Genomic DNA, 461,373 nt, shown 5'->3' with positions numbered 1-461,373 from the left:
AACTACTCCTTTGGCATAACTCGCTAGCGCTGAGAGCCGCCTACTTACATTCATGTATATTGGATTGGGCTTTACCACCACGTAATACACTCCAGGCTAATCAAACAACACTGAAAGGCGATCAAGAAAACACTTCTAGCCTTTCGTTCATTCTTAACACCACCTTCCAACCTAATCCTTCAACTCTCATTTAATGACATAACATGCCTGAACTACCCACCAGCAAGTAAACCTAATAGTCCAGTATTGAGAACTTTAAAGACCTATAGGCACTCACTGATCCGCACAGTCACTTTTCAAAACATAACACTCGACTTCCCTGACCAAAAATCACGGATTCGGAATCCGAATAATTAATAGAACGTCTATTCAAACCAAAAATATTGAAGAATTTGGGTCCAAGAATTTGTGATGGTGGGGCTCTGGTCGCATCACAAGCATAAACTCCCGCAACCCCGACCCTCATGCACTCTAGGTGACACTTTCAGTTCACCTAGAGTGCACGGATTTAAAGGGCTAACGAGAGATTTTATTGACCAAGTAATGTTGACACTTTTTTGGAAGAAATCTCAATCCAGATTCTAGTGCTAATTCTTAAAAATCAACGGCATTTTGAAGGGGAAAAAACGAGTAACTCTACGATTTTCAATACAACTCGTATAATAAAACTCGTATAGATGAGGTTACAGAGGCAGAATTGTAGCGGATATCCGAATTCGCGAATAAAAAGGAATAATATTGAGATAGTTGCAGCAATGAAAAAGAAGCGGCCTGATTAGCTAACTTTCCTTAGGCTCTTCTTTCTAGAATACTCGTAATGTCTTTCTTGAGTTCCTCTGAAAGGCGTTCGAATTGTTCTGGTGCAACCAAGCCTTCCGCACACATCTGCATGAGCTGGATAAATGCACGGTTTCGAGAGTGGCCATCAAAAATAAGCTTCATTTGCTTTTGAGATTCTTTGGAGTGCTGGCACATAAAGTTATACCTTTCCCCTACAGGTTCTGCTTCATCAGTAATCGTTTTGATGGCTTCATCTAGCTGCCGAGTACAAAACACTTTCGCTGCTTCACTCTTTATTTCGCAAAAGATTTTCCAATCAGGCTCTTTGATATCCATACTTACCTCCATAAAGTGACACTTTTTAGGGTAGGACATGACACCATAAAGAGTTGCTATATTTGGTCTGTATCTGGTGTAGTTATTTTAGACACCTGTTGCTCAGCCTCATAAGCATGTAGTTCCCGAACATATGCAATCAAACCTGCGACAAACATACCACCGGCCATTGCTGGAAAAGCCTCGATGAAGAGTTCAAAAACGTAAACATCCTTAAACTCTGAATTCTTTATCAATGGTATTGGCAAAAACAACATTAATCCCATTAAAAATAAGTGTTGCTCAAATCTAGCTAGTCTACTCCAAACCGCTTTCACTTTAGGAAATGACTTATATAACTCCCAAAGATTAAAGCCTACATAAACAACTGGAATCAAAGCAAAAATAACAACTACTACGAAAGTAACATAGTCCATAATTATCTCTATTATCCGTAAAAACATAAAGCACGGTTGGGGTGTAAACAACGCAATTCCAAAGCTGCTGTGTACCACTTTAAACACAACAACACAGCGCATAGTAAAAAATATCTAGTGTTGCGAATCACTCTTAAACAGAGTGTTAATCCTAGAGTTTACCTGATGCCCATTTCTTTCTACCTTCGGACAATGGGTAATATTCTTTACTTAAATAATCTTTTTCCATCTCGAAGATCGTCACTTTTTTAGTGTCTCCACCTTTATATGAAATTCTCGTGAACTGACTATTTTCACCTCTATCTATCCATAATTCATCAAATTGCTGAATCGCTGACTCAAAGAAAAAACAAAATTTAAGTCTTCTGTTCTTATCTTTACTTTTACTAGGAAGAAAATTAATCAAAGTTGCATAAATGTAGGGTAATAAGTTTGGCTCTAGATTCGCATACGCGTACACTCTAAGTTTTTTAGCTTGATCGAGTATTAGAATAAACTCTTTAAAATCAAGGAAAGGAACTATTTCATTTAACCGCCCCCAGATTTTGTCTATGTTTTCACTGGCGAACTTTTTATTTCTAGCTTCAGCAACAGGGTCTGCTTGAGTTGGTGTTTTTGATATGTATCGTATTGCATAAGGATCTTTGGTTGGGCAAAAATCACTATCAATGTGATAAAAGTGGCCATCATCTTTTTTATGCCCACTTCTAACATTCATTCTTCTTTTACAAACTGGACATCGGCCGCCTAGCCAATTGTTGGGTAATTGATACCCTTCCTCTGCTACCAATGTAACATAATCAGAAAAACTAATAAGTCGATTGTTATTAGGTGTAAAACTTCGTTCATTCTATAATCCTATCCTAAAAAGCATCACGCCAGATTTATAGGTGAGTATATGTGTGCCAAATTGTAGCGAAGCGAAAATGGCACACGTATTGAAGCGGTTTATTATGCCTTTGCTCTATTGAGCCACTTCTTTGGAGCTTGTGATATCTAAAACTAGAGATTTTGCATCTAATATTTGCTTACGAACCGAAAAAGGATCTTCTAAATAAAGCATTGCTACCGTTGTTGTTCCAGTACCTGAAGAAGCTATACTCCCATAGCCAAAAATCCTTCCAAATAGTGATTGTCTTACAAGCAAGCCTTCGCCTTGCTCTAGCGGTATTTCAAAGGTGTTTCTCGATATTAGTCCTGTTTTACCGATAACCCTTTGGCTTGTGACCACAAACTCTGAAGAAATAGAATAGACAACATATATGACACATTGAAACAACATCGCCAGCACTATAAATGCCATAAGTATGTAGCCAAAGTTGCCTATTAAACTAACCAAATAGCAAAGCGCTACTGTTAGTATAAAATATGCTAACAAAGGTTTTTTAGATATAGAGGCAATGAAGCTGACACTTTCATCGGCCCTTAATTGTTGGTTCAAGAATTTACTTATATTTGCCATGCTGACTCCGTTCATTTTAGCACTAAAGCATTAGGCTATAAGTAAGCATGCACACATACAATCAGTAAGCTAATTCTTACAAACAATTTGGGATTCACAACAAACTATGTGCGCAGAGTCATAACATCATGTTATGACATAATCAATCAAATACCAAAGCCGTCGAGTCAAAACAGTTGCGACTCTTCACTCCTGGTTTAACAAACGATTTTCCAATTAGAATACATAAAAAGCGTGAGCGACACTAATAACCAAAATATATCAGAATGCTGTAAAAACGAAGTCCAGTCTTAGATGTATAGATCCCAGAATCAACCTTAAATGCTCTTGTTATGTGCGTGGCAAGGAACCACGAATAGATAAGATGGTGGAGCATGGGGGAGTTGAACCCCCGCGACGCACTTCTAGGGACCTACAGTTTGCACTTTCTGCCAGCTACTCGCTCGGATTAGAATCTGCTACCCGCTGCTCCAGTAACGCCACGATTCCACCTTTCACGTTTTTCATAAAGTTGCCCTTATTATTGCCTGTTTCGTTCTTCTCTACTTGCACCGTTGTTACCTCGGGAGCTGTCAACGAGAGTTCTAATCCAAGCGAAGCCTCAACATCAATGTTAGCTGTAAGTACTGTTCCTAAACCGTTAAATTAATGGGATTTTACCACATCTAGAGTAAGACAAAAGCAGATTAAATCGACCATATGAAGCGTTGTGACTTAACGCACGACTAACTCATCATAGATGAAAGCACATAACGCCATGTTAAGTAGTGAGCAACGCTACCACTGAACCTTAACCATACCACCATAAACACAAAACCCAATAATTAACACTGAAAGTGCCAAGCGTTGGGAATCTGTCTCAAACGTTTTGTATGGATAATAAGCACTCCAATCGGGTAATGTGAGACCCAGGCTTTAGCTGCAACTAAAGCTTTCTATGTAGCAGTTCGTTTAAACGCTGGCTCCTCTATCGAGAGACCGATAACAAACATGAACGCTACATAGGACTTCAAGCATAAACCTCGAATAGTCGACTGGGTCTCGAACCCGCATTACGCAAGCATGAGTTAGCTTATTATGAATACCAAAATCAATCAAAGCATCAACGTTGGAGTTGATACCGGAAAAACACAATTAGACATCCACATCAGGCCACTAGATCTATTTTTCTCAGTAGAGAACAATGATAAAGGCATCAAGAAAGCACTCAAAACGATTAAAAGTCATAATCCTGAACGTATAGTTATTGAAGCAACAGGCCGATTAGAAATGCCTTTTGTTCTTGCATGTGCAGAGGCTAAATTACCTATTGTCAGAGCAAACCCTGTCCACATAAAACGATTCGCTGGAGCTATTGGCCGCAGAGCCAAAAATGATCGTTTAGATGCAGAGTTGATCGCTCACTATGGAGAAGCAATCAAACCAGTTCTTACTGTCATAAAGCCAAAAAACATTCGCCTAATGAGTGACTTAGTCACTCGCCGAAACCAGTTGTTATCCATGCAAACAATGGAAAAGAACCGAATCCAGATACTTCCCGCTTCTCTCCATCCGACTATCAAACCGGTGCTAACCACGATAAAAAATCAAATCACCAAGTTAGAAGAAAAGCTCGTTAAACTCATTGAAGATAGCCCTGAATACCAGGCTAAAAACACAATATTGCAGAGCGTTCCAGGAATAGGAAACATTGCCGCAGCATCAATCATTAGCAACGTACCTGAACTTGGCTACATCACAAATAAACAAGCGGCATCACTGATTGGTGTCGCTCCAATAACACGCGAAAGTGGGCGCTACAAAGGTAAGCGCGTGATCCAAGGCGGTCGAGCGCAAGTACGCACAGTGTTATATATGGCAATGATGTCAGCCATGCAATGTAACCCCGTATTCAAAGCAACTTATGCTCGACTTGTAGCTGCAGGAAAGCCTAAGAAAGTCGCAATAATCGCGTGTGTTCGAAAGATGGTTGTGACCCTTAACTCTATGCTGAGAGATGGCGCCATGTGGGATGAAAACACAGCCAAAAATTAATCATTGACGCCATAGTCGTTTGTTAGAGCTATTTTATAAACTCACAAAAGAATATTTCGTCTTTAAATTTTAATTGCTCATAAGATTGAACATCATTGAGTTTCCAAGTGTTTTTTTGATCTGCTACACTTAGCTTATTGTAAGCTCTTTCCAGCTCTTTTTCCTTACCTACTGGGTTATAAAAAATCGACGGTTTACAAGAACCATAGCCTAGTTGATCATAGAATTTTTCCATATGTGCATCTATTTTATTTCTTTCATTTAGCACATTATTTGTTGAAACAAATGAATATGCAGTTACCCCAAGTGATATTGCCATTAATAAATATACCCAAAGCATTGATGGTCGTCTTTTTGCACTTGCTAACCTTTGCATTGTAGTGGTGATCATTTTGTCACCAATTAAAATATTATTTAATTCAAAGTCTTCACTAGGGTTGTGAATAGAAACAACTATACTGTCTTCAGGTAGAATTTCTTCTATTGTAATTTCTTTTGTATTTTTATTAATGTTACAATTTACAGTTATATCTCGATTCTGGGATTCTACCTCTGGTTTTAATTCAAGATCCCCTGAATATAAAATACGAATATTTTTTTGTGCGTTAGTTGAGAAATTATCCACAGTGATATACGATGTTTTTATATTAGTCAGAAGTTTTCTATCTTCGTTATTTAACTTTTCCAAAAGCTCTTTTGGTGGGTTGTAAACTATCGGTCCAAAAAGATGGTAGCCAACCGCATCAGGTGTTTCTTTATTGATATTAATTATATTTAATATAGTTCCTAACAAAGGTATTTCCTTATAATTTTATAAATAAAATTTGATATATAAATTCGAAATTATAACAGATTGTTTGCGTTTATATAGTCTTAATAGCTCTAACAGCTATATTAGACAGAAAAATTCTGCACTTAAATACAGAATTATTCTGTCTAGTATCTTAATGACGTAAACGATACCCCGTTTTTATGAAAACTAACAGTAACTTAAGCACTACAGCTCTCTGCCTACATCCCAAAATACAGAATTTTTCTATATAGCATGAATTGATGTGCCAAACTGAAACTTATGTATGCATAACCAGTTAAAGTTTAATGAAAAAATCACCATTTCTATCGTATATACAAGAATATATGCTTGGACGGCACTATGCCCTTCGTACAACGGAGGCGTACATTTATTGGATTCACCAATACATTCTTTATCATGATAAAAAGCACCCAAAGAGCTTAACTTCCAGGCATGTAGAAGATTTCCTAACGCACCTGGTTGTTAACAAAAAGTCAGCGAGGAAAACGCAAAGTCTAGCTCTCAATGCATTAGTCTTTTTATACAAAGAAATTATTCAAGAACCCATAGAGCTTGATATGCAGTTTCGGCGCTCAGATAAATCAAGAAAATTGCCAACAGTCATGACTCCAGAAGAGATTGGAAGGCTATTCAATCACTGTTAACCTAACTACAAATTACCTTATCAATTAATGTATGGGTCAGGGTTGCGTTTGATGGAGTGTCTACGCCTACGTATACAAGATATCGATTATGCATATAAATCTGTACGTGTATGGCAAGGGAAAGGAGGTAAAAACCGTATAGTGACAATAGCACCAGAGCTTTTCCCCGCTATCAAACAACAGCAACAGAGATCCGCGAGTTACTATCATCAAGACATGAATGACACAGTTTTCTCTGGTGTATACATACCTGAAGCACTCGCTAGAAAATACCCGAGCGCAGAAAGGAGCCTAAATTGGCAATTCCTCTTTCCCTCTAGTCGTTTGTCGCCAGATTTACAAACAGGCGAGCTACGTAGACACCATATTCACCCAACAGCGCTTCAAAAACACATTAAGGTAGCAGGCCAAAAAGCCAACATTGAGAAAAACATCTCGTGTCATACTTTAAGGCACTCATTCGCTACGCACCTTCTTCAAAGCGGAGCGGATATCAGAACCGTTCAAGAACAACTTGGGCACACCGATTTGAAGGCAACGCAAATCTATACTCACATCATTGATAGAGGCGCCAATGGCGTTGTTAGCCCACTATCAAGAATATTCGTGAATTAACGATAAATGAAATTCGGATTCCGAATTCTGAACTGACTTCATATTCACGAAACAAGGCACTATCACCTGCTCTTAGGGCTGAGGCCTCTAGTCACTCCAAAAGCTCACTAACAATTTATGTGTGTGTTTTTCTCTGCAGCAATGCCTTCGTATCACCTCTTATTGTTACGCCACCATTGCCTATTTACAACTTTCATGGCGCTCACAACGCCCTAACACGCACAATAACGGGATGCCTAACAAACACATTATTAAACAGCGGCTTGCAGGTTTCCTACTCTCTACTTCGAGCTTTCGAAAAGAGATATTTCACAATTTTCATCAATAACAGTGTTCGAAAAAGAACATATGTCTCAAAAACATACACACCATCAATATGAACAAGACTGCATGGTAAACTGCTTTTATAAAAAAGCAGGAATAAAGAATGATTACTAAGGATAGAGATTCAAAAATCAACAACAGTATTCAACAGAAAGCTGGCGCAAAAGTAGAGCAAGATGTCGCGTTTTACTTACGCAGAGAGTTTGGAGATGCAAGTGACGTCTTCATTATCAATGACTTACGCATACAGTTTAAAAATGAAACTGCTCAGATCGATCACTTAGTCCTTTATAACAAAGGATTTATCATTATTGAGTCAAAATCGATTCGTGGTGAGGTTAAGGTCAACAATCAACTCGAATGGAGCCGAACAGTAAGAGGGAAGTGGACAGGAATGCCCTCGCCTATCGAGCAAGCTAAGTTACAAACCAAACTATTGAAAGCACTTTTAAATGACAACGCTAAGTCGTTACTAGACCGGATTGCATTTTTACAAGGGTACTTTGGTGGTCGCTGTTGGGATCAACTCTGTGCCGCGTCCAATGACGCTCTAATCGATCGAACGTCTATCCCTAAAGATATATCGAAGAAGCTCATTAAAGCTGAATCTATTGGTAGCTGCGCTAAGAGTCTCATCAAAAAGCACCGCGTAGGTTCAATACTAAATCCGAATCCTACGTTTAATCGTGATGAACTGTACCGCCTAGTTCACTTTCTAAACGAACAACATGTGCCTACGTCTTCTCCGGCTCCCAAAGTACATATCGAAGAATTGAGCAAAACTGAAAAGGTAGACTTGGTTCCAGCTCAAGAAACAGTTGAAGAAGCTAAAGTTCCACAAATAAGGCATGGTTTTAATTGTAAGAAGTGTCAAAGCCCGCAGACCGAGCCGAGGTATGGAAAGTATGGGTATTACGTCTACTGCCCACAATGTAAGGTGAATACTGCAATGCGTATTAGTTGCCATTCTTGCCAATCTAATTCAGCTAAAGTCAGCAAGAAAAAGAACACGTACTCAATTGCATGCTCTTGTGGTGAAGGAACTCAAGTCGTATTTCCATAACCCAATTATTCGGAATCCGAATTACAACGCAATTTAGAACGATGCGGACTCAAATTCGGATTCCGAATTCTTCCAAAACTAAACACCTGACAAAAATCATTTCTGGCCACTTTTCGGCATAACCTCAACAGGTGGTACTTGGTGCCAAACAATGTCACTTGTGCCTGTATAGATTTTTGTCGTTTTAGCGTTCGCATGCGCCATTCGCTCGGTAGCGCTCTGCCCTTGCTGTTCAATCATTCGAGCAGCCAGCCCTCTAATTTCATGATAGGTCGGCCTTAACGATTTCTTTAGGTGACTATAAAGCCCTAAAGAATCTCGAACCTTACTAAACTCTTTACTTATATTGTGATGATGTACTTGGTACAGATGGTCCGTCTCTTTTGAAATACCACGTTGCTGCTGTTTGGGTTTACGGTGAACGATATAAGGACAAATCAATCTCGATGTTTTAGAAAGGTCTACAATGTCTTTGATCGTCTGAGTAACGGGAATAGCGACAGTGGAAGCATCGGACTTTTTCACCTTCTCTCGGTGAACATAAAGCATTCCATACACTGCATGCCCATCCACATACTCCACCTCTTTGTCAGGGTTCCAAAGAATCCCACAAACACCTTCCCGTGGTTTGTATATACGATAACGAAGCCTATAGATCTCCCTCACAGCATGAGTCGTCTCAAGAGTTAGGCTCATTGCAACCTTAAGAAACAGTGGTGCTGCATCGTAGACCTTTTGGTAGTTTTCGATATCTAGGTCGTGGCGAGCTTTTGTGTAATCTTCTCTGGTCAATCGACGCTGTTTTTTATTGAGAACAAAATTACTCTCAATAGCGCTTTCATCGGCAAGGTAGGAAAATACCTTTTTAAGGTTACTGATCTTATTGTTGAGCTGACGATTACTTAACTCTGAATAGTATTTCGAAAGGAACTCATTGATGTGCTGTAACTTGATCGATTTGGTTGGCAACCGCCCCATGAACTCATCAAGGCGGTAACAGTCCCTCTCCAAATTTCGATAAACGTCTTTGGAAAGCCGTTCTTCTTTCTTCACTCGAGACAACACTAATGGAAGCCACTCTTTTAAAGGCCGATTAAATTTGTCCTTTCGGCCTTTAGAGACAGCTTTGCGAAATGGGGTCATCTCAGAAAGGGAAAACGCGCTTCCTAGCTCAGGACGATATTGCAAGTTGTAAACATGCGCAGCTTGTATCGCTTCTTGCTCTACAGTCCCGATAGGAAATAGCTTCTTCACACCATCTACGGTCGTAAACCGAAATCGAGATTGACCCCTATGGCTCATTTTCACCAAGAATGGAGGGTAATGAGCCGTTTCTTTGCTTCTAGCTCTACCAACCATTTATGACTCCAAGAATCTTAGAAGTTCACTCACCCTGTCTGCAGGGTTCACTATCTCGTCGTCAACACAGACTAAATATCGGCCCGTTGGCGTTCTAGTACCCTCAAGCTTGCCGTGTTTAATCCAGTTTATGATGGTGGTATTGCATATCCCTGAATCAGGGTAAAACTCATCAATAAATTGTCTAGGTCTGATTTTACGCGTCGCCATGTCGTTCTCCTTACCTTTCTCACTACATGAAAATTTAGATTTTTCATCTACTGGTAGAAAAACTATGCACGATTTTTTCAGTGACATTCTATTTGCGCAGCAATTAACGAAAAGGATTCCCGAAGCGTAAAACAATTCAACGAATCGATTTCAAGCCCACTTTAGGGTGGACTAATACAGTAGTACCAAGTTGCTAATCCATTGATTTTATTTGACTATTTCATTGGCCTTTTTAACCGTTTTTTAGGCCAATTAGAGCTTAACCACCAGCTCTAAATACATGAAATTCATATAAATCAATATCATACAGCTAAGATCACTACCAACATCGGGGTTTCACCGTTTTTGAGCCCTCAAAAACGTCGTAAACATGTTATCGAATCCAAACTAAAGATACCTACCCACGCGCTCTACTTCTTTCAAAGCAATACCATCGGCTGCTATACCAACAGGAGCTGAACCTAGTGAATACCACTTAACATCATCAGCCTCTTGAGCGGTGATATCTCCTTCCCAGTCACTCACGATAAAATAATGAATCAACTGAAGTTCCTTCGTAGGATGGTAAAGCGAACACAAGTATTGGTAATCAATCGGAACAACATTAAGCTCTTCATCGAGCTCACGAAATAGTGTCTGAACTTGGTTTTCACCGTGTTCAATATGACCGCCAGGTAGAGTGATTAAGCCGGGATCGGTCTCCTTAGACTCACTACGCTTTTCTAGCAATACTTGTGATTCGTTCAGCAAGATAAAAGAGACACACTCATATACATCCATCGGGGGTTCCTTAGGCCATAGTTTATATATTTAGACTTTCTTTACGACAACAGAGCCCGCAATGAAGTCGTGAATCGCTCTGCGTTTGTGATTAAACAACATAGAGATGAACTCTAAAAGAACCCAGCCAATCATTGCGTAACCAACAAAAATAAAGGCTCGGCCTTGCTCTAAGCTTTCCCAGGTTTGGCCGTAGAACGACAGTTGTGTATAAGCATGATTGGGACAATATCTCTCATACAAGACTGTTTGAGGGTTAGGTTTCGACTTTCAGATACATCGACCACTTTTACTCTCGTGACCATCTTACCAATCGTTTGTCCATATTTGGCATGCATACCAACGTAGTAAGTGATCCCTATTAGTGAATTCACAATTCCCCAAGCAAAAACACCACCTGAACTAATCACGCCAGAAAGCACGTAATCGTCTATCCATTCCAATGGCAAAAATACGATTGAATCTATCCAGATAGCAAAGAAGCGTCTCCAAAAATTTGAATACTTATTGGCGTACATTCTTGTTCCTCACGCACTTATCGATAACGAAAGAGAGAAACTACAACACATCAGTTTTTTAAACATTAAACTCGTAACGATTTATAAAACAAATGTGATTCGGTATGCATATCCCCTTCATTCATCCATTGACTCGCCGATTCACTTACTCTCGAATCAGCTCTTTGCTCAGCCTTTCATACAATTCAAAAGCTTCTGTTTTAGATATCAAATTTCCTAGAGCGTATTGATAAGCTAGCTCAATATCGTCGCTTTGATTGGGGTAATAGCGCTTGGCGACTGCAGCGCACTGGCTCAGATTGGTGTACCAACTGCCGTCTTTCTCAGCCACAAAGTAATACGCCGCTCGAACTAGCTTCTTGCCAATCACCTTGGCGACATCCGTATCAGCCATTGTTTTAAAACTCGGGATCATTTGCTTAAGAAAAGTTGATAGATCGCCATTAAGAGCTTGGGCTATTTCATTATTGGGCTTATATCGAGAAAATTTTATAGATAAATCATTTCCCCAAATACAACAGCAACAATGCTTGAGCCAAAACTGCCAATGGAATTCTTCGTTGGGCTGCAGAACCTCTGAGAGAGACCCTGGATCAATATCAAGCTTAATCACTTGAGGATAGGTTTGGAGTATGGTGTCGGAAAGTAGATTAAATACTTCCTTTTCTCTCTGACCAACAGGCGTAGCGAGTACTATAGAAACATCCAAATCAGAGCGACCAACAATGGCTGTTCCTCTAGGCACGCTTCCATACAAGTAGATACCATCAACTTGACCTGGAAGTTCTCTTAGCAGCGAATCAACGACTGCTGACACCACTTCTTGAAATTCAGGCGCAATGTTCTTTGGCGAATAAAGATTTTGAATGAACCCGTCTTTATCGAGCCCTCTATCTAGCTTCTGTATGCCACTTTCCATCACTAAGCCTTTTTCCAATCAGAACGTAGAACCGCCAACACAACTGTATCCCACCATTGACCTTTGAAGAATCGATGATCTTTAAAACACACTTCTTGCCTCATTCCGAGCACCTGACACAATTTAATCGCAGCCAAGTTTCTGCTGATGGTTTCCGCGTAAATACGGTGTATGCCTAACTCTGAGAAACCAAAATCAGCGAGGGCTTCAGAAGCTTCTATAGAAAGCCCTTTTCCCTGAATTTCCCTTGAGAAAGCACAGCCCATCGAAGCTTGTCGTTCGCCCTCAAGGCGCAAACAAACGGTTCCAATAAACTTCCCCGAGTCTTTGCTTTCAACCACTAATTGAAAAAATCGGCGCGGAACTTCCAAAGCCTGTGCAACAAACAACTGGGTTAACTCTCGATATTTGTTAGGTTCACAATCACTTTCATCATAGAAACGCTGATACTTTACGTCTTGAGACATCGCAACAAACGCACACTCGTCTTCGAGACTCATATCTCGAAGAATCAATCTGTCAGTTTCCAGCTTAAACATCAAAGTTCCTTTTTATCTTATAGCCTTGAAGGGAAAAGTCGCGGAGGTGTTTACTCGTATACTTTCCCGTTATGCTTTAACCAACCATGAATGTGATGATTACGAGGGTCTTTGTGTGTCCAGTGCATGACGCCACCTTTCTTGTTCCATTCATATTCACCATAAAATTCAACTCGATCGCCTTTTGCCAGCCCCTGAACACGAGGCGCTAAGTCAATATTATGAGCGACTAACAAGGTTTGTCCGCTATCTAGTCGCAAAATGAATTTCTGATGTCGAGATCCTTTATTATCATCAGGAAGTACTCGATACACCGTACCCAAGCCTCGTACCTGAACGTCGCTTTGGTGATTTTCGTAAGCTTGCTTAAGTCGCGTATCATTCGCTTGAACATGACTGATACCGAAGCTAAGCAGCACCAAAAGTAGAGCGCAAAATTGTTTCATTCCTTTCATTTCCCATATCTGTATGTTGATTTGGGATACTGACTGGGCATCCCATCTTTTAACGATGCTTATATTGAGCTGGACAATAACCTCTCGAAACGTCCGAACTGCGCAGTTTTACATGCTTGGTCGAGCGCCCAGAAACACGTGAGCGCCACAGCTTAAAACTGCCAAGCTTGAGATGGCTACGCATAAAACGAATCACTTGCGATTCATTCAAACCAAATTGGTGCTCTATTGCCTCAAATGGCGTTCGGTCTTCCCACGCCATTTCAATAATTCTTGATTCATTCTCTTTAGATAACATCATGCATACTCTTCCTTTATAAACTGGGAGAAATACGCTCGTCTTAGATTTAAAGATCACAGGGTGACCACTTTGAACTCCACGACTTATAAAGTTCGATAAAACAACAGGCTAGCAGCGAGGCAATCATGGGGTTAAATAAGCTTGTGCGAATTCTCTAAGCACTCTCGCATTGTTGTGGTATTTGCTATCCCCGCACTTTATGCCATCCACTCTGATGTCCGGGCTGGAATAAGCAGGTATAACATCTCTCTCATAAGACATCACACTCCCTCTGTCAGCACAAATTGCGCCGAAGGAATATTGAGGCGCTCTTGGATACGTTCCAGAAATGTAACTTTCGATACTATCAAAATCTTTCAATAACGTTTTATAGTCATGATTAGCACCACTTAAATGGCCAATTTCATGCTCCATTAAGTAATCAGGGCAGTTTACCGCTAAAGAAAAAAAGTAGGATACTGAAGATGACATACCACAATAATCAGACTCAAAGCTAAAATTATAATTAGAAAATACTATCCCAGTAAAAATGGGGACGCCGTCTTCTGTTGTTTCTGGAATCGGCTCATCCATCGAGAGTTTTAATAACCTCTCTGCTGCGCCCAAATCTTGAAACCAAAGGCTGTCGATTTCTGGCGTATAAGTCACCTTGGTAACTTTTCTCGTCATAGGGATGCAGGAGTTCTTCAATACCAGATTCGAATAGCTTTCCCATGTCGCTATCTTAGAGGCTATAAATGCTTTGGAATATTCGGCTAACACCGATTCATCAACATAAAGGTGTATTTCTGTATTCAAAACCTCGCTCTGTGCACAAGTAGGAAACTCGATGCTTTGAGCATTGGAGAGTCGACTATTGCTCAACACTATAATCAAAACACAACCAACTAACTGGATAAGCCTTCTAAAAGAACCCTCACTGACTCGTGTATTCATTTCCACCCTCTCCCTATATTCAAAACCACAAAAAGCATCATAAATGCCGTAACTTAAGATTCATATAGATAACTATTACACATATAAGCGCTGGTCTCTCAAAGTAACCGGCTCTATCGATGTTTTTCAGAAAACAAAAAGCTCGCCATACAATGACGAGCCTTATTGATTATGGGGGCTTAACGGTTATAAGACCCTGGCATTAACAGGGCCCAAATACAAAGAAACCTAAAGTATTAAGACACCTGATCGCGCAAAGCCAATTCAACGTTTTTCAACACTTTGAACTCTTCTCGAGTACAACCGCGCGCCACGGAAACCCAATGGTCGCCAGTTTCATCGGCTCCTTTAAACTCTGCACGCAACTCATATCTTCGCCATGTAACAAACGCCAAGATAAAGGTCAGCGCGAGCATCGGTAAACCGAACTGAGGAACAAATGCCCAAGTCGCAGCCGAGAGGACTAAAGCCAACGAAACGATATTGATTGCGTTTTCTTTAAGACCCAATTGACGAATTTCTAACTGTTTGATTTTACGTAAGCTATACACATCTTTCTTAACTCGGAGTTCGTTAGAGCTCACCAGAAAATCTGATGCTTTGTATGACCTACGAAGTCGCACTAAATTCGCTAACCTGTTGCGTGTTTGATTCTTTGTCATCGCCTTTCTCCATGTTATTAAAGGTTAGTAAAAACTAATATAATCATGAAGTTAATGAACGAGCACTTATTTTATAAATCAAACTAATATTAAAATCAAGCTTATGCAATTAATAACACTTATAACAACATCGTCTTACATGTTAAATTTCAATAAAAAGAAGGTTTATTAAGGAATCTACTCATCATAAATCGGTGTACTTTAGTTAAGTTAGATATAGGCCGATAGTGATTCCGATAATCGACCGAACATACTAAACGGCAGGCATGGTTCACCCTGCTTTGTAACTACTTATTTCAAAGAGATTTTTGCAATGAATCTCGCGCTCTAGGAATGCTGAACCACGGTCACATAACGCTCCATCTTCCATAATCAGAACAACCACCCTCCCTCTTGATCATTGATTTTTTGAATACCAAAATCATTCAATTGAACATATCAACATAGCTTGTTGATTAAGCAATTGATCTCATAATAAAGAGACTGTACGCTTACATTATGCACACGGTTACCTAATGGAGATCACGATGAATGAACTACTGACATGCGCTATGGAACAGAAACAACGAACAACAGTGACGAGTTTATTCGCAAGAAATGGATTCAAGATCGCGGCTACTGACTTTGATGATGTGACTTTCGAACGAGAGAGTGTATTGGTCAATGTTCGTTTTGATGCGTCTTCAAACGTTGAATCGATCTCGGTAGTGAAGAACTAAATATTAGATTCAATTACTTAGATGGTGGGCTTAGATAATATAGCTCACCGTTTATTGATTGGAGCTAAAAGAATGACTCTGCACTTCACCTGCTTCCGCCTTCTCGTGATAAGCGCTACTTATTATTCATATTCAAACCACTAGTTAGCCAATTGTAAACATCGCAAATACTATACCTCTATCAACGGAAAGTTATCGATAAGCCATCATTGAAAGATAATGCTTGTCACATAGTTAGGATACTTTTTTCTAAAGTAGAGAGTAGTTTCAAAATGAAAAGAACAGCTTTATTTGCCACTTTAATTGCGGCGTTACTGACCGGATGCAACAGCTCAAATGATTCTAATTCGATTGATGGTTCAACACCTCATAACCCTGAGAAACCCATATTACCACCTGAAGGCGGCGATGGCTCTGCGGGCGATCAAACCAATCCTGATGAAGATACCGACTTAAATCCATCTAGAGACGCGTTAATAGTTGAAGCTGCCCAACGCTGGGGAACAAGTTACGACGAGATGTACAATGCGTGTCAACTTTGGACCTGCAACCTTGCGGACATACAAGAAAGAATCACATTTACTATAGAGCGTGAAACACAATTATTGGAAGGTTCAGCTAAAGTGACCTTCACTCTTTCTCATAACAACGCTGACTTATGGCCTACTTACGTATTTTACAGTGATTTAATTGGAAATACCGAAATCGAAATTGAACACTCTTCATCAAGTTTTCATTATATAGATGACGATAAAATCGTAAGTGAAGGCTCTACACTATTAGGTTGGAAGACTGGATTTGGCAGTTGGGCTACTCAAAACCCACGAAATTGTATCGACGCTTATTGTGCTGAATTCAAGATCTCTTGGTTAGAAACAGGCACCTACTCAAGCGCAATGGCTGTATACCGAGAAAATGGAGAAGTCATCAAGACTCAACGTGGCTACCTTAGCCAAGATGAGCTAAGAGCGCTCCACCCTGTTTTTAGTCCGACATTCCCTGACCACTATTAACGTTAGTCTATCCATCGCAATAAATCCCCCTTCGCAATAAGTGTATCTATTACAATAAATACAGTCTAAATATCGTGAAAAGTGAACAAGGAGTATTGTTATAATGCTCCTTGCTCATAAAATTCCGCAGTAACATGCCAATTAGATTTTCATAATTACTGACTAGTCAATCATTAGAACGCTCTGTTTTGTCGTCGGATTCGCAATTCCATCAACTTGGCTTATATTTGTAGGTAACCTTTAAACAAAAATTGAAGTGGTGTTTATGTTCCTAACTCGGTTGATTTATGTCAGCACGCTTTGTGAAAGTTGCGATTCTAAAGCTTTGGACGATATTTTGGATATTTCCCGTGACCACAATAAGCAAAGCCATCTAACGGGGCTCCTGAGCCATAATCAAAAGTACTTTCTTCAGTGTATTGAAGGTTCAAGAGATGCGGTCAATAATACCTATAATCACATTCTCAATGACCCACGCCACAGCAACGTGACGATTCTTTATTACAAAGAAATTGATAGCCGACAGTTTGGTGATTGGTCTATGGGTGACATTCCACAATCTAGTTTGACCGCATTATTGAATTTACAGTTTTCAACCTCTGATCAATTTAATCCATATGAAATGTCTGGGGAAAGTGCGTATCAAATGTTGTTAGAACTGAAACAGAATCTGCCTTCTGAGTGATCCCTCTTAATATGGGCTTACTAATAATCAAGCCCATATTTTACGGGACCCGCTATAAATCAATGCGGAGTAGCTGGTAAGGTTCATGTTCTTCTTACGCACCTCAAACAAACATGGTCCATTAAGGAAGCTTAGACTGAATCTCAGACAAAACCTCATCTAACCCCTCACCTAGGGCTTCAACAAGTGCTTCATAACCTGCTTCTTTCAAGGGTACTTTGGATTCGAAGTCGGCACGCGCAAGTACTGTATCTTGGTCGCTCAATACCCACGTTCCTTTCACTTCTGCGTTTCCGGTATAAGAACCATTAAACTGTTCAAAAGTGAGTGTTAATTCTTTATCTTCCGCGCCAGCAGCATTAGAACTGTTTACCCGCTCTTCAAGCAACCCTTCAAGGTTCTCAGCCCAAACGTGTTTACGCGCAGATACCAATTCATTTTCAGACTTGCGATAAGCTATTCCTATCGTGTCGAGGTAATCCGGCAAATCAACACTAGTTTTGACCTTAAAGATGGGCTTATCCAATGCACTTTCAGGCAAGAGGTACGCGTTAGTACCATCAGTAGGCGCAGCGCACCCCAAAAGCCCGAATGACACAACCAGTGATATAAATAGCTTTCTCATTATTCCACTCCCTTAACTGGAATCGGGTCTTCTTCTACTTCGCTACCGAACACTAACGCATTCGGTTTGTCATTCAGCACTTTAATCAGTGGGCGAAGCTCTTTTAACACATGTTCTAACTCTTCAGATGCACTGATCAATTGCTTGTAAGCGTCGGAGTCATCATCGTAACTTTCTAATGTCGCCTCAAGTTGCTTCATGGTTTCGCTCAGATCTTGAGGCAACGCTTTTGCGCCTTCGCTGTCCAGTAATTCATCCATACTCTTTAAGGTAGTGTCTAAAGAGGCAAGTGAGCCATTTAAGTTAGCAATAGTCGCATCCAACGGAAGCTCATTAATCTTGGTTAGGAAATCAGTTATCTGCTTCTGAGTCTCGGTGAAGCCACCTGGCACAACGGGGAATACAGGATAACCATCAAACTCTCTCGGCTCGTAAGGGTCTTCGTCTTCATAGAAGTTAATATCGACAAACAATGCGCCCGTGAGCAAGTTACCCGTCTTCAAAGTCGCTCTGAGCCCATCTCCCATTTGAAGATCGACTCGTTTGGCAAAGCTATCCTCGTTCAATCCTTTAAACACTTCGGAAACACGCTCTATTTCTAGTTTAATTAGGATTGGAATACGATTCGATACTTTGCCATCTTTATCCATACGAATCTGAAGCGGCACCGTATCCACCGTACCTATCCGGACACCACGATATTCGACAGGTGCACCTTTCTTTAGACCTCGAACCGATTCTTCGAACAGCAACACGTAGTCAATTGAAGTGGTGTATTTGCCTTGTACTACCGCATCGTAGTTGTCGTAAAGCGTGTACTCGTGCAAGTTTTCTTTGATTTGTAGCCCCGGTTTAATGCTCTCCGCGACATCAAAACTCACACCGCCAGTCAATATGCTCTCTATCGATGCGAAGTTAACGTCTAAGCCATTCGCACCAAACCTCACATCAATTCCAGAAGATAACCAGAACTGAGTCTTTTCGAAAATCAGCCCATCATAAGGCGCAAATATAAACAGTTGGTATTTGCCCTCTTTCTTTTGATAATCGAAACTCGTTTTTTCAACACGACCTACAACAAAACCATGGTGCAACACAGGCTCGCCAACATTGAGTTGATTCGCCTTGTTGTGTGAAACAACCACCCGTATTCCTTTGGTATCTGGCCCTGCGACCGGAGGCGTTTCTAGCACATCGAACTTCAATTTAGACTCACTCGATTTACCCGGCTTTAATTCGATATACGAACCCGACAAAATGGTTTCTAACCCGCTAATACCATCGGTACCAATATGGGGCTCAACCACCCAGAATTGAGTTTCCGTATTGATCATGCGAGAGGCTTTTTTATCTATCTGAGCTTTCGCTATGATGTATTCATAGTTTTCACTTAGCGCCACATCGGTGATGGTTCCGACATGGACATTTTTAGACTTAATCGCTGTTTTTCCCGCTTCAATGCCCGAGGCATCAGGTAAGATCAGGGTTATCTCCGGGCCACGGTTATTGAAGTACTGAAACAACATCCAACACCCAACCAACACTGCGATAATCGGCACTATCCAAACAGGTGAAATCTCATTCTTTATCGATACTTCCGCATCTGAAACGTTTTGTTTATCCATATGTCCCACACCTCTTAGGGGAGATTACTTCCATATAATTCGAGAATCGAAAATCATCGCTGACAACATAGTGAAGATGACGACCGACGCGAAAGACAACGCAGCTGGGCCAGGGTAAATGGCCATGATCCCGTCGAGTTGAACCAAGGCAACCAAAATAGCGACAACGAAAATATCTATCATCGACCAACGGCCAATGAACTCAGTGATACGATATATTTTGAGGAAACGATTTGCCTCATGCGGTGGAAGCCCTTCAACCCTTTTAGCGTTCCAATACAAATAAGCCAGGGCGACCATTTTGGCCATTGGGATACACACACTTGCAAGAAGAATAACCATAGCTACAGGGTATGAGCCCATATCCCACAATATGATCACCCCCTCTATGATGGTTGAGCCTTCACTCGCCCCGAACGCAGACGTATACATCATTGGGTATAGGTTTGCCGGGATATAGAAAATGATAGATGTGAATAATAGAGCCCACACTATCTGAAGGTTTTTGGTTGGATTAAATCGATGCAGATGAACATGACAACGAGAACATTGAGTCAGATTTTCATCATAGAGATGGACTTGCCCACAGACATGGCAGACCAAATGATCATGTTTTTGAAAAAGGCTACCAGTGACGGTTCCATTCAACGGTTTTAGTGGTATTAACTGATCCCAAATCCAATCAAAATCGACTAATGACATCGTCTTAACCACTAACATGGCGTAGATGCCAAATGCCCAAAAAGAGATGCCCATCGAGACATCGGCAAGAGCAGAAATTTTAATCAAACTGACAAGCACACCAATCAAAAATACATCGACCATCAACCATGGTTTAACCCAGCTCAATGTTTTTAATACAAAGATAGCTAAACGGCTTGGCGCGTTTGAGCGCTTTGATTTCCTTTCTGTTAATGCATAAAACCAGAACACACTAATAAGAAAATAAGCAGGAAGGAAAATAACAGCGAGAAACAATAGCGCGGCAATCGAAGTGTTATCGAGTCGATTCATCATTTCGACGGCTTGATACAGGGTTATTTGTTGACTGATACCTTGCACGCTAAAAGACATATAGGGGAAGATCAAGCTCATCACCAGCGTTATCAAACTGGCCGATGCGTAAGCCATCACACCCTGCCCTTTGCTAGCTCCAATACTGCATAAAGTATGTTTACAGCGAGGGCACGATGCCTCACTTCCCGAAGCTAATTCACGGAACTGGCTGACTAACCCACACTCGATGCATGATTTGGTACAAAGATCAGACAATAACTAAACCCCTTAGCGTTTGATAAGCAACTAGACACTAAGACTAACTATAAGTAAGGGTTTGATTTTTCGCCAATATCCACACAATTAAACGAACACAATAAGGTAGAAATGAGAGGTGGGGAGATAGAAGATGAAATTGCCGATTGACCATCTCACCTTAGTTGCCTTAGTTGACGGGTTCTTTTGCTAAAAGCCTCACATCAACTAAAAGAAGCTCTGCTTAAGCTTATCTTCCAACGCTTGAATACACAGCTTGATAGCGATAGGCGTATTTGAAGCGAATGGGTTTAGCGCATAAACCGTGTTGGTCGGTAGTTGGAATGCTGGCATCATGTCGACCACCTCACCGGATAGCTGATGAAGGTAAAAGTCTGGAATAGCCCCGATACCAACGCCAGATTTGATCAAGGCGAGACAACTGTGAAAGGAGTTCGTAATGCAGCTGGCTGGCTGTTGGTAAATAAAGTCTTGTTCATTTTGCGAACTAAAGTGATGAGTCACCTGTTTTCCCTGCCAGGAATTTGCAATGTAGGGAATAGCGTCTAGTTCACGAGATCGCATGCTTTCAACTCCACATAACACGTCTTTAAATTCACCCAAGCGTTTCTGTTTGAGGTTACTGTCACGAGAACTGCCCACTCGTACTGCGAGATCAATATCGTGTTCCATGAAGTCTAAATGCTGATCATCGCTTATCAGTTCTGGTTTTAGCTTCGGATATTGCTTCATCAGATCTGCAATGACGGGTACGACGAGCAAGTCCATCAGAGCATTTGACGCCGTAATACGAATCCGACCTTGTGGCTCTTCTAGCTCAGCTTTTGCCATATCCCAAGCCGATTCAGCGATCACGTTAATGTCTTTGCAACTCAAATAAAAACGCTCACCCATACTGGTTAGGGTTTGTCTTCGTGTTGTGCGCTTAAGAAGAGAAGCGCCTAGCTCTTGTTCTAAGATTTTGAGGTGCTGACTGACGACAGATTTAGACAGCTCAAGCTTTTCAGCCGCAGCCGAGACTGAACCCTGCTCTACGATATGAGCGAAAATCGACATCTGCTTTAGCTTACTCATCTTATTGTTCTCTTTTTACAAACAGTATTTTCTATTATCTCTGTTTTTCAAATCAATTTCCAAGACTAAACTCAATTCAACTTATCGAGATAGCAAATCAAAAAGACAGTGTTCGAAACAAGACTGTTATGGAGAAAGACAATGTTAGACAACCAAATTTTAGAAGCATGTAAACAAGGCATTAACGCGTGGCAAAAAGCTTTCAACAGCCAAGATGCGAAAGGCTGTGCAGATCAATATACTGAAAGCTGTGTAATGGAAGCGCGTCCATTTGGTACTTTTGAAGGACGTGAAGCAATACAAGCGTTTTGGCAAAACATCATCGACCAAGGCTTCAAAGACGTTGATTACACCGATGTTAAGTGGGAAGATCACCCAGAAGGCGGCTACATTCTTACCGCTAGCTGGACAATGAACAAAGCGTTTGGTGTTGTACATCGTGAGCACTGGGCACTAGAAGCGGATGGTTGCGCTCGTTTAGTCAGCGATGATTTTGAAGTTCAAGGCGAACGCTAGAGCTGTAATTAAAAGCTAGAAGCTCAAAAATAGAAACAGAAAACAAAAAGCCAGCAATCCAAATGGACTGCTGGCTTTTTAATGTTCACTCTGTCGCCATTTTCACTTAATTTGAAGGTGATTCAGTGACTCTACACAATCACTCAACACGCTCATCATTTCAAATCAAAATGTCTGGTAAGACAGAGCAAATACAAGTCAAAGTTACAGTGCTGCTTTCTTTGCTTCTGTAATCCAACCATCGAACGTGCTTTGGTTCGCTTTAATCCAACCGTTTACGTGCGCTTCGATATCTGCAGAGCTGTTTTTTCCTTTACTCATCATCATGTTCTGAGCACTTACATCATTGATGTTAAGTTTGATGATCTCGAAAAGCTTCGCTGCTGATGGGTTGTTCTTAGCAAACTCTTTGTTCGCAATAATGCGCATTGAGTTCATTTCGAAGCCGTAGTTTTTACCGTTAGATAACGTCGTGTCAACATTCGAACGCTCGCCAGGAAGTGCTGAGAAAGGTACTTCTAACCAAACTACATCTTCGTTAGGCACCAATACGCCACTTACCCAGTAAGGTGTCCACGTGTAGTAAAGAATTGATTCACCCTTTTGGTAACGAGAAATCGTATCTGCAATGATTGCAGCGTAGTTACCTTGGTTGTGAGTTACCGTATCGTCCAGTTTGAACGCTGAAAGTTGATGTTCAATCACCATCTCACAACCCCAACCTGGGTTACAGCCTGTAAGGTCTGCTTTGCCATCACCGTCAGCATCAAACAGCTTCGCGATTTTCGGATCCGTCAGTTGACCAATGTTAGTGATGTTGTATTTTTCAGCCGTTTTCTTATCGATTAGGTAACCTTGAGCGGCACCACTTACATATTGGCCTTCACGGTAGAATTTTTCATCGCCACCCGCCATTTTGTATTTATCAGCGTGTAGTGGGAACCAGCCTACTGTTAGAAACGTCGCGTCACCTTTTGCGATAGAGGTGTAAGCTACGTTGTAGTCCACTTCTTGTGTTGATTTCACATCGTAACCAAGCTCTTCAAGAGCGCGGTTAACAATCAACGTTTGGAATGTTTCTTCCGCTACAGACGATTGAACTGGCTGAACTGATACACCTTCACCCGGTAAGCTTGCTGCCCACACGTTCGTTGATACTGCTAACGTAGAAACAATGCTAACTGCAAGTTTGCTCTTCCATGAATTATTCATTGGTGTTTTTCCTTAATTGTAGTTCTGATTTGTTACCGCGATTTATCGCATTGAGCACAAGAGAAACAGGGCCCATGTGGTACCAGCGTAATTTTGTATTACCTGCATTTACCCCGAGAACTTGGGTAATGCGGTCAAGCAGGATTGCTAGAATAACGATGCCGAGACCACCAACAGCGGCCAGTCCCATATCTAGACGGCCGATACCTCTCAGTACCATTTGACCTAAACCACCTACCGCGATCATTGATGCGATAACCACCATAGATAGCGACAACATCAGTGTTTGGTTCACGCCCGCCATAATGGTTGGTAATGCAAGTGGCAGTTGAATTCGGTAAAGCATCTGCTTTTTGCTTGCACCGAATGAATGACCCGCTTCGATCAAATCTTCCGGTACTTGCTGAATACCTAGGATCGTTAAACGTACCACCGGTGGCAGTGCGAATATAATGGTCACCACCACACCCGGAACGTTACCGATACCAAACAACATTACGATGGGTACTAAGTAAACGAAGGCTGGCGTTGTTTGCATAGCGTCCAGAATTGGGCGAACGAATTTAGCCGCCGTGTTACTTCGGGCGAGCCATATCCCCATGGGTAAACCGATCAACAGGCAGAAGAATACAGATGTCATCACCAGTGAAAGCGTGGTCATCGCTTCAGACCAAGCGCCGATCAAACCAATCATAGTAAGAGATACTGCCGTAGCAACACCCAGTTTCAGGTTTGAAAACTGCCATGCCACCAAGAACAAAATGATGAGCATAAATGGGGCTGGCGTAGACACCAATGCCGTTTCAAATGAACTTAGAATGAAATCGATAGGTACACGAATTGCTTGAAACAATGGTCGTCCGTGTTCAACTAGCCAATTCAATCCAGACTCAACCCAAGTATCAACAGGTAGCACGGCTTCTGCAAAAGGATTAAGAGGATCAAAAGGAATGGTTTCTACGGTTTCACTGCTTAGCCAATCTGCCGATGGTGAAGAGTCAGCGGCTTGACCCCAAGGATCACTTGATGGCTGAGCGGCAGGAGCAGACTGTGACCATGGGTCATTATTTGTTTGTTCAGACGACATGATCTACCCCTTATCCAATGTTTGTAGCAAACGTGACTTAGTTACCACGCCAAAGTAATTGCCTTGCTCATCCACAACAGGAACTGAGTAAGGCACACCACCAACAAGGCCAAGCACGTCATTGATTGGTAAATCAGGGTTCAGCGTTAATCCATCATCGAGCTGCGCGCTCACTAATGATTTGTTCTCTTTGTGAGCTTTGCGAAGGGAGTCAATGGAAACAATGCCGGAGTAAAGACTGCTCTTCTCAACAACGATGCCGTATTCACGGTCGTTATCCATTAGGATTTGCAGAGCAGAAGCTGGGCCGTCGTGTTCTGACTTTTTAAATACCGCAGCCGGTTTCTTACGCGCAATATCTTTCACAGTAAGTACGCTTGCGACATTTACACCACGGAAAAAGGCTTCGACATAGTCGTTCGCTGGGTTGTTAAGAATTTCGTCTGGTGTGCCCACTTGAACCACTTCACCGTTTTGCATAATGGCAATACGGTCACCGATTCTCATCGCTTCATCCAAATCATGGGAGATGAATACAATCGTTCGTTTATCGTCATTTTGAAGACGAATCAGTTCATCTTGCATTTCAGTACGAATCAAAGGATCGAGTGCCGAGAACGCTTCGTCCATTAACAGGATATCTGGGTCACATGCCAAGGCACGCGCTAGACCAACACGTTGTTTCATACCGCCAGACAATTCATCTGGGTACGATTCTGAGTATGCGCCAAGGCCTACGCGCTCTAACGCTTCAAATGCTGACTGTTTTCGTTTATCTACTTCAACACCTGCCAACTCAAGGCCAAATGCAGCATTTTCGATAACTGTCATATGCGGCATCAGTGCGAAATTTTGGAAAACCATGGAGATGTTGTTGCGGCGGACTTCGCGCAGTTCATCTTCTGAGATGTGGGCAATGTCTTTGCCTCGAAGAAGCACATTACCTTTGGTAGGTTCGATTAAGCGGTTAAGAAGGCGTACTAGGGTTGATTTGCCAGATCCTGACAATCCCATAATCACGAAAATCTCGCCTTCTTGAATACTAAGAGAAACATCGTTAACACCGATCGTTAACCCTGTTTCTTCGAAAATTTTGTCTTTATCCGCGCCTTCATTAATCATCGAAAAAGCACGGTCGGTATCTTCACCAAACACCTTGTACAGTCCCTTAACTTCCAGTATGGGATCCATATAATCTAATCCTTTCTTAGCTATTTTAACTTAAAAATGGTTATTTAAGCTCGAAAAACGATTAGCACTCTAAGCAATGTAGAACTGTAAATCAAGGGGTTGCGTTCGGTAACCCTTATCAAAAACAATCATTTCGCCAACCAAAATTAAGTTTCAACACCCAGACGAAAACCACCAAAATACTGATAATAAAGGATATTAAAACGATACAAATGCGTTCGAGATTATCTATCACTTACTGATAGATTATTGAATATTTATTTCACATTAAAACAATTAATGGGTGAAACAGACTAGGATTCAACACAAATACTTCGTGCACAAATAATTCGAATACAAACTATTTATTGTAGTTTTAACGATATCTAAAAACTGGAAATTTGCGCTTTACGGAGAGCAAAACCTCCCCCCTTCTTCTTTATCGATGTAACAAGAAGATCGGTATAGCTTCGGCAAGAACGCAGAGGTATTTACAACCGCTCATTTAAACCAATAGAGGGCCAGAAAGTCACTATATGAAAATAGAAATAGCCGATGGAATAAACCAAGTTTGGCACTGGTCAAATTGATAGAATTATCTTCAGTATCCAAAACATAACGCCAAGTGTGATGCTTACTGCAAACTAATGAGTGTCGATTATCTAAGCCGAAAGACAACTTGTAGAGTCCTCATTGCTGAGCCATTATTTATAGAAGAAATCGACATACTTTCCGCGATTATTAAAGAAAAGGACAAGGCGCTCGAATGATAAAAATGCTGGTGTGTGACTTTGACGGTACACTTGATGGGGGTTCATCTCATGGGGTTAATCAGTTATTTGACTACTTAGCGGAGCAACCTGATATCCGCTTTATCATCGCGACGGGTAGAACTCTGCCCTCAATCCGAGTGGGTTTGGCATCAAATAACTACCCGAAACCACACAGTATTATCAGCGATGTGGGTACCAGAATTCATCACGTTCACTCCCAAAAGCCTGATCATATTTGGCACAACCAATTAGAAGCTTCTTGGAACAAATCAAAGGTAGAGTCAGCACTGGCGCCACTCGATTTCATGGGCGAACGCTTAGAGAGCCATCAGGGTGATTACAAAATCACTTTTGAAGGAAAGCTCTCAGAGCCTCAGCATGAACTGATTGAATCGAGCTTAGAATTACACGGGATAGATGTACACCTCACTTACTCTCACGATTGGTACCTAGATATCACGCCTAAAGGTGTCAATAAGGCCACAGCGATTCATCATCTACTTAAACAACATGAGTTGAGCGTTGAAGAAGTGTGCGTTGCTGGTGACTCTGCCAACGACACCTCTATGCTGACGATAAAGGGCGTAAACTCAATATTAGTGGCTAACCATTATCCTGAGGTCGCTCACTTGTCTGATCGAGACAATGTGTACACTAGCAGAGCAACACACGCTGAAGGTGTTTTAGAAGGACTCAAATACTGGCAATCGCAAACGGTAGCGGGAAGTTAAAACGGGCGTAGTTGAGATACTCTTCGTTACTTCACGTCCTTACTTCCAACCTGGAAGCCAATGCTCCTTGTCGGTTAGATCTCGCCAATTAATGGCTTCCTCTCGTTTGGTCATCACTGCTTCTATCAAGCAACGAATCACCTCCCCTTCTTCAAACTCAACCTCAGTGACCATAAAATGCTTTTCTTTCTTTACTGGGCTAACAGCAGTCCATTTACTGCGGAGCAGTTTCTTTGGGTTAATTCGATTCATGATCCTTTCCTGCACAGTTGATTGATGTTTTATCTATAAGCTTCAAAGAGTTAAAAAGATCATTTTAAGTTGAAAAAGCCCACGACTAAAATCCAGATAAGTCATAACTAAAGTCAATAAAACAAGTCGTAGACTCGGTACAATAGCTACCACCAGTTCAGAGACTAATCCCCATGAACCAAACAGAATTCCAACAAAAAATAGCGAGTTTCACCGCCATCGAACAAGCGCTTGATTACTTTGAAATTGGCTTTGATAGCAAGTTTATCGACCAAAATAGAATAGAGCTTGTGAAGCGCTTTAATGGTTATCTGATCCTGTCCAAACCCGATGATTGGTTTTCTGGAAGAAGAGCACTGAAAAACGCGTACTGTAAGGTTCAACGCAGTAAGCTGGATCGTTACACACGTTCTGCTTGTCGTGGTTGTACGACTTGCCAACGCCGCTAGTTCAAAATCAGAAAGCTTAAACGTAGATAACAAAAAATTGAGAATTGAAATAACATCTCATTACGATTTAGTTAGTGGTTTGCTCGAAAAAAAGTGTGCTAGTCTTACGGCAACTCAACTACGAGATAAAAACTACAATGAAAATTTTCAGCAATTTCGAAAGCGGCAACATTCACGTCGTTTCAGCAGATTCACCACAAAATATTCAACTGACTATCCCAGCAGACAACCAGACTGAAATCTCTCAGTGGTTTCACTTCCGTTTAGAAAGCGAAGCTCAACAAGCTCACCACTTTGAAATCGGCCAATTGGCAACATCTGCTTACCCTGATGGGTGGAAAGATTATGATGTTGTAGCATCTTATGACCGTGAAGAGTGGTTCCGAATTCCATCTCAGTTCGATGGCGATACATTAAGCTTTGATATCATCCCTGAACACGATTCAACGTACTTCGCGTACTTCGCGCCGTACTCACACGATCGTCACCAAGATCTTCTGCACAGTGCTCAAACGCACCCGGCTTGTAAGCTTGAAACTCTGGGTCACACGCTAGACAACAACGACATCACCTTGCTAACCATTGGTGAGCCAAGTGAAGATAAGAAAAACATCTGGGTTATTGGTCGCCAACACCCAGGCGAGACTATGGCTGAATGGTTGATCGAAGGTTTGCTGCAACGCCTGCTTGATGAAACAGATACGGTCGGTCGCTCTCTTCTAGACAGCGTTGTGTTCCGTGTTGTACCGAACATGAACCCAGATGGCAGCATCCGTGGTCACCTGCGCACTAATGCGATTGGTGTAAACCTTAACCGCGAATGGCAATCACCTTCTCTAGAACGCAGCCCTGAAGTTTTCCTTGTGCGCGAGCGCATGCTACAAACTGGCGTTGATCTATGCCTAGACATTCATGGCGACGAAGCGATTCCATATAACTTTGTTGCAGGTAGCGAAGGCACACCTTCATACAACGAGCGCATTGCAAAACTGGAGAATCACTTCAAGCAAGCGCTTCTGACTATCACGCCAGAATTCCAAGATGAATTTGGTTACGATAAAGACGAACCGGGCAAAGCAAATATGACCGTCGGCACAAACTGGATCGGTGAGCAGTTCAAATGTCTGGCTTACACTGTCGAGATGCCATTTAAAGATCATATCAGCCACGCTGACGAACTTTACGGCTGGTCTCCAGAGCGTAGTGTTGCATTTGGTTACGACATGCTAGCAGCAGTTTGGGCAACAGTAGACGAGCTATAAAACGAACCATGGACAGGCTAAGCGCCTTAGTTTGTCCGTATAGTTAGTTTGCTTACATATATAGCAAAGCCCAGCACTTGTGAAAGTGCTGGGCTTTTTAATATCGGATCTAAATGAGTGACTTGGGCTTTAAGTCATCTAACTTTAAAAGCTTTCTATGCCACTCTGAGGCTAGCAAAAAATACTGGGTATCTTTGTCTAATATGTCTTTGTTCTGACACCATATCTTTGAAGCTTGGTCCTTCTAACAACTGAACGATCACTTCATCGCCTTCTTGTCGCAGCACTGCACCACTAATATCAATGGTGTTGTTATCGTGCAGTCTTAAACTGCCCGCCATTGAGAAGCCTCGATAAACAGGAATGATGTTACGCATCATCAAGCGCACACCCTTTTCAGACACTTCACTCACATGAAAAAGCTCATCCTTAATTCGCATCACTGGACGTGCCTTTTTTGGGTACTTCAAGCGGTAATATTTGCGTTTCTGGGTGAATGACTCTTCACTCATCTGTGACTCCCTGTCTCTGTTTATTCGGTCAAGCAATAGCCTTTAGCTTCAATTGGATTTCGAACGAACACATTCACTGAATTGATATCTGACCATTATATCGACTTTACGAGCTAATGCTTTAGAGATTTATGCACAGAAACAAGGATTGTTGAGCATTCAGTAAAAAGTGAGATATGAGTCGTAGATGCTAGGGGGTCGATTATTAACTATGAACCCTAAAGCTGAAACAGCGCCAACTGAATACTGAAGCCAACAAACAACAACCCGCACACAATGTTCATCCATTGAGACGTGCGCTTTTTCGTCAATAATTTCTTAAACGTATCAGCCATCAAAATGACAACCAAAAACCATGTAGCAACCACTGTTGCCTGTATCGCGCCCAGCATTAAACTGTCGGACACAATGTGATCCTTAGAAACAAACTGAGGGAATATCGAAAGGTAGAATAGAACGATTTTAGGGTTAAGTAGGTTAGTGAGGAGTCCTTTGAAAAACTGGTTATAAAGCTTACTGCCCGATGCACTCACTATAGCAAGCACGCCCTCTTGAGCTCGCAATGCCGCCCGAAAATGGTTGTACCCAAGCCAGACTAAGTACAAGACACCCACCCACTTCAATCCCTCAAAGGCCATTGGAGTCTGAGATAACAGTAAGCTCATGCCATTCGCAGAAACAAGAACCCGCATGACACACCCAACACGTTAATAAACGCAAACAACTTTCTTTGAGTTAAAGCCGTGCTCAATACCAACAGAGCATTTGGGCCTGGAATGATCGCAATAAAAAACACGATGACAATAAACAGCCAGATACTTTCCCAACTCATTTCGCTCTCATTTCCTTAAAGCTTCCTATTCATTTCTTGATCGTTTTAGGGCGGGTATTGTACGTCCATTCAATACCATTACAATATGCCCAACGTTTAATTAGCTTGGCTTAGTTCGCTTGCCTTAATTTAGTTGTATGGATAACGCTTAAATTTAACGTGTATAATTCACCCGTTTATCCTGTAACGTAGCAAAACTCATTCTCTAACATTTATAGCCCTGTTAGACTCCACCTCCATTTTGATACTTGGTTCATTTATGTCATTTGATAACCTCACCCTTAACGCAAAAACCGTCACAGCGATCCCTTCTCAATTCGACAAACCGACTGAGATACAACAAGCGGTAATTCCATCAATTATTGCGGGTAAAGACGTACTTGCGTTGGCTCAAACGGGTAGCGGAAAAACATTGGCGTTCGGCTTACCCTTGCTGAACAACATCATCCATGATGTGAATGGACTTCAAGCGCTTATCATCGTCCCGACACGTGAACTCGCGTCTCAAGTGACTGAATCTTTAGAGCCGGTCGCGACAGCGCTCGATATCAAATTCGTAACCTTAACCGGTGGCGTGAATACTGATGATCAGCAGCAACAATTACTAACCCAACCGCAATTAGCAATCGCCACACCAGGCCGCTTACTTGCTTTAATCAAAAGTGGTGAACTGGATGTCGCTCAGTGTTCATCATTGGTTCTTGATGAAGCCGACCGACTGATCGACATGGGCTTTTGGCCAGATATTCAAGCGATTACCGCAGCACTACCAAGCAAACGTCAGTCACTGTTGTTCTCGGCGACACTTCCGCCCGAATTAGTGGGGCAAGCTGAAGAGCTTCTTTCAAATCCAGTTAAAGTCACGACACACCAAGAAAACAGTGTGGTCGCGACTATTGAAGAAACTCTGTATTTAGTGAACAAAGGCAGTAAGGCTCAAGCGCTCATCGCCCTACTTCATCAGACCCCATGGCCGCAAGTATTGGTGTTCATTGGTGCGAAAGACAATGCCGACGCATTAACCAAGCGATTGAATAAATCTAGAATCAATGTGAGTGCGTTACATGGAAATAAGAGCCAAGAAGAACGAGAGCAAGCATTAGAGAATTTCAAAAATGGCGAGACCCGTGTGCTTATCGCGACTGATGTGATGGCTCGCGGCATCCATATTGATCAGCTGCCTGTCGTGATTAACTTTGATTTACCGACACACTCCGCAACTTACGTACACCGAGTTGGTCGCACAGCAAGAGCAGGGAGCACTGGTTGCGCCATCTCTCTGGTTAGCCATAGCGAAACTGACTACTTGAATGCGATTCGTACTCTGACCAATAAGCCTCTTGTGCTACAAGCATTAGAAGGTTTTCCTGTTACAGACAAACCTGCATCGGAAGCGACAGCTCGCAAACGTCCACCTAAAGACAAAATGGCTAACCGAAGAACCGCAAAGAAGAAAAGTGCTAAGCAATTTAAGAGCAAGCCAAGTTCTTCGAAATAGCCAGTTCTTCAAAATAACCATAGAAAGTCGATTAGCCCAGTTTGCACTGGGCTTTTTATATGCAATCAGATGTAAGATCACAACCTATCGACTCAGACAAAATGCCAATTTAAATGACATTTTTGTGAATTATGATGCCAAGGTATTGATTCTTGGTTGCTCAAAAAAAATACTTTCTGATCACGTTGACGCCCCTATATCTGGCAACTAGATTTTTCTATTAGTGTCTAAAAACCGGGAGGTCATTGAAATGAAACGTGCAAGCTCTACATATCGATTACAACTGATTAAGGAAGTGGCTACTCGCCGAGATCGTCAGAGTTCCAATGACCCAATGGCAAACTACATACAAAACCTAATCGACAACAAAGACGACTGTGCTACCTCGGTGGAACGCAACCAGAGGTTCAGTGGTAGTCATTTTGATGAGCATATTGGTGGTTGGGTTAGCGACCACTGGGGTAGCAAGTAGTCCGATATCTCCAGTCACTCGTGTCATAAATAAAGCAGCGTAACCGTTGTAGAATTTATCTCAGCATTAACCTATCATCTGCAACAAATCCCTATCATTGAGTAAGCAGAAAGTGTCTGAGTTAAAAAGAGAAAAAGAAGTGATGGTTGCCTTCCAAGTGATCCCTCGCGTTAAAGAAGGCAACAACTTCGAAGTAGTTGATAAAGCCATTGAAGTTGTGAAAGCAGCCGATGTCCCTTTCCAAGTTGGTGCGATGGAAACCACAATGAAAGGTGAGCTCAATCAATTACTCGATATCGTTAAAAAGGCAGAGCAAGCTTGTTACAATGCAGGGGCTGTAGAAGTGATAACCAACATAAAGATTCATAGTAAAACCACCGAGGCCGATGATACATTTTGTACATACCATCGTGGTGTAACGAAAGCGAATCACATGTTTGTTTAGTAACATGTTTATTTCAGAAAGCTGTTTATTTAAGAAAACAGGGTTTTAAGAAAGACTCTGAAGAACCAGTGATGTTATTGAAAAGGCATGTCTGAAAGGTGAGAAAGGATTTCCATTCGTTCTTCTTCTGACATCGAATGCCAATCACGCGGGCTCTCTTCAGGGTCATTTTTGGCCCCAATGTTTTTTCGATCCAGTGCTTTAACCGGTTCTTTTTTGAGTTTTACGTTCTTTTTATTCATACCGACATCACTCCTTCTGGTACAAAGGTACCTACCTTAATATTACACCCCAACCATTATGTAAAGTAATAGTTACTTCGGAGTTAAATAAAATCTTGATACTTCCTCTTTAACCGAAAAGATCTCTTTGGGGACTTGTATTTCCCTCTTCGTCGACCGACTTACCAACCAAGTTTTTTTGCTTCATTATCTTCCTCCGATAGCGCTGACGACACAGCTTAATCACGTGCAATTGTTCTGACGGAGTCATCGACATCCAATTAAAGCGCTCTTCTCTTTTGCGCATACAACCATTGCAATAGCCTTTATCATCGCTTGAGCAAACCCCAACGCAAGGGCTTGGAACCTGGAAAAACTCTAACTGCTCCACCATGCCTCCTTACACATCAAAATCGAGCTTACTAATTAAAAAATAAGCGATTAACTTGTCGCACAGCTCGTGAAATTCATACTAAACTATGACCTTATACTGACACATATAGTGTTTTGTAAACTATACTTTGAACCCATCAAGTTACACTTATTCGGTAACTTCGTTCTTTCCTTTGGAGCCTTATAATATGAAGTTTAGTTCAAAAAAATTACTAGCAGTAGCCGCTTTACCTATGATGCTAGCAGCATGCACAACAACAGGTGACAACGCGATGCAAGTAACACCAACCGATCTACAGCACCATAATTGGGAACTTGCGCAAATTGATGGCAAGGACATTGCGAAAAGCGAAGACCAAGCAGCTCCTCGTCTAGAGATCGGCGAAAAGATGACTGCAAACGGCATGGCTGGTTGTAACAACTTCTTCGGTCAAGGCGAGCTGAAAGACGGTCAATTCCGTATCAAGCAAATGGGCATGACAATGAAAATGTGTCACGGTTCAGCAATGGAAATCGAACAATCGGTTTCTGCTACTCTAAGCGAGTGGAGCGACGTAACCCTAACAAACGATACGCTAGTACTGAAAAACGATGTACACACGCTAACGTACACAATTCGTGATTGGGTAAACTAATCCGTTCTCGAAATAGATATTGATTAAAGGAGCCTTCATGGCTCCTTTTTTATTGCCTGCTTACCCTCACTACACCTTCAAAATTAACACTCATCGCCTACTTTTCGTACCAACCTCCAATAAACCTCAAATATCTCTCATTTAGATGCAATAAATTCACTGGTTTATCGGTCTATTGCTAGGATGGTAAGAGCCTAGAGTCTGTCGAGCTTTCGAAACGATTGCATATCGAACAAAGTTTAACCAAAAAAATCAACACGCCCTAGTAATTGATTGAATTTACTGTTGAATTAGAAATTATTTCAGAAACAGATAGAATAACTGTTAGGGAGTTCTAAATAACAATGCTCTTACCCGTTCACTACCAAATGGAAAAGTTTATGAACAAGATAGTAAGTACGTTAGCAATCATGGCAACCGTTGCATACAGCGCAACCATTTATGCTGGTGAAGCAACATCAACCAATAACTGGAACCAAATCGAACAGCAGGCAGAGGGACAAACTGTCTACTTTCACGCTTGGGGCGGTAGCCAAGAAATCAATCGTTACCTACAGTGGGCGGGCAAGAAATTACAAAGTGAGTACGGTGTTACCTTAAAACATGTGAAAGTAACCGATATTGCAGAAACTACCACTCGCTTACTCGCAGAAAAGGCGGCAGGAAAGAACACTGAAGGCAGTGTCGATATCGTCTGGATTAACGGCGAGAATTTCCGTTCAATGAAAGAAAATGCCTTGTTGTTTGGACCATTCACTCAAACACTTCCAAACTGGCAGTACGTGGATAAGTCTTTGCCGATCGATGTCGATTTCTCGGAGCCAACAGAAGGCTTGGAGGCACCTTGGGGCGTTGGGCAACTTGTCTTCATCCACGACCAAGAAACACTGCACAATCCGCCACAATCGTTTTCAGAGATGTTGAGCTACGCTCAGGCTTTCCCGAATCGCTTAAGCTACCCGCGCCCACCAGAGTTTCACGGTACGAGCTTCATTAAGTCTCTACTGATTGAGCTGACAAACAACAGTCCTGCGCTTGCTAAACCCGTTTCAGAAGATACCTTCCAAGACGTTACGGAACCACTGTGGGCTTACTTAGATAAATTCCATAAAGTGGCGTGGCGCGGTGGCAAACAATTCCCAGCAGGCACATCGGAAAGCATCCAGCTTCTGGATGACGGACAGATCGACCTCGCGATTACGTTCAATCCAAACTCTGTATATTCAGCACAATCAAGTGGCCGCCTAGCGGAAACTACCAAGGCTTATGCGTTAGAAAGCGGCGCACTATCTAACATTCACTTCCTTGCGATTCCTTGGAATGCCAATGCAACCGCAGGTGCTCAAGTGACCATCAACTTCTTGTTGAGCCCAGAAGCACAATCTCGCAAAGGTGACCTCAATGTCTGGGGTGACCCTTCTGTATTGAGCAGTAAGTACTTAACCGGCAGCGCTAAAAATACTCAGCAATTTAAATCGATTGATGAACCGCATCCTAGTTGGCAAAACGCGCTCGAGAAAGAGTGGCTTAAGCGATACGGTAACTAACCTCCATGCTTCGCGCTCTATATTTTGTTGTTATAGCTGTGTGCATTATCCCAACCATTCCTGGGGTAGCGGGAGTCGTGGCTTCGTCACTGAGTTTCATCCCGCCCCTAGGTTTAGAGGAGCCAACACTCAACGGGTTTAGCCAAGTCTTTCAATGGGAAGGGGCTTGGCACTCTATTGGCTTAAGCCTAGGTTCAGCGGTCGCCAGCAGCTACATTGCCTGCTTTCTGACCTTTTGCATTCTTCAGGCTTCTTGGGGAAACAAGTTTTGGAGAAAGATTGAGCTAACGCTATCTCCAATGCTTGCCATTCCGCATGTGGCTTTCGCTATCGGCTTTGCTTTTTTGTTTAGCCCAACAGGCCTTGGCGCAAGAGCCGTACACCACTTACTTGGTGAATCGGCTACAAGCTCTGAATTGGCTTTGCTGATCAAAGATCCTTACGCGTTTGGCCTAATCATTATGCTCGCACTCAAAGAAGTTCCTTTCTTGTTGCTGATGAGCATATCGATACTTCAACAAATCGATGTAGAACGTATCACTAAGGTGAGTGCATCACTCGGTTACAGCCGCGCTCAGATCTGGTGGAAGTGTATTTTCCCGCAATGGTTTACTAAGCTTCGCTTCCCAATGCTGGCTGTGCTCGCCTATAGCGTCTCGGTTGTCGATATTGCTCTGATCATTGGCCCAACCAACCCGCCGACTTTTGCCGTTTTAGTGTGGCAATGGTTCAACGACCCAGATCTTAATCTACTACCACGAGCTGCTGCTGGTGCGATCGTTTTGTTTGGCTTGGCTTCGTTGATCATCGCCTTGGCGCGTTTAGTTGAATGGGCAATTCTTAAGTACTTTCGAACTTGGCAATATTCGGGCAGAACAGGGGTTAACTTGCCGGGGAAAACCGTATTCACAGCTCTTGCAGCTTTGTCACTGATGATCATTCCATTGATGATTATCTGGAGTTTTGCGCAGCGCTGGCGCTTCCCTGATTTACTGCCTAGTCGCTACAGCATGCGCTTCTGGGAGTTCGAGTGGGATGGCATCATGAGCACCGTTGGTCAAAGCTTATGGATTGGTCTTATTGCTGCTTCAATCGCTTTGTTGCTTGCGCTGGTTGCTCACGAATACAGAATCAAATACAAGTGGCAAGTCCCAGGCTTTATTATCGCTATTCCAATGTTGATACCTCAACTGTCGGTGTTATTCGGTATGCAAATCACCACCCTATACATTGGCAGTAGTGCCTATGAGCTTTGGGTTATTTGGGCGCATGTTTTCTTCGCCTTTCCATTTGTGTACTTGTCTTTGGACGGCCCATGGAAAAGCTTCAACGATGGGCTGATAAAAGCTTCACTGAGCTTGGGTAAATCGCCATTTCAAAGCTGGTATTCGATCAAGCTGCCTATATTACTGCCCGCCATCGCCTTCGCTTGGGCGGTTGGGATCAGTGTGAGTTTGGCTCAGTACTTGCCGACATTGATGCTCGGTGCTGGTCGTATTAGCACCATCACCACAGAAGCCGTTGCCCTAACCAGTGGTTTCGACCGCAGGGTAACCGCAATTTATGCCATTTGGCAGGCCTTGTTGCCTCTGTTCTTTTTCTCTTTAGCGATATTAGTCAGCCGACTTCAACTTAGATATCGCCGTCTTACTTTTAAAGGTTTTCTTACTAATGAGTCTGCACCTCAACGACCTCGCCATCCATAAAAACGGTGGCGAATCGCTGTTTTCAGCGCTAAACGTAACATTAGAATCAGGCCAAATATTGGCGTTGATGGGGCCAAGCGGCTGCGGAAAATCGACTTTGTTAGATGCCATCGCGGGTCACCTAAATGACGAGTTCTCATACTCTGGCACCGTTATTTTGAACGATATTCAACTAGACGACCTCCCATCACATCAGCGTGAAGTTGGTATTCTGTTTCAAGACGACTTGTTGTTTCCACACCTAAAAGTATGGGAGAACTTGGCCTTTTCGTTACCAAACTCGGTTAAGAGTTCAGATCGCCAGCAACAAGCAATGGAAGCATTAAAAGACATTGAACTGACCCGCTTGGCTGAGTCGTTTCCCGACCAAATATCTGGCGGCCAGCGAGCGAGAATTAGCTTAACTCGTATGCTATTGGCGAAACCGAAATTGGCGTTGCTTGATGAGCCGTTTAGTAAGCTCGACCAAGAACTCAGAGCCCAGTTTCGCGACTGGGTATTTGAGCAACTCACTAAAGCGAATATTCCGACATTAATGGTGACGCACGACCAAACCGATGTGCCTCAAGGGGCAAAAGTTCTGTCTTGGCCATGGAGAAGTAACCATGCTGGATAAGTACTCTATTAAGGTCATTAAGTGGCCATTAAATCAATCAGCCAAACTACTTAATAGATTCGGCATCACAGCCAACCAAACCACCCTGTTTGGGTTTCTGGTTGGATGTTTAGCGTTTCCAGCATTGGCATTTCAACAATACGAATGGGCGTTGGGGTTTATTGTATTTAACAGGGTTTGTGACGGGCTTGATGGAGCCTTAGCTCGAATCCAAGGCATTAGTGATGCGGGCGGTTTCCTCGACATCAGCCTCGATTTTCTTTTCTACTCGTTAATCCCTTTTGGCTTTGTTATCGCCAACCCAGAACACAACGCCATTGCCGGTGCATTTTTGATTTTCTCTTTTATCGGCACAGGCAGCAGCTTTTTAGCGTTTGCGGTTATGGCTGGTAAGCGAGGGATTGAAAACCCAGTCTATAAACATAAGTCTCTCTATTACATGTCTGGACTGACCGAAGGCACAGAAACCATCACTTGTTTCATTGCTTTCTGTATTTGGCCTCAACACTTTGCGGTTATCGCCTACACCTTTGGTGCTGCGTGTTGGCTAACTACGTTCATGCGTATTTATTTTGGGTTTCAGACACTCAAGAATCAAAACAACTAGTGTGAATTTCTGCATTCCTCATAAACAAAAACGCCGCTCATATGAGCGGCGTTTTTTAGCTGATTCTGAAATTCAATTAAGCATCGGCAGAGGCTTTAATTTGAAATCTCAATACCTTTAGACTTGAATCAAGATCGACATCGACAAACTCAGGTGGGTTGTCTAAACGTTCGATAAACTCAACACTAGGCGCTTCTTCTGCCATCGTCTCAATTAGGAAGTTTGGCGATACTGCTGGTGAGTTAACACAAGCAATCACTTCTCCGCCTTCTGTTAGAAGATCAGGCAAGCGACGCAAGATCTTTTTGTAATCTTTAGTTAAAGCAAAGCTGCCTTTTTGGAACGAAGGCGGGTCGATGATAACCAACTCGTAAGGGCCACCCTTTTTGATTTTTCCCCACGACTTAAAGATATCGTAGCCAAGGAAGTTAACCGAGCGCATGTCGTGATCATTCAAACGGTGGTTATCACGGCCTTTGTTTAGCGAGCCACGTGACATATCCACGTTCATGCATTGGCGAGCACCACCAGCGATAGCCGCGACTGAGAAACCACAAGTGTATGCGAACAGGTTAAGGACATTCTTATCCTTAGCATTGTCTTGTACCCACTGGCGACCATTACGCATGTCGAGGAACAAACCAAAGTTCTGGTTACGGCCAATGTCTAGTTGGTACTTAAGACCGTGCTCAACCACGATGGGTGAGTCATTAAGTTCACCCCATAAAACCTCTGACGGCGCACCATCGGCATAGCGATGTTGCAGAACAATACTTGTGCCCTGCTTTGCTTGCCAGATGTCTTTATTAGTCAAATCAACCAATCCAGCTTTAAGAGATGATAAGAACTCATCATCCACTTCTTTGAATACGTTAACCAATAACTGCCCATCAACCCAATCACATGTCAGTTGATCTAGGCCTGGCCAAAACTTACCACGACCATGAAAAATACGGCGTAGTTCATTCGGCACTTCATTAAGTTGCTGTTCAATATGACTAAAAAACAGAGGTAAAGCTGATGCTTCCATTATTTCACTCACTTAGTGTTTAGCTTTGGCCAAGTTAATGACCAAGGTTCAAGCCAGTTGTCTAAACCATTAGACACGATCTCTTGATGCCACTTCTCACCCAAGGAGTTTAGGCTTCTTGGATCGCAGACATATTCGTAGGCTTGTGATTGATAGGTAAATCGAATCGCGAAGGCATGCAGATAACCTCTGTCAGCCTCACTCGATGGATTATAAATAGGGTCACCAACAATGGCTGAGCCGATCGACTTCATCGCGACACGGATCTGGTGAGTTCGTCCCGTATAGGGTTTACATAAAAATAGACGCTCACCGGGTTCAGCCGTTGCAGATAAAAACTGGGTAATCGCTGGATTTTCTTTGCTTGTCAGTAACTTCCAGCTTGAGCGTCGTGAACGCTCCATATCTCCTGAAATCAGCCCCTGCTTTTTCTTTGGTTTCTTCGAACCAATCGCAAGGTAGTACTTCTCGACTTCACGCTTTGCGAACAGCTGTGAAAGCTCACTCGCTGCCGAGGCATTCTTTGCTAACAGCAGAATACCTGAGGTCATTTTATCGAGGCGGTGAACGAGATATAACTTCGGCTCGTTGATTGCCTTAGCAACTTCTTGCAACAACATGGTATCGCCATCGTCTTTATGGACGCTGACGCCAGGATGTTTGTTTATGAGTAAAAAATCAGAGTGGTTCAGAAGAATGTCGAACATTTAAAGGCTAGCTCCATTGTAGAACGTGGAGTATACCGTGTCTGAACCCAGATTCCAGCTACGAAAAAGCCCAACTCACTCAATAAATATTGAATCATTGGGCTTCTTTTTAGCAAGTAGCGATCAGTGCTTGGTCTTTACTCGATTAACATTCGGAAAATAGAACAAAGCCACCCGCCCTACGCTAGTTTGAACTTACCGACTAATGCTTCTAGCTCAGCAACTTTAGCGTTCAAGCCTGAGGTATTTTCAGAGCTGCGAGTCGCCAATTGCAAAGACTGCTCAGAAATATCACTGATCGCCGTAATATCCGCTGCAATTTCTTTGGTCACAGCTGTCTGTTCTTCTGCCGCAGTAGCGATAGAGTTGACCATGCTTTGTACATTGCCAGCACCACTTACAATCGCTTCTAGCGCCGAAACTGCGCCAGAGCTTTGCTCTACACCAATCTCAACTAAACGACAGTTATCTTGAGTGTAAGTCACCGCTTCTTGCGTACCAGATTGAATCGACTGAATGATACCAGACACTTCTTGAGTCGCTTTGGTCGTTCTCTCTGCCAGTGCTCGTACTTCATCTGCAACCACCGCAAAGCCACGTCCAAACTCACCAGCACGTGCCGCTTCAATCGCAGCATTCAGCGCCAGTAGGTTGGTTTGTCCAGCGATGTCTTCGATTACCTTAATAACACTGCCAATCTGTTCGCCATGTGAACCTAGCGTATTCATTTGTACCGACATGTCGCTCATTTGAGTCGACACTTGTTGGATACTTGCCACCATTTCAACAATCACGTTACGGCCATCTTCTGCTGACGTTTCTGAGCGACGCGCTTCTTCATAAGTAGAAGTACCTTGTTGCGCGACTTCAGAAATGGTCAAGCTTAGCTCTTCTGCGGCAGTCGCAATCAGGTTAGCTTTATCAGCTTGTGCAGAGGCACCAGAAACGATGTCTTGACTGATTGATGATAACTCACCTGTCACCGATTGAACTTGGTTCGTCACAGAAGAAATTGAACCTAATAGGTTGACCAAAGATTTCTGCATCTGGTTAATCGACGTAGCAAGATCGGCCAGTTCATCGCCAGAATTATCAACAATATCTCCAGCGGTAAGGTCGCCATTTGCCACGCGTCGCGCAACTTGTTCAACACGAGTTAGACGGTTAGTAATAGAGCTAGACAATACATACGCAATCACACAACCAAACACAATCGCAATGGCAGACAACACCATGATAGTGCGTTCGATGGTGGTAAACGAATCGGTTAATACAAGCAGCGATTGTTCTGTATCGGCACGCTCACTTGCAGACGCTTGATCCAGTAAGTTTTCAACCGGGATTAGATTGCTCTCATATAAGGAGCGAAGCTGCTGGATATTCGATAACAGCGCAGACTCATCGTTGATCATAGGTACAAGCTTAGATTCAAACTCTTGAGTAAAGCGCCCCATCAGGTCTTCAATTCGCTCAATACGGCGATGGTCTTCTGAACCTCTACTCTCTAAACGTTTTGCTTCTTTAATAGCCTGAGCAAATTCATTCTTGTTGGTTCGATAATCATTAAGCGCATTGTCGGCCTGAGTAATCGCACCAAGTGCATCGCGATAAACATCCCCAGCCTCATCTATCAATACAAGGTAGGTCACCGTTCCCGGGACATCATCCATCCTAATTTCATCAGCGCTCTTGTGAGCTCCAATGACTTCTATCCATACAATACCGACTAACGTGACAAGCACCGCCAATATAGAGCCAAACCCAGCGTACAACTTCTTCCTAACTGACAATTTCACACAACACCTACTTAAATAAAATACAGCTCAATCAGCTATTACTTTTCATTATATCGGCTACCAGACCAATAACTTTAAGTATTTATTTTTCTTTGATAATTAAGTTAGTAGCATAAAAAAACGGGAGCCAATGGCTCCCGTTTCTTAACTTACTTTAACTCGCGATTGTGCTACTAAGAGCTATGGTTTCTAAGAGCTATAGCTTCTTAAAACTATAGCTTCTCAGAACTATAACTTCTTAGAGATAAGCGCTGAGCCAGCAATGATACCAATACCTAGTAGCATGATTGCACCTTTACCGCTGTCGAAGCCAGAAGAGATACCCATGAACGCTACGATAGCGATAGCTACTGGGATGATGTACTTAACAAGTGTGTACCATAGGCCGAATAGTGGGAAAGATACTTCACCGTCGTTAGTGATTTCTTTCTCTAGGTCAGCACGGTTTAGTCTCCAACCAGCGAAGATACATACCAACATACCGCCAACTGCTAGGAAGATTTTATCCGTTAGTAAGTCGAAGATATCGAATGCACCAGTACCAAACAATGTTGGACCGAAGCCGCCAAGTGATAGAGAAGCGAAGATACATAGAATCGCCATAACTACACTTGCAGACAGTACTGCAGTCACACGCTTCATGCCTTTCTCATCGATTAGGTAAGAAACTACAACTTCAAGTAGAGATACTGAAGAAGTCAGTGCCGCAACACTTAGACCAACGAAGAACATTAGAGCAAATAGCAGACCAACTACGCCGCCCATTTCAGCGAATAGCTGAGGAACAACAACGAATACTAGACCAGGACCCGCTGCAGGTTCCATACCGAATGCGAACATTGCAGGGAACATAGCTACACCAGCTAGGATAGCAACGCCTGTATCCATCGCCGTAACCATAGCTGTAGTTTGAACTAGGTTCTCTTTCTTCTTAAGGTAAGAACCGTAAGTCAACATACAACCCATACCAAGAGATAGTGAGAAGAATGCTTGACCTAGTGCAGCTAGAATTACACCGCTGTCTACTTTAGAGAAATCAGGGCTGAATAGGAATTCAAGACCAGCCATCGCGCCCGGAAGCATTAGGCCTTTGATTGATACCACGATAAGGATGATGAAAAGAAGTGGCATCAGAATCTTACCCGCTTTCTCAATACCGCCAGAAATACCCTTCATAACGATAACAACGTTAAGTAGTAGGTATAGGCCCATCCACATAAGTGGTTGAACTGGGTTTGAGATAAAGCCACCGAAGCTGTCACCAATTGCCTCAGGTGCGTCTAGTAGACCACCAGCAATTTTACCGATGTAAGCGATAGACCAGCCACCTACTACAGGGTAGAAACCCATGATAAGTAGACCACTGACTACGCCGATAACACCAGCGAACGTCCAACGACGGTCAGTTGATTTAAATGCACCTACTGCTGATTTTTGCGTATGACGGCCAATCGCAAATTCAGTCAGCATGACACTGAAACCGATGAAGATTACAAAAAACAGGTAAATTGCAACGAATGCACCGCCGCCACTTTCGCCTGCTGTGTAAGGGAATTTCCAGATGTTACCTAGACCAACAGCAGAACCTGCTGCAGCCATTACGAATCCTAACTTCGAACCCCAGGTATCGCGGGGTGTTGTGGTTGTATTACTAGTAGCCACGTGTACTCCAAACTTTTGTGTTGTGTGATGTTGTGTTTTGCTTTGGGTGGCGTCTTTAAAAGATAAGGTGTATAAAAAAATTTACACACTTAAAAGATTTGATTGACGCTCGTTGTATGGCAAGTAAACCAGTTTAAGAATAAAATTGGAAGTCCGAACCGTACATATTTCGTTACCAATGTAAATTTTTATGGTTAAATGCCGTCTTTTTATACAAAACAATCGTTTTCGTCTTAAGTTAACCAAAACTTAACAACTATAACCTGTTTACAGCTTTTGCTCTATTTTGTAAATAGTTGATTCCTTAAATTCCCATATCCTCAAAATAGCATTACTATCTAAGTGTCTCTTTTTTCGAGTATTCAATGTGGAAAAGCTCTACCATTTTTTAACTTTAGCTTCCGTTGCTTTGTACTGGGTTCTCGTCGCCGGTGTGACCTTTCGTGTCGTACTAAAACGACGCTCTGTGAGCGTTTCTCTCGCGTGGTTGATGGTTATCTACATTATCCCGATTGTTGGCGTGGCCTGTTACTTCCTTTTCGGCGAGCTAAACCTAGGTAGAAAGCGGGCTGAGCGCGCACATCGCATGTTTACTCCGTTCGGTGATTGGTTCCGCCAATTAAATGATTGTCAGGTTCACCTTCCAGGTAAAGTTGGCTCCCCAATCCACAAGATTGATGAGCTTTGTAACAATCGAATGGGTATCCCTGCACTTAGTGGAAACACACTTTCACTGCAAGCTTCACCCAATGAGATCCTTCACGCAATTATCGAAGATATAGAAAACGCACAAACCAGTATCAAAATGGTTTTCTATATTTGGCATCCTGGTGGTCTAACCGACTCCGTAGCCTCTGCACTGATTCGAGCGGCCAAACGTGGCGTAGATGTTAAGGTTTTACTCGATTCAGCAGGTAGTCCACGCTTTTTCAAAAGCCATTGGCGTTCAATGATGAAAGACGCTGGTGTGCAAGTTGTGCAAGCATTAGAAGTAAGCCCATGGCGTATTTTCTTACGTCGCCTTGATTTAAGACAGCACCGTAAGATCATCGTCATTGATGAATCCATCGCCTATACCGGTTCAATGAACATGGTGGATCCGGCGCATTTCAAACAGAGTTCAGGCGTTGGTCAATGGATCGACGTAATGGTCCGAGTCACTGGGCCAACCGTTAACGTACTTTCGGCTATTCATGGTTGGGATTGGGAAGTAGAAACAGGCGAACGCATTCTTCCTGATTTACCTGAATGCCCGATTGAAGAAATAATGACGCACCATCCGGTTCAGGTCGTTCCGTCTGGTCCTGGTATGCCGGAATATTTGATCCTACAAGTTCTGACTATTGCCATTAATCAAGCCAATCGTTCTGTGCGCATCACTACACCTTATTTTGTACCGAGTGCCGACTTGTTAGAAACGCTAAAAATGACAGCACAAAGGGGCGTAAACGTCGAACTGATCATTCCACACAACAACGATTCATTGATGGTTAAATGGGCTTCTCGTGCTTTCTATACAGAGTTACTTGAAGCTGGCGTTAAGATTTACGAATTTTACGGTGGCCTTCTTCACACCAAATCGGTAGTGATTGATGAAGAGTTCTGCTTAATCGGAACGGTCAATATCGACATGCGCAGCCTTTGGCTAAACTTCGAAGTGACACTAGCCGTTGATGACGTGCACTTCACCAAGCAACTGTTTGATTTGCAGCAATCCTATATTGAATCATCTCATCCAGTGGAATTGGAGCAATGGGAGCAGAGAAATTTACGTAACCGCTTCTTCGAACGATTGTTCTATTTGTTCAATCCACTGCTGTAATCCAATCAATGGACCTACTGCGACTCATATCTCTCTGCTTATCAGATTTTTGACCTTTCACGATAAACGACGTGAAAGGTTAAAAAGCGAAAGAAAAGCATAAAAACTCCCCCTCTGCTCTTGCTTTGAATGCTATTGGCATGTTTTAAATAGGACATAACCGATTGATAAGGAATTCACAGCATGTCCGAGAACAAAACCACTAAACTGATCACTGCAGGTCGTGATAAGAAGTGGACCAATGGTGTCGTTAACCCACCAGTACAGCGCGCTTCTACTGTCGTGTTCAACTCAGTAGAAGAAAAGCGTAAAGCTACGATTAATCGCGCTAATAAAACGCTTTTTTACGGACGCCGTGGAACCAACACTCACTTCGCTTTCCAAGATGCCATGGTTGAAGTCGAGGGCGGCGCAGGCTGTGCACTTTACCCTTGCGGTACTGCGGCCATTTCAAATGCCATTCTTTCTTTTGTAGAAACAGGCGATCATATTCTGATGGTCGACACCTGCTACGAACCGACGCGTGATTTCTGTGACACCATCATGAAGAAGATGGGTGTAGAGACGACCTACTACGAGCCAACGATCGGTGAAGGCATCCAAGACCTTATTAAGCCAAACACTAAGGTGCTGTTTACCGAATCTCCTGGGTCAGTCACCATGGAAGTGCAAGACATTCCAACGCTAGCGCGTATTGCTCATGAACACGACATCATCGTGATGCTCGATAACACATGGGCTGCTGGTGTGAACTTCTCACCGTTTGATTTTGGCGTTGATATCTCGATTCAAGCTGCGACCAAATACATTGTTGGTCACTCTGATGTGATGTTAGGTACGGCTGTTGCCAACGAGAAGTGTTGGGATCAACTAAGAGAACAGAGCTATTTGATGGGGCAATGTGTATCACCAGATGACGCTTACCTTGCCCTTCGTGGCATCCGTACTCTTGACGTTCGACTACGCCAACATGCAGAGAGCAGCTTGAAAGTCGCAAAATGGTTGGAGACTCGACCTGAGGTTGATCATGTTCGCCACCCTGCCCTTGAGTCTTGCCCAGGCCATGAATTCTTCAAACGAGATTTCACTGGCGGTAATGGTTTGTTCTCTTTCGTGCTGAAGAACTCAAATACAAAAGCGACCACAGCGCTGCTTGATGGTATGACGCACTTTAGTATGGGTTACTCATGGGGTGGTTTTGAAAGCTTGATTTTAGCGAACGAACCGAACAGCTTTGATAGCCTAAGAACAGTAGCGAACCCTAACTTCGCTGGAACCTTGGTACGTGTTCATATCGGCTTAGAAGACGTTGACGATCTGATTGCGGACCTAGAGGCTGGATTGGAGCGTTACAACGCGCTCGTTTAATTTAAAGCGTTAGTAGACTCAGACCAAAAAGGCAGGATATTCCTGCCTTTTTAAATTAGCGTATTAGACACATCGCTTTAAAAAGCTACTGAACGTCAAAGCACGCCCAATTGAAAATTTCAGAGCGGTGTTCATTAAACAAGTACAAAGACTGATCCTTAACTGCAATAGCGTAATCAATCGTCACCCCTTTATACTCACTATATTCATTGTTAATAATTGGATCATGGAAAGGGGTCGCCGTTCTCACATCTATAATGCTCATCGACAAATTATTCCCATCAAGCTCATAGTGCCCGAAATACAGATTTTCCATAGTACTCTCCTTACCGTCTTGCTCTGTAATCGTCACAAACTCTCTCATGCTAAAGGTATGGTCAGATTGAAAAGTAAGGCTTATACGCTCATAAAGCGATTGATATGGTTGGAATGCCTGAGATAAAAAATCAGTTTTAATCGTTTTGCAATGCCATCGAGTGCCCGCTAATACGTTCTGTTCTGGCAAAAAACTTGCAGCAGCAATTACCACCAAAATGAGTAAACCAATTAGTCGCAAAAGTAACTCCTCTTCTTCATATACTGAGCAAAGGAATCAAAAGACGACTCTATATTGAAAACCGAAGCACTATAATTCAGAGCCTCACCATCTTTCCTTTGAATCAACATGTATAACGCGTCATCTTCGGGTTGGTCGACTGATGGGTAAATACGGACAAAAACATCAACGTTACAGTGGCTCGGTATCACCGCTGTAAGCTTTTGAGTGACCGCAGGCAACGAATAGGAGTCATTATGAGCAATATGGAAGAAGTAGTGGTTGGTATTGTCGGTGTAACTGTCACGATATTCCGCTTTATCAATAAAATAAGGCAGAGGCGTATAGTAGGCTTGGAAAAGGTTAAATGCCGTTACTGCGACACAAACCAAAGCGAGCAAATAACCGGTGTTAGCTAGATGTCTATTAGACACGACATTTGCCTGTTCTTGCTTAACTGCACTCTGGTCTAGATGTGAGTCACTAGGTAGCTCGGAAGAAACAACTTTCGCAGAATCTGCATCAATCAAGACTTCATTTATTGTTAACGGGTCTTGGGTTATTTCTTGGGACATTTCTTGGGACAAAGGTACGTTTTGCTTCAACGTAGAATCGGCAAGCGAGACACCTAGTTCGTAGACTTCTTTACTCGCTTGAGAAGGCACCTCTTCAGTTACTGTGGACCGGCTCAACTCGTCGATTTCAAGAGAATACCCCGTCTTACTAACGGTACGAATCGTCGCGCAACCACAAGTTACCCTAGACAGTGTTTTTCGAATCTTTGAGATAACGTTAGTCAGCGCTTGCTCTGAAACAATTACATTACCCCAACACCTATCAAATATCAGACCTCGCTCGATGCACTCACCAGCATTTTCAAGCAAGAATAGAAACACCTTACCTTCTAACGGCGCAATTGTTTCTACGTGGCCATCTTCACGCACAAACTGCCTAAGCAAGGGATCATAACTAGCATCACATATTTGGTAGATTTGTTGTTTCACTATCGTCTTCTAGGTTTGAATTCGGTCGCATATGATATTGAATAGTTTACAAATGACCAGTAAATTTTCCAATTCTCACGCAATTATTTCGCGACGAGAAATAACACTTTTATTTGTGTGGACAACCTTCTAGATGATCATTAACCATACCTGTCGCTTGCATAAACGCGTAACAGATTGTTTCACCTACAAACTTAAAGCCTCTCTTCTTCAAAAACTTACTCATCGCTTTAGATTGCTCGGCAGAAGCGGGAACTTGAGACATCTCAGTCCAGTTGTTCTCTATCACTTTGTTATCGACAAATTGCCATAAAGCATTTGATAAAGAGCCAAACTCTTTCTGGAGTTCAAGTGTTGCTCGAGCATTACCGTATACAGAGGCGATCTTGCCCTTATGCTTAACCACATCGAAGTTTTCAATGATGTGCGGCACGTTGTCTTCATTCAACTCAGCTAGCTTGTTTAGATCGTAATTATCGAACGCGGCACGATACCCTTCACGCTTTTTGAGGATCGTAATCCAACTTAGGCCCGCCTGAGCGCCTTCTAAAGTAATGAACTCAAACAGAACTTGGTCATCATAAACAGGCACGCCCCACTCTGCATCGTGATATTCCCTTTCTAGTTCGTGCTTAAGTGCCCATGCACACGTTCTATCAACTGTATTCGCTTCCATTTCGATAGTCTCTTTTAGTAATCGTACAGAAAAATAATGCCCCAAATAGGGGCATTATTTCAAAGGTTAGTTGACGTTAAGCCACTTCAATTTTATGGAATAAACGATACAGCACAGGTACTACGATTAGCGTGAGTACAGTCGCAAAGCCTAAACCAAACATAATGGTTACTGCCATTGGCTTGAAGAAGATGTCAGGCAGTAACGGAATCATGCCTAGAATCGTTGTAATCGCTGCCATACATACTGGGCGAACACGACTCAATGCTGCATCAACTACCGCAACATAAGGGTCTTTACCTGATTTCATTTCAATCTCAATTTGATCAAGTAATACGATACCGTTCTTAAGTAGCATCCCGGATAAACTCAAGAAGCCTAGCAATGCCATAAAGCCAAATGGTGTATTCAAGGCTAACAAGCCTGTCGTTACTCCGATTAGCGCTAATGGAACCGTTAGCCAAACAATCAACGGCTCTTTGACCGAGTTGAACAAGAACACGGTAATCAAGAACATGAACAGGTAACCCATTGGCATAGTGGTAAACAGTGACGCTTGTGCATCAGCAGATGACTCATATTCACCACCCCACTCCAACGAATAACCCGGTGGCATCTCAATCGCTTCAATTTGTGGCTGTAAGCGTTTCTGTAACGTCGAAGCCGTTTCTTCACCCAATAGGTCGTTGTCGGCCATTACCGTCAGCATACGCTTACGGTTCTTACGGATGATAAGTGGATCTTCCCATTCCAATTCGTAGCCAAGCGTCACTTGTTGCAACGGAATGTATTCGCTTAATGCCGGGCTCCAAATCTTCATACCTTCGATGTTGCGAATATCAATTCGCTCATCTTCAGGTAAACGAGCCACAATAGGCATCAGCGTAGTACCATCACGATACACACCAATCGACTTACCAGAGAAAGACATCGCTAGGAAATCATCAACGTCAGACTTGGTAATACCATAACGACGCGCTTGGCTTTCATTGAACTGAGGCTCTAAGACCTTAGTTCTTTCACGCCAATCATGACGAACGTTAAACGCTCCGTCATCGGCACGCATGATGTCCATAACTTGAGCTGCGATTGAACGTAGCACGGTTGGATCTGAACCGACGATTCGAGCCTCAATTTTCGCACCGCCACCAGGACCTAATTCAATTTGCTTAAGTTTGTAATCAATTTCTGGGAACTGACTGTCAACGTGTTCACGGAAGCGACGCATCAGCCCCTCAAGTACCTGATAATCTTTCACACGAACCGTGATTTCGCCATACGCGCTATAACTCTTCTCGGGTGAGTAGGTCAACATGAAACGCTGCAGACCTTTACCGGCTGTGGTCGTGATATGTTCAACTTCACTTTGTTCCGACAACCAACTCTCAAGCACTCTCAACTTGGTATTAGTAGCTCGAATATCAGTACCTTCTGGCATCCAAACATCCACTTGGAACATCGGAGTAGTTGAAGATGGGAAGAATGCTTGTTTCACAAAGCCAAAACCGTACACACTCGCACCTAAACCAATCACCAGAACGATCATGGTTAGCCACGCGCGTTTCATACAGAACTCAAGGAAGTTTTTATAGATAACAAAAACCATCCCGTTGTATGGGTCTTTGCCTTCGTTATCGGGATCAACCTTCTGTCCTCTGAAGAAGATATCGGCAAAAAACGGCGTGATCGAGATGGCGGTAAACCAACTCAGCATCAATGAAATCAATAGCACCGTGAACAAGGTGCCACAGTATTCGCCCGTTGAATCTTCAGACAAACCTATTGGAGCAAACGCGGTGACCGCAATCACCGTTGCGCCAAGCAGTGGCCATTTGGTTTGGGTCACGATATCAGTGGCGGCCTGCATCCGGGTCCTCCCCTTCTGCGTGCCGATCAATATCCCTTCCACCACCACAATGGCATTATCCACCAGCATCCCCAAGGCAATAACCAACGCGCCCAGTGAAATACGTTGAAGATCGATTTTGAAGTACTGCATGAAAATAAAGGTGCCGAATACGGTCAATAGCAGTATTAAGCCAATCAACAGGCCCGATCGTACTCCCATGAAGAACAGTAACACCACGATTACGATCGCAACCGCCTGCCCTAAACTCACCACAAATCCGCTTACCGACTTGTTCACCTCTTTAGGTTGGTTATAAACCTCGGAGATGTCGATACCGACGGGTTGTTGATATTTAAGCTCGGCGAGTCTTCGATCAAAGTCTTCACCCACTGCGACCACGTTCACGCCTTGCGCAAAAGAGACACCCAGGTTAAGCGCGAGTTCGCCGTTATAACCAATGATGTTACTCGGTACCTCAACGTAACCACGAGTTACATTCGCCACATCTTTTAGATAGATAAGCCCTTGAGCGCCACCTTCCGTAAGAATCAAATCTCCAAGCTGTTCAACGTTTTGGAACTCACCGGTTGGATGGATTCGAATATATTCATCACCAATCCTTACCGCTCCTGCACTTGATACAATATTTTGAGTCGATAAAAGGTTAAATACCGTGCTTGGAGACAGACCCAGAGAGCTTATCCGTTTCATCGATATCTCAATGAACACTTGCTCTTGTTGTTGGCCAGAAACGGAGACTTTACTGACCCCATCAACCAACTCTAGCTCTCGCCTTAGGTAATCAATGTAATCCAGCAACTCTTTGTAGCTATAGCCATCTCCCGTCACCGCCAGCAAAATACCGTAAACGTCACCGAAGTCATCGATGACTTGAGGATCATTGACGCCGGGTGGCAGTTCAACCTTGAGATCATTCACTTTTCGGCGAAGTTCATCCCATATTTGCGGAAGATCATCTGGGCCGTAGTTGTTCTTCATCGTCACCGTTACCTGTGATAGGCCGCGGCTAGAGATAGAGTTCACTTCGTCCACATAGGTAAGTTGCTGAATCGCTTTTTCTAGTGGGTAAGTAACTTCTTCTTCGACTTGTTGAGGTGTGGCCCCTGGGTAAGAGGTCACAACCATCGCATCTTTGATGGTAAAGGCAGGATCTTCTAAACGACCCAAGCCGAAAAAGGCAGAGACACCACCAATAAGAAAGATCAGAGATAGCATCCAGCTAATGACTTTGTTACGTATAAAGTAAGAAGCAACACCTGTGATCTGATCATCACCTTGTTGATCGTCATTTTGGGGCTTGTTATTTACTTCACTCATTGTTCGTCTCCTGAGACAATACTTCCACTGTCATCCCATCTCGCAATCGCGATATGCCTGCAACAACGACATGCTGCCCCATTTCCAATCCTTTCATGACCTGCAATGTTTTCTGATTTGCTTTTCCTAATACGACTTGCTGTTTCGAGACGGTACTGTCGTCATTAAGCACCCATACATAAGAGTTCTGACGCGTTAAATCATCGCCATCCGCATTAAACACAGCTTCGATTGGGATAAGTACCCCAGCTTTTAACTCCAAGCCGATATCTCGCCCATTTGATGTCACCTCAACGGCCATACCGTCCAGAATCAAATCATCTTCGGGCATTGGCAAAGCAAGCGTCACCGTAAACGTGCCCGTGCTTGGGTCAGGTTCAGTGGTGAACTCCTTAATACCTGCAGAGTATTCATTACCACTTGGCACTCTAACCACAGCCTCAACGTTCGATAACAGTTGTTCACTCGGTTGGTTGACGTAGATTTGGTCAGGCAGCTGAATAACAACCTCAACATCTTCGACACTGTGGATATTTACCACTTGTTGGCCTACCTGAATATTTTCATATTGGTCGACACTGACACGAGAAATGATCCCATCAACAGGGGCACGAAGCTTAGTGAACGACAAACGCAGTTTTGCGAGTTCAAGCTCGGCATAAGCGATCTGGCGCTGAGCAGCAATTTCATCAAACTGTGACTTCGCCAATAAACCTTTCTTCACTAGCGGACTTGAACGTCTGTATTGACTGTTAATTACCGTGTAACGCGCCTGAGCATTGTCGACATCCAGTTGATAATCGGTCGGGTCAAGCTCTGCAATGATGTCTCCTTGTGAAACACGCTCACCTTCTTTCACATCAAGCTTATTGATTTCACCAGCGACTCGAAAGCTGAGGTGAGCCTTCTCGGCAGCGTTTGCAACCGCAGGGAAATAGAGTTTGTCGCTAAAATCGATGACTGAAATCTCGATAGCTTTAACCAAGGGTGTGTTATTCACTTCTACAACTTGTTTATCTTCACAAGCCGTAAGTAAAGCCAAACACGACAGTCCAGCGGCCACTTTAAGTGTTTTCATGTTATAGCCCCCTTTCCTTGATCCACTCTCGAACTTTAACGCCCGGTTCAAGACCATTAACACCAGAAGTTACGATGCGATCACCATCGTTCAACCCTGAAACAATATGGCGTTTTTCATCGATGATGATTGCGACATTTTCAACAATACCGTCGCTATTCACGCGCCACACAGAGACATCATCCCCATCAGTCATCATTGCTGATGTGGGAATTTTTGTGGCGGCCGCTAACGCTGAAACTAAATGAACCGTGCCTGACATACCCGGCAAAATACCAACATCGGTTGGTCTCTCCATTACCATGGTGACTTTGTACGACCCGGTTTTGGGATCCGCTTCGGTATCCACTTCTTGGAATGCTAAAGCGTAGGAGCTACCCGGAAAAGCATCAAAAACCATGGTTGCATCCGTCTCAAACCCTGAAGAAAAGCGCGTGATAAGTTGGTCGGGTAATAAGAATACGACTTTGAGGATTTGATTCGTTTGAATATTCATCACGCCTTGTTTGGCAGCGATATATTCATGGTTTTCAGCAGGAATGATGGAGATAGTACCATCGTAAGGCGCTACCAAAGTGGTATAACGTAGGTTGGCTTTTGCTTGGTTAAGCACCGCTTTAGCAGAATTATGATTAGCTTTCGCTTGGTCGAAGTCTTGCTCAGATACGACGCGATCTTTGCGCAACTTAATTGAACGTTGGTATTGAACATCGGCAAGCTTAAAGTTGGCTCTCGCTTGCTTCTCTAACAACTGATATTCGTCAGGATTAAGCGTTGCAAGCCCATCACCTTTGGTAACCTGTTGACCGGATGTGACATCGATAGTCTGAAGTAGCCCTGGAACACGAAATGCCAGTACTGCTTTGTCACCTGCTTCTGTAGTGGCAGGAAAGCTACGTTCAAAGGCATTACTACCGACGGAGACAGTGAAGAGTTTGGCGGGTCTAGAATCAGGTTCAGGTACGGGAGGAAGCTCCTTACCACACCCAGACAACCCAGCTAGGGCTGTCAATAGGACAACGGAGGCTCTATACATTAGTGATCATCCATAACTATAAATATTTTTATAACATAGATTAATCACATGTAACTTACCAGCTATCGTAAGATTTATTGAGACAAAATTATTAAAAAAAATAACGGCTTGGAATAAATTTTCCTAAACCGTTATCTAATGTTTTTCAGATTTACCACTACATGTTCTTAAATGCGCGATCGACTTTGAAAGTATCCGAAGTCACATAAGCTTCCATATTGCGGACACTGGTCTCTAATTTCTGGAAATCACCCTCTAAAGTGCCCAATAACGACTCTGCGGTTTGCCCTTTTTCCCAAGGTTTTTGCTTCAGCGTGTGCTCTTGTTTGGCTTTCATCTGATCGACATACTGAGGTGGTTGTTTTTCAAGCATAAATGTCAAAGCTAAATACGCTAATAACACCAAAAAGCTACCACCAAGCAGTGCCGCCGAGATAACCAAGATGCGAACCAACCACACTTCCAAGCCAAAATAGTTCGCTAACCCTGCACACACGCCAGACAGCTTACCGTTAATAGGGTCGCGATACAGTTCTCTACTCATAGTTTCGTCTCCAGTTAGGTGACTCCGCATCCAGTATTTTCTCTAGCGTTTTCACTCGACCTTGCATCGATTCAGCTTGAGCAGAAAGCTTGTGCAAACGCTGAAGATCCGTTTCTGAAAGACCATTGCTAGATTTCTTCTTGCTGCGGTAATGTAAGAACAACCATAGCGGTGCCACGAAGATTAAAAAGACAATCAGTGGGCCTGCAATTAGAAATGTTGACATAGACAACTCCTAAATTATTTATCGCGGTTTTCAACTTGTTGCTTCAGTTTCGCCAGCTCTTTTTCAATTTCATCTTGAGCTTGTAACTCTGCAAACTCTTGGTCTAAAGATTTTGCGTTACCTGTTTTCGCGTAAACGTCCGCTTCGGCTTCTAATTCATCCACTTTACGCGAGAATTGTTCAAACTTCGCCATTGCTTCGTTGGTTTTGCTTGAATGCAGATGTTTTTGAACATCACGACGATTGCTCGCAGCATTATTACGAATCATCAATGCTTGCTGCTTTGCGCGAGTTTCTACGATTTTGGTTTCGAGCTTACCAATCTCACTGGTCAGCTTTTCGATGGTTTCGTGAACCAAGGTTTGCTCTGTGTGAAGGCTTCTGATGATATCTTCAAGTTTTTGCTTTTCGATTAGCGCCGCTCTAGCTAAGTCTTCACGTTGTTTAGTCAGTGCTAGTGTCGCTTTGTTTTGCCAATCTAGAATCTGAGTTTCGATAGCTTCAACTTTACGTGCTAACTCTTTTTTATCTGCGATAGCTTTAGCGGAGTTAGTGCGAACCTCAACCAGCGTATCTTCCATTTCTTGGATAATCAGGCGAATCATCTTTTCAGGATCTTCAGCCTTGTCTAAAAGTGCACTGATGTTCGAATTTACAATGTCTGCAAAGCGAGAAAAAATACCCATGAGGAACTCCTTAATTACAATGATGGCAAATGTGCTTTAAAGCGTTATTCGATTTCTCAATCCACTTGCTCAAAAATTTACGTTTGTTGTTAAACCTACCATAAGTAATCCAAGTAGCGTGCCAACTTTTAAGCCATTTATTATCAGATACTTACAATAAAATGGTGATTAACCCGAACCATGCTATGATGAATTTAGCCAAGTATTGGTATTTTTCACCACTACGACTCTTATACTTAAGCTATTTACATGACGTGACTTAAATAAAGCTCTCTAAATCACATCCATCGGCGCTCAAATCGCACAAGGACCCGCTATGCAGCAGAACCTCATTGGTGAATCACCCAGTTTTCTCTCCGTTTTAGATAAAGTATCTCAACTCGCACCAATCGAAAGACCGATCCTGATCATTGGAGAGCGTGGTACGGGTAAAGAGCTCATAGCTCAAAGGCTGCATTACCTTTCAAGGCGATGGGATCAGCCGTTGATCTCACTTAATTGCTCAACGCTCAGTGAAGGTTTGATTGATTCTGAGTTGTTTGGTCATGAGTCTGGTTCCTTTACTGGTTCAAAAGGTCGTCATCAGGGTCGATTTGAAAGAGCGGAAGGTGGAACACTGTTTCTTGATGAGCTCGCAACCACGCCCCTAGCCGTTCAAGAGAAGCTATTGCGCGTTATTGAATACGGGCAGTATGAACGTGTCGGCGGACAAAAAGCTTTAAGTGCCAACGTAAGACTGGTTTGCGCCACCAACGCTGACTTGCCAGACATGGCATTAAGGGGCGAATTCAGAGCTGACTTATTGGACAGGCTAGCGTTTGACGTGATTACTATTCCCCCTCTTCGAGAGCGAAAAGAAGACATCACGCTGCTGGCGGAATACTACGCCATTAAGATGTGCCGTGAATTAGAATTGGAGTTGTTTGTTGGCTTTGCTCCGTCTGCCTTAGAGGCGCTGCTAGATTATTCATGGCCAGGGAATGTGCGAGAACTCAAGAACGTTATTGAGCGCGCAGTCTACCAGCACGGTAAAGACCCATATCCTATTGAATCTTTGGTGTTTAACCCATTCAAACCCGCATGGAAAATAGATCAAGATTCCACGCATGAAATTGGCAATGCGCCGTCCAACAGCCATACTTCATCAGAGAGCTCGTTTTCTTTGCCACTTGATTACAAAGCATGGCAAGAACAACAAGACATCAAGCTGCTCAATCAAGCCCTAAAGCAAAGCAAGTACAACCAGAAACAAGCAGCAGAATTACTTGGATTAACCTACAACCAATTACGTGGAATGGTGAGGAAGTACGCGATTGTCGGACAAGCTAACGATAAATAGCTGTCAGCACTTGATTATTATTTGGAGCCGAATAAATAAAATGTTAAATTGTCCGGATCTTGAGGCTCCTCTAACGCCTCGTTTCGAAAAGTATTTCTTTTTATGAAAGCACTAATAAGACTATCACTGAGCATCTGCACGCTGAGCTTTTTAGCTGGATGTGGTGAGAGTGTGAATCACGAGCAAATCCGTGAAAAAGGCTTCATTTATTGCGGCCAAGGTAATCCTAGTACTTTCAACCCACAACTGGTTGATAGTGGCATTACCTCAGAATCGCTGAGCCCTCAAATTTTCGATACACTGCTCACTCTTGATCCAATGACTTATCGACCAAAACAGAACTTGGCAACAAGCTGGTCTGTCGATGAATCGGGTACAGAGTACACTTTCAAACTGCGCCCTAATGTTGCGTTTCAAACCACAGACTGGTTTACCCCAACTCGCAGTATGAATGCACAAGATGTGGTCTTTAGTTTTGAGCGAATCATTGATAGCTCAAACCCATTTCATTATGTGGGCGGCGGCCTATACCCATGGTTTGCTGGTATCGACTTCCAAAACCTGATCGTCGATATCACTGCGGTTGATGACCTGACAGTGAAATTCCAATTAAGTCGCCCAGACAATTCATTCCTCAACAATATCGCCACCAGCTATGCGGTCATTCACTCTAAAGAATATGCCAATAAACTCATTGCTACGGATGAAAAGAATGAAATAGACTCCAAGCCCGTTGGCACAGGTCCTTTCTACTTGGATGAATATCAAATAAACGACCTAGTACGCTTGAAAAAGAACAAGCACTATTGGAAGGGTGACGTAGAAATGGACCAAGTTGTGTTTGATACTTCACAACGTGGGACAGGGACTCTTGCCAAGCTACTTCGTAGTGAGTGTGATGTATTGAACTCACCGATTTCTAGTCAGATTCCTATTATTCAAGCACATGAAGAGTTGAAGATTTCCGCCACGCCTGCGGTTAATGTCTCTTTCATCGCACTGAACACCGAGCACCCTGCACTGCGTGACTCACGAGTGCGCAAAGCGCTGAACTTAGCTATCAATCGTCAGAACATTCTTGATTCTGTGTACTACGGTACAGGTACAAAAGCCTACACCTTACTTCCCCCTACTTCTTGGGCTTATCAAAAAGACAGTGTTCAAGTTCGCTATGACCGCAACTACGCAGTTGCGCTTCTTAAAGAAGCCGGGGTAGAACCTGGGCTAGAGCTTTCAATGTGGGTGCCATTAGAGCCAAGAGCCTACAATCCGAGCCCAAGGAAAACGGCAGAATTAATCCAAGCAAATTTAGCTGATATTGGTATCGAACTTAAGCTCTATACCGACGACCGATTTGATCGTACGCAGCTGTCATCCATTTCCTCAACAGACTTGTTGCTCACAGGTTGGATCGGCAATACGGGCGACCCGGACAACTTCTTACGTCCGCTTCTTTCATGTAGCTCAGAACGAGCAGGATTAAACGTCTCTATGTGGTGTAATTCAGACTTTGATTTCCTTCTCGACTTAGCATTAGAGATCAATCAACAAAGGCACCGTGTGAACTTGTATCGACAAGCCCAAAACATTCTCAATGAAGAAGTTCCTGTGATTCCTCTCGCTCATGGCGTGCAATTCCGCGTGCACGATCGTTCGCTAAGTGGCTTTAAGCAGAGCCCGTTCAATGCTCAACCTTTTGATCAAGTCAGAAGAGAGGTGCAGTGATGTTTTGGTATACATTAAGACGTGTAAACTTATTCATTATTACACTGGGGATCCTGACGTTAGTGGGGTTCGCTCTGCTTCGACTAGACCAAACCTCACCTTGGGCGATTCAAGATTTTTGGCCCGGTTGGCTTAGCTACATCACAGAATTATCGACACTGAACTTTGGCTTGAGCAAACACGGAGCGCCTATCATCGATGAGCTTGTCGTGGTATTCCCTGCAACGTTAGAACTGTGTTTCTTTGCTTTTGTGCTTGCGTTGTTTATCGGCATCCCTTTCGGCACTATTGCTGGCATGAGACAGGGCAAGTTTGTCGATACCACCATATCGTTTACTTCAATGGCTGGTTACTCTGCACCTATATTTTGGGTCGCACTACTGATGATCATGGTGTTCTCTTTACACTTTGAAATGTTTCCAGTGGGCGGCAGATACGATCTACTTTACGAAATTGAACACGTCACTGGCTTTGCTATCATTGATGCCTTTTTTGCTGAAGGTCGTTATCGAGCACACGCACTGCAGAGTGTTATCGAACATATGGCGTTACCTTGTCTTGTATTGGCACTCGCCCCAACGACTCAGGTAATTCGACTGATGAGAGCGTCAGTGGCTGAAGTGATGACGCAAAACTACATCCGCGCCGCACGAATTAAAGGTCTTTCAACAAGAGAGATCGTTACGCAGCACGTGTTAAGAAATGCGATACCACCGATTATTCCTAAGGTCGGCGTTCAACTATCAAGTATGTTAACGCTCGCTATTATTACCGAGTCTATCTTTAACTGGCCGGGTATTGGCCGCTGGTTATTGGATGCTTTATCTAATCAAGATTACGTTTCAATTCAAGCTGGCGTAATCGTGGTAGCAACCTTGGTTTTGACCGCAAACATTCTGTCCGATCTATTGGGCGCGATGGTGAATCCACTGGTAAGGAAGGAATGGTATGCTAACAAATAACGTCTACCAAGAAGAGCAGATTCCAACCCAGTTCGAGCGTTTCTGGCGCAGCTTCCGTGGCAATAATCTCGCTATGTTTGGACTGTGGTGTTTGGCCTTAATCATTCTAATCACCGTCACTTCACCATGGCTAGCTCCGCATGATGCTCAAGAACAAACGGGACACCTGTTAACCCCACCCTCTTGGGATCCCTCAGGAACAGTTGAGTATTTCTTAGGTACCGATGACTTAGGCCGAGATATTCTTTCTCGTCTGATTATCGGCTCTCAGCTGACGTTTGGTGCCGCGGTTGTGATTACCTTTATCGCAGCAGTCATTGGTTGCCTGATTGGCGTACTTGCGGGGATGACTCGTGGATTACTATCAAGCACGCTAAACCACCTGCTTGATACCGTTATGTCGATTCCGTCTCTGTTACTGGCCATTATCTTCGTGGCGTTTCTTGGTTTTGGCGAGTTTAATATCTTGCTTGCCTTATGTTTAGCATTGATTCCACGCTTTATTCGTTCGGTATACATTGCCGTGCACGCTGAGGTAGAAAAAGACTATATTTTGGCCTCTCGCCTCGATGGTGCGAACGACTTCTACCTTTTATGGAATTCAATCCTTCCTAATATTCTTACCGTGGTGGCACTTGAAATTACGCTGGCATTGTCAGTCGCCATTCTTGATATCACGGCTTTGGGTTTCTTAGGGCTTGGCGCTCAAGCACCAAGTACCGAATGGGGCTCAATCTTGGGTGACTCTGTAGAGCTGATTTACCTCGCACCATGGACAGTAACCCTACCCGGTTTAGCCATTATGTTTACAGTGATCGTGATTAACCTCGTCGGTGAAGGTGTTCGCCAAGCGCTAAATGCAGGAATCGAATAATGCCTTTACTTGATATTCGACATCTAACCATCGAGATTGAGACCCCTCAAGGGATGGTTAAAGCCGTTGATAGAATGAGTCTTACCCTCAATGAAGGGGAAATTCGCGGCTTAGTAGGTGAATCAGGCTCAGGCAAGAGCTTGGTTGCAAAAGCGATCGTCGGAGTATGTAAAGAAAACTGGAAGGTTTCTGCAGACCGAATGCGCCTTGGCAATATCGACCTCCTGCAACTGACACCCAAAGAACGACGCCGAGTTATTGCTCGTGATATCGCGATGATCTTTCAAGAGCCATCCTCCTGTCTTGATCCATCTGAAAAAGTGGGCCATCAACTGATTGAAGCGATTCCTTCCTATTCGTTTGAAGGTCGGTGGTGGCAGAGATTCAAATGGCGTAAGAAACAGGCCATCGCTCTGCTGCACAAAGTCGGTATTAAAGATCACTCTCGTCTTATGGATAGTTACTCTTATGAGTTGACCGATGGTGAGTGTCAAAAAGTCATGATCGCCATGGCGATCGCAGCCAAACCAAAAGTCTTGATCGCTGATGAACCAACCAACGATCTAGATCCGATCACACAGTCTCAAATATTGCGTCTGTTGAGTCGTATGAATCAGATCAATAACACGACCATCGTGCTGATCGGCCATGACTTAACCACCATTACCCAATGGGCAACTCGCATTACCGTTATGTACTGTGGTCAGTCTGTGGAATCAGCGGATACGCAGAAGCTGTTAGATGCACCTAAACACCCATATACCGTCGCTCTACTGAAAGCGATGCCTGACTTTAACGACTGGATTCCTCATAAAGAGAAGCTACAGTCTTTGCCAGGTTCAATCCCTCCGTTGCAGCACCTTCCTATTGGTTGTCGACTAGGACCACGTTGCCCGTATGCGCAAAGGCAATGTGTTGAGATTCCTTATACCAAACGAATCAAAAACCATAAGTTCAATTGTCACTTCCCTCTTAATATGGAGAAGAAAAAGAAATCATGAGTGCATTATTAGAAGTCATTGATTTATCTAAAGACTTTACGACTCGCTCTGGTCTTTTCCGTAAAAAGATTCATCAGGCAGTGAAACCAGTCAGCTTTTCGCTTGAGGCGGGACAGACGATTGGTTTTATCGGTCAGAATGGTTCAGGAAAGTCGACATTAGCAAGAATGCTAGCGGGCATGGTAGAGCCAACTGCGGGCGAGATTCGTGTGAACGGTGAAAAGCTAGAGCACAAGGACTACTCGACTCGCTGTAAGCTGATTCGAATGATCTTCCAAGATCCGAACACCTCGCTTAACCCGCGCATTCAGATTGGTCGAATTCTTGAAGGTCCATTAAAGCGAAACACCAATATGCCACCAGAAGCCCGTATGCGTCGTGTGAAAGACACCCTATTACGTGTGGGTCTTCTACCGGAACATGCTTACTTCTACCCGCAGATGCTGGCTGCAGGTCAGAAACAAAGGGTTTGTTTGGCTCGTGCCTTGATTCTTCAGCCATCGATCATCGTTGCGGATGAGGCGTTGAATGGTTTAGACATGGCAATGCGCTCGCAAATCATCAACCTGTTCTTAGAGTTACAAGAAGAGATGGGCGTATCGTTCGTTTATGTATCTCAACACCTCGGTATTGTTAAGCACATTACAGACAAAATCATCGTCATGCACGAAGGTAATGTGGTTGAGAGTGGGGAAACGGATCAAGTGCTAACCAATCCAACTCACCAAATCACACAAAGATTAGTTGAGAGCCATTTCTCCAAAGCGCCGAACCACTAACCTCGAATCACGCTACGTTTAACAAAGGGGAAAGGTATGTTATTAAGAGCTTCAATGCTTCCCCTTTTGTTGGCGCTGTTTTCCTTTAACGCAGCAAGCACACCGCTCACTTGGTTAGATAGAAGCTTCGTCGAAACTGCCTTTTATAACGTCGCACTTCAACACGAATATTCCCAAGGCAACAAGCCACTCGCCAAATGGAAACAACCGATCAAGATTTGGATCGATCATCGAGTGGGTGATGAAGAACTGCATCAAGAGCTCACAGAGCTTCATATCCGACACTTATCCGAAGTCACTCAGCACCCGATAACAATCGTCAACAAAGAGTCTGAAGCGAACGTAAAATGGATATACACGCGGCAAAGTCAGTGGGTATCTGAGGCGAAATCGTTGCTCAAACTCAAATCAACTCAGCATCTAAACAACGCTATTTGCACGGCGGGTTATCGAACTAATTCTAAAGATGAGATTGTTTACGCTGGGATTGTTATTCCCGTTGATCAAGCAAGATCTCGAGGTAAGCTCGTCGCCTGTATCGTGGAAGAAATCACACAGGTTCTAGGCCTGCCGAATGATTCAGATAAAGCCTACCCTTCTATTTTTAATGACCATACGCCAGAAGACTTGTTATCACCCTTAGATGTGGTGCTACTGCAACTACTGTATGAACCAGAATTGAAAGCTGGAATGACAAAATCTGAAGTAAAACCTGTCGTTCGAAAGATACTCAAGAGGTACAGTAAAACAGGTGTGCTTCAACAAGCTTCAAAAGCCGCACAGCAAGCGCCGTTGTATCAGTTGATTGGGTACTAACGAAAATGCGTTGTAAATAGCTTAGATGGGATAATTGAATGATAGCGCTGCCTAAAAAAGGCAACGCTGACTTAAGAACTGTATTGCGGCAGAATTAGCGCTTAGCAGCTTGCTTCTTTAATTCGAAATCGAACTCATCAGGGAACAAGATTACGCCTTCTTCTTGCTCGTTCGGGAACACAACCACTGCAAGCTCGTCGTCTTCTAGACCGTTAGTCCAACGGCTGTGCCATTTGTTCAACGAGATAGACTCAGCTTTACACTCAGACCAATCACCCGTAGCCCAAGATTCAGCAAACTCGTGATTTGGCCATACTGGAACACAGTCTTCATCTTCTGTGTTCAGCATTACACAACCGTGTTCATCGGTTAAGATCCATACTTCACGGTTCGCTACGATTTCTTTCACACAGTACTTTAGGCGTTGCTCACCCGTATACTTATTGATTTCAGCGATTTTTTTATCGTCTAGCTGTGTAGTCATCTTAATTTCCTACTTTAGTCAGTAACTTTGCTCTTAAAGCTATTTTATGCCGAGAGCTTTTAACTTCAAACATTTTCGATGAAGAAGAAAATCCACTTCAAAGAAAAACGCCTGCTAAATTAGCAGGCGTTTATAATTAAGCGACTTGATTAAACAAGCTCACCCTGTAACCAAGGCCAGCCTTGCTTCTTACGGCTTAATGTATTTTCCATCATTAATACGCCGTCTTTCTCGTGCTTAACCAGTTTATCAGCCCACTCGCCTTTGTATAGAAGGTGAGTTTGCGCAGTAGTGATGTCTGTTAGCATTACCGCAGCAAATGCTAGACCGTCTTTCTCACAACGTTCTTCAAGATCCGCTTCTAGCGCTTCAATCATGCCATCTACTTGCTCAAGAGTCGCAAGCTCAACTTGACCAACAACAACATCACGACCGTTGAATGGGTAGCCTTTAAGGTCTTTTTCTACTAGTTGTGCAGCAGATAGGCCTTCGATGTTTGTCTTAGCGATTAGAAGCGCTTTGATGAATGCATCAATGTCAGTCACGCCAGCGATTTCAGCAAGCTCAGCAACCGCGTCTTTGTCTTTTTGAGTACATGTTGGAGAAGCAAAACCAACCGTGTCTGAAAGAATTGCAGACATCATCAGTTTAGCGATTTGTTGAGAGATAGCGTGACCTTCAATCTTGAACATGTTGAAAAGTACAGTATTTGTACAACCAACAGGCCAGATCCAAGCTTCCATAGGGTTAACTGTCATCGCGTCACCTAAACGGTGGTGATCGACAATACCTACGATCTCAGCTTCAGCAACATCGTCCGGTGCTTGTGCTAGATCTGAGTAGTCTACTAGCCAGATTTTTTCACCAGCAACAGAAGTACGAAGTTCTGGTTTTTCAGCACCAGCGACTTCTAGAATGTGTTGAGTTTCGCGGTTGATCTCGCCTTGGCGAATTGGTGTCGCTTCCTCGCCACGAGCTTTAAGAAGCTCTGTTGCAACTAACGCACTACAAATACTGTCACTATCAGGGTTTTTGTGACCAACAACTAAAATCATGTTTCTTCCTATTACACTAACAATTATGACTCTACCTTTAGAGTCTCTCTTTATTAGCCATACTTTACCTCATTTTTTCAGGTTGGTCATGTTTCGTAGGTTTAGCCAATGGTAACAATAGATAAAAAAACAACAAATGCAATTGATAATTATTATCATTCGTATATATTTATCTTAAGCCACTAATTTTGAGTAACACCTATGGATCGACTAATCTCTTTTTTGCCAAGCAGTAGCGCTGCGAAAACAACTCAGTTTTCACTGTCATTTAAGCGCCTGCTTTTACCTATCTCACTTGCAGCTTTAGTTATGGCGCCTGCCACGCGAGAATTGACGGTCACTACCTTGTCAGACGCCTTTTGGGCCGTGTCTTGTTATGTTGCTTTGACCTTAGCGATTTACCACGGGTTAAGCCTGTATATCAACAAAGATAACGTCTTCAACAAGCTCGTCCATCAATCCCGTTCAAACCAAGTTGTATTCGCTGCACTTATGGGGGCGCTACCCGGCTGTGGCGGTGCGATCGTGGTTACCACACAATTTATCTCGGGCAAACTCGGATTCGGCGCAGTTGTTGCTGTGCTCGTCTCAACCATGGGTGATGCGGCCTTCCTGCTCATTGCAAGCGAACCCAAGACTGGTTTAGCCATGATGGCGATGGGCGTGATCGTCGGAACTGCGTCAGGTCGAATCATTAACTTGTTTCACGCAGACGACTTCTTACGCCCAAAAAAAGCAGAGAAAAATGAAGCGGTGAGCAGCTGTGCTTCTCAATCTCAAGACAAAGAAGCAGTATCGAAAAAAGCGATCAACCTACAAGGCTATCTATGGTCTGTACTCATTATTCCAGGTGCTGCGGTTGCCCTACTTGGCTCTTTTCAAGTGGACGTGAATGAGTTGCTCGCTTTGCCCGAAATGTCGATGGAATGGGCAGGCACTATTTTGCTGATTAGCTCGATGTTTCTATGGGGTCTCACCCGTGAAATTGAAGATTACAAATCAGCCGTAAGTGAAGACGAAAAATGTGTAGGCTCTCATCCACTACAAAAAACGGCTCAAGATACTAACTTCGTTACTGCATGGGTGGTGGTTGCTTTTCTTTTCTTCGAATTTGGCTCTGTGATAGCAAATGTCGATTTTGCGACGCTATTCTCAAGCTGGGGCATGATGCTCCCCCTGGCGGGAGTGTTGATGGGATTGCTACCGGGGTGTGGTCCGCAATTGCTGGTCACTAGCCTATACCTTTCTGGTGCACTGCCACTATCAGCTCAGGTAGGTAACGCAATTTCTAATGACGGTGATGCGCTATTCCCTGCGATTGCGATGGCACCGAAAGCCGCTCTTGTCGCGACCTTGTATTCCAGTGTTCCCGCTTTGATTTGTGCATACGGTTACTGGTTTATGTTCGAACTTTAGGCTTACGTTCGAAGCTTAGGTTTATAATTGGAGCTTAGGTTTACAATTTAAGCTTAAGTTTATATCCGAGGCTTAAGCTTTTATTCAAGGTTTTAGCTTTACTCCATAGGTTTCTATTAGGTCGGTACTTTGTATCGGCCTTTTTGTTTCCATCTGCCTAAGCCCTTACAACAGGTTCTTTGTGCATTCCCTTCCGGCTTCATGCTAATGCTTTATGTTTCTACAGCCTACCTCAAACAGCACGTTACAGCCTGCCTCAAAAACGCCCCTCTGGCGCTGTTACAATGCTTAGTTAGAAATCCCAACACGTACACTAGAAAAACAAAAAGCCCCTGTAAGAGTACTTACAGGGGCTTTAATTCAAGCTTTAGTCTTGGTTCTTAAGTACAAGACTTAAGAAACTTCGATTGGACCACCGAATGAAGTTACTGGAGGCAGTTTGCCTTGGAACTTCTCGAAGTTAACCAAACATGTGTTTGCTGACGTTGCTTGAGCAAGTTCAGACGTACCGATGTCTTGAGTTAGTGTGTTTGGATCGCCGTATGTATCTAGCGCACCCACTTTCTCGTTGATCGGGCCGTACCAAGCACCTTCTTCGATACGAACAACACCAGGAGCGTAGCTATCCATTAGAACAGCACCTGCTAGTAGTTGACCACGGTCGTTGAACACACGTACTACATCGCCATCTTTGATGCCTTTCTTCTTAGCATCGACTGGGTTGATGTAGATAGGCTCACGGCCTTGTACCGCGTAAGTCGCACGCCACTCTTCAGATTCACACATCTGAGAGTGAAGACGCTTGTCTGGGTGACAAGATTGTAGCCAGTACGGGTGTTTGTCAGAGCCTGGACCACCATGTGAACGTTCAGATTTCTCGAACCACATTGGGTGTTCTTGACAGTGCTCGTAACCCATGTTGCCAACAGTACGGCTTGTGATTTCGATGAAACCAGAAGGAGTACCTAGTGCGTTGATCTCTGGATCTTCACGGAATGAAGCGTGACGAGTCCATGGCTTACCTTTACCGAAGTCTAGGAAACCTTTCTCCCAGAACTCAGCAAACTCAGGCATTTCGAAGCTGCCTTCGTTTGATGCACGACATTCGTCATACAGAGATTTAACCCACTGCATTTCGTCCATACCACGCGTGTAATCGTTGTAACGACCCCAACGCTTAGTTAGGCTAGACATGATCTCGAAGTCCGTCTTAGACTGGAACAGAGGATCCACTAGCTTGTGCATTGCGATCAAACCACGGCCAGAGTACGCGCCATAGCCATCAATATCGTTACGTTCCCACTGAGTACATGCTGGAAGCACGATATCAGAGTGACGACAAGTTGCAGTCCAAGCGAAATCAACAGCCACTACAGTTTGTAGACTCTTGAATGCTTTACGCATCTTGTTGCGATCTTGGTGGTGGTGCCACGGGTTGTTACCACTGAATACCATCATCTTAATGTCTGGTAGCGTTACAGTAGAACCGTTCGCTTTGATCTTCTTACCTGGTTCAAGCAAGCTATCAACCCAACGAGCTACTGGAATTACGCGGCTATAACCGTTGTAATCTGTATTCGTGTGTTTAGGTGATTGACCTTGGTCGATGTTCAACGGGAAAGAACCCGGAGCAGCGAAGCCAGTTGAAGATACACCGATACCTGAGTAGTGGTGACCGTAAGAGATACCACCGCCCGGAAGACCAATTTGGCCAACCATTGCTGCGATAACTGCACACATCCAGTAAGGCTGCTCACCGTGCTCTTGACGTTGGATACTCCAACCAACAAGAATTTGCGTACGACCGTTAACCAGCATCTTAGCGAATTCACGGATAGAGTCCGCGCTTGCGCCACAGATAGCCGAAGCCCACTCTGGTGTCTTCTCAACTTTATCTTTCGTTTCACCTTGAACGTACTTGATGAAGTCTTCAAAACCTAGACAGTAAGTTTCGATGAACTTCTTGTCGTATAGGTCTTCGTTGTAAAGAACGTGAGCAACACCAAGCATGAACGCCACATCAGTTTGTGGGTTGATGTACATCTGCTCGTTTTCTAGGTAACGGCCTGTTTTGTTTTGAACAGGGTCAACAGAAACAACGTTGATCTCTTTCTTAGCAACTTTCTCTTTCAGTTGTTCTAGGTATGCGAACGACTCGTGAGTCTCACATGTCCAACCTACTTGAAGGTTTTTAACTGGATCGTTACCCCAAAGAACAATGTTGTCACTGTTTTCTAGGATAAGTTCCCAAGATGTACCTTGTGCGTAAACTTCAGTCGAACCTAGCACGTAAGGCATGATCGTTTGACCAGCACCTGTTGAGTAGTCACCGATTTTCTTCACAGAGTAACCGTGAAGTGCCATTGCACGTTGCATATGGTTAGTACAGCTGTGGAACTGACCCGTTTGTCTCCAACCAGTTTGACCAGTGTGAAGTGCCCATGGACCGTAATCTTTCTGTACGCGCTCTAGTTCGCGGTAAACAAGGTCTAGTGCCTCATCCCAAGTCACACGAATAAAGCGGTTGTTACCACGCGTGTCTGCGCTGTATTTATGCTTCTTCAACCAATCTAGGCGAACCATAGGGTAACGCACACGTGATGGACTGTAGATAATACCTTTAATACCTTTCAACATCTCAGTTGGGTGTTGATCGATTTCTAAAGGTTTAATTTCTTGCACTTTACCCGCGTAAACGCGAGCTCGGAATGCACCCCAGTGAGAACCAGAGACTTTCCACGCGCCGTCTGTTTCTGCAGCAGACGCTGATGCCGACGCCAATAAGCTTGGACCGATAACCGATGCCGCACTTGTAGTAGCGACACCTTTCAGAAAACTTCTTCTTGTAATTGCCATTGTGTTACTCCAATTGACGTCTTATTAGTGATGGCCTTCAGAAAAATCTGATGAGTGCTTCTGTAGATACTTAAGAACAAGTGCTTCTGTATCTGTATCGAAGTTAACGAACGCAATCATACCATCTAGCATGCCTACCCAACCGTTAGCGCTGAAGTGAGCTTCATCTGGCTGTGAGTGACACGTTGAACAGTTAGATTGGTACGCTTGACCCGCTGCGTTCCAGATTGGAGCGAAGTTATCAACCATAGACTCTTTCTTCATCCAAAGTGCTAGGTTAACTTCTTCCCATGGAAGGCCAGTAAGCTCATCTTCTTTCTTCTCACCAACAGTGATAACGTCACTTTGAGATACTTCTTTCGTCAAGATTGCAGTCGAGATGTTCATACCGAAGTCTTCTTGGATTACACGTCCGAAGCCTTTCGCTTTACGCCAACCGTCGATTTGAATCTTGATCATGTCGCCTTTTTCGTCGATAACCGCAACTTTACTTGCAGGGCTTAGTAGACCCGCTTCAACTGTTGCTGTTTCATCTGTGTACATTGGTAGGTGACGAATAGAGATCACGTCAGAACCATTTGCGTAAGATGTGCTGCTTGCTACATTTTCTAGCTCGCCAACAATACCGCTCGCTGATGCCATATCTAATGGCAGGTTATGAGCAATACCTTTGTGACAGTCAACACAGCTTTGATCACGCTCTGCCGCGTTCTTCATCTGGATACGCGCTGTTGGGCGCATGTTCTCGAAGTCCATTGAATCGTAGTTGTGACAGTTTTTACACTCTAGAGATTTGTTCGAAGAGAAACGATCCCATTCGTGTTTAGCCAGTTCGATACGACGAGCTTCGAATTTCTCAGGCGTATCTAGGTCACCAAATACTTGAGCGAAGACTTCTTTAGATGCTTGCATCTTACGAGCAATTTTTGCTGTCCATTCATGTGGAACGTGACAGTCAGGACAAGTAGCACGTACACCAGAAGTGTTTTTCCAGTGAACCGTTTCTTGTAGTTCTACGTATACGTTGTCACGCATGGTGTGACAGCTTACACAGAACTCTTCTGTGTTTGTATGTTCTAGAGCTGTATTAAAACCGCCCCAGAAAATAACACCGGCGATAAAGCCACCCATAGTTAGTACACCAAGACTGATGTGTACTGCTGGGCGAGTCATTGTGCGCCATAATTTAACTAAAAATGATTTCATGTTTAGCTCTCTTAAAAATTAGTTCTAATAAAAATGTGATAGCAAGAGGGCATTACATGCCGCCGTGTGCACCTGGAGGACCTAATACAAACACTTGCAGTGCCCAAACTAGAAAGCCGTAGCCTCCTACAAAAGCCACACTTAATATTGGAAAGAGAACCACTGCGATGAAGAGGAATGACTTCCACTCCAACGAGCGTTTTTCGCCAGTTTCAATTTTATTAACATCACTCATACATTTTGCCTATTTTGTATTTAGTAATTTCGAGTAGCTCATTCTAAGGAGCTAAAGTTCTTGAGTATCTAACAACAAATTTTAGACCATACACAAAGTAGGGTTCAATCAAATCTCCTGTTATATCCCTTGCTAATCAATACTTTTTTGAGGTCATCCAAACTTGTTTTTAGTTAAACAAAGTTATTAAAAAGTATTAACAAATGTGAAGAATTAAGTATATTTCACAAATGTTAAAAACCAACATTTTCGCAACCACATTGTAACCAATTTTAACGTTTTACCTACTAAGTAGTAGCCATAAAACCCTCAAATAACCATTATTTTGTACTTTGAATGTTAAATAATTGAGCCTTTTTTGAGTTCGACAGGTATGACGCTGAAATGCATCATTTGGCACTTTCAGATATGATAGAAGCCTTATTAAAAGGAAGCATTATGCAAGACGTTATTGATATATCTTGGTGGCAATTATTGTTTTTCAGTTCACTTCTCTTGCTACCAATTGTAATCAACCACAAGCTAAAACTTGGCCTTGGAAAAGAGGCTTCTATCAGCATCATTCGCATGACTGTTCAGCTATTTCTGGTTGGCCTCTACCTAGAATACCTGTTCACTTTGAATAGCTTGTGGGTCAATTTACTGTGGTTATTTACGATGATTATCGTTGGGGCAAGCTCGATTGTTGAAAAGTCCAAATTACCCCGAAACCTCTTGTTAGTGCCTGTCGCTGTGAGCCTAGCGGTAACCTGTGTACCCATTGTCTTGTTCATCTGCTTATTTATCATTAAACCAACACCGGTTTTTAACGCTCAGTACCTTATCCCGATCGCAGGGATGTTATTGGGTAATAGCTTAAGCAGTAATATAGTGGCATTGCAGAACCTGTTTGGTGCTTTTGAAACACAGAAATCAGAATATGAAGCAGCAATCGCGTTAGGCGCGTCTCCTACTTATGCTGCAGCGCCTTTTGTACGTAATGCTATACAGAAAGCGATGTCTCCTATTATGGCCTCAATGGCAACCACAGGCTTGGTAACGCTACCAGGAATGATGACAGGACAAATCTTAGGGGGAGCTTCACCAATGATCGCAATTAAGTATCAACTGATGATCATGTTGGCTATTTTCGTGATGATGAGTAGTTCATTGGCGCTCGCACTTCACCTTTCTTTAAAGACTTCTTTGACCAAAGAAGGGCGAGTTCTCGCTCAAATACAGCCTTCAAAATAACCTCCCGACTCCTCTTAGATCTGGTTACTCACTGAATTTGATACAGGTTATCCACAGAAATTGTGGATAACCAAATCAATATAGATCCTTTTTTGTCCATTTCGGCTCGAACAAAGATCATCGCCATTGATCCTTGGGTGATTTCAAAGACATATACACACGAGCAGAACTGCGTTGTTAAGCGTTCAGATGATAATTTAGGAAATCAACGAGTAAGTTTTCCACAAATAAAAAACGGCCTGCAATGCAGGCCGTCTTGTAAATGTCATAAGTCAGTTCAATGTTTTCACTGAGCTTTAACTAATCTTGTCACAGAGCTAGTCACGCAAGCTTTGTTGATCCGCCATCTTTATCAATCGCGTAAATAAATCAACCAATACCACATGCCAACAAAGATACCGCCGCCAATGATGTTACCGATAGTAACGGGCAGCAAGTTGTTCATCAGAAAATCCATCATGTTTAGGTCAACATAGTCTGCCGGATTAGCCCCTGTCATTGTCCAGAATTCAGCAGGAGCAAATGTTTTGATACCGATAGCTAAAGGGACTTGGAACATATTCGCAATACAGTGCTCAAAGCCCGATGATACAAACATCGCGACAGGTAAAATCAGTACTGCAATTTTGTCAGTCAGTGTTCGTCCACTAAACGTCATCCATACCGCGATACAAACCAATACGTTACACATGATGCCAAGCGCGATAGCTTGGATAAAACCATGGTGCATTTTGTGCTGAGAAATGGCCATCGCATTCAAACCCACTTGCCCATGGTCGAACATGTACTGTTTAGTCAGAAGCATGCATGCCACTAGCAATAAAGCACCAATAAGGTTACCGATATAAACGGTCGCCCAGTTCTTTACTAGGGTTCCCCAGGTAATCTTGCCGCTTGCGCGAGCAACGAGAGTGAGCACCGAACTGGTAAACAGTTCACCGCCAGTAACAACAACGAGGATTAAGCCCAAGCTAAATGCAAGGCCACCTAGAACGCGAGTAATACCCCAAGGTAAATCACCAGCGCCAGTGGTTACAATTGTGTAGAACACAAACGCAATACCGATATGTATGCCAGCTGAAATCGCTAGGAGAAAAGATTTGGTTGGATCTTTGGTTGCTTTACCTACGCCAATATCTGCAGCGCGCTCAGCCATTTGTGGCGGTAATAATGAGTCAAATTGGTTCAGATTCATGATGATTTACATTTTGAAACATGTTGTCGGGAGCGAGATAATCCTCTCTTTCATTTCTGAATTCAAGAGCTATTTGGGACTCAAAATACCTCCCACAACCTTGTGGAAAGGAAATAGCCCAAGTTATTCAAAATTCATACAACTTTAGTAGTAAAAAGAAAACTATGCTGAATGAAAGGTTATCAACTTAAAAAATGGCACACTTATAAATATCAATAAGTTACGAAAGAAAGCAAAGGAATAACGTACACTATAATGACTCACAGATCGCTGTTGCCTCTAGATTTTGATATAGATCAACAGAACGTAAAAAAGCGCCCTTAGGCGCTTTTAACTGAATCACAAATAAAGAAATTAGTGATGCTAAACCGAAGGTTCAATCACTTCTTCTGATGATTGTTCTAGAGCAGAGCCCTCTAGATTCGATCCAGTACTCAAAGGGATTACATCAGAATCACTTTCATTGGCAACTTTACCACCTAGATTTCTCAAACTGTCCACTAGCTCTTCTAAACTCTTAATATGCGCATCACTCTTGGTAATCTGCTCATCTAGAAGATTGCTATGCTTAGTCGCCTCAGACAATTGTTGCGCCTGCTTCTGATTATCACTCTCTAGCTTAGCGAGTTGTTCAGTCAAAGTTTCAATTTCTGACTTTAATGACGCTGTCATATCTAAGCTTTTTAACGCTTTCACACTCGATACAATTTTCTGAGATTGCTGACGCAACCCAACATCTCGGTAATCTTCATCATTAACTACTTGTGAAATGCTCAACAACTGATTCTCTGCATTCAAAACCGACTGTTCGAATTTGTCGCCTTTTACGCTCGCTAGCACTTTGACTTCATGAGCGACACTGCGCACGTGGTTCAACTCAAACTCCGCAGCGTGGACCGCATCTTCAATGATCGACTTTTCACGAGGACTGGCTTTGACTTGGCTTTCTGCCAAAGCAATTTGAGATGCTGCTTTAGCAAACGTCAGTGGAGCAACGTCATCAAAATCTTCATCTTCCAAGAACTCTAACTCGTCCTTCAATGGTTCGATGTATTTCTTATGTGCCACTTTAACTTCCAATAAGCGAGCATTATTAAGAAACTCCACCTGTGCTTCTTGAGCGTCTTCAAGCTCATCGACCAGCACATATTCAAACAACTCGCTGTATTCTGAATACAAGCGTTTGTAGCTCGAGGTAAACATGGTATCTGCGCCAAGGAACTTGAGGTAATCCATTTGCACAATCGAATCCGCTAGTACTCGGTCAGCCTTCTTCTTTAGCACTAATATCGAGTCATAGTTTGATTTGATCAACGCAATTTTTTCATCAAAAGCTTCAGCGTAAGTCAGGCTCGAAAAAATTGAATAACTCTTGGTGAGCCGAGTTTCGTCTTTCAGTAAATCCGCATAAATGCTTTCAGCGTCGTCCCAAGCGTCTAATAGTTCATTGTAATTCTCTGGAGCATAGAGAGACAACTGAGCGTGGTCTGCGAGCTTAGCCTCCCATTCGGAGTAAACGCTTTGGACAGACTGAAATGAACGGACCTCGATTGTAGATTGGTTATTGTTGTTTGTGGTTTGGTTCGCGTCTGTCTGCTCTGAAGGTGTACTCTGACACCCTGCGATAGCAAATAGCATACTGATCATTAATGCTACTTTGTTCGCTCTCACTTATGCATATCCTTTTTATACAATATTCGCTCAATGCAAATTATTTCTAGTCACAATATATTACAACCGCTTAGCAATAAACATCACTGATGATTTAAGTGGATGCAAATCACCCAATATAACCAAAATAAACTCATCACTCGATGATTAATCAATCAATTTGGTATCACTTATCAATTCTCTTTATTTGCTATTGCCTGAGCCGTGAATGCGCACTAAGGTGAAGGTAGAGAACGTTATGAATATATAGGTTAATTATGAAGTACAACGCTGAAAACATTGCTGATTTAAACCTCCTTCTTCAATTTGATGTAAGTAGTGCCGCTACTGGAATTAAAGTTCATCAAGAGGCAGCTCAAGAAACTCAAGACGCTGTTAAGCGCCTATTCGAAAAGAACCTTTGTACTCAGCCAGACGGCGGTTACCTAACAGATGAAGGTATACAGATGGCAGAGCGCGCAGACAAACTACTTCGCGTACTAAACTAAATCTCCATTGTTCCAGTAAAAACTCCACTCGCCTCGGCCGTGGAGTTTTTTCATTTTTGGGCAAAGGTTTGTTAGGCTTATTGTAAATTCGTCATTTGCAGTTGTGAGGAACACATGGCTTCTATATTTATTGTTGGTGCAGGATGGGTCGGTGCACCTTTATCTAAACATCTAGAAAAACATGGTAACCAAGTGGTGGTCACAAAAACGACCCGAGCGGGTGCAGACACCATTGGTAACAAACGTATCCCATGTGAAGTTTTCAGCTTTGACTCATCGGAGCCTGAGCATACTATCGGCCAACTCTATTCACTGTTACTCGAAAATAATGCAGAGATCGTCATTGGTAGCTTCCCTCCCGGCTTTAGAAAAGGTGCGGGACAAGAATATGCTGAATACTGGCAACAGCTAACCAATGCTTGTCAGAAAGCCAATGTCAAAAAGCTGATCATGGTTAGCTCGACTACGGTCTACCCGACCAAGCCAGGGATCTTATACGAGCAAGATGCCTCATTAGCGATTTCTACGTCGAGCGATGAACAAGCCAACTCATTTTCGGACAATGCACGCGTGATGCTACAAGCAGAACAGTGCATCATTGATTCCGGTATCGACTACACCATCCTTCGCTTCAGTGGGTTAATCGGCCCTAGCCGCCACCCATCTAGGTTTGCAAGTAAATTGAAACAGGTCAGCACTCAAGCTCCTGCCAACATGCTTCATCTTGACGACGCGATTGGCGCGGTCAACTTCGCTATCAACCAACTGCATAACGAAGTGGTTAATGTTACGACCCCGAACACGGTGAGTAAGGCGGAATTTTATGCCGCTGCACTGAAAAGCGCCAACAGCAGTGAGCCGCTGCCCCTCGTGGTCGATACACCAGACAAGCTGATCTCTTCGAAAAAGATTCTCGACTTGGGTTACTCGTTTAAATTTGAATCCACGCTGGACGCTCTTTATGACTAATCAATCCATAGCTAAGCAATCTGTAACAAATAACTCAAGGATTAAGCTACATCGTTCGATCGACATCCTTTGGAACTTCATGTCTATGGGCCACAAGGTTACGCCTTCAGATTGCATCTTTGTGCTGTGCAGTAATGATACTCGTGTCGCTGAATACGCTGCCGAGTTATATCATCAAAAAATTGCTCCATACATCGTTTTTTCTGGTGGTGTGGGACGTTTTACAGAAGGAAGCTTTGAGCGTTCAGAAGCAGAAACTTTCGCTTCTATCGCACAAGATTGTGGTGTACCAGGTTCTGCAATTATCATAGAGAAACACGCAACCAATACTGGGGAAAATGTACGATTCACCCACGAGCTGCTGACTGAGCAAGGGTTGTCACCGAAAAAACTAACCTTAGTACAGAAGCCCTTTATGGAGAAACGCACCTACGCCACGTTTAGTAAACAATGGCCTGAAGAGAGTGTAGAAATTACCGTGACTTCGCAATGGCAAAATTGGGATGATTACTTTAATGAAGAGTTGCCGTTAGACATGGTTTTGGGCGCATTGATTGCTGATTATGAACGAATCAAATTCTACCCAGCCCAAGGCTTTCAAATTGAGATGCCAATCCCCGATGACGTTGATCATGCCTATCAAGCCTTGAAGCAGCTTGGCTTCGAATAAATCAAAAGCTCCACTTCGAATAAAGCAAAGGCGCGACTTGGAATAAAGCAAAAACACAGGCTCAATAAACAAAAACGGTGACACTTGGTCACCGTTTTTCGTTTTAGCAAGCTGAACTCTGAGATCGGCTTATTTACCTAACGCTTCTTTGTAGTGCAAACGGCAAGCTGAAACATACTGATCATTCCCGCCAATAGCCACTTGGTCACCTTCAGCAATCGCCACACCGTGCTCGTCGGTACGGATTACCATATTAGCTTTACGGCCACAGTGACAAATGGTTTTAAGCTCAACCAGTTTATCTGCCCAAGATAATAAGTAACGGCTACCTTCAAACAGTTCACCTAAAAAATCAGTACGTAAACCGTAGCAAAGTACAGGGATATGCAGTTTATCGACCACTTCTGTTAACTGGTACACCTGCTCTTTCGACAAGAACTGACACTCATCAATCAAAACGCAATGACGCTTTTCTTCTTCATTGAGTTTTTGGATTGCGTCAAACATATTGGTGTCGTTTTTAAACAGTTGAGCTTCAGATTGAAGACCAATTCGCGAGCTAACTTTACCGATACCATAGCGATCATCTAGCGCTGCAGTAAAGATCACTGGCGTCATGCCACGCTCTTGGTAGTTAAATGAAGATTGAAGAAGCGTTGTCGATTTACCCGCATTCATTGCCGAGTAATAAAAATACATCTGAGCCACAGAAATATTCCTGTTATTTAAAAGTTGAAGATAAAAGCAAAGGTGAAATTAAAGAATTTTTGCTAGAAAAAAGGGCTGAAAATCAGCCCTTTTTATAAGATTTACTTACGACGCCAAGTCGTACCTTCTGGGCCGTCTTCCAGAACAATGCCCAACTCGTTTAGCTTATCACGTGCAAGGTCGGCATTCGCCCAATCTTTCGAAGCACGAGAGTCGTTACGTAGCTTAATCAACGCTTCGATTTCAGCCACTTCGTCATCGTTGCCTGCCGCATCACCTTGCAAGAAAGCCTCTGGATCTTGATGAAGAATACCGATGATGTCTGCTAGTTCACGCATCAATGCACCTAGTGCACTTGCCTTTTCGACACTTTCAGTTTTGATGCGGTTGATTTCACGAGCCATTTCAAACAGTACTGAATAAGCTTCTGGAGTGTTGAAATCATCGTTCATCGCTGTAGAGAAACGAGTCACGTACTCTTCACCACCAGCCGGAGCTGCTGTAACGTCTAGGCCACGAAGTGATGTGTAGAGACGCTCAAGTGATGCACGAGCTTGGTTTAGGTTATCTTCGCTGTAGTTCAGTTGGCTGCGGTAGTGACCAGACATTAGGAAGTAACGTACTGTTTCTGCATCGTAATGCTGAAGCACGTCACGGATAGTGAAGAAGTTACCCAGTGACTTAGACATTTTTTCTCTGTCTACCATCACCATGCCACTGTGCATCCAAGTATTCACATACTGTGTGCCGTGTGCGCAGCAAGATTGTGCGATTTCGTTCTCGTGATGCGGGAACTGTAGATCTGAACCGCCACCGTGGATATCGAAGTGATTGCCAAGAATAGAAGAGTTCATCGCTGAACACTCGATGTGCCAACCCGGACGACCTGGACCCCATGGTGATTCCCACGTAGGTTCACCTGGCTTAGACATCTTCCAAAGAACGAAATCTAACGGACTACGTTTTGCAGAATCAACATCAACACGAGCACCCGCTTGAAGCTGATCAAGGTCTTGCTTTGAAAGCTTACCGTATTCGTCAAATTTCTTAACTTCGAACATCACGTCGCCGTTGCTTGCAACATAAGCAAAACCACGCTCAATTAACTTTTCAACAAGCTCAACGATTTCAGTGATGAATTCAGTCGCACGAGGCTCAACATCAGGGCGCTTCATGTTCAATGCATCGAAGTCCGCGTGCATTTCCCCGATCAGGCGCTCAGTCAGAGAATCACAAGACTCACCGTTTTCATTAGCGCGCTTGATGATTTTATCATCGATATCAGTGATGTTACGAACGAAGTTCAAATCGTAACCAAGGTAACGAAGGTAACGAGTTACTACATCGAAAGAAACAAACGTGCGGCCATGACCAATGTGACAGAGATCGTATATGGTTACCCCACAGACATACATGCCGACTTTGCCAGCTGTAATTGGTTTGAATTCCTCTTTCTGTCTTGTGAGTGTGTTATAAATTTTCAGCATGATCTCTATCTATATTTGTGTATTAATCAAAATAAGAGGTCAAGTATATCAATTCATGCGTTATTAGGTAATCCCCCAAAGCAGTAATTACCTCAAACAACCAAGTTAAGTTAATGATTTGGTGATTTGAAAGTCCGCCAACATGCGCTAGAATTCGAACTTCATATTAAAAAGACAGTAAGGTAACAATCATGATCATCCTTCACACAAATTTTGGTGACATCAAAGTTCAACTTAACGAAGAAAAAGCACCAGAAACAAGCGCAAACTTCCTACAGTATTGCCGTGACGGTTTTTACGACAACACGCTATTCCACCGTGTTATCGATGGTTTCATGGTTCAAGGCGGCGGCATGACTTCTGGCCTTAAAGAAAAAACAACTCGTGCAACTATCAAGAACGAAGCAAACAACGGCCTAGCGAACAAAGTTGGTACGCTAGCAATGGCTCGTACTATGGAACCGCATTCAGCGAGCTCTCAGTTCTTCATCAACGTTAACGACAACTCTTTCCTAAACTTCCGTAGCGAAAGCCTAGACGGTTGGGGCTACTGTGTATTCGCAGAAGTTGTTGAAGGCATGGACATCGTAAACAAGATCAAAGGTGTTAGCACTGGTTCTATGGGTATGCACCAAGATGTACCTCTAGAAGAAGTGATCATCACTGGTACTACAATCGAAGCTTAATTCATCGCTTTCGATTAGTATTAATAATTGATGACCCGATAAAATCAGGATATAGGGAGCGAATCGCTCCCTTTTTTTAGACCTATGAAAACATATTTTATATCAGACCTGCACCTTACTCCGTCACGACAAGATATCACTGACTGCTTCTTAACCTTTATGAAGAAAGAAGCCGTAGAAGCTGATGCACTTTACGTGTTAGGCGACCTTTTCGAATTCTGGATTGGTGACGACGATAAGAGTGAGTTCGCGACTTCTATCCGCCAAGCGTTTATCGACTTAGTGAAAACGGGCGTACCTTGCTACTTCACACAAGGTAACCGCGACTTTTTAGTTGGTAAAAAATTTGCCAAGCAAACGGGCGTGCAACTTCTAGATGAAGTATCAACAATCGATATCTACGGACAAAAAGCGGTGGTGTTGCATGGTGATACCCTGTGTACCGAAGATGTAAAATACCTCGCCTTCCGTGAAAAAGTGCATCAACCCTGGCTGCAATGGGTCTTCAACAGAATTCCATTTTTCATCAAGAAGAAAATTGTCTCGAAGGTTCAATCTGACATCAAAGATGACAAGCAGACCAAATCCCTCGACATCATGGATGTGACACAACAGGAAGTGGAAGATGTGATGGAACGAAACAGCGTCGATCTTATGATCCACGGCCATACTCATCGCCCTGACATCCACACCTTTAACGTCAATGATTGCACTAAAACTCGTATCGTATTGGGTGATTGGTATACGCAAGGTTCAGTGCTGGTGTTCACTCCGCAAAGTTTTGAACTACAGAATCGAGAGTTTAGCAACCGCTTTTAACATCACTCTTAAACTTTCACTTTGATTATTATTATCGGTCAGACTTTCATAGAAAGTGTATGGTAATTTCTACTGAATTAGCTATTATCTCTCTACCAGAAATAAACCGAACACAGTACCAAGTTGAAATATTCATACGTAGCGCGTCAACCAATACTCGATACAGACAAGAAAACCATAGGTTACGAGTTGCTATTCAGGGATGGTCCTAAGAACACTTTCCCTGAAGTAGAGCCGGAGCTCGCTACTAGCCGTTTGCTTTCCGATCACTTTTTATCAACTCACTATAATACGTTGGGTGATAAATTGGGGTTCGTGAACTTCCCTTATGCAAGCCTAATCAACTTAGTCCCGACTCTGTTCCCCAAAGAAAGCCTCGTTGTTGAGGTTCTTGAAGACTGCGAACCAACAGACGAACTACTTGAAGCAATAAAAGCTATCTATGACGCGGGTTACACTATCGCGTTAGACGACTTTGTACCAAGCAAAGCATGGAAGCGCTTTTTACCGTACGTTTCAATTATCAAGTTTGATATCCGTTTGATCTCAATCGCGAAAGCTTCGATGTTCATGAACTCTCTCAAAGGGTTGGATATTAAGTTCCTCGCAGAAAAAGTCGAGACTTACGATGAATATCAAGAAGCAAATAGAGCAGGCTTCACCTACTTCCAAGGTTATTTCTTCAGCAAGCCGGAAATGATTCAAACTCGCGCTCTCAACCCTGCGTTTTTGACGATTGTTCAGCTGTTAAAAGAGATTGCGCACGACCCTATCGACTTTGGCGAAGTAGAACGTTTAATTACGCTAGATGTCACGCTGTCTTACAAGTTACTTGCCTACGTGAACTCCGCAGGCGGCTCAGCAACGACCATTCGTTCATTCCGCCAAGCACTTATTTTCCTTGGCGAGCAAAAGCTGCGTAAGTTCGTTTCACTGGTAGCGATTGCCTCAGCGAAAGAAGATAAGCCGGATTCACTCTATGGTTTAGCCGTGTTACGAGCACGTGAGTGTGAACTCTTAGTAGAAAAAATGAATGTAAAGGTAGAACCCGGACAAGCCTTTTTGACCGGTATGTTCTCTCTACTTGATTCACTCTTTGACCAACCGTTACAGCAAGTCTTGGACTCAGTACCAATCGATGAAGAGATCAAGCAAGCTCTGATTCAACGAAAAGGTGTGCTGGGTGCAATTTTGGCGATGGTTATCGCTTATGAGCAAGCTCGATGGGACGAAGCAACGCGCATCCGTAAACTTCTCAAGCTAAGTGAAGCGGAACTTGGTCAAGCTTACGATGAAGCGACTACTTGGGCTCAAGAGCTGTTATCACCTTCGTTGAAATAGTTCACTTCACATTGCTGCTTCAATAGAAACTAAGCTTTGGTGAGCGATCGTTTCTTGGTAAACTCCAACGCATTCATATATGGCCTCTTAATAGAGGCCATTTTTACAGGATCTGACTATGCCTTTATGCCCATGCGGTAGCAAAAATACTTACCAACAATGTTGCGAATCAGCACACCTTAACCACAGTGCAGTTGAAACACCCGAGCAATTAATGCGCTCACGTTATTCTGCACATGTACTTGGTTTAGTTGATTATGTGGTTGCTACTTACCACCCGACTTGTAATGCAGAAGCGCAGAGAGAAGGTATTGCTGAATCCATAGATAGTGATTGGGCGGGTTTAGAAGTCATCGGTACAGCCACAGGTTCACATGAGAACGAAGGCTTTGTTGAGTTTAAAGCTTACTTCAACGATGAGGCTGAGCAGTTCTGTATGCAAGAACGTTCGCGCTTTGTTCGTGAAGACTGTCTTTGGTATTACATTGATGGCACCTTCCCTGAGCAAGAAGAACGATCAGAGCCAGAGATTGACCCGCGTCTAAACCAAACGGTTGAAAGTTTTAAAATCGGCCGCAATGACCCATGTATCTGTGGTAGCGGAAAGAAATATAAGAAGTGCTGCGGGTAAGAGCTGCGTTTAAAATACTAAAATGCTGAAAGAGATTCCTGATCTCGCCTAGGCTCCTCGGAATGACGCAAAGTCAGAGGTTAGAAAAGTGGCGTAGGACTTAGAAATCTTGAAATCTTGAAATCTTGAAATCTTGAAATCTTGAAATCTTGAAAATTAAAAAGCTAAAAAGCTAAAAAGCCCCGTAAAAATGGTTGTTTACGGGGCTTTTATCTGTCTTTTACGTGGTTTTTAAAATCTAAAGAGAGCTTACTTATGGCGCTCTTTTAATTTGTTCACCACATCGTTCATCGATAAGCCTTGGTCTTGTAAAAGAACCATCAAGTGATAAATCAAGTCTGCTGATTCACACACTAATTCCGCCTTATCGCCCGACGTCGCCGCAAGCGCGACTTCAACGCCTTCTTCGCCCACTTTTTGCGAAATACGCTTGGTGCCACGGGCATATAAACTGGCAGTATAAGAAGACTCAGGGTCTGCGTCCTTGCGGGCAGCCAGTAGCTGCTCAAGCTGATGAAGCCACACCATCTGTGTTTCTTCTTGCTTGTCGCCATCCCAACACGTTGTTGTACCTGTGTGGCACGTTGGGCCAATGGGATTAACCTTAACCAGCAAGGTATCGTTGTCACAATCCAATGACATGTTTTGCAGTTGTAATACGTTACCCGACGTTTCACCTTTGGTCCAAAGGCGCTCTTTAGTGCGAGAGAAAAACGTCACTTGGCCAGTTTCACCTGTTTTCTCGAGCGCTGCTGGGTTCATGTATCCCATCATCAGCACTTGGCTCGATTGGTAATCTTGAACAATAGCCGGCACTAAGCCATCTACTTTTTCCCAATCAATACGCTCTGACAATGCGCCTACTTCTGTTTTTGATAAGCTTACGGGTTCAAAACTCATAGTCGCACCTCTACATCTTGTTGTTTCAAATACTGTTTAAGTTCACCAATATTGATGACTTGCTTGTGGAATACCGAAGCCGCAAGTGCTCCGTCCACGTTGGTTTTTTTATAGGCTTCAGCAAAGTGCTCCATCGCACCAGCGCCACCTGATGCAATCAGGGGTACATTACACACTGAACGTACCATGTTTAACTGGTCGATATCATAGCCGTTGCGAACGCCATCTTGGTTCATCATGTTTAACACAATCTCACCTGCACCACGTTTCTGTACTTCCTGCACCCAATCTTTGGTTTCCCACTTGGTTGCTTTGGTACGCGCTTCATCGCCTGTGAATTGGTAAACCTGATATTTACCCGTCTCTTTATCGAAGTATGAATCGATACCGACAACGATACACTGCACACCAAACTTATCAGCTAGGTCAGTGATCAGCTGTGGGTTAGCCAATGCAGGCGAGTTGATGGATACTTTATCTGCACCAAACTCAAGAATACGCGCTGCATCTTCCGCGGACTTAATACCACCAGCCACACAGAAAGGAATATCAATCACTTCTGCTACGCGTTTTACCCAGCTTTTATCGACCACACGGCCATCACTTGATGCGGTAATATCGTAAAATACTAATTCATCAGCGCCCTCTTCTGCGTAGCGTTGTGCTAGCGGTACGATGTCACCAATAATTTCGTGGTTGCGGAATTGAACGCCCTTAACCACTTGCCCATCACGGACATCCAAACAGGGGATTATTCGCTTTGCCAACATGCAAATGCCTCCTCTGCTGTGAACTTGCCATCAAGCAGTGCGCGACCAACAATCACACCCGCAACGCCGCTGCCTTTCAGTGCTTCGATATCAGCTAGACTGCCAATGCCACCTGATGATTGGAATTGCACTTGTGGGTACTGCTTACAAAGATCAACATAGAGCTCTACGTTTGACCCTTCTAGCGTGCCATCACGTGAAATATCAGTACACAGAACGTGTTTAAGGCCAACCGTGAGGTAATCTTCAATTAGCGCTTCAATGGTCACGCCTGAATCTTCTTGCCAACCTGAAATCGCCACTTTACGTGTGCCGCTTTCGTCAATGTTGATGTCCAGAGCCAGCACGATTTTTTCCGCGCCGTACTTCTCCATCCAACCTTTAACCAACTCAGGTTGCTTAACTGCTGTAGAACCAACCACAACGCGCTGTGCGCCAGCTTCAAGTAGGTCGACCACATCTTGCTCGTTACGGACACCACCACCAATTTGGATATTGGCAGGCGTACTAGAAAGTAGCTTGGCGATGAGGTCAAGTTGACGAGCGGTTGTGTCTTTTGCACCCGTTAAGTCAACAAGGTGAAGCCAACCTGCGCCAGCTTGGTGATACAGATTGAACTGCTCTGCTGGATCGACTTTGTATTCTGTTACTTGCCCGTAGTCCCCTTGAAATAAGCGAACAACTTGGCCTTCAATTAAATCTAACGCGGGAATAATCATTTACATTCCTTATCTGGTAACGGTAGCCGCTGCCTAATCCTTATTACAATTCCAAGAAGTTCTGAATCAGCTTAGAGCCAGCTTTCGAAGATCGCTCTGGGTGGAATTGAACACCATAATAATTGCCACTTTGCACTGCCGCAGTGAACGGATTACCGTAATCACATTGTGCGATTGTGTAGTCACCCACTGGCATTGCGAAGCTATGTACAAAGTAGAAGTACTCGCCCTCTTCAATATCTTTGAATAGAGGGTGGTTAGGTGTCGCGGTTACTGTGTTCCAACCCATGTGTGGTAATGGCAAATCACCCGTTTCAAGTAAACGAACTTCGCCATCACACAATCCTAAGCATTCAACTAACTCGTCAGCTTTTTGGCCTTTCTCTTGAGACAGTTTGCCTAACAGCTGCATACCTAAACAGATACCCAGCAAAGGTTTCTCTACTTGTTTCACAAGACTAACAAGGTCACGCTCTTGCAAGTTTTTCATTGCCTCACTTGCTGTACCTACACCGGGTAGGAACAGCTTGTCCGCAGCTAGAACAACTTTTGGTTCTTTCGAAATTTCAACTGCGTAGCCCAGACGTTCAATCGCAAACTTCACTGAGGAAACGTTGGCACAACCAGTATCAATAATAACAACTTTTTGATCTTTCATTGTTTTTCCTTGCTAACGTTAGCCTTACAGAACGCCTTTGCTGCTTGGTAATTCATTACCTTCAACTTTGATTGCTTGGCGAAGAGTACGACCAAACGCTTTAAACAGGCTCTCAATAATGTGGTGATCATTATTACCAGCTGAAGAAAGATGCAATGTACAAGCCAATGTATCGGTTAAAGAACGGAAGAAGTGAACCACCATCTCCGTAGAAAGGTCACCCACTTGCTCGCGGCTAAACTTAGCATCAAATTTTAGGTACGGACGACCAGATAGGTCTAGAGCACACTGAGCTAAGCACTCATCCATAGGCAGGCTGAAACCGAAACGGCCGATACCACGTTTATCGCCTAATGCATCTTTAAGTGCTTGGCCTAAAGCGAGAGCGGTGTCTTCGATTGTGTGGTGATCATCAATGTGTAGGTCGCCCTGCACAGTCAGGTTCATTTGGAAACCGCCGTGTGTCGCGATTTGATCAAGCATGTGATCGAAGAAACCCATGCCAGTATCGATCTTGTTGCCACCGGTTTCATCAAGGTTTACGGCTACCTTAATATCGGTTTCTTTGGTCGTACGAACCACTTCAGCAACACGGGCATTAACCGTTAAATCTTTAACGATCTGTGGCCAGTTGAGTGTGCCTTCCGTTTCTGCATCCGGGCCGTATTGGATACCACGAATTGCCATGTTCTCAGCAAGTTGAAGATCCGTCATTCGATCGCCAATGACAACAGAGTGTTGGAAGTCGACTTTGCCGCCTTGTAGGTATTCTTTAACCATACCCAGTTTAGGCTTACGGCAAGAGCAGTTGTCTTCGTCAAAGTGAGGGCAAATAAGCACATCGTCAAACTTAACGCCTTGAGACTCAAAGAACTCCATCATCATATTGTGTGGAGCATCGAACTCTTCTTGTGGGTAGCTATCTGTGCCTAGACCATCTTGGTTAGTCACCATCACTAAACGGTAACCCGCATCTTGCAATGCCAGTAGGCTAGGGATCACTAGCGGTTCGAATTTTAGTTTGTCTAAACGGTCTACTTGAAAGTCGACTGGCGGCTCAACAATTAAGGTGCCATCACGGTCTATAAAAAGTATTTTCTGTTGTTTACTCACTTGAACTTCCTTTTAATTTTAAATCTGCTGGCCTAGCTAAAATCAAACGCTAACCCAAAATATTGGTTTCATTTGCCAGTCTGTTTTTAATCAACTCAGACTGACAAATGTTATTAATGGTAAGCCTTTCGTTACTGAAAAAAGTTACGAATGAATCCAAGTGTCTTTTCGCACTCTTCGCGGTTACCAATACTAATACGAACACAGTCTTCAATTGGCGAATTACGCAAGATGATGCCAGTGTCCCATGCCGCTTTGAACAACTCATCGCCGTTCGGGAATTTAACCAGCAAGTAGTTACCCCAACCATCAAATACCGTCACTTGAGGCATACCCAACAAACCTGCTTGCAAATACGCTCGGTTAGCACTTAAATCCAGAACTTGGAACTTCGCTCGCGCAAGCCCTTGTTCAGAAAGCGCTTGAACGGCAATGTCAGCAACTGGAATTGGAACCGGGTAAGGCGCAATCACTTTCAACAGTACATCGATAAGCGCTTTGTTTGCTAGCGTAAAGCCACAACGTAAACCCGCCAGAGCAAAAGCTTTCGACAAGGTGCGCAGAATCGCAAGGTTCGGGTATTGCTCAAGCAAGTCGACCGTTGACGCTTCTGGACAGAAATCGATATACGCTTCATCCATCACCACAATCGCTTTGTCTTGCGTCATTTCAAGCAGTTTGACGATGTCTTTGCGATCAACCAAGTTACCCGTTGGGTTGTTTGGGCTACAAACAAACACTACTTTCACGTTATCTAGTTGAGCTTCAATAGCAGGAAGATTCAATTGCCATTCAGCCGTTAAAGGCACAACCTTGCGCTCAACACCAATCGTCTCGGCACTGATAGCATACATACCGTAAGTCGGAGGGCAGTACAGAATCGAATCTTCGTTCGGCTCGCAGAAAGCTCGAATCAAAAGTTCGATACCTTCGTCAGCGCCACGAGTAGTCAGCGTTTGCTCTGATTTCACGCCTGCATATTGCGCGTAAGCATCAATCAACTCTTTCGGCTGGCATTCGCTGTAACGGTTTAGACGAGACAAGTTTAGGTTGTACTCGTTATCAAACGGAGACTCGTTAGCGTTTAGCCACACATCTCCGCTGCCACCAATGCGTCTTGCAGACAAATAAGGTGTAAGAGCCTGAACTTGTTTTCTTGCTAACTTTTCCATGCCCTACCCTTATTTCGCTTTATTTAACTGTTCAAATCGATTTAGTTTTTCAACTCGGATAGTCACAGCACGTTTGTGCGCATCCAAACCTTCGGCTTCCGCCATTGTGACTACCGTTGGCGCTAGGCCTTTCAAGCCATCAGCCGTTAACTCTTGTACCGTCATACGCTTAGAGAAATCAGCCAAACCTAAACTTGAATAGGTTTTGGTATAGCCGTAAGTAGGAAGAACATGATTTGTACCTGATGCGTAGTCACCTGCAGATTCTGGAGACCAGTCACCAAGGAAGATTGAACCGGCATTGTCTAACAACGGCAGCAATTCACGTGGGTTCTTGGTCTGAACAATCAAGTGCTCTGGACCGTAGAAGTTAGAAATCGCAATCGCTTGAGTGATCGATTCAGCAATGATGATTAGGCTTGAAGCCAATGCTTGCTGAGCGATGTTCGCACGAGACAGTTCTTTCAGTTGCTTCTGAACCGCATCGGTTACTTGGTCGGCAATAACTGGCGATGGTGTTACTAATACAACCTGTGAATCTGGGCCATGTTCAGCTTGGCTCAGTAGATCAGCAGCAATGAAGTCAGCATCCGCAGTTTCGTCTGCAATCACCATCACCTCCGATGGGCCTGCCGGCATATCAATCGCAGAACCACGGAAGTCGTTACTCACTTGGCGCTTAGCTTCCGTTACGTACGCATTACCAGGACCGAAAATTTTATCTACTTTAGAGACACTCTCCGTACCGTAAGCCATCGCCGCAACAGCTTGAGCACCACCTACATTGTAAACCTCATCGATTTTACAAAGATTAGCGACATACAAGATTTCATCCGCGATTGGCGGAGGTGAACAAAGCACTACCTTGCGGCAACCCGCGATTTGAGCGGGTACACCTAACATAAGAACCGTTGACGGAAGTGGCGCGCTGCCACCCGGAATATAAAGGCCAACAGTATTAATAGCGCGTGTCACTTGCTCACACACAACGCCTGGCTGTGTTTCAACCTTAATTGGCTGCGGCTTCTGAGCTTCGTGAAACTTAGCAATATTGCTATAAGCTTGCTCTAACGCTTGCTTCATTTCTGGTGTTAAACGAGCACATGCCTCTTCAATCTCAGTCGAGCTGACTCGAATGGATTCTGGAGTCACACGATCGAACTTTTCAGTCAGCTTTTTAAGTGCGGCATCGCCTTCATTTCGTACTTTTGCAATAACATCAGAAACAGTCGCTGTGATGTTTGCACCTTCAGTAATAGCTGGACGCTCTAGTACCGAGTCTTGCTGTGATTCACTTAAAGATTGCCAAACAACGGTTCTCATCGTCACTACCCCATCATTTTTTCGATTGGTAATACTAGAATCGAGCTTGCACCCAACTCCTTCAGCTGTTCCATAGTTTCCCAGAACAAGTTCTCAGTACTTACTAGGTGAACGGCAACTTTGTCTTTATCTGTAGATAGAGGAAGAACAGTAGGATCTTCAGCTCCAGGTAATAGCGCTTTGATTTGCTCTAGCTGAGACGTTGGCGCGTGAAGCATGATGTACTTAGACTCTTTCGCTTGTTGAACACCCTGCATACGAGTCAGTAGTTTTTCAATCAATGCTATTTTGTCTGCATCAAATTCGCCAGTGCGTTGAATCAGAGTTGCTTTAGATTGGAAGATAACTTCCGTTTCTTTCAGGCCGTTCGCTTCTAGCGTAGCGCCTGTAGAAACCAAATCTGCGATAGCGTCAGCTAGACCTGCACGAGGAGCAACTTCAACCGAACCTGTTAGCATACAAGTGCTGAATTCAACACCCTGCTCGTCCATGTAGGCTTTAAGTAGTTGTGGGTAGGTTGTCGCAATACGTTTACCCGCAAGATCTTGTGGGCCGTTGTATTCTTCATCTTTGTTGATAGCGATAGAAAGGCGGCAACCACCGAAATCTAAGCGGCGTAGAGTGCTGAATTGCGATGGCTCGTTTAGAGCGATACGGTCTAGGCGAACTTCTTCTAGTTCATTCTCGCCAATGAAACCTAGGTCAACTACACCGTCCATGATAAGACCTGGGATGTCATCATCACGAACCAGTAACAAGTCGATTGGCATATTTAGTGAATGAACAACTAACTGCTCACCCATGATGTTAAATTTAACACCACATTTTTTAAGTAGATCTTGGCACTCTTTACTTAAGCGACCTTTCTTTTGAATTGCGATTCTTAGGCGTTGTGTCTGCATTGCTGTATCCCTGTGCAAATATTTGAATTTATTGATTATTTAAAAGTGCTAAAACTAAAAAACCCTCGGAAGACTTTGTCGTCCCGAGGGTTTAAATCTAAATTCTTTGACTTAACCTCCGGGAGAATTCTTGCTCCCGGGTATACGTAAATCTCCCCGAAAGACTAGATAGGGTGATGATGGTGATGAATGTTCATTACTAATTTACGCATACTTATCGGCTCTTAGGTTGTTTGCTGTCTTGTCTCCACACTAACTAAGCTGACACCCTTTTTCAACCATTTATTCGAACTTTTTTCACGAAATTTAAAATTAAATTAACGAGCACAAAAAAAGGGAGGCAAACGCCTCCCTTTTCATTATTCAATCAAGTGATGATTAGCTTTTGCACGTCGACATTTTACAACGTGAGAAATAAGCCAATGCAAAACATACTGCCACAAACGTTAGAGACGCTGCGCCGAACGCGATGCCAGTTGATGATGTCATACCTAGAGTGATGAAGCCGATACACGATACGAACGCCACAGACAGCGCATAAGGAAGCTGAGTCGATACGTGGTCAATGTGGTTACAACGAGCACCGGTAGAAGACAGAATCGTTGTGTCTGAGATTGGAGAACAGTGGTCACCAAATACAGAACCCGCAAGAACCGCACTTAACATAGGCAGAATTAGCGCGATGTCAGAGGCTGCAGCCATGTCACCCGCGATAGGTAGCATGATACCGAACGTACCCCATGATGTACCTGTCGAGAACGCCATTAGGCCAGCAAGAAGGAACAAAATAACGGGTAGCCAGTGGTAATCAATGTTGCCCGTTGCTAGAGATGATAGGTACGAACCTGTTTTCATGTCACCGATGACAGAACCGATAGTCCAAGCGAACACAAGAATCAGGATAGCGCCAAACATAGAGCTAGCACCGATCCACATTGTTCTTGCGATATCAGACATTGGTAGCTTTTGCTTAAACACTGTCGCTAGCGCAACAAGCAGACCTAAAACACCACCGTAAACAAGAGACTTGCCTACATCTGTATTTTCGAACGCACCAAGCAGGTTAAATGCTTGACCGTCAGCAGTCAGCGCTTGGCCGCCTGTGTAAAGCATGGCAGCAACTGTTGCTACGATTAGCGATACGATTGGCATAACAAGATCAGAGACAGAACCGTTTTCGCTCTCTTGAATGTCTAGCTCTTCGTTTAGATCGTGCGCTTGCTTTTGATCGTTGTCGCCTTCAAAGCCACGGCCTTGAGAGGCTTCAATCTCATGTTCACGCATCTTACCAACGTCTAGACCGAACCATGCAACGGCAAATACCATTAATAGTGCGAACACAGCGTAGAAGTTCATTGGGATAAGACGAACGTAAGCACCCAGTGCAGAATACTCAGTCACACCGTGTGTCACTAAGATGCCACCAATAATAGTGATGATGTAAGCACCCCAACTAGAAGCCGGCATAATCACACACATTGGAGCAGCGGTAGAATCTAGAATATAAGCTAGCTTAGCGCGAGATACGTAGAAGCGGTCTGTTACAGGACGAGATATAGCACCTACCGCTAAGCTGTTGAAGTAATCATCGACAAAGATGAATACGCCTAAGAAGGCAGCAAGTAGTTTTGAACCACGTTTGCTCTTCACACGAGACTGTGCCCACTCAGCGAATGCGCGAGTACCACCAGATAGTGTGAGTAATGCAGTTGTCATTCCGAGAATAATTAGGAATGCGATGATGCTCATGTTCCAAGTGTTAATGCCACCATCTTCGATGAAAACACCAGATGCTTTAGTGAACACGTAACTAGCTGCGTTACCTACTGAGTAGTCAGCAAGTAGAATCGCACCCATAACGATACCAACACCCAAGGAAACCAATACACGGCGGGTAACAATAGCTAGAGTCAATGCAACCAAAGGAGGAAGCAGCGATAAAGGCGATGTTGCAAAATCTATTAAATTCATGATCTTCAAAAACCAGTTTTTTATTTGGCTAGAGATCTACTGCAGACAAACTTGATACGGTTTATCAAGCTCATGTTGAACTAAGCGAAAGGGAAGTGAACACTTCACCCAACCCTACAGTAGCGCTCCATAGTTTAAAATTAAGACTATGGCAGTGTTGTACCTATTGAGCACAACCCCAGCAAATTGTTTAGATATACAATTTACTTCGGCAATTACACCTTTCATTCCCGTTCATTGGCATCACCCCAACGAAAACTACTTTTTATAATTGCGCCTCTACGTGCGATAACATTATTAACTGTGCAAACCAGAGTTTAACAACAAATTAACCAAAGCATCGCATCAGGTAGCCGCAATTGTACCCATCAAGAGCAACAATGCAACATATCATTCCGACAAAAATGTCTTTTTGTTAATGAACTAATCAATAAAAAAATAGTCTACATATAGCAATTACTCCACCAGTCACATATCGATTTTTAAGATAATCTTAATAATTATTATAAATTCATCAAAAGTGAGTCGTTTCTTTTTCAACTATTCATCTCACTTTTATATTTAAATAACCAATACAAGAAATACTATTTGTTTTATTCCTAGGCACTGTTTATTATTAGGAGGATTATTTAGTTTACCTTGATGGGAAATATCATGTCTGAATTAACAAAAACACTATTAAATATCCGCAGCCTTCGTGCGTTCTCACGTGAATTAACTCTTGAGCAACTTGAAGAAGCGCTAGACAAGCTGACTATTGTTGTACAAGAGCGTCAAGAGTCTGAAGCTGAAGAACGCGCTGCTAAAGCAGAACAAGAAGCTAAGCTTTCTGCTATTGCTGAACAAATTGCAAAAGACGGAATTGATGTTGCAGATCTTATTGCTGCACTTTCTGGTGAAGCAAAATCTAAAACAACTAAAGCTAAACGTGCTCCTCGCCCAGCGAAATACAAATACGTAGACGCAAACGGCGACGAGAAAACTTGGACAGGTCAAGGCCGTACGCCTTCAGCTATCCAAGAACAACTAGATGCTGGTAAATCTCTAGAAGAGTTTGCTCTTTAAGGCATCCTGTTTGCTAAGTGAATAATCAATAAAACACTAAGCAATAGAATTAATATTAAGTCGACTAAAGTATTATTTACGGCTTCAATATATTCAGAAACAAAAAAGGCTCCTTTCGGAGCCTTTTTTATATTTCACTATTAGAAATATAAATGAAAAAGATAAAAATATCTTATCTTTCCCAGTATGCTTCTTCTAGACTGTCTTCTCTTTCAGGAAGGCCGCGAGACAAGCGAGGAGAGTGCTGAACCAACACTTCATAACTTGCACGGTTTGAATATTTACAAACTTGTGAGAAAGATGAATACGTTAAAAATGCATGTTGGTGCTTGCTAGAATTCGGTACATTTTCTTTATGATATTTATTTGCTGCCATATCATGTAATAAAGCCGACAGCGCCGCATCCCCTGCACCATTGGTATTCTTGATCTTTTCTGGACCACCCATGTAAGGCGCGATATGCGAATAGATTTTCGTTGGGTTGTCACATAACTCTTTATGTGCAGGACGGCTAAACTCATAGCGGTTAAATTCTGCAATCGAGCCTGGTAACAACGGCAATGAAGTTTCACGCTTCACCGCGTCTTCAGTATAACCCGCCATGAATAAGCCAACAGGGCCTGCTGTACACAGAACCAAGTCTACCCACTCTAATGCTTTGTCTGAAGCAGCAAGAGGATCGCTTTCACCTGTTAAGGCTTCTGCTTCGTCTTCATTCATTGCAACAACGGTTACGTGCTGTTCAAGGAAATCTTTCCAAAACTCTGGATCATCTTGAATAACGAATTTAGTACCAAGTGTTAAAACAACAGGCACATCGTATTTCTTCGCGTATTCGATCGCTTTCATTGTTGCTTCAGGCATAGGGTCACCTGGTTTACAACGAACTAAATACGCCGTTAATACTAAAGCAGAAGCACTTTTGAAAATTTTCTCAGGGATGCTTTCTGGTTTTAATTGGTTCATTTGTCCTTCGCTAATTGCGAAAGTACGTTCACCATCTTCTGTAATTAATGCAAAGCAGCGACCAATTGCGCCATCTACCCCTTGTAAATGGTTCAGATCCATTCTGCTTGATGTATTACATAAATAGCGGTAACCGTAACTACCAATTTTAATATCTTGGCTCATTACACCCAATAGCGTTGAACGGTCATCCGCAAGTACTGAATAGTTGTGCAATGTATTACCAATAGTGCCACCAGCGTATTCATTGGTGATCAGGCACTGTTCTTTTAATTCTTGATACAAGGATTCAGCAGCTTCATCACCAATAACCAGTGAGTGTCCCTTACTTAGCCCGTATTTTTCGATTAGCTCAGAACTCACTTTCGCTTCAATATCCACCAAAGTTTGGTCAATACCGATAATATGAGTACGTGACATTCTTTTGCTAGTTTGAGCTTGGCTTACTAAAGGATCACGAGCGTGAACCGGAAAATAGTGCTTTGATTTACGTTGTCCAGGGAATTTCATAAGGCTAGTCTAAGTCAAGGGGAAATAGGTGGCGGATTCTACCGCGCTATATTTAACGCGGCAATCTTTCAAACTATAGCAAACGTTTGCTAGGCTATTTTTTTATTCGCCTTCCATAAAGCTTAAGTCAGGTAGCATACCCAAATGCTCGGCGTAACGTTTTTGATTAAACTCAGCGCCGTTTTTCATTACATCAAATACTTCAATAGCCAGTGCACATGCCATAGCCGTAATCGCCTCTTCACGAGGAGTACCTGTCATCATTAAACGCATCAGCGTCTCTTTCACTTTTACAGGTTGGCCATCTTCAAGTTGGTTCTCGATAATCTCGATCAACTGTTCTTCTTGCATAAACTCATTTTGTTCAGACATTTTTTATCTCAGGTCTTGGATTTCGAGCGACTATGCCACATATAGATCTGACATCCTAGCGAGTCTCCTCGCGTTCATGCGATTCTCTAACGAAGTCAGCGCAATATTTGTGCAAATGAAACTGTGATTCCGGTCTCGGATCTGTCGCGGTGTTTCTCTTTCTGTTAGAATCTGCGACCAAGTAATAGTAACGGTGTTTAGACATGTCAGATATCAGCTCTGGAAACAGCGAAAAGAAAGTAATTGTCGGTATGTCCGGCGGTGTAGATTCGTCAGTATCGGCGTATCTTCTTCAGCAACAAGGCTATCAGGTAGAAGGCCTTTTCATGAAAAACTGGGAAGAAGATGATAACGAAGAATACTGCACGGCAGCTGAAGACCTTGCTGATGCTCAAGCGGTATGTGACAAATTAGGTATCCACCTTCACACTATCAACTTTGCCGCAGAGTACTGGGATAATGTATTCGAGTACTTTCTTGAAGAGTACAAAGCCGGTCGTACACCGAACCCAGATATCCTTTGTAATAAAGAAATCAAATTCAAAGCATTCTTAGAGTTTGCGGATGAAGTATTAGACGCAGACTACATTGCGATGGGTCATTACGTTCGTCGTACTTTCCCAACTCAAGAAGAGCTAGACGCTGGCGTGAAACCAGAAATGCTACGTGGCCTAGACGGCAATAAAGACCAAAGCTATTTCTTATACACGCTAAGTTCAGATCAAGTGGCACGCAGCCTATTCCCTGTGGGTGAATTAGAGAAGCCTGAAGTGCGCCGTATTGCTGAAGAGCAAGACTTGATCACTGCGAAGAAAAAAGACTCAACAGGTATCTGCTTTATTGGTGAGCGTAAGTTCACAGAGTTCCTTGGCAAATATCTACCGGCTCAACCAGGTAACATCGAGACACCTGAAGGCCAAGTTATTGGTCAGCACCAAGGCTTGATGTACCACACTTTGGGTCAACGTAAAGGTCTTCATATTGGCGGCACTAAAGGTGGCGGCGGTAACGAAGAACCATGGTTTGTTGGTGAAAAAGATCTTAAGCGTAATGTTCTGATCGCGGTTCAAGGTAAAGACCACCCGCTTCTTAAATCAGAAGGCTTGTTCGCATCTCAGCTTCATTGGGTTAATCGCACACCAATTACTGAAGTTATGACATGCACGGTAAAAACACGTTACCGTCAAACCGATATTCCTTGTACAATCATCCCAATTGACGATGATAACATTAAGGTTATCTTCGATGAGCCGCAAATCGCTGTAACGCCAGGCCAGTCGGCTGTGTTCTACCAAGATGAAGTCTGTCTTGGTGGTGGTATCATCGAAAAACGCATCTAATCTAATCGAACGAACAACAAACGATAGAAAACAACTAGGAGTTACTACGTGGCTAATACACTTTATGACCGTACTATTGCTTTCGCTGGAATTTGCCAAGCTGTGGCTTTGGTTCAACAAGTAGCGAAAGACGGCCGTTGTGATAAAGATGCCTTCGAAGCTTCACTCAATGCCATTTTAAATACTAACCCAGCGAACACTGTGGGTGTATTTGGCCGTGAGGCGAACCTAAAGCTAGGCCTTGAATGCTTAGTAAAAGGTATCGACAGTACTCCTGCTGGTAGCGACATTACTCGCTACATCATCAGCTTGATGGCGCTTGAACGTAAACTATCTGCTCGCAATGACTCTATGTCACAGCTTGGTGATCGTATTCAAACTGCAGAGCGTCAAACTGAGCACTTCGATCTGTTTGACGAGCAAATGATCAGCAACCTTGCGAGCATCTACTTAGATGTAGTGAGCCCTATTGGCCCTCGTATTCAGGTTTCTGGTACGCCAGCAGTACTTCAACAGACATCGAGCCAGCATAAGGTTCGTGCTCTGCTGCTATCAGGAATTCGAAGCGCTGTGTTATGGCGTCAGGTTGGCGGCAAACGTCGTCACCTTATCTTCGGTCGCAAGAAAATGATCGAGCAGGCTCAAATCCTGCTAGCTCGCATGTAATTTATTAGCTCGCGCCTCGTCGCGAGCTTGTTTTTTGTACCAATACAATTCTCGCGCAAACGATTGCGCAATATGCGTGACAATTGAGATTGTTACTGGTATAAACCTCTCAAAATTTAGAAAACTCAATTCAGGAGAACACCATGGAACTGTCAGCATTGACTGCTGTTTCACCAGTAGACGGCCGTTACGGAAGCAAGACTGTTGCATTACGCAGCATCTTTAGTGAGTTTGGCCTACTAAAGTACCGCTCTATCGTTGAAGTTCGTTGGTTACAAAAGCTTGCAGCTACAGATGCAATCAAAGAAGTACCAGCGTTCAGTGCAGAAGCTAACCAGTTTCTTGATGAACTAGCTGCTAACTTCAGTGAAGAAGATGCTCTACGTATCAAAGAGATCGAGCGCACGACTAACCACGACGTTAAAGCGGTTGAGTACTTCTTGAAAGAGAAAGTTGCTGGCGTTCCTGAACTTCACGCTGTAAACGAATTTATTCACTTTGCATGTACTTCTGAAGACATCAACAACACCTCTCACGCGCTTATGCTTAAAGAAGCTCGTGATACCGTGATTCTTCCAGAAATCCGTAACGTAATTGAAGCTATCAAAGCGCTTGCGAACGAGTACCGTGACATTCCATTACTGTCTCGTACACACGGTCAGCCTGCTTCTCCTTCTACTATGGGTAAAGAGATGGCTAACGTTGCGTACCGTATGGAACGTCAATACAAGCAAATCGAAAACGTTGAGATCCTAGCGAAAATCAACGGTGCTGTAGGTAACTACAACGCACACCTTTCTGCATACCCAGAAGTTGAATGGCACCAGTTCAGCGAAGAGTTCATCACTGAATCTCTTGGCGTAACTTGGAACCCGTACACAACTCAAATCGAACCTCACGATTACATCGCTGAGTTATTTGATGCTGTTGCTCGTTTCAATACTATCCTTCTTGACTTCGACCGTGACGTTTGGGGCTACATCGCTCTTGGTCACTTCAAGCAGAAGACTATTGCTGGCGAAATCGGTTCTTCTACAATGCCGCATAAAGTTAACCCAATTGACTTCGAAAACTCTGAAGGCAACCTTGGTCTAGCGAACGCAGTATTTAGCCACCTAGCACAAAAACTTCCAGTTTCTCGCTGGCAGCGTGACCTTACTGACTCTACAGTTCTTCGTAACTTAGGTGTGGGTGTTGGCTACGCAATCATTGCATACACTTCGACTCTGAAAGGTATTAGCAAGCTAGAAGTTAACCGTGCTGCGCTACTTGCTGAACTAGACAAAAACTGGGAAGTATTGGCTGAACCAGTACAAACAGTAATGCGTCGTTACGGCATCGAGAAGCCATACGAGAAGCTAAAAGAGCTAACTCGTGGTAAACGTGTAGATGGCGAAGGCATGCGTGCATTCATCGATGGTCTTGAAATCCCTGCAGACGAGAAAGTACGTCTAAAAGAGATGACGCCAGCGAACTACATCGGTCAAGCAATCGAGCTAACTGACAAGCTGTAAAATTCGAAGTTCGAATCACAGAATAGACTAAGGCTTCCCATGTGGAAGCCTTTTTGTTGCGTAGAACAAATGTCTCGAACAGTAGTCCCTAAGTAAACAACAGTCGTCAATCAAACCTGACTTGTCCTACTCACCTCCCCCATTCAAATACTGCAAGCCACATTAGACAAACATCCTTAAATGCCAAGATCAAAAAAGGCCTCCCGAAGGAAGCCTTTAGAATACATATTGCCACTTAACGACAGCAGCTTGTGTTAGAAATTACATGTTACGTAAAGACGCAATACGCTTATCTAGCGGTGGGTGGCTCATTAGAAGCTCTGTTAGAGACTTCTTACCATTGATACCAAATGCCATCATAGAACCTTCTAGTTGTGGCTCATGGCTCACCTTTAGACGCTCTAGCGCTGCAATCATCTTCTCTTTACCCACTAGGTTCGCTGCACCTGCATCGGCATGGAATTCACGATGACGGCTGTACCACATCGTAATGAAGCTTGCTAAGAAACCAAATACCAATTCCAACACCATAGACACACCGAAGTACACCATCATGTTGCTGCCGCCCTCTTCTTCGTTGTCATTCGACGCAACAATGTTGGCGATGAAACGAGATAGGAAGATAACGAACGTGTTCACTACACCTTGCATTAACGTCATGGTCACCATATCGCCGTTCGCGATGTGGCTCACTTCATGCGCTAATACTGCTTCAGCTTCATCACGCGTCATGTTGTGCAGCAGACCTGTTGATACTGCGACCAATGAATCGTCACGCTTAGCACCCGTCGCGAATGCGTTGATGTCTGGCGAGTCGTAGATCGCCACTGTTGGCATACCAATACCAACTTGTTGAGATTGACGGCTTACCGTCTCCATCAACCAATGTTCTGTTTCGTTACGTGGGCTTTCAATGACCATGCCGCCTACTGAGCGTAGCGCCATTTTCTTTGACATCATTAATGAGATGAATGAGCCGCCAAAACCAAACACCGCAGCCATTAACAACAAGCCTGAAAGGCTTCCTGGTTGCATACCTGTGACTGCATATACAATATTAAGAACAACACTTAGTACCAATACAACCGCAAGGTTGGTTGCAAGGAACAACATTACTCGCTTCATTACTTATCTCCGCATGAAAGCTGTTTTTATAAAACTTATTGTTATAGACAAGGCAGACAGCAATAGATTCCAACCTTGAAGACTTATACTTACTTATACATATAGTCTTAGATTAAGAAAACAAGGTTAAGCATTAAATTGCAACATTTGATTACGAGATTGTAGATGAGTTAATCACGGTCTATTAGACCTAAGTCGTATGGTGTCGATATAACAATCCGTTTACAGTGACCTCAGATGATTTATTGGCTAGTCCATGTACAAAAAGGGAAGAATCATGGTTGAAGGTACTAACACTCAAATGGCTATCGATTTACTGTGCTGTCACCTAGGGATTACTGAAGAAGAAGCAAAAAAGCAGATTGGGATCCTAACACCACAAACGGCACAGACAAAAATCACAGAAACGCAACAAGCATTAATGGGACTGACAAAAGAACATTAATCCCAAACTTGTTCAAAAGACCCGTTTTTACAAACGTATGGTCTAAAGGCTTAAAATAGCAAAAGGGCTGCAATCGCAGCCCTTTTCTTATTTAGTACACAAGGTGAGAATTAAAGCGCAAGCAAAGGCTGCACATCAATGTACTTACCAATGTTCTTAGACTTTGCTCTTGGTACGTAAGGGATTTCACCTAACTTCGGCGCACCTAGCTTGTCTTCAAGCATCGCAATAATATCAGCATAATGTTCAGTGCCTGGATTAATGCGGTTCGCTACCCAACCTACTAGGTTTAGACCATCTGCACGAATCGCTTCAGCAGTTAACAGAGCGTGGCTTAAACAACCCAGCTTAATACCAACAGTTAGGACAACTGGAAGCTGCTCTTTCTTTACCCAACTAGATAAGTATTCGTCATCTGAAACGGGTACACGCCAACCACCAGCACCTTCAACTAAAACGATGTCAGAGTTTTGCTTATGCTGTTCTAGCTTCGCTGATAATACCGCTTCATCAACCACGACACCGTCATGCTTTGCCGCGATGTGAGGCGATGATGGTAGCAACAATGCATACGGGTTAACGTCTTCGTAAGCAACATCTTGCGTCGCAGCTTCTTGAAGGTGCAATGCATCACTGTTACGTAACCCTTCTGGGTATTGTTCACACCCTGCAGCAACTGGTTTATAACCAATTGTTGATAAATCCTGTGCGGCCAAAGCTTGAAGAATCGCTTTTGAAACCACAGTTTTTCCCACTTCGGTATCCGTACCTGCAATGAATAATGCATCAATCATAATTGAATAACCCCTAAACAAACTTGATATGTTGCTGGTAAGAAACCTTGATGGTTTTTAAACTCTCGATATTCCCGTTCAACAAGCTGCAACATGCGGCGACTTGTTAAACCTTGTGAGCGACCACTTACGTGATTAGCGCCGATACCTTTAAGGTCGCGCATCAGTTCAAACGCAGTGTCGTACCAAACGGTGATGGTGGGCAAGTCTAGTTGATGAGCAGTACAGCTAGATTGCGCTAACGCAATTTTTACCTGATTGATTGTAATAAAATGGTTAACGTGTTGATGTGCGTCAATTTTGGACCATGATTTTTCCAGTTCAAACAGTGACCCATCAAGCAAAGTTGAGAAAATCACACGTCCGCCAACCGCTACAACGCGCTTCATCTCTTTTAAAGGTGAGGATAAATCATCGCACCATTGCAACGCTAAGCTTGAAAAAACGATGTCAAAACACCCATCTTCAAACGGCAATTGTTCAGCATCGGCTTGTTGATATAAAGAAACCGATGCACCACAGCGCTGCTCTGCCCTTTCTAACATTCCAACAGAAAGATCAGCACACACCACTTCAGCACCACGCTTTACCATCTGCTCAGAGAAGTAACCAGTACCACAACCTAAATCGAGCACCTTTAAGCCAGAGAGGTCTCTCGGTAGCTCGTCTAGGAGTCTGTGACCAACATCGCGCTGAAACTCAGCGTGCTTGTCATACGTTGTCGCTGCTTTACCGAAGGCTTCGGCAATCGCACTCTTATCGTGGCCTACGTAATTATGCACTACTGCTTCTTGTGACATTTACTGAGCCTCTTTCTTTAATTCAAAGCTTGGTTCTATGCTTGGCTTGCTTCCAGAGTCGTTGCTTCGCTCTATTGCTTGAAGCAACGAGTCAGTTAACTGAAGAATCTGTTCCTGACTGTGATTGGCCGTTAACGTAATTCGTAAACGAGCAGTCCCTGTCGGAACGGTTGGTGGCCTTATCGCTGTTACCCAAACTTGGTTACGCTTTAATTCTTCGGCAATAGATAATGCAGCTTGGGCTTCGCCAATAACGAACGGCTTGATTGGAGTCTGAGTATCAATAAAGCCTTTCACGCCACTCATCTGCTCAGCATAAAGGGCGCCAAGTTCTGTCAACTTCTCACGACGCCACTCTTGCGTCTGAATCATCTTACAAGCATGAGACAAAGCCACCGCTTGTGAAGGGGGTATCGCTGTCGAATACACATGATGACGAGCAAACTGAGTTAAGTAGTCACCCACCTCTGACGAACAAAGAATCGCAGCTCCGGAAAGGCCGAATGCTTTACCAAAGGTCACCACCAAGATATCAGGTGAGACTTGTGCCGCACTGGAGCTCCCAGCCCCTTTATCACCTAATACGCCGATACCGTGGGCATCATCAACCGCCAACCAACTGTCGTATCGATGAGTCAGGTTAAATATCTGGCTAAGAGGCGCTTCGTCGCCATCCATGCTAAACACACCTTCAGTAACGACTAACGATTGTGGAGAGCGGCTTAGTAAAGACTCGAGGTGCTGAGTATCGTTGTGCTTGAAACGTTTCATTGTCGCAGGAGAAAGCATCCCCGCTTCCATCAAGGAGGCGTGGTTAAGTTTGTCTTGCAACAGAGAGTCGTCTTTTTCGAGCAGAGAAAACAACAAAGCTTGATTAGCACTGAAACCAGAACTAAAGAGAATGGCACGTTCAAAGCCAAGCCATTCACACAGCTGAGTCTCTAAATTTCGATGAGCAGGACTAAAACCTGTGACCAATGGCGATGCCGCACTGCCAGCACCATATTGGGAAAGTCCGGTTTGCCATGCATCAACCAGTTCAGGATCGTTTGCCAAGCCTAGGTAATCATTACTCGAAAAGTTAATGAAGCTAGAACCTTCACTATTAAGCAAAGGGCTATTGCTGTTTTCGAGTACCTTAAGTTGACGAGTTAACCCTTGCTCACGACGATGAGCAAGGGCACTTTTGATGCGAGATTTAAACAGTGGCATCGTAGAACATGTCATCTTTCGTTGGACGAGCAGCAACGCGCTCCACCACTTGATCTAACAGTTCATTTTCTTGAATTTCGTCAGGCTTTTGAGCCACCTGTTGGCTATTGATACCCAGCTTCTTAAACAACTGCATATCCGTGTCTTCGTCTGGGTTTGGCGTAGTCAGTAGCTTACAGCCGTAGAAGATAGAATTTGCACCCGCCATGAAACACATCGCTTGCATCTGTTCATTCATGTTCTCACGACCTGCAGATAGACGAACCGCAGACATTGGCATCATGATGCGAGCAATCGCAATCAACTTAATAAAGTCAAAAGACTCAACATCATCGACGTTTTCCATCGGTGTGCCTTTCACTTTTACCAGCATGTTGATTGGTACACTTTCAGGGTGGACTGGAAGGTTCGCTAGCTCGACAAGTAGACCTGCACGGTCATTAGTGCTTTCGCCCATACCAATAATGCCACCAGAACAGATCTTCATACCGGCATCACGCACGTGAGATAAGGTATCTAAACGATCTTGGTAAGTACGAGTAGTAATAATGCTGCCGTAGAATTCAGGAGACGTATCAAGGTTATGGTTGTAGTAATCCAAACCTGCGTCCGCTAACTCACCTGCTTGATCTGGCGTTAGCATACCCAGTGTCATACACGTTTCTAGACCCATGCCTTTCACACCTTTGATCATGTCAGTTAGGTGAGGCATATCGCGCTCTTTCGGGTTTTTCCATGCCGCGCCCATGCAGAAACGAGTCGAACCCGCGTTCTTAGCTTTTAGCGCCGCATCCAAAACACGCTCGACTTCCATTAAGCGTTCTTTGTCGACATCTGTTCGGTAGTGAGCACTTTGAGGGCAGTACTTACAATCTTCAGGGCAAGCACCGGTCTTAATCGATAACAGCGTACTCACCTGCACGTGGTTGTGCTCTTGGTACTGTCTATGAACAACTTGAGCTTCAAACATTAAATCCATAAACGGTTTTTCAAGCAGCGCTGTTACTTCAGCAACTGTCCAGTCATGACGAACTTCCACGTGTCGATCCTTTTTTATTTTCTTGATATTGCATCTCCATCAATAGAGATTGCATTTATGCTTGGCTAGTCTACCGACAAGCTTTAGACTGTCAACACATTGATAATATCAAAAGTTTACATCTGGTTATTTTTTAATCACACCAAGAATGGAAGTTACTATGGATCTCGCCTTTGATCGCCAGCATATCTGGCATCCTTACACATCAACGTTAACACCTCTGACCTGCTATCCAGTCACCAACGCAGACGGTGTTTACCTAGAATTAGAAGGCGGAAAACGAATTATTGATGGTATGTCATCTTGGTGGTCAACCATTCACGGCTACAATCATCCAGAGCTCAATGCTGCGGCTCACAGCCAAATCGATAAGGTTTCACACGTTATGTTTGGCGGTATCACCCACCAGCCCGCTATCGATTTATGTAAGAAGTTGTTGAATCTAGCACCCAGTAATCTTGAACATGTATTCTTGGCTGACTCTGGATCGGTAGCCGTGGAAGTAAGCCTCAAAATGGCGCTGCAATACTGGCACGCTAAAGGGCAACCTCGTTCAAAATTCTTAACACTGAGAGATGGCTACCATGGTGATACCTTTGCTGCGATGTCGGTGACTGATCCAGATAACTCGATGCACAGCCTCTACAAAGGCTTTTTGCCGGAGCACATTTTTGCCGATTCGCCAAAAACAGGCTTTTGGGATCAATGGGACGCGAACGACATCAACAGCTTTCGAGAGAAGCTGGCAAACCACCATCAAGAAGTCGCCGCGGTGATCTTAGAACCAATAGTTCAAGGTGCTGGCGGCATGCGCATATACCACCCTGAGTTCTTAAAACAGGTTCGCTTACTGTGTGATGAATTCAACGTATTACTTATCTTGGATGAGATTGCGACCGGGTTTGGCCGCACTGGGAAACTGTTTGCCTGTGAGCATGCCGGTGTTCAACCGGACATTCTATGCGTAGGTAAAGCGCTAACTGGTGGCTATATGACGCTGTCAGCGACGCTTGCGAGCAAAGAAGTCGCAGACACCGTATGTAGCGGTGAAGCAGGTTGCTTTATGCATGGGCCAACCTTTATGGGCAACCCATTGGCTTGCGCAGTCGGTGCGGCAAGTTTATCCATCATCGAGCAAGGCCATTGGAAAATTCAGACTCAACAGATTGAACAACTCTTTTCTGAGTTGCTACCACCGTTGCGAGAGCATGAACTGGTTAAAGACGTGCGTTGGTTAGGGGCTATTGGCGTTGTTGAGACTCACACGCCTGTGGATATGGAAACCATCCAAGCTCACTTTGTAGAGCAAGGCGTTTGGATACGCCCGTTTGGCAAATTGATTTATATGATGCCTCCCTTCATTAGCAAGCCTGAGCACATCGAGAAACTTGTTTCCGCTATTAATTGCGCATTAAAAGATCGCCACTGCTTTAAATAGAAGACAAAGCTATTACCTCTCCTTACTGGTTCATTTGCTATCTGCAATATTGAAGTTAAGGAGAGGTCGGTTCATTATTATCGACAATAGAGAGCGACTGCCTTCTAACGAAGTTGGCTGTCTTTACTTGCTCTGCGATTGAACAATGAGTGACGATGCGCAACGTGTTCAAACATGGACTGGCATCCAATACAGAAACGCACGCCTTTAATCGCTAGCCGTCTCTTTTCTGATATCTCATCACCGCACTCGTCACAATAATGCAAGCTTTCCCCACTTTGAATGTTCCCTCTTACACGAGAGATCTCATCATCAATGGTATTTTGAATTTGCTGACTGACGCTATCGTCACCTGCCCATCCTACGGCCATAAGTCCTCCTCTGTAATTGCATGAGAAAATTTGTACCTACCGCGGTAAGAACGCATTATAACCATTTTTTAGTGATGTAATAATAACCAAAATTAGAGAAACACTATTACAAATGAGTAATGAAATTGGTCCTCGACTCGCTACTTTCCGGTGTAACAGATAATAAAAAACCCAGCCGATTGACTGGGTTTTCGTATAACAGTTTAACTGATTAACCGATGTGCGTTACGCCGCCCATGTATGGTTGAAGTACTGTTGGGATAGCAATACGGCCGTCAGCTTCTTGGTTGTTCTCAAGGATAGCAACCATAGTACGACCAACAGCAAGACCAGAACCGTTTAGTGTGTGTACAAGTTCAGGTTTCTTCTCGCCTTTACGACGGAAACGAGCTTGCATACGACGCGCTTGGAAATCCCACATGTTTGAACAAGAAGAAATTTCACGGTAAGTCTCTTGTGCTGGAACCCATACTTCTAAGTCGTAAGTTTTCGCAGAACCGAAGCCCATGTCACCAGTACATAGAATCACTTTACGGTAAGGAAGCTCTAGAAGTTGAAGTACTTTCTCAGCGTGACCTGTTAGCTCTTCAAGCGCTGCCATTGAGTCTTCTGGCTTAGTAATTTGTACTAATTCAACTTTGTCGAATTGGTGCATACGGATAAGACCACGAGTGTCACGACCGTAAGAACCCGCTTCAGAACGGAAACATGGAGTGTGAGCTGTCATCTTAAGTGGCAGTTCAGCTTCATCAGTAATCGTGTCACGAACCATGTTCGTTACCGGTACTTCTGCAGTAGGGATAAGCGATAGCGTCTTAAGAGGTACATCACTTACTTGCTCAGTTAGCGGGCTTGTGTGGAACAAGTCTTCGCCGAACTTAGGAAGTTGACCAGTACCGTATAGGCTATCGTGGTTCACTAGGTACGGTACGTACATTTCTGTGTAGCCGTGTTCATCAGTGTGAAGGTCCAGCATGAACTGAGCAATAGCACGGTGTAGACGTGCGAATTTGCCTTTCATCACGATGAAACGAGAACCAGAAATTTTAACTGCGCTAGCAAAATCAAGACCGCCAGACATTTCGCCTAGATCCACGTGATCTTTCACTTCGAAGTCGTAAGTCTTAGGTTGACCCCAACGAGAAACTTCTACGTTGTCGTCTTCATCTTTACCGTCTGGCACTTCTGCGTCAGGTAGGTTAGGAATCGACATTGTGATCGTTTCTAGCTCAGATTGAAGCTCAGCCAATGTTACTTTAGCTTGGTCTAGTTCTGCGCCTAAGTTGCCTACTTCAGCAAGGATACGCTCAGCTTCTTCATGGTCGCCTTTTGCTTTCGCTTGACCAATGGACTTCGATCGAGAGTTACGTAACGCTTGCAGCTCTTCAGTTTTCATCTGAAGGGACTTACGTTTTTCTTCAAGTTCACGAATTGTCTCTACATCAAGGGTGAAGCCTCGACGTGCTAATTTTGCCGCTGTTTCATCCAGCTCAGCTCGAAGTAATTTAGAATCCAGCATTGCTAATCCTATGCTTTAGTTATTTGAATATTCAGTAGATTGCTACTGAATCACTGCTAAACCCCTAAAATTGGTGCTATTTCGACCAATTTCAAACGATTTAATTGAATTTTTATGACTAGGTAACGATATCCAAAAAAGACTACTTTTCATAGCGTTTTTGTGGGCTTTTTGCGTCCAAATCCGCCAGATAATCTAGCTTCTCGCCAATTTTAGTCTCTAAGCCTCGTTTTGTTGGGAAATAGTATTGCTTCTCTCCCATTTCAGGGGGCAAATACTTTTCGCCAGCTGCGTAGGCACCAGGTTCGTCATGAGCATAACGGTATTCTTGCCCGTAGCCCATGTCCTTCATCAAAGTTGTGGGTGCATTTCGTAAGTGATGAGGAACTTCATACTCAGGCAGATTGTGTGCATCCGTTAACGCTTGCTTCCAAGCGGTGTAAACGGCGTTACTCTTTGGTGCACACGCGAGATAAACAACCGCCTGTGCAATAGCACGCTCCCCTTCGGCAGGACCAATTCGAGTGAAGCAGTCCCAAGCGGACATTGCGACCTGCATTGCTCTTGGGTCAGCGTTGCCAATATCTTCAGAAGCAATCGCCAGCAAACGTCTTACGATATACAAAGGATCACAACCCGCAGCAATCATTCTTGCTGACCAATACAACGCTGCATCAGGGTTTGAACCGCGAATCGATTTGTGAACAGCGGAGATCAAGTCGTACCAAATATCGCCCTTATTATCAAAGCGAGCGACTTTCTCCCCTGCTACCTCAGCCAGCAACTGTAACGTTATCGCTTTCTCGCCTTTGTCGTTGTCTTCTGCCATGTCATACAGCAGCTCAAGATAGTTGAGCGACATACGTGCGTCACCGTTGACCAGTTCAGCGAGGCGATCTAAGACGTTATCAGCAAAATCAGCCGTCACATCACCCAGACCGCGCTGTTTATCTTCAATAGCCTGGCGAATAACGAGAGAAATATCATCGGTATTAAGCGAAGTCAGCTTGTAAACACGCGCACGTGACAACAAAGCGTTGTTCAATTCAAAGGATGGATTTTCTGTGGTCGCGCCGATAAACGTAACCGTGCCATCTTCGATATGAGGTAAGAACGCATCTTGCTGACTTTTGTTAAAGCGATGGACTTCGTCCACAAATAGAATCGTTCTACGCCCTGCTTGTTTGTTTTCACGCGCTTTTTCAATCGCGATACGAATGTCTTTTACGCCCGAAGTTACCGCCGATACGCGCTCAACTTCAGCATTGGCATAGTTTGCTGCTACTTCGGCTAACGTGGTTTTACCGGTGCCCGGAGGCCCCCATAAAATCATCGAGTGAATATGGCCCGCTTCCAACGCTCTACGAAGTGGTTTACCTGGGCCTAATATATGCTGCTGACCGATGTACTGTTCGACAGTTTCAGGTCTCATACGAGCAGCAAGGGGACGAAAATCTTCGTCCCCCGCAAAATCTAAGCTGTAATTACTCAATTGCAATCTCTTGATTCGTTGATGGCATCTGTGCCTATCGACGTACTACCAAATGATCTGCTTCATTAGATCAGTTTCTTTGGTCGTCGACCTCGACACCTTCCGGTGCCACAAAAGTAAAGCGGTCTGCTGCAGGTTTACCTAAGTCAACATTGCTAAAGGTAAACTCACCTTTCTGACCGTCTTGTTCAATCACGTTAAAGCCCTGAACAATGCCCTTTTCAGTGATCTTAATCTGGAAATCGCCCTGATTAGAATCCACAGCTGTTGGCGTTAGCGTAAATTGGTTACCCGTTTGTGCGACATTGTAGTTGTCCCAATCGCTTTCTTGGTTACGAGTCAGCAAGACAAAAGGTGTTTGTGATGTTGCTTGCTCTTGCCAGTAAATACTAACCTGCTCAATGAACGGGCTGTAGTACCACAAGCTTTGACCATCAGATACCAACACGTTTTCATCAGGGAAAGTCGTTTCCCAACGGAATAAGCTTGGGCGTGCAATCTCAACCGTGCCCTCGCCTTCCATAACAACATCACCATCAGGGCTAGTCACGACTTGTTTAAAGTCGGCGCTAAAACCTGCATTCAATGACAAGCGGCTACTCAGTTCTTCTTTCGGAGAAGCCAATACTGAAAAGCTCATAAATAAAAGTGCGAATACTTTTTTCATCAATAATCCTGTTAGAACATAAGTCGGTCATATTTTCGATTTGACCGACTTAATAGTTATGAGTTCCGAATGGAACTAATCTTTTGGTGGCGCTGGCGCTAAGACTTCACGGTTACCGTTATGGCCCGGAGTACTCACAATGCCTTGAGCTTCAAGCTGCTCAACAATTCGTGCCGCGCGGTTGTAGCCAATCTTGAATCGACGTTGCACGCCAGAAACTGAACCACGACGTGAATGGACAACGTGTTCTACCACTTGATCAAACAGTGGATCGACTTCTTCATCGCCTTCCATCTTCTCACCCGGTAACAGTGTTTCCGGGGTTTGGTCGCCGTTCGTAATCTCTTCAATATAGTTTGGCTTACCGCGTGCTTTCCAGTTGTTCACTACCGCGTGTACATCATCATCAGATGCAAACGCACCGTGTACACGAGTTGTGTGGCTTGAACCCGGTGGTAAGTACAACATATCACCCATACCCAATAATGATTCTGCACCACCTTGGTCAAGAATAGTTCTTGAATCTGTTTTGGTTGATACCGTAAAGGCAACACGTGTTGGGATGTTTGCTTTAATAAGACCAGTAATAACATCCACCGAAGGACGTTGAGTGGCTAAGATCAAGTGAACACCAGCCGCACGCGCTTTCTGCGCCAAACGTGCAATCAGTTCTTCCACTTTCTTACCGACTACCATAATTAAATCAGCGAATTCATCGACGACAACCACAATATAAGGCAGTTTTTCCAACAATGGTGCTTCAGGGTCCATGCTGTCGCCCGGCTTCCATAGTGGGTCATGGATTGGGTGACCCGCTTCCGCGGCCATCTTCAACTTGTCGTTGTAGCCTTTGATGTTACGAACACCTAGAGCCGACATCAGTTTGTAACGACGTTCCATTTCACCTACACACCAACGAAGGGCGTTAGATGCATCTTTCATGTCAGTCACAACTTCAGACAACAGATGTGGAATACCTTCATAGATAGATAATTCCAACATTTTCGGGTCGATCATGATGAAGCGAACATCTTCTGGTGATGCCTTGTAAAGCATACTCAATATCATCACGTTTACACCGACAGACTTACCAGAACCGGTTGTACCTGCAACCAGAACATGTGGCATCTTCGATAGGTCAGCAATAACCGCTTCACCAGCAATATCTTGCCCTAGAACAACGGTCGTTGGTGACTTCGCTTCTTGGAACTGAGGGCTGCCCACCACATCGGAGAAGAATACGGTTTGACGGCTCATGTTCGGCAATTCTAAACCAACATAAGGTTTACCCGGTATTACCTCGACGACACGTACTGCCAATGCAGAAAGCGAACGAGCTAAGTCCATAGAAAGGCCAGAAATACGGCTTACTTTGACGCCCGGAGCCAGATCGAGTTCAAATCGAGTGATGACAGGACCTGGGAAAATATCAACCACATCAGCTTTGATCTTGTAGTCCGCTAGCTTCGATTCAACAAGACGAGCGATCGCCTCTAGTGCATCGCGGTCAATAAAGGTTTCGCGTTTTTCAGGGTGGAACAACAACTCAAGCGTTGGCAATGGTTCGGCCGGTTTCGGTAAGTTAACATCTTGCTGTACCAGGAACGGGTTTTGTGTCGCCGCCATGTTCGCTTGTGCCTCAGAGACAAGGCTTTGGAAGGCTGCAACATCTTGATCTTGGTGAAGAGGCTCTTCTTCTGTTACCTGTTCCCAAGGAAGATCAACCGTTGGCTCTTGAGTTTGTTCGTTTGATTGCTCAAATTCTGAATTATTCTGTTGGTTAATTAAAGACTCAGGTTGCTCTGCATTATCTTCTTCAGTCGATACAGACTCGAATTCTGAAGGCTGCTCATAACTTTGTTCTTCAGCCACATCAAACGGTGATGCTTGTACTGAGAAATCGTTTTCACTTGCTTCTTCTAGTTCGCCCATTGGCGAAGCGTATAACGATTCAGGTTGAACATCTTCCGTATCGAATTTGCTCTCAACTTCTGGAGTGCGAACAACTTCTAAAGTGCTATCGACTGCTGACTCAGCACTTTCAAGGCCAATATCAGTAGGGACAACTTCTGGTTGGTCGTTCTGCATGTATTGTTGGTACGCAGCCTGAGATTCGTGAGCATCAGTCTGATCTTGCTCAGCAAGATCATCTTCATACATAGCGGCATTTTCTAGCTGCTCTATCGTCGCATTCAACTGCTTCGAGCGCTCAATACCTTCTTCTAAAGGTTCTTCTGGCGCGTGGTAAATAGGAGCGACAGAGATAGGTTGCTCTGGTTGAATTTCAGGTTGAACTTGCGGTGCTTCATAAGTAGAAACCTCTGGCTTAGCTGGAGCCTCTACTGGCATATGGATATTGTAATGACGCTTCGACGTTGCACTGTTGTCCAACGCATTGACGCTAGTGTCTGAAGAGTCGTTGGTCGCAGAGAAGCTCATCGCTGGGTCGATCTGATCTTGTTCTGCTTCTTTATACCCTTCTATAGCCTTACCTTCGATAAGATTGTCTTCTAACGCAGGGACATCACGGAAAGTCGGATTTTGATGACGTTCTGTTAGAGAACCTCTGTCTGTCGATTCTTTCAATTCAGGCTCAAGTAGCTCTTGATCTTGGCCACGAGCCTTATTAACAGCAGATGTAAAAAATTTAATGGCACATTCGCCTAGCCATTCCACAATACTTAACCAAGAAATTCCGGTTAATAGCGTCAAGCCAGCTCCCCATAAGAAAAGAAGAACTAGCGTACTACCGAGAACATTTAACGTGGGAAGCGCAAGGCTTGTTAGTACGTCACCCACGACACCACCTGACGAAAAGTACCAAATGTCGTCAAAGTTGATATCGGCTAGACCGCAACTAGTAAGAATAAGGACAGTAAGGCCAAGTAAGCGAGTACCCCACAGCATGAAATCGATCTGCTCGTCTTCATTACGTTTACGGAATAATACCCACGCAGCAACCGTTACCAAGATAGGTAAAGGGTAAGCCAAAGAACCAAACACAAAGAAAAGCGTATCCGCCAACCATGCACCTAGGTAGCCACCGGCGTTTTGAATGTCACCACCCCACGCCGTTTGCGACCATGATGGGTCTGCAGGACTAAAAGTTAATAACGCAACGGCAAGTAGAATAGAGAAGAGAACACCCATAATCAGGCTGCACTCTTTTAGACGTTGAGAACCATTCAAACGAGGAGACTGAGGCTCTTCACTCGTTTTAATGATTGTTTCTACTTTATTACTGCTCTGCTTGAACATAAACCAACTTAATAATTAAACGGAATAAAACATCTCGAGCGACCAAAGCCGCCCGTTTCAATGAAACTACTGTTGATTTAACCATATCAAACAGAAAAACCCAATTCCAGAAAGCAAGAAAGCGGAACAAATGTCCGCTTTCTTTCATTTCACCAATTGTGACTAACGAGTTTTAATCACAAGTTGATTGGTTTGTTTCACTTCTTCCATTACAACGTAAGTTCGAGTGTCGTTTACGCCCGGTAGACGAAGTAACGTATCACCCAGTAGCTTACGGTAAGCACCCATATCCGATACACGTGTTTTTAGAAGATAGTCAAAATCACCCGACACTAAATGACACTCTTGGATGTCATCCAGTTTCTGCACAGCGGTGTTGAATTGTTCGAACACATCTGGAGCACCACGGTTCAACGTAATTTCAACAAACACTAAAAGTGAAGCATCAAGATACTGTGGGTTCAGCAACGCTGTGTACCCAGTAATGTAACCTTGACGTTCTAAACGACGAACACGCTCAAGACATGGAGTGGGAGAAAGTCCTACTCGTTTTGAGAGTTCAACGTTTGAGATACGACCGTCTTTTTGCAACTCATTAAGAATGTTGCGGTCAATACGATCTAGTTCCTTGGACGGCTTCTTATAATTGTCTGCCATTTTTTATTCCACCTTATTACTTCCTTGCAAAAAAATATACTACAACTTTTTAATATTCGGTATCAAATTCTATCTGAACCTATCTATACTAGATATTAATTCGACAGAATTACCCTACACATAGATAAAACAACCATAATATAATGAGGAGTCAGGATGATCATTGGCGTACCGAAGGAAATCAAGAACCACGAATACCGCGTTGGTATGACCCCAGCTAGCGTGAGAGAACTAATCTCACATAGCCACCAAGTTTTTGTTGAAACCAATGCCGGTACTGGTATCGGTTTTTCAGACGATGATTACATCGCTGTAGGCGCATCCATTCTTCCTACTGCTGCTGACGTTTTCGCGAAAGCAGAGATGATTGTAAAGGTTAAAGAACCTCAAGCTGTCGAGCGAGCTATGCTTCGTGAAGGGCAAATATTATTTACCTATTTACACCTTGCACCAGATTTTCCACAAACGGAAGAGCTAATCAAGAGCAAAGCTGTCTGCGTAGCCTATGAGACTGTAACAGATAATATGGGTCGCTTGCCACTATTAGCACCAATGTCTGAAGTCGCTGGTCGCATGTCTATTCAAGCAGGTGCACAAACACTAGAAAAATCTAACGGTGGTTGTGGCCTTCTTCTTGGCGGCGTTCCTGGTGTTGAACCAGCAAAAGTTGTTGTTGTTGGCGGCGGTGTTGTGGGTGCTAACGCAGCACGTATGGCTGTTGGCCTTCGCGCAGACGTAACCATTCTTGATCGCAACGTAGATACGCTTCGTCGTCTTGATGAAGAATTCCAAGGTCGCGCAAAAGTGGTTTATTCTACTGAAGACGCTATCGAGAAGCATGTTCTAGAAGCAGACCTAGTGATTGGTGCAGTACTGATCCCAGGTGCAGCAGCGCCTAAATTGGTTACAAAAGAGCACATCGCTAAGATGAAGCCAGGTTCAGCTGTTGTTGATGTTGCAATCGACCAAGGTGGTTGTTTCGAAACTTCACACGCAACCACTCACGCAGATCCAACTTACATTGTAGATGACGTAGTTCACTACTGTGTTGCTAACATGCCAGGTGCCGTTGCTCGTACTTCTACTTACGCGCTAAACAACGCAACACTTCCTTACATTGTTAAGCTAGCGAACAAAGGCTACCGCGAAGCACTTCTATCTGATGAAGGTTTCCTAGAAGGTCTAAACGTAATCCACGGTAAAGTGACTTGTAAAGAAGTTGCAGAAAGCTTTGACCTAGAATACGTAGCGCCTGCAGAAGCAATCGCAATGTTTAACTAATGCTGCAATAGCTAACTGAACGCAATAATCTTCTCGTTGAAGCGTTCAGTTAACTTATACACATTAAACAAAAAGCCAGTACGACATTATGTCGCGCTGGCTTTTTTGCATTTATAGTTTTGTCTTGTATTTATAGCTTCATTTTTCATTTATGACTTTGTTTTGCGTTTATGAGTTTATGAGTTTATGAGCTTAGATCGTAAAACACGCAGCAGTTCTGTTTACTGATAACTCTCGACTTTAACCCCATGAATCAATAGGTTTCTTGGCGTAATACTGCGTTCACAGAACTCTTCAATCGAAGCTTCATAGCCTTGTTCTTGCAGATAGATGGCACGATCTAAGGCCAACCATATCTCCAATGGGCGTCTAAAGACTTGTTGTACTAAGCTCAACTTCTCCATTTCCCAGAAAAGCGCCTCGCCTTGGGCTAAGTAGAAATCAAAATCAATATCTGAACCAAGCGATATCTCTTTTACTTCAGATGCCCAGCAACAAAATGATTCAAAGCCCTTAGATAGCTCCGATTTCTTGATGCTTGGCACTGGAATGTATTCGTCGACACCAAGTTCACCCTTAAGTAGTTGGCTAAAGCCTAATCGGTAACTCATTTCTAACTGACGGTGTCTCTTGACCCTTTCACCACCGGTGACGGTTTCTTGAAGCGGGATTCTTAAATCACTTTTACTTAGGGCTAATGCAGAGCTTTTCGCAACGGAAGACATGGCTTGGTAGTTTTCACCACGAATAAGATGGTAGCAGCAAGGAGAAATGGTCACTGCAGGAAGTCCATGTGAAACAGATTTCTTCACTAGTTCAACATGAAGGTCGCCACAAGCATGAAGAGCAACAGCATGTTGATTTGAGTTAAACACCCGATCTGCATCTTTTGAAAACGCGTCACCTTGAACAAAGCTCATATCTAGATGTTGAGCATCTGCAATCTTTTGCCCACTTTCACACAGTGACTGTTGCCACTCAAAGCTAGTGACCTTTTGATCTGACTGCTGAGATAAGATTCGACCGAGAAAGCCTTTGCCAGAGCACCATTCAAGCCACTCTTTACCGTGATGGTGATCTAATGAAGCCTCTCCCATCGCCACGATTTGTTGCAGCTTTCTGCCGGGAATACCATCAACAGTACCACGTGGGAGGTCTAATCCAATCAAAGCCGCATTATCAAACTGGATATTTTGGTTAGCAGCATCTAATCGAGGGAGGAAGCGAGTCAGTTCCTCGACCAAAAGCGGAGGCTGCTCTTTTAACGTTTGAACGCGCTCAATACTCAAACCTTCTAACCAATCGACAAGTGGGCGATTCACATCTTTCCATGGTTGATGGTGAGTTTGGCATAGATGAAAAGGCTCCGAACGCCAGTAAATCTGGTGCTCTAGCAAAAATGAATCGAGTATTTTAAATCGTGAATGCATGCTTCCCCCTATGATGCGAGGATTGTAGGGGTAAGAGGCTAAAATGGAAAGGAAGGTTACAAATTGAGGTTGTATAAAGACAACCTACCAGCAAGCAAACCACAAATGAGCTTAAATGAAAACGGCCTGTAAACAGGCCGAATAGGAATCGAATTAAAGACTGTGCCCCTTAGCGAACAGGCAGGTCGATGTCTTTAAACATCTCTTCGATTTCTTCATTCGATTTCAAAGAAATAGCTTGTTCAACCACAGGACGAGTTAGGTGTGGTGCAAAACGCTCCATAAAATCAAACATGTAAGAACGCAGGAAAGTGCCTTTTCTAAAGCCAATGCTTGTGGTGCTAGCACCAAATAGGTGACTCGCATCAATAGCAACCAAATCTGTATCTTGCTCGTGGTCAATCGCCATACTTGCGATTACACCAACTCCGATCCCCATACGAACATAAGTTTTGATTACGTCTGCATCCGTTGCGGTAAATACAACGCGAGGTGTTAATCCTACTTTGTTGAATGCAGTATCAAGCTCAGAACGGCCAGTAAAACCAAATACATAAGTCACGAGAGAATAAGCAGCAAGATCTTCAATCGAGATAGTTCGTTTTTGCGCAAGAGGATGATCTTTAGTTACGACTATTGAACGGTTCCAATGATAACAAGGCAGCATAATTGCATCTTGATAAAGGTGCAGCGCTTCCGTTGCAATCGCAAAGTTCGCAGTCCCTTTAGCAACCGCTTCTGACATCTGGCTTGGTGTACCTTGGTGCATGTGAAGCGACACTTTTGGATAACGAGCCGTGAAACCTTTAATCACATCAGGGAGCGCATAACGAGCTTGAGTATGAGTGGTTGAGATATTCAATGTGCCCATCTCAGGATGAGTGTGCTCACCCGCGACTGCTTTAATACTCTCTACACGTGCCAAAATCTCTTGAGAGATACGAATAATATCCTCACCGGCTTGTGTAACCTGAGTTAAATGCTTACCGCTACGTTCAAAAATCTGAATGCCTAGCTCGTCTTCAAGTAACCTAACTTGCTTACTAATGCCGGGCTGAGATGTATACAAACTCTCTGCTGTCGCTGAAACATTTAGGTTATGGTTTAGAACCTCAACAATGTACTTCAGTTGCTGTAACTTCATATCTAACCTCGTAATCCTTTACTCATTTCTGCGCTAACTTATTTGCAAATAGAGCTTTATAGTCTCGTGTAATATAATTAATAGTTATAACGCTTCGAGAACCAAAATGACAGAAATAATGAGTTTTTCTAGCTTAACAAACAAAAACATCACTAACGCTTTGCAACCCACACCTCATTCTCATACATTAGTTGGTAAGTTTTGATTGCCGATTGTGCTCAACAAGAGATAATCAGAAATTGCAATTTACGAGTGCCGATACACAATGGAATCGTGTATCCTCTCAAGTTAGCTATAGAAAACAACAAGCAGACACAAATATATGAATATTGGTTTAATAATCGCCTTAGTCGCCGTTCTTTTGGTGTTGGTTTTAGGCTACAACATCATGCTTCAATACAAAGTTAAGGTAGAAACAGCGAAGAAACAGGAAGCTTCTCGTTATCTAACCATTATTGACGGAACAGAAGAGTTGATTGGCAATGCTCATCACATGCCGTTTAGCCAAGATCTTCTTATATGCTTAAACAATCGAATTCTTGATGCGTTAGAAAACATGTATCAGCTCGATCCCAAAAACAAGCAGCTTGCCCAACGCATTGAAAGCGTAAAACAACAAATCACTCAGCTTAAAGAGAACTACCAAGGTGGTGAAAGTACTACCTTCCGCGTTCCAAGCAGTGACAAACAAGCGATCATGATGCTGAAGCTAGTTAAGCGCCTACGTGATACGGTCCGTAACGAGCACAATAAAGGCCGCTTCGAGACTCAAGCTTATGTTGTTGAAAACGCTCGTTTAGAGACGATTCAAATTCGTATCAACATCGAAAATGTTATCAAGCGTGCAAACGACTCGATTTCTCGAGGACAACCAGGCACAGCAATTCAGTTACTGCGTAAAGGTATCGACGCATTAGCAACTAAGAACGATTCATACTCTACTCAAGCGAAAGAAAAGCTTCAGCAGATGCTTAACGATCTTGATCAGAAGCGCCAAGATAAAAACGCGCAAGATTTACAACAGATCGAATCTAAAGAGCGTGACGAAGACATGGACGCCCTCTTCGGTCAGAAGAAGAAATGGTAACTGTCTAACGCAATACTTAAAGGCCGCTTATTTACATTAAATTAGCGGCCTTTTTTGTACCTGTTGAATTTCCTTTCTCTGTATAGGGAGATCTCTTGAGCTGTGATAAAATCCCGCATTATCAACAAACTTGCCCTGACCATGTATCAAGAATTATTAGCTCCAATCCACTCTTTTCTTAAAGCTGAAACGCCAGATTCATGGATCGATGAAGCCAAAAAGCCTGAAAACCTTCACATCATTCTACGCGATCACATGCTTTGTGAGCTTAAGGCGGCACAGAGTGCTTTGTTCCTTATCCGCAAGTACGCAGTTGATAAAGAAAGCGCAAAGCAACTGAATGAGTGGATTTTGCCCTACGAGCAATTTGCTTACCGTCGTATCGGAGACTTAGAGTCTCTGCGTGGTAAAAGCAACGTATCAAAGCAAATTACAGCGAAAGAAGGCTGTAATTACGGCGCTGACCTGATCGATAAAATGGTATTGCTGATCAAAGAAGAGCTGCATCATTTCTACCAAGTCATGGAATTGATGGTAAAGAAAGGCGTCACTTACCAACCGATTGAAGCGGGTCGCTACGCTAAGGGTTTAATCAAGCAAGTCAAAACTTACGAACCCGACGCTCTAGTTGATAAGCTCATCATCGGTGCGTTTATCGAAGCTCGCTCTTGTGAACGTTTCGCTAAATTAGCTCCATTCTTGGAAGAAGATATGGAGAAGTTTTACGTGTCTCTGCTTCGCTCAGAGGCTCGTCATTACCAAGATTACCTTGAGTTAGCAGAGCAGATCGCAGGGAAAGATATCTCAGAGCGTATTGCTCATTTCTCGCAAGTAGAAGCGGAACTTATCACTTCAGAAGACAGCGATTTTAAATTCCATAGTGGCGCTCCGGTTTAGACTAGGCAAGATAACTCAAGTCCAGACCAATTCAATGCCTCATACACAAATGAAAAGGCCTCGAACACAAATAAGAAGGCCAGCAATTTGCTGGCCTTCTTATTCGCATAGCTTTCTGATGCAAACCTAAGCTAGCGTACCGTTGATCTCTGCAAGTACAGCGGCAGGGTCTATCGCTTGAGTGATAGGGCGACCGATAACAAGGTAGTCAGAACCTGACTCAATCGCTTTAGAAGGCGTCATGATTCTCTTCTGGTCACCAACATCAGTACCTACAGGACGAATACCAGGAGTTACTAGCTTGAATTCTTGGCCAAGTGCACCTTTCAGTAAAGAAGCCTCTTGTGCCGAACATACAACGCCGTCTAAACCAGAGTTTTTAGTCAGAGATGCCAAGCGCATCACCTGCTGCTGTGGCTCAAGATCCAAACCAATACCCGCCAAGTCAGATTGCTCCATACTGGTCAGTACTGTCACGCCAATTAGCAATGGACGATCTTTACCATACGGTTCCAAAATTTCGCGAGACGCCGTCATCATGCGCTCACCACCACTTGCATGTACGTTCACCATCCAAACGCCTAGTTCTGCGGCAGCTCTCACAGCTTTTGAACATGTGTTTGGGATGTCGTGGAATTTAAGATCCAAAAATACTGAGAAACCACGTTTATGCAATTCACGAACAAATTCAGGACCAAACAAGGTAAACATCTCTTTGCCCACTTTTAGACGGCAAGATGCTGGGTCAATACGATCAACAAAGGCTAACGCATCCGCTTGGTTATCATAATCCAATGCTACAATGATTTTTTGGTCGTTCATTTCATCTCCTAACGCAGTTAACTTTCTACAAAATATTTATACCAATCAGGCCATAAATAACAGTCATAAAAATGCAGCCCGAAAGCTGCAATTAATAATTTGGTCTTAAAATGACCACAAATCTATTCACCATCAAGCCCACGAATAGGCTTGATCGTTCCCCACCCCTTACATGAAGGGCAGTGCCAATACATTGAGTGTGTTGAGAAACCACACTGACGACAACGATAATGAGGCTTAACCTTAAGTTGTTCACCAACCATAGATTGAAGTGTGGTTAAGCTGTCTTTCGCACGACCTTCTTCTGCTTCCGCTAGGTGATAATCGATTAATCGATAAAAACCCTTCATGGTTGGATTTTTGACTAGCTGCTTTGTTAGTAGCTCTTGAGCAGAACCAACATCTTCATGGTGAGCAACCAATTGAGCGAGCATCAGTTCAGCGGATACACCAGCTTTATTCTGAATACAAGCTTTAAGGAACTCGACCAATTGAGCCTCTTGCCCAAGCTTGTGGTAACACTCAGCAAGGGTTGGCAACACCTCACTAATAAAGTCGATATCTTGCTCGAGTACCGACTCCAAACAATCGATTGTCTTTTGGTAGTCTTCGTTCGCTAAGTGGAACTTGCCTAGAGCAATGCTAGCACGAACACATTTAGGGTCTTCAGAAAGTGCCTTTTTGAAATGCTGAAGCGCTTTAGAGCGATTACCATCGGCTTGCTCTTGCATCGCAAGTTCACACCAGAAATGTGCAACGGTCGCGCGCATCTTCATTTTCTTCTTACCGAGCTTAACTAGGATATTTCCGTAATGAATAGCCTTGTTCCACTCTCGAGTTTGCTGATAAATAGCAACCAACTGCTGCAGAGCACCCTCTTTGTGATCGGGTTCTTCAACAAGCTGTTCAAAGATTTTTTCGGCGCGATCAAGAAAGCCAGAGACCATATAATCTTTAGCTAATTGTTGTAGTGCGAGGTTTTTCTGATCGAGAGTAAGCCCCGAACGAGAGATAAGATTTTGGTGGATACGAATAGCACGGTCGACTTCACCTCTAGAGCGGAACAAGTTGCCCAAAGCTAAGTGAGTATCGATGGTTTCATTGTCGACTTGAAGGAGTTCAATGAAGTGATCAACCGCTTTGTCAGACTGATCTGACAGTAATAGGTTCAAACCCGTCACGTATTGACGGGAAATCTGGTGTGATTGTTTCTGTTTTTCTTGCTGAGCATTACGATTACCCATATACCAACCGTAAGCAGCGGCAATAGGTAAGAGCAAGAACAGTAACTCTAACATCAAATAAGACCTTTAAGCTTTGGTATCAGCAGCTACCTGCTTTGATTGCTTATTGAGTTGTTTCTTCAAACGATGAATTCTCAGTTGAGATCGCATGTGCATATTGCCGAAGACTAACCAAGCAAGACCAAAACCTGAAACAAAGACAACACCTAATAAGCTTGATAGGTGGAAATCACCTTGCGCTAGCAGATAGTTGAAATTCACACTTGTTTGGTTTTGAGAGCCTAAAGCCAGTGCAATTAGGAAAAGTGCGATAACAGCGACTATTTTTATAATTTTCATAGTTCATCACTCATTGGTTAGTTAGCTGTACGATTATGCAGGAAAATTACTAATCAGACCACCATATTATGGTCATAAAAAAGCGGCATACATTATAGTATGCCGCTTTTCTTAATTCCGATAAGTAGTCTACAGTCCTGAGTTTACTCGTTCGCGTAGCTCTTTACCTGGTTTAAAGTGAGGAACGTATTTGCCTTCCAACTCAACCTTGTCACCAGTTTTAGGATTACGTCCAACACGAGGTTCACGGAAATGCAGAGAAAAACTGCCAAAACCGCGAATTTCGATTCGATCACCACTTTCTAGTGTTGAAGCCATGTGCTCTAAAATGTCTTTTACAGCGTCTTCAATTTCTTTTGCAGAAAGGTGCGTTTGCTCAGCGCACAGTCTTTCAATCAATTCAGACTTAGTCATAGTTACCCTCGTTGGTTTTCTTTTTAGAAATTATAGACCTATCGGAAAAATAAGCAAAAAAAAAGGAGCCTTGCGGCTCCTTTCTTGGCTATATAGCTATAATTCTCTTAATGAGAAGCTATTATTCGCCTTTAGCAGCTTTGAATGCGTCTGCCATTGCGTTACCGAACGCGCCTTCATCAGACTTGTTCAGTGAAGCCATTGCTTCTTGCTCATCAGCTTCATCTTTAGCTTTGATAGATAGGTTGATTACGCGGTTCTTACGGTCTACACCAGTGAACTTCGCTTCAACGCTGTCGCCAACGCTTAGGATTAGAGATGCATCTTCGATACGGTCACGAGAAACTTCAGAAGCGCGTAGGTAACCCTCAACGCCTTCGATTAGCTCGATAGTAGCGCCTTTCGCGTCAACTGCAGTTACAGTACCGTTTACAAGAACACCTTTCTTGTTATCAGCAACGTATGCGTTGAACGGGTCGTTTTCCATTTGCTTAACGCCAAGAGAAATACGCTCACGCTCTGCATCTACTGCTAGAACAACAGCAGAGATTTCGTCGCCTTTCTTGTATTCACGTACAGCTTCTTCGCCGGCAGCGTTCCAAGAAATGTCAGATAGGTGTACAAGACCGTCGATACCGCCTTCTAGACCGATGAAGATACCAAAGTCAGTGATAGACTTGATCTTACCAGTAACTTTGTCGCCCTTAGCTTGCATTTCTGCAAATGACTGCCATGGGTTAGCTTTACACTGTTTCAGACCTAGAGAGATACGACGACGTTCTTCGTCGATATCAAGAACCATAACCTCAACTTCGTCGCCAACATTAACAACTTTAGAAGGGTGGATGTTCTTGTTAGTCCAATCCATTTCAGAAACGTGTACTAGACCTTCAACGCCTTCTTCGATTTCAACGAAGCAGCCGTAGTCAGTTAGGTTCGTAACACGACCAGAAAGTTTGTGACCTTCTGGGTAACGCTTAGCGATTGCTACCCATGGATCTTCGCCAAGTTGCTTAAGACCTAGTGAAACACGAGTGCGCTCACGATCGAACTTAAGAACTTTAACTAGGATTTCGTCACCAACGTTAACGATCTCTGATGGGTGCTTAACACGCTTCCAAGCCATATCTGTGATATGTAGAAGACCGTCAACACCGCCAAGATCAACGAATGCACCGTAGTCAGTAAGGTTCTTAACGATACCTTTAACTTCAGTACCTTCTTGTAGAGTTTCAAGAAGTTCGTCACGCTCAACACTGTTTTCAGATTCGATAACAGCACGACGAGAAACAACAACGTTGTTACGCTTCTGGTCTAGCTTGATTACTTTGAACTCTAGCTCTTTGTTTTCTAGGTGAGCAGTGTCACGGATAGGACGTACGTCTACTAGAGAACCAGGAAGGAAAGCACGGATACCGTTAAGTTCAACAGTGAAACCGCCTTTAACTTTACCGTTGATGATACCAACAACAGTTTCAGCTTCTTCACAAGCTTTCTCAAGTACGATCCAAGCTTCATGACGCTTAGCTTTCTCACGAGAAAGTTGAGTCTCACCGAAACCATCTTCAACAGCGTCTAGAGCTACGTCTACTTCAGCACCAACTTCAACTTCAAGTTCGCCAGCAGCGTTCTTGAATTGTTCAGCAGGGATAGCAGATTCAGACTTAAGACCAGCATCTACAAGAACGAAACCGTTCTCGATAGCTACTACAGTACCTTTAACGATGCTGCCTTGTTGGAATTCAGTTTCAGATAGAAACTCTTCAAAGAGTTGAGCAAAAGATTCAGTCATTATTTAATCTTCAATAATTAAACGTCCATGGGTATCCTACCGCATGGGGTTGATAAATTCGCCGGTCATCATCCTTGCGACCAACGTTCGTACTAGCTCGGCGAAATTACCCAGCCAGTTTCGATTCAATATAGTGTAGTGCTTTTTCTACTACCTGCTCAATATTCATTGAGGTGGAATCAAGCACTAGAGCATCCTCTGCAGGGCGAAGTGGCGCCACTGGGCGATTACGATCTCGGTCGTCTCGCTCTTGGATCTCGCTCAAAAGGTCGTCAAATTTAACATCTAACCCCTTCTGTTGCAACTGTTTAAGGCGGCGACTCGCACGCTCTTCAGCACTTGCATCTAAAAATATTTTCGCTCCAGCTTCAGGAAACACAACCGTTCCCATGTCACGGCCATCAGCAACCAAACCAGGTGCCGCGCTGAATGCGCGTTGACGACGAAGCAGTGCTTCACGAACGCGAGGTAAAGCTGCTACTTTTGAAGCTGCCATGCCGGTTTCTTCTTTGCGAAGTTCACCAGACACATCTTCACCTTCTAGGATAACCTTAACTAAGTCGCCTTCAGCAATAAACTGCACGTCTAAGTGTGTCGCAAGCGGTACTAAAGCATCTTCTGATTCAGTATCCACACCATGGTGAATTGCCGCTAAAGCCAATACGCGATAGATCGCGCCTGAGTCTAGAAGATGAAAGCCTAGCTTATCTGCTAGCAACATACACAGGGTACCTTTACCTGCACCACTTGGTCCATCAACCGTAATCACTGGGCTTTGAGAAGGCATCTTTTACTCCACGTTTTGTCGTAAGTTTTATTCTGTACTAGCGATTCGCCACTACTTTATAGGCGGAATATTATAGAGAAAAATTGGAAGTCGAGCGAGGTAAATCTCAGATAATTCCGAGTTGATGATGCATAAACCAATGCAACCAGCCCAATATCCGTTTGCTTAGGTCAATAAGACACGCACGCGCTTTTCGATAGCGCACTTTTAGATAGATAGAAAAAAGCCTCGCAACTAGCAAGGCTCATGAATTTGCATTTTGTAGAGCAAAGAAGAAGTAGTAGCTCAAAGAAGCTTAGCCAATAATAGCTCGAACCGCTTCTAGATCTTCAGGCGTATCAACACCAGCAGCAGGCGCCTCTTCTGCAACTGCCACATGGATTTTTTCACCATACCAAAGTACACGTAACTGCTCTAGGCACTCAATACGCTCAAGGGTACTTGGTTCCCAATTGATATAGGTATTGATAAAACCCGCACGATAAGCGTAGATGCCAATGTGACGAAGCAGTGGAGATTCCGCTGCTGTACCGTTGTTCGCGTAAGCATCGCGATCCCAAGGAATAGTAGCTCGGCTAAAGTACAGGGCATACCCATCTTTGTCCGTCACAACTTTTACAGCGTTAGGATTAAACACTTCATCAGCATGAGTAATTTCCACACCGAGTGTTGCCATCGGAGCTGTACTGTTCGCAAGATTGTTAGCAACCTGATTAATGATCGCAGGTGGAATAAGTGGCTCATCACCTTGAACATTCACGATAATATGATCATCAGGAATCTTCATAACTTCAATCACTTCAGCTAGGCGTTCAGTACCTGATTCATGATTCGGTGATGTCATACAAACGGTCGCGCCAAATGCTTTAGCCGCTTTTTCAACTCGAGCGTCGTCGGTAGCGATAATAACGTTATCGGCACCCGCTTTCATTGACTGTTCGTATACCCATTGAATCATCGGCTTTCCACCAATGTCAGCAAGCGGCTTTCCAGGTAAACGGCTCGATTGGTATCTCGCAGGTATAACAACCGTATAAGACATTACTTACCCTCATCCATTGAAACGGTGCGAGCTTCAGGTTCTAAAAGAACAGGAATACCCTCTTTAATTGGGTAAGCAAGGCGATCAATTTTACAAACAAGCTCTTGCTTATCCTTGTCAAAAGTTAGTTTACCTTTACATACAGGGCAAGCAACGATCTCAAGCAGACGGTGATCCATAGTATTCCATAACCTCTTTTATTCTTTTTAAAATTTGCTGTTGCGAATCTTCATCGAACTGCGCAGATACCGGAAGATACCACCAGTTGTCTTGAGCATATTCTTCGCATTTTACAGCGTCTTTTTCTGTCATAATCATATTCATACCTTTCTTTGCTAAGGCATAAAGTTCATCTTTATCGAAATCTTGATGGTCGGCGAAGCCCTGTGTGAAAACCACATCACCATCAAGATCTTCCAATGTTTTAAAAAAGCGTGGCGGATGACCAATACCAGCAAAAGCGACCAACTTCTGTAGTTCTGCTACCGATATTTTCTGACCAGTCTTTAGGTTAACGGCTTGGCTTGGTCGCAAAGACATAGAGAATTCCCGCCCCTGCACTTCACCGCCATTGTTAACCAAAAAGTCTACGTCATCTAAACGAGATACTGGCTCTCTTAGTGGACCCAAAGGAATGAGGCATTCACTACCAAAGCGTCTCGCACCATCGATAACCGCAAACTCAATATCGCGTTCAAGTGCATAATGCTGAAGGCCGTCATCAGTGATAATGACATTAACCCCTTCGCTCAATAAAGCTTTCACCGCGTTTGCACGCACAGGATCGACTGCGACAGGCGCACCCGTTCGCTTTCTGATTAAACGAGGTTCATCACCAGAATGTTCAGCCGGCGTGCTCTCATCCAACACTAACGGGTAGCTTGGTGCTTTTGCCCCGTAGCCTCGGGAAACGACTCCGGGTTTAAAACCGTTAGCCTGCAGCATCTCGACCAACCAAATCACAACCGGTGTTTTACCATTGCCACCAGCAGTAATATTACCAACAACAATCACAGGCAATGGTGGACGGTATGTCTCTTTTTTCCTCGATAGATAAGCGTCACGACGTCGGCTACTGATCATTTTGAACAGCAGACTCAATGGCCATAATAACGGCCAGAGAATGTATTTTAACGGGTGATTGTTAAACCAAATCTTTTCGATCACAACAAGACCTAATCTTATCCGCTAAACTGAATTCGGTGTAGTTGCGCATAAGCGCCATCATGCGCAATTAGCTCCGCGTGTGCACCTCTTTCTACAATACGACCATCATCAACCACTAAGATCTCATCGGCTTGTTCAATAGTAGAGAGTCGGTGTGCGATAACCAATACTGTCTTGTCCTTTTGCAGCTCTTCTAACGCAGATTGGATCGCTCTCTCTGATTCAGTATCCAAAGCCGATGTAGCTTCATCAAGAATCAATACTGGAGCCTCTCTTAACAACGCTCTTGCAATAGCGATACGTTGTCTTTGGCCGCCAGATAGGCTTGCCCCATTCTCACCAACAATCGTATCAATGCCGTTTTCCATGCCTTCGATAAATTCAGTAGCATGAGCAAGCTTAGCCGCGTGTTCGATCTGTTCGCGAGAATATTTAGCTTCTGCTGCGTAAGCAATGTTGTTGGCTACCGTATCGTTAAACAGGTGTACATTTTGAGAAACAAGCGCAAAGTGCTCACGTAGGTTTCTCAATTCGTAATCACGAATGTCGTGGCCATCAAGTTCGATAGAGCCTGAGTCTACATCATAAAAACGAGTAAACAGATTAGCAATGGTACTCTTGCCCGAACCTGATCGGCCGACAAGTGCAACGGTCTTGCCTTTCGGTATATTAAAACTGACCTTATCAAGCGCTGGTTTCTCAGCACCTTGGTAAGTAAATGTCACATCTTTTACCGCAACTTCACCATTTACGGTTTCAGGTTTCAGCGTACCCTTGTTTTGCTCAGTATCTAAGTCCATTAAACCAAATAGAGTGGTACTCGCCGCCATACCTCGTTGGAATTCCGAAGTTACATTGGTTAAGGCTTTTAGTGGACGTAGTAAGCCAAACATCGCGGAGAACACAACGGTAAACGTACCTGCTGTTAGCTCAGCTTTAATTGAATCAACACTCGCGAGATAAAGAACAACAACAATCGCTATAGAGGCAATCATCTGAATAATTGGGTTAGCGGCAGCTTGAGCCGTCACCAGCTTCATGCTTTGTTGGCGCATCTGGTTGCTAACCGTATCAAAACGGCCTCTTTCTAGCTCTTGACCACCGTAAGTTAGGACCACTTTATGACCTTTCAGCATTTGTTCTGCTGAAGAAGCAACATGTCCCATGCTGGTTTGCATGTTCTTAGAAATTTTTCTGAATCGCTTTGATACAATACTAATTGCCCAAGCAACAAAAGGAGCGACAGCAAATAGAACTAAAGACAACTGCCAGCTATTCCAGAACATCAGCGTCAGCAAGCCAATGATGCTGGCACCTTCACGCACGATACTCACCAAAGCTTTACTGGTCGCAGCAGATACTTGTTCTGAATCGTAAGTAATTCGAGATAGCAGTGCGCCCGTCTGCTCTTTATCAAAGAAAGAAACAGGCATGTGCATAAAGTGGCTAAAGATCTTACGGCGAATCTCCATCACCACATTGCCAGAGACCCAGCTTAAGCAATAGGTTGAAACGAAGCCACTCACACCACGAATGAACATCATGGCAAAGATAATAATAGGGAGCGTGCGTAAGAAGTCTGATTCAGCGTTACCAAAGCCTTCATCAAGTAGAGGCTTCAGTAAAGAAATCATATAGGTATCAGAGACGGCATTTATAATAAGCGCAATAACCGCAACACCAAGGCCGGCCTTATACAGTCGAATATAAGTCCAAAGTCTTTTAAATGTGACCCAGGTAGTTTCATCTGTTTGTGTTGACATAGAATCGCTTAATTTTCTCACAATAATCTATCTATTCTACTCCCTTACGAAGCATCTGCCTATACCACTGCCTGCCTTGTTGTTCTCTAATCGTATGATATTTCCAACCTTCCTTACTGATAGTGATGGTTATTTGTCCGCTTTCTCCGGTATCAAGCCAAGAACTACCCGTTTCATGATAACGTTCAATCACAGATTTGCTTGGCATTCCCCACTGATTACCTTTGGCCAAAGAAGCAATTGCTAACTGAGGCGAAACTGCCTCAATAAACGGCTTAATCGACGACGAATTACTACCATGATGCGGGACAAGCATCACGTCGCTCTTGAGCCGCTGACCTTCACGAGCAAGTAGCCACTCACTTACCCGTTCAATATCACCAGTTAGCAACATCGAGAACTCAGAATTGGGCTCAAAAATCCTGACAACACACGAATGTGGGTTGTACGCCCTCTTTACTCTTTGAGGTGGCCATAAAACCTCAAACTCTAGACCCTGCCAGTTCCACACCTCTCCAAAAGTACATGTTTGGATATTCGACTGAACTTGAACAGTAGATTTTGTTTGTTGATTGATGTTCTGACTCGCTCTTATCCACTTAGGATTGTAATTTTCAAGTAACGCCGGATAGCCACCAGCATGGTCAGAATCGAAATGACTCACTATCACACCTTCCACCTCATGAACTCCTCTCTGATTCAAGGTGGGAATCAGCAAGGATTCAACAATCGAACCTCCCTGCCACGCGTTGCCGAGATCGTAAACAACGACCTGATTGTTCTTTTCCAAAACTAAAGACAACCCATGCCCAACATCCAAGATATCGATTGTTAATTTATTTTGCTGCTTACCGAACTCCCACCACATTACAAACACTGCAATGACCAATATTGATAGTGTTCGTTTGAGGTATCGACTGACGAACCCGAAAAATAAGATGAGGAATACAGACAACGCCATAGTGTGATTATCAACTTGAATCCAAAATCGTTCAGAGAAAGGAAGACTAAATACGAGAGGATCAAGCGACAAGTCGACCAACATCCATAGCTGTATAGAAAAACCATTGCTTAACGCTGTTAAACTAATCACCTCCGGCACTGACTCCAATATTAAGCTAAGTAACATCGCAAGAAACAGTAGCGGGATCGTCACCATTGATACCCAAGGCAAAAGGATCAAGTTGTAGAGAACAGAAACTAAACTCACCCCTTTGAAAAACAGTATCGAAAAGGGAGCAATAAGAAATGTCAGCATCAGCTGAATCTTGATGAGCTGCCGCCCTCGATCGATAAGAGTGGCGTTTGAAGATGATGGCCGACTATTCAAGGCGATATAAATAACGGCACCCAACGCACCAAAGGATAGCCAAAAGCTGCTCGACAATGCTGAAAACGGCCAAATCAGCAGAACCACACACAGGCTTAAGACGACATACCGAAGCACACTGATATTTTGCCCACGCCACAAGAAATAGCTCGCGATAATACACATCACTAAAGCTCTCAAGGTTGGCAGCGTGAATCCAGCAAACCAACTGTAGAAATAGGCTAAGCCGAGACCGAATATTGTGGGAAACCAAAGAAATGAAGGTGAGAGTAACCTGAATATCTTTCCTACCTGATAGCCAATACCAAAGGCAATCCCAATATGTAGCCCAGAGATAGCCATCAAATGAATCAAACCACTGCTTTTAAGCAAATCCCAACGCTGAGGATGGATAAGGTCTCGATAACCAAAACTCAAAGCCATAATGAAGTCTTGATTTGCTAACTCACTTAACCTTTCAAGACGGTTTTCAAACCAATGAGACCGCATGTTGGTATTGGTGTGAATTCGATATTTGGTATCGGCCCTGTAAGTTGCATTGGCAACCACACCGGTGCTAAACAAATACTTTTCTAGATCAAAGCCTGCTTCATTAAGTTTACCCCACACTGGTTTTATTGAGACAGATAAATAGACATCATCCCCGAGCGTCAACTTAAAAGGAGTAAACAAACGCAATTTTATCAATTGGGGAAAGATTAATTTTTCGCCGCCAATTGATCTGGCTACTATTACGCTTTCAAAACCGTGGCTATTTTCACTAAAAAGGCTAACAACCGAAGCATTTATGGTAGTATTCTGCCCTGATTGGAATAAGCGACTCGTTTGTATTTCAATCGCATTCCCTAGGCAGATAACTAGTATCAATGCTGTTGCTAGACCTCTTGCTCTCCGGAAAACGCTATACTTTGTTGATGCTAGCAGTAACAACAGCATCAATGGTGCCCAAACCCAATGTGGCATCACAGGCCAGAAGCTGGCAGACACAACTGTCGCAGCAAATGAAATCAAGAACCAAGTGTTAAACAAGAGAGTAGCTTCCTCCTATGCCAAGAAAGTTTATCAAACGATTTATGCCTGACCATGAGCTAATCAAACGTCAGAAAGCATTGAAAGTTTTTGGCAATGTTTTGTACAACCCCAACTTATGGTGCCTTAATCGTCGCTCTGCGGCTGGTGCGTTCGCTGTTGGGTTATTCATGGCGTTTGTCCCTTTACCAAGTCAAATGATTATGTCTGCAGGTCTTGCGGTCGCATGTGGTGTTAACCTACCACTGTCTGTCGCACTGGTTTGGATCAGTAATCCTGTGACTATGCCGGTGCTGTTCTACTTTGCTTATAAAGTAGGCGCGTTTGTGATGCATGTGCCGCCTCAAGCCTTTCATTTCGAACTGTCTTGGGATTTCATCTTGGCGCAAATGAGCACCATAGGACCTCCGTTCCTGCTGGGTTGTCTGATTTGTGGTGTGGTTTCTGCAATGGTTGGCTACTTTGGTATTCGCGGGTTATGGCGTTACTCAGTAGTAAGAAGCTGGAAGAAGCGACAAGCAAGGTACTGAACGACCGTACCCTGTTATTCAATCTATCCTTGTATGCGCTTCACTTAAAACGTACACAAGTTAAAATCAGATGAGCCACTGAACTCTGCAAGATTGACATGTAACGAAAGTCGTAAAGAACACGAATTGAATTCAATAAAAAAGGATCCCATCAGGGATCCTTTTTTTGTTTATGCCGTTAGTCTATCGCGCAACGTGACGTTTACTTAGCGTATTACTTCGAGCTAAGCACCGAGGCCGGGTTTAGCTTAGCCGCTCGTGAGGCTGGGTACCATGTCGCCAGTAAGCTCAACACAATCGCAGTACCGGAAACCACAACAACATCCGTCATATCAAGTTGTGATGGCAAGAAGTCGACAAAGTAAATATCACCGGACAAGAATTTATGATCGACCAACTTTTCGAGCCCTTTGATTAGCGTAGTGAGATTAAGCGCCACCAAGACACCTATCGCACTCCCGACTAAGCTGCCTAGCACACCCGAGAATACGCCCTGCCAAACAAAGATGCGTTTAACAAGGCCGTCTGATGCGCCCATGGTTCTTAAGATCGCGATCTCCGATGCTCTGTCTTTTACTGCCATCATTAAGGTCGAGACAATATTGAAACAAGCAACACCAATAACCAGCACCATCACCAGATACATAATGGTGCGAACCAACTGAATATCTCGGTACAAGAAACCAAACTTCTGTTGCCAACTGCGCAGGTACACATACACATCGAGTTGATTGCCAACTTCACGTACAATTGAGTTCGCGTTCAGCACATCGGTCACTTTTAAAGAAACTCCGGTTACTGCCTCGCCTAAGTTTGCATAAGCTTGAGCATCGCCAATCGGGATTAGCGCCAAGCTGTGGTCTATCTGGCCATTAAGCGTCAGCAAGCCAACCACTTTCACTCGAACTCGTTTTGGCGCCTGAACTTTCACAGAACCGTTAACCGTTGGAATCATCAAAGTCAGATAGTCACCCACTTTCGCCCCCAACACGTTAGCCACACCAGAACCTAAGATGATTTGTTGTTGCCCTGCTTTAAACTCACTCCAAGCTTGTTTATCGATAAATTTCGATAGGCTTGATACCTGTTGTTCAAGTTGTGGATCAACACCGCGAACTTCAATTGCTTTGAGTTCTTTGCCCTTTTCAGCAAGCGCGGTAATTTTTACATAGGGTGCTGCAGCTACAACTTTATCGTTTTTCACCGACTGCTCAATCACGTGCTCCCAGCGAGTCACAGGTTCATTGACACCCTCGAATTCACCATGTGGAATAACGGAAAGTACACGCGACTCAAGCTCTCGCTCAAAGCCATTCATTGCAGACAAACCGATAATGATCACCGCCACACCAACGGCAATACCAATCGTCGAAGACAAAGATATGAACGATACCATTTTGTCTCGTTGTTTCGCTCGGCTAAATCGGCCGCCTATCAATAGAGATAAAGAAGAAAACACTTAGCTCTCCTCTTTTTCTACGTTGACCAATAAACCATCTTGCATGTGAAGTTGGCGATCCATCTTACCTGCAAGTTCACCATCATGAGTTACTACCAAAAAGGCCGTGTCGTACTCGCGGTTTAGTTCACGCATTAAGTCGTAAATAGAAAGTGCGGTGTTGTGATCAAGGTTGCCGGTAGGCTCATCCGCCAACACCAAAGCAGGTTTATTGACTAAAGCTCGAGCAATCGCCACACGTTGCCTCTCACCACCAGAAAGCTCTGAAGGTCGGTGGTCAACACGATGACTCAATCCAACTTTATCCAACAGACGTTGCGCCTCTTCTTTTGCTTTAGCTGGCTTTTCACCACCAATCAGCAGCGGCATTGCCACGTTTTCTAACGCTGAAAAGTCCGAAAGAAGATGATGGAATTGATAAACAAAGCCAAGATGCTGGTTGCGAAGCTTCGCCTGCTTATTTGAGCTCAAAGATGCTAAGTCTTGTCCGAGAAAGCTCACGCTGCCGTCAGACGCATCATCCAATGCCCCTAAAATATGCAATAACGTACTCTTACCGGAACCAGAGGTACCAATGATAGCGACTAGCTCACCCTTTTCGATTTCAAAGCTGACTCCCTTGAGAACCTCAGTATCTAACGAGCCTTCACGGTACGTTTTACGGATATCATTACATTGAAGAAAATTACTCATAACGAAGGGCCTCAGCAGGTTTCACAGACGATGCACGATAAGATGGGAATACAGTGGCAATCAAGCTAAGTGCAATAGCCAGAACCACAACAACGGCGATTTGAATTGGGTTAATTAAAATTGGCAACTGTCCACCAAATGAAAACAGAGCAACACCCATCGCCTCTAAAATAGTATTGAGGTTCATCGCTAGAGCAACGCCTAACACGCCACCTGATAGGGCACCAATCACGCCGCTACTTGCGCCTTGAACCATGAATATCCCCATAACTTGACCATCGGTCATGCCTTGGGTTTTAAGAATAGCCACTTCAGACTGCTTCTCCATCACCACCATGATAAGTGCCGAAATAATATTGAAAGCTGCAACACCGATGATCAGCCCAAGCATTAAGCCCATCATATTTTTTTCCATTCGAACGGCCTGGAATAGTTCACCACGTTGGTCTCGCCAATCACTCCACAACCAACCTTCAGGTAACGGTTGATTAGACAGTTTCGCCACTTCAAACGGGTCTTCAAAGAACAAGCGCCAGCCTGAAATGGTATCTGATTTATAGCGCATCAAACGCCCAGCATCTTTAATGTCTGTCACCATCAGTTGAGCATCAATATCAGAACCTGTATTGAAGATGCCGGCTACAGTGAAATTTCGTTGGCTAGGAATACGTCCGAGCGGTGTGTATTGGCTGGCACTGGTGACCATCAGGCGAACTTTGTCACCCATAGATACCTTCAAATTTCTTGCCAAGGTATGGCCAAGAAATAGCTGATACTGACCCGCTTTAAGTGAAGACAATCTACCCGCAATCAAGTGGTTCTGAAGAGGGTCATCTGAATTAGGTTCAATGCCGATCAACAGACCTGCAGATAACTGAGCAGGACTTTGAATTACCGCTTCGCTGCGAACAATAGGTTCAACGTGACCATTGAGCGACATTTGCTCTGCAAAATTAGGCGCTTGAGCAGAAAGAGACGTAGTACCGCCTTGCTCATAAACCACCACTTGAGGAAGGACACCGAGAATTCGGTCTTTTAACTGCGCTTCGAATCCATTCATTACCGATAAAACAGTAACCAAAGACAGCACACCAATGGTGATACCTGCCGTCGACATATAAGAAACAAAACGGCTAAAGCGATCACCTGAACGACCTTTCAAATAGCGCAGGCCAACAAACAACGAAATAGGATGAAACATACTTTGAACCATCTAAAGGGGATGCGGGTTAATGTAACGGGTATTGCTGTTACTGTGTAGGGGTTAATTGAAAATATAGAGTGAATTAACTCAATTAGTTAGGCTTGAAAAACAGAACCTTGTCAAATAGCCAACTTTCAAACAACTATTTGAGACTTTCAATTAACTGACCTTGATTACTGCGGCCACATAGCGATAATCAATAGATCACTTCAAGGAACTAACGCATGACAGAACAAGAGTTTTTCACCGTTCACCACAGCCTCACCGCGAATATTGAACCAATGGACAGTGGCTTCACTTTACCTTCTCAAATTCAATTCGAATCTGAGATCCCTGCCCCGTTTGTCGTGGCAAGTGAATTTAGCCAATTGGATCTATTAGCCGACAGTGCTCGCAACGAACTGAAAAACAGCGACTTGAAGAATGTCATCAGTTTATTGGATGCACAGAACTCTAAATTAAACCTCTTGTTGAGCTTTATGTTATCGCAACAAGATGATGAACAATTTCGTACCCACACGTATTCATTTGGCGCGAGTCAGTTCTCTTGTTTTTCCAAAACAGATATCGAAACGGGTCGCTTAGTTAAAGCTAAGCTCTTTATCGAGCACCCTGCCGCCGCTATTTATTGCTACGCGGAAGTCTTCGCTAGTGAACCTAAAGATTCAGGTTTCGAAATCAAATTCAAATATGCTCATCTTCGTGATACTGACCAAGACTTGCTGATCAAAGCTGCGCTTCATCAACAACAAAAGCTCTTACGTCAACGCTCTCTAGAACGAGATAACAAGTAAATAGACATGACAAAACAATCCATTTTCACACTACCTAAGCTCAAAGGTGCCGGTGATAAAAAACACATCGGTAACCTAGTTGGTTCATCTCTCGCGCTTACTATCGCTAGACTTGCGGAGCAGCATAACAGCCATACTTTACTTGCAGTGCCCGACCCTCAAATCGCACTCAAGCTTCAATCAGAAATTGAGCAGTTTACGTCACATGAAGTGGCACTATTCCCTGATTGGGAGACTCTGCCATACGACAGCTTCTCACCGCACCAAGAGATCATTTCTGACCGTATCGCTCGCCTTTATGCTCTGCCAACGTTAAAAGATGGCATTACGATCGTTCCGATCAGCACGCTACTACAGCGTCAATCGCCGCGTGACTTCTTGTTGCAGCATACCTTAATGGTAAAAACGGGCGATCTGTACTCGTTAGAGAAGCTGCGTCTTCAACTTGAAAAATCTGGCTATCGTTACGTAGACCAAGTGTTTGGCCCGGGTGAGTATGCGAGCCGAGGTTCAATTCTCGACTTGTTCCCAATGGGCAGCAAAGACCCGTATCGTATCGACTTCTTCGATGACGAGATCGACACCATTCGTACTTTCGATCCTGAAAATCAGCGCTCTATTGAAGATATCTCTGAGATCCGTTTGCTGCCAGCTCACGAGTTCCCAACCTCTGAAAGTGCTATTGAAGATTTCCGCATTCGCTGGCGCCAACAATTTGATGCGCGCCGTGAACCAGAATCGGTTTATATGCAGGTTTCAAAAGGCACTTGGCCCGCAGGTATTGAATACTGGCAGCCGCTGTTCTTCGACCATACTGAAACCTTGTTTGATTATGTTGCCGATGAAGCGCAAATCCTCGTTCTAGGTGATGTCGAGACCGCGGTAGATTCATTCCTAACAGACGTTTCTCATCGATACGAACAACGCGGTGTTGACCCGTTACGACCACTGCTGAAACCTGAACAACTTTGGCTACAAAAAGACGAACTGTTCGCACATTTCAAACAAAAGCCACAGGTCAATCTGAGCTTAGATTTAATTGAAGAAAAAGCCGGACGTACCAACCTTCCGGTTGTATCTCTGCCTGATCTCAGCGTTCAACATCAGAATAAAGAACCTTTGTCTAACCTAAGAAAGTTCACTGAAGCCTTCGACGGCAAAGTGGTCTTTTCTGTAGAATCTGAAGGTCGTCGTGAAGCACTTAGTGAATTGCTTAGAGGCATCAAGGTAAGACCAAGTGAGGTTAAAAACCTCGACGCGGCGATTAAAGGTAAAGATAAATTCAGCCTGATCCTAGGTTCGGCTGAGCATGGTTTTATCCACGAAGAGCAAAACATCGCCCTTGTCTGTGAAAGCGACCTGTTAGGTGATCGCGTTGTACAACGTCGTAAGAAAGACAAGAAAAGCGTTAACAGCGACACTGTCATTCGTCACTTAGCCGAACTTAAACCGGGTCAACCTGTTGTTCACATAGACCACGGTATTGGTCGCTACATCGGCCTGCAAACTCTAGAAGCCGGTGGCATGAAAACCGAATACGTAACGCTTGAGTATCAAAATGATGCCAAGCTCTACGTGCCCGTTGCATCTCTGAACTTAATCGGCCGTTACTCTGGTGGCGCTGAAGATTCCGCACCGCTACACAAACTTGGCGGTGAAGCATGGCAGAAAGCTCGTAAGCGCGCCGCAGAGAAAGTCCGTGACGTTGCAGCCGAACTGCTTGATGTCTACGCTAAGCGTGAACTAAAACCGGGCTACAAGTTTGTACTCGATCGTGGCCAATACGCGACCTTCAAGTCTGGCTTCCCGTTTGAAGAAACGGATGACCAAGCAATGGCCATCAATGCTGTTATGTCGGATATGTGCCAAGCAAAAGCCATGGATCGCTTAGTGTGTGGTGACGTTGGTTTTGGTAAAACCGAAGTCGCGATGCGCGCGGCATTCGTATGTACCGACAACAGCAAACAAGTGGCTGTGTTAGTACCAACGACGCTACTTGCTCAGCAACACTTTGAAAACTTCCGAGACCGTTTCGCGAACCAACCGATACGTGTCGAAGTTCTGTCGCGATTTAAATCAGCTAAAGAACAGAAATTGATCATGCAAGATGTTGCCGACGGTAAGGTCGATATCTTAGTGGGTACTCACAAGCTGCTTTCCAGTGACCTTAAGTTTAAAGACCTTGGCTTGTTAGTCGTCGATGAAGAACACCGCTTCGGTGTGCGCCAAAAAGAGAAAGTGAAGGCGATGCGCGCGGATGTCGATATCCTCACGCTAACCGCGACACCGATTCCGAGAACGTTGAATATGGCAATGAGCGGTATGCGAGATCTTTCCATCATCGCCACACCACCCGCACGACGCTTAGCAATAAAGACTTTTGTTCGCGAGAGTGATGACGCAATAGTCAGAGAAGCGGTACTGCGTGAAATCATGCGTGGTGGTCAAGTTTACTTCCTGCACAACCAAGTCGACACGATTGAAAAGACGGCTGAGTCACTGCAAAAACTGATTCCAGAAGCGCGTGTAACCGTTGCCCATGGTCAGATGCGAGAGCGAGAGCTAGAACGCATCATGAATGACTTCTATCACCAGCGTTTTAACTTGCTAGTGTGTACCACCATCATCGAAACGGGTATCGACGTACCAACGGCAAATACCATATTAATGGACAGAGCCGATAACCTTGGTTTAGCGCAACTGCACCAGTTGCGTGGGCGTGTGGGTCGATCTCACCACCAAGCTTATGCCTACTTGCTAACACCTCCCCCGAAAGCAATGACCAAAGATGCCGTCAAGCGATTAGACGCCATTGCTTCCCTTGAAGACTTAGGTGCAGGCTTTACGCTAGCAACCCATGACTTAGAGATTCGTGGTGCAGGTGAACTACTCGGTGATGAACAGAGTGGTCAAATCCAATCGGTAGGCTTTACGCTTTACATGGAGATGCTTGAGCAGGCTGTTGAAGCATTGAAAGAAGGTCGAGAGCCATCGCTTGATGACCTACTGCGTGAACAAACTGAAATTGAGATGCGCCTGCCTGCACTGTTGCCTGATGACTACATCCCAGACATCAATACACGTTTGTCTACCTATAAACGTATTGCGAGTGTGAGTGACACCGACGAATTGGCCGAGTTGAAAGTCGAGCTGATTGATCGCTTCGGCCTTCTACCTGATGCGACCAAGAACTTGTTGTCAGTTTCTGAGCTAAAATTAGCCGCGGCGTCAATCAAAGCGAAGAAAATTGAAGCTCACGATAAAGGTGGATTCTTAGAATTCTACCCAGATGCTGACATAAACCCGGCCTACCTTGTTAAACTGTTGCAATCTCAACCGCAAAAGTTTTCAATGGAAGGACCAACAAAGTTCAAGTTTACGATACCATTGGTCGACAGACGGAAACGAATTCAATTTGTTAGTGATTTATTGGGCGAATTCAGACAGAACTTGCTGCCTTCAGCATAAGACCCAATCCACTTGCACATATAAATTATCCAGCCGATAGATCGGCTGGAAGACGGAGTAAAAATGAAAAGACTGATCCCACTGCTACTATTGTTCGTCTCACTGCCAAGTTTGGCTCAGAGACAATTTGATATAGAAGTGATCATTTTCAAGCGCGCAGTTGATGCAGAGAAAGTCAACGAATCTTGGCCGAACACTCAGCCGAAGATTTCACTTGAGCGCGTTGGTTCATTTCAAGATACCCAATACCGCTCTAAGAAAGGCGTACAAATGTTGCCTTACTCAGAGTACAAGCTAACGCCTCAGAAAGACAAACTGCGCAAACATGCAGGCTTTGAAGTTCTGATGCATACTGCTTGGCGTCAAGGTGACCAAGGTAAGAGCTCTGCACCTGTTTTCCATATTCAAGCAGGTAAAGACTTCTCTAAAGATTTCAATGCAGATGGTTCAGAGAAAGGTGCAGTAACTGCAGCAAATACTGATGGCTTCAAAGAAGAGACCATTGATAAGCCACTGTACGAATTAGACGGCAAGCTGCAAATCTACGTTCAGCATTACCTCTACGCTGAAACGACATTGGATTTAAAAGCGCCGAGTGTTCGTGAAGTGACTCTTCAAGAGCAACAAATCGAGCTAGATTCACCAGTAAGTGGCGCCGAAAGCAATGTTCAAGTGGGCAACCTCACTGAGATTTCTCCCACGGTTGAAGTGGAAGAGTTCCTTAAGAGCTACCGCATGGACCAAAAACGTCGTATGCGCAGTACAGAAACTCACTATCTTGACCACCCACTTCTTGGAATCGTGATTCAAGTTCGACGTGTGGCGCAATAATTAGCATAATAAGAATAGCTCAGTAACTCAGCTATTCTTATATAGAACCGAACTTGATGCATTCAATACGCCCTCCATTGTGAGGGCGTTTTATTAGTACAGGCTATATTCACGCGGTACTTACTTATACGTTACTTGGTACGTCCTATGAGCCCTGACTTTCAGATCAATACACAAAATCTCAGCCTCAAAATTATTGAAGCCTCAAACGCTCAAGAATTTTCGCAGCTAGTTAAGTCCTCCCCGAGTTTATTGCCATGGCTCGACTGGTGCCACGACGAGTTTTCTATCATCGAGGCCGAGAAATTCATTCTGGCGACTCGCTTAAACTGGGTTAAAGCCGAAGCGTTTGGCTTTGGTATCTTCGAGCGAAAAAGCGATAAGTTAGTCGGTATGGTGGCCATTAATGAGCTTTACCACACCTTTAACATGGCAAGTTTAGGTTATTGGGTGGGTGATGAATTTCAAAGAAAAGGGATAGCCAAGGAAGCGATGATTGCCTTATTTGAATTTTGCTTTGCACTGCTCAAGTTAACGCGTTTGGAGATTGTCTGCGATACAGAGAACCTACCCAGCCAAAAGCTGATCGAGAAATGTGGCGCTGAACGTGAAACCATTGCTAAGAATCGCTTTATCTTTAACGGTAAGCCGAGAGATGGCGTGGTTTACTCCGTATTACCTCCAACCTCTTAAGTAGGCTAAAACAACACGTAGTCGACACGATCAAAAAAGAGCTCCGAAGAGCTCTTTTTTATTATCAGCGTAATAACCTTAGAAGGCTTACCTGATTAGTGAAGCTTTAGGTTTGGACGAAGTACACGGTTAATACGACCAACTAACATCATCAGCGATGTTTTAATTAGTCCGTGAAGTGCCATCTGGTGCATACGGTACAAAGAGATGTAAACGATACGAGCAATACGACCCTCAACCATCATCGAACCTTTAGTTAGGTTACCCATCAAGCTACCTACCGTAGAAAATCGGCTTAGCGAAACAAGTGAGCCTTTGTCTTTGTAGATGTAATCTTTCAGGTCACGACCGTTCAACTTAGCAATGATGTTGCTGAATGCACAACTTGCCATCTGGTGAGCCGCTTGTGCACGTGGTGGAACGAATGAACCGTCTGCTTGCGTACATTGCGCTAAGTCACCAATAGCAAAGATGTTGTCATCAAGCGTAGTTTGTAGCGTGTTTTTCACAACCAACTGGTTGATACGGTTCGTCTCAAGACCACCGATATCTTTCATGAAATCTGGCGCTTTAATGCCTGCAGCCCAAACCATGATTTGTGCAGGGATCTTCTCACCATCTTTAGTCGTTAGGCCGTCAGCATCAGCTTGTGTAACCATTGTAGTCGTACGCACAGTTACACCAAGCTTCGTAAGCTCAGAGTGCGCTGCACTCGAAATACGAGGAGGTAAGGCTGGAAGAATACGCTCACCCGCTTCAACAAGGTTAACGTTCAGCTTGCTTGAATCTAGATCGCCAAAGCCATAAGTACGAAGCTCTTTAACCGCGTTGTGCAGTTCTGCAGAAAGCTCAACACCTGTCGCGCCAGCACCAACAATAGCAATATCTACTGTGCCTTGGCCGTTCTTAGCGTGAAGCTTTAAGAACTGGTTGTTCATTTCTGTACGGAAACGGTGCGCTTGCTCTGGACTATCAAGGAAAATACAGTTGTCGCGAACGCCTGGTGTGTTGAAGTCGTTTGACGTTGAGCCTAGCGCCATCACAAGAATATCGTATTCAAGTTCACGGCTTGGCATAAGCAGTTCACCGTGGTCATCTTTCAGTTCGCTCAGGGCGATCACTTTACGTTCACGATCGATGTCGTTCAGGCTGCCCATTTGGAAATCGAAGTAATGGTTTTTTGCGTGTGCGCGGTAGCTTAACGCATCAACACCCTCGTCCAATGAACCCGTTGCTACTTCATGAAGTAATGGTTTCCATAGGTGGCTTGCTTTACGGTCTACCAGAGTAATCTGGGCACGCTTTTTACGACCTAAAGTGCGGCCTAGCTTAGTTGCTAGTTCTAAACCACCAGCACCACCGCCTACTACGATAATTTTTGTCACAATGACAATCCTCTACAAAATGAATAAATGGGGTTCGGCTCGATTACTCCAACCGATAAATTCTATGTATCTACTCGGCCTTGAATGCGAAGGCTATACAAATTGGATTACCGCGAAAAAGAATAACGACAGCTCACCGAGTAGTTAGAGGGGTTACAAGCAACAAACATTGGCTTGCCGCTTTGCTCACTTGGATAAAAAAGGTGACTACCTGAGAGGTAGAGCACAAATAATGGGCAAGTTTTATCACTCGCTCTCAATTTTTCTTGATATTTATCAAAATATTTTGCTTGGGAACATTATATATAGCAAAAAGATGACCGCAACAAAAATCCTTACCCACAATGAGGATTCGCGGCGAATTAGTTAACGTTTGCGCAAACTTATCTTTAAATGCTCAAACTCTTCAAAAAATAACTACAACCATTTGATTAATGTTCGGCTCTTGGGTTCAGATGTAAAAAAAGCAGCACTCAATTGAGTGCTGCTTTTATAAAATAACTGGAATAATTAAGCGTTTTTAAACGCTTTCATTGTCTGCAAGTGCTGAGAGATTTTTTTGAACTTATGACTCTCTTTTTCGTCCCAGATGACATCATAATAATCTTCTAACGCGGCAGCTGTTTTGGTATTGTCGTGAATCTCATCTTCACGAGAAAGCACCACTAAACAGCGACCTTTGTTCTTCATACGATATTGAGCAACACACTTAGTCGCGATGTCTTCGTACTCTTCTGGACGGTCAATTCGACCTACCATGTTGTTCTCAGGGTGCAGATTCGGGTTGAACACCACCTGCTTGATACCACATAAAAAACCAATACGTTCAGACCAAAAACCACCCAAGCCTACACCACAAATGATCGGATGCGGGTCATCGGATTGCTCTATCACTTTATGCACTTCTTTTAGCAAATGTTGCATATCGTGTTTTGGATGCAAAGTACTGTAGTTGATGAAACGAACGTCATCATCAATGAATTGCAACTGCAGTATTTTTTCGTGATTGCCCGGGCTAGTTGAGTCGAAGCCATGTAGATAAATAATCATTAGTACCTCCTTGTTGAATATTGGTACGTTTTAATTAATCTAACATGAAAAATAAGGTTTTAAAGGGAACACGAACGAAATTATATTTTTCACTTCCTAAACGTGATCCTAGCTACATAAAGTGTGACTCAGCGCCTCTGCTTCACGCAGATAACTTTCATCTCCCCAGAGCTGATGAGCAAGTAAATACCACAGCATCGCCATCATTTGGCTTCTTGGTAACCATGCTTCTACCCCATCAAGCCAAGGTTGGACATCATGGATGCCTCGCAGCTGACAGTACTTGTTTACGGCTTCAGCAACTGGTAATCCTGCAACAGCAATGGTCAGTGTAAGATCAAGTCTAGGGTCTGCTAATGCTGCATATTCCCAATCAATAATCTTAATCCCATCGCTATTTCTCACTAAGTTATAACCACCTAAATCAAAATGGCACAAAGACAGGTCAACATTTGTAACACTCGGTGCTACTCGCCACTCTTGGTAAATTTTAGTGCAGGCTTCCGTCTTATGAACAGCATCAAGCTGCAGCCAGTAATGATCGACTCGCGCTGTGAAACTGAACGGTTGGAGCGGCAATCGCGCGGTATTCACCAAATGCACCGAGATCAGAGTCTTCAACAAATCATCAAGCTCTAAGCCTTCGTAAAGCGTCTCACCCGCAATCCATTCAACCAATAAGCCTTGCTCATTAACCACTATTGGACTTGGTCCAATACCTAGACGCTCAATTGCGGAAAGCACTTGATACTCCTCATGACGAGAGATGAAGAAGGCTTTGGTGATGGAAGTGATGGGCCGCCAAACATACGCAGTACCATCAGCATCAACCAACTTCCAACATCGATTGGTCAAACCGCCGGTCAGCGTTTGCGCTCTAACAGGTGGCTCAGAAAAGTATCCATCAAGCGAACTCAAACTGGTATCAAGAAGCTTGGCTTCAGACCAAGAAAAAATTGCCATATTTACTCCCTATAAACGTCTTAACTTCCCTATAAACGTCTTCATTTCCCTACAAAAAAGACACTGACCAAAAGCCAGTGTCTCTTCATAAGCAGCACATCATCCACTGCATTGGCGTGTAACCAAGCTATGTGTGGCCAAGCTATGCGCTGCCAAGACTAAACGCTGTCAAAACTGGCTGCGTTTAGTTGGCAAGTAAGCGAAATTAAAGGCCCAATAGGCTCTTAGATTGTTGCTTACGGATTTCAGTCTCGTCAGCCCATTCAATCAAGCCAGACTCAAGATCCATTAGACGCATCGTCATTTTGTAGTAAACGTCTTCGTCGCTACCGTCTTTCTTAACGATGCTTGATAGGTTGCCGTACAGCATGTATTGAGCACCGACCATTTTACCGAATTGAATTGCTGAGCTTTGGTTTACAAGCTCATCATTGTTTTGGAAGTTCAATTGGTCACGAACAGACTCTACACGGTCCATATCAACGAAACGGAACTTACCAGAGTTCAGCATTTTAGTACTGATAGTGTCAGTGATTGACTCAGTATCGATGTGCTCACTTGTCTTGTTCTTGATTCGCTCTACGAACACGATTGGACGTTGCTCACGAGTAATGTAAGACACTGAACCAGACGCCATCATGCTATCGACCATTTCACCCGCAATCGTTTGAAGGTCAGTTGAACCGAAATCGATTGTCGTGGTTTCTACTGCTTGTGCATCACCGTAGCTTACCTTGTTTGAACAACCGCCTAAAATAACCGCTAAACCTAGTAGCGCAACGACACTCTTTTTCATTTTGTTTCCTCAACTTATCACTGAGTGGGGTTACCCTCACTCTTAAATTCTTGTATTGGCGAATCAATGAATCCGCTTCTTAAATCTAAGTTACTGCTCTCGGAACTGAACTCGGAATTGAGTTGCTTTCGGGTTTACCGATACTTCCGACAACGAGATACTTTCAAAGCCACGAACAATCGCTTGCTTCCAAGGGCCTTGTTTTAGGTTCACCTCAAGCCCAGCATCGTCATACCAGTAAAAACGATAAAGGATATGTTGATCGCCTTTATATTTACTGTTTAAACGAACAATTCCTCGAGTGTGACCGTCAACTTGGTCGGTACGGATATCTTCAACCAACAAACGGCTGCCCAATACCTTGTCACCAAAGAAAACGTTCTGAGTCAGACTATCAACCCTTACGCCAGCTGTATTATCAGCACAACCAGCCAGAGCCATAACCGCTGCTAAACTCACTAACCACTTTTTCATTACAGCCTCCCTAGCTGTTTATGCCACATTGTTGCATTGTTACCTTGTCGAGAAATCCACACCAAAGTGGTCTGCCCTTCTCGGATATCAAAGTCGTACGTTTTAGCGCCCGCTTCTAGCGTATATTGACCGCTGTTTGCTACGAACGTGCTGCTCTTAATCTCAGCCGGTAGAGATTGCCAACTACGAGTGTCTGGTTGTTCGGTGAATGTATTCCACACATTGAACAAGATATTACCGACATCGTTGCCTTTGGTCGCTTCTTTACGGATGCGGTCTTTAGCTACCACACGTAAAGCCTGACGGATAACAATGCTCGTCATACGTTCAGATAAATCGTTCTGCGCCATCGCGTTTACGTCAGTGATCAAATGTTCTTGTAGCGGTTGCCCGCTGATTCGCAAGGCAGAAAAACGCTCCACGTTTTGGCTCGGATAATAGGGCAGTGCCAGAGAGTATATTGCACCCTGATCGCGACTGTCATAAACAGGTAAATCTAATCGCCAACTGTCCATTGCTTGTACCGCGCTTTGCTCTTGAAGCACAATAACTCGCCCTTCACCTGCACTAAGTTTAGAAGACTGCTTATAGCGTTTTTCTAATGTCGCTAAATCTTGTCGCATCCCTAAACGCGCGGCAGTTGCCATCGTTCTGTCAATAATTTCTTGGTTGTCTGGCATAACAGCCAAAGCACGACGATAGTCAACGTATGCGCTGTTTAAATCATTCGAAGCTTCATAAAGCAGCCCAGACAAGAACATCAAATACGCATTCTGTACCGACTGCAGCTTTTTACCCGCATCAGGATAGTTTGCAAGAATGCTCCCCACATTGGCAGACAACCCCTGCTTCTTCGCATCGCTGGCTGCACGGTCTAACTCAGCTTCACGTTGCTTCTTTGCTTGTTCTTGAACTTGGTTGGCGCGACGCATTTCAATCACCGCACCTTCTAAATCGTTTTTCTTGAGATAATTTAAACCGAGATACAGATGAAGAAACCCCAGCTCATAATCGGCTGGCACATACTCGGTAATATTATCATTCACCGCCAACGCACCCACGCTGGTTGCACTGTCTGAAATCGAGATCACGGCTTTTCTTTGCTGCTCAGTTACCGCCTGATCCGCCACTTCAAACGAAGACTTACTCTCTGGGTATTGCTGATCCAGAAGGTTAATTCTGCCTCTTTCAAAGTTATCAAGGATGTCACCCGCAGCGTAATCTGGTAACTCTTGTTGAGCCTCTGAATAATCTCCAGATTTAACGGCTTGGTAGATCTCTTTGTTTTGCGCGCTGTAATGACTGAACAGGTTTCCTGCAGACATACTTGCACAGCCCACAGTCAACGCCGATAACAGGGCAATGGAAGCGAATCTAAACTGTTGCTTCACTTATCGTCTCCGTGCATGTTTAAAATGCCAACTTTGTTAGGGTCTGCTGACCTTTCGTGGTTAAATTTTGTTCGAGATAGAATCGTTTTAGGCGCGGCAAGGAGTATGTAGCCTAGTCATTCTAAGTTAATACTTCTTAACAAAGCATAAAACGATTCTAGCCGAACCCTTCGGGCAGTCTTTGTGGTTCATTTCTACTGCGTTATCAGCTTCTCATGTAGGCTAGCTACACTTCAAAGCCTCTGCCTTGTGGAAATTTCCCACAAAGTGCTGCAAAAATTAGCTCGAAAGATCAACAGACCCTAGTCTCAATGTCAAAACGAAACGTGTTGTAAAAAGGATCTCAAGCCAGTTGAAACCCTACTGATTTAGCCTCTGCCTAGGCGATGCCGACATTCAGACAACAGATAGAACTTAAAGTTGGCATACAAACTACAAATTTTCCAACTAACTACTTGTGTTAACCCACTAATGAGTTCGTTTAAACCAACTCGTTAGCTTTCATTAACTTGTTAGCTTTGCATTAGCTCATTAACTTTTTATTAGCTCATTAATAGCGGACCAAGTGGACGGCCACCAACCAAATGCATGTGAATATGGTAAACCTCTTGGCCGCCATGAGAATTGCAGTTCACAATAAGACGGTAGCCATCTTCTGCGATGCCTTCTTCTTTTGCTAACTTGCGAGCCACGGTAAACATGCGCCCCATCATGGCTTCATCTTCTACTTCAACATCATTCGTTGTTGGAATCAGCTTGTTTGGGATGATTAAGATATGGCTTGGCGCGCGAGGGTTGATATCGCGAAATGCGGTTACTAAATCGTCTTGGTATAGTAGATCTGCTGGGATTTCTTTATTGATGATCTTACTAAAAATGGTTTCTTCAGCCATGTTTCTCTCCGATAAAACATTTATTTTTTAATGCTTTGAGTATGCGCTATGCCGCATCAAACCACAATAAATCTGCTTTAAAGCATAATAAAAAACACCGTTCAAATCAAAGAAAACGAGCCTTAGCTCTCAAGAATGGCATGTTGGTTATAACTGATGGCTATTTTTGACGTGTGCGTCATAAAATGCGTAAACGGAGCTCAATAGAATGCTGATAATTTTGTTAGTTTTACTTTGACCTGACATTAGGTCTGCATTTTTATTTAGGGAGAAAGCCATGAAGGGATCTGTGATCAAGCGTATGTACGCTGGTTTCGCACTGATCATCATCATGTTCGCAGTCACGATAACCATCATGATGAACAGCATGAATCAGATACACAGCAATTTTGAGAGTGTCTCAGAAACCTCACTACCACTTGTCGCGCTTTCAAATCAAACAAGTGTTCAATTGCTTTCTGCTGATAAATCATTCAAAGATTACTTAACCACACAAAACGCTGAACGCATGTCTGCAATGCGTACTGAGTTTGCTACGTCACAAAACTCGTTTTCAGAAGTTCTCGGAAGTTTAGAAGCGGCAAGCCAAAACAATGTTTCGCTCACTGAACGCATTGCCCAATTAAGAGCAATGGAAGAACGCTACTTCGCTGAAGCTGACGAAGCGATGAACAACTACGTCGCGATGTTTGAAGCTCAAGAGCAAGTACAGAAAGCATCTCGCGATTTCCAACGCTTACATTCAGAGTTAGCTGTTGGCATGAAAGAGTACGTTGCCGACCAAAAAAGCATCTCTGTAAAAGTGATGGCAAAAAGCTACTTCATTAAACTTCAAGATGCTGAAGTGATTACCTCTGATGCGCTAGCCAGTTCTGATGTTGCCTTCGTTCAGAAAGCCGTTAATCAAAACAAAAAGGCCGTTACTCACCTTAACTATGCTTATCGCGGCCTATCCACACAACTGCCAGCACTTAAAAATGTCTTTGATGAATCGGTTCAGAAATTCACCAAAGACGTTGGTCAAAAAGGCGGTGTGTTGGACAAGCACAACAACTACTTGAAAGCGAAACAAGCTCTGTACATCAACATTGCTAACTTAGCCGTAGAAATAGACAAAGCCATGGCTGTTTTAGATTCATTCAACGTGACTGCGGAAGAGCAACTGAACGCTTCACTTGAAGACGCAAGCAGCATCTACGACAAAGGCCTGTTCAATGCGATTGCAATTGGTATTGTTGTCACCGTATTCGCTGCAGCAATTGGTTACCATATTGCACATAGCGTAAGAGAGCCATTAACTCGCATCCTGGGTACATTAGAAGGCCTAACTGAAGGCGATATGACTCAGCGAATCGATATTCGTTATGACAACGAATTCAGCCGAGTGAGTCGTCACATCAACACCTTAGCCGACAACCTGCGCAATATTCTGGTGAAACTGAATGACGCTTCAGATGACTTAACGAAGACCGCAAGCGTAAACCAGAAAACCTCTACAGAGACGCAAGCTCAACTGAACAGCCAACGTGAGCAAACGGCAACTGTCGCGACCGCAATGACAGAAATGTCTCATTCGGTACAAGAAGTGGCGAACAGCGCGCAAAGCTCACTTACCATGGTTCAACAAGTAGAATCGGCTTCTGAGTCTGGTCGTCAGATAATGAACACCAACATCAGTACCATTAACCAGCTTGAGGTTCGTCTTACTGAATCTGTTGGTGCTGTAGGTGAGTTGCAGCAGATGAGTAGCCAGATTGGCTCAATCCTCGACGTGATCCGTGGTATTGCAGAACAAACCAACCTACTTGCACTCAACGCGGCAATCGAAGCGGCGCGTGCTGGTGAGCAAGGTCGTGGTTTTGCAGTGGTTGCCGATGAAGTACGCGTGCTAGCACAGAAGACCACTCAATCAACGTCTGAAATCGAGACCATGATCAGCAACCTGCAATCAAGCTCGAAAACAGCAAGCAACGTAATTGAAAGTTGTATGAGCGATATGGACATGTCGGTTCAACAAGCTTCAAGTGCCAACAGTGCGATGGAAGAGATCCAAGCCTTGATTCTAGAGATCAGCCACATGAGTACACACATCTCTCAAGCAGCCGCTGAGCAGAGTGAAACTTCTGGTGATATTGCGCGGAATATAGAAGACATCAACCACATCGCAGATAAGAGTTACCAAGCGATGTCTTCAATTGCTGAGGCAAGCCAAAACCTAACAATTCTCGCAAACCAACAAGGTGATTTGGTTCATCAGTTCAAGCTATAGATAGCTGAGAAATTGATAGATATTTAGTGAGAATATTGGGACTTCTTACCCAATAGTGATAACTATTTGAACAAGGGCAACTTTTATCAAGGGTTGCCCTTGTTTTTTATGATCTTTGTCATTATATGATTATTAAGGCTTGCTGCTTCCCGTTTTTTCTTTCACCTTTATGAGCGAGCCGCTATTAAGGAATTTATATGGCTGTTCATGTTGGCATTATCGATCAAGATCCCATTCGCTTGATCACCCCACTACTCGATAACCGAACGATCAGCACTCACATCGTGTTCATCGGTGACAAGAATCAAGTCAGTATTTACCAACGCTTAGACAGCGTTTTGCAAAAACGCGACATTACGAGTGAATTTTTCGAGATCCCAACCCTCGTAAATACATCCGCGATTAAAGAGTCTATCCAAAACCTTGCCGAAGACCTCAAAGCTCGTGGTGAAGAAGTGAAACTCAACGCAAGTTGTGGCCTTCGTCACCGCCTACTTTCTGTCTACGAAGTATTTCGTACTTACCACTGGCCAATCTTTGTTGTTGAACCAAACAGTGACAAGCTGTGCTGGCTTTACCCGAATGGCAAAGAAGACGCACAAGTTCAAGACCGAATCACTATCGACGACTACCTGACTGTGTTCGGCGCTCGTGGTGAATTCAGCGATGTACAACTGTCTCCGCAACTTGATCAAAAGCTTTATGAGCTGGGAGAACGCTGGGCAAGTAATGCACTAGAACTCGGTCCAGGCCTCGCTACATTGAACTACCTTGCAACGACCTGCCGCAAAGAACAGAGGCTTGATGTAGGGTTGTCAGAGAAACAACAAGGCTATCGCGAGCTAAACATGCTGTTGAGCGATTTGGTTGAAGCTAAGATCGCCACTTATGACAATGGTATTTTGACGTTTGCCAATGAAGACGCACGACGCTTCTCAAACGGCGAATGGCTTGAAACATTGGTTCATAGCACAGTTAAGCAGATCCAAGATGACATGCCGACCATTCAAGATCGCTCTTTGAATGTTCAGGTTTATCGTCAACTCGGTGAGCGCGAGGTACGTAATGAGCTTGATGTTGCTTCTGTAGTGAACAATAAGCTGCACATCATCGAGTGTAAGACCAAAGGTATGCGTGATGATGGCGATGATACCTTGTACAAGTTGGAATCGCTTAGAGACCTTTTGGGTGGCCTACAAGCACGTGCAATGTTAGTGAGTTTCCGCCCTCTTCGTCATAACGACATCACACGAGCAGAAGATCTTGGCCTTGCATTGATTGGCCCTGACGAATTAAAAGATCTTAAAACACACCTAGCGGCATGGTTTACCGCCGCCGGTGGTGATGAAGATTTAGAGTGCTAAAAGCCAATAGACTCTTGAGAGCTGAACGCTCTTAAGTAAATCTAAAAAGGCGAATGACTATTGAGTCACTCGCCTTTTTTTCTCCAGCTATTCGTCTGTTTTGCTCTATTTTCATCTTTCAACTATCTATGCCTTTAATTTCTTTGCCTCATAAAAAATGGCCGCATCATTCGATGCGGCCATTTTTAAATCTTGGAAACAGACTTAAAGCACTTTAAGACTAAAAGTATTTTTACAACTTAAAGCATTTTACGAGCAGCTTCTACAACCACTTTGATTGAACGAGCTTCTGTTACTTTTAGTGTTTCGTGATCAGGCGTCTCTTTTTGAGTACGGTTGATGATTACACCAGCAACACAACCCGCTTTAAGACCAGAACTTGCACACATAGTTAGAAGCGTTGCAGATTCCATTTCGAAGTTTAGAACGCCCATGTCTTGCCATTCTTGCATAGAGCCTTGGAAACGCTTAACAACGCGACCAGAGAACGTGTCGTAACGCTCTTGACCTGGGTAGAACGTATCGCTTGAAGCCGTTACGCCCATGTGAACTGTTGCACCTGATTCATCAACTGCCGCTTTCATTGCTGTTGCAACTTCGAAGTCAGCAACTGCTGGGAACTCCATTGGAGCAAAGTGCAGGCTAGCGCCGTCTAGACGAACAGAACCTGTAGAAACAATCATGTCACCCACGTTTACGTGTGGTTGGATAGCACCAGTAGTACCAACACGAAGGAAAGTGCGAACACCAAGTTGAGCAAGCTCTTCAACTGCGATAGAAGTAGATGGACCACCGATACCTGTTGAACATACAACAACTGGCTTGCCGTCTAGCTCTGCGCGGTAAAGCGTGTATTCACGGTGACTAGCAAGAAATACAGGATTCTCCATCTCTTCGGCAATTTTTTGCACACGAGCAGGATCACCAGGAATGATCGCAAGAGTAGCACCGTTAAGATCTGCTTCAGTAACACCTAAATGGAAAACAGCTTGAGACATAGTTCGCTCCTTTTGGCTTATTGGGCTTTGTTAACCCTTATTTAAGCTCATAGTAAATTCGTGGGGTACGAACACACTCTAACCAAGCTCATTACAAAATGAAGTGACGAGCGTCACACCAATGATCGCAACAAGATTTCAAGTTTCACGAAAAACCGATTGGCATCACAAAAATAAGCAATCCATACGCCTACGTTGCATACTAATGAGACAAAAAACGCCTTTAGCTTATTAAGACTAAAGGCGTTTATTTGCATCAAAATAGTGAATATTAGCGAGAAGTGCTTAATCCGCTTTTGATTTGAATCGAAGCAAACGCAGAGCGTTGAGTGTCACCAAAGCTGTTGCGCCACTATCCGCTAAGACTGCCACCCATAAACCGGTAATACCCAGTAAGCTTGTCACCAAGAACACGCCTTTCAAACCGAGTGCAAGTGCGACATTTTGACGGATGTTATTCATGGTCGCTTGCGACAGTTCAATCATCGCAGGGAGTTCTGTTAAGCGATTATGAGTCAGAGCTGAGTCAGCCGTTTCCAACGCCACATCTGTGCCACCGCCCATTGCGATACCTACATTTGCTGTTTTCATAGCCGGCGCATCGTTGATGCCATCGCCCACCATGGCCACGTGTGACTGCTGAGATAACTGTTCAACGTAAGACACCTTATCGCTTGGCAATAGGCTTGCTTTATACTGCATACCAATCTTGCTGCTGATCGCTGCCGCGCTTCGCGGGTTATCCCCAGTAAGCATGATAGATTGAATTCCCAAGTCATTGAGTCGTTCAATCGTAAGCTTAGCGTCACTACGTAACGTGTCTTGCCAAGCAATCAGACCAATCACAGTCGCAGCTTGCTCGATTGATTCTTCTTGATCTTTAAGCTCAAGAGCAACCACAACCGTCTTGCCCTCGCCTTCTAATGCCTCAACCTGAGAAACAACATCGGCACCAAGATCGAACGTCACCTTAGAAGGCGATAGAACCTGATACTTAATTCCGTCGACATCGCCTTCAACACCACTACCGATCAGCGCAGTCTTGTTGTGTGATTCAGGAATCTCAATATTCAGTTCTTTCACTTTAGCAACTAGCGACTGCGCCAATGGGTGAGTAGAACCCACTTCAATTGCTCCAACCACACGAAGCATCGCATCTTGTTGCCAACCCGATAGAGGCTGAATGTCCGTAACCTGAGGCTTACCTTCAGTCAGTGTGCCCGTCTTATCGAAGGCAATAGTTTGAATTTTACCAAGCTGCTCCAGTGCTGCGCCGCCTTTAATTAGCGCACCACGTTTCGCGGCGGCTGCCAAACCAGACGTAATCGCGGCTGGAGTCGAGATAACCAACGCACACGGACAAGCAATCAACAATAGCGCTAAACCACGATAGACCCACGTTTCCCACGGCTGGGCGAACAGCAATGGTGGTGTGATGATGACTAAAAGAGCAACCAACATCATTAACGGTGTATACCAGCGACTGAACTTATCGAGGAATCGCTCGAGTGGCGCTTTGCGAGATTCTGCTTCTTCAATCAGGTGAAGAATACGGTCGATCGCGTTCTCACCCTGTTTTGAAGTGATGGTAATGCGCACCACTTTATCGACCACCACAGCGCCAGCCATGATGCTATTGCCTTCGATATGTTCAACAGGAACAGATTCACCGGTTAACGCACTTTCATCAAAGCTTGCTGCGTCGGTAATCAGTTTGCCATCAGCAGGTAAACGAGAGCCCGCCGCCACTTCAATCACATCACCGGGAACCAGTTCACTGACTGCAACTTCGACACGCTCGTCGTTGACAATCTTAGTCGCGTTTTCTGGTACCAATGCCATTAGCGCTTGAACGCCACTTCTTGCTCTTGATGAAGCAAACGCTTCTAAGCGCTCACCAATCAAAAACAACAGTAAAACCATCGCCGCTTCCGCGGTTTCGCCCAGATACAAGGCACCCAGCGCGGCAACACTCATTAGAGTTTCTATTGCGAAAGGTGTACCTGAACGTGCCAACTGAACCGCTTTCTTAGCAACCGGATATAATCCGAGTAGACAGGTTGCGGTGAATAAGCCTTCACTTAATTCAGGATATGTACTTTTCAGAAGCGCAGCGAACAGCATTGCCGCTGCAATCGCGATAATCTGAAAATTAGGTTGGATGTACGCTTGCCAAAAAGTCTCAGGTTGTTGTTTTTCTTTCTTAGAACCGACTTCCGAAAGAGGGAAACCCGTTTTGATAGAGACCTGTTCAATGGTGTCGGCAAGACTTTCATTATCGAATTTAACAACCAGTTTTTCGGTAGCAAAAAGAACCTTCGCTTGAATAACACCGTCAATATTACTGATCGCGTTTTCTATTTTTCTTGCACAAGCTGGGCAGTCCATTCCGGCAACCAGCCAACTTTTGGAAAATTGGGCGTTGAGAGACTCAGTTAAGGGCAGCCGGTCTTCTTCTCCACTGTCTGAACCACAACAATCATCTGCTGATGCAGAAGCCGTCGTAGAACTACAGCATGATGAAGTACCCGCTGCCGTGATGCTGGAAATTTTAGGGCTGGAACAGCTTGCTCCTGCCGCTTGAGGTTGAACGTCCACTTTTGTTGAGCGGCACGCTGCATGTTTTGCGCACATAATGTATCTCCTTAATACTCAAAAGCCTTGAGGTTGTTGCCGGCTAATCACAGCAACCAAACCTTAAGTTCATCAAAAGTATAAACCTTGGAGGTAACTCCAAGGTCAAGAAGAAATTGTCCAAGGCCAAGAAGAAATTTGCAAACCGACCAATCTAATATTGGAATGCCGGTGTTATTGCGACTTGAACTCTTTACACTCTTCTCTGTTCGTAGATACATCATCAATAAGAACCGCATCGTGTGAACAAAACGGCTGTGTATTCAAGCTCACTATCGATACATCGTCTTCTACAGGGTCAACTTGGGAACCTTGCATAAGCTCGGCAATATGATAGCGAAGCACCAAGGTACCGAGTATTCCGAACAAAACATTACCCAAGGCTTGCCCATACAACACACCCAATGCGCCATACCATTGCGAGCCTAAGTAGACGAACGGCAATGTACCGAGAGTGGCTTTACCCAGATTCAGTGCTGTCGAGTAAAGCGGTTTACCCAGGTTATTGAAAGACGTATTGGCAACAAACAACGCGCCATTAAAAGTAAAAGTTAAGGCGACATAAGTACAAAATGCCGCAACAATAATTGCTGCATCACCTTGCAGGCTAAAGCCTTGGATCACATAATCTTGAACAAAGTACAACAGAATACAGACGGCGATGGTGTATGCCGTAGTAACCAACAGTGAGTTGTTGAGTGTTTCTTTTACTCTGTCCATTCGTTCTGCACCAAAGTTTTGCCCAATGATTGGGCCTACAGCGCCGGACAAGGCAAAAATAACCGCAAAGCAAACCGGCGTTAGACGACCAATCACGGCAAAGCCCGCGACAAAATCCTCGCCGTATTGTGCGATACCTGTTGTCACAATCGCATTACCGATAGGTGTTGCGGTATTAGTGATAATTGCGGGAAGCGCAATGGCCAATATAGGGCGAATATTAATGCGCCACTGCACCAGTGAAGGAGGTGCAACCAAGTGATGACTACGAATCAGAGGATACAGTGAGAAGAGAAGCACCGAAAAACGGGCAAAAACAGAAGCAATAGCCGCCCCTTCTATATTCCAGCCAAAGCCAAAAATAAACAGGGGGTCCAAAATCGCATTAACGATACCGCCTGACAAGGTCGCCCACATCGAACGTTTGGCATCACCTGCCGCTCTTAAGCCCGCACCCGCTGCCATCGCCAACGCCAAAAAGGGACCACTTGGTAGCAAAATCTGTAGGTAAGCTTGAGCACGCTCTGCGGCAACCCCTTTTGCCCCTATAGCGGCTAACAGTTCTGGGATATAAGCAAACATCACCGCGGTAATCGTCAAACTGATGACAAAAGCGGTCAGCATAATACTGGTGGCGAGGTTCCGAGCGTGTTCCTGATTCTTTGAACCGATCGCTTTGGAAACTAACGCGCCCATAGCAATGGAAGTACCGATCGAAACGGAGGTAGAGAAAAAAGTCAGCGTGCCTGCAAAACCCACCGCAGCGGCCAATTCGACTTGTCCCAACATACTGATGAACAACATATCGAGTAAATCGACCACGAATAACGCCATCAAACCGACTGAGCCAGCCCCCGACATCACCAATATGTGGCGCATCGTTGAACCTTCTACAAACTTTGCCGTTTGATTTGACATGAAACCTCCAAAAGCTGGGACACCCACAAGCAAGCTCCCTAAACTAGTGACCCAAAGCTAGCGTCCCACAAGCTAGGGAGCCACAAAGAAAGGATCTACCAAGAAAAGCTCTATACAGAAAAAAGGCGCTAGTGCGCCTTTTTTCAATTGAAGGTATTGAGAAAAATAATCGTTCTTAACACGCTATTATACCTGATGTTTGAAGCATTCTTCCAAGTTCTTGCCGATTGCTCTCAAAACATCGGTTCTGGTGATCATACCCACTAGCTTTTTATTATCGAGCACTGGATAAGCTTTGGGTTTACCCACTTGCATCATATCTGCCAATTCAATGATGGATAAGTCTGGTGATACCGATAGCACCTCTTGGTACATGCAATCACCCACAATGTGTGTGTCTTGGCAGAAATAGCTCACCTTCACCAATTTTTCTAATAAATCTTGCTCAGAAAGGAAACCAATAACTTGCTCATTATCATCAATTACTGGACCGCCCATGTGATGGCTGCTCATTACTCTATCTAACGCGAGACTTAACGGCATGTCAGGAGTGAATGTCACAACCTGCGGCGTCATGTAATCTTTCACTTTTATTGAATGCATTGCGTTCTCCCTAAATACTTTTCGTCATGTCTTTTTCTATCTTGTTAACCTAATTGTTGTCTAAAATCTTGATTTTACTAAATGGATTTCAACAATTTTATTGATAGGTAAAACCTACCAAGGCGAGAAAACAAGGTCACAAAAGGCTTGTGAGCATTTTTACGCGAGCAAAAAAATAAAAAATAGAGTCCTTACAAAGCCTTACTTTATGACACTGGCTTGAATGAATAAACCTTGTACTCTTCACACCATAAATAATTATATCGTGACAATTAGGCCGTTTATGCAACACAACAACAGTATGTACGCGTACATTTATTCCGGTGTCGATGGTACAGAAAATACCCTCATCGCCACTGTCGATAACCAAGAAAAGCCGCTTATCTCTAGCTGCGTCGATGAGATAAAACACATGTCTAGCTTAGCGATTGATCTGGCGGCAAAACACAATTTGAAAGTAAAGCTGGTCAAATACCAAAGAGAGCAAGAAATCGACTTCGGCTTGTTCGTTAAATAGCAGACTCATCGCACATGTCTTGACTCACAAGCTCAACAAGCATTGTCAACGACACATGAATACCGTATTTTGTGGCAAGTTCTTGAGTAGGTAATCACATTGACGATGATTACCTGCTTTAACCGATAAGCGCTCGAATTGGAGACATCCGTCGCACCGCTTTTCATTGTCCAAACGGTTCACTATGACTTCGCTTCGTTCCCCTCACACTGTTCTATCTCACTTTATCCCTAAGCTAAAAAACTACTTTAGCGAATTGTTAGATTTCCAATCGCGCATTTGGGTGGTTCATATCTTTGAAGACTCCATCACCGATCAGTCCTTTGTGATAAATGAAGATGGCTTTAAAGAACCGTTAGAGTGGATGAAGAAACGAGCCTATCAAACAGCAATGCTTGAACGAGTAGAGAAGATGAAAATCTCACAAGTCATTGAGATTCAATTTGAAGACAAGATGCATCGATTGATGCGAGTAAAGTAACTCTTATTGTTTGATCATTCACGAAAGCCCTTTGCTAGAAATCAAGCACAAAAAAGGCCAGCACTCGCTGACCTTCTATCATTGATTAAAAACCATCCTCTAACGCGCACAATACTCATGCCACAGACGCACCGCTTTCTGGTATGCCTCAGTTTTATCGTGCGTTTCTGCGAATAAAATCGCAGTCATACTGTCCACAACACTGTTCGCCATCAGCTCCATCTCATCTTCCGGTGTACCCAGCACACATTCAGAAGGCAGAGGCAGTTCAACATTCATCGTGCCTTCCCAGTAGAAAGATTCCACCTTCTCAGGAGAACTCATCCACACAGTTTGACTCACCTTAGGGTTGTATTCTGATTCGCCATTCATACCTTTAAATGAAATAACCGAGTGGGATTTATTACCAATGACATGCTCAACTTCAGCGTGTAACTGAGGAAAGCCCGGGTGAAAACTTCCACGTAAACCCAAACGGCCACCACCTGGGTTCAATGCTCGAACTACCGTGTTGATCGGTGTTCTCAGTCCGTAGCGGTGTTTCCAACCAATCATAGTTTGAGCTTCAGGTGCGAAGTTCGCCAAAGGCAAATAGGCGATACCATCCGCTTCAAGGATCTGCTTGGCGTCTTGTGGGTCTTGAGCTCGGCGAACACCAACACACTCTAGGTGAGTCTCAACGTGCGTCCTACCGCTCGGCTTATCCATATAGCCATGCATTAAGACTTTATAGCCATTATCAGCTAAGATTTTTGCCGCCAGCAAGTTCCAAGGCTTACCACTGGCAGTATCGTTACGCTTACCTGCGTAGCACGGCCAGTCAATATCAGCGCCTAAGTCTGGTACTCGAGATTGAAAGGCTTTTACAAAGCCTGCGATCTCTTCATTGGTTTCATTCTGCACACGAATCAACATCAGTAGCATAGCCATTTGGTCGTCACCGACCTCTCCGCTTAAATACTCATCCATGATGCGGTAGGCTTGTTCGAACGATAAAGGCTTACGCCCTCTTTCTCCTCGTCCAACTGTACGAATACACTCTAAAATACTACTCATTGATTGTTTATTCTCTTCCGTTGATATCAATAAAATTCGAATACGCTTTCGATTCTATGATACCCACAGTGCATTGCAAAGCGATTCAGTTGCTATCGACCTAATTACCAATACGTGGATTGGTGTTCTAAAAGTAAACTTACTGGTGTAAAATTATCGTATGCAATGCTAACTGCGACCTATTGAGTAATATCCAAATGACTGTAAAAAAAACGCTGAGCCAAAGAAAACGTGAATCGATCGTTGCCGCTGCTATCGCAGAGTTTACTGAGCACGGTTACAAGGCCACCAGCATGGATAAAATATCGAGCCGCGCGGAAGTATCAAAGCGCACTGTATACAACCACTTTGCCAGCAAAGAACTGCTTTTAGATGAGATTCTAGACAGTATTTGGAGCAAGACTCTCGCCGCGACGCATTTCCCTTATCAAGCAGAACTGCCTCTTAATGATCAGCTCGCTTCGATTGCTAATCAAGAACTAGAGCTTTTAGAATCAGTAGGCTTTATCGATTTATCTCGCGTGCTGTTCTCAGAGTATTTCCATAACGCCGAACTGGCGCATCAAGCTATGGAGAAATATTCCCAAGCAGAAAGTGGACTCACAACCTGGATTAAAGCAGCACAGGCAGATGACCGCTTAATTGAACTAGACCCTCTATTTGCATCTACCCAATTTATTGCACTGTTAAAGTCTTTTGCATTTTGGCCACAAATCATTGGTCATGCGCCGTCACCGGATGCGGAACACAAACAAGTGATCATCCAATCCAGTGTCGAGATGTTCCTGAAACAGTATCAAGCGTAATAAAAGTTGAGCTCGGCTAAGTTTTATTGGGTTTGATTAGAGATGCACAAACGAGTGAGGTATGATTCGCCCGCTTCATTCGTTTACCAAGACTAAGAATTCATGCCAAAGTTGATTAACAAAATTTGGGTACACGCTTTCATGCTCTTCGCTATGCTAATGGCCACCATTAGTGTGGACAGCATCGCGAGCAGCAATGCTCTGCAAGCACCCCAAGCTCAATCAACTTCTGCCAATAGCTTCTCTTTCTCTGCTTCTAACATCAGTTCTGTAGAGAGCACCCCAACACCTTATTCCAGTGCACAACCCAACGTTGAGCACCACTGCTGTGGATCAGTCTGTCTACTGAAAATGCCACCACTTATCGTTTCTGAATCTTTCGAACCGCAGATTGAATCACTGGCACTGATAGAAAAAGAGCCTTCGCACAAAGCGATTGTTTCACCACAAGCCCCTTACCGCCCTCCTATTTCTTAATTGTTTGTCCCTGTTTGGCACCGCTTGCCAACGTATTACTAATACAGCTCTATTGCTGTAAACAATGACATCCAAATTTAGGAAATAAACACATGAAAAAGCTATTTAGCCTATTCGCTGCTCTGATCATGAGCGCTTCAATTAATGCCGCTCAGTTTGAAGAAGGTACTCACTACAAGATCCTCGACGTAGCGAAAGCAGATAAGCCCGTCGTTACCGAGTTCTTCTCGTTTTACTGCCCTCATTGCTACAAGTTTGAAGGCGTCATCGAGTACCTAAAGAAAGACCTACCGGAATCAGCAAGCTTTCAAAAAGTGCACGTAGCATTTATGGGCAACGACATGGCTGTGCCTATGGCAAAAGCTTACGCGACCATGATTGCACTCGACGCTGAAGACAATATGGTTCCAGCAATGTTCGCCAAAATTCACGAGAAACAACAGACCCCAAGAAACGAAGCGGAACTGCGCCAGATCTTCATTGATAACGGTGTAGATGCGAAGAAATTTGATGCGGCCTACAACGGTTTCGCAGTTAACTCAATGCAGAAACGTTTTGATAAGCAGTTTGATGCGAGCACATTAACTGGCGTTCCGGGTGTACTAGTTAACAACAAATACATCGTAAAACCGGATCAAATCAAGAGCTACGAAGAGTACAACCAGCTGGTGAATTACCTTCTAACGCTTTAATCAAAAGCGATAGTCTCTAAAAGCTCAAAAGCCAGCGACCTGTTCGCTGGCTTTCTTGTCTATACGAGTGAAGTGAACGCGCGATGGCACGCTCGAAGATCATTCAGATCGCCCTTGAATACACGTCAAAATCACTGTTCACTGGCATCCGCCGTTATTTCTCATATACTGCACCCTATTACGTCATCCACTACTCTGTAGTACTCAAATATTAGTACTCGAACATTGGGCACCTTTATGATTATTCTGACCACAAACTTTGGCGACATTGAAATTGAACTGAACCTTGAAAAAGCGCCGGTAACGTCGAAAAACTTCCTTAAATACTGCCAAGATGGCTTCTACGAAGGCACAACATTTCACCGTGTTATTGAAGGTTTCATGATTCAAGGTGGTGGACACACTATCGACATGACAGAAAAGCCAACTCGTGCACCTATTGTGAATGAAGCTAACCGCGGCTTAAAGAACGTGATTGGATCTCTCGCAATGGCTCGCACTGACGCACCCCATTCAGCAACGGCGCAGTTCTTTATCAACCTTGACGACAATGATTTCCTTGATCATACAGCAACCAGCAACTCAGGTTGGGGCTACGCTGTGTTTGGTAAGGTATCAGCAGGTATGGATGTGGTAAACAAGATTGCGCTTGCACCAACCACCACTCGCTGGGGACATGAAGATGTGCCGTGTGAAGACATCGTGATTACTAAAGTCACTGTTCGCGACTAATTCACTCACGCGCTTTCCTGCCCCTAGTGCATTCGAATTAATTGCACAAAGAAAAGAAGGCAGCGCGATAGGGCTATGGTGGTAAGGGTTCGACTTTACCACCTGTATTCAAAGCTCGTTGTTAGAACCGTTACCAACGAGAGCGGTAAGTACGGTGACATCCTTTACAAGTATTGTTCACAGAATCTAACCCTTGTTCTGCGCTCGACAAATCTTGCTCAACACTCGCTTGATAAAGCTCTGAAAAGCCTTGGTTCATCTGCAACATCAGTTGGTTAAATTTCTCAGGCTTGCTCCAAATCTCCTTTTTTGCCTTACCTCCAGTATCACCTTCAGCAAAACTCACATTCAATACGGTTCCATGTTCCACCAACATTTCACTTAGCTCACCCACTTTCAGCCAATCCACATCACTGTTATTCAATTCTGAATCAACTTGTTTAGTAACCTCTTCAATAGAACTGAAAGCTTGCTGACGATTATTTACAGCATCCGCTGCGGCGATAGAGATCATAGGTAGAGCAATCGTAGGCAGTGCGATGATTAGAGCGATAGTGAATTTTTTCATAATGTCATTCCTAGTGATTAATTGATTGAGTGCTTAATTGACTGAGTGGTTAATTGACTGAATGATTTCGTCGTTAATTACTGATTGGTTTCTTAGTAAATTACGGCTTGATAGTTCAACCGTAATCGAAGATATGCATTCAATTTACACAACAATAGTTGCTTAAGCAACTATTGTTGTGTAAATTATTCCCACCAAGCAAATTCGCAAACAGGAAAAGCATTATGAAAATCTGGGATCTACCAACTCGACTTTATCACTGGCTTCAAGCCGCACTCTTTATTGGACTTGCTGCGTCAGGGTTTAACGGACAAGGCCCTCATGTTTACTTAGGCCTCGCACTGTTCAGTCTGATTTTATGGCGCTTAGTTTGGGGAGTCGTCGGCAGCGATACCAGTCGCTTTTCTCAATTTATTAGCTCTCCAAAATCGGCTTGGATTTACTTACGGGGAAAAGCACGACCAAAACCGGGCCATAATCCGTTAGGTGCGTGGATGGTGATAGGAATGATCACGACTCTGTTTGTCCAATGTATGACAGGGCTTGTTATTGCTGGTTTCTTTGATGCGATTCCAGGTTCGGAACTCGTAATTACTGATGCAGTATTCGATGTGTTATGTACGGTGCATGGCATTGCAGCACGTATGTTAGTGGTATTTGTCATACTGCACTTGGTGGCCATTATCATCTACAAACTGCGTTCAAAGCCGCTAGTCCTTGCCATGATTACAGGTAAACAAAACCATTCAGCGTCAACGGATTATTTCATAAATAGCAGTCAATTAGCTTTTTCATCAAATAGGAAAGCGTTGTTGGTGCTAATTGCATCGGTATTAGTTACGATGACAATAGTTGTAATATCACAGTAAAATTAGGTAGCGAAAGATGCCAGAAGAGTTTGATAGACAAAAAAGCTTTGGTTGGATGATCAATGTGATCGCCAATAAAGCGACCAAAGATTTTGACACGGAATTGAAGGAACATGGCTTAACCATTGCTCTATGGCCAACCATGATGTGCCTTTGGGAAGAAGAAGGACTTACACAGCGTGATATTGCTGCGAAGTCCAAAGTCGAGAATTCGACAACAACACGAACATTAGACAAGCTAGAAAAGCTTGAGTTGGTTGAACGCAGAGCCGATCCAAACAGTCGTCGTTCTTTCAGAATCTACTTAACGGAAAAAGGGAAAGCACTCGAAGAACAACTCGTTCCAATCCCTATTCGTTTAAACAAAGAATTAATGAATGAGTTGGACGCTGAAGAACAACAGCAGATGATCAAGCTACTTCAAAAGATGGTCGCAGCGATCTGATCTTACTGTGACCGGATCTTATTGCTAGTGCATGCTTAATGAGTTCTAAACATACACTAACAAAGAATACTCGGCCTTGCGCCGAGTGTTTTATTTTCGTCTCGACCATTTGATATAACAAAATAGCGAACCAATAATCACCGCTCCGCCTAGCAACTTTTGCATCTCAACCGTTTCACCCAACACGCTGACACTCAATAACAATGTCCACACGGGCTCAAGAATCATGATCAATGCCGCCACTTCCATGTTCACGGAATGCTGACCAACGGTTTGTAATAAGTAACGGATAGACGTCGCGATCACCGCAGACACGATAAACCAGAAGACTAAAGTTTTGGTGATTTCGAACTCCGGCTGAGTCGTCATGGAAGCAAAGGCTAAACCACTTACACCCACCACAAACAGTTGCACACAGATTGATGCGATAGGTTTAATATTGGTAATAACACGTTTGTTCATCACAAAATGAACAGACAACAACATCGATGCTAACAAGAAGTAAATCTGACTCTGCTCTACATTCCAACCATTGCCCAAAGTCAGCAGTAGCATGCCGATAATCGCGATCGGGAAAGACATCCAAAACGCACGATTAGGTTTAACTCGAAACAAAATCCAAGACACAAAGGGTGCAATGATCATGGCTAAGCTCATGATGAATGCCCCTTCCGACAAGCTTTCTGTCACCGATACTGCAAACACCCATACCTGCAATGAGGCAGACAGCAGCAAACCAACGCCGCAAAGAGAAAGAACCTGCTTAAGCGAAAGCTTACGAATATGATGAATACAAAATGGCAAAAGAATCAAACTCGCGACGAGGAATCGCACACCAATGAACACTGGCCCCGGCATTTCTAATACCACCAGCTTAGATGCAATCCATCCAATCCCAGCTAACAGGGTAGCAAATAGGAGGTAAAGCTCTCCGCGCATCGCTTTCATCATTTTACTTGGTCCAATAACAAAAAAAGCAACCCGACTCTGCAAGGTTGCTTTTTATAAACATTCAACAGGATCAAGATACTATCTCAATACTCTGCTTCAGGCAGCTGTTTTTAGCCTGCGTATTCTGGGTAATCCGTTAAACCTTTTTCAGCACCACCGAACAATGTGTTTGGATCGTGCGCCGCTAGCGGGTAACCATTTTGAATGCGAGCAGGTAAATCTGGGTTAGCAACGAATGGACGACCAAAACCAACCATGTCAGTTACGCCTTCAGCAACGGCTTTTTCACCACGCTCGCTATCGTATTTACCCGCATAAATTAGGACACCATCGTAAGCTTCACGAACTGCCGCTTTAAATGCTTTTGGCGTTTCAGGTGCATCGTCCCAATCGACTTCTGCAATGTGCAGGTAAACAATTTTGTATAGGTTAAGTAGTGCTGCCGCTGCTGTGTAAGTCTCTACTGGCGTAGCGTCAACCGTACCATTCAACGATGTGAACGGAGCAAGACGCACACCAACACGGTCAGCACCAATCGCTTCAACCATAGCTTCAACCACTTCACCAAGGAAACGTAAACGGTTTTCAATTGAACCACCGTATTCGTCATTGCGGTTGTTTGCTTCAGAATCGATGAATTGGTTGATTAAGTAACCATTCGCTGCGTGAAGTTCAATTCCATCAAAGCCTGCTTCAATCGCATTCAAAGCCGCTTGGCGATACTGTTCAACCACTGCTTTGATGTCTTGTTTCGTCATCTCACGAGGTTCAACCACATCCACAAAACCCGGCTCATCAGTGCCGTTATCGATGAATACTTTTACGTTTTCTGCTTTAAGTGCAGAAGACGAGATTGGCTGTTCACCGCCGATGTTATCTGGGTGTGTTACACGGCCTACATGCCAAAGTTGAGCGAAGATAACACCCTCTTTGTCATGTACTGCATCGGTGACTTTTTTCCAACCGGCGATCTGCTCATCAGAATAGATACCCGGAGTCCAAGCATAGCCTTGGCCCATAGGTGAAATTTGTGTGCCTTCAGCGATAATCAAACCTGCAGAAGCGCGTTGAGCGTAGTAATCCGCCATCATGTCGTTTGCTGAATTACCAGGTTGCGTCGCACGTGAGCGAGTCATCGGTGGCATAACAATACGGTTTTTAAGCTCGATATTACCAAGTTGAATTGGTTGAAATAATGCATTTGTCATTGTTATATCCTCGATTAACCTAGTTGAATCAGTTCGATTTGGTAGCCGTCTGGGTCAGTAATAAAAGCGATATGAGTTGAACCACCTTTCACTGGACCCGCTTCGCGAGTGACGTTACCACCTAGCGATTTGATCTTGTCGCATGCTGCGTAAATATCGTCTACACCCAATGCCAGATGACCAAACGCGCTGCCCATCTCGTACTCATTCGTATCCCAATTGTACGTTAGCTCGATCGTCGTACCACCTTGCTCGTAGCCAACAAAAACCAATGTGTAGCGGTAGTCTTTGTTTTCATGGCGTTCAAGTTCCGTCATTCCCAATACCTTGGTGTAGAACTCGATAGACTTGTCTAAATCAGTAACTCGGATCATTGTGTGTAGGAATTTCATATTTCGCCCTTATTAGCACCACAAGCATGGCGCCGTTATTATTTTGAGTGGAGGTCATCCACTAATCTCTGAGTGAAATAATACTATTCAGCGAGGAATTAAGGAAATTATCAAAAATTCTCAATGTGATAATTTTTTGTTATGAATTTTATGGCTAGATCAAACTCAATGACACAAAAAAGGGAAGCCAATGCTTCCCTTCGAGTTAGACTCTTAACTAAAACCGTAAACGCCTATCTTTAAGAGTTTTTGACATTGCATCAGACGTATTAATCACTTGTTCTCTGAACCATTTATGAGCAGGGTCGCTATTTTGCTTCTTCAACCAAATCAGGTAGTGAGACATTTGCTCATAATCAAAAGGAGGCTTAAAGAGTTGTAAGCCGAGCCTCTCTTGGAACTGCAGAGCCATAGAGAGTGGGACTACTGTGATATAATCCGACTGACTACACAGCAAAATATTGCTAAACAGCGACCGTCCGTGAAATGCGATTTTACGTTTGGTTAAATCCAAAGAAGTATAATGACTCAAGCTACGAACTTTACGTCGCGTTCTGTCTAATACGGCATGCTTTTCACTCATGAACTGCGCTTCGCTGATCTCACCTTGAATGCGAGGGTGCCCCGAACGGCACACGATGGCAAAGTCTCCCTGATACAGGGTTTCACTCGCAATACTTGGGTGTTCAGGAACCACTATCTCAATCATGGCATCGAACTCTTGCGTCAAAAGATCTTCATAGATGCGATCATCACTGTCTGGTTGATCAAAGACTTCTAGCGACAAATTTTGATTGGGAAGCGCCGCAAAGCTGTCGAGTAGTACCCACTGAAGATGTTCGGGACAAGAAATAACAAACTTACGTTCAGAGACTTGCTCATCAAAGCTAGCCATCGATTGAAACACGCCATTCAATTCATTGATCGGCGCTTTGATCTGTTCATACAAACTTTGGGCATAGGATGTGGGCACAACACCACGTCCTTTTCGAACAAAAAGCTCTTGGCCAATCTCTTTTTTTAGGCGTGCTAATGCGGTACTGATGGTCGATTGGTTGGTACTGAGTTGATCCGCAGCCTTACTTAAACTGCCCTGCTCCATCACCGCAGAAAACACGGCAAGTAGGTTGAAGTTGGGGATGTCGTTGCTCATATATCATTACTCATTAGGCGACCATAAGTACTATGCTATCGTAAAAACGATAGAACATACAATTGTCTCGCTTTTCATGACACTTTGTTCAACGCATTGGGATATACATTTGACCAATAATAGCTACAATATTTTTAATTCAACATTCAACAAAGACTTCTTTTCTAACAACTATACTCATACATTTGGCATATCATTAATATAGCTTGCAAATACTCAGTGAATAACTCCCTTTACGGACCAAACTTATTATCAGTCATATATATTTCATCATTCATATCCATCACTCTTTCTAGTGTAAAAAATGTGTAAAAATATCAATTTCAATAAATTACTTACTGATGATTTTATTAATCATTTCCTTGATCCAAACCAAGTTAATGAACAATGTTTTCTATGTCTATATGAGCCTTTTCAAATAAATCGACCTACCGATTTAGAGTTATAACTACTAATCGTAATTACGATATTATCAAATCGTAATTCTGGGTAGATACTGGTCAAAACTCTTCCTATTATCCTGCTAACAAATCAATTATCAGCCCAAACAGAAAACTGACAAATGTTTTACTTTGGTATGTCAATTGTCATGGAAGAGCCCCTCAATTACCGAGGTAATACACGTAATAAAGACAGTCGCTGAAAAGCCGCACGAATATTAATTCGAACGCCTCATAGCCATCTAATTTACGTCTGCTGACAAATAATAGAGATTGATTTGTAGAGGAGCATATTCGCTTCTTGATACCGAGAATCGGTTGTCTGGACTGAGCAATATCACTTTAAATGTCATCTATTACTTTTGTTTATTATGAGCACCAATCTACCCACATAATAAACATCTACTTTTTAAGATGTCATTAAAGGTGACTTCTAGGCTGCAAATTCTCTCTTCTTATTGATGTAGGTTGAGATATGAACTTTATAAAAATCGTTTTCCAGAAGATCTGGGCCGTTGCTATGGTCTTGATTAAATTCTGCCTGTTTATGGCGGTGATGTTTGCTGGTGCATGGGCTCTTGCACCGCTAGGCACTATCCATTCTAAAGACATCGACATGTCTCAATTCAACAACCATCCCAATGAAATGATGATGAACTTCTTCCAGATGGAGTACTTCTCTGGTTACTTGTTTTCAGTGACAATTGCTGTGGTATTAGCCGGTGTTTACGGCATGTGGCAGTTGCATGAACTGGGTGTACATAAAGCAAAAGAGCACAAAAGCGCTCACGTACAGATCGTGTTTGCACTGTCACTTTGCGGACTCTTCATCAGCAAAACATTCTGGGTTATCGCGTTGGTTATCGCGTTGGCGAACTGGAAACATATTGGTCAATCACTGAGTGATGTTATTCGCCGTGGTGTACAACCTAAACAAGACGCGGCCAATACAGAGACAGCTGCAGTCCACGTATCACCTGAACAATCGGTAACAGAGCCGTCTCAAACGAATCAGTCTCAAACACAACAGTCTCCAGTAGAGCAATCTTCAAAAGAACAGTCTTCAGAAGAAAAGGCTCCAACAAAACCATCCCCTACAGAAAAAGAGGTCGCATAATGAAAGAGATGATGATTCCATACATCCTAATTGTATGGTCACTGTTTGCGACAGGCGCACTTAAGAAGAACTTCAAAAACTACACGTGGGCTGCCATTGGCGGTGTAACGATTCTTGCGGTATTAGCGGTTATCTCTCGCTTGTGGGCACCCGTTGATTTAACGAACTCAACCACAGTGAAAGCACCACACGCGGTGATGTCACCTATCTTTGGCCAGCAGATCGACCAAGTGCTTGTTGAGCACAACCAAATGGTTAAAGAAGGCGACGTAATTTACACACTCGTCGACATTGACTCTGCCGCCGACAAAGCAAAGATCGAATCTTCAATTATTCAGAAAGAAGAAGAGATCAAGCAAATGAATCGCGACTTAGAGCGTGCTGAAACGTCACCTGAAATCTTCAATATGCGTGACGTAGAAAAGTACGACTCCGATCTTCGAGTGTTGCACGCTGAACTTGTGTCGTTAAAAGCCGACCTACAAAAAGTAAATTGGGCGCAAGAGAAGAAAACCATTAGGGCTGAATTTGATGGTCAGGTTTCGATAGTGAATATTGCTGAAGGTTCTGTCATGGGTAACATGCACCTCTACAACACCAGCAAAAAGTTCCTTGAGATGCGTATTTCAGACCAAACTTATGGCTATGTTCAAGTAGGAGACTTCGCTGAATTCTTCGTTGATGCATACCCAGGCCACGTGTTCCGAGCAAAAGTACACAGCTTTAATGCAGGTACCGGTGAGTCGAGTATTTCTCCGCTTCAGGGACCACAAAGCGTCGGTCAACACGTGGTAAGAAACGGTAATGGTTTAGGTCGTACTATCGTACTTGAGATCATCGAACCTGAAGGTTACAACATCCCTATAGGTTCAACTGGCGCGGCTTGGATCTCGGCTGAGAAACCACATCCGTTCTGGGGCTTCATTGATGTAATCGGCGCAGCAACGGTTCGCCTACAATCTTACAAGTCATACTTAGGTGCTTGGTAAGTACTGAGGTTCTCGGTAAGTATTAAGGTTCTCGGTAAACACTTATATAACAGCCATTAATTCCAAATTAAATGCCCTGAATTTCAGGGCATTTTTGTATCTGTTGCAAGCCCCACTTACTAATTGATTTAGATCAATATAAATCGTCATTACAATCATTAGATAAATAAACCATCGAAAAAACGATATATCGATATCCTATTAGCGCGTAGATAGCGACCTTTCCCACCTCTATCATTTGGCTCAAGAAATCCAATTCCTGTATCCAAAATAAGGTCACTACCATGACTAATACATTCAAAAAAATGGCACTTCCTGTTGCTGTTGCGAGCGCTCTATTTGCTTCTAGTTTTGCATCTGCAACTCCAACTGTAGAAGCGACATCGAAAGTAGGCCAAGAACTTCAGACAGCAAATGCTGCGCAATACCAAAACATTGACCTTGATGCTCGCTACAAGAGCGAGGTTCTATTCGAACACAAGTCAAACCTATTCTGGGGCAAAGGCGAGCGCATCCAAGTTGTATCGAAAACGGGCGACTCTCTGGCTTACACAGAAGAATCTGATCACGTTCATCCAATCCTCACCAAGCACGGTCGTAAAATGGACCAAGCAATCATCAAAGTGGATGACAATATTTATCTTGGTTACGGCTTCGGTCTAGACACTCCTGTCATGATCGAAGGTACGGACGGCATCATCATTGTTGATCCAGGCGAGTCGGTAGAAATGGCTCAATCGGTTAAAGAACAGTTCCGTCAAATCACAGACAAACCGGTTAAAGCAATCATCTATTCTCACAACCACATCGACCACATCTCTGGTGTGCGTGCATGGGTGACTGATGAAGAAGTAGCATCAGGCGAAGTAAAAATCATCGCTGAAGAAGGCCTAACCGCAGCAGTGGCTAACTGGTCTTCAAACCTAGGTACTCTATTTGGTCATCGTACTTCTTACACAGGTGCTAAGCACGTAGAAGAAGGTGAGCACGGCACAGTAAACGACGGCCTTGGTCCACGTTTCATGCAAGGTGCAATCTCGTTCATTGAACCAAACCTGCTGGTACCAAGCCAAAGCCACATCGAAATTGAAATTGCTGGCGTTAAGATGCACATCGAGAACGTGCCATCTGAAACCAAAGATGAGCTAGTGATTTACTTCCCAGAGCAAAAAATCCTGCACGCGGCTGAAGTACTTCAAGGCGAAAACTTCCCTAACCTTCACACCATCCGTGGTACTAAATTCCGTGACCCATCAATGTGGTTCAAGGGCATCGACGTAATGCGTCAGTTCGACACTGAGATCATGATTAACTCTCACGGTCGTCCTGTTGAAGGTAAAGAAGCGGTATCTGACGTATTAACGGCCTACCGTGATGCGATTCAATACACGCATGACCAAACTATCCGTTACATGAACAAAGGTATGACGCCAGACGAGCTAGTTGAAGTGGTTAAACTTCCTAAGCACCTTGCAGAGCACCCTTGGTTAGGTGAGCACTACGGCACTGTGGCACATGCCGTGCGTCAGATTTACGTAGGTTACAACGGTTTCTTCGAAGCGGATCCATGGCAGCTAGAGCCAATGGCTTACGAGCAACGCGCTAAAGCATTCGTAGAGATCATGGGCGGTCGTGACAACATCCTTACTACTGCACAAGCCGCAATTAAGGCTGAGAACTACACCTTTGCAGCAGAGATTCTTTCTTACCCAATCACGGTAAACAAAGATGACATGGAAGCACGCTTACTGAAAGCACAAGCTTACAAAGCATGGTCTGCAGATCAAGTGAACATCAACTGGCGCAACTGGGCATTAAATGCCGCAGCTGAACTAGAAGGTAGTCGTGATTTCTCTAACATGATCAGCTTCGCTTCTGTTGACGTTCTTACTGCGCTACCAAGCAAGCAGATCTTCGACATGATGACTTCAACACTTATCGCTGAGAACTCGTTAGACGTGAACATGATGCTGACGTACAACTTCTCGGATACGAACGAAGCATTCACTATCGAAATCCGTAACGGTATTGCTCAGTTACACGAAGAAGCGGTTCAAGGGGCAGACGTTCAAATCGACACCACTCGTGCCGTACTGAACCAAATCTTGATTGCGGGTCCAAACGCTCAACAAGTGATAGGTACCAACCTACAGTCTGGTGCATTCAAGTTCTCGAATGGCGACATCAAAGGCTTCGGTCAATTCATGAGCTACTTCGATAAGCCAATGACTCCAGAAGAGATCATGCTCATCGTTCGCTAATAGTGAACTCGAACGGTCGCTCTTCGGCGATAGCTCTTCGACGATAGCGTGTTAGTAAACAATCACTAACACACTATCAACCAATAAGTTGACTGCTTCACATGGACGACAAACAAATACAGGGACCCTTTGTGGTCCCTTTTTATCGTCAGGTTCGGCTTCTGCCGTCAGATTCTTAACCCTGTTATAGGTCTCGATAACCATTATGTTAAAACGATTTGCTCTGATTCTTTCACTCACCTCTTCACTCACGTTTGCCTGCGGTCTTCACCAAGAAACCGGATTTAGCTTAGTGACAGAGCCCGGTTCACTAGAAGTATTTGGCAACATCATTAATGCTCGACAAGATGACGAGTTCGGAAACCTAGATAAACCGGATCATTTCAAACTGTTTGCGATAAAGTCAGCACTCGCAAAGGCGCATCCGAGTAAGATTGAATTCAACTTATTTGAAGCGATTAAAGGTCACTACAGCCAAGTCAGCATTGAAAAAGGCGTGAACGTTTCAGGAAGAGACACTTTGCCGACAGAGAACGATTTATTGCTTATTACAGAGCTCGACGTGTTCGATGCATTGGCCAACGGAACGATCTCTTGGGATCAAGCTACACTGAATGGATTAGTGGTAATCAATGGCCCCCAAGATAAACGCGAGCAATTAGAAGCTTGGTTCAATGATATTTTTGCTGAGTGATCGACTCATTCTAACCTTACTTGCTCAATGGCATTCCCCTCAATATTGAGCACAAACGATAACGAGCCGATAGCAAGAAAATAGTGTGCTAACTGATTAAAAACACTTCAAAATCACAAACCACTCCCCTCTCAATTATATAAAGCCACCATTATTGGAATTAACATCACTTAATGTAAGCTCCACCTTGCAATCTTGTTCAAAATTCAACCTAAAAACAAATAGTTACAAAATACCCTCTGTAATTGGTGAAAAAGAAATCAATTACAATAATATCCACAAAAAAATGTGACTTCCTGCGAATCTCCAAAATAAATTTGTGGTTAAATACGGCACATCATGAATCAAAGATAAGAGAAAGCATGTCTACAAAAGCATTTGGTGACTTCTATTGCTATTTACACTGCCTCACTTTACTTTCAACAAAGGAGCAGGGGCTCACACCTAAAGAGTATCTTGATGATGTTCGAAAAGAGCCTTTTTATTACCGTGGAGACACCTCACAAGAGGCTCAACAAAAGTGGGCAGAGCGCATATTAGACTCCGTATATAAATACCATGGAGTCCAAGGTTCTGGTCCGGCCGGGCATTCGGAGTTATTAGTACGTGACGGGACTGCATCGAAAGCTCGTTATAAAGTAAAAGAAGGCGTTGATTTTGATGTAAACCCTGGATTAAGTGATTCAATCTCAATGTTAGGTAGTATTGGCAATCAATTGCGAGAACGGCTTTTGCCGTCAGCAGGAGCGAAACTCAACGACGCCCTAAGGCTTATTTCAAGAGCAAAAACAACGCTAAATAGCGCACCATTCAAAATTCAAGTAAGTTGCTACGACTTTGTAGCGCCACAGGTTGAACAATCCGTGCTTTATGACATAGAAAGTGCACTTGAAAATAGACAAGTACTCTCATTTGATTACAACAATCATCGCTGTGAGGTTGATCCATACGCTTCGTTTGTCTATCAAAAAGTCTTTTATCTTGTCGCTCGAGAACGTTACAAAAGAAGCTATAACGGTAGCTCCATGTCTGGAGAAATGCGTACCTATACGATGCACAAGATAAACAACATTGAAATACGCTCAAATCAAAGTTTTTCAATGGGTAACAAGTCTGAATTTTGCCTCCACGCTTATCTATCGACGACAAAGGGTAAATGGGTCAACGGCGGTGAAACGTTCGAAGTATTACTTAAAATGATGAGAGATTCTGAAGGTAACAGCAAGTTTGTAAATGAATTTAAACTGAGTGAATGCCAGGAAATAGAAGAAACATCGAAAAGCCACTACATTGTCAGAGCAAGGGCTAGAGATAGCTTAGATTTTAAACATTGGCTCATTCACAACGCAGATTGTGTGGAAATTTTAGAGCCATTAAAACTACGTCAAGATGTAATACGAGACCTTAAACAAGCGATGAATGTCTATTCACATTAGATAGCATAGTCATTATATATTAATTTCAACCTTGGCTCCTCCAAGTAAAAATCTAATACACATTCATGCCATGATATATTTATTAGAAATTATAAATATATCAAATAAAATTAATTTTAAAAAAATATTTTAACTAATTTCCAGTTTTAGACAAAAAACGTCAGATTTTACTGCCACAATCTACACACTAAAATAATAAATTAGGCTTATCCGTGGTTAAAAAAATATTACAGATTTTTGTTGATGAACTTTATCGTCTCAACTATAAATCGACTAGCATTACACATCGTCTTCCATTTTATTGGTATCGACCATTTAAATTAATGAGCCGATTACTTGTTTTACCCATCATATTTCTATTTATGGTTTAATTGTAATGAACAAAAACTTATCAAAATTAGAATGGTCACTATTGGTGACAACAATTACTTTCATTAGTCTTAGTGTCTTCCTTTACTACTTCTTATGTAAGAACTTGTTTAATGGTGGATTCAACGATGTTCTTGAAATCATTGCTGTATTAGCGCTGACTTATGGCTCATTTATTTTTGCAAACTACAGCGTAACATTATTGGCCGAGAAGTATTGCAGCCGTAGGGTCCAACATGAAGATCGTTAAATGGGTAATCTCGGCATCCACTTCTCTAACATTCTGGATTTTTATACTATTTTACTACTTCTCTAGCTCAATCAACGCCAACACTGGAGCAAGTATGGCGCCTACTTTTGAAGGGAAGTACTGGACCACGGTTAATGGTGTTCGTTTGGGTAGATACAATCCTGAACGCGGTGATGTCATTCGGTTCCTGCACCCTCCAAAACACCGTTCTGAAAACATTTCATTCAGAAAAAGAGTGATTGGTATACCGGGTGATACTATTATGCTAGACATGGGTAAACTTTATATTAATGGTATAAAGGTGTCTCATGGAATAACAAATAAAGAAGATGGGTACATATATATAAACGAGAAAATTGGTCTTCACGATTATAATGTAAGGTATTCAAAAGAAAAATCAAATTTATTTAAAAGTAATCTTACTTGGCACGTTCCTGAAGGTAAAATAATGGTGTTAGGTGATAATCGTGATCACTCCTATGATTCAACCTTTGATAGTTTCGGATATGCAGACATTAATAATGTTAACGGCATCTATAACAAAGTGATACTCAACGTAGCAAACGGTAGCCGTAAGTTAAATTGTAATTTAAGAAGCTCATCTGATTACAATATCCTCAACAGAAGTTGTTAAACATTGTGATGACAGATGTAAATTAACCGGGCTAACTTCAATAGCTAAATTTTTAGATTATAAATAATGATAGTAGCTGTCTATTAATAATAGGTAACGCGGGGTATCCCACGTTACCTTTATTATTTATATGGGCTTACAGAAAGTGCAAAGGAATCAGCTCTAAACCGAGTACACCACTGATGCTCATCACCACCAGCAAAGAGACTTTAAAGACCGTCTTTGACCACTGGATGTAGTTGGCGCAATCAACCTTACGGAATGTCACTTTGGTCCACATAAAGCAAACGGCTGCCGACACGGCTAGGTATTCATAACCTGCCTCTCCGAGTAAAAATAACCCCAGAGCAACTGCTCCAAACGCCACCACATACGCTTTCATGTGCTGATGTGCTTTATCTACACCCTCTTTCACCGGTAACACAGGTATACCTGCATCGCGGTAGTCTTGAATGCGGAACATCGCGATCGCATACGAGTGTGGCATCTGCCATAAACAGAACATGATGAACAATAGAACGGCTTCTAAGCTCAGGTAGTTAGTCACGCCAAGGTAGCCAACCAATGGAGGAACCGCGCCAGAGATACTGCCAACTAAGGTGCCGTAAACCGAATTACGCTTGTACCACATGGTGTAGAAAAAGACGTAAAACACATAGCCAAGCAACACCACAACCGCAGACATCGGATTAACAAATTGAAACAGCAACGCCGTACCTGCCAACAACATGACCAATGCATAGATAAATGCCACGTCTGTGTTGATGTTGCCCTGAACCAATTCGCGGTTCTGGGTACGTTTCATTTTCTGGTCGATATCTCGATCAAAGATGTTATTCACCACACAACCTGATGCAATCACAAGCCCTACACCCGCTAACGTCGTCAATAACAACATCGCACTGGCTGGTTCTGTTTTTGCGGCGAGGAAGAACCCCGCCGCAACAGAAATCAGGTTGCCGAAAATGATGCCCGGTTTGGTGATAGACAAATAACTTTTCAGCATACCCTAGCCTACAACTTCATGTTTACGTTCATGTTGTAGATGATCCACACCGAGCCAGCGATAAGAATCAATACAACAATGGCGGTAAACATCAGTGACACCAAGTTCCAACGCCCATCAGAGGATTTCGCTTCCATGTGTAAGAAGTACTTAAAGTGCACAAAGATTTGTACCAGCGCACAGCCGAACAAGATCACGTAAGTTTCAGTGCTTGGCAACGCATGTGACCACACAATGTAGAACGGAATAATGGTCAGAATTAGTGACGCAATAAAGCCTTTCACATAATCCGTTGCACCGCTGTCTAGATGCTGTTCCATTACATCACCCCCATTAAGTACACGATGGTAAATACGCAAATCCAAACGATATCAAGGAAATGCCAGAACAGGCTTAAGCACTGGAAACGCATCGACATGTTGTCGTTCAAGCCTTTGGTTGAAAGCTGGTGATACGCCACCGCCATCCAGATAAGACCGAACGTTACGTGCAAACCGTGTGTGCCGACCAAGGTAAAGAACGCAGAAAGGAATGCGCTTTCTTGAGGGCCATAGCCTTCTGCAATCAAGTGATGAAACTCATACACTTCCATACAGATAAAGGCTAAACCCAATACGAAAGTGACTTTTATCCATCGCTTCAGTCCGGTCACGTCTTTGCGCTTCATCGCAATCATGCCAAAGCCAAAGGTGATACTACTGAACAACAGCATCATGGTTTCGACAAACACGAACGGCAGTTCAAAGATATCTTTGCCTGTCGGACCTGCGATAGATCCACTCTCAAGCACGGCATAAGTCGCGAAAAGCGTGGCAAACAGGACACAGTCACTCATCAAGTAAACCCAGAAGCCAAACAACTTATTGCCCGCAGCTTCGTGGTGATGATCATGCGAGTGTGCAAGATCATAAGTGTGTGACGGAGTATTAGCTTGCATACGTCGTCTCCAAATCATCTTTATTGTCGTTGTTATCACTGTCAGCACTGTTACCACGACCAGAATGGTCGCCTTTCACTGACTGTTTCTTCGCTTCTTCAAGCTGTGCACGTCGAGCCGCTTCAATCGCTTTGATCTCTTCAACTTCCACGTAGTAGTCCACATCGTCGTTGTAGCTATGTTGAATACACGTCACCACGATGCCCACTAAGCTTGCTGCTGCTAACCACCAGATGTACCAGATCATCGCGAAGCCAAATGCCAACGCCCATGCAGAAACATAGATACCTGTCGGTGTGTTCTTAGGCATGTGAATACGTTCGTATTCTTCTTCCTGAGTTGGGTCAAACTCACCACTTTGCTTTTGATACCAGAACGAATCGATCTCATCGCCCTTAGGCAATTTTGCAAAGTTGTAGAACGGCGGTGGTGAAGACGTTGCCCATTCAAATGTACGTCCACCCCATGGGTCACCGGTTAGATCTCGGTTTTGGTCGCGGTCACGAACACTCACGTAAATCTGAACGAACTGACACACTACACCCATCGCAATTACGCCTGTACCTGCAGCCGCAACCGCCAGTAGAGGGAAGAATTCAGGGTTGATGTCTTGGCTCAAACGACGCGTCATGCCCATAAAGCCCAGAGCGTAAAGCGGCAAGAACGCCATCAAGAAACCGATGATCCAGCAGTAGAATGCGCGTTTGCCCCACAGCTCGTTCAGAGTGAAACCAGTCGCTTTCGGGAACCAGTAACCAATCGCAGCAAAACAACCGAAGACAACACCACCGATGATTACGTTGTGGAAGTGAGCAATCAGGAATACTGAGTTATGCAGAATGAAATCTGCGCCCGGTACTGCCATCAATACGCCCGTCATACCACCTACGGTAAAGGTGATTAGGAAGCCCACTGTCCACATCATTGGCGTGGTGAAGCGGATACGACCTTTGTACATGGTGAATAGCCAGTTGAAGATCTTAACCCCGGTTGGGATAGAGATAATCATGGTCGCGATGCCGAAGAAGGCATTCACATTAGCGCCAGAACCCATGGTGAAGAAGTGATGTAGCCAAACCACAAACGCTAAAATAGTGATCGCCACCGTCGCCCATACCAGCGAGGTATAACCAAACAGCTTTTTACGTGAGAAGGTTGCAGTCACTTCAGAGAACACACCGAAGATAGGCAAAATCAGGATGTACACCTCAGGGTGTCCCCATGCCCAAATCAGGTTCACATACATCATCACGTTGCCACCAAGGTCGTTGGTGAAGAAGTGTGTGCCGATGTATCTATCCAACGTCAGTAGCGCGATAGTAACCGTTAAGATAGGGAAAGAGATGATGATCAGGATGTTGGCACACAGAGACGCCCACGTGAATACTGGCATCTTCATCATTGGCATAGACGGAGTACGCATGCGCAAAATAGTCGCGAAGAAGTTCACACCCGTTAATGTGGTACCCACACCGGATATTTGCAGCGCCCATATCCAATAATCGACCCCGACTCCCGGACTTGCCTCAATGCCAGAAAGCGGCGGATACGCCAACCAACCCGTACGGCCAAATTCACCTAAGCCCAATGACATGTTGGTTAGGATGATACCCACCACAAACAGCCAGAAACTTAGGTTATTCAGATAAGGGAATGCAACATCACGAGCACCGATTTGCAGCGGCACGATGATGTTCATCAAACCGATAACTAAAGGCATCGCAACGAAGAAAATCATGATCACGCCGTGAGCGGTAAAGATCTGGTCGTAGTGATGTGGCGGTAAATAGCCCGTCTCACCAGCTGCAGAAAGCAATTGCTGACTACGCATCATGACCGCATCGGCAAAGCCACGAACTAACATCACCATTGCCACAGCAATGTACATGAAGCCCAATTTTTTGTGGTCTACAGAAGTAAACCATTCATTCCAAAGGTATTGCCACTTACCGGCTTTTGTTACCGCATACACCACTAAACCACCCACTAAAGCGATCATGGTTAACGTGAACAAAATAATGGGTTCGTGGTAGGGAATTGAGTCTAGAGTTAATCTTCCAAACATGACGATTATCCTTGGGTTTCCGGCAAACAGTTCATTGAACCAGGGTGCTGGGTCACGACATCAGTGAATAAAAATGGTGGGATACTGGAGAAGAAAGTCACAGGTTCAGCAACACTTGGCGCAGCCAATGAACGGAACTGCTCCCAATCTTCAATACGGTCTGGGCTAGCTTTCACTTTTTCCACCCAGTTTAGAAACGCCACTTGGTCGGGCATTGCTGATGCGGTGAATTTCATTTGAGAGAACCCTTTACCACTGTAGTTCGATGCAAAACCTTTGAAGTCACCTTCATGATTAGCAATCAAGTTCAGCTTGGTCACCATTCCCGGCATCGCGTAGATCTGCGAACCAAGACGCGGGATAAAGAACGCATTCATGATGTTGTCTGAAGTCAGCTTAAACGTCACCGGTACATCTTTCGGGAACGCAACATAGTTAACCGTCGCAATGTTTTGCTCCGGATAGATGAACAGCCATTTCCAGTCCAGAGAGACCACTTCGATCACCATAGGTTGCACATCACTTTCCAGAGGTTTGGAGGGCTCCAGTTCGTGTGTTGTTCGCCAAGTGATGGTGGCCAGAATCGCAATAATGATGATTGGAATCGTCCATACCACTATTTCAATCTTGGTTGAGTGCGCCCAGTCAGGTGCATACTCTTCTGTGGTGTTGCTTTCACGGTATCTATAAGCAAAGTAGATGGTCATCAGAATCACGGGGATGACGACAATCAGCATCAGCAACAGAGCCGTAATAATCAGCTCCTTTTCCTGAACGCCAACGCTACCTTTTGGGTCGAGCAATGCGGAGTTACATCCTTCGAGCATCAGAACGGTTCCCACCAAACCAATCCTCGACAGATTTGCTCTCGATAAAATGCGTTTATATCTTGAAGCTTCCATTAACTTTCTCGATGGTTATCCAGCCTCAGAACGAACGCCCGAGTACTGGTTGTCATGGTCATTAGAATATTTATGTGTTGAGCATGTGAAACGACGCATCTCAAAGCGAAACGGAATTAGCCACGATCTTGAACAGTCGACAGTTGAACAGTTGAACTGCCAAGTTAAAGCGGCAGTGCTGCGCAGTCGAAACATTGCCGCACGGTTAAAACCACACAAAAAATATGACTTAATTGTTGCACTTTGAAACACATTGTTACATTTGGCGCATTATGAGGAGTTGAAATTGAAAGCTCACCAAACAAACTTGGAAACTAACCTTCCAGTTATGAAAGTGAGATATGGAAAATTGACGCAATTCAGACGCACGACATAGGCGTGCCACACGAGTTGAGCCATGTTCGGAAAAGGATTAAGGGCAAACGGAGGAGAGAAAAGTAAACAAGCAGTAGAAACAACAATGTTTGATTACATTAGAAAGAGCGAATTAAACAAAGTGCGACAGCCATCAAGTTTATGAATTCACATACGATTTCAAAGGTATTTACAAAAGACATCACTGGAGATAGCAACCCATTAGATATTCGAATAACACACTGCTTTTCATTGATAATAATGCCAGTTAGGTGCCGAAGAATAGTGGCAAAGATCGACCTGAAAAGCCGATTTGATGAGTATTTTGACCTGTTTTAAATGGGTATTACTCCCCTCAAAGGAGAGGAGTAATGAACATTAAGAAGGGATTATGCTGTAGCTGTGACGACTTTCTTGCGCTGATTTTTAGTCATTAAGTGATAAACCACAGGCACAAAGTAGAAAGAAATAAGCGTGGTTAACACGGTTCCGCCAACAATCGCGACCGCGAACGGAGGCCAGAAGCCACCACCAGCAATGATCAGTGGCATAAAGCCGCCAACCGTCGTAATCGTTGTCGAACTGATATGACGAGTACACGACATCACAGCTTCTACCACCGCATCCACATTGCCTGATGAAGCTTGTTCATCGAGTTTCAATTCCGTCAGAATCACAATGGCAGCGTTAATCGCTAAGCCCGCAATCCCGAGCATCGCGATGATCACCGTAAAGCCAAATGGATAACCGAAGATCCATACCGACAGCAAACCTAGGCCACCAGCCAACCCTGCTACCATGAAGATGATGCTACTCATTCGGAATGAGTTGAACGACATCACCACCACCAACACCATCAATACCACTACAACGGCGACATTCGAGATAAGGCTGTTGACTGAATTGTCTCGTTCAGCGGATTCGCCACCAAAACCAATGGTGTAACCCGATGGCATCTCATAGTCTGCAAGGCGTTTTTGGAATTCATTAAGCACGGTTTGAGGTAAAACACCCGCTTCAATGTAACCCTCGATGGTATTCACACGCTGCCCGTTACGACGAGTAATCGCACCACGACTAGTCGTCAGTTCAAGCTCAGCCAGAGTCGACACATTGATGCCAGTTGAGTACACCTCAGAGCTTATCGGCAAGCGAATATTACTCAGATGTGCTAAGTTTTCACGCGCGTCATCCGCAACTCGAACACGGATTGGCACCGATTCACTGCCCTCAATCACAGAGCCACTTTCACGACCTGTCAGCGTGGTTTGCAACATGCCTGCGAACTGATTGAGTGAAATACCGTTGAGTTTCGCGGTGTCTTCATCGACCTTCAACCACACCTTCGGCGTACCCGGTTGCAGTGTTTCCCTTGTGTGCGTGACATGAGGAACACCTGCCAGAATCAAGCGCACATCCTCACCAATCACTTTTAAGGTATCGAGGTTTTCACCATACACACGCAGTTCTACTGGCGCGGTAAATGGAGGCCCTTGATTAAGCTTTCGTACCAAGATCTGCGCCTGTGGTACTTCTTTATCTAGCACCTTTTGAAGTTCAGGAATTAGCGCATTGGCTTGGTCAAAGTTCTCTGTTTTCACCATGGCTTGCGAGAAATAAGGCGCGTTATTTTGTCTCGCTTGTAGGTTGTAATAAAACGATGGGAAATTTGCGCCCACCAGCCAATCAATACGCTCTACTTCGGGGTAACGATGAATGATGTCGTCGATTTTCTCAGAGGTATTCTTGGTCGCATAAATGCTTGCTTGAGGGGGCATGTACACCTGAATCTCAAACATGTCTCTATCTGATGGCGGGAAGAATTGTTCAGTCAGCTGAGACATACCCCAATAACCAGTAAACGGTACCAGCAATACCAAAGCAATCGTGATAATTGGATGCGTGACACCAAAGCGAACAGAAGACGAGAACCAACGCGTCAAAGCCGGAATTCTCAAGCCTGTCATGTACCAATGGTGCTGACCTTTCTTATCAACATCACTGAGCTGTTTCGGCAGTAGCTTGGTCGCCAAGCCTGCAATCAAGGTGTGCGAGATGATGTAAGAACCGATCAACGAGAAAGAAACGGTAATCGCAATACCACCGACGAACTCACCCGATGCGCCAGGCATCAGAATGATCGGTGCAAAGGCTAGGACAGTAGTGAGTGTCGAACCCAGTAACGGAACCCACAAGTGCTTCAACGCATTCATGGTCGCTTCGGCTCGCTGCTGCCCTTTCAGGCGATAAGCTTGAATGGTATCGACCATTACCACCGCGTTATCGACCATGATTCCGAGCGCCACAATTAGGCCAGTGACCGACATTTGGTTAATCGGCACACCGGTCATTTTCATGATCGACAAGGTCAGTAATGAGGTTAACGGCAGAGAAATCGCCACTAAGATCGCGGCACGCACGCCTAAAGTGACAAACAACACAATCAAGATCAGCACGAAACCGATCATCAAACTTTTGCCCAGATCGTCCAAGCGTGTTTCGGTATAGCCTTGCTGATTGAAAAGCACGTTGACCTGAATATTGCTCGGCAACTCTTGCTCAAATCGACTGATGAGCGCGTTGGCTCGCGACGTCCAGTTATCGACTCGCAGATCAGGATGCATTCTTGCCGCGACAATCACACCCGGCTTACCATCAATAATGGCAATCTGATCTTGCGGGGTTTTCTCACCACGTTTCACAGAAGCAATGTCTTCCATACGGATGATGTGACCATTGCTATCAGTGGCTATTGGCACTTGCTTAATGCGTTCAATAGAATCGAGTTCAGATTTAATTTCTAAGCCAAAGCGAGAATAAGCACTCACTAACTCACCGGCGGAGTTCTTGGCGTCTGCCCCTTCTAGCGACTCAGCAATATTGGCACTTGAGCGCCCTAACGCCGCTGCATCGGCAGTACGCAAGCTGATTTGAATCTCTTCTTGTGGCATCCCGTATTCATCAACGAATTCAGTGCCCGATAAAGTTCGTAATCGCTTAGCGAGTTCTTTGGCATAACGACCCAGCGTTAATCGGTCAGGCTCGCCTGAACCAGACCAAGTTAGAGATGCGATGGTCGTGAAAGCATAGGTGTGGTCACTGTCGAGATCGGGAGAATGAGAGCCCGCAGGCAAAATGGATTCGATGTCAGATAGCTTGTCACGAGCTTGAGACCAGACGGGTTCTGGCTCGGTGATGGTGTCATTCAATTCTAAGGTGACAATAGACACGCCCGGCCTTGACGTCGAGCTCACGAGTTTAACCTCACTTAACTCGCGGAGCTTGTTCTCGATAACTTCTGTTACCAAGGTTTCAACACGCTCGGCACTGGCTCCGGGGAAACTGGTAGTAATGTTCGCGTAACGGTTGATGATCACCGGATCTTCTGCACGCGGCAACGTCATGAACGCAGAAATACCACTCACCATCAGCAGTGCGGTCATTAAGATAAGCAGTCGAGTGTTGGAAATAGTCTCTATGATTTTCATGCTATTTCCTATTCAGCAGTAACGCTTGCTGGCTTCACGGTTTGTCCGGGAACTAAACGATGTAAGCCACTGGCAATCACTTGTTCACCGTCTTCAATCGCCCCACTCACGTACGCTTGTTGATTGTTGGCAAACAACACCTGCACGCTTCGACGTTCGACCTTGTTATCTTCACCAATCACAAAGATGTTCCACACACCGCGTAACCCATCAATCAAACCCGTTAATGGCACCCAGTAACCTTGGTCATCGATTTGCTCGTCAAACTTAAGGTAAGCAAGTTGACCTTCTAAAACAGACGCTTGCTCAGGGAAAAGATAACGTAAGCCGACACTTCGAGAGCGAGTATCAACCATTGCGCCCGGATTCAACAGGCTCACAGCGAATTCATCTTGCCCGACACGAATGCTTGGCGCAGAAAGCGAGGTCACTTTTTGCATTTGATGAGCAGGGATTCCGATAAAGGCTTCTTTCCCTTCAGAAGCAAGCAGTGTAAGAGTTGGATTACCCACATTCACTACATCTCCCAAAGAGACAAAACGCGTTGCAATAGTGCCCGAATAAGGCGCAAGAATTGTCGATTTCACTAGCTTCAATTGATTGCCTTTTACGGAGGCACCAATACGCAGCAAGTTAGCCTGCAATACGCGTTGCTCACTAGTCAGCGAGTCAATTTCCGCCTCAGCACTGAAGCCTTTAGCTTTCAATGAACGCTGACGTTTAAGGTTCGCTGCAACAAGGCTCAACTGAGCTTTGACTTCTTCAGCTTGAGCTTTCAACTGACTAGATTCAGTTTCCAAAAGTTGGGTATCCAATCGAATCAACGGCTGACCCGTTGTGACTGTGTCACCGACATCCACCAGAATCTCGTTTACTTTGCCCGCCAGTTCGAAACCTAAATTAGCCTGTTGACCCGCCTTAACCACACCGACATATTCGCGTTGTACTGCATAAGAGGAAGACAGCGCCAAGGCCATCGTTTCCACGGTTAAAATGGTTTGGACGCTCGATGCCGTTTCAGCGGTTGAATCAACCGACTCTTGGGCTTGTTCCTTTTCACCACATCCAACAAGAAAAGCCGACAACGCCACTGCCACTGCGCTTCCCTTCATCAATTTATACATACGTACTGTTCCTATGCGGTACTCAATTATGTTCTTTTTTTAGACTAACCAAATCAAACTAGACTGTCTAGTTTGATTATGTTAAAAATAAGTTTCATCGTTAATGATTGATAAAACCATCACAAAAAGCATAATGCTTAGCGTAAAACGAGACACATAGAACTGAGCACCAACAGGCACCAAGCAACGAGACAAACTAGGTAACGAGACAACACTAAGTAACGAGAAGCAAGCACGTGACTAAAATCATCAAGAGTGAACAGAAGAGATCGCAGATCTTAACCGCAGCAAGCCAACTTTTCTCTGAACATGGCTTCAAGATCAATATGGATCAGATAGCCAAAGCAGCGAACGTTTCCAAGCAAACGGTCTACTCTCACTTTAAAAACAAAGACGAACTTTTCGAAACCTGCATGCAAACCAAGTGTGCGGAGCGAGAACTCAGTCCTGCTGCCTTTGATATGGATGCAGCGGTGGGTGATGAGTTGGTGAAATTTGGTGTGAAATTTCAGGATTTGTTACTTGATGAGCAATCTAGACAAACCTTCCAAAATGCCATTAGCCAAGCGAATACGCATCCAGAGATCGCCTCAATCTATTTAGAAACTGGGCCTCAGAAAACCACAAAATTACTCGCCGATTACCTACAGTCGAAAATAGAATCTGGTGATCTCACACTGTCGACATCAAGCTCGCCAGTCATTGCTGCACGCCAACTGTTGCTGATGTTTCACGGCAAATCGGCGTATTGGGGATTCTTCGGACACGATAGCGGTGAGTCACAAGATGAAAGACTTCACTACACGCGTGAATGTGTCGCACTATTCTTAAACGGCAACCAACCTCGTTAATAGCTCATAGCTAGGTTTCTCATAGCACCTAGTCCGCATTCTGGGCTGATTCAAGAAGCAGTTCATAGAAACGATTAGCAGCAGGGCCTGTCTTGGCTCCTTTTGGCAAAGTCAGGTGCAGCGGAACGTGATACCCACTGCCATTTTCGACATTCAACACAGTGAGCTTGTCACTTCCTCGACTTTCAACAATGTGCTTAGGCAATCGGCAATAGCCCACACCCTGCCCTACCGCGCCAAACGCATGGTCGAAATTATCCACCGTAATACGCTGACTCGACTTCAACCACCCTACATCCTTTTTCTCACCTTGTTTTTTACTGCCTTGACTAGCTTGAGCACCTAAATCTCTCACCACAATTTGTGGAAGAGACGACAGCTGATTAAGCGATATGGATGACATGCTAGCTAACGGGTGCGAGCAAGCAACGACAGGTTCCATCATCGTAAAACCAAAGGCTTCGGCTGAGTAATTAGTAATAGGCAAGTTGATGATAGCCACATCAGCCAGTTCTTGAGTCACCATTTCCGTTGTTTTAGAAAGTGATGTTTCTATCACTTGTATCGATGTGGTGTTGTTCTCCGTCAAAAATGTAGCCATCGGTTGATAAAGACGCTCAAGGCAGCACAAGTGATCAACAGCAACCACAATTTCAGACTCAACACCTTTCGCTAGCTGTTCACTAATCAACTCTAGCTCGCGAGCTTGTTCCAACATGCTACTCGCTCGGCGCAGCAGCGACTTTCCGTCTTCCGACAGTACCGCCCGACGACCTTCAACCTGAACCAAAGACACGCCCAGTTGATCTTCCAATTTTCTCAACGCATAAATCAGCGTGGTGTGGCTCTTATTCAATTGCAGTGCCGCCGCCTGAATGCTGCCAGCCCGGTCTATCTCATAGAGTGTTTGCCATTGGTCGAGGGTGGTCTTTAATCTCATTGGTCTAAAATCCTGACAGTTATTAACTATATTATGAACTTTTCTGTCTGTTTTTTACAGGTAATATCTATTTCAACAGGCAATCAAGCCTCCTATGTTTTGCGAAATGACCATGAGTCTCAGCGCAATACCAAGTAACTGTTTGGAGAAATAACCATGAAATTATTACAAGTCGATTTTGAATTTAGCGGCCCATTTGGTGAAGAGATGTCGAACGCACTCGTTGACCTAGCGAAGTCTATTAACAACGAACCGGGTATGATCTGGAAAATCTGGACAGAAAATGAAGCTGAAAAACTGGGCGGTGGTGTCTATCTTTTTGAAGACCAACTCAGTGCAGAGACGTACCTAGCGATGCATAGCGCTCGCCTTAAACAGATGGGCGTCGACGAAGTACGTGGTGTAATTTTTGACGTTAATCAACCATTAACGACCATTAATCAAGGCCCAATCAACGACTAGTTAAGTCGTTCGTCCGCTGAATGAAAACAAAGCGATTGAAATGAAAATAGAAACAGCAAAGGCACGAGATAGAGAGATACAACATGAACAATAAAACGTTTTTAAGCCTACACGGCATCATTTACGCAGGGTTTGCCATCGCACTGTTTTTTCTACCAACGGGGATGTGGCCCATGTACGGCGTGGAAATTAATGATAAGTACGCTTACTTTCTATCTCAACACACCAGTATCTTTCTTGGTGGTATCGCAGCCATAACTTGGTTGTTGCGAGATATTGAAGCGGGAATTACCGCCAAAAAGCTCATCCAAGGGCTGGTTATCACCAATATGCTGGGGGCTATCATCACACTGTATGCGGCTTTCACTGGTATCTTTGTTGGCTTTGGTTGGAGTGACCCCGCTTTCTTTATCTCGCTTTCAATTCTCAGCGTTTTGCAAGTTCGCAGACAAGGCTAGCTAATATAAAAAATCAGAACAAAAAAAGGGACAAATGAGTTTATTCACTGTCCCTTTCTTATCATCGTCAAAAACGATTCATTCACTATTGTTGATCGTTGTGCTCAACAAAAATTAGCTCATCGGTATTAAAGCCGCGCTCTTTCGACATCGCTTTGAACTTCTCCATCACTTCTGGAGCAACCTCTGGTGTTCGAGAAAGTAACCATAGGTAGTCAGTATCAGGGCCAGAAACAAACGCGTATTGATAGTCCTCTTTATCCAATTCAAACACCACATAAGCGCCGTAGAAAGGGCCAAAGAAAGACACTTTCAAATAGCCTTGTTCGCTGCCTTCCACAAAATACGCTTTGCCTTCCGCCTCGTTCCATTCGCCATCTTCAGCCGAATAGCCGCGGTTAATTACCTTAACGCTACCATCATCACGCAAGCTGTATTCGGCACTGATGTTGTCTAAGCCACGCTCAAACGAATGGTCTAAACGAGCCACTTCGTACCATTTTCCTAAGTATCGATCCAATTCAAACTGTTGAACGGGCTTTACTGTTTCAGGCATGCCCACGCAACCACCCAATAGAATCACACTAAGCAGCAATAATATTTTTTTCATCCTAACCTCGGCTTGTTTTTATTAGTAATGCGAGTAAGCCTTGTGAAAACATAAACTTACATCCTTGGTAATACGTTAAATCCATTTTTAAAGTTCACCTAACTGTAATTTATTCAGAATCTTATGTGAATTGTTTAGTCTGTGAATGAATCAATGGTGTTTCATTGCTATTCGATATTGAGTCGGAGTCACCTGCTTATACGATTTAAACTGGCGATTAAAGTTGGCTTGGTTGTCGTATCCCACTTTCTCCAAAATCAGATTCACTGGCAATGAAGTATTAATCAATAAATCACACGCCACATTGAGCCTAATTTTCTTTAGCCTTTGACTAAAACTCTCGTGGTAGTGTTTTTGAAATAAGCGCCTAACGCTACTCTCACTAATGTAGAGATGCTTGGCTAAGTCATTAACCGAGATGTCGTGATTAAAATTGTTCACCAAGAAAGCTTCAACCTTGTCCAACTTATCGCTGACTTCATCTTCATCATCCGAGTTGAAGACAGGGTTAATCAACTGCACTACCTCTTGATCCTCAAGCAAAAGTGCAAACAAAGAGAACAAGGTAAGCAGTTGTTGATGTGGCGACTGGTTCATCACCTTATTCAACAATTCCGTCGCTTTCTCTGCAGTCGCGGGTGAAAACTGAAGCCCTTTCTTTGATTCTTCTAGCAATACACGTAGCGGTTCGAGCTCTCGACAGCACGCTATCAATTGCTCTATCCAATCTTTGCGAAACCAAACTACGTGCGTTTCACATATTCGCGAATCATCAGTGCTCTCGTCCGAATAGATGGCATGAGGTAAATCTGGCCCAACCAAGATCATATGGTTGTGAAACACATCGCTTTGGTGATGCCCGATAAAGCTATGGCCAGTAAAGTGACGATGAATCGCGATCTCGTACTCTTCATGTCGGTGCCAACCATAGCTTTTACAGTTCTCGACGATTTTCTTATAGCGCCATGATGTGCCAATTCGTTGTGGCACTTTTTCCAAGTAACCTTTCATTGTGATGCTCAGTGACGTTTTAATATTGAAAGTATACGCATCAAACCATTTAGATGAGCACATTGACTGAAAAGTATTGAAAATTGCACTAACGATACTCATCCGGTTGTCACCGCTAAATATACTTCAGGTGAACTTAATCAGGAGAGCAACTATGGACACTTTATTATTAAAAATTCGCGATATGATTCTTGCCACACGTCAGCAGTGGATAGGCGAGATCACCTACAACCACAACATTAAGGGGGATCACACTTGGAAACTCTATGGCTATAACTCTTATGACGAATACAGAAAAGATCTGCGTAAGAGCCTAAAACAGGAGTCGTGATTGAAGATTTGTTCAAGCCACAATTTATTGATTAGTCGCAGCTTTTATCTGTCATTCATGTAGAGTTTCACACTGGCCACTCGCTTTCTATACTTATTAAACAGTGGAACATGGAATAAATAATAATGAACAATAAGCTCACTTTGCCACACACTGCATGGATTGCATTATTCGTTAGCCTAGGCACTGTGCCATCGGCTTTTTCTCAAAGCCTAACCGCAGACCAGATCTTTACCAATGCCGACATATATGGGCATCGCGAGTCAGACTCGATCGTTACCCATAAAGGCAAGATCATCTTCATCGGTGACAACTCGCAAGCAAAAGCTTTTCAAGGGAAAAACACCGATGTCATCGACTTAGAAAATGCCTTTGTTTTGCCGGGGTTCATTGATAATCATAACCATGTGTTTGAAGCCGCCTCAGAGCTGGGTGGCAATTGCGAACTGGATTCTGAAGCCACATTAGAAGAGCAAATCCCTTACTTAGAAGCGTGTAAAATCAATGCCGAGACCAATGGCAGAGGTTGGCTAATGGGTTATGGCTTTTCTCTTGAGTCAACACTCGACAGCGACTCTGAATACACACCACTTGAGATCATCGACAGCATCTTCCCTGATCGCCCCGTGGTGCTTATGGAGCAAACCTCTCACTCAATGTGGGTCAACTCAAAAGCCTTAAAAATAGCCAGAATCAGCCAACAATCTCCTGATCCACAAGGTGGCGCTTATTTAAAAGACCAAGACAGCGGCAAGCTTAACGGCATCTTACTAGACAACGCTGGTGACCAAATTATGGAGATGGCGTGGAACAGCCAAAGCAAGCTCTTTGAGCAAAGTTACCAAGGCTTAATGTTCGGGCTTGAAGAAGCCGCTGCGCACGGCATTACCACCATTGGTGACGGCCGGATGTATTGGAAACGAGGTTGGTATGACGTTTGGCTAGAAGCCGAGCAAAACCAAGATTTGACTGCTCGCGTGTCATTGCGCCCTTGGGTTTACCCATCAATGGCTATGCCTTCTCAATTAGAAGTCTTCGAGAAGATGTATTCCGATGATAAAAGCCGTCTGCTACTGGTCGATCAGGTAAAAATGTACAGCGATGGCATCTTCATTAATGGCACAGCAAAAACACTCGCGCCCTATTTAGATACCTATCTGCCACAGTCTCCCAATGGCCTAAACTACATTCCACCAGCACAGATGAAAGAGTGGCTAACCGCGCTCGATAAAATCGGTTTTAGCGCTCACATTCATGCGATTGGTGATGGTGCCGTTCGTGAATCGCTTGATGCGATAGAAAGCGTGCGTAAACAAGGTTCGCAAAAGCCTTATACCCTAACTCACATTGAGTTAATCAATTATGAAGACGTTCCCCGCTTCAAGCAGCTCAATGTCTCGGCGGACTTCCAAGTCGGGTCTGATTACGTAGCCAAACATCAACACCAATGGGCCGAAGCTTTCCTTGGTGCTCGCCGTGCCAAAGCCATGATGAACCTAGACGCGATACTTAAGACTGATGCCAATATCACCTTGAGCAGTGACTGGAACGTACACGACATCAACCCTCTAGTTGGAATCGCAAATAGCTTAATCATGGGCAAAACAGGCCTAACTGATATCTACACAGCTATCGACGCTTACACGCTCAATGCAGCCAAAAGTCTTGGAATAGAAGACGTAACAGGTTCTATTGAGGTTGGAAAATCAGCGGACTTCGCCATTCTCGACCGAGACATCACTACAGTATCGGCAAGACAAATAGCCAATACTCAGGTGTTGATGACAGTGTTAAGAGGGGATGTGGTTTACGTACAAAATGATGTTTACTTTAAGTAAAAAAATCTTATTCACACATACTAATGCCGATTGGGTACGACCAAAAATAAAAACACGATAAAAATTATAGAGTGAAAAGATATGGAATTTGTATTTATGTGAAAACATCATTGAAATAAAGGACGACGACCTTTATAATCCGTACAATTATTGTCCCCTCCTCTAAAGAGATTTGTATTGCATGAAAATATTGATCAGCACAATTGCAGTCATACTCTGCGTTTTACTCTCCGCATGCACTAACAAAGCAATGATTCCGAGTAGCTTAAAAGCAGATCATATTAAAAACCCACTCAAAGACAGCAGTGAAATTAATCCTCTCAGAGATGCAAAAACAACAAGTCTCGATACTAAAGCTTCGTCTGTAGTGTCATCAAAAATTAATCAAGTACCAAACATTAATCATGACAGAGCAAGCGAACAAAAGAAGAAGCCACTTACGGCTGATGAATTAAAACAACCCAAGTCTGACAGACCAACACAAAAGCCTCCAGAAGTTCAGGCAGCTTCTGAACCACCTTTAGATGAGAAGAAAAAGGTACAAGAAAAAGCTCAAAAACAAGATATCACTCCTAGCCCTCCTTTAGTTTTCCCTGAGTTTTACTCACCAGAGAAGTACAAGCATCCTTTACGTCATTCAAAAAATCTAAACTTCATGATTGGTGAAGATGACAAAGGTTCCTATTTATATGGTGAAGGTCCGATTGTTCCGGGGGCTTACAAAAAATTCATTACATATGTTAATCATTATAAGAAACAGGGAGTTGAACTGAAGAGGTTCATGCTTCACAGCCCTGGTGGTGTTTTAGATGAGGGAATACAGATTGGTGAATATATACAAAAGAATGGTTGGGAAACTGATGCTGATAAATATATGCGTTGTTATTCCACCTGCGGTTTTATTTACAGTGCCGGAACTAAAAAACATATTCAATCTGGTGCGGAAATAGGATTTCACCGCCCCTATCTTCCTAGTGTCGCAGATACACCTGAGTTCATAGAAAAAGTATATAACGAATATCAAGCTTATTGGACGACTGTAGATGGTAACAAGGAACTGTATGACAAATTTATGCTTGAGTATGGCCGTGATGAAATGCTCATACTCAAGACGAACAATATCGACAATTACATTCCTGTAGAGAAATATTAATGCCAATTACCACCTTAAAGTTCCCTGAGCATATATGGCTTAGAATAATGCTATTCGTTATGGGAGCCATGATAATCCTGTTCAATGTTAAGGGTTATGAAGTGCTATTTCATGCAGACCCATTGATCCCTTTCATCCCGATATCACCATTTGGGATCTTACTTGGTTGTGCCGAGATCGCAGTGTTAGCTTGGACATCAGCGGTAATTAGAGAGTGGAGCGTATCAAGTCGAGTTCTGAAAGTATCAATGTTTGCTTTAGTCCCTGCATTTTGGTTCCTCTGTTATTCAGGTGTAAATAGTTACCTAGACTCTTTGGCAACCGAAGAAATCCGTAAAGTTGAGGAAGCTAAGAAGCTTACTTCAAACAATGAAGAGTACTTAGCAACATTAAGCCAAAACGTTAATAAATATGAAAGACAACTTACAGAACTTAGAGCCGTTCAGGCATCTGTCAATGAACAAATTTCAATAAAAAACATACAAATACAACAGTTGAGCGACCAAGCAAGTGCGAGACGCTTAAAAGCTCTGGATTGCTCTGCAGTTCCTGATTGTAAATCGTCGGTTTTCGCTTTTGAAAGTCAATCAAAGCGGATTGCTAATGATGTTCAAAATCTCGACACAACACGAAATCGAAATCAAGAAAGACTATCTAAGCTTCAAGATGACCTCGATTCATCTCAAAATGAAATTGATAAACGAAAACTAGCGAATACCTTAAGTATGAATGAATTCGCAGGAACAGAGTCTGGATTCATCCTGAAAAAGTCAGCGTATGAGAAGGCTGTTCTATCTATATTTTCTCTATTTGGAGTATACGTTGAAAAGCCATTTGATCTTTTCATGATGCTTGTCTCCGGGCTAATTTATCCCGTTTACTTCCTCTTAAACCTATTCTTGTCTCTAAACTCAGAAGAAAATCGAATTGCACGTGAAAAGCGTTTAGAAAGTAAAAAAGTAAGGCATATGTTATTGCAAAGCATTACTCGATACATTCGTTCTAGAACGCTTCGCAAGAAGAAAACAAGTTTAGAAAACCTCGCTGACAGCTTCAAATTAAGAAGAAAAAGAAAATCTCGTCGCGAACTAGTTTACAAGAAAATGATCCGATACTTTCGAGTCTGGGCGCACCGCCGAAAAAAAACTAAAACAGTTAAAGTTGAAAAGATTATAGAAGTTCCAACTGAAGTAGAGATTGAGAAGATCGTCGAAGTTGAGAATATAGTCGAGAAAGAAATTGAAGTTGAGAAAATCATTGAAATCGAAAAAATCGTCGAAAAAGAAGTCGAAGTTGAGAGAATCATTGAAATCGAAAAAATCGTAGAGAAAGAAGTTGCTGTGGAAGTGGAAAAAATCGTCGAAGTCCCAACAGAAGTTCCAGTATACGTAGAAAAGATTAAAACCATACCTGAGCCAATGTTTATAAACGATCCACAAATAATCATTCACGAAAGAATTATTCCAGTACCTGCAGATATTACTGGTAAAGAGCTAGAGGAGTTAATTAATGCGCAGCCTCGACTTAACACAGTTACACGAGATTCGGAGAGAGAAGATAGTATCCCAACTGACGAATCAGACGAGCCAAGTCAAGAACTCAACAAAGTCAGCTAATCATGAAAACTCCAATTACGCTCACACGGACAAGGAATCATCCGAACCAAACAGCTTAGGGCACGAGCACCAAACAACGTCTGAAGTAACGAAAGTGCAGGAAGCAACCAAAGCCGAAGAGCTAAAATCAAAACTAAACAAAGTTAAGAATAGAAATTCGCATGTAGAACTTCAAATTGCCAATGAGAAAAGGAAAGCAGCTGAAGCAAACCATCGAACGGCGCAAGCAAATGCCAAAGCAATTGCAGCTGAGTCAAAGGCTCAGCAAGATAGTAAAAACAACCGTTGGAACAGTAAAGTAGACAAAGCACTACGTTGGCTTAAAGTGCTCTTTCTGACTATTTTGCTCCTAATCACTCTTGTGACTGCAGGTTTAGGACTCTACTACTTATTTAGATTGGTAACAGAAGAACCAATTATAAAAACAGTAACTGAAACCGTTACAGAAACGGTTGAAAAGGAAGTGATTCCGGAAGAGTGTACTCAAGTAAGAAGAAATGGCAAAGTTTACGTTAGCTGTGATGGTGTTACTGTTCAAGGAGCTCCAACGATAGCTGAAAGTGGCGTTAAAGAAATTCCAGAACTAATTGAATAATACGCCACACAAATGAAAGCGAGCCAGCAATTAGCTGGCTCGTTTTATTTCTATTTAGATTGGACGATCAGTTCGCGTTCCGTTATGACTGTGCTACTGGTTTGCCTTCAGCGGCTTTATCATCAAGAGCAAAGTAGATCTTCGAGACAATCACTTCTGAAATCAAAATCGTAAATACCACAGCGAAGAACGCAACTACACCGCCCCAAGGGCCTGTGAAGCTCACCTTGTCACCGAACATAAGGTTTATCGCTTCTAGCATGACGAATTTTGAGCCAACAAGAATAATGTATGTCGACAGCGCTCGATACACCTTAGGTGCCGTTCCAGATTTCTGTTTGAAGTAATCCGCTACCTTGTGTTCTAAGCCAATAGAGAGCTTCAACAATAACTGCAGTAACAACGCCGCTATCAAAGAAATAGTGAAAGATTCAATGTTGACGAAGTCCCAGTACTCATCGAAAAAGTTAAGCACTACTAAGTCCACCAGCACGGCTAACGTGTAACCTACAAATAGACGTTGTGGTGTGTTGAACCCGTAAACTTTGTCTGATTTAGTCATTCTGTCTCTCTCTAATTTGATAAGTAGCCTTGATTTGAAATACATCTTAGCGTTCGAATCGAAGCAAAACTTACCATTTCATGACACCACTCAAAATCATTCACAACACAAATGAATCGTCATAATGTCTTCGCACCTCCACCTTCAATAATCCTGATCTACCACGTATCACTGTAGAGTAAAATGGCACTATCGAGCAAAGTGCCACTCTCGAGTAATTTGCTACTCCCAAGTAACCTTCCACTACCGAGTAACCTGCCACTACCAACTAAAGAAAGAATAGAGACGCTAAATAGATGACCCGTATTTAAGCAATGAGTGTGTTAGTTGAAATCTTGCGTCCAATAAGACATCTTCGATGTATCTGACTTACTGACTTTGTATCCAATCCCCATCTTTGTGTGTCGGCTATTCATCACGTTTTGGCAGTGACCTTCGTGACCAGCCCAACTATTAAGACCGGCATTGTTAACTTGCCCATCACTTCGCGGACTGGTGTAACCAAAAATAGGAATCACAACCGAATTGGATGAGAGGACAAACGCATTCTGACCAGAACTGTTCACAACAAAGTGACCTTGAGCATCTCTTCGGTACTGCTCATCAGAGTTCAATTGGGCATTACTCGCCGTGTTACTATCCCAAGCGATAGGAGCTGCTGGTGGGTAGTTACCACTCGAAAACGATGAACCAAAGGCATCACAATAACGTTGTGCCGACCTCGCACAATTTGTCGAGATAACAGATTGGTACTTGATACTGTTCTGGCTTAAATCTTCCGGAATGTTCACAATTCGGCACCATTTTTCATCGGCTACGCCTTGACCGGGCATCCCCCAAATCGCACCATTCAATAATTGATTTGTATCTAGTGAAGAGAAATCGATGAGAATGTCGCTATTAAGCTGACCTAGATCCAAATCGATCTTTCCAGATAAAGTGTTCAATTCAAAGATCGAAGCCCCAACCTCCTTAGCTACTGCATTAATTTTGTCGCGCTGTAATAATTCCCAAGAATCACCGAACCGCTCTTTTGACTGCTCTCCATAAGCTTGAGCGATAAAATCGTAAGTGGGTAGATTAGACTCCACTCCGTTCTCATCTTTGGAAACTACGCTGCCAACGGTTTTAAATTCCAACGAACTGTCGAACACCGCATCATTAAACACATACGATCCCAAGAGCTCACTAGAACAAGCGTTGCTTTGCATATCGTATCGATATTCAGAAATTGTACCGTCCACAAGTAACTGATGACTTTTCCTTTGCGCCCTTAACCCTGCGGTTTCATAACAGTGCCAATCGTTAACAAAGTTACTGCCATTATCGATAACGATCGTTGGTAGCGCGATATCCACATCAACCTTCTGAGTATCCCCACCTTTGAATGCAGGCAATTCATTTTTAACGGTTATAGAAGAATAATTTCTGATCGGAGCCGTTGTATCGACAAAGCCTTCGATAGCAAAAATCATATTGTTGCTAAGAGCTTTAATGTCAGGCTGCTGAGAGGTAGATGATGAGTCGGGATTACTTGGAGCATTAGCGTTGTTAGACGTTGTACTGTCACCTCCTGACGAACTTTCTCCGCCACAACCTGTAATAATCAGTGCTAAAAGGGCGACTGCCGAGATATTTTGTTTTTTCATGAGTTAATCCTTAACCATATATTTTTCTTGATGTAAGGATATTGCCTCATAGAACGAACTTAAATTTCAGACCAATGTCAGAGCCCCCAAATACTGACACCGATTTAACATTTTATAAGATATTGTCAATTTAACGTTCGCCCTTTAAGTCTATGAACTAATTCAGCATTTCCCTTAAGCCTTCCGTTTTAGAGCCAGTTACAGTTCGGTAAATTGATTCTCAACACAAGGTGACGACGATTTGAAATACACCTGAACGTTCGAATAGGAAAAACTTAGAAATATAGAAAAGCACCAAAAGATAAGTCTCGTTATTGCTTGTCACCAAATGGCCATTCTTCAAATGCTGCGCCCCATATGATGACTCCATCAGCGACACACACTCATTTCCAAAAGGTGCAGACTATGAAAAAGCTAATCACTAACGCGAACGTATTTAACGGTGTTGATAACAACTTAATCGAGAACGTATCAATCCTCATCGAAGATAACTTGATCACTCAGATTGGCGAGATTGATTCAACGTTAGCCGATGAAATTATTGATGCTCAAGGCGGCACAGTCATGCCAGGCCTGATTGATGCGCACGTTCATATCACGCTCTCTGCCTCTTTTAATGTCATTGATACAATGACCCGTGAAGAAGTGGCGATTCGCTCAGCAAAGATTTCAGAAGAGATGTTGATGCGCGGTTTTACGACTATTCGTGATGTGGCGGGTAACACGCTTGGCCTAAAGAAAAGTATCGATAACGGTTACGCAACTGGCCCACGAATTCTTCCTTCAATGGCCGCTATATCTCAAACCTGTGGTCACTCCGATTACCGTCAGAACCAAGCACAAGAACGTTTGGCAAACGGTCACGAAGATTCACCAATGATGAAGCTAGGTGCCATGAAAATTGCTGATGGTCGTTCAGAAGTATTAAAAGCCGTACGTGAACAGCTGTTTATGGGCGCTTCTCAAATCAAGATCATGGCTGGCGGTGGTGCATCTTCAACATTCGACCCACTAGACACGTTGCAATTCACATCAGAAGAAATGAAAGCCGCGGTTGATGCCGCTTCTGATTATGGCACTTATGTTGCCGCGCACATCCACACCTCTGATGCGATGCGCCGAGCAGCCGAAGCGGGCGTGATGTCTTTCGAACACGCGACAATTATGGATGACGACATTGCCGAGATAATCAAAGAGAAAGGCATTTGGGTGATTCCGTCTTACTTTACCTCTTCATTGATTGCAGAACGCAAGATCCCACTGCCGAACGAAGAGACATACCGCAAGACAGAACGCGTAGGTAAAGCCATGTTCAAATCGGCGGAACTGATTAAGAAATACGATATTCAGAACATTGCTTTTGGCACTGACTGCGTGGGTGAAACCAACGTTCATGCAACACAATTGAATGAACTTGGTGCGATTGAGAAAACATTCGACACCATCACAGCACTTCGCATGGCGACATCAAACTGTGGACGCTTGTTCGAGATGTCGACTTACCAACACCCATACCAAGAAGGCAAGTTAGGTCAGATCGTTGAAGGCGCGTATGCCGATCTATTGATTATCGATGGCAACCCACTGGAAGGCGTAGCGTGTGTTGCCAACACAGAGACACAAAAGCTGATCATGAAAGACGGCAAGGTATATAAAAATAACCTCTAATTAAGAACCTAAAGATTAGAATAAACAACGGTGCTATGGCGGATTCGTCATAGCACCGTTTTCTTATTTGAAAATTAATTGTGATTTTTTACCGTCTTTTTTAATCAAGCTTCGTCTTACAGATATTCCTTCACTGGACAACGCTTCAAACCTTGTGCGCCTTTGGTAAAACACCACCTCACACACGTTATGTGCCCCACTCCAGTGCTTTTATTTGATGTAGATATAGGAGCTTAAAATGAGCTTTACGTTACTGGCACTGAGTGCCATTTTTCTCGGCTTTTACGTCGTGTTATCTCGCTTTAAAAAACAGAAAAAAAGCTTCAACTTCCGCGTTCTTAGCGCACTGGTTGGCGGCCTTCTGTTTGGTGGCATTATCCAAGTAGTACTGGGCACCGACAGCGCGGCTGGCTTGCAGTTCTCAGAGCTTATCTCTTTGTTCGGTAATGGCTACGTCAAGCTACTCCAGATGATAGTAATACCGTTAGTGTTTGTTGCCATGACAGCTTCCATCATGAATGTAGAAGGCACCAGTGCACTCTCGAAAATCGCACCTAAAGTGATTGGCGTGTTGATTTTCACCGTGGCTATTTCTGCAGTAATCGGAATTGCGAGTATCTACTTGTTCAACATCGACGCGAACAGCTTAGTCAATGCAATGGGAACTAGCACTGCCATTGAAGCGCGCAGCGATAGCCTGCTATCGACTCAAGAGCTGATGTCGAACAACACCTTCACAAGCTTGGTGTTGTCTATCATCCCGACCAATATTTTTGAAATGCTGACTGGCGCAGAAAGAACCTCAACACTATCGACGGTTCTATTCGGTATGTTCCTTGGTTTTAGCATTCTCCAAGTGAAAAAGCGTAAGCCAGAGAAAGTGCAAAGCTTTGTTGATTTCATCAATGCAGCAAAAGAAGTCGTGCTATCGATGGTGCGAGAAATACTTAAGCTCACCCCTTATGGCGTATTTGCTTTAATGACCAAGTTCATGATGAGCAACGATTTGTTCGCACTCTCTGAAATGGGCCGATTCGTTATTGCAAGCTACGCGGCGATCGCAGCGATGTTCATTGTTCACCTTGTACTTGTTGGCTTGTTTGGTTTGTCTCCGAAGACATTCGCTAAAAAATCTTGGCCCGTACTGGTGTTCGGATTTGGTTCTCGCTCAAGCATGGCAGCCATTCCGCTAAACGTTGAAACACAAACTCAGCGCCTTGGTGTAGATGAAGAGACAGCCAATATGTCGGCAACATTCGGGACCAGCATTGGCCAAAACGGTTGTGCCGGTATTTACCCTGCAATGCTTGCCATCATGGCTGCACAAGTGATGGGTATCCCGATTGATTTGAGCTTTGTTCTACAACTTATTGCCGTGATTGCCATTGCTTCATTCGGTATTGCGGGTGTAGGCGGCGGTGCGACCTTTGCAGCGGTTGCCGTGCTAACCATCATGGGATTGGACATCACGATTGTAGCGATACTGGTATCTATTGAAGCCTTGATTGATATGGCACGCACCGCTCTCAATATCTCTGGGTCGATGTTGTCTGGTGTTCTTACTGCTAAGACTAACGGCTCATTGAATACAGAACAGTACAAAGCACAAGCCCTGTCGAATACGACCAATGGCGAGATTCCAGCTTAAATTTTTAACTTAACGTCAGTCGCTTCAAGTCACTCAGAATCATCCCAATAAACAAAGGGCGCGAATGCCGCGTCCTTATAAGAAGAAGTACCACTATGAAAATCGTAATTTTAGGTGGCAGTGCTGCTGGTATGAGCTTTGCTGCCAAATACAAAAGAAACCAACCCACAGATGACGTTATTGTCATTGAAAAACGCAGCTACCTTTCGTTTGGTGCCTGCGGTTTGCCCTACTTTGTTGGCGACAAGTTCCCAAATACAGATCGCATGATCTCTCGCACGCCGCAGCAAGCCATCGATTCCGGACTCGATGTTCGTATCAATACTGAGGTGGTCGCAGTGAACGCTGCTGAGCAAATCATCACAGTCAACACGCAAGGCGAATCACAAGATATTCCGTTTGATAAGTTAATCATCGCGACAGGTGCGCGCCCTTTAATTCCAGACTTCGCGACCTCTTTTCGTGTGGGTAATCATGATCGTGCTGATTCGAATAGCACCGAGCATGTTTACACACTCACTAGCATGGAAGATGGCGTTGCCATGAAACAAGCCATGCTCGCAGTAGATAAACCTCGCGTTGCAATCATTGGTGCAGGTTTTATTGGATTAGAGATGTTCGATGCGGCACATGACTTAGGAAAAGACATCACCATTATTGAGCGCGAAGCGCACATCATGAGCCGCCAATTCAGCCCAGAGATGATCTCCGACGTCGAAGATGCCATTCGTGACACAGGAACCAACCTGCTGACCAATACCCAAGTCGAACACATTGAACGTTTTGCTTCAAAAGACAGCGACGAAGGGAATAGTGAGAAAGCGAGTTATCTGCTTACAGTGAGCAAAACTCGATCCGCGACCAATAACACTAACGAAGCCACCAGCCATTCGGTAGAACCGGAATACATCACCATTCAAGCCGACATTGTGATTCTGGCGCTTGGTTTCAAACCTAACACCGAGTTGTTTGACCTGCCAAAAATGGGCAACGGTGCGTTATTAGTCGATAAGTTTGGTGCAACGTCAGTACCGAATGTTTACGCGGTGGGCGACTGCGCGACGGTTCATCATTTAACGCTTGATGAACCCGTGTATTTGCCACTCGCCACCACAGCTAATAAACAGGCTCGAATGATGGCCGACAAATTGGCAGGCAAAGATACCTTCCTTGATGGTTTCTTAGGTTCATCTTCATTGAAAGTGCTGGATTACGAGCTTGCTAGCACAGGTATTTCTCATTGGATGGCAAACCAATACGCAGTGCCAACCAGTACCTCAGTCATTAATGACAAGAACCAAACGGATTATTATCCCGGCCAAGAAGACATCAAGATAAAACTTGCTTACGACCCTGAATCTAAACGCCTTTTAGGCGGCGAAATTGTCAGCAAGAAAGGCGCTGTAGGTCGGCTAAATGCATTAGGCGTTGCAATTACTGCAGGCATGACGACTCAACAATTGGGTTACCTTGATTTCAGCTACGCTCCTCCTTTTGCACGAACATGGGACGCGCTGAATGTGGCGGGCAATGTTGCGAAATAACAGTCTCAAAATAACCAGACGAAATAGCTGCCTTGAAGTAACCAAACTAGATAATGAATGAAATAGCTAAGTGACACCGCAACACAAAACACAGAACCGTCATCCTATTTTAATAAGAGAGAAAACCATGGCACAAACCATTACCAAAGGCATTAAAGCCCTAAAAGAAGAAGCCTACCAAGTCGTTGAAGATATGTCGGTAGAAGAAGCAATAGCGCTATTCAACGGCAGCGACGACAAACAAAACACACTTGATGACTACGTGTTTGTCGATGTGAGGGAAGCCGAAGAAAGAAACAAGCTCGGCATTATTCCCGGCGCTTTTACTTGCCCAAGAGGCATGTTGGAATTCTTGATTGACCCTGAATGCCCCGTTCACAATAAGGTGTTCAACCAAGACAAAACCTACGTGTTCTATTGTGCCCACGGTTTGCGTTCTCTTTACGCTGCCAAGATGGCCGCGGAGATGGGGTTAAAACCCGTTAAAAACCTCGCAGGTGGTTTTGCTGCTTGGGCGGAGCAATCAGGTGACATTGAACTTCCGATTTAATAGAACTGTCTATTAAATAAGGCTAACGACTAAACAAAGCTTTCAGTTAATGAGAGCCCGCTGGTGACTAGAACAGCGGGCTCAATAAAATGATGATGTGAAGTATGAACAAATACACTCAACAAGAACTTTATTCTATTCTTGAACAACACAAACTATGGCTAGAAAACCAAGGCGGTGAACGTGCACAATTACGTAATGCCGACCTAAGTAACCTAGTACTTCAAAACATCGACCTGCGTTGCGCTAACCTAATTCGTACCAATTTTAGTGGCGCCGATTTATCAGGCACTGACATGAGTGAGGCTGATATCACCCATGCCAATTTTAGCCACGCCAACCTGAACAACACAGCTTTCCGCGATGCCGATTTACGAAACTCAGACATGAGCCACGCACAAATGCTCAACGTTGATCTAAGTCGCGCTGATCTATTTCGCACCGATTTCAGTCACGCTAATCTCAATGATGACGCGTTGAATCGAGTAGACCCAAGCAATACCATCATCAAGCTACGCAACCCCAACCAACAATGTTTCGCTTTTGAGTAGGAGCAACATAGCAACGATATCAAATTTTCCAACAGCCGAAATCAGCGGGTCTTCAAGACAATATACGCTCAAACATAATGGATAAGATGACTCTCTGCTTTATTGCTACTATTAAACACAGGTTTTTGATTTATGGATGAATCGGGTTGATTTAAGGATGAAATTAAAATGAGGCGATTACTTACTGCACTATTTTTCAGTTCAGCATTGTTACTCAGTTCAGTGTTATCAGGTTGCAATAACTTTAAAAACCTATCTAATGAGATAGAAGCCATCGACTCCATAACCAATCAATACATGGTTACCTTGAGTCAACCTGCCTCCGGCTCTGCCGTGGTGATTGAACAAATCAAAGACATCAATAAAAGCGAAGTGGATGGCTACGATGGCATCATAGACAGTGACAGCATTCACTTGCACGTATCAAATAACGTCCACTACCTACTTATCTTTGAAGATAAAAATCAAGATCTTACCCTACAAGCCAATGAAGCTTTCAGTGTGGTAAAACTTCGTTCTCATAAAGACAAATCAACAATAGAAGTCTCATTATCCGTTAATGAAAATGAAGCCCCAAGTGCGTTTGTTGATCGTTCGTTATCTTCGCTATTGAAAATAGAATTAGACCTCGTTGATATAGGCACCGTGGCAAATTTAACCGATCCTCCTTTTGAGAAAGGGAACGCAAAGCTCGGTATGTGGCAACCGCTGACATTTTTGGTCGAAGGTAATGCGGGTCTCTATTTTTTATCTGAATATGACCCAGCTAAAATCCCGATCTTATTTGTGCATGGGATCAATGCAACGGCTTTAGATTTCTCCCCTCTCATTGGAAAAATAGACCAATCTAAATACCAAATATGGGTGTTTAACTACCCTTCAGGTTTATCTCTATCTTTGAACTCGAGAGGCTTAAATAACCTGTTACACACGGTGGTGACTGAATATAAGATCCAACAATTACATGTTGTTGCCCACAGCATGGGCGGCTTGATCGTGACCAACAGTATTCGTCAATGCCGAATCGGACAGCTATGCGACTTTGTAAGCAGCGTAACCACCATCTCTTCGCCGTTTGATGGTGTTAAGTCTGCTAAACAAGGAATGGAGTACTCCCCCGTGGTAATGCCTGCATGGGTTGATTTAAATCCAGACGGAAAATTTATCGCTGACTTATTCATTGATAGCAGTGAGATTCACATACCCCACTTTTTGGCCTTTGGTTATAACTCGGGCGATCTATTTAATACCAACAGTAGCGATGGCGTCATCAATTTATCAAGCCAGTTGTCGCGCCCCGCTCAATTGAATGCCGACCAAATTCGCGGTTACAACGAAAACCATCTCAGTATTTTAGACAATGACGCTCTGTTTGAAGACTTGTCCAGCTTTTGGTTAACAGCTGAGCGATAACCTCTCCCTATACATAACCCGACAAACCAGTTGGCGTGAATGGTATGAACATTGGCGGTATTTGCACTGCAAGCCAACACGCTAATCTTTATTCTAATCCCATAAATAAGCACACGGAGTGACGCTAAGCCTAGCGAGCTAGGTTTCGAAACAAGGATAGTGACTTTCTAACTTGGGATAGAAACGATGACTATCAATGAATTAAAACGCAGAGATTTTTTCAAAGTTATGGGGAAAGGTGCTGTTTCTGCTGCGGCTCTCTCTCTGCCGACCTTAGCGAATGCAACGCCAACTTCACCAACAAATTTGCCTTCAGATCACCAAACCGTTGACTCGCCACTGGATGCGACTGAGATGGCAAATCTGATAAGAGACAAAAAAGCCTCGCCAAAAGAATTCGTACAAGAAGCCATCTATAAAATTCGCCAGACAAACGATCAAGTAAATGCGGTTGTTTCTGAGTGCTTTGACTTAGCGCTAGAGCGTGCCAACTCATTTAACCCGAACTCCCCTTTTGCAGGCGTGCCTTTCTTAGCGAAAGACTGCGTTGATGTTGTCGGGCTTGAATGCACCATGGGATCGAAGCTAAACCAAGGTAGAAAGCCCAACGCTACCTCTTGGTTTATTCGTGCAACACAGAATGCAGGGCTCAACACCATTGGTATGACGAATATCCCCGAGATGATGGCACTAGGCTGCACACAGAATCCCCTTTATGGCGCGACGCGTAACCCATGGGATCTAAGCCGAGGTGTTCACTCATCGACTGGTGGTGGCGCAGCGGCGATTGCTGCTGGCTATGTACCATTAGTGCATTCCACTGATGGTGGCGGCTCTTCGCGCATGCCCGCTTCAGCGACAGGTATTTTTGGCTTTAAGCCAAGTCGAGAATCTTTGATTTCAGGGCTAACTGACGGCTCAACAAACGAAGATTTTACTCACCAATCGTTTATGTCGAGAACCGTTCGTGATGCAGCTTTAGCTGTATCAGTCACAGAGCATCATACAAAAAATGACTTTGAGACGCCTTTTCCTCGAACCCCTATAGGAATGGTTAATGCTTCTCTTACCCGTCAGGTAAAAATTGGCGTCACCCTCAAAGATATCCACGGCAGGCTTCCCGATGAAGATACGCTCGCAGCTATTCGTTCGACGGTCTCTTTGCTCGAGAGCCTTGGACATATCGTTATCGAAGTTGAGCAACCGATCCAAGATGGCGATGTATTCATGCACAACTACATGGGCGTATTTGGCAACAAGATGGCAAGCTTTGCTGAGCAGTTCGACCGCCTAGGCATGCCGCTAGAATCGATGCCTGACAAAGTAAGCGATAACATCGTCTATTTAGCTCGTACGATGCAAGCGCGCTTGAAAGCCGCTCCTAGCTTGTATACTGACTCTCAAGAGCGATGCCGAAATTTCGCACTCAATCACAACCGAGAATTCTTTAAAGACATCGACGTATGGCTGACTCCTTGTGCAAACCATGTTCCTTTGGATATTGAATATTTCGACCAGCAAGCGCACTCAGGGAAAGAGATATGGACACGTTCAGAAAAGTTAATGTCCTACACGCCTATCGAAAACGTGGCAGGTAATCCCGCCATGTCGGTTCCCTTGTATTGGAACAAGCAGAACCTTCCAGTCGGTAGCCACTTTTCTGCAGCAAGGGGCAACGACCGCCTGTTATTTGAATTGGCCTATCAACTAGAAAACGCCAAACCTTGGGCAAACAGAAAGGCCCCTATTGCGCTTTAACAAGCAATTCACTTCCGAAGCAATTCAATTTAGAAAATCATTCAAGTACGAGTCTATTGATGAAACATATTATTTTCCTATTTTTGGCGAGTCTGACGCTTGCACCTTACTCATACGCAGCTCTAGCACCAAGCGAAGGCTTCAGTGGCAACATCACCTTCTTAACAGGCTTCACCGCAAACTCAAGCAACCTAGATGTTGGGCAAAGCAATCATCAATCTCAAGCCGATTTAATGTCGTCGGGTAATACCGAAGCAGAGGGAATGGTCGCTGTTTTGGGTTCAATGCAATACACCTTTGGCGCTTTGAATCACAAACAATTTTTCTTAGGTACCTCAAGAGACGACATCATCACAGGTACGTTGGCATTTGAAATTGGATATAGGCAGCAAGTCGAGCACGGTATGGTGGTTGAATTTTCTATCTTACCAACTCTGATATCAGGTGAAGTATGGGATGACCCTTATGCCGTTGACTCAAATAGAAAAGAAACCGACCTCACCGGTAATGTCGTTCGAATGCAGCTTTCAAGAATAATGGGCTCGAACTTTAATCTCGATGTCGCCTCTGGTGAGTCCGACGTTAAAAAAGAAAACACCGGCCTAAAGGGCCTTGGTTTAACTGAAGAAGAACGCGCACTAATGATTCGAGAACGAAAATATTTTTATCTCAAGTCTGGTTACCAGTATTTCTTGAAAGATGGCTCTGGCATTCTCACACCTTCAATGAATGTTTTCTCATCAGACTCTGAGGGTGATGCACTATCGTTCTTGAGCCTTGGCGCGGAAATCAACCTAGCGAAAAGATTTGGAAATCATGGCCTTGCTTTTACACTCAATGCAGCAAAACGCAGCTATGATAAAGAGAATCCAATCTTTAATGAGACTCGTGAAGACAAAGACTTTGGAGCCTTCGTTGCTTATGAATACACCAATATCTTTGGTACAAAAAACTGGTCTTTGGTATCACTACTTGGCGCCAAGACAACAAATTCGAATATTGAGTATTACCAATCATCGCAATACGTGATTTCAGTAGGTGTTGATTACAAATTCTAAAGTTGAACTGAGAGTTTCATTGCTTGTAACCCGTAAACAAATCCTTTAATTTGGGCATATTAACGAGAAGAACACTCTTCAATCACCAGTAATAACAGGGAGTTATGGTGGAAAGTTTCAGTACTCAATTGCCCATATTCTGGTTTAAAACTTTAGATTCTGCTATTCAGGCTAGAATTGGAGACAGCAGCGACATCTGGTCGGGAACAGAGGCCTATAAACAACTTTGCTCCGCCGAATCGATCTCGGCTTATCAGCTTCAAACCGCCATCAACAATATCTACCAACATTTTGATCATGAGCTGATCGACTTATTTGATGAATCGGCTCGCTACTTCGATGAGCTTGAAATGGGCGCGCCGGTAATGGCCATGCTCACCGCGCCAGATCTCGCCAGCTTTTGCCAACTGCTGAGTCGCTACTCCATTCATATACATCCGCTGCTGAAAATATTCTGCCGTGAAACAGAGAGTGGCGAAGTTGAGCTTTGGGGCGTCACACCCGAGTACATTGACGAAACCACACTGATGACACACATCAGCTTGGGGCTCTATTTTAGTATTATGATCAAGCTCGTTCGCAGATACCTTAATGCGCCGAATCAAAAGCTCGCCATTCACATCCACAAGAACACCATCGGTGATGAGTTCTTGAGCATCTATGAGCGTGTCTTTAATGTTGAAATGAAGGAAGGCTTCCCCGCCCGCTATCTCCTTTTTCCTAACGATCTTGTCCAGGCGAAACCTCGCCAATACCAAGCCGACTTTCATACAGAGCTAGTAAGAATCGCCGACCAACAGATGGAAAAAACGTTAAAAACCAACTTAATCTACAAAGTGAATGAAACGTTCAAAGTGCTTGCGGTGAAAGATACTAACCTAGATAGCGTGGCGAACAATCTTCATATCAGCCCTCGAACCCTGAATCGTAAGCTTAAACAACAAGGTGTGAGTTTTCGTCGCTTGTTCGATAAATACCGACTTGAGCTGAGCATGACGTTACTGAATCAAAACGACGGCAATATTACCTATGTAGCTCACGAACTTGGCTTTTCAGACTCGAGCGCATTCAGTCGAGCATTCAAAAATTGGACTGGGCACTCTCCTACCGGACTAAAGTCGTAGGCTTACAGTGCTGATGATGCCAATATCACTGATGGGTACGCTGAACACCTAGGCTCAAGACAATTGCCTATCTTGAGCCGACTACTCCCAAACCTATACCTACTCAAATTCAACGATCTTTAAAGATCTTGTGATCCTCATTTATGTTGTATATTATCCGCACCACAAATTACAGACCGGATAGTCGGTCTGTAAAATAATTGAGTGATATTCATGGACAAGAAGCAGCAAGCAATCCAAGCCGCGATTGAATTATTCGCGACACAAGGCTTTGAAAAAACGTCTATCGCACAGGTGTGTGAAACGGCGAAAGTATCGAAGGGCTTAGTTTTTCATCATTTCAAAAACAAAGATGACCTACTAAGACAGGTGTTTGTTCGCATGGCAGAGATCATTAATGAAGTCGGCGAAAGTGTTGACTTGTCTAGTGAGGGAATGTCGGTAAAAGAGAGGTTTATTAACCTTATCGAGCACATCTTCTTGTCAATGGCAGACCCACAACAAAAACTGTTTTATCAACTTGATTACCAAGTGAAATGTCAGCCGTCGTTAAGGCTGATATTAAAAGACCTGTTGGACGAACGCTACCAACTGATGATGGAATCTTTTGAAGTTATTCTATGTGACATACCAAATGCCAACAGCATTGTCGACGGCCACATGTTAATCGCCGATATCGATGGTATCGCACTCAATTACTTGTTCTCGGATGGTGATTACCCGTTAGAACAAATTAAAGAACGCTTCATAGCTAAGTACTTACTGCTGCTGGATTTATAAGTACCTCGCTTAAAGCTCAATAGAACGTTGTTGGCTATCTAAACTAACTCTCTATCTAAAGATATCTATCAGAGAACGCTAGCAACAAATAATTTAAGTTAGGAATTGTTCAAATGAAAACCCCTTATGAAATTCAATACCAAGCTTTCGCCGCTGCAGGCGGGCTTTACGACGAACGCCATGCAAAACTGTACGCAGAATTTGCCGACGATCTTATTGCCGATGGCAGCTTTTCTATCGTGCATGAAGGCGTAGCACACGCATGCTACACACCAATCACAATAGACGCAGCACCACACCTGAAGTGTTATGTGCTTGCTCCTTTAGCTGTATTGCCAGAATACCAAGGCAAAGGCTACGCAACTCGATTAATGGAACAAGCCGAGAAGCAACTCAACGCTGACGTTATCTTCGTGATGGGCGAACCGTTCCACTACGGCAACCGTTACAACACGCCACACAACGTGCTTCCACCAGTAAGAACACTTGCACCTTTAGAGTGTTGGTTCGCTAAAGCACTGACCCCTGGCGCACTAGACGGCGTGGGGGAGTCGACTTCAACCGTCACTGGCCCTTACGCAAGCGAGCTAATGTGGGGACACCCAAGCGAGCAAGTTTAAGAGATGCTGATTTAAACAAAATATAAGTAAAAAAATGGAACGCTCAGGCGTTCCATTTTTGTTTGGGTGAAGTGTAATGCTTGTCTGAATTGAGAACGTTGATATCCCGTGCGTTCGGGCTGATTTCAAACACCCTCCCCCTCATGTTAAGTTCATCAACCCCTTTCGATTTATGACCGAGGGAGAGAACCTTCTTTGGCGCTGAATGTGTAACTGCGCATGTAACGACCGGCATTCTATTCCCCCCCTTTCCACGAAATACAATGGATAGAAGATACTGTTCAAGGGGAGGTTAGAAGGGGGTTTAGTTATGAGCTAACTCAGACTTGCCCCATTAGAAGCCAGTGTGAAATTGAACCTGATCTCAAACTCCACTATTTGGCTTACTTTTCCTCATGCCGAGAGGCTTAACGTTGTTGCCAAATTAGCTAATCCACGACATCGGTTGACCTGTCTACAGGTATCGAGTTTAAAATGCACCTCTTGATCAAACCTAAGCGAGAAGGCTTCATTCGATGCATCAGTTCCTTGTAAAAAACACCGTGCAGCACCCTAAAGTTTTGCAGTTATTTGATACTTTATCGCCAACATCTAAAGGTGTGACGCTAGCACTGGTTTCAACAGCACTGTTTACCATTGTGGGTGTGTTTGTTCGTAAATTGAGCGGAGACTACGATACGTTTCAGATCCTATTTTTTAGACAGCTCATTTTTATGTTGATGCTTGCCCCTACGATAACTAATAACATTGAGGTATTGCTCAAACCGAATAAAATACCTCTCCACATATTGAGAATATTGGGCGCATTTACTGCGTTGTACTTTGGATTTATTACAGTAAGTAATATACCTTTTGCAGACGCGACTGCCGTTGGTTTCTTACAAGTGCTCTTTGTTGCCATTATTGCTCGCATTGCCCTTGGTGAGCAGGTCACAGGCTCTCGGATTTTTACCATCGTCGTTGGATTCATCGGGGTAATGATGGTTGTTCGACCTACGTTTGAAGATAGCCAACTCATATACGTTCTTTCTGGTGTGCTGGCTTCGTTAGGCGCTGCTGTTGCGGTGATTTGTGTAAGAAAAGTGGCGCAAAGTGAACCTAAAATCACGTTAATGGCATATCAAGCTCTTGCTATCGGATTTATTGCCTTGATACCGACTTTGTTTTTATGGTGCACACCAACGGTTGAAGATTTCATGTTGCTTCTATTGGTTGGCGTTATCTCGTCAATTGCTCAATACATTGGTATTTCCGCTTATAAATGGGCACAGGCAAACATCATTGCCAACGTTGAGTACGTGAAGATTATTTATTCTCTTATCATCGGCATGGTTATTTTTGCGGAAATGCCAGATACATGGTCAATTATTGGTGCGTCAGTTATTCTTGCGAGTGCATTAATCCCAATGATGTTGTCTCACTACGGTCGAAAAAGTAAGAGGTAGGTACAGTGCTGAGTATTAAACAGTTTTGTGAGCAATTAGGCGTGTCTCGCACGACAGTCCTTTATTATGAACGACAGGGCTTGATTGAACCGGCAAGCCGTACTTCCAGTGGCTACCGATTGTATGGTGAACGGGAACTTGAAAAGTTCAGGTCGATTCTTGCGTATCGCTCTTACGGCATCCCTGTTGTTGAGATAAAAGGCTTGTTACAACAATCTCATGGCAAAGACAGGGAAGCTGTATTACGACAACAGTTTTCCGCCTTAGATATAGAGATTAAAAAGCTACGTCAGCAACAACATTCAATCATGACTTTACTACAAGATCCTGAGCTACTGATTCAAGGGCAGTTAACTAAACAGCGTTGGACTGAGATACTGAGAGAGTCAGGCATGAATGATCAAGATATGCTTAACTGGCACAAGCAGTTTGAGAAGATGGAGCCATTAGGACACCTCAAATTTCTACAGTCCCTAAATATTGATGATGACGAAATTGAACAAATAAGAATGGTATCTAGGAAGCCATAAGTTCGTTTTTATTAAAATGTGTTTTCAATACTTGAAGTTATCCGTCTAACGCTAAATTAGCACTTTCACTAACTCGAAATTGTCCAGAAACGTTTTTAAAATTGATCAAACTCTATTGTCCTCCGACAACAATGGCTAGATATAGAGCGAGCATAAGGTCAGATAGAGTTTAAAAGTAGGTAGTGGTTAGGGGGGAATTGGTGATCTTAATTACACATCCCTGTGTAACGTATTCTGAATGTCAGCTGGCTTTAAAGCGCTTCATAAATTGACTAAAGCGAGGAATCAGGTTTTGCACAGTCGGCGCATCGGGAATCTCATTTACAAAAATCATAAAGCGCTGTGCTTTACTTTTATCACCTTGAGCAGTCCCTGCTAGTATTGCTTGAGCCAAAATTACATGCTCAGCGGTAACGTCCTTATTCGAAAATTCGTGAATCAACATAGAAAATCCTAATAAGTATAAATACGGATGTAATAATACAATATGTTGATATTTATATCGATAGCTTATGGCATTCATCAATGTCAGATTTGTGTAAAAGCAAGACAATGATGTGCACCATCAATACTGGACAGTGAGCTTAGTGACTTTCCATACTTATGCTAATTCGTGATTTGCTAATACTTGGTTCTCCGATACTCATTTCTGTCCAAATCCCATTTAGACACCCAAACAAAAGGGATTGGTATCTCTACCAATCCCTTTCAGAATTTATTTATAAAATAACGGCTCTTACTCTCTACAAACTCTCAATTGCCTTTTGAACCGCTGGGCCAATCTGACGCTTGCGAGAAGTGACGCCTTCCAAAGTCAGCATATCGCTTGTTGGTTCAGCGTTGAAAGCCGACTTGATGACTTGATAATCGCTTTCGTCCACCCACAGTAAATTAGCTTCTTTGTTCTTAGTGTCTGTGATTGAGAAGAACAGATGATCTAAGCCGTTCTCTTCTTTATAAGACTTCATCGCTGCCAAAAGCTCATCTTTACGGTCAATCAGTTGTTGAGCGGTTAGTGTTTCAGCAACGCCGATGCCCACTTGTTTGCCACCGTACTTAAAGTTCTTGTAGTCCAGTGTCAGGATGGTTTCAGATGAAAGGTGGCTAAGGTCTGATTTAGCAATCAACATCTGTTGACCGAAGTCTTCGATGTCTGAAATGCCTGCAACCTTTGCCAGTTTCTCTGCGTATTCACGATCGTGTTCAGTGGTGGTTGATGATTGGAACACCACGGTATCAGAAAGAATCGCGCCTAAGCCGACACAAGCAAGGTGCTTAGGTAAAGTCACATCAAGCTTTTCAGCGTTGTCAGCCAGAATAGTTGCAGCCGATCCCCAGCCTCGAATATCCATCTCAACAATTTGTGGCGTATTAATCGGTGAGCCACCAATCGCATGGTGATCGACCACAGCAACAATAGATGCTTGGTCGATGGTTGGCGCTAGTTGAGTCACTTGGTTGAAGTCCACCAGCCCTACTCTATATGGAGAGTAATCTGTCTCTACTCGTGGCGATTCTGCATTACAGTAGTTCAAGATAAACGTCGATTCAGGGTTGATAGGCTCAGGCACTGTCGCCGTACCACCATAAATATGAGCCGCGAGCATCGCAGACATTACCGTGTCGCTGTCTGGGCTAAGGTGCCCCGTCCATACGAGATCTTCACTGTTTTCATTGGCAGATTGCTGCAAGCTGAAAGCAAAACTTGCTGAACTGAAAGACATAATTACGGCAGCAACGACAGGTGTTAGCTTCACGGGTATTTCCTTTTCTGGATTCGTTTTAGAACCCAATAAGCTAGCTATTAAAAATTTCAAAACCATGTCAGCGATGTTTCAGATTTACTTCAGTAAGTAACGAAATGTAATTTGGATCTCGTTAGGTTTGCCCAAAAAACAAAAAAGGATCGGTATCTCTACCAATCCTTTGAGTTTCACAAACCAGTACAGGTTTAGAGACAATTAGTGTTTGTACCTAAAGGTATTGCTGTCATCAATAATCTCGATTTTGACAGGCACGGTTCCTTGCTTAACATTGCCGATTCTTGCAAACGCCTTGTGCGAAAGATCGATAACGCGGCCTTTTACATAAGGGCCTCGATCGTTAATTTTCACATCGACAGACTTATTATTGTTTGTATTGGTCACTCTCACGATAGTGCCGAATGGCAAGGTTTTATGAGCCGCAGTATTCGCATTCATATTATACGTCTCACCACTTGCTGTGAGCCTTCCATGGAATTTATCGCCATACCAAGAAGCTTTACCAGCAAGAGCATGTGACTTGGCATATTCCTTTGTTTTAGAACTGCCGACAGCCGACGTTGAGGTACATCCGGCTAATATCATAAGTACAAGAGCGGTAAAAATAATATGTGATTTTTTCATGTGATTTGGGTGAGCTAATCTCTGCATGTTTCTCTGTTTTCGTTGTTGTTGGTTCAGCTGTATGTTTCTGAGTATAGTCGCTACTCAGTCAAGGCTGCCATTCGGTATGATTTACCAATGTTTTCATGAACGATGATTTCTTCCGTCATATTCCTGAAAGGTTTTATCGTCAAAACGTCAACTTTAACAACGTCTTAAATTTGGTTACTTATTAACCACACAGTGCAGATAACCCCAAATCAAACAGCAATCGAAGACAAGATCATTTGTGTCCCACTTCGAATGAAGTGCCGCCCTCCTCCCCCCCAAAAAATGCAAAAAAGGATTGGTCTCTCTACCAATCCTTTTTAGAAGCTGTTTCAGTTTTCTAGTTTGTTGCAGATAGCACAGCACCATCCAAACCTATTAATCTACTAATCTACTAATCTATTAATCTATTAACCTACTGTTAATGCATCTTGTTGTTGACGGTTATTAGTGAGCCACTTAGATAGGTTTTACTCGGTTGAGTCAGCTCAATCATTAACTCTGCCAAATCGGCTGGATCTACCCATGTAGAGTGGTCAGCCTCAGGAAGTGCTTGTCGATTCACTTCAGTATCAACAATGGTCGGCAATACCGCATTCACTTGAAGATTGGATGAAGATCCCTCTGCCGCTAGGCTCTCTACCAACGCGTTTAATGCCATTTTAGACGCCATATAAGGGCCAAATCCTGCGGGTATATTCCGCGCGGTATCACGGGCAGAAACAAACATCAGTGAACCACCTCCCTGCGACTCCATTAATTTGAATATTTCTCTTCCGAAGACAAACGCCGTCATAAAGTTCGCATTCCACAAGTCAGACATTTTACTCACTTCCACGTCAGTCCAATGGCTCCAGGTATAAATGCCAGAACAATGAAAGTGAGCATCGATATGACCTAAGATTTCAGATGCCTTGGCAGCAAGCGCTTGGCTTTGCTTTTCATCAGTAAGATCTCCAAGTAACACGGTCAGATGACCCAAATACTTTTCTTCTAGGCTTTTTGCTCTTGCTTCATCACCGATGCGCCCAAAGGCCACGACGCGGGTTCCGCTCGTAATCAGCTTTTCAATCAGGTGTTGGGCTGTTACCGAAAAGCAGGCTGCAATAGTGGCTGTTCTAATTGTATTCATGGTTATTGCTCGTTGTTAGTGATGGTGTGGGGAATCATAGAGACAACAACCAGAGGTTTGAATCTGCCGAGAGGCAATTCAGTTTTGCTTTAAAAGCAATTAATCTATAATTAAAGAACAGAAAAGACATCAATATCACTTTCACTTCGGGCATCAACTGGACTCATCAGAAAGCTCCGCTTTGGAAGAATCGAAACCATCGTTTAATGAGTAATACACATGAGCCTTTTCAATCGTCTTGCCTATTTCAACTGTGTGGTTGAACAGGGCAGTATCTCCAAAGCCAGTCGGATATTTGATATTCAGCCTTCTTCTATTTCAAGGCAGCTCTCCGCATTGGAAGAGGAACTCAATGTGCGACTGTTAGAGCGTTCGACACGCAACGTAGGCGTCACTGAGGCTGGTCAATTGTTCTATCAATACTCCAAGCGTATTACAGGCGAATTTGATGAAGCGAAACGAGCCGTCAGCGCATTGCATCACTCACCAAGAGGAAGCCTCAAGATAAGCACGACCGTTGCGTTTGGAGAGAGCAAAATCTTGCCACTTATTCCCATCTTTCGGGCTGCTTTTCCTGAGGTAAACGTTGAAATTGAAATCACAGAAAGAGTGGTCGATTTAATCGAGGAAAATGTGGATGTCGCTATCCGAAGTGGCCGACTGCCTGATTCTAATTTGATCGCTAAGAAGCTCGTCCAAAACAACTTTGTTCTTTGCGCCAGCCCTGACTATTTGAGAAGAAAGAAGGCCCCTCAACACGTCGAAGATTTAGCTAAACACGACTGTTTGGTTTATGGCTACAAGGGGTGGCACGATTGGATTGTATTGGATAGCAAACCGCAAAAGATCGACCTCTCTTATTACATGGAAGTCGATTCTGTGAACGGGCAAAAGCAATTGATACTGAACGGTGGTGGTATTGCCCTGCTCCCACAATGGGCGATTGAACAAGAACTTAATACGGATAAATTGGTGCAATTACTGCCCGAGTTTACTTTTAGCCCGTGTAACTATGAAACCAGCACATACGCGATTTATCAAAACCGCCAGCTAGTGCCAAGCAAGGTTCGAGTATTTTTGGATTTCCTTTCGGAGCATTTCGGAACGGCTGTTTAGTTTCTGTATCTGGGTTATAAACTGAAGGGGTGTGTAGCTCTTGATGGGGAAACACAAGACACCGTAATTTAACGACTTAGCGACGCTCTAGCATCGCCAAGTCGTTCTTGGTTCTAAAAACAATCATGCTTTACTGGTTTGTACCGAACTTGCCACAGGCTTGGTTTTGTTTTCTGGAACCAGAGACATCAGCCCAGTAATCACCAGAGCAGCAACACCCGACATCGTTACTGGTGAGCCAAATATGCTTTGCACTAGCTTAGGTGCTTCTTTCAATAAATCCGGTACCAGCATGACCCCAAGCCCTAAACCTAGTGAGATAGCAATCGTCATGATTCTGCGGCGATCCAGCTTCTCACTAGCGATAATCTTGATGCCCGCTGCGGCAACCGTACCGAACATCACCAATGTCGCCCCGCCTAATACTGGCTTTGGAATCGTCATTAATACCGCGCCTAAGATAGGAAATAGCCCTAATAGAAAAAGAATTGCCGCGATGAAGTAGCCAATGTAGCGGCTCGCGATTCCGGTAAAATGAATCACACCATTGTTCTGGCTGAAAGTCGTATTCGGAAAAGTGTTGAATACCGCGGCGATAAGCGAGTTCACACCGTCACCTAGCACGCCCGCCTTGAGTCGATTGATGTATTTTGGCCCCTTAACTGGCTGCCCTGAAAACATGCTGTTAGCGGTCAGGTCACCCGTAGTTTCAATAACGGTAATCAAGTAGATAAAAGCAATCGGCAGGAAGGCTTGCCAATCAAAAGCAAAACCATATTTAAACGGAACAGGAATACTCAATAGCGGCTGCAATGCAAAAGAAACCATTGGCGCTTTGCCCATCAGAATAGCAACGCCCCACCCGACAACCAGACCGACTAAAATCGACGACAGCCTTACCATGGTATTGTTGCTTAGGTTAAGTGCCACTATGGTTCCGAGCACAATCGCACCCAACATCAGGTTGCTTCCTGATCCAAAATCTTCTGCACCAACGCCACCAGCAATATCAGTGACGCCAACTTTAATCAAAGAGACACCAATCGTCGTGATAACGATGCCGGTCACAACAGGCGTGATAACGACTTTGAGTTTTTCGATAAAGCGCGATAGGACGATTTCAACAAATGCACCGAAGAAACAGACACCGAAAATCGTGGCGAGCATTTCATCCGGCCCGCCTCCATTCGCTTTCACAAGAAAACCCGCGCCTAGTACGGAACCTAAGAACGCAAAGCTGGTTCCTTGGACACAGATCATCCCTGCACCAACTGGCCCTATTTTTCTAGCTTGGATGAAGGTACCAACCCCAGACACCATCAGTGCCATGCTGATCAAATAAGGGATGTGTTCACCCAATCCTAAGACACCGCCAATAATGAGCGTGGGTGTGATAATGCCGACAAAGCTGGCTAATACATGCTGCAGCGCCGCGTAACTGGCTGCTTTGACTGATGGTCGATCGTCTAATCCGTAGATCAATTCACTGTTCTGTTCCATGTGACTTCCTTTATGTATTTTTTATTGTATACAATTTACATAAAGGCAATAGAGCAACATATATGCCAATGGTTTAACATTATACTTATCAATCAGTTAAGCTTTCGCTCAAGCCAATGCTGCACTATAGAGCAACACTGTCGGTTTGTTTTAGTGCAACCGAGAACATACAAAGCACTCACTTGCTCTGGCTTATCTGTAACTTCTAACCCTATACCGCAGACACAAAAAAAGGATTGGTATCTCTACCAATCCTCTTTAGGGGGTGTTTCAATTTTTCTACCTATAGAAGGCAGTAACGCTATTACTCGTAATCAGTCGCGTACGTATCTTCGTATGTGTGCGAGTAAAATTCGAATAGGTTGCCAAACGGGTCTTCTAGGTAAACCATTTGTGCTTGTTTTAGTTCGTCTTCTGGGTGGTAACGCATGATGTCCATACGAACCTTTCCGCCATACTCTTCAACGCGCTTAATAGCTGAATGAAACTGCTCTTTTGGAAGTTGCAGACAGAAGTGGAAGATGCCTAGACGAGAGAAATCAACTTCGTGACGCTCTTGGCGCTCTTTCATTTCGAACAGCTCAACACCGATGCCATCAGATGTTACTAAGTGTGCAATGTTGAAGCCTTTGAAGCCTTCGCCAAATACTGCAATACACATACGGCCGATTGCTGATTCGCGCTCTTCCATCACTTTAGTGTTGTTCATTACGATTCTTAGACCTAAAGCTTTCGTGTAAAACTCAACTGCTTTGTCCATATCGCCAACCATTAGGCCTACATGATTCATTTTCATAACTTGCTCCAAATTCGTTTTTAATTCTGTGTGCTTCGAAGACTGGCTTCGATGTTTCGTTTCGATGAAGAGAGTATAAGGAGAGATAGTGATTAACTGAAATTATCATAAATTATATTAATGATAATATTTCGTTATTTACCGATTAGCATAAAACCTCCTCTCACTTAAAGAAGCCATGCCTACATAGATGTTTACGTGAATAGATATTTACGTGAATAGAGGTAAGCCTAAATAGATAACAACCTAAAGAGCATAGCTACCCAAATAGAGCCCTGCCCACTTTGATAGCTTTTGTTGATAAGTTCTGTTGATAATTCTTGTTGATAGCTTTTATCGATAGTCTTGTTCTTTCAAAGATAGGATTTGCCTATTGAATCTATAGAAATGTCCGATTTCACTAATTTCCGGTGCGAATGCAATATATCTCCATCGACGCGGGATAGCGTTAAACACTACAAATTAGAAAGAGAGTCGAATCATGATCAACACAGAAATCAAACCATTCAACGCAACAGCATTCAAAAGCGGCGAGTTCGTAGAAATCACTGAGCAAGACGTTAAAGGCAAGTGGGCTGTATTCTTCTTCTACCCAGCAGACTTCACGTTTGTATGTCCAACTGAGCTAGTTGACCTACAAGACAAATACGCAGAGCTTCAATCTCGCGGCGTAGAAGTTTTCTCAGTATCAACTGACACTCACTTCTCTCACAAAGCATGGCACGATACTTCTGACAAAATCGGCACTATCGAATACTTCATGGTAGGCGACCAAACAGGCAACATCACAAACAACTTCAACGTTATGCGTGAAAGTCAAGGCCTTGCAGACCGTGCAACCTTCCTAATCGACCCAGAAGGCGTTATCCAAGCAATGGAAATCACTGCTGAAGGTATTGGCCGTGACGCTGAAGACCTACTACGCAAGGTTAAAGCAGCACAATACGTAGCCGCTCACCCAGGTGAAGTTTGCCCAGCTAAATGGAAAGAAGGCGAAGAGACTCTAGCGCCATCTCTAGACCTAGTAGGCAAGATTTAATCAAAGCCGAGTTCAAACAAGAACTGCTAAGAAAGAACAAGTAAAACAGAACAGTTAAACGGTTCTACAGGCGCGCTTCGGCCTCCCTCCTAAAGGGCAGTTGCGCGCCACCCTTTCAAACCATCAACGCCACAATATTTGCCGACTTGCGCCCACTTTTTATTTTCCTTTTTCAGCAAGAAGGTATTGGTCAATACCAAGACACAGAATTTAAGAGCAGGCACGATTATGTTAGATCAAGCAATGAAGCAGCAGTTAAAAGCATACTTAGAAAACCTAAAAACCAATGTTCAGTTAGTGCTGAGCCTTGATAGCAGCGATACCGCGAACAAACTTCAAGATCTGGCGAACGATATCGCCTCTCTCACCGAAAAAATTGAAGTAATTCGAGATGATAACGCAAGCACTCGCCGCCCAATCATGCAGGTAGTGAACCAAGAGAAAGGTACTGCGATCGGTTTCGCGGGTTTGCCAATGGGTCACGAGTTCACGTCACTGGTACTCGCACTGCTCCATAGTGGTGGTCACCCTATTAAGCTTGAAGCTGACGTAATTGAGCAAATTAAAGAATTAGATCAAGAGCTTAATGTAGAAATCTTTATCTCACTCTCATGCCAAAACTGTCCAGAAGTAGTTCAGGCGTTCAACATGATGTCGGCGATTAACCCTCTGGTTAAGACAACCATGATCGACGGCGCGGCATTCCAAGACGAAGTGAAGTCTCGCGACATTATGGCGGTACCGAGCGTATTCATTAACGGTGAGCTATTTGGTCAAGGCCGTATGTCACTGGCTGAAATCTTGAACAAAGTCGATTCAGGCGCAGCAGAAAAGAAAGCGGCAAACCTAAACGAACAAGCACCGTTTGATGTATTGGTTGTAGGCGGCGGCCCTGCGGGTTCTTCGGCGGCAATTTATGCTGCACGTAAAGGCATTCGCACAGGTGTGGTTGCTGACAGATTCGGTGGTCAGGTAATGGATACCATGGCGATTGAGAACTTTATTTCAGTAAAAGCAACCACCGGCCCTAAGTTGGTCGCAAGCTTAGAAGAGCACGTAAAAGAGTACGGTGTTGAAGTAATGACTGAGCAGCGCGCGGCTAACATCATCGCAGCTGAAGATACAAAAGACGGCTACATCCACGTTGAACTAGAGAGCGGCGCAACATTACGCTCTCGCACGGTCATCACCAGTACCGGTGCACGCTGGCGTGAAATGAATGTTCCGGGTGAGCAAGAGTACCGCAACAAAGGCGTTGCTTACTGCCCACACTGTGACGGCCCACTGTTCAAAGGTAAGAAAACAGCGGTTATTGGGGGCGGTAACTCAGGTATCGAAGCGGCAATTGATTTAGCGGGTATCGTTGAACACGTAACCGTACTTGAATTTGCAGACACACTGCGTGCAGACCAAGTGCTGATCGACAAAGCGAACGCAACACCAAACATCGAAATCATCAAGATGGCGCAAACAACGCGAGTGGTTGGTGATGGCAACCGCGTAACGGCTTTGGAATATAAAGATCGTAACACCGATGAGCTGAAGCAAGTCGACATTGCCGGCATCTTTGTTCAAATCGGCCTGATGCCAAACAGCGAATGGTTGAAGGGTTCGAAAGTTGAGCTGTCACCACGCGGTGAAATTGAAATTAACGCTCATGGTGCAACATCAATGAAAGGTGTATTTGCGGCGGGTGATGTAACGACAGTACCTTACAAACAGATCATCATTGCGATGGGTGAAGGTGCTAAAGCAAGTTTAGGTGCATTTGACCACCTAATCCGTAACTCAGCTCCGGTTAAAGAAGCTGAAACCGCTTAATCTTTTAAGCAAACATTCCTTAAAACGTTCTTGTTAACTTGCGAGTTATTAGTAACTTACTAATTATTGTTAACCACTTAGTCGATATTTAGACACCACTCCTATGGATTTAGGAGTGGTTTTTTTATTTGTAGAGAGGCTTTATGCTGGTTGATAAAGCATAAAGGCAACCACCATCGCTAAGCTTCCGCCCAAGCAACGGTTCACAAACATCATCTGCTTTGGTGATTGCAGTAACTTTTTAAGCATGGTGCCGCAATACGCCCACACCAACATGCACGGCACACCGGTAATAACCATACCCGCGATAATAGTCACTACTTGAATCAGGTAGTCTGCGTTTGGAGTGATGAACTGTGAGAATACAGTTAATGACGCAATCCAACCTTTAGGGTTTAACACCTGCACCAATACGCCAGACATAAAGCCCGAGCGATTATCAATGGTGCTTTCTTCGATTTGCATGTTAGCAATCGACCACGCCATGAACAGCAAATAAGCTGCGCCCGCGTATTTCAAAATGTTGTATAGCTCTGGATAAAGGGTAAATAGGCTCACCAAACCGACACTGGAACCCGCCAGTACGATGATGATGCCAACAGCGTTCCCAGAGATAAAAGGTAAAGTCGCAGCAAACCCATAACGACTTGAAATCCCAAGTAATGCGATATTGCCTGCCCCAGGTGTAATTGCGATAGATATTGAAAACAGCAAGAACGCCAGCATTAACTGAGAGCTCATTTCCTCTCACTCCTAATAAGTAAAGTATTTATACGGAGAGAGTTTACAGATTCGACTAGGAATTAAATTGCTATATAGGCTAATATTAATGCAAATTTGAGCAAGACTTTTCTAAAAAAGCCATGAAACAGAAAGAATCCACCAAAGAAGTGTTAGATGACACTGATATCGCTATCTTAGAACATATCCAACAAGACGGACGCATGAGCAACAGCAAGCTCGCGGAAAAGGTTAACCTCAGCGAAACCCCATGCTGGCGTCGTTGGAAACGCATGGAAGAGACCGGCTATATCGATGGTTATGCCGCCAAACTCAACCGCAAGAAGTTAGGTTTGCACGTAGCAGGCTTTACCTTAGTGACTCTAGGCAACCACGAGGTTGAAAACACCGAACCGTTCGAAGAATTTGTTGCTGTAACCGATTGGATTCCGATGTGCCACTGCATTGCAGGCGGTGCCGACTACATGGTGCAAGTGTTAGCTAAAGATTTGGAAGAGTACTTTGAGCGTATTAGCTCGATCAGGCGAGTCAAAGGCGTGAGCGCGCTTCAATCCAACATCTCGGTTAAGGAACTGAAGAACAGCTATCTGCTTCCTCTAGAAGACTAGTTCACTTCGCCATACGGCCCTTTTCTTTAAGCGGCAAACAAAAGCCCAGCTATCTAAGATATCTAAAATCTAGATGCGCCGGGCTTTGTTATTTTGAAACGGATATCGTTTATTTACGCTTTCTATTCACAAGGGTGAGCTAAATGAATCAGCGCCAAACCGCCTAATGACGTTTCACGATACTTCTTATTCATGTCCTTACCCGTCTGATACATGGTGGCGATCACTTTATCTAATGAGATCAGACTTTTGCTATTACGTTTAAGAGCCATTCGTGAAGCATTAATAGCCTTCATGGAACCCATCGCATTTCGTTCAATACATGGCACTTGTACCAAGCCACCAATCGGATCACACGTCATACCGAGCGAATGCTCCATCGCAATTTCTGCCGCAATACAAATCTGCTCATTGCTGCCACCGCGTAACGCCGTTAAACCTGCTGCCGCCATAGAAGACGACACGCCCACTTCACCTTGGCACCCTACTTCCGCGCCAGAAATTGAAGCATTGGTTTTGTACAAAATACCAATCGCACCCGATACTGCCAAAAAGTCTTTCAGTTGCTTAGTGTCGAGTTCTTTAATGAAGCGATGGTAATACATCAACACCGCAGGGATAACGCCCGCTGCACCATTCGTGGGTGATGTCACCACTTGGCCGCCGGCTGCATTTTCTTCACTCACCGCAAAAGCAAACAAGTTAATCCAGTCCATGATTTCCATTGGGTCGTTTTCAACGGCCGCATTTGCTTCCAGCTTTTTCAGCAGGTTCGGTGCACGACGTGTCACGTTCAAACCGCCATCAAGAATGCCTTCGGTTTCAAATCCGCGTTCCATACAACGAGTCATCACTCGCCAGATTTGATCGGCTTTTTCTGAGATAACATCATCGCCTTGGAAAGCCGCTTCATTTTTCAGAATCATGCCACCCAAGCTCATGCCGCTGTCTTCTGCTTTTTGCAGCATTTCATCGGCATTTTTGAATGGGAAAGGGACTTCTACGGCTTGGGTTTGATTGCCATTTTCCAGTTCATAAGCGGTCGCAATAAAACCACCACCAATCGAGTAATAGGTTTCCTCAACAATCACATTTCCACTTTGGTCAAGCGCGGTAATCATCATGCCGTTCTCATGCAAAGGCAGATTATCTTCGTGAAATAGCATGTCTGTTTGGTAATTAAAGCCAATGGTGTGACGGCCACTCAACTGCATTTCACCACTGTCGATAGCAAGGCGCATCGCTTCATTAGCGCTAGTGATTTTAATCGTATCAGGCTTATTGCCAAGCAAACCCAAGATGGTTGCTCTGTCGGTATGGTGCCCTATTCCGGTTAACGATAACGAACCATAGAGATCGACCTGAACACGAACTACGTCTGTGATTTTATCCGCGACTAATTGAGTGAAATGGAAACCCGCAATCATTGGGCCATTGGTGTGTGAGCTTGAAGGACCAACACCAATTTTATAGATATCAAAAATGGACAGCATACATTTACCTGTTAAAAATTAGCCAGTTGAGAAGATTTACTCATTAAGAAAGAGCGGCATAAAGCCAATCAGGAATAACAGTACAAGCCGCAATCGTGACGACAGCGAACACTAGCAAGCCGTAATGGCTCGCCGTAGGTTTTGCAAACAAGTGTTTTTGCTTGGCGATAAATTCGTTTTGTTGTTCAGTTACTTGCCCATAGAAATGGCTAACGACAACACCTAGCACTAAGAAAACCACGGTGCCAATCAAGGCAAACCAAGGCCAAGAGATACCACTGTATTTAGCAATAAACACCACAGCCACACTGCCAATACTGCCTGCAATCACCCCTTTCTCATTTGCCTTTTTAAAGAACAAACCAAGGATGAAAGAGCCAAGGCGAATACCAACAAAAATGGAGGTCAGGCTGGCAATCGTCTTAAGCACAGATTCGTTAGACACCGCCAACAAAGCGGGTACAACAACCGAAGCAGCGGCAACTAAACTCATTTTTCTTGCGACCGATTCATAATGTGCGTCAGAGGCTTTCTTACGGAAAAAGCGCTTATAGAAATCGAACGTTGCCACAGTCGCCATCGAGTTATAAGTGGAATCCAGTGTCGACATCGCTGCTGCCGACAGCGCGGATATCACCAAACCAACAATGATGGGATTGGTATGGTTAAACACAAAATCGAGAATCACTTCATTGCTGTTTTCAAAGCTTTGATCTTGATAAAAGACACTCAGTAGAACGCCCATTACCGAGAAAAACAGGTAAATAAAGAACGCACCGTAACCACAAAGCAGCATGGATTTTTGTGCTGTCTTAACGTTTTTGGTCGCCAGCGTTCTTTGAATAATCAATTGGTTAGTGCCGTACACACTTAGATGTAAGAAACTCACGGCCACCACACCCGCCCATAAAGTGGTATCAACACCCAAGTCGAAATCGAGGTTGATGATATTCAGGTGTTCAGGAGACAGCACCTCGCCCGCATCAATCTTCATTAGCAATAAGGCAAAGATAGCAATACTGCCGATGATCAACACCGCCGACTGCAACATGTCTGTCCATATGACGGTCGAGATGCCACCTGCATAGGTGTACAACGCTGTAAACAAACTGATGTAGATGATCGCTTCGGAGATACTCACCGGTAACACTTGCACCAAGATCAGTGCCACCGCATACAAAATCACCCCTGCCGAAATACACTGAACCACAATAAATACGATGGAATTAATCGTGCGAGCAACAACGCCAAAGCGGTGCTCTAGGTATTCATAAATCGAGGTAAGGCCGAGTTTGTAAAACACTGGGACAAAGAAAACCACAGCGAAAAAGATCACTATTGGATAATTCAAATGGACGCTCATCGCTTCCATGCCTGAGCTATAAACCCAGCCCGGCATGCCCACGAACGTCATCGCACTGATGTAGGTTGCAAGAATCGACACACCTGCCGTAAACCAACCAAATTGTTTTCCGCCCGTGGAGAAATCGCCACCAACGCTGTAACGCTTATTCACTAAGTAACTGATAAATAGAGTAGTTAGTACATACAAAGCAATAACCACAAAACTTGAGTACGTAACCATTTTTAGATTCCGTTTATTATATTTCGCAATTCATTCGCCGCTAATACTACTCAAAAATGGATACTTTCCCTCAAAAACCCACAATAAGTGTGAGTATTGTCACTAATATAGACGAATAAACGCTCAAAACGTCCAAATCAGCGCAAACACACGATCTAATGGGATCCAGATCACTAAAACGCACAAAATGGGTACGCACTCATTTTAAAATTGACCTTGATCACGGATCTAATAACCACAAAAATTCTATTATCTCTCCCGAAACGAAGACGGTGTAGTGAACATCAATAACCACTGCACAATAATCAAAACTAAAAACACCCTATAATAAATAAAGGTTTATCGGTCATGACTACTAAAAAACACATGAGCGAAGTTCCTATGATTCAAAGGGTAGCTGCTTATCTAGCAATTCTAGTTGGCTACTTTTTCTATTGTTATAACTTTGTAATTATTGACTACGTACGCCCCTACATCGTAGATGCGTACGATGGTATTAACTTGGCGGATACCGCTCAGTTCTATACATGGCAGTCGGTTGGCGCACTGATTGGTGCTCTAAGCTGTGCATGGGTGGCATCAAACTTTGGTAAGAAATCGACTCTTATTGTCATCACTGCACTGAACGGTGGCGCAACCATCATCAACATGATGTTTACTGATTACGCGATGTGGGCAGCGATGCGTTTCATCATCGGTATTTCTTTGGGTGGCTACTTCACAGTAGCAGTAAGCCTGATGATCGGCCTATTCACACCAAGCGTTCGCGGTAAGTTAACGGCATTCGCCTCTTCGATGTTCTCGGTTGCTCTAATGGCAATGGGCGCATACGCGGCATTCATCTCTAGTGTTGATGCGCCTTGGCAGAGCCTAATGTGGGTGGGTGGTATTCCTCCTCTAGTTGCTGCTGCACTGATGATCTTCATCCTGCCTAGCGACAAGAAAGTGATCGCTTACGGTGAAGAAGATCAAGCCGCAGCTGAAGCATCGAATAAACCAGCGAAGAAAGGTTCTTGGGGTGAAATGCTAAGCGCGCCTTACCGCAAGCTAACCATCACTTGTCTACTACTGGCTGGCCTTAACTTCTATGGCTACCAATTCTTCTCAGGCTTCGTGACAACGTACCTGAAAGAAGTTCGCCAATTTGACGGTTCAACGATCGGCATCATCTTCTCTATCTCAGCATTCGGTTCTCTATTTGGTGCTTGGGTATGGGGTGCAATCGCTGACAAATACGGTCGTAAAGTGAACGCGTTTGGTTTCATTCTTGCGGGTGTAATGGCTTCAGTATTCTTCGTGGCACCAAGCGACGTGATGATCGGCAGCCTAAACATGCTGGCTATCCTAGGCCTTATCTACAACTTCGGTTTGTCTGCTTCTGCGGTATGGGGTGGTTACTTCTCTGAATTGTTCCCAGCTCACTTACGTAGCTTCGGTGCAGCGCTGTTCCACGGTGGTCGTATCATCGGCATGTGGGCTCCAATGGTGTTGGTATTCATCCAAGAGCGTTCAGACCTAGCAACAGCAATGTGGGGTTCACCAATCGTATGGATTCTGGCTGGTCTACTGTGGCTATCTCTACCAGAAACATTGAAAGGTGGCATTTTCGACAAGAGCAAAAAAGCGGAAACAGCAAAAGCTTAATCCCCTTTAGTTGAAACCTCTAAAAGTTGAAAACCTCTCAAGACACGAAATAAACATCAATCCGGCTGAGAAGTCAGCCGGTAACAAAATCCAAATCGAGTCCTGTTCCGAATGTTGGCTCGACAACAAAAAAGAGAATTTACTATGTCTAAATATCAAGAAGCTAAACGCATTGTTCGCGATTACTTTGACGCTATCGAAAACGCTACTCACGAGAACGTGGCTGAAGTTTTAAAAGCACACACTTCTGAAGATTACTTGTGGCGTGGTGTTTACCCATTCCGTGAGCAAGAAGGCGCACAAGCAGCGGCTGACGTATTCTGGGCACCAATGATGAAATCAATGACACGCATGCAGCGTCGTCAAGATATCTTCATCGGCGGTAACAACGAAGTTAACCCAGATGAAATTTGGGTAATGAGCATGGGTCACTTCATGGGTCTATTCGACGCTGAATACCTAGGCATGCGCCCTACTGGCAAGATCATGAACGTTCGCTATGCAGAATTTAACTGTGTTGTTGACGGAAAAATCACAAAAACTGGCCTGTTCCTAGATCTACTAGGCATGATGGACCAAGCGGGCTGCTACCCACTTCCACCATCAACAGGTAAGCACTTCGTTTACCCTGGCCCACGTAATCATGATGGCCTGTTGTTTGAAGATGCGGCTCCAGAAGAAGGCGTTGCGACACTGGCTCTAGTGAACAAGATGGTAGATGACCTTTCTGCACTTAACGACAGCGGCGCAATGGGTTGCCCACCAGAAGTGCTAGCGAAGAGCTGGTCAAAAGACATGATTTGGTACGGCCCTTGTGGTATCGGCGCGTCTTACACGATTCCTCGTTACCAGCAACAGCACCAACTTCCTTTCCGTAACAACCTGAAAGACAAGAAATTCAACGGCCACGTTTGTCGTTTCGCTGAAGGTAACTTCTCTTGTTTCTTCGGTTGGCCAAACCTATCAAACACCCCTACAGGTGGCTTCCTAGGTATGACTGGCGGCGAAGTACGCGCAAACATGCAAGTGGTTGACGTTTACTACCGTGACGGTGACAAGCTGTCTGAAAACTGGGTTCTTATTGACCTTCCTTACTGGCTACAGCAGCAAGGTCTAGACGTGTTCGAACGCACTTCATCTATCATGAACCCAACGCTGTAATCCTAATGCTTTAATACAGGTGCTTTAATAAAAACGCCTTAATCCTAGCGATAAAAGCCAAAAGATAAAAACCAAACAATAGCAACCCAAGCCGACATCTAATTTGGGTTGCTATGACTTGCTAGAAGATCCTTCTCGCTCCTAGCAAGTGCTCTACCAATCAATGCTTCAATCAATTAATTGCTTCACCAATCAATAATTGCTCCACCAATAATTGATCCAATTAGTGCCTCATGGATGGGGTACACCCTGCCAAACCATTACTAATATAACGAGCTTGAAAGCACGGCGGCTTTCTACGGCTCGAATAAAGAGAATAACAATGAAAAAGTCGATTCTTTCAGCAGTGATCCTGACGGCGCTTACGTCGGGTTCTGCTTTTGCTGCACATACTTTTACCAATGACGCAGGCGATAGCCTCACTCTAGATGGCCGTTTTGACGTTCGTTACCAAGATAAAGGTGGCGATCATAATGGCGAATGGAACAGCGGTAGTTCTCGTTTCGGCCTTAAAGGTCAAATGGGGTTAGATAACGGCTGGACTGGCTTTGGTCATGCCGAATGGGGTTACAACTCAGGTGCTAACGGCGACAATATTTACGACCGACTTCTATACGCAGGTGTAGAGCACGAGAAATACGGCAAGATTGCAGCAGGTACTAAGCAGTGGTCTACCTTTTACGATGTAGCTTGGTTTACCGATATGGGTCGTGTATTTGGTTCTCGAGGTTCTGGTTACTACAACCTTTCTGACTGGGGTATTGCTTCTGGTACAGGCCGTGCAGAGAACTCGATTACTTATCGCAACAACATCAGCGATAACTGGAAGTACGGCTTCACTTATCAGACAACTCGTGAAGATGTTGGCCTTGCAGATGGTTTAACCGCAACACTGAAAAACGGTATGGGCGCATCAACCCTATACACGGTTATGGACGGCCTAACGATTGGTTTGGCTTACCATCAGAATGAATTCGATGATGTCGATGCTGGCGTTAAAAACATCAAAGATGGCGATACACAACGTATTGGTTTATTGGGTGTGAACTACACCAATAATGGCCTATTCGTTGGTTTCACTTACAGCCAAGGCTCAAATTGGGAAACCACCAGCAAAGCCGAATTTTACGACCACCGTGGTGCTGAATTCTTCACTTACTACCACTTTGAAAACGGTTTGCGTCCAACCTTTAACGTTAACTACTTAACGGACACAGACGACAACGCTAATGGCTACGATCGTCAGTTGATTATCCCAGGCCTTGAATACCACTTTAAGAAGAACAAGTTCTTAGTATGGACTGAATACCAATTCGATAATGGCAACGACAAGTCCGTAGGTAACCATTACGAAAACAGCGATGACCAATTCGCTGCAGGTATCCGTTACTACTTCTAACACCCAGTTAATCGAGTCACAAATTCGCTAAACAAAGCTCTGCTCTTAATGCAGAGCTTTTTTGGGTCATACCCAGAATAATATCCAACGTTCTCTATTAACCCTTATTTTTCATCCCATCATGGCATATTGTATTTTTGAATACGTACCTAATTATGGTACTCTGTGCACTGTCAATTTAGTTCAAAAGTATCTTCTATGAGCTCTCCAAAACACTCCACGGCGTCAAAACCAACCGTTACTTCAAAAGATGTCGCTAAGCTGGCTGGCGTTTCTCAATCTACCGTTTCTCGTGTATTTGTTCCGGGCAGTTCGGTGTCTGAAAAGACCAAACAGAAAGTATTCGAAGCCGCAAAAGCACTCAACTATCGCCCGAATGCCTTTGCTCGTAGCCTAACGACAAATGAATCTAAGTTGATTGGTTTGGTCTTCCCTGATGCTGATTACCCAATTCACATGAAAACCCTGCAACTCATCTCTACTGAGTTACAAAAACAGGGCTATTCTGCTGTGCTTATCCCTTGGCAAGTCGACGGTAACGACATCCACTCGATTCCGAACATCTTCCAATATCGTGTTGATGGTGTGATTGCTGCTTCTGCGACATTCAATAAGTCACTTTATGAAGAGTGTGAAGAGTTTGACATCCCTATCGTTCAGTTCGCGCGTGTTGTTGAAGGGACGAAGAGTAGCCATGTTGTGAGTGATAACTACGCGGCAGGGCAATTTGCAGCGCAACACTTTCATAAACTTGGTATCAAGACTGCGACTTATGTGACGGGTAATGTGCCAACGTTTACTAATGGCGAGCGCCAAGTCGGTTTCTGCACAGAATTTGAAGACTTAACAGGCAAACAGGCTCGAGTTATTGAAGCTGATTACGACTACCTTGATTCGTTAGAGATCATCCGCGACATGTTCAACGAAGCAACGCATCCGCAAGCGGTGTTTTGTGCGACAGATAACCTTGCGATGGCGGTAATGGATGTAGCTCGTTTAGAGTTTGGGCTTCGTATCCCAGAAGACCTGCAAGTGATTGGTTTTGATGATATCCCGCAGACTCAATGGCTCAACTACCAACTGACCACCTTCAAGCAGGATTTTAGACGCCTTGCGCGTGAATCAGTGAAAATTGTGGTTAACCAAATTCAAGAACAAGACACCAGCTTAGTAAAATTAATGGTTCCTGTTCAATTTATAGAGCGCAATACCACGCTGAAGATTAAGTAAACTCGTTCAAAGTAGAAACAAAATAGTAGCGTGAGTACGGAAAAGAAAAATCCCGTTGGCGACGATTAGAGTCTCCAACGGGATTTTGTATTTCTACTCAGCCTTTACTGTCCCAACTACTTGAGACAAGTGCGTATTAGTTACCCACACCACCTGTTTTCTCAGCTGGTAAATCTGGTGTCACTGGGGGCCACTCTTGGAAAGTTGCTAGATGTTGTTGAACAGCAGCTTGAGCAGGTCCAAATGCCCACATTTTCTGCCCCATCCACTTCAAGTACATGCCCGACTCTTCTGCCGCTCGCTCATATGGGTCACGACGTAAGTTAAAGAGTAACGGTGCGTTTAACTCCTCTTTCGGACCACTCCAACCATGGTTTTGGACCACAAAGTGCGCCTTCCAATCACCAATACGAACCGCTTGCAGCTTATCTCGTTCGTAGTAGTAGATCTCTTTACGGTTTGACTCGCCTTTCTCTGTCAGCATGTCCACTTGGTTGTAACCATCAAGGTGCGCTTTAAAGCCATCGTGACCTTTCAGCATTTTCTCTTTTAGATCCGTTGGACCACCCGCGGCTGCAACCAATGTTGGTAACCAGTCCATACCATCAAAGATGCCATTGCCTACGCTACCTGCAGGGATTTTACCCGGCCAACTCACCAGTGCAGGCGCTCTTACGCCACCTTCCCAAGTCGTACCTTTTTCACCATGGAAAGGCGTCATGCCGCCATCAGGCCAAGTCATGATCTCAGGGCCGTTGTCTGCAGTGAAAATGATAATGGTGTTATCGGCAATGCCTAACTCTTCCATTTTCGCCATCATTTCCCCAACGTGGTCATCAAGGTCTTTCATGACCACTTCTTGCAGCCCCCAACCGTTTTGGCCAAGCATCGCTTCATATTCAGGAGAAAGGTGCGTCCATACATGGCCACGAGATGGGCAGTACCAAGTAAAGAATGGTTTATCCGCTTCTACGGCTCGTTCAATGAAGTTGATAGCATGCTTATTTACTTCATCGTCGAGTGTTCGCATACGCTCAATCGACAATGCACCATCGTCTTCGATCGTTTGGCCACCTTTGCCATCTGATTTTGCGTAAATAACATTACGAGGTGCAAAGGCATCCAAAGATCCATCTTTTGGCCAATCTGGATCTTCGGTATATTCCATCGCATTCAAGTGATACAACCAACCCCAATACTCATCAAAACCGTGCATTGTCGGTAAAAATTCATCTCTATCACCAAGGTGGTTTTTACCAAATTGCCCAGTCACATACCCCATCGTTTTGAGCATCTCAGGAAGCGTTGGCGTATCCGCACTTAAACCAACGGGACCGCCAGGTAACCCAACAGAGTGCATTCCGGTTCTAACTGGTAATTGCCCGGTTAAGAAAGCAGAACGACCCGCGGTACAAGATGGCTGCGCATAGTAGTCTGTCAGAAGCATTCCCTTCTCAGCAATACTATCGATGTTTGGTGTTTCGCTACTCATCACGCCATTGTGATAAGCGCTCAGGTTTGAGATGCCAATATCATCGGTGAAAATGACGAAGATATTAGGTTGTTCTTGTGCCGACCATGCCGATAGCGAAAAGCTACTCAACACGCTCAAGGTAAGAAGGTGAAAAATCCCTTTCATATAATGTCCTTATATTGTTTCAGATTGTTCTTTGTGAATCATTTTTATTCCGACCAAACCAAAGCCAAGCTCTAAAATTAGATAGACAAAAAACAGCCAGTGCGGCATTCCATCTAAGACTAAACTAATCACTCGGCCTGCAGCCAAACCCAACATAAAAACCACCAAGCTATAAAGCGCTGGCAGTCGATACTTTTTTATCAATGCGCCACTAACCCAAAACAGAGCCAGTGCCAAATACAGCCCCATCACGGCTCGAAAAATATGAGTCACGTTGATAGAACTAGCATCAATTCCGAAAAGATAATCCATAGAAATAACGGGGGCGTAGCCGTAAGACAACGCAATAGGCGTTAAGCCTAAAACCGCTACCAACAAGAAAACACTTTGTAGCTTCATATTCCCACTCTTTAAATTTGGCTCTTTTTAAAAAACATAGTCTACAATCAGCCATATACAAGTTGCATATATAGAAAATGGCTAATTAATACATACATTTATAGTGTGCACTCTTCAAACCAGATAAGGATATCAATATGGCTAAATGGCATTATCTAATCGCATCGGTGTTGGCTGCGAGTTCAACCGTAAATGCTCAGGAAGCAAGCGCACAAGCGGATACAAAAAAGTGGCAACATAGCTTCGAAATTTACGCGCTCGCACTCAACATCCGCGGAGACAGCACCATTGGTGATTTGTCTGCAGATGTCGATGTTGATCCTGCATTCATCATGGATCACCTTGATATGACCGCAATGGTGCGTTTAGAGGGTATCTATGACAATCAGTGGGGCTATTACATTGACTATAGCTTCATGAAGCTAAGCGGAAAAACAAACTCAGTGTTAGGTAGCAACCTAGAGGTATTGAGGGGCAACCTTGATATCCGACAAGGTGTTTTAGATGTGAAGGGTTTTAAGCGCTACCAGTACGATTTTGGTACGATTGATTATCTGTTTGGGCTTCGTTGGTGGGATAACGACATTGATGCCAAGCTTTACGGTTCAGGTGGTAATCTAAGTGCAGACCGATCACTCGATGAAGATTGGGTTGACTACCAAATAGGTGTGAGATGGATAACGCAGATCAATAAGGATTGGAAGTTTCACGCAACTATTGATGCAGGGCTTGGCAGTGACACCGACTTTACCTCATCTCTATTAACTGGCGTGCGATACCAGATAAACAATTGGTCTGACTTAAATGTCGCCTACAAATCGACCTGGGTTGATTACGAAAACAAAGGTACCTTTGAATACGATACCGCTTCACAAGGCTTCCTGGTTGGTTGGACTGCTCACTTTTAAGCCACTGGTTACTTTACCCTTACGCACAAGCGGAAAGACTAGTCATCCCTAGTATTTAATCTCTATTAAATTGCTCTCTAATTCAATCTAAATGAAGCTCTAGCGAAGATTCACCGCTAGGGCTTTTTCATTGAGGTACAAATAATCCGAAAGCCAATAAAAATGCTAAAAATCAATAATTAAATTGAGGTTCAACACTCCCTATCATACCTAAAAAAATATAATCCGAGCCTTCAAACCTGCCCTCCTCATTATTGATATATTTAATCTTTATTTAATCATCTCTCCACTCATTCGAACAGTGTTTTTTATTTTGAAAATATCGCTAGAATCCTCTCCCGAAATTTACGAACCTTAGAGAATAAAATGAAAAAATTAGTCTTAGCGGCGCTTGCGATTGCATCAGTTACGGGCTCTTCAGCATTCGCAGCAAATGAAATGTATGCTTTAGGTGGTGTTGGTATGGATAGTGATGATGTCGGTGGCCAGTTCACACTGGGTAGCCAGATCGCACAAAGCAACTGGTATGTAGAATCAACATTGTTTATTACCAGCGTCGATGACAAAGACAGTTACGTTGATTACAGCAACAACGAGACAGTACAACGAAAGGAAGAGTTCGACACCTTAATGCTCTCGTTGACGCCTGTGTACAAACACAGTTTCAGTGAAAATTTTGCTATTTTGGGCAAGTTTGGTGCTTTCTATTCACACTCAGATACAAAGTTGGTGTATAGCTCTAGCAAAGGAAATGAAGTTCATAAAGGTTCTCATGGTAATTTTGGCTTAACTTACGGTATCGGCGCAGAGTACAAGTCATCAAAACCATTGTTTGGCAACTCCAAGCTGTTGACTCGTGTAGGGTTTGATGGATATGAGATCGGCAGTGAAAGCAGTTGGTATACCAAGGACTCAGTTTGGGGTGTACAAGCCGGCTTTACCTTTTAAGCCAACATATTCATTACCCTGAATAAAAACCATTTAGGGCAATGAATTAAAAGCCATCATTTTAAAAATAAGATAAACCTCGTGTTGTTATACGAAGCTTATCTTATTTTTCAACACACTCTTTTTTCATGATCGTTAGACCAGCATCCAGCGTTTCTGCCCAAGCTCGTTCTACGTTCTCATCATAATGAGGATCGTACTTTCTAACCGTATTGAGCAGCGAATTAAACCATTCGTTTAATTCAATTTCTGAAATGTCCAACCCCAAATCTTTGTGCCTTTTCCCCAGTTTCTTGACCGAGTTCCGCACACTTGGCAGACCAGAGGAATTATAAATAAGAATGATCGAGGCCTTAAGCATCTTAGTTTGCTGCTCTAACCCTATCTTTTCAAAACGTTCTGAAAACCTTGGGTTATGCTCGCAGAAGTCTGCCAGAAAGCTTTCCAAGAATTCTTGATCAATCCGGCAACGCTCAAAGCTTTCATAAAACAGTTCATTCGGTTTCATCTAGCAAGTCCTTTGCAATAGTCAGCCAGTCTTTAAAATAACGTGTTAGTTCAGAGCATCATAAACTAACCCTGAACAATCAATATGACTTAATTATACGCCACTGTGGCATAAAGTTAACTATGACATAAGGTGAACTGTGGCATAACGTAAACTATGGCATAAAGTGAGTTGCACAAATCTTGTTTCCATCAGGGTCTCGCAAGTAAGCCATGTACAAGCGACGCTCGTCAGAACCTCTCGCTCCGGGGCCACCTTCAATGCTAGTACCACCATTTTCGACGCCGATGCGATGCCATTCATCCACCATTTCTGGTGAACTCGCCAAGAATCCTACCGTCATACCATTGCCGTAAGTCGCTGGCTGACCATTAATCGGTTTGGTTAAACCTAGTACACCCGTTTTGCTCACGTAAACACAACGCCCTTTAGGATCGATTGAGCCTTCGTTGTAACCAAGCATCTTCATAATTGGATCATAGAACGACTTCGCACGTTCAATATCTTCGGTTCCGAGAAAAACATGGCTGAACATAACTCACCTCTTTTTATTGAAAGAAAGAACCACCCAAACTAGACCTTAAATTCGCTTTTGTCTAGGCATGCTATTCTGTCATAACTGCTGCTTAACCCATTGAGTAAACACTTGAAACTTAGTCCGTTGCTCCATCCCTTTCGGACATACAAGATCGTAACCTTTACCCGACTCAATACTCATAAAAGGAGCAACCAACCCACCCAGTTCAATTTGAGTTGTCGCAAACTCGAGTCTTCCTAGTGCTACACCCATCGATAACCTTGCCGCGTCCATCGCTATACGGTTGTCACTGTAGTAATCACACTTTAGAGTACAATCAACCTCACTTTGAGCCGCTTCCAACCAACGCTGCCAAGCCGTCACGTCTCCACTATGAATAAACTGCACACTATCCAATTGTTGCAAGCCCTTCTCAAGATTGAACCTCTTCGCGTATTCAGGACTGCATACAGGTGTTCTAACTCCTGAAAATAGTCGCTCACTATAATGATTCGGATAGTGACCCTCGCTATAGAAAATTGCCACGTCATAAGGTTCAAACTGAAAGTCAGATTGGTTCTGTTTGGTTTGTAATTTAATACTTAAATTCGGGTATAACTGCCTAAAATCTGGTAGGCGCGGCATTAACCAAGACGACGCAAAATAAGGAGAGGTTGCTATGTACAATTCACCACTTAGCTCTCCAGTTTGAATGTCCATCAGTTCAGAGAAAATAGATTCGAATGAGACACTCAGCATCGAGAGAACGCGTTGTCCTTCTGGGGTCAATTCTAGCTTTCTCGTTTTACGCACAAACAGATTAAATTTAAGCTGCTGCTCAAGTTTCTTGATGCGATGACTGACTCCACCTTGAGTCAGAAATAGTTCATCGGCGGCAAGGGTGAAGCTTAAATGTTTAGCCGCCACACTGAAGGTGTGCAGCAACGACAATGTTTGTTGGCGATTTTCAAACAGCCCCATAGATTAACCCCACTAATTCATAAATCATCAATACTGGTTTGTAGACGTACTGACTCATCATATAGATTAAACCATGTAATCTACATAACAATGGTGAGTCAAATGAAGCAAGCACAAAAACTCAAAGTTTCGGTCATTGGTGGTGGATCAAGTTACACCCCTGAGCTGATCGAAGGCTTACTAAAACGCTATCACGAATTACCTATTTCTGACCTTTGGCTTGTCGATATCGAAGAAGGTATGGAAAAAGCTCAAGTGATTGCAGATTTGACGCAGCGAATGATTAGAAAAGCGAACTGTGACATCACAGTGCACCTCACGACAGACCGAAAAGCAGCGCTTGTGGACGCGAATTTTGTCTGTTCTCAATTTAGGGCTGGTCGATTAGAAGCAAGGCTACGTGATGAAAGAATTGCATTAAAGTATCGCATGATAGGGCAAGAAACTAACGGATTGGGTGGTTTCTCTAATGCTTGTCGAACCATACCAATTGCATTAAAGATCGCCAAAGAGATGGAAGCACTTTGCCCCAATGCGTGGCTGCTCAACTTTACCAATCCATCAGGTATGGTGACCGAGGCCTTGATTAAACACTCAACCATCAAGACGGTCGGCTTGTGCAATATCCCCGTGAACATGGAGCGCGGAGCAGCAAAAATGCTTGGCGCTGTACGCGAAGACATCACCATGCAAATCGCAGGTTTGAATCATCTAGTGTGGGCCCGAAAAGTATTTCATAACGGCGAAGACAAGCTCCAAGAAGTGATAGACCAACTCCTCGGAGGCAATGACCAAATGATGCCTCAAAACATCCCACCCTTTGAATGGGATGCCGAGTTGATTCGCTCATTGAACCTGGTGCCGTGCGCTTACCTACGTTACTACTACCAATCACGAGATATTCTAGACAAAGAATTTTCGGCGTCTGAAAAGAGCGAAAATCGCGCCGACTTGGTTTCAAAAGTTGAACAACAATTGCTCGAAATCTACAGAGACCCAATGCTGGATACCAAACCGAAATTATTAGAAGAACGAGGTGGTGCCCATTATTCTGAAGCAGCTTGTGAACTAATGAGCAGTATTCACAACAACAAGCGTTCTATCATGCACGTCAACACTCGCAATAATGGGGCGATTCAAGGGCTTCCTGATGACTGCGCGGTAGAAGTCAGCTCAGTTATTACTAACAGCGCGATCCTTCCATTGAATGTCGAACCTTTTGATAACGATACGTTACGCCTAATCCAACAAATGAAAGAGTTTGAAACCTTAACAGTGAAGGCCGCGATGACGGGGGATATTGCATTAGCTAAACGCGCTTTGATCCTTAATCCTATTGTTGATAGCGGCTCACACATTGATGAGGCGTTATTAGAAACGATTCGAGAGAACTTAGACTTCATGCCTGCATTTGCTCATCGATTAACACAAAATGAGCAATAACCTTATGTACATTAACTCAGTCGAAATTAGGTTAATTCAAGTTGTTCACAATCCATTTTAGTCACCAGAGGTCACGATGAAACTAATACTGAACGCCGATGATTTCGGCCTCACTGAAACGGTAAATCATGGCATTGTTGAGTGCTTCAAAGCAGGCGTAGTAAAGTCAACCACCATCATGATGAACCAACCTGGAACCCAACACGCCATTGAGCTTTATCACCAAGGTTTGGTTCCGGAAGTAGGCTTGCACTTTACGGTCACCGCAGGCAAACCACTGACGCCACCAGAGCAGGTTCCGAGCTTAGTCGACGAACACGGCCACTTCTTTTGCAACGTCACCCTATTCGATAAATCAGATGTGAATGAAGATGAGGTGATGCTCGAGCTCAACGCGCAATATCAAGCTGCTATCAATGCAGGTTTAAAGATCAACCATATCGATAGCTATCATTTTGGGGGCGTATTTAAACCTCTCAAAGCGGCGTTTACGCGCACAGTGAATCACATTGGTCTCCCAGTTAGACGAATCGATAACATCCTAAGTGGCCAAGATGCACTGCGAGTGCCAACACCAGATGCTTTCGACATGCGTTTCTTTGACGAAGGCGTATCGCTGAATGGCCTGCAAGATTTATTACTGAGCTACCAAGCTATGATGCCTGACGGTGTGCTTGAGTTAATGTGCCACCCTTCATCAGTGGCAAGTGAACAGCTTAAGTCCCTATCAAGCTACAGTGATAAACGCGTCGAAGAGCATCAGCTTCTCACTAGCCCAGAGCTAAAACAGTGGCTAGCTGACCATCAGATTGAGTGCATTGGATTCGACGATCTCAAATAGGGAACCTTAAGTCAGGGCTACTCAACGATCCGTTGTGCGCCCTGCCCTTGGTCATGCAGAATATCTTCAGGGTTCAACAAGTGGCATTTCTGCATACTCAAACACCCGCAACCGATACAGCCGGTTAGGTTTTCTTGTAGCGATTTAATCTGCGCCATTTTGCTGTCGAGCTGCCCCTGCCACTTCTTTGCGACTCGCTCCCAGTCTCGCTTAGTCGCGGTATGGTTCATAGGTAAGGTAGATAACTCTTCGGTAATCTCTTCCAACGTGAAACCTATCGACTGCGCCACTTGTATCAACGCTATTCGTCTCAACATCGCCGACTGATAACGGCGTTGATTTCCATTAGTACGAATCGAAGCAATCAACCCCTTGGTTTCGTAAAAACGTAAGGCAGAAGGAGCCACGCCACTGCGCTCTGCCAACTGGCCTATGGTGAGGTATACAATGTTTCTCATTGTTACACTATCCTTGAGATCATAAATATTTAAAGCTTACTTTAACTTTAGAATAGCGGCCTATTCCAGCTCTCACCAATGATTGACCTTAAACTTTGACAGAGAGCTCAACGAAAATCAGCCACGATCATAATTGCTTTGTTGAATCAGATGTCATTCGATTTCTAAATCTGACTCATGATCGATTTCAAATTCTCCGCCATTTCGGAATTGATGATCTCACCGGTTTCTACATTAAAGTTGTCGTAGAAACTCGGCACTGACATCGACCCCTTCACATCAGCATCAAAGTAAGGTGCCGAATTTACCGCAGACGACAACACAGAGCTTGCGCCACCTGGGCCTGGTGATGTGGAGAGCATCACAACAGGTTTGCCTTGGTACACTTTCATGTCGATTCGTGATGTCCAGTCAAACACATTCTTAAAGGCTGCAGTGTATGAACCGTTGTATTCTGCAAAAGAGATGACCACAGCATCTGCTTCGCCAATCTTGCTAAAAAAACGCTGCGCGTGTTGATGAACGCCAGACTCTTTTTCTCTGTCTTCACTGTAAATGGGCATCTCGAAATCATTGAGATCGAGCACCTCTACTTGCGCGCCCTCGACTAAACTTGCGGTGTACGCTGCTAATTGTTGGTTAATCGATGCTTTACTGTTGGTCGCGCCAATCGCTAATACTCTCATTGTTGAGTCTTGTTCATTTTGCTCACCTTTATGCATTCATGATTTCAATTACGGAGCTCAAAGTTCATAACTGAAGATTCGTAACTTCTGTTTGATAACATCAAAACCTGTACTAGGCGACAAGGCGATTGTCTGTGTATTTAGATTGGGGAGGATGATAGAACCTCAAGTTAACTTAAGGTAAAGCGATATTTTCAAAAAATAGAAAATAATTCAAAAGAACCTATAAATCAGAAAATTACGACGGGTGAAGTATGGCGTTGTATGACACAGGCAAAAATAAGCACACCCACAAATGCAGTAGGTGTGCTGTATCGAAATGCTGTTTACTTAAGTTGATTTAATGAACCGATACCCGAATAAGCAACGCCCGATAGCTCTGCCATCTCGCGATTCCATGTTGCCAAATCATGAGGGTTGAATTGATTCAAATGATCATGCCCACACGCCCTTGCCATCACTTGCATCAACTCAGTCGAGGCTTCGAAGAAGTTTTTCAATTGGTTCGATGCCTTTTCGACATTTAACCGTTGGCGTAAATCGGCTTTTTGAGTCGCGATACCCGCCGGGCAATTGTTGGTGTTACACATTCGGGCAGCAACACACCCTATCGACTGCATGGCACTGTTTGAGATAGCGACACCATTTGCGCCAAGCGCCATCGCTTTTACAAAGTCCATTGGAACACGAAGCCCACCAGTAATGATTAAGGTGACTCTGTCACTTACGCCTTGCTTGTCTAGATAGGCTCTGGCACGAGCAAGTGCTGGAATAGTGGGCACGCTAATATGGTCACGGAACATTTCTGGCGCCGCCCCAGTACCACCGCCTCGACCATCCAAAATGATGTAATCGGCACTGGCATCGAGTGCGAACTGAATATCCTCTTCAATATGATTGGCACTCAACTTGAAGCCAATTGGGATTCCGCCCGTCACTTCTCGAACTCGGTCGGCGAACTTTTTGAAATCTTCGACCGTTTTTAGATCAACAAAGGTGGGTGGAGAAATCGCCGCTGTACCCGCTTCAATGCCGCGCACCTCTGCTATCTTGCCAATGTTTTTCACCCCCGGTAGGTGACCGCCTGTTCCGGTTTTGGCACCTTGCCCGCCTTTAAAATGGAAGGCTTGAACGTTTTTGAGCTTAGATTCGTCGTAACCAAATTGTGCGCTAGCTAATTCATAAAAGTAGCGAGAATTCGCGGCTTGCTCTTCGGGCAACATTCCGCCCTCTCCCGAGCAGATCCCCGTTCCCGCAAGCTCCGCGCCCGTCGCCAAGGACACTTTCGCCTCTTCAGACAAAGACCCAAAACTCATGTCAGATACAAACAAGGAGATGTTCAATTTAAGCGGCTTTTTCGCTTTTGGCCCAATAATAAGCTCAGTACCGACTGGCACATTCTCCAACAAAGGCTTAGTCGCCATTTGTGCAACCATCACTTGAATATCGTCCCAGTGAGGTAACAAGTACCTAGGCACGCCCATTGAGGTCATTGGACCGTGATGCCCGACCTTAGATAAGCCATCGCGCGCCAGTTGATGAATGAACTCGACCGTGGGTTCTTCTTTGGTTGCAGTTGCGGCTGGCGAGCTTTCGGGAGCCGCAGATTGGACATGAACATCAGGGCCTTCTTGACCCACTTGCTCGGCCGTAAACTGTTTATGGGTGCCATCACAAAAAGGGAGATTGTTTGAATACTTACAGCGGCACAGGTAAGCGTCGCCGTTTTCCTCGGCCACGAAACTCTTCGGTTTGAAGCCGGTTCCTGCATGAGAGCCGTCGCAGTAAGGTTGGTTTTTCGATTTACCACAGGTACAGAAGTAATACTCCTCCCCTTCGGTTAGCTCCACTTTGACTGGCTTGGTATCCGCTATCACTGGATTCTTCATAGTTCGCTCACCTTTTCTTTCTTATGATTTGATGACTGAAGCGATGACTTGCTCACAAGAATAAAGTAAAGGTTAGATACGCAGCGAATTCAATAAATGGGCCTGAGAAAACAAGCTTAATAGACAGCCCAAAAACAGAAGCATTACTTGTTCAACGCAAACAAAAATGGCCACCAAATCGGCAGCCATTGTGTTTTAAACCTAAGTCTAAGCTAAATGCTAATGGTTAATCGAATAGCTCGATGACCAGCTTGTTGTCTTTAATCACTAGATTAGGTTCCGATGACTTGATCAATGACTCTTGAACCTTATTGCTGTCCAGTTTGTAAACCGGTGACTGGGACAAAGCAAAGCCAATCATAGAAACGGCAGGCTTAAGTAGTTTGGCGACCTCAGGCGACAGTTGTTTATCTTTTTCTTCAAAGCGCTCTAAACGCAGTGATTTCAAATAAATCTCGCCACTCTCTTTGTCATATTCAGGAATCGCACTGAACTCGATATCAAGATCCAACCTCATATTCGGCACGTTAAACACCTGAACTTGTGCATTGGTATTCGCCAGAACAGACACGCGCTCGGCATCAGCTCGGCCAATTTTCACCGCTAAGTCATCGACAGCCACTTGCGCATACATAACGTTTTGCACACCGACTTCTTGCTCTAACATCACAGAATCTTGAAGGTAGTTCGTCATTTCTTGTTCAGTAACGCTATAGCTAACACAACCACCTAACACCAGCGCAGAAGCTGCCAAAATGAACTTTTTTGCTACGTTAATTATCATCAATATCAGCTCTTTATCGTTAGTGACTAGCGCCGAGTTTACTGTGTGATCATCAATAAACAAAACAGTAAAAACACGATATTCGTGAATACCCTTACAAATAAGCATAAATATCAGTAAGTAAAGCACCAGATTGGCTTTCCCGCTTGAGAGAATGGCACTTGTCAGCCAAACGCCATCAGATTTGTGTACTCGAATTAATTGAATTTTGCTTCTAAGCTTATGGGACATTTAGGGGGCTTACTGAAGGTTTCATCGTGGAATCGAAGCATGAAGAGTGAGCACAATGCCATCAAAAAGAGTATCACCTGAGCCAATAACTCGTTCTGTGATTTTGTTATGCAACACCGCATGCCCGCACCATAATCAGTGGGTGGGAGAACTGCGTCTCCATAACTGGGAAGCTCAAGTTGCAGAAACGACCGAACAGGCTATTCACTTACTCGACACCCGCAGCGACAGCTACGCACCAATTGTGGTTTCTTGTCTAGCATCATCCTCAATAGACAAACAATGTGAGCAAATATCAACGCTGAAGGCTCACTCTCCAAGTTTAAAAGCAATCGCTATCTGCAACCAACCACCAAGCCGCAACTTATCGCTCATTAAGCAAACCTTTTGGGATTATTACCACCTCCCTATTGATACAGAATGGCTTTGTCGAAATTTGGGACATGCGTATGGCATGGTAGATACCAAGCAAACTAACCCTAAGCCTGTCTCGTGCCCTGACTATCAATTGGTGGGGCAATCCAGCACCATCCAACACCTTAAAAAGAAAATAGCTAAGATCGCTAACAACGATTTCCCAGTGCTTATTCAAGGGGAAACCGGTACAGGAAAAAGCCTATGCGCACGTTTGATACATGAAGCCTCAGTCCGCAGTCAGAAACCTTTCATCGCTGTAAATTGTGGCGCAATTCCACAATCCTTGATTCACTCAGAGTTATTTGGCTTTGAAAAAGGCTCGTTCACGGGAGCAAACAAACGCTACGTCGGACACGTGGAAAGAGCGAATGGTGGCACACTATTTTTGGATGAGATCGGCGACCTTGAACTGTCGCTGCAAACCTACTTACTCCACTTTCTTGAAAATAGTTCGATAGAAAGACTCGGCAGTAATAATCAATTGCCCGTAGATTGCCGTGTAATTTTCGCCACCAACGTCAATATCGAACAAGCCGTTGCTGCGGGTAAATTTCGAAAGGATCTCTTTCATCGCATCAATGTACTTCCATTAGACCTAGTACCACTCAATGATCACAAAGAAGACATTGAGGATTTGGTTCGATTTGAACTGAAGCACAATTACGCATCCAAAACCAAACTGCCTAGTGACACCCTTGAGCAAATGAAACAGTACCATTGGCCGGGCAATGTCAGAGAATTATTTAACTGCATAAAAAGAGCGATTGTTCTTTCTAACTCAAGCGCCCTCTCTACTCGTCATATGGGGATTCAATTAAAAGACGCGTCGCCCGATACTGAGAGTGACACTCGACTTTCTTCAAAAAATGTTCGTCGAGTGATTCAGCAACACCACTACAATATTTCCCAATCTGCTAAAGCATTGTCTATTTCTCGGACGACCTTATATAAGCTGATAAAAAAACATCAGATAGTAATTTAAGTCGCCTAACTAACTAACTAACTAACTAACTAACTAACTAATAAACTAATAAACTAATAAACTAATAAACTAATAAAGCAGCCTAACGAACTAGGCTGCTTTGGAGTTTAGTTGTACTCAATTAATGAAAGTACTTAAGGCTCAGGTACAGTAAATGGACAAACATCACAGGTTGCAATGTTCGATGTTTCCATAAATGCTTGTTGCAAGAACAGCGAGTCAAACGTTGCTGTCACTTGATTAGATAGCATCCCTGCAGTTCCGGTTGGTAACACATTTGGTGCATAAGTTTTACTTACTTGTGTACACACTTGACCAATCGCATCACCAAAGTTCGGTATCCACTCTCCTTCACCCGTTTTACAAGCAAACAGCTCAGGGTCGGCACTTAATGCACTACACATATTACCAGCACCACATGTGGTCACATCCTCAAGATCATCACAAGGTAAAGCAAAGTCGAGGTAATAACTGCTGTTGACTACTTCAGTAGGTAAATCAGAACGGCTCAAAGAGTCATCCTTAGAATCCACCAGCGATTCAATGGCCAATGGGATATCACCGGTATTACATATTTCAACATCATAGGTTTTCTTAAGCACAACTTGGCCGCCATCAACCTCTAAGAAGCTATTACACACCTTAGAAATCTCAACCATCGGGCTCAAGTCTATTGGTGGACAATTGTAAGCCACTGGCGCTTGAGCATTCACGATAAGCCCATCAAGATCCACCGCACCATCTATCACGCCGACGGCTCCGTTATTTACAGACAGATAATTCCCCATGAATGAGAATGACTCGCCGACACTCCACACTTCATCACCGTTACCCACGACAGGAAGCGCACCTAAGATTGGTGACTCAGATAAAAAGGCCACTTCGTAATCACCATTGGTGCCTAACGAACCAGGGCCGGTATTGGTTACCGTCACGGTGTAATCGATGTTGAACATGCCATCAACCGTAAAGCTGGTTGTGTTACAAGTCGCCGCTATATTGATGCTACATAAACTGAATGAACCGACAACGAAGTCAGCCAAAGATGCATCAATCGAACGAGAAGCTCGAGACTCCACTAAGAAACTACTGAAACAAGGAATATCCTCAATACCGAACTCATCATTCAACAGAGCTGACAAGTTTAATCGACCTTCCACAAAGCTCTCGGTTGGAATAGAGGTTGTTTCACCCGTTTTAGCTAGATAGTCCCAACCTTGTACATTGGGTAGAGCAATTGCACCGATAGAATCATCATTTGAAATCGCACAGATCTTCTCGACGCCGACTGCGCCACTGCCACATCTTGCCCCCACAAAATCATTCGATTTAGGGTCACCGTCAGTTTGGAAAATTCTCGTCATGTTGTCGGTGACATCACCATTATTCAAATCCCACTGCAACACTTCTATGTACGGATTACCGCCACTTGCTTGTGGGAATGAAATCAGCACAAGGATGTCTCCATTGACATGTTGCCCAACAAAGTCGCCTTTAGTTTTCCCATCCGGCAATCCAACCTGGTCTTGTAAGAACCAGAAGCCAATGTACATATCACCATTGTTCGCATATCGGTCTGCACCAAAGTAAATCAGCAAGTCACCTTCGCTTTCAAAGGCAGCGGCATACGCATTGGTAAAGTCATCTTTCGGTTGTGGCGACGCACTTCGAAATGCCCAATCCGTAATGTCGGAATCATCTTTTGATCCACCCTTCCAAAAGATTTGATCCACACCGTTACGGTCTTTTTGGAAAAACTCCGCAATCCCGACCATGCTGTTGGGATTATTTACATCGTCCCAATCAATACCACTATTATCGCTGGTCGCGTTACCGTCGAGTTCCATAACATCAACCGTAGCCCATGCCAACTGGGGGCTACTAAACAACAAAAGCACACTAAGTAAATAATTTATAACCTTCATGTTCTCTCTCCATTTATCCATACTTATGCTTTTAGGGTTTTCTGCCATGCCCAAATTAGAGAAAATCCTTTAGCAATTCGTAGGTTCGATAGAGCATATTCCAAGCCAATTTCAACTTATTGAATTGATTGATGTTTATATATTGAAGGCACACCTTTATTGGACGCTTTGTTATCATTTGTCCATAAACCCGAGATTTGACCAAACAATCAAGGACTTGAAAGGATGAACAAAGTGTCTACGTCAGACATTCTTAGAGCTTTGGATACAAGGTAAGTGATCTTTAAAAGGTGCAATAACGTAGCCATTGCTAGATTATTGAATAACAAGTGATTGAATTGACGGGTGCCGACTTAACGGGTAACTGAAGGTTCACTCGTGAAATGATAGGCGAACAGACGATGACACAACTTACGATATTTTACGATGGGACATGCCCGTTGTGCGCAAAGGAGATGGCGGCACTTGCAAAGCATGATGCCGAGAATAAGATTCAAACCATCGATATCTACAGTGAAGCCTTTTCAGACTACCCTCAGATTGATGCCGACGCAGCCAACACCATTTTGCATGCACTGGATGAGAATGGAAAACTGCTGCTGGGCTTAGACGTGACCTACCAAGCGTGGCGCTTAGTAGGAAAAGGTTGGCTATACGCCCCTTTACGTTGGGCGATATTCAAGCCAGTGGCCGACTGGTGTTATCTTCGGTTTGCCAAGAACCGATACAAAGTCTCTTTCTGGCTAACTGGAAAGTCACGCTGCGATGGTAACAGCTGCACAAAATAGTACTTGGTTAAGACATACCACTTGCGACTTTGTAATACACCACACCAAACAGCGCAGCAAAAACTAAAACGGTAACCGCGACTTTTAACCAAATAAACTTCATGTTTTGTCCTCTAAATTCTGTTTACTGTTTCGCGAGACAAGTTACCACAACAAAACATTCGGTTGGGTAATGATTGATAGAACTTTGTAGTGAGTCTTGATAACTAAGTGAGAACCTTTATGTCGGCAAAAGAGAGAAACCTTCCTACACATCGAATTTCTAGATTCAGCAAGTTTGCCTCGCTGGCAACAAGGGTCGCGGGCAACGTGATAACGGAAGGCACCAAGCAGATTGCACAAGGCAACAGGCCCAAAGCAAAAGACTTATTACTCACCCCGCAGAACATTGCACGCCTGACTGATCAACTCGCCCACCTGCGCGGTGCTGCCATGAAGCTTGGGCAGATGTTATCAATGGACGCGGGCGATGTCCTCGAACCGGAACTCGCCGACATTCTTTCTCGCCTGCGTTCAGACGCCGACCCACTACCAACAAAGCAGCTCAACCAAGTGTTAGAAAGCTCACTCGGCATCAACTGGAAAGCCGAATTCCTTTCCTTCAACTTTAAACCTATCGCCAGTGCGTCCATCGGACAAGTTCACCAAGCCTACAGTGATGCGGGAGACAAACTTGCCATCAAAGTCCAATATCCCGGTATTCGAAAAAGCATCGACAGTGATGTGGACAACGTAGGTACATTGCTTAACATCGTCGGTTTGATACCCAAGTCTGTCGATTACAAAAGCTTATTAGAAGAAGCAAAGAAACAGCTCCATGATGAAGCAGATTATGCTCGCGAAGCTGACTACGCGACTCGTTACTATCATGCACTGAAAGAACACGCTCACTTCGTTGTACCTAAGATTCACCCTCAAATGTCTTCAGAATCAGTGCTTGCGATGGACTTCATTGAAGGCGTCTCGATAGAGCAAATAGAAGATTGTGATCAAAGCACTCGTAATTTTGTCATGCGCAGCTTGCTCGAACTCATGTTCAGGGAGTTGTTCGACTTGCAGATGGTGCAGACCGACCCTAATTTTGCCAACTACCTTTACGTTGAAAACACACGCCAGATTGGGCTGTTAGATTTTGGAGCAACCCGTGAATACACCGACCGCTTCAGTGATGGCTATCGCTTGGCTTTTACCTCTGTGATTAATCACGATGAGCAAGGGCTAAACAAGGCGTTAGAGCAGATTGGGTTCTTTAGTGAAACGATTCTCCCCGATCAGCGCCAAGCCATTCTCAACTTAGTGACAATGGCGTGTGAACCTATGTTGGTCGACGAAGAGTACGATTTTAAAGCCAGTGGACTCGCTCAAAAGCTACGCGAAGCCGGAACTATACTCAGCATGGAACAAGAGTATTGGCACACACCACCAGCAGACGCCCTGTTCCTACACCGTAAAATCGGAGGCATGTATCTGTTAGCCGCTCGCCTTGGCGCAAGGGTGAACATAAGTCGTTTGGTCGCTCCGTATCTCATCAGCGATGACACTTGATTAGTTCATAAATAGTGACGGTTAATGACCAGAAAAGTGATCATTTCGTGCTGCGCAAGAGTACTAACAGTTACGCCAACTAAAATGAGCCAAACCTATGAAACCTTCACTGCTTTGCTCCACCGTCCTGATTGCGAGCCTAACGAGCTCTATCGCTGTTGCATCAAGTTGCCCTGAGATACTCAACGGCAAACAACGGTTGCTAAATTCGAACGAAGAGATAGAGCTGTGTGAAGAGTTTCAAGGCAAAACCCTTTTGGTTGTAAACACAGCCAGCCAATGTGGTTTCACTCCTCAATTCGAACAACTCGAGCAATTGCATCAAACCTATAAAGACCAAGGTTTCACGGTTGTCGGCTTTCCGAGCAATGATTTTCGTCAAGACAGAGGAAGCGAAGAAAAATCAGCTAAAATCTGTTACCTAGACTACGGCGTTACCTTTCCAATGATGGCGAGAGCTACGTTATCTGGCAGTAGCGCCAATCCTGTGTTTGCTGAAATACAGCATCAAGCAGGTGTCACACCCAAGTGGAACTTCTATAAATTTCTCATCAACAAAGAAGGTAAAGTGGTGGCGACTTTCCCTAGCTCGACATCACCGGTGAGTGCGACACTCAAAAATGCGATTGAGCAGCAGTTATGAGGTCTGATTACATGGCGACAACTCAAACCCGCAATACCATGGCCAAGCTGGGTTATATGGGTTTAATCCCCTTTTTGTTCGGTCTACTGTTATCACTCACCGACAGCCAGTTCATTAGCTTGAGTGGCGAAACACTCTTCATCACCTACAGCGTGGTTATCTTGAGCTTTTTGTCGGGTATCTTGTGGGGCAATGGGATAGAGAACTTCGAAAGCCAATCGAGCAACAAGGCGCTGATTCTAAGCAACGTGATTGTGCTAGCCGCGTGGGTAGCTGTGCTACTTGGGGAACAAAAAGAGTTCCTCACTACTCTGATTCTTATCATTGGCTACATTGCGGTTTGGCGAGCGGAAAGGTCAATGAGAGAAGAGAACCAAAGCGAAGGCCCCGACGGCTATTTTGATATGAGAACCCGATTAACCTCTAGCGTGGTGTTGATGCACGGTATCGTGATGTTGACCTAGGTCTGTGAACCTTTAATTAAGGTGTGCGCCTTTGAATAAACAACGTTAGCAAGAAACTAGACGATGAGCTGCATCACCAACCTTGGCTCATCATCGCCAAAATAGTTCGACTCTTCTTTGATAGTGACAAAACCCATAGACACATAAAGCGCACAAGCCGACGCATTATTTGGATCAACGGTAAGCAACACCTTGGATTCTTTAGGCAGCGTCGTGATCGCCTGTTCCATCAACGAACGTCCCACTCCCATACCTCGAAATTCCTGATCAACAGCTAATGACAAAACCCAATACTCTTGTGGTTTGTCGGTTGGTGTCATCAACACATAACCCGCAACCTTCGACTCTTGCTTAGCCACCAATAAGCCCTTCCCCCAGCAATCAAATGCCTGACGGAAGAAAAACTGCGGATAGGCGTGGTCGCCAAACAAAGCACGTTCAAGCTGGTAGATATCAGCCAGTTCTTGTTTTTCCGCACAAACAACATTCATATATCGACCTTAAAAAGATTAACTACACCGCCCTTCAGCTACAATCTGCCTTCAACTGAAGCCAGCCAAGTTGGCAATTGCTCTCTAAACCAATTAATGTATTTCGAAGCTTCAGGGTTGTTACGCGTGACTAATATATTCGTGACTTCGACTACAATCCAGCTTTTAGCCATGATCAATTGCTTTATTAAATCTTCACGCGGAATCAAGATGTTATAGCAAAGGTACTGATCAACAATACGCTCATAATCTGGCAAGGAACCCATTCGCGAAACGAGTGGTGCCAAATCTATCGCGGGGCTACCAAAACCAAAACGCTCCCAATCAAATAACACGAGCTGATCGTTATCTCTTCTTCCCCAATTCCCTTCATTGGAGTCACCCGAAATTAACGTGTCATGGTTAAAAATCGCATCACTCTGCGATTGAATATACTTAAGACTGTCTTGCGTAACTTGAGGCAATTGTAGGGAAGATAAAGCCGGCGTGGTGTCATCTAAACTCCATTGATGGCGCTTAACTTCAAATGTTGGTCGATATTGAGAACAGTGAATACTAGCGAGCTGCTGAAACACATCACTTGTCGTTTGTAGCTCGGCAAGACAAACCGAATGAGGAATGTATTCGAGATAAAGATCACAACCATCGACCGCAAGAAGTTGAGGCGTATTCACTCCATCAACATGCTGCGCTGCATGTTGGTAAAAAGCGACTTCAACCTCGCCAGTCCCTTGTTTATGTATACAAGGAAAGCCATTACGCTCAGTTAAAGAAACTTGCGCAGCGCCCATTTGTGAAAGGTCTTGATTATTCATCGCATTCCTTCTATCCGTGTAAATAGCAGAACGAACCCTACTGACGGCTCAATAACAAATTCGCACCAGATAAGGCAAGAAACACAGAACATGCTTTATTGAAGCGCTTGGCCATTTTAGGCTGTGAGAACCAATTTCGTAGATATAAACCAAAAGCAGCATAGATAGAAATAGCGAGCATTTCTAACACAAGGAACGTGCTTCCCAAGATAAAAAACTGAGTGTTAACGTTCGCTGAAACATCAACGAATTGAGGTAGGAATGCGGTGAAGATAAGAATGGCTTTAGGGTTGCCAGCTGCGAGTGTGAACTCTTGTTTGACTAGGCCGAACCAATTTTTGTTACGATCAATTCCAACAATAGGGCTGGCTTGTGAGCGCCATAAGTTAAACGCAATCCACAATAGATACATGGCGCCAAATAGCTTGATGAGAAAGAACAAGGTTTCAGAAGTATAAAGCACAACGGCTAAGCCCGATGCAGCTAACGCGATCATGCCAGAAAAGGCAGCAACTCTTCCTAACCCAGCAACTAAAGCAGCTTGAAATCCATAACAGCGAGCGTTGTTCATCGACAATAGATTATTTGGGCCCGGCGTCATGTTGAGCGCAAAACAGGCCGGGATAAACAGCAGTAACTTCCATATTTCCATTGAGACTTCCTAGTTACAATATGCCAAGGTTATTGAATCGTTTAACGCAATATTACCTTTTATAACAGCATTTGAAATCTTTTATAGTAACACTTGAAAGCTGTGCCAATACTCTGCCACACCCCTTGAATTAGTTTTCGAAGAATTGCTCGTATTCTGGAGTCGACAGGTTTTCCGCAACCCCAATCTCACCGACGATATAAATCGCACTCGCGAGAGTTTCTAACGTTTGATTCGGCTCGCGTTCAGGTACGTTGCCAACAACCGGAACAGATTTAGGTTCAGAGACAGAATTACAAACAACACTTTCACATACGATGTTTTGTTGTTCCAACGAGATGGCTTCTGGTACATCAAAGTCTCCCGCTGGTAAATCAGAGTTAGAAAGGTCTAAGGCACCGTAAGAGAAGGTCGAAAACAGAGCTGAAAGTACAATCCACTTATTCATAATTCTTTCCATAGTTAATATTCATCAAACCTATAAATACTATCTAATCATAAACATTATGAACAGTGTTTTATTTTAAACTTCTAAGACTTTTGATTCACTGACTTAGAAACATTCAAGTTCTGAATAGGAGGTAATATCAACTTACCTGTGAAGGTTTGTTTGACGTGAACCTATCAAGTACCACCTGAGGGATCATGATGACCGAGTATTTAATAAAGGCCACAAGCGTCATCACTGCCATAAAGCTTCCTAAAATAAAGTCATGAACATCAACGAGCACCAACCCGAGCAATCGATCACAAGTGACCGCAACTACCGCAATACTGAGCGCTACAATCCACTTACTGTGCTGATAAGGTAACGGCTCCATTGTTTGACTAACGAAATATAAAAGTAGTAATCGCAATATGTAAGTGCCACAGAGAACAACAATAACACCCCACACGCCATAAATGGGCGTTACGGTAACATAACCAATAGCGGCCAAGATCGCGCATCCGCCTTGAATCCACATTTGTGATTGACTTGAGTTTCCACTGAAACAGCCAAGATTCAAATAATCACCTGCGTTCTTGATAACACTAATGGCAAGCAATGCGACAACAATCGTACCCGCATATTGATAGCTACTTGGCAAAATTAAAGCGATAAAACCTGGAACAGTTAGAATCATCAAAGCACCCAATACGATGGCAAAATTAACGCCGACTAAGGCTTTATCAGCACAATGTTTACTGCCGCCTGTCTGTTGAAGAATGGCGACACGGTTTGGGAACCACCAAAGTGCATAGGGTTGTAATAACAATCCAAGAATCAACGCAAATTTACCACTGACTGCATAAATCGCCAGCTCTTCGACTCCAACGAAACTTGCCATGACCCAACGATCTAAACCCGTGATCATGTACATTGATGCCCCCCCGACCAAAGCGGGTAACCCAAACTTCAAGATCTTAGTTGAGTATTTAAAACAACCAAATGTTCCCATCTCTTGCCATTGATAGCGCACTAAACAAATCATTAGCAGCACACTAGAGACTGCAGCAGAAATCAGCACACCATCAATACCATATCCAGCCTCAAGAAGCGCAAAAGTCATGAAGGCTTGAACACCCGCTTTCAATACATTAAGCAAGCAGAATCGCTTCGCCATCGCGTTCATTCGCATTAGGGTAAGAGGAATAGAGATTGCCCCATCAAGCATCGTAGGAATAAGCAGTAGTAAAATTTGGTAGGGTTGAAATTCGACGGGCAACATTAAGAGTAACAACGGCATACTGAGCGCAATTAATAGCCCTCCGAGTACACACACCAAAACACTTAACGTAAAACAGTTCGAGATGAGTTCCCGTTTTTCATCGCCATCTGCCACGCCCACATAACGGTACATTGCCTCAACGATACCAAAGCTAAACAATATCGTTCCAATATCGGCTAACAAAACAATCGCTTCTAAAGAACCGTATTCTGCTAGCGTCATTTTGTGAGTAATGTAAGGGATCATCACTAGTGATATTCCTTTCATCATCACAATACCAATGGCGTAATAGGCTGACTGTTTTAAAGACCCCATAGCAATCACCTGTTCCTTACCATGCGGGTGTTAGGAAACTCTTACAGTCACCGATTAGGTGTCGTAACGTTCGCTTTTGAGGGGCCATAACCAAAGATCGAAAGCTATAAGCAACCGCCTGTTTGTTGTGGTGTAGACTTCGATAATAATCAGCGTAGCCTTCTAGTATTCTCGCCTTTGCGATTTTAAAGCTAGAAGAAGGCAGGTTCCAACGTTCACTGCCATTTTGGTAACGCTGAAGAATAGTCTCTATAGACTGCAAATTCCTCAATTTGAAGCTTTCAGTTTGAGTGACAGAACTCGACCTCATTAAATAACCAACCTGCACTGAATTCAGCACACCAATCTGATGATTCTCACTGAGTCGAAGCCATAACTCCCAATCTTCCCCATACTTTATATCAGCATTAAAACTGTCTGTTTGAGAGAACACATCAGCTCTAACCATCACTGTCGATGTACCAATCACGTTGTTTTCAATAATGAACTCCAGTGGCTTTTCAATATTGAAGAACAACTCATCTTTCTCTTGGAACTGTGACCAATAGCTAAAGCAGTCGATAATCACTTGGTAGTCTTCAGTGAGATGTTCGTAATTGGTAAAACTCATCGCCAACTCAGGGTTTCGTTGATGGAACTCGATCTGTCGCTCGATTTTCTCTGGATACCAGAAATCGTCAGCATCTAAAAAAGCGATGAATTCACCAGTCGCCCTTTCAATCCCTAGGTTTCTGGCTTGAGGTGCACCTACACCCAGAGTCGCTATTTTAACTATACGTTCGTCGTGTATGGATGCGAGATAAGTTGACGTTCCATCATTGCTGTTATCGTCAATAATGATTAATTCGATATCTTGATGAGTCTGTTTGAGTACGCTGCCGATTGCCTTCGGAAGATAGTCCAAACAATTATAAGTAGGAATAACAATACTAACTTTAGCCATAGTGACGCTCTCAAATTTATACGTTGTACAGCTACTTCTGCATATCCTGTGCCGAGCATTCCTCACTATTAAACTGGCTTTATATCAGCAGCCTACGTGCTTGTTCGCAAAATGACGACCAAGCGCAGTCTGCAGAAATACTCAAATTTCCAATTTGAATGCCATTTTGAGAAAACCAGTAGCAACCTAACGATAACCACAAGAAAACCATTAAAAAGCGCCGAAAAAACACCCTTTCATCTTGGTTCGTATCTTGCTTAATCCATTTTAGTGGCCAGTAAAAGGAGCTTAAAAATGAAAAAAGTAGCATTTGTAGCGCCTACCTACCCTGTACTGAGCGAGACATTCATTCAGACAGAAGTCGACTCCGTGAAAGCGTGTGGGCATCAGGTATGCGTAATGGCATTCGAAGTAGAAGAAAGTGAAATAGCTTTCGACTATGACATCGTGAAAATTGGCAAGGATGTTCGGGCGGGCAAGATAACTAGCATCAACTGGGTGGGTTTTGTCAAAGCACTTTCGTTTGTATCTAAGCAGACTAGCATGCCGAAGAAGTCACTTTTCGCTTATGGATTTAAGTTGGCTTTACAACTCGCAGAAAAAGACGTTAACCATGTCCATGCTCACTTCTGCCAACACACCACTGCCCACGCTATTGTCGCCGCTAAGCTTCTCAACATCACTTGCTCGTTTGTCGCCCATGGCCATGATGTTTACGAGTTCGCTTACGATATTGAACATAAGATTACATCGAGCGATTTTGTAGTCGCGGTCTGTAAAGACATGCTCACCGACTTTAATCACATGGCAAAAGGTAATATTAAGCTCCTGCATTGCGGTGTAAATACCAAGCAATTTCAACTACACCCAAAGACCGAAACCAAGCAGCTTCGCTTTGTTTTCCTTGGAAGATTAGTTGAACAAAAAGGTATCCACTTTCTCATTGATGCCTTAGCACCCATAGCCGAGCCTCTGGACATTCATCTCGATATCGTCGGTACTGGAGATCTAGAGTCCCAGTTAAAAGCGCAAGTCGAACAACAAGGGCTAACTCGAAATGTCAGCTTTCTTGGTTCAAAGCCTCATGGGTGGGTAAAAGAGCACTTACCGAGCTACGATTGTTTAGTCGCTCCTTTCTGCTTTTCAGAAACAGGTTGTGTCGATACTGGACCGTTAGTACTAAAAGAAGCCATGGCAGTCGGAACACCCGTGATTACAACCAACATTATGGGCTGTAAGGAAATTGTCACACCTGATACCGGATTTTTAGTGAATGAAAAAAACGTCGAAGAGTTAAGAGAAAGCATTGAGCGTTTTGCGCAATTAAGTAGCGAAGACAAAACAGAAATGGGGATGATGGCAAGAACCAGAGTAGAGAAGCGATTTAACTCTCTTAAACAAGCTCAACAACTGTCTCATTGGATAGAAAACCCAGTTTAAGACTATCTAAAAACACGCAGATAGATGTGAAATGAATTTGAAACTAGAAGAGAAAGACACAAACCATAGCGTTACATTGGTGCGCACTGTAACGCTTAATATGGTATTAGTTTGGATAAAACTAGCCCTACGCTGGGCTAGACTTGATTCCGTGATTAAAAAACAGCTCGCCGAGCTTTATTAACCCGCTCGCAACGCTAATATCTCAGTAAGATCGTCTGTCTCTGTATATCGATTCAGATCTTGTTCTTTAGAAGCAATCGCAACGATCGACATTCGGTCTGCAAGTTCATTACCTTCAATACCAACATGACCGTTAACATGGTGGATAGTGATTTGAGAAGCGAGCTCTTGGTACATCGCATAAGCTGGCTTGATGATATCGAGGTTTTTGATTTCACCACCCGACTTCGTCCAACCTTTTTTCTCCCAGCCCGTTGCCCACTTAGTAATACAGTCAATCGAGTATTTTGAGTCACTATAAATTGCAACAGACAAGCCGGCTTGCAGTTTCTCTTTTGCAATTATAAATGCTTGCTTCAAACCTTGTAGCTCTGCGGTATTGTTAGTACCCATTGGTTGGTAAAGACCATACCACAACTCAGTTAAATCATTGTTCAGGTACACCGCTAAGCCTGTACCGGCTTCACCTGGGTTTGGCTCACAACCGCCATCAGTAAAGATCTTGATATCAAAAGGCATATCAGTGATTTGTTGTTGAGAGAGAGGCGGAACCTTCGCTTTAGTCGCCTTACCCGCAGAGCTTGGCTTTGTAGCCGAAGAACCTGACGCAGACGACGTTTTACCACCTAAAGCAGATTCAGCCTCGCCTAATGTAGGAAACGATTTGTATCGCGCACCAGCAAAGCCATCAACTTGCGATTTACACTCATTCCAAGTGGTAAAAATACCCGGTGTACGACCTTTCCAAACCACATAATATTTCTTAGCCAAACTAACTCCTTACCAGAACCTTAAAACACGATCCCCACACCTAAAATGATTCAGCTGTGGGGACGCTATTATGCCTGATTACGTTCGTAACACATAAGTCATTACATAGAATACACACGGTGTTGTGAGAATCGAGGCATTATCGAACAAGTATAGAGCGTTAATTAGAATCACCAACCTGATGACTTTTAATTAGGAGCCTCTATGTGCTTTTAGATCTTGTTTTAGTTTGATCGTTAACTTTTGAACCTTAGGTATCACTTGCTGCATTAATGACTGAGTCATAACCATCGACTCTGTCGTCACAGTTGGCATTTTTTTCAGAATGCTTTTCCCATGTTCTGTTTTGTAGAAATCAATCATCGCACCGAGCTCATCTTCAGTGAATTGATTACTGTAGATCGTTACAATTGTTGGTTCCAGTTTTTGCCAACTGACCTCTTCTTTCATCAACTCGTTCATACTCTGATAGTAATCATCAAAGATAGCTCGTTCTGACTCCGAAACCTCTAGCTCTTTAGACATATTGGTCATCATGCTATCCATTTGAACGTATACCGCGTCCAACGTGGAATCGACATCCATGATCTGAAGAAGCTCTTGTACTAATGCTTGCTTAGTATCTTGTGCAGCCGATAATTTCAGAGGTACGAGTAGAAATAAGATTACGAGAAATCTGTACATTGTTAGGTCCTTATGTCCTGTTAAATTAATTACGCTATGCGTTCGACATATAGATAGCTCATCGAACACACTCTTAAATGCCGCGGATAACGCATCATATTGAGCAAATTAAACTTGGGGTACCGACCTAGGATTATCACCATACTTGTTTGCTCCTGCAGTACCATTAAATGCTAAGAAACATAACATGATAAAAAAGCCGGCTACAGGAACAAAAAAGAGAAGTACCCACCATCCAGTCCTTCCCATATCGTGTAACCTGCGTATCGTGACTGATAAGCTTGGTAAGATGATAAATAAAGAGAATACCCCACTTAAAATTCCGATCGCAGAATTCGAGTTATACCAACCTAGCCCTTGATCTATGAGAGTTAAAACGAGAGTAATTACGACGCTTACAGCGAAAAAGTACCAGTACTCTTTGCGACGAGCTCTCCCTCGAAACTCCATAGGCTTCTTTAATACTTCAATAAACCAATTCATTTAAATCTTACCTAATTGCGAAATCGACATACGTAAAATAGCAACTCAACATGTTGAATTATTTGCAAATTTACTTCCTTTTAATCCATAAGTAAAACGAATTAAACAGCACGAAATCATATAAAATCAATTGCACTCAAATAAGAAACATCATTCGGAAATGTTTAGGGAGGTAAGGACAGATCGCCTCTGAATAAAGGAGCACAGGTATTTATACTAAATTGAACCTAGGAGCACTCGTTTCAAGTAATGACTCATACACTTGAAACGAGGATAACTAATGCCGCGACACACCGTATCAATTGAGCTGCGTATTAATGGAAAAGGAAATCAACCACGACAAGGTTGTAGAACAAGAACACCGCCATACTGACTCCAATCGTTAACAGCACATTGCCTGTTTTCCATATCAACAACCCAGTCACAAGAGCACCGATCAAATATGGATTTTCGAGGCTTGGCCAGAATGATTGCTCAGGAGCGAATACAATCGGCCCCCAAATAGCCGTTAATACCGCAGGGCTTGAATAACGTAGTAGACGCCTCGCTGTGCTATTTAGTCGAAGAGGAATTGTAGGTTCTAGAAACACATATCGACTGAAAAAAACAATCGCTGTCATGAGTACGATCGATAACCAAATCATGCAGACTCTCCTTCATTGGCTTGTTTCTGACCATTGTTACGTTCAACAAATGATTCACTAATGAAGCCCGCCAACATACCTGAAATCGCAGCAATCATCAGCCCTCCTTCAACCTGATTGACCGCCATTGCCACAGAGGTCACCAATGACACCACAACACACACCACCGTTGGCAGTGTTCGAATCAAAGGAAAAACCAAAGCAATGAAAGTCGCGGCGACCGCAAAATCGAGGCCAATCTCGTTAAGTGATGGAATTTGACTACCTGCGACAATGCCGACAAAGCTGGCAATATTCCAAACGAGGTAAAATCCGCCGCCCACGCCTGCGGCATACCAACGATTAAACTCTTGTTGGGATTGCCCACTGCAAATCGCGAACAACTCATCAGTGAGCCAAAAACCAAGCAATAAACGCCAACGTGCAGGAAGGTGACTAATTTTGTCACGCATAGAGACACTATAAAGAAAGTGTCTTGACGTAATAAACAGCGTGGTTAACAACATAGTCCCTAAACCAATGCCCGCTTTAAACATACCCGCAGCCACCAGTTGAGCTGAACCTGCAAATAAAATGGCAGACATAGCCTGAGCTTGAAGCTGATTCAGTCCAGCATCTATCGCATACGAGCCCGCTAATATGCCCCACGGTATGACGGCAATACTTAACGGCATCGCTGCCATAACGCCTTTCCATAACTGCGTACGTCTATCCATTGTGTTGTTATCCATATTTTCCTAGTTCTCGTTACATTGGTTTTCCACTGTAAAAGAGCACTCACTTATTCGATTGTACAAATTTGCTTTATCGCCAAAGCACAAAGTTAAAAGCGATCAGATCAGCACATCTTAATATACTGACCTGGGGTGTAACCGTTGGCTTTCTTAAAATGTCGATGAAAATGGCTTTGATCGTGAAAGCCACACTCTTGAGCAGTGTCCGAGATCGAATGCCCTTGCTTTAGCAACTTACGCGAAAGCCTGAGTCGGGATTGAATTTGATATGCATGTGGCGGAAGACCAAATTCTTTTTGAAAAGAGCGCACCAAGTGAAATGGGCTTAAAGCCGCAAGCTTCGACAATTCTTCCAATGACACATCCGCTTGTGGAAAATCGTCTAAAAACTCTTTCACTAGAATAAGTTGCCGTTGAGTTTTTCCATCTAATTGAGGTTTAAGGCTCGATTTACCATGTCGGCTAATCAGTTTAACCAACATCCCGTACATTAAGGTTTCTCTTAGCAGGCGATTATCTGATTCATCAATCGTGTTGAAAACTAATCTGAGTTGATTGGCGAGTTCAGGATCTTCAACAACCGCTCTAGGGAAGTAAGGAGCCCCGTAATTCGGCAGATTGAGTTCCTGCGTGATTTTGGCAAGTTGTTCTGGCAGTGGATACATTGCACGATACGCCCAACCACCTTCGGTAGCAGAATGACCGCTATGAACTTCATCAGCATTAACCAGAATGATGGCATCTTGAGGCGCGACATGATGCCCTCCCGTTCGATAGAAGCGCTGAGCACCCTGCTCAATCACACCGAGAGTGTAACCTTCATGGCTGTGACGTGAGAAGTTCTGCTTTTCATATTCTGCATTGAGGATTTCAAGGCCACCGAGTTCTTCTGTGATCTTGTATTCGGCTTTCTCTTTAGAACGCTTTTTGTTATCCATAACCATCCCCAAGCCTTTTAATTATCGAGCGACTTATCAGTCTACTCTATAGGCTCTCGCAACTTTTGTACAAAATTGCGCATTTGGTCGTTAATACCGTTTTCGTCGTTGGCTTAATAACGCTTTCTAACTGGGAGGAAAGTCTTGGTCTATAACTAGTTGGCGAGAAATTGACAAATTAGTGTGGCAATCATGGCAATACTCTCTTCTAATCATCGGCAACAGACCTGATACACCATGAAAAATACGCTAATCCTTTTCTTTTTCCTGAGCCTAACTGGCTGCACACACAATCAATCCAAAGCTTTAAGTATGAACTCCTCGTCAGTCAATACGTATCCTCAATCGATGTCGAACCTGCAACTGTGCGACACCTTGTATTACGGGCGCTCAAGCAACCAAACACTCGCAGCGATTGGCAGTGAGTTTAATCGCCGAGGGCTGTCAAAAAGTTGGTGTGATATAGAAACCAATAAGCTCTACTTAACAAAGACAATTGATTGGGTTGCTGACAAAGTAGAAGACAAAGAAGATTCAGACGAAGAAGCGTCTGCTGTTGTGTTGCCTGCGAATTAACGCCGTTTACTAAAAACGGCTTTGTGATGAAGATTGGGGGCGATATACCACTCAAACCTTCGCCAGTTTAATACGGCGCCACAATCTTCCATCGATGGCCGACAAGCCAATAGCGATCAACAACATGCCAACAAAGTGAATAACTTCTAACGACTCATTGAGGAACAGAGAACCAAGCAAGATGGCGGAAACAGGCACTAACAAGGTAACGAGTAAAACATTGGTCGCCCCTGCCAGTTCTAGAATTTTAAAGTACAGTACATAAGCGACCGCTGTCGATAAAACTGCAAGCCCAGCGATAGCCGCCCATGTATCTCCACTCATTGCTACAACATCAAGTGGGCCATCCACCATTAACGCAACAGGGGTTAAAACAATCGTTGATGCTGTTACTTGCCCTGCCGCTGTGATAATCGGATTGATCTCCATAGCTTTGAATCGACGACCGTACACTCCTGCAAAAGCGTATGACAAAGCAGCCGCGATGATTGCCAACTGAGCAATAAAACTGCCACCTCCGCTCAGAGCAGGCAACCCTATCATCACAACCACACCAACAAAACCAATGCCGACACCCACGAGTTTTAGCGGTGTTACACGCTCATCAGGTAATAATATTCCTGCCACCACAACCGCGAAGATCGGTGTCGCTGCGTTAAGGATCGACGCTAGCCCAGACGCGATTTGAGTTTGCCCCCATACGATAAGCGCGAACGGGACGACATTATTAAGTAAACCCATTCCTAAAAAGGCCCCCCAAACACGCAACTCTTTAGGCGGGCGAAGCCCTATCATCAAAGCAATAATCCACAAAGTGATGGCAGCAATTCCCACTCTAAGCGCGACTATGGTTAACGGAGGAAGATCAGTAACCACAACACCAACGAAGAAGAACGATCCTCCCCATAGCATGGAAAGAACAATCAGCATTGCCCACACACGGGCATTCATTGAGATATTAATAGTCGATGTCATGGTTCAGTTCACTCTTAAATAATTGGTATATGATCAATCTTAGCGACCCACAGAAATACAAAACATCCGATTTTTGCGTTATATCTATATTGTTCAATCCAAGAGCGATTGAACCTCAAGTGCTTATAATAAAATTAGTTAGCAAGAAACGGATGGAACCATCACCGAACATGCGGTTAGATAGTGATAGACCAGTAATTAAGTAGAGATTAAGCCATGCCAATGCCACCAGAACTCGAAATGAGAAAAGCGATAGCCGTCAGAGACAAGTCTTTCGACGGGCAATTTTTCTATGGTGTTATCACTACGGGTGTTTATTGCTTGCCATCGTGTTCTGCGAGGCCTGCAAAACCTGAGAACATGAGGTTCTTTGAAAGCATTGAAATGGCGATGTTGGCAGGCTTCAGGCCATGCAAACGCTGCCACCCTTTTCCGGGAAACTCTCGAGTAGAAAAATTGGTAGAAGTTGCACGCCACATTGAAGCGCACGCTGATGAGAAACTCACACTTTCTAACTTAGGTGAAATTGCGGAATTATCTCCCTCACGATTACAAAGGCTGTTCAAAGAAGCATTCGGAGTGTCACCTAAAGCGTATCAAGATGCCGTTCGAATGCGTCACTTTAAGAGCTCTCTAAAACAAGGAGACGGCGTAACCGACGCCATCTACGCCTCTGGTTTTGGCTCAATTAGTCGTGTCTATGGAGAAGCAACTCGCAACATCGGTATGGCACCAAAAGCCTATCGAGCAGGAGGCGCTGGCGAAACAATCAATTATGCATGCCGCCAAACCTCACTCGGTTTCATGATGATGGCCGCGACCGATAAAGGCGTCTGTTTCGTGCAATTTGGTGACAATGAACAAGCACTATTAGAGCAATTGAGTAGCGAGTTCCCAAAAGCCGAACTGACAATTTCTGCGTCACTAGATACGCCCGAGTTGGATTTCTGGATAGAAGCACTCGATCAGCACATCAGTCAAGGCGCCCCAAGACCTGATTTGCCACTGGATATTCGAGGAACTGCATTTCAGATTAAGGTATGGCAGTTTTTATTGAGCATCAAAGAAGGCGATATTGTGAGCTACAGTGAAGTAGCTGGTGAGATCGACAAACCAAAAGCGGTTCGAGCGGTAGCATCAGCTTGTGGTAAAAACCGGATTGGCGTGCTGGTACCTTGCCATCGCGTTCTGAGAAGTAATGGGGAGCTAGGTGGATACCGTTGGGGATTGGAACGTAAACGCGCGTTATTAGATAAAGAGCGATTAGTACGAGACAAGTAAGCGCTATAGTAGCTAATCAATAGACTTGAAGACGTTATTTAAAACTACAATTAAAAAGCTTCAGATAGCAAAAAGCCGCTCATTAAGAGCGGCTTTTTATATGGGTGGAAGCCCCAGCCACATCCCGGCACACACGTCGCCTGCTGCGGCTGCTCCCTTCCAGGCCTGACCGAGTTCACAAGTTAGTGTTGCGGGAGGACCAGAGCCTCCATAGATTCTTTTTCTAAGAGGCTTGCCTCAAAGAGTGATTGGATTATTAAGCATCGCAGCAACCATTGCAAGCTCTTCGACCCTATTTTTGAACAATTGCTGTCTAAGTGCTTATCCTTTATTCAAACCAATAGAAAATCGCAGGTAAATTCACCATTTACCTGCGTTCTAAGGGCTTGAGTTTCTGTGGTGCTAGATATCGATGTCTTCGTTATCTTCGGTGCGAAGGATGTAATCTGTCATCCATGCCGTGCCTAACAGGCACAACCAAACCACAAATACCGGGCTTGGAACCTCAATGCTTGGGGTAATCACCAGAGCAGCAAAACCGACCGTTGGTAATGTCCAACACAATAGCTTATTCCATCGGAAGGTTTTCAAACGCGTCAGTGTTTCCATCGATGCCATAATGCCTGTAACACACAAAGCAACCAAAGCTGCATAAGGTAAGTCGGCTATCCACAATGGAAGAATCAAACCTAATGACCACCAGCTGTGTCGGCTGGCTGGTTTAAGGTGATTCGCTGCCCACCAAATCACAATGATCGACAAAGTCTGTAGTGTGGTAATCCAGGGGGCGCCATCAAGCTTACCTGCTGACTGCGTTACCATAATCCCGACTTGCAAAGTTGCTACAATCAAGCCAGAAATAATTACGACGGATAAACTACTGCGTTTTGAAAAGACCACCATAAGCAGTGGGAATAATACCCACGCACTGACAGACAGCGTGATGGGTTGTAAAGGCAGGGTTAAACCATAGGCAGTCATGGATGCGAGCAAAGCTAACCCTGCGATGCCTCCCTGCGGTAAGATCCATAAAGCAGGAATAACCATTGCAAGTACTGGGATATCTCCCTCACTTAAACTGATTGCTCTCGCGCAAACAACCGCTAATAATGTGGTTATCAAGAACTGAAACGTTGAAAATACCATAGCCCTCTCCTTCTACCGATCCGTGGTATTAATGAACTAGGAACTTTTAGTATGGACCAATTTTTGCCCCAAATCTTTGCTGTGATTCACCAAATTCCATATGGGAAAGTAACAACTTATGGAGACATAGCACGTTTTTCAGGTTTTCCGGGCTATGCACGACATGTAGGTAGAGCATTAGGCAACTTGCCTGAAGGAAGTACACTACCTTGGTATAGAGTGATTAACAGCAAAGGTGAGATCTCTTTGAAGGGGGATTCGTTTGATCGCCAAAAGAAGCATCTGGTCGAAGAAGGGGTTGAAGTGAGTGACGCAGGAAAGGTAAAACTCAGAATATACAAATGGCAGCCCTAGAGCTGCCATCAATTACATAACTAGTTAATAAGCTAATAAGCTAATAAGCTAGTCAAGATGCCTTGATATGGCATCCATTCCTAGTTAACGAACACCAACCAAGCGCAAGTCTGCTTGTTGCGTGTTTTCTACATCAGTAATTACAGGCTTAATTGTGTCTGTTGTGAAACGTAACTTACCGTCGACATGAATCGTTGCGCGCATGTTGTAACGGTGGTTAGCTTGAATTTTGTTGTTGTCGTAGCTCAATTCGAATGCGAAAGGGACTTGCTTACCATCAGCTGTGAATTCTTGAGTCGCAATCACCGTTGATGGCGCGTCAGCAAGTGAAATATCTTCTAGCGTTACGGTAATAACTGCATTCTCTGGCAATGCAATTCGTTCACGATAGCTTACTGTGCCTGAAATCACTTGGGTATTCTCTGCAACGGCTTCTTGAGAAGCATTCGTTTCTGATGTTGCTTGGCAACCAACCAGTAGGCCAAACGATAATAAAGACGTAATAAAAATTAGAGCCTTTTTCATATTCAATTTCTCTCAACATGTTTGTCGGAATCGACAAATCTACGGCCTAATTATAAGAGAGCTTTCATATTCTGTCTCGAAACCCTATGATTTATTGACAGATATTTGACTAAGCTAAATGATTAGCACACTAATCTGACACCCATTTTACGAAGAGGAATGCTGGCGATGAGTCAACCTTTACAAGAATTACTCAGTTTACTTCAGCTAGAAAAGCTGGAAGAAGGTTTATTCCGAGGGCAAAGTGAGAACCTAGGTCTTCCCCAGGTTTATGGCGGTCAGGTATTGGGACAAGCGCTTTCTGCGGCTCGCTATACCGTTCAAGACGACCGCAGTGTTCACTCGTTCCATAGTTACTTTCTGTACCCTGGTGATCCTGAAAAGCCAATTATTTACGATGTTGAAAACCTAAGAGATGGACGCAGCTTTAGCACACGTCGTGTTAAAGCAATTCAAAATGGCCGCCCTATTTTCTATCTCACAGCTTCTTATCATGGCGATGCTCCAGGTTTTGAACACCAAATTGCAATGCCTGATATTCCAGGGCCAGAGAACTTTGCATCAGAAACCGAGTTAGCGAGCCATATCGCTGAATTCTTACCAGAGAAGCTACGCAAAACCTTTTGTGGAGAAAAACCGATTGAGATGCGCCCTGTTACGGTCGTTAATCCACTAAACCCTAAAAAAGCCGAAGCGAAACAATACTTGTGGGTAAGAGCAAATGGTGCGTTGCCAGACAACCAGCTTATTCACCAATATTTGTTGGCATACGCGTCTGATTGGGGCTTCTTGGTGACAGCGCTTCACCCTCATGAAGTATCGATCATGACGCCAAACTTCCAAGTTGCAACGATTGACCACTCTATTTGGTTCCACCGTCCATTCAAAATGGATGAATGGCTGCTATATGCGATTGAAAGCCCGACCGCTGCCAATACTCGCGGCTTAGTACGTGGTGAGATTTACAACCAAAAAGGTGAGCTAGTCGCGACAGCCGTTCAAGAAGGTGTGATGCGCTTTACCAAGTAACGAGCAAACACTTTTTATAACTGTGAGCATTTTTTAAAAGCGACGTACATTTTTAGAAACGGCGAACAAGCACGTTCAAACCCAAAAGGGGCTAGGTATCATACCTAGCCCCTTTTTAGTAACGCTGACGAAAGAACGTCACACAAAAACAGTAAAGTCTATTCAACCTCTAACGTCGGCTCGAATTCACTTTGTACTCGCATTTTAATGCCATCTCCAGCGTCTCGCAGTAGATTAAATGGTGATAGCACCACCCCTTTCACCGCACCTTCTGCAGCTCCCTGAGCTAACTCTCTACTCTTATCGGCTAGCAGATTAGCTTGTACCAAAATATCAGGCACTTCAGCTCTAAGCATTTCGGATTCAGTGACAATCACTGGAATGGTTTGCTCCCGATAAGATGTACTTTCAGCGAGCATTGGCGGCATTACATCGACACGGTATCGTTTTAATTCCGTTAGTGTTGGGGGAATAACATCGGTTCTTACTTGCTCTACTTCGGTTCGAACACTCTTAACTTCATCTAAGATAGCGGGGATTTTGCTATCGACCGATGAAACAGTTTGATTAACTTCATCGATGGTTTTACGGACATCTTCTACAGTATCCAACACCTGAGGAGCCAGTTCATTAACATGCTCAGCAAACGCCAAAAGCTCTTCCACTTTTAGTCCCTTGGTAAGACCCGATAAGTCTTCAATAACTTGCGGATAAGTATCGACGATCTCCCCGACTTTATTGGTAAATGAATAGATGGTGTAGCCTAAATAAAAAATGGCGACGGCTAACACCAATTGGATCGCGGTAGAGATTTTTGCAAACATGAATAATCCTTTTCTTTATCGCAGAGGCGATGTCTAAACTGAGACAAGATGTAACGTGTGGCTAGGTTTAACTTACAGCGGCAACGCTGTCGTGTACTTCAGTGGTTCCATCGCAAAAGTCGACGTCACATTAGATATACCATCAATGCTATTCACTAAGCGTTTGTAAAAGTCGTCAAAGCACTTCATGTCTTTCACCTGAACCTTCATCATATAATCATACTCGCCCGCCATACGATAAAACTCCATCACTTCTGGAAATTCAGACACAGTATTCACAAAACGACCATACCACTCATGAGAATGATCACTGGTTTTAATCAATACGAACGCGGTAAAGGAAAGATCGAGCTTTTCAGGATTCAACAACGCGACTCTTTTCTCAATAACTCCGTTCTCTTCAAGTCGTTTAAGTCTTTTCCAACAAGGCGTGGTCGTCAGGTTGACCGCTTCAGATATGTCATTCAACGACAGCGTGCTGTCTTCTTGTAACAACCTTAATATCTTTTTATCTACGGCATCTATCACACTTTCACCAAATCAGTTTTAAAGAGAATAATTTTCTACAATTTAAGCAAAACAAAGGAAATATGGCAAAGTTTTTCTCCTTGGATATCGCTAAATTATAACCATACCAATTACAAAGAATTCCTACTTAGTTTCAGGAGAACGCCTATGTGTACTGACCATCAATGGATTAACAACGCGATTCGTAAAATTGAAGCCGATTACCAACGCTCAGCGGATACGCACCTGATCAAGCTCGATCTACCTAGCGTAGAAGGCATTGATATTTATCTTAAAGATGAAAGTACACACCCAACAGGCTCTTTGAAGCATCGTTTAGCGCGTTCCCTTTTCCTCTATGCGATTTGTAATGGTTGGGTTGGCCCAGAAACCACGATCATTGAATCTTCATCAGGCAGTACAGCGGTGTCTGAAGCGTACTTTGCTCGCCTGCTTGGCCTTCCGTTTATTGCGGTAATGCCAAAATGCACAGCGAAAAAGAAAATTGAACAGATTGAATTCTACGGCGGTCAAGCGCACCTTGTTGAGCGTTCTGACGAAATCTACGCAGAGTCTCGTCGTTTGGCTGAAGAGTTGAATGGGCATTACATGGATCAATTTACTTACGCTGAGCGCGCAACCGACTGGCGTGGTAACAACAACATTGCCAACTCAATTTTCAATCAAATGCAGATGGAAGATCACCCAGTTCCAGCTTGGGTGGTAATGAGCCCAGGTACAGGTGGTACATCAGCAACCATTGGTCGTTTTATTCGCTACCAACAGCATGAAACTAAACTTTGTGTTGTCGACCCTGAGAATTCTGTATTCCATGAATTTTTCAAAACAGGCAACGCGGATGTCAAAGGCAACACATTCAGCAAAATTGAAGGTATCGGGCGCCCACGTGCAGAGCCTAGCTTTATCTCGGGTGTGATTGATGAGATGCGTACAATTCCAGACGCAGCAAGTATCGCTACTACGCATTGGCTGTCTGATATTCTTGGCCGAAAAGTTGGTGCATCAACCGGTACTAATATGTACGGTGTGCTTCAACTAGCCAGTGAAATGAAAGCACGCGGAGAGAAAGGCTCTATCGTGACTTTATTATGTGACAGTGGCGAACGTTACCTAGACACTTACTTTAATGACGAGTGGGTAAATCTAAATATTGGTGACCTACAACCTTACGCGGCGAAGTTAGAGGCTTTCTCGCAAACGGGTGAGTTAGCTTAAGCTCGACACTAGCATTCAAAGCTAAGATTAGCGTACAAAATTAAAAAGAGCCCTGATGGGCTCTTTTTTGGTTTGTTCTATTAATCAATCTCTAGCGAGAACAATTATTCTGGCTTCTGCTTCGCTTCAAACGCCGCTAGTTGCTCAGGTGTCGCTTTTGGTTGATGGTTTTGTTTCCACTCATCGTAAGTCATGCCGTATACGCGCTCACGAGCGTCATCGATATCCAAGTCTAGGCCTTGTTGCTCAGCTTCGGCTTTGTACCATTTACTGAAACAGTTTCGGCAGAAGCCCGCCAAGATCATTAGGTCGATGTTTTGCACATCTTTGTTGCTATCTAAATGTGCTAACAGGCGACGAAAGGTTGCTGCGTCTAGTTTGTCTTGTTCTTCTTGAGAAAGATCTTTGTATTTAAATTCAGCCACTTTACTTTCCTTTATTCGATTTATTGTATTAATTCGTTGAGCTCTGTTTGTTATACAAAAAAAGCCTGCCATTCGCTAGGAGCAAACGCAGGCTTTTCAATATTGTTACACTATTCCATGTTCATTAGCCGTGCGTGTTCATTAACCGTGACTGCTTCTTCCCACGTTATCGTGGCTCAGTTCTTTATTTAGAACCGCTTCCACATGACCTGGAGAACGTGTTGAGCCAGAAATCAGTCGATACATCGCAGGGATTACGAACAGAGTAACCAAAGTTGCAAAGCCCATACCAAAGAAGATAACCGTACCCACAGCCACTCGGCTTTCGTAACCCGCGCCCGTTGAAGTAATCAATGGGATTGCACCGGCTAGTGTGGTGAACGCCGTCATCAAGATTGGACGTAAACGTCGAGCCGAAGCATCAATGATCGCCTTTTCAAACTCAATGCCACGGTCACGAAGTTGGTTAGCAAACTCTACGATCAAGATACCGTTTTTGGTCACCATACCGATCAACATGATCATACCAATCTGGCTATAGACGTTAAGCCCTTGATTCATCAACACCAAACCTAAGAAGCCACCAAAGATACCCATAGGTACGGTGAACATCACCACCAGCGGGTTAATGAAGCTTTCAAACTGCGCGGCCAGTACCAAGTACGCGACCAGCATCGCTAGCGCAAATACCACTAAGATACTTGATTGGTTCTCTTTAAAGTCTTTTGACTCGCCAGAATAGCTAACTGAGATATCGCCTGGTAACTGCTCAATCGCTTGTTCATCAAGGAAATCCAGAGCATCACCCAGCGTGTAACCTTCCATTAGGTTTGCTTTAATGGTCACCGATTTCTGCTTGTTGTAGTGCGATAAACGAATCGAGGATGCCACTTCTTCAATGTGCGTCAGCGTGTCGAGCGTAACTAGCTCGCCAGACTGAGTTCGCATGTAGATTTGGCTTAAGTCATTAGCGTTGTTAAAGCTGTTTTCATCACCACGCAGGTATACGTCGTACTCTTCACCACGGTCAACGAAGGTGGTTTCACTGCGTCCGCCAAGCATGATTTCTAACGTATCTGAAATATCTGAAACGCTAACACCTAACTCTGCTGCACGCTGCTTATCTACGGTTACCAATAGCTCTGGTGTTTTCTCAGAGTAATCGATGTCCGCGCCTTCCATCATTGGAGACTCTTCAGCGGCTTGCTTTAATAGCTCGGCCCATTTTTGAAGTTCAGTGTAATCAGAACCGCCAAGTACAAATTGAACTGGCTCACTTGACCCCCCTTTGAAGCCAGGCATGAATGGGAATACACGTACATCAGGAATGCCATTCAAAGATTTACGAACTTCATTCAACGCTTCTTGTGCTGTAACGTCACGCTCATCCCAATCTTCTAGGATCATGATAACGAAGCCCGTTTGGTCGCCCGCATTACCACCAAACGCTGGTGATTGAATACTGAATGACTTCAAGAAGCCTTGACCAAGCAATGGCATTAAGCGCTCTTCAACGATGTCCATGTTGGCAGACATACGGTTGTAACTGGTTGCATCGGCACCACGAACAAACGCAAAGATAACACCACGGTCTTCTTGTGGAGTCAGTTGCGACGGCACTTGTTGCATCAAGCCATAACTACCGCCCATACACGCGATAATGATGATTGGAGCTGCCCAACGCCAGTTTAGAGCACGACGCAAGACCGAGCGATATCCAGACTCAAGCTTGCCAAATACGCGCTCGACAAACAGATTGAAACGGTTCGGTTTAACGTTCGCTTTTAGGATTTTACTGCCTAACACTGGCGTTAACGTTAATGCGACTAGCGACGAGAAAATCACCGACATCGCCAACAATACCGAGAACTCAGTAAACAGAAGACCTACCATGCCATCCATGAACGAGATTGGTAAAAATACCATCACCAATACAAGCGTTGTTGCGATTACCGCGAAGCCTACCTCTCGTGTTCCTTTATAGGCTGCAAGCAGTGGTGACTCACCACGTTCAATATGGTGGAAAATGTTTTCTACTACCACAATCGCGTCATCGACCACCAAACCAATCGACAGGATAAGTGCCATCAAGGTAATCAGGTTGATAGAAAAACCGAAGTAGTACGCCGCAATAAACGAAGAGATCAAAGAGACGGGTACGGTTACCGCTGGAATAAGTGTTGCACGTGCTTGACCAATAAAGATGTAAAGCACAAGGATAACTAAGCCACCCGTAATAAAGAGTGTGCTGTAAACCTCTGAGATCGAACGATCGATAAAGACCGTTGAGTCATAGTCGACCGCCAGACGAGTCCCATCAGGTAGGAACTTTTGAATTGCTTCGACTTCTTTGTGTACTAAGTCAGCAACCTCAAGTGGGTTTGCATCTGACTGAGGCACAATACCCATACTTACGTTAACAACGCCATCACTCTTAAAGGTCGAGTTCTCGTTTTCTGCACCAATGTATACATCCGCTACGTCTTTCAGGTAGATAGGCGTGTTATCAGAGGCACGTTTTACCACTAGGTATTCGAAATCTTCCGCTTCAGTGTAAGAACGAGCTGTACGCACCGACATCACAATCGCGTCATTACGTACTTCACCACCCGGGCTTTCAATATTCTCATTGTTCAATGCAGAAGTGATGTCCGAGGTAGTAACACCACGACCCGCCATCTGAGCAGGTTTCAGCTTGACGTACATTACTTTGTACAAGCCACCTGAGATATCCACCGAGCTCACACCTGAGATCAAACTAAAGCGGTCAATCAACACTCGTTCGGTGTAGTCGGTTAACTGCGTTCGGTCCATCTCAGTCGAGCTTAAGTTAATGTAGACCGAGGCTTCGCCACTACCATTGTTCTTATAAACAATGGGGTCGTCGGCTTCATCAGGCAATGATCGCTGAGCACGAGCGACCGCATCACGCACATCACTCACACCCGTATTGAGGTCGTAACCAAGCTCAAAGGTAATAGTGATACGCGACATGCCGTTACGCGTTGTGGATTCGATCTCATCGATACCACTGATACCGGATAATTGGTCTTCAAGATTGGAGGTTATTTGACTTTCAATGATGGTGGCAGACGCACCCTCATAACGAGTACTGATCGATACCACCGGGCTTTCAATATCAGGCATCTCACGAACCGCGAGCTTATTGAAAGAGACGATACCAAACACAACCAAAAGCAGGCTCAATACGACAGCCGCTACTGGTCTCTTTACAGAAACATCAGATAACAACATTAGTTAGCGCCCTCTTGTGCTTTTTTATCACTTGCTGCATCAGTTGGGCGATTAACGGCAAGCTCTTGAACCAAGACTCCGTCACGCATGTTCACGATACCTTGCACCACGATCTTCTGACCAATTTCGATGCCTTTATCAATCACGACTTCGTTATCGATACGCGCACCCAAGAACACTTCTGTTCGAGTTGCCTTGTTATCCTCGCCAATCACATAAACAAAACGTTTAGTGCCCGAGTACTCCAAGGCTTGGACTGGAATAATTGGTGCTTCTACTGGTGGGAAGTCCATATCAGCCGCGACTAGCATACCCGGTTTTAGGTAATCATTGTTGTTATCGAAATGAATTCGAACTCGCAGGTTCAAAGTTTCAGCGTTAATACGGGAATCGATACCAACTACTGTGCCAGTGAACTGAGTATCGCCCCAGGCACTGGTGTGAGCCGTTACTTTCATACCTTTAGAAAGTTTAGAAAGGTAGCGCTCTGGAATTTGAAGATCTAACTGCATCACAGACAAGTCATCTAAGGTCACGAGTTCAGTGCCTGCTGTCACCATTTTACCGCGGCTAAAGTCGATAAAACCGACAGTGCCAGAGAAAGGTGCGCTGATGTGTAGATCTTTAAGGTTAGCGTTTGCGGCAGCTAAGCGAGCGTTGGCGATCTCTACGTTTGTTTTCTGAGCATCAATTTCAGTTTGCGTGATCGCGTTACGTTTCACTAGGCGTTGAAATTCCGCTAGCTTACGTTGCTCGTCTTTTAAATAAGCTTGAGCCTCTGCAACCGCGGCTTTCGCTTTGTCATCATCGAGTTGAACCAACATCTGCCCTTTAGTGACATCTTGATTGGCTTTAATGTTGATAGAATCGACTCTGCCAGCTACTTCAGAAGTGATCATGACCGATTGCTCGGCTTCTAACTTACCGACCAACGAAAGAGATTGGCTAACTTGGTGAATATCAACCTGCTCAGTCACAACAGTGACAGTGCTAGGGCCCATACGCTTAGCAAGTACGGCTGGAGACGCCATAAGAATAGACAAGCTAAGTAGGGTTAAAACAGATTTATGCTTCATAATAATGGTCTGCAAGTAAGTTTGTACCAATCACAGTGAGTAAGTGGTCAGAAATAGCGTAGGGAAAAGGCTTGAGAACAAGGCAGAATTTTCGATAAGTAGTTATCCTACAATCAAAAATTCTAACGCAGTTATCGAGCATTTTAACAAGCTAGAATGACAAGTTACTTACTACGATTGGTATTATTATCTATAAATGAAATTAACCGTATTCTATCAACTGATGAATGCTGTAACGTCAAGAAGTGTAAATCTAGGTTAAATTCCATTTACGTTTCTTCGCCAATAACACAAACCAAACACAATACAGAAAGTCAGTTACCTCAAGGTGTTACCTGTCACTACGTAAACCTGAGCGTAGGTGTTCACTTCACGAGCAATATGCATACTTTTCGCCATCTTTGCCCAAAAAGGCAGCATTTAACACAAAACCATAAGAAAAACTCTTTACAGGTTTAACGTGTTTGCTATGATGCGCTCCGCACTTGAGAGATGCGTTGGGAAAAACATCTCTTTAGCCTATCCGTTATGAGATAGGAAAAAACACCCTGGAGGGGTTCCCGAGTGGCCAAAGGGAGCAGACTGTAAATCTGCCGGCTCCGCCTTCGATGGTTCGAATCCGTCTCCCTCCACCATATTCTTCTTACCTCTTTTAAGAGTTAAGAGAACAACCTGATTGATGGGCTTATGGGAAAACATCAATTTAGGCTTACTTTGTGAAAAGTAAGACACACCCTGGAGGGGTTCCCGAGTGGCCAAAGGGAGCAGACTGTAAATCTGCCGGCTCCGCCTTCGATGGTTCGAATCCGTCTCCCTCCACCATATTCTTCTTACCTCTTTTAAGAGTTAAGAGAACAACCTGATTGATGGGCTTATGGGAAAACATCAATTTAGGCTTACTTTGTGAAAAGTAAGACACACCCTGGAGGGGTTCCCGAGTGGCCAAAGGGAGCAGACTGTAAATCTGCCGGCACTGCCTTCGATGGTTCGAATCCGTCTCCCTCCACCATATTCTTCTTACCTCTTTTAAGAGTTAAGAGAACAACCTGATTGATGGGCTTATGGGAAAACATCAATTTAGGCTTACTTTGTGAAAAGTAAGACACACCCTGGAGGGGTTCCCGAGTGGCCAAAGGGAGCAGACTGTAAATCTGCCGGCACTGCCTTCGATGGTTCGAATCCGTCTCCCTCCACCATATTCTTCTTACCTCTTTTAAGAGTTAAGAGAACAACCTGATTGATGGGCTTATGGGAAACATCAATTTAGGCTTACTTTGTGAAGAGTAAGACACACCCTGGAGGGGTTCCCGAGTGGCCAAAGGGAGCAGACTGTAAATCTGCCGGCACTGCCTTCGATGGTTCGAATCCGTCTCCCTCCACCATATTCTTCTTACCTCTTTATAAGAGTTAAGAGAACAACCTGATTGATGGGCTTATGGGAAAACATCAATTTAGGCTTACTTTGTGAAGAGTAGGACACACCCTGGAGGGGTTCCCGAGTGGCCAAAGGGAGCAGACTGTAAATCTGCCGGCACTGCCTTCGATGGTTCGAATCCGTCTCCCTCCACCATATTCTTCTTACCTCTTTATAAGAGTTAAGAGAACAACCTGATTGATGGGCTTATGGGAAAACATCAATTTAGGCTTACTTTGTGAAGAGTAAGACACACCCTGGAGGGGTTCCCGAGTGGCCAAAGGGAGCAGACTGTAAATCTGCCGGCACTGCCTTCGATGGTTCGAATCCGTCTCCCTCCACCATATTCTCCTTAATTGGAAAATCGAAAAGCCAACTCATTGAGTTGGCTTTTTTCGTTTCCGAGCTTTATATCTTTCTAAACGTTGCTTTCTAAACACTGCCCTCAACTTCCTAAACACTTACCCGCTACTACAAAAAACTTAATCGATCTGACTCATTCAAACATCAGTGATCCCATATTTCAGCATGACGTTCACAAACCAGATAAGCAGCGCAGCCTAAGCAATTGGTAGATACATGTTCTTCGCATTCATTCGCAATTATCTGTTTCTGCTGCAAACTAATCTCAGGCTCCAATACGGGTTCAAAAAACTTTGTCATTACTCATTACATCCAAATAAAATCAGTTAGTTAGTCTCAGGTTAATCCAATCTTTGAATAAGATACATCTCTCAATATTTGTCGTGATGACACTCTTCCTTCACTCATGTTATTTGTCTGTTCCGCATGTTTCGTCATATTGGTATTGCTCCGTGAATCTAAAGCTCCCTCTCCTCCCCAAAAAAAGCTCAAAGCCAATTTCCCAACAGCAACTTACAGATACATATCATTAGACACAAAAAAGCCCCTGCTGATTTCTCAGCAGGGGCTTTCAATTATTTGGTGTCATTCCGAATAACTACATCATATTGATGTTGAGTTAAATCTTGGAATTAGCCTTGAATACCAACAATTAACCAAGGTGCATTGTCAGTTGTTAGGTCACGCTCTAGGTGCCAGATATCTGTGATATCTTCTTCAACGCCATCCGCAGTGTCACGGTAACGACCACTAAACTGAAGGCTTAGCTGTGCTTTGCTACCATCGTGGTCTGCACGAACGATTTCAGCATCAACGTACATTACGTCTGTGTGCTGATCACCGTCTAGCTTATTACGCTCAGCTTTTAGGTCTTCAAATAGGCTTGGAGATACGTATTCTTCAATCGTGTTTAGCTCGTTGTGGTTCCATGCACCTTGCAGTGTACGGTAGTGCTCACGAGAACCATTGATGAATGCCGCTTGATCAAATCCCGGTGGGTAGTTATGTGGAACATCGCTTTGTGCACCAAAACCGAAGCCACCAGCAGAGCCTTGTGATTGAGGTTGTGCTTGCTCGAAGTTATGAACATTTGGTTGTTGCTTAGGTTGTTCAAACTTGTTCTGACCCATGCCGCCGAATGCTGGCTGTTGGCCACGTGCATTCTGCTGATTCATTGAGCCCTGCTTCGCACCCAACATTCCGCGTAGGAATTTAAACGCTAGGAAAGCAATCAGACCCATAATCAGAATATCCATGAACTGGATACCTTCAAATGCGCCACCAAAGAATGCAGCTAAAAGACCACCAGCAAGTAAACCACCTAGCAGACCGCCCATAAGGCCTTTCTTGCTAGAGTTAGCTGCTGTGTTCTTACTTGTTTGATCTTGACGGATCGAATTCGTGTTTTGTTGTTTTGGTGCTGGAGCCGTTTTAAAGCTTTTGCCAAATGACTTACCACCACCAAACTTTTTCGCTTCCGCGATTGGCGTCACCGCGACTGTTACCAACAGGATCGCGACTAGTGAGAAAAATCGTTTCATTATTATCCTTTATAGGTTTTTTATCTTTCGACACCTTAATCATACTCGTTAACAAAGAACAATGAAATATTCACGGCGTTTACACATGTATCATAATATTGCGGCTATTAATTGATTACTAAACTAGCGAAGGGATTGACGGCACTCTGGGGCAGCATTAAAATATTGAACGATGTTCATTTAATAGAAAGTACCCATGGCAAGACGAAACGATCACACTCGCGAACAATTAGTGCAATTAACCTTAAAAACGGTGACCGACTTCTTAGAAGAGCACTCTTATCACGAGTTAAGTCTACGCAAAATCGCCAATATGATTGGTTATGTTCCAAGTACCTTGGTGAATGTATTCGGCAACTACAACCTATTGCTATTGCATGTTGTTGCTCAAACATTAGATGAACTGGCGTCAGAATCTGCTGTAGCAGTTGAACAATCGAGCAATCCTCAGCAAGCTCTATTCAACCTTGCCTACTGCTACCACGATTTTGCACAAAAACACCCTCACCGTTGGCAGCTTATCTTTGAGCACAACATGAACGGTGAAAACCTTCCTGAATGGCAATCGAACCGTATCGATAGAATGACAGGTATGCTAGAGCAACTATTAATCGCGATTGCTCCTGAACATACTGAAAGCGAAGTCGTTAAAGCCAGCCGTGTATTATGGTCTGGAGTACATGGAATTACTCTACTTAGCGTTGATGATAAATTTTTCGCCTCTGAGCCTATCGATGGTAAAGAGTTGATCAATAACCTAGTCTCAAACTACTTAACCAACTGGTAATCATCCAAGGAAAGACAATGAACAACAGCAGCCAATCTTCGCTGTTAACGCAAAAAAGGTTCCTACCCTACTTTATTACCCAATTTCTGGGAGCCTTTAATGACAACATATTCAAAAATGTTCTGTTACTGTTTGTTGCTTTCGCAAGCGTAGACACGCTACCTATTTCCAGCAATTTATTCATTAATTTGGCCGCTGGCCTTTTTATTCTGCCCTTCTTCCTATTTTCTGCTTTGGCTGGTGTGCTGGCAGACAAATATGAAAAATCGTGGTTTATCCGTAAAGTTAAGCTTCTTGAAGTGGTGATAATGTCACTGGGTGCGGTCGGGTTTATCTACGAAAGCTACGAAATATTACTACTGCTTCTGTTTTTGATGGGGACACAAAGTGCCTTCTTTGGCCCCGTTAAGTACGCCCTACTTCCGCAACAGTTAGAAACCAAAGAGCTTGTGTCCGGAAATGCTCTGGTTGAAACAGGCACATTCTTAGCCATCCTAATCGGTACTCTAGGTGCTGGTATTATTGCGTCAGAAGAAAGCGCAAAACTCATTGCTGCTGTGTGTATTGTTTCTTTTGCCGTACTCGGGTATGTATCAAGTTACTTTATCCCAGAAGCGCCAAGTAACGCACCAGATCTGAAAGTAAAGTGGCAGCCAGTAAAGCTAACCCGCGCAACACTCGCTATTGCCAAAAAAGACCGCCCAACCTTTCAAGCACTGATGTCGATCAGCTGGTTCTGGTTCCTCGGTGCAGCTTACCTCACTCAGTTTCCCAACTTCACCAAGGTTTACCTAAACGGTACTGAAAGCGCTGTCGCGTTTTTATTGGCACTGTTCTCGGTAGGCATTGCGATTGGCTCTTTGGCTTGCGATAAACTATCTAATCACCGTATTGAAATCGGCATCGTGCCAATGGGTAGCCTAGGTATGTCGATCTTCGGCCTGTTGATGGCGACATCAATTCCGGAGTCTTTGCCTGACTTTAACTCTTTCCATCAGTTTGTGACGTATTCCGAACTTTGGCCGCTGTTTGCTTATCTTCTACTACTGGGGATCTCTGGCGGTATCTTTATTGTTCCGCTTTACTCTCTAATGCAGCTACGGGCAAAGCCAAATGAGCGAGCTCAAGTAATCGCCGGGCTCAATATCTACAACTCGCTATTCATGGTCGGGAGCGCTGTTTTAGGTATTGTTTGCCTTAGTATTTTGGAGTTTTCAATTCCACAACTGTTTGTACTGCTCGCGATAGGAAACACTTTGGTTATGTTGTATCTGTTTTATCAGGTGCCTATTTACGCTTTCCGTTTCTTTACGTGGGTGGTCACTCACACCATGTACCGAGTTAAACATAAAAATTTACATCACCTGCCAGAAAAAGGCGGCGCATTGATTATCTGTAACCATGTGAGTTATATGGATGCATTATTGCTGAGCGCCGTTTGCCCTCGCTTGATCCGCTTTGTGATGGAAGAAGATTACACCAAGTTGCCGCCTATTCGACGTTTCTTGAAAAGAGCTGGGGTTATTCCAATCTCCGCAACCAACCGTAGCTCGATTCGAAATGCTTTTAAAGAAGTAGAACGCGCTCTGCATGAAGGCCACATCGTGTGTATTTTTCCAGAAGGAAAGCTAACCTCTGATGGTGAAGTCGCAGAGTTCATGCGTGGAATGGAGCTGATTATCAAACGATCTCCTGTGTCTGTCATTCCAATGGCTCTCAAAGGGCTATGGGGCAGCTACTTCAGTCGTTACAAAGGCAGTGCCTGCAAAGGACTACCAACCCGCTTCTGGACCAAGTTAGAGATAGAAGCTGGCAAGCCAATTCTCGCTAAAGATGCCTCATGCAAAACTCTTCGGCAGTCAGTCTCAGACCTTCGCGGAACACTACGCTAGCTAACCAGCCCTTTATTCATATCAGCTGAACAAGCGTTAAGTTTTCCTTAACGTTTGTTCAATTCATTTAGACTTACTTATCATTTTATTGAACGTATAGTGGTCTCATTACAATAACGTGACAACACAACAAGACTCTAAATACAATGAACCTAAAAAAGTCTGCTCCATTTTATCTTGCTGCACTGTTTTGCTTAACACCGTGGGTAAGCTCACCGACGGCCCTCGTTATTGGCTTTCTGCTTGCTAGTTTAGGTTTAGTCCCTGAGCATCTAGAAGTAGGCAAACTCACAAAGAAGTTACTGGCCTACTCGATTGTCGGCTTAGGCTTTGGCATTCAGTTTGAAAAAGCATTGGCGGTAACAGGCGACGGTATTGGTTTAATTGTCACGACCATCATTGGTACGTTAGTCATTGGTTGGTTCTTAGCCAAACGAATGGGGCTGGATCGCACCACGGGTTACCTTATCTCTTCTGGTACCGCAATTTGTGGTGGCAGCGCGATTGCAGCGGTAGCTCCAGCGATTAAAGCAGACGATGAACAGATTGGCTTGGCGTTAGCTACGGTATTTGTGTTGAACTCTGTAGCCCTATTCTTATTCCCGATGATTGGCCACGCGCTTGAGTTAAGCCAACAAACATTTGGGACTTGGGCCGCCATTGCGATTCACGATACATCTTCAGTTGTTGGTGCCGCATCAGCGTACGGCGAAGAAGCACTAACGACCGCAACAACATTGAAGCTCGCTCGTGCACTTTGGATCATCCCAATAGCTTTAGTCAGCGCGATGATCTTCAAGAACGATCAAAAGAAGATTACGATTCCTTACTTCATTTTCTTTTACTGCGCTGCCATTGCTATTAGTGACTTGCTGCCACAATTTGAGATGGTCTACCAAGGAATTTTTGATGTGTCCAAACGCGCGTTGGTTGTGTGTCTGTTCTTAATTGGCTGTGGTATTTCTGTAGAGAAGTTAAAAGCAGCAGGGCCGAAGCCATTGATGTTTGGTATTACGATGTGGACGATGATTTCGACAGGTTCTTTGGCGTGGTTAACTCTTGCTTAGTTCGCAAAGAAACGCTTTAACTGGTTGTTCGGTTACCTAGACACTCAGATTAGCGAGCAACAAAACAAAAAGGCAAAGCTCAAATGGGCTTTGCCTTTATCGTTTGTGGTAAAGATATTCTTTGTTGCAACAATCACAAATCAAACAGGGGCTTATCACTCTTCTTGCTCTCTCTTTTCATTAAAACAAGTACCACAACCAACACAAATGCGGTGAGTTCAGCCAACGAGCGAGTCAACCCTGACGAAGTGACCGCTAGGCCTATCTGCAGTAAAACCGCAATGATGAGGGCAATTTTCATAATAAGACCTTATTCTATAATCCGTTATTTATAGGACTTATTATGATGGATGGTTATAAAGATAATAAATTCTGTTTTGAACTATCTAATTGCTAAATTAACTAACCGCCTGCCAACTTAGTCACCTAACAGCTTCGCAAATAACGTCGAGGTAAGCGCTTACCTTTAACTCCTATGCTGAGACAACCACTGTGCCAACCCAGCGCGTGAGACCTTAATACCCTGTTGTTCTTGCTTAGGCATTCGATAATACTCAACAGGAAATTTGAACCGCTCAAGACGGCCATTCAATTGCTCAGCAAACCACTCTTTGGTTGGCAAATCAGCACAATCCACAATAGCGACAGGTCGAAATCCGAACTCATCATCTTCAATTGGAACAATAAAAGACTGATTAACCTCAGACAATTGGTTGAGTGCTCGCTCAATCTCCTCGCAATGAATGTTCTCGCCACCAGAAATAAACTGATTGTCGGCGCGACCAATAATCGACACTTGTCTGCCTATCCACTCACCAAGATCTTTGCTATCGAACCAGCCATTCTCATCAACTAAGGACGTTAATTTACCTTGGTGGTAATAACCGGAAGCGAGCGTCTCGCCGCCAATAAAGATACGTTGTTCTTCAATTTTTAGTTGGCGATGGCTAAGGACAAAACCGGCCGTGCTACTGGCATCAACGGGCTTCGCAGTCACTGTTGAAGCCGCTTCTGTCATGCCGTAGCCAAGCCATGTTTCGATACCCATGTGTTGAGCTTCAAGCCCAAGAGCTTCTGGAATATGGCTACCACCCAAAAGTACATGAGTTAAAGTAAGTGCTTGCTTACTCTTTAGTAATCGATGTAGCTGCGTAGCCACTAATGAAGCGTGACTGCAACCTTCGATGTCGGTTTCAAGCTGACCTGTGCCTATTTTGATGCAACCACCTGCCGCCAACCAACGATGAACTATCGCTAATCCTGACACATGGTACATAGGTAAACTCAGTAACCAAGTGTCACCTTGTTCAAAATAAAAAACGTCGAGTAACCCGACCGCCGAGCATAAATGCTGCTCAAGCGTGTGAGCCACTGCTTTCGGATTTCCGGTAGAACCTGAAGTGAATACGATACTCGCTAGATTTTGCGGATTGAAGTTGGAGTCTTGAGATGCCGTTATCCGATTATCATCACCATCGACCTTCACTTCATTTAAGCAAGATAAGGTCACCAACTGAGTATTCAAATCGACAGTCTCTGATTGCTCTATCCCGCTACTGTCCAAAAGCCAAAGGTAGTTTTGTTGACCTGCTTGATTTAAGGAATCGAGCTTTTTCTTCAGGCGTAAGCGAGGTTGAGGCATGGTGAAAGCGCAAATAACACCCAAATTGAGTGCGGCAAAATAAGCAGGAATCACTTCAGCTTGGTTCTTACCGACAATCGTTAGGACATCACCTTCAGATAGGCCTTGATGAGATAGCTGTTGTTGGTACTCACTCACTAGCACAGACACTTGCTGCCAAGTATAAGTGTGGTGAGTAGTCACTAACGCTGTTTGATGTGGGTTTTGCTGCGCCCACTGTACCCAAAGCGGGTGATGATTAGATTGTGGGCGCATCATAAGATAACCAAATTATAGATTGAAAACGGTCTAAGCCAATCGAACGATCAGCTTAAGAAGACCAAATCAATTGTTGCTGTTCAAGAGTAGAAACCGGAAGCTGACAACCCGGCCAAGAAACCTCTAGCTGTTGCTGATACAAGCCAATTGTATCAAGTCCTGGAACTTCATTAGGCAAGTATTGTTGTGCTAATCGAGCAATCTGAGTTAAGCCAAGGCTCGACTCTATGCTTGAGCTTAGTACTGGTTTGATACCGAGTTGCTGTGCACGCTCAATGATTGCCACACAACGCTCTACAGAACCAATAAGAGTTGGCTTGATCACGATAGCTTTAACACCAGTAAGGTCGCTAAGATCAAATTCTGGGCTTCGCACCGCTTCTTGCAATGTTTCGTCCCACGCAATCGCTACGCCATGGTCAATAGCAAATGCCAAGCTGTCTTCTGGTTTTTGGCAAGGCTCTTCAATAAAGCTAATACGCTGACGCAGTGACGGCGAAATGTACTTAATGAACTGCTTCGCTTTCTCCGGCTTCCACGCACGGTTAGCATCAAGTCTTAGGGTCAAATCAGGGATCGACTCAAGGAATAAGCTAACCAACATGCCATCGCGAATCGCTTCGTAAAGACCGACTTTCACTTTCGCGACCTTCTCGCCTTTCATCTCATTCAGCACTGGGATCAATTCATCTGGATCTCCTGTACACAAGGGCGCAGCTTGGTAGTTACCTTCAGTATTGAGTTCGCCTCGTAATTCCATTATCGCCATTGAAAAGCCGAAGGCAACAGAAGGATATAGCTCATCAAAAGGCGTTTGAGGGTTATTGTGGCTCCAAAGCTCTAGCTCGTTTTGCAGCTGAATACCGGCTTGTTCGGCATCTTCTTGGCTAAAACCTGGCAAAGGTGCGACTTCGCCAAAGCCAGTTTTACCATCACACTCAAGTTGGATGACATAGCCAACGCGTTCGTTCAACTTATTGTCACGAAGAATCACACCACTATCCATAGGTAGTTGATAACGGTAGAGTTTAGCGTGACGCTGAGAATTCACTGAGTTCATAAAGTTTCCTAAAAAACGGGGAACATCAAAACAAAACGAGCCGCTATTAGCGACTCATTTTAAAGAAGAGAAAGACTATGGGTTACGCGGGAACTTGTCGAAATCAGGTCGACGCTTCTCGTTAAATGCGTTTCGGCCTTCTTGGCCTTCTTCTGTCATGTAGAACATCATGGTTGCGTTACCCGCCAACTCTTGTAGACCGGCTTGACCATCACAGTCTGCGTTTAGTGCGGCTTTCAAGCAACGCAGCGCCATTGGGCTGTGTTGAAGAACTTCACGACACCAACGAACGGTTTCTTTTTCTAGATCAGCAACAGGTACCACTGTGTTTACTAGGCCCATGTCCAATGCTTCTTGAGCATCGTAGAAACGACACAAGAACCAGATTTCACGCGCTTTCTTTTGGCCAACGATACGAGCCATGTAAGAAGCACCCCAACCGCCATCGAATGAACCGACTTTAGGACCTGTCTGACCGAACTGAGCGTTTTCAGCTGCGATGGTAAGGTCTGCCATCATGTGAAGAACATGACCACCACCGACTGCCCAACCCGATACCGCTGCGATAACTGGTTTTGGACAAGTACGAATTTGACGTTGGAAATCAAGTACGTTCAGGTGATGTGTACCTGAATCATCTTGATAGCCGCCGTAGTCACCACGAATACTTTGGTCACCACCAGAACAGAACGCCTTCTCACCAAGACCCGTCAAAATGATTACGCCAACCTTCTCGTCATAACGAGCATCAGCCAGCGCATTGATCATCTCTTTTACGGTTTGTGGACGGAACGCATTGTGGACTTGAGGACGCGCAATCGTGATTTTCGCAATACCGTCGTCAGACTTGTGGTACTGAATATCTTCGAATTGACTGCTTTCATCGCTCCAGTTAACTGCCGCGTAAAGTTCTTCTTCTGTGATGCCTACTGTTTTAGCCATGGTGATTCCCATTGTTCTATTAGAGACCACGACTAACAAGTAGTCGTGACGGTGTTGCTCTGCTTTTGATAGTGCTTGAGACTAGAGATCCGCTCAGTCAGATTAGCGACGACTGGCGATACATTGGATTATCAAGTTTGAAAACAACTCTGGTTGCTCAAAATGAACATTATGACCCGCGTAATCAACCTGACTATATTCAAAGCCACTATTCTCAGCTAGCTCCATGAATTTACGATCTTTTTCTCCACACACATAATGCAATAAATGCTCATGAGATTTCAATGTGGCACGTAAATCCGGTTGCTTAGCTAACGAAGTAGATAACAACATATTTGCTACGGATACTCCAAGGTTACCACTACGCTTTATGACCAAAGTTTGTCTTTGCTCATGATTTAGTGAAGAAAAGACGCTTTGTTGATACCAATCGTCTAAAACATCTTCAATCGACTGCTGCGCAAAGCGGACAGCCCACTGCGTATCATGTACTAACCTTTGTGCTCGTTCTTCATCACGCTCCAGACCAAAGTTGCCACCTTCAATAATGACTTTCTCTAGATTGAGTGTTTCGAAGCAAGGGCTTGTCACCCCATACATGGCGAGCCTTCCTCCCATAGAGTAGCCAATTACCACGATAGGGTAATCCGCAGGAAGATCGTTGAGGGCAAGTTGAGAAGTAATGCACTGAACGATTTTCTTGCAGCAATGATCAAAGCCTACCGGATCGATAAAGCGGCTTTGTCCGTGCCCAGGCAAATCTATGCAAAGACGAGGAAAATCCTCTAGATATGGATGACATGCACTCCAATCATCCCCGCTTCCGAGTAAACCATGTAAAAAAACAAGCAAAGGTTTGTCGGAAGGTTCTTGTACAGCTGGGTAATAATTGGAGTAAAGCATGTAAAGTCCTTAGGCTAATGCCTCGGTGAGCATTGAACTGAATTGTTTCAGCAAAGTAGACGCTTGTTCGGGAGGCGTCTTAACTTCAACGAGCAAGGTACCCTGACCCTGTTCGAAATGTTGTTCGATAATGTTTTGATAGCAATTCAAGGTTTCTGGTGCAGCGTAACCAAGTTGGAACTGCGCAGCAGCGTGTTCAAAACTGAAACCATGAGGCATTTGATAAAGTGACTGTTTTTGCTGCTCTGGTACCGGCAACAAGTCAAAGATTGCACCACCGTCATTGTTGGTCACAACAATAACCATCGGCGTTAAATTATGAGTCAGCAGAGCCAGTGAATTGAGGTCGTACAACAAAGAGGTATCACCAATCAACATCAACAAAGGATTCTGGTTGGCTTTCACCACGCCCGCAGCCGTCGCCACCAAGCCGTCAATGCCCGATGCACCACGGTTACTGTAAACTTGATTCGCAGATATTGATGACAGCATATCCACCAGCCTTACCATCAAGCTATTTCCCACAAATAGCTCTCTGCCTTTAAGTCTAGACGACAAGTCAACGGCAACACTGAGTTCCGTCAATTGGTCATTGTTGGATATTTGCGCGAGGGCGAGTTGCTGAACAGTATTTGCGACCTCGATTAAAGGAGCCGCCCAACCTGCATGCTGGCCTAACAAGGTGGGTAAATGCTGTTCTGACACCCATGACTCGATATCAGCAACGATATGGGTTTGAGGCAGATGATCTTGGTTGATTCGGTGCGAATCCGGTGACACAACAATGTATTGTGATGAGCAGAATGATGATGCTTGCGACTTTATCCAATGGTTAAGGCGCTTAGAAACAATGCGCTCACCGAACTGAAGGATAAAGTCACATTGGTTGAGTTGTTCTTTCGCTACGTCACTCTGCATCCAAAGATCATAATGTTTCCAATCACTTGTGACACCTGATTGAGGGTCACAAAAAACTGGCCAACCTAATGCAGTGGCAAACTGCTGAGCTTTTTTCGCCTGTTCAATATCTAGCGAACCGAGAATAACCACACCCTTGCGCCCAAGGTACTCACCTGGAGCAATAGGTTGTGTGTTCACTTGATTAGGTAAAAACGTTTGACTGTAACTACCTGTTCCCGATTTCCACCCAGCGACACTGGATGTGTATTCCGCATACATTTCCGCGCTATTTGCAGAATATAGAGGTTCTGGGAACGGACAGTTGATATGAATCGCACCACCAACATTGCGTTGTTTCACTAGGGCGTGATCAACCGATGTCAGTAACCAATTCAGAGAAACTTGTGTACTAGGGCTTGGTAAGTTTAAAGCACTTTCAACATGGGAAGAAAAGATACCCTGTTGCTGAATCGCTTGATTGGCACCACAGTCGACCAAGTCGATGGGTCTATCAGAGGTCAGCAAAATCAGCTTCTCTCGTGTCAGCCCAGATTCAGCCGTCGCAGGAAGAAGGTTAGCGACAGCAGTACCAGAGGTAACAATCACGGCAACTGGCTTAGCACTGGCTTTAGCTAAACCTAAAGCTAAGAATCCAAGACCACGCTCATCAAAGTGCGTGTGTAAGGTTAACTTGGGGTTGGCTTCAGCTTCGAGAGTTAACGGCGTTGAGCGAGAGCCCGGTGCAACACAAACATGTTCAACACCGTTGCGTGCTAGCTCTTCAAGTAATGTGTGACTCCAAACTCTATTTAATACGGCTTGGTCGTGATTCATGACGCCACACCCAACGGCGGGTGATCCGAAATCAAGCTGAGTAAGGTTGACATCTTCTTGTTCAATTCTTGCCATTCATGCTCGGCAACCGATCCCGGCACGATCCCTGCGCCAGCAAACAGCTGTACTTGATCGTTTACAACTAACGCGCTTCGAATCGCGACACAAAACTCTGCTCTCTGATGACTGATATAGCCAACAGAGCCTGCATACCAGCCTCGCGCAAACGGTTCGTGTTCAAGAATGAAATCCATCGCCTCTTTACGCGGTAAACCCGCCACCGCAGCAGTCGGCTGTAATGCAGCAAGCAACTGCACACCGTTAACGCCATTATTAAGCTGAGCGTGGATATTACGCTTAAGATGCTGCACCTTACGCAAGCGCACAAGACGCGTATCCTTTTCAACATGGACCGTTTGAGAATGAGGAGTGAGGCGCTCAATGATGTCATCTACCACATACTGGTTCTCATTGAGGTTTTTACTGTCTTGAGAAAGCCAGTTCGCTAACTCCATATCTTCTGTCGCGTTTTCTCCGCGACCAATGGTTCCCGCTAGAGCTTCAGTATCAAGCTCTGTCCCATACCGGCTATACAAACGCTCTGGCGTTGAGCCAATAAAGCTGTGTTTAGAATCCAATACCAACATAAAGTGAAAGCTGTGATGGTTTTGCAGGTAGCTGGCCTTGAGTAATTGAGCCGCGCAGATTGGCGCATCGAGTTGCAGTGTGGTTTTACGCGCTAAAACAACTTTCTTGTACTCTTCGTCGCTAATGCCCTGAAGCACTTTATCGACCAAATTACCCCACTGTTCTCGTTCTGGAACGTGGTTAATCTGTTCAATGTGAGCCGACAAAGGTGCCAATATCGCCGCTTCTACAGAAAGCTTATTCAAAGCATTAATGGAGACAACGCGATCAGGAGACAAGTTAACCGCTAGCGACCAAGTGTCGTCAAAGCGGATTAATTCAACCTGAGGAAGGAAGAAAAACGATTCCATGCAACGACGGTTCTTTGCGGTATGTCCATCAAATGAACGTCCACCCCAGATTCGTTGGTCTTCACCAAGAATTGCGTACGCGGGAGCAGGATCAGAAAAAGTGTGCAGTTGACCGAGCGCGACGACCTCTTCACGAGTGTCACGTGACTGCCAGTAGAACTTTGGAAAGAGCGGTTGAGCATGAAGCCATTCTATAAATGCAAACGATGGTTTTTGCGTTAGAACTTCAACACAACGAACTTCACTTGCTTGGGCATTTTGTACTCGCTCAATCAAAGCGGAGATAGTTTGCAGGAAATGTGACAAATCGACCTCGTTCACATCTAAATTATTATTATATTAGTTTGATACTTTATGGGCAGCACCCACTTAGATCAAGAATCTACTATATCTTTTGAACATTCCTGTGATTTTAAGCGATCCAGCCTCTTTATTCACCTTAGACAACAACAAAGAAAGCGATTAATTAAAATTTAGAAAAGAGTGACAACAAAAAGACCAAACGTGACACTGAAATGCGACATTCATCAGATTTTTATTCTATCAAACCCCATTTTGCGGTACTTTAATAAAGTATTTAAATTAATTTCAGGAAATCGGCAATGCAAAATATCGGGATGTCGTCAAAACTCAACAGCGTATGCTACGAAATCAGGGGTCCTGTACTCAAACATGCTAAGCGCATGGAAGAAGAAGGGCATAAAATACTAAAGCTTAATATTGGTAACCCCGCCCCATTTGGTTTTGACGCCCCTGATGAAATCCTTGTTGATGTAATCCGTAACCTACCGACATCTCAAGGTTACTGTGACTCAAAAGGCATCTATTCAGCCCGCAAAGCGGTTGTTCAGCACTACCAGAAAAAAGGCCTACGTAACCTTGATGTAGAAGACGTTTACATTGGTAATGGCGCATCAGAGCTTATCGTTATGTCTATGCAGGCGCTACTGGATAATGGTGATGAAATCTTAGTTCCCGCTCCGGACTACCCACTATGGACAGCGTCTGTTGCGCTTTCTGGTGGTACACCGGTTCACTACCTGTGTGATGAAGATGCTGATTGGTATCCAGATCTAGACGACATGCGTGCGAAGATCTCACCAAAGACTCGCGGCATCGTTCTTATCAACCCGAACAACCCAACGGGCGCGGTATACAGCCGTGATTTCCTATTACAAGTTGTTGAGATTGCTCGTGAACACGGTTTGATCATCTTCGCTGATGAAATCTACGACAAAGTGCTTTACGACGGTGCCGTACATACTTCAGTCGCAACGCTTGCTGAAGACGTACTAATGGTCACATTCAATGGTCTATCTAAGGCTTACCGCGTGTGTGGTTTCCGTGGTGGCTGGATGTTCTTGACGGGTCCGAAGCACATAGCGAAAGGCTACGTTGAAGGACTAGAAATGCTGGCCTCGATGCGTTTGTGTGCCAACGTACCAATGCAGCACGCCATCCAAACAGCACTGGGTGGTTATCAGAGTATCAACGAACTGATTCTTCCTGGTGGTCGACTGCTTGAGCAACGTGACCGTGCATGGGAACTGATCAACAAAATCCCTGGCGTTTCTTGTGTGAAACCAAAAGGCGCGATGTACCTGTTCCCTAAGATCGACACCAATATGTACAACATCAAAGACGATCAGAAATTCGTGCTCGATTTCCTTAAGCAAGAGAAGGTGCTATTGGTTCAAGGTACTGGCTTCAACTGGCCAAAACCGGATCACTTCCGCATCGTGACTCTGCCACATATCGAAGACCTAGAAATCGCGATTGGTCGTCTAGAGCGCTTCTTACAGACCTACAGCCAAGACGACCTCATCGAAGGTTAATTAGCACAAAGAAAGATGACTACAATTTGCTGTTTTAAAAGACTTTAACTTGTAATCAATCACTTCTATGCTTAAAGGGCTCCTGTTTGGGAGCCTTTTTTGTATCCGCTGTCTCGTACTGTTTGAGTTAACACAAGATACGAGTGGAGCATTGCTTATACCAATCACAGTAAGTAAGTGTTCAGAAATAGCGCAGGAAAAAAACTTGAGAACAAGGCAGGATTTTTTGGTAAGTAGTTATTCTACAATCAAAAATTCTAACAAAGTTATCGAGTTTTTTAACAAGCTAGGATGACCAGTTATTTACTACGATTGGTACTAAAAGGACTCTTATGAAACAAAGCCATTTCTTTGCCCATCTTGCCCGTATGAAGCTGATTCAACGCTGGCCCCTCATGCGATCAGTCTCAAGTGAGAACATTTCAGAACATAGCCTGCAAGTTGCTTTCGTCGCACACGCCTTGGCATTAATTAAAAATAAGAAGTTTGATGGCCAGCTCAACCCCGAGCACATTGCGCTGCTTGGTATGTACCACGATACCAGTGAAGTGCTAACGGGTGATTTACCGACGCCAGTTAAATACTACAATCCAGACATCGCACAAGAGTATAAAAAGATAGAAGCGGCAGCAGAGCAAAGACTGCTTTCAATGCTGCCAGAAGAATTCCGAGACGACTTCTCCCCGTTTTTGATATCTGGAACAGCAAGCAAAGAAGAGCAAAGCATCGTTAAGCAAGCCGACACGATCTGCGCTTACCTAAAATGCTTGGAAGAACTCAGTGCGGGCAATCATGAATACGAGCAAGCGAAACGCCGACTGGAAGAAACACTCGAACAGCGTAAAAGCCCAGAAATGGACTACTTTCTCACCACATTTGCGCCAAGCTTTGAATTATCACTAGACGAGATAAGCTAGCTGGGTATAACTTGAGTGTAATTAGCTAAATAAATCAGATTGATAGGTGCTATTTTGACTTCTCCACTCGAACCACCATTTGAACTCGAACAAGAATGGCAACATCGAAATGACGATGAACAGAAAATAAGGCGTGATGACCATCGTAGCCCGTATCAACGCGATCGTGCGCGTGTGCTTCACTCTGCTGCTTTCCGTCGCCTACAAGCAAAAACCCAAGTGCACGGCACCACGGTCAATGATTTCCATCGTACTCGTCTAACTCACTCTCTTGAGGCCGCCCAACTTGGTACCGGTATCGTTGCCCAGCTGAAGAAAAAACAGCCTGAGTTTCGAGACCTACTGCCCTCAGACAGTTTGATTGATTCACTGTGCTTGGCTCACGACATCGGCCATCCGCCTTATGGCCATGGTGGTGAAGTTGCACTCAACTACATGATGCGCGACCACGGTGGCTTTGAAGGCAACGCGCAAACGTTTCGCATTGTCACCCAGCTAGAACCTTACACCGAACATCACGGGATGAATCTATCTCGACGCACTCTGTTGGGGCTGATTAAATACCCTTCACTTCTTAGCGAAGTTCAAGCTAAATTACAGTCTGAGCCTGTTAAGCACCAACGACAACTCCGAGCCAAAGACTGGATGCCTGCAAAAGGCATCTACGATCATGATGAAGAACTTTTTAACTGGGTACTGGAGCCGCTTTCAAGTAGCGACCAACAGCTTCTAAAACAGAAAAGAAAAACGCATACCGAGCCACTTGAGCACAATAAGACCAAATATAAGTCACTTGATTGCTCAATCATGGAGTTGGCTGATGACATCGCGTATGGCGTGCATGATTTAGAAGATGCGATTGTGCTTGGCTCTGTGACCAAAGCTCAATGGGTAGATTCAGCTTACCCTCAACTTGAAGAGATGGCCGACCCTTGGATCTGTGAGCATTTAGATTCGATTACTGAAATGCTTTTTTCGGGAGAGCAATATCGTAGAAAAGATGCGATTGGTGGGATAGTTAACGCTCTGTTGACCAGTATTTCAATTGAACGAGTGGATGCTAGCTTTGAGAATGTGCTATTGGCTTACAATGCCGTGCTTGAACCGAGCATGGACGGCACACTCGATAAACTGAAACACTTTGTCAGCGAGTTCGTGATTCAAGTGCCTCAGGTTCAGGTCATAGAATACAAGGGCCAACAGATCATCATGGACATGTTTGAAGCGTTCAGCGCTGATCCTGAACGCTTGCTGCCACTACCCATCAAGAAGCAATGGCTACAGCATCAAGATGAACCTAGAAAGATGCGCGTGATAGCCGATTACATCTCATCAATGACCGATGATCTTGCGCAGAAAATGCATCAGCAATTGTTCTCCGCTCATACCGAGTTTTAATTCCTGACTCGTACCAGTGAATCGGCTTAATCTAAGTAGTTTTTCTCAAACACACCCGGCGGCATTTGATTGATTTGAAACTGAATCATTTGGTCAAATGCCGTTAGCAAAGGGCTAAAGTCACCATTACTCTCTAGCAAGCTAAGCAAATGATAGCCAGCTTCGACGGTAGAAAGGCTGTTTTCACTGGGCGCTTTACGTATTCGATAATTACCCTTGAGATCTTTCGGTAAGTGAACTGTGCTCAGCGCATGCAAGTTACTCGACACCTGCCACATCTTGAACGCCTTCTTCCACGTCCCATCCAATAAAATCACACGCAGCTTCTTGCTTGGGCATGTCGCAGATTCAACTGAAACAGAATTTTCGCTTGGGTATAAAATCACATGTTGGTAATGTTCATTGGCCAGCAATGCGTTCAATTGTTCGTTGTCTGAAAAATCTTCACCGACAAGCGTCACGCTGTTATTTAGGGATAACGAGAGGATACGCGCAGTTCCCATCGGGCGATGCTCTTCTGATGGGTGCTGAAGAATGATAAGCTCAACATTCGATTCGAGTGGTGTAACCCACTGACAAATACAAGCTTTCAAAGCCTTGCTGCATTGGGGGCAATAACGAGACATGGATTTAATGTGTACCCTGTTTTAATTTTCACTTCACTTTTATGCGTCTTATTCCAATTTGAGCCAATACAAGCTTGGGTCGTTTGGGATAGCAATGCGATTGCCGAGGGGCAATGGTGGCGAATCCTAACAGGAAACTTTTCACATACCAACTACTCGCACCTGCTGATGAATCTAGCAGGCTTATGGATCATCAGCTATCTGTTTCAACCGAGTAAAAAACAGCTTGTTCTTGCTCTGCTTGTGATTAGTTTAGTAACTGGGATCGCTCTGTTGTTTTCGAGTATTCAGATCTATGTTGGCCTATCTGGCACTTTGCATGGGTTGTTTGGCTTATTCGCGCTCAGTGAGGCTTTAAACGGTAGGAGATCAAGTTGGCTGTTAGTATTGGGATTAATCACTAAAATCGCTTGGGAGCAGCTTGTTGGCCCTTCTAGCACCACTGGCGAACTGATTAATGCTCGTGTCGCGATTGAAGCCCACCTAGCAGGTGCACTGGCCGGAGGCTTCATATCTATCGCTTCATTTCTAACAAGTAAAAAAACGGATCAAAGTTGAATTCTTTCGCGGTTCTTTTCAACCGTGGCTTCACCTATCCCTTTCACACTCACCAAATCATCAGCAGTCGTAAACGCACCGTTTTGATCTCTGTAATCGACGATCTCTTGGGCTTTCTTGTCCCCAACACCAACTAATAGCGCTGAGAGTTCTTCTGCAGTCGCAGTATTGATGTTTACCGTAATCTCGATGCCATCGTAAAGCTCAGCTTTAGTTGGACTATCAGAAAACGCTGGGGAGCTAAGGGCCATCAGAAATGAAAGAAGTAGTGTTGAATATATCGTGCGCATAAACCGTTCCTTTGAACAAAAAACGTAATTTATGCATTTGCCGCACTAGATAACACAATCACCAGACAAAAATAAAGCGGGTCACCTAAGTGACCCGCTTCGTTATACATCTTGTTTTCATCAGTTTGTTTGTTGGCTCACAAATCTGATTTATCGAATAAACCTAATTTGCAAAACAACAACCATCGCATGTTGATTCTCGGTAGTCAGTCACCTAACAGGCTTAACTACCGAGCTAAGCTAACTCAAGCTAACCTGAGCTTACTGACCTTGACCCACTACGTAGTATTCAACGTCTGCATTTTTACGCAGTACGTTTAATACATTAGTAAGGTCTTGCTGATTACCAACTCGTTCCAACTGTGCACCAATTTGAGTGCTGTAAGCTGGGTTGATTTCAGCCGTTACTTTAGAAAGCTCAACAACAACGATGTTACCGTCTTGGTCTTTAGATTGACCGAACACAGCTTGACCTGCTTCTGGTTTCGCTAGAGCGAATACAGACGCCGCTAGTGGCGAGTTACGGTCAATCGTTTCAAGTTCAGTGAACTCAAGGTTGTTATCTGCAAGTACTGCTTCGTTACCTTGCTTAAGCTCGTTCACTAGAGAAACACCTAGCTCAACTGCTTGTTGCTCAGCTTGTACAGCAGACAATGCAGCGACAACTTGATCTTTCACTTCAGTTAGAGGAAGAACTGTTTCGTCGCGAGTCTCTTCTACACGAACAACAATCACGTGCTCAGGTGCAACTTCGATAACTTCAGAGTTCAGACCGTCTTCTTTCACTTCAGGGCTCAAGATAGCTTGCATAACTGCAGGCGTCATCAGAACTTCCGGAGCGTCAACTTGAGAGATGAAATCAGTTGTCGTAATCTTCGCATTGATAGCTTCAGCAGAATCATCCAAAGAATCTGGGAATTCAAACGCTACTTTTTCTAGTTCAGTTTGCTGTTCGTAGAACTGGTCTACAGCATGCTGATCTAGTAGTTCTTGCTTAATCTCAGCAGCTACTTCTGTATAAGGCTGAGCTTGAGACGCTTTTACTTCGTCTAGCTTGATGATGTGGTAGCCAAAATCAGATTTAACTAGTCCAGTAGTATCTCCAATATTCTCAAGAGCGAAAGCCGCGTCTTCGAATGCAGGATCCATAACATCGCGTTCAATCCAACCTAAGTCACCGCCAACATCTGCACTACCGAAGTCGTCAGATTTCTCTTCCGCTAGCGTAGCAAAATCAGCGCCTGCATTTAGCTCGTCTAGGATTGACTGAGCTTTCGCTTCGTCATCGCCTTGAACTAAGATGTGACTAACTTTACGTTGCTCTTCAGTTGAGTACTTGTCTAGGTGCTCTTGGTAGTATTTCTGTGCTTCTTCATCGCTTACTTCAAGCTGAGACTTAAGTGCTTCAGCTGAAAGCTCGATGTAAGACACCTTAGCTTGCTCTGGACGAGTGTAAGCTTGAGGGTTCTCAGAATAGTACTGTTCGATTTGCTCGTCAGTTAGCTCGATGTCTTTCGCTAGATCAGCAACAGACAAGGTCACTGTACGAATGTCACGAGTTTGAGCAATAAGTTTGCTTTGCGTATCGATTTCGCCTTGAAGAACAAATTCACTGCCTTGAAGCGCAGTCACAAGCTGGTTACGCATTAGGTCACGACGCATGTATTCAGCGAAGCTTTCTGCGCTGAAACCTGCACGGCGCAGTGCTGATTGGTAAATATCTTGATCGAATTGACCAGCCGTTTGGAATTGAGGCATTTCTAGAATCATTGTACGGATTTGAGAATCACTGATTCGTAGGCCTAAAGACTCGGCTTGCTGCTCAAGTAGAACATCGTTGATCATGCGATCAAGGACTGACTTACGGAAAGACTCTACGTATGCAGGGTCTGCAAGCATTTGAGCGAAGTAATCGCCAAGTTGAGATTGCATGCGATTACGTTCGTTTTGGTAAGCTTGTTCAAACTCACCACGAGCAATTTCTGTGTTGCCAACTTTAGCTGCTGCGTTGTTACCGCCACCGGTGATGTAGCTGCCCACACCTGCGAATACGAATGACAGGATAATCAACCCAAGGATAATTTTTACCGCGATGCTATTCACGCCTTCGCGTAATCGATCCATCATAATTTAAGTGCTCTCCGGATATGAAGCATTGGCTTCAAAATAAAAATCTATTCACGCGATATTATCAGAAAAAGAAATGCGCATCAGTAGGATGCGCATAATTTAAATAAGTTCAATGTGCTTTGTACACATACTGTCTAAAAATGAAACATCATTTTTCAAACAGTAAACGCATTTTACTGCCTTCCCCTCTTAAAGTTTGAGGTTTCAGCAACAAAAATTAGTTACATGCGTCTTTAAGTGCTTTACCCGCTTTGAAGCCAGGTACTTTAGCTTCAGCGATTTGGATCTCTTCACCAGTTTTTGGGTTACGACCTGTACGAGCAGCACGAGTACGAACACTGAAAGTACCAAAGCCAACAAGTGCAACTTGGTCACCTGATTGTAGCGTTGTGCCAACTGCTTCGATGAAAGCGTCTAGAGCGCGACCAGCTGAAGCTTTAGAGATGTCTGCGTTTTCTGCGATTGATTCTACTAGTTGTGTTTTATTCACTGTTTTTCCCCTATGTGTCATCTGTGACTACTTCTCGATGACTGTACGTTCCATTTTGGTTTTAATTTAGCCGCAAGCCTTATTGCAAAAGGGCTGCCGCTTTAGTCAAATAACTTAGCGTCCAAAAAAAACGCTGACAAGCCTTTTCGGGTCTATCAGCGTAATTCTTTACTTATTTTTGCTATGCATCACTATTTTTTCACGTCAAACTCGACCCCTGACGGATCTCGTTCTAGCGCGACTTTAAGTACTTCATCAATCCATTGGACCGGAATCACCTTTAAGTCAGCGATTACATTGTCTGGAATCTCTTCCAAATCACGCTCATTGTCTTTAGGAATCAAGACAGTTTTGATGCCGCCACGGTGTGCTGCAAGCAGTTTTTCTTTCAAACCACCGATAGGTAAAACTTCACCACGAAGGGTAATTTCACCTGTCATACCGACCTCAGCTTTCACAGGATTACCCGTTAGACTGGATACCAATGCAGTACACATTGCGATACCCGCACTTGGGCCATCTTTTGGTGTTGCACCTTCCGGTACGTGAACGTGAATATCACGTTTCTCGTAGAAATCTGTGTTAATACCCAGATTTTCCGCACGAGAACGAACCACAGTCATGGCTGCTTGAATCGACTCTTTCATCACATCGCCAAGAGAACCGGTTTGCGTTAACTTACCTTTACCTGGCATTGATTCAGTTTCGATAGTCAGTAGGTCACCACCCACTTGAGTCCACGCTAAACCAGTCACCTGACCGATACGGTTACTCTCATCCGCTTTACCAAAGTCATGACGTTGAACGCCTAAGTACTCTTTCAGGTTATCAATGTTAACCGTTACAGTCTTAAGGCTGCTGTCTAGCAAGATATTCTTAACTGCTTTACGACAAATCTTCGAGATTTCACGCTCTAGATTACGCACGCCCGCTTCACGCGTGTAATAACGAATAATGCCAACGATAGCTGAATCTTCGATATTAATCTCGTGAGGCTTAAGACCGTTACGTTGAACTTGTTTGTCCAGTAAGTGACTTTTAGCGATGTTCAGTTTTTCATCTTCTGTGTAACCCGACAGACGAATCACTTCCATACGGTCCAGTAACGGGCCAGGAATGTCCATTGAGTTAGACGTTGCAACAAACATGACGTCTGACAGATCATAATCTACTTCTAGGTAGTGATCGTTGAATGCAACGTTTTGCTCTGGATCTAACACTTCTAGAAGCGCTGAAGATGGGTCGCCACGCATATCAGAAGACATCTTATCGATTTCATCTAATAGGAACAGTGGGTTCTTAACACCAACTTTAGACATCTTCTGGATCAGTTTACCCGGAAGTGAACCGATGTAAGTACGACGGTGACCGCGGATTTCCGCTTCGTCACGTACGCCACCAAGAGCCATACGAGTGTACTTACGGCCCGTTGCCGCTGCAATCGAACGGCCTAGCGAGGTTTTACCTACACCAGGAGGACCAACAAGACAAAGGATTGGACCTTTTAGCTTGTTAATTCGATTTTGTACTGCCAAGTATTCAAGGATACGTTCTTTAACACGCTCTAAGCCGTAGTGGTCTTCATTCAAGACCTCTTCCGCTTTCGCTAAATTCTTCTTAACTTTCGAACGCTTAGCCCAAGGAACACCAACCATCCAATCGATGTAGCTACGTACTACTGTTGCTTCAGCAGACATTGGCGACATCATTTTCAGTTTTTGCAGTTCTTGCTCGGTTTTTTCACGAGCTTCTTGAGGCATTTTTGAATCTTCGATCTTCTTCTTCAGAGTCTCGAATTCATCAGGTGCGTCATCCATCTCGCCCAGTTCTTTCTGAATCGCTTTCATTTGCTCATTCAGGTAGTACTCGCGCTGAGATTTTTCCATCTGCTTCTTAACGCGGCCACGAATGCGTTTTTCAACTTGCAGGATGTCAATTTCTGACTCCATTTGGCCCATTAAGAATTCCAGACGTTCAGTCACATCTGCAATTTCTAGAACGTGCTGCTTATCTACCAACTTAAGTGGCATGTGCGCTGCAATCGTATCGGCTAGGCGTGCAGCCTCATCAATACCGTTCAGAGAAGTGAGAACTTCTGGTGGAATTTTTTTGTTTAGCTTAATAAAGCCTTCGAATTGATTGATCGCACTGCGAACAACCACTTCTTGTTCTTTTTCGTCAAGTTCTGAGGTTACAACGTATTCGGCATCCGCTAGGAAAAATTCACTTTCTTTAAATTGGTGAATTTTTGCACGCTGCTGACCTTCAACAAGTACTTTTACAGTACCGTCAGGGAGCTTAAGTAACTGAAGAATGGTAGCAACGGTACCTACATTAAATAGGTCTTCGATTGAAGGCTCATCAGTGTCCGCTTCTTTCTGCGCTACAAGTAGTACTTGTTTGTTAGCTTCCATTGCCGATTCAAGGCAAGTAATCGATTTTTCACGACCGACAAACAATGGAATAACCATGTGTGGGTAAACCACTACATCACGTAGAGGTAGCACGGGGATTTCGATACGCTCGGAACGTTCCAAGTTCATATATTTCTCTCTTCCGCTTTAACTTATAAAGCAGTATATGGGGCTTAAACGACTGGATTCAATGGAAGAATAAAAAAAAGGAGGTAATTGCTTACCTCCTTTTTCAATTTGAGTGACTTGTCTAAAAAAGACCTACTCTGCAACCGCGGCTTGGTTATCTGAGTTGCTGTAAATCAATAGTGGTTCTGACTCACCATTAATTACCGACTCATCAATCACAACCTTGCTTACATCTGTCGAAGATGGCAGTTCGTACATAGTTTCTAGTAGAACACCCTCCAAGATAGAACGCAGACCACGAGCACCCGTTTTACGTTCCATTGCTTTCTTCGCAATTGCACGTAGAGCATCTTCGCGGAATTCTAATTCAGTCTCTTCGATTTCAAATAATGCTGCGTACTGCTTAGTAAGCGCATTCTTCGGTTCACAAAGAATTTGAACTAGAGCTTCTTCATCAAGTTCTGTCAATGTCGTTGTCACGGGTAGACGACCAATGAATTCCGGAATTAGACCGTACTTCACCAGATCTTCAGGTTCAACTTGAGTGAACAATTCACCCACAGTTTTTGCTTCGTCTTTTGAACGCACTTCTGCGCCAAAACCAATGCTCGAACCTTTTTCTACACGTTGTTCAATCACTTTATCTAGGCCAGAGAATGCTCCGCCACAAATAAATAGGATCTTAGACGTGTCCACTTGCAAGAACTCTTGCTGTGGATGCTTACGACCACCTTGAGGTGGAACTGAAGCAACTGTACCTTCAACAAGTTTTAGTAGAGCTTGCTGTACACCTTCACCAGACACGTCACGCGTGATTGATGGGTTTTCAGCTTTACGAGAAATCTTGTCGATTTCATCGATGTAAACAATGCCGCGTTCTGCTTTCGCTACGTCATAATCACACTTCTGAAGCAACTTCTGGATGATGTTTTCAACATCTTCGCCCACATAACCGGCTTCGGTTAGTGTTGTTGCATCTGCCATTGTGAAAGGAACGTCCAGGAAACGAGCCAGTGTTTCAGCCAGTAGTGTTTTACCACTACCAGTAGGACCGATAAGAAGAATGTTACTCTTACCTAGCTCTACGCCTTCAGCTGTCGTGTCACCATTACGCAAACGCTTGTAGTGGTTGTATACCGCAACTGCTAGCACTTTCTTCGCGTATTCTTGACCGATTACATAGTCGTCAAGATGCTCACGAATCTCACGCGGCGTTGGCAGCGATTCCGATTCTTTCTTAGGAAGAACATCTTTAATTTCTTCACGAATAATGTCGTTACAAAGATCGACACATTCATCACAAATGTAAACAGAAGGACCTGCGATTAACTTGCGAACTTCGTGTTGGCTTTTGCCACAGAAAGAGCAGTAAAGCAGTTTACCGCTACCACCCTCTTTGCTTTTATCTGTCATTCGCTAACCTCTTAGCCTTTACTCTCTATGCTTGAGTGTATATCAATTTGAATCACTTTGCGTTAAACAATTGCCGTGCAATTATTGACCGCGGTGATTAAGAACTGAATCTACCAAGCCGTATTCTACTGCTTGATCAGCAGACATAAAATTATCACGATCTGTATCACGCTCAACAACTTCTAAAGGCTGACCAGTGTGCTCTGCCAATAGTTTGTTTAGCTTTTGTTTGATCGTTAGGATCTCTTGCGCGTGAATTTGAATATCAGACGCTTGGCCTTGGAAGCCGCCAAGTGGCTGGTGAATCATTACACGTGAGTTTGGAAGCACGTGACGCTTACCAGGAGTACCACCCGCTAGTAAGAATGCACCCATAGAGCAAGCTTGACCCATACATACTGTGCTCACGTTTGGCTTGATGAACTGCATTGTGTCATAGATAGACATGCCCGCTGTTACGCTACCGCCAGGTGAGTTGATGTAAAGATAGATATCTTTGTCTGGGTTTTCTGATTCCAAGAAAAGCAGTTGAGCCACGACAAGATTTGCCATGTGGTCTTCCACTTGACCTGTTAAGAAAATGATACGTTCTTTTAATAGACGAGAATAAATATCGTAAGAACGTTCACCACGGGAAGTCTGTTCAACCACCATAGGAACTAGTGCGTCCATAATCGATGGCATTGTATTTTTTTCTTGGTAGCTCATATTCTTATGTCCCTAAAATAAATGGCCCGAATGATTAAATCATACGGACCATTGTTAGCAGAATTGTTGACCGTACGTCAACCTTCTACGTCAGATATTACTATATTAAGCAGGTTGCTGATTCATTAGCTCGTTGAAGCTAACTTCTTTATCAGAAACTTGAGCTTTAGCGATGATTGCATCAATAGCTTGCTCTTCTAGAGCAACATTGCGCATGTTGTTCATCATTTGCTCGTTTTGCTCGTAGTAAGCAATAACTTCAGTTGGATCTTCGTATGCTGTAGCCATCTCTTCGATGATAGCTTTAACTTTCTCGTCATCAGCTTTTAGCTCTTCAGTCTTGATTACTTCACCAAGAAGAAGACCTACAACTACGCGACGTTTAGCTTGCTCTTCGAACAGCTCACGTGGAAGTTGGTCAGCAGCTTCAGTGTTGCCACCGAAACGTTGAGCAGCTTGTTGACGTAGAACACCGATCTCTTGATCGATTAGAGCAGAAGGTACGTCGATGTTGTTTTCATTAACTAGACCGTCGATTGCTTGCTCTTTGATGCGGTTCTTAACAGCTTGCTTAAGCTCACGCTCCATGTTCTTACGAACTTCAGCTTTAAGGCCTTCAACGCCTTCAGCTGCGCCGAACTTAGAAACGAATTCTTCGTTTAGTTCTGGAAGCTCACGAGCTTCAACTTTGTTCAGCTTGATAGAGAACTTAGCAGCTTTACCTTTTAGGTTTTCAGCGTGGTAATCTTCTGGGAAGTTTACTTCGATTTCGAATTCCATACCTGCTGTTTTACCAACGATACCGTCTTCAAAACCAGGGATCATGCGACCAGCACCCATCTCTAGTGGGAAGTTTTCAGCTTTACCGCCTTCGAACTCTTCACCGTCGATAGAACCAACGAAGTCGATAGTTGCACGAGAACCAGCGTCAGCAGCAGCTTCAACTTCAGTCCAAGTTGCTTGTTGCTTACGTAGAGTTTCGATCATCTCTTCAACGTCAGCTTCTTTAACTTCTACTGCTGGTTTCTCAACAGTGATGTTTTCTAGACCTTTCAGCTCAACTTCTGGGTAAACTTCAAAAGTTGCGTTGAATACTAGGTCAGCGCCTTCGTTGTTTTCAACTGGTGCGAAAGTAGGTGCGCCAGCTGGGTTGATTTTCTCTTTAACGATCGCTTCGATGAAGTGACGTTGCATTACTTCGCCCATCACGTCTTGACGTACTGCTTTGCCGTACATTTTAGCAACCATCTTCATAGGCACTTTGCCTTTACGGAAACCATCGAAACGACGGTTTTTCGCGATGTTGCGTAGTTCAGCTGTAACTGCATCTTCGATGTTAGCAGCAGGAACAGTAATATTAAGACGGCGCTCTAGGCCTTCTAGCGTTTCAACAGTAACTTGCATTATATAAACCTCAAAACTGGCTCAGTAATCTGAGCATATGAGCCGTAACTTAGCTTTAATTCAAAAGCCGACGTTGTTGGCTGCATTCTTGTGTAGTGCTCTATCCGAACACCTAATTTAAAATCGAGCATTGATGTCTGAATTGATTATTCAACCAAACACCAGACTAATCAGCGATATCTTCGTTCTTCACATGCTTATTGAACGTTCTCACGCAGTTATAAAACGTTCTCACGTACTTACAAAAAGCAGTGAAGCTTGTTTTCGGAAACAAGAAAGGTATCTCCGATTAGCCTCAGGACAGAAATTTTAGATGCGACATTCTAGCGATCTGTTTAATCTCTGTCGAGCCGTTCACCTCTGCATGATGATGAATGCTCTAAATTCGTCCAACTAAATGATACAAAAACGATCAAATCATCACTTAGCACAACAGAAATGGGGACAATAGCGACTTTTTCAAGGGAATCGAGGGCTTTTTTTGCTAAAAACCTTAAAAAGAGATCTTGCTCTTGTTTTACCCCTCAGAGTCGATAACTTTTTCAACAATCCCCGTTACAAACCCTTAACCTACCCCCACCTGTCGACTTTCTCCTTTCAGCAAAAACTACCGCTATTTGCTACCATAAATGAGAGAAGACGGGCTTGATTGATTACCAAAGAAATTAGCGGAGAGCCTTCATGTTTCAAGCTTTTAGAATCCCAATACTATTAATGGCCATATACAGTCTACTGATGGTCTTTGGCGGTCATTGGGTGTGGAGTACAAGTCATGAAAGTTTGTTAAATGATCATCAATCTAAGCTAGATCGCTTTTCGGTTCATATTTCAAACCAATTGGATAAGTTCGCGCACATTCCCGAGCTGCTTTCAAAAGACAAAGAACTGGTCGATGCCCTTCACTCTCCAAGTAACTCTGCGCAAATCGAACTCACCAATCGCTATCTAGAGCACGTAAATTCGGTGATTCAAGCGTCCGACACTTATTTATTAGACAGCATTGGCACCACTATCGCAGCCAGTAACTGGAATCAACCGCATTCTTTTATTCGTCGAAACTTTGCTTTCCGTCCCTACTATCAAGAAGCCATTCAAGGTAATGAAAATCAATACTTTGCGCTAGGTTCAACGTCTGGGAAGCGAGGCTATTATTATTCTTACCCCGTCTCCTATGCCGCTGAGATTATTGGCGTCATTGTCGTAAAGATGGATTTATCGCTGATTGAAGCAAGTTGGAAAGGCAAACAGAGTTTTTTTGTTGCTGACGATAAAGACCAAATCGTATTCATGTCGAGTAATCCTGAATGGCTGTTCAAGAGCCTTCAGCCGCTGAGCCAAGCACAGCAAGCTCGAATTCAAGAAAGCAGACAATATCTCGATACCAAAATAGAAAGCCTTCACTTCTCTGGTGATTTCGAGAGTGCTACTAGCAATATTGAGTCTCCGCACAAGCTCGTCCAAGAGCAATTCTTTAGCTCTTCACGCTTCTTAGCCGAACCGAAACTCACCATACGAGTATTTTCTCCGACCCACTTAGTTTGGTGGGACTTGGTGGCTTACCTTGTAGTTCTCAGCCTTATCTTTGCGATTATTTATCTAACGATGCAGCTCAATCACCATCGACAACAAAGGCGTGCCCAAATTGATAGGCTGCAATCTGAAGCCAAGCAAAAGCTAGAATTTCAAGTGCTTGAGCGCACATCAGAGCTGCACGTCGAAATTAAACATCGTATCGAAACCGAACATGTACTGAGACAGACACAAGACGAACTCATCCAAGCCGCGAAACTGGCGGTGCTAGGGCAAATGTCGGCAAGCATCAGCCATGAGTTAAATAACCCTCTCGCTGCGATTCGCAGTTATGCCGACAACGGCCGACTGTTTCTTGCCAAAGAAAAGATCGATCGTGTCGATGACAACCTCTCGCGAATCTCAGCGCTCACTGATCGCATGGCGAAAATCAGCCACCAGCTTCGCTCTTTTGCAAAGAAATCCACCGCGGAAGAATTACATACGTTGCAGATACTTCCCGTATTGCACTCGTCAAGAGAGCTGATGAAACCACAACTCAAGAGTGAACGAGTTAAGGTCAACGAACTCCCTGAAACCTTTGATGCTTGCGTGCTCGCCAACGCCATCCAATTGGAACAAGTGATCATTAATTTGCTGACCAACGCGATTCAGGCGATGGAACAACAAGACGACAAGCAATTAGCTATTCTGTTAGAGATTAGGGAATCCGACCAACAAGCCAGCACCTTGCTGATTCATGTCGATGATAATGGCCCCGGCTTCACTTCCTCTTCGAGCGGAGATTTTTTTGAACCTTTCCATACCACCAAGAAAAATGGACTTGGACTTGGGTTATCGATTTCTCAACAAATAATCCGCGGAATCAACGGCAAGCTCGTTACCGGTCACAGCCCTCAAGGTGGTGCTCGATTCAGCATAGAGTTGCCCCTTCTTGAACAGCAGCAGCAACAAAAACAGCAAGAAGAACCATTACGTAAAGCAAAAACAACAGACTGAGATTAAACCGTTAACAAGTTAGCTATTGAACAAGCGAGCCAACCAACAAGCAAAAAACTCAGCGATAATCAGAATACAAAGAAGTAAAGGAATCACTATGTGTCACGTCTATTTCATTGATGATGAATCCGATCTAAGAATGGCGATTGAACAGAGCTTTGAGCTCGCCGATATTGAAGCGGAGTTCTTTCCCGATGCCGAATCTGCTCTGCTCGCAATTCAAGAGAACGGCTTACCCCACGTCATCATCACTGATATCTGTTTACCGGGTATTTCCGGGCATGACTTGCTCAACACCGTAATGCACAAAGACAAAGAAGTCCCCGTAATCATGATCACTGGCCACGGCGATATCTCCATGGCCGTACAAGCAATCCAAGACGGCGCGTATGACTTCATTGAAAAGCCGTTCGCCAATGAACGTCTAATCGAAACCACTAAGCGAGCGATAGAAAAACGCCAACTTACCCTTGAGAATCTTGAATTAAAGCGCTCTCTCAAAGCCAGTAAAGCGCTTGGACCAAGAATCATTGGTGACACGCAATCAATGACCGAGCTGCGTTCTATCATCACCCACGTTGCCGACACTAACGCCGATATTTTGTTGTTTGGTGAGACAGGCACGGGCAAAGAATTAGTCGCACGATCCCTACACGAGCAAAGCAGTCGACGAGAACAAAACTTTGTTGCCGTCAATTGCGGGGCGGTTCCAGAAAATCTGATTGAAAGTGAGTTGTATGGCCATGAAAAAGGCGCATTCACAGGTGCTGAGAGTAAACGCATTGGCAAGTTCGAGTTTGCTCAAGGCGGAACCCTATTTTTAGATGAGATAGAATCCATGCCGATGCAGGCACAAATTCGCCTGTTACGTGTCTTGCAAGAACGCGTCATCGAAAGAGTTGGCTCAAACGGATTGGTCCCACTTGATATTCGAGTAATCGCCGCAACCAAAGTTGACTTGAAAAAGGCAGCTGAAGAAGGAACTTTCAGACAAGACCTTTACTACCGGTTGAATGTTGTCACCCTAGATTTACCGCCGTTGAGAAGCCGCCAAGAGGATATCCCAGCACTCTTCCACCACTTCTTATTGGTCGCAGCCGCTCGTTATGGCAAGACCGCTCCCGCGATTCCTCAACAAGAGCTACACGAACTTTTAACCCACAATTGGCCCGGAAACGTACGAGAATTACGCAACACAGCCGAGCGTTTTGTGCTTTTAGGCAAGCTGTCTCATTTATCAGACAACACCGCCGGATCAACTCAACATTTGTCACTAACGGAACTCGTCTCTGACTTTGAGAAAAACACATTAAAGCAAGCGCTTATTGAGTGTAATGGCAGCATAAAAGAGACCATGGAAAGGCTTCAAATTCCACGTAAAACTCTCTATGACAAGATGCAAAAACATCAACTTGCGAAAGAGTCATACCGACAGAACGAAAACTAAATTAGATATGCGAGCAAGATCACCTATACTTAATTCGCTAACAGGATGTTATGCAATAAAGTTAATAAGGAAGCGGTTATGGGTGAGAAAACAAAAGTTCCATCAATTACTGATACGTTGGAGATAGATGGTGTTTATTATATCGATCAACATGTCGACCTAAACACTCCTGAATTAGAAGCAAAAAGAGCCCTCTATCAACAGAGCGACTCTCATTTGAACTTCGGCAGGAATATTGATGAGGAGGTATGATACCTCCTCACCTATTCGTGATTAATTAACTCTATTTAGTAATGATTTCCGGCCCCATCAACGTGGTTGGTAACCACGTTGAAACCCAAGGCACATACGTTACGATGATCAAGAATAAGAACATGACGCCGACCCAAGGTAAGGCTGCTTTCACTACATTCATCATCGACATCTTGGCGACCCCGGCGGTCACAAATAAGTTGAGCCCAACAGGCGGGGTTATCATCCCTATCTCCATGTTCACCACCATCATGATACCTAGGTGAATTGGGTCGATACCGAGTGCAATCGCAATTGGGAAGACCAAAGGTGCAACGATGATCAACAAACCTGATGGTTCCATGAACTGACCACCAATGAGCAAAAGAACGTTCACCACAATCAGGAAGGTTATCGGTCCTAAACCTGCAGAGAGCATGGATTCTGTGATCATCTGAGGAATACGTTCTTCCGTCAGTACGTGCTTAAGAATCAGAGCATTGGCAATGATAAACAACAGCATGATGGTCAGCTTACCTGCGTCATAAAGCGTGTCTTTTGTATCTTTATGAACAAAGGTTTGGAATATTTTAACCAGCGCTGGCTTCTTGTTTGCTTTATCAGCAAATGGACCCATATCTTTGTAGATAAAGTTAGCAATAAAGAATGCATAAACCGCAGCTACTGCCGCCGCTTCTGTAGGTGTGAAAATACCGCCGTAAATACCGCCCAAAATGATGACGATTAACAGTAAGCCCCAACTTGCATCTTTTGCTGCAGAAAACATTTCTCCCCAGCCAACAAACGGCTGCGCTGGAATTTTTTTAATACGAGCGGCAATGTAGATAGCAATCATCAACATCACACCGGCCAACAGGCCAGGAATAACGCCACCGAGGAACATACGACCTACAGATACATCCGTCGCCGCAGCGTAAACAACCATAACAATTGACGGTGGGATCAATATACCCAAAGTACCTGCATTACAGATAACCCCTGCCGCGAATTCTTTTGTGTAGCCGTTTTTGATCATGCCTGCGATAACAATACTACCGATTGCCACTACCGTTGCTGGAGACGACCCAGATAACGCTGCGAACATCATACATGCCACAACCGACGCCATCGCTAAACCGCCGCGGAACCAGCCGACCATTGCGATAGCAAAACGGATAATACGTTTCGCCACACCACCTGTGGACATGAAGCTAGAGGCCAAGATAAAGAAAGGGATCGCTAAGAGTGTGTAGTGGCCTGCAAATGCATTAAACAGCGTTTGTGCAACCGAAGCTAGTGACGCATCAGAGTGCATCAACAAGAATATGACGCTCGATAAACCAAGGGAAATCGCAATTGGTACACCGACCAACATGAAAGCAATTACCATTAAAAATAGAAATAACATTGCCATGATTAGTCTTCCTTACCGTTAGATTTTGTACCCGACTCGTTCGCCTTGTTTTGCTTAGTCGAATCCAATACCGCTGTCGCGTCTTCATCAGAACCCGCTAACACATCAGCTTTCAATGCATCCAGCTCTTCTTCGGCTTCATGGCCTGCAATCATGCGGTCAAGCTTGCCCGTCGCCACTTGATAAGCGATTTGGATGAATCGGAACGTCAGCATTGCCATACCAATCGGCAGCGCCATATAAGGAATAAAACGTGGCAGTTTCTCGTATCGCTCGCCTTCATTCAGCCAGTCGGCAAGAAACTGAAGCATCTCTGGCATTGGAATATCATCGGTTTCATACCAAGCTCGTTCGGTCGCGAACGGGTACCAGTAATTCCAAGAACCGATAAGAAGTAGGATAGAAAAGGCCAAGCAGCTTGTAACGGCGATTAACGCATACACTTTACGTAGCTTTTCTGGGGCAAGGTTAATAATGACATCAACGCCAATGTGGAAGTGTTTTTTAACGCCATAAGATGCGCCCACTAACACCATCCAAGCGAACATGAACACCGTCAGTTCTAATGCCCACAAGATATTGCCATTGAATGCGTATCGAAATACCACATTGGCAAAAGTAAGTAGCGTCATTGCGCCAAGGAAAAATGCGATTAATGACTCTTCAATCACATCCGTAACTCTTCCGACTTTGGAAAAAAGAGAGGTATCCAGTGCTGATTCGCTAGAATTTGGTTGTTCCATTTGAGGATTATCCATAATTGACTCCGCTTATAGTTATTTTAATAAGGAGTGGCGAAATGCACGCCACTCCCTTAGCGGTGTTATTGGTTTGAAGCTAACGCTGCATCGATAAGGTCTGAACCGATGTCTTTTTCAAACTTCTTCCATACTGGTTGAAGTGCAGCTACCCATGCTTCACGCTGTTCAGGCGTAAGTGTACGAACCTCACCACCGGCTTCGATGATATTATTTTTGTTCGCTAGATTAACTTTTGAAGATTCTGCATTACGTGTTTCAGAGACTTCTTGAACGATAGTACCAAGCTGTGTACGTACATCTTCAGGTAGGTCTTTCCAGAAGTCGTTTGACGTTACAACTAGGTAATCCAAGATGCCGTGATTGGTTTCAGTTACGCCGTCTTGTACTTCAAAGAACTTCTTACCGTAGATGTTTGACCATGTGTTCTCTTGGCCATCGATAACCTTAGTTTGCAGACCGCCGTATACTTCTTTAAAAGACATCTTCTGTGGGTTAGCACCTAGTTGCTCAAACTGAGCCACCAATACGTCTGATGCTTGAACACGGAATTTCAAACCTTCCGCATCTTCAGGGTTGATAAGAGGTTTATTCGCCGACATCTGTTTCATGCCATTGTGCCAAAACGCTAGACCTTGTAAGCCACGACGCTTCATTGCATTCTTCAGTTTTTCGCCTGACTCCGAGTTTTGGAAACGGTCAACAGCTTCTACATCTTCAAATAGGAAAGGAAGGTCAAAAATGCGGTATTTCTTAGTGAACTTCTCAAATTTAGACAACGATGGCGCCGCCATTTGAACATCACCATTTAACAGGGCTTCCAGTACCTTATTATCATCGTAAAGTGTTGAGTTAGGGAAAACTTGCATACAAGCTTTGCCGTTCATTTCCGTGTTTACTCGCTCTTCTAGTAAAGAAGCAGCAATGCCTTTCGGGTGCTTATCAGTATTGGTTACGTGACTGAACTTAATCACAATTTCACCAGGGTCACAGTTTGCAGCAGCATTAAAGCTTGTGAGCGCCAGAGCAGATACAGACAGCAGGGTAAGAGGCTTAAACATTATTATTCTCCTTAGTAAACAAAGCAGCCCATCAATGGGAACTGCGTGCTTTCATTAAGGCAATTAGCGCGCCACATTGAAACAAGGCATTAACAACCCTTTAACCATAAGGCTTCATGAGATCTGCCTGTAGTAGTCGCCAACTCGCTGCAAAAATTAATGGGTGGGAAGTGACACATAGAATATTTGTAAATGGGTGGAAGCTGACCAACGTATTAGTAATGAATGAGGCCAAATGAGGTCTGACCAAAAGCGAGTTTGGCTATGATGCCTTGAAGTAATTTCAACCTATCCTGTAAAGTGCTGCACAACTTAGCCAGATTTACCACTTCACTACTTAACAAGAGTTGATACCAATGAGTCAGATCTACCATCACCCAGTACAAATTTACTATGAAGATACCGATCACTCAGGTGTGGTTTATCACCCTAACTTTCTAAAGTACTTTGAGCGTGCACGCGAGCATGTATTGGGCAGCGATAAACTGGCAACCTTGTGGAACGAGCATGGACTGGGGTTTGCGGTGTATAAAGCCAACATGACTTTTCAAGATGGAGTTGAGTTCGCTGAGATCTGCGACATCCGAACCTCTTTTGAACTCGATGGAAAATACAAAACGCTATGGCGACAAGAAGTGTGGCGCAAAGATGCAACTAAGCCTGCGGTGATTGGTGATATCGAAATGGTTTGCCTAGATAAAGACAAGCAACTGCAGCCAGTGCCTGCCGAAGTATTAAAAGCGATGCTTGGCGAAACGAGCTAACTTCACCTCACCAAACTAGCTTAAAAGAGATGAGACAACGAAAAGGTTCTCATCTCTATCTGCATGGGTAGCAAATTTCCACCAAGAGTCACGGCAAAACGGTACTGGTCATCTAATCGACCCAAGCAACATTGCCAATCTGTAGAAATATCGTCTTCTTGAGCAGAATCCAAATCCAACCCAATCCCGCTATGTAGCTTGATTTCGCTATACAACCCTGTTTGAAAGCCTGACGTTCTGAGTTCCAATGTCTTGTTAGTCAAGCTAGAGAAATCAAACGAAAAGCTTCGCAACGATGTCGCTAGCCCCTTGCCCGTCGCTTTGATGTACGACTCTTTCAATGCCCACAGATCGAAAAAACGCTCTCTCTGTTCTTCTTTGTTGAGTTCAAGTAAATCCGTAAGTTCTGCATCTGAAAAATAGTGCTTCATGATCGAATCGATATTGGTCGAGCTTCTTGCATGCTCGATATCTACACCTAGTTGAAGTAGTTGTCCTTGGAATTGGCAAACTGCGATCAACAAATGCTCTTGGCTATGGCTTATATTGAAATTCAATCCCGTTTTAATTTGTTGTTCTGTAATTAGGCTTGGCTTACCTTTCTCGCCATATTCAAACCGCCACTCTTCTGGCCTCAAATCAGAATAGCAAGACAACACCTTTCTTAGATAGTTACGAACGTACAAAGCTTGAACCTGAGATGAGGGCATTCGATAGCGATCAACTTTGGCTATCTCATCCATAGTGAGTCTCTGTTTTAAGTACGACACGCTATCGATATCATCATGTAAATCACTCAGAGAGCAAAGCCACAAATCCACAATCGGTATTCCCATATCTCTAGCACTCATTTATTCAAACCACTCTCATCAAGCTATCAAAAAAACATCAAAACGAACAAATTTAACTCACCTATGATTTGCTATAAACATAGAGAAATCGGGAAGGAAACATCCTTCATATGAGGGCTTGGAATTTGATTTTAAAATAATAACAAATTAAAACACAGATCACACTCAGCCTTGTTAAACAGTCATCTATTAAACCTTACTTACAAAAACCTGACATAGATCTCATCAAGCCAAAAAATAGAGTATAAACACTAAAAAACAATTCATACCCATTAAATATCAATAAGTTAAATACAATAAAAATACAAAAATTAAAAACACACTCGATTCATCTGGTCTGAACAGATCATAGTGGCCGCTGGGAGCATTGTATCAACTACTCACCTCGGGTAGCCTGCTCAACCATTAAACAAATTCACACGTTTTTTTTGCGGATACCTGCTTTGCACAAAAGCAGTACTTTGGACAGGATTTTAATGGACATGACCCTCACATTCGAATGCCCTCTTCGCGCATGAAACACGTTCTCAACTCCCGCAAGTCAATGTACTTCGCACACCCTATTTCAGTTAGGTGGCCTACTTTTGGCAACCTTACTCTTCAGCTGCGTTTGCCCAAGTCTGTTTCAGATTTATTTTCGATCCATTTAGAAACGCAGCCTCAAAACACGACATCGCCCTCAGTGATTTCAAGTGGAGACTCATAATGAGCCAACCCGAAAAAAATACACCGGAATCAGTCGACGACACTCGACTCAATAAACGCCTTAAAGATATGCCAGTTGCTATCGTTGGTATGGCAAGCATGTTTGCGAACTCCCGTTACTTAAATAAGTTCTGGGATTTGATCAGTGAAAAGATCGATGCAATTACCGAAGTACCAGATACGCACTGGCGTCCAGAAGATTACTACGATGCAGATCGTACTACGCCAGACAAGTCTTATTGTAAGCGCGGTGGTTTCATCCCTGAAGTGGACTTCAACCCAATGGAGTTCGGCCTTCCGCCAAATATCCTAGAACTGACTGATACATCACAGCTACTTTCTCTGATCGTTGCAAAAGAAGTGCTTGAAGATGCCAAGCTGCCTGAAGGCTACGATCGCGATAAGATCGGTATTACGCTCGGTGTTGGTGGTGGTCAAAAGATCGCTCAAAGCCTAAATGCTCGTCTGCAATACCCTGTTTTGAAAAAAGTATTCAAGAGCAGTGGCATCAACGACGAAGACAGCGAAATGCTGATCAAAAAATTCCAAGACCAATACATCCACTGGGAAGAGAACTCCTTCCCTGGTTCGTTGGGTAACGTAATTTCAGGTCGTATCGCTAACCGCTTTGACCTTGGTGGCATCAACTGTGTGGTAGATGCTGCGTGTGCAGGTTCTCTAGCCGCAATGCGCATGGCTCTTAGTGAGCTGGTTGAAGGCCGCAGTGAAATGATGATCACAGGTGGTGTGTGTACTGATAACTCGCCAACCATGTACATGAGCTTCTCTAAAACACCTGCATTTACCACCAATGAAACCATTCAACCTTTCGACATCGACTCAAAAGGCATGATGATTGGTGAAGGTATTGGCATGGTTGCTCTTAAGCGTCTTGAAGATGCTGAACGCGACGGCGACAGAATCTACTCAGTAATTAAAGGTGTGGGTTCTTCTTCGGACGGTAAGTTCAAGAGTATTTACGCGCCTCGCCCTGAAGGACAAGCAAAGGCACTAAAGCGTGCTTACGATGATGCAGGTTTCGCACCGCACACGCTTGGTCTTTTAGAGGCGCACGGCACAGGTACAGCTGCCGGAGATGTAGCTGAATTTGGTGGCCTAAACTCAGTATTCAGTGAGAACAATGAAGAGAAGCAACACATTGCGTTAGGCTCTGTGAAATCTCAAATTGGTCACACTAAATCAACCGCAGGTACAGCAGGTTTAATCAAAGCTGCATTGGCTTTACACCACAAAGTGCTGCCGCCAACGATCAACGTATCAGCTCCGAATCCTAAGTTGGATATCGAGAACTCACCGTTTTACCTAAACACACAAACGCGTCCTTGGATGAAACGTGTCGACGGTACACCGCGCCGTGCAGGTATCAGCTCATTTGGTTTTGGTGGCACTAACTTCCACGTAGTAATGGAAGAATACACACCAGAACACGCTCGCGGTGACAAATACCGTCAGCGCCAAGTTCCGCAAACTCTGTTATTCAGCGCAGAATCTCGTCAAGCACTGATCAATGAACTCAAGCAGGTTTCAACTCAAGCTGCAGACGCTGCGTTCAAACTGGAAACGCTTGCTGAGCAACACGCTCTACGTGAAGTTAACGCTAAGCATGCTCGTATTGGTTTAGTCGTGACTGACCAAGCAGACCTTCAAACGCAACTGACTCAAGCGGTTTCTATGCTTGAAAGCCAAACCAAAGCACATTGGCAGATGCCAAACGGTACTAGCTACCGTGAATCGGCACTGATTGCTGAAAACGGTGCAGGTAAAGTGGCAGCGCTATTTGCAGGTCAAGGTTCGCAATACCTGAACATGGGCCGCGAGCTTGCTTGTCATTACCCTGAAATGCGCCAACAGCTTGCTCAAGCGGATCAAGTATTTGGTCAGCACAAGAAAACGGCTCTGTCGCAAATTCTGTTCCCAATTCCAACCTTCACACCAGAAGCAACCAAAGCTCAAGAAGCAGTGTTAACCAACACGGCCAATGCGCAAAGTGCGATTGGTACGGTGTCTATGGGTCAGTTCGACATCATGACTCAAGCTGGCTTCAAAGCCGACATGGTGGCAGGTCATAGCTTTGGTGAACTAAGTGCACTATGTGCATCGGGTGTTATCTCGCAAGACGATTACTACCAGCTAGCTTTCGCTCGTGGCGATGCAATGGCAGCAACACCTGAACAAGGCGACAGCGGTACTATGTTTGCGGTCATCTTAGACGCAGACAAGCTTCCAGCCGTTGAAAGCTGCATCAGCCAATTCGAAGGCGTGAGCATTGCCAACTACAACGCTCCGACTCAACTGGTTATTGCAGGTCCAACTGCGACGGTTCAACAAGCAGCACAAGCGCTAACAGAACAAGGCTTCAAAGCGATTGCTCTGCCAGTGTCTGGTGCTTTCCACACACCGCTTGTTGCTCACGCTCAAAAACCATTTGCTTCTGCAATTGATAAAGCTTCATTCAGCGCTCCAACGCTGCCGCTTTACTCAAACGCAACGGGCAAACTGCACAGCAAAGACGCGAAAGCGATTAAGAAAGCATTCAAACAGCACATGCTGCAATCGGTTCGTTTCAGCGAGCAAATTGAAGCGATGTATGAAGCCGGTGCGCGTGTATTCGTTGAGTTCGGTCCGAAGAACATTCTTCAAAAGCTGGTTGAGAAAACATTGGCTGATAAGAACGAAGAGCTTTACGCAATCAGCATCAACCCAAGCCCTAAAGGCGACAGTGACCAACAGCTTCGTTTAGCTGCGGTTCAACTGTGCGTGGCAGGTGTTTCATTAGACAACATTGACCCTTACCAAGCTGACATTGCTGAACCTGCAAAGGCATCACCAATGAACATCAAGCTGAATGCAACCAACTACATCAGCCCTGCTACTCGTAAGAAAATGGATCAATCACTGGCTTCGGGCAACGTCACCGAAAAAACTGAGATTGTTGAAGTGAAAGTTGAAGTCGAGAAAATCGTGGAAAAAGAAGTGATCAAAACAGAAATCGTTGAAGTACATGTGCCTGCTCCTCAAGCTTCAAATGTACAACAATCAGTTGCAGCACCAAGTGCACAAGTAGTAACAGCAGCTCAGCAGCCTCAAGTGACGCAACCTGCACCAGCGACTATTCAGCCAACAGCTCAAGTAACAGTTGATGAATATTCACTGCAATCGTTCTTCAATGCTCAACAACAAGCAGCAGAAGTACATCAGCAGTTCCTTGCGATTCCTCAACAATACGGTGACACGTTCAATACCCTAATGTCTGAGCAAGCGAAAATGGCAACAGCAGGCGTAGCAATTCCTGAGAACCTACAACGTTCTATGGAAATGTTCCACCAGCACCAAGCAGAGACGCTAAAAGCGCACGCTCATTACCTAGAGATGCAAGCGCACAGCAACAACTCAGCACTTAATATGCTGACGCAAGGTTCAGCCGAAACAGCACAACCAACCTTCGTTGCGCCAGTAAATGCTCAGCCAGCGATTCAAGCTCCAGCTACTCAAACGACTCCAGCAGCTATCGTCCAACAGCCTGTAGCTCAAGTACAAACTGCTCCTGTACAAGCTCAGTCGGTTCAAGCAGCACCAGTTCAAAATACAACAGTTCAGCAAGCTCCAGTCCAGAAAGCCGTTCCTGCACCACAAGTAGCCGCTCAAGCAGCAGCACCGGTTGCAGCTCAGCCTGTGCCAGTTAAAGCGCAACCGGCTCCAGTGGTTGCACCAGTAGCAGTACAATCAGCCGATGCTGAAAAAGTGATGCTAGAAGTGGTCGCTGAGAAAACGGGTTACCCAACGGAGATGCTTGATCTAGAAATGGACATGGAAGCAGACCTTGGTATCGACTCAATCAAGCGCGTAGAGATCCTTGGTACCGTTCAAGACGAAATGCCGAACCTACCTGAGCTGAACCCTGAAGATTTAGCTGAGTGTCGTACTCTTGGTGAAATCGTTACCTACATGAACAGCAAGATGCCTTCTGGAGTTTCAATTAATGAAGCTGCACCAGTTCAAGCAGCTGCTGTAGCTAATGGCCTTGATGCAAAAGTCGTTCAACAAACCATGCTAGAAGTGGTTGCTGAGAAGACAGGTTACCCAACGGAAATGCTTGATCTAGAAATGGATATGGAAGCAGACCTTGGTATCGACTCAATCAAGCGTGTTGAGATTCTTGGTACAGTTCAAGATGAACTGCCTACTCTTCCAGAGCTGAACCCTGAAGACTTAGCTGAGTGTCGCACTCTTGGCGAAATCGTTAACTACATGAACAGTAAACTTCCGGCTTCTGCACCAGTTGCAGCACAAACGGAAGTAGTTGCTCCAGCAGCAGCTAACAATGGACTAGATGCAGCTGTTGTTCAGAAGACGATGTTAGAAGTGGTAGCAGAGAAGACGGGCTACCCGACTGAAATGCTAGATCTAGCAATGGATATGGAAGCTGACCTTGGTATCGATTCAATCAAGCGTGTTGAAATTCTAGGTACGGTTCAAGACGAGCTACCGACTCTTCCAGAGCTAAACCCTGAAGACTTAGCTGAATGTCGCACTCTAGGCGAAATTGTTGACTACATGAACAGTAAGCTTCCAGCTTCTGCTCCAGTAGCAGCTCAAGCATCTGCACCAGCGCAAGCAGTATCAAACGGTTTAAACGCAGAACAAGTTCAAAGCACAATGCTGAGCGTAGTGGCTGATAAAACAGGCTACCCAACAGAAATGCTCGACCTAGCAATGGACATGGAAGCAGACCTTGGCATCGACTCAATCAAACGTGTTGAGATCCTTGGAACAGTTCAAGACCAGCTACCAACATTGCCAGAGCTGAACCCTGAAGATTTGGCTGAGTGTCGTACTCTGGGTGAAATCGTTGCTTACATGAATACTAAAGGCATGAATAGTAAGCTAGGCGCTACTGCTACTACGAGTACAGAAGTCGCTGCAGCAACTGTAGAAAGCGCGAGCAACGACCTAAACCCTGCTCATGTTCAATCAACCATGATGGAAGTGGTTGCCGATAAAACTGGCTACCCAGCAGAAATGCTCGACCTAGCGATGGACATGGAAGCAGACCTTGGTATCGACTCTATCAAACGCGTTGAGATCCTAGGTACAGTTCAAGACCAGCTACCAACGCTGCCAGAACTAAACCCTGAAGACCTAGCTGAGTGTCGTACGCTTGGTGAAATCGTTACTTACATGCAAAGCAAGCTATCCGCTGCTGCACCCGTAGCGACTCCAAAAGCTGAGTCAGTAACGCCTATCGCAGAAACAGCAACAGCGGAACTACCTCCACACAATGAGGTAGCGCTAAAAAAGCTACCAGCGGCAGATAAACTCGTCGATTGTTTCTCAAAAGACGCTTGTGTCGTGATCACAGATGATGGTCACAACGCTGGTGTTCTAGCAGAGAAGTTGACCGCTAACGGCATTCAAGTTGCTGTAGTGCGTAGTGCTCTTTCTGCCGCGTCACCTTTAAACAGTGAAATCGCAAGCTACACACTTAACAGTATCGATGATGCTGGTGTGACAGCTGTGATTAACGACATCGAAGCAGACCTTAAAACGTCGAACAAAGTGATTGCTGGCTTCATTCACCTACAAGCTATCGTTGATGCAAAACAAAGCAACGAGCAAGCGGTTAACTTGAATGCAGATTCAAGAGCTTCGCTAACCACAGCGTTCTTGTTCGCGAAGCACCTAAATGGCCAACTGAATGCTGCTTCTGGTCGCAGCGTGTTCTTCACGCTAAGCCGTATCGATGGTGGCTTTGGTTACCTAGATACTAAGCAATTAGCGAACGCAGAACTTAACCAAGCCGCGTTGTCTGGTCTCACTAAGACACTGAGCCATGAATGGTCAAACGTGTTCTGCCGCGCATTGGATGCTGACGCTTCGATTGATGCTCGTCATCTAGCTGAAGCTTTCACAGGTGAACTGTTCGATATCGATACCAACACGGTTGAAATCGGCCTTAGCCATGCGGAAAACGGTGAATCTGGTCGTGCAACACTGATTGCGACAACACCAGGCGTTGCACAAACTAAAAACACAGGCGCTCAACTCACCAAGAGCGACAAAGTTCTCGTAACTGGTGGCGCTAAAGGCGTGACGTTTGAATGTGCACTGACGCTTGCTAAGCAATGTAAATCTCATTTCATTCTTGCAGGTCGTAGTAAGCATATTACTTCAGCTGAGCTACCTCAGTGGGCAAAAGGTAAGCAAGAGAAAGAGCTAAAACCAGCGGCTATCGCTCACCTACAAGCAACAGGTGACAAACCAACGCCTAAGAAAGTTGATACCTTGCTAAAACCGGTATTGAGCAGCCTTGAAATCAACGCAGCACTTGCCGCTTTCAACGAGATTGGCGCGAGCGCTGAATACCTAAGCCTAGATGTATCGAACCATGAGTCAGTAGCGAAAACGCTGGCGAATTTCGAAGGCATCACGGGGCTTATCCACGGTGCAGGCGTACTGGCTGACAAACACATTCAAGATAAAACGCTTGATGAACTGAACATGGTTTACGGCACGAAAGTGGGCGGACTAGAAGCAGTTCTTGGTGGTCTTGATAGCAGCAAGCTAAAACTGATTGCGATGTTCTCTTCGGCGGCGGGTTTCTACGGAAACACAGGCCAAAGTGACTACTCAATGTCTAACGAGATCCTGAACAAAGCGGCTCTACAGCTGTCTGCTCGCAACCCTCAAGCTAAAGTGATGAGCTTCAATTGGGGACCGTGGGACGGTGGCATGGTCAACGCAGCACTGAAACGCATGTTTACAGAGCGTGGTGTGTACGTGATTCCTCTTCAGGCGGGTGCAGAGCTATTTAGTTCTCAACTACTGGACGAAACTGGCATTCAATTGCTGGTTGGTACGAGCATGCAAGGTTCTGACAACAAGGAAGCTGCTGTAAAAAAGCTTAATGCGGAGTCTGTGCATCTTGCAAAGAGTCCGCTGAATACAAGCATCACTGTGACACGTCATCTTGATCCAAAGGCATTGCCTTTCATTCAAGATCACTGCATTGCCGGTAACCCAGTGTTACCGACAGTGTGTGCCATCCAATGGATGCGTGAAGTCGCAGAGCAACTGTTAGGGGTGAACGTTAGCGTTCACAACTACAAACTGCTGAAAGGTGTGATTTTTGATACCGATGAAGTGCAAGAGCTGAAACTGGTTCTTTCTTCTGATGCTAAATCAAAAGATCAGCTAAAAGCGGTGATCAGTTGCCAAGGGCGACCACAGTATCAAGCTCAGTTGCAAGTTGCCTCTGTGCAAGTGTCTGAAGATGTTCAACAAGCGTCAGTAAAACGCTTTGAGGCCAACACTTCAGCACCTGTAACAACGGCACAAGCTCTATACAGTGACGGCACTCTGTTTCATGGACCAAGATTGCAAGGTATTACCTCAGTCGAACGCTTTGACGACTTAGGTTTATTGGCTCAATGCCAGTTGCCTCAGATTGAAAACAGCGACTGCGGAGCATTTATTCCTAAGCAAGGCTTTGGCGATAGCCAGCCATTTGCTGAAGATTATCTGTTGCAAGCCATGTTGGTATGGGCTCGATTGAAATACGGCGCGGCAAGCCTACCGTCTGCAATCGGTGAGTTTATTTGTTACGCACCGATGCACGATGGTGACCAAGGTTGGCTAGAGCTGAGCGTGATAAAAAGCACGGCTCGTTCGCTGCAAGCTGATATCTCGCTTTACCACCAAGATGGTCGTTTAAGCGCAGTAATGAAAGGTGCAAAAGTCACCATCAGCAAGAGCTTAAACGACGCATTTTTGCCGAAGTCTAGCTCAGCAGTATCGAAGAAAGAGGCGACTAAGAACCCAGAAAAGGAGCAATTGTCATAGTGACTGTTCCTTCTAATAAAGCGATGCCATTGCGCATCGCTCTTTTAGCTCAGCCAGCAAACGCGGCTGAGCTTTCTGCCGACTTATGCCCCTCGTTCCCAGACATGATGACTGTTGTGGTTGATGGCAATTTTAATCAAGCACTTAGCCGAGCGATTGAGACTGTAAATCAAGGCAGTGCTGTTAAACTCTGTTTGGGTTCTCACTCACCATCATTGTTGATGTTAAGTGCGCTGAATGCTGCTCAGAATAAGATCCACCCACACGCGAATTTAGCGGGCTTTGCCGAAACTCTCGATCTAAATAATGGAGATAGCGTTCAGCTTGCTCTAGAGATGTCACGCCGCCCCGCTTCAGATATAAGCCATCAACAACAATACTCAACCCTATCTGCGTCGCAGCAGTTTAATGAGTTGTTGAATATGATTGAGGCGATATCGAGCCGTTCATTACCTAACCATTACTGGTTCACTGAGCCGAACAAAGCACGTGTTGCTGCGTTAACTTTCAGTGATGATAGCCAAAAAGCCACCAGCCTGATATTGATTCAAGCGACCGGTTTGCGCGAACCAAAACCATTGCTATCGAGCGAGCGTTTGATGTTTGTGGTTTCAGGCAATGACCAAGCTCAATTGGTTTCTCAGTTAACCTCGTTAAGAGAAGAACTTAAATGCATTAGCGAATCGGCAGACCGTGAACTTGCTATCGCCACCTTGATGCATTCAAACCTAAGCCACTTTCAAAGCGTTCAGCACAATGTTGACCTTGGCGCGAACATCGTGATTCAGGCCGCTTCAATTGAGGCTGCACTACAAGAAATCACTGCGCTAGAAAATGCGCTGCCAAAAGTAATGGCTGACAATAGCCAATACAAAACGCCAGCGGGCAGTTGTTTCTCACCGATGCCTCAAAGCAAAGGTGGCGTTGCATTTGTTTACCCTGGTGTTGGCACGGTTTATCCCGGTATGTTGCGCGAATTTCACCACCATTTCCCACAGTTGTTTGCTCGTTTAGAACGCGAAGGTAACTTGAAAGAGATGCTGCAGGCCGACAAAACCTACGCTGAAGACGCGCAAGAAATGTCGCTCAGTGAATTGGCCATTGCAGGTGTGGGCAGTAGTTATCTGTTAACACAACTGCTATGTGATGAATTCAAAGTGCAGCCTGACTTCGCCTTGGGTTACTCCAAGGGTGAAGCCTCCATGTGGGCCAGCTTAAATGTTTGGAAAAAACCACATGCGCTGATCGAGATGACTCAAACTAGCCCTATTTTCACCACGGCTATTTCTGGCGAACTCACCGCAGTACGTCAAGATTGGCAGTTAAACGGCGACGAAAGCATCCAATGGAATAGCTTTGTGGTTCGCAGTGATGCACAAGCGATTGAGGCTCTGTTACCAGAATTCCCACGCGCTTATCTCGCTATCATCCAAGGCGACACTTGCGTACTGGCCGGTTGTGAAACCACCTGTCGCGCACTACTCAAAAAACTAGGTAAACGTGGCATTGCCGCGAACCGTGTTACCGCAATGCACACCACACCAGCATTGAGTCAACATAGCCAAGTGCGTGAGTTTTACACTCAACCACTGTTCGACGAATTGCCAAAGCATATCCGCTTTATCAGCGCAGCAGGTCTACCGACTGGCACACCAATCAATATCGACAGCGACAGCATCGCCCTTTCGATTGCCGACACTTTCTGTTCAACGCTGGATTTCACCGCGTTGATCCAAAGTGCGCGTCAGCAAGGTGCTCGCCTGTTTGTCGAAGTAGGTGCCGATCGTCAAACCAGCACATTGATCGACAAGATCAATCGTAGCGACAACGTAGCCGACCAGTACTGCACAATCGCTTCCAATGCCAAAGGCGGTGACGATGTTGTCACGCTCATCAAGTGCATTGGTCAGCTCATTACTCATCAAATTCCATTGTCTGTCGAGCCACTTATTCAAGGGCTAGAACAACAGATCACCGCCGCTAAGCAATTACGTGGTGTGTCTCAAGGCAGCGCAGTGAATCATCAAGGAGAGCTAGTATGAGTTCTCAATCGAAACCATCTCAATATAAATATCAGGCTCAAAACAAACAGCAAGTGAAGTGCAATAAGATCGCGATTGTCGGTATTGCGAACCAATACCCCGAAGCTGATACGCCAAAAGATTTTTGGCAAAACTTGCTGGATAAAAAAGATTCTCGAACCACATTAAGCGCTGAAAAGTTAGGTGCTAAACCTGAAAGCTATCAGGGCGTGCAAGGTGAGTCAGACCGCTTTTACTGTGACAAAGGCGGCTACATTGAAAACTTCAATTTCGATAGCAATGGCTACCGCTTAACAGCAGAATCATTTAACGGCGTAGATCAAAGCTTCCTATGGGCTTTGGACACCAGTCGTAAGGCGTTAGTCGACGCAGGCATTAATTTAAATGCCGATGTTTTAGAGCGCACAGGCGTGATCATGGGTGCCCTTTCGTTCCCAACCACACGCTCAAACGACTTGTTTCTGCCGATGTATCACTCGGTGGTCGAGAAAGCACTTAAAGATAAATTGGCTAATGACCAGTTTTCACTGCTACCAACCAATGAAACTGCGCAAAACCTCAACCCGATCAACGGTGCAGCTGCACATAACGCCTCTAAATTAGTGGCTGATGCATTGGGTCTAGGCAACGTGCAACTTAGCCTAGATGCGGCATGTGCAAGTTCAGTGTATTCATTGAAGTTAGCCTGTGATTACTTGAATACAGGCAAAGCCGACATGATGTTGGCAGGCGCGGTATCCGGTGCTGACCCATTCTTTATCAACATGGGTTTTTCCATCTTCCACGCTTACCCTGACCACGGTGTGTCGGTTCCGTTTGATAGCAACAGTAAAGGTTTGTTTGCTGGCGAAGGTGCTGGTGTTTTAGTCCTAAAACGCTTAGCTGATGCAGAGCGTGATGGCGATAATATTTACGCAGTTGTCAGCGGTATTGGCTTGTCGAACGATGGCCGTGGCCAGTTCGTATTAAGCCCAAATAGCAAGGGACAAGTCCAAGCCTTTGAACGCGCTTACGAGGCTTCAAACCTAACACCAGACAGCATTGAAGTGATTGAATGTCACGCAACCGGCACACCATTAGGTGACAAGGTTGAGTTAACCTCAATGGAGCGTTTCTTTGCTGACAAATTGAATGGTTCTAACCCGCCATTGATTGGCTCTGCTAAGTCCAACCTCGGTCACTTACTGACTGCGGCAGGTATGCCAGGGATCATGAAGATGATCTTTGCGATGAAAGAAGGCGTGCTTCCTCCAAGTATTAATTTGGACAAGCCACTATCATCGCCTGAAGGTTTATTTGGATCACAGACTCTGCCAACGCAGGTTCAACCTTGGCCAAGTAAAGCAGGTAACCAAGAGCGCTGTGCGGGTGTTTCTGTATTTGGTTTCGGAGGTTGTAACGCACACTTACTACTTGAAGCGTATTCAGATAAGAGTCATATAAACCAAACTCTAGAGTCAGCGTCTCCAAGCCTACAGCCGTCTAATTTAAGCATTACTGGCCTCGCGTCTCACTTCGGTTCTCTGCAAAGTATCAAGGCGCTAAGCACTGCCATTGAAACCAACAACGATGCTTTCATTGCTTTGCCTAAGAAACGCTGGAAAGGCTTAGACCAACATCCAGAACTGCTGAGTCAATTTGGTTTACACGGCATTCCAAACGGAGCGTACATCGATCAATTCGATCTCGATTTCCTACGCTTTAAAGTGCCGCCTAATGAAGATGACCGTTTGATCTCTCAGCAGTTGCTACTGATGAAAGTGGCAGACGAAGCCATCAAAGACGCCAAGCTCGTGGCAGGCCAAAAAGTTGCAGTACTGGTAGCGATGGAAACTGAGCTTGAGATGCACCAATTCCGTGGACGCGTAAACCTGCATAGCCAATTGGCTGACAGTTTTGCCAACATGGGTATTGAGCTAACACAAGACGAATACCAATCGCTAGAAACCATCGCGATGGACAGTGTGATGGACGCAGCCAAGCTGAACCAATACACCAGTTTCATCGGCAATATCATGGCTTCGCGTATCTCTTCATTGTGGGACTTTAACGGCCCTGCGTTTACGATTTCAGCCGCTGAACAGTCGGTTGCTCGTTGTATCGATGTCGCGCAAAACCTAATGTCGCAAGAATCCATGGACGCCGTCGTGATTGCAGCCGTTGACCTTAGCGGCAGTGCAGAACATGTGATTCTGAAGAACAGCGTGAGCCCAGTGTCACTTGCTCCAAAATTCGGACAACCGCAAGACGGCAGTTGGAATGTGGGTGAAGGCGCAGGTGCAATTGTTCTTGTTGAAGAAAACCGAGTAGCGAGCAACCAAGACACGGCTTACGGCAGTATCAATGCATTGGCCTTTGGCTCAAGCGAGCGTAACAACGCCGTTGTTGATGAGTTACTGACTCAAGTCGGTATGAGCTCGAACGATGTTTCTCTGCTTGAGCTTAACCATGCACCAGAGACTTCATCACACGAGCTTGTACCTCTCAACTTAGGGGTTACCAAGACGACTCAAGCGAGTCAACGTGTTGGTCATTGCTCCGCTGCTTCTGGCATGGCGAGCCTGCTACACGGTCTGCTCAACCTGAACCTTGCACCTCTGAATCCGAATGTCAGTTCTAAGAGCGCGATTGTTGTCAACATCAGCGAAGGACAATGTTCACAGCTGCTACTAAGCCAATCGAGTGTTGAATCTCAATCACTATCGGTTCGTTTAAGCAATGAACTCGCAAGCGATGCTAAACGTCAATTAGTTAAGCAAGTGACTCTAGGTGGTCGCGATATCTATCAACATATTGCCCAGACTCCAGTGACTAACTTAGCAACGATTCAACAGAAAGCTTCTGGTAAACAAGCAGCAAGAGTGGCGTCGGTTCCAACGACAGCAAATATGAAAGCAGCCCTTGCGCAAAAAGAGTTAGAGAAGAACGCATTAGCGCAGAACGCGGTAGAGCCAGTCATCGAAACTCCTACATCAGTATCCCCTACTCTGGCGCCAACGCGCCACAGTCAGCTAACAGGTAACCACAGCAATATGACTCATGTCCTATCCGCTAAAAATGGCGTATCGAATATCGACGCTAATACGGATGCAGCATCACAGCCGTCTGTAACACCACACAACCAAGCTTTTGCTCAAAACCAGCAAGCAGCGCCGCAAGTACACAAAGCATTCTTGCACACTCGCGCCCAAGGCATGCAAATGGCTGATGCGCTATTAAAAGCACAGCTAAACGCAGTGACATCTGGTTTAGATAGCAATGCCCTTTCTCAACAAACGATTGGTCAGCAAACATTAGCTCAGCCTGTTCAAGCTCAACCGGCTCAGGTTCAGTCAGAACCAGTCAACGTATTAGCGACGCCAGCACCAGTAAAACCTATCCGTAAACCATGTATCTGGGATTACGATGATTTGGTTGAATACGCTGAAGGCGACATCGCCAACGTATTTGGCCCTGATTACGCGATCATCGATAGCTACTCGCGCCGCGTTCGCTTACCAACCACCGACTACCTATTGGTATCTCGTGTGACTAAGCTCAACGCGACAGTGAACGAGTACAAGCCAAGCACAATGACCACAGAGTACGACATCGCAGTTGATGCGCCGTATCTTGTAGATGGCCAGATCCCTTGGGCTGTTGCAGTTGAATCTGGTCAATGTGACTTAATGCTGATCAGCTACTTAGGCATTGATTTTGAAAACAAAGGTGAGCGTGTTTATCGCCTGCTTGATTGTACCCTGACCTTCCTTGGCGACTTGCCTCGTGGTGGCGATACGCTGCGTTACGATATCTCAATCAACAACTTTGCTCGCAATGGCGACACGCTGCTGTTCTTCTTCTCGTACGAATGTTTCGTTGGCGACAAGATGATCCTGAAAATGGATAACGGCTGTGCGGGCTTCTTCACTGATGAAGAGCTAGCAGATGGCAAAGGTGTGATTCACACTGAAGATGAAATCAAGGCGCGTAAGCTTGCAACTAAGCAACGCTTCAACCCTATGTTGCACTGCCCTAAAACCCAGTTTAACCACCAAGAACTGCGTCATCTACTGACTGCCAACATTGCAGAATGTTTTGGCCCAACTCACCAATCCAATAGCCACCAGCCTTCTCTATGCTTCAGCTCAGAGAAGTTCATGATGATCGAAAAGGTTAGCCGTGTTGAACCGCAAGGCGGCACATGGGGACTTGGTCTGATTGAAGGTCACAAGCAGCTAGAGCCTGAGCACTGGTACTTCCCTTGTCACTTCAAAGATGACTCAGTAATGGCTGGCTCTTTGATGGCAGAAGGTTGTGGTCAACTGCTTCAATTCTTCATGATGCATCTTGGCATGCACACGCTTGTTCAAAATGGTCGTTTCCAACCTCTTGAAAATGCCCCTCAACAAGTGCGTTGTCGTGGTCAAGTTCTACCACAATCGGCAGAACTGACTTACCGCATGGAAGTAACTGAGATTGGTCTAAGCCCTCGCCCATACGCGAAAGCTAACATCGATATTTTGCTGAACGGCAAAGTGATTGTTGATTTCCAAAACTTGGGTGTGATGATCAAAGAAGACGACGAATGTACTCGTTACCTGCCTTCTTTAGAGACAACTGAAACCGTCAATCCAACTCTAAATGAAACGGTTATCACAACACCTGCGTTGCAGAATGAAGTTCAGCACATCGCTCAAACACCAGCGGTTAACCAACAGGCTTCAGCGAATGCACCATTAATGGCTCAAATTGAAGACCTAGCAACTGCACCAAACAAAGGTGTAATTCCACTTCAACACGTTGAAGCTCCGGTAACGCCTGATTACCCGAACCGCACGCCAGACACAGTTCCGTTCACGCCTTATCACATGTTCGAGTTCGCAACTGGCGATATCGAGAAATGTTTCGGTCCTGATTTCTCAATCTACCGTGGAATGATCCCACCACGTACTCCGTGTGGCGACTTGCAGCTAACTACACGTGTGGTTGAGATTGAAGGTAAACGTGGTGAATTCAAGAAACCATCTTCATGTATCGCTGAATACGAAGTGCCAGAAAACGCATGGTACTTTGATGAAAATAGCCACCAAACCTTGATGCCTTACTCGGTATTAATGGAGATTTCACTTCAGCCAAACGGCTTTATCTCTGGCTACATGGGCACAACACTGGGCTTCCCGGGTGAAGAGTTGTTTTTCCGTAACCTAGACGGCAGCGGCAAAATGCTACGCAATGTCGATTTACGTGGCAAAACCATCACCAACGATTCTCGTCTGCTTTCAACGGTAATGATGGGCACCAACATCGTACAGAGCTTCAGCTTCGAGCTAAGCACTGACGGCGTGCCGTTCTACCAAGGTACAGCGGTATTTGGTTACTTCAAAGGCGCAGCACTGAAAGACCAACTTGGTTTGGACAACGGTAAAGTGACTCACCCTTGGCACGTTGATAACAACCGCACACCGGATGTAAACATCAACCTGCTAGACAAAACGACGCGTTACTTCAATGCACCTATTTCTGCTACGGGTGAAGTGCAAGAGCACTACCAACTGGCAGGCGGTCGTTTGAACTTTATCGATACTGTGCAGATCACCAGCGATGGTGGTAAAGATGGCCTAGGTTACCTATACGCAGAGCGTACGATTGACCCGAGCGATTGGTTCTTCCAGTTCCACTTCCATCAAGATCCGGTAATGCCAGGTTCTCTAGGTGTCGAAGCGATCATCGAACTGATGCAAACCTATGCGCTAAACAAAGACCTTGGCGCTGGCTTCCGCAATCCGAAGTTTGGTCAAATCCAATCTGAAGTGAAATGGAAATATCGTGGTCAGATTAACCCTCTGAACAAACAGATGTCTCTGGATGTACACATCACTGCGATTAAAGACGAAGACGGTAAACGTATCATCGTTGGCGACGCAAACCTGAGTAAAGATGGCCTGCGTATTTACGAAGTGAAAGACATCGCGATTTGTATCGAAGAAGCCCCTGCTAGCGATAAAGCTTCTGGTATCAAGAAAGCATAAGCCGCCATTAGTGACAGAGACAGAGAACTAGGAAAGAATTTAGAATGACAACTCAAACTACAATCAATAACGAAAAGTTATCTCCGTGGCCTTGGCAAATCGAAGAGAGCACAACTCGCTTTGATAACGCAGCAATGTCGACAATATTGAAAGACTTAAGCCTTGCTTGTTACGTAGTGAACCACCCAGAAAAAGGCTTAGGCGTAAGCCAACAAGCAGAGATTGCATCAGGCGATTCAGCAAGCTCGGCGAACAGCCAACCGGTTAGCGCATTTGCTCCGGCTCTTGGTACACAAAGCTTAGGCGACGAAGATTTTCGTCGCTGCCACGGCGTGAAATACGCTTACTACGCGGGCGCAATGGCAAACGGCATTTCATCTGAAGAGTTGGTGATTGCCCTTGGTCAGGCTGGCATTCTTTGTTCATTTGGCGCGGCGGGCTTAATCCCGTCTCGCGTTGAACAAGCGATCAACCGTATTCAAGCAGCACTGCCAAACGGCCCTTATGCGTTTAATCTGATTCACAGCCCAAGCGAACCCGCTCTAGAGCGCGGCAGTGTAGAGCTGTTTTTGAAGCACAAAGTGAAAACGGTTGAGGCTTCTGCATTCTTAGGTTTAACACCGCAAATCGTTCACTACCGTGCCGCTGGCCTGAGCCGTGATGCACAAGGTGAGATTCAGATTGGCAACAAGGTTATTGCTAAGGTAAGCCGTACTGAAGTCGCAAGTAAGTTCATGCAGCCTGCTCCTGTGAAAATGCTGCAAGCTTTGGTTGATGAAGGCCGAATCACAGCAGAACAGATGGAACTGGCACAGCTGGTTCCTATGGCTGATGACATTACCGCAGAAGCCGATTCTGGTGGTCACACCGATAACCGTCCACTTGTCACACTGTTACCAACTATTCTTGCCCTGAAAGAGCAAATCCAAGCACAGTACCAATTCAAAACTCCGCTGCGCGTTGGTTGTGGTGGTGGCGTAGGTACGCCTGACGCTGCTCTAGCGACGTTTAACATGGGTGCTGCTTACATTGTTACGGGTTCAATCAACCAAGCGTGTGTTGAGGCTGGCGCGAGCGAACACACACGTAAGCTGCTTTCGACAACTGAAATGGCTGACGTGACTATGGCCCCGGCGGCCGACATGTTCGAAATGGGCGTGAAACTGCAAGTGGTTAAGCGTGGCACCTTATTCCCAATGCGTGCCAACAAACTGTATGAGCTATACACGCGTTACGACTCGATTGAAGCAATTCCAGTAGAAGAACGCCTGAAGCTTGAGAAGCAAGTTTTCCGTTCAACACTGGATGACATTTGGGCGGGGACTGTGGCGCACTTTAACGAGCGCGACCCTAAACAGATCGAACGTGCTGAAGGCAACCCAAAGCGTAAGATGGCGTTGATCTTCCGTTGGTACTTAGGGCTTTCTAGCCGTTGGTCAAACACCGGTGAACAAGGTCGTGAAATGGATTACCAAGTATGGGCTGGTCCGGCACTTGGCGCATTCAACGCATGGGCAAAAGACAGCTATTTAGATGATTACCAACAGCGTAATGCCGTTGATCTTGCTAAGCATCTGATGCACGGTGCGGCTTACTTAGCACGTGTTAACCTGCTGACTTCGCAAGGTATCAAGCTTGACCCAGAACTAGCACGTTGGAAGCCGACTCAAAGAATGGCGTAGGCATTTCAATACAGAGTTAATTAAGCTCAACGAATAAAAAAAGCGACCTTAACGGGTCGCTTTTCTTTTGGTCATTTTTCTTAAGCTAGCTAAAAGATTAAGAATTTTGCATACGCTTTTTCAGTCGCGCTAAATCAATGGCGCTTGAACGAACCGTTAATTTGATGTGTTCGTAGTCGTACTCTTCTTTAACCACACTCATGTTTGAGCGAATCTCACCGATGATGCCTTGTCCAGAATAAGGGATAGTGATCTCTTCTTCGATCATGCCTTCTTCAGCAACACCAACGATGTACTTGTGCAGTTTCGTGATATCTAACGGATCACGAGTCGACGTTAGCATCGCATCTGGGAATTCTTCGATCAGCTCTAATTGCTGTTCTTCAGTCAATCTATCGCACTTATTCAGCACTAATAGTTTTTCGCTACCTTCAACGCCCACTTGTGCTAATACGTCGTGTACGACATCAAGCTGAGCTCGAAACGAAACGTCAGACGCATCAACCACATACAAAAGCAGTGAAGCATCATGCGCTTCTGCTAGCGTTGAGTGGAATGAAGCAACCAGATCGTGTGGCAGTTTCTTGATGAAACCAACCGTGTCTGAAACCAAGATACGTGGCTGAGTAATTGGCTGAAGTGCACGAACCGTAGTATCTAGCGTTGCGAACAGTTTATCTTCACCCACCACTTCGGTTGCGGTCATTGCACGCATCATCGAAGACTTACCGGCATTGGTGTAGCCAACTAAAGCAACAGTGAAAAGCTCCGCGCGCCTTGTGCGTCTGGTCTTCATTTCATCTTGTACGCTTACTAGCTCACGCTTAAGCGCAGCAATTTGGTCACGTACGTTACGACGGTCTAGCTCTAGTGAAGTTTCACCTGCGCCCTGACCCATTTGACGCTCTTTATCACCCTCAGCCGTTTCACGCAGTCGTGGTACTAAGTAGTTTAGACGAGCGATATCAACTTGCAGACGAGCAGTACGAGTACGAGCGTGGCGGCTGAAGATTTCGATGATGATGCCAGTACGGTCAAATACTTCCACACCCAAACTCGCCTCAACAGTACGCATTTGAGATGGGCTTAAATCACAGTCAAATACCACAACATCAGCGGCACCGTATTGGAAGTTGCCCGTTGGAAGATCATCAAAATCTAGCTCATCGATTTCAGAACTAAAATCAAACGACTCATCAATAAAATCTTCATCTTCAGCTTCTTCAATAGAGCCTTGGTAACCAGTTAGATGTGCAATTTCGGCAAGCTTACCTGCACCCAACACATTCTGTCGTTGAGATGAGTTATGGTGCTGCGATTGAGTACCGACGACTTTAAACCCTAGGGTTGACACTAAGCGAGCAAGTTCGGCAAGAGACTCTTTTGCTTCGTCACCTTTAAAATCCGGTGTCGTAATAGAAATAAGTAAAGCGTTATTCGCCGCTGGTTTTGCTGTTAGTTTCATGTTTTATTCTGTCTATGCACCAAAGTGCAACCTAGTATTTGATCTAAAGTAGTGTGATCCTACGCGTTTCTACGTCAGCTTTATAGAGCTAAGGGATACTAAATCACGATATTATTGCAGTAGAAGCATATATATCGTTTACCCCTCTGTTTTTATAAGGAATAAAAAGCAAGTATAGACAACGAAAAAGACAGCATCACATTACTTATTACTAGTTGGTGATACTGCCTTTGATTTAGACATGAACTTTGATTGTTAAACTAACTCAGCAACTAGAAGTTAGAAATCGATTCTCGCTTCGGTTTGAGCATCGAAGAATACCGCCTTTGATAAATCAAAATGAAGCGGTGCCATTTGCCCAACCGACACTTCAAATTCTGGCGATAAGCGACACGCGACTTCTTGGTCGTTCACTTTGACCATCGCAATAGTATCTGGCCCTGTTGGCTCCAACACTTCCAATTGCAGATCTAGCTTTGTGGTTGCCGACACATCATCACCTTCTTGCTCGGTAATGTGCTCAGGACGTAGCCCTATCACCAACTCTTTGCCATCTTGGTCACGCATACTCTGTGGCAATCGAATGTGGTGTTCTTGTTCGGCGGTACCCACCACTTTGATGATCGGATTCTGTTCTTCATCCAAATCCACCATGGTCTTAATAAAGTTCATGGATGGTGACCCCATAAAGCCCGCCACGAACATATTATTTGGCTTGGTATAAATCTCTTGCGGTGTGCCTAACTGCTGCAGTTCACCGTCTTTCATTACTGCGATGCGATCCGCCAGAGTCATCGCTTCGATCTGATCATGGGTTACATAAACAATCGTGGTATTCAGCTTCTGGTGCAGACGTTTGATCTGGTGGCGCATTTCAACACGCAGCTTGGCATCCAAGTTAGAAAGCGGCTCATCAAATAGATACAGCTTAGGACGACGAGCCAGAGCGCGGCCCATCGCGACACGTTGACGTTGGCCACCAGAAAGCTGCGATGGTTTACGATCAAGCAGCTGTTCGATTTGCAGCATTTCTGCCACTCGATTAACTTCAGCATCAATCTCTTGTTGAGGCATCTTACGAATCTTCAGACCAAAGGCGATATTGCCACGCACCGTCATGTTTGGATAAAGCGCGTAAGACTGGAATACCATCGCGATGTCGCGATCTTTTGGCTCAACCTGCGCTACATCTACACCATCAATCACAATCTCACCCGAGCTAATATTCTCTAGCCCAGCGATGGTGTTCATTAAAGTGGATTTCCCACACCCCGAAGGGCCGACAAGTATCAAAAATTCCCCCGAATCGATACTAATGTCGATGCCCTTTAACGTTTCGTTGTCCGCGTTGCGATAGGTTTTACGGATCTGTTTTAAATCTAATGTTGCCATGGGTAATTATCCTTTTACTGATCCTGCCGTTAGGCCACGAACAAAATATTTTCCTGCGAAGACATACACCAACAGCGTTGGCAGTGCGGCGATTATCGCGGCAGCCATGTCGACGTTATATTCCTTAACGCCAGTACTGGTGTTAACTAAGTTGTTTAATGCCACAGTTATCGGTTGTGTATCAGAGCCCGAATACACCACCCCGAACAAGAAGTCATTCCAAATCGCGGTGAACTGCCAGATCACCGTCACCATGATAATTGGCGTTGAGATCGGTAATAAAATCTTGAAGAAGATGGTAAAGAAACCTGCACCATCGAGTTTTGCCGCCTTGATCAATTCATCAGGAATCGAGATGTAGAAGTTACGGAAAAACAGGGTCGTAAACGCCATGCCGTAGATAACGTGCACAATCACCAAGCCGATAGTTGTGTTTGCCAAACCCATTTTTCCTAACATGGTTGCCATTGGCAGCAGCACCACTTGGAATGGAATAAAGCAGCCAAACAACAACAAACTAAAGAACAGGTTTGAACCTCTGAATTGCCATTTCGTCACGACATAGCCATTGAATGCACCGAGCAATGTTGAAATCGCAACCGCAGGAATCACCATTTGGAATGAGTTCCAGAAGTAGCCTTTGATACCTTCACATTTCACGCCCGTACATGCGGTGTCCCAAGCTTTATACCAAGCATCGAACACCCACTCTTTTGGCAAGCTCATCAGGTTGCCTGCCTTGATATCAGGCAAGGTTTTGAATGACGTCAGCGCCATGACGAACAATGGCATCAAATACACCAAGCAGAAGAAAAGCAGTGCTGAATAAATAAAGATTCGAGCAAAGTTGATGTTATTCATCATGACTTTTTATCCCTAAGTTCAGAGTAAAGATAAGGCACGAGAATCGCTAAGATACCGGCAAGCATCATCATGGCACTGGCAGCACCAAGGCCGATTTGTCCGCGAGTAAAAGAGTGTGCGTACATGAATAGCGCAGGAAGATCCGATGAATAACCGGGGCCACCTGCCGTCATTGCGGTCACAAGGTCGAAGCTCTTAATCGCAATGTGTGAGGTGATGATCACCGCACTGAAAACCACAGGACGCAAGCAAGGTAGAATGATTTTAAAATAAATAGTGGGTAAGCTTGCCCCATCAATTTGAGCGGCTTTAATGATTGAAGAATCGATACCGCGCAGCCCCGCTAAGAACATTGCCATCACGAACCCTGAAGACTGCCAAAGTGCCGCTATCACTAAGGTGTAGACCGACATTTCAGAGTCGACTAGCCAATCGAACCTGAAGTCAGTAAAACCCCAGTCATGCATCAGTTTTTCAATACCAAGGCCCGGATTAAGAATCCATTTCCACGCCGTACCCGTCACGATGAACGACAACGCCATTGGGTATAAATAGATGGTACGAATCGCCCCTTCTTGACGGATATTCTGGTCAAGCAATACCGCTAAACCAACACCAAGCAAGATGGCAATCGCCATAAATAGAAAACCAAACACACCGAGGTTGGTGATTGAGGTGATCCAGCGATCGTTATCCATCAGCTTTTCATATTGGGTTAAACCAACGAAGTTAAAGCTAGGCAGAAATCGAGAGTTGGTGAACGACAATGCGGCCGTCCAAAAAATGTAGCCGTAGATACACACCACGGTCACTAACGCAGTCGGCGCCAGTACAATTTTAGGTAACCAATGTTGCAACCTGTCAGCAAAACTCGGTTTCGGTGCAGGCTGGCTCCTTGTGGGTTTTGGAGTCGACTCAGTCAAAACATGCTCCATAACTTATCCTTGTTGCACAATCGAGCCAGTGGCTTACCTTTCGGCACCACATCAGCATCACGCATATTAGAATTGGGAGTGAAGAGCAGATAGGCTCCCTACGAGCCTACCCACCCTGGGGGTTTGGTGTTAGACCAAGTTAGATTAGATAGCCGCTTTCACTGCTTTTGCTAACTTAGCTGCCGCTTGTTTCGGATCGGCATCTTTCTCGTTGAAGAAGTTGGTCACTACGTCATAGATAGCGCCTTGAGCGTAGCTTGTGGTCGCTAGGCCGTGAGCCATACTCGGAACAAGATCGCCCGATTCAGCACTCGCTTTGAAGGTTGCCATTGAATCCAACGCACATTGGTCAAACTTAGACATGTCCATATCTAGACGTACAGGGATAGAACCTTTGTTAAGGTTGAAGACTTCTTGGAAATCTTTAGTAAGAATGGTTTTAGCTAGATCTTGCTGCGCTTTTTGGTTATCTTTGTCACTTAACTCGAAGAACGCAAAGCTATCGATATTAAAGGTAAATTGGCCGTCAGTACCAGGAGCTGGTGCACAGATGTAGTCTTTACCCGGCACTTTACCTGCTGCAGTAAATTCACCTTTCGCCCAGTCACCCATGATTTGCATCGCTGCTTCGCCATTGATAACCATTGAGGTTGCTACGTTCCAATCACGACCTGGAGAGTTGCTGTCGATGTAATCTCGCATTTTTTTGAATTTGGTGAACACTTCCACCATCTTGTCGCCAGATAATACGTCCATATCAAGATCAACGAACGCTTTGTTGTAATCTTCACTGCCTAGTACATCAAGTGCTACTGCCTCGAATACCGTCGCGTCTTGCCAAGGTTGACCACCATGAGCCAGTGGAATAAAGCCAGCCGCTTTAATCTTGTCTGCAGCAACAAAGAACTCATCTAATGTCGTTGGAACCGTCACACCTGATTTTTCTAAAACAACAGGGTTAGCCCAAAGCCAGTTAACACGGTGAACGTTGACAGGAACTGCTACATATTCGCCATCCCACTTCATCACTTTAGTCACTACTTCTGGTAGTAGTTCATCCCACTGTTCTTGTTTAGCAGTCGCATCGAGAGACGTTAGAAAACCTAAACCACCCCACTCTTGAATATCATGACCTTTGATCTGCGCTGCAGAAGGTGGATTGCCCGATACTGCTCGAGTTTTCAAAACAGTCATCGCACTTTCACCGCCGCCACCAGCAACAGCAAAGTCTTTCCACGTATGGCCTTGTTCTTCAATCATCTCTTTCAGTACCGCAGCGGATTTCGCTTCGCCACCGGCAGTCCACCAGTGAAGCACTTCCACTTCACCAGCTTGAGAAAATGTTGAGGCAGCAAGAAGAGATAGAGTAAGTAAGGTTTTATTGATTTTCATTATAATCTTCCATGTTTAGCGGACTCGACGTCCGGTTCAATAAAGAGTCTACTTATTTTGATTTTTAGGATTGAAACAAAAGGTAAGACTTATGTAACACAATTGTTACATTACACTTCTAAGCCTCTTGGTATATAGACTTTGGCTTCTAGGCCACCTTGAGAGGAGTTGCGAATAATGAGATCTCCGCCATGTCCATGCAGAATGTTTCGACAGATCCCGAGCCCTAAACCATGTCCTTGGTCGTCGGTTGCAAGCCTAAAGTAGGGTTCGAAAACCAACTCTAACTTGTCTTCAGTAATACCTTTGCCGTGATCCTGAATCGTCACAATGACCCACACTGAATCACTGCTGATATCTACCTCGGCGGATTGTCCATATTTCACAGCATTGTCGATAAGATTGGTGAGCACGCGTTTAATCGCTAAAGGTTTAGCAACCAAAGGCTCAATCACGGCAGGTTCAAACTCGATCTGAGTTTGGTATTGGTTGTGCAGTTCAATTACGGAGAGCATCATCTCGTTGAGATCGATAATGGCATTGTTTTCATGAAGGTCTGTGTCTCTTACCGCTTGCAAAGCACCTTTAACCATCATCTCAAGTTCATCGAGATCTTTATTGAATTTGTCTTTCTTTACTTCACTCTCCAACAACTCTGCACGCAACCTAAGACGTGTTATTGGTGTCTTTAAGTCATGGGAGATCGCAGAGAAAAGGTGCTCTCGGTCGGCCACATAGCGACGAATTCGTTGCTGCATGCGATTAAAGGCTCGAGTGGCAGTGACCAGTTCAGTTGCCCCTTCTTCGTTAAGCGGAGGCTGCTGAATATCCATGCTCATCTCATTAGCCGCTCTAGCTAACTTTTTAAGAGGGCGTACTTGACGACGAATCATCAAATAAGTCAAAACCAATAGAATGAGTGTCGAGGAAACTAAGAAAATGACTTGCTCACGACCGAGAATCGTATCGTCGAGTTTCACATATGGCGCTGGCAACAATGCCGCAATGTACACCCATTCATGACTGGTCAATTCTATCTGAACAACCAAAATAGGTGGATTAAGAGGCTCTAAGGTTAAAGTATGATGTGCCCACGATCGCGGGAGATCGCTTAAATAAATATCATTTTTGAGCAAGCGGAGGTGTTCCGGTCGAGAAAAATCAACCCGTACTGACGCCACTTTATTGAGTTTGCTACTCAAAACACTTTCTATCGCCTCAATTGAGGCGGTTTTTAGCCGGGTATCTGGGATCGGTTCGACAATCAAAGCCTCTTTATTGAAAGAAACGAAGAAACGTGTTCCCCCCATATTGCGGATTTGATCCAGCACGATATGACGATATTTAACGGGTAAAGATTGGAAAAAAGTCACCGTTGAAGCAAACATATTCGCCATGCTCGACGAAGCAGAACGAATCCCTTCCAGCTCTTTGTGTTTTGATTCGCTATACCAGATAGACGTTGCGATACCTTGAGCAATCACTACCGCTAATAAGGTAAGCAGCAATGTTCTTGCGACCAAGGAATTTGGCTTTAACCGGCTCAACCAGTTCATACGAAATACTTTATTAGTCTTAGTTCGTTAACCATAAATCATGCTTAGTGTTCATACTGAACAGGCACAGCAAGAATGTAGCCATTGCCGCGCATGGTTTTAATGTAGTGAGGATATTTACCGCTGTCGCCCAATCGGCTTCTGAGGCGACTAAGCTGCACATCAATACCACGTTCAAACGGCAGCGCTTCACGGCCTCTGGTCGCAAAAGATATAGTATCCCGGTCGAGAACTTCGTTAGGTCGAGTTAAGAACAACATCAACAAAGAAAAATCACTACCCGACAAGTCCATCTCTTCTGAGCTTTCATTGTGGGAAATTCGATGTGCGAGCGTATCAAGCGTCCAATCACCAAAAATAATCTGCTTTGGCAGTGCATCATTGGGTTTGTCATCGACTACTTGAACACGGCGTAACAGCGCTTTGATTCGAGCCATTAACTGACGAGGGCTAAACGGCTTGGCAATATAGTCATCGGCACCAATTTCCAGCCCGATAATCTGATCGGTTTCATCCGATACCGCAGTCAGCATGATGATAGGCACATTCGATTGCTTTCGAACTCGCTGACACAAGGTAAAACCATCATCACCGGGTAGCATGACATCAAGCAGAATCAAATCGGGATAACCTTGGTTTTGCAGGTGGGTATCGAGTTCAACACCGTCTCCCACAGAAGACACATCGAAACCCGATTTTGTTAGGTACTCTTCCAGCAGCTCGCGGATTTCTTGATCATCATCCACCACGAGAATTCGAGTATTTGTTGGCATCGCCTAAACCTATTAAATTTACAACTTATTCACATAGTGTATAGGCTGGCCGATTATTTGATTATTGACATGTTTGTAAAGTTAGACGAACAAACAGATAAAGATCACATCTTAGTGACCTCTACCTGTACTTAGCGACTCAAAGAATCATAGAAGGTTAAGAGGAACAGCTGATTTCCATGGCTTTGCCCCACTCAGGAGGCAGAGCTGCAAGGTGTTCATAGTCTGGGTGTTCTGCATAAGGGTCAGCCAGAACCACCATTAATGCTTCAATATCGCTGCTATCACCGCGTTCCGCTTTATCTATGGCGAGTTGAGCAAGGTAATTTCTGAGGATGTATTTCGGGTTCACTTGTCGCATCTTTTCGCTGCGCTCTGCCACTGAACTGTCTTCCAATTCGCAGCGTTGTAAGTAGTTATCCATCCACAGCTTCGCTGCCTCGCGGTCGATAATCAAATCAATCACTTCCTGTGGCAGCAAGGTATCCAAGTTCGACAGCGTTCTAAAGAATCTTGGGTAGTCGACTTTGTTTTGCGACATCAACTCAAACATAGATTCAAACAAACGGCTGTCACCTTCCTGTTTCGAAAGCAGCCCCAACTTACGACGCATCATCTGACTGAAATAACCATTCATTTGTGGTTCGTATTGTTCGAGTGCAGCCTCAAGTTCGGCTTTATCCACCAGCGGCGAAAGTGAGTGCGCCAGTGCCGATAGGTTCCACAATCCAATTCTAGGCTGTTGATTGAAAGCATAACGACCTTGGTAATCCGAGTGATTACAGATCAATCTTGGGTCATATTCATCAAGGAATGCGAATGGGCCATAGTCGAAAGTTTGGCCGATGATCGACATGTTATCGGTGTTCATGACTCCGTGAGCAAAACCATTCGCTTGCCACAGCGCGACCATTTCTGCAGTGCGATCAACAATCTCATTAAACATGGCTGCGTAGGGTTTCTCTTCATCGAGGCATTCTGGGAAGTGCCATTCGATGACTTTGTCGGCCAATAATTTATGTTCTGACAACTGATTGGCATAAAACAGGTGTTCAAAGTGACCGAAACGAATATGTGACTCAGCAGCGCGCACCAACAATGCGCCCCACTCTTGCTTCTCACGATAAACCGGCGTATCGCTGGTCATCATCGCCAACGCACGTGTGGTTGGGATATTAAGACCCGCCATCGCTTCGCTACATAGATACTCACGAACCGTTGAGCGAATAACCGCTCGACCATCGCCCATACGCGAATAGGGGGTTTTACCTGCACCTTTAAGGTGTAAGTCGAACGTTTCACCACTTTTCGCGACAACTTGCGCTAATAACAGCCCTCTTCCATCACCTAAATCAGGGTTATAAGAGCCAAACTGGTGACCTGCGTATTTCATTGCTACAGGCGAAAACTGCTCAGGTTCAACATTGCCAGATAACGTCTCAAGCAATTCCTCGGAAGCGTTTTCAAATGACGGAAAGCCAAGTTCATTCGCAAGATTATGGTTCCATGCGAGCCATTGGACATTGCTGAGCGGTGTAGGTTGAATTGGGGTATAGAACAGTCGAGGTAATGCGATAAATCGATTGCTAAATGAAATTGAATCCCAGGCAGACATGAGAGGCACACTATAGATAAAAGATGATTTAAGATTATCACAGTTTGATAACAACTTCAGATGAGGTTACGCGATGAGCTTATAAGTGAAGATTGCTTAGCTGTTTTGCAAAGAGGAAAAGCTAAGTGGCTAACCTGATGAGAAGAGCCACATTTATGAGAATAAGAGTTCTGACTTTGAAGACTTTTTAACAAGTGTATTCATAATAAAAACTGAAAATATTGAGCCATAAAACTGACTACATTAGAGCAAGAATACCCACAAGAGAAAGGGTAGAGAAAATCCAAGTACGACTGATTACGCCAAAATTACTGTGTTGAATCATTTCTTGATGCTGCATATGTCTCTCCTGAGAACGTGATGGTGTAACACCAATATATCGACTTTACACCGATATCAGCAAGCACATTAATATTAACCTTTTATTACAGCATCAAGAATATTCTGCAACTATTCAACTATTTGATAAATCAAAAGCTATGCTCGACTAGTCGTCGAAAGCAGTGCACCAGCCCCAATGAACACGCCTCCAGTGACACGATTAAAAACCTTGGCGCGACCTTTGGCGAACAACCAATTTGACGATTTAGCCCCTAAATAGGCGTAAACCAATAACCAAGACAATTCCATTACAATAAAGGTCAAAGCAAACACGGTGAACTGTGGAACCAGAGCGATCGATGGGTCAATAAATTGCGGAAAAAGTGCGGTAAAAAATAGGATAGCTTTGGGATTGCTCGCGCCAACAATAAAGCCACTGAGGTAATGCTGCGCAGCACTTTCTTTAACCGATTTAGAATCGGATTGTTGATTGGATAGGTTGTCATAATCTTGCTGGCTAGAACGTAGTGACTTCCAACCAAGATAAATTAGGTAAGCAGCACCGGTCCATTTAATGACATTAAACACCACCTCAGACGAAGCGATAATCACGCCCAGCCCAGTAAACGATAACGTTAGAATTCCAGTAATCGCAGTTAAGCTACCCAGCGCGGTAAATATCGATAATTTAAAGCCAGATTGCACACCTTTGGTCATGCATAATAAAGAGCTTGGCCCGGGCGAAGCTGTCAAAACCAGCACAGCTAATAAATAATAAATCCATGTATCAAAGCTCATCGCGAATTCTCCTTAACTCACTAAAACGAGTAAACATTGACCATCAATATGTGATAGTTATTCACATTAAGCAACTAAATAATATGAAACAAATCCTCAACGCTAATTACGATATCCAAAATTTAGGCAATAAAAAACGCCATGCACTGCTGCATGGCGTTTAAATTAATACAGATAGGGTTTCTTTAATAACGAAGGTAACCCGAATCTAATCAAAGAAGCTTTTTCGATACAAAACTTAGTCTTTGTAGATAGAGAACTCATCTGCGCAAGCCACTAACTGCTCGCGAGTGATCATGAATACGCCATGACCGCCATTCGAGAACTCAATCCAAGTAAATGGAATTTCTGGATATTGGTCCATCATGTGAACCATTGAGTTACCCACTTCACAGATCAATATACCATCATCAGTTAGGTAATCTGGTGCGTTAGAAAGAATACGGCGAACCAATTTAAGGCCATCAGTACCCGCTGCTAGGCCAAGTTCCGGCTCATGAGTAAACTCTTCCGGTAGGCTGTTCATATCTTCTTCGTCCACGTAAGGTGGGTTCGATACGATCAGGTTGTATTTCTCTTTTGGTAAATCACGGAAAAGATCTGAACGGATTGGGAACACTTGCTGCTCCATGCCGTGATCTTGAACGTTCTGCTCAGCAACTTGCAATGCGTCAGTAGAGATATCAATCGCGTCTACTTCTGCATCAGGGAATGCATGAGCACAAGCAATAGCAATACAGCCACTACCCGTACAAAGGTCCATGATACGCGTTGGCTCTTCAGTTAACCAAGGTTGGAATTGAGCTTCGATCAGCTCACCAATTGGCGAACGAGGCACAAGAACACGTTCATCAACGAAGAACTCTAGACCACAGAACCAAGCTTTGTTGGTTAGGTAAGCCGTTGGTGTACGATCATTGATACGCTTGATTACGCGCTCAACAATACGCAGACGTTCGCTGCTCGTTAGACGAGAGTTCATCACATGCGAAGGAACATCAATCGGCAGATAAAGAGTAGGTAAAATAAGTTGTACCGCCTCATCCCACGCGTTATCAGTGCCGTGACCATAAAAAAGGCCCGCTGCGTTAAAGCGACTAACAGTCCAACGAATCACATCTTGAAGCGTGTGTAGTTCTGATACCGCTTCTTCTACAAAAATCTTATCCAAAATTGTCTCCGAAAAGCGCTACAATACTGCTAATTACGTTTCTAATTAGAATTCATAACCTGATGAGCAAAAAAGACACCGACTTCGATGACGATTTCGCCCTATTCAACGATGCAGTAAAGGGCGTTAAAAAGTTGCAACAGGATACCATAGTCCAGCAGCCAAAAAGAAATGCCAAGCAAAAAGAAATTGCTCGCACGGCAAGACAAGCCAGTGATAGCGAGTTTTATTTCTCGGATGAGTTCATTCCGCATCTTAGCGAAGAAGGTCCAACACGTTATGCGCGTGATGATGTCTCTAAGTATGAACTGAAGCGCTTACGTCGTGGTGTCTACGTACCTGATGTGTATCTTGATATGCACGGTATGACTCAACAAGAAGCGAAACGCGAGTTAGGTGCAATGATTGCGCACTGCGTGAAAGAGAGCGTGGCGTGTGCCTGTGTTCAGCACGGTATCGGTAAACACATCCTTAAACAGAAGGTGCCTTTGTGGTTAGCGCAGCACCCCGACGTGATGGCTTTTCACCAAGCACCATTAGAGTTTGGCGGCAACGGCGCGCTGCTGGTTTTACTTTCCATTCCCGATAAATAACCTCTAGTTTTCAGTTTATTCAACAAAAGTTAACTAGCCAGTTATTGATTCGTACAAACAGCGTTTCAGAAATGACAAAGGGCATCTCAATTGCATTGAGGTGCCCTTTTTATTTGTCTTCAACTTTGTCTTTTTTTTGTAAAAAAAGAGCCCAACGAGCTTTGTCTAGTCTATGGATTAATATTCCAAAGTAACTCGCCCTTTTGTGTCTCAAGGTCGAATTCGATACAAGCTAATCCAGAAGTCGGAAACATTGGTGGTGCCATGCCTGTCGCGAACTCAGCGGTTAAGTAGCCAACTAGAGGTAAATGAGAAACAAACAAAATGGTCTCTAGTTTTTCTACTTCAGCCATCGCTAAAGTCAAATCAAACACGTCGTCAGACATTCCATAAGGCGTAATATCATCACAGGTTTCTACTTTCTTTCCGGAAAACGCCTGAGATATTTCTAACCACGTTTCTTGTGCCCTTAAATATGGGCTCACAAGCACTTTATCGAATTGACTAATCCCCTGCTCATTTGCAGCTTGAGCCACTGCAAGAGATGCCATTTTCCCGCGCTTGGTTAACGCTCGTTCTGCATCCGAGTCCGCAAAATGTTCTGCTTCACCGTGGCGCATTATGAATATTTTCATGTTCAGTCCTGTCTACGTAACATTTCGAAAGTCGATATATCCCATATCAGCGATACGCTACTTAGCGTTTGGCTCTCAAACTAGAGAAGCCGCAGTCTATATAAATAATTATATCAAGTCACTTGCTAAAGAGTTCGACTTTCTTAACAATCTTATTAAAAGAAAATAAATCACTGATAAAAATCGATAAAAATGATTTAGAAGTCGCCAAAAAGCTCTTCATATCCCAAAATGTGATCGCAAGGTTTGCACCTCAAATCATCGCGTACATAATTTAAAAACCACCTTCTCTGGAGATGCTTCTGTGCATTTAAGCCCTAATGATGAACATCAATACCGTTACGTAACCTTGGATAACGGATTGCGAGTACTGTTAGTTCACGATCAGAACGCTCAAAAAGCTGCAGCCGCACTCGCCGTTAATGTCGGGCATTTTGATGACCCTACCGACCGAGAGGGTTTAGCGCACTACTTAGAGCATATGCTATTTTTAGGAACTGAAAAGTATCCAAAGGTCGGAGAGTTCCAAAGTTTTATCAGCCAACATGGCGGTAGCAACAATGCTTGGACCGGAACCGAACACACCTGCTTCTTTTTTGACGTTGAATTGAATGCCTTTGAAACCGCACTCGATCGCTTCAGCCAATTTTTCACAGCACCACTTTTTAACGAAGAAGCACTAGACAAAGAACGCCAAGCCGTTGATTCAGAATACAAAATGAAACTCAACGACGACTCGCGACGCTTATATCAAGTTACCAAAGAACTGGTTAATAACAATCATCCATTCTCGAAGTTTTCTGTCGGTAATATCGAGACGTTGGGTGACAGAAACGGTGAAACGATTCGACAAGAGATCTTGGTTTTCCACCAGCAACAATATTCAGCCGATCTAATGACGCTGACACTGTCTGGCAATCAATCATTAGATGAGATGCAAAGTTGGGTTGAGGAGCGTTTTAGCTCGATTACCAATCACAAACTACAAGGTAAAAAGGTTAAAGTACCGATTATTGGCGAGTTAAGCACGGGCGTTCAAGTTCGCGTTGAGCCGATAAAAGAAGTGCGCAAACTTATCTTAACCTTCCCAATGCCAAGCATGGACGAGCACTATGGGATTAAGCCATTATCATTCTTTGCACACCTTATCGGTTACGAAGGCGAAGGCAGTTTGATGATGCAGCTGAAAGAGAAAGGTTGGATTACTTCCCTCTCGGCAGGTGGCGGCGCAAGTGGCAGTAACTATCGTGATTTCACGATCAGTTGCTCAATGACCATCGAAGGCTTAACCAAAACCGATAACGTCGTTCAAGCAATATTTCAGTACATCAAACTCATTGAACAACAAGGCATCGAAGAGTGGCGTTATCTTGAAAAGCGCGCCGTTTTAGAGTCCGCTTTCCGCTTTCAAGAGCCCTCCAGACCGCTCGATGTCGTCAGTCATCTTGTTATCAACATGCAGCACTATCAAGAGCAGGACGTAGTGTATGGCGATTATAAGATGTCGCACTTTGACGAAGAATTACAACGCTCTTTGCTTCCCTACTTATCTGTCGACAACATGCGGGTCACCATCGTAGCTCAAGGCTTCGAGTATGATAGAGAAGCGAAGTGGTACTTTACGCCCTACTCCGTCACACCTTTTAGCCCAGAGCAGACCCAGTGCTTTACGTGCATCAACCCCGGCTGGATGTTTGAGCTGCCAAGTAAAAACCCATTTATTTGCTACGACTTAGACCCTGCTGAACTCGAAGGTGATGCTAAGCACCCACAACTATTAGAAGAACTGGATGGCTTTAAGTTATGGCACCTCCAAGACCATCAATTTCGAGTACCTAAAGGTGTGGTGTATATCGCTATCGACAGCCCACACTCAGTCGCCACCCCGAGAAACATCGTTAAAACACGCTTGTGTGTAGAGATGTTCTTGGACTCGCTTGAAAAAGATACGTATCAGGCTGAGATTGCGGGTATGGGCTACAACATGTATACCCATCAGGGCGGTGTAACACTCACGCTTTCGGGATTCAGCGAAAAGCAACCACAGCTGCTCAATATGATCCTTGAGCGCTTCCAAGCACGCGACTTTAGTCCAACACGCTTTGAAACTATTAAGCATCAATTGCTCAGAAACTGGAATAATGCGTCGCAAGATCGTCCTATTTCGCAACTGTTTAATGCGATGACCGGCATACTTCAGCCAAATAACCCGCCTTATTCCGTATTAATTGAAGCATTGGAAACGATTGAGGTCGATGAACTCTCTTCTTTTGTTCAAGCTATCTTGGCAGAATTGCATGTCGAAATGTTTGTGTATGGTGATTGGAAAAAAGCCGATGCACACAAGATGGCTGAAACGCTAAAAGATGCATTACGTGTTCAAGACCAAGCTTACGAAGAGTCACTACGCCCATTAATCATGTTGGGTGAAAATGGTAGCTTCCAACGCGAAGTCGTATGTAATCAAGATGATTCAGCCATCGTGGTTTACTACCAATGTGCTGATATTTCACCTAAAAATATTGCGCTGTATTCATTGGCGAACCATTTGATGTCAGCTACCTTCTTCCATGAGATTCGTACCAAGCAGCAGCTAGGCTATATGGTCGGCACTGGCAATATGCCGTTGAACCGACACCCAGGTATTGTGTTGTATGTGCAATCACCGAATGCTGCCCCGGCAGACTTATTAGCCTCTATAGATGAGTTCCTCAATGCCTTTTACATGGTGCTGCTGGAGCTTAACGACTATCAATGGCACAGCAGTAAACGCGGGCTCTGGAATCAGATTTCAACGCCAGATACCACCTTGCGCGGTCGCGCTCAACGTTTATGGGTTGCGATAGGCAATAAGGACTTGGAATTCAATCAGAGAGAACATGTCTTGGAAGACCTCAAAGGTCTAACACGCTCAGACATGATGCGTTTTGTGGTCAGCCAGCTTAAACCTCGTACGGCAAATCGCCTGATTATGCATGCACACGGCAATGCTCATAATGAGGAAGAGAAGTTGTCGGCAGGTGTGGAGATTGGCTCAATTGATGAATTTCAGTTACGCCCTAAAGACTGTGAGCTTGGCTGATAAAACTGGAATGAAAATCATAAGGTTGATGTGAAAGCATCAACCTTTTTTCTTGGATGAAGCACAAAATCAGATCTCCTATTACGCTCCTTCGTCGCTTTAGGAGATGACGGTAGTTTCGATTGCAATGCATTAGCCGCAATCCCACTATTAACACTAATCGCTTACTTTCAACTCTCTTTCGTCATTCCCAAGAGGGAGGAACGACTGAGTCGGGAATCTCCTTCCTTTCGCACACTCAAAAAAATAAAAAAAAACCGCATCAATTGCTTGATACGGGCTTGATAATCAATGTGCTAGAACGTTACTTGTAGAGAGCGTTACTTATAAAAAGACTCATCCAAACCAGCACGTGTCAGTAGGCCATCGCATGGCGCAAAACGATCACCGTACTTCTTAGCGAAGTCGTTCATCATTTCGACCAATGACTTAATACCAATTTGATCCATGTATCGGAACGGACCTCCTAAGAATGGAGGGAAACCGATACCGAAAATAGCACCAATATCGCCATCACGTGGGCTGCGGATAATACCGTCATCCAAACAACGAACCGCTTCGTTTAGCATAGGTAACACACAGCGCATCGCGATATCGTTATCGCTCAACTTAGGATCAGGTTGCAGCTTAAGCAGCTTGTAAACTGACTTATCGACTTCCTTTTTCTTACCCTTATAGGTGTAGAAACCTTTGCCACTCTTACGGCCTTTACGGTTGTCATTCAAAAGAATATCGAACACATCAGGGCCTTGGAAACGATCGCCAAGCTCATTCACTAAAATTGGAATAATCTTCGCACCGATATCGACACCCACCTCATCTAATAAGGTGATAGGACCAACCGGGAAACCGAAGTCCAATAACGTGCTATCGAGTTTTTCAATCGGCTCATTTGCCAATAATAAGTGCGCGGCTTCATTCATGTACGGAGCAAGAATACGGTTCACGTAGAAACCCGCCGTGTCTTTAACAACAATTGGCGTTTTGCCTTGCTTCTTCGCTAATGCAACAACTGTCGAAATCGTCTCTTCTGACGTTGTTTCATGAGGAATAACTTCAACCAATGGCATTTTATCTGCAGGACTGAAGTAGTGAAGACCGACAACGTTTTCTGGTCGCTGTGCCTTCTCTGCAATCTTGTGGATTGGCAATGAAGAAGTGTTGGTCGCAAAAATAGTCTCAGGTTTCGCATTCGCCTCAATGTCGGCAATCATCGATTGCTTAAGATCGAGGTCTTCAAATACTGCTTCAATCACGACATCGGTGTGATTAAAGCTCGTAAAGTCGATACCACCAGAAAGCTGCAGCATTTTGCTTTCAAGTTCAGCTTTACTCAAAATGCGACGTTTACGCTGCTTGTCGAACAACTTAAAGTTGTAGTTAAGTGCGTTCAGAACACCTTCATTGGATACGTCTTTGATACGAACCGGTACTTTAGCTTTAGCAACGCTAACATGGCTAATACCCGCCCCCATTAGACCGCCACCCAATACACCAACACGCTTAACGGCTTTAGGTTCTGCGTCTGCACCGTGTTCTTTTTTCATTTCAGTGGTTGCGAAGAAAATAGAGCGGAGGGCTTTAGATTCTGCGGTCATCACCAGTTCAGAGAAACGCTTCGCTTCATACTGAAGGCCTTTATCAAAACCATTCTCTAGGCCATAGCGAATTACATCTAGAATTGCATCTGCTGCTGGGTAATTGCCGCGTGTTTTCTGATTAGTTTTCTTAGAAGCTTGTTCGAAAATCACTTTACGACCAAGGCCATTACGTGAAATCAGCTTTTCTTTAGTTGAAGCCTGATTTTGAGACGCTAGACGCTTGCCTTTTTTTCCGCCTGAGTTCTTTTCAACAAAGCTCTTAGCGACTTCAAGCAAGATAGTTTCTGGCACACAAGCATCGACTACACCGAGCGATTTCGCTTTCTTAGCACGCAGTTGTTTACCCGTAAGAATAAGGTCAAGAGAAGGCAGCAAACCGATAAGGCGAGGTAAACGCTGTGTACCACCAGAGCCAGGCAACAAACCTAATTGAACTTCTGGCAAACCAAGGCGAGTCTTGTCTGAGTCGGTACATACGCGATAATCACAGGCAAGAGCTAGCTCTAAACCACCACCTAAACAAGGGCCATGGATCGCAGCTACGACTGGATAAGGCAAATCAGACAATGTTTGGAACATCTCCTGCCCTTGGCGAGCCAAAGATTGTGCTTCGTCAGCGGTTTTACACGCATCAAGCATTCGCACATCAGCACCAGCGATAAAGTTATCTGGTTTCAGTGAGTGAACGATCAAGCCTTTTACGCGGCTTTGCTTTTCCTTCAACTGCTCGAAGATTGCTTTCATTTCTTCAGCAAAAGCGGCCTGCAGCGTGTTCATTTTTTCGTTTGGCACATCAATCGCTAACCAAGCAATATCTTGCTCATCGATATTAAGAGTAAATGCTGTCGCTTTCTTTTTGGTTGATTCAGTCGCCGACGTTGAATCTGGTTGAGCGACGGTTTCTTTTTCTGTTGTTGCATCAAGAGTCGTAGACATTATTCTACCTCCAAGATCATTGCTGCACCTAAACCACCAGCCGCACAAGCTGTGTTCAGTGCCAAGCCGCCACCGCGACGTTTCAGTTCACGCAGTGTTTGAGTCATCATACGCGCGCCAGTCGCAGCAAACGGGTGTCCGTAAGCAATTGAGCTACCCAGCACGTTGAATTTCTCCATATCAATCTCACCGATCGCTTTGTCACGGCCAAGATTCTTCTGAGCAAACTCGTCACTTGCAAACATTTTGACGTTCGCTAGAACTTGGGCTGCGAATGCTTCGTGCATCTCGATTAGAGTTAGGTCTGACAACTCTAGACCTGTGTTCTTCAACACTTGTGAGGTCGCGTAGGTTGGCCCCATCAACATATCCGTTTCAACACCAATCGCTGAGAATGCATAGCCACGAATATAGCCAAGCACTTCTAAGCCTAGCTCTTTAGCTTTACCTTCGCGCATCAACATCACCGCAGCGCCGCCATCGGTAAGAGGCGTGGCATTGGCTGCCGTTACACTGCCGTATTTTCTATCAAATGCTGGACGTAATTTAGCGTAGCCTTCAACCGTTGAGTCGTGGCGAATATTGTTGTCTTCCGCTAGATACTTTTTATAAGGTGCCGGGAATGCCGTCATCACTTCATCTTTGATTTTCCCGTCTTTCCATGCTTGAGAAGCCAGAGAATGAGATCGATGAGCAAGCGCATCTTGTTCCAGACGAGTGATACCATGAGTTTTTGCCATCTGCTCTGCGGTTTGACCCATTGAAAGGCCTGTAGAATATTCAGCAACAGCAGGTGGCACAGGCATAAGATCTTTAACGGATAACGTTTTTAATATCTTGAGCTTTTGGCCCAACGTTTTCGTTTTACTCAATGCCAATAAATTTGCAGCCAATTTTTTGGAAACACCGATAGGCAATACAGAAGAAGAATCCGCCCCACCAGCAATACCAACATCAATCGTGCCAGCCATAATACTCTCGGCCACGTTAACCGCGGCTTGAAAGCTAGTTGCACAAGCTCGTGTCACGCTGTACGCATCGGTATTAATATCCATACCAGTACCAAGCACAATTTCACGTGCAATGTTTGGCGCTTCTGGCATCTGTACTACTTGACCGAACACGACTTGTTCAATAAGCGCAGGATCGATATCTGTTCGCGCAAGCATTTCACTCACGACCATTTTGCCTAGGTCAACCGCAGGCACTTGACTAAATTCTGTACTCTGACGAGCGAATGGGGTTCGTAATCCAGCGACAACGGCAACACGTTCTCCAGAACGGGTTTTGACTTCCTGTTTGCCCATGGTTTCTCCTTAAAGTTAAGAGGTCTGACCTGAAGCATTGTAAAGAAGTTGTTAATAAAATCAAACGAGCGTTTAAATAAACGTGATACGAGTATCTCACTGTTTGAAAATATAACTGCGCATTCAGGCGAACCTTTTGGGGGGAAAGGTTGTCCTAAGAGACTAAACTATTATGAGTAGGCGCTGTTATTGCAGTGTGTGAAGATTGTTTTCTTGAGGCAAAAAAAAACCACACAAAGCTGTGTGGTCGGAATGTATATAAAGCAATTAACTTAACGCCAATTGAAATAATCAGTTTCCTGATTAGGAGAAAGTAAAGTCAGCCTTCAAAAGGAAGTGTCGTCTTGCTCAACATGCTAGCCACGAATGACTAACTAGACGACAAGGTGTACTATAGCTTGTTCGAAGCCTTAGATTTTGAAGTAGATCAATTTTCATTGTGATTTTACGATTTCCTGCAAATCGGTAGCTCTAAAAACGAAACACAATATAAAAACAAAGCACAACGTATAGAAGACAGCTATACACAGAGCAATTATGGAGGCTCGTGTGTCGATAATAAAAATGTTTGGAAAGAAAACTGCCAAGCGTCCGGTCAACTCTGATATGGACAAACAAAGAAAATACGAAGCACTCGTGCGTGCTTATCATCGTGACCTCTTTCGCTACGCTTATTGGTTATGCAAAGACAAAACCATTGCCGAAGACTTAGTGCAAGAAACTTGCCTTCGTGCATGGAAGTCATTAGATAGCCTTCAAGATGAAAAAGCCGCTAAGTCTTGGCTTATTACTATCTTGAGGCGCGAGAACGCACGTCGCTTTGAACGCAAACAGTTTGATCTAGTTGATATCGACGATCATGGTAATGATGCTAGTGTCAGTGATGACCCGCACCATCAACATTTGTGGTTGCAAGCTCAGATCATGAAGCTTGAAGTCGATTACCGTGAACCGCTCTTCCTACAAGTGATTGGTGGATTTAGTGGTGAAGAGATTGCCGATATTCTCAATCTCAACAAAAACACAGTAATGACACGTTTATTCAGAGCTCGAAATCAGTTGAAAGAGATGCTGGATACAGAAGAGGCAGAGAGGGGGCAACATAATGGATGATTTGGAATTTCGTCGTAGTGTATTGTCGGAACCTAAGCAACGTACACAAGATATTATTGATGCAGCAGCAAACAGCGAAGCCAATAGTCACTTCTTAGACGATGTACTATCGCTTGATAAGCAGATCCATTCAGCAATGAATGTTGATGTGCCAGACGATCTTGCTGATCGCATTCTGTTCAATCAAACATCGAGCGAAGAAAGTAAAGTCGTAAGACCTACGTTTGCTCGACGAGCAATGGCGATGGCCGCTTCAGTTGCGTTCGTTGCAGGCTTATTGGTCGGACAGGTTAATTGGGGAAACGCACTGGTTGCTCCAGCTCAAGCAAGTTTGGTCGATACCGCGATGAAACATGTTGTTGATGAGAAAAGTTTTGTTAGTTCAATCGACGAACAAGTTACATCACAACAGATCAACGCAAAAATGAATCCATTTGCTTACCAGTTTGATGAAGCCTTCCCTTATCATGTGTATTACCTAAACCATTGCGGTTTTGGTAAGTCCAACGCAATGCACATGGTTTTTCAAGGCGAAAAAGGCAAGGTCACTCTGTTTTTAACTGGAATTCCGACTGACAAGTCTATCGACTTTGATGAAAAAGGCATGTCAGGCTCAGTAACACCGATCGATGGCAGCAGTTTGATCCTTGTCGGCGAAGATGGCGAGGATGTCTCTAAAATCGCCGAAAAGCTAACCAAAATGATTAAACCGATGAGCTAATTCGCTCTCAAAGCCCCGTCACAAAAGGCCCAGCAAGTATATCACTGATATTGCTGGGCTTTATTTATCAATAAACCGCAAAATCATTCACCACATCAACACCTCTAGAGTTAAAACTCTAAAAAACAGCATTTCACACCATTTTCGTGCCAGATAGGCGTCATTTCCATAATTTTACCCTCAAAATTTCCAATGGTCGGATATGTATATCGTATACTTGCGAATAGGATCAGCCACCATTGAGCAATTGCTCAAATTAATCGCCCTGTAGAGGCGGATATATAAAGGAATAAATGAATGACTACCAACAACACGCGTCTGTTTAAAAAGTCTCTTTTAGCAGTAACCATTACACTGGCGTCTTCGCAAGCGATGGCAGCAGGTTTCCAACTTAACGCACAATCAGCAACCGGCATCGGCCGTGCTTTCGCTGGTGATGCAGTAATCGCAGATAACGCATCAGTAATGGCACGTAACGCTGCAGCAATGGCACTGTTTGATAAAACTGAGTTATCTCTTGGTTTTGAAAGCATCACTTCAATGATTGAAGTGAAAGATGCAACTTACAAAGGCTTCATGGGCGGCAATTCGAGTAATGCTGACTATGACGATGCTGGTGATACTTCTATCGCACCAAACATTCACCTTATCGTACCGATAAATGAAAAATTTGCTGTAGGCTTCAATGCTTACTCAAACTTCGGTACAAAAACTGAGTTCAGCGATAGCTATGTTGGTGGAGAATACGGCGGCCTTACAGATGTAAAAAGTGTTAACTTTGGTCTGGCTGGTTCGTACCGCTTAAACGACCAATGGAGCTTTGGTGCTGGACTTGACCTTATTTACGGTAAAGGTGAACTGAAACGAACAATGAGTTCAGAGGTTAATACTCCTGCACTTCCAGGCTTACCACAAGCAGGACAAACTGTTCTAGATGCTGAAGCTGATGGTTGGGCAGTAGGCTTCAATCTTGGTACTGTTTTTGAATTAAATGAAAACAACCGTTTTGGTTTGGCTTATCACTACTCGCCAAAACTTGAAGCTGAAGGCGATATTAGCTACCAAGGAACTGAATATAAAGACGATACTCTTTATATGCCTCTACCTGATATCGTTGAGTTCTCTGGTTTCCATAAAATTGAAGATACGAAATTCGCAGTTCATTACTCAGTGCAATGGATTGGCTGGAGCTCATTTGACAAGCTAGAAGCTGAAAAAGCAGGTGTTCTAAATAATTACGAATGGCAGAATGGTATGCACTACTCTCTAGGTGGTACATATTACATGAATCGTGATTGGACACTTCGTGCGGGCTACATGTATGACACGAGTGCACAAGATGAAGTAACTTCAGTTTCGGTACCAGATTCAGATCGCCAATGGTTCTCAGCTGGCTTCACATACCACATCAACGAAGCATCAAACGTAGACTTTGGTTTCACATACCTGATGGGTGATGATGTTAAAGTTAATGAATCAACTTCTGTTGTTTCGTCAATTTCAGCAACAACTCGTGCTGATGCAATTCTGATGGGTCTGCAATACAGCCGCAGCTTCTAATATAAGCTAATGAGTAATCCCAAAGGGTCGCATTATGCGACCCTTTTTTATTGCATAACCCACTGACCAACATCAATTTAAGCTTACAACTGTAGCCTGCAGAGGCAAAATATGCCTACAAGTGTACGCTCAAACTTCGCAACACAGCCGAAACATTTAGATTATTTCTCTAATAATTAAACACATTTACTCATTTAATCCCTAAAACACTGTTTTATTCGAATTTCATTTTTAAAGTAATAACTCTAAACGTAGAATCACGACACTAAATACTTATGATTCAGCGAACATAATAATGAAAATGAATAAGACTCTTCTATCTGCTGCAGTGGCAGTTGGACTACTATCGACTTCTACCGTAACTCACGCGGCCGGTTTTCAACTAGCAGAATACTCAGCAACAGGTCTTGGCCGTGCTTACGCTGGTGAAGCTGCAATCGCAGACAATGCTGGTTCACAATGGCGCAACCCAGCCCTTCTTACTTATCTAGAAGGCACACAGGTTTCTGTTGGCGCTATCTATGTTGATCCAAATATTGATATCGACGGTACTTCAACATCAGGTAGCACATCTACACCTTCAAATTCTAGCGATTTCGCTCATAGTGCAGTGATTCCAAACTTTTATGTTTCTCATAAATACAATGATAAGTTTGCATTAGGTTTTGCAGCTGGTACCAACTACGGTATGGAAACAGACCTAGGCACAGACTTCGGTGGTGCGAACCACGGTAACGAAGCAAGTGTTACCACAATGGAGCTAAACCTAAACGCAGCATACCAAGTACTAGAAAGCGTATCTATTGGTGGTGGTATTCGTTATGTAATAGCTGAAGGCAGCTTTGGTGCTACTGCCGCTGCAACTTTACCTGTAGGTACAACTCTGAAATACATGGAAGGTGATGACACTGCATGGGGTTGGCAAGTAGGCACTGCGTGGCAAATCAATGAAAACAACCGCCTTGGTTTTACCTACAAATCAGAAGTTGACCTTACACTTGAAGGCCACGCAAAAGGTGTAGGTTTTGATGCCGTAGCCGGCGCTATAGGTACTCCGGTTAAGTCTCAATACAATGGTTCAATGCAACTAGCATTGCCGGCTACTGCCGAACTAGCGAGCTTTCATCAATTAACTGAGAAAGTTGCAATACATGCGAGTGTAAACTGGACGAATTGGAGCAGCTTTAAAGAGTTAGTTGCCGATATCCCTGAGTTTGGACCTGCTAGTTCGCAAGATATAAAAGAAGAAAATTGGGAAGACAACTACCGCTTTGCGATTGGTACAACTTACCAAATGACACCTAAGCTAGCGTTACGCTCTGGTATTGCCTACGATACTTCAGCTGTAAGCGAAGAACACCGTACAGCGACGATTCCAGAAACAGACCGTACTTGGTTAAGTATTGGTGCTGGCTACCAATGGTCTGATCAATTAACTCTAGACGCAGGTTTCACTTACATTCTAGCGAAAGATGCAAAAATGCTTGAAGACGATGCAAGTTCAGCACCGTTTGGCGGCACTTTCGAAGGTGAAGTGACAGGTAGCATCTGGTTAGTGGGTATCCAAGCTAACTACCGCTTCTAATCTATTTACTGAATCAAAGTAATAAACATTAAAAAGGCTCAATGTTCTTATCAACATCGAGCCTTTCTTTTATCTGATATTCAAAACCTTATATCTAGTAATCTTCTAGGTATCCGTCAATGAAATCTTCTTCTTCAAGATCGACTTCTTCCGGTTCGATTTCGGCTTTAAAATCACGACGCTGAATGTAAACTTCACGAGTCAGAGCATATGGATCTGGCGAGTCATCCAACAGAGCTTCTTGAGAAACTAACTGAGCACGAGTTTCCATGCCTTCGAACGCCCACTTTCCGAGGCTCGCCCAGAAGCTAATTAATGACAAAGGTACATACAGACTATCCACTTGCTCCGTCACTTCACGAGTCGTAATAGGACCATAACCCGGCACCATAAAGTACGGCCCATTCCCTACTCCATAATGACCAATCGCATCAGAAAACGACTTGTCGTCATATTTGGTGATACCCGCTTCACTGGCAATATCAATTAGGCCCAACAGACCAAAGGTTGAGTTAATCCAAAAACGGTTGAAATGGTCGAGTGCTTTCTCGCCATTACCCATGAATATGTTGTTCACCATGCTCGCAGGTTCGTCTAAGTTGGCTAAAAAATTTGAGATACCAGAGCGAACTGGAACAGGGGTATAGCCAACATAAGCGAGTGAAACAGGACGAACTAAATAAGGATCAAGATATTCGTAGTTGATATCCCACATCGCTCGGTTGAACCCTTCGAAAGGGTCATTCGGGTGGGACTCTTCGACGTATTCAGAGGTTTCGAGATTATTATCGTTCGTGCTTTCATCTGGCGCGCTAGAACAGCCCACCGTTAAGCTTGCGATAAAAAGTAAACTCGAGAGTCTTAAAACACTGACAGACATATCACCTTTTCCATAAGGAATAATAAAAAAGGCCAGCAATCGCTGGCCTCAATTGTTTTGCGTAAGTCTATACCGTTTGTTGCAAAATCGGAATAGCTAACACCTATGCAAAATGATGATTAATATTGCTTATTGATATTAATGGTCACTGGAGCACCCAGTTCAACCACTTCACTTTCACCGTACCAATCACCATCGCGAGTTGAAACGTTACCATCTGTATCAAGCCTGGCTCTAACCATCAGAGTTTCAAGGCTAGACAACTTTGAACCTTCCATCATGCTGTTACCATCATCGAGAACAACAGTACGTGGGAAAGAACCCAATGGGTAACGGGCTGCAGCGACCGGCATTGGCGAACCATCAGCTCTATGTACCGAAACAACCAACACAGACTTAGGATCGGCATTCACATCGCCAGACAACTCAAGCGTTACTGCAACACTCTTACCTTGGTCAACACCCATAGTGTCGCCCATTTTCTTCTGAGCACTTTCAATACTGCGTGACAACATCTCGTAGCGACTGTCTTGTGGACCAATCATCTGTTGCATGATGCTCCAATACTTCACTGCACCCGGGTAATCTTGACGTTCAAAAGAATCAAACGCTAGCAGTGAGAACACTCGAAGGTCGACATAATCGTTTTGGATCAAACGGCTCAAAATCAAACGCGCTTGGTTTTGATCGGCTTCATCAGGTGAAAGCATCAGTGCTTGAGCAAAACCTAGCTGAACATCTTCATTCTTAGGCTCAAGTTTGTAAGCTCTTTCCATAGAATCTTTCGCTGTTTCAGCGTCACGGTTTGCTAATGCAATACGGCCAAGCAATAACCAACCCGTTGAATCTTTTGGTTGATAGTGAAGACGAGTACGAAGCGCTAGAGTTAAATCTTCAAGTTCATCATCGGTAAGCGTTCCACCTTCTGATGACATTAACTTTTTAGACAACTCAGGAAGGTTCGAACTCACTTCTTGCCAGTGTTGAACCTTATCTAATGCACCAAACTGGAAGTACATACCATAAGTCACAACCAGAACCAGAATCACTGACGGTACAACGACACCCAGCGTAGATATCTGTGTTCTCTTGATTTTTTCTTGCGTTGGAACGTCATCAAGTAGCGACTGTTTTAAGTCAGCGATCAGTTCTTGCTGGTTATCAACAAGGCCTTCTTCAGCTTCTACTTCTAATTCAACTAAGCGATCTTTATAGAAGGCTTTATTCAACTCATCACGAAGCACTTCATCGTTGTTTTCCTTCTTGTTCAAAAAAGGCAGAACAATCATTAAAATCGCTGCTAGCGAAAGGACAATTGTAGAAATCCAAAATAGAGTCATTACTGTTTATCTCCGTCGTTCTCTTCGTCGAGTAACGCTTTTAAACGTGCTTCTTTGTCTGCATCCCAGTCTTTATTGGACTCTACTGCTTTTGATTTTGACTTTCTGCTTCGTAAAACAATCAAACCAAAACCTAATACAACAACCGAAAACGGACCAACCCATAGGATCGATGTCGCCAAGGTCAGTGGCGGGTTGTACGTTACAAAGTTACCGTAACGAGCAATCATGTAATCAATAATTTCTTGCTCAGACTTGCCATCTTTTGTCATCTCATACACTTTTTGACGCAAGTCGACCGCAAGTTCCGCGTTCGAATCACCAATCGTATTGTTCTGACATTTTGGGCAACGAAGCGTATTGCTCAAATCTTTAAATTGCTGCTCTTGATCGACCGTATCAAACTCATGAAATTCGATAGGCGCCGCCGTTACCGACGCAGAGATAGCGAACGTGGCGAACATTGCTACAAGTGTTTGTTTAATCATTTCGCCTCCTCCAATAACTCTTGGTACATCGGCTGAAGCGTCGATGCCCAGTTAGTCGGGTTCACGTCACCAACATGGCGGTAACGAACCACGCCGCTGGCATCAATGAGGAAGGTTTCAGGAGCGCCATATACGCCAAGGTCAAGACCTAACATACCGTTGCCATCGAACAAGCTGATTAAGTACGGGTTGCCCAGTTCTTTTAACCAACCAACCGCTTTATTGCGATCATCTTTGTAGTTAAGACCAATGATCTTAACGCCTTGATCCGCTAACTTATTCAGGTAAGAGTGCTCTGCATAACAAGTAGGACACCAAGTCGCCCACACATTAAGAAGCAGAGGCTCACCTTTAAAGATAGCTTGATCATGAAACTTACCCGGCTGTTCCAAATCCTCTAGGCCAAACTCAGGAACCTGCTTACCAATCAATACGGATTCAAGTTTAGTCGGGTCATCACCCGACTGGTTACGCATCAATTGAGTTGCAAAGATTCCAGCTAGAACCATGAACGCAATCAATGGAATGAATAAAATCTTCTTGTTCATTCGAATTAAGCCTCCTGCTCTTGAGCCGACTTTTTCGTTGGCTTACGGAAACGGTAACGACGGTCACTGATAGCAATCACACCACCAATCGACATGATCAAAGAACCCGCCCAGATCCAACGTACAAATGGTTTGTAGTAAATACGTACAGCCCAAGATTTGTTGTCGTCTAAACGTTCACCCATTGCGATATAAAGATCGCGCGTTACGCCACGATCAATCGCAGCTTCAGTCATCATAGACTTAGCTGTGGTGTAGAAACGTTTTTCAGCGTGAAGCGTGTTGATGTATTTGCCTTCTTTGGTAATTTCAAAGTCAGCAATGTAACCATCATAGTTAGGGCCATCTTTGTCACGAACCCCTGTAAACAGGAAGCTGTATTCTTCAAGTTGGTAGCTTTCGCCTGGCGCTAAACGCACATCACGTTCGATGCTGTAGTTTTGCACCATCGCGATACCGATCACTGTTACGGCTAAACCCATGTGACCACAGATCATTGCCCAATGGCTACGAGGCAGCTTAGTTAGGCCTTTCATGAAGGTATGACGGTGTGTTGCACGCTCATGCAGCTCAAAGCCGTGCATGAAGAAGATCCAGAACGCCATCACCCAACCAGCAAAAGCAGTACCACTAAAGCGATCAGCTAGCATGGTCACCATTAGCGCACTTAAACCTAACGAGAAGATACCCGAAACTAACATTGGCTTAATAAGCTTAGACAGGTTGTCACGTTTCCAACGGATCAGTGGACCGATACCCAATAGGAACGAGAACGGGATCATTAACCAGAAGAACAACATATCAAAGAATGGTGCACCGATTGAAACCGAGCCCAGCCCTAATTGCTTATGAACAAGTGGTAGCAACGTACCCACTAACACAACCACTAACGCAGCAATCAATAAGATATTGTTGCCGAGTAGTGCGTTTTCACGAGAAACCAAATCAAAGTTACCACGGACACGAACCGATGCGCCTTTAACAGCAAACAACAGCAGTGAACCACCGATAACGAACACTAGGAAACCTAGAATAAACATACCACGAGCAGGATCTGACGCGAATGCGTGAACCGATACCAAGATGCCCGAACGAACTAAGAATGTACCTAGTAAGCTTAAAGAGAATGCAGAGATAGCCAGCAATACTGTCCAGGCTTTAAATGTGCCACGCTTTTCTGTTACCGCAAGCGAGTGCATCAGCGCGGTACCAGCCAACCAAGGCATGAATGAAGCGTTTTCTACTGGATCCCAGAACCACCAGCCACCCCAGCCAAGTTCGTAGTAAGCCCACCATGAACCAAGTGCGATACCTACCGTTAGGAATAACCATGCCGCGATTGTCCAAGGACGAGACCAACGAGCCCAAGCCGTATCTAGACGCCCGCTCATTAGAGAAGCAATAGCGAAAGAGAACGCAACCGAGAAACCTACATAACCCATGTAAAGCATAGGCGGGTGAATAATCAAACCCGGGTCTTGCAGTAATGGATTCAAGTCACGGCCATCGACAGGAAAGTAAGGCAGTGTACGTAAGAACGGGTTAGACGTTACGATAATGAACAGCAAGAAGCCGACAGTAATCAAACCCATGATAGCCAGTACGCGAGCCACTGACTCTTGAGGCATACCACGGCTAAACGTCGCTACTGCAACCGTCCAACCCGCTTGGATAAGAACCCAAAGCAGTAATGAACCTTCATGAGCACCCCAAACCGCTGTGATTCGGTAGTACCAAGGAAGTTGGCTATTCGAGTTACTTGCTACGTATTGAACCGTAAAATCATTGGTGTAGAACGCGTAGCACAAGATAAAAAACGAAATCGCTAGGAATCCGAACATACCCCATGATAGCGGTCGTGCACTATTCATTAATAATGTGTTATTTCGAGCTGCCCCATACAGCGGGAGCACACTCAATAGCAATCCCAGCCCTAAGGACAGGATCATGGCAAAGTGGCCGATCTCGGCTATCATTGAGCACTTCCTTCTTTTTGTTCTGTCGAGTACTGCATTGGCTCATGGGTTTTCTTCATTGCTTCAGCAACTTCAGAAGGCATGTACTCTTCATCGTGTTTCGCTAAGACTTCGAAAGCTTCAATTGTTGTCGCATCTTTCAGAACGCCTTGAGCAACAATACCTTGCCCTTCACGGAAAAGATCAGGAAGAATGCCATCGTATAAAATCGTTACTTTAGGACCAACATCTTTCAAGTCAAAGCTTACACGTAGTGATTCGTTGTCACGGCTTACAGAACCGACTACAACCATGCCACCAATACGCAGACGTTGGCCAACTTCAGGTTTCTTGCCGTCTTTGCCGTTAACAAGCTCAGTTGGCGTGTAGAACAGATCCATGTTCTGGTTAAGCGCATAAACCATTAATCCAACAGTTGCACTGATACCAAAAAAGATCGCTAAGACAATGCCCAGCCTCTTTTTACGTCTTGGGTTCATAGAGTGTTCTCCATATTTTTTGCTGCATCGATACGAGCTTGACGATCAATCTTAGCTTGTACTTCATTTAGTAATTGCTTACCACGACGAACGCTTAAGACCAGTAAAATGATCATCGCGAGGAATGTGATTCCAAATGCACTCCATACATATGAGGCGTAGCCACCCATGGCAAAGAAATCACTCAGAGATTCAAAATACATAATTACCTACCCTACTACGCTTTATCAGCCGCGAGTTTACGAACCCACGGACGGTGACTTTCTTTACTGATGATTTCGTTTCTAAAACGAACCATAGTCACAGCACCAAAGAAAAAGGCGAAGCCGAAGATGTTGAGAAGAAGCGGCCATAGCATGTCACTTGAAATAGAAGGCTGATCGAACTTAGTAATCGTCGCGCCTTGGTGAAGTGTATTCCACCACTCTACTGAAAAGTGAATGATAGGTAGGTTGATGACACCAACGATCGCCAAAATACCTGCTGCTTTCGCTGCGGTTTTTTGGTCGTCAAACGCGTGGTGTAGTGCAATCACACCCAAGTATAGGAATAGAAGAATCAGCTCTGAGGTCAAACGCGCATCCCAAACCCACCAAGCACCCCACATTGGTTTACCCCAAACAGCACCGGTTAGCAGCGCTATGAAGGTAAATACAGCACCAATAGGCGCCATAGCCAATGCCGCCATGTCTGATAATCTCACCTGCCATACCAAGCCGATGAATGCCGCAATTGCCATCGACATGTATACACCCATCGACCAAATTGCAGACGGAACATGGATATAGATGATACGGAAGCTATCGCCCTGTTGGTAATCAGAAGGCGCAAATGCAAGCCCCCACACAGTACCGGCGGATAGACACAATAGCGCTAGGATAGAGAACCATGGCAGAAGTTTACCAGCAAGCTGATAAGAGGTTTCTGCTTTGGCATAGGGATGGAGCCATTTCCACATGTTGTAATCTCACTCTTACTTCATATTGCTTACAGCTATTACAGCTATAATTATTATAATTTATTTGGCTTACTGTCTCTTTCAGTGACTCTATGAGTTTAAAAGCTTCAATTAGTTCACTCTGAACAAACAAAGTGGAAGTGAACGCTTAGTTAGCTAGTTTTAATCAGATAATTAACTAGTTAACACTCACTCTCAGCGCTGCGCTTATGGCAAATGGGGTGAGCGTCATTGCGCCCATTAGCATTGCCCCTAACACAGCTAATTGACCGTTATACGCAACGCCTAGTGCTGCCGCATCAATCGCTGATGTAGCAAATATAAGAATTGGGATATACAACGGCAAAATAAGCAGACTTAACAGCACACCGCCTTTTTGTAATCCAACGGTTAAAGCGACACCAATCGCACCAATAAAGCTTAATGCAGGCGTACCAACCAATAGCGTTAAGACCACCGATAACCAAGTATCGAAATCCAAGGACAGCAGTACCGCTAACAACGGACTGATCAATATTAATGGTAACCCTGTCAATAACCAGTGCGCTATGACCTTGGACAATACTACCAACTGCAACGGGATGGGCATCAGCATCATCTGCTCGAGGGCGCCATCTTGGAAATCATCTCGGAATAATCGTTCGAGAGAAAGTAATGCAGAAAGTAAAGCTGCAACCCAAACAATGCCCGCTGCGATACGCGCAAGTAGGTTTGGCTCAGGGCCGATACTCAATGGGAAAAGGGTGATGACAATGATAAAAAACCACAGAGGGTTAAAGATATCGGCTTGGCGACGAAATGCGATCAACAGCTCACGTCGAATGATCGTTGTCATTGAAGAAATCATATTACTCACCCAACTTTATTTTTCTTAGTTTCGGGCTATCAGCAAACATGTCTTGGTGTGTGGTTAATAACACAATGCCACCGTTGTCTGCATGCTGAGAAAAAAGAGACTCTAGAACTTTAACGCCCTGCTTATCAATGGCAGTCAGCGGTTCATCTAGAATCCACAACATTTGCTTACTTAACCACAGACGAGCCAATGCTACACGGCGCTGTTGACCCGCCGAAAGTTGACCTGCAGGCACGTCTTCTCGTCCAGCAAGGCCGACTTGAGCCAATGCATTGTAAAGTTCTTCCTTACTCGTTCCACTGCTGTGAATCGATTGATAGAAGCTCAGGTTTTCATAGGCACTAAGCTCGCGTTTTACGCCAGTTTGGTGACCAAGAAAAAGCAAATTTTGGTGATACACATCTCGACTCGTTTCAATGGACTCACCATCCCAAGAGATAGTACCTTCATCACGATCACCTAAGCCGGTGATAATCCTAAGGAGTGTCGTTTTCCCAGTACCGTTACGACCTTCAACTTGAACCAGCTCACCGGGTTTCAATTGAAAAGACAACGATTCAAATAGAACCCTGTCGTCACGAATAGCAGTTAAATTTGAGACTTCAAGCATAGGTAAATTTAGTCGAGTAATGAAAGGGCTATAGTAGCACACCAATATGGTGACAAAACAGGACTAGGCGTTTTCGATAGAACAAACTCCGTAAGAAACTGTTACCACCGCATCACAATTTACACATTTTCATCAACAAACAAGATACTGCCTTAGATACAAGCACTTATAAACATCGTTCTATATAGAGCTGTCAGGCATAAAAAAAGAAGCCGAAGCTTCTTTTAAGAGGAGTGCACGATAAACATCAATTACTCAATACGCAGCGAGCGCTCAATTTAACGACGTCGAGTTGGGTCTCTGCGCTTATGAGATGCATCTGGTTGTTCATCGTACGATGAAGGGTTACTTCTTAGCGAAGGAATTTTTTCCTTACCCGCGAGCTTATTCTGCAGAGACATCATCAGCTCAGCTTCAGCTTTAGGTAATTCACACTCTTCGATCAGTTCGTTTATCCCTGCACCAAGCTGAACCATCTTCGTTGCACGCGTGTACAAGCGCCCATCGGTATCAACATGTTCCAGCTCTACAATGCGTTCATTCAAGTGCTTGATTAGATCTTGCTGTTCCGTCACTTTCTGACCAAGGCCAACCACGACAGAGCGAACCTCAAGCAATTGCTTGCTCGATTTTTGAAGCTCTTTGTCCAAGTTACGAACTTGCAGGCGTGACTGATCGAGCTGCTTTTGAATCGCACGTTTTACTTTGCTAATCAAAATCACGATGAATAATGTAAAAACCCCGACTCCGGCAATCAGAGCAACAGGGCTTAAAGGAAGCGCTTCAAACATTACAGGTGAGCCATCTCATCCCATTCGTCTTCGCTTAATAGTTTGTTTAGATCTACCAAGATAAGCAGCTTGCCATCACGATTACTAACACCTTGGATGAACTTAGCACTTTCATCAGTACCAACACTTGGAGTTGTGTCGATTTCAGAAGAACGTAGGTAAACCACTTCAGCAACGCTGTCTACTAGAATGCCAATGACTTGACGCTCAGATTCAATAACGATGATACGAGTGTTGTCTGTGATTTCACCTTGCATCAAACCAAAGCGAGAACGAGTGTCGATAACAGTAACAACGTTACCACGTAGGTTAATAATACCTAGAACGTAATCTGGAGCACCCGGTACTGGAGCAATTTCACTGTAGCGAAGTACTTCACGTACCTGCATAACATTAATGCCGTAAGTTTCTTCTTCTAGCTGGAATGTCACCCATTGAAGTACTTCATCATTGGTTGGGTCTTTTCTTACTTCAATTTCACTCATATGAGACATATTTAATCCTCTTGCCGTCGTTACCGACCACTATTATTAACTTGATGCGTTTATTGTTAGCCTAATGCTTATTACTAGCTTAATGCTTTTACATCTAGCCCTGCGTTTAGCATGGCGATCAATGCTTCAACATGAATCAAAGCACACATTTTTTCTTTTACCATACCAGCGAGCCATGGGCGTTTACCTGCCATTTCTCGCCAACGAACTTTATCTGTATTAAGAAGCTCGGTACCTTTCAGTTCAGTACCCGCAAGCCCCCATAAGCTTTCGCCAAGCATCACTATATATTGATAGTTTTCTTTGTATTCATCATTCGTTAGTTTTTCAGGCATCACCCACTTTGCGGTGTCGACCACATCTAACTGACTCTCTCGGTTTGTTTGCAAACCTAAATACCAAGTAGGCTTACCAATCAAATGGCTTAGCTCTTCAAGGCGATGAATACCACCAAGCTCATCAAGAGGAACAGCAAATGTTACCCCGTTGACATCAAAATACAGTACCTGAAAATCTTCTTTTCGAGCCGTAGTTTCCCAAGATGTAAACCGTTCAATACCGCCAGATTGAGTTTCAACCTCAACCTCGAGTTCACTGATAGATTCAATTTCTGACTCTTCAGTGTGAGTTCCGTCTTGCAGAGCTTCAACGTGCGACTCTTCAGCTATTGGTGACTCAATGGTCGACTCAACAGGTTGATCAAGAGCCATTGATAAATCAGGCTCAGGGAGATTCCAGTCTTGAATTTCAGGCTCTACAGGAAGCTGAACGGATTCCACCGCAGCATCAAACATTTGCATGTCTGCGTGTTGAGCAATTTTCTGCGTGTTCTGATCCATTAATTCATCAAGATTCAGTTCATCAACCACGTTCGTCGCTTCTAAGCGGCTCAGTAATTTTTGAACGTCTTCCAGATTAGGCACTTCAAATTCAGCTTCTCGCAACTCGGCATAGGTCGAGTAACTCGAATATTTGGGCTCTGGCTCTGGCTCTGGCTCTGGCTCTGGCTCTGGCTCTGGCTCTGGCTCTGGCTCTGGCTCTGGCTCTGGCTCTGGCTCTGGCTCTGGCTCTGGCTCTGGCTCTGCAGATGATGACTCATCGCTGGTCTCGTCAACAAAAAATTCGTCAGAATCCAGCATTTCATCACCTAACAGCGCAGTAAAGTAATCATCAAGTGCTTGTTCACTTGATAAACTTGATCGCGCCATTGTTAATTCTTTATTCGCGCTCATTTATCGCCAGCCTTTCGAGATAAATAAGCAGCTGTTTGTAAGCAAATACACCACGACTACCCGATGCAAAATGAGATGCTGGTAAGCGCTTTAGGCTAGCATCTCGAAACTTAGTGTCTATCGGCACAGCGGATGTCCAAACTTGATTTGGATAATCTTCTTTTAACTGAGTTAATGTTTGCAGTGATGCTTTAGTTCGCTTGTCGTACATCGTCGGGACAATTGTCACCTTAAACGGTGTTTTGCGAGACTTCTGCATGATAGCCAAAGTGCGAATCATGCGCTCTAAGCCCTTCATTGCCAAAAACTCAGTCTGTACCGGAATCAAAATACGGTCACTGGCAGCCAATGCGTTGACCATCATCACGCCCAAAATCGGCGGACAATCGATAAGTACATAGTCATAGTCGTCTTTCAAAGCGGCCAAAGCACGCTTCAAGATCAACCCCATACCGCTTCGATTTCCCATCACACGGTCTAATGTTGCCAAAGACATGTGCGCGGGAATAATATCGATACCTTCGACTTCAGTTTGTAAAATCAAAGGTCTTACTGTCGGCGCGCTAAACTCACGCAACTGAAATAGATCAAACAGACTCGATTCCACCGTATCTGAGTCGTAACCCAGATAGGTGGTTAGTGATGCATGCGGGTCAGTATCAACCAACAGAACACGGTGCCCCTTTAACGCAAGTAAACCTGCTAGAGTCACGGTCGAGGTCGTTTTACCAACACCACCTTTTTGGTTTGCAACACTCCAAACAATCATTTCGATTTACCTAAGCTAACCCAACTTCAACCAAAATCCTTTCCGCAATGCGGTCTAGAGGGAGGTCTTCAGTAGAAATGCCAGCTTTTGCTACAGCTTGAGGCATACCATATACAACACAGCTATCTTCATCTTGCGCCCAGATTGTCGAGCCCGCAGTTTTTAACATACGCGAACCTTCTCGACCATCAGCGCCCATGCCGGTCAGTATCATAGACAAGACTTTGTCGCCGTAGATCTTCGCTGCAGAGCCGAAGGTTACATCCACACAAGGTTTGTAATTCATTCGGTCGCCGCCATCGATAATTCTTAAGCGAGCAGATCCTGCACGGCCGTCAACCATCATCTGTTTACCACCAGGAGCAAGATAAGCCACTCCAGGTTTCAACACATCTCCGTCCTGTGCTTCGCGAACCTCAATCTTACATAAGGTATTCAGTCGGCTAGCAAAAGCGGCAGTGAACGTTGCTGGCATATGCTGAACTAACACAATCGGATGTGGGTAGTGTGCAGGGATGCGCGTCAAAATTTTCTGTAGTGCAACAGGGCCACCAGTAGAAGTACCAATTGCAGTTAATTGATACTTTTTACCCGAAGCTCTGAATTTCGCCGTTGATGCAACCGCTGGTTTCACTGCTGAAGCTGCGGCTGAAATCGGTTGGCGCAATGGTGTTGAAGTTGTTGCCGGTGTGGCTGTAGCTCGTGGCGCAATAGGAGCACGGCGCATAAATGCACGCTTTGCTGCAATCTGAATCACACGTTGTTGAAGCAATGCGACAGCATCATCGCGGTTACGTGCGATGTCTTCAAACTTCTTAGGTAGGAAGTCTAGAGCACCAGCGTCTAACGCATCTAATGTTGCTCTCGCACCATCATGCGTTAGCGATGAAAACATTAAAATAGGCGTTGGCGACGCAGCCATGATTTCACGAACGGCGGTGATGCCGTCCATGACAGGCATTTCGATGTCCATCGTGATTACGTCAGGTCTCAGCTGTTTCGCTTTCTCAACCGCTTCTTTACCGTTTACTGCTACATCAATGACTTCTAGGCGAGCCTCTGAGTTGATGATCTCGCTAACGCGACGACGAAAAAAACTCGAATCATCAACGACTAATACTTTAATCGCCATATTTATCCTTAAATTAAATTCTTGACGCAGCTGCGTACTGCTTCAACAAGTCCGGCACATCTAGAATCAATGCAATGTGTCCATCACTTGTAATTGTCGCGCCTGCCATTCCTGGCGTGCCCTGTAGTAGTTTATCAAGTGGCTTGATGACTACTTCTTCTTGACCAATAAGCGTATCGACAACGAAACCAACACGTTGACTACCAAGCTGTACGATAACAACATGTCCGTGCCCTTTGCGCAATTCCACAATACCCGCTTTGGGTGCTAGCCAGTTTTGCAAGTAGAACAACGGAATAGACTTATCGCGGACGATGATGGTCAGCTGGCCATCAACCACGTTAGTGCGGCTGAGGTCTAAGTGGAAAATCTCGTTCACAGATGCCAATGGCAATGCGAATGGGTGACCTGCAACACCGACCATCAAGGTTGGTAGAATCGCTAGCGTCAATGGAACCTTGATCGTAATCTTGGTGCCTTGCCCCATCTCTGAATCGATATCAATCGAGCCATTCAGTGTGTTGATCGCTGTTTTCACAACGTCCATGCCTACACCACGACCTGAGATATCCGAGATTTTTTCTTTACTTGAGAAGCCAGGAGCAAAGATAAGATTGAAACATTCTTTGTTTGATAAACGAGATGCGGCATCTTCGTCCATCAGACCACGTTTAACCGCAATAGCACGCAACGTATCAGGGTCCATGCCGCCGCCATCATCAACGATAGCCAGTTCAATGTGGTCACCTTCTTGCGAGGCGGAAAGAATCACTTTACCCGTTTGTGATTTGCCAGCCGCAATACGGGCTTCAGGCATTTCAATACCGTGATCCACAGAGTTTCTCACTAAGTGAATCAGAGGATCGGCAAGTGCTTCAACTAAATTCTTATCAAGATCCGTTTCTTCCCCGCGCATTTCAAGAACAATGTCTTTCTTCAAACTACGAGCAAGGTCGCGGACAACTCGTGGGAAACGACCAAAAACTTTCTTGATCGGCTGCATACGAGTCTTCATTACCGCACCTTGGAGGTCTGCGGTAACAACATCTAAATTCGAGACAGCTTTTGCCATCTCTTCATCGTTACTGTTTAAGCCAAGGCTTACAAGTCGATTACGAACCAACACCAGCTCACCCACCATATTCATGATGGTATCCAGTGTTGACGTGTCGACACGAACTGTAGCGTCGGCTTGTTGTTTCTTCGCTGGCACTTTAACTTCAGCTTTCGCTGGTGCTTCTTTAACAGCGACTGGTGCAGATGGCTTAGGCTTAGGAGCGACTTGTGGAGCAGGCACTGGTGCAATAGGCTTCGCTGCAGCAGGTTTAGTTGCTGCATCTAGCTCTTCAATAGTTGGTCCATTACCTGAACCATGTAACTGGTCTAGTAGTTTCTCAAACTCTTCGTCGCTCATCAGGTCATCACCTTCAGACATCGCCGAAACGGGTGCGGAAGAAGGTGCTGGCGGAGGAGGAGGCGCTGAACCTACTGCCGTCGGGCTCTTGCCCGCACCATGCAGTTCATCTAATAACTTTTCGAATTCGTCATCCGTAATATCACCACTCTCAGCAACTGACTGAGGAGCAACAGGAGCTGGCGGCGGTGTTGATACAGAAGATGCTGTTGGTGAACCACCTTTACCATGAAGCTCATCAAGCAGACGCTCAAACTCATCTTCAGAAATATCATCCACTGAAGATGCACTAATGCTTGCGCTTTCGGCGATCGGTTCAGCAGGCGCTTCAAAAGCGGGTTCAGCGATTACTGGTGCTGGGGCTTCTACTGGAGCAGCTTCATCGGTCGACTGTGGTTTACAGAGGCGGTGAAGTTCATCCAATAAAGCTTGATCAGCTGGCACTAAAGGTTCCTGATCTTGCACGGCTTGAAACTGTACATTAACTGTATCTAGCGCCTGCAGCATCGTATCCATCAAACCTGATGTTACGCTGCGCTGGCCGTTTCGTAGAATGTCGAACACATTCTCAGCACCATGACAAGTATCCACCAGCTCAGTCAATGCTAGGAAACCAGCACCACCTTTTACTGTATGGAAACCACGGAAAATAGCATTTAATAGGTCTTTGTCGTCAGGGTTATTCTCAAGCTCTACCAGTTGTTCTGATAGGAGTTCAAGGATCTCTCCTGCTTCGACTAAAAAGTCCTGAAGAATATCTTCGTCTAAATCGTAGCTCATACGTTACCTTTAAAATCCAAGACTGGATAACAAATCGTCGACTTCATCTTGAGATGCAACAGCATCTTCACGCTCTTCTGGGTTTAGAATCGGACCTTCAGGCGCGATAGATGCTTTCTTCTCTGACTCTGGAGTTGGCTCTGTTTGATTCGCACCGAATACGGTGAGAATCTCGACCAAACGTCCTTCAACCTCATTCACCAAGGTAATAACTTTGCTAATTATCTGCCCAGTTAAATCTTGGAAATCCTGAGCCATCAAGATTTCAGTCAATTGTCCACGTAGTTCAGTACTATCGCCTTCTACTTGGACAAGCAATCCATCAATGCGGTGACATAAAGCTTTAAATTGTGCCAGCTCAATGCGGCCATGCATCAGTTCATTCCATTGAGGCCTTACTTGAAGTAAACACTCGTGTAGGTTGTCTGCAATTGGCATACAACGATCGACAGCGTCCATCGTCTTATTTGCCGCAACTTCCGTTTTATCAATGACATACTGAAGGCGATCCCTTGCGTCAGGGATTTCATCATTTGCGATAACGCTGATGCGCTCATCGAAATTGAATTGAGTCAAAGAGTCATGGAGGTCGCGAGTCAAACTTCCTATTTCTTGAAGCATTGGATTGTCTTGAAGACTAAAATTGTCTTCATAAATGCTTCTAACAAGAGAATCAGCATCTTGCTGCTCATCGTTCTCAAGCAGCTCTACTAATTTTTTTGCTTGTTCTAATGAAATCATCCTGAGTTCGGCCTTACTCCGCATACTTTGTGCGCTTAGGCTATCGAGATAAACAGAGAACTTATCGGTCAGTGTTTGCCTAGAAGTGCCTAAAACTTATTGATGCTTATAAGCGATCAAAAATCTTATCAAGTTTCTCTTTCAGCGTTGCAGCAGTGAAAGGCTTCACAATGTAACCATTAACACCCGCTTGCGCTGCTTCGATGATCTGCTCACGCTTCGCTTCCGCAGTGATCATAAGCACTGGAAGGTGCTTAAGTTCTGCATCTGCGCGAATGTGTTTAAGCAGGTCAATACCTTGCATGCCTGGCATGTTCCAGTCAGTTACCACGAAATCAAATTCGCCTTTTTTCAGCATAGGTAACGCGGTTAAGCCATCGTCTGCTTCTTGAGTGTTGTTGAAACCTAAATCGCGAAGTAGGTTTTTAACAATTCGGCGCATCGTTGAAAAATCATCAACAATGAGAATTTTCATGTTTTTGTTCAAATTAGCCTCCACTGAATAGAATCAGTGTTGTTAGTCGTTCTGTGTCCAAGCACTTAACTTAGTGCGTAAACGCTGCATAGATTGGCTCAGTATTTGGCTGACACGAGATTCGCTGACACCTAGTACTTCCCCAATCTCTTTTAAATTGAGTTCTTCGTCGTAATAAAGCGAAAGCACAAGGCCTTCCCTTTCCGGAAGTTGTTTTATCGAATCGATCAAAGCTTGACGGAATGACTCATCAGCAACCCCTTGAAAGGGCGTATTATCTTGAGAGTCTTCATTCGGAGATATTACATCATCTGAGACGCCTAAATCTTCGATCCCGACAAGTCTTGAGCAATTAATATCAGTTAAAGCGTTGTGGTACTGGTCTAAACTCAGCCCCATGTGCTTTGCCACTTCGGCATCACTTGGGTCGCGATTGAGGGTACCCTCTAATTCCGCGATTGCACTGCTGATTTCTCGATTGTTTTTATGAACCGATCTCGGTACCCAGTCACCACGGCGAATGTCATCCAACATAGCTCCGCGAATCCGAATACCTGCATACGTCTCAAAGCTTGCGCCTTTGGTACCATCATAGTTTTGTTGCGCTTCAATCAAGCCAATCATGCCAGCTTGAATTAAGTCATCAACCAAGACATTAGGCGGTAATCGCCCCAACAAGTGATGAGCGATACGTTTAACCAACACAGAATACTTCTCAAAAAAAGCCTGTTGGCTATTGTGATTAGCATGTTGATCGTAAGTAAGCGCTTTATTCACCAAATGGTTCCTCTATAAATTCAGTACGATTCAGCAGCCTTTCAACAAAGAACTCCAAGTGTCCACTTGGCGTTTTTGGTATTGGCCAGGTCAATGCTTTATTAGCCAAAGAGCTGATTGCCAATGCAGCTGGAGAGCGAGGGTACGCATCTACTACGATTTTCTGTCTCTTGACTGATTGACGTACTTTATCATCTAAAGGAATACATGCTACGAGTTCGAGGCTCACATTCAAGAAGCGCTCTGTGACCAAAGTCAACTTTGCAAATAATTCTCGGCCTTCGCGGTAGCTTCTGACCATATTTGCAACAATTTTGAATCGCTGAACTTGGTGCTCTCGGCTCAAAAGCTTGATCAGTGCATATGCATCTGTGATTGAGGTAGGCTCATCACAAACCACAACAACCACGTCTTGCGCCGCTCTTGAGAAGCTAATTACCATGTCTGAAATACCCGCAGCGGTATCAACCAACAAGATATCCATCTCATCTTCAAGCGAACCAAATGCACGAATCAACCCAGCGTGTTGAGCGTGTGAAAGTTCAGTCATGCTTTGTGTGCCAGATGTCGCTGGAATAATTCTAATTCCGTGCGGCCCTTCGACAATCGCATCCTTAAGTTCACATTCGCCAGCCAACACATGACCCAGGTTTCGTTTAGAACGAATGCCCAGCATGATGTCTACGTTAGCCAGCCCTAAGTCGGCATCCAGTACCATGACTTTCTTGCCTTGGCGAGCCATACAAATAGCCATACCTAACGTCACATTCGATTTACCAACGCCTCCCTTACCACCGGTTACAGCGATAACTTTTGTGAGTGAAGGCTTGGTTAAGCGACGGAGGCCGCTAGCTTGATCGTGTATCATATTCTCATTCATATTTATCCGCCGCCTAGAGCCCTTCAGAATCGCTATTCCAGTAATGGGGTTCATTCTCTGTAGATTTTTCTAATAACTCATTAGCCTTAGCAATCATATACTTTGGCTGAGCTATGACGATATCTTCAGGAACTCGTTGACCATTTGCTATGTAAGCAACTGGTAATGCATTTTGTATTACCACACTGATGAACTCACCCAAGCTAAGGGATTCATCCAGCTTAGTCAGGATACATCCCGACAACGGGATTCTTCTAAAGTGTTCAATGGTTTCTTGTAGTACTTTGCGCTGTGCGGTTGCAGGCAACACAAGGTAACTATTGATAACGGAACCACTCTCTTGCATCAATGTGTCTAACTGCTCAGATAGGCGAACATCTCGTTGTCCCATGCCTGCAGTATCGACCAGAATCAGGCGACGATTACGTAACTGATATATTACATCGGCCAATTCACTAGAATCTTTAGCAACTCTTACAGGACAACCCATAATTCGACCATAAATCGATAACTGCTCATGTGCACCTATACGATATGTATCCGTTGTCACTAGTGCGACGTTGTCGGCGCCATATTCCATGGCTGCGCGTGCAGCTAGCTTAGCAACCGTCGTTGTTTTACCTACGCCAGTCGGGCCCAATAAGGCCACAATACCACCGCGTTTTAAAATATCTTTTTGCGTTACCGAGATCTGGTCAGCAACCAGTGCTAACAAGGCCTTCCATGCACGTGCAGGCTTGGTATCTTCAGGAATGTAACAGGCCATTTGATCGGCAAGCTCGGCAGATACACCCATACGCTCGAGGCGTTTGATAAGCATGGCTCTGAGCGGTTCACGACGCTCAACTTCTTGCCACATTAGCCCTGATACTTGATGCTCTAATAGACGACGAATTGAGGTCATCTCTTCACGCATCGTCTCCATTTCTGCATCTGAACCTTTCGACTGAGGGTTCTCACGACCACGATCATAACGGGTAGGATCCAAACGAGGTGCTGGACGCTCTACTCTGCGGTCTTCGGCAATCAATTTAGATAAGCCTGTTTCACGAGCAAATGCTGAATCGAGGCTCCCGTGAGATTGCTGGTTAGCAGAAGACTGTTGATTGCCAAGAGACGACTGGTTGCCGAGAGACTGACGATTACTATGTGGCTGATGATTGCTATGCGGCTTATGACCCGTGCTGGATTGGCGATTTAGCAATGCTGACAACGAGTCTTCATTTTCTGCACGGTGTTGTGGGTCATCATCGGCACCATGACTGTATTGCTTTAGCATATTCGCAAAGCGTTTGGTCATTGAGCGTCCACCTTCAGCACTTGTCTGTAAGCTAACCTTGTCATCGTCTAATTGACGACGCCCTGCCGGTGCTGCGGGCGCGGCCATTTGCGTATATTGGCTTTGCGCAGGCTGCTGAGGTTTATTTAATCTCTGGCTCGCTGTCGACGGGCTAGATTCGCCATCAATAGCGGCAACAATTTCCACGCCACCTGCGACCTTTTTGTTAGACATGATCACCGCTTCTGAGCCAAGTTCTTCTTTAACTTGGAGCAGTGCGGTTCGCATATCTTTTGCAAAAAATCGTTTAATTTTCAATTCGATCGTCCGTTCTAATTAGGCGGCTTAATTACCAACAGCTTGTACTATACGTATCTGCTTTTCGTCCGGTATCTCTTGGTAAGATAACACTCTCAAGCTTGGGATCGTGTTCTTCACGAACTTAGCCAGAGTTGAACGCAATACACCAGAGGTCAGTAGCACTGCTGGCTCACCTTTCAGCTCTTGCTCTTGTGTGGCATGGCTGAGTGAGGTCTGTAAACGTTCGGCTAAACCAGGTTCAATACCAGCAGATTCTCCGCCGGATGCCTGCATGGTTTGATGCAAGATTTGTTCCAGCTCTGGGATCAAGGTTATCACGGGCAACTCTGGCTCTATGCCATTGATTTCTTGAACAATTAGTCGTTTCAAAGAGATACGAACAGCCGCCGTAAGTATGTCAGGTTCTTGACTCTTACTTGAGTACTCCGACAAAGTTTGGACTATTGTTCGAATATCACGAATTGGAATGGCTTCATTCAATAGGTTCTGTAGCACTTTCACAACGACGCCAAGCTGTAATTGGTCCGGTACAAAGCCTTCCACCAGCTTAGGCGTTGAGCGGCTAAGCATCTCAAGTAAGTTCTGAACTTCTTCGTGACCAATCAGTTGTGATGCGTTATTCGTTAGCTGTTGACTGAGGTGAGTGGCCAACACGGTTGATGAATCAACAACCGTGTAACCTAAGGCTTGCGCATGTTCACGCTGCTCTTCACGAATCCACACGGCTTCCAGACCAAAGGCAGGGTCAATCGTCGGCTCACCATCGATCATTCCATACACTTGGCCTGGGTTAATGGCTAATTCCATATCCGGCTTAATCTCAGCCTCACCAACCGCAACCCCCATTAAGGTGAGTCGGTAACTGTTTGGCGTCAATTCTAGGTTATCGCGGATGTGTACTGCTGGGATCAAGAAACCAAAATCTTGAGACAGCTTCTTACGCACCCCTTTAACGCGTTCAAGCAGTTCGCCACCTTGGTCTCTGTCAACTAGAGGAATTAAGCGGTAGCCAACTTCTAAGCCAATAATATCAACAGGCTGAACATCATCCCACGAAAGTTCTTTCTGAGAACCCGTCTCCCCACTCGCTTCAACCGTAGCTGGAAGGTTGGGTTGTTCAGCTTTTTTCTTGTTCTTTTTATCAATGTAATAGGCACCTGCACCTGCAACGACAGCAAGGCTCAAGAACGAGAAATGAGGCATACCTGGCACAATACCCATGATGCCAAGGATAGCGGCGGTGATCATCAAGGATTTAGGATTGTCGAACAATTGGAAGAAGAGTTGTTGCCCCATATCTTCATCAGTATTTTGACGCGTTACCATCATCGCAGCAGCGATAGAAAGCAGTAGAGACGGAATTTGAGCAACCAGACCATCACCGATAGTCAGTAGCGTGTAGATTTCGATTGCTTCACCAAAACCAAGGTCAAACTGAACCATACCAATACTCAAGCCACCAATAATGTTGATGAACAAGATCAAGATACCAGCGATCGCATCACCTTTAACAAACTTAGATGCACCGTCCATTGAACCGTAGAAATCGGCTTCTTTGGTCACTTCAAAACGTCGAGTACGAGCCTGATCTTGGTCGATCAAACCTGCATTTAAATCGGCATCGATTGCCATCTGCTTACCCGGTAAAGCATCAAGGGTAAAACGTGCACTTACTTCCGAGATACGACCCGCACCTTTGGTGACAACCATGAAGTTGATGATCATCAGGATCAAGAACACCACCAAACCAACCGCATAGTTACCACCGATAACCACGTTACCAAAGGCTTCGATAACGTTACCGGCAGCGTCACCACCCTCATGACCATGGAGCAATACCACACGTGTCGAAGCAACGTTCAAGGCCAAGCGGAGCAGAGTCGCAATCAGGAGTACGGTCGGGAATGCAGCGAAGTCTAAAGGCCTACGGGTATAAACCGAAACCAATAGCACAACCATAGACAGTGCAATATTGAAGGTGAAGAACATATCCAACAAGAAAGCTGGAATGGGCAACACCACCATAGCTAGCGTTGCAAGCACCATAACAGGCGCGCCAATCGCAGGCATGGCACGGTTAGGAATTTTAGGTAGCTTGTCCGCAAAAGGCAGGGTGAATTTCATAAATCTAGGCAGTTTCGCTATGTTGTAGCTATCTCACTAAGCAGATTGAGGCCTAGGTCTAAGCTATGTTGCTAAAGTTTATTATGATCAGGTTTATAATGATCGGACTTAGTATGTTCGGATTGATATAGCAAACACTGTACCAACATCTCACGTCAAATTATCGCCATCACCTCGGAAATAAGAGGGGTAGCTAAGTTGCTATTATCAGGGTTCATCAAGCTGAGCTCAAGCAATTGATCTAATGTCGTAAATCAGGTGGGATCGGCATATTAGAATCTTGCAGTTTTGGCCTCTCTCCACCTTTTTTTCGGTATTGCTTAAGCTGGAAAACATATGCAAGCACTTGTGCAACTGCCGCAAACAAACCGTCAGGAATTTGTTGTTCTAGCTCTGTGGTGTGATAAAGCGCCCTAGCCAATGGCGGTGCTGGAATAATATAGATGTCATTTTCTCGTGCGATTTCACGGATCTTCATCGCCATGTGATCGACACCTTTGGCAACCACAATTGGTGCCTTATCTTGATTCTGCTTATAGCGCAGCGCCACTGAAAAGTGTTCCGGGTTGGTCACAATCACATCCGCTTGAGGGACATCAGCCATCATACGTCTCTGAGCCGCTTCTCTCTGCAACATACGAATGCGCCCTTTCACTTCGGGCTTACCTTCAGTGTCTTTGAATTCGTCTTTGACTTCTTGCTTGGTCATCTTCAGCTGATCGGCGTGTTGCCAGATCTGGAATGGGATATCAATGGCGACCACGATGAGTAGAGAACAACTGATCAACAGAATGAAGTTAAGCAAAATATCTAAGGCATGGAATATATTCTGTGGGTACACATCCATACTCAACTGCATCAAATCGTGTTGAGAAGCTTGAATCAGATAAATGGCCATGCCCGATACCAAAGCCACTTTCAAGATAGATTTGAGCAGTTCAACCCAGCTTTGTAAGCCAAACATACGCTTGATACCACTCAAAGGATTGAGCTTAGATGCCTTTGGCATAGCCGCTTGCATTGAGAAATTGACCCCACCAACACCCGCAGCACCAATCACAGCAGCAACGAACAAAGTGATTAGAATCAAGAACAGTGGAAACAACAAGTTTACTAATGCGCCACCCGCTATTTCCAGTAGCTTGTTAGTCTCAAAAATCTCGTCACGACTGAGTGAAAACAGGCGTTGCATAGCCTCGAACAAAGCCTTCGCCATCGATTCGCCAAACCACATTAAAGAAATCGCACCGACTATCAATACCGATGCTGACGCCAGCTCTTTTGACCTTGCAACCTGCCCTTTCTCTTTGGCCTGTTGCAAGCGTTTGGGCGTGGCGTCTTCTGTGCGTTCTTGACCGTCTGACTCTGCCATTTCAGTCTCCTAGCAATCTAACCGGATTAGACGACATATCTGTTGCTCGCCTTGTATCCAAAATAGCTCATAGTGGCTAAACAATCCGCCAAGGATGTACCAACAAAGTAACAGACCCACGAGTAGCGCAAATGCAAAACCCAAAGAAAATATGTTTAGCTGAGGTGCCGCACGTGTCATTACACCAAATGAAAGGTTAATCGTCAGCAGCGCAATAATACCCGATAACGACATCGCTAATGCTGTTTTGAACATGATTCCAAGCCACAATGCCAGCTCTCTGAAATCGACGGCGGTTAAAGAGCCACTGCCAATCGGCAAGGTTTTAAAACTGAACACCACCAATTGCAGCATTTTCAAGTGGCCATCGGTCGCCAAGAAAAACATGGTCGCCAACAGCATGAACAGTTGGCCAAGTACTGGCGTGTTCTGACCGTTCGCAGGGTCAACCATAGAGGCAAAGCCCAAACTCGATTGCATACCTAGAATCTGACCGAGCATAACAAAAGTTTGAATCAAAAACTGAGTAACAAACCCCATGGCGACACCAATCACGATTTGTTCAAATACCGTCAAGAATCCTTGGAAGGACAGCAGCTCAATCTCTTTAGGAACTGCTGGGATTGCGGGCATCACAGCAAAGGTGATCGCCAAACCTAAATACAGACGGATACGCGGCGACACAAAGCGTGCCCCTGTTACCGTCATCACCATCAGCATGGCTGAAATGCGAGTGTATGGCCAAAAATAATTGGCTAACCACTCTAATACAAGGCTCGTTGGGTATTCCATATTGGTTTAATACAGAACTTGCGGCAAGCGTTCGATGAGTTCGAAAAAAAACTCCATCATCATCTGAGTCATCCAGTGAGCAAACATCATCAACGCCAATAACGTCACGATCAAACGCGGTAGGAAACTCAATGTTTGTTCATTGATAGACGTCGCAGCTTGGAAAACCGCTACGACTAAACCAATCAATAGGCTAGGAATAATAATGGCACATACCATTATCAGTACCATCCAAAGTGCATCTCGGAACAACTCTACGAATATTTCAGGATTCATTATTCCCCCAGCTACAAGGCAAAACTGCCGGCGAGAGTGGAGAGTATCAAGTTCCAACCATCAACAAGAACGAACAGCATCAACTTAAATGGTAACGATACAATCATCGGTGACAACATCATCATACCCATAGCCATCAATACCGAGGCGACCACCAAGTCGATGATTAAGAAAGGTAAGAACAGCATAAAGCCAATTTGGAAAGCCGTTTTCAACTCCGATGTGATAAACGCTGGAATCAGAACCGCCATAGAAACATCTTCAGGGTTAGTCACTTCCGCACCCGATATCTCAACAAAGGTTTCTAGATCTTTGATTCGGGTTTGTTTGAGCATGAAAGACTTGATCGGGCCTTGAGCAACGTCGAACGCCTGTCGTGCCGATATTTGTTCATTGAGATAAGGCTGAACCGCTTGCTCATTCACTTGATTGATCACTGGTGACATGATGAAAAAGGTCAAAAATATCGCGATCCCAATAATCACTTGGTTTGAAGGCGTTTGTTGGAGACCCATTGCCTGACGCAAAATAGACATCACCACCACAATACGGGTGAACGACGTCATCAAAATTACCATTGCCGGCAAGAAGCCAAGCATGGTCATTAGGGCCAATATCTGTAAATTGATCGAGTAGTCTTCACCGCCATTGGCGTTGGTTGTCATGGTAAAGGCAGGGATGCCACCACCATTACCCGTTAAACTACCAGTCGTCATGGTTTGCGATTTAGCTTGGTCTTGTTCCATCGTGCTGATGGTAACCGACTCTGAGCCTGCTGTATTCGCTGGAATGACGGTGCCATCTTCAGCCTGTGCAAATACCGACACACTGAACACTAAAGAACAGAGGAGGATGAGCTGAACCAACAATGCTTTTACCGCTCGAAAAGATCCGATTTGGCAAAGGTAAGATGAGGTAAAAAGTCCGTTACTTGTTTGCATCTTTTTTAATTAGCTGGGAAAGCTGACTTGAAAATGTACTTTTTTCCAGCATCTCCTGAGTAAGAGGTTTATCGAGCTTAGAGATCAGCTGAATCGACTGTGTGGTAATACCTACTAAGAACTGTTCATCACCTGCTTGCACAATCGCAATGCGTTCTTTAGTACCAACAGGAATTTGCCTAACAATAGCCAAGCCTTGTTGATTCGACATCGCAGGCACTTGCATTCGCTTGAGTAACCAAGCAATAAATAAGATAAAGGCGATAACGAAAATTAGCGACCCAAAAGTGGTCGCTAAATCTAGAGAAGGAGGCGCGGCAAAGGCAATAGAAGGCGTAGACAACAGCCCTATTCCCAATATTCCGCGAGACGAGCCCACCAATCTTTTTGGCGAAAAGCGCATTAACGTAGCTTCTTAATTCGTTCTGTTTGGCTAATTACGTCAGTCAGACGAATACCAAATTTATCGTTCACCACAACCACTTCTCCGTGAGCAATTAGAGTACCGTTAACCATCACGTCTAGTGACTCACCAGCAATTCTATCGAGCTCTACAACCGAACCTTGGTTCAATTGAAGTAAGTTACGGATACTAATCTGAGAACGGCCAACTTCCATCGAGATAGTCACTGGGATATCCATGATGGTATCCAGTTTACGACGCTCATCTTCAGAAATCGGAGACGATGAATCGGTTAGTTCATCAAGTGGTGCCGCAAGCACATCATCAACATCAATTGACGGTGCTAAAGGGTCTTCACCAAGTGCAGCAGCCCATTCGTCTGCTAGCTTTTGATCTTCACTAGGTTCCATTACCAATTCCTATACTTTTATCTATTTTGCTATTCGTCATCATCGCTGTTTTCGAGCTCAGACATTAGGTCTTTGCCTAGAAAAGCGAGATCAGTTTTGACCACACTTGGTCTTCGAATTTTTTCCGAAATCTGGACCGCGAGTTTTTCACCCGCACGTCCCATTTTCACACGATACGTTGGTAGTTCTTCTACAAACATCGTCGCGTGTTCAGGCATGTTCATGGGAATGACATCCCCTGGGCGCAGCTCCATCAGATCACGCAGAGAAATATCTTGCTCTAACAAGTTCACACGAAAGTTAACTGGTACATCCATGATTTCATCACGCAATGCCGAACTCCAACGAACGTCAGTTTCCATTTTGTCTGATTGAACACCAGCGTCCAACAATTCACGAATCGGCTCAACCATGGAATAAGGCATCACGACGTGGAAGTCACCGCCACCGCCATCCACTTCAATGTGGAATGAACTCACAACAATCACTTCTGTTGGGCTCACAATGTTCGCCATACTTGGGTTCACTTCAGAATCCAAGTATTCAAACTCAACCCCCATTACTGGAGACCAAGCTTCTTTGTAATCTTCAAAAACAATTTTCAGCAGCAGCTGGATAATTCGTCTTTCAGTAGGCGTGAATTCACGGCCTTCAATCTTGGCGTGAAATCGTCCATCGCCACCAAAAAAGTTTTCTACAAGAATAAATACAAGGCGCGCTTCCATAGTGATCAGCGCTGTGCCTTTTAATGGACGGAAGCGAACCATGTTTAAACTGGTGGGTACATACAATGTGTTTTGGTACTCACCAAACTTCATCATTTGGACACCATTGATCGACACTTCAGCCGTTTTGCGCAACATGTTAAACAAACTGATACGCAAATGACGCGCAAAGCGCTCGTTAATAAGTTCAAGGGTCGGCATTCGACCACGAACAATTCGATCTTGTGAAGAAAAGTCGAAATTAACCGCACTGTCGTTATCAGCTTCTACGCTATCTTCAACTTCTTCAACATCATCTACGCCATGTAATAGCGCGTCAATTTCGTCTTGGCTTAATAAATCGGTCACAAATTACCTACTGAATCACAAAATCAGTGAATAGCACTTTTTCAATCACAGGCTGGCCAACAGCTTGAGTCAGACTTGCTTTGATATCTTCCGTTGCCTTGTTACGCAGTTCAACTCGCCCAGTGGGTGAACGCAATTGATCGACTGTTGCCGAGGCGAACGTCGCCAAGAGCGTACTTTCCACAAGTGGCGAGTGGTAACGAGCCAGGTCTTCATTCTTACTGCCCCGAACCATCATCTGTGCTTTTATCTGAACTAGGCGATCTTTTTTATCACCTGTCACATTGAACAAAAAAGGCTGAGGGATATTAACATACATAACTGGCTCTGCAGCGACCACAGCAGTTGCTGGCTGGGACGGAGATTCAGAGGCGCTATCATCAGAGCCTAAGAAAAAGAGCAGCGCACCACCTACACCAAGCAGTAACACGACTACGGCAATAATGATGATAAGGAGCTTGCTCTTCCCTTTAGGTGCATCTTGTTCTTCTGCCATACTTTACTCTAACTTCCTGTTCTTTCGATTAACTGACGGGTTTTTCTATTAACTAACAGTACTTTCTCTTAACTGATGGCTCTTTCTATTAACCAAGCGTTCTTTCTTAGCCTGATATTAGGCATAATAACTAATTCCATCACGCTTTGATGCGACATTCAATTCAAGATTGCTGCCACTATCAAGGTTTTCATCCCCTTGGCCATCATTTGTGCGGTTAGTGCCGGATTGTTGCTCACCATTGTTGTATCTATCATGCCCCTGACCAGAGCTCTGTTGCTGAACTGACGAATCGGCTAGTTGTAGACCTTGTTGAGCAAGCATCTCCCTCAGGCGAGGTAAGGTTTGTTCAATCACATCTCTTGCCTGTTGATTACTAACCGTAAAATGCACGTTCGCCACATCATTATTCATGGTCATGCGGATTTTCATCTGACCCAATTCTGGTGGGTCGAGGCGAATGTCCAAGTTCTTGAGGTTCTTAGACATCATCATTTGAACTTTTTCCGCGACCTGCTCATTGGCTAGCTCTTTGGTGAGCTGTAAAGGCGCTTGTTGAGCAGCTTGAATTTCAGCTCGTGTAGGTGCTGAACCAACCGTTGCTGTGCCTTGTGCGCCAGCCGCAGAAGCAATCTGCTGAGCAAACGTCGAGTCTTTAGAATCTTCTTTAGCACCCGCTTTACCCAAACCAGACAATGCAGCGGCACCAGCGCCCGCTTTAAGAAGCGCGTCAGTCGAGCCTGCTTTTGTGGCCGCTGGCGTTGCATTCATCGCTAGGCTTTGTGCCGTTAAGCTAGGATCTAAGGCCGCTTGCTGCTGCATTGGAGCTGCATTCCCTTGTTGTAATTGTTGAGCCGCTGCCTGTTGAGCCGCATGCGCATTATTGGCGTGCAGCATTGCCGCCTTATCCGTAAGAGCATTATTTGCTGATTGAGAAGCGGCCTGCGCTGATACTTGTTGTGCAGCCGTCGCTACTGCCGCTGTTGATGCCACCGAGGCTAAGGCTTTGGCTTCATTTGAATCAGTGTTGTCCCAATCAATAGCGGCGGGTTCACCGGGAGTGCTGTTCACGTTCGGAGCTTGGCTTAGTAAAGCCGTTGCTTGCTGTTGAGCATTGGTTAGCTGTTGATTCAATACTTCTAAGTTAGAGGTTGCTTGAGCCAGCGCAGCTTGCTCATCGACCGTCAACTTAGTGCCACTTTGTTGCTTTTGAACCAGACCATCGACAACAGACTGTTCTGATTCGATTTGTCCATTCAATTGGTTTAACGCTTTGGTATGGGCATCAACCTGTTTTGCAAGTTCCATATCCGCTGCTGAGAGTACTTGACTCTGATCGGCAGCAACCGCACTGGCCGCGTTCTTTTGGCGCAACTCTCGACTCATACTCGCTTCAATTTGTTCTGGGGTGACGCCTTTATCCATCAACTGTCGAATTTCATCATCAGTCAACTGTGATACACCCTTACCTCCGGTAAGCACGGCAATTTCAGAATCGATCTCAAGACCGTTTTCTCGATTTGTTGCATTGGTTTGTTGTGCCGGTTTACCCATGGTGTCGGTCGCAAGAACGCCCACAGCAGTGGCACCTACAATCTTGCCTTGAGCTTCATCAGCCTTCACTTGCTGAGGCAAGCCTTTGCCGTTGTCAGGTTGATTCAGTGTTTTGTTTGCCTCGTCCAACTGACCAAGCAATTTATTGCCTTCACTCATCGCAGCACTAGCTTGAGATGCCCCCTGAGTATTCAGCTCTGCGGATTGTGAATCAGAATCACTATTAACTAGAGCTTTCTGGGACTGGTCAGCTTTGGGCTGAGCCGCAGCCAAGGTATCGTCACCAGACGGTTTCGACGAGGCTTTATCGCTCGACTGTGAATTTAGTTCAGACGTACGTTCAGTGGCGGTGTTGCTAGTAGCCGTATTTTCAGCATCCGCCGCTGCTTTAGCCTGCTTGGTTTGAGCTTCGCTAGCCTCATCAGCGATCTTAGACTCAGTTGAATCACCTTTAGTCTTTTCAGCCGATACTTCGTCTTCCGAAGAGGTCTGTTTTTCATCTGATTTTGGGGCGCCATCAGTGTCTTTTACTGCCGCTTTACTGCCACTTTCTTCAAAGCCTAGCGCTTCTTTAAAAGACTCTAAGAAACCTTTAGAGTCTCCGGTTTCTTCTACCTTGGAAGAGGCAGAACCGGTGTCCAACAACGATGACGTTTTGTTGGTCGCTGAATTTGAGGAAAGGCTAACATTCATATATACAAGCTCTATCTACTAGCTTTGCTGCCATAAATCGGACAACAAAAAGAAAGTCGGGTGCTTTTTATGCCTTTGCTGGGCATAACGCGCAATTTTATATAAAACGGAGCAAGAAACATGCCTATTAGTTCTGTTCTCACAATCTGAACGACAACACCTGCGTCATTCAGGGCTTAGGATCACATCTTCTTTCGGCCATACATCAGCGTCGAGAACTCATCCATTTGCTTTTGTTCTCTTTGATCTTGCAGCTTTGCCTTCTCTTTCTGTTTTTTCTCCATCAACCACTCGTAGGATTTACGCTTTTTACGTAGCTCCATCCAGTAGTTTTGGCAGTTGTCGACTTGGTTTTTAAAATGGTGCTCCGCTTCTCTCTGTTTAGATAATGTTTCATCTAGTTGAGTTAAGAAACGGTTCAAGTGACCGTACTGACTCGCTGTGAGTCCAGCTTTTCCGCGGTCAATAAGTTGCTGACAGTAATCAAGTCGATACTTTTCAATCTGAGCGACCTGCTCATAGTAACCTTGAAGCTCCGAATTCGCTTTGTTGAGCGCGAGTACAGCTTGGTTCTCTTGATCCTTGGCTTGGTCGAGCAAAAATTCTAATGCGTTATCCATGACTAACCTTATTCACTCGTTAGCCACCCAATACATGTTTCAACATGTTGACACACATGTCATAGGGAACCGTTTCTTTCATTTTTTGCTGTAAGTACTCATCCAACCTCGGTTTCAAGGTGAAGGCACTATCAATAGCAGGATCAGTCCCCGGTTTGTAAGCGCCAATCGATACCAAATCTTGGTTTTTACGACAGATAGACAGTACTTGGCGCACCGCTTTCGACATCAATACATGTTCTTCGGTGGTGATTTGCGGCATAACACGACTGACGGATTTCTCGACATCAATCGCAGGATAATGTCCGGCATCGGCCATCTCACGCGATAAAACAATGTGACCATCAAGAATCGCTCGTGACGCATCGGCAATGGGGTCTTGTAAGTCATCACCTTCAGTTAAAACGGTAAAGAAAGCCGTGATAGAACCTTGTTCATCGTTGCCGTTACCCGCACGTTCCACCAGCGCAGGAAGCTTGGCGAATACTGATGGCGGATAACCTTTGGTTGCTGGCGGCTCACCCACAGACAGAGCAATTTCACGCTGAGCCTGAGCAAAACGGGTCAATGAATCCATTAATAAAAGAACATCTAAACCTTGGTCGCGGAAGTACTCAGCGACAGCCAGTGCAGTTTGGCAACCTTTCAATCGCATCAGTGGCGATGAATCCGCAGGAGCAGCGACCACCACAGATCGTTTGCGTCCATCTTCGCCAAGAATCTCTTCAATAAATTCTTTAACTTCTCGTCCACGCTCACCAATTAGACCTACCACCACCACTTGCGCGGTTGTGCCTCGAGTCATCATCCCGAGCGTAACCGACTTACCGACACCGGAACCAGCAAACAGACCAATACGCTGACCTTTACCTACCGTCAGCAAACCGTTTATGGCCTTCAAGCCGACATCAAGCGGTTCAGAAATCGGTTTTCGAGCTAAAGGGTTGATTGGCTCAGCATTAAATGAAGCGCGTTGTTCGGTATAGATGGGACCTAGCCCATCAAGTGGATTACCCACACCGTCTATCACTCGGCCAAGCAATTCCATTCCGACAGGGATGCCGCTTTCAGTGGTCACGGGGGTCACACGAGCGCCAGGTAGTATCCCTGTGATTTGTTCACTTGGCATCAAAAATAAGTTATCGCCAGAGAAGCCGACGACTTCGGCTTCCATCTGACCAGACATGGTTTCTACTAAACACAGGCTGCCGATGGGTGCTTTACAGCCGGTCGCTTCAAGCGTTAAGCCAACAACGCGTACTAACTTACCAGAGGCAATTGGTCGCGATTTTAGCCCTTCGACTTTGTATTGGCTAAGACGATTTGCTAATTCAAGCATTACTCATGACCCTGATGACGGTTTGCGCCACAGAAGTTTTGAATGACGTTTTTCACACGGTCTTCCATGCGGTAGTTAACGCTCGACTCACCCGCTTCGATTTGTACGTCACCACGGTTGAGTGCCGGCTCTGCAACTAACGTCCAATTGCGGCAATCCAATTCAGTTTCGCCATACGCAGAACGAATAATCGCGACGTCTTCGGGATTAAGCTTCAATGTGATCGCATGACCTGAGATCGGCAACGACTCGACCGACTCTTTGACGGTATCTAATATGATTTGTGGGTTGGTTTGCACTTCAACATGAACCACTTCTTTGACCATGGTCAGTACCATGTCCACCAATTGCTTCTCTACCTGAGCGTTCATCAGCTCTAACGGTTGAGCAAACTGGTTGGCTAGCCCCATAAAGATGGCAACTTGCTGCTGAATGTACTCTTGACCAGCAGTCACGCCTTCAAGCTTGCCGGCTTGGTTGCCTTCTTCGTGGCCTGCAGCAAACCCTTCTTCTTTACCTTTATCGTAACCCTGTTTAAAGCCAGCTTCTTGCCCTTGATGAAGCCCTTCTTGATAAGCACCTTGCTTAATCAGTTCGATTTGCTCTTCAGTCAGAATAAGCTCTTCGTCTTCAATGGCTTCTTCAACCGTCGGCATCCAACTAGGATCGTAATTAAAGGCCGTTTCTTTGGCTTGTTTATTCACATCAGAGGTGTAGTCAGGCAACCCCCATTTTTGAGGTTGGGCAACCGTATTATCTTCTTCAGGGCGAAGGAAGCCGCGTTTTCTATCACCTGACATATCAGTACCTATCTATGAATGCGTCCAGCTGCATTGTAAATTCAAGCCGTGAACGGAGTTAATCTTGGGTTCGAGATTGGATAAAGAAAAGCCCCAACAGTGTGGGGCTCTTGAGGTTTCTGTATTAAAGGAACTCGTCGGCGCCACCAGACAGCATAATCTCGCCACTGTCTGCCATCTTCCTCGCAATACCCAATATCTCTTTTTGAGCCGCTTCCACGTCGGAGACTTTTACTGGCGGCATCGCCTCAATGTCGTCTCTCATCATATCGGCAGCACGTTTAGACATGTTCTTGAAGATCTTCTCACGTAGACCGTCATCAGCACCTTTAAGCGCTTTCTGTAGAACGTCTTGTGGAACATCACGCAGCAGTCGTTGAACACCTTGGTCATCAACTTCAATAAGGTTTTCAAAGACAAACATAAGATCTTGAATCTGCGTTGCCATATCTTCGTCTTGATCTCGGATTTGATCCATCAAGACGCCTTCCACATTATTGTCCATGTAGTTCATGATCTCAGCCGCGGCTTTCAGGCCACCAATTTTGGCAGCTTGAGCACCCGCTTGACCCGCAAACTGTTTCTCCATGATTTCATTCAATTCAGCAAGAGCCGAAGGTTGAACTTCTTCAAGGTTAGCAATACGCATCATCAGATCCAGACGAACTCTTTCTGGGAATTGAGACAGAATCTCAGCCGACTGATCAGAATCGAGGTACGACAACACAATGGTTTGAATCTGAGGGTGCTCGTTGATGATGATACTCGCCACCTGACGAGGATCCATCCACTTCAGTGAGTCCAAACCTTTCGAGCCAGTACCAAGAAGAATTTGGTCAACAAGGTTATTCGCCTTGTCTTCACCCAAGGCAGCGACCAGCGCATTACGCATGAAGTCTTCACTGCCCATACCAATGTTGGTGTACTTCTGAATATCATCTAAGAAAGCACGGTGAACCGCTCCCACTTTTTCTTGGGATAGATCAGTCGCTCGCGCCATTGCACTACCCACACGCTGAACCTGCTTTGGCTCTAGGTGACGAATAATACCAGCAGCATCTTCTTCATTTAAACTTAGCAACAAGATCGCAGCACGTTCGTCGCCTGAGATAGAATCGATATCCACGCTAGAGACATCAAGCACTTCACCGCCTTCCGTTTGTTGTGGAACTATTTCGTTAGCCATCTACCATCCAATTCTTAACTACTTGAGCTGCTAGCTCTGGTTCATTCGCTACAAGTGCACGTACTGCTTTCAGCACGTCTTCGTCTTTATGAAGGTTTGGTAAGTCGATGCTTGAACCAAATTCAAACAACTCGCCACCTTCAATATCACCACCAATTAAGCTGGTTTCGCCGTCGGCACCAATTGGCATACCATCAGGGCCGTACATTTGATCATCGTCGTCAGCTGCTGGGTTAAGCAGTTTCTTCATTGCAGGGCGAACAAGTACCAATACCACGACAATAATAACCAACGCGCTCGCAAACCAGCGTACCCAATCATTGAAGTTTGGATGCTCCCAAATTGGCACATCAGCGACAACATCCGTCACTTGTGGTGCGAACTGCATGCTTAACACATTGAGTAAATCGCCACGACTTTCATCAAAGCCGACAGTACCAATCAGTACCTGACGAATCGCATTAATTTCGCTGGCAGGGATTGGCGTATGAACCACTTCGCCCGTATCAGGGTTCAGTGATTGACGGTCTTTTATCGCTACCGATACCGTCTGACGGTTAACCGTGCCGCTCTGTTTACGTTCATGGCTGATGGTGGTATCGAGCTCGAAGTTTCGAGTCGCTTCTTTGTGAACCGATCCCTGCCCCGTCATCGCACCGTCTTTCATCTGAGCGACATCTTGAGGAATTGAAGCATCTGCAGGGGGTTGGTTACTCAAAGCGCCAGGAATACCGGCCACAGTGTTGCCGTTGTTGTAATCTTCTAACGTGTATTCACTTCGAGTCGCTGGCGTATTCGGATCAAAACGTTTTCTCGTTTGTTCCACAGCACTAAAATCAAGCTGAATATCAACCTGAGCGGTATAGTTACCAAACCCAAGAATAGGAATTAGGATAGAGTCGATTTTTTCACGCAGCGCTTGCTCTTGATTACGCTCTAACTCATGTTCTTTACGACGCGCAGCTGACATCGGATCTTGAGAACCTGAGTTCAACAGTCGGCCATGCTGATCGGTCACCGTGATACGCGAGGTTTTCATTCCCGGAACGGCACTTGCCACCATGTCGACAACAGAGTCAACTTCTTGCTGCTTGAGGTTAGTGCCCGTTTTCAGAGTCAGGAATACGGAAGCTGAGGCTTCTTGATTGTGACGAACAAAGACACTCTGCTTTGGCAAGGCTAATAAAACCTGAGCTTTACGTACCTGTTTCATCTGCTCAATGGCTTTCGCAAGCTGTCTTTCACGACTTAATTTAAGGCGCTCTTGCTCGACACGTTGTGATACACCAAAACCCATGTCTTGCATGAGGATGTCATCACCTGCGTTTCGCTCTTGATTCAAACCCGCTCGTACCATATTAAGCTTTAATGAGTTGTACTCACTAGCCGGTACCGAGATAGTGTTACCTTCAAGAGTGTATTCGATCTTTTGTAGATCCAAGTAATCAAGCACGGGAATCAACTCTTCTGTTTCATAAGCCCCTAATGGACGCATTTCTGGCTCTTTCACCCAGAAAAACAGCATCACAATTAGCGCTACACAGATAGAAATAGATAGGACTAAGACGACCTGACGAAGTAAATCGAGATCACCGACGGCCATATCGAACTTAGAGGAACTGCGTTCACCTAGATCGGGATTTTGCCCTTCCCCATCAAGCTCCGAACCTGCAATGAGTGCATGGTCATTGCTATCGCTTACGGTTAAATCTGTTGTTTGACTATTATCTGCCACTATTTAATTACCCAACTTATACCGGCATATTCATCAGCTCTTTGTACGATTCGACCAATCTATTTCTAATTTGGATCGTCGCCTCAAAAGCCACACTAGATTTATTACGAGCAATCATCACGTCCGATAGAGACACGCTTTGGTCGCCACTATCAAAACGAGCTTGAAGATCACCTGAGGTTTTTTGTAATGAGTTCACGTTATTAATGGCCTGCGTCAGCATGTTGCCAAAATCTGCACCGACCGCTTGCCCCGTTGCAGCAGGACGCGCGCTAGCAGCTTCAACCATCATTGCCTGCATTTCGCCTTGTAAACCATCTATTCTCATCTACTACCTCAGGAGTCAAAATTATGACTATCTATTTAGCTGTATTATTGACAGAGCAATTAGCGTGCCACACATTAAATTGACTAGATATCGTAATACACTAGTCAGAAAGCTGACACTACTAACCTATCCTCAGTTTGGGATATCTATCCCAGCATCGCGCATCTTTGCCAACTTATAACGCAATGTACGAGGACTAATGCCCAACTTTTCTGCCATTTCTTTGCGTCGGCCATTACAAGCGATCAGCGTCTCAAGAATAATCGCATACTCTTGATCTCTAAGCTCATTACCTAACCCTTCGCTGCTGGCTGCCAGTTTATTGATTGGACTCGCTTCAGCAATCGGCTTAATTTCTGGCGCTGCAACACTGTTGCCTTCAACAATTTGCTGTAGGCCACTTGCGTCTTGCCAATCGACACCTTCAAGTAAGATGTGCTCACCTGAAATATTTTCTTGCTCACTCAGAATTAGAGCGCGCTGAACGACATTATCCAGTTCACGCACATTACCCGGCCACGGATAATTGACGAGCTTACTGATGGCTTGCTCGGACAGAATAGGAACGGGCATACCAAGTTTGGTGCAATGGCGCTCAACCAAATGCTTCGCAAGCGGCTCAATATCGCCTTTACGTTCACACAGTGCTGGCCAAGTAATTGGAAATACATTCAAACGATAGTATAAATCTTCACGGAAATTCCCTTCAGAAACATACTGCTTTAGGTCGCGGTTACTGGTTGCCAAAACACGGACATCCAGTTTGATACTCTTACGGCTACCAAGACGTTCAACTTCGCGCTCTTGCAACACGCGCAGTAGTTTCGCTTGTAGGCTAAGATCCATTTCACTGATCTCATCCAACAAAATAGTACCGCCTTGAGCTTGCTCAAATTTACCAGGACAAGCTTGAATAGCACCAGTAAATGCGCCTTTATCGTAGCCAAACAGTGTTGCTTCCAACATGTTATCTGGAATCGCGGCACAGTTAATCGCAACAAACGGACCGTCTTTACGGCTCGAAGCGTTGTGAATATAGCGAGACATCACCTCTTTACCAGAACCACTTGGCCCCAAAACCATGACGTTAGCATCGGTTCTAGCCACCTTATCAGCCAACATCATTAGCTTGATGCTTTTCTCATCGGCAACGATGGCATCGCCATTATCATCCGATTTTACCGGAGCATAACGGCTCACCATATTAAGCAGTACTTCAGGCGCAAATGGCTTTGCCATATAGTCTATAGCGCCCTCTTTCATTGCGGCAACGGCGTCTTCAATGTTGGCATACGCTGTCATCAACAATACTGGTAGATTTGGCCAATGCTGCTTGATATTTCTTAGCAGTGCTAAGCCGCCCATACCTGCCATCTGCACATCAGAGACAACAATATCAACGGAGTTCGATTTCAATTTTACCAGAGCATCTTCCGCACAATCCGCTTCCAGCCATTCATAGCCAGCAAGCGCGAGAGTGTCGACAAGGGCTTCGCGTAGACCTTCATCATCTTCGACGATTAACACTTTGCTTTGAGCCATAGGATTCTCCAGTGTAAATTCAGTTAAAACGTATTAGTCTTCAGAAGAAGCGCTTCTTTCCAGCGGTAGACACATGGTAAAGCATGCGCCGTCCCCTTCTTCTGATATCAATTCCAGTCGGCCTTCATGTGCTCGACAGACCATTTGTACAACGGCTAAACCTAGACCTGTACCTTGCGAACGAGTGGTAAAGAAGGGTTCCATAATTTTACCTTGAAGCTCTTTCGGTACGCCGGGGCCACTGTCTTGCACTGATATCTTAAGCTCGCCGTTTACGGGCCTAAAAAAAACATCAATCTGCGATTCTTTACCCGCAATTTGCACTGCGTTCAAAACTAGGTTGCTCAGAGCAGAAGCTATAGCATTAGCATTGCCAAACATCTGAGTCTCTTCGCCTTCCACTTCTTGGCAATAATCAATCTGGTTCGATTTTAATGCCGCTTCCACCATTGGGTGAAATTCAGTGATCAGTTCAGCAACGGTAAATGGCTTCACAACCTTGTTGTCGCCACCTTTGGCAAACAACAGCATGTCGTTCACTTGCTTCTCTAAGTCATGCAATCTATCCATAAGCTTAGATTGAAAACGTGTCTTTGTTGCCGGCGGTAAGTTTGGCGCGGCAAGGTTTGATGCATAAAGCATGGCGCTAGAAAGTGGCGTACGAACCTGGTGTGCCAACGAGGCTACCATTCTGCCTAACGACGACAAGCGCTGAAGATCACTCACGCGAGACTGTAGAAGACGAGTTTCTGTCAGGTCGGTAATCAAGATAAGTTGACCCGTGGTAGAAGCTGAAATAGCCAAACGAACCTTACGCCCATTCTTCAGTGAGATCTCATGTCCATCATCGTCTTTTGGATCAAAGGCACTTTGAATAACCGAAAACCACTTCTCGCCCACCAGTTCCACACCTAAAATTCGGTGCGCTTCTGGGTTCGCTTCCCTTACTTCACCATGAGTATCTAACAAGATGACACCTGCTGGCATCACATCAAGCACTTGCTTATAGCGCTCAACCTGCTGTTCAACTGAATCTAGGTGTGACTGATTTTCTGATTCGTTAGATCCGTGCATGTCAAAAATTTGCCTCAAATACTAAAACAGCCTGACACGTAAAACACGCGTCAGGCTATTTGCTATATTTATCACATAGTTAAGCAAGCAACAACTCGACTATGCCCTCTCTATTCTCTCAACCAAAACGATGCTTTAACTCAACACCCGTCTTAATTTGATATCGCTGAACACGAATCTGAGCTCTATCGCTGTAGATTATACTTACGCATTTTTTCAACCAGAGTGGTTCTGCGCATTCCAAGCATGTCTGCAGCACGGGCAACAATGCCACCCTGCGCTTCCAAGGCTTGGTTAATCATGTTCACTTCCATATCCGCCAACAGCTCTTTCAAATTAACACCTTCTGGTGGTAACTCTTGAGGCGCATTCGCGTTATCGGCAAGATCATCTTGCTGGTCAAAGCTGAAATCTTCTGAGAACAAATCAGAAAGTGCATCACGTTCTTGCTCTTCTTCCGACACAAAGCGATTAAATTCAGGCTGGAACTCAGGGATATCACTGTATCTATATTTAGTGGGTAGATGATTCACATCAACCAAGCTATTCGGATACAGGATAACCATTCGCTCAACGAGGTTCGCTAGCTCGCGAACGTTACCTGGCCAGTAGTGCTCCATCAAAGAATTGATAGCACGAGCCGTGAAGCAGATAGGCATACTGCCTTCCGCTTCCATTCGAGTCATTAGTTCTTGAAGCAACAGTGGAATATCTTCTTTACGATCTTGAAGCGCCGGCATTTCAATCGGGAATACATTCAAGCGGTAATAAAGGTCTTCACGGAACGAGTCATCGTCGATCATGTCTTCAAGATTGCGGTGTGTTGCTGCAATCACACGAACGTCAGCTTTAATGGTGCTGTTGCCACCTACGCGTTCAAAACAGCGCTCTTGCAGTACACGCAACAACTTAACTTGCATTGCCATTGGCATATCGCCAATTTCATCAAGAAACAGTGTGCCACCTTCAGCCAATTCAAAGCGACCTTTTCGTGCGGTAATCGCACCAGTAAATGCGCCCTTCTCATGACCAAACAACTCACTTTCGAGTAAGTCTGGTGGAATAGCACCACAATTCACAGGCACGAAAGGCCCAGAACGGCGCTTAGAGTGATAGTGAATATTACGCGCTACGACTTCTTTGCCGGTACCAGATTCACCAAGAATCAGCACGTTCGCTTCCGTAGAAGAGACCTGTTCAATTAAGTGACGTACTTCTTGAATGCCAGCACTTTGCCCTACTAGGCTGCGAAACAGTGTGTTCTTGCGTGCCGAAGACACCACTTGAACGCCCTTGCGGCCTAAGAAATCTTTACAGTGCCTTAATGCATCACTTAATTGCGGGTAGTTAAGAGGAAGTTCAAGCTCGCCAACATAGTTAGTTAGCTCGTCAACCGGGTGATTGTTTTTACCAATCACCAGTAAAGGGATGTGATTGGCGTGAACAAGCTTTTCATTCAGTAATGCGTTGAAGCCTTTACCTTTAATGGTACCAATAATGCAGCCGGCCCACTGTAGTGACCAGTCAACTTTACGTGCTTGTTCAGAGCTGATTACTTCGCAGCTCTCTCCTACAAACTCTAATATTGTGCTTAAATTGTGACGATCTTGAGCGCTATCGTCGACGACAAGCAGTTTTGCCAAACCTTGCATAAGTAGGAATTATTGCCTTTATTTTGGTGCGATGCGGAAAACGGTGAGCGACGTAATCGATAAAACAGAGAAAAGTATCAATGATTATGGTCTACGTGGACAAATTTAGGAAATCAGCAACGAAAAAAGCCACTAGGCTATCTAATGGCTTCTATTTTATTTGATTAAAAAAATAAGGCAACCAACCAATTAAGGGATATGAGATTGGTTAAAACTGCAATTTTTCTTTAAATACCTACGTCAGCAGACGTCAAGTTGTGATATTCGTTCGGAATTTGGTCCCAAGCGCTCTTAATTTCGCGGATAATATCGATAACATCATCAATAGCCTGTGGGTCATTTTTGTGATTTGCCGCAGAAATTTGCGTGATCATGAACTCATAAAGTTGATCTAGGTTTTTCGCAATATCGCCACCATCGTCCATAGACAGGCAACTACGTAGGCTAATAATGATATCCAGAGCCTTACCAAGTCGCTCGCCTTTCACTGGGATGTTGCCCGCTTGCATTGCCGCTTTACCTTGAATCAAGCGCTCGATAGCACCAGCCATTAGCATTTGTACAATCTTATGCGGTGAGGCAGCTGTTAGCTGACTATCCACTGATACCTTTTTATATGCCTGTAAAGAACCGCGCATAGTAAACCTCTTTTATAAAAACTTTTTGTATTGTTGAACTGATTTAGCGCCGTGACGGTATTTGTGTAGGGTCTTACCTACTCGACTTGTCTCAGACTGCATCAATTCGACTAATTTTCTGGTTCTGGTAATGGCTTCAAACCATTCAGAACTTTGCTTAACGTCGGGGTGTGAGTCGATTATTTGAAGCACGTTTTGCAATAACTGTTCTCTGTTATCGACAAGCCGCGTTATTTCTTCAGCATTAATTTCACTAAATTCAAGCTTAGAGATAATTAATTGATCGAGTTCACAAAGCTCTTGCAGCTGACTGTTCATCTATTAGCCCAACGCATTCATCATACTGCCCAGCTGGGATTGCATCTTGCTAGTCGCATCTTGCATGGCAGTAAACTTAGAATGTGTGCGGTTTTCTAGGCTGTCCATGCGGCGATCGAGTGCGCTTTGATCATCAACCAAGCGGTAGTTTTGCTCGACTAAGCTCTTTTCTCTAGTACGAATCGAACCTGTGATACCTGTGATACCTTGAATCGCATCTTCCACTTTTTTGGCGAAACCATTGTTGCCGCCAAAGAACTCACCCAACTTATCGAAGTTATTATTAAGTTGACGATCAAGCATGTCGTAGTTAATTTCTAGCGAGCCTTGCCTTGTGGTCGTGATACCAAATTCAGTCAATGACTTGAGATTATCAGGCGCGCCTTCAATACTTGATGAGAACACCCCTTTCAATCGCGAGTCGGCATTACGTACAGTACTGTCGCCAGAAAGCGGCCCTTTTTGGCCAGTCGTTGGATCAACGCCCGCCAAGTTCTTAGACACTTGATAAAACTGATTGTAAGAGTTAACGAAAGATTCAATGTCTTGGCGCACACTATTACGGTCGTACTCAACACCGATTTCGGCCGGTGGCTTATCTTTTGGCGTTTTGCCTTTCACCGTAATATCGATACCTTCTACGGCATCTTCAATCACATTGTTATTACTCGAAAGCTGTGCAACGCCGTCTAGAACGACCATTGAATCTTGCCCCGCCTGAACTTCAGCCATACCGCTATAGGTATCAAAAGACTGTTGTGCCTGTTCGAGCTCAGCTTGCGCTTTATCGACTTTCTCTAAAAGCTCACGCTCTTCGGGTTCTAATTTCGCACGCTCAATTTTTTTGGCTTGTTCCGCGGTCAATTCGCCTTTTTGAACTTTCTCAGCCAAATCGGCTTTTTCTTGTGAAATTTTATCTTCGATACGCGCTTGTTCAGCTTCCAGCTTTTGCTGAGCTTCTTTCGGCGTCACGTAGGAATCGGTCAGAGTACCCGAGGCAGCATTTGACCACCCCGGCACGTCAGGCGCCTTCTCTATCGCTTTTTCATCAAGCTCAAGTTCTGGTGTGTAGTAAGAATCTAAAAGAGTTCCTGAGGCTGTCTCAGTCCAACCTGGGATATTGTCTTCGGGCATCACAGACTTTGACGCCTTAGCTGCGTCTAGGGCAGCTTGACCATCTGCTGCAGCTTGCTCGCCGTAGCTAAGACTTTGAGAGTCTCCGTCAACATCTGAGGCAGAATCGGTTTGGGTTGCTGGGATAACATTTCCGTCTTCATCGAGTTTTTCACTCGCATTTGGGTCATCGTTAGCGATCGCTTCATCGATGATTTCAACCGCTTTTCCTGCAGGGGTTAGAGCAAGAACATCTTGTGCAGCAAGGCGCGCTTTCTCTAGTGCTTTCACGCGCTCTTCTAGAGTTTTATATTCGAGTTTTTTGAGAGGGTTAGCAGCATCAGACTCTACATTAATGCTGATCTGCTGATCTGAACCAGACTGGTTTGAGGCGACAATAAGTCGTGGGCCTTCGACATCATTGATAATAGATGCGCGAACGCCTGGATTGCTATCTGCGCCATTTATGCTGCGAACGACATCGATAAGTTTCGATCTGTCGCCGACTTGCACATCAAAGCTATCATCACCGAGCGAAACCTGCAGCTTACCTGGGCCAAATTTCATGTCCTCTGACAGTACATCAGAAGCCACTTTATGACTCTGGGCAAGCTGCAACACATCGATGGCATATTTGCCAGCGATCGCTTCGGTAGTCGCGGTTGCAGAGACAAGACCTTCATCGGTACTTTCAACTGTTCGCACAGCAAAAGCTTTTTCCTGACGAAAGTTTGTCATCAGGTTTTTCATCGAATCAAGGGATTCTCTGAGTCTTCCATAGGCACTAATGCTGGTATCGATTCGCGTTCGTTCATTATCAATTCGTTGCTGTTTAGGTACACGCTCCGAATCAACAATTTTGCTGACCATGGAATTGATATCCATGCCAGACGAAATCCCCATTGGGCCAAAACTCATTAAACCACCTCAATAATACGACTTAAACCTTCACCTCAAATATTCTACTATTTGAATTTTGGGCTGCTAGGCGTCTTAGAATTTCAAGCATTTCTTCATCAGGAATCTGGCGAATAATATCACCAGTGGTGGTCTCATAAATAGTGACCACATCTCTCCCCGACTCTTCATCGACTTTAAAGGCAACACCCTTGTTGAGAGAGGAGACAAACTCATTTACCTTCTCTACCATCTTGACTCGCTCTTCATCGTTTAACTGCTGTCTATCTTGAGCTAATTGAATCGCCGCTTCGGTAGCTTGCTCTTTCGATTTTTCTACCTTGCCATAAGATGTTGCTTCTTTCAGTCGTGAAATGTTCGACGCACTACTACCTTCATCGCTTGCAAATTTAATGCCATTAGGTGAGCCATAAGGCTGGATGTTCGATGCGTTGGATGGAATTTCCATAACACTCTCCCTCCCTCCTTTATGAGCCAAACAGTAAAACTCTACCCAGAGTAGAGTTTACCACTACTTACCAAGGTAAGTTTAGCCCAATAAGCTTAGAGCTGCTGATGGTGACTGCTTCGCTTGAGCTAGGATAGAAGTACTCGCCTGTTGCAGGATTTGAGACTTCGTCATTGCCGTTGTTTCTTTCGCGTAATCGGTATCTTTGATACGGCTCTTAGATGCATTAACGTTTTCGTTGATGTTATCTAAGTTGCTGATTGCATGATCAAAACGGTTTTGGAAAGCACCAAGAGAAGCGCGGTTACTGTCCACTGATTTTAGTGCGCCATCAATAACAGATACGGCTTCGTTCGCACCAGCAACCGAGGTTACATCGATATCGTTAACAGTAACGTCTTTAGCGGCACCGATACCTAGCTCACCAGCAAGGCTACCACCGAACTCAACATCACCTTCAACTTTTTGACTTGAAGCGAAAAGTTGCAATTTGCCGCCTTCACCAACAGACGCTTTAACATCTTCACTTTGGCCATTGATGTACGTTGCTAGCTCTTCGATATCGTTGCCTTCTTTTGCAGAAATAGACAGCTCTTGAGCTTCACCAAACTTATCGTTGTATTTGATAGTCAGATCAGAACCTGCGCCTACACGCCAAGAAGCATCTTTGCCTTCTTCTACGCCGTAGCTTTTGCCACCCATGTCTTGAGTGTCAGTACGCATGTTATTCATAGTCAGCATTACTGCTTCACCAGAATCAGCACCGATTTGGAAAGATTGGCTACCGTAAGTACCGTTAAGAAGCTTGTTACCACCAAAAGAGGTCGTTTCAGCGATACGGTTAAGTTCTGTGTTTAGAGCAGAGACTTCTTCCTGGATCGCAACACGTTCAGATTTGCTGTTTGAACCATTTGAAGATTGAAGAGAAAGGTCACGCATACGTTGCAGAATGTTGGTTGACTCATTCATTGCACCTTCAGCTGTCTGTGCAATAGAGATACCGTCATTCGCATTTTTCACAGCCATATCTAGGCCACGGCTTTGCGACGTTAAGCGGTTAGAAATTTGTAGGCCTGCAGCATCATCTTTTGCGCTATTGATTTTATAGCCAGAAGACAAACGCTCCATTGATTTTTGAGTACCTTCAGCCGCGCTATTTAGGTAGCGCTGAGCCGTCATTGCAGACACATTAGTGCTTACATTAATCGCCATAGTTGATCTCCTTTAGGCATTTTTTAATGTACTTATGTGACTCTCACCTCACACAAATACATGTCAATTTTGTTTATGCACCAGTGTCTCTCTCACCTTACATTGGTACATATCATTTCTCTCAATCCCTTTAACGGCCCCTTAATTAGAAGCTTTAATAAAAAATGTGCTTTTTTTCATATTCTTTTCAACAACAAAGAAAAGTGTGATCGGGATTCAATTAATCGAGCGACATTCGCTAAAGTTTCCATTCAGCTTGGATTAATGGGCGTGGTGTTGAATATAAAAACCAAAAAAGATCCCTGATATCTCGTTCTACTCGATTCTGGGATGACGGCCAACGACTTCGATTCAAGTAAACAATGGATGGCTACCTCTCTATAGTCGTCATTCCCTACAGTGAGGAACGAACGTGATAGGGAATCTCGCTTTTGCTCCTGCTTACCAACATTGCACTTTTCCAAATACACCTTCGCCAAATTACAGGCAATAAAAAACCCAGCCGAAGCTGGGTTTGTTTAGCGCTCATCTCTCACCACGAGCTAATTTGTGGAGGCCTAACGTTAACGCTTATGATCAACAACGCTTATAGTCAACAGCGCTTATAACCAACGTGGCAACGTGGCTTTTCAATCGATTAACCTAGTAGGCTAAGTGCCGAGTTCGGAGCTTGCTTCGCTTGAGCAAGGATCGAGCTTGAAGCTTGAGAAAGGATCTGAGACTTAGTCATCTGGGTCGTTTCTTTCGCGAAATCGGTATCTTTAATACGGCTCTTAGATGCATTAACGTTTTCGTTAATGTTGTCTAAGTTGCTGATAGCATGGTCGAAACGGTTTTGGAAAGCACCTAGCTCAGCACGGTGGCTATCTACATACTTAAGGGCCGCATCGATTACTGCAACAGATTCTTGTGCACCACCAACTGACGTTACATCAATCGTATCAACCGTTACTTCTTTACCCGCTTGCATGCCTAGTTCACCCGCAAGTGAACCAGAAAACTCAACGCTGCCTTCAACCTTGTTATTACCTGCAAACATTTGTAGGTTGCCGTCTTCAGTTACAGACGCTTTAACAGAATCTTGTTGACCATTGATGTACGTTGCTAGCTCTTCGATGTCATCGCCCGCTTTCGCAGACACATCGATTTCTTGTGCTTGACCGAAGTTATCAGTGAACGACATTTTTAGGTCGTTTGCGCCAGCTTGAACGTTCCAGTCTTTGTCTTTCGCGTTCTCAGTTTGGTAGCTTTTACCACCCATCTGAGCGTTATCAGAGCGCATGTCTTTCAGTTGAAGCATTACCGCTTCACCGTTATCCGCACCGATTTGGAATGATTTAGTACCGTGAGTACCGTTAAGCAGCTTATTGCCACCGAAAGACGTTGTTTCCGCGATACGGTTTAATTCGTCATTCAATGCTGTTACTTCTTCTTGAATCGCTACACGCTCAGATTTTGAGTTTGAGCCGTTTGAAGATTGTAGAGACAAATCACGCATACGTTGCAGGATGTTGGTTGTCTCGTTCATTGCACCTTCAGCAGTTTGTGCAATAGAGATACCGTCGTTCGCGTTACGTACAGCAACATCAAGGCCGCGGCTCTGAACGTTCAAACGGTTAGAGATTTGTAGGCCCGCAGCGTCATCTTTCGCGCTGTTGATTTTAGAGCCTGAAGCTAGACGCTCCATTGATGTTTGTTGTGCGCTGTTTGCGTTGTTTAGGTAACGTTGCGCTGTCATCGCTGAAACGTTTGTATTTACATTCACTGCCATGGTGATTTCTCCAATTGATTTTCCGGTATAGCGGTTTCCGACGTCTCGGAAAACCAAGTAGTTCTCTCAAAGTTACTTTTAATAACGGCTCAAAATCCCGAAGCTTTAGAAAAACTTTTAAAAAACCACAAATAAAATATTAATTTGATATTTATCAGTAGGTTAAATTTACTGATTTTCTAAAGCAGCTATTGTATTTAATTAGGTAAAGATCCTAATTTGTTCAAAAAACACGCTAAGCGTCGTTAAAATTGGTCAACGCTCAGAAATGATCAATCACCAAAGATCATTGATGGGCATAAAGATTATGCAATTTATCTAGCCAAGGAGAGCATTTGTAACGAAGAAAATGGGTTGAATGGAAACTTAAGGATCAGAAAACTAAAGTTAGAAACCAGTGGGGAAACGCAAAAGACAGGAAAACAAAAAGGTAAAAATAAGAAATATAGGAAACAGAGATATAAAGAACAGAAAGGAAAAAGCCCCTTTTCCTTTGAGAGAACCGGGGCTAGTTGGCAGGTCAGAGCCTGTGTGGAGATCATCGAGAAATGAACACATTTCTGACGCGCCGTTGCATTCTTACCGTAAAAATGAATAGCAGGTGAGAGATGAGAGAGCTAAACACTCATAGTAAGTATGCTTGCCAGTTTCCCTTGCTGCATGGCTCACGTCTGAACACGAGCAGCAAGTTCAACCAATAACTATTGCAATAGTGTCATTGCAGAGTTAGGCAACTGTTTTGCTTGAGCAAGTATCGAAGTACCTGCTTGTTGCAGAATTTGTGATTTGGTCATTTGCGTCGTCTCTTTCGCAAAGTCCGTATCTTTGATTCGGCTATTTGAAGCGTCTACGTTCTCTTGAACGTTTGCCAAGTTGTTAATACTGTGGCTTAGACGGTTTTGTTTCGCACCTAAATCAGCACGCTGTGAATCTACGTATTTCATTGCAGAATCAATCACGCTAATAGCATTCTGTGATCCTGCTACGCTCATCAAACTAATATCTTGAACCGATGTTGCACGACCTTCACTCTTAATACCTAGCTCAGAAGCTAAGCCACCAGAAATAGACATAGCCCCTTCAAGGTCAGGTTCAGCAACAAATAGTTGAATGCGACCATCATCGGTAACCGATGCGTTCACAAGATCAGATTGACCATTAATGTAAGTAGCAAGCTCTTCGATATCATCACCCGCTTTGGTATTAATATCTAAAACGATGTCTTCACCTGACTTTGTTTTAAATTCGAGCTTAAGATCGCGAGCTTGTGCTGGTACTTCCCAACTTTTGTCTTTACCGTTTTCAGAATCAAACGTTGTACCACCCATACGGAAATCATCAGCACGAACACTAGTAAGGCCCATAATCATCGCTTCACCAGAGCTAGAACCAATCTGGAATGATGCTTCACCAAATGAACCATTCAACAGACGACGACCACCAAACGAGGTTGTCTCTGCGATACGGTTAAGCTCATCTTGAAGTGCCGAAGACTCTTCATTGAGCGCGGTACGTTCAGCTGCGGTATTAGTTCCGTTTGATGATTGAATCGCCAGATCACGCATACGTTGTAGTACGTTGGTTGATTCATTCATCGCGCCTTCAGCGGTTTGTGCAATTGAAATACCATCATTGGCATTACGCATTGCCACGTCTAAACCACGTGATTGCGCCGTTAAACGGTTAGAGATTTGCAGACCGGCTGCATCGTCTTTCGCGCTGTTGATTTTATGCCCTGATGACAAACGTTCCATAGAGGTCGCTAAATCATTAGACGCTTTATTCAGGTAACGTTGTGCTGTCATAGCAGAAACGTTAGTGCTTACATTAATAGCCATTTTGCTCTCCTTATGAGTTCGCAAACTTTCTGCGAAGCGGCCAGCTTTACTCTCATATGGATAAGCACTGACCGTGTATTACTCGCTAAACCCTATGCAAGGTTTAAGATCTGTATAAATCATTTTATGACCAATACATATACAAGTTATATGCCAAGTTTAATACTGTTTTAATTGAATTTTAATATACATAAAATCAATCACTTAAATTAAAACTTAACTCGATTTGGTTTAACTGGCTTAGGGAACAAAAAGTACCTTCATTGACCCATTGCCGCTTTTTGCCGCTATTTTCAAACAGATGACACCCTGTATAAAAAACCGGCAAAGGTTGAAGTGATTCGCTCGTACGGCATAGCACATACGGCAAAGAATCTAACTTCAATGGTGAGTGTTAGTTCACCACTAAATACCGATTGATCATTAAATATAGTTAAACAAGGTCAGGTCTTTGGTTTTACCAAACGCTTGTTGAGAAGCTTGCAATGCTCGTGAGTTTTCATTGAACTCAATGATGGCTTTCGAGTAATCCAAATCTTCAAAGTTGCTTTTTGCTTTGGCTAAAGACAACTTAAAATCTTCATGTTGCTGTTCTTGGATATCCAGCGTATTCAATCGCGCACCGACATCCGTTCTCGCTTTGGTCAAATGAATAAACGCAGCATGGAACTCTTCGGTTGCTTGTTGCAACTTTGCCGTCGCTGATGCGTCAGACACGGATGATTCTGCAAGTTCTGCTGCATCTTGGAAGGTGTCAAATATTGAAAATGAGCTTCTTGGCTCCAAAGTAATCGAGTCGCCTTTGGTGATTTGACCTTTGATTTGAATACTCAAACCTTCATATTCAATACCTTTAGATGGTTCAAAATCTTCCACAGATACAGTACTACCATCTTTTTCTAGTTGATAAGCAAACTGACCATTTTGCATATCGACAAAAGTAATTTTGTAAGTTGAATCATCTTGAAAAGACTCATTTGTGGCTCGTTCAAGTAACAATGCAGAGGCCGGCTTCAAATCATATTGAGGCTCATAATCACCAAATGGGTTATCGATTTCCATAAACAGCTTGCTGCCCGGATCATTCATCGCCATTTCAAAACTACTTGCAACACGCATCTTGCGTTGGTAATCATCACCTGCATAGCTGACATGACCTTTATTATCTCGAAAGAAGGGTTGATTCTTCGGCTTAGTGCCAGCAAATGTGTAGTTACCTGACTCGTCTTGAGAATTAGACATATGCAAAAAATTACTCGCTAATTCTTGAATTTCACGCCTCTTTGCAAGACGATCTTCTGGTGATAACGAACCATTTACCATTTCCATCACGGTACGTTTTGCTTCATCTGCAAAATCCTCCGAATTAGAAATCATTACTTCTTGGTGCTCCAATCGATTGCGGACCAAGACAATGGCGTCACCATATTGCTTAAGCTGCTCTGACTGCTGACCAATGTTTTGCAAATAATGCGTAGCCAACGGATCATCACTTGGCGACTGCAACTTCTTACCGGAAGCAAGTTGCGCTTGATTGTGATGTACCTTATTTTCTTGACGGCGCAAGTCATTTTGTACTGACTGATAATTGTGGAAGCTAGAGATGCGATTCAACATTTATACCTTCCTATCTCAGAGCCAAAATAGTGTTAAACGTATCATTGGCTGCTTGCATGATTCGCGAAGAGGCCATATACGCTTGCTGAAATTTCATCATATTTGCCGCTTCTTCATCTAGGTTAACTCCAGACACTGAAGCGATACGTTCTTGAGCTGACTCTTTTTCCAACCTAGCGATATCACTCAGACGATTTGCCGTTGATGACTTCAGCCCCGTATTAGTATTCAAGTTGTGGTAAAGCTCTAAAATCGTAGATTCACCATCGTTCAAAACTTTTTCAGTTTGAAGATCTTGCAGTTTACGTAAGTTACCGTTGTCACCCTCTGATGGGACAAGGTTTGCCGTAAATTTATCGTTTGCCACGGCTCCAGAGGTCAACTCGAAAGTCGTGCCATTAATCGTAACAGGCCCCTCAGGTGGGTACGGCTGAGGCTGCATTAAAATATTGCCTTTCGGATCAGTCACGGCAAACTGCTCACCTTTTGGTGAAACAATCACTTCAAACTCACGCAATTGACCGGCCGCTAAGATCTTGAACCCCGCAGAGCCTTTCGCGAACGTGGTCGAGGCTTCATAACTTTGTGCGGCAATATCTCTAGGGTCTTTGGTTTCCATCTGAATCTGAGCAGCAAAGTTACGCGTTGGACGCAGTAACAGCTTCTCACCCAATTCCGGCGGGTTTCGAACTTCGACTCGCATCCCATCTAGATAAAAAGCATTACCTGCTGAATTAGTGCTGACTTTTACCGTTTCACCATCCGGCTTGGTCACGACATAGTCACTGCCGTCATACTTAAGACCATACTCGCCACCTTTCAAGGCAGAGGTGTCATCAATATATACGGCAACATCAGCCTTTGATTGGCTACCAGCCGTCACGCGTGATTTTGCCACTCGCTCAGAGTTCACATCGGTGAAAATATCTTGGCCAACGTTGCCATTGAGATCTAAACCTTGTGATTGAAGTGAGTTTACTTTCTCCGAGAAAGCCGTCGCCAAACGCCCAAGCTCATCCATGATGTCAGGAATGTGTTCGTCTCGCATATTGAGCATGGCACCGATTTTCCCATCGATATCATTACTGGTAATCGGCTTCAAAGACTTACCTTCAACAATCGCCAGTCGACGCTGATGCGTATCAGGTAAACCGTCAACTAGCTTCAGTTGACTTGCTTCACTACCAGAAACTAAGGTATGACCATTACCAATATGGACGTTAAATCCTTCCGCATTAGATCGCGGCGTTACCGTCACTTTGGTGTAGCCAGATAGCTCATTGATCAGCTTTTCGTGCTGATCTCGTAAATCATTATGAGGTCCTGGTGTTCGCATCATCAGACGCTGAACGTCACGAATCTCAACCGCAATTTGGTTAACACGTTCGATGCCGACTTCTAATTTTTTGTTGGTAGAATCAGATTGTTGACGTACCGTTTCATGAAATTCATTCAAGGTTTTAGTTAAAAGCCCAGCTTTCTCTAGCACGACCTTGCGCGCACCCACATCATTCGGGGTATCGGCGAGTGTCTTAATAGAATCAAACCACTCATTGAGGTTCTCGGGAATCTTCTTCGAAGCCGCCGATGACAACATGCCAGACAGCAGATCAAGGTTAGCTTCGGTATCGCTTTTGTTAGCGGCATTAGTTGTCGATAAGTTAAGTTCTTTAACGGCAAACTGATCCCAAGAGCGGCGAACATTTTCCACATGCACACCCATACCGTAGGTTTGCCCACCGTACTGGCGCGGGTCATTCACACCTTGAATCACAGACTGGCGGCTATAGCCCTCTGTGTTGGCGTTAGAAATGTTATGACCTGTGGTGTTGAGCTGTCTCTGAGCCGTAAGAACACTTTGTGCCCCTACATTCAGAAGATCCGACGCCATAATGCCCCCAAAAAACTTAACAAAACCAGAATGAACTGATTAACTACAACCGCATATTACTAAGATAATAGCAATATATGTGCCAATACAAATAATGGAGAGTTAAAAGACAATAATTTATTGAAATGTAAGGAGATAACTATGGATGACGCGTAAGAACTGAAGGGGCGGAGAAGAAAAGAGCCTGCCAGTAGCAAGCTCTCTATGTTGATTTATGACGCTAGTTCATCTCATCAATCTTGGCTTTAACTCGTAAAACCTTGTCTGCATAGTTAGGGTCAGTTGCGTAACCAGCCTGATGAATACCTTTAATGAAATTCTCTGAATTGCCTTGATGCTGTAGCGCCGTTTCGTATCTTGGATTTTCATTCAAGAATTTCACGTAATCATTAAAGCTATCTTCGAAATTAGAGTAAGAACGGAAAGAAGCTGACTCTTTAACGGCTGTTTTGCCATGGAACTCAAGAGTTTGGGTTGCGACCTTATCGCCCTTCCAACTTCTATCCGCTTTGATGTTAAATAGGTTATTGCTGTTACCCAAAGAGTTCTTAATCATCTTAGAGCCCCAACCTGTTTCAAGTGCCGCTTGTGCTAATAGCAGTGACGAATCAACACCGAGTGCGCTCGCCGCTTTTTCAGCGTAAGGCTTCATCGACGTAACAAACGATTCCGGCGAATCAAATGAAGCGGGTTGTTTTGCAGCTGACATGGCTGTTGCTGACTTAGCAGATTGAACTTCAGAGACTTTATTTTCTGAACGATCTGAATATTGAGGTCTTTCCAGCGAGGTATCAAAACCTTCACTGCGAACCTTATCTTCTGTCGCGTCGCTTGCTTGACCTGCGCTTAACTGAGCTACAATCATGTCCGCAAGGCCTAATGAACCTGAAGCACTCAACTCACTCGCCATTTGGTCATCTTGCATCTGACGATAAAACTGCTCGTTCTGGCTGTTCAGCATATCTGACTTAAAGCTCGAGTTCGCATCACGCATCGACTTAAACAACATCGACGTAAAAATGGATTCAAACTGTTTTGCCGCAGCGGTTAATGCTTCTTTCTCGCTGCCTTCTTCACCGTTTACTGCTTGTTGACGAAGACGATCTAGGCTGCCGATGTCGTGAATAAAGCCGATGTCATTGTTATTTTTAATCATGCTTTACTCCTTAGATAATGATCAACTGGCCTTCAATAGCACCCGCTTGTTTCAGTGCTTGAAGGATTGCCATTAAATCAGAAGGCGCTGCGCCCACTTCGTTGACTGCACGAACCAAATCATCCAGCGTTAGACCCGGTTCAAACTTGAACATCTTGCCATCGGCTTCGGTGACTTCGATATCAGAATCAGGAACCACTACGGTTTGACCACCAGAAAATGCATTCGGTTGGCTCACGTTGAGGTTTTCTTTGATTGCGACCGTCATACCACCGTGCGTTACCGCTGCCGCTTTTAAGCGAACATGTTTACCAACCACAATCGTACCAGTACGAGAGTTAACAATGATTTTTGCAGAACCCTCTGCAGGGTCGAATTCGATATTTTCGATGGCAGATAAGAAAGCGACACGTTGGCTGATTTCACGTGGCGCACGAACTTTTACTGACGTCGCATCGACCGCTGAAGCCATTTGTGGGCCTAGGAAATTATTAACCGCGTCAGCCAAGCGCTGAGCCGTTGTAAAATCGGATTGGATTAGGTTGAAAGTGATGTAGTCACCACGGCCAAATGGAGTTGGGATTTCTTGCTCAACCGTCGCACCGCTAGATATGATGCCGACATTAGGGTTGTTACCGACGATTTTAGAGCCATCGTTACCTTGTGCACTAAAACCACTCACCACCAAGTTACCTTGAGCCACAGCATACACTTGACCGTCTAGACCTTTCAGGAAAGTCTGCAGTAAGGTACCACCACGAAGGCTTTTTGCTGATCCGATAGAAGAAACGGTCACGTCAACTTCCTGGCCCTGCTTAGAGAATGCCGGAAGTTCAGCGGTAACAATTACCGCGGCGACGTTCTTGGTTTTTGGCTTGGTGCCGGGCGGCAATTGAATGCCAAAGTTTTGCAGCATTGCGTTAAACGTTTGATCGGTAAAGGGAGTTGTCTCACCTGTCCCCGGCAAACCCGTAACCAAACCATAACCGACAAGTTGGTTACTACGAACACCCGCCACTTTTGCCACGTCTTTGATACGCGCAGCATGGGCACTGGTGGCAAGAAATAGCATGCCGAATAGTACGAGTGTTAGTTTTTTCATTGAGTAACCTGTCTGTATTGCTTTAATTTATAATAGCTTAGCTAAATATGGCCGCGTGATAGAGGCTGTCAGTATCTCGACACCCTCTCAAGCTTTACAGTGATACATTAAAGAATCGTGCCAAGAATCCAGGCTCTTGCATATCTTTCTGAACGCCAGTCCCTGAGTACTGAATTCGCGCGTTAGAAACACGGTTTGAAGCGATGGTATTTTCGAAGTCAATATCGTCTGGACGGATGGTACCGCTTAGGCGGATGTACTCATCACCCGTGTTCAGTGTCATCCACTTTTCACCACGAACCACTAGGTTACCATTGGCTAATACTTCGATAACTTCAACGGTAATGTAGCCGCTGATGCTGTTACTTTGGTTGGCTGACGCGTCACCCGCAAAGGTGTTGGTGTTGCTCAGATCATAAGAAAAGTTGTACTTGTCGATCGTCAACTCTTGACCACCAACTGCCAGCGGCTCCATTGTTGCATCATTCGACTTAGACATGTCTGCGTTGGCTTTCTTGGTCGCTCGAGTATTCTCGTCCAACGCCACGGTAATGATGTCACCAATACCACGAGGTTTTGAGTCGTCATACATGCTGCCAATGTGATTAACATTGAACAGTGAGCCCGTTGCTGCTGCGTAGTGTTCTGGTTTTTCTTTTGGATTGATTGGCGCCCATGCTGGGTCACCAGCAACTGGATCGGTTCGACCACGAAGTGTATCAATAATGCCTGAGCTCTCTTGAGCCGACTTATCACCTTCCACTGCATCAACCACTGTGGTTGCATTTTCTTCTGCCGGAGTCTCAATAGGATCCAAAACAGAACACCCCGTCATAGACATAAACAGAGCTAAACAAAAAATACGTTTCATGGCGATATACTCTCAGCAGGCAATGGTAAATAGATCAATGAGTAGAAACACGTCAATTAATTGGAAATAATCTATTAATTATCAATAATTAAACGGCTAATAAATCAGTTACAGCTGTTGGTTAACAAAGCTCATCATCTTGTCTACCGACGAGATAACTTTCGAATTCATTTCGTAGACACGTTGAGCTTCAATCATATTCACCAGCTCTTCGGTTACGTTGACGTTCGATGTTTCGAGCATCGACTGACGAATATTACCTAAGCCATCAAAGCCAGGAACACCCTCTTGCGGGTCGCCACTAGCACCGGTTGGTAAGTAAAGGTTTTGACCTACAGGCTCTAAACCACCTGGGTTTACGAAGTCAGTGATAGTGATTTGGCCAACCACGACGTTGTTTTGCTCACCACGTAGACGTACTGATACTTCACCGTCGTTACCTACCGTCACAGAGATCGCATCCTCAGGAATCACGATTTCTGGTTGCAGCGCATAACCTTGGCCTGAGGTTACGATTGCGCCGTCACCGTTCAGCGTAAACTGACCATTTCGGCTGTAGCCTGTTTCACCATCTGGCATTTCAACTTGGAAGAAACCATCGCCTTCGATCATCATATCTAAGCTGTTTGTAGTGGTTTGAGCATTACCATGAGTATGCACTTTTTGAGTTGCGACGACTTTTGAACCGGCACCCAGCATCAAACCGCTCGGTAACTCAGTATTCTGAGAAGATTGGCCACCCGGTTGGTTAATGTTCTGGTAGAACAAATCTTCAAATACCGCACGACTCTTTTTGAAACCAATGGTCGAGGCGTTGGCAAGGTTGTTCGAAATCGTTGAGATATTGGTTTGTTGTGCGTCTAAACCTGTTTTACTTACCCATAATGCTGGATGCATAGCAAATTCCTTTAAATTCTATTAGCTCATACGAAGCAGTGAATCAGACGATTTGTCCATTTCCTCTGCCGTGCTCATCATCTTGACCTGCATTTCAAACTGACGTTGTAAGTCAATTAGGCTGGTCATTTCACCTACAGCATTTACGTTACTGCCTTCGATAGCACCTTTAAGCAACGTTACCGCTGCATCGGCTTCGTATGCCTGATCTGGGTTTTTCGAACGGAATAAACCATTCGTGTCTTTAAATAAGCTTTGGTTATCTGGACGCACAAGCTTGATACGGTCGACAATCGCTAATTCTTCAGCTGGAGCGCCTTGAGGAATCACCGAAATGGTACCGTCTGTGCCGATTTCGACTTTACTGATAGGAATGGGGAGTGTGATGGGTGCGTCGTTCTCGCCTAACACCAAATGACCGCTTGCGTTAGTTAGCAAACCGTTTTGGTCAACCTTTAGGTTACCGTTACGCGTTAGTCCTTCACGGCCAGTGTTGTCCATTACCGAAATCCAACCATCACCTTGAACGGTAACATCAAGATCTCGACCAGTGGTGACCACACTACCTTGTGCGAAATTATGACCCGGACGTTCTGTCATGCTGAAAACACGAGTGGGCATGCCTTCACCGTACGCTTGCATTGAACGTGCTTGTGCTAAATCAGCACGGAAGCCCGTTGTACTTACGTTGGCAAGGTTGTTAGCACGTAGCTGCAAAGCTTGCATATTTTGCTTAGCGCCACTCATGGCAAGAAACAGTGCGCGATCCATAATTTTGCTCCAAAAATCATCTTCTGAGGCTAATAAAGCAAATACTGTGCCAATATTTTTAACTTTTATTTATCAATGATTTAAATAGAAAACAAACAGGAAAGGTGATCATCGAAGGATCATTGAGGAAGAATTGTTGCCAGTGGCATTACCGTGCGGCAATAGGGGCGGCAAATAGAAAAGCAAACAGCCATATCAAATTCAGCAACAATACCCAATTCAATAACATTGAATTGGGTATTCGCAGATGATTCAAACGCTCGAAACGATTAACGAATCTGAAGAATATTCTGTTGTAGTTGGTTGTGTACTTCTAAAGAACGCGAGTTCGCTTGGAAGTTACGTTGAGCAGAAATCAAATCAACCAGTTCCTGCGTCATATCAATATTCGACTGCTCTAACGAGCCGTTATTAATACTACCAAATGAACCTTTGTTCGATTCACCCCAGATCTTATCACCAGAGTAGCTAGTAGAGTCCCATTGAGTGCCGCCTTTCTTATCTAGACCTTGCTCATTGGGTACACGAACCAAGCCAACACGACCAAGCATTACGTTTTCACCATTTGAGTAAGTGCCCAAAACAGTACCTGATTCATCAAAATCTACTTTTGTTAAGAAACCTGTTGTCGCACCATCTTCATTAAACTTAGTTAGTTCAAATGGAGCAGCAAATTGAGTCGATGAATCAAGACTGAAATTAAGTGTTTGAGTTACATCAGCGCCGTTTAAATCAATAGGAGTAGTACCGGCTCCTAATTGCTCTGATATAATCGGCTGGCCGTTATTAAGGCTAGCTAAAGTGCCATCATTATTAAAGCGCATTGTATGGCCGACCTGACCCGCTGCATTTGTAGCATCACCACCAGTGATGTTGACTGGCTTCTCACCCTCGCCATCTGTCATGGTGTAATACGTCTGCCAAGTATTCGGTTGAGTTTGATCTTTAAGGTAGTAAGTCGTTAACTTGTAAGACTGACCCATAGAATCGTATACCGTCGAAGATGTCGAACGATTATACGTATCAGAATCATTAAAGTTAAACGCAGCCGGATCTTTAAGATCACCATTTGCAGGTAAGTTGACCCCTACTTCAATATTTCCAGTTTGCTTTGGCTTGCCGAATTCAGCAGGAATACTAAGTGGTTTGGGTGCATATGAGGATACTTCCCCACTTTCGGGATCAACTGCATAGCCAAGAAGAAATTCATCATTCGAGGTTACCATGAAGTTGTCTTTATTTAAGTGAAAAGCACCGTTACGCGTTAGTTCGTTGATCTCTGGCACCATGCGGTCTTTCGATACTGCAAAGAAACCTGTACCACTGACACGCAGGTCCATTGGGTTATTTGTATAAATACTTGAACCTTCGTGGAACTGTTGCGCAACTTTACTTGCTTGAGCACCACCACCAGGGGTAGTCTTTCCGTTAGTAAACAACGAGCTTGAATACACATCGCCGAACTCTGCTCGAGACTCTTTAAAGCCAAACGTGTTTGCATTCGCAATATTGTTACTGGTTGTATTCAAGTCTAATTGTGCAGCGGATAGGCCGCTCAAAGCTACATATGACATTCCAATATTCTCCTAATCTCTCTAGCTAGCATAATCACTCTTTTAAAGCGTTACGCTTTACCAACTTCTAGTACTTCAGCAAGTCGTACTGGCGATGTAAAACCAGCCAGATTGAGTAGTACGTTGCCATCACCCTTACCAAGAAGCACACTGTTCACGTTCGCATAACTGGAAACTTGGAACTCTGTGTTCTCGCCATCCAATAAACCCGACGCTTTCACGTTGTATTTACCAGCCGGTAATGGGTTACCGTCTTCGTCTTTTCCATCCCATTCAACACGTGTGTCGCCTGATGGTTTAGAGCCGATATCAAAAGTGCGAATCAATTGGCCAACTTCGTTCTCAACACGGACGATTACATTGTCCATTGCCTGAGGAAGCTTAACCATTGACGCCATACCGCCATCACCAGGTTTCACACCTGCCGCACCAGGAACCAATACATCGCGGCCAACCAAAGAGGATGCCTGTAATGCTTGGTTAGAGGTCATTGATGAATTCAAGCTTTCAAACTGTGTATTCATTTTGCCAATGCCATCTACGGTCGCAAATGAAGCCATTTGCGCAATCATCTGGTCATTGCTAACCGGCTTAAAAGGGTCTTGTTGGGCTAATTGCTTAGTCAACAAAGATAAGAAGTCTTCTTGTTTAAGATCCTGCTTACCTGTTGTTTCGTCGGGCTTTTTCGCGCCATCTTGAAGACTCTTCAGCTGGTCAACATAGGACAAGCCGCTTTGACCAACATTGTTGTTGATTCCAGCCATTTGCTACCTCCTTATCCTTATTGACCCATCTGCAGCGTACGCAGCAGCATTTGTTTACTCGAGTCAGCAACCTGCACGTTTGTTTGGTACGCGCGTGATGCCGAAATCATGTTTGCCATTTCTTCCATAACGTTCACGTTAGGCTTGTAGATATAGCCTTCGTTATTCGCTAATGGGTGATCTGGGTTGTACTCCGCACTCAACGGCTTATCGCTTTCCACAATACCTAATACTTTCACAGGCACAGTGTGACCACTGTTGCGTGCTTTATTTAACTCAGCGCCGAACACTGCGTGACGAGCCTTGTAAGTTTCTTCAGCAGAACTACTTACACTGTCCGCGTTCGCAAGGTTGCTCGAGGTCGTATTTAAACGAACAGATTCAGCACTCATCGCAGAACCAGTCACATTGAATACATTGAATAAACTCATCTAATTATTCCCCTTTAATCGCTTTAGTTAAATTCTTGAACTTACTTCCTAGGAAGTCGAGAGAAGCTTGATGCCTAATTTGGTTTTGCATGAAAAGGTTTCTTTCCAAATCCAAATCAACCGTGTTGCCATCTCCTGTATCAGGTTGGGTAGGAATTCGATACTTCGTTTCCCCGTTCACCGTTGTTGAGGCAGAAATGTGCCGACCATCTGTACGGCTAAGACCAATGCTTGCCCCAGAACTTGCCGCTTGCAGCGATTTCTTAAAGTCTAATCCTTTTGCTTTATACCCAGGCGTGTTTGCTTGCGCGATATTGGTGGAAAGCACCTCAGCGTTACGCTCACGTACACCAACTGTGTGCTGGTGAATGCCTAAAGCATTGTCAAAAGAAATAGCCATGTAAACCTCAACTCAAGAACTGACTGTTATGAGATAACCAAAGCAATATATATACCAACTTTTAAAACAAAGCGGGCTATCAATACTTTTACAGGTTACTCGTGGGTAAACTTGCAATATACAAGCCAAAAAATAGAGTAAATTGGAATGTCACTCTGACTTAAAGATATAGCTTTAGCGGAAAAAAGAAAACCCAGCACTTGGCTGGGTTTTGGAATTAGGCAATAACGTTGCACCTAGTACTGGTGCCACTCATTACTTTAATTTGTAGATGATGCCTGGATTACAGCGAACCATTTCAAAACGATCCGTTAAGCCTGTTAACGATTCAGACGCACCCAATAATAGGTAACCACCAGGATTCAGGCTGTTTGCCATCTGGTTAAGTACCTTTGATTTCATATCAGGTGAGAAGTAAATCAGCACGTTACGACAAAAGATGATGTCGAACTTACCTAACAATGCATAGCTGTCCATCAGGTTCTGAGGGCGGAAATTCACCATGCGCTTAACGTTATCTTTCACTTTCATACGGCCATCGCCCGCATCTTCAAAGAAAGTACGACGACGCTCAGGAGAAAGTCCACGTCCCAATGCAAGGTTGTCGTACGCGCCAGTGCGGCACATATCCAACATACTTGCTGAGATGTCAGTTGCGGTAATCGATACATTTGGCAACATACCTGGCTTACGAGCTTGAGTCTCAAGAATCGTCATTGCCATTGAGTATGCTTCTTGGCCTGAAGAGCTTGCCGCAGACCAAATCTTAATAGGACGTTTATTTGCCGCTATTTCCGGTAGAAGTTTATCCGCAAGCACAGCAAACGGGTAAGTATCACGGAACCAAAGTGTCTCGTTCGTCGTCATGGCATCGACTGCAGCCACACGCAGCTCACGGTTTCGACCTGTTACTACATCTCTCAATAAATCAGACAACGAAGCTAACTTAAACTTCGTTACTAATGGGCTTAGACGGCTGCGTACTAAGTACTGTTTACTGTCACCTAATACAATGCCACATTGAGATTCTAAGAAACGGCTGAAATCGCGATACTCTTGATCACTTATTGTTATAGCAGTCATTAATGTCTCTTTTAGTTAGTTAACGCAGCTTTTACCGCTGCACCAAGCTCATCGGGGTTGAACTTCGCGATGAAGGAGTTAGCTCCTACACGCTCAACCATGGCTTGGTTAAATACACCACTCAATGATGAGTGCAAAATTACATATAGATCTTTAAGTTCGGCGTGACGACGAATCTCAGCAGTTAGCGTATAGCCATCCATTTCTGGCATTTCGATATCTGAAATCACCAATGAAATCTGATCGTAAATACTGCCTTCTGATGACATCTCCACCAGCTTCTCATAGGCTTCTTTACCATCTTTCACCGAAATAACTTCAAAACCAATCGACTCAATCGCACGCTGAACCTGCTTACGAGCAACGGTTGAATCATCAGCAATCAAGATACGACGAACCAATTCTTTACCTTGTTCTACTTCTGCGATTTCTTCAGCAATTTTGCTGTCCATTGTTTCATCAACAGGTGAAATCTCCGCTAGAATTTTTTCTACATCAAGAATTTCTACCAGCTCATTATCAATGTTGGTGACTGCAGTCAGGTAGTGGGCTTTACCTGCACCATCTGGCGGCGGAAGAATCGACTCCCAGTGCATGTTAATAATGCGTTCTACTGAACTGACCAAGAAACCTTGAATGGTTCGGTTAAACTCAGAAATAACCACAAAACACTTTTCAACATCCGTTGTAGGACGGCCACCAATCGCCAAGCTCAAATCGATTACAGAGATCGTTTGGCCACGAATGTGTGCTACACCTTTAACCAGTGGGTTCAAGTTTGGCATTTTTGTCAGTTTAGGGCACTGAAGTACTTCTTTTACTTTAAAAACATTAATGCCGTAACGCTGACGCCCCATTAGGCGAAAGGTTAGTAATTCTAATCGGTTTTGACCGACGAGTTGCGTACGCTGATTCACTGAATCAAGAATACCCGTCATGAGCTCATCTCCATATCAAACTTTTTTGGATAAAAAGTGTTAGTCTACTGCAGGCTACGAACCACTAGAGAAACGGAATGATATATCATAAAACAAATCTGCCGCTTTTTTCCATAGCAATGTGTAGAGCTACTTTTAAAACTGTCGCTAAGTTTATCGGCATTTTATCAATATTGTTTAGTTTTTTTGTACAAGCTGCGACTCCAGAGCAAATTGAAATGATTCAGTCTGCGGCGGAACAGCACATCCTAGAGACAGTTGAGCAGCCACAAGGCGGCGAACTCTTTGTTAACTCAGCAAATGTGGACTCTAGAATCAAAGCAACAGATTGCCCTATCCTTCTAGATACCAGCGCCTCAACCACCAGTAATACCCGTAGTAGCATTACGGTTTTAGTGCAATGTGTTCCTGATGGGTGGCGAGTTTACGTGCCCGTACGCCTTTCAATGTCAGTACCACTAGTCACAACAACACGCTCACTAGCAAGAGGAGAAATCGTTGGTCAATACGATGTCACCACCGCTATGATTTCGCTTAACAAGTTTCGTCGCCAAGGTTTCACCGCACCCCAACAAGTGATCGGCGCCAAGGTAAAAAAGAACCTGAGGCCAGGTGACGTTGTCGAAAGAGGCGATATCTGTGTCGTATGCCGAAACGAGAAGGTTATCATACAGGCAGTAAAAGGTGGCATGACCATTACCACCAAAGGGACTGCGCTTACGGATGGCTCAATGGGTGATCAAGTAAGGGTGAAAAATGATAAATCACAGCGTATAATTGAAGGTATTGTTACCAGCATGTCTGAAGTCACGGTTTACTTTTAACTCTTTACTTCTAAATTGACGGTATCGTTAGTTATTTTGCTCTCAACTTTAACGCCAAAATATAACGGCTGCAGTATTTTGTCCCTTTTCGACTATTGAGCTAAAAATTGCTAAAGTATTCGAACCCTTGGTCGATATGGACTGTACAGGTTCCCATTTTTGAAAAAAAAGGCTTAACTATGGCAGGCATTGATAATATTCGTTCAGGGCAAACCCTAACGACCACTAACCGACCAGCAGTACGCTCTGATTCTAGCTCTGAGGCATCACGTTCTGATGTATCAACTAAATCACCAGCAAGCAAAGACGCGGTTTCACTAAGCCAACAAGGCAAAGCGATTGGTCAGCTCCATCAAGACATGGCTGCGCAACCAAGCTTTGACTCTGTAAAAGTTGCTGCGATCAAAGAAGCGATTGCGAACGGTTCATACACTGTCGATCCAGAGAAACTGGCTGACAACATGATCAAGTTCGAAGATGAATTAAAAGGCCTTTAAGAAAACACTAACTTTTCATTGAAGTTATTGTCTTAAAGTACACGAGGTTATGAATAGGTTTACGTTATGGCGGCACTAGCAGATTTAGTGAATTTTCAACTTCAAAATGCCAAAGCCTTATCTGAATTACTAAGTTCAGAGAAAATCGCTATTACGAGCCGACAATCAAACGATATTGAGCGAATCGCCAAAGAAAAAGTGGTCCTTGTTGAACAGCTAAGATCAACCGATCAACGAATTGCTACCCATACCAATATCTCAGAATTGACCGAGAACCCTGAACTTGCTCAGCTAGTCTCAACCATCAAGTCCATTGTGCACGACTGCCACCAAGCGAACCTAGTCAATGGCGAAGCCTTGAATCGAGCACACCTCAGTTTCAAAAAACTCAGTAATATGATGCAGCAAAGCCATGGTAAAATTGGTATGACTTACAATGCCGGTGGCCAAACGCATACGATTTCTACGCTGGGAACCAATGTAAAAGCCTAATTGGGCTAATCTTCTTCGCACAACACCCTTCTTGCTTGTATCTGTATCTCAGCCTACCCTTCTCGCTACACCGTCAAAGTCTCTCTAAACCTATAAATGCCCCTAATAAACGATAAACACAAAAAAGCGGCAAGTATTTTCATACTTGCCGCTTTTACATTCACTGTCGTTATTTATTGCCGCCCTGCCATCTGGAAAGCGAGAGCAACATATACAACTCGTCGGTCATATAACTTAAATGGTCATAAAGACTAGAACAGCGTTTGTTGCCTCTTCTCTGGCACAGCTTGAACTTCACCGTAATCGCGCAACTGCTCCATCTTACGAATATCGAGCTGAAGTTCGGTCACGTAACTATCGCCAACAGGGTAACTGCGCACCACTTCAGCACCACGAATCACACCATCGACAGCACCTGTCGTTCGCTCAGTACCTAATCGCTGATCTGACAGTTCAGCTCGGCCACTCACTCGCATACCATACACTTGCTCGGCAAGCTCACGGTAGGCATCAATTTTAGATGCTCTCATGGCACGGATACGTTTCTCTTCGTCATTACGGCCTGATTGCTCACTGATACTTGCGTAACCAACGGCAACTAAGAAGTCGTCTGGCCTCATACTTTGCAATGGCTGGCAGCCAACAAGCAGTAAGGCAGCAACAACAAATATTAACTTCTTCATTTCGAACTCCTAAGGGCGAAGAATAACGGTATAAGGCTGAGTCATCGTTGGATCAGAACGAATAATGACACCATCTTGAGTTCGAATGCTGTTCAGAGTATCTAGATCTCGACCAATACGATCCGCTGGCAAAAAGCCTTGCGCGGAAGCAACCACAATACGCGTTTGCATGCCAACAACACGAGCATTTACTAACACACCGCCTTCTTGGCGAAGCATAGTGCCTGTTAGTACGTACTGTACATCTTGCTCTTGAGCTAAGTCTTTCCAATCGCGGCTTAACGCAAAGTCACCTTGGTGAGTCACTTGAATAGAACCTGTTGTTTTGAAATCAACCACCTTGAAGCCACGACGCTGAAACTGATGAATGAAACCTTCTGATACCGAGTTTCCTAACCAGTTCGTTGTGTCCATGTGTTGCAGGTCAACAAACGAAGTAATCGCTATCGGAGTTCTTGCTGAGATACTCGTATTCGAAATGATCAGATCTTCGGTCATACTTTCCACGAAAAAGTCCATGGTATGACGAGGGCTATCCATCAACATAAACTGACTACCTGAATACTCAGACTTGCCGTTATAGATTGGCGAATAAGCACATGAGGTCAATAACATGACACTCATTACTACGACCCATTTTTTCATTATCTTATCTCCAGATAGTTTTAGTGCTCCCTGTTCCAATATGTTCTCACCATTATTCTTTTCAATGGATTACAATGTTGGAACAGTCTTTGCTTTTCATTAATGGTTCGGATTAAGAAAAACGCACTTAAGTCAGCTTCAAGCTTATAGTTATTTGTTAAGCAATATTTATACCCAACTGGTAACGAATAGATGAAAAAAATAATTTCTTACTTATTTTCAATAAGTTCACTGATAACCATAAGCTTCAGTGCTCATGCCTCTTGGTATGAAGTTACCGGTACCGCAGCCATCGTATCGTCAGAGGAAACGGCAAGGGTCCATGCTCTGGAAGACGCGGTATATAAAGCAATCCAGTTCTCAGGTGCTGATATTGGTAGTATCTCCAACCTCACGCCCTATCTCGACGCAAACAAGAAAGAGTTTCAATTTACCAATCATGAAGTGCGCTACATCTTGGTAGAAAAAGAGAAAAAACGCAGTGGCAATATAATGGTCACTGCAAGGATCGACATCTATCCTTCGGCAAATGCTTGCCATGAGAGCCAATATAAGAAGACATTTTTGGTCGGCAACATTGATGTGACTTCCCCACAACAAGCTGTAATGGGCAGAATCTATAATATTGGTGATGATTTTAGCCATGTCGTTGACCGACAACTGGCCCAAGAATCTCGAAGCTTTGTGTCTGTTGGCACAACCAATTACGATATCGACAAACGTCGACCGGAAGTGATCAAAATGATCGCACAAGACACAGGAGCACAGTACATTATCGGCGGTGATATCACCGACTTAACTGCTACCATTGAATCCAAGCTTCTAAAAGACGACATTATAAACCGCCAGTTTGCCTTAGAAATGCAAGTCTTCGATGGCAAAACAGGTCATCAGGTTTATAACCGTAGCTACCGTGAAGTGGCAAAATGGCCTTTTGCTAAGACCAGTGAGGTTGATACGCGCAGTGCTCGTTTCTGGGCATCAACCTACGGCAGTATGATGCTTCGCGTCAGCCGCAATATTATGTTGGACTTGGAATCAGAAGTATCATGTAAAATCACGCTTCCAGAGGTGGCTGCAGTATTTGGTAACACTGTGACCATTGATTTAGGTCGAATGCATGGCGTTCAACAAGGTGACAAACTGCAACTGTGGCACACCGGTTCGTTTATCGACCAACGAGGCTTGCCACGTAATAAGGTCTCTCAAAGCGATATCACACTGACCGTTTCTCGCGTTTATGAGAACGAAGCTGAACTCACGATTGATCAACCTAGCCTTGCTGGAAGCATTCAAATTGGTGATGTAATGCAGAAAATCATGTAGTTAGCGACAAGCTCACTTCATAGTTTCTAATAAAGCCTTAGCACTTTTGTTAAGGCTATATTTTTTTCATGATGATTAGTTTCGGTTTTAACGTATTTGTCGTAACCTTATTAATAACATAATCATCATTTAGCAAACTATGAGCCAGAATAATCTAATTGGTGCGACCGGTTATCGATTTATATCGAAAGGCCAAACCGCTTTTAAAATCCACATCCATACTCCCGAAGATACGGTGTTACATCGTTCTGTCGGTTTTGTTCGTATGGGTGAAGACAAAGCACTAAAGAAAACCATCAAGTTAAGAGATGAGCTTGGCAGAAAGCTCTGGGGAAAGTTTTGGCCAAAAGTCCTTAGAGAGCCCTATCTGATGACGCGTTTACCGCACAGTTTAGAACCTAAAATAGTATTCAAACCAAACCCGACTCAGACAGATCCCGAACATCGAGATGAATGCTACATCGCTAAGTGGCGCGTATTCTCTGAAAGTGGTGAATACAAATACAGAACCAAAGTATGTTCTATACGCAAACACGGTCGACTTGCGGCCTACAGCCAAACCAAACGAGCGCTGCTTGAAGCTCACAAAGATGTGATTGAACTGCTTATCTTTATGGGACGACTGAACAGCATCGACCTGAAGTAGTATCAACTTCAGTAAAGCGAGTAAGCTAAGAATCAGCTTCCCATATTAAGCAGATACAGAAACAGCCGCATTGCGGCTGTTTTTATTTATAGCTATACATCATGGTGCTTTAGTATGTTGCTACACCTTAATCGACCACCTAGCTTCGGCATATCTCCGACAGTGTCGTCAGTCGGCGTTTTGATTCTTTCACATAGGGGTTACTTTGATCCCATGCGTAACCAGCCAAAATAGAACACACCATTTGCTTAATCTTCGGGTTGGGGTCTTGATAGAAAATCACATCCTGCAAGGTACCTGAGTACCATCCCTCGACATAGGTTCGAAAGGTGTTTACTCCGGTCATCAATGGATCTGCATAATCACGATCCCAATCAACGCTTTCACCATTGAGCTGTTTTTCTACGCACTCAACGGCAAACTGAGCCGACTTCATCGCAATTGTCACGCCTGATGAAAACACAGGGTCAAGAAACTCACCGGCATTACCCAGCAGCGCATACTTGTCTGTTGCTAGGTGCTTTACGTTGGCAGAATAACCACCGATTTCGCCCGCAGGGTTCGGATACTCTGCATTTGCCAAAATATCAGCCAAACCCGGCTCTTCCGTTACCAGTTGCTTAATCGCGGCAATCTTGTCTTCTGGGTATGATTCAAAGAACTTAGGCTCCCCGACTACACCAAACGAAGACACACCGTTGCTAAACGGGATCAACCAATACCAAACGTCAGGATTAGTCGGGTGCACCGAGATCAGAATTTTGTTGCGGTCATATTCAAGGTCGGTATCAACCTCTGAAATATGGTCGTTAATGTGCGTGAAAATAGCTTTGCGTGGAGGAAGCGATGATGGTTCTTCTAAATCAAGCATCTTCGGTAACACGCGACCAAAGCCACTGCCATCCAGCACGTATTGAGCTTCTAGCTGATAGCGTTCTCCATCAAGCACTTGTACGTCTAAAATGGTACTGTCTTCAGTGAAGTTAATGCCCATCAACTCATGTTGATAATCAATGGCAACACCTTGCGCCTCGGCAGTGTCTGCTAACACCTTATCAAAGGCGCCTCGTTGAACCTGAAACGTGGTTCCCGGCCCAGCAGAGAACTTATCTTCAAAATTAAACGCGGTGTACACACCATTTTTACGAAAAGCAGCACCATCTTTAAATTGGAAATTAGCGTCAGCCACCGCTTCGCTCATCCCAGCTTGTTCAATCACTTCCATGCAAGCAGGTAATAGGCTTTCACCAATAGAAAAGCGCGGGAAAAGGCTCTTTTCAATCACTCGAACATCGATGCCTTTTTTATGAAGCAAAGACGCGGCAATAGACCCTGATGGCCCAGCTCCGATGATCACTACTTGAGTTGACAGTTTTTTCATTAATTTAAGCCATGTTTATTATTTTTTATTGCGCGCCAGCTTTCAATTCAAGAAGCGTGTGACCAAGACCAATATCGTCGGTACGAGTTACCACTTCGAAACCCGCTTCTTCAACAATCTCTAAGAAATCTTCACTGCGGTAAAAACGGCTGTTGCCATTTGCCAAGCAGGTAAAGTAGAGAGACGTCGCGTTTAAGCTATAAGAAGCCGCATCGTATTTCTGTGCATCCCAAAACAGTTCAAGGATATAGACAGTCGCGTCTTCTGACATATGAGAGCGAACACGCTTTAATATGCTCAGAATCTCCATTGGCGAGAAGCAATCAAGGAACTGGCTCATCCACCACACATCCGCACCCGTCGGCAGCGCTTGCTGTTTGTCGAGCATGTTGGCTGGGAATGGAGTCACTCGGTCTCGATGGCCATGTTGTGTCGCGTTTGCCATTGCCATTTCTAGCTGTTGCGGCAAATCAACAATCGTGACCTCAACATCTGAATCGTGATTGCAGCACTGCATTGCCCACTTACCGGTGTTACCACCGATATCCACTAGCGATTTAGGTTTCTTGCTGAAGACTTTCTCAAGCAAAACAGGGAACGAACGGTCCGAATAGAAGTGATCGAACTTAAACCAACTCTCTTTGGCTTTTTCTGGCAATTGAGACAAGCCTTGGTAAATGGTTTCCCAATCACCCAGCTCCTTCAGGCCGGCAGGTGTGCCTTCTTCAATCGCTTCGGTTAGATGCATCATCGCTGCGTAACAAACATCGGCTGTGAAATCCATGTTTGCGTTAGTCATACCATCGTGCAGAAGGTAAAAACCAAGGTTGGCCATTTTATAGTTAGGTTTGTCCCAAGTAACAATATGAGCACTTAACGCCATATCAAGCAGAACTTTTACGCCGTACTCAGATACGCCCGTTATTTCCGAAAGAGTCTCTGCAGGTAAACCATCATTACCCGCGTCATCTAACGCTTTCAAGATACCTAAATCACGAAGTGTACGGGCAGTATGAAAAACAATGGGAGCGAAAGACAATTTCTGCGCTTCTGTTTTTGCTTCTAATGCGTTGAATGGATCTAATTTATATTCCGACACGAAAAACCTAACTTTAAATAATAGAGGATTACTCAGCTGCCATTTGTGCAAGCTTACGTTTAATATCAACGTTTAAGTTATTAACCCAACGGTTGTAATTACGGTGTATTTCACCATCGTCGTACTTCAAATTCTCTGATTCAACGTAAAGAATAGAGTAAAACTTGTCACTATAAGGAATTTCAATCACAGCATGGTGTGAACGAACATACAGTTCTGCACGGATCAAGCCAGGCTTTATTTCTGAAACCAACCAGCCTCGGTTTTCAGCAGACTCATAAATAGCTGATTTCACCTGTTTACTTTGAAGATTAAGTGCAACTGGAGTATCCTCAACATTCATTACAGGTTGGACACGTCCACACCCTGCAAGAACGAATATGAATAACATTGAAACGGCTATTTTTAGTAATTTCATTTAAATTCCTTACCTGTGTTTATTTATAAGCACGCATAGTATTTAGTTAGACCCAAAGCAAATCAATACTTTATGTCAAATCAATCCCAATTAATGTCGTTTAATATTGAGAAATGGTCTGCAAACTCTGCGGGGCTCAATTCTGATGCCAAATGGCAAACATGGAGCAAGAATTTAGATTGGCCACAAGATGGCTCAACTGAATTTAAAGCTATCCCGCCGATGATGCGCCGCCGAATGAGCCTGCAAAGTAAGCTTGCCGTCCAAACTGCGTTAACTCTATTAAAAGACACCTCGATTGACTATCTGGTTTTTGCCAGCCGACATGGTGAGCTACACCGAACCGCCACATTGATTCAGTCGATACTCGAAGGTGACGATGCCTCTCCAATGGCGTTCTCGCAGTCGGTACATAATACCGCAGCGGGCCTAACCACCATTGCCGCGAAAGCACCGATTCCACTGACCTCAATCGCCGCGGGGCAAGATACTTTCCATAACGCTCTGATTGAAGCTTACCTTTATCTTCACCAATACCCATTGCATAGTGTCTTAGTCATCGACTTCGACCAACCGCTACCAGAGCTCTATCAAGAATACGAAACTCAGCACTATGCCGACTATGCTCTAGGTTTAGTGATCACAGCAGGCAATGAATACTCAATTTCGAGAACAGCCACTAGCAGCTCAATAGCTAGTAGCCCCATAGCTAGCGACAGGTCAACGGCTGATTTGCCACAAGGTCTACAAACACTACAACATATTCTACTGGGTACGCAGCGTTGGGCGATTGCAGGCAAGCACCAAACTTGGTCGTGGGTAAACAACGCGAAACCTGGAACTCAAGAATGAGTAAGGTAGACCAATATTGGCGAGTGTTTGCGACAGGATTCTGCTTTACCACCTTTGGGCTGGGAGGCTTAGTATTAAGCTTCTTAATCTTACCTTCTATTGCAATAACGACACCCAATACCATTGAAAGAGAGCTCAAAGTTCAGCGACTGATTCGTTTCTCATTCAATGCTTTTTGCCAAATCATGAAGTTCACTGGTGCGATTGATTATCGAATTGATGGCGCCGAACTGCTACGTGAAGATCGTAATTGCATCATCGTTGCCAACCATCCGAGCTTAATAGACTATGTGCTGATCGCCTCTCAACTTCCTCAATGTGATTGCCTCGTCAAAGCGGCCATTTGGGAAAACCCGTTTATGAAGAGGATTGTTAAAGCGGCGGGTTACATACCCAATCAAGCACCTGACGATCTTTTAGAGCGTTGTGAAGAACGCTTTTCACGTGGCAATGTCCTGCTGGTTTTTCCAGAAGGCACTCGCACAACGCCGGAAATTGAACCATCCTTACAACGTGGTGCGGCACAAATTGCCACTCGAACACAAACCGATTTACGCGTGATTCATATTACGGTTTCTCCGACATTCTTAACGAAAGAGAAAAAATGGTATCAAGTTCCTGCTACGAAACCCTTTTTTCATATCGCGGTGAAAGGTAAAATAGAAGTCGCACCATTTATTGAGAATGCAAATAACTTAACTTCGGCAGCAAGACGCCTTAATCATCATCTTGCACATACTATATTCCCTTCCGAAGAAAACATTTAGCTCATCAATAAACAACCGGCGATATCGGCATTTCGAAAATACATCGCATAATGTAGAATCGCCCCCTTAAAGCAGCATTCAGATAAAGCATTAAGTAGGCCAAAGTGGAAACATTACACAACGAACTGAAACAACTGATCATCGACGCATTGAACCTTGAAGACATGAGCATTGATGAGATTGAAACAGAAGCTCCACTATTTGGTGATGGACTTGGACTAGATTCTATCGATGCACTTGAGCTTGGTCTTGCTATCAAGAAAAAGTACAACATTGTTATCGATGCCGACGATTCAAACACTCGACAGCACTTTGCGTCAGTTGAAAATCTAGCGAACTACATCTCTTCTCAAACAAACAACTAGACAGATCTTTATGACACAAGCGAACCAACAAGAAGTATACAATCAGGTTAAAGATGCGCTTATTGAGCTGTTTGAGCTTGATGCTGAAGATATCACGCCTGAAGCACACCTTTATCTCGACCTAGACCTAGACAGCATTGATGCGGTTGATTTGGTCGTTCATTTACAGAACGTAACGGGTAAGAAGATCAAACCTGAAGAGTTCAAAGCAGTACGCACCGTTAATGACGTTGTGGAGTCTGTGGCTGAACTATTGAAGGACGCCTAATGCGTCCTCTGCTGACTTTATTGTCGGCAATCATACTTTTCACTTATCCAATAGCGGTTTACTTTGGACTCAACAAGTTTGGCCTACAAACCGTTGGCATCGTCTTAGCCGCTATCTTTGCTGTCCGCATTTTCACCGGCGGTCAGGCTAAGATCAAAGAGCTAAAACACCTAGCTTGGATCAGTGGAAGTGCCGGAATTGTTCTACTGGCATTAGGGTTAGCCTTCAAACAGCATGGCTGGTTAACCTATTATCCCGTCATCGTTAATGTTTGTATGTTGGCTGTATTCGCTTCAAGCCTATGGCAACCGCAAACCATTATCGAACGTCTTGCTCGACTCCAAGAGCCTGAACTTCCGCAAAGTGGCGTTGATTACACACGAAAAGTCACCAAAGTTTGGTGTTTGTTCTTTGTTATCAATGGCTCTATCGCCCTTTACACCTGCTTCCAACCTCTTGAAATCTGGACCCTATACAATGGCTTACTCAGCTATTTGTTCGCCGGGTTACTCTTTGCAGGAGAGTGGGTGGTAAGACAGCGCATTCGTCAGAGTTAAATTGTTATGACCCAAACCGTATCTTACATCTCATTGTCTGAACTCCTCAGTCAAAACCGAGCCCCTGAATCTATTGTCTGCTTTGACGACAATAGTGAGATTACTTGGCAAACATTTAACGACGACTTATCTCAACTCGTGAACCTTTTATCTTCACCCCATTTTCAACGAGTTGCGATTTGTACCCAAGACAGCTGCCTATTTTCGGTGGCCTTTTTGGCATGTGCAGTCAACAAAAAGCACATCATCTTGCCCGGCAACTATCAACCTTGTGCGCTTGCCGAGTTAAGTGAACATTTTGACTGCCTGTTAGTTGATGATTCGATTGGCGAAGTAGAGGTTAGTGACGTTCGCAATGTCCAAACGCTGTTAAGCTCAAACACCGAGTCACAAAAGCCTCTAATCGATAACCTTACGACCATTGATTTGGCAGCCACCCAACTGACCCTGTTTACGTCGGGCTCAAGCGGTACGCCAAAGGCAATCAATAAAACACTAGAACACCTAGATATTGAGATTGCTCAGTTAGATAAGAACTGGGACAAATTACTCAAGGGCAACCGAGTCCACAGTACGGTCTCACACCAACATATCTATGGTCTGTTGTTCCGAATTTTATGGCCACTTTGTTCTGGTGTTCCATTTGCTCGACACAATCTTGAGTACCCTGAACAAATCCTATCTCACGCTAACAAACAGAGCGTGCTGATCAGTAGCCCTGCGCTACTCAAGCGATTAAAACACGAGACAAAACCTGCACAGCTAGCTGGTCTGTTCTCTTCTGGTGGCCCTTTACCAACAGAATCGGCTCACCAAGCACTTAACTTGTTAGGACATTTGCCCATCGAGGTTTTTGGTAGCACTGAAACCGGCGGTATCGCATTTCGTCAGCAAGAGAGCGCTCAAACACCTTGGCAGCTTTTTGGCTGTATTGAGGCTAGTCTCAATAGTGAGAATTGCATTAAGTTATTGTCGCCGTACATCGACAAAAACAACTGGTATCAAACCGCCGATGAGTGCGAAATGGTCTCGAGCAATCAATTCATATTGAAAGGCCGAACCGATCGAGTGATCAAGATAGAAGAAAAACGAGTATCACTGGTTGAAGTCGAAAAGCGACTAGAGCAACTTCCTTGGATCAGTGAGTGCGTGGTGATTCCATTTGAAGAACCTGAGCGCTTAATCTTAGCGTCGGTTTTGGTATTATCAGAGGAAGGCCAAGCGAAACTCGCCACCATGAGTAAAGGTAAATTCTGGTTGATGCTGCGTTCAGAGTTGAGAAAGTGGTTAGAACCGATCGCTATCCCAAGAAAATATCGTGTTGTTGACGAGATTCCCCTCAACAGCCAAGGTAAGCGGTTAACCTCTCACATAGAGCAGCTCGTAAAATCATAGAAATCGCTTATCGTGTTTTACACTGAGACTGTCTTTTTATATTTTTGTCAGAACACCCATTTTCAGCCCAAGGATTCTAAGCACGCGCTATGGATAAGAGAAAACCAAACGTCATTGCTGTTGACACTATAGAAAAAGAATCGACTTTGACACTCCATGTTACTGGGGACATCACCGATTTTAAGGGGCACTTCAAGAACTTCCCTATTCTTCCGGGTGTTACACAGATTGATTGGGCACTTCACTATGCAGTTCAAGAGCTGAATGTCCCTGGTTACTTTAAAGGCATGGAAGTCATCAAGTTCCAAGAGCCGATCCTGCCTGATTCGACCATTCAGCTGTCACTCAAGTGGGATGCTGACAAAGATAAATTGAGCTTTAGTTACACGTCGAACAATGGCGAACAAACTCACTCTTCAGGCAAAATGAAGCTGGGAGAGAAAAGTGAATAGCGCCGAGGCTGTTTCTCAACACGCACTTGAAGAAAGCAACTACAAGGCTTGCTTCCTAATTCCGTGCTTTAACCACGGCGCAACCATGCCCTCGGTGGTCTCATCACTTCTTAATTTCAAACTTCCGATCATTATTGTTGATGATGGCAGTGAACTAGAGACCAAACAGCTTCTGACTCCACTTGCCGATAGCCCAAGCGTGACTTTGGTAACACTTCATCAGAACCAAGGCAAAGGCGGCGCAGTAAAGGCCGGCATAAAAAAAGCACAACAGCTCGGCTTTAGCCACGCCATTCAAATTGATGCTGACGGACAACACGACCTTGAAGCCTTACCAGCATTAGTTGAGGCCTCACAAGCTAAGCCACAACGTCTGATATCAGGCCAGCCTGTCTATGACGACAGTGTTCCTAAAGCTAGGCTCTACGGGCGCTACGCGACACATATTTGGGTATGGATAGAAACACTGTCTCTGTCGATTAAAGACAGCATGTGTGGCTTCAGAGCGTATCCAATCAACCAAACACAAGCAGTGCTCAGCAAATACGATGTTGGTTCGAGAATGGACTTCGATATTGAGATTTTGGTTCGCTTGTATTGGGAAGGCTGCGATATTGATTTCGTTGAAACACGCGTTATATACCCAGAAAACGGCATATCTCATTTCGATGCGCTTTGGGATAACGTAAAAATCAGCTGGATGCACACACGACTGTTTTTCGGCATGCTGCCGAGAGCACCAAAATTGATTGCTCGTCATTTCAAACCGACGTCTGCTAATAATGATCAAAACCAAGATTCCTTGGCTGAATCAAACAAAAACGAGTCAGAACAGCCCCATTGGTCTCGCACTCAAGAGCGCGGCACAGTATTAGGCATCAAACTGTTATTGGCTATTTATACCTTGTTAGGCCGAGGCGTATTTAATCTTATTTTGCGTGGTGTGATGCGTTACTACCATCTAACGGGTAAGCGCGCGCGAAACTCATCTGAACAGTACCTATTTCAGCTTAAGGCATACGCTGAACAACAGAACATAGAGTTACCCGCTGAGTTAACCAGCTATAACCACCTGCTCTCGTTTGGCCATACCATGCTAGACAAGTTAGCGGCATGGAAAGGCGATTTCTCGGTAGATAACTTGACGATTCATGGCCAAGATCAATTCGAAAGCATGGTGGAAAACCAACAAGGTGTGCTGATTCTAGGATCTCACCTTGGCAATATAGAATTATGCCGCGCTTTAGGCCGCAGACATTCGAACATCAAAATCAATGCGCTGGTATTCACAGAGCACGCTGAACGTTTTAATTCAGTGATGAAAGCGGTCAACCCGCAGTCTGATTTAAACCTGATTCAAGTAACTTCAATGGGGCCAGACACCGCCATCTTATTGCAACAGAAGTTGGAGCAAGGCGAGTGGATTGTGATTGTTGGTGATAGAACTTCCACCAGCAAAGAGAGCCGTTCAGTATGGGCTGAGTTCTTGGGTAAAGACGCCCCCTTTCCTCAAGGGCCATTTATGTTAGCCTCTATACTTAAAGCGCCCGTGTTTCTATTGTTTGGTCTACGTGATGACACTCAATCAAAACCGCACTTTAATGTTTATTTCGAGCATTTTAGCGACAAGATCGAGCTACCAAGAAAGACTCGCGAACAATCTTTACAGCAAGTCGTGCAAAAATACGCAAACCGACTTGAGCACTACACACTGAAAGCACCGCTTCAGTGGTACAACTTTTTTAACTTTTGGACATTGAGCAACCAGCACCATGACGAAAAAGAATCCAAATAGCATCACTTTTGGTGCCGAACGCCTCACTATCGAGGACGTTGTCGCTATCTCACAAGGCGCAAAAGCCTCGATGAACTCAAGTGACGAGTTCACATCAAAAATCGACCGCGGTGTTGCCTTCTTAGAACGCCTTCTAAAAGAAGAAGGGGTAATCTATGGCGTGACAACGGGCTACGGTGACTCATGTACCGTTGCGATTCCGCCAAACCTTGTTGATGAGTTACCATTGCATCTAACGCGCTTTCATGGCTGTGGTTTAGGCGAAATACTGTCTCACGAACAATCTCGTGCAGTATTAGCAACGCGCCTTTGTTCATTGTCACAAGGTGTATCTGGTGTGACTCACGATTTGCTCAACCAGATCGTTACTCTGATCAACCAAGATATCTCACCGCGTATTCCTCAAGAAGGATCGGTTGGCGCCAGTGGCGATTTAACGCCGCTGTCTTACTTAGCGGCCGCACTGATTGGTGAGCGCGATGTTATCTACAAAGGTGAAGTTCGCCCTACTAGTGACGTTTACAAAGAGCTAGGGATTAACCCTATCAAGCTTAAGCCAAAAGAAGGCTTAGCATTAATGAATGGTACGTCAGTAATGACGGCTTTAGCTTGTATCGCCTACAAACGTGCAGAATACCTAGCTCAGCTGTCGACTAAGATCACCGCAATGGTGTCTGTCGGTATGCAAGGCAACGATTTCCATTTCGATGAAGCACTGTTTGCAGTGAAGCCTCATCCGGGTCAACAGCAAGTTGCTGCATGGCTACGTGATGACTTACAAGCAGATCGCCCGCCACGTAACAGTGACCGTCTGCAAGATCGTTACTCATTGCGTTGTGCCCCACACGTTATCGGTGTCGTTCAAGACTCTCTGCCTTGGCTTCGCCAAATGATTGAGAATGAGCTCAACAGCGCTAACGACAACCCAATTATCGATGGCGACAACGAGCGCGTACTGCATGGTGGACACTTCTACGGCGGCCATATTGCCATGGCGATGGATACGTTAAAAACAGCAGTAGCCAACCTTGCGGATCTGCTTGATCGCCAAATGGCACAGTTGATGGATTACAAGTTCAATAACGGCTTGCCATTTAACCTAACCGGCGCAGAAGGCGAACGTAAGCCGATTAACCACGGCTTCAAAGCAGTACAGATTGGTGTTTCAGCTTGGACAGCAGAAGCATTGAAACACACTATGCCTGCAAGTGTATTCTCTCGTTCAACAGAGTGTCATAACCAAGACAAAGTGAGCATGGGTACTATTGCAGCCCGTGATTGTTTACGCGTTCTAGAGCTAACGGAACAAGTGGCAGCAGCATCACTTCTGGCGGGTACACAAGCACTTGAGCTTCGTAAACGTCACAGCGAGCTTGATGAGCACCACATGAGTGAAAACCTCAAGCACATTCGCGACGAAGTACTCAAAGAGTTTGAATTTATCGTAGAAGATCGACCACTTGAAGGCGATCTACGTCACTTCATTGCTCGTATTCAAAGTCAGCACTGGTCACTTTACTCATAGAGTAGCTAACTTCATAAAGTAGCTAAACTCATAAAGTAGCCAACCCTTTACGCAATATTGTTGAGAGCGATTTATGTCTGAAATCCTTCATCCATTACAATCTGAGGTGACACTTATCACCTCATTCCAAGATGCCGATCCAATGGGCGTGATCTATCACGGCAATTACTTCCGATTTTTTGAAGAAGTAAGGCGCATCATGATGGATAAGATTGAGTACAACTATCATGAGATGAAGGATTCTGGCTACATGTGGCCGATCATCGACACGCGCGTAAAGTACATCAAAGCGATACCGTTTAATCATCAGATCAAGGTATCCGCTAAGTTGACTGAATGGGAAAACCGCTTGCGTGTTGACTACGAAATTCACGATGCCAACACGGGTGCTCGTATGACACGCGCTCACACCATGCAGGTTGCGGTGACCATTGAAGAGCAAGAAATGTGTTTTGCTTCACCGAAAATATTTACCGATAAAGTTGAGCATTGGCACCAATTCGGTTGCTTACCTCTAGCTGCTGAACATAAACCTCAAGCCTCTAACAACCGACAGGTGAAACATGAGTCTGTTTAAACGCAGTCGCAAACACATCAGCATCGCACTACTAGGGCTTGCTTCAATGATGGCGAGTAGCTTAACTATTGCTAATGAAAGTACAGCTACGGTTGGCTCTATTTCAGATCTGCAAACAGTATTAAGTGCAAACAACATAGTGCGTGGAGAGTTTACTCAAACACGCAATATGGAAATGTTCGCTCAACCTTTAACATCACAAGGTACTTTCCTGTTAGACAAATCGAATGGTTTGCTTTGGACACAAGCGACACCCTTCCCTGTGAGCTTGGTGCTAACCGACAACAAACTGAGCCAAAGGTTTGCTGATCAACCAGCCAAGATCATCACCGACCAAGAAAACCCGATGGCGTTTTATTTCAGCCATATATTCCTATCGGTGTTCCACGGTGATACTCAAAAACTCCAAGAGCAGTTCTCACTGTCATTTGAACCCGCGACTGAGCAAAGCTCAGATGAAAGTGCAAATGAAAGCACAGAGGGTACGTCATGGACGCTCACTCTCAAGCCTAAAAGTGCGCCTATGAACGCGGTATTTGAAGCCATTACTCTGCAAGGTCAAAATGATATTGAACGCATTGAACTGAGAGAGATTCGTGGAGACAGCACGGTGATCGAATTTAGCCAATTAAGCCATCTACCGGAAGTATTATCAGATGCTGAAGCGAAACAATTCCAACTCTAGCCTGGCCATTGTTTGGCTTGTTATCGTAATGCTATTTAGCGGATTGTTAATAAAACAATTCGCTTTTTCTTCGTCGGTACCGATTGAAAGCAACATTCTAAAGTTACTACCAGAAAACCAGCAAGACCCAATGGTAGAGCAAGCCTTTCAGCAGATATCCAGCTCGATGAGCGAGCAAGTCGTCTTCATAATAAGTGGCTCTGATATCGAACATGCCACCGCTGCCACTAATGCTTTTGAAAAAGCCCTCAACCAAAGAGCGTTCTCCAGTCAGCCAACTCTTTTTAAGCACGTGCAAGGCAAAATCAACGCCAGCACTCAAAGCCAATGGAGCGATTTCTATTTTCGTCACCGAGCTCAACTTCTGACCCAGCAACAAAAAGAGACGCTGACACACTCGCCTGGTTCGCGAGCTCAATATGTGATTCAGTCTCTGTACAATCCGTTCTCAGGCGTCACTGCAGCCGAACTGTCGATGGATCCGTTTCTACTATTTCGCGACTACATCAGTGCTGTTGGCGTTCAATCAAGTAACTTTGTTCTGAAAGAAGGATACCTCACCGCTCATTCTAATGACCAAACTCATATTTTGGTGACGGCTACGCTGGCTGGCTCACCTTATAGCTTGGCGATTCAAGAACAACTTCCTGATCTTGATTCAATTGAGCTCGAGGTCGAAAAACAGTTTGGCGTCAAAGTGCAGCATACCGGTGTGGTGTTCTACGCAAATTACGGCACCGAAAGCGCGAAATCAGAAATCAGTACTATTGGTTTGGGCTCATTAGCCGGTGTTATTTTATTGGTGTGGTTGACGTTTCGTAGTGCCCTACCACTTGCCTTATCCTTGCTTTCCATCAGTACTGGGTTGTTGGTTGCCCTTGCAAGCACCGTCGCTATCTTCGGCAAGGTTCACCTGTTTAGTTTGGTGTTCGGTGCCAGCTTGATTGGCGTATCCATCGACTACTCTTTCCATTACCTAACCGATCGTTTGGCGGCTGGTAATCAATGGCAAAGCGACAAAGGGTTGAAACATATTCTCGTTGCGATCACCTTAGGTCTGATCACCAGCTTGATTGGCTACCTAGGTCTGTTGGTGGCACCTTTCCCGGGTTTACAGCAACTTGCTCTGTTTTCGTCGATTGGGCTTATTGCGGCTTACGCCAGCGTGGTGTGTTGGTACCCAGTTTTAGCTGCAAAACAAAGCCAAGAACGCCCGCTTCCCTTGTCGAAGCTTTGGCATACTTGGTTAAATCTCTGGAGCAACCAAAAGTTTAGAATTGGCTTACCATTAATAGTGACTGTCGTTAGCTTGATATCACTCAGTCAAATTCGCTACGACGACGATATTCGCCAACTTCAAGCGATGCCAGATCAACTCAAACAGCAAGAGCAAGCCATTACTGAGATATCAGGATTAGGCAGTGGCCAAAATATGCTGCTGGTGACCGCTAAGAGCGATCAAAAGCTACTCAAAAAACTGGCAGAAATCACCGCGAGCTTAGACTCTTTAATCGATAGCCAAGGTATCTCAGGATATCGCAGCATCAATCAGCAGTTGTTAAGTAAACAAGACCAGCATGATAACTATCAATTGGTTGAACAACTCTATCACCAGCAAAGCCATATCTTACAGAACACGCTTGGTTGGCCTAGCTTTCCAGAATTACCTAAGTTCGAAGCAATCACGGTATCTGGATTTTTAGAATCACCGGTGTCAGAACCTGTTCGACCACTTTGGTTAAAACCTATCGATGGACAAGCGGCGTCAGTCATTTTGATCAAAGACGTTACAAACTCAGCACTGTTCTCTCAATGGCTCAATTCAAGCTTTGCTCAGCAACAAGGTGTTAAATACCTTAATAAAGCCGATGAAATCTCCGCTCTCTTTGAGGAATACAGAGTCAAGATCACCGAGCTATTATTGATAGCTTTGGCCGCTATTGGGATGGTTTTAGGTTGGCGCTACGGTGTGAAGCAAAGCCTATTAATGCTGTTGCCTTCATTGATTGCCGGAGTCGCAGGTTTAGCGGTCACCGGCATTTTAGGCTCGACACTGAATCTGTTTAACCTGCTTGGACTGATTCTAATTTTAGGGATTGGTATCGACTATACCCTGTTCTTTGCTGAGCAGAAAAAATCGCTAAGCACCTTATTAGCGATTACCCTATCGGGTCTCACAACGTTGCTTTCATTTGGTCTACTGTCACTAAGTCAGACTCATGCCATTCATAGTTTCGGCGTTACCGTCTTAACGGGTATTTTTGTGGCGTGGTTGCTTTCTCCACTCGCAATCAATACAGAGAAAGCCGCAAGAAAACCAAAACCTCATGAGGCTTTTAGATGAAAAATACAATACAGATAACGTTGGGCGTTGTATTGGGTTTACTACTCAGTGCCTGTTCAATGGTTTCTCAGCAACCGAGTGGTGCGAGTGTATTTATCAACAATGACACCGAGCTCGCACTACCACTGCCAGCTGAACTGGGATATTCCCTCACGGCCAGTCAGCTGATCAGCGCAACATGGCAAGACGATACGCAGCAACTACCGATTCAAGTCGAAGTCACTCCAGATAAAGTCGTGTTGGCCGGTTTTTCCTCTTGGGGAACGCGTATCTTATCGCTGCAATACCAGAACCGAGCCATTGAGACTCAAGTTCTATCCGGTCTTGGCGCAACCCTGCCGCAGCCCGAACAGGTGCTATTTAATTTAATGCTGACTCTATGGCCAATTGAAGTATGGGCTCAACCTTTGCAAGGCATAGGGTGGCATTTGGTCGACACAGAAAACAGCCGCACTGTGTTTGATGAAAACCAACAGGCAATCATTCAAATTGATTACCAAGCAGAGCCCGGAACACACAAAACCATGGGCAACATTGTTTTCAAACATTTGACCCAAGGCTACACCATCACCATACAAACGTTGAACTCAACGATTGTCGATAATCCAAGTATGAGCTGAACACTATGCCTATTTATATCCAAGACTGTGGCTTCCACTCCGCATTAGGCTCAAACGTTGCTGACATTCATGGCTGCCTCAAAGATACACGCGAATCAAACATGGTTGAAGTAAGCGATATGCTGAATGATGGTAAGCACACTATAGTGGGTAAGGTCGCAGGAGAACTGCCAGAGGTTCCATCCAATCTCGCACAATACGCCACTCGTAACAATCAACTGGCGTTATCAGCTCTGAATCAAATCCAAGACTCTATCGAACAAGCAAAGTCACAATTTGGCGCAGATAGAATTGCTGTGGTTATCGGCACAAGCACCTCGGGGATTTCTGACGGTGAAGCGGCATTCAAACATAAATTGGCACATGGTGAGTTTCCTGAGCATTACCACTACTCGAAACAAGAGTTAGGCAATACCTCTGAATTCGTTAGCCAGTATTTATCATTAACCGGACCAAGCTACGCGATCTCGACCGCCTGCTCATCCAGTGGCCGTGTATTTCTCACTGCCCAACGTTTATTAGATTCAGGCATGGCTGATGTTGTGTTGGTTGGCGGTGTTGATACACTATGTAAGCTTACACTCAATGGTTTTCATGGTCTTGAAGCTCTTTCGACAACACATTGTCAGCCATTTAGTGCCTCTCGAAATGGTATCAACATCGGTGAAGCGGCGGCGTTTATGTTGCTCAGCAAGACCAAACTAACCGGTATCAATACAACCCCAAACACGTCGGACATTGCCTTATTAGGCTGCGGTGACAGCTCTGATGCACACCACATTTCAGCGCCTCACCCTGAGGGGAATGGTGCGGAGCAAGCTATGCAAAAGGCGTTAGATTCTGCGCAGTTACAAGCTGAAGACATCGGTTATATCAATGCTCATGGCACCGCCACACCACTCAATGATTCAATGGAAAGCAAAGCCATTCATCGTATTTTTGCAAACAAGGTTCCCGTCAGTTCCACCAAGCCTCTCACCGGGCATACTCTTGGCGCTGCAAGTGCGATAGAGGCTGCAATAGCATGGCATATTTTAAAATATGACTTACCGCTTCCCTTACAAAAATGTCAGGATAAAGCTGAAGATATTGAGATTGATTTGGTAAACTGTTCCCAGAAACTTAAAGTAAAGAACATCTTAAGCAACTCTTTCGCTTTTGGTGGCAACAACATTAGCCTGATTTTTGGTGTAGTAAATGACTGATATCCCTTCTGTAGACCAACTTCTCCCACACGATGATCCGATGATATTAATCGATCGTGCTATCAACGTAGAGGCGTTGTCGATTCACTGTCAGGTCGATATTGGTGCTCATAACCTGTTCTTTAATGCCGAATCTCAAACCGTACCAGCGTATGTCGGTATTGAGTTTATGGCGCAGTCTGTAGCGGCATGGTCTGGATACCATGCGCTGAAAAACGGCACGACTCCTCCAATCGGCTTCTTACTCGGTTCTCGTCGCTACAAGTCACTGTGTGATGAGTTCACTCAAGGTCAAACTCTTGATATCTACGCCGAGCAACTGATGGAAGACAGTGGCATGGCCGTGTTTACCGCCCGAGTCGAAGACCAAGGTGAGTTAGTGGCTCAATGTCAACTCAACGTCTACGTGCCGACCGAACAAAAATTACAAGAAATGAAAACTAGGAGCCCATCATGAGCCGTCAGGTTTTAGTCACAGGTGCCAGCAAAGGCATTGGTAAAGCGATCGCTATTCAACTCGCGAAAGACGGTTTTGAAATCGCCGTTCACTACATGGGTGACAAGCAAGGTGCTGAAGACACATTAAAGTCGATCACCGAGCTCGGTGGCGCAGGACGTCTGATCCGATTTGATATCAGCAATCGCAGCGAATGTCGCGAAAAGCTTGAGTCAGATATTGCCGAACACGGCGCTTATTATGGTGTTGTAAATAATGCCGGTATTACTCGTGACACAGCATTCCCAGCCATGACTGAAGAAGAGTGGGATGGTGTTATCCATACCAACCTCGACAGCTTCTACAACGTACTTCACCCGTGCGTGATGCCAATGGTTCAAAAACGCAAAGGCGGTCGAATCGTTACTCTGGCGTCGGTATCTGGCATCATGGGCAACCGCGGTCAAACCAACTATGCTGCAGCAAAAGCCGGCGTGATTGGCGCGACTAAGTCTCTAGCTTTAGAGCTAGCGAAACGCAAGATCACGGTAAACTGTGTCGCTCCAGGTTTAATTGATACCGGTATGGTTGACGAACACGTGAAAGATCATGCCCTTCCTCAAGTGCCACTGCGCCGAATGGGCGAGCCAGAAGAAGTAGCAGGCCTAGTCAGCTACCTAATGTCTGATATTGCAGGCTACGTCACTCGCCAAGTAATTTCAGTGAATGGAGGCCTAGTATGACCCGCCGCGTTGTTGTAACAGGCATGTCTGGTGTTACTGCCTTTGGTAATGATTGGCAGCACATCGAGCCAAAACTGAAAGCTTGTGAAAATGCCACTCAATATATGCCAAGCTTTGAGCAGTATGATGGCCTCAACACTAAGCTAGCTGCGCCTATTGATGACTTCCAGTTACCAAAACACTACAAACGTAAACAGGTTCGAGGCATGGGCCGGGTTTCTCGCTTAGCCACTGTCGCGACTGAAGATGCTTTAACACAAGCCGGGTTGATTGGACATGATGTTCTAACTAACGGAGAAACGGGCATTGCCTACGGGTCTTCAACCGGCAGTACTGATGCCGTAGGTGCGTTTGGTGTGATGCTTAACGAGAAATCGACACGAGCAATCACAGCAACTACCTATGTTCAAATGATGCCACACACTGCTGCGGTCAACGTTGGACTGTTCTTTGGCTTGCGCGGACGCGTGATTCCCACCAGCAGTGCCTGCACTTCAGGGAGCCAAGCGATTGGTTACGCTTATGAAGCGATCAAACACGGCTACCAAACCGTGATGGTTGCTGGTGGTGGTGAAGAACTATGCCCAACTGAGTCTGCCGTTTTCGATACCCTTTTTGCTACCAGTTTAAAAAACGACACACCAGAAAAATCCCCTAGCCCTTACGACAGTGAGCGCGATGGTCTAGTCATCGGTGAAGGCGCTGGTACGCTTGTGCTCGAAGAGTATGAACATGCCGTCGCTCGCGGCGCAAAGATCTACGCTGAGATTGTCGGCTTTGCCAGCAACTGCGATGCAGCTCATGTGACCCAACCTCAAATGGAAACCATGCAAGTTTGTATGGAGAAAGCACTCAAAGACGCGCAGCTTCCGGCTGAAAAGATTGGTTATGTCTCTGCTCACGGTACTGCAACCGAAAAAGGCGATATTGCAGAAAGTAATGCGACAGCGAACATTTTCGGAGAAGTGCCAATCAGTTCATTGAAAAGCTATTTTGGTCATACACTTGGTGCGTGTGGTGCTATTGAAGCTTGGTTAAGCCTAGAGATGATGCATTCAGGTTGGTTCAGCCCAACCTTAAACCTTGAGCACATCGACGAACGCTGCGGCAAACTCGATTACATCACAGGCTCTGGTCGCGAATTGGATGTTGAATATCTAATGAGCAACAACTTTGCCTTTGGCGGGATCAACACTTCCATCATCTTCAAAAAAATCTAGGATAGATAATGAAAAACTGGCTAGCTCTTGCTGTTGTCTTTTTACTCGCAGGTTGCAGTGCTCCGAAGTATTCGGGCAATGCACTTCCTGAAGCAAACAACATCGAAAATATCACGATCGTGGAAGATGTAAAAACTCGCAGCATCTTCCTTGATTCCATGCTCGATTGGTGTCTGAATAATCAAGTTAAATGTAAAGTAGTTGCGGACGGTTCAGAACATAACCCAGAGGACATTACGCTCGATTATGTCTCTCGTTGGAGCTGGGATTTCAGAACCTTTGTGGCAGACGCTAAGATCTCGGCTTATCAAGATCAACAACGCGTAGGCAATGTCGAATTTAAAGCGCCAAATAGCGGAAATTTTTCAAAGTTTGGCGACGATATGGAACGCATAAAAGCGATGATGGATATCTTGTTCGATAAGAAAACAGCTGCGCAAGCGACTCAAATGATTTCCGACGACAAGCTATAAATTCGAATCGACATAGCTTTGATAAAACAAGCTCAAAACAAATAAAAAGGGTCAGTAACCAAGTTACTGACCCTTTTTTGAATCTAGCATTCGCTCAATTAAGCGTTAGCTTCACGCTCAGCGATGAACTCAAGAGCCATTTTGATGCGAGCGATTACGCGCTCTTTACCAACAAGCTCCATTACTGCATCAACAGAAGGAGACTGACCGCCACCTGTTACTGCTACGCGAAGTGGCATACCGATTTTACCCATGCCGATCTCTAGCTCTTCACATACTGCTGCAATCACACCATCTTTGATGTTTGCAGTAGTGAAATCTTCAAGTGCTTCAACCTTAGCAAGAGCAAGCTCTAGTGGGCCTTTAGCAACACCACGTAGGTGCTTCTTCGCTGCGCCAACTTCAAACTCAGAGAAATCTTCGTAGAAGTAACGAGACTGCTCAGCAAGTTCGATAAGCGTGTTACAACGCTCGCCAACTAGCTTGATCACTTCAGTGATCGCTGGGCCGTTTGTTGTATCGATCTTCTGTGCGTCTAGGTGCCATTGCAAGTATTTTGCAACGTACTCAGGCTCAGAAGTCTTGATGTAGTGGTTGTTCAACCAAAGCAGCTTTTCAGTGTTGAATGCAGATGCAGACTTGCTGATTGCTTTAAGGCTGAAGAACTCAATCATCTCTTCTTGAGAGAAGATCTCTTGGTCACCGTGAGACCAACCTAAACGAACTAGGTAGTTGTTTAGTGCATTTGGTAGGTAACCTTCGTCGCGGTATTGCATTACAGAAACAGCACCGTGACGCTTAGAAAGTTTCGCACCGTCATCACCAAGAATCATTGCACAGTGAGCGAAAGTTGGAACTGGCGCGCCTAGTGCTTCGTAGATGTTGATTTGACGAGGTGTGTTGTTGATGTGGTCTTCACCACGAACAACGTGTGTAATACCCATATCCCAGTCATCCACTACAACTACGAAGTTGTAAGTTGGAGCACCGTCTGTACGACGAATGATTAGGTCATCAAGTTGGCTGTTTGCGATTTCAATGCGACCACGGATTTGGTCATCAAATACTACACTGCCTTCTTTAGGGTTACGGAAACGGATAACGCACGCATCACCTTCTTTTGCTGCTTCGTTTGCTGCAACAATTTTAGGGTGGTTAGCATCGTAACGAGCCATTTCTTTGTTTTCTTCTTGTACTGCACGAATCTCATCAAGCAGCTCTTTAGACGCGTAGCATTTGAATGCTTTGTCTTCAGCAAGTAGCTTATCAACCATTTCGTTGTAACGGTCAAAACGCTTAGATTGGTAGTAAGGACCTTCATCCCATTCCATACCCATCCATTGCATGCCTTCTAGAATTGCATCAACCGCTTCTTGAGAGTTACGCTCAAGGTCCGTGTCTTCGATACGTAGAACGAATTCACCACCTTGGTTCTTAGCGAATAGCCAAGAGTAAAGTGCAGTACGTGCACCACCAACGTGAAGATAGCCAGTTGGGCTAGGAGCAAAACGAGTTTTAACCGTCATTTAAATACCTTGATTATGTAGGTGATTCTTTTAGTGGGGTCTAATACAAAGTCTGTAATAGACAAATATCACTAAATTTTGGGCGCTATTTTATCACCACCGCTTAAATCTACAATCAGTAGTGAATGATTAATGCGCGGATCTTGTGCGAAAGCCACTGTAGAAAGGCCAAATCCAGCTTCGATGTAGCAAATCTATAGCCTGAGCCAATAAATTATAGCCACGCTTTTCTTTAACCCCCGCCTATTTCACCAACGTAACCCACCCACTCATATGCCACTAAGATCAAATTCTTGAATTTATGTTTGACCTTACCCTTACGGGAAGGTTTATGTTAGGCGTAGATGAGAATTGGAGTATCGATATGAACCATTACACCACCGCGCTCAACGGCCTAAATTGCATGGGTTGTGCGAAGAAAGTTAGCACCCTGTTTGGCGATCTCGACAACACGACGATCAATGATATATCGCCGACATACATCGATATTTCGACTCCGTTTAATTACGTTCAACTCAGCGAACAGTTAACGACGCTTGGTTATAGCATGGGCAATCAACTGCACCTTTCGCTATCTGGTCTTAGCTGCGGTAAGTGCGTGAGCAAACTGACTCAGGCGATTCAACAAACTGAGCAAGCCTCAAATCTAAACGTCACCAAACATGAATTGTCGTTGGTTACTCTGCTTGAAGAATCCGAGATTATTGAGCTAGTCGAAAGTGTGGGTTATCACGCAGCTCCCTACTCTGAAGCCAATAACCTTTTATCTAATTCAGGTTCAGATTCAGAAGAAAATAAAAAACCAACGCCGGCTGAACCGACACAAGCTAAACCTGCAGCTAGCCAATATACTTATCACCTTGTTCTTGAGGGAATGACGTGTGCAAGTTGTGTTTCTTCGGTAGAGAAAGCGCTGAAAAAGAATGAGTTCGTCGACCAAGCTCAGATCAACCTCGCTGAACAGACAGCCTTGGTCTTCACCTCTAAAACACGTGACGTCATCGAAAACGCTCTAATAGAATCGGTGAAAACCGCAGGTTACGGTGCCGAGTTCGTTGATGACGCGGCAACTCAACAACAAAAACAGCAAGAACAACAACTTCGTACCCAAAAAGCTTTCCTAAAGAATTCAGTAAGCGCGCTGTTTATCGGAGCTCCGCTGATGGCGTGGGGTCTGTTCGGTGGCAGCATGACCATTGTTACATTTAACGACCAATTGGCTTGGGGATTGGTTGGTGTGGTCTGTTTGATACTGCTTGCGACCTCGGGACGCAGCTTCTTCACGAATGCTTGGCAGTCTCTCATGCATAAGCGTGCGACCATGGATACCTTGGTCGCTTTGGGCACGGGTGCAGCGTGGTTCTATTCAATGCTGGTTGTACTGATTCCATCATGGTTCCCAGAACCATCACGTCATGTCTATTTTGAAGCAAGTGCAATGATTATCGGCCTTATCTCTTTAGGACACTACATTGAAGCCAAAGCCAAAGCACGCACCACCAAATCTTTACAGGCACTGATTAACTTACAGCCTCAAAAAGCGGTAGTTATCGTCGATGGTAAAGAACAAACCATCGCCGTAGAAGCGATTCAGGTCGGCATGCAAGTACGAGTAAAACCCGGTGAGAAAGTGCCGGTTGATGGTGTCGTGGTATCTGGCGAATCTTATATCGATGAATCGATGCTGACTGGCGAACCGCTTCCCAACGTTAAATCGATTAATGATGGTGTTTCAGCAGGAACCATTAATGGTGATGGCAGCTTAATCATTGAAGCAACTGGGATTGGCTCAAGCACCATGCTGGCTCGAATCATTCAGATGGTTCGCCAAGCACAAAGCAGCAAACCTGCGATAGCTAAGCTTGCTGATTCTATCTCGGCCGTGTTCGTACCTGTTGTAGTCGCGATCGCAGCCATTGCCGCCCTAGTTTGGTTTCTTGTTGGCCCGCAACCTAGTGCAAGTTACATGATCGTGGTATCAACCACTGTACTGATCATCGCCTGTCCATGTGCCTTGGGCCTAGCAACGCCGCTCTCAATTACTGTCGGCGTTGGCAAAGCAGCAGAGTTTGGCGTCTTGATCAAAGATGCTGATGTGTTGCAATCTGCCAGTAAAATCGATGCCGTCGTGTTTGATAAAACAGGCACCCTGACCCAAGGTAAGCCAACCGTTCAGCAAGCCTTTTATGGCGATTTACCAGAGCAAGAACTGCTGGCTTACGCCTATTCGGTAGAGGTAGGGTCAGAACACCCCCTAGCGAAAGCCGTCTGCCAATATGCAGAAAGCTTACAAGTTTCGGCGCTACCCCATAGCGAATTCGAAAACCAACGAGGGTTAGGAGTACAAGCAATAATTAACGGCAAGAACGTTCAAGTCGGCTCACTTAAGTACCTCACTCAACTTGGCATTGAGACTGAAATTGGCGCGGACTTTATTGAGCTTTGCCACTCACAGGCATGGACACCAATCTTCGTTGTAATCGGTCAAAAACTGGAAGGCATATTTGGTATTTCAGACGCATTAAAAATAGATAGCAAACAAGCCATTGCTCAACTAAAATCCGCCGGAATTCACACCGTGCTATTAACAGGCGACAACGATTCTGTTGCTCAAGCGATAGGTAAAAGCGTCGGTATCGACGAGGTTATCTCGGAAGTACTTCCAGAGCAGAAAGCTCAACATATTGTTCAGCTTCAACAACAATATAAGAGCGTTGCCATGGTTGGAGATGGTATTAACGACGCGCCAGCACTGGCTCAGGCGGATATAGGTATAGCAATGGGCAGCGGCAGCGATGTCGCAATCGAGAGTGCGCAAATGACACTACTCAACTCATCGCCATTATCAGTTAGCAATGCGATCGAGCTATCCCAAGCTACAGTTAGAAACATGAAGCAAAACCTATTTGGTGCCTTTATCTATAACTCGCTTGGTATTCCTATTGCAGCGGGTGTGCTCTATCCATTTTTCGGATTTTTACTAAGCCCAGTCGTTGCAGGCGCAGCGATGGCGATGTCGTCAATTACGGTAGTGAGCAATGCCAACAGGCTGAGATTGTTCAAACCCACTCATTCTAATATCAACAAAAACCATATTCATGAGGTTAACCATGATTCGTAAAGTTATGACTCTTACTGCACTCGCTGCGATCTCAGGACAAGCTTTGGCTATCGATGTTCTAAACCACAAATCACCATACTGCGGCTGCTGCACAGAATGGACTGAACATATGCGAGATGCTGGGTTCGATGTGACAGAGAAACTCCACGATGATATGAATCCAATCAAGCAGAAGCTAGGGGTAACACAAGAGCTAGCCTCTTGCCACACGGCAGAGATCGACGGTTACGTATTTGAAGGGCACATTCCAGCAGAAGACGTGAAAGCCTTTTTAGAAAACCCACCACGTAATGCGATTGGCTTAGCTGTTCCGGGCATGCCAATGGGCTCTCCGGGCATGGAGCATGGCGATAAGAAAGACGAGTATTCTGTGTATGCGTTTAACGAGAAAGGTCAGGTGTTTGAATACCGTCACTATAAAGGCAACTAAAGTACACGAACACTAAGAGAGAAATGAAAACATAAAAATAGAGCCTAGTATTAAGCAAACCCAAGACTGTGGTTTACTTGCTAGGCTCTTTGCTTTTGGACAGTAAAGCAAATCTTGTAGCGGTACCAACCGGGCTGTTAGTACTGCTATGTTTTCATCGCTAGTTAGCGAAGACGCTATTTAGCAAAAAGCTATTTAACAAAAAAGCTATTTAGCGAAGAAGCTCACTCGGCTAATAATCTAATAGACTAAGCAGCCAAGTGAATCGGCTTAGAAGCCGTAAGAAGCGCCGAATACGAATGCGTTGTTAGCATTGTCAGCTTGGTTACGGTACTCAAAGTAAGGTTGAACGCCTTGACGAGTCCATGTAGCACGAAGCTCGTGGTCCATAGTATTATCAGCATCGCTCATCACGTATACGTTGTTGTAGCTTAGAGCTAGCTCAGCGTTTACTGCGTAGCCGATACGGTTATCAAAACGAGTTTGGTCGTCAGCTTTGCTATCTTCCATAGCGTGGTAACGAGTACGGTTGCTGATAGAAATACCGTTATCGAAGTTATAACCAATCTTAACTAGCGGACGGTACTGAACCGTCTCACCGTTATTTAGTAGGTGGTGGTAACCAGCAGCAACCCATAGGTTATCATTGATGTTGTACATCTGCTCAACACCAAGAGTGATGTATGGAGAGTTACCAATGTTGTTGTCTTGTAGAGCATCATCGTCGTACTTACCAAGAGAGATACCATCGAACTCTGTTAGTAGCGTTGTACCTGAATCAAACGTGTGGCCAGCTTCTAATGTAGACGTAGCGTTTGGTTGGAAATCAGAGTGAAATTGAACGTTACCTGTAACGTAAGAAGAACCAGCAAAAGCACTAGAAGCAAAAGCAAGAGAAAGTGCACTTAGAGCGATAATTTTTTTCATAGTAAACTGCCTTAGTTTGATTTTTTCAGCGGCACATCTTCGGTACATCATTCACCTTCACCGCTTGAGTAGTTGGTAGCCTCCCTGGCATGAAATCTATGTTGCTCGAATTAATTTGCGTTTCAAAATAAAAGAGTGGGCAGAGTGATCTCTCTCACTATCAAAAAAGAACAAGTTATTTAACAGTTTAAAATCAGTTACTTAAAAACATAAAAATTGATAAAAAACTCAAGACGCAAAAATGTACAGATCAAGATCACATTATTTTACGACGCAAAATTAGATTCAGTTAGTTCAATCACATCTGATTTAGAGTTTTTTATAGGGGACTTATTTTTTGAAGAGAATAATGAGAAGCCCGTCACTTTTGAGACGAAACTCACCTTATGTGCATTGTTGACGATATAAACAAAGACGGTTTCTATATGTTTCAGTTTAAGAGAAAGACTTAACCCGCCTTAAACAAAAAGAGCTCCCGCTTTTTATCTAAGTAAGATAATAGCTAGAGAGCCCTTTTGTTAATGTTGCTTATCGATTATTTAACCGAAGTAACTCGGCTTACTCTCTCGCCACTTTCAGAGATAGATCGGATGTACGTTTCGCTTGAAACCGAAGGACGTTGCTGCTCATCATAAGTCAGCCAGTTTTCACCATCAGCAGAGTATTGCAGCTCTACACCTGGGAATTGTACGTTCATCGCTAGCTTGCCATCAACAACCTGAGCGCCCGGTACTGGTAGTCGGTAATCAATACCTGCTTTCTCAAGTTTCGCCAGTTCACGTTGACCAACAATATTCGCGAAGCGATTAAAGTCGCTGTTTAAATCCTGCTTATTCACTAGGTTTGATTCTTGAGAATATTCAACGCCCACTTTATAGTCGTTTTCCCAATCCGCTCTGTGCCATGCTCTTTCTGCTGCAGCAAGAACGCGAGGGAATACCATGTATTCATATTGCTCATCAGTACGTACTGTTTCAGACCAAAGTTGCGCCGACAAACCATAGAAAGGTTTCGCTTCAATTTCACCTTTACCACTGAAGCCATTGCCGTCACGGTCTAGTGATGTTTCTGCATTTTGTGGCATGTTTTCTGGTGCGAAGCCAAACATCTTACGAGTATCGGTTGCACGAGTTGCCCAGTAGTAACCGCGCTCTGCAGCATCGACTTCGTATGGCATATCCATGTACACATAGTCTGGGTTAGAGACGATTACGTCATACCCTTTTGCTGACCAGTCGTATACAGATGAAGTGCCGCCCCAGTAAAGAACGTCCCAGAAGTTAACGCGCGTACTTTCTGTTGCAAATGCTTCCTCGCCTTCGCTGTATTTCAGGCCATCTTGCCATGCTTGGAAGTGTGGAATACCTTTATCAGCAACAATCTTAGATACCTGCTCTGCAAAGTGACTTGGCAGGTGACCGAAATCGCTCACAGTACCATCAGCGATCAAAGACTGACACTGTGGAGATTGTTGGAATGGCTTGTCTTGCTTAGCCAAGTCAATGTCACCTTTCCATGCCACTTTATCTTCTGCATTAACATCTTGTAAGCCAGCACCTAACTTGATGTTTTTCGCTTCATCGCCGCCAAAGTGCCAAGTCGTTAGTGGAACGCCCGCTTCTTGGTGCATTGCCGCCACTTCAGAGATAACTTTATCGACAAAGTGAGTTGAAGATTCCATACATGGGTTAATGAAACTTTGCTTATCGTAGAACTGAACCGTGGTTACGTTCGATGTATCTTGTGGATCCATCAGACGGTATTCGTTCGCTTCCGCTTCTTTACCTTCGGCCATTAGGCGAGTGTAACGCGCTTCCATTGATACCACAGCAGAACGAGCGTGTGCTGGCATATCAATTTCTGGGATTACTTCGATGCTGCGCGCTTTTGCGTAGCTTAAGATCTCGACGTAATCCGCTTTACTAAAGAAACCAGAACCAAAGTTGTCTGTTGTTGGACCCGAACCTAGCTGAGGCAGTAAACAGCTTTGCTCTTCCAAATCGAAACAACGATTAGACCCTACATCCGTTAGCTCTGGTAAACCCGGAATTTCTAAACGCCAGCCTTCATCATCCGTTAAGTGAAGGTGCAGTTTGTTCATCTTGTAGGCTGCCATTTGATCTAGCGTGGCTAGGATGGCATCTTTTGAGTGGAAGTTTCGAGCAACATCTACCATCACACCGCGGTAGTCAAAGCGTGGCGCATCTTGGATCGACAGTTGTGGTAATGATTCAGCGTTCTGACTGTCTATTAGGCCAAAAATAGACTGAACGGCGTAGAAAGCACCTGTTTGATCAAACGCTTTAATCGCAATCCCCTCTTCCGAGATGCTTAGTTCATAAGCGCCAGATTTCGCTAAATCACCCGTAAACTGAGTAGGAACAACAGCAACACTAACAGGTAGGTCGCCACTCACATCTACGTTTACCACATCTGCACGTTCTTCAATTGCAGCGAACTGCTCAGCATCGAATGCGTCTTTAGGTAGGGCAATACCACCAGCAATGCTCACTGAACCTTCGCCCGCTTCTACCGACATTGGCGTTGGTAGTAAAGTGGTTGATACATCTTGCGTTGCCAGATCAGCATTCTTTTCAAAGCGAGTAACCGCTGTTGCCATGACATTGTTGTCATCAGGTGTACGCTTAAGGTTGTTTCCTTCCAAACCTGTTACGAACGACGCGACATCTTCCGTATTCAATGAAGCAATCATCTTAGGTTCAGCGTTTGGCGCCGTTACAAATGCACCCGGCATAAAGTCGGTTTCAAACAGTTGCCAGTATTCACTTGTTAGTGGAAGAATCACTTCTTCACCAGCGGCAAAACCATCGAACTTATCTGTAGGTTCTAGTTTGTGTAGGTCGCCCGTTACACGAGTGATTTTAAACTGCTCATTATCAACATCTAAGATAAGGCGAATACTGTGGAAGTAGATAGTCCAATCTTTCGAATCGATCGCTTCACCGTCGTTGCTCAGAGTCATGTTCACTTTGTTACATGATGCCCACTCTGCGCCTAAATCCTGACAAGCCATGCCTTCGTTTGCGCCGTGGTTCGTCAAGATTTCGTATTGCACATCAAGGTTATCAGCCAGTGCATTAACCACCTTTTGTTCTGGTGCTTGTGTTACCGCACAACCCGTTAAACCAGCCAGTACCGCTACAGATAGTAAGTTTCTCTTCAACATCGTATTCACCCATAAATTTAAAAAATTGAGTCAGAAGCAAAATAGAACGCTTCAAAAGTTAGATAAACTATATGGCCTTATTTTTCGCCGTGAATTAAATCAAGTTAATAAAGTGATCGGCTTCAAATCTAAAAAATATTGATAAAATTAACCTGATTAAAATCATAAAGTTACCGACATCGACAGTTCCGTCAGTTTTATTTTGACGTAATATTTGAGAATTGAATCACAATCTTTTGAAAGGATTTCATAAAATCATGTCGTTGTTACTGAGAAAGGTTTAAGAGTTTGTTGGTGTTGTTATACTTTTCGTACAAACAACGTGACATCGTTCTCAAAAAAAACCGTTAAAAAACACCGTCAAAATCGATTTTAACGAGTTTAAGACTTCCTAAAGGAGCTCCCTTTGCGCCCATTCTTCTACATGACTTTATTCGTTCTCGCTTTTTCAGCTAGGCAAGCGGTCGCCGAGCCCCTTTATTGGCAAGCAAAAAAGGATGAACTGACACTCACTATCTTAGGTTCCGTGCACGTTGGGGACGAGAGTATGTACCCACTTCCTTCAGCGATCACCGATGCGCTAAAAAACAGTGATGGGTTAGTTATCGAAACGGATATCAGAAAGTCTGATGGCGTTGTATATCCTCACAGCAAACTCACCACAGCCGATGTGCTCAATGAAGAACAACTGCAATTATTAACCGACATATCAAAATCGTTGGAGATGCCGACGCAACAACTGCTTAGCTCACCGCCTTGGGCGACTTCTCTTTCCATACAGATGCAGCAGCTAAAAAACCTTGGTTATGGCTCCGCCAGCGGCGTTGATGCGACACTAGCTCACAAAGCAACGATCCAAGATGTTCCGGTAATCAGTTTAGAGCCCCTACAGTTCCAAATAGACCTGATGACAAAACAAAAGGACGACGGTAAAGAATGGTTAGTCAGTAGCCTTGAAGAATTTGACCAAACTGATCGTGTGGTTCATTGCTTAATCGAAAGCTGGAAAGCAGGTGATTTAGCGAAGCTGGAAGCCTTCGCAGAGCTGTCTAAGATGTCGCCTGAACTCGAGAAAGCATTCTTAACTGATCGCAATATCGACTGGGCCAACAAACTATCCGCCACCGATTGGAAGCTTAACTCGAAAGGGAACTACTTGATTGTGGTTGGCGCCTTGCACCTAGTTGGCGAAGGTAACCTTTTACAGTTGTTAAAAGAGAAAGGTTTTAATGTCACTCAACAATCACAAAGCCAACAGGCTCAGTGTCAATTTGAGGTTAGTGACGACAACTAACTAAATTCGGGACCATGACCTTCTCATAATATAACCATTACCTAATAACAGAATCATTACATTTAATAGCACCATAACGGTGCTATTATCTTTCGCTCTTTTTATACACGGTGTTGTTCTCATGAAACCAGTACTCTTCGCTTTACCTTTAGCCCTCGCGATCCTGATGCCCACGGCAGCGTCTGCCAGAGAAACTTGTACCATCGAACAGTTTCAAGCCATCGACATTCAGCCAGATACAAAAGGCGGCGTGCTAGATAAAGAAAGCGGACAGTTTTTGATTACTGAAAAGCCACCCATGCGATGCGCGAATATTACGTTCACGACGTCTACGACACGCAACCGTATCGCAAGCCAAATGAATGGTAATTTTGAAGCAAGCTTTTACGATGGCAAGACGGGTAACTCTCACTCGGTGACTTTTAACGAAGATGAAGTACAGGCAGGTTACATTCGAATTGGTCCAAATAATCCTGTTGAAGCGTATGTTTGCTTTGTTACTTCAGAGACACCAATCAAGAACATCACTTGTGATGTGAAATAAACAGATTTGGGACGGGCTTATTGAGTCAATCCTTTTCTCTATGCGGGATGTTTAGAACAACAAGAGATTCCCGACTCGCTCCTTCGCCACTCTAGGGAATGACGCACATACCAAAATGCAAAAAAGGCTTCTCATTTCTGAGAAGCCTTTTTCTTAATGTGGTCGGTGAAGAGGGATTCGAACCCCCGACCCTCTGGTCCCAAACCAGATGCGCTACCAAGCTGCGCTATTCACCGAGATATCTAACTGGCTGATTGCCTGTCGATGAAGCGTATAATACGGATTCTGAATTTATGCGCAAGAGCTTTTTTCACTCTTTTTTACAATATCGAATCGTTCGAACAAAAGACGTACAACCCAACGGCTAATGTGACGAAAAACACACACTCACCAACAAGTATTTAACTTATGAAACAGGATTGATCCAGATCAGTGAATTGATAACGCTACTTAATACACTGAGCCATGTCATATAACTTTGAGGTATACACATGGACTTTTGGCTAGAACTCCTATTTGGTAATGCAGTGGGGCTATCTTCAATGATAGTAATATTCGGGGCTCTGGGTCTCATGATGTTCTATGGAGGCTTCTTCATCTACAAAGTTATGACTGAAAAATCTCCTCACTAGAATCGCTCAGCCTAAGTCATCTACTTTTAAGTATCATTTTCTTTGGGTGGATGTAAAAACGCTTTGCACCGGAGCAGACTTATTGTCTTCTCCGGTTTTTTCATTTTTAAACCCGGCCTCAACTTAGGTATACTCACCCTATTCTTCTACGACTTGAGATGAACACCATGTCTCATGATGACGACTTAGATCTATTCCAAGAAATGATGGGCGATGTGAAACGTATCGACCATGACACCGCTGAGCACCAAAAAGTGCATCGAATTACCGAATCTCACCTTGCAAGGCGTGAAGCGGCTATGTGGCTGTCTGAGGATGAAAAAGATTACCTATCTCTCGACTACTCCCCAATGCTGAAACCTGAAGACGTTATTGCGTATAAAAAAGATGGCGTTCAAGAAGGCGTGTACAAGAAGCTGCGCTTAGGTAAGTACCCTATTCAAGCCAAGCTCGATCTTCATAGGAAAACACTGAAAGACGCTCGTAACGAAGTACTTTCATTTTTACGCCAGTGTTTAAGAATGGATGTTCGCACCGTTATCATTGTTCACGGTAAAGGTGAGCGCTCGAATCCACCAGCCATGATGAAAAGCTACGTGGCGAATTGGCTCACGCAAATTAACGACGTTCAATGTGTTCACTCTGCTCAGCAATTTCATGGTGGTACCGGCGCAGTCTACGTTATGCTCAGAAAGAGTAATGAGAAAAAGCTAGAGAACAGAGAGCGCCATCAAAAACGCACCAGTTAACTGGTTGAAACAGATAAGTACACTGATAGCGAGTTGCATCAAGATCGATATTTCGTGCCTAGACTCACACCAAGTGCTAAAATTGTCCTCAGTTAACGAATCCCAACTCAAAGCAACTATCCAAAGGTTGCTTTTTGTTTATCTATATTTCCGTTGTGAAACGCTAAGAGAATATCATGTCACAAGAATCCCAAGCTAAACGCCTTAATAAATACATCAGTGAAACTGGTTTTTGCTCACGCCGCGAAGCCGACAAACTCATTGATGCAGGCCGAGTTACTATTAACGGTAAGATCCCTGAGATGGGAACGAAAGTCTTGCCCGGTGATGATGTTGAGATCGACAATAAACCTGTTCGCTCAAAAGAGAAGCCGATCTACATTGCTCTTAATAAACCAACAGGCATCACCTGTACTACTGAACGTGATATTCCTGGCAACATCGTCGACTTTATCGGCCACCACAAACGTATTTTCCCTATTGGTCGTCTAGATAAGCCTTCTGATGGTCTTATCTTCTTGACCAACGATGGCGACATCGTAAACAAAATCCTACGTGCAGGTAACAACCACGAGAAAGAATATGTGGTGCGTGTAGATAAGCCGATTACGACGGAATTCTTGAAGAAAATGGCTTCAGGTGTTCCTATTTTGGATACCGTTACCTTGCCATGTAATGTCGAGAAAGAGACTAAGTTCTCATTCCGAATTACGTTGACTCAAGGCCTTAACCGCCAGATCCGTCGTATGTGTGAAGCGTTAGGCTATGAAGTATTCAAACTACGTCGCGTTCGTATTATGAACATCTCACTTGATGGCATTCCTAACGGAAAGTGGCGCTACCTGAGCGAAGAAGAAATCACTGAGATACTAGCGATGTGCGAAGGTTCAGTGAGCACCGAAGATGCATCAAAAATGAACGCAAAAGGTCAGCGAATCCGCAAGGCAACCGATGCTAAGTTATTTGATAGCCGTGAGGAAAATCAAACCTCAACAGCGCGACGTAATCAAAACGAGAATCGTACTCGCACCTATCGCGGTAATAACGCGGATGAATTCCGACATGCGCCAAACTCGAAGCGTGGCCGTAACTCGTCGAATGGTGAAAGCGGTGGCAATACCGAGAACTGGAAATCGAACTCTCGTTCAGAGCGTTCTAATTCAGATAGAAACAGTTCGGATCGCACCCGCACAGATCGCAGCAATAACGATCGTCGAAGCGGTAAGCCTGCACCGAAGCGTGTTGGTGGTACTTTAGGTCTGAAGAAGTAGTCATAATTCGTCCTCAATGTACAAGCACATTTCAGGATAGACACTCAATATAAAAGCGCCCGCTAGGTTAATCTAGCGGGCGTTTTTGTTTGTCATTCGGTAGTTGTATCATCATGACGACGACAATCTATAAACATAGATCAGCAAACTCACCGCGAGTCAGTAGCGCTAAGTCTTTCGGGTCGAGTTCAATTTCTAGCCCGCGCTTCCCTGCACTCACGCATATCGTTTCAAAATCTGTCGCGCTGGAATGAACAAAGGTAGGCAAGGCTTTTTTCTGACCAAGAGGGCTGATCCCACCCACCACATAACCCGTGGTTTTCTGAGCAATATCAGGGTTCGCCATCTCTGCTTTTTTACCTTTCGCCGCTTTAGCCGCAAGCTTAAGATTTAGCTTCTGGTCGACAGGAATAACAGCCACAACCAAATCTTTAGCGACGCCGTTCAAACAAAATAATAGCGTTTTGAACACGCGTTTGGGATCCTGCCCCAGAGCTTCAACCGCCTCTAACCCATAGTTGGTGTTGTTTGCATCGTGATGATACTGATGTACGGTATGAGCGATTTTCTTTTTCTTGGCAAGGTTGATTGCAGGGGTCATAACAAATCCAAACGATAGATAAACAAAAAGCGACGCCGAGGCGTCGCTTTAGTTAAATTTATCATGGTGCTAGAGTCAATCTAATTTAGCACCTAATGATTCAATTAACTGGGGTCAATTACTTGTAAACCATTTGACCTGACGGTGCGTACTTGTTCACGTCAACCGGGCTGTTCGCTTCTAGGTACTCTTTCAGTACTTCAGCATCAACAAAACCTGTGTTCACGTAACCAGGGTGGTCAGAAAGTTTAGGGTAACCGTCACCACCAGCCGCGTTGAAGCTTGGCACTGTGAAGCGGTATGTTTCGTCTAAACGAAGCTGTTTGCCACCGATGAATACGTTCGATACTTCACCGTTCGTTACTGTCATTGAAATGCCAGCGAACTGTGCGTAAGCACCAGAGTCGATTGGTTTCGTAGCCACAACATTTAGGTAATCTAGAACTTCTTTACCTGTCATGTCTGTGTAAGTCAGGATGTTTGCAAAAGGTTGTACCTTCAGTACATCTTTGTAAGTCACGTTGCCCGCTTCAATTGAGTCACGAACACCACCAGAGTTCATCACAGCGAAGTCTGCTTGTGCACGCTCCATGTGAGAAGTCGCAATCAAACGACCTAGGTTAGTTTGTTTGAAACGAACCACGTTACGATCGCCTTCAAGCTTGCCATTTGTCTCAGCAATTTGAACTTCTAGCTGTGCTTGACCTTGCTCTTGGAAAGGACGTAGGAATTCAAGTAGCTCTGGGTCTTGTGCGATTTCATCTTGAATAAGAACACGTTGTTTCTTACCGTCAATCTTAACTTTCTTCTTAAGGTTAACTGGAACCAGATCGTAGCTCACCATCTCTAGTTCGCCGTTACGGAATTCGTAATCAGCACGACCTACGTACTTGCCCCACTCGTGAGCTTGAACGATGTAAGTACCGTTCTGTACGTCTGGTTTACACTCATCACCCGGCTTGAAGTTTTTCTTCGCAACGTTAGGGCCTTCCATACATACAGGCTCTTGAGAGTGACCACCAACGATCATGTCTAGGTCGCCTTCGTTTAGGTAACGAGCAAGTGCTACATCACCCGGTGCGTTAACACCACGTTGGCCGTTTTCGTAGTGACCCATGTGAGTCACAGCGAAGATTAAATCTGGCTTCTCTGTTTCTTTAAGTTCAGCGATCAGCTTCTTCGCTTCTTCTTTAGGGTCACGGAAATCAATGTTCGCGATAAACTCAGGGTTACCGATTTTTGCCGTGTCTTCAGTAGTTAGACCGATAACCGCAATCTTGATACCTTGCTTTTCAAACATCTCGTAAGCTTGGAACTTGCGTTCGCCTGTTGCTTTGTCGTAGATGTTTGCAGATAGCATTGGGAAATTAGCCCAGTCGATCTGCTTTTGTAGTACGTCTAAAGAGTTGTCAAACTCGTGGTTACCCAATGCCATTGCATCGTAACCAATTTTATTCATACCTTTGAAATCAGGTTCTGCATCTTGAAGATCTGACTCTGGCACACCGGTGTTGATGTCACCACCAGATAGAAGCAACACGCTACCGCCTTCTGCTTCAACTTCAGCACGAAGTTGGTCAACAAGCGTTTTACGCGCAGACATGCCGTATTCACCGTATTTGTTCTGCCAAAAACGACCATGGTTGTCGTTAGTATGTAGAACCGTTAGCTTGTAAGTTTCGTCTTGGTTCCAATCTTGAGTTGATTGAGACGCACACCCAGCTAGAGTAGCTAGGATTGCAGCACTTAGTGCTGTCTTTAGAATAAGGCGTTGCTTCATTGTCATACCTTTGAACTTTTTAGGGGAATCCACTGCTTTTTATAATCTATTGCGACCCCTTTCCTGGAGTTCGAACAATAAGACTTCAACATGACTAATCTTAAATTAACATTCTAGATGTAACACGACGATTTCATATTTATGTCGAATTGGTCACGCATAGATAGGCAGTTAAGTGTAACAAAATTATGAGATTACACTCAAACTTCCCCTGCATCACAGGCAATCGTTTACTTATAAAGTGTGATGAACATCAGTAATTTACTATAAACAGGACAGACCTCACACACCTATACCACTTTCTTAGGGAATCAGAGGTTCTGTTAACAAAGATTTAATCATCTACCGTTGATTAGTACTCTGAAAAACAGGTTAGTTAACGACTAAACAGCTTAATCATCGAAAAACGACTTAGTCATCGTCAAAATCGGCCGAGGCTTCAGTTCGCTAAACGGATATCCGTTAAATAAAAACGCCCAACTCTAAGAGTTGGGCGTTAATCTTATGCAGTTAAATAACCACTTAAACTCATTAACATTAGCGATTTAATGCTAGTTATTTGGCATCAGCCAAAGCTATTTGATATCGATGTGGTCGAAGCCTTTGATAAGGTCATCAAGTGCTTTCATCTGCTTCAAGAACGGCTCTAGTTTATCTAGAGGTAGCGCCGATGGGCCATCACAGCGTGCTTGATCAGGGTTAGGGTGAGCCTCAAGAAACAGACCCGCAATACCCGTCGCAAGACCCGCTTTAGCAAGTTCAACGGTTTGCTCACGACGACCGCCAGAGGCAGCACCTGATGGGTCACGCATTTGAAGCGCATGAGTCACATCAAAGATAATTGGGCTGCCGTTTGATGATTTTTTCATTACACCGAAACCAAGCATATCAACAACTAAGTTGTCATATCCCATGCAAGAACCACGTTCACAAAGAATGATGTTGTCGTTGCCACACTCAGCAAACTTATCAACGATATTACCCACTTGATCTGGGCTCATGAACTGAGGCTTCTTCACGTTGATTACAGCACCGGTTTTAGCCATCGCTTCAACAAGGTCAGTTTGGCGAGCAAGAAACGCTGGAAGCTGGATTACATCAACCACGTCTGCAACAGGCTGAGCTTGTGCTTCTGTGTGGATATCAGTAATGATCTTCACGCCAAAGGTATCTTTCAGTTCTTGGAAGATTTTAAGACCTTCTTCCATACCTGGACCACGGTATGAGTGAACTGAGCTGCGGTTTGCTTTATCGAAAGACGCCTTAAATACGTAAGGGATGCCCAACTTCTCTGTGACTTTCACGTAATGCTCACAGATCTGCATTGCTAGATCGCGAGATTCAAGAACGTTCATGCCTGCAAATAGCGTAAATGGCTTGTCGTTAGCAATTGGCATGTCACCAATGTGAACTGTTTTCTGTTCCATCATATTCTCTCTAAATAATTATTAATTAGTGAACAACCACTGTCTTTTCGTTCATGACGTTCACTTGAGATTTCAGTAACTCAGATGCAGGGTCATCTGGGCATTGGTCGATAAAGTATTGGTAATCCGTTGCAGCAACTTGATGACAGTCTAGCTGCTGATAAATAAAGCCACGGTCACGGATTTCATACGGATCATCCGGCACAAACGTTAACGCAAGATCAGTACACTTCAATGCAAGCGTATAACGCTCTTCTCGCAATAATGCACTCTTAAGCAACGCTAGCCACTTACCAATAATCGTTGGGTGATCGGCAACCTCTAAGTGTTCCGCTTTCACCTTAGCGAGTGGGCCATCATGGCCGATTAACCAAGCTCGTAAAGTTTGTACGCCAACATACTCACCGTTGTAAGGGTTAATATAGACGGCTGCTTGCCCGTACCAACTCACTTTTAGCAAGAATTGAGTAGGGAAAGAGACGCCCTCTACAGGGAAGCCTAGCTTGCGACCTAGAAAAAGAAAAATCGCACCAAGACTCACAGGGATGCCTTTCTTTCTCTCGAGCACTTTATCGATGAATGCGTTTTCCGAAGAGAAGTACGCATCTTTATCGCCAGCAAAACCCCACTCGTGAAAGAATAGTCGAATAAAAGATTCAAACTTCTGCTGCTCATCGGTTTCATTAACCAAAGCAAACTCAGCGTCTTTTAACAATCTCGCCAGTTCTTGCTCAGCCCAGCTGTCTTGAGTTTCTGGGTTAATCGCTTTATTTAAGATCAATGCACCTTCAGCTAACTCTAGCTGGTCAAAGTCTTCATCAAAAAATTCGTACATACGTAACTAACCGAAATAAGGAGATAATTAACCGAAAAATGTTGGTGTCTTCGTCATTGCAATTTTGCCTGCCATCGCTAACCAGCCAAGCGCACCAAAGAAAGAGAAAACTCTCAATAGCTTGTTTTTACCCAACTTAAGTGCAAAGAAGCCCAGTGCGATGTAAGCCATAACACAAGTTAGTTTTTCAGTTAACCATGGTGCTGCTGGTGTAAACGGAATAAAGCCAGTGATA

General features: G+C 44.3%; 420 protein-coding genes, 8 tRNA genes, 1 other RNA gene, 5 pseudogenes, 1 riboswitch and 1 other annotated feature (1 of these 436 only partly in view). Of the genes and pseudogenes, 169 read left to right on the top strand and 265 right to left on the bottom strand.

The window, feature by feature from the left end; genetic code table 11:
• Positions 1-789: 789 nt before the first annotated feature.
• From AC3CH4_RS05760 to AC3CH4_RS05745, 4 genes are all read right to left on the bottom strand, one after another.
• Positions 790-1,116, bottom strand: a complete 327-nt coding sequence (locus AC3CH4_RS05760) for a hypothetical protein (protein ID WP_488543434.1) — start codon at positions 1,114-1,116, stop codon at positions 790-792.
• 56 nt (positions 1,117-1,172) lie between these two features.
• Positions 1,173-1,532 carry a hypothetical protein gene (locus AC3CH4_RS05755; protein ID WP_132763675.1) on the bottom strand — a complete coding sequence of 120 codons (360 nt, stop codon included), beginning with the start codon at positions 1,530-1,532 and terminating at the stop codon, positions 1,173-1,175.
• A gap of 151 nt (positions 1,533-1,683) precedes the next feature.
• On the bottom strand, positions 1,684-2,250 hold the full coding sequence (locus tag AC3CH4_RS05750; protein ID WP_488543433.1) for a hypothetical protein: 567 nt from the start codon (positions 2,248-2,250) through the stop codon (positions 1,684-1,686).
• 246 nt (positions 2,251-2,496) lie between these two features.
• Positions 2,497-2,994: a PH domain-containing protein gene (locus tag AC3CH4_RS05745; RefSeq protein WP_248374598.1), complete on the bottom strand. Its 498-nt coding sequence runs from the start codon at positions 2,992-2,994 to the stop codon at positions 2,497-2,499.
• A 1,077-nt stretch (positions 2,995-4,071) separates the two neighbouring features.
• On the opposite strand from AC3CH4_RS05745, the gene AC3CH4_RS05740 reads away from it, so the two are divergent.
• Complete coding sequence (locus tag AC3CH4_RS05740; RefSeq protein ID WP_488543432.1) at positions 4,072-5,028, top strand: IS110 family RNA-guided transposase; 957 nt, start codon at positions 4,072-4,074, stop codon at positions 5,026-5,028.
• Between the two features lie 28 nt (positions 5,029-5,056).
• Here the strand turns inward: AC3CH4_RS05740 and AC3CH4_RS05735 are convergent, their stop codons facing one another.
• Positions 5,057-5,821 (bottom strand): hypothetical protein, encoded by a 765-nt coding sequence (locus tag AC3CH4_RS05735; RefSeq protein ID WP_488543431.1) that lies wholly within the window; start codon positions 5,819-5,821, stop codon positions 5,057-5,059.
• Between the two features lie 305 nt (positions 5,822-6,126).
• Here AC3CH4_RS05735 and AC3CH4_RS05730 point away from each other — a divergent pair.
• A pseudogene (locus AC3CH4_RS05730) lies at positions 6,127-7,101 on the top strand (integron integrase).
• A 427-nt stretch (positions 7,102-7,528) separates the two neighbouring features.
• Positions 7,529-8,488 (top strand): nuclease-related domain-containing protein, encoded by a 960-nt coding sequence (locus AC3CH4_RS05725; RefSeq protein ID WP_065608035.1) that lies wholly within the window; start codon positions 7,529-7,531, stop codon positions 8,486-8,488.
• A gap of 96 nt (positions 8,489-8,584) precedes the next feature.
• Here the strand turns inward: AC3CH4_RS05725 and AC3CH4_RS05720 are convergent, their stop codons facing one another.
• The 10 genes from AC3CH4_RS05720 to AC3CH4_RS05675 all read right to left on the bottom strand — a co-directional run bounded on the left by AC3CH4_RS05720 (position 8,585) and on the right by AC3CH4_RS05675 (position 15,167).
• Positions 8,585-9,847: a site-specific integrase gene (locus AC3CH4_RS05720; protein WP_102413546.1), complete on the bottom strand. Its 1,263-nt coding sequence runs from the start codon at positions 9,845-9,847 to the stop codon at positions 8,585-8,587.
• Positions 9,848-10,057 carry a MerR family transcriptional regulator gene (locus tag AC3CH4_RS05715; protein WP_488543430.1) on the bottom strand — a complete coding sequence of 70 codons (210 nt, stop codon included), beginning with the start codon at positions 10,055-10,057 and terminating at the stop codon, positions 9,848-9,850. It lies immediately after the preceding gene.
• Between the two features lie 387 nt (positions 10,058-10,444).
• A complete protein-coding gene (locus AC3CH4_RS05710) occupies positions 10,445-10,837 on the bottom strand; it encodes an NUDIX hydrolase (RefSeq protein ID WP_488527073.1) in 393 nt (130 codons plus the stop codon).
• A gap of 170 nt (positions 10,838-11,007) precedes the next feature.
• The gene (locus tag AC3CH4_RS05705; RefSeq protein ID WP_488543429.1) at positions 11,008-11,355 is read right to left on the bottom strand and encodes an RDD family protein; all 348 of its coding nucleotides are present in this window, start codon (positions 11,353-11,355) and stop codon (positions 11,008-11,010) included.
• Positions 11,356-11,500: 145 nt separating this feature from the next.
• The gene (locus AC3CH4_RS05700; RefSeq protein ID WP_171327539.1) at positions 11,501-12,262 is read right to left on the bottom strand and encodes a nucleotidyltransferase domain-containing protein; all 762 of its coding nucleotides are present in this window, start codon (positions 12,260-12,262) and stop codon (positions 11,501-11,503) included.
• Between the two features lie 14 nt (positions 12,263-12,276).
• The gene (locus AC3CH4_RS05695) at positions 12,277-12,813 is read right to left on the bottom strand and encodes a GNAT family N-acetyltransferase (protein ID WP_488543428.1); all 537 of its coding nucleotides are present in this window, start codon (positions 12,811-12,813) and stop codon (positions 12,277-12,279) included.
• Positions 12,814-12,863: 50 nt separating this feature from the next.
• Positions 12,864-13,259 carry a DUF3465 domain-containing protein gene (locus tag AC3CH4_RS05690; protein ID WP_171327494.1) on the bottom strand — a complete coding sequence of 132 codons (396 nt, stop codon included), beginning with the start codon at positions 13,257-13,259 and terminating at the stop codon, positions 12,864-12,866.
• Positions 13,260-13,317: 58 nt separating this feature from the next.
• Positions 13,318-13,569 carry a TIGR03643 family protein gene (locus tag AC3CH4_RS05685; protein ID WP_146457372.1) on the bottom strand — a complete coding sequence of 84 codons (252 nt, stop codon included), beginning with the start codon at positions 13,567-13,569 and terminating at the stop codon, positions 13,318-13,320.
• Between the two features lie 123 nt (positions 13,570-13,692).
• A complete protein-coding gene (locus AC3CH4_RS05680; RefSeq protein ID WP_146457370.1) occupies positions 13,693-14,505 on the bottom strand; it encodes a hypothetical protein in 813 nt (270 codons plus the stop codon).
• 236 nt (positions 14,506-14,741) lie between these two features.
• Complete coding sequence (locus AC3CH4_RS05675; protein WP_146457368.1) at positions 14,742-15,167, bottom strand: hypothetical protein; 426 nt, start codon at positions 15,165-15,167, stop codon at positions 14,742-14,744.
• A gap of 527 nt (positions 15,168-15,694) precedes the next feature.
• On the opposite strand from AC3CH4_RS05675, the gene AC3CH4_RS05670 reads away from it, so the two are divergent.
• From AC3CH4_RS05670 to AC3CH4_RS05660, 3 genes are all read left to right on the top strand, one after another.
• Positions 15,695-15,886, top strand: a complete 192-nt coding sequence (locus AC3CH4_RS05670; protein WP_237290660.1) for a hypothetical protein — start codon at positions 15,695-15,697, stop codon at positions 15,884-15,886.
• Between the two features lie 272 nt (positions 15,887-16,158).
• A complete protein-coding gene (locus AC3CH4_RS05665; RefSeq protein ID WP_146457366.1) occupies positions 16,159-16,899 on the top strand; it encodes a lipoprotein in 741 nt (246 codons plus the stop codon).
• Between the two features lie 265 nt (positions 16,900-17,164).
• Entirely contained in the window at positions 17,165-17,584 is a 420-nt protein-coding gene (locus AC3CH4_RS05660; protein WP_065205509.1) for a BLUF domain-containing protein, read from the top strand.
• 121 nt (positions 17,585-17,705) lie between these two features.
• Here the strand turns inward: AC3CH4_RS05660 and AC3CH4_RS05655 are convergent, their stop codons facing one another.
• The 4 genes from AC3CH4_RS05655 to AC3CH4_RS05640 form a co-directional block, all read right to left on the bottom strand.
• Positions 17,706-18,209 (bottom strand): PqiC family protein, encoded by a 504-nt coding sequence (locus tag AC3CH4_RS05655; protein ID WP_065205510.1) that lies wholly within the window; start codon positions 18,207-18,209, stop codon positions 17,706-17,708.
• Positions 18,209-19,834 carry an intermembrane transport protein PqiB gene (gene pqiB, locus AC3CH4_RS05650; RefSeq protein ID WP_065205511.1) on the bottom strand — a complete coding sequence of 542 codons (1,626 nt, stop codon included), beginning with the start codon at positions 19,832-19,834 and terminating at the stop codon, positions 18,209-18,211. The genes AC3CH4_RS05655 and pqiB overlap by 1 nt, the downstream gene beginning before the upstream one ends.
• Positions 19,835-19,858: 24 nt before the next feature.
• The gene (locus tag AC3CH4_RS05645; RefSeq protein ID WP_155758787.1) at positions 19,859-21,106 is read right to left on the bottom strand and encodes a paraquat-inducible protein A; all 1,248 of its coding nucleotides are present in this window, start codon (positions 21,104-21,106) and stop codon (positions 19,859-19,861) included.
• A gap of 207 nt (positions 21,107-21,313) precedes the next feature.
• Positions 21,314-22,180, bottom strand: coding sequence for a LysR family transcriptional regulator (locus AC3CH4_RS05640; protein WP_065205513.1), 867 nt, complete (start codon positions 22,178-22,180; stop codon positions 21,314-21,316).
• Positions 22,181-22,321: 141 nt separating this feature from the next.
• Here AC3CH4_RS05640 and AC3CH4_RS05635 point away from each other — a divergent pair, with 141 nt between their 5' ends.
• Positions 22,322-22,696, top strand: coding sequence for a YybH family protein (locus AC3CH4_RS05635; RefSeq protein ID WP_065205514.1), 375 nt, complete (start codon positions 22,322-22,324; stop codon positions 22,694-22,696).
• A 204-nt stretch (positions 22,697-22,900) separates the two neighbouring features.
• Here the strand turns inward: AC3CH4_RS05635 and proX are convergent, their stop codons facing one another.
• From proX to proV, 3 genes are read right to left on the bottom strand one after another with little or no spacing between them, the layout of a single operon-like run.
• Entirely contained in the window at positions 22,901-23,908 is a 1,008-nt protein-coding gene (proX, locus tag AC3CH4_RS05630; RefSeq protein WP_065205515.1) for a glycine betaine/L-proline ABC transporter substrate-binding protein ProX, read from the bottom strand.
• Complete coding sequence (gene proW, locus AC3CH4_RS05625) at positions 23,901-24,995, bottom strand: glycine betaine/L-proline ABC transporter permease ProW (protein ID WP_065205516.1); 1,095 nt, start codon at positions 24,993-24,995, stop codon at positions 23,901-23,903. Before proW ends, proX begins: the two co-directional genes overlap by 8 nt.
• Positions 24,996-24,998: 3 nt before the next feature.
• Entirely contained in the window at positions 24,999-26,186 is a 1,188-nt protein-coding gene (gene proV, locus AC3CH4_RS05620) for a glycine betaine/L-proline ABC transporter ATP-binding protein ProV (protein ID WP_017079026.1), read from the bottom strand.
• Positions 26,187-26,931: 745 nt separating this feature from the next.
• Here proV and AC3CH4_RS05615 point away from each other — a divergent pair.
• On the top strand, positions 26,932-27,669 hold the full coding sequence (locus AC3CH4_RS05615; RefSeq protein ID WP_054546626.1) for an HAD-IIB family hydrolase: 738 nt from the start codon (positions 26,932-26,934) through the stop codon (positions 27,667-27,669).
• Positions 27,670-27,708: 39 nt separating this feature from the next.
• On the opposite strand, the gene AC3CH4_RS05610 is transcribed toward AC3CH4_RS05615, so the two are convergent.
• Positions 27,709-27,921, bottom strand: coding sequence for a TIGR02450 family Trp-rich protein (locus AC3CH4_RS05610; protein ID WP_017093192.1), 213 nt, complete (start codon positions 27,919-27,921; stop codon positions 27,709-27,711).
• A gap of 173 nt (positions 27,922-28,094) precedes the next feature.
• On the opposite strand from AC3CH4_RS05610, the gene AC3CH4_RS05605 reads away from it, so the two are divergent.
• On the top strand, positions 28,095-28,370 hold the full coding sequence (locus tag AC3CH4_RS05605) for a nitrogenase-stabilizing/protective protein NifW (RefSeq protein WP_004734654.1): 276 nt from the start codon (positions 28,095-28,097) through the stop codon (positions 28,368-28,370).
• Between the two features lie 137 nt (positions 28,371-28,507).
• Positions 28,508-29,632 carry a M14 family metallopeptidase gene (locus tag AC3CH4_RS05600; RefSeq protein WP_065205517.1) on the top strand — a complete coding sequence of 375 codons (1,125 nt, stop codon included), beginning with the start codon at positions 28,508-28,510 and terminating at the stop codon, positions 29,630-29,632.
• Between the two features lie 155 nt (positions 29,633-29,787).
• Here AC3CH4_RS05600 and AC3CH4_RS05595 read toward each other — a convergent pair whose 3' ends face one another.
• Both AC3CH4_RS05595 and AC3CH4_RS05590 read right to left on the bottom strand, forming a co-directional pair.
• Complete coding sequence (locus AC3CH4_RS05595) at positions 29,788-30,144, bottom strand: hypothetical protein (RefSeq protein WP_054546628.1); 357 nt, start codon at positions 30,142-30,144, stop codon at positions 29,788-29,790.
• A gap of 218 nt (positions 30,145-30,362) precedes the next feature.
• Positions 30,363-30,976 (bottom strand): annotated as a pseudogene (locus AC3CH4_RS05590) (LysE family translocator).
• A 259-nt stretch (positions 30,977-31,235) separates the two neighbouring features.
• Here AC3CH4_RS05590 and AC3CH4_RS05585 point away from each other — a divergent pair.
• From AC3CH4_RS05585 to AC3CH4_RS05575, 3 genes are all read left to right on the top strand, one after another.
• Positions 31,236-32,474, top strand: coding sequence for a DEAD/DEAH box helicase (locus tag AC3CH4_RS05585; protein WP_065205518.1), 1,239 nt, complete (start codon positions 31,236-31,238; stop codon positions 32,472-32,474).
• Between the two features lie 250 nt (positions 32,475-32,724).
• Entirely contained in the window at positions 32,725-32,946 is a 222-nt protein-coding gene (locus AC3CH4_RS05580) for a hypothetical protein (RefSeq protein WP_065205519.1), read from the top strand.
• A gap of 142 nt (positions 32,947-33,088) precedes the next feature.
• Complete coding sequence (locus tag AC3CH4_RS05575) at positions 33,089-33,391, top strand: thiamine-binding protein (protein ID WP_171313347.1); 303 nt, start codon at positions 33,089-33,091, stop codon at positions 33,389-33,391.
• Between the two features lie 74 nt (positions 33,392-33,465).
• Here AC3CH4_RS05575 and AC3CH4_RS05570 read toward each other — a convergent pair whose 3' ends face one another.
• Both AC3CH4_RS05570 and AC3CH4_RS05565 read right to left on the bottom strand, forming a co-directional pair.
• Entirely contained in the window at positions 33,466-33,633 is a 168-nt protein-coding gene (locus AC3CH4_RS05570; protein ID WP_017079018.1) for a hypothetical protein, read from the bottom strand.
• A gap of 109 nt (positions 33,634-33,742) precedes the next feature.
• The gene (locus AC3CH4_RS05565; protein ID WP_017079017.1) at positions 33,743-34,006 is read right to left on the bottom strand and encodes a DUF1289 domain-containing protein; all 264 of its coding nucleotides are present in this window, start codon (positions 34,004-34,006) and stop codon (positions 33,743-33,745) included.
• Positions 34,007-34,193: 187 nt separating this feature from the next.
• Between AC3CH4_RS05565 and AC3CH4_RS05560 the strand changes: the two genes are divergently transcribed.
• The 5 genes from AC3CH4_RS05560 (at position 34,194) to AC3CH4_RS05540 (ending at position 39,116) form a co-directional block, all read left to right on the top strand.
• Positions 34,194-34,640: an META domain-containing protein gene (locus AC3CH4_RS05560; protein ID WP_029224504.1), complete on the top strand. Its 447-nt coding sequence runs from the start codon at positions 34,194-34,196 to the stop codon at positions 34,638-34,640.
• 380 nt (positions 34,641-35,020) lie between these two features.
• Positions 35,021-36,187 carry an ABC transporter substrate-binding protein gene (locus AC3CH4_RS05555; protein ID WP_488543427.1) on the top strand — a complete coding sequence of 389 codons (1,167 nt, stop codon included), beginning with the start codon at positions 35,021-35,023 and terminating at the stop codon, positions 36,185-36,187.
• Positions 36,188-36,192: 5 nt separating this feature from the next.
• Entirely contained in the window at positions 36,193-37,893 is a 1,701-nt protein-coding gene (locus tag AC3CH4_RS05550) for an ABC transporter permease (protein ID WP_488543426.1), read from the top strand.
• On the top strand, positions 37,859-38,509 hold the full coding sequence (locus tag AC3CH4_RS05545; protein WP_488543425.1) for an ATP-binding cassette domain-containing protein: 651 nt from the start codon (positions 37,859-37,861) through the stop codon (positions 38,507-38,509). The genes AC3CH4_RS05550 and AC3CH4_RS05545 overlap by 35 nt, the downstream gene beginning before the upstream one ends.
• Positions 38,499-39,116, top strand: a complete 618-nt coding sequence (locus tag AC3CH4_RS05540) for a CDP-alcohol phosphatidyltransferase family protein (RefSeq protein WP_171307766.1) — start codon at positions 38,499-38,501, stop codon at positions 39,114-39,116. Before AC3CH4_RS05545 ends, AC3CH4_RS05540 begins: the two co-directional genes overlap by 11 nt.
• A gap of 76 nt (positions 39,117-39,192) precedes the next feature.
• On the opposite strand, the gene AC3CH4_RS05535 is transcribed toward AC3CH4_RS05540, so the two are convergent.
• The 4 genes from AC3CH4_RS05535 to AC3CH4_RS05520 form a co-directional block, all read right to left on the bottom strand.
• A complete protein-coding gene (locus AC3CH4_RS05535; protein ID WP_488543424.1) occupies positions 39,193-40,146 on the bottom strand; it encodes a class I SAM-dependent methyltransferase in 954 nt (317 codons plus the stop codon).
• Between the two features lie 8 nt (positions 40,147-40,154).
• Positions 40,155-40,853: a TIGR01621 family pseudouridine synthase gene (locus AC3CH4_RS05530; protein ID WP_004734618.1), complete on the bottom strand. Its 699-nt coding sequence runs from the start codon at positions 40,851-40,853 to the stop codon at positions 40,155-40,157.
• Between the two features lie 179 nt (positions 40,854-41,032).
• A complete protein-coding gene (locus AC3CH4_RS05525; protein ID WP_054546635.1) occupies positions 41,033-42,649 on the bottom strand; it encodes a methyl-accepting chemotaxis protein in 1,617 nt (538 codons plus the stop codon).
• 228 nt (positions 42,650-42,877) lie between these two features.
• Positions 42,878-44,311: a sodium-dependent transporter gene (locus tag AC3CH4_RS05520; protein ID WP_012604350.1), complete on the bottom strand. Its 1,434-nt coding sequence runs from the start codon at positions 44,309-44,311 to the stop codon at positions 42,878-42,880.
• A 367-nt stretch (positions 44,312-44,678) separates the two neighbouring features.
• Between AC3CH4_RS05520 and cls the strand changes: the two genes are divergently transcribed.
• Both cls and AC3CH4_RS05510 read left to right on the top strand, forming a co-directional pair.
• Complete coding sequence (cls, locus tag AC3CH4_RS05515; protein WP_004734615.1) at positions 44,679-46,133, top strand: cardiolipin synthase; 1,455 nt, start codon at positions 44,679-44,681, stop codon at positions 46,131-46,133.
• Positions 46,134-46,316: 183 nt separating this feature from the next.
• A complete protein-coding gene (locus tag AC3CH4_RS05510; protein WP_017094405.1) occupies positions 46,317-47,501 on the top strand; it encodes a cystathionine beta-lyase in 1,185 nt (394 codons plus the stop codon).
• A gap of 85 nt (positions 47,502-47,586) precedes the next feature.
• Here the strand turns inward: AC3CH4_RS05510 and AC3CH4_RS05505 are convergent, their stop codons facing one another.
• The 9 genes from AC3CH4_RS05505 to pspA form a co-directional block, all read right to left on the bottom strand.
• On the bottom strand, positions 47,587-48,057 hold the full coding sequence (locus AC3CH4_RS05505; RefSeq protein ID WP_017079009.1) for a hypothetical protein: 471 nt from the start codon (positions 48,055-48,057) through the stop codon (positions 47,587-47,589).
• Positions 48,048-49,040 carry a winged helix-turn-helix domain-containing protein gene (locus AC3CH4_RS05500; protein ID WP_488543423.1) on the bottom strand — a complete coding sequence of 331 codons (993 nt, stop codon included), beginning with the start codon at positions 49,038-49,040 and terminating at the stop codon, positions 48,048-48,050. The genes AC3CH4_RS05505 and AC3CH4_RS05500 overlap by 10 nt, the downstream gene beginning before the upstream one ends.
• Before the next feature lie 109 nt (positions 49,041-49,149).
• Positions 49,150-49,716, bottom strand: a complete 567-nt coding sequence (locus AC3CH4_RS05495) for a DNA-3-methyladenine glycosylase I (RefSeq protein ID WP_488543422.1) — start codon at positions 49,714-49,716, stop codon at positions 49,150-49,152.
• Between the two features lie 76 nt (positions 49,717-49,792).
• Entirely contained in the window at positions 49,793-52,903 is a 3,111-nt protein-coding gene (locus AC3CH4_RS05490; RefSeq protein WP_017083278.1) for an efflux RND transporter permease subunit, read from the bottom strand.
• Positions 52,896-53,981: an efflux RND transporter periplasmic adaptor subunit gene (locus AC3CH4_RS05485; RefSeq protein WP_065205529.1), complete on the bottom strand. Its 1,086-nt coding sequence runs from the start codon at positions 53,979-53,981 to the stop codon at positions 52,896-52,898. The genes AC3CH4_RS05490 and AC3CH4_RS05485 overlap by 8 nt, the downstream gene beginning before the upstream one ends.
• 1 nt (position 53,982) lies before the next feature.
• A complete protein-coding gene (locus tag AC3CH4_RS05480; protein WP_017086192.1) occupies positions 53,983-55,017 on the bottom strand; it encodes an efflux RND transporter periplasmic adaptor subunit in 1,035 nt (344 codons plus the stop codon).
• A 157-nt stretch (positions 55,018-55,174) separates the two neighbouring features.
• Entirely contained in the window at positions 55,175-55,561 is a 387-nt protein-coding gene (gene pspC / locus AC3CH4_RS05475) for an envelope stress response membrane protein PspC (protein ID WP_029405178.1), read from the bottom strand.
• Positions 55,554-55,787 carry an envelope stress response membrane protein PspB gene (pspB, locus tag AC3CH4_RS05470; protein WP_171307772.1) on the bottom strand — a complete coding sequence of 78 codons (234 nt, stop codon included), beginning with the start codon at positions 55,785-55,787 and terminating at the stop codon, positions 55,554-55,556. Before pspB ends, pspC begins: the two co-directional genes overlap by 8 nt.
• A gap of 14 nt (positions 55,788-55,801) precedes the next feature.
• Positions 55,802-56,473 (bottom strand): phage shock protein PspA, encoded by a 672-nt coding sequence (gene pspA, locus AC3CH4_RS05465; RefSeq protein ID WP_488543421.1) that lies wholly within the window; start codon positions 56,471-56,473, stop codon positions 55,802-55,804.
• A gap of 316 nt (positions 56,474-56,789) precedes the next feature.
• Here pspA and pspF point away from each other — a divergent pair, with 316 nt between their 5' ends.
• From pspF to AC3CH4_RS05430, 7 genes are all read left to right on the top strand, one after another.
• Positions 56,790-57,812: a phage shock protein operon transcriptional activator gene (gene pspF, locus AC3CH4_RS05460; protein ID WP_114633242.1), complete on the top strand. Its 1,023-nt coding sequence runs from the start codon at positions 56,790-56,792 to the stop codon at positions 57,810-57,812.
• 102 nt (positions 57,813-57,914) lie between these two features.
• Positions 57,915-59,537, top strand: a complete 1,623-nt coding sequence (gene sapA, locus AC3CH4_RS05455) for an ABC transporter substrate-binding protein SapA (RefSeq protein WP_061022627.1) — start codon at positions 57,915-57,917, stop codon at positions 59,535-59,537.
• Positions 59,537-60,499 carry an ABC transporter permease gene (locus AC3CH4_RS05450; RefSeq protein WP_004734601.1) on the top strand — a complete coding sequence of 321 codons (963 nt, stop codon included), beginning with the start codon at positions 59,537-59,539 and terminating at the stop codon, positions 60,497-60,499. The genes sapA and AC3CH4_RS05450 overlap by 1 nt, the downstream gene beginning before the upstream one ends.
• Positions 60,486-61,373 (top strand): putrescine export ABC transporter permease SapC, encoded by an 888-nt coding sequence (gene sapC, locus AC3CH4_RS05445; RefSeq protein WP_017078998.1) that lies wholly within the window; start codon positions 60,486-60,488, stop codon positions 61,371-61,373. The genes AC3CH4_RS05450 and sapC overlap by 14 nt, the downstream gene beginning before the upstream one ends.
• Positions 61,373-62,374, top strand: a complete 1,002-nt coding sequence (locus AC3CH4_RS05440) for a peptide ABC transporter ATP-binding protein (protein ID WP_017078997.1) — start codon at positions 61,373-61,375, stop codon at positions 62,372-62,374. Before sapC ends, AC3CH4_RS05440 begins: the two co-directional genes overlap by 1 nt.
• On the top strand, positions 62,371-63,153 hold the full coding sequence (locus tag AC3CH4_RS05435; RefSeq protein WP_004734598.1) for a peptide ABC transporter ATP-binding protein: 783 nt from the start codon (positions 62,371-62,373) through the stop codon (positions 63,151-63,153). The genes AC3CH4_RS05440 and AC3CH4_RS05435 overlap by 4 nt, the downstream gene beginning before the upstream one ends.
• A gap of 36 nt (positions 63,154-63,189) precedes the next feature.
• On the top strand, positions 63,190-63,969 hold the full coding sequence (locus AC3CH4_RS05430; protein ID WP_171327518.1) for a DUF2927 domain-containing protein: 780 nt from the start codon (positions 63,190-63,192) through the stop codon (positions 63,967-63,969).
• A gap of 94 nt (positions 63,970-64,063) precedes the next feature.
• Here the strand turns inward: AC3CH4_RS05430 and AC3CH4_RS05425 are convergent, their stop codons facing one another.
• Together AC3CH4_RS05425 and AC3CH4_RS05420 are read right to left on the bottom strand one after the other, a co-directional pair.
• On the bottom strand, positions 64,064-64,453 hold the full coding sequence (locus AC3CH4_RS05425; RefSeq protein WP_171327519.1) for a DUF2750 domain-containing protein: 390 nt from the start codon (positions 64,451-64,453) through the stop codon (positions 64,064-64,066).
• A gap of 149 nt (positions 64,454-64,602) precedes the next feature.
• Positions 64,603-65,508 carry a manganese-dependent inorganic pyrophosphatase gene (locus AC3CH4_RS05420; protein WP_114633238.1) on the bottom strand — a complete coding sequence of 302 codons (906 nt, stop codon included), beginning with the start codon at positions 65,506-65,508 and terminating at the stop codon, positions 64,603-64,605.
• 201 nt (positions 65,509-65,709) lie between these two features.
• Between AC3CH4_RS05420 and AC3CH4_RS05415 the strand changes: the two genes are divergently transcribed.
• Positions 65,710-66,924, top strand: a complete 1,215-nt coding sequence (locus AC3CH4_RS05415; RefSeq protein ID WP_004734594.1) for a putative manganese transporter — start codon at positions 65,710-65,712, stop codon at positions 66,922-66,924.
• Between the two features lie 393 nt (positions 66,925-67,317).
• Here AC3CH4_RS05415 and torA read toward each other — a convergent pair whose 3' ends face one another.
• From torA to torE, 3 genes are read right to left on the bottom strand one after another with little or no spacing between them, the layout of a single operon-like run.
• Positions 67,318-69,780, bottom strand: coding sequence for a trimethylamine-N-oxide reductase TorA (gene torA / locus AC3CH4_RS05410; RefSeq protein ID WP_114633236.1), 2,463 nt, complete (start codon positions 69,778-69,780; stop codon positions 67,318-67,320).
• 24 nt (positions 69,781-69,804) lie between these two features.
• Positions 69,805-70,986 (bottom strand): pentaheme c-type cytochrome TorC, encoded by a 1,182-nt coding sequence (gene torC, locus AC3CH4_RS05405; protein WP_123923909.1) that lies wholly within the window; start codon positions 70,984-70,986, stop codon positions 69,805-69,807.
• A 52-nt stretch (positions 70,987-71,038) separates the two neighbouring features.
• Positions 71,039-71,221 (bottom strand): trimethylamine N-oxide reductase system protein TorE, encoded by a 183-nt coding sequence (gene torE, locus AC3CH4_RS05400; RefSeq protein WP_004734591.1) that lies wholly within the window; start codon positions 71,219-71,221, stop codon positions 71,039-71,041.
• A 438-nt stretch (positions 71,222-71,659) separates the two neighbouring features.
• Here torE and AC3CH4_RS05395 point away from each other — a divergent pair, with 438 nt between their 5' ends.
• Complete coding sequence (locus AC3CH4_RS05395) at positions 71,660-72,454, top strand: ABC transporter permease (protein WP_237299476.1); 795 nt, start codon at positions 71,660-71,662, stop codon at positions 72,452-72,454.
• A 352-nt stretch (positions 72,455-72,806) separates the two neighbouring features.
• On the opposite strand, the gene focA is transcribed toward AC3CH4_RS05395, so the two are convergent.
• Entirely contained in the window at positions 72,807-73,649 is an 843-nt protein-coding gene (focA, locus tag AC3CH4_RS05390; protein ID WP_017078992.1) for a formate transporter FocA, read from the bottom strand.
• A gap of 363 nt (positions 73,650-74,012) precedes the next feature.
• A complete protein-coding gene (locus AC3CH4_RS05385; RefSeq protein WP_114633233.1) occupies positions 74,013-75,320 on the bottom strand; it encodes an ATPase in 1,308 nt (435 codons plus the stop codon).
• A gap of 257 nt (positions 75,321-75,577) precedes the next feature.
• Between AC3CH4_RS05385 and AC3CH4_RS05380 the strand changes: the two genes are divergently transcribed.
• The 3 genes from AC3CH4_RS05380 to AC3CH4_RS05370 all read left to right on the top strand — a co-directional run bounded on the left by AC3CH4_RS05380 (position 75,578) and on the right by AC3CH4_RS05370 (position 77,447).
• On the top strand, positions 75,578-75,808 hold the full coding sequence (locus AC3CH4_RS05380; RefSeq protein ID WP_004734587.1) for a TIGR02647 family protein: 231 nt from the start codon (positions 75,578-75,580) through the stop codon (positions 75,806-75,808).
• Between the two features lie 114 nt (positions 75,809-75,922).
• A complete protein-coding gene (locus AC3CH4_RS05375; protein WP_171307778.1) occupies positions 75,923-76,777 on the top strand; it encodes an NAD(P)H-binding protein in 855 nt (284 codons plus the stop codon).
• Positions 76,770-77,447: a YdcF family protein gene (locus AC3CH4_RS05370; protein ID WP_171307779.1), complete on the top strand. Its 678-nt coding sequence runs from the start codon at positions 76,770-76,772 to the stop codon at positions 77,445-77,447. The genes AC3CH4_RS05375 and AC3CH4_RS05370 overlap by 8 nt, the downstream gene beginning before the upstream one ends.
• A gap of 129 nt (positions 77,448-77,576) precedes the next feature.
• On the opposite strand, the gene AC3CH4_RS05365 is transcribed toward AC3CH4_RS05370, so the two are convergent.
• Positions 77,577-78,155 (bottom strand): thymidine kinase, encoded by a 579-nt coding sequence (locus tag AC3CH4_RS05365; protein WP_004734584.1) that lies wholly within the window; start codon positions 78,153-78,155, stop codon positions 77,577-77,579.
• 101 nt (positions 78,156-78,256) lie between these two features.
• Positions 78,257-79,642: a cysteine--tRNA ligase gene (cysS, locus tag AC3CH4_RS05360; RefSeq protein ID WP_004734583.1), complete on the bottom strand. Its 1,386-nt coding sequence runs from the start codon at positions 79,640-79,642 to the stop codon at positions 78,257-78,259.
• Between the two features lie 191 nt (positions 79,643-79,833).
• Between cysS and AC3CH4_RS05355 the strand changes: the two genes are divergently transcribed.
• The 4 genes from AC3CH4_RS05355 to AC3CH4_RS05340 all read left to right on the top strand — a co-directional run bounded on the left by AC3CH4_RS05355 (position 79,834) and on the right by AC3CH4_RS05340 (position 83,119).
• On the top strand, positions 79,834-80,328 hold the full coding sequence (locus AC3CH4_RS05355; RefSeq protein ID WP_004734582.1) for a peptidylprolyl isomerase: 495 nt from the start codon (positions 79,834-79,836) through the stop codon (positions 80,326-80,328).
• Between the two features lie 84 nt (positions 80,329-80,412).
• Entirely contained in the window at positions 80,413-81,147 is a 735-nt protein-coding gene (gene lpxH / locus AC3CH4_RS05350) for a UDP-2,3-diacylglucosamine diphosphatase (RefSeq protein ID WP_017078987.1), read from the top strand.
• Between the two features lie 123 nt (positions 81,148-81,270).
• Positions 81,271-82,488: an EAL and HDOD domain-containing protein gene (locus AC3CH4_RS05345; protein WP_017093549.1), complete on the top strand. Its 1,218-nt coding sequence runs from the start codon at positions 81,271-81,273 to the stop codon at positions 82,486-82,488.
• A gap of 118 nt (positions 82,489-82,606) precedes the next feature.
• Complete coding sequence (locus AC3CH4_RS05340; protein ID WP_372244309.1) at positions 82,607-83,119, top strand: YchJ family protein; 513 nt, start codon at positions 82,607-82,609, stop codon at positions 83,117-83,119.
• 249 nt (positions 83,120-83,368) lie between these two features.
• Here the strand turns inward: AC3CH4_RS05340 and hisIE are convergent, their stop codons facing one another.
• The 9 genes from hisIE to AC3CH4_RS05295 all read right to left on the bottom strand — a co-directional run bounded on the left by hisIE (position 83,369) and on the right by AC3CH4_RS05295 (position 92,647).
• Positions 83,369-84,019 carry a bifunctional phosphoribosyl-AMP cyclohydrolase/phosphoribosyl-ATP diphosphatase HisIE gene (gene hisIE, locus AC3CH4_RS05335; protein WP_004734578.1) on the bottom strand — a complete coding sequence of 217 codons (651 nt, stop codon included), beginning with the start codon at positions 84,017-84,019 and terminating at the stop codon, positions 83,369-83,371.
• Complete coding sequence (hisF, locus tag AC3CH4_RS05330; protein ID WP_004734577.1) at positions 84,016-84,789, bottom strand: imidazole glycerol phosphate synthase subunit HisF; 774 nt, start codon at positions 84,787-84,789, stop codon at positions 84,016-84,018. The genes hisIE and hisF overlap by 4 nt, the downstream gene beginning before the upstream one ends.
• Positions 84,771-85,508 carry a 1-(5-phosphoribosyl)-5-[(5-phosphoribosylamino)methylideneamino]imidazole-4-carboxamide isomerase gene (gene hisA / locus AC3CH4_RS05325; protein WP_488524505.1) on the bottom strand — a complete coding sequence of 246 codons (738 nt, stop codon included), beginning with the start codon at positions 85,506-85,508 and terminating at the stop codon, positions 84,771-84,773. Before hisA ends, hisF begins: the two co-directional genes overlap by 19 nt.
• A gap of 43 nt (positions 85,509-85,551) precedes the next feature.
• Positions 85,552-86,166: an imidazole glycerol phosphate synthase subunit HisH gene (hisH, locus tag AC3CH4_RS05320; protein WP_004734575.1), complete on the bottom strand. Its 615-nt coding sequence runs from the start codon at positions 86,164-86,166 to the stop codon at positions 85,552-85,554.
• A gap of 24 nt (positions 86,167-86,190) precedes the next feature.
• Positions 86,191-87,279 carry a bifunctional histidinol-phosphatase/imidazoleglycerol-phosphate dehydratase HisB gene (gene hisB, locus AC3CH4_RS05315; protein ID WP_488524506.1) on the bottom strand — a complete coding sequence of 363 codons (1,089 nt, stop codon included), beginning with the start codon at positions 87,277-87,279 and terminating at the stop codon, positions 86,191-86,193.
• A 131-nt stretch (positions 87,280-87,410) separates the two neighbouring features.
• A complete protein-coding gene (gene hisC, locus AC3CH4_RS05310; RefSeq protein ID WP_102494321.1) occupies positions 87,411-88,451 on the bottom strand; it encodes a histidinol-phosphate transaminase in 1,041 nt (346 codons plus the stop codon).
• 9 nt (positions 88,452-88,460) lie between these two features.
• Positions 88,461-89,780: a histidinol dehydrogenase gene (gene hisD, locus AC3CH4_RS05305; protein ID WP_102271102.1), complete on the bottom strand. Its 1,320-nt coding sequence runs from the start codon at positions 89,778-89,780 to the stop codon at positions 88,461-88,463.
• Positions 89,780-90,676, bottom strand: coding sequence for an ATP phosphoribosyltransferase (hisG, locus tag AC3CH4_RS05300; RefSeq protein WP_029224816.1), 897 nt, complete (start codon positions 90,674-90,676; stop codon positions 89,780-89,782). Before hisG ends, hisD begins: the two co-directional genes overlap by 1 nt.
• A gap of 53 nt (positions 90,677-90,729) precedes the next feature.
• Positions 90,730-90,865: a sequence feature (His leader region), on the bottom strand.
• A gap of 189 nt (positions 90,866-91,054) precedes the next feature.
• Positions 91,055-92,647, bottom strand: coding sequence for a Na+/H+ antiporter NhaC family protein (locus AC3CH4_RS05295; RefSeq protein ID WP_102557357.1), 1,593 nt, complete (start codon positions 92,645-92,647; stop codon positions 91,055-91,057).
• Positions 92,648-92,759: 112 nt separating this feature from the next.
• Positions 92,760-92,937, bottom strand: a riboswitch (Lysine riboswitch).
• A 364-nt stretch (positions 92,938-93,301) separates the two neighbouring features.
• On the opposite strand from AC3CH4_RS05295, the gene AC3CH4_RS05290 reads away from it, so the two are divergent.
• Positions 93,302-93,712, top strand: coding sequence for an H-NS family histone-like protein (locus AC3CH4_RS05290; RefSeq protein WP_004734569.1), 411 nt, complete (start codon positions 93,302-93,304; stop codon positions 93,710-93,712).
• A gap of 172 nt (positions 93,713-93,884) precedes the next feature.
• Here the strand turns inward: AC3CH4_RS05290 and AC3CH4_RS05285 are convergent, their stop codons facing one another.
• Both AC3CH4_RS05285 and AC3CH4_RS05280 read right to left on the bottom strand, forming a co-directional pair.
• Complete coding sequence (locus AC3CH4_RS05285) at positions 93,885-95,189, bottom strand: inosine/guanosine kinase (protein ID WP_004734568.1); 1,305 nt, start codon at positions 95,187-95,189, stop codon at positions 93,885-93,887.
• Positions 95,190-95,291: 102 nt separating this feature from the next.
• Positions 95,292-95,561 (bottom strand): hypothetical protein, encoded by a 270-nt coding sequence (locus AC3CH4_RS05280; protein WP_488518667.1) that lies wholly within the window; start codon positions 95,559-95,561, stop codon positions 95,292-95,294.
• A gap of 203 nt (positions 95,562-95,764) precedes the next feature.
• On the opposite strand from AC3CH4_RS05280, the gene mnmA reads away from it, so the two are divergent.
• The 3 genes from mnmA (at position 95,765) to purB (ending at position 99,081) form a co-directional block, all read left to right on the top strand.
• Positions 95,765-96,901: a tRNA 2-thiouridine(34) synthase MnmA gene (gene mnmA / locus AC3CH4_RS05275; protein ID WP_102517596.1), complete on the top strand. Its 1,137-nt coding sequence runs from the start codon at positions 95,765-95,767 to the stop codon at positions 96,899-96,901.
• A gap of 48 nt (positions 96,902-96,949) precedes the next feature.
• Positions 96,950-97,567: a high frequency lysogenization protein HflD gene (gene hflD, locus AC3CH4_RS05270; RefSeq protein ID WP_004734565.1), complete on the top strand. Its 618-nt coding sequence runs from the start codon at positions 96,950-96,952 to the stop codon at positions 97,565-97,567.
• Between the two features lie 143 nt (positions 97,568-97,710).
• A complete protein-coding gene (gene purB, locus AC3CH4_RS05265) occupies positions 97,711-99,081 on the top strand; it encodes an adenylosuccinate lyase (protein WP_114633225.1) in 1,371 nt (456 codons plus the stop codon).
• A 261-nt stretch (positions 99,082-99,342) separates the two neighbouring features.
• On the opposite strand, the gene htpX is transcribed toward purB, so the two are convergent.
• On the bottom strand, positions 99,343-100,206 hold the full coding sequence (gene htpX, locus AC3CH4_RS05260; protein ID WP_010439977.1) for a protease HtpX: 864 nt from the start codon (positions 100,204-100,206) through the stop codon (positions 99,343-99,345).
• 277 nt (positions 100,207-100,483) lie between these two features.
• Here htpX and AC3CH4_RS05255 point away from each other — a divergent pair, with 277 nt between their 5' ends.
• Positions 100,484-100,651, top strand: coding sequence for a hypothetical protein (locus tag AC3CH4_RS05255; RefSeq protein ID WP_017078977.1), 168 nt, complete (start codon positions 100,484-100,486; stop codon positions 100,649-100,651).
• A 110-nt stretch (positions 100,652-100,761) separates the two neighbouring features.
• On the opposite strand, the gene bioD is transcribed toward AC3CH4_RS05255, so the two are convergent.
• Genes bioD through bioB form a run of 4 tightly spaced genes read right to left on the bottom strand, consistent with a single transcriptional unit; the run spans position 100,762 to position 104,496 of the window.
• On the bottom strand, positions 100,762-101,445 hold the full coding sequence (gene bioD, locus AC3CH4_RS05250; RefSeq protein WP_029225749.1) for a dethiobiotin synthase: 684 nt from the start codon (positions 101,443-101,445) through the stop codon (positions 100,762-100,764).
• Positions 101,442-102,245 (bottom strand): malonyl-ACP O-methyltransferase BioC, encoded by an 804-nt coding sequence (gene bioC, locus AC3CH4_RS05245; RefSeq protein WP_237290699.1) that lies wholly within the window; start codon positions 102,243-102,245, stop codon positions 101,442-101,444. The genes bioD and bioC overlap by 4 nt, the downstream gene beginning before the upstream one ends.
• Entirely contained in the window at positions 102,246-103,457 is a 1,212-nt protein-coding gene (bioF, locus tag AC3CH4_RS05240) for an 8-amino-7-oxononanoate synthase (RefSeq protein WP_237290821.1), read from the bottom strand. It lies immediately after the preceding gene.
• Positions 103,444-104,496, bottom strand: coding sequence for a biotin synthase BioB (gene bioB / locus AC3CH4_RS05235; RefSeq protein WP_114633222.1), 1,053 nt, complete (start codon positions 104,494-104,496; stop codon positions 103,444-103,446). Before bioB ends, bioF begins: the two co-directional genes overlap by 14 nt.
• Positions 104,497-104,656: 160 nt before the next feature.
• Here bioB and bioA point away from each other — a divergent pair, with 160 nt between their 5' ends.
• Positions 104,657-105,934, top strand: coding sequence for an adenosylmethionine--8-amino-7-oxononanoate transaminase (bioA, locus tag AC3CH4_RS05230; RefSeq protein WP_488543420.1), 1,278 nt, complete (start codon positions 104,657-104,659; stop codon positions 105,932-105,934).
• Between the two features lie 104 nt (positions 105,935-106,038).
• Here bioA and AC3CH4_RS05225 read toward each other — a convergent pair whose 3' ends face one another.
• From AC3CH4_RS05225 to lrp, 6 genes are all read right to left on the bottom strand, one after another.
• Complete coding sequence (locus AC3CH4_RS05225) at positions 106,039-106,305, bottom strand: DksA/TraR family C4-type zinc finger protein (RefSeq protein ID WP_004734553.1); 267 nt, start codon at positions 106,303-106,305, stop codon at positions 106,039-106,041.
• A 211-nt stretch (positions 106,306-106,516) separates the two neighbouring features.
• Positions 106,517-107,824, bottom strand: coding sequence for a serine--tRNA ligase (gene serS / locus AC3CH4_RS05220; protein ID WP_004734554.1), 1,308 nt, complete (start codon positions 107,822-107,824; stop codon positions 106,517-106,519).
• A gap of 142 nt (positions 107,825-107,966) precedes the next feature.
• Positions 107,967-109,322 carry a replication-associated recombination protein A gene (locus tag AC3CH4_RS05215; RefSeq protein ID WP_241907509.1) on the bottom strand — a complete coding sequence of 452 codons (1,356 nt, stop codon included), beginning with the start codon at positions 109,320-109,322 and terminating at the stop codon, positions 107,967-107,969.
• A 64-nt stretch (positions 109,323-109,386) separates the two neighbouring features.
• Positions 109,387-109,983, bottom strand: a complete 597-nt coding sequence (lolA, locus tag AC3CH4_RS05210; RefSeq protein WP_004734556.1) for an outer membrane lipoprotein periplasmic chaperone LolA — start codon at positions 109,981-109,983, stop codon at positions 109,387-109,389.
• A gap of 75 nt (positions 109,984-110,058) precedes the next feature.
• On the bottom strand, positions 110,059-113,241 hold the full coding sequence (locus tag AC3CH4_RS05205; RefSeq protein WP_488543419.1) for a DNA translocase FtsK 4TM domain-containing protein: 3,183 nt from the start codon (positions 113,239-113,241) through the stop codon (positions 110,059-110,061).
• A 162-nt stretch (positions 113,242-113,403) separates the two neighbouring features.
• Positions 113,404-113,898: a leucine-responsive transcriptional regulator Lrp gene (lrp, locus tag AC3CH4_RS05200; RefSeq protein WP_004734558.1), complete on the bottom strand. Its 495-nt coding sequence runs from the start codon at positions 113,896-113,898 to the stop codon at positions 113,404-113,406.
• Between the two features lie 156 nt (positions 113,899-114,054).
• Between lrp and ald the strand changes: the two genes are divergently transcribed.
• A complete protein-coding gene (gene ald, locus AC3CH4_RS05195) occupies positions 114,055-115,179 on the top strand; it encodes an alanine dehydrogenase (RefSeq protein ID WP_076676690.1) in 1,125 nt (374 codons plus the stop codon).
• 221 nt (positions 115,180-115,400) lie between these two features.
• Here ald and AC3CH4_RS05190 read toward each other — a convergent pair whose 3' ends face one another.
• Positions 115,401-116,609, bottom strand: a complete 1,209-nt coding sequence (locus AC3CH4_RS05190) for a methyltransferase (protein WP_488543418.1) — start codon at positions 116,607-116,609, stop codon at positions 115,401-115,403.
• 169 nt (positions 116,610-116,778) lie between these two features.
• Positions 116,779-117,753: an HTH-type transcriptional regulator CysB gene (gene cysB / locus AC3CH4_RS05185; protein WP_004734561.1), complete on the bottom strand. Its 975-nt coding sequence runs from the start codon at positions 117,751-117,753 to the stop codon at positions 116,779-116,781.
• 322 nt (positions 117,754-118,075) lie between these two features.
• On the opposite strand from cysB, the gene AC3CH4_RS05180 reads away from it, so the two are divergent.
• Entirely contained in the window at positions 118,076-118,840 is a 765-nt protein-coding gene (locus AC3CH4_RS05180; RefSeq protein ID WP_004734562.1) for a hypothetical protein, read from the top strand.
• Between the two features lie 102 nt (positions 118,841-118,942).
• A complete protein-coding gene (gene miaE, locus AC3CH4_RS05175; protein WP_346730226.1) occupies positions 118,943-119,737 on the top strand; it encodes a tRNA isopentenyl-2-thiomethyl-A-37 hydroxylase MiaE in 795 nt (264 codons plus the stop codon).
• Positions 119,738-119,863: 126 nt separating this feature from the next.
• Here the strand turns inward: miaE and pyrF are convergent, their stop codons facing one another.
• The 11 genes from pyrF to AC3CH4_RS05120 all read right to left on the bottom strand — a co-directional run bounded on the left by pyrF (position 119,864) and on the right by AC3CH4_RS05120 (position 131,466).
• Positions 119,864-120,559, bottom strand: coding sequence for an orotidine-5'-phosphate decarboxylase (pyrF, locus tag AC3CH4_RS05170; protein ID WP_146457277.1), 696 nt, complete (start codon positions 120,557-120,559; stop codon positions 119,864-119,866).
• A 122-nt stretch (positions 120,560-120,681) separates the two neighbouring features.
• Entirely contained in the window at positions 120,682-121,857 is a 1,176-nt protein-coding gene (lapB, locus tag AC3CH4_RS05165) for a lipopolysaccharide assembly protein LapB (RefSeq protein ID WP_004734543.1), read from the bottom strand.
• Between the two features lie 12 nt (positions 121,858-121,869).
• Positions 121,870-122,142 carry a LapA family protein gene (locus AC3CH4_RS05160; protein WP_004734544.1) on the bottom strand — a complete coding sequence of 91 codons (273 nt, stop codon included), beginning with the start codon at positions 122,140-122,142 and terminating at the stop codon, positions 121,870-121,872.
• Between the two features lie 129 nt (positions 122,143-122,271).
• Positions 122,272-122,556, bottom strand: coding sequence for an integration host factor subunit beta (gene ihfB, locus AC3CH4_RS05155; RefSeq protein ID WP_017073307.1), 285 nt, complete (start codon positions 122,554-122,556; stop codon positions 122,272-122,274).
• A 121-nt stretch (positions 122,557-122,677) separates the two neighbouring features.
• On the bottom strand, positions 122,678-124,348 hold the full coding sequence (gene rpsA, locus AC3CH4_RS05150) for a 30S ribosomal protein S1 (protein WP_017057038.1): 1,671 nt from the start codon (positions 124,346-124,348) through the stop codon (positions 122,678-122,680).
• 106 nt (positions 124,349-124,454) lie between these two features.
• Positions 124,455-125,135: a (d)CMP kinase gene (gene cmk, locus AC3CH4_RS05145; RefSeq protein WP_171314744.1), complete on the bottom strand. Its 681-nt coding sequence runs from the start codon at positions 125,133-125,135 to the stop codon at positions 124,455-124,457.
• Between the two features lie 295 nt (positions 125,136-125,430).
• Positions 125,431-126,177, bottom strand: a complete 747-nt coding sequence (gene kdsB, locus AC3CH4_RS05140) for a 3-deoxy-manno-octulosonate cytidylyltransferase (RefSeq protein ID WP_004736427.1) — start codon at positions 126,175-126,177, stop codon at positions 125,431-125,433.
• On the bottom strand, positions 126,177-126,356 hold the full coding sequence (locus AC3CH4_RS05135; RefSeq protein WP_004736429.1) for a Trm112 family protein: 180 nt from the start codon (positions 126,354-126,356) through the stop codon (positions 126,177-126,179). Before AC3CH4_RS05135 ends, kdsB begins: the two co-directional genes overlap by 1 nt.
• Positions 126,337-127,344, bottom strand: a complete 1,008-nt coding sequence (gene lpxK / locus AC3CH4_RS05130) for a tetraacyldisaccharide 4'-kinase (protein ID WP_171314743.1) — start codon at positions 127,342-127,344, stop codon at positions 126,337-126,339. The genes AC3CH4_RS05135 and lpxK overlap by 20 nt, the downstream gene beginning before the upstream one ends.
• 14 nt (positions 127,345-127,358) lie before the next feature.
• On the bottom strand, positions 127,359-129,107 hold the full coding sequence (gene msbA / locus AC3CH4_RS05125) for a lipid A ABC transporter ATP-binding protein/permease MsbA (RefSeq protein WP_171314742.1): 1,749 nt from the start codon (positions 129,105-129,107) through the stop codon (positions 127,359-127,361).
• A gap of 31 nt (positions 129,108-129,138) precedes the next feature.
• Positions 129,139-131,466: a DNA internalization-related competence protein ComEC/Rec2 gene (locus AC3CH4_RS05120; RefSeq protein ID WP_488543417.1), complete on the bottom strand. Its 2,328-nt coding sequence runs from the start codon at positions 131,464-131,466 to the stop codon at positions 129,139-129,141.
• A gap of 17 nt (positions 131,467-131,483) precedes the next feature.
• On the opposite strand from AC3CH4_RS05120, the gene AC3CH4_RS05115 reads away from it, so the two are divergent.
• Positions 131,484-131,996, top strand: coding sequence for a DUF2062 domain-containing protein (locus AC3CH4_RS05115; protein ID WP_017078948.1), 513 nt, complete (start codon positions 131,484-131,486; stop codon positions 131,994-131,996).
• Between the two features lie 214 nt (positions 131,997-132,210).
• Here AC3CH4_RS05115 and lolE read toward each other — a convergent pair whose 3' ends face one another.
• From lolE to lolC, 3 genes are read right to left on the bottom strand one after another with little or no spacing between them, the layout of a single operon-like run.
• Positions 132,211-133,455: a lipoprotein-releasing ABC transporter permease subunit LolE gene (gene lolE, locus AC3CH4_RS05110; protein ID WP_488543416.1), complete on the bottom strand. Its 1,245-nt coding sequence runs from the start codon at positions 133,453-133,455 to the stop codon at positions 132,211-132,213.
• Positions 133,456-134,148, bottom strand: a complete 693-nt coding sequence (gene lolD / locus AC3CH4_RS05105; RefSeq protein WP_017083246.1) for a lipoprotein-releasing ABC transporter ATP-binding protein LolD — start codon at positions 134,146-134,148, stop codon at positions 133,456-133,458. It abuts the gene before it with no gap.
• On the bottom strand, positions 134,141-135,349 hold the full coding sequence (gene lolC / locus AC3CH4_RS05100) for a lipoprotein-releasing ABC transporter permease subunit LolC (RefSeq protein ID WP_488543415.1): 1,209 nt from the start codon (positions 135,347-135,349) through the stop codon (positions 134,141-134,143). Before lolC ends, lolD begins: the two co-directional genes overlap by 8 nt.
• A gap of 227 nt (positions 135,350-135,576) precedes the next feature.
• Here lolC and AC3CH4_RS05095 point away from each other — a divergent pair, with 227 nt between their 5' ends.
• From AC3CH4_RS05095 to AC3CH4_RS05080, 4 genes are all read left to right on the top strand, one after another.
• Entirely contained in the window at positions 135,577-136,146 is a 570-nt protein-coding gene (locus AC3CH4_RS05095; RefSeq protein ID WP_488543414.1) for a PilZ domain-containing protein, read from the top strand.
• A gap of 6 nt (positions 136,147-136,152) precedes the next feature.
• On the top strand, positions 136,153-139,614 hold the full coding sequence (gene mfd, locus AC3CH4_RS05090; RefSeq protein ID WP_488543413.1) for a transcription-repair coupling factor: 3,462 nt from the start codon (positions 136,153-136,155) through the stop codon (positions 139,612-139,614).
• A 63-nt stretch (positions 139,615-139,677) separates the two neighbouring features.
• Entirely contained in the window at positions 139,678-140,445 is a 768-nt protein-coding gene (locus tag AC3CH4_RS05085; protein WP_488543412.1) for a peptidoglycan binding protein CsiV, read from the top strand.
• Positions 140,446-140,592: 147 nt separating this feature from the next.
• Positions 140,593-141,138, top strand: a complete 546-nt coding sequence (locus AC3CH4_RS05080) for a GNAT family N-acetyltransferase (protein ID WP_146457261.1) — start codon at positions 140,593-140,595, stop codon at positions 141,136-141,138.
• 95 nt (positions 141,139-141,233) lie between these two features.
• Here the strand turns inward: AC3CH4_RS05080 and AC3CH4_RS05075 are convergent, their stop codons facing one another.
• From AC3CH4_RS05075 to hinT, 7 genes are all read right to left on the bottom strand, one after another.
• Positions 141,234-142,523, bottom strand: a complete 1,290-nt coding sequence (locus tag AC3CH4_RS05075) for an NAD(P)/FAD-dependent oxidoreductase (protein ID WP_004736261.1) — start codon at positions 142,521-142,523, stop codon at positions 141,234-141,236.
• 510 nt (positions 142,524-143,033) lie between these two features.
• Positions 143,034-143,573 (bottom strand): alpha/beta hydrolase YcfP, encoded by a 540-nt coding sequence (gene ycfP, locus AC3CH4_RS05070; RefSeq protein ID WP_017093527.1) that lies wholly within the window; start codon positions 143,571-143,573, stop codon positions 143,034-143,036.
• A 108-nt stretch (positions 143,574-143,681) separates the two neighbouring features.
• Positions 143,682-144,536 (bottom strand): phosphotransferase, encoded by an 855-nt coding sequence (locus tag AC3CH4_RS05065; RefSeq protein WP_065205568.1) that lies wholly within the window; start codon positions 144,534-144,536, stop codon positions 143,682-143,684.
• Between the two features lie 205 nt (positions 144,537-144,741).
• A complete protein-coding gene (gene lpoB / locus AC3CH4_RS05060; protein ID WP_004736264.1) occupies positions 144,742-145,332 on the bottom strand; it encodes a penicillin-binding protein activator LpoB in 591 nt (196 codons plus the stop codon).
• A 90-nt stretch (positions 145,333-145,422) separates the two neighbouring features.
• Complete coding sequence (locus tag AC3CH4_RS05055) at positions 145,423-145,806, bottom strand: YcfL family putative periplasmic lipoprotein (RefSeq protein ID WP_171329358.1); 384 nt, start codon at positions 145,804-145,806, stop codon at positions 145,423-145,425.
• A complete protein-coding gene (locus tag AC3CH4_RS05050; RefSeq protein WP_108086563.1) occupies positions 145,806-147,197 on the bottom strand; it encodes a COG3014 family protein in 1,392 nt (463 codons plus the stop codon). The genes AC3CH4_RS05055 and AC3CH4_RS05050 overlap by 1 nt, the downstream gene beginning before the upstream one ends.
• A 542-nt stretch (positions 147,198-147,739) precedes the next feature.
• Entirely contained in the window at positions 147,740-148,090 is a 351-nt protein-coding gene (gene hinT, locus AC3CH4_RS05045) for a purine nucleoside phosphoramidase (RefSeq protein ID WP_004736268.1), read from the bottom strand.
• Positions 148,091-148,367: 277 nt separating this feature from the next.
• Between hinT and AC3CH4_RS05040 the strand changes: the two genes are divergently transcribed.
• Complete coding sequence (locus AC3CH4_RS05040; RefSeq protein ID WP_065205569.1) at positions 148,368-150,359, top strand: methyl-accepting chemotaxis protein; 1,992 nt, start codon at positions 148,368-148,370, stop codon at positions 150,357-150,359.
• Between the two features lie 197 nt (positions 150,360-150,556).
• Positions 150,557-151,723 carry a DUF1887 family protein gene (locus AC3CH4_RS05035; protein ID WP_004736271.1) on the top strand — a complete coding sequence of 389 codons (1,167 nt, stop codon included), beginning with the start codon at positions 150,557-150,559 and terminating at the stop codon, positions 151,721-151,723.
• Positions 151,724-151,962: 239 nt separating this feature from the next.
• On the opposite strand, the gene udp is transcribed toward AC3CH4_RS05035, so the two are convergent.
• The 4 genes from udp to AC3CH4_RS05015 all read right to left on the bottom strand — a co-directional run bounded on the left by udp (position 151,963) and on the right by AC3CH4_RS05015 (position 157,596).
• Positions 151,963-152,721, bottom strand: coding sequence for a uridine phosphorylase (gene udp, locus AC3CH4_RS05030; RefSeq protein ID WP_004736272.1), 759 nt, complete (start codon positions 152,719-152,721; stop codon positions 151,963-151,965).
• Positions 152,722-153,006: 285 nt separating this feature from the next.
• Positions 153,007-155,355 carry a zinc/cadmium/mercury/lead-transporting ATPase gene (locus AC3CH4_RS05025; RefSeq protein ID WP_488543411.1) on the bottom strand — a complete coding sequence of 783 codons (2,349 nt, stop codon included), beginning with the start codon at positions 155,353-155,355 and terminating at the stop codon, positions 153,007-153,009.
• 174 nt (positions 155,356-155,529) lie between these two features.
• On the bottom strand, positions 155,530-156,993 hold the full coding sequence (locus tag AC3CH4_RS05020) for an MATE family efflux transporter (protein ID WP_171329350.1): 1,464 nt from the start codon (positions 156,991-156,993) through the stop codon (positions 155,530-155,532).
• Between the two features lie 186 nt (positions 156,994-157,179).
• On the bottom strand, positions 157,180-157,596 hold the full coding sequence (locus tag AC3CH4_RS05015) for a CBS domain-containing protein (protein WP_054546682.1): 417 nt from the start codon (positions 157,594-157,596) through the stop codon (positions 157,180-157,182).
• 283 nt (positions 157,597-157,879) lie between these two features.
• Between AC3CH4_RS05015 and AC3CH4_RS05010 the strand changes: the two genes are divergently transcribed.
• Together AC3CH4_RS05010 and AC3CH4_RS05005 are read left to right on the top strand one after the other, a co-directional pair.
• A complete protein-coding gene (locus AC3CH4_RS05010) occupies positions 157,880-158,113 on the top strand; it encodes a hypothetical protein (RefSeq protein WP_004736278.1) in 234 nt (77 codons plus the stop codon).
• Between the two features lie 184 nt (positions 158,114-158,297).
• Positions 158,298-158,594, top strand: a complete 297-nt coding sequence (locus AC3CH4_RS05005) for a hypothetical protein (protein WP_114633206.1) — start codon at positions 158,298-158,300, stop codon at positions 158,592-158,594.
• A gap of 99 nt (positions 158,595-158,693) precedes the next feature.
• On the opposite strand, the gene AC3CH4_RS05000 is transcribed toward AC3CH4_RS05005, so the two are convergent.
• Positions 158,694-159,650, bottom strand: a complete 957-nt coding sequence (locus AC3CH4_RS05000) for a glycosyl transferase family protein (protein WP_054546684.1) — start codon at positions 159,648-159,650, stop codon at positions 158,694-158,696.
• 197 nt (positions 159,651-159,847) lie between these two features.
• On the opposite strand from AC3CH4_RS05000, the gene AC3CH4_RS04995 reads away from it, so the two are divergent.
• The 4 genes from AC3CH4_RS04995 (at position 159,848) to AC3CH4_RS04980 (ending at position 162,357) form a co-directional block, all read left to right on the top strand.
• On the top strand, positions 159,848-160,456 hold the full coding sequence (locus AC3CH4_RS04995) for a TetR/AcrR family transcriptional regulator (RefSeq protein ID WP_488543410.1): 609 nt from the start codon (positions 159,848-159,850) through the stop codon (positions 160,454-160,456).
• Between the two features lie 102 nt (positions 160,457-160,558).
• Positions 160,559-160,933, top strand: a complete 375-nt coding sequence (locus AC3CH4_RS04990) for a hypothetical protein (protein ID WP_065205574.1) — start codon at positions 160,559-160,561, stop codon at positions 160,931-160,933.
• 92 nt (positions 160,934-161,025) lie between these two features.
• Positions 161,026-161,625, top strand: coding sequence for a thiol:disulfide interchange protein DsbA/DsbL (locus tag AC3CH4_RS04985; RefSeq protein WP_102266536.1), 600 nt, complete (start codon positions 161,026-161,028; stop codon positions 161,623-161,625).
• 237 nt (positions 161,626-161,862) lie between these two features.
• Positions 161,863-162,357: a peptidylprolyl isomerase gene (locus AC3CH4_RS04980; RefSeq protein WP_004736286.1), complete on the top strand. Its 495-nt coding sequence runs from the start codon at positions 161,863-161,865 to the stop codon at positions 162,355-162,357.
• Positions 162,358-162,487: 130 nt separating this feature from the next.
• Here AC3CH4_RS04980 and AC3CH4_RS04975 read toward each other — a convergent pair whose 3' ends face one another.
• Positions 162,488-162,925, bottom strand: a complete 438-nt coding sequence (locus AC3CH4_RS04975; RefSeq protein ID WP_428785440.1) for a c-type cytochrome — start codon at positions 162,923-162,925, stop codon at positions 162,488-162,490.
• Between the two features lie 224 nt (positions 162,926-163,149).
• Between AC3CH4_RS04975 and AC3CH4_RS04970 the strand changes: the two genes are divergently transcribed.
• Both AC3CH4_RS04970 and AC3CH4_RS04965 read left to right on the top strand, forming a co-directional pair.
• Positions 163,150-163,794: a cytochrome b/b6 domain-containing protein gene (locus AC3CH4_RS04970; RefSeq protein WP_474355676.1), complete on the top strand. Its 645-nt coding sequence runs from the start codon at positions 163,150-163,152 to the stop codon at positions 163,792-163,794.
• Between the two features lie 16 nt (positions 163,795-163,810).
• Positions 163,811-164,239: a MarR family winged helix-turn-helix transcriptional regulator gene (locus AC3CH4_RS04965; protein ID WP_054546690.1), complete on the top strand. Its 429-nt coding sequence runs from the start codon at positions 163,811-163,813 to the stop codon at positions 164,237-164,239.
• A gap of 90 nt (positions 164,240-164,329) precedes the next feature.
• On the opposite strand, the gene AC3CH4_RS04960 is transcribed toward AC3CH4_RS04965, so the two are convergent.
• The 4 genes from AC3CH4_RS04960 to AC3CH4_RS04945 form a co-directional block, all read right to left on the bottom strand.
• Entirely contained in the window at positions 164,330-165,190 is an 861-nt protein-coding gene (locus AC3CH4_RS04960) for a DMT family transporter (RefSeq protein WP_171307809.1), read from the bottom strand.
• A gap of 110 nt (positions 165,191-165,300) precedes the next feature.
• Complete coding sequence (locus AC3CH4_RS04955) at positions 165,301-166,398, bottom strand: alkene reductase (protein WP_114633200.1); 1,098 nt, start codon at positions 166,396-166,398, stop codon at positions 165,301-165,303.
• Between the two features lie 14 nt (positions 166,399-166,412).
• Positions 166,413-166,790 carry a lactoylglutathione lyase gene (gloA, locus tag AC3CH4_RS04950; protein ID WP_054546693.1) on the bottom strand — a complete coding sequence of 126 codons (378 nt, stop codon included), beginning with the start codon at positions 166,788-166,790 and terminating at the stop codon, positions 166,413-166,415.
• A 217-nt stretch (positions 166,791-167,007) separates the two neighbouring features.
• On the bottom strand, positions 167,008-167,943 hold the full coding sequence (locus tag AC3CH4_RS04945) for a LysR family transcriptional regulator (RefSeq protein ID WP_054546694.1): 936 nt from the start codon (positions 167,941-167,943) through the stop codon (positions 167,008-167,010).
• Positions 167,944-168,858: 915 nt separating this feature from the next.
• Between AC3CH4_RS04945 and AC3CH4_RS04940 the strand changes: the two genes are divergently transcribed.
• From AC3CH4_RS04940 to lepB, 7 genes are all read left to right on the top strand, one after another.
• A complete protein-coding gene (locus AC3CH4_RS04940; RefSeq protein WP_054546695.1) occupies positions 168,859-169,500 on the top strand; it encodes a hypothetical protein in 642 nt (213 codons plus the stop codon).
• Entirely contained in the window at positions 169,500-170,489 is a 990-nt protein-coding gene (locus AC3CH4_RS04935) for an efflux RND transporter periplasmic adaptor subunit (RefSeq protein ID WP_054546696.1), read from the top strand. Before AC3CH4_RS04940 ends, AC3CH4_RS04935 begins: the two co-directional genes overlap by 1 nt.
• A gap of 284 nt (positions 170,490-170,773) precedes the next feature.
• Positions 170,774-172,750: an alkyl sulfatase dimerization domain-containing protein gene (locus AC3CH4_RS04930; RefSeq protein WP_488543409.1), complete on the top strand. Its 1,977-nt coding sequence runs from the start codon at positions 170,774-170,776 to the stop codon at positions 172,748-172,750.
• A 205-nt stretch (positions 172,751-172,955) separates the two neighbouring features.
• Entirely contained in the window at positions 172,956-173,444 is a 489-nt protein-coding gene (locus tag AC3CH4_RS04925; RefSeq protein WP_488543408.1) for a hypothetical protein, read from the top strand.
• A gap of 362 nt (positions 173,445-173,806) precedes the next feature.
• Complete coding sequence (locus AC3CH4_RS04920; protein ID WP_488543407.1) at positions 173,807-174,880, top strand: helix-turn-helix transcriptional regulator; 1,074 nt, start codon at positions 173,807-173,809, stop codon at positions 174,878-174,880.
• A gap of 376 nt (positions 174,881-175,256) precedes the next feature.
• Positions 175,257-175,499, top strand: a complete 243-nt coding sequence (locus AC3CH4_RS04915) for a hypothetical protein (protein ID WP_114633193.1) — start codon at positions 175,257-175,259, stop codon at positions 175,497-175,499.
• Entirely contained in the window at positions 175,486-176,133 is a 648-nt protein-coding gene (gene lepB / locus AC3CH4_RS04910) for a signal peptidase I (protein WP_488543406.1), read from the top strand. The genes AC3CH4_RS04915 and lepB overlap by 14 nt, the downstream gene beginning before the upstream one ends.
• A gap of 136 nt (positions 176,134-176,269) precedes the next feature.
• On the opposite strand, the gene cyoE is transcribed toward lepB, so the two are convergent.
• From cyoE to AC3CH4_RS04875, 7 genes are all read right to left on the bottom strand, one after another.
• Positions 176,270-177,139: a heme o synthase gene (cyoE, locus tag AC3CH4_RS04905; protein WP_488543405.1), complete on the bottom strand. Its 870-nt coding sequence runs from the start codon at positions 177,137-177,139 to the stop codon at positions 176,270-176,272.
• 8 nt (positions 177,140-177,147) lie between these two features.
• Complete coding sequence (gene cyoD, locus AC3CH4_RS04900) at positions 177,148-177,459, bottom strand: cytochrome o ubiquinol oxidase subunit IV (RefSeq protein ID WP_010439794.1); 312 nt, start codon at positions 177,457-177,459, stop codon at positions 177,148-177,150.
• Positions 177,459-178,094 carry a cytochrome o ubiquinol oxidase subunit III gene (cyoC, locus tag AC3CH4_RS04895; protein WP_076671315.1) on the bottom strand — a complete coding sequence of 212 codons (636 nt, stop codon included), beginning with the start codon at positions 178,092-178,094 and terminating at the stop codon, positions 177,459-177,461. Before cyoC ends, cyoD begins: the two co-directional genes overlap by 1 nt.
• A complete protein-coding gene (cyoB, locus tag AC3CH4_RS04890) occupies positions 178,066-180,141 on the bottom strand; it encodes a cytochrome o ubiquinol oxidase subunit I (protein ID WP_065112135.1) in 2,076 nt (691 codons plus the stop codon). The genes cyoC and cyoB overlap by 29 nt, the downstream gene beginning before the upstream one ends.
• Positions 180,142-180,146: 5 nt before the next feature.
• Positions 180,147-181,043 (bottom strand): ubiquinol oxidase subunit II, encoded by an 897-nt coding sequence (cyoA, locus tag AC3CH4_RS04885; protein WP_372018477.1) that lies wholly within the window; start codon positions 181,041-181,043, stop codon positions 180,147-180,149.
• A gap of 743 nt (positions 181,044-181,786) precedes the next feature.
• A complete protein-coding gene (locus AC3CH4_RS04880; RefSeq protein WP_488543404.1) occupies positions 181,787-184,885 on the bottom strand; it encodes an efflux RND transporter permease subunit in 3,099 nt (1,032 codons plus the stop codon).
• A gap of 8 nt (positions 184,886-184,893) precedes the next feature.
• The gene (locus AC3CH4_RS04875) at positions 184,894-186,009 is read right to left on the bottom strand and encodes an efflux RND transporter periplasmic adaptor subunit (protein WP_488543403.1); all 1,116 of its coding nucleotides are present in this window, start codon (positions 186,007-186,009) and stop codon (positions 184,894-184,896) included.
• Between the two features lie 236 nt (positions 186,010-186,245).
• Between AC3CH4_RS04875 and AC3CH4_RS04870 the strand changes: the two genes are divergently transcribed.
• Positions 186,246-186,860: a TetR/AcrR family transcriptional regulator gene (locus tag AC3CH4_RS04870; protein WP_016791089.1), complete on the top strand. Its 615-nt coding sequence runs from the start codon at positions 186,246-186,248 to the stop codon at positions 186,858-186,860.
• 28 nt (positions 186,861-186,888) lie between these two features.
• Here the strand turns inward: AC3CH4_RS04870 and AC3CH4_RS04865 are convergent, their stop codons facing one another.
• Positions 186,889-187,800, bottom strand: a complete 912-nt coding sequence (locus AC3CH4_RS04865; protein ID WP_016791090.1) for a LysR family transcriptional regulator — start codon at positions 187,798-187,800, stop codon at positions 186,889-186,891.
• A gap of 156 nt (positions 187,801-187,956) precedes the next feature.
• On the opposite strand from AC3CH4_RS04865, the gene AC3CH4_RS04860 reads away from it, so the two are divergent.
• Both AC3CH4_RS04860 and AC3CH4_RS04855 read left to right on the top strand, forming a co-directional pair.
• Entirely contained in the window at positions 187,957-188,262 is a 306-nt protein-coding gene (locus tag AC3CH4_RS04860; protein WP_054546705.1) for a monooxygenase, read from the top strand.
• A gap of 83 nt (positions 188,263-188,345) precedes the next feature.
• Positions 188,346-188,720 carry a hypothetical protein gene (locus AC3CH4_RS04855; RefSeq protein ID WP_488543402.1) on the top strand — a complete coding sequence of 125 codons (375 nt, stop codon included), beginning with the start codon at positions 188,346-188,348 and terminating at the stop codon, positions 188,718-188,720.
• 85 nt (positions 188,721-188,805) lie between these two features.
• On the opposite strand, the gene AC3CH4_RS04850 is transcribed toward AC3CH4_RS04855, so the two are convergent.
• Together AC3CH4_RS04850 and AC3CH4_RS04845 are read right to left on the bottom strand one after the other, a co-directional pair.
• A complete protein-coding gene (locus tag AC3CH4_RS04850; protein WP_488543401.1) occupies positions 188,806-189,330 on the bottom strand; it encodes a lipocalin family protein in 525 nt (174 codons plus the stop codon).
• 150 nt (positions 189,331-189,480) lie between these two features.
• Positions 189,481-190,443, bottom strand: a complete 963-nt coding sequence (locus AC3CH4_RS04845; protein WP_488543400.1) for a helix-turn-helix transcriptional regulator — start codon at positions 190,441-190,443, stop codon at positions 189,481-189,483.
• A gap of 52 nt (positions 190,444-190,495) precedes the next feature.
• On the opposite strand from AC3CH4_RS04845, the gene AC3CH4_RS04840 reads away from it, so the two are divergent.
• From AC3CH4_RS04840 to AC3CH4_RS04820, 5 genes are all read left to right on the top strand, one after another.
• Positions 190,496-190,672 (top strand): hypothetical protein, encoded by a 177-nt coding sequence (locus AC3CH4_RS04840; RefSeq protein ID WP_167409356.1) that lies wholly within the window; start codon positions 190,496-190,498, stop codon positions 190,670-190,672.
• Positions 190,673-190,797: 125 nt separating this feature from the next.
• Positions 190,798-192,510 carry an amidohydrolase gene (locus tag AC3CH4_RS04835; RefSeq protein ID WP_488543399.1) on the top strand — a complete coding sequence of 571 codons (1,713 nt, stop codon included), beginning with the start codon at positions 190,798-190,800 and terminating at the stop codon, positions 192,508-192,510.
• Between the two features lie 181 nt (positions 192,511-192,691).
• Complete coding sequence (locus AC3CH4_RS04830; protein WP_488543398.1) at positions 192,692-193,663, top strand: hypothetical protein; 972 nt, start codon at positions 192,692-192,694, stop codon at positions 193,661-193,663.
• Positions 193,663-195,279 (top strand): hypothetical protein, encoded by a 1,617-nt coding sequence (locus AC3CH4_RS04825; protein WP_488543397.1) that lies wholly within the window; start codon positions 193,663-193,665, stop codon positions 195,277-195,279. The genes AC3CH4_RS04830 and AC3CH4_RS04825 overlap by 1 nt, the downstream gene beginning before the upstream one ends.
• Positions 195,280-195,373: 94 nt before the next feature.
• A complete protein-coding gene (locus tag AC3CH4_RS04820; protein WP_171314711.1) occupies positions 195,374-195,874 on the top strand; it encodes a hypothetical protein in 501 nt (166 codons plus the stop codon).
• 82 nt (positions 195,875-195,956) lie between these two features.
• On the opposite strand, the gene AC3CH4_RS04815 is transcribed toward AC3CH4_RS04820, so the two are convergent.
• On the bottom strand, positions 195,957-196,436 hold the full coding sequence (locus AC3CH4_RS04815; RefSeq protein ID WP_171314710.1) for a hypothetical protein: 480 nt from the start codon (positions 196,434-196,436) through the stop codon (positions 195,957-195,959).
• 323 nt (positions 196,437-196,759) lie between these two features.
• On the bottom strand, positions 196,760-198,085 hold the full coding sequence (locus AC3CH4_RS04810; RefSeq protein ID WP_488543396.1) for a CAP domain-containing protein: 1,326 nt from the start codon (positions 198,083-198,085) through the stop codon (positions 196,760-196,762).
• 405 nt (positions 198,086-198,490) lie between these two features.
• Here AC3CH4_RS04810 and AC3CH4_RS04805 point away from each other — a divergent pair, with 405 nt between their 5' ends.
• From AC3CH4_RS04805 to AC3CH4_RS04745, 13 genes are all read left to right on the top strand, one after another.
• On the top strand, positions 198,491-199,753 hold the full coding sequence (locus AC3CH4_RS04805) for a metal-dependent hydrolase family protein (protein WP_054546711.1): 1,263 nt from the start codon (positions 198,491-198,493) through the stop codon (positions 199,751-199,753).
• Between the two features lie 238 nt (positions 199,754-199,991).
• The gene (locus AC3CH4_RS04800) at positions 199,992-201,401 is read left to right on the top strand and encodes a cation:dicarboxylate symporter family transporter (RefSeq protein ID WP_054546712.1); all 1,410 of its coding nucleotides are present in this window, start codon (positions 199,992-199,994) and stop codon (positions 201,399-201,401) included.
• A gap of 95 nt (positions 201,402-201,496) precedes the next feature.
• Positions 201,497-202,945 carry an FAD-dependent oxidoreductase gene (locus AC3CH4_RS04795; RefSeq protein ID WP_114633178.1) on the top strand — a complete coding sequence of 483 codons (1,449 nt, stop codon included), beginning with the start codon at positions 201,497-201,499 and terminating at the stop codon, positions 202,943-202,945.
• A gap of 127 nt (positions 202,946-203,072) precedes the next feature.
• Positions 203,073-203,495, top strand: a complete 423-nt coding sequence (locus AC3CH4_RS04790) for a rhodanese-like domain-containing protein (protein ID WP_065205599.1) — start codon at positions 203,073-203,075, stop codon at positions 203,493-203,495.
• Positions 203,496-203,599: 104 nt separating this feature from the next.
• On the top strand, positions 203,600-204,046 hold the full coding sequence (locus AC3CH4_RS04785) for a pentapeptide repeat-containing protein (RefSeq protein WP_065205600.1): 447 nt from the start codon (positions 203,600-203,602) through the stop codon (positions 204,044-204,046).
• Positions 204,047-204,214: 168 nt separating this feature from the next.
• Entirely contained in the window at positions 204,215-205,459 is a 1,245-nt protein-coding gene (locus AC3CH4_RS04780; RefSeq protein ID WP_065205601.1) for an esterase/lipase family protein, read from the top strand.
• A gap of 186 nt (positions 205,460-205,645) precedes the next feature.
• Positions 205,646-207,217 carry an amidase gene (locus tag AC3CH4_RS04775; protein WP_488543395.1) on the top strand — a complete coding sequence of 524 codons (1,572 nt, stop codon included), beginning with the start codon at positions 205,646-205,648 and terminating at the stop codon, positions 207,215-207,217.
• A gap of 59 nt (positions 207,218-207,276) precedes the next feature.
• Positions 207,277-208,275 carry a DUF2860 family protein gene (locus AC3CH4_RS04770; protein ID WP_488543394.1) on the top strand — a complete coding sequence of 333 codons (999 nt, stop codon included), beginning with the start codon at positions 207,277-207,279 and terminating at the stop codon, positions 208,273-208,275.
• Positions 208,276-208,379: 104 nt separating this feature from the next.
• Complete coding sequence (locus AC3CH4_RS04765; protein ID WP_488543393.1) at positions 208,380-209,399, top strand: helix-turn-helix domain-containing protein; 1,020 nt, start codon at positions 208,380-208,382, stop codon at positions 209,397-209,399.
• 294 nt (positions 209,400-209,693) lie between these two features.
• Complete coding sequence (locus AC3CH4_RS04760; RefSeq protein ID WP_488543617.1) at positions 209,694-210,179, top strand: TetR/AcrR family transcriptional regulator; 486 nt, start codon at positions 209,694-209,696, stop codon at positions 210,177-210,179.
• 113 nt (positions 210,180-210,292) lie between these two features.
• The gene (locus AC3CH4_RS04755) at positions 210,293-210,799 is read left to right on the top strand and encodes a GNAT family N-acetyltransferase (RefSeq protein ID WP_488543392.1); all 507 of its coding nucleotides are present in this window, start codon (positions 210,293-210,295) and stop codon (positions 210,797-210,799) included.
• A gap of 515 nt (positions 210,800-211,314) precedes the next feature.
• On the top strand, positions 211,315-212,244 hold the full coding sequence (locus AC3CH4_RS04750; RefSeq protein ID WP_488543391.1) for a DMT family transporter: 930 nt from the start codon (positions 211,315-211,317) through the stop codon (positions 212,242-212,244).
• Positions 212,245-212,249: 5 nt separating this feature from the next.
• Complete coding sequence (locus AC3CH4_RS04745) at positions 212,250-212,774, top strand: MerR family transcriptional regulator (RefSeq protein ID WP_488543390.1); 525 nt, start codon at positions 212,250-212,252, stop codon at positions 212,772-212,774.
• A 241-nt stretch (positions 212,775-213,015) separates the two neighbouring features.
• Here the strand turns inward: AC3CH4_RS04745 and AC3CH4_RS04740 are convergent, their stop codons facing one another.
• The 4 genes from AC3CH4_RS04740 to AC3CH4_RS04725 form a co-directional block, all read right to left on the bottom strand.
• Positions 213,016-213,219 carry a hypothetical protein gene (locus tag AC3CH4_RS04740; protein ID WP_004736343.1) on the bottom strand — a complete coding sequence of 68 codons (204 nt, stop codon included), beginning with the start codon at positions 213,217-213,219 and terminating at the stop codon, positions 213,016-213,018.
• Positions 213,220-213,517: 298 nt separating this feature from the next.
• Positions 213,518-214,531: a manganese-dependent inorganic pyrophosphatase gene (locus AC3CH4_RS04735; protein ID WP_114633172.1), complete on the bottom strand. Its 1,014-nt coding sequence runs from the start codon at positions 214,529-214,531 to the stop codon at positions 213,518-213,520.
• Positions 214,532-214,735: 204 nt separating this feature from the next.
• A complete protein-coding gene (locus AC3CH4_RS04730) occupies positions 214,736-215,188 on the bottom strand; it encodes a septal ring lytic transglycosylase RlpA family protein (RefSeq protein ID WP_488543389.1) in 453 nt (150 codons plus the stop codon).
• Positions 215,189-215,609: 421 nt separating this feature from the next.
• Positions 215,610-216,320: an SDR family oxidoreductase gene (locus tag AC3CH4_RS04725; RefSeq protein WP_488543388.1), complete on the bottom strand. Its 711-nt coding sequence runs from the start codon at positions 216,318-216,320 to the stop codon at positions 215,610-215,612.
• Between the two features lie 219 nt (positions 216,321-216,539).
• Here AC3CH4_RS04725 and AC3CH4_RS04720 point away from each other — a divergent pair, with 219 nt between their 5' ends.
• Positions 216,540-217,436: a LysR family transcriptional regulator gene (locus AC3CH4_RS04720; protein ID WP_488543387.1), complete on the top strand. Its 897-nt coding sequence runs from the start codon at positions 216,540-216,542 to the stop codon at positions 217,434-217,436.
• 123 nt (positions 217,437-217,559) lie between these two features.
• Here the strand turns inward: AC3CH4_RS04720 and AC3CH4_RS04715 are convergent, their stop codons facing one another.
• Together AC3CH4_RS04715 and AC3CH4_RS04710 are read right to left on the bottom strand one after the other, a co-directional pair.
• The gene (locus tag AC3CH4_RS04715; protein WP_054546731.1) at positions 217,560-218,936 is read right to left on the bottom strand and encodes a uracil-xanthine permease family protein; all 1,377 of its coding nucleotides are present in this window, start codon (positions 218,934-218,936) and stop codon (positions 217,560-217,562) included.
• A 304-nt stretch (positions 218,937-219,240) separates the two neighbouring features.
• Positions 219,241-219,732, bottom strand: coding sequence for a VOC family protein (locus AC3CH4_RS04710; RefSeq protein ID WP_029222608.1), 492 nt, complete (start codon positions 219,730-219,732; stop codon positions 219,241-219,243).
• A 481-nt stretch (positions 219,733-220,213) separates the two neighbouring features.
• Here AC3CH4_RS04710 and ahpC point away from each other — a divergent pair, with 481 nt between their 5' ends.
• The gene (gene ahpC / locus AC3CH4_RS04705; protein ID WP_488543386.1) at positions 220,214-220,771 is read left to right on the top strand and encodes an alkyl hydroperoxide reductase subunit C; all 558 of its coding nucleotides are present in this window, start codon (positions 220,214-220,216) and stop codon (positions 220,769-220,771) included.
• A 228-nt stretch (positions 220,772-220,999) separates the two neighbouring features.
• Positions 221,000-222,592, top strand: a complete 1,593-nt coding sequence (gene ahpF / locus AC3CH4_RS04700; protein ID WP_488543385.1) for an alkyl hydroperoxide reductase subunit F — start codon at positions 221,000-221,002, stop codon at positions 222,590-222,592.
• A gap of 141 nt (positions 222,593-222,733) precedes the next feature.
• Here ahpF and AC3CH4_RS04695 read toward each other — a convergent pair whose 3' ends face one another.
• Complete coding sequence (locus AC3CH4_RS04695) at positions 222,734-223,333, bottom strand: LysE family translocator (RefSeq protein ID WP_488543384.1); 600 nt, start codon at positions 223,331-223,333, stop codon at positions 222,734-222,736.
• Between the two features lie 122 nt (positions 223,334-223,455).
• Here AC3CH4_RS04695 and AC3CH4_RS04690 point away from each other — a divergent pair, with 122 nt between their 5' ends.
• Positions 223,456-223,941, top strand: a complete 486-nt coding sequence (locus tag AC3CH4_RS04690; protein WP_050646347.1) for an Lrp/AsnC family transcriptional regulator — start codon at positions 223,456-223,458, stop codon at positions 223,939-223,941.
• Between the two features lie 122 nt (positions 223,942-224,063).
• Here AC3CH4_RS04690 and AC3CH4_RS04685 read toward each other — a convergent pair whose 3' ends face one another.
• Both AC3CH4_RS04685 and AC3CH4_RS04680 read right to left on the bottom strand, forming a co-directional pair.
• Positions 224,064-225,434 (bottom strand): L-serine ammonia-lyase, encoded by a 1,371-nt coding sequence (locus AC3CH4_RS04685; RefSeq protein ID WP_488543383.1) that lies wholly within the window; start codon positions 225,432-225,434, stop codon positions 224,064-224,066.
• A 43-nt stretch (positions 225,435-225,477) separates the two neighbouring features.
• Complete coding sequence (locus tag AC3CH4_RS04680; protein ID WP_488543382.1) at positions 225,478-227,019, bottom strand: sodium:solute symporter family transporter; 1,542 nt, start codon at positions 227,017-227,019, stop codon at positions 225,478-225,480.
• 348 nt (positions 227,020-227,367) lie between these two features.
• On the opposite strand from AC3CH4_RS04680, the gene AC3CH4_RS04675 reads away from it, so the two are divergent.
• From AC3CH4_RS04675 to AC3CH4_RS04660, 4 genes are all read left to right on the top strand, one after another.
• A complete protein-coding gene (locus AC3CH4_RS04675; RefSeq protein ID WP_017092550.1) occupies positions 227,368-228,663 on the top strand; it encodes an MFS transporter in 1,296 nt (431 codons plus the stop codon).
• A 144-nt stretch (positions 228,664-228,807) separates the two neighbouring features.
• On the top strand, positions 228,808-229,824 hold the full coding sequence (locus AC3CH4_RS04670; protein WP_004736372.1) for a nuclear transport factor 2 family protein: 1,017 nt from the start codon (positions 228,808-228,810) through the stop codon (positions 229,822-229,824).
• A 322-nt stretch (positions 229,825-230,146) separates the two neighbouring features.
• Positions 230,147-231,223, top strand: coding sequence for a porin (locus AC3CH4_RS04665; protein ID WP_488543381.1), 1,077 nt, complete (start codon positions 230,147-230,149; stop codon positions 231,221-231,223).
• Positions 231,224-231,421: 198 nt separating this feature from the next.
• Entirely contained in the window at positions 231,422-232,453 is a 1,032-nt protein-coding gene (locus AC3CH4_RS04660) for a LacI family DNA-binding transcriptional regulator (protein ID WP_016768517.1), read from the top strand.
• A gap of 136 nt (positions 232,454-232,589) precedes the next feature.
• On the opposite strand, the gene AC3CH4_RS04655 is transcribed toward AC3CH4_RS04660, so the two are convergent.
• Together AC3CH4_RS04655 and AC3CH4_RS04650 are read right to left on the bottom strand one after the other, a co-directional pair.
• A complete protein-coding gene (locus tag AC3CH4_RS04655) occupies positions 232,590-234,092 on the bottom strand; it encodes an arylsulfatase (RefSeq protein ID WP_016785700.1) in 1,503 nt (500 codons plus the stop codon).
• Between the two features lie 9 nt (positions 234,093-234,101).
• Positions 234,102-234,491, bottom strand: a complete 390-nt coding sequence (locus tag AC3CH4_RS04650; RefSeq protein ID WP_488543380.1) for a DUF4345 domain-containing protein — start codon at positions 234,489-234,491, stop codon at positions 234,102-234,104.
• Between the two features lie 137 nt (positions 234,492-234,628).
• On the opposite strand from AC3CH4_RS04650, the gene AC3CH4_RS04645 reads away from it, so the two are divergent.
• Together AC3CH4_RS04645 and AC3CH4_RS04640 are read left to right on the top strand one after the other, a co-directional pair.
• Positions 234,629-235,399 carry a hypothetical protein gene (locus AC3CH4_RS04645; RefSeq protein WP_488543379.1) on the top strand — a complete coding sequence of 257 codons (771 nt, stop codon included), beginning with the start codon at positions 234,629-234,631 and terminating at the stop codon, positions 235,397-235,399.
• A gap of 366 nt (positions 235,400-235,765) precedes the next feature.
• Complete coding sequence (locus tag AC3CH4_RS04640; protein ID WP_488543378.1) at positions 235,766-236,347, top strand: hypothetical protein; 582 nt, start codon at positions 235,766-235,768, stop codon at positions 236,345-236,347.
• A 103-nt stretch (positions 236,348-236,450) separates the two neighbouring features.
• Here AC3CH4_RS04640 and AC3CH4_RS04635 read toward each other — a convergent pair whose 3' ends face one another.
• The 3 genes from AC3CH4_RS04635 to AC3CH4_RS04625 form a co-directional block, all read right to left on the bottom strand.
• Positions 236,451-236,855 (bottom strand): globin, encoded by a 405-nt coding sequence (locus tag AC3CH4_RS04635; RefSeq protein WP_488543377.1) that lies wholly within the window; start codon positions 236,853-236,855, stop codon positions 236,451-236,453.
• Positions 236,856-237,009: 154 nt separating this feature from the next.
• Positions 237,010-237,390 carry a VOC family protein gene (locus tag AC3CH4_RS04630; RefSeq protein WP_372244268.1) on the bottom strand — a complete coding sequence of 127 codons (381 nt, stop codon included), beginning with the start codon at positions 237,388-237,390 and terminating at the stop codon, positions 237,010-237,012.
• 78 nt (positions 237,391-237,468) lie between these two features.
• Complete coding sequence (locus tag AC3CH4_RS04625) at positions 237,469-238,353, bottom strand: LysR substrate-binding domain-containing protein (RefSeq protein ID WP_488543376.1); 885 nt, start codon at positions 238,351-238,353, stop codon at positions 237,469-237,471.
• A 102-nt stretch (positions 238,354-238,455) separates the two neighbouring features.
• On the opposite strand from AC3CH4_RS04625, the gene AC3CH4_RS04620 reads away from it, so the two are divergent.
• Complete coding sequence (locus tag AC3CH4_RS04620; protein WP_488543375.1) at positions 238,456-239,796, top strand: 6-phospho-beta-glucosidase; 1,341 nt, start codon at positions 238,456-238,458, stop codon at positions 239,794-239,796.
• Between the two features lie 76 nt (positions 239,797-239,872).
• Positions 239,873-240,637, top strand: coding sequence for a carbohydrate deacetylase (locus AC3CH4_RS04615; RefSeq protein ID WP_488543374.1), 765 nt, complete (start codon positions 239,873-239,875; stop codon positions 240,635-240,637).
• Between the two features lie 17 nt (positions 240,638-240,654).
• Here the strand turns inward: AC3CH4_RS04615 and soxR are convergent, their stop codons facing one another.
• The 4 genes from soxR to AC3CH4_RS04595 all read right to left on the bottom strand — a co-directional run bounded on the left by soxR (position 240,655) and on the right by AC3CH4_RS04595 (position 244,454).
• Entirely contained in the window at positions 240,655-241,095 is a 441-nt protein-coding gene (gene soxR, locus AC3CH4_RS04610; RefSeq protein WP_004736387.1) for a redox-sensitive transcriptional activator SoxR, read from the bottom strand.
• 164 nt (positions 241,096-241,259) lie between these two features.
• The gene (locus AC3CH4_RS04605; RefSeq protein WP_237290747.1) at positions 241,260-241,781 is read right to left on the bottom strand and encodes an NADPH-dependent FMN reductase; all 522 of its coding nucleotides are present in this window, start codon (positions 241,779-241,781) and stop codon (positions 241,260-241,262) included.
• A gap of 326 nt (positions 241,782-242,107) precedes the next feature.
• On the bottom strand, positions 242,108-243,670 hold the full coding sequence (locus AC3CH4_RS04600) for a glutamate synthase-related protein (protein WP_488543373.1): 1,563 nt from the start codon (positions 243,668-243,670) through the stop codon (positions 242,108-242,110).
• A 226-nt stretch (positions 243,671-243,896) separates the two neighbouring features.
• Positions 243,897-244,454, bottom strand: coding sequence for a YceB family lipoprotein (locus AC3CH4_RS04595; RefSeq protein WP_029189450.1), 558 nt, complete (start codon positions 244,452-244,454; stop codon positions 243,897-243,899).
• Between the two features lie 286 nt (positions 244,455-244,740).
• On the opposite strand from AC3CH4_RS04595, the gene AC3CH4_RS04590 reads away from it, so the two are divergent.
• Positions 244,741-246,084, top strand: coding sequence for a sigma-54 interaction domain-containing protein (locus AC3CH4_RS04590; RefSeq protein WP_488543372.1), 1,344 nt, complete (start codon positions 244,741-244,743; stop codon positions 246,082-246,084).
• Between the two features lie 134 nt (positions 246,085-246,218).
• On the opposite strand, the gene AC3CH4_RS04585 is transcribed toward AC3CH4_RS04590, so the two are convergent.
• Positions 246,219-248,009: a hypothetical protein gene (locus AC3CH4_RS04585; RefSeq protein WP_054546749.1), complete on the bottom strand. Its 1,791-nt coding sequence runs from the start codon at positions 248,007-248,009 to the stop codon at positions 246,219-246,221.
• 401 nt (positions 248,010-248,410) lie between these two features.
• On the opposite strand from AC3CH4_RS04585, the gene AC3CH4_RS04580 reads away from it, so the two are divergent.
• From AC3CH4_RS04580 to AC3CH4_RS04565, 4 genes are all read left to right on the top strand, one after another.
• A complete protein-coding gene (locus tag AC3CH4_RS04580) occupies positions 248,411-248,797 on the top strand; it encodes a thiol-disulfide oxidoreductase DCC family protein (protein WP_428786238.1) in 387 nt (128 codons plus the stop codon).
• Positions 248,798-249,019: 222 nt separating this feature from the next.
• Positions 249,020-250,342: an ABC1 kinase family protein gene (locus AC3CH4_RS04575; protein WP_488543371.1), complete on the top strand. Its 1,323-nt coding sequence runs from the start codon at positions 249,020-249,022 to the stop codon at positions 250,340-250,342.
• 97 nt (positions 250,343-250,439) lie between these two features.
• Positions 250,440-250,985 carry a glutathione peroxidase gene (locus tag AC3CH4_RS04570; RefSeq protein ID WP_488543370.1) on the top strand — a complete coding sequence of 182 codons (546 nt, stop codon included), beginning with the start codon at positions 250,440-250,442 and terminating at the stop codon, positions 250,983-250,985.
• Complete coding sequence (locus AC3CH4_RS04565; protein ID WP_488543369.1) at positions 250,982-251,449, top strand: DUF3429 domain-containing protein; 468 nt, start codon at positions 250,982-250,984, stop codon at positions 251,447-251,449. Before AC3CH4_RS04570 ends, AC3CH4_RS04565 begins: the two co-directional genes overlap by 4 nt.
• 56 nt (positions 251,450-251,505) lie before the next feature.
• Here AC3CH4_RS04565 and AC3CH4_RS04560 read toward each other — a convergent pair whose 3' ends face one another.
• The 6 genes from AC3CH4_RS04560 to AC3CH4_RS04535 form a co-directional block, all read right to left on the bottom strand.
• Positions 251,506-251,940 (bottom strand): GNAT family N-acetyltransferase, encoded by a 435-nt coding sequence (locus tag AC3CH4_RS04560; protein WP_488543368.1) that lies wholly within the window; start codon positions 251,938-251,940, stop codon positions 251,506-251,508.
• Between the two features lie 38 nt (positions 251,941-251,978).
• Positions 251,979-252,755, bottom strand: coding sequence for a phosphotransferase (locus tag AC3CH4_RS04555; RefSeq protein WP_488543367.1), 777 nt, complete (start codon positions 252,753-252,755; stop codon positions 251,979-251,981).
• Positions 252,756-252,792: 37 nt separating this feature from the next.
• Positions 252,793-253,407 (bottom strand): LysE family translocator, encoded by a 615-nt coding sequence (locus tag AC3CH4_RS04550; RefSeq protein ID WP_016768496.1) that lies wholly within the window; start codon positions 253,405-253,407, stop codon positions 252,793-252,795.
• Positions 253,408-253,537: 130 nt separating this feature from the next.
• Positions 253,538-253,855 (bottom strand): hypothetical protein, encoded by a 318-nt coding sequence (locus AC3CH4_RS04545; RefSeq protein WP_372244258.1) that lies wholly within the window; start codon positions 253,853-253,855, stop codon positions 253,538-253,540.
• A 139-nt stretch (positions 253,856-253,994) separates the two neighbouring features.
• Positions 253,995-255,431: a lipopolysaccharide biosynthesis protein gene (locus AC3CH4_RS04540; protein ID WP_488543366.1), complete on the bottom strand. Its 1,437-nt coding sequence runs from the start codon at positions 255,429-255,431 to the stop codon at positions 253,995-253,997.
• Between the two features lie 16 nt (positions 255,432-255,447).
• A complete protein-coding gene (locus tag AC3CH4_RS04535; RefSeq protein WP_065205633.1) occupies positions 255,448-256,374 on the bottom strand; it encodes a glycosyltransferase family 2 protein in 927 nt (308 codons plus the stop codon).
• Positions 256,375-256,668: 294 nt separating this feature from the next.
• Here AC3CH4_RS04535 and AC3CH4_RS04530 point away from each other — a divergent pair, with 294 nt between their 5' ends.
• Complete coding sequence (locus AC3CH4_RS04530) at positions 256,669-257,814, top strand: glycosyltransferase (protein WP_488543365.1); 1,146 nt, start codon at positions 256,669-256,671, stop codon at positions 257,812-257,814.
• Positions 257,815-257,994: 180 nt separating this feature from the next.
• Here the strand turns inward: AC3CH4_RS04530 and AC3CH4_RS04525 are convergent, their stop codons facing one another.
• The 6 genes from AC3CH4_RS04525 to AC3CH4_RS04500 form a co-directional block, all read right to left on the bottom strand.
• Positions 257,995-258,768 (bottom strand): ribonuclease H1 domain-containing protein, encoded by a 774-nt coding sequence (locus AC3CH4_RS04525; protein WP_488543364.1) that lies wholly within the window; start codon positions 258,766-258,768, stop codon positions 257,995-257,997.
• 192 nt (positions 258,769-258,960) lie between these two features.
• A complete protein-coding gene (locus AC3CH4_RS04520) occupies positions 258,961-259,452 on the bottom strand; it encodes a DUF2059 domain-containing protein (protein WP_016768490.1) in 492 nt (163 codons plus the stop codon).
• Positions 259,453-259,560: 108 nt separating this feature from the next.
• Complete coding sequence (locus AC3CH4_RS04515) at positions 259,561-259,902, bottom strand: DUF805 domain-containing protein (protein WP_241903970.1); 342 nt, start codon at positions 259,900-259,902, stop codon at positions 259,561-259,563.
• 347 nt (positions 259,903-260,249) lie between these two features.
• Positions 260,250-260,579 (bottom strand): AzlD domain-containing protein, encoded by a 330-nt coding sequence (locus AC3CH4_RS04510; RefSeq protein ID WP_488543363.1) that lies wholly within the window; start codon positions 260,577-260,579, stop codon positions 260,250-260,252.
• Positions 260,576-261,310: an AzlC family ABC transporter permease gene (locus tag AC3CH4_RS04505; RefSeq protein WP_488543362.1), complete on the bottom strand. Its 735-nt coding sequence runs from the start codon at positions 261,308-261,310 to the stop codon at positions 260,576-260,578. The genes AC3CH4_RS04510 and AC3CH4_RS04505 overlap by 4 nt, the downstream gene beginning before the upstream one ends.
• A gap of 107 nt (positions 261,311-261,417) precedes the next feature.
• Positions 261,418-262,251 carry an AraC family transcriptional regulator gene (locus tag AC3CH4_RS04500; RefSeq protein WP_488543361.1) on the bottom strand — a complete coding sequence of 278 codons (834 nt, stop codon included), beginning with the start codon at positions 262,249-262,251 and terminating at the stop codon, positions 261,418-261,420.
• 237 nt (positions 262,252-262,488) lie between these two features.
• Here AC3CH4_RS04500 and AC3CH4_RS04495 point away from each other — a divergent pair, with 237 nt between their 5' ends.
• Positions 262,489-262,827: a hypothetical protein gene (locus AC3CH4_RS04495; RefSeq protein ID WP_341634802.1), complete on the top strand. Its 339-nt coding sequence runs from the start codon at positions 262,489-262,491 to the stop codon at positions 262,825-262,827.
• A 51-nt stretch (positions 262,828-262,878) separates the two neighbouring features.
• Here the strand turns inward: AC3CH4_RS04495 and AC3CH4_RS04490 are convergent, their stop codons facing one another.
• Positions 262,879-263,802: a DMT family transporter gene (locus tag AC3CH4_RS04490; protein WP_017073554.1), complete on the bottom strand. Its 924-nt coding sequence runs from the start codon at positions 263,800-263,802 to the stop codon at positions 262,879-262,881.
• Between the two features lie 216 nt (positions 263,803-264,018).
• Here AC3CH4_RS04490 and AC3CH4_RS04485 point away from each other — a divergent pair, with 216 nt between their 5' ends.
• Positions 264,019-265,083 carry a bifunctional transcriptional activator/DNA repair enzyme AdaA gene (locus AC3CH4_RS04485; RefSeq protein WP_488543360.1) on the top strand — a complete coding sequence of 355 codons (1,065 nt, stop codon included), beginning with the start codon at positions 264,019-264,021 and terminating at the stop codon, positions 265,081-265,083.
• A 108-nt stretch (positions 265,084-265,191) separates the two neighbouring features.
• Here AC3CH4_RS04485 and ffs read toward each other — a convergent pair.
• Positions 265,192-265,288: signal recognition particle sRNA small type (gene ffs / locus AC3CH4_RS04480), an RNA gene on the bottom strand.
• Positions 265,289-265,485: 197 nt separating this feature from the next.
• The gene (locus AC3CH4_RS04475; protein WP_017073556.1) at positions 265,486-266,229 is read right to left on the bottom strand and encodes a VP0952 family biofilm-associated protein; all 744 of its coding nucleotides are present in this window, start codon (positions 266,227-266,229) and stop codon (positions 265,486-265,488) included.
• Positions 266,230-266,280: 51 nt separating this feature from the next.
• Here AC3CH4_RS04475 and AC3CH4_RS04470 point away from each other — a divergent pair, with 51 nt between their 5' ends.
• Complete coding sequence (locus AC3CH4_RS04470; RefSeq protein ID WP_171314671.1) at positions 266,281-266,583, top strand: MGMT family protein; 303 nt, start codon at positions 266,281-266,283, stop codon at positions 266,581-266,583.
• 84 nt (positions 266,584-266,667) lie between these two features.
• Here the strand turns inward: AC3CH4_RS04470 and AC3CH4_RS04465 are convergent, their stop codons facing one another.
• Positions 266,668-267,108 (bottom strand): YbaY family lipoprotein, encoded by a 441-nt coding sequence (locus AC3CH4_RS04465; protein ID WP_488543359.1) that lies wholly within the window; start codon positions 267,106-267,108, stop codon positions 266,668-266,670.
• A gap of 168 nt (positions 267,109-267,276) precedes the next feature.
• Here AC3CH4_RS04465 and tesB point away from each other — a divergent pair, with 168 nt between their 5' ends.
• Complete coding sequence (tesB, locus tag AC3CH4_RS04460) at positions 267,277-268,137, top strand: acyl-CoA thioesterase II (RefSeq protein ID WP_029224851.1); 861 nt, start codon at positions 267,277-267,279, stop codon at positions 268,135-268,137.
• Between the two features lie 158 nt (positions 268,138-268,295).
• On the opposite strand, the gene AC3CH4_RS04455 is transcribed toward tesB, so the two are convergent.
• Both AC3CH4_RS04455 and AC3CH4_RS04450 read right to left on the bottom strand, forming a co-directional pair.
• On the bottom strand, positions 268,296-268,961 hold the full coding sequence (locus AC3CH4_RS04455) for a hypothetical protein (protein ID WP_488543358.1): 666 nt from the start codon (positions 268,959-268,961) through the stop codon (positions 268,296-268,298).
• Positions 268,962-269,033: 72 nt separating this feature from the next.
• A complete protein-coding gene (locus AC3CH4_RS04450) occupies positions 269,034-269,489 on the bottom strand; it encodes an Lrp/AsnC family transcriptional regulator (protein WP_017073561.1) in 456 nt (151 codons plus the stop codon).
• A gap of 147 nt (positions 269,490-269,636) precedes the next feature.
• Between AC3CH4_RS04450 and AC3CH4_RS04445 the strand changes: the two genes are divergently transcribed.
• Positions 269,637-270,704, top strand: a complete 1,068-nt coding sequence (locus AC3CH4_RS04445; protein ID WP_017073562.1) for a PLP-dependent cysteine synthase family protein — start codon at positions 269,637-269,639, stop codon at positions 270,702-270,704.
• A 104-nt stretch (positions 270,705-270,808) separates the two neighbouring features.
• On the opposite strand, the gene AC3CH4_RS04440 is transcribed toward AC3CH4_RS04445, so the two are convergent.
• From AC3CH4_RS04440 to AC3CH4_RS04430, 3 genes are all read right to left on the bottom strand, one after another.
• Complete coding sequence (locus AC3CH4_RS04440; protein ID WP_010439576.1) at positions 270,809-271,129, bottom strand: DUF1244 domain-containing protein; 321 nt, start codon at positions 271,127-271,129, stop codon at positions 270,809-270,811.
• 141 nt (positions 271,130-271,270) lie between these two features.
• Positions 271,271-274,384, bottom strand: a complete 3,114-nt coding sequence (vexH, locus tag AC3CH4_RS04435) for a vibriobactin export RND transporter permease subunit VexH (RefSeq protein ID WP_488543357.1) — start codon at positions 274,382-274,384, stop codon at positions 271,271-271,273.
• Positions 274,384-275,460, bottom strand: a complete 1,077-nt coding sequence (locus tag AC3CH4_RS04430) for an efflux RND transporter periplasmic adaptor subunit (RefSeq protein ID WP_488518602.1) — start codon at positions 275,458-275,460, stop codon at positions 274,384-274,386. Before AC3CH4_RS04430 ends, vexH begins: the two co-directional genes overlap by 1 nt.
• Before the next feature lie 550 nt (positions 275,461-276,010).
• Between AC3CH4_RS04430 and AC3CH4_RS04425 the strand changes: the two genes are divergently transcribed.
• The 7 genes from AC3CH4_RS04425 to AC3CH4_RS04395 all read left to right on the top strand — a co-directional run bounded on the left by AC3CH4_RS04425 (position 276,011) and on the right by AC3CH4_RS04395 (position 277,218).
• A tRNA-Tyr gene (locus tag AC3CH4_RS04425) sits at positions 276,011-276,095 on the top strand.
• Between the two features lie 102 nt (positions 276,096-276,197).
• A tRNA-Tyr gene (locus AC3CH4_RS04420) sits at positions 276,198-276,282 on the top strand.
• Between the two features lie 102 nt (positions 276,283-276,384).
• Positions 276,385-276,469: transfer RNA gene (locus AC3CH4_RS04415), tRNA-Tyr, on the top strand.
• 102 nt (positions 276,470-276,571) lie between these two features.
• Positions 276,572-276,656 (top strand) — tRNA-Tyr (locus tag AC3CH4_RS04410).
• Positions 276,657-276,757: 101 nt separating this feature from the next.
• Positions 276,758-276,842: transfer RNA gene (locus AC3CH4_RS04405), tRNA-Tyr, on the top strand.
• 103 nt (positions 276,843-276,945) lie between these two features.
• A tRNA-Tyr gene (locus AC3CH4_RS04400) sits at positions 276,946-277,030 on the top strand.
• A 103-nt stretch (positions 277,031-277,133) separates the two neighbouring features.
• Positions 277,134-277,218 (top strand) — tRNA-Tyr (locus AC3CH4_RS04395).
• A 651-nt stretch (positions 277,219-277,869) separates the two neighbouring features.
• On the opposite strand, the gene AC3CH4_RS04390 is transcribed toward AC3CH4_RS04395, so the two are convergent.
• The gene (locus AC3CH4_RS04390; RefSeq protein WP_488543356.1) at positions 277,870-278,778 is read right to left on the bottom strand and encodes a Tim44 domain-containing protein; all 909 of its coding nucleotides are present in this window, start codon (positions 278,776-278,778) and stop codon (positions 277,870-277,872) included.
• A gap of 196 nt (positions 278,779-278,974) precedes the next feature.
• On the opposite strand from AC3CH4_RS04390, the gene AC3CH4_RS04385 reads away from it, so the two are divergent.
• The 3 genes from AC3CH4_RS04385 (at position 278,975) to AC3CH4_RS04375 (ending at position 282,524) form a co-directional block, all read left to right on the top strand.
• Positions 278,975-279,565, top strand: a complete 591-nt coding sequence (locus AC3CH4_RS04385) for a TetR/AcrR family transcriptional regulator (protein ID WP_004736110.1) — start codon at positions 278,975-278,977, stop codon at positions 279,563-279,565.
• Between the two features lie 17 nt (positions 279,566-279,582).
• Positions 279,583-281,457, top strand: a complete 1,875-nt coding sequence (locus tag AC3CH4_RS04380) for an MFS transporter (protein ID WP_488543355.1) — start codon at positions 279,583-279,585, stop codon at positions 281,455-281,457.
• A gap of 146 nt (positions 281,458-281,603) precedes the next feature.
• Positions 281,604-282,524, top strand: a complete 921-nt coding sequence (locus AC3CH4_RS04375; protein ID WP_004736106.1) for a YeiH family protein — start codon at positions 281,604-281,606, stop codon at positions 282,522-282,524.
• Positions 282,525-282,657: 133 nt separating this feature from the next.
• On the opposite strand, the gene AC3CH4_RS04370 is transcribed toward AC3CH4_RS04375, so the two are convergent.
• From AC3CH4_RS04370 to AC3CH4_RS04340, 7 genes are all read right to left on the bottom strand, one after another.
• A complete protein-coding gene (locus AC3CH4_RS04370; protein ID WP_488543354.1) occupies positions 282,658-282,825 on the bottom strand; it encodes a hypothetical protein in 168 nt (55 codons plus the stop codon).
• A gap of 165 nt (positions 282,826-282,990) precedes the next feature.
• On the bottom strand, positions 282,991-284,424 hold the full coding sequence (gene menE, locus AC3CH4_RS04365) for an o-succinylbenzoate--CoA ligase (protein ID WP_488543353.1): 1,434 nt from the start codon (positions 284,422-284,424) through the stop codon (positions 282,991-282,993).
• Positions 284,425-284,476: 52 nt separating this feature from the next.
• Positions 284,477-285,484 (bottom strand): o-succinylbenzoate synthase, encoded by a 1,008-nt coding sequence (menC, locus tag AC3CH4_RS04360; protein WP_488543352.1) that lies wholly within the window; start codon positions 285,482-285,484, stop codon positions 284,477-284,479.
• A 75-nt stretch (positions 285,485-285,559) separates the two neighbouring features.
• Positions 285,560-286,426 (bottom strand): 1,4-dihydroxy-2-naphthoyl-CoA synthase, encoded by an 867-nt coding sequence (menB, locus tag AC3CH4_RS04355; protein WP_029222208.1) that lies wholly within the window; start codon positions 286,424-286,426, stop codon positions 285,560-285,562.
• Between the two features lie 102 nt (positions 286,427-286,528).
• On the bottom strand, positions 286,529-287,329 hold the full coding sequence (menH, locus tag AC3CH4_RS04350; protein WP_065206784.1) for a 2-succinyl-6-hydroxy-2,4-cyclohexadiene-1-carboxylate synthase: 801 nt from the start codon (positions 287,327-287,329) through the stop codon (positions 286,529-286,531).
• Between the two features lie 9 nt (positions 287,330-287,338).
• Entirely contained in the window at positions 287,339-289,063 is a 1,725-nt protein-coding gene (gene menD, locus AC3CH4_RS04345) for a 2-succinyl-5-enolpyruvyl-6-hydroxy-3-cyclohexene-1-carboxylic-acid synthase (RefSeq protein ID WP_488543616.1), read from the bottom strand.
• Entirely contained in the window at positions 289,060-290,367 is a 1,308-nt protein-coding gene (locus AC3CH4_RS04340) for an isochorismate synthase (protein ID WP_488543351.1), read from the bottom strand. The genes menD and AC3CH4_RS04340 overlap by 4 nt, the downstream gene beginning before the upstream one ends.
• A gap of 296 nt (positions 290,368-290,663) precedes the next feature.
• Here AC3CH4_RS04340 and AC3CH4_RS04335 point away from each other — a divergent pair, with 296 nt between their 5' ends.
• The 3 genes from AC3CH4_RS04335 (at position 290,664) to AC3CH4_RS04325 (ending at position 294,211) form a co-directional block, all read left to right on the top strand.
• Complete coding sequence (locus AC3CH4_RS04335; protein ID WP_114633134.1) at positions 290,664-291,896, top strand: pyridoxal phosphate-dependent aminotransferase; 1,233 nt, start codon at positions 290,664-290,666, stop codon at positions 291,894-291,896.
• A 332-nt stretch (positions 291,897-292,228) separates the two neighbouring features.
• On the top strand, positions 292,229-292,813 hold the full coding sequence (gene yfbR, locus AC3CH4_RS04330; protein WP_017080360.1) for a 5'-deoxynucleotidase: 585 nt from the start codon (positions 292,229-292,231) through the stop codon (positions 292,811-292,813).
• A 54-nt stretch (positions 292,814-292,867) separates the two neighbouring features.
• Positions 292,868-294,211, top strand: coding sequence for an anti-phage deoxyguanosine triphosphatase (locus AC3CH4_RS04325; RefSeq protein ID WP_171311981.1), 1,344 nt, complete (start codon positions 292,868-292,870; stop codon positions 294,209-294,211).
• 26 nt (positions 294,212-294,237) lie between these two features.
• Here AC3CH4_RS04325 and AC3CH4_RS04320 read toward each other — a convergent pair whose 3' ends face one another.
• Positions 294,238-294,837 carry a tRNA-uridine aminocarboxypropyltransferase gene (locus tag AC3CH4_RS04320; RefSeq protein WP_108112090.1) on the bottom strand — a complete coding sequence of 200 codons (600 nt, stop codon included), beginning with the start codon at positions 294,835-294,837 and terminating at the stop codon, positions 294,238-294,240.
• Between the two features lie 9 nt (positions 294,838-294,846).
• On the opposite strand from AC3CH4_RS04320, the gene rrtA reads away from it, so the two are divergent.
• The gene (gene rrtA, locus AC3CH4_RS04315; RefSeq protein ID WP_171311979.1) at positions 294,847-295,395 is read left to right on the top strand and encodes a rhombosortase; all 549 of its coding nucleotides are present in this window, start codon (positions 294,847-294,849) and stop codon (positions 295,393-295,395) included.
• Here rrtA and AC3CH4_RS04310 read toward each other — a convergent pair.
• The 8 genes and pseudogenes from AC3CH4_RS04310 to AC3CH4_RS04275 all read right to left on the bottom strand — a co-directional run.
• Positions 295,386-295,685 carry a ComEA family DNA-binding protein gene (locus AC3CH4_RS04310; protein ID WP_004736087.1) on the bottom strand — a complete coding sequence of 100 codons (300 nt, stop codon included), beginning with the start codon at positions 295,683-295,685 and terminating at the stop codon, positions 295,386-295,388. The genes rrtA and AC3CH4_RS04310 overlap by 10 nt on opposite strands.
• 261 nt (positions 295,686-295,946) lie before the next feature.
• Positions 295,947-297,812 (bottom strand): peptidylprolyl isomerase, encoded by a 1,866-nt coding sequence (gene ppiD, locus AC3CH4_RS04305; protein ID WP_488543350.1) that lies wholly within the window; start codon positions 297,810-297,812, stop codon positions 295,947-295,949.
• A 220-nt stretch (positions 297,813-298,032) separates the two neighbouring features.
• Positions 298,033-298,305, bottom strand: a complete 273-nt coding sequence (locus AC3CH4_RS04300) for an HU family DNA-binding protein (RefSeq protein WP_004736083.1) — start codon at positions 298,303-298,305, stop codon at positions 298,033-298,035.
• 191 nt (positions 298,306-298,496) lie between these two features.
• Entirely contained in the window at positions 298,497-300,848 is a 2,352-nt protein-coding gene (gene lon / locus AC3CH4_RS04295) for an endopeptidase La (protein ID WP_488543349.1), read from the bottom strand.
• Between the two features lie 132 nt (positions 300,849-300,980).
• A complete protein-coding gene (gene clpX / locus AC3CH4_RS04290) occupies positions 300,981-302,261 on the bottom strand; it encodes an ATP-dependent protease ATP-binding subunit ClpX (protein WP_076678055.1) in 1,281 nt (426 codons plus the stop codon).
• Between the two features lie 81 nt (positions 302,262-302,342).
• Positions 302,343-302,969, bottom strand: a complete 627-nt coding sequence (gene clpP, locus AC3CH4_RS04285; RefSeq protein WP_004736080.1) for an ATP-dependent Clp endopeptidase proteolytic subunit ClpP — start codon at positions 302,967-302,969, stop codon at positions 302,343-302,345.
• 105 nt (positions 302,970-303,074) lie between these two features.
• Entirely contained in the window at positions 303,075-304,373 is a 1,299-nt protein-coding gene (gene tig, locus AC3CH4_RS04280) for a trigger factor (RefSeq protein WP_004736079.1), read from the bottom strand.
• 335 nt (positions 304,374-304,708) lie between these two features.
• Positions 304,709-304,891, bottom strand: a pseudogene (locus AC3CH4_RS04275) (hypothetical protein); the annotation flags it as partial.
• A 163-nt stretch (positions 304,892-305,054) separates the two neighbouring features.
• Here AC3CH4_RS04275 and AC3CH4_RS04270 point away from each other — a divergent pair.
• The 3 genes from AC3CH4_RS04270 to AC3CH4_RS04260 all read left to right on the top strand — a co-directional run bounded on the left by AC3CH4_RS04270 (position 305,055) and on the right by AC3CH4_RS04260 (position 308,601).
• The gene (locus AC3CH4_RS04270; protein ID WP_488543348.1) at positions 305,055-306,902 is read left to right on the top strand and encodes a sensor histidine kinase; all 1,848 of its coding nucleotides are present in this window, start codon (positions 305,055-305,057) and stop codon (positions 306,900-306,902) included.
• A 97-nt stretch (positions 306,903-306,999) separates the two neighbouring features.
• Complete coding sequence (locus AC3CH4_RS04265; RefSeq protein WP_488543347.1) at positions 307,000-308,349, top strand: sigma-54-dependent transcriptional regulator; 1,350 nt, start codon at positions 307,000-307,002, stop codon at positions 308,347-308,349.
• Positions 308,350-308,427: 78 nt separating this feature from the next.
• Positions 308,428-308,601, top strand: coding sequence for a hypothetical protein (locus AC3CH4_RS04260; protein WP_181360444.1), 174 nt, complete (start codon positions 308,428-308,430; stop codon positions 308,599-308,601).
• 31 nt (positions 308,602-308,632) lie between these two features.
• On the opposite strand, the gene AC3CH4_RS04255 is transcribed toward AC3CH4_RS04260, so the two are convergent.
• The 3 genes from AC3CH4_RS04255 to AC3CH4_RS04245 all read right to left on the bottom strand — a co-directional run bounded on the left by AC3CH4_RS04255 (position 308,633) and on the right by AC3CH4_RS04245 (position 311,813).
• A complete protein-coding gene (locus AC3CH4_RS04255; RefSeq protein ID WP_488543346.1) occupies positions 308,633-309,994 on the bottom strand; it encodes a TRAP transporter large permease in 1,362 nt (453 codons plus the stop codon).
• Between the two features lie 2 nt (positions 309,995-309,996).
• Positions 309,997-310,752, bottom strand: coding sequence for a TRAP transporter small permease (locus AC3CH4_RS04250; RefSeq protein ID WP_017073590.1), 756 nt, complete (start codon positions 310,750-310,752; stop codon positions 309,997-309,999).
• Between the two features lie 65 nt (positions 310,753-310,817).
• On the bottom strand, positions 310,818-311,813 hold the full coding sequence (locus AC3CH4_RS04245) for a TRAP transporter substrate-binding protein (RefSeq protein WP_004736072.1): 996 nt from the start codon (positions 311,811-311,813) through the stop codon (positions 310,818-310,820).
• A 356-nt stretch (positions 311,814-312,169) separates the two neighbouring features.
• Between AC3CH4_RS04245 and AC3CH4_RS04240 the strand changes: the two genes are divergently transcribed.
• Positions 312,170-312,577: a thioesterase family protein gene (locus AC3CH4_RS04240; protein WP_009847292.1), complete on the top strand. Its 408-nt coding sequence runs from the start codon at positions 312,170-312,172 to the stop codon at positions 312,575-312,577.
• A 20-nt stretch (positions 312,578-312,597) separates the two neighbouring features.
• Here the strand turns inward: AC3CH4_RS04240 and AC3CH4_RS04235 are convergent, their stop codons facing one another.
• Complete coding sequence (locus tag AC3CH4_RS04235) at positions 312,598-313,413, bottom strand: 4'-phosphopantetheinyl transferase family protein (RefSeq protein WP_488543615.1); 816 nt, start codon at positions 313,411-313,413, stop codon at positions 312,598-312,600.
• Positions 313,414-314,133: 720 nt separating this feature from the next.
• On the opposite strand from AC3CH4_RS04235, the gene AC3CH4_RS04230 reads away from it, so the two are divergent.
• Genes AC3CH4_RS04230 through pfaD form a run of 4 tightly spaced genes read left to right on the top strand, consistent with a single transcriptional unit; the run spans position 314,134 to position 331,728 of the window.
• Positions 314,134-321,993, top strand: a complete 7,860-nt coding sequence (locus tag AC3CH4_RS04230; RefSeq protein WP_488543345.1) for a phosphopantetheine-binding protein — start codon at positions 314,134-314,136, stop codon at positions 321,991-321,993.
• Positions 321,993-324,035 (top strand): PfaB family protein, encoded by a 2,043-nt coding sequence (locus AC3CH4_RS04225; protein WP_488543344.1) that lies wholly within the window; start codon positions 321,993-321,995, stop codon positions 324,033-324,035. Before AC3CH4_RS04230 ends, AC3CH4_RS04225 begins: the two co-directional genes overlap by 1 nt.
• A complete protein-coding gene (locus AC3CH4_RS04220) occupies positions 324,032-330,046 on the top strand; it encodes a hotdog fold thioesterase (RefSeq protein ID WP_488543343.1) in 6,015 nt (2,004 codons plus the stop codon). Before AC3CH4_RS04225 ends, AC3CH4_RS04220 begins: the two co-directional genes overlap by 4 nt.
• A gap of 44 nt (positions 330,047-330,090) precedes the next feature.
• Positions 330,091-331,728, top strand: coding sequence for an eicosapentaenoate synthase subunit PfaD (gene pfaD, locus AC3CH4_RS04215; protein ID WP_048664270.1), 1,638 nt, complete (start codon positions 330,091-330,093; stop codon positions 331,726-331,728).
• A gap of 97 nt (positions 331,729-331,825) precedes the next feature.
• On the opposite strand, the gene hflX is transcribed toward pfaD, so the two are convergent.
• The 10 genes from hflX to prmB form a co-directional block, all read right to left on the bottom strand.
• Entirely contained in the window at positions 331,826-333,193 is a 1,368-nt protein-coding gene (hflX, locus tag AC3CH4_RS04210) for a GTPase HflX (RefSeq protein WP_017073597.1), read from the bottom strand.
• A gap of 279 nt (positions 333,194-333,472) precedes the next feature.
• A complete protein-coding gene (locus AC3CH4_RS04205) occupies positions 333,473-334,585 on the bottom strand; it encodes an ABC transporter ATP-binding protein (protein WP_488543342.1) in 1,113 nt (370 codons plus the stop codon).
• A 6-nt stretch (positions 334,586-334,591) separates the two neighbouring features.
• On the bottom strand, positions 334,592-335,449 hold the full coding sequence (locus AC3CH4_RS04200; protein WP_004736059.1) for a carbohydrate ABC transporter permease: 858 nt from the start codon (positions 335,447-335,449) through the stop codon (positions 334,592-334,594).
• The gene (locus AC3CH4_RS04195) at positions 335,446-336,384 is read right to left on the bottom strand and encodes a carbohydrate ABC transporter permease (protein WP_488543341.1); all 939 of its coding nucleotides are present in this window, start codon (positions 336,382-336,384) and stop codon (positions 335,446-335,448) included. The genes AC3CH4_RS04200 and AC3CH4_RS04195 overlap by 4 nt, the downstream gene beginning before the upstream one ends.
• Positions 336,385-336,528: 144 nt before the next feature.
• Positions 336,529-337,776 carry an ABC transporter substrate-binding protein gene (locus tag AC3CH4_RS04190; protein WP_488543340.1) on the bottom strand — a complete coding sequence of 416 codons (1,248 nt, stop codon included), beginning with the start codon at positions 337,774-337,776 and terminating at the stop codon, positions 336,529-336,531.
• A 110-nt stretch (positions 337,777-337,886) separates the two neighbouring features.
• Positions 337,887-339,332 (bottom strand): ATP-binding protein, encoded by a 1,446-nt coding sequence (locus AC3CH4_RS04185; RefSeq protein WP_488543339.1) that lies wholly within the window; start codon positions 339,330-339,332, stop codon positions 337,887-337,889.
• Positions 339,333-339,376: 44 nt separating this feature from the next.
• A complete protein-coding gene (locus tag AC3CH4_RS04180; RefSeq protein WP_488543338.1) occupies positions 339,377-340,105 on the bottom strand; it encodes a response regulator in 729 nt (242 codons plus the stop codon).
• A gap of 157 nt (positions 340,106-340,262) precedes the next feature.
• Positions 340,263-341,720 (bottom strand): protein adenylyltransferase SelO, encoded by a 1,458-nt coding sequence (locus tag AC3CH4_RS04175; protein ID WP_488543337.1) that lies wholly within the window; start codon positions 341,718-341,720, stop codon positions 340,263-340,265.
• 477 nt (positions 341,721-342,197) lie between these two features.
• Positions 342,198-342,839 carry a LysE family translocator gene (locus AC3CH4_RS04170; protein ID WP_017076791.1) on the bottom strand — a complete coding sequence of 214 codons (642 nt, stop codon included), beginning with the start codon at positions 342,837-342,839 and terminating at the stop codon, positions 342,198-342,200.
• Positions 342,840-343,077: 238 nt separating this feature from the next.
• The gene (gene prmB / locus AC3CH4_RS04165) at positions 343,078-344,010 is read right to left on the bottom strand and encodes a 50S ribosomal protein L3 N(5)-glutamine methyltransferase (protein ID WP_054548177.1); all 933 of its coding nucleotides are present in this window, start codon (positions 344,008-344,010) and stop codon (positions 343,078-343,080) included.
• Positions 344,011-344,072: 62 nt separating this feature from the next.
• Here prmB and smrB point away from each other — a divergent pair, with 62 nt between their 5' ends.
• Positions 344,073-344,603, top strand: a complete 531-nt coding sequence (smrB, locus tag AC3CH4_RS04160; protein WP_488543336.1) for an endonuclease SmrB — start codon at positions 344,073-344,075, stop codon at positions 344,601-344,603.
• 170 nt (positions 344,604-344,773) lie between these two features.
• Here smrB and sixA read toward each other — a convergent pair whose 3' ends face one another.
• Positions 344,774-345,238, bottom strand: coding sequence for a phosphohistidine phosphatase SixA (gene sixA / locus AC3CH4_RS04155; RefSeq protein ID WP_054548175.1), 465 nt, complete (start codon positions 345,236-345,238; stop codon positions 344,774-344,776).
• A gap of 304 nt (positions 345,239-345,542) precedes the next feature.
• On the opposite strand from sixA, the gene AC3CH4_RS04150 reads away from it, so the two are divergent.
• On the top strand, positions 345,543-348,320 hold the full coding sequence (locus tag AC3CH4_RS04150) for an insulinase family protein (RefSeq protein ID WP_488543335.1): 2,778 nt from the start codon (positions 345,543-345,545) through the stop codon (positions 348,318-348,320).
• 320 nt (positions 348,321-348,640) lie between these two features.
• Here the strand turns inward: AC3CH4_RS04150 and fadJ are convergent, their stop codons facing one another.
• Both fadJ and fadI read right to left on the bottom strand, forming a co-directional pair.
• Complete coding sequence (fadJ, locus tag AC3CH4_RS04145; protein WP_488543334.1) at positions 348,641-350,857, bottom strand: fatty acid oxidation complex subunit alpha FadJ; 2,217 nt, start codon at positions 350,855-350,857, stop codon at positions 348,641-348,643.
• Entirely contained in the window at positions 350,857-352,164 is a 1,308-nt protein-coding gene (gene fadI, locus AC3CH4_RS04140) for an acetyl-CoA C-acyltransferase FadI (RefSeq protein ID WP_488543333.1), read from the bottom strand. Before fadI ends, fadJ begins: the two co-directional genes overlap by 1 nt.
• A 564-nt stretch (positions 352,165-352,728) precedes the next feature.
• Here fadI and AC3CH4_RS04135 point away from each other — a divergent pair.
• From AC3CH4_RS04135 to AC3CH4_RS04120, 4 genes are all read left to right on the top strand, one after another.
• Positions 352,729-353,277 (top strand): sigma-70 family RNA polymerase sigma factor, encoded by a 549-nt coding sequence (locus AC3CH4_RS04135; RefSeq protein WP_029224857.1) that lies wholly within the window; start codon positions 352,729-352,731, stop codon positions 353,275-353,277.
• On the top strand, positions 353,270-353,998 hold the full coding sequence (locus tag AC3CH4_RS04130; RefSeq protein ID WP_488543332.1) for a DUF3379 domain-containing protein: 729 nt from the start codon (positions 353,270-353,272) through the stop codon (positions 353,996-353,998). The genes AC3CH4_RS04135 and AC3CH4_RS04130 overlap by 8 nt, the downstream gene beginning before the upstream one ends.
• Positions 353,999-354,295: 297 nt before the next feature.
• Positions 354,296-355,558, top strand: a complete 1,263-nt coding sequence (locus AC3CH4_RS04125; RefSeq protein ID WP_488543331.1) for an outer membrane protein transport protein — start codon at positions 354,296-354,298, stop codon at positions 355,556-355,558.
• Positions 355,559-355,853: 295 nt separating this feature from the next.
• Complete coding sequence (locus AC3CH4_RS04120) at positions 355,854-357,143, top strand: outer membrane protein transport protein (RefSeq protein ID WP_473577017.1); 1,290 nt, start codon at positions 355,854-355,856, stop codon at positions 357,141-357,143.
• A 94-nt stretch (positions 357,144-357,237) separates the two neighbouring features.
• On the opposite strand, the gene AC3CH4_RS04115 is transcribed toward AC3CH4_RS04120, so the two are convergent.
• The 61 genes and pseudogenes from AC3CH4_RS04115 to AC3CH4_RS03815 all read right to left on the bottom strand — a co-directional run bounded on the left by AC3CH4_RS04115 (position 357,238) and on the right by AC3CH4_RS03815 (position 418,524).
• Entirely contained in the window at positions 357,238-358,023 is a 786-nt protein-coding gene (locus AC3CH4_RS04115) for an MlaA family lipoprotein (RefSeq protein WP_016790906.1), read from the bottom strand.
• 119 nt (positions 358,024-358,142) lie between these two features.
• A complete protein-coding gene (gene ccmI / locus AC3CH4_RS04110; RefSeq protein ID WP_146456876.1) occupies positions 358,143-359,363 on the bottom strand; it encodes a c-type cytochrome biogenesis protein CcmI in 1,221 nt (406 codons plus the stop codon).
• Positions 359,363-359,851 carry a cytochrome c-type biogenesis protein gene (locus tag AC3CH4_RS04105; RefSeq protein WP_017084526.1) on the bottom strand — a complete coding sequence of 163 codons (489 nt, stop codon included), beginning with the start codon at positions 359,849-359,851 and terminating at the stop codon, positions 359,363-359,365. The genes ccmI and AC3CH4_RS04105 overlap by 1 nt, the downstream gene beginning before the upstream one ends.
• Complete coding sequence (locus AC3CH4_RS04100; RefSeq protein ID WP_017076803.1) at positions 359,848-360,399, bottom strand: DsbE family thiol:disulfide interchange protein; 552 nt, start codon at positions 360,397-360,399, stop codon at positions 359,848-359,850. The genes AC3CH4_RS04105 and AC3CH4_RS04100 overlap by 4 nt, the downstream gene beginning before the upstream one ends.
• Positions 360,400-360,404: 5 nt before the next feature.
• The gene (locus tag AC3CH4_RS04095; RefSeq protein ID WP_017084525.1) at positions 360,405-362,375 is read right to left on the bottom strand and encodes a heme lyase CcmF/NrfE family subunit; all 1,971 of its coding nucleotides are present in this window, start codon (positions 362,373-362,375) and stop codon (positions 360,405-360,407) included.
• Entirely contained in the window at positions 362,372-362,854 is a 483-nt protein-coding gene (ccmE, locus tag AC3CH4_RS04090) for a cytochrome c maturation protein CcmE (protein WP_017076805.1), read from the bottom strand. The genes AC3CH4_RS04095 and ccmE overlap by 4 nt, the downstream gene beginning before the upstream one ends.
• A complete protein-coding gene (ccmD, locus tag AC3CH4_RS04085; RefSeq protein ID WP_004736230.1) occupies positions 362,851-363,057 on the bottom strand; it encodes a heme exporter protein CcmD in 207 nt (68 codons plus the stop codon). Before ccmD ends, ccmE begins: the two co-directional genes overlap by 4 nt.
• Before the next feature lie 14 nt (positions 363,058-363,071).
• Entirely contained in the window at positions 363,072-363,812 is a 741-nt protein-coding gene (locus tag AC3CH4_RS04080; protein WP_054548164.1) for a heme ABC transporter permease, read from the bottom strand.
• 178 nt (positions 363,813-363,990) lie between these two features.
• The gene (gene ccmB / locus AC3CH4_RS04075; RefSeq protein WP_004736228.1) at positions 363,991-364,659 is read right to left on the bottom strand and encodes a heme exporter protein CcmB; all 669 of its coding nucleotides are present in this window, start codon (positions 364,657-364,659) and stop codon (positions 363,991-363,993) included.
• A 1-nt stretch (position 364,660) separates the two neighbouring features.
• Positions 364,661-365,278 (bottom strand): cytochrome c biogenesis heme-transporting ATPase CcmA, encoded by a 618-nt coding sequence (gene ccmA, locus AC3CH4_RS04070; protein WP_012603450.1) that lies wholly within the window; start codon positions 365,276-365,278, stop codon positions 364,661-364,663.
• 278 nt (positions 365,279-365,556) lie between these two features.
• On the bottom strand, positions 365,557-366,069 hold the full coding sequence (locus AC3CH4_RS04065; protein WP_017090989.1) for a DUF2802 domain-containing protein: 513 nt from the start codon (positions 366,067-366,069) through the stop codon (positions 365,557-365,559).
• On the bottom strand, positions 366,069-366,563 hold the full coding sequence (locus AC3CH4_RS04060; RefSeq protein WP_004736225.1) for a chemotaxis protein CheW: 495 nt from the start codon (positions 366,561-366,563) through the stop codon (positions 366,069-366,071). The genes AC3CH4_RS04065 and AC3CH4_RS04060 overlap by 1 nt, the downstream gene beginning before the upstream one ends.
• A gap of 74 nt (positions 366,564-366,637) precedes the next feature.
• Entirely contained in the window at positions 366,638-367,795 is a 1,158-nt protein-coding gene (locus tag AC3CH4_RS04055; RefSeq protein ID WP_488543330.1) for a chemotaxis protein CheW, read from the bottom strand.
• The gene (locus AC3CH4_RS04050; RefSeq protein ID WP_004736223.1) at positions 367,782-368,564 is read right to left on the bottom strand and encodes a ParA family protein; all 783 of its coding nucleotides are present in this window, start codon (positions 368,562-368,564) and stop codon (positions 367,782-367,784) included. Before AC3CH4_RS04050 ends, AC3CH4_RS04055 begins: the two co-directional genes overlap by 14 nt.
• A gap of 10 nt (positions 368,565-368,574) precedes the next feature.
• Positions 368,575-369,696 carry a protein-glutamate methylesterase/protein-glutamine glutaminase gene (locus tag AC3CH4_RS04045; RefSeq protein ID WP_017076809.1) on the bottom strand — a complete coding sequence of 374 codons (1,122 nt, stop codon included), beginning with the start codon at positions 369,694-369,696 and terminating at the stop codon, positions 368,575-368,577.
• Between the two features lie 13 nt (positions 369,697-369,709).
• Positions 369,710-371,890 carry a chemotaxis protein CheA gene (locus AC3CH4_RS04040; RefSeq protein ID WP_114633111.1) on the bottom strand — a complete coding sequence of 727 codons (2,181 nt, stop codon included), beginning with the start codon at positions 371,888-371,890 and terminating at the stop codon, positions 369,710-369,712.
• A gap of 9 nt (positions 371,891-371,899) precedes the next feature.
• A complete protein-coding gene (locus tag AC3CH4_RS04035; RefSeq protein WP_017076811.1) occupies positions 371,900-372,631 on the bottom strand; it encodes a protein phosphatase CheZ in 732 nt (243 codons plus the stop codon).
• 106 nt (positions 372,632-372,737) lie between these two features.
• Positions 372,738-373,106, bottom strand: a complete 369-nt coding sequence (cheY, locus tag AC3CH4_RS04030) for a chemotaxis response regulator CheY (RefSeq protein ID WP_016767062.1) — start codon at positions 373,104-373,106, stop codon at positions 372,738-372,740.
• A gap of 42 nt (positions 373,107-373,148) precedes the next feature.
• Positions 373,149-373,883 carry an RNA polymerase sigma factor FliA gene (locus tag AC3CH4_RS04025; protein WP_017076812.1) on the bottom strand — a complete coding sequence of 245 codons (735 nt, stop codon included), beginning with the start codon at positions 373,881-373,883 and terminating at the stop codon, positions 373,149-373,151.
• Complete coding sequence (locus tag AC3CH4_RS04020; protein WP_004736216.1) at positions 373,876-374,763, bottom strand: MinD/ParA family protein; 888 nt, start codon at positions 374,761-374,763, stop codon at positions 373,876-373,878. The genes AC3CH4_RS04025 and AC3CH4_RS04020 overlap by 8 nt, the downstream gene beginning before the upstream one ends.
• A gap of 13 nt (positions 374,764-374,776) precedes the next feature.
• Entirely contained in the window at positions 374,777-376,360 is a 1,584-nt protein-coding gene (gene flhF / locus AC3CH4_RS04015) for a flagellar biosynthesis GTPase FlhF (RefSeq protein ID WP_488543329.1), read from the bottom strand.
• Between the two features lie 27 nt (positions 376,361-376,387).
• On the bottom strand, positions 376,388-378,487 hold the full coding sequence (gene flhA / locus AC3CH4_RS04010) for a flagellar biosynthesis protein FlhA (RefSeq protein WP_004736214.1): 2,100 nt from the start codon (positions 378,485-378,487) through the stop codon (positions 376,388-376,390).
• Positions 378,488-378,728: 241 nt separating this feature from the next.
• Positions 378,729-379,859 (bottom strand): flagellar biosynthesis protein FlhB, encoded by a 1,131-nt coding sequence (gene flhB / locus AC3CH4_RS04005; RefSeq protein WP_488543328.1) that lies wholly within the window; start codon positions 379,857-379,859, stop codon positions 378,729-378,731.
• A 9-nt stretch (positions 379,860-379,868) separates the two neighbouring features.
• Positions 379,869-380,651, bottom strand: coding sequence for a flagellar biosynthetic protein FliR (gene fliR / locus AC3CH4_RS04000; protein WP_004736212.1), 783 nt, complete (start codon positions 380,649-380,651; stop codon positions 379,869-379,871).
• Positions 380,652-380,657: 6 nt separating this feature from the next.
• The gene (fliQ, locus tag AC3CH4_RS03995; RefSeq protein WP_004736211.1) at positions 380,658-380,927 is read right to left on the bottom strand and encodes a flagellar biosynthesis protein FliQ; all 270 of its coding nucleotides are present in this window, start codon (positions 380,925-380,927) and stop codon (positions 380,658-380,660) included.
• 11 nt (positions 380,928-380,938) lie between these two features.
• Positions 380,939-381,868 carry a flagellar type III secretion system pore protein FliP gene (fliP, locus tag AC3CH4_RS03990; protein WP_004736210.1) on the bottom strand — a complete coding sequence of 310 codons (930 nt, stop codon included), beginning with the start codon at positions 381,866-381,868 and terminating at the stop codon, positions 380,939-380,941.
• Positions 381,855-382,271 carry a flagellar biosynthetic protein FliO gene (gene fliO / locus AC3CH4_RS03985; RefSeq protein ID WP_102503988.1) on the bottom strand — a complete coding sequence of 139 codons (417 nt, stop codon included), beginning with the start codon at positions 382,269-382,271 and terminating at the stop codon, positions 381,855-381,857. The genes fliP and fliO overlap by 14 nt, the downstream gene beginning before the upstream one ends.
• A complete protein-coding gene (fliN, locus tag AC3CH4_RS03980) occupies positions 382,271-382,681 on the bottom strand; it encodes a flagellar motor switch protein FliN (protein WP_004736208.1) in 411 nt (136 codons plus the stop codon). The genes fliO and fliN overlap by 1 nt, the downstream gene beginning before the upstream one ends.
• A gap of 29 nt (positions 382,682-382,710) precedes the next feature.
• Positions 382,711-383,754, bottom strand: coding sequence for a flagellar motor switch protein FliM (gene fliM / locus AC3CH4_RS03975; protein WP_017087925.1), 1,044 nt, complete (start codon positions 383,752-383,754; stop codon positions 382,711-382,713).
• A gap of 7 nt (positions 383,755-383,761) precedes the next feature.
• Positions 383,762-384,250 carry a flagellar basal body-associated protein FliL gene (fliL, locus tag AC3CH4_RS03970; protein WP_017087926.1) on the bottom strand — a complete coding sequence of 163 codons (489 nt, stop codon included), beginning with the start codon at positions 384,248-384,250 and terminating at the stop codon, positions 383,762-383,764.
• Between the two features lie 117 nt (positions 384,251-384,367).
• A pseudogene (locus AC3CH4_RS03965) lies at positions 384,368-386,008 on the bottom strand (flagellar hook-length control protein FliK); the annotation flags it as partial.
• 74 nt (positions 386,009-386,082) lie between these two features.
• Positions 386,083-386,497: pseudogene (locus tag AC3CH4_RS03960) on the bottom strand (flagellar hook-length control protein FliK); the annotation flags it as partial.
• Positions 386,498-386,679: 182 nt separating this feature from the next.
• Entirely contained in the window at positions 386,680-387,117 is a 438-nt protein-coding gene (fliJ, locus tag AC3CH4_RS03955) for a flagellar export protein FliJ (RefSeq protein ID WP_017076818.1), read from the bottom strand.
• A 19-nt stretch (positions 387,118-387,136) separates the two neighbouring features.
• Positions 387,137-388,456: a flagellar protein export ATPase FliI gene (fliI, locus tag AC3CH4_RS03950; RefSeq protein WP_010439337.1), complete on the bottom strand. Its 1,320-nt coding sequence runs from the start codon at positions 388,454-388,456 to the stop codon at positions 387,137-387,139.
• Complete coding sequence (gene fliH / locus AC3CH4_RS03945; RefSeq protein ID WP_488543327.1) at positions 388,456-389,256, bottom strand: flagellar assembly protein FliH; 801 nt, start codon at positions 389,254-389,256, stop codon at positions 388,456-388,458. Before fliH ends, fliI begins: the two co-directional genes overlap by 1 nt.
• Before the next feature lie 124 nt (positions 389,257-389,380).
• Complete coding sequence (gene fliG / locus AC3CH4_RS03940) at positions 389,381-390,442, bottom strand: flagellar motor switch protein FliG (RefSeq protein WP_004736200.1); 1,062 nt, start codon at positions 390,440-390,442, stop codon at positions 389,381-389,383.
• Entirely contained in the window at positions 390,435-392,177 is a 1,743-nt protein-coding gene (gene fliF, locus AC3CH4_RS03935; RefSeq protein ID WP_146457863.1) for a flagellar basal-body MS-ring/collar protein FliF, read from the bottom strand. Before fliF ends, fliG begins: the two co-directional genes overlap by 8 nt.
• A gap of 16 nt (positions 392,178-392,193) precedes the next feature.
• Entirely contained in the window at positions 392,194-392,505 is a 312-nt protein-coding gene (fliE, locus tag AC3CH4_RS03930) for a flagellar hook-basal body complex protein FliE (protein ID WP_004736198.1), read from the bottom strand.
• 132 nt (positions 392,506-392,637) lie between these two features.
• Positions 392,638-394,047, bottom strand: a complete 1,410-nt coding sequence (locus AC3CH4_RS03925) for a sigma-54-dependent transcriptional regulator (RefSeq protein WP_146457865.1) — start codon at positions 394,045-394,047, stop codon at positions 392,638-392,640.
• A 33-nt stretch (positions 394,048-394,080) separates the two neighbouring features.
• Entirely contained in the window at positions 394,081-395,121 is a 1,041-nt protein-coding gene (locus tag AC3CH4_RS03920) for a sensor histidine kinase (RefSeq protein WP_017076823.1), read from the bottom strand.
• 185 nt (positions 395,122-395,306) lie between these two features.
• A complete protein-coding gene (locus AC3CH4_RS03915) occupies positions 395,307-396,773 on the bottom strand; it encodes a sigma-54 dependent transcriptional regulator (protein ID WP_004736195.1) in 1,467 nt (488 codons plus the stop codon).
• A 227-nt stretch (positions 396,774-397,000) separates the two neighbouring features.
• Positions 397,001-397,411, bottom strand: coding sequence for a flagellar export chaperone FliS (fliS, locus tag AC3CH4_RS03910; RefSeq protein ID WP_017087931.1), 411 nt, complete (start codon positions 397,409-397,411; stop codon positions 397,001-397,003).
• Positions 397,412-397,423: 12 nt separating this feature from the next.
• Positions 397,424-397,729: a flagellar protein FliT gene (gene fliT, locus AC3CH4_RS03905; protein ID WP_004736193.1), complete on the bottom strand. Its 306-nt coding sequence runs from the start codon at positions 397,727-397,729 to the stop codon at positions 397,424-397,426.
• A 3-nt stretch (positions 397,730-397,732) separates the two neighbouring features.
• Complete coding sequence (fliD, locus tag AC3CH4_RS03900) at positions 397,733-399,760, bottom strand: flagellar filament capping protein FliD (protein ID WP_488543326.1); 2,028 nt, start codon at positions 399,758-399,760, stop codon at positions 397,733-397,735.
• Between the two features lie 22 nt (positions 399,761-399,782).
• Positions 399,783-400,208, bottom strand: a complete 426-nt coding sequence (gene flaG / locus AC3CH4_RS03895) for a flagellar protein FlaG (protein WP_017087933.1) — start codon at positions 400,206-400,208, stop codon at positions 399,783-399,785.
• 81 nt (positions 400,209-400,289) lie between these two features.
• Positions 400,290-401,420, bottom strand: coding sequence for a flagellin (locus tag AC3CH4_RS03890; protein ID WP_017087934.1), 1,131 nt, complete (start codon positions 401,418-401,420; stop codon positions 400,290-400,292).
• A gap of 637 nt (positions 401,421-402,057) precedes the next feature.
• Positions 402,058-403,191, bottom strand: a complete 1,134-nt coding sequence (locus AC3CH4_RS03885) for a flagellin (protein WP_017095940.1) — start codon at positions 403,189-403,191, stop codon at positions 402,058-402,060.
• A gap of 701 nt (positions 403,192-403,892) precedes the next feature.
• Positions 403,893-405,029 carry a flagellin gene (locus AC3CH4_RS03880; protein WP_017085293.1) on the bottom strand — a complete coding sequence of 379 codons (1,137 nt, stop codon included), beginning with the start codon at positions 405,027-405,029 and terminating at the stop codon, positions 403,893-403,895.
• Positions 405,030-405,452: 423 nt separating this feature from the next.
• On the bottom strand, positions 405,453-406,646 hold the full coding sequence (gene flgL / locus AC3CH4_RS03875; RefSeq protein ID WP_017095941.1) for a flagellar hook-associated protein FlgL: 1,194 nt from the start codon (positions 406,644-406,646) through the stop codon (positions 405,453-405,455).
• Positions 406,647-406,656: 10 nt separating this feature from the next.
• Complete coding sequence (gene flgK / locus AC3CH4_RS03870) at positions 406,657-408,537, bottom strand: flagellar hook-associated protein FlgK (RefSeq protein ID WP_237290787.1); 1,881 nt, start codon at positions 408,535-408,537, stop codon at positions 406,657-406,659.
• Positions 408,538-408,757: 220 nt separating this feature from the next.
• Positions 408,758-409,693 carry a flagellar assembly peptidoglycan hydrolase FlgJ gene (gene flgJ / locus AC3CH4_RS03865; RefSeq protein ID WP_488543325.1) on the bottom strand — a complete coding sequence of 312 codons (936 nt, stop codon included), beginning with the start codon at positions 409,691-409,693 and terminating at the stop codon, positions 408,758-408,760.
• 10 nt (positions 409,694-409,703) lie between these two features.
• Complete coding sequence (locus AC3CH4_RS03860; protein WP_017106350.1) at positions 409,704-410,795, bottom strand: flagellar basal body P-ring protein FlgI; 1,092 nt, start codon at positions 410,793-410,795, stop codon at positions 409,704-409,706.
• A gap of 94 nt (positions 410,796-410,889) precedes the next feature.
• A complete protein-coding gene (gene flgH / locus AC3CH4_RS03855) occupies positions 410,890-411,666 on the bottom strand; it encodes a flagellar basal body L-ring protein FlgH (protein ID WP_017076829.1) in 777 nt (258 codons plus the stop codon).
• 108 nt (positions 411,667-411,774) lie between these two features.
• Complete coding sequence (gene flgG / locus AC3CH4_RS03850) at positions 411,775-412,563, bottom strand: flagellar basal-body rod protein FlgG (RefSeq protein WP_017073282.1); 789 nt, start codon at positions 412,561-412,563, stop codon at positions 411,775-411,777.
• 21 nt (positions 412,564-412,584) lie between these two features.
• Positions 412,585-413,334 (bottom strand): flagellar basal body rod protein FlgF, encoded by a 750-nt coding sequence (locus AC3CH4_RS03845; RefSeq protein ID WP_017073281.1) that lies wholly within the window; start codon positions 413,332-413,334, stop codon positions 412,585-412,587.
• A 269-nt stretch (positions 413,335-413,603) separates the two neighbouring features.
• Positions 413,604-414,908, bottom strand: a complete 1,305-nt coding sequence (gene flgE, locus AC3CH4_RS03840) for a flagellar hook protein FlgE (RefSeq protein ID WP_017085298.1) — start codon at positions 414,906-414,908, stop codon at positions 413,604-413,606.
• Between the two features lie 50 nt (positions 414,909-414,958).
• Positions 414,959-415,672, bottom strand: coding sequence for a flagellar hook assembly protein FlgD (gene flgD / locus AC3CH4_RS03835; protein ID WP_017085299.1), 714 nt, complete (start codon positions 415,670-415,672; stop codon positions 414,959-414,961).
• 17 nt (positions 415,673-415,689) lie between these two features.
• The gene (gene flgC, locus AC3CH4_RS03830; RefSeq protein ID WP_004736176.1) at positions 415,690-416,103 is read right to left on the bottom strand and encodes a flagellar basal body rod protein FlgC; all 414 of its coding nucleotides are present in this window, start codon (positions 416,101-416,103) and stop codon (positions 415,690-415,692) included.
• Positions 416,104-416,107: 4 nt separating this feature from the next.
• The gene (gene flgB, locus AC3CH4_RS03825) at positions 416,108-416,503 is read right to left on the bottom strand and encodes a flagellar basal body rod protein FlgB (protein ID WP_004736175.1); all 396 of its coding nucleotides are present in this window, start codon (positions 416,501-416,503) and stop codon (positions 416,108-416,110) included.
• Between the two features lie 255 nt (positions 416,504-416,758).
• On the bottom strand, positions 416,759-417,586 hold the full coding sequence (locus tag AC3CH4_RS03820; protein WP_004736174.1) for a protein-glutamate O-methyltransferase: 828 nt from the start codon (positions 417,584-417,586) through the stop codon (positions 416,759-416,761).
• Between the two features lie 11 nt (positions 417,587-417,597).
• Positions 417,598-418,524, bottom strand: coding sequence for a chemotaxis protein CheV (locus AC3CH4_RS03815; RefSeq protein ID WP_004736173.1), 927 nt, complete (start codon positions 418,522-418,524; stop codon positions 417,598-417,600).
• Between the two features lie 77 nt (positions 418,525-418,601).
• On the opposite strand from AC3CH4_RS03815, the gene flgA reads away from it, so the two are divergent.
• From flgA to AC3CH4_RS03800, 3 genes are all read left to right on the top strand, one after another.
• Positions 418,602-419,348, top strand: a complete 747-nt coding sequence (flgA, locus tag AC3CH4_RS03810) for a flagellar basal body P-ring formation chaperone FlgA (RefSeq protein ID WP_488543324.1) — start codon at positions 418,602-418,604, stop codon at positions 419,346-419,348.
• A gap of 179 nt (positions 419,349-419,527) precedes the next feature.
• The gene (gene flgM / locus AC3CH4_RS03805; RefSeq protein ID WP_032546011.1) at positions 419,528-419,845 is read left to right on the top strand and encodes a flagellar biosynthesis anti-sigma factor FlgM; all 318 of its coding nucleotides are present in this window, start codon (positions 419,528-419,530) and stop codon (positions 419,843-419,845) included.
• A 66-nt stretch (positions 419,846-419,911) separates the two neighbouring features.
• Positions 419,912-420,337, top strand: a complete 426-nt coding sequence (locus AC3CH4_RS03800) for a flagella synthesis protein FlgN (protein WP_146454448.1) — start codon at positions 419,912-419,914, stop codon at positions 420,335-420,337.
• 251 nt (positions 420,338-420,588) lie between these two features.
• Here the strand turns inward: AC3CH4_RS03800 and flgP are convergent, their stop codons facing one another.
• Together flgP and AC3CH4_RS03790 are read right to left on the bottom strand one after the other, a co-directional pair.
• Positions 420,589-421,020, bottom strand: a complete 432-nt coding sequence (flgP, locus tag AC3CH4_RS03795) for a flagellar assembly lipoprotein FlgP (RefSeq protein WP_102436433.1) — start codon at positions 421,018-421,020, stop codon at positions 420,589-420,591.
• Positions 421,021-421,029: 9 nt separating this feature from the next.
• Positions 421,030-421,665 (bottom strand): FlgO family outer membrane protein, encoded by a 636-nt coding sequence (locus AC3CH4_RS03790; protein ID WP_372244222.1) that lies wholly within the window; start codon positions 421,663-421,665, stop codon positions 421,030-421,032.
• A 192-nt stretch (positions 421,666-421,857) separates the two neighbouring features.
• Here AC3CH4_RS03790 and AC3CH4_RS03785 point away from each other — a divergent pair, with 192 nt between their 5' ends.
• Complete coding sequence (locus AC3CH4_RS03785; protein WP_017095995.1) at positions 421,858-422,991, top strand: flagellar assembly protein FlgT; 1,134 nt, start codon at positions 421,858-421,860, stop codon at positions 422,989-422,991.
• A gap of 139 nt (positions 422,992-423,130) precedes the next feature.
• A complete protein-coding gene (locus tag AC3CH4_RS03780) occupies positions 423,131-423,637 on the top strand; it encodes a hypothetical protein (RefSeq protein WP_017084506.1) in 507 nt (168 codons plus the stop codon).
• A gap of 139 nt (positions 423,638-423,776) precedes the next feature.
• Here the strand turns inward: AC3CH4_RS03780 and AC3CH4_RS03775 are convergent, their stop codons facing one another.
• From AC3CH4_RS03775 to AC3CH4_RS03765, 3 genes are read right to left on the bottom strand one after another with little or no spacing between them, the layout of a single operon-like run.
• Positions 423,777-425,018, bottom strand: a complete 1,242-nt coding sequence (locus AC3CH4_RS03775) for an NAD(P)/FAD-dependent oxidoreductase (protein ID WP_488543323.1) — start codon at positions 425,016-425,018, stop codon at positions 423,777-423,779.
• 25 nt (positions 425,019-425,043) lie between these two features.
• A complete protein-coding gene (locus AC3CH4_RS03770; protein WP_017095992.1) occupies positions 425,044-426,117 on the bottom strand; it encodes a methyltransferase in 1,074 nt (357 codons plus the stop codon).
• A gap of 28 nt (positions 426,118-426,145) precedes the next feature.
• On the bottom strand, positions 426,146-426,535 hold the full coding sequence (locus AC3CH4_RS03765; RefSeq protein WP_017084503.1) for a hypothetical protein: 390 nt from the start codon (positions 426,533-426,535) through the stop codon (positions 426,146-426,148).
• A gap of 72 nt (positions 426,536-426,607) precedes the next feature.
• Here AC3CH4_RS03765 and AC3CH4_RS03760 point away from each other — a divergent pair, with 72 nt between their 5' ends.
• The 18 genes from AC3CH4_RS03760 to AC3CH4_RS03675 all read left to right on the top strand — a co-directional run bounded on the left by AC3CH4_RS03760 (position 426,608) and on the right by AC3CH4_RS03675 (position 442,814).
• Entirely contained in the window at positions 426,608-427,387 is a 780-nt protein-coding gene (locus AC3CH4_RS03760) for a beta-ketoacyl synthase chain length factor (protein ID WP_488543322.1), read from the top strand.
• Positions 427,384-428,154, top strand: a complete 771-nt coding sequence (locus AC3CH4_RS03755; protein WP_488543321.1) for a lysophospholipid acyltransferase family protein — start codon at positions 427,384-427,386, stop codon at positions 428,152-428,154. The genes AC3CH4_RS03760 and AC3CH4_RS03755 overlap by 4 nt, the downstream gene beginning before the upstream one ends.
• Before the next feature lie 104 nt (positions 428,155-428,258).
• Positions 428,259-428,519 (top strand): phosphopantetheine-binding protein, encoded by a 261-nt coding sequence (locus tag AC3CH4_RS03750; protein ID WP_004736154.1) that lies wholly within the window; start codon positions 428,259-428,261, stop codon positions 428,517-428,519.
• A 10-nt stretch (positions 428,520-428,529) separates the two neighbouring features.
• The gene (locus tag AC3CH4_RS03745) at positions 428,530-428,787 is read left to right on the top strand and encodes an acyl carrier protein (protein ID WP_004736153.1); all 258 of its coding nucleotides are present in this window, start codon (positions 428,530-428,532) and stop codon (positions 428,785-428,787) included.
• Positions 428,787-429,344 (top strand): COG4648 family protein, encoded by a 558-nt coding sequence (locus AC3CH4_RS03740; RefSeq protein WP_017076838.1) that lies wholly within the window; start codon positions 428,787-428,789, stop codon positions 429,342-429,344. Before AC3CH4_RS03745 ends, AC3CH4_RS03740 begins: the two co-directional genes overlap by 1 nt.
• A gap of 6 nt (positions 429,345-429,350) precedes the next feature.
• Positions 429,351-430,739: an AMP-binding protein gene (locus AC3CH4_RS03735; RefSeq protein WP_488543320.1), complete on the top strand. Its 1,389-nt coding sequence runs from the start codon at positions 429,351-429,353 to the stop codon at positions 430,737-430,739.
• An 89-nt stretch (positions 430,740-430,828) separates the two neighbouring features.
• The gene (locus AC3CH4_RS03730) at positions 430,829-431,191 is read left to right on the top strand and encodes an ApeI family dehydratase (protein ID WP_017076840.1); all 363 of its coding nucleotides are present in this window, start codon (positions 430,829-430,831) and stop codon (positions 431,189-431,191) included.
• Entirely contained in the window at positions 431,184-432,986 is a 1,803-nt protein-coding gene (locus AC3CH4_RS03725) for a glycosyltransferase family 2 protein (RefSeq protein ID WP_488543319.1), read from the top strand. Before AC3CH4_RS03730 ends, AC3CH4_RS03725 begins: the two co-directional genes overlap by 8 nt.
• Positions 432,964-434,511, top strand: coding sequence for an HAL/PAL/TAL family ammonia-lyase (locus tag AC3CH4_RS03720; RefSeq protein WP_488543318.1), 1,548 nt, complete (start codon positions 432,964-432,966; stop codon positions 434,509-434,511). The genes AC3CH4_RS03725 and AC3CH4_RS03720 overlap by 23 nt, the downstream gene beginning before the upstream one ends.
• Before the next feature lie 73 nt (positions 434,512-434,584).
• On the top strand, positions 434,585-435,088 hold the full coding sequence (locus AC3CH4_RS03715) for an acyl-CoA thioesterase (protein WP_065206840.1): 504 nt from the start codon (positions 434,585-434,587) through the stop codon (positions 435,086-435,088).
• The gene (locus AC3CH4_RS03710; protein WP_065206841.1) at positions 435,075-435,773 is read left to right on the top strand and encodes a LolA family protein; all 699 of its coding nucleotides are present in this window, start codon (positions 435,075-435,077) and stop codon (positions 435,771-435,773) included. Before AC3CH4_RS03715 ends, AC3CH4_RS03710 begins: the two co-directional genes overlap by 14 nt.
• On the top strand, positions 435,745-438,117 hold the full coding sequence (locus AC3CH4_RS03705; RefSeq protein ID WP_488543317.1) for an MMPL family transporter: 2,373 nt from the start codon (positions 435,745-435,747) through the stop codon (positions 438,115-438,117). Before AC3CH4_RS03710 ends, AC3CH4_RS03705 begins: the two co-directional genes overlap by 29 nt.
• The gene (locus AC3CH4_RS03700; protein WP_488543316.1) at positions 438,114-438,737 is read left to right on the top strand and encodes a DUF3261 domain-containing protein; all 624 of its coding nucleotides are present in this window, start codon (positions 438,114-438,116) and stop codon (positions 438,735-438,737) included. Before AC3CH4_RS03705 ends, AC3CH4_RS03700 begins: the two co-directional genes overlap by 4 nt.
• Positions 438,738-438,742: 5 nt before the next feature.
• Positions 438,743-439,942 (top strand): beta-ketoacyl-[acyl-carrier-protein] synthase family protein, encoded by a 1,200-nt coding sequence (locus AC3CH4_RS03695; RefSeq protein ID WP_488543315.1) that lies wholly within the window; start codon positions 438,743-438,745, stop codon positions 439,940-439,942.
• A complete protein-coding gene (locus AC3CH4_RS03690; RefSeq protein WP_017106323.1) occupies positions 439,935-440,399 on the top strand; it encodes a hotdog family protein in 465 nt (154 codons plus the stop codon). The genes AC3CH4_RS03695 and AC3CH4_RS03690 overlap by 8 nt, the downstream gene beginning before the upstream one ends.
• A complete protein-coding gene (locus tag AC3CH4_RS03685) occupies positions 440,396-441,121 on the top strand; it encodes a 3-ketoacyl-ACP reductase FabG2 (RefSeq protein ID WP_146454418.1) in 726 nt (241 codons plus the stop codon). Before AC3CH4_RS03690 ends, AC3CH4_RS03685 begins: the two co-directional genes overlap by 4 nt.
• Positions 441,118-442,341, top strand: coding sequence for a beta-ketoacyl-ACP synthase (locus AC3CH4_RS03680; RefSeq protein WP_488543314.1), 1,224 nt, complete (start codon positions 441,118-441,120; stop codon positions 442,339-442,341). Before AC3CH4_RS03685 ends, AC3CH4_RS03680 begins: the two co-directional genes overlap by 4 nt.
• Before the next feature lie 8 nt (positions 442,342-442,349).
• Positions 442,350-442,814 carry an Sbal_3080 family lipoprotein gene (locus AC3CH4_RS03675; protein ID WP_054548129.1) on the top strand — a complete coding sequence of 155 codons (465 nt, stop codon included), beginning with the start codon at positions 442,350-442,352 and terminating at the stop codon, positions 442,812-442,814.
• A 98-nt stretch (positions 442,815-442,912) separates the two neighbouring features.
• Here the strand turns inward: AC3CH4_RS03675 and gltX are convergent, their stop codons facing one another.
• On the bottom strand, positions 442,913-444,340 hold the full coding sequence (gltX, locus tag AC3CH4_RS03670) for a glutamate--tRNA ligase (protein ID WP_488543313.1): 1,428 nt from the start codon (positions 444,338-444,340) through the stop codon (positions 442,913-442,915).
• A gap of 301 nt (positions 444,341-444,641) precedes the next feature.
• Between gltX and AC3CH4_RS03665 the strand changes: the two genes are divergently transcribed.
• Both AC3CH4_RS03665 and AC3CH4_RS03660 read left to right on the top strand, forming a co-directional pair.
• Entirely contained in the window at positions 444,642-447,461 is a 2,820-nt protein-coding gene (locus AC3CH4_RS03665) for a heavy metal translocating P-type ATPase (protein WP_488543312.1), read from the top strand.
• Positions 447,451-447,891: a DUF411 domain-containing protein gene (locus AC3CH4_RS03660; protein ID WP_488543311.1), complete on the top strand. Its 441-nt coding sequence runs from the start codon at positions 447,451-447,453 to the stop codon at positions 447,889-447,891. Before AC3CH4_RS03665 ends, AC3CH4_RS03660 begins: the two co-directional genes overlap by 11 nt.
• Before the next feature lie 270 nt (positions 447,892-448,161).
• On the opposite strand, the gene AC3CH4_RS03655 is transcribed toward AC3CH4_RS03660, so the two are convergent.
• Both AC3CH4_RS03655 and AC3CH4_RS03650 read right to left on the bottom strand, forming a co-directional pair.
• Positions 448,162-448,818: an oligogalacturonate-specific porin KdgM family protein gene (locus AC3CH4_RS03655; RefSeq protein WP_076678140.1), complete on the bottom strand. Its 657-nt coding sequence runs from the start codon at positions 448,816-448,818 to the stop codon at positions 448,162-448,164.
• A 535-nt stretch (positions 448,819-449,353) separates the two neighbouring features.
• Positions 449,354-452,005, bottom strand: coding sequence for a beta-N-acetylhexosaminidase (locus AC3CH4_RS03650; RefSeq protein WP_488543310.1), 2,652 nt, complete (start codon positions 452,003-452,005; stop codon positions 449,354-449,356).
• 406 nt (positions 452,006-452,411) lie between these two features.
• Between AC3CH4_RS03650 and AC3CH4_RS03645 the strand changes: the two genes are divergently transcribed.
• Together AC3CH4_RS03645 and AC3CH4_RS03640 are read left to right on the top strand one after the other, a co-directional pair.
• Positions 452,412-453,299 (top strand): TraB/GumN family protein, encoded by an 888-nt coding sequence (locus AC3CH4_RS03645; protein ID WP_488543309.1) that lies wholly within the window; start codon positions 452,412-452,414, stop codon positions 453,297-453,299.
• A 121-nt stretch (positions 453,300-453,420) separates the two neighbouring features.
• Entirely contained in the window at positions 453,421-453,843 is a 423-nt protein-coding gene (locus tag AC3CH4_RS03640) for a hypothetical protein (RefSeq protein ID WP_102445132.1), read from the top strand.
• 159 nt (positions 453,844-454,002) lie between these two features.
• On the opposite strand, the gene AC3CH4_RS03635 is transcribed toward AC3CH4_RS03640, so the two are convergent.
• A tRNA-Pro gene (locus AC3CH4_RS03635) sits at positions 454,003-454,079 on the bottom strand.
• A gap of 255 nt (positions 454,080-454,334) precedes the next feature.
• On the opposite strand from AC3CH4_RS03635, the gene AC3CH4_RS03630 reads away from it, so the two are divergent.
• From AC3CH4_RS03630 to rluF, 3 genes are all read left to right on the top strand, one after another.
• A complete protein-coding gene (locus AC3CH4_RS03630) occupies positions 454,335-454,475 on the top strand; it encodes a DUF3149 domain-containing protein (protein ID WP_004736246.1) in 141 nt (46 codons plus the stop codon).
• Positions 454,476-454,642: 167 nt separating this feature from the next.
• Complete coding sequence (gene smrA / locus AC3CH4_RS03625; RefSeq protein ID WP_488543308.1) at positions 454,643-455,224, top strand: DNA endonuclease SmrA; 582 nt, start codon at positions 454,643-454,645, stop codon at positions 455,222-455,224.
• A 176-nt stretch (positions 455,225-455,400) separates the two neighbouring features.
• Positions 455,401-456,495: a 23S rRNA pseudouridine(2604) synthase RluF gene (gene rluF / locus AC3CH4_RS03620; protein WP_488543307.1), complete on the top strand. Its 1,095-nt coding sequence runs from the start codon at positions 455,401-455,403 to the stop codon at positions 456,493-456,495.
• A gap of 127 nt (positions 456,496-456,622) precedes the next feature.
• Here rluF and ybaK read toward each other — a convergent pair whose 3' ends face one another.
• From ybaK to AC3CH4_RS03595, 5 genes are all read right to left on the bottom strand, one after another.
• Complete coding sequence (gene ybaK, locus AC3CH4_RS03615) at positions 456,623-457,096, bottom strand: Cys-tRNA(Pro) deacylase (RefSeq protein ID WP_488543306.1); 474 nt, start codon at positions 457,094-457,096, stop codon at positions 456,623-456,625.
• A 118-nt stretch (positions 457,097-457,214) separates the two neighbouring features.
• Positions 457,215-458,876 (bottom strand): bifunctional UDP-sugar hydrolase/5'-nucleotidase UshA, encoded by a 1,662-nt coding sequence (ushA, locus tag AC3CH4_RS03610; protein ID WP_488543305.1) that lies wholly within the window; start codon positions 458,874-458,876, stop codon positions 457,215-457,217.
• Between the two features lie 575 nt (positions 458,877-459,451).
• Positions 459,452-460,306 carry a 3-deoxy-8-phosphooctulonate synthase gene (gene kdsA / locus AC3CH4_RS03605; protein ID WP_017076863.1) on the bottom strand — a complete coding sequence of 285 codons (855 nt, stop codon included), beginning with the start codon at positions 460,304-460,306 and terminating at the stop codon, positions 459,452-459,454.
• 22 nt (positions 460,307-460,328) lie between these two features.
• The gene (locus AC3CH4_RS03600; protein WP_488543304.1) at positions 460,329-461,138 is read right to left on the bottom strand and encodes a SirB1 family protein; all 810 of its coding nucleotides are present in this window, start codon (positions 461,136-461,138) and stop codon (positions 460,329-460,331) included.
• Between the two features lie 27 nt (positions 461,139-461,165).
• On the bottom strand, positions 461,166-461,373 hold the 3' portion of the coding sequence (locus AC3CH4_RS03595; RefSeq protein ID WP_004736238.1) for a SirB2 family protein. It continues 176 nt past the right edge of the window; 208 of the gene's 384 nt are visible here — the last part of the coding sequence; its start codon lies beyond the right edge, outside the window; its stop codon occupies positions 461,166-461,168.

The sequence above is a fragment of the Vibrio sp. QJM3NY_26 genome (assembly GCF_057786005.1).
The sequence above is the reverse complement of the archived record's forward strand: the minus strand, read 5'-3'. Positions and strand labels throughout refer to the sequence as shown.

Excerpts from the sequence above, each read along its gene's own strand:
- AC3CH4_RS05760 (WP_488543434.1), bottom strand. The coding sequence starts at position 1,116 with ATGGATATCAAAGAGCCTGATTGGAAAATCTTTTGCGAAATAAAGAGT.
- AC3CH4_RS05755 (WP_132763675.1), bottom strand. The coding sequence starts at position 1,532 with ATGGACTATGTTACTTTCGTAGTAGTTGTTATTTTTGCTTTGATTCCA.
- AC3CH4_RS05750 (WP_488543433.1), bottom strand. The coding sequence starts at position 2,250 with ATGAATGTTAGAAGTGGGCATAAAAAAGATGATGGCCACTTTTATCAC.
- AC3CH4_RS05745 (WP_248374598.1), bottom strand. The coding sequence starts at position 2,994 with ATGGCAAATATAAGTAAATTCTTGAACCAACAATTAAGGGCCGATGAA.
- AC3CH4_RS05740 (WP_488543432.1), top strand. The coding sequence starts at position 4,072 with ATGAATACCAAAATCAATCAAAGCATCAACGTTGGAGTTGATACCGGA.
- AC3CH4_RS05725 (WP_065608035.1), top strand. The coding sequence starts at position 7,529 with ATGATTACTAAGGATAGAGATTCAAAAATCAACAACAGTATTCAACAG.
- AC3CH4_RS05720 (WP_102413546.1), bottom strand. The coding sequence starts at position 9,847 with ATGGTTGGTAGAGCTAGAAGCAAAGAAACGGCTCATTACCCTCCATTC.
- AC3CH4_RS05715 (WP_488543430.1), bottom strand. The coding sequence starts at position 10,057 with ATGGCGACGCGTAAAATCAGACCTAGACAATTTATTGATGAGTTTTAC.
- AC3CH4_RS05710 (WP_488527073.1), bottom strand. The coding sequence starts at position 10,837 with ATGGATGTATATGAGTGTGTCTCTTTTATCTTGCTGAACGAATCACAA.
- AC3CH4_RS05705 (WP_488543429.1), bottom strand. The coding sequence starts at position 11,355 with ATGTACGCCAATAAGTATTCAAATTTTTGGAGACGCTTCTTTGCTATC.
- AC3CH4_RS05695 (WP_488543428.1), bottom strand. The coding sequence starts at position 12,813 with ATGTTTAAGCTGGAAACTGACAGATTGATTCTTCGAGATATGAGTCTC.
- AC3CH4_RS05690 (WP_171327494.1), bottom strand. The coding sequence starts at position 13,259 with ATGAAACAATTTTGCGCTCTACTTTTGGTGCTGCTTAGCTTCGGTATC.
- AC3CH4_RS05685 (WP_146457372.1), bottom strand. The coding sequence starts at position 13,569 with ATGATGTTATCTAAAGAGAATGAATCAAGAATTATTGAAATGGCGTGG.
- AC3CH4_RS05680 (WP_146457370.1), bottom strand. The coding sequence starts at position 14,505 with ATGAATACACGAGTCAGTGAGGGTTCTTTTAGAAGGCTTATCCAGTTA.
- AC3CH4_RS05675 (WP_146457368.1), bottom strand. The coding sequence starts at position 15,167 with ATGACAAAGAATCAAACACGCAACAGGTTAGCGAATTTAGTGCGACTT.
- AC3CH4_RS05670 (WP_237290660.1), top strand. The coding sequence starts at position 15,695 with ATGAATGAACTACTGACATGCGCTATGGAACAGAAACAACGAACAACA.
- AC3CH4_RS05665 (WP_146457366.1), top strand. The coding sequence starts at position 16,159 with ATGAAAAGAACAGCTTTATTTGCCACTTTAATTGCGGCGTTACTGACC.
- AC3CH4_RS05660 (WP_065205509.1), top strand. The coding sequence starts at position 17,165 with ATGTTCCTAACTCGGTTGATTTATGTCAGCACGCTTTGTGAAAGTTGC.
- AC3CH4_RS05655 (WP_065205510.1), bottom strand. The coding sequence starts at position 18,209 with ATGAGAAAGCTATTTATATCACTGGTTGTGTCATTCGGGCTTTTGGGG.
- pqiB (WP_065205511.1), bottom strand. The coding sequence starts at position 19,834 with ATGGATAAACAAAACGTTTCAGATGCGGAAGTATCGATAAAGAATGAG.
- AC3CH4_RS05640 (WP_065205513.1), bottom strand. The coding sequence starts at position 22,180 with ATGAGTAAGCTAAAGCAGATGTCGATTTTCGCTCATATCGTAGAGCAG.
- AC3CH4_RS05635 (WP_065205514.1), top strand. The coding sequence starts at position 22,322 with ATGTTAGACAACCAAATTTTAGAAGCATGTAAACAAGGCATTAACGCG.
- proX (WP_065205515.1), bottom strand. The coding sequence starts at position 23,908 with ATGAATAATTCATGGAAGAGCAAACTTGCAGTTAGCATTGTTTCTACG.
- proW (WP_065205516.1), bottom strand. The coding sequence starts at position 24,995 with ATGTCGTCTGAACAAACAAATAATGACCCATGGTCACAGTCTGCTCCT.
- proV (WP_017079026.1), bottom strand. The coding sequence starts at position 26,186 with ATGGATCCCATACTGGAAGTTAAGGGACTGTACAAGGTGTTTGGTGAA.
- AC3CH4_RS05615 (WP_054546626.1), top strand. The coding sequence starts at position 26,932 with ATGATAAAAATGCTGGTGTGTGACTTTGACGGTACACTTGATGGGGGT.
- AC3CH4_RS05610 (WP_017093192.1), bottom strand. The coding sequence starts at position 27,921 with ATGAATCGAATTAACCCAAAGAAACTGCTCCGCAGTAAATGGACTGCT.
- AC3CH4_RS05605 (WP_004734654.1), top strand. The coding sequence starts at position 28,095 with ATGAACCAAACAGAATTCCAACAAAAAATAGCGAGTTTCACCGCCATC.
- AC3CH4_RS05600 (WP_065205517.1), top strand. The coding sequence starts at position 28,508 with ATGAAAATTTTCAGCAATTTCGAAAGCGGCAACATTCACGTCGTTTCA.
- AC3CH4_RS05595 (WP_054546628.1), bottom strand. The coding sequence starts at position 30,144 with ATGAGTGAAGAGTCATTCACCCAGAAACGCAAATATTACCGCTTGAAG.
- AC3CH4_RS05585 (WP_065205518.1), top strand. The coding sequence starts at position 31,236 with ATGTCATTTGATAACCTCACCCTTAACGCAAAAACCGTCACAGCGATC.
- AC3CH4_RS05580 (WP_065205519.1), top strand. The coding sequence starts at position 32,725 with ATGAAACGTGCAAGCTCTACATATCGATTACAACTGATTAAGGAAGTG.
- AC3CH4_RS05575 (WP_171313347.1), top strand. The coding sequence starts at position 33,089 with ATGGTTGCCTTCCAAGTGATCCCTCGCGTTAAAGAAGGCAACAACTTC.
- AC3CH4_RS05570 (WP_017079018.1), bottom strand. The coding sequence starts at position 33,633 with ATGAATAAAAAGAACGTAAAACTCAAAAAAGAACCGGTTAAAGCACTG.
- AC3CH4_RS05565 (WP_017079017.1), bottom strand. The coding sequence starts at position 34,006 with ATGGTGGAGCAGTTAGAGTTTTTCCAGGTTCCAAGCCCTTGCGTTGGG.
- AC3CH4_RS05560 (WP_029224504.1), top strand. The coding sequence starts at position 34,194 with ATGAAGTTTAGTTCAAAAAAATTACTAGCAGTAGCCGCTTTACCTATG.
- AC3CH4_RS05555 (WP_488543427.1), top strand. The coding sequence starts at position 35,021 with ATGAACAAGATAGTAAGTACGTTAGCAATCATGGCAACCGTTGCATAC.
- AC3CH4_RS05550 (WP_488543426.1), top strand. The coding sequence starts at position 36,193 with ATGCTTCGCGCTCTATATTTTGTTGTTATAGCTGTGTGCATTATCCCA.
- AC3CH4_RS05545 (WP_488543425.1), top strand. The coding sequence starts at position 37,859 with ATGAGTCTGCACCTCAACGACCTCGCCATCCATAAAAACGGTGGCGAA.
- AC3CH4_RS05540 (WP_171307766.1), top strand. The coding sequence starts at position 38,499 with ATGCTGGATAAGTACTCTATTAAGGTCATTAAGTGGCCATTAAATCAA.
- AC3CH4_RS05535 (WP_488543424.1), bottom strand. The coding sequence starts at position 40,146 with ATGGAAGCATCAGCTTTACCTCTGTTTTTTAGTCATATTGAACAGCAA.
- AC3CH4_RS05530 (WP_004734618.1), bottom strand. The coding sequence starts at position 40,853 with ATGTTCGACATTCTTCTGAACCACTCTGATTTTTTACTCATAAACAAA.
- AC3CH4_RS05510 (WP_017094405.1), top strand. The coding sequence starts at position 46,317 with ATGTCCGAGAACAAAACCACTAAACTGATCACTGCAGGTCGTGATAAG.
- AC3CH4_RS05495 (WP_488543422.1), bottom strand. The coding sequence starts at position 49,716 with ATGGAAGCGAATACAGTTGATAGAACGTGTGCATGGGCACTTAAGCAC.
- AC3CH4_RS05490 (WP_017083278.1), bottom strand. The coding sequence starts at position 52,903 with ATGAGTGAAGTAAATAACAAGCCCCAAAATGACGATCAACAAGGTGAT.
- AC3CH4_RS05485 (WP_065205529.1), bottom strand. The coding sequence starts at position 53,981 with ATGAAAACACTTAAAGTGGCCGCTGGACTGTCGTGTTTGGCTTTACTT.
- AC3CH4_RS05480 (WP_017086192.1), bottom strand. The coding sequence starts at position 55,017 with ATGTATAGAGCCTCCGTTGTCCTATTGACAGCCCTAGCTGGGTTGTCT.
- pspC (WP_029405178.1), bottom strand. The coding sequence starts at position 55,561 with ATGAGTAGAGAACTGTATCGCGACCCTATTAACGGTAAGCTGTCTGGC.
- pspB (WP_171307772.1), bottom strand. The coding sequence starts at position 55,787 with ATGTCAACATTTCTAATTGCAGGCCCACTGATTGTCTTTTTAATCTTC.
- pspA (WP_488543421.1), bottom strand. The coding sequence starts at position 56,473 with ATGGGTATTTTTTCTCGCTTTGCAGACATTGTAAATTCGAACATCAGT.
- pspF (WP_114633242.1), top strand. The coding sequence starts at position 56,790 with ATGCAGCAGAACCTCATTGGTGAATCACCCAGTTTTCTCTCCGTTTTA.
- sapA (WP_061022627.1), top strand. The coding sequence starts at position 57,915 with ATGAAAGCACTAATAAGACTATCACTGAGCATCTGCACGCTGAGCTTT.
- AC3CH4_RS05450 (WP_004734601.1), top strand. The coding sequence starts at position 59,537 with ATGTTTTGGTATACATTAAGACGTGTAAACTTATTCATTATTACACTG.
- sapC (WP_017078998.1), top strand. The coding sequence starts at position 60,486 with ATGCTAACAAATAACGTCTACCAAGAAGAGCAGATTCCAACCCAGTTC.
- AC3CH4_RS05440 (WP_017078997.1), top strand. The coding sequence starts at position 61,373 with ATGCCTTTACTTGATATTCGACATCTAACCATCGAGATTGAGACCCCT.
- AC3CH4_RS05435 (WP_004734598.1), top strand. The coding sequence starts at position 62,371 with ATGAGTGCATTATTAGAAGTCATTGATTTATCTAAAGACTTTACGACT.
- AC3CH4_RS05430 (WP_171327518.1), top strand. The coding sequence starts at position 63,190 with ATGTTATTAAGAGCTTCAATGCTTCCCCTTTTGTTGGCGCTGTTTTCC.
- AC3CH4_RS05425 (WP_171327519.1), bottom strand. The coding sequence starts at position 64,453 with ATGACTACACAGCTAGACGATAAAAAAATCGCTGAAATCAATAAGTAT.
- AC3CH4_RS05420 (WP_114633238.1), bottom strand. The coding sequence starts at position 65,508 with ATGATTTTAGTTGTTGGTCACAAAAACCCTGATAGTGACAGTATTTGT.
- AC3CH4_RS05415 (WP_004734594.1), top strand. The coding sequence starts at position 65,710 with ATGGATCGACTAATCTCTTTTTTGCCAAGCAGTAGCGCTGCGAAAACA.
- torA (WP_114633236.1), bottom strand. The coding sequence starts at position 69,780 with ATGGCAATTACAAGAAGAAGTTTTCTGAAAGGTGTCGCTACTACAAGT.
- torC (WP_123923909.1), bottom strand. The coding sequence starts at position 70,986 with ATGAAATCATTTTTAGTTAAATTATGGCGCACAATGACTCGCCCAGCA.
- torE (WP_004734591.1), bottom strand. The coding sequence starts at position 71,221 with ATGAGTGATGTTAATAAAATTGAAACTGGCGAAAAACGCTCGTTGGAG.
- AC3CH4_RS05395 (WP_237299476.1), top strand. The coding sequence starts at position 71,660 with ATGCAAGACGTTATTGATATATCTTGGTGGCAATTATTGTTTTTCAGT.
- focA (WP_017078992.1), bottom strand. The coding sequence starts at position 73,649 with ATGAATCTGAACCAATTTGACTCATTATTACCGCCACAAATGGCTGAG.
- AC3CH4_RS05380 (WP_004734587.1), top strand. The coding sequence starts at position 75,578 with ATGAAGTACAACGCTGAAAACATTGCTGATTTAAACCTCCTTCTTCAA.
- AC3CH4_RS05375 (WP_171307778.1), top strand. The coding sequence starts at position 75,923 with ATGGCTTCTATATTTATTGTTGGTGCAGGATGGGTCGGTGCACCTTTA.
- AC3CH4_RS05370 (WP_171307779.1), top strand. The coding sequence starts at position 76,770 with ATGACTAATCAATCCATAGCTAAGCAATCTGTAACAAATAACTCAAGG.
- cysS (WP_004734583.1), bottom strand. The coding sequence starts at position 79,642 with ATGCTGAAAATTTATAACACACTCACAAGACAGAAAGAGGAATTCAAA.
- AC3CH4_RS05355 (WP_004734582.1), top strand. The coding sequence starts at position 79,834 with ATGATCATCCTTCACACAAATTTTGGTGACATCAAAGTTCAACTTAAC.
- lpxH (WP_017078987.1), top strand. The coding sequence starts at position 80,413 with ATGAAAACATATTTTATATCAGACCTGCACCTTACTCCGTCACGACAA.
- AC3CH4_RS05340 (WP_372244309.1), top strand. The coding sequence starts at position 82,607 with ATGCCTTTATGCCCATGCGGTAGCAAAAATACTTACCAACAATGTTGC.
- hisIE (WP_004734578.1), bottom strand. The coding sequence starts at position 84,019 with ATGAGTTTTGAACCCGTAAGCTTATCAAAAACAGAAGTAGGCGCATTG.
- hisF (WP_004734577.1), bottom strand. The coding sequence starts at position 84,789 with ATGTTGGCAAAGCGAATAATCCCCTGTTTGGATGTCCGTGATGGGCAA.
- hisA (WP_488524505.1), bottom strand. The coding sequence starts at position 85,508 with ATGATTATTCCCGCGTTAGATTTAATTGAAGGCCAAGTTGTTCGCTTA.
- hisH (WP_004734575.1), bottom strand. The coding sequence starts at position 86,166 with ATGAAAGATCAAAAAGTTGTTATTATTGATACTGGTTGTGCCAACGTT.
- hisC (WP_102494321.1), bottom strand. The coding sequence starts at position 88,451 with ATGGAAAAGTTAGCAAGAAAACAAGTTCAGGCTCTTACACCTTATTTG.
- hisG (WP_029224816.1), bottom strand. The coding sequence starts at position 90,676 with ATGCAGACACAACGCCTAAGAATCGCAATTCAAAAGAAAGGTCGCTTA.
- AC3CH4_RS05295 (WP_102557357.1), bottom strand. The coding sequence starts at position 92,647 with ATGAATTTAATAGATTTTGCAACATCGCCTTTATCGCTGCTTCCTCCT.
- AC3CH4_RS05290 (WP_004734569.1), top strand. The coding sequence starts at position 93,302 with ATGTCTGAATTAACAAAAACACTATTAAATATCCGCAGCCTTCGTGCG.
- AC3CH4_RS05285 (WP_004734568.1), bottom strand. The coding sequence starts at position 95,189 with ATGAAATTCCCTGGACAACGTAAATCAAAGCACTATTTTCCGGTTCAC.
- AC3CH4_RS05280 (WP_488518667.1), bottom strand. The coding sequence starts at position 95,561 with ATGTCTGAACAAAATGAGTTTATGCAAGAAGAACAGTTGATCGAGATT.
- mnmA (WP_102517596.1), top strand. The coding sequence starts at position 95,765 with ATGTCAGATATCAGCTCTGGAAACAGCGAAAAGAAAGTAATTGTCGGT.
- purB (WP_114633225.1), top strand. The coding sequence starts at position 97,711 with ATGGAACTGTCAGCATTGACTGCTGTTTCACCAGTAGACGGCCGTTAC.
- htpX (WP_010439977.1), bottom strand. The coding sequence starts at position 100,206 with ATGAAGCGAGTAATGTTGTTCCTTGCAACCAACCTTGCGGTTGTATTG.
- AC3CH4_RS05255 (WP_017078977.1), top strand. The coding sequence starts at position 100,484 with ATGGTTGAAGGTACTAACACTCAAATGGCTATCGATTTACTGTGCTGT.
- bioD (WP_029225749.1), bottom strand. The coding sequence starts at position 101,445 with ATGATTGATGCATTATTCATTGCAGGTACGGATACCGAAGTGGGAAAA.
- bioC (WP_237290699.1), bottom strand. The coding sequence starts at position 102,245 with ATGTCACAAGAAGCAGTAGTGCATAATTACGTAGGCCACGATAAGAGT.
- bioF (WP_237290821.1), bottom strand. The coding sequence starts at position 103,457 with ATGCCACTGTTTAAATCTCGCATCAAAAGTGCCCTTGCTCATCGTCGT.
- bioA (WP_488543420.1), top strand. The coding sequence starts at position 104,657 with ATGGATCTCGCCTTTGATCGCCAGCATATCTGGCATCCTTACACATCA.
- AC3CH4_RS05225 (WP_004734553.1), bottom strand. The coding sequence starts at position 106,305 with ATGGCCGTAGGATGGGCAGGTGACGATAGCGTCAGTCAGCAAATTCAA.
- serS (WP_004734554.1), bottom strand. The coding sequence starts at position 107,824 with ATGCTGGATTCTAAATTACTTCGAGCTGAGCTGGATGAAACAGCGGCA.
- lolA (WP_004734556.1), bottom strand. The coding sequence starts at position 109,983 with ATGAAAAAAGTATTCGCACTTTTATTTATGAGCTTTTCAGTATTGGCT.
- AC3CH4_RS05205 (WP_488543419.1), bottom strand. The coding sequence starts at position 113,241 with ATGTTCAAGCAGAGCAGTAATAAAGTAGAAACAATCATTAAAACGAGT.
- lrp (WP_004734558.1), bottom strand. The coding sequence starts at position 113,898 with ATGGCAGACAATTATAAGAAGCCGTCCAAGGAACTAGATCGTATTGAC.
- ald (WP_076676690.1), top strand. The coding sequence starts at position 114,055 with ATGATCATTGGCGTACCGAAGGAAATCAAGAACCACGAATACCGCGTT.
- AC3CH4_RS05190 (WP_488543418.1), bottom strand. The coding sequence starts at position 116,609 with ATGCATTCACGATTTAAAATACTCGATTCATTTTTGCTAGAGCACCAG.
- cysB (WP_004734561.1), bottom strand. The coding sequence starts at position 117,753 with ATGAAGTTACAGCAACTGAAGTACATTGTTGAGGTTCTAAACCATAAC.
- AC3CH4_RS05180 (WP_004734562.1), top strand. The coding sequence starts at position 118,076 with ATGAATATTGGTTTAATAATCGCCTTAGTCGCCGTTCTTTTGGTGTTG.
- pyrF (WP_146457277.1), bottom strand. The coding sequence starts at position 120,559 with ATGAACGACCAAAAAATCATTGTAGCATTGGATTATGATAACCAAGCG.
- lapB (WP_004734543.1), bottom strand. The coding sequence starts at position 121,857 with ATGTTAGAGTTACTGTTCTTGCTCTTACCTATTGCCGCTGCTTACGGT.
- AC3CH4_RS05160 (WP_004734544.1), bottom strand. The coding sequence starts at position 122,142 with ATGAAAATTATAAAAATAGTCGCTGTTATCGCACTTTTCCTAATTGCA.
- ihfB (WP_017073307.1), bottom strand. The coding sequence starts at position 122,556 with ATGACTAAGTCTGAATTGATTGAAAGACTGTGCGCTGAGCAAACGCAC.
- rpsA (WP_017057038.1), bottom strand. The coding sequence starts at position 124,348 with ATGACTGAATCTTTTGCTCAACTCTTTGAAGAGTTTCTATCTGAAACT.
- cmk (WP_171314744.1), bottom strand. The coding sequence starts at position 125,135 with ATGCCTTCTCAAAGCCCAGTGATTACGGTTGATGGACCAAGTGGTGCA.
- kdsB (WP_004736427.1), bottom strand. The coding sequence starts at position 126,177 with ATGTCTTATACGGTTGTTATACCTGCGAGATACCAATCGAGCCGTTTA.
- AC3CH4_RS05135 (WP_004736429.1), bottom strand. The coding sequence starts at position 126,356 with ATGGATCACCGTCTGCTTGAGATCGTTGCTTGCCCTGTATGTAAAGGT.
- msbA (WP_171314742.1), bottom strand. The coding sequence starts at position 129,107 with ATGTCAACACAAACAGATGAAACTACCTGGGTCACATTTAAAAGACTT.
- AC3CH4_RS05115 (WP_017078948.1), top strand. The coding sequence starts at position 131,484 with ATGCCAAGAAAGTTTATCAAACGATTTATGCCTGACCATGAGCTAATC.
- lolD (WP_017083246.1), bottom strand. The coding sequence starts at position 134,148 with ATGAGTAATTTTCTTCAATGTAATGATATCCGTAAAACGTACCGTGAA.
- lolC (WP_488543415.1), bottom strand. The coding sequence starts at position 135,349 with ATGTTTCATCCTATTTCGTTGTTTGTTGGCCTGCGCTATTTGAAAGGT.
- AC3CH4_RS05095 (WP_488543414.1), top strand. The coding sequence starts at position 135,577 with ATGACAGAACAAGAGTTTTTCACCGTTCACCACAGCCTCACCGCGAAT.
- mfd (WP_488543413.1), top strand. The coding sequence starts at position 136,153 with ATGACAAAACAATCCATTTTCACACTACCTAAGCTCAAAGGTGCCGGT.
- AC3CH4_RS05085 (WP_488543412.1), top strand. The coding sequence starts at position 139,678 with ATGAAAAGACTGATCCCACTGCTACTATTGTTCGTCTCACTGCCAAGT.
- AC3CH4_RS05080 (WP_146457261.1), top strand. The coding sequence starts at position 140,593 with ATGAGCCCTGACTTTCAGATCAATACACAAAATCTCAGCCTCAAAATT.
- ycfP (WP_017093527.1), bottom strand. The coding sequence starts at position 143,573 with ATGATTATTTATCTACATGGCTTCGACTCAACTAGCCCGGGCAATCAC.
- AC3CH4_RS05065 (WP_065205568.1), bottom strand. The coding sequence starts at position 144,536 with ATGGCAATTTTTTCTTGGTCTGAAGCCAAGCTTCTTGATACCAGTTTG.
- lpoB (WP_004736264.1), bottom strand. The coding sequence starts at position 145,332 with ATGAAAAAGAGTGTCGTTGCGCTACTAGGTTTAGCGGTTATTTTAGGC.
- AC3CH4_RS05055 (WP_171329358.1), bottom strand. The coding sequence starts at position 145,806 with ATGAAAAAGTGGTTAGTGAGTTTAGCAGCGGTTATGGCTCTGGCTGGT.
- hinT (WP_004736268.1), bottom strand. The coding sequence starts at position 148,090 with ATGGCTGAAGAAACCATTTTTAGTAAGATCATCAATAAAGAAATCCCA.
- AC3CH4_RS05040 (WP_065205569.1), top strand. The coding sequence starts at position 148,368 with ATGAAGGGATCTGTGATCAAGCGTATGTACGCTGGTTTCGCACTGATC.
- AC3CH4_RS05035 (WP_004736271.1), top strand. The coding sequence starts at position 150,557 with ATGGCTGTTCATGTTGGCATTATCGATCAAGATCCCATTCGCTTGATC.
- udp (WP_004736272.1), bottom strand. The coding sequence starts at position 152,721 with ATGTCTCAAGCTGTTTTCCATTTAGGTGTTACTGAAGCAGATCTTAAC.
- AC3CH4_RS05025 (WP_488543411.1), bottom strand. The coding sequence starts at position 155,355 with ATGTGCGCAAAACATGCAGCGTGCCGCTCAACAAAAGTGGACGTTCAA.
- AC3CH4_RS05020 (WP_171329350.1), bottom strand. The coding sequence starts at position 156,993 with ATGTCAAATCAAACGGCAAAGTTTGTAGAAGGTTCAACGATGCGCCAC.
- AC3CH4_RS05015 (WP_054546682.1), bottom strand. The coding sequence starts at position 157,596 with ATGCATTCAATAAAAGTGAAAGATTACATGACGCCGCAGGTTGTGACA.
- AC3CH4_RS05010 (WP_004736278.1), top strand. The coding sequence starts at position 157,880 with ATGCAACACAACAACAGTATGTACGCGTACATTTATTCCGGTGTCGAT.
- AC3CH4_RS05005 (WP_114633206.1), top strand. The coding sequence starts at position 158,298 with ATGACTTCGCTTCGTTCCCCTCACACTGTTCTATCTCACTTTATCCCT.
- AC3CH4_RS05000 (WP_054546684.1), bottom strand. The coding sequence starts at position 159,650 with ATGAGTAGTATTTTAGAGTGTATTCGTACAGTTGGACGAGGAGAAAGA.
- AC3CH4_RS04995 (WP_488543410.1), top strand. The coding sequence starts at position 159,848 with ATGACTGTAAAAAAAACGCTGAGCCAAAGAAAACGTGAATCGATCGTT.
- AC3CH4_RS04990 (WP_065205574.1), top strand. The coding sequence starts at position 160,559 with ATGCCAAAGTTGATTAACAAAATTTGGGTACACGCTTTCATGCTCTTC.
- AC3CH4_RS04985 (WP_102266536.1), top strand. The coding sequence starts at position 161,026 with ATGAAAAAGCTATTTAGCCTATTCGCTGCTCTGATCATGAGCGCTTCA.
- AC3CH4_RS04980 (WP_004736286.1), top strand. The coding sequence starts at position 161,863 with ATGATTATTCTGACCACAAACTTTGGCGACATTGAAATTGAACTGAAC.
- AC3CH4_RS04975 (WP_428785440.1), bottom strand. The coding sequence starts at position 162,925 with ATGAAAAAATTCACTATCGCTCTAATCATCGCACTGCCTACGATTGCT.
- AC3CH4_RS04970 (WP_474355676.1), top strand. The coding sequence starts at position 163,150 with ATGAAAATCTGGGATCTACCAACTCGACTTTATCACTGGCTTCAAGCC.
- AC3CH4_RS04965 (WP_054546690.1), top strand. The coding sequence starts at position 163,811 with ATGCCAGAAGAGTTTGATAGACAAAAAAGCTTTGGTTGGATGATCAAT.
- AC3CH4_RS04960 (WP_171307809.1), bottom strand. The coding sequence starts at position 165,190 with ATGATGAAAGCGATGCGCGGAGAGCTTTACCTCCTATTTGCTACCCTG.
- AC3CH4_RS04955 (WP_114633200.1), bottom strand. The coding sequence starts at position 166,398 with ATGACAAATGCATTATTTCAACCAATTCAACTTGGTAATATCGAGCTT.
- gloA (WP_054546693.1), bottom strand. The coding sequence starts at position 166,790 with ATGAAATTCCTACACACAATGATCCGAGTTACTGATTTAGACAAGTCT.
- AC3CH4_RS04945 (WP_054546694.1), bottom strand. The coding sequence starts at position 167,943 with ATGAGCAACGACATCCCCAACTTCAACCTACTTGCCGTGTTTTCTGCG.
- AC3CH4_RS04940 (WP_054546695.1), top strand. The coding sequence starts at position 168,859 with ATGAACTTTATAAAAATCGTTTTCCAGAAGATCTGGGCCGTTGCTATG.
- AC3CH4_RS04935 (WP_054546696.1), top strand. The coding sequence starts at position 169,500 with ATGAAAGAGATGATGATTCCATACATCCTAATTGTATGGTCACTGTTT.
- AC3CH4_RS04930 (WP_488543409.1), top strand. The coding sequence starts at position 170,774 with ATGACTAATACATTCAAAAAAATGGCACTTCCTGTTGCTGTTGCGAGC.
- AC3CH4_RS04925 (WP_488543408.1), top strand. The coding sequence starts at position 172,956 with ATGTTAAAACGATTTGCTCTGATTCTTTCACTCACCTCTTCACTCACG.
- AC3CH4_RS04920 (WP_488543407.1), top strand. The coding sequence starts at position 173,807 with ATGTCTACAAAAGCATTTGGTGACTTCTATTGCTATTTACACTGCCTC.
- AC3CH4_RS04915 (WP_114633193.1), top strand. The coding sequence starts at position 175,257 with ATGAACAAAAACTTATCAAAATTAGAATGGTCACTATTGGTGACAACA.
- lepB (WP_488543406.1), top strand. The coding sequence starts at position 175,486 with ATGAAGATCGTTAAATGGGTAATCTCGGCATCCACTTCTCTAACATTC.
- cyoE (WP_488543405.1), bottom strand. The coding sequence starts at position 177,139 with ATGCTGAAAAGTTATTTGTCTATCACCAAACCGGGCATCATTTTCGGC.
- cyoD (WP_010439794.1), bottom strand. The coding sequence starts at position 177,459 with ATGGAACAGCATCTAGACAGCGGTGCAACGGATTATGTGAAAGGCTTT.
- cyoC (WP_076671315.1), bottom strand. The coding sequence starts at position 178,094 with ATGATTTGGAGACGACGTATGCAAGCTAATACTCCGTCACACACTTAT.
- cyoB (WP_065112135.1), bottom strand. The coding sequence starts at position 180,141 with ATGTTTGGAAGATTAACTCTAGACTCAATTCCCTACCACGAACCCATT.
- cyoA (WP_372018477.1), bottom strand. The coding sequence starts at position 181,043 with ATGGAAGCTTCAAGATATAAACGCATTTTATCGAGAGCAAATCTGTCG.
- AC3CH4_RS04880 (WP_488543404.1), bottom strand. The coding sequence starts at position 184,885 with ATGAAAATCATAGAGACTATTTCCAACACTCGACTGCTTATCTTAATG.
- AC3CH4_RS04875 (WP_488543403.1), bottom strand. The coding sequence starts at position 186,009 with ATGTATAAATTGATGAAGGGAAGCGCAGTGGCAGTGGCGTTGTCGGCT.
- AC3CH4_RS04865 (WP_016791090.1), bottom strand. The coding sequence starts at position 187,800 with ATGAGATTAAAGACCACCCTCGACCAATGGCAAACACTCTATGAGATA.
- AC3CH4_RS04860 (WP_054546705.1), top strand. The coding sequence starts at position 187,957 with ATGAAATTATTACAAGTCGATTTTGAATTTAGCGGCCCATTTGGTGAA.
- AC3CH4_RS04855 (WP_488543402.1), top strand. The coding sequence starts at position 188,346 with ATGAACAATAAAACGTTTTTAAGCCTACACGGCATCATTTACGCAGGG.
- AC3CH4_RS04850 (WP_488543401.1), bottom strand. The coding sequence starts at position 189,330 with ATGAAAAAAATATTATTGCTGCTTAGTGTGATTCTATTGGGTGGTTGC.
- AC3CH4_RS04845 (WP_488543400.1), bottom strand. The coding sequence starts at position 190,443 with ATGAGTATCGTTAGTGCAATTTTCAATACTTTTCAGTCAATGTGCTCA.
- AC3CH4_RS04840 (WP_167409356.1), top strand. The coding sequence starts at position 190,496 with ATGGACACTTTATTATTAAAAATTCGCGATATGATTCTTGCCACACGT.
- AC3CH4_RS04835 (WP_488543399.1), top strand. The coding sequence starts at position 190,798 with ATGAACAATAAGCTCACTTTGCCACACACTGCATGGATTGCATTATTC.
- AC3CH4_RS04830 (WP_488543398.1), top strand. The coding sequence starts at position 192,692 with ATGAAAATATTGATCAGCACAATTGCAGTCATACTCTGCGTTTTACTC.
- AC3CH4_RS04825 (WP_488543397.1), top strand. The coding sequence starts at position 193,663 with ATGCCAATTACCACCTTAAAGTTCCCTGAGCATATATGGCTTAGAATA.
- AC3CH4_RS04815 (WP_171314710.1), bottom strand. The coding sequence starts at position 196,436 with ATGACTAAATCAGACAAAGTTTACGGGTTCAACACACCACAACGTCTA.
- AC3CH4_RS04810 (WP_488543396.1), bottom strand. The coding sequence starts at position 198,085 with ATGAAAAAACAAAATATCTCGGCAGTCGCCCTTTTAGCACTGATTATT.
- AC3CH4_RS04805 (WP_054546711.1), top strand. The coding sequence starts at position 198,491 with ATGAAAAAGCTAATCACTAACGCGAACGTATTTAACGGTGTTGATAAC.
- AC3CH4_RS04800 (WP_054546712.1), top strand. The coding sequence starts at position 199,992 with ATGAGCTTTACGTTACTGGCACTGAGTGCCATTTTTCTCGGCTTTTAC.
- AC3CH4_RS04795 (WP_114633178.1), top strand. The coding sequence starts at position 201,497 with ATGAAAATCGTAATTTTAGGTGGCAGTGCTGCTGGTATGAGCTTTGCT.
- AC3CH4_RS04790 (WP_065205599.1), top strand. The coding sequence starts at position 203,073 with ATGGCACAAACCATTACCAAAGGCATTAAAGCCCTAAAAGAAGAAGCC.
- AC3CH4_RS04785 (WP_065205600.1), top strand. The coding sequence starts at position 203,600 with ATGAACAAATACACTCAACAAGAACTTTATTCTATTCTTGAACAACAC.
- AC3CH4_RS04780 (WP_065205601.1), top strand. The coding sequence starts at position 204,215 with ATGAGGCGATTACTTACTGCACTATTTTTCAGTTCAGCATTGTTACTC.
- AC3CH4_RS04775 (WP_488543395.1), top strand. The coding sequence starts at position 205,646 with ATGACTATCAATGAATTAAAACGCAGAGATTTTTTCAAAGTTATGGGG.
- AC3CH4_RS04770 (WP_488543394.1), top strand. The coding sequence starts at position 207,277 with ATGAAACATATTATTTTCCTATTTTTGGCGAGTCTGACGCTTGCACCT.
- AC3CH4_RS04765 (WP_488543393.1), top strand. The coding sequence starts at position 208,380 with ATGGTGGAAAGTTTCAGTACTCAATTGCCCATATTCTGGTTTAAAACT.
- AC3CH4_RS04755 (WP_488543392.1), top strand. The coding sequence starts at position 210,293 with ATGAAAACCCCTTATGAAATTCAATACCAAGCTTTCGCCGCTGCAGGC.
- AC3CH4_RS04750 (WP_488543391.1), top strand. The coding sequence starts at position 211,315 with ATGCATCAGTTCCTTGTAAAAAACACCGTGCAGCACCCTAAAGTTTTG.
- AC3CH4_RS04740 (WP_004736343.1), bottom strand. The coding sequence starts at position 213,219 with ATGTTGATTCACGAATTTTCGAATAAGGACGTTACCGCTGAGCATGTA.
- AC3CH4_RS04730 (WP_488543389.1), bottom strand. The coding sequence starts at position 215,188 with ATGCAGAGATTAGCTCACCCAAATCACATGAAAAAATCACATATTATT.
- AC3CH4_RS04725 (WP_488543388.1), bottom strand. The coding sequence starts at position 216,320 with ATGAATACAATTAGAACAGCCACTATTGCAGCCTGCTTTTCGGTAACA.
- AC3CH4_RS04720 (WP_488543387.1), top strand. The coding sequence starts at position 216,540 with ATGAGCCTTTTCAATCGTCTTGCCTATTTCAACTGTGTGGTTGAACAG.
- AC3CH4_RS04715 (WP_054546731.1), bottom strand. The coding sequence starts at position 218,936 with ATGGAACAGAACAGTGAATTGATCTACGGATTAGACGATCGACCATCA.
- AC3CH4_RS04710 (WP_029222608.1), bottom strand. The coding sequence starts at position 219,732 with ATGAAAATGAATCATGTAGGCCTAATGGTTGGCGATATGGACAAAGCA.
- ahpC (WP_488543386.1), top strand. The coding sequence starts at position 220,214 with ATGATCAACACAGAAATCAAACCATTCAACGCAACAGCATTCAAAAGC.
- ahpF (WP_488543385.1), top strand. The coding sequence starts at position 221,000 with ATGTTAGATCAAGCAATGAAGCAGCAGTTAAAAGCATACTTAGAAAAC.
- AC3CH4_RS04695 (WP_488543384.1), bottom strand. The coding sequence starts at position 223,333 with ATGAGCTCTCAGTTAATGCTGGCGTTCTTGCTGTTTTCAATATCTATC.
- AC3CH4_RS04690 (WP_050646347.1), top strand. The coding sequence starts at position 223,456 with ATGAAACAGAAAGAATCCACCAAAGAAGTGTTAGATGACACTGATATC.
- AC3CH4_RS04685 (WP_488543383.1), bottom strand. The coding sequence starts at position 225,434 with ATGCTGTCCATTTTTGATATCTATAAAATTGGTGTTGGTCCTTCAAGC.
- AC3CH4_RS04680 (WP_488543382.1), bottom strand. The coding sequence starts at position 227,019 with ATGGTTACGTACTCAAGTTTTGTGGTTATTGCTTTGTATGTACTAACT.
- AC3CH4_RS04675 (WP_017092550.1), top strand. The coding sequence starts at position 227,368 with ATGACTACTAAAAAACACATGAGCGAAGTTCCTATGATTCAAAGGGTA.
- AC3CH4_RS04670 (WP_004736372.1), top strand. The coding sequence starts at position 228,808 with ATGTCTAAATATCAAGAAGCTAAACGCATTGTTCGCGATTACTTTGAC.
- AC3CH4_RS04665 (WP_488543381.1), top strand. The coding sequence starts at position 230,147 with ATGAAAAAGTCGATTCTTTCAGCAGTGATCCTGACGGCGCTTACGTCG.
- AC3CH4_RS04660 (WP_016768517.1), top strand. The coding sequence starts at position 231,422 with ATGAGCTCTCCAAAACACTCCACGGCGTCAAAACCAACCGTTACTTCA.
- AC3CH4_RS04655 (WP_016785700.1), bottom strand. The coding sequence starts at position 234,092 with ATGAAAGGGATTTTTCACCTTCTTACCTTGAGCGTGTTGAGTAGCTTT.
- AC3CH4_RS04650 (WP_488543380.1), bottom strand. The coding sequence starts at position 234,491 with ATGAAGCTACAAAGTGTTTTCTTGTTGGTAGCGGTTTTAGGCTTAACG.
- AC3CH4_RS04645 (WP_488543379.1), top strand. The coding sequence starts at position 234,629 with ATGGCTAAATGGCATTATCTAATCGCATCGGTGTTGGCTGCGAGTTCA.
- AC3CH4_RS04640 (WP_488543378.1), top strand. The coding sequence starts at position 235,766 with ATGAAAAAATTAGTCTTAGCGGCGCTTGCGATTGCATCAGTTACGGGC.
- AC3CH4_RS04635 (WP_488543377.1), bottom strand. The coding sequence starts at position 236,855 with ATGAAACCGAATGAACTGTTTTATGAAAGCTTTGAGCGTTGCCGGATT.
- AC3CH4_RS04630 (WP_372244268.1), bottom strand. The coding sequence starts at position 237,390 with ATGTTCAGCCATGTTTTTCTCGGAACCGAAGATATTGAACGTGCGAAG.
- AC3CH4_RS04625 (WP_488543376.1), bottom strand. The coding sequence starts at position 238,353 with ATGGGGCTGTTTGAAAATCGCCAACAAACATTGTCGTTGCTGCACACC.
- AC3CH4_RS04620 (WP_488543375.1), top strand. The coding sequence starts at position 238,456 with ATGAAGCAAGCACAAAAACTCAAAGTTTCGGTCATTGGTGGTGGATCA.
- AC3CH4_RS04615 (WP_488543374.1), top strand. The coding sequence starts at position 239,873 with ATGAAACTAATACTGAACGCCGATGATTTCGGCCTCACTGAAACGGTA.
- soxR (WP_004736387.1), bottom strand. The coding sequence starts at position 241,095 with ATGAGAAACATTGTATACCTCACCATAGGCCAGTTGGCAGAGCGCAGT.
- AC3CH4_RS04605 (WP_237290747.1), bottom strand. The coding sequence starts at position 241,781 with ATGAGAGTATTAGCGATTGGCGCGACCAACAGTAAAGCATCGATTAAC.
- AC3CH4_RS04600 (WP_488543373.1), bottom strand. The coding sequence starts at position 243,670 with ATGAAGAATCCAGTGATAGCGGATACCAAGCCAGTCAAAGTGGAGCTA.
- AC3CH4_RS04595 (WP_029189450.1), bottom strand. The coding sequence starts at position 244,454 with ATGATAATTAACGTAGCAAAAAAGTTCATTTTGGCAGCTTCTGCGCTG.
- AC3CH4_RS04590 (WP_488543372.1), top strand. The coding sequence starts at position 244,741 with ATGCCATCAAAAAGAGTATCACCTGAGCCAATAACTCGTTCTGTGATT.
- AC3CH4_RS04585 (WP_054546749.1), bottom strand. The coding sequence starts at position 248,009 with ATGAAGGTTATAAATTATTTACTTAGTGTGCTTTTGTTGTTTAGTAGC.
- AC3CH4_RS04580 (WP_428786238.1), top strand. The coding sequence starts at position 248,411 with ATGACACAACTTACGATATTTTACGATGGGACATGCCCGTTGTGCGCA.
- AC3CH4_RS04575 (WP_488543371.1), top strand. The coding sequence starts at position 249,020 with ATGTCGGCAAAAGAGAGAAACCTTCCTACACATCGAATTTCTAGATTC.
- AC3CH4_RS04570 (WP_488543370.1), top strand. The coding sequence starts at position 250,440 with ATGAAACCTTCACTGCTTTGCTCCACCGTCCTGATTGCGAGCCTAACG.
- AC3CH4_RS04565 (WP_488543369.1), top strand. The coding sequence starts at position 250,982 with ATGAGGTCTGATTACATGGCGACAACTCAAACCCGCAATACCATGGCC.
- AC3CH4_RS04560 (WP_488543368.1), bottom strand. The coding sequence starts at position 251,940 with ATGAATGTTGTTTGTGCGGAAAAACAAGAACTGGCTGATATCTACCAG.
- AC3CH4_RS04555 (WP_488543367.1), bottom strand. The coding sequence starts at position 252,755 with ATGAATAATCAAGACCTTTCACAAATGGGCGCTGCGCAAGTTTCTTTA.
- AC3CH4_RS04550 (WP_016768496.1), bottom strand. The coding sequence starts at position 253,407 with ATGGAAATATGGAAGTTACTGCTGTTTATCCCGGCCTGTTTTGCGCTC.
- AC3CH4_RS04545 (WP_372244258.1), bottom strand. The coding sequence starts at position 253,855 with ATGAATAAGTGGATTGTACTTTCAGCTCTGTTTTCGACCTTCTCTTAC.
- AC3CH4_RS04540 (WP_488543366.1), bottom strand. The coding sequence starts at position 255,431 with ATGGGGTCTTTAAAACAGTCAGCCTATTACGCCATTGGTATTGTGATG.
- AC3CH4_RS04535 (WP_065205633.1), bottom strand. The coding sequence starts at position 256,374 with ATGGCTAAAGTTAGTATTGTTATTCCTACTTATAATTGTTTGGACTAT.
- AC3CH4_RS04530 (WP_488543365.1), top strand. The coding sequence starts at position 256,669 with ATGAAAAAAGTAGCATTTGTAGCGCCTACCTACCCTGTACTGAGCGAG.
- AC3CH4_RS04520 (WP_016768490.1), bottom strand. The coding sequence starts at position 259,452 with ATGTACAGATTTCTCGTAATCTTATTTCTACTCGTACCTCTGAAATTA.
- AC3CH4_RS04515 (WP_241903970.1), bottom strand. The coding sequence starts at position 259,902 with ATGGAGTTTCGAGGGAGAGCTCGTCGCAAAGAGTACTGGTACTTTTTC.
- AC3CH4_RS04510 (WP_488543363.1), bottom strand. The coding sequence starts at position 260,579 with ATGATTTGGTTATCGATCGTACTCATGACAGCGATTGTTTTTTTCAGT.
- AC3CH4_RS04505 (WP_488543362.1), bottom strand. The coding sequence starts at position 261,310 with ATGGATAACAACACAATGGATAGACGTACGCAGTTATGGAAAGGCGTT.
- AC3CH4_RS04500 (WP_488543361.1), bottom strand. The coding sequence starts at position 262,251 with ATGGATAACAAAAAGCGTTCTAAAGAGAAAGCCGAATACAAGATCACA.
- AC3CH4_RS04495 (WP_341634802.1), top strand. The coding sequence starts at position 262,489 with ATGAAAAATACGCTAATCCTTTTCTTTTTCCTGAGCCTAACTGGCTGC.
- AC3CH4_RS04490 (WP_017073554.1), bottom strand. The coding sequence starts at position 263,802 with ATGACATCGACTATTAATATCTCAATGAATGCCCGTGTGTGGGCAATG.
- AC3CH4_RS04485 (WP_488543360.1), top strand. The coding sequence starts at position 264,019 with ATGCCAATGCCACCAGAACTCGAAATGAGAAAAGCGATAGCCGTCAGA.
- AC3CH4_RS04475 (WP_017073556.1), bottom strand. The coding sequence starts at position 266,229 with ATGGTATTTTCAACGTTTCAGTTCTTGATAACCACATTATTAGCGGTT.
- AC3CH4_RS04470 (WP_171314671.1), top strand. The coding sequence starts at position 266,281 with ATGGACCAATTTTTGCCCCAAATCTTTGCTGTGATTCACCAAATTCCA.
- AC3CH4_RS04465 (WP_488543359.1), bottom strand. The coding sequence starts at position 267,108 with ATGAAAAAGGCTCTAATTTTTATTACGTCTTTATTATCGTTTGGCCTA.
- tesB (WP_029224851.1), top strand. The coding sequence starts at position 267,277 with ATGAGTCAACCTTTACAAGAATTACTCAGTTTACTTCAGCTAGAAAAG.
- AC3CH4_RS04455 (WP_488543358.1), bottom strand. The coding sequence starts at position 268,961 with ATGTTTGCAAAAATCTCTACCGCGATCCAATTGGTGTTAGCCGTCGCC.
- AC3CH4_RS04445 (WP_017073562.1), top strand. The coding sequence starts at position 269,637 with ATGTGTACTGACCATCAATGGATTAACAACGCGATTCGTAAAATTGAA.
- vexH (WP_488543357.1), bottom strand. The coding sequence starts at position 274,384 with ATGTTGTTATCTGATGTTTCTGTAAAGAGACCAGTAGCGGCTGTCGTA.
- AC3CH4_RS04430 (WP_488518602.1), bottom strand. The coding sequence starts at position 275,460 with ATGAAGCATAAATCTGTTTTAACCCTACTTAGCTTGTCTATTCTTATG.
- AC3CH4_RS04390 (WP_488543356.1), bottom strand. The coding sequence starts at position 278,778 with ATGAAACGATTTTTCTCACTAGTCGCGATCCTGTTGGTAACAGTCGCG.
- AC3CH4_RS04385 (WP_004736110.1), top strand. The coding sequence starts at position 278,975 with ATGGCAAGACGAAACGATCACACTCGCGAACAATTAGTGCAATTAACC.
- AC3CH4_RS04380 (WP_488543355.1), top strand. The coding sequence starts at position 279,583 with ATGAACAACAGCAGCCAATCTTCGCTGTTAACGCAAAAAAGGTTCCTA.
- AC3CH4_RS04375 (WP_004736106.1), top strand. The coding sequence starts at position 281,604 with ATGAACCTAAAAAAGTCTGCTCCATTTTATCTTGCTGCACTGTTTTGC.
- AC3CH4_RS04370 (WP_488543354.1), bottom strand. The coding sequence starts at position 282,825 with ATGAAAATTGCCCTCATCATTGCGGTTTTACTGCAGATAGGCCTAGCG.
- menE (WP_488543353.1), bottom strand. The coding sequence starts at position 284,424 with ATGATGCGCCCACAATCTAATCATCACCCGCTTTGGGTACAGTGGGCG.
- menC (WP_488543352.1), bottom strand. The coding sequence starts at position 285,484 with ATGAACTCAGTGAATTCTCAGCGTCACGCTAAACTCTACCGTTATCAA.
- menB (WP_029222208.1), bottom strand. The coding sequence starts at position 286,426 with ATGGCTAAAACAGTAGGCATCACAGAAGAAGAACTTTACGCGGCAGTT.
- menH (WP_065206784.1), bottom strand. The coding sequence starts at position 287,329 with ATGCTTTACTCCAATTATTACCCAGCTGTACAAGAACCTTCCGACAAA.
- menD (WP_488543616.1), bottom strand. The coding sequence starts at position 289,063 with ATGAATCACGACCAAGCCGTATTAAATAGAGTTTGGAGTCACACATTA.
- AC3CH4_RS04335 (WP_114633134.1), top strand. The coding sequence starts at position 290,664 with ATGCAAAATATCGGGATGTCGTCAAAACTCAACAGCGTATGCTACGAA.
- yfbR (WP_017080360.1), top strand. The coding sequence starts at position 292,229 with ATGAAACAAAGCCATTTCTTTGCCCATCTTGCCCGTATGAAGCTGATT.
- AC3CH4_RS04320 (WP_108112090.1), bottom strand. The coding sequence starts at position 294,837 with ATGTCTCGTTATTGCCCCCAATGCAGCAAGGCTTTGAAAGCTTGTATT.
- AC3CH4_RS04310 (WP_004736087.1), bottom strand. The coding sequence starts at position 295,685 with ATGCGCACGATATATTCAACACTACTTCTTTCATTTCTGATGGCCCTT.
- ppiD (WP_488543350.1), bottom strand. The coding sequence starts at position 297,812 with ATGATGGATCGATTACGCGAAGGCGTGAATAGCATCGCGGTAAAAATT.
- lon (WP_488543349.1), bottom strand. The coding sequence starts at position 300,848 with ATGAACTTGGAACGTTCCGAGCGTATCGAAATCCCCGTGCTACCTCTA.
- clpX (WP_076678055.1), bottom strand. The coding sequence starts at position 302,261 with ATGACAGATAAAAGCAAAGAGGGTGGTAGCGGTAAACTGCTTTACTGC.
- clpP (WP_004736080.1), bottom strand. The coding sequence starts at position 302,969 with ATGAGCTACCAAGAAAAAAATACAATGCCATCGATTATGGACGCACTA.
- tig (WP_004736079.1), bottom strand. The coding sequence starts at position 304,373 with ATGCAAGTTACTGTTGAAACGCTAGAAGGCCTAGAGCGCCGTCTTAAT.
- AC3CH4_RS04270 (WP_488543348.1), top strand. The coding sequence starts at position 305,055 with ATGTTTCAAGCTTTTAGAATCCCAATACTATTAATGGCCATATACAGT.
- AC3CH4_RS04265 (WP_488543347.1), top strand. The coding sequence starts at position 307,000 with ATGTGTCACGTCTATTTCATTGATGATGAATCCGATCTAAGAATGGCG.
- AC3CH4_RS04260 (WP_181360444.1), top strand. The coding sequence starts at position 308,428 with ATGGGTGAGAAAACAAAAGTTCCATCAATTACTGATACGTTGGAGATA.
- AC3CH4_RS04255 (WP_488543346.1), bottom strand. The coding sequence starts at position 309,994 with ATGGCAATGTTATTTCTATTTTTAATGGTAATTGCTTTCATGTTGGTC.
- AC3CH4_RS04250 (WP_017073590.1), bottom strand. The coding sequence starts at position 310,752 with ATGGATAATCCTCAAATGGAACAACCAAATTCTAGCGAATCAGCACTG.
- AC3CH4_RS04245 (WP_004736072.1), bottom strand. The coding sequence starts at position 311,813 with ATGTTTAAGCCTCTTACCCTGCTGTCTGTATCTGCTCTGGCGCTCACA.
- AC3CH4_RS04240 (WP_009847292.1), top strand. The coding sequence starts at position 312,170 with ATGAGTCAGATCTACCATCACCCAGTACAAATTTACTATGAAGATACC.
- AC3CH4_RS04235 (WP_488543615.1), bottom strand. The coding sequence starts at position 313,413 with ATGGGAATACCGATTGTGGATTTGTGGCTTTGCTCTCTGAGTGATTTA.
- AC3CH4_RS04230 (WP_488543345.1), top strand. The coding sequence starts at position 314,134 with ATGAGCCAACCCGAAAAAAATACACCGGAATCAGTCGACGACACTCGA.
- AC3CH4_RS04220 (WP_488543343.1), top strand. The coding sequence starts at position 324,032 with ATGAGTTCTCAATCGAAACCATCTCAATATAAATATCAGGCTCAAAAC.
- pfaD (WP_048664270.1), top strand. The coding sequence starts at position 330,091 with ATGACAACTCAAACTACAATCAATAACGAAAAGTTATCTCCGTGGCCT.
- hflX (WP_017073597.1), bottom strand. The coding sequence starts at position 333,193 with ATGAAACTAACAGCAAAACCAGCGGCGAATAACGCTTTACTTATTTCT.
- AC3CH4_RS04205 (WP_488543342.1), bottom strand. The coding sequence starts at position 334,585 with ATGGCAACATTAGATTTAAAACAGATCCGTAAAACCTATCGCAACGCG.
- AC3CH4_RS04200 (WP_004736059.1), bottom strand. The coding sequence starts at position 335,449 with ATGATGAATAACATCAACTTTGCTCGAATCTTTATTTATTCAGCACTG.
- AC3CH4_RS04195 (WP_488543341.1), bottom strand. The coding sequence starts at position 336,384 with ATGGAGCATGTTTTGACTGAGTCGACTCCAAAACCCACAAGGAGCCAG.
- AC3CH4_RS04190 (WP_488543340.1), bottom strand. The coding sequence starts at position 337,776 with ATGAAAATCAATAAAACCTTACTTACTCTATCTCTTCTTGCTGCCTCA.
- AC3CH4_RS04185 (WP_488543339.1), bottom strand. The coding sequence starts at position 339,332 with ATGAACTGGTTGAGCCGGTTAAAGCCAAATTCCTTGGTCGCAAGAACA.
- AC3CH4_RS04180 (WP_488543338.1), bottom strand. The coding sequence starts at position 340,105 with ATGCCAACAAATACTCGAATTCTCGTGGTGGATGATGATCAAGAAATC.
- AC3CH4_RS04175 (WP_488543337.1), bottom strand. The coding sequence starts at position 341,720 with ATGTCTGCCTGGGATTCAATTTCATTTAGCAATCGATTTATCGCATTA.
- AC3CH4_RS04170 (WP_017076791.1), bottom strand. The coding sequence starts at position 342,839 with ATGAGCTTTGATACATGGATTTATTATTTATTAGCTGTGCTGGTTTTG.
- smrB (WP_488543336.1), top strand. The coding sequence starts at position 344,073 with ATGAGCAAAAAAGACACCGACTTCGATGACGATTTCGCCCTATTCAAC.
- sixA (WP_054548175.1), bottom strand. The coding sequence starts at position 345,238 with ATGAAAATATTCATAATGCGCCACGGTGAAGCAGAACATTTTGCGGAC.
- fadJ (WP_488543334.1), bottom strand. The coding sequence starts at position 350,857 with ATGTCTACGACTCTTGATGCAACAACAGAAAAAGAAACCGTCGCTCAA.
- fadI (WP_488543333.1), bottom strand. The coding sequence starts at position 352,164 with ATGGGCAAACAGGAAGTCAAAACCCGTTCTGGAGAACGTGTTGCCGTT.
- AC3CH4_RS04135 (WP_029224857.1), top strand. The coding sequence starts at position 352,729 with ATGTTTGGAAAGAAAACTGCCAAGCGTCCGGTCAACTCTGATATGGAC.
- AC3CH4_RS04130 (WP_488543332.1), top strand. The coding sequence starts at position 353,270 with ATGGATGATTTGGAATTTCGTCGTAGTGTATTGTCGGAACCTAAGCAA.
- AC3CH4_RS04125 (WP_488543331.1), top strand. The coding sequence starts at position 354,296 with ATGACTACCAACAACACGCGTCTGTTTAAAAAGTCTCTTTTAGCAGTA.
- AC3CH4_RS04120 (WP_473577017.1), top strand. The coding sequence starts at position 355,854 with ATGAAAATGAATAAGACTCTTCTATCTGCTGCAGTGGCAGTTGGACTA.
- AC3CH4_RS04115 (WP_016790906.1), bottom strand. The coding sequence starts at position 358,023 with ATGTCTGTCAGTGTTTTAAGACTCTCGAGTTTACTTTTTATCGCAAGC.
- ccmI (WP_146456876.1), bottom strand. The coding sequence starts at position 359,363 with ATGACTCTATTTTGGATTTCTACAATTGTCCTTTCGCTAGCAGCGATT.
- AC3CH4_RS04105 (WP_017084526.1), bottom strand. The coding sequence starts at position 359,851 with ATGATTAAACAAACACTTGTAGCAATGTTCGCCACGTTCGCTATCTCT.
- AC3CH4_RS04100 (WP_017076803.1), bottom strand. The coding sequence starts at position 360,399 with ATGAACAAGAAGATTTTATTCATTCCATTGATTGCGTTCATGGTTCTA.
- AC3CH4_RS04095 (WP_017084525.1), bottom strand. The coding sequence starts at position 362,375 with ATGATAGCCGAGATCGGCCACTTTGCCATGATCCTGTCCTTAGGGCTG.
- ccmE (WP_017076805.1), bottom strand. The coding sequence starts at position 362,854 with ATGAACCCAAGACGTAAAAAGAGGCTGGGCATTGTCTTAGCGATCTTT.
- ccmD (WP_004736230.1), bottom strand. The coding sequence starts at position 363,057 with ATGTATTTTGAATCTCTGAGTGATTTCTTTGCCATGGGTGGCTACGCC.
- AC3CH4_RS04080 (WP_054548164.1), bottom strand. The coding sequence starts at position 363,812 with ATGTGGAAATGGCTCCATCCCTATGCCAAAGCAGAAACCTCTTATCAG.
- ccmB (WP_004736228.1), bottom strand. The coding sequence starts at position 364,659 with ATGATTTCTTCAATGACAACGATCATTCGACGTGAGCTGTTGATCGCA.
- ccmA (WP_012603450.1), bottom strand. The coding sequence starts at position 365,278 with ATGCTTGAAGTCTCAAATTTAACTGCTATTCGTGACGACAGGGTTCTA.
- AC3CH4_RS04065 (WP_017090989.1), bottom strand. The coding sequence starts at position 366,069 with ATGTTTGAAGCGCTTCCTTTAAGCCCTGTTGCTCTGATTGCCGGAGTC.
- AC3CH4_RS04060 (WP_004736225.1), bottom strand. The coding sequence starts at position 366,563 with ATGTCTCATATGAGTGAAATTGAAGTAAGAAAAGACCCAACCAATGAT.
- AC3CH4_RS04055 (WP_488543330.1), bottom strand. The coding sequence starts at position 367,795 with ATGAGCGCGAATAAAGAATTAACAATGGCGCGATCAAGTTTATCAAGT.
- AC3CH4_RS04050 (WP_004736223.1), bottom strand. The coding sequence starts at position 368,564 with ATGATTGTTTGGAGTGTTGCAAACCAAAAAGGTGGTGTTGGTAAAACG.
- AC3CH4_RS04045 (WP_017076809.1), bottom strand. The coding sequence starts at position 369,696 with ATGGCGATTAAAGTATTAGTCGTTGATGATTCGAGTTTTTTTCGTCGT.
- AC3CH4_RS04040 (WP_114633111.1), bottom strand. The coding sequence starts at position 371,890 with ATGAGCTACGATTTAGACGAAGATATTCTTCAGGACTTTTTAGTCGAA.
- AC3CH4_RS04035 (WP_017076811.1), bottom strand. The coding sequence starts at position 372,631 with ATGATTTCATTAGAACAAGCAAAAAAATTAGTAGAGCTGCTTGAGAAC.
- cheY (WP_016767062.1), bottom strand. The coding sequence starts at position 373,106 with ATGAAAATTCTCATTGTTGATGATTTTTCAACGATGCGCCGAATTGTT.
- AC3CH4_RS04020 (WP_004736216.1), bottom strand. The coding sequence starts at position 374,763 with ATGAATGAGAATATGATACACGATCAAGCTAGCGGCCTCCGTCGCTTA.
- flhA (WP_004736214.1), bottom strand. The coding sequence starts at position 378,487 with ATGAAATTCACCCTGCCTTTTGCGGACAAGCTACCTAAAATTCCTAAC.
- flhB (WP_488543328.1), bottom strand. The coding sequence starts at position 379,859 with ATGGCAGAGTCAGACGGTCAAGAACGCACAGAAGACGCCACGCCCAAA.
- fliR (WP_004736212.1), bottom strand. The coding sequence starts at position 380,651 with ATGGAATACCCAACGAGCCTTGTATTAGAGTGGTTAGCCAATTATTTT.
- fliQ (WP_004736211.1), bottom strand. The coding sequence starts at position 380,927 with ATGAATCCTGAAATATTCGTAGAGTTGTTCCGAGATGCACTTTGGATG.
- fliP (WP_004736210.1), bottom strand. The coding sequence starts at position 381,868 with ATGCAAACAAGTAACGGACTTTTTACCTCATCTTACCTTTGCCAAATC.
- fliO (WP_102503988.1), bottom strand. The coding sequence starts at position 382,271 with ATGCGCTTTTCGCCAAAAAGATTGGTGGGCTCGTCTCGCGGAATATTG.
- fliN (WP_004736208.1), bottom strand. The coding sequence starts at position 382,681 with ATGGAACCTAGTGAAGATCAAAAGCTAGCAGACGAATGGGCTGCTGCA.
- fliL (WP_017087926.1), bottom strand. The coding sequence starts at position 384,250 with ATGGCAGAAGAACAAGATGCACCTAAAGGGAAGAGCAAGCTCCTTATC.
- fliJ (WP_017076818.1), bottom strand. The coding sequence starts at position 387,117 with ATGGATAACGCATTAGAATTTTTGCTCGACCAAGCCAAGGATCAAGAG.
- fliI (WP_010439337.1), bottom strand. The coding sequence starts at position 388,456 with ATGCTTGAATTAGCAAATCGTCTTAGCCAATACAAAGTCGAAGGGCTA.
- fliH (WP_488543327.1), bottom strand. The coding sequence starts at position 389,256 with ATGTCAGGTGATAGAAAACGCGGCTTCCTTCGCCCTGAAGAAGATAAT.
- fliG (WP_004736200.1), bottom strand. The coding sequence starts at position 390,442 with ATGGCTAACGAAATAGTTCCACAACAAACGGAAGGCGGTGAAGTGCTT.
- fliE (WP_004736198.1), bottom strand. The coding sequence starts at position 392,505 with ATGAGAATAGATGGTTTACAAGGCGAAATGCAGGCAATGATGGTTGAA.
- AC3CH4_RS03925 (WP_146457865.1), bottom strand. The coding sequence starts at position 394,047 with ATGGCTCAAAGCAAAGTGTTAATCGTCGAAGATGATGAAGGTCTACGC.
- AC3CH4_RS03920 (WP_017076823.1), bottom strand. The coding sequence starts at position 395,121 with ATGCACGGATCTAACGAATCAGAAAATCAGTCACACCTAGATTCAGTT.
- AC3CH4_RS03915 (WP_004736195.1), bottom strand. The coding sequence starts at position 396,773 with ATGCAAGGTTTGGCAAAACTGCTTGTCGTCGACGATAGCGCTCAAGAT.
- fliS (WP_017087931.1), bottom strand. The coding sequence starts at position 397,411 with ATGCGCGGTTCTTTACAGGCATATAAAAAGGTATCAGTGGATAGTCAG.
- fliT (WP_004736193.1), bottom strand. The coding sequence starts at position 397,729 with ATGAACAGTCAGCTGCAAGAGCTTTGTGAACTCGATCAATTAATTATC.
- fliD (WP_488543326.1), bottom strand. The coding sequence starts at position 399,760 with ATGAGTTTTGGCCCAATGGGGATTTCGTCTGGCATGGATATCAATTCC.
- flaG (WP_017087933.1), bottom strand. The coding sequence starts at position 400,208 with ATGGAAATTCCATCCAACGCATCGAACATCCAGCCTTATGGCTCACCT.
- AC3CH4_RS03890 (WP_017087934.1), bottom strand. The coding sequence starts at position 401,420 with ATGGCGATTAATGTAAGCACTAATGTGTCTGCAATGACGGCTCAGCGC.
- AC3CH4_RS03885 (WP_017095940.1), bottom strand. The coding sequence starts at position 403,191 with ATGGCAGTGAATGTAAATACAAACGTTTCAGCGATGACAGCGCAACGT.
- AC3CH4_RS03880 (WP_017085293.1), bottom strand. The coding sequence starts at position 405,029 with ATGGCTATTAATGTAAGCACTAACGTTTCTGCTATGACAGCACAACGT.
- flgL (WP_017095941.1), bottom strand. The coding sequence starts at position 406,646 with ATGTTGAATCGCATCTCTAGCTTCCACAATTATCAGTCAGTACAAAAT.
- flgK (WP_237290787.1), bottom strand. The coding sequence starts at position 408,537 with ATGGCGTCGGATCTTCTGAATGTAGGGGCACAAAGTGTTCTTACGGCT.
- flgJ (WP_488543325.1), bottom strand. The coding sequence starts at position 409,693 with ATGATTAAAAATAACAATGACATCGGCTTTATTCACGACATCGGCAGC.
- AC3CH4_RS03860 (WP_017106350.1), bottom strand. The coding sequence starts at position 410,795 with ATGAAAAAACTAACACTCGTACTATTCGGCATGCTATTTCTTGCCACC.
- flgH (WP_017076829.1), bottom strand. The coding sequence starts at position 411,666 with ATGAAACGTATTTTTTGTTTAGCTCTGTTTATGTCTATGACGGGGTGT.
- flgG (WP_017073282.1), bottom strand. The coding sequence starts at position 412,563 with ATGCATCCAGCATTATGGGTAAGTAAAACAGGTTTAGACGCACAACAA.
- AC3CH4_RS03845 (WP_017073281.1), bottom strand. The coding sequence starts at position 413,334 with ATGGATCGCGCACTGTTTCTTGCCATGAGTGGCGCTAAGCAAAATATG.
- flgE (WP_017085298.1), bottom strand. The coding sequence starts at position 414,908 with ATGTCATATGTAGCTTTGAGCGGCCTATCCGCTGCACAATTAGACTTG.
- flgD (WP_017085299.1), bottom strand. The coding sequence starts at position 415,672 with ATGGCTGGAATCAACAACAATGTTGGTCAAAGCGGCTTGTCCTATGTT.
- flgC (WP_004736176.1), bottom strand. The coding sequence starts at position 416,103 with ATGAGTTTATTCAATGTATTCAATGTGACTGGTTCTGCGATGAGTGCT.
- flgB (WP_004736175.1), bottom strand. The coding sequence starts at position 416,503 with ATGGCTATTTCTTTTGACAATGCTTTAGGCATTCACCAGCACACAGTT.
- AC3CH4_RS03820 (WP_004736174.1), bottom strand. The coding sequence starts at position 417,586 with ATGACTGCTATAACAATAAGTGATCAAGAGTATCGCGATTTCAGCCGT.
- AC3CH4_RS03815 (WP_004736173.1), bottom strand. The coding sequence starts at position 418,524 with ATGACGGGTATTCTTGATTCAGTGAATCAGCGTACGCAACTCGTCGGT.
- flgA (WP_488543324.1), top strand. The coding sequence starts at position 418,602 with ATGATATATCATAAAACAAATCTGCCGCTTTTTTCCATAGCAATGTGT.
- flgM (WP_032546011.1), top strand. The coding sequence starts at position 419,528 with ATGGCAGGCATTGATAATATTCGTTCAGGGCAAACCCTAACGACCACT.
- AC3CH4_RS03800 (WP_146454448.1), top strand. The coding sequence starts at position 419,912 with ATGGCGGCACTAGCAGATTTAGTGAATTTTCAACTTCAAAATGCCAAA.
- flgP (WP_102436433.1), bottom strand. The coding sequence starts at position 421,020 with ATGAAGAAGTTAATATTTGTTGTTGCTGCCTTACTGCTTGTTGGCTGC.
- AC3CH4_RS03790 (WP_372244222.1), bottom strand. The coding sequence starts at position 421,665 with ATGAAAAAATGGGTCGTAGTAATGAGTGTCATGTTATTGACCTCATGT.
- AC3CH4_RS03785 (WP_017095995.1), top strand. The coding sequence starts at position 421,858 with ATGAAAAAAATAATTTCTTACTTATTTTCAATAAGTTCACTGATAACC.
- AC3CH4_RS03780 (WP_017084506.1), top strand. The coding sequence starts at position 423,131 with ATGAGCCAGAATAATCTAATTGGTGCGACCGGTTATCGATTTATATCG.
- AC3CH4_RS03775 (WP_488543323.1), bottom strand. The coding sequence starts at position 425,018 with ATGAAAAAACTGTCAACTCAAGTAGTGATCATCGGAGCTGGGCCATCA.
- AC3CH4_RS03765 (WP_017084503.1), bottom strand. The coding sequence starts at position 426,535 with ATGAAATTACTAAAAATAGCCGTTTCAATGTTATTCATATTCGTTCTT.
- AC3CH4_RS03760 (WP_488543322.1), top strand. The coding sequence starts at position 426,608 with ATGTCAAATCAATCCCAATTAATGTCGTTTAATATTGAGAAATGGTCT.
- AC3CH4_RS03755 (WP_488543321.1), top strand. The coding sequence starts at position 427,384 with ATGAGTAAGGTAGACCAATATTGGCGAGTGTTTGCGACAGGATTCTGC.
- AC3CH4_RS03745 (WP_004736153.1), top strand. The coding sequence starts at position 428,530 with ATGACACAAGCGAACCAACAAGAAGTATACAATCAGGTTAAAGATGCG.
- AC3CH4_RS03740 (WP_017076838.1), top strand. The coding sequence starts at position 428,787 with ATGCGTCCTCTGCTGACTTTATTGTCGGCAATCATACTTTTCACTTAT.
- AC3CH4_RS03735 (WP_488543320.1), top strand. The coding sequence starts at position 429,351 with ATGACCCAAACCGTATCTTACATCTCATTGTCTGAACTCCTCAGTCAA.
- AC3CH4_RS03730 (WP_017076840.1), top strand. The coding sequence starts at position 430,829 with ATGGATAAGAGAAAACCAAACGTCATTGCTGTTGACACTATAGAAAAA.
- AC3CH4_RS03720 (WP_488543318.1), top strand. The coding sequence starts at position 432,964 with ATGACGAAAAAGAATCCAAATAGCATCACTTTTGGTGCCGAACGCCTC.
- AC3CH4_RS03715 (WP_065206840.1), top strand. The coding sequence starts at position 434,585 with ATGTCTGAAATCCTTCATCCATTACAATCTGAGGTGACACTTATCACC.
- AC3CH4_RS03710 (WP_065206841.1), top strand. The coding sequence starts at position 435,075 with ATGAGTCTGTTTAAACGCAGTCGCAAACACATCAGCATCGCACTACTA.
- AC3CH4_RS03705 (WP_488543317.1), top strand. The coding sequence starts at position 435,745 with ATGCTGAAGCGAAACAATTCCAACTCTAGCCTGGCCATTGTTTGGCTT.
- AC3CH4_RS03700 (WP_488543316.1), top strand. The coding sequence starts at position 438,114 with ATGAAAAATACAATACAGATAACGTTGGGCGTTGTATTGGGTTTACTA.
- AC3CH4_RS03695 (WP_488543315.1), top strand. The coding sequence starts at position 438,743 with ATGCCTATTTATATCCAAGACTGTGGCTTCCACTCCGCATTAGGCTCA.
- AC3CH4_RS03690 (WP_017106323.1), top strand. The coding sequence starts at position 439,935 with ATGACTGATATCCCTTCTGTAGACCAACTTCTCCCACACGATGATCCG.
- AC3CH4_RS03685 (WP_146454418.1), top strand. The coding sequence starts at position 440,396 with ATGAGCCGTCAGGTTTTAGTCACAGGTGCCAGCAAAGGCATTGGTAAA.
- AC3CH4_RS03680 (WP_488543314.1), top strand. The coding sequence starts at position 441,118 with ATGACCCGCCGCGTTGTTGTAACAGGCATGTCTGGTGTTACTGCCTTT.
- AC3CH4_RS03675 (WP_054548129.1), top strand. The coding sequence starts at position 442,350 with ATGAAAAACTGGCTAGCTCTTGCTGTTGTCTTTTTACTCGCAGGTTGC.
- gltX (WP_488543313.1), bottom strand. The coding sequence starts at position 444,340 with ATGACGGTTAAAACTCGTTTTGCTCCTAGCCCAACTGGCTATCTTCAC.
- AC3CH4_RS03665 (WP_488543312.1), top strand. The coding sequence starts at position 444,642 with ATGTTTGACCTTACCCTTACGGGAAGGTTTATGTTAGGCGTAGATGAG.
- AC3CH4_RS03660 (WP_488543311.1), top strand. The coding sequence starts at position 447,451 with ATGATTCGTAAAGTTATGACTCTTACTGCACTCGCTGCGATCTCAGGA.
- AC3CH4_RS03655 (WP_076678140.1), bottom strand. The coding sequence starts at position 448,818 with ATGAAAAAAATTATCGCTCTAAGTGCACTTTCTCTTGCTTTTGCTTCT.
- AC3CH4_RS03650 (WP_488543310.1), bottom strand. The coding sequence starts at position 452,005 with ATGTTGAAGAGAAACTTACTATCTGTAGCGGTACTGGCTGGTTTAACG.
- AC3CH4_RS03640 (WP_102445132.1), top strand. The coding sequence starts at position 453,421 with ATGAAACCAGTACTCTTCGCTTTACCTTTAGCCCTCGCGATCCTGATG.
- AC3CH4_RS03630 (WP_004736246.1), top strand. The coding sequence starts at position 454,335 with ATGGACTTTTGGCTAGAACTCCTATTTGGTAATGCAGTGGGGCTATCT.
- smrA (WP_488543308.1), top strand. The coding sequence starts at position 454,643 with ATGTCTCATGATGACGACTTAGATCTATTCCAAGAAATGATGGGCGAT.
- rluF (WP_488543307.1), top strand. The coding sequence starts at position 455,401 with ATGTCACAAGAATCCCAAGCTAAACGCCTTAATAAATACATCAGTGAA.
- ybaK (WP_488543306.1), bottom strand. The coding sequence starts at position 457,096 with ATGACCCCTGCAATCAACCTTGCCAAGAAAAAGAAAATCGCTCATACC.
- ushA (WP_488543305.1), bottom strand. The coding sequence starts at position 458,876 with ATGAAGCAACGCCTTATTCTAAAGACAGCACTAAGTGCTGCAATCCTA.
- kdsA (WP_017076863.1), bottom strand. The coding sequence starts at position 460,306 with ATGATGGAACAGAAAACAGTTCACATTGGTGACATGCCAATTGCTAAC.
- AC3CH4_RS03600 (WP_488543304.1), bottom strand. The coding sequence starts at position 461,138 with ATGTACGAATTTTTTGATGAAGACTTTGACCAGCTAGAGTTAGCTGAA.